This is a genomic window from Streptomyces sp. NPDC085866, assembly GCF_044541035.1.
Lineage (GTDB): Bacteria > Actinomycetota > Actinomycetes > Streptomycetales > Streptomycetaceae > Streptomyces.
In genome coordinates, this window is sequence record NZ_JBITSQ010000005.1 from 255,991 (window position 1) to 607,385 (window position 351,395).

Here is a 351,395-nt window from a genome sequence, read left to right on the forward strand (position 1 = left end):
ACCTGACTCGGTGGATTGCAGGGCGACTGTAGAAGACTCCAAACATCCCCGCGCGTGTGCCTGGTGAAAGTCGTATTCCTCGTTGTCGGGGGCATGCGGCACGATGGATCCATGGCAGCTACGAACGATCACCCCGGTGAGCAGGCAGCTCAGGATCCCATCAAGCTGATCGGCATCCGGGAGACCGCGCTGTCCGTGGACGAGGTGTTCCGGGCCGTCGGTGACGACGCCGCCGGCGGTGTCGCGCTGTTCGTGGGGACCGTGCGGAACCACGACGGGGGTGCCGACGTCGACGCGCTCGGGTACTCCTGCCATCCGAGCGCCGAGGCCGAGATGCGGCGGATCGCCGAGAAGGTCGTCGCCGAGTACCCGGTGCGCGCGCTGGCCGCCGTCCACCGGGTCGGCGACCTCGACGTCGGGGACCTCGCCGTCGTCGTGGGCGTGTCGTGCCCGCACCGGGGCGAGGCCTTCGAGGCGTGCCGCAAACTGATCGACGACCTCAAGCACGAAGTGCCCATCTGGAAGCACCAGAAGTTCTCCGACGGGACCGAGGAGTGGGTCGGCGCCTGCTGACGTCAGCCGCACCCGTGTTCACGTTCGGCCCACCACCCCCTCCGGTTGCGTAACCGTCCCCCTGGCGTGAGCGTTGTCAGGGCGGATGGTTAATCTGCTGATCAGTCAGTCGCGGACGCTCAAGGGGTTGGGAGGCCGGCATGGCGGCGCTTGCCTGGTTGCTGATTCCGCTTGTGGCTGCGGTCGGTGCCGGTCTGTGGGGCAGCTGGGCCAACCGGACTCGGCGGGCCCGCAGCGACGGGCCCGAACTGGACGGGTACGCGCGCTTCCGCGAGGCCATGGAGAAGCCCCGCTCGGGTACGCGCGGCGCCTGACGGGGGTGCCCTGACGGTGCGCTGACAGAGGCGTCCCGTACTGTCGTTGCATGCCACGCCGCACCGCGACGATGCTCGCCTCCACCCTGATGCTGATCGCGCTCCTGTGCGCGGGAGTGCTCATCCCCGTGCCGTACTCGGAGATGTCCCCGGGGCCGACCGTGAACACGCTCGGGGAGCACGACGGCGAGCCGGTGCTGCAGATCGAGGGGCACAAGACCTACCCGACGGACGGGCATCTGAACATGACCACCGTCCGGGTCACCAGCGCCGACTTCCGGATGAACCTGGTGGAGGCCGTCTACGGCTGGCTGGCGCACGACACCAAGATCGTGCCGCACGACACGCTCTACCCGGACGGCAAGACGGAGGAGCAGTCCACCCAGGAGAACGCCGAGGAGTTCAGCCAGTCCCAGGAGAGCGCGAAGGTCGCCGCCCTGAAGGAACTGGGTGTCCCGGTGAAGTCCTGGGTGATCGTCTCCACCGTCGTCAAGGACTCCCCGGCCGAGGGCAGGCTGCACGCCGGTGATGTGATCAAGGCCGTGGACGGCACGGCGGTGAAGCAGCCGTCCGATGTCGCCAAGCTCGTCACCAAGCACAAGCCGGGGCAGGACGTCGTCTTCACCGTCGTCCCCGTCAAGGAGCAGGCCGCCGCCGAGAAGGAGCACAAGACGGCGACCAGGACGCAGGACGTGAAGATCACGACGGCGACCTCCGCCGACAGCGGTGCCAAGCGGGCCATCGTCGGGATCTCCGCCGGGACCGACCACACCTTCCCGTTCACCGTCGACATCAAGCTCGCCGACGTCGGCGGGCCCAGCGCCGGCCTGATGTTCGCGCTCGGCATCTACGACAAGCTCACCCCGGGCAGCCTCACCGGCGGGAAGTTCGTCGCCGGCACCGGGACCATCGACGACAACGGCACGGTCGGGCCGATCGGCGGCATCGAGATGAAGACCGTCGGCGCGCGCAGCAAGGGCGCCCAGTACTTCCTGACGCCCGCCGAGAACTGCGCGGCCGCCGCCAAGGACACCCCGGGCGGGCTCACCCTGGTCAAGGTCAAGACCATCGGCGACGCGCTCGACGCGCTGAAGGACATCCGCAGCGGCGACACCGCCGACCTGCCGAAGTGCACCGCCAAGGGCTGAGAGCGGAACCCGGTACACGGCTGGGGGCGCCCCTTGTGGCAAGGGGCGCCCCCAGCGCCGTACAAGATCTGCGAGAAGAGGACGTCAGTCCGCGAACGTGGCCGACAGGGCCTCCGCCAGGCCCGGTACCAGGTCCGGGCCCGTCAGAACCTCCGTCGGTGAGTCCTTCTCGCGCAGCCGCAGTGCCGAGTCGCGACTGCCGTCGCGCAGCACCGCGACCGTCATGCGGACCTCCTGGCGCTCCGGGTGGTCCGCCACCCACTTGGTCAGCTTGGCCTCGCTCAGGCCCTGCGGGACCTGCGCCTCGGCCGACGGAGGCAGCATCAGGCGCTCCACCGTCAGCGCGCAGCCGACCACCGCGTCCGGCCAGGCGATGGTGCCGAGGAACTCGTCGAGCGGCTTGTCAGACGGGACCTCGTCCTGCTCGATCGGGGTGAGACCGGTGGTCTCGGACTCGTCCTCCAGGCCGAGCTGGGCGGCGAGCGAGGGTTCCTGAGCCCGCAGCCGTGCGGTGTCTACGAGGGCGAAGAGGCGAGCGGGCTGGTCCCAGCCGAGGCCGGAGGTGTACTCGTCGATCTCGAGTACGGCCCGGGTGAGCGGGCTCGCTGCCATGGGAGTGTTGGACATGGTCACAATCCTGCCTCGTTACCGGCCGGAATCGGGAACCGAGTAAACCGTGAGTAAGTTGCATAGGTGTGGGCCCGCGATCACGGGGGGCCACGGAGGGCCCGCGAACACGAGGGCCTGACGGATCGACAGCGAACTTCGAGGTGCGCACCTTGGCTTTCCAGATGCCGGACCGCGGCGGAGGCCCGACGGGACCGCGGATCAGAGCGGGCCGCCCCTCCCGGCGCGCCCGGACCCTGCTCGTGACACTGGGCGTCCTGTCCGTCCTCGGCATGGCGTTCACCATGTTCGCGGGCTTCTGGACGGACTGGCTGTGGTACCGGTCGGTGCACTACTCGTCCGTGTTCACCACCACGCTGTCGACCAAGATCGGGCTGTTCTTCGTCTTCGGTCTGCTGATGGCTCTCGCCGTGGGCTTCAACATCTGGCTCGCGCACCGGCTGCGGCCCCCGCTGAGTGCCATGTCCATGGAACAGCAGAGCCTGGACCGCTACCGGATGGGCATCGCGCCGTACAAGACGTGGATGCTGCTCGCCGTCACCTCCCTCGTCGGCCTGATCGCGGGTGCCTCGGCGTCCAGCCAGTGGCGCACCTGGCTGATGTGGGTCAACGGCGTGCCCTTCCACCAGAAGGACCCGCAGTTCCACCTCGACGTCTCCTTCTACGCCTTCGATCTGCCCTGGTACCGGTTCCTGCTCGGCTTCGGATTCGCCACCGCGATCCTCTGCCTGATCGCCGCCGCGTTCACCCACTACCTGTACGGCGGGTTGCGGGTCACCAGCCCGGGCGCGCGCGCCACCGCCGCCGCGACCGGGCATCTGTCGGTGCTCCTCGGCATCTTCGTGGCACTGAAGGCGGTCGCCTACTGGCTCGACCGGTACGGCCTCGCCGTCAAGTCCAGCGACTTCAAGGCGACCGGCAACTGGACCGGTCTGCGCTACGTCGACGCCAACGCCTATCTGCCGGCCAAGACGATCCTGTTCTGCATCGCCGTCATCTGCGCGCTGCTGTTCTTCGCCACCCTGTGGCGGCGCACCTGGCAGCTGCCCGTCATCGGCTTCGGCCTGATGGTGCTCTCCGCGATCCTGATCGGCGGCCTGTACCCGGCCATCGTGCAGAAGTTCCAGGTCCAGCCCAACGAGCAGGCCAAGGAAGCCCCGTACGTCCAGAAGAACCTCAAGGCGACCCGTGAGGCGTACGGCATCGACGACGCCAAGGTCACCGAGTACCCGGGCAAGTCCGGCACCGCGGACAAGACCAAGCTGCGCGACCAGGTCGACGACACGGCCAGCATCCGCATCATGGACCCGAACGTCGTCTCGCCGACGTTCCAGCAGCTGCAGCAGATCTGGAACTACTACGGGTTCCCGACCAACCTCGACGTCGACCGGTACGCCAAGGACGGCAAGGACCAGGACACCGTCATCGGCCTGCGCGAGCTGAACCTGGACGGCATCCCCAAGAACAACTGGATCAACGACCACTTCCGTTACACGCACGGCTACGGCGTGGTCGCCGCCAAGGGCACCGAGGCCGACTCCCGCGGCCGGCCGGTCTTCACGGAGAAGAACCTGCCCTCCGAGGGCGACCTGGGGACGTACGAGCAGCGGATCTACTACGGCGAGAAGACGTCCACGTACTCGATCGTCGGCGGTCCCCAGAAGGAGATCGACTACTCCGACGACCAGGGTGCGAAGACCACCAGCTACACCGGCAAGAGCGGGGTCAACCTCGACAACCCGATCAACCGGGCCGCGTACGCGGTGGCGTTCAACGAGCCGCAGATCTTCTACTCCGGCGCGATCGGCAAGGGCTCGCGGATCCTGTACAACCGCACGCCCAAGGACCGCGTCGAGGCCGTGGCCCCCTGGCTGACCATCGACGGCGACGCCTACCCGGCCGTGGTGAACCACCGCATCCAGTGGATCGTGGACGCGTACACGACCACGAACGGATACCCGTACGCCTCTCGTACGACCCTCGGCGACACGACGGCCGACTCGCTGACCGCGACCAACAACTCCCGCGCGGTGGTGGCCCAGCAGAACCAGGTCAACTACATCCGCAACTCGGTGAAGGCGACCGTCGACGCGTACACCGGCGAGGTCAAGCTCTACCAGTGGGACACCAAGGACCCGGTGCTGAAGACCTGGATGAAGGCCTTCCCCGGCACGGTGAAGCCCCGCGCGGACATCTCCGCGGACCTGATGGCCCATCTCCGCTACCCGCAGGACCTGTTCAAGGTCCAGCGCGAGCTGCTCACCCGCTACCACGTGACGGACGCGCAGACCTTCCTCAGTGGCAGCGAGGTGTGGGAGGTCCCGGACGACCCGACCAACGACTCCGGCAGTGCGGTGCCGCCGTACTACCTGAGCATGAAGATGCCGGACCAGGCCGCGCAGGCCTTCTCGCTGACGACGACGTTCACGCCCAACGGGCGGGACAACCTCAGCGCGTTCATGTCCGTCGACTCCGATCCGCGGGCCAGTGACTACGGCAAGATCAGAGTCCTGAAACTGCCGACGAGCACGACCGTCGACGGACCCAAGCAGGTCCAGAGCCAGTTCAACTCCCAGGCGGACATCGCCGAGACGATCAGTCTGCTGAGCAGAGGCCACTCGAAGGTCGAGTACGGCAACCTGCTGACCGTGCCGCTGGACGGGGGCCTGCTGTACGCGGAGCCCGTCTACGTACGCGGCGGTGAGCTCAAGTACCCCTTGCTGCGCAAGGTGTTGGTCACCTACGAGGGCAAGACCGCCTTCGAGGACACTCTGGACGAGGCGCTCAACAAGGTGTTCGGAGTGCAGGGGGCGACCACGCCGCCCGATACCGGCACCACCAACCCGCCCGGCGCCGGCAACCCGACGGTGAAGCAGGCGCTGGAAGACGCGCAGAAGGCCTTCGCCGCCGGGCAGCAGGCCCTGAAGGAGGGGCCGGACTGGGACGCGTACGCCAAGGCGCAGAAGGACCTGCAGGACGCGCTGAAGCGGGCCGAGGACGCACAGTCCAAGGCTGACAAGACGACCGACAAGACAGCAGATAAGACAGCAGACAAGAACAAGAGTTGATCAAGGCCACTCTGCGCCGTGGTACGGTTACCAGGCAACGGCGCGGGGTGGAGCAGCTCGGTAGCTCGCTGGGCTCATAACCCAGAGGTCGCAGGTTCAAATCCTGTCCCCGCTACTGAAGTCGAAGGCCCGGATCCTGAGGGATCCGGGCCTTCGTGGTGTGCGAACTCATGTACAGAGGGGGAGGACGGCCGCGCCGCCGTGGGGAGTTGGGCGACCTGTGTTTGACTTATCTCTCTGTGGGCATGTCGACAAAACGCTGAAGTGACCTCACGGGCTGCGGTATACCGGGTGTACCCAGGTTGCAGGTGGTGCGACGATGGACGTTATGGGGGACAAGGCAAATCTGTTCGAGACAGGGCGATTTGTGCAGCCTTCGAGTGAGGAGCCGACGCGGGACGAGATGGGCGACATGGGGGAAGCCGCCGAGGAGGTACGCCTCCGGCTCGCCGCGGAGACCGGCGACACCGAGGCGATGAGCGTCCTCGGTGCCATGCTGCTGCGCCGCGGCGATCTCGACGGAGCCGAGCCCCAGCTGCGTGCCGCCACCGCGGCCGGGGACCGGGCCGCCGCCAACAATCTGGGTGTCCTCCTGCATCAGCGCGGCTACCCCGAGGAGGCCGCCGGCTGGTGGCGGATCGCCGCCGTCGCCGGCTCTGCCGCCGCCGCGCACGCGCTCGGCCGGCACCACCGTGAGCGTGGGGACGAGCCCGCCGCCGAGTACTGGCTGCGCCAGTCCGCCGAGCAGGGCCACGTACTGGGCGCGTACGCGCTCGCCGACCTGCTGGAGCACCGCGCGGACGCCGGCTCCGAGCAGTGGATGCGGGCCGCCGCCGAACGCGGGCACCGCGAGGCCGCCTACCGGCTCGCACGCGCGCTCGACAGGGCCGCGCACGAGGACGAGAGCGGGTCTGACAACGCTGTCGAGGAGATCGAACAGTGGTACCGGCAGGCCGCCGCGCGCGGCCACCGGCGGGCCGCGCTGCACCTTGGCGCGATCCTGGAGAAGCGCGGGGAGCTGAAGGAGGCCGGGCGCTGGTACCTGACCTCCGCCAAGGACGGGGAAGCGCGCGCGGCCTGCGCGCTCGGGTTCCTGCTGCGGGACGCCGGTGACACCGAGAGCGCGGCCGTGTGGTGGCTCAGGGCCGCGCAGGACGGCGACGGCAACGCGGCCAACGCGCTGGGCGCGCTGCACGCCGAGCGCGGGGAGACGCAGACCGCCGAGCGCTGGTACCGGGCGGCGCTGGACGCCGGGGACGACAACGGGGCGTACAACCTCGGGCTGCTCTGCGCCGAGCAGGGGCGGACCGCGCAGGCCGAGCAGTGGTACCGGCGGGCCGCCTACGCCGGGCACCGGGAGGCGGCGAACGCGCTGGCCATCCTGCTGCTTCAGGGCGGCGACACGAGCGGTGCGGAGCCCTGGTTCTCCAAGGCGGCCGAGGCCGGGAGCGTGGACGCCGCGTTCAACCTGGGGATCCTGCACGCCGGGCGGGGCGAGGATCAGTTCGCTCTGCGCTGGTACGAGCGGGCGGCCGCCGCCGGGCACACCGAGGCCGCGCTGCAGGTCGGGATCGCACGGCTGCGCGAGGGCGACGAGCCGGAGGCCGAGCGGCATCTGCGGTGCGCGGCCGGCGGCGGCAGTGCCGAGGCGGCGTACCGGCTGGCCACCGTGCTGGACGCGCGGCGGCCGCCGGAGCCCGCGCACGAGCTGGGCGAGATCGTGCACGAGAAGACCGAGTGCGAGGAGTGGTACGAGCGGGCGGCCTCTTTGGGGCACCGGCGGGCGCAGGTGCGCGTGGGGATGCTCGCGGCGGCCCGGGGTGACGTGGTCGAGGCGGCGCGGTGGTACCGGGCGGCTGCGGAGGCCGGGTCGCGCAACGGGGCGTTCAACCTGGGGCTGCTGCTGGCCCGGGAGGGCAGCGAGCCGGAGGCGGCCGTGTGGTGGACGCGGGCCGCCGACGCGGGGCACGGGCGGGCGGCTCTCCGGCTGGCCCTCGTCTACGCGCGTCGCGGGGAGCTTGCCGAGGGCCAGAAGTGGGCCGACCGGGCGGTGGCGCTCGGGCCGGCGGAGGTCGCCGAGCGGGCGGGGCGGCTGCGGGACGCGCTGCGGGAAGAGCTTTCTGCGTGACCCCGGCCACGCGCGCCCAATCGATTTGCTTCGGCGGGCTGCCCTCACGTAATGTCGTGTTCACCGACGCGGGGTGGAGCAGCTCGGTAGCTCGCTGGGCTCATAACCCAGAGGTCGCAGGTTCAAATCCTGTCCCCGCTACTGAAGACCTAGGGCCGGAATCCAGATATGGATTCCGGCCCTAGGTGCGTTCATAGGCCTGCGTATCGGCGTGTGAAAAAGAGGGGGCTTGCGCCCCCTCGTGTCACGCGCCTGCGCAGTTCGGGCACAGTCCCCGGTACGTCACCTCGACGTCCGACACCGTGAAGCCGAAGCGCTCCGTGTCGGGGAGGTCGGCGAGCGGGTTGCCCGTGGGGTGCACGTCACGGATCGCGCCGCACTGGGCGCAGACCAGGTGGTGGTGCGGCCGGTGCGCGTTCGGGTCGTACCGCTTGGCGCGCTTGTCGGTGGTGACCTCGAGCACCTCGCCGAGGGAGACCAGCTCACCCAGCGTGTTGTAGACGGTCGCGCGAGAGATCTCCGGCAGCTTCACGACGGCCCGCGCGTGGACCTCGTCGGCCGTCAGATGGACATGCTCGCCGTCGAGAACCTCGGCCACGACGCGCCGCTGTGCGGTCATCCGCCATCCGCGTCCGCGCAGCCGTTCCAGAAGGTCGCTCATGCATACCAGTGTAACGGAATCGAGACCAGGTTCCGAATGGGTGTGACTTTGGAACGCTGATCGTTTTGGACTAAATCCAATGTAGAGGTCTCATGCGGGCACCTCCTGCCGTGCCGGCGCCCAGCAGCGAATGATGTCGCGGACCGAGACGATGCCGGCGGGCTCGCCGCGATCGAGGACGACCAGGTGCCGGAAGCCGCCGTGCGCCATGGCGCGGGCCGCCTCCTCCAGGGTCCAGGTCGGGGCCGCGAAGACCACGTCGGTGGTGGTGTGGGCGTGGATGAGCTCCGCGTCCGGGCTCTGGCCGAGGCCCACGGAGTTGAGGATGTCGCGTTCGGTGATGATGCCGATGCCGCCGGCGTCGGGGTCGAGGACCACGGCGGCGCCGACGCGACGGGCGGACATCAGGGCGGCCGCCTGGCGGAGGGTGTGGTTGGGGCCGAGGGTGAGGACCATGGTGCTCATGGCGTCACGGACGAGCATGGGATGGGCCACCTCCTATGGGAATCCCCGGACCCGCGGCACCGGCCGTTAGTTCAGGGATTCACAAGTTCACAAGTGGGGGTGGCCCCAGAGTGCCAGGTAAAGGGCGGGTCAACAAGAGGGCGCGCGTGGCCAGTTGAGGGCGTGCGCGGGCTTCTCTCCTTGCTCAGTAGCGCTGGTATTGAACTTTGCTTCCAGTGGGGTGCGGCGTGGCTCTGCACTCCGCCGGTGAGCTGCGTAGTTGCTGTCGATGCCTGTCGTCGTCGGTCGTCGGTCGTCGTCGATCCACCTCATCTCGCGCGGGCGTGCAACCTGCCGTGGGTGTTTGGGAGTACCTACGGGCGGACGTCCAAGCCGCGGCCACCGATCCCGGTGGTCGCTGCAGGTCGGCACGCGGGCCCAGCGCGCCGGCCGTCGAGGACCCGCCCGGCATGGCGTCGGGCGGCAGCTTTGAAGGAGAAATGCTCCGTGGCTCTCAGTTTTGCCAGGAAGGCAGCCATGGCGGCCGTCGCGGTCGCCGCGCTCGGAGGGGTCTCGTTCGGCGCCTCCGCGAGCGAGGCGGCGTCGAGCCCGGCTGCCCACCCGGCGTCCGCACCTGCCTCCGCCGTTGCCAAGCGGTCTGCTTCCGCTCACCGGCAGGTGCCGCAGGTGGTCACGCAGGTGATCGGCAGAGGCCGGGTGGACGGGCACCGTTGGTCGGTGGCGCTGGAGTTCCACCGGACGCTGCCCAAGGGCTACACCCTGCCCACGCTCCCCGACGGATCCACGGCTCCTGGCACATCGCTGTTGTGCCAGCGCATGTACATCGGCGGCGTCCGTATCGATCACCAGGGCGGCCGGTGGGCCGACTGCCAGCCCGTCACCGGCACGCAGGATCCCCGTGCCTCGGGCGAGATGGGGCTGTGGGGTCTGCACGACAAGGGCCTCAGCGGCAGCCGGCTCATGGTCTCCAACCCCGAAGCCGACGTCGCCTACGGCGTGGTCTCGCTCTCCGACGGCACCCAGGTCAAAGCCACCACCGTCGCCGTCCCCGGCACCACCTACCGCGCCTGGGCCGCACCCATCCCCGACGGACGGACCATCACCGCAGTCGACCAGTACGACACCCACCACAACCGACTCACCCACGACACCAACTGGCACTGACCAGCCAGGCGAAGGACGGGCACCTCCTGCTGTGCAGCCAAGTGACCGCAAGGCCGCGGACCGCGGACCGGATTCGGAGTTCACCCGGTTCGTCGCCGCCCGTTGGCGAGCCCTGACCCACACCGCGTACCTGCTCACGGGCGACTTCCACGAAGCGGAAGACCTGGTGCAGACGACGCTGGCCAAGGTGTACCCGCACTGGCGGCGACTGGAGCCGGAGCGCGCCGAACACTACGTTCGCCGCGCACTGGTCAACACCAACCGCAGCCGGCATCGCCGCCGCAGGATCACCCACCTCCTTCTCCCGTCACTGCCCGACACCGGCCCCGTCCACGACGACGGGGCCGGTGTCGGAGGCGTGGACGTGTACGACACCCTGGCTCGCGAGCTCGCCGACCTGCCCGAGCGCCAGCGGGCTGTCGTGGTGCTGCGCTACTGCGAGGATCTGTCCGTCGAGGAAGTGGCAGACGTCCTCGGCTGTTCGGTCGGCACCGTGAAGAGCCAGGCGTCCCGGGCCCTGGCCAAACTGCGCAGCCGGTCGACCCTCGCCTGCAACTACCCGCCCAGCCGCCCTGCAGAGGCACGATGACTCCAGACCACGGCCAAGAAGACTGGGCACGCGCCGCCTTCGCCCGGTCACGCGAGGCCTACCCCTCGTCCCAGGCCCCCGTCGACCAGATCCTGACCGCCGCGCGCGCCCGCAGGAAACGCCGCCGTGCGGCGGCTGCCGTGGCAAGTGCCGCCTGCGTCCTCGGCCTCGGTCTGGCGGTTGCGTTCCTGAAGCCACCGTCTGATGCCGTCGAGCCCGCGCGCCGGCCCTCACCCCCCGCGAGCTCCTCCTTCACCCCGACTCCCGGCCCGGTCGGTGTCCGGGTGGCCGAGGGGACGACGGGCGGGCACCGTTGGTCGGTGGCGCTGGAGTTCCACCGGACGCTGCCCAAGGGCTACACCCTGCCCACGCTCCCCGACGGATCCACGGCTCCTGGCACATCGCTGTTGTGCCAGCGCATGTACATCGGCGGCGTCCGTATCGATCACCAGGGCGGCCGGTGGGCCGACTGCCAGCCCGTCACCGGCACGCAGGATCCCCGTGCCTCGGGCGAGATGGGGCTGTGGGGTCTGCACGACAAGGGCCTCAGCGGCAGCCGGCTCATGGTCTCCAACCCCGAAGCCGACGTCGCCTACGGCGTGGTCTCGCTCTCCGACGGCACCCAGGTCAAAGCCACCACCGTCGCCGTCCCCGGCACCACCTACCGCGCCTGGGCCGCACCCATCCCCGACGGACGGACCATCACCGCAGTCGACCAGTACGACACCCACCACAACCGACTCACCCACGACACCAACTGGCACTGACCACCACCGCCAGTAGATGCGGCGAACGCCAGGATCTCAGCCCACCTGCGGCACACCGGGTGGTGGGCCGGAGATCCCGTCCACGCTCCGGCGTCAGTAGCGCCCGTTCAGATACCCCAGCAACTCGTCGTGCAGCAGTCCGTTGGACGCGGCCGCGTTGCCGCTGTGCGGGCCCGGGCGGCCGTCGAGGCCGGTGAAGGTGCCGCCGGCCTCGGTGACGATGATCGCGTTGGCGGCCATGTCCCACAGGGACAGCTCCGGTTCGGCGCAGAGGTCGACCGAGCCCTCGGCGACCATCATGTAGGGCCAGAAGTCGCCGTACGCGCGCGTGCGCCACACCTCGCGGGTGAGGTCGAGGAAGCCGTTCAGGCGGCCCTGCTCCTCCCAGCCGGAGAGCGAGGAGTACGCGAAGGAGGCGTCCGAGAGCTTGCCGACGCCGGAGACGTGGATGCGGGTCGCGGCGGACAGGCTGCGGCCGGTGAAGGCGCCGTGCCCCTTCGCGGCCCACCAGCGGCGGCCGAGGGCGGGGGCGGAGACGACGCCGACGACGGGGTGGTAGCCGCCCTCGCCCGCTTCCATCAGGGAGATGAGGGTGGCCCAGACGGGGACGCCGCGGACGTAGTTCTTGGTGCCGTCGATCGGGTCGATCACCCAGCGGCGGGGGCCGGTGCCCTCGATGCCGTACTCCTCGCCGAGGATCGCGTCCCGGGGGCGGGCGCGCTGCAGCTGGCCGCGGATGAGCTCCTCCGCCGCCTTGTCCGCTTCGCTCACCGGGGTCATGTCCGGCTTCGTCTCCACCTTCAGGTCGAGGGCCTTGAAGCGGGCCATGGTGGCGGCGTCGGCCGCGTCCGCGAGGACGTGGGCGAGGCGGAGGTCGTCGAGGTAGTCCGGCATGTGAGGAACGGTATCTGCCGAGTGGGTACGGGGCTATAGGGGGCCTGGGGGACAGGAGCGGGGGAACTCCCATCGATGCATCGGTGACCGAGGGCGCCCCTGCGCACCACCGCGAACCCTTGACAGTGCATGTATGCGCGTCAAATCTGGGCGCAGAGTTGCTCGCCCCAGGGAGGCGCTGATGCCTGCAGCCCGGGAATCGCTACTGGACGCCGCCTACACGGCGCTCCGGCGCCGGCCGTGGTCCGCGGTGCGGATGGTCGACGTGGCAGCCTCTGCCGGAGTGTCCCGGCAGACGCTGTACAACGAGTTCGGGAGCAAAGAGGGGCTGGCCAGGGCGCTGGTGCGGCGGGAGGCCGACGGGTATCTCGCCGGAGTGGAGCGGGCCCTCGCCGGGCACACCGACCCGCGGGACCGGCTGACCGCCACCGCCGAGTGGATGGCGGCGGCCGCCCGGGACAACGCGCTGGTACGGGCCATGCTCACCGGCTGCTGGAGCGAGCGTCTGCCCACACCCACCCTGTCCGCCGTGCCGTCCTCCTCCGCCGTACCCGCGCAGCGCCGGGCGGACGGACCGCTGCCCTCGCCCCGCGACTTCGTGCAGATCGTGCGGGACCGGGCGGTGACGGTACTGGCCGGTCCCGCCGCGGCCTCGGCGGACACCGCCGAGCTGGTCCGGTCCTGCGAGCTGGCCGTACGGGTCGCCCTGTCGTGCGTCGCGGCCCCGCCGGGTGAAGGCGGAGTGGCCGAGCTGGTGCGCAGCGCCCTGGTCCGGCAGCGCGTCGGGTAGGAGCCCGCCGGGTGGGCCCGGGCGCAAAGGCCCTGGATCCGTGCGGCGGATCATGCCGGAAGGCTCAGGGCCAGTCCGGTCGTGCCGGAAGGCTCAGGAGACGTCCGGTCGTGCCGGAAGGCACAGGGCCAGTCCGGCGAGCCGGGCCCGGAAGTGCCTAGTGTGCCGATCCCGACAGCTGCAGCCCGATCACGCCGACGATCACCAGGGAGATCGAGACGATCTTCAGGGTCGACACCAGGTCGCCGAGGAAGACCATGCCGTAGATCGCGGTGCCCGCCGCGCCGATCCCGGTCCACACCGCGTACGCGGGGCCGACGTCGAGCTTCTTCAGGGAGAGGGTCAGCAGACCGAAGCTGCCCAGTGCGAAGCTGGCGAACGCGACCGTCGGCCACAGGCGGGTGAAGCCGTGGGAGAGCTTGAGGCACACGGCGAAGCCGGTCTCCAGAATCCCGGCCACGATGACCAGCAGCCACGCCATGTGCTGTCCTCCCGTAGGTCCGGCCGTCCGGCTGGGTGCGATTATGCACTTACCGTCCCGGCACCCCGGCAAACAACGCGGTGCTCAGTCGCCTTCCCGACGCTCCCGCGTGGCCAGCAGCCGGCGCAGGGAGAACAGCCGCGCCGGGTCCGCGTGCCCCTCCTCGACCCACGCGTCCAGCGCGCAGTCCGGCTCGTCGTGGCTGCACGCGCGCGGGCAGCCCTCGGTGCCCGGTTCCAGGTCCGGGAAGGCGTGGATCACCCGGGACGGGTCGATGTGCGCGAGACCGAAGGAACGCACGCCCGGGGTGTCGATGACCCAGCCGTCCGTACTGGTCAGGGGCAGCGCCAGCGCCGAGGTGGTGGTGTGCCGGCCGCGGCCCGTGACCGCGTTGACGCGTCCCGTCGTACGGCGGCGGTCCTCCGGGACCAGTGCGTTGACCAGGGTCGTCTTGCCGACACCCGAGTGGCCCACGAAGGCGGTGATCTTGCCGTCCAGGTACTCGCGCACCCGGTCCGCCGCGTCGCCGTTCTCCAGCTCCTCGCGGCTGGTGACGACGTAGGGGATGTCGAGGTGGCCGTACAGCTCCAGCAGCTTGTCCGGCGGGGCCAGGTCCGACTTGGTCATCACCAGCAGTGGTTCCAGACCGCCGTCGTAAGCCGCGACCAGACAGCGGTCGATCAGACGGGGGCGGGGTTCCGGGTCCGCCAGCGCCGTGACGATGGCCAGCTGGTCCGCGTTGGCGACGACCACCCGCTCATAGGGGTCGTCGTCATCGGCCGTACGACGCAGCAGCGAGCTGCGCTCCTCGATGCGCACGATCCGCGCGAGCGTGTCCTTCTGGCCGGACAGGTCGCCGACCAGGGCCACCCGGTCGCCCACCACGGCCGCCTTGCGGCCCAGTTCGCGGGCCTTCATCGCCATGATGGGCCGGTCTTCGACCAGGCAGGTCAGCCGACCCCGGTCGACGGTGAGGACCATGCCCTCGGCCGCGTCCTCGTGCTTGGGCCGGATGTTCGTGCGCGGCCGGTTGCCCTTGCGGTTGGGGCGGCTGCGGATGTCGTCCTCGTCGGTGTGCTTGCCGTAGCGGCGCATGGTTCCAGTCCGCCCGTCAGTTCCCGAGCATCCCGGTCCACAGGTCGGGGAAGTCCGGCAGGGTCTTCGCCGTCGTCGCCACGTTCTCGATCTGCACGCCCTCGACCGCCAGGCCGATGATCGCACCGGCCGTCGCCATGCGGTGGTCCTCGTAGGTGTGGAAGGTGCCGCCGTGCAGCGGGCGCGGGCGGATGTGCAGGCCGTCGGCCGTCTCGGTGACGTCGCCGCCGAGTTCGTTGATCTCCTTGGTGAGCGCGGCCAGCCGGTCCGTCTCGTGCAGCCGCAGATGGGCCACGCCGCGGAGGGTGGACGGGGAGTCCGCGAGGGCCGCGACCGCCGCGATGCCCGGGGTCAGCTCGCCCACGTCGCCCAGGTCGACGTCGATGCCGTGGATGGCACCCGAGCCGGTGAACTCCAGCCCGTACTCGGTCAGTTCGCAGGAACCGCCCATCTCGGTGAAGATCTCCCGCAGCCGGTCACCCGGCTGGGTGGTGCGGGCCGGCCAGTCCGGGATCAGCACCTTGCCGCCGGTGACCAGGGCCGCCGCCAGGAACGGCTGGGCGTTCGACAGGTCCGGTTCGATCGTCAGGTCCCGGCCGAGCAGCGCACCCGGCGTCACCCGCCACACGTTCGGCTCGCCACCCGACTCCGGGGTGTCCACCTGGGCGCCGACCGCGCGCAGCATGTCCACGGTCATCCGGATGTGCGGCAGGGAGGGCAGGGACGCGCCGGTGTGGCGGACCTCGACACCCTGGTTGAAGCGCGGGCCGGACAGCAGCAGCGCCGAGACGAACTGGGAGGACGAGGAGGCGTCGATCGACACCGGGCCGCCGTCCAGCGCCCCGCTGCCGTGCACGGTCAGCGGCAGCGCGCCCCGGCCGTCGTCGTCGATCCGGGCGCCGAGCACGCGCAGCGCGTCGATCACGCCGTTCAGCGGGCGCTCGTACGACCGCGGGTCCCCGTCGAACCGGATGGGACCGTCGGCCAGCGCGGCCACCGGCGGCAGGAAGCGCATCACCGTGCCGGCGTTGCCGACGTCGACGGTGGCCGGACCGCGCAGGCCCGTGGGCAGCACCCGCCAGGCCTCACCGGAGCCGTCCGGGCCCACCCCCTCCTCGATCTCCACGCCCATGGCCCGCAGGGCACCGGCCATCAGCAGTGTGTCGCGGGAGCGCAGCGGGCGGCGCAGCCAGCCGGGCTCGGACGCCAGGGCGGCGAGCACCAGGGCGCGGTTGGTGACCGACTTGGACCCGGGCACGTGGACCGTCGCGTCGACGGCTCCGCTCGCGTGCGGGGCGGGCCAGAGGGCGGGGTGGGCGGTGTTCGGGGCCATGAGGCCACTTTATAAGGAGGGCCCGGCGTCAACCTTCCAGCAGCCAGCGGCCCCCACCGACGAGCGAGCACAGTGACACCGCGTGGAACAGGAACAGCCACAGCCCCGCCGGTACGTGCGTCAGCCGCGACAACTGGTCCGCGTCCGAGTCCCCCGCGCCTCCCCGCGCCCGCTTCGCCTGCAGCTCGAAGGGCGGTCGTACGCCCCCGAACAGGAGGAACCACACCACCGCGTACGCGAACGCCGCCTGCACCTGCGGTCCCGCCAGCCAGGACACCAGCAGGAAGGCGCCCCCGGTGAGGACCACGGTCAGGACCCCGTACGCGTTGCGGATCATCACCAGCATCACCACGAGCAGCGCGGTCGCCACCCACAGCAGCAGCGTGATGTGGCCCGCGGCCAGGAGCGCGGCGCCGCCGAGGCCCAGCAGCGAGGGGGCCGTGTAGCCCGCGGCCGCGGTGAGGATCATGCCGAGGCCGTACGGCTTGCCACGGCTGACCGTGAGTCCGCTGGTGTCGGAGTGCAGGCGTATGCCCGTGAGCTGCCGGCCGGTGAGCAGGGCCACCAGCCCGTGGCCGCCCTCGTGCGCGATGGTGATGGCGTTGCGCGAGAGCCGCCACAGGGAGTGCGGGACGACGACGGCCAGGGCGGCGACGAGGGTGGCGAGCACCACCCACAGGTCGGGGTCGGGCTGGGCGCCGGTGAGCCGGTCCCAGAGGCCGGGCAGCGCGGTGGCGGCGAGGCTGTCCATTCCGGTGGTGGCTCCCTGTCGTGGTGCGGAGTCTGGCAGTGTGGCACGTATGTGCGGACGGTATGCATCCAGTCGTAGGCCCGAGGATCTCGCAGGAGTCTTCGAGATCGAGAAGTGGGAGCCCGGGGAGACCTTGGAGCCGGACTACAACGTGGCTCCGACCAAGGAGGTCTACGCCGTCCTGGACCGTCCCCTGAAAGACGCGTCCGAGCCACGGCCGGTTCGACAGCTGCGCAGGCTCAAGTGGGGACTGGTGCCCTCCTGGGCGAAGACGCCCGAGGGCGGCGCCCGGATGATCAACGCGCGCGCGGAGACCGTGCACGAGAAGCCGGCCTACCGCCGTGCCTTCGCCGCCCGGCGCTGCATCCTGCCCGCCGACGGCTACTACGAGTGGGTCACCGGCAAGGACGAGCGGGAGCTGGAGGTCGAGGGGAAGAAGAAGCGGCCCCGCAAGCAGCCGTACTTCGTGCTGCCCGCCGACGGCTCGGTGTTCGCGATGGCCGGGCTGTACGAGTTCTGGCGGGACCGCACCCTGCCCGACGACCACCCGCAGGCCTGGTGGGTCACCTGCTCGGTGATCACCACGGAGGCGGAGCACACCCCGCTGGCCGTCGCCCCCGCCGAGGGCCCGCACACCCTCGCCGAGATCCACCCCCGGATGCCGCTGATGCTCACGCCGGACCGCTGGGACGCCTGGCTGGACCCCGCCCGCACCGACCCGGACGGCCTGCGCGAGCTGCTCGCCCCGCCCCCGCCCGGTCTGATGCGCGCCTACCCGGTCGCCACGGCCGTCAGCAACGTCCGCAACAACGGCCCGGAGCTGCTGAAGGAGCTGGAGGCGCCGGAAGTGGGCACCCTCTTCTAGCCTTCTGGTGTGATCGAGATTGTCGAGACCGACGCCGGGACCGCCCGCATCACCTGGCACCGGGCGAAGAAGGCGCGGCTGGTGCTGGCCGTGAGCCACGGGGCCGGCGGTGGCATCGAGGCGCGGGACCTGCAGGCGCTCGCCCAGGTGCTCCCGGGGCACGGCGTGACCGTGGCCCTCGTCGAGCAGCCCTGGCGGGTCGCGGGCAGGAAGGTCGCGCCCGCGCCGAAGACCCTGGACGCCGGTTGGCGCGGCATCTGGCCCGCGCTGGCCGGGATGGCGCTGCCGGTGATCTCCGGCGGCCGCAGCGCAGGCGCCCGGGTCGCCTGCCGCACCGCGACGGAGCTGGGCGCGCACGCCGTGCTCGCGCTGAGCTTCCCGCTGCACCCGCCGGGCAGGCCGGAGCGCTCCCGCGCCGACGAGCTGCTCGGCGCCGGGGTGCCCACGCTCGTCGTCCAGGGCGGAAACGATCCCTTCGGCAAGCCGGACGAGTTCCCCGAGATCGAAAGGGGCCGCGCGCAGCGCGACGGTGCAAGGGCGGTGGTGGGAGACGGGTGGGCGTACGACCTGGTCGAGGTGCCGTACGGCGATCACGGGTTCGCCGTGCCGAAGCGCGCGGAGATCACGCAGGAGCGGGCGCTGGAGATCGTCACCGGCGGTGTCGTGGAGTGGGTCGCGTCACTCGGCTGACCCCCGGGAATGTTGCACGGTGGAGTGCTGTTGTGGCGGACAGAAGTGCTGAAGCACCGGCACCGACGTCGTGGAGAGGAAGTCCGCCGCATGGGTTCGACCATCTGCCCGAGCCGCAGCAGCCGCACTGACCTGGACTGGACGGTGCTGCACACGGCCAAGGCCGCCCCTATTCGAGCGGCGGCAGGTACGGGTCGTGTTCTATCCTCCGAAACGAGTGGGATCGGTTTCGGTCCTGCCCGGAATCTTGAGGAGGTGGGTCCGGTCACTGGGACCGACGCAGGGACCGACAACGGCCAGGCGGAGCTGCCCGAGGGCCGGGGCGACGGCGCGGAGACGACCGCCGAGCGCAGTGCGCGCTTCGAGCGGGACGCGCTCGAATTCCTCGACCAGATGTACTCGGCCGCGCTGCGCATGACGCGCAACCCGGCCGACGCCGAGGACCTGGTGCAGGAGACGTATGCCAAGGCGTACGCGTCCTTCCACCAGTTCCGCGAGGGCACCAACCTCAAGGCGTGGCTGTACCGGATTCTCACCAACACCTTCATCAACTCGTACCGCAAGAAGCAGCGCGAGCCTCAGCGCAGTGCGGCCGAGGAGATCGAGGACTGGCAGCTCGCCCGTGCCGAGTCGCACATGTCGACGGGTCTGCGCTCCGCCGAGTCGCAGGCGCTCGACCACCTGCCCGACTCGGACGTGAAGGAAGCGCTGCAGGCGATCCCCGAGGAGTTCCGCATCGCCGTCTACCTCGCGGACGTAGAGGGCTTTGCGTACAAGGAGATCGCGGACATCATGGGGACACCCATCGGTACGGTGATGTCCCGGCTGCACCGGGGCCGCCGTCAACTGCGCGGCATGCTCGAGGACTACGCCCGTGAGCGCGGGCTGGTCCCGGCCGGCGCCGGAGAGTCGAACGAAGTGAAAGGTTCGGGCTCATGAGCTGCGGAGATCCGCACGAGACGGACTGCAGTGAGGTCCTCGACCACCTGTACGAGTTTCTCGACAGCGAGATGCCGGACGTCGATCGCGACAAGTTCCAGCACCACTTCGAGGAATGCTCTCCGTGCCTGGAGAAGTACGGCCTGGAGCAGGCCGTGAAGAAGCTGGTCAAGCGCTGCTGCGGCCATGACGACGTGCCGGCCGACCTGCGCGCCAAGGTCATGGGGCGGATCGACCTGATCCGCTCCGGGCAGACCGTCCCCGAGCACGACGTGACCGCCACGCCTCAGGAGAGCTGAGGACCGGCCATCACCCGAATGTGCTAATCCTCGGGTCGTAAGCTCCCGGACCCCCCGATTCCCGCCCTAGGCTCCGAGCCCGGACAGGCACGGTCGGGGAGGGGCGTCATGGAGGCGGTTCCGGCGAGGGCACGGGCCTATGTGGCTTGCGCCGCCCTGCTGGCTGTGGTCTGCGTCCTGCCGCTGCCGGCCACCCACACGCCCTGGTGGGCGCTCGCCCTGCTCACCGCCCTGTACGCGGCCTGTGAGCACGCCGTACGGCGCCGCCTGGGCGGCACCTTCTACCCCGTCCTGCTCGCCGGGGCGTTCCTGCTGTCCCCGCCCGCCGCCGCCCTCGTGCCGGTGCCGGCGGCGCTGCTCGCCCGCGTCGAGGAGCGGCCCGTGGGGCTGCGCCGTGTGTGGCGGGCCGCGCAGCCCTCGCTCGCCGTGTGGGGCGCGGCCCAGGTGCACCGGGCGCTCGGCGGCCGGGACACGGTCGCGGCCTGCGACTTCCCCCACGCGCTCGTCCCCGCCGGGGCGGCCGTCCTCGCCTTCTGCCTGGTGCTCACCGCGCTCGACGGCGGCCTCCTCGCGGCAGGTGTGGGGGTACCGCCCACGCCGTTGAGGCAGTGGGGGAGGGTGCCCCTGCGCCGGGCCTGGCGCAGGCTGCTGTCCCGCTCCCTCGCGCCGGTCGCCGTGCACGGACTCGCCGGGCTGATGATGGCCGTGCTGTGGCGCAGCCGGTACGGGCCCGTCGCCGCGCTGCTCGTGCTGCTGCCGATGTGCGTCTCCTGCTGGATCTTCGCCCAGTACCACCGGGAGCGGGCCGCCCACCAGGCCACCATCCGCGCCCTGGTGCAGGCCGTCGACCTCAAGGACGGCTACACCCGCGGCCACAGCGAGCGGGTCGGCCAGGCCTCGGTGATGATCGCCCGCGAACTCGGCATGGACGACGAACGCGTCGAGGTACTGCGCTTCGCCGGCATCCTGCACGACGTCGGCAAGCTCGGCGTCCCCACCCGGCTGCTGCGCAAGGACGGCCCGCTGACCCCCGAGGAGCGGCGGATCATCGAGCTGCACCCCGAGTACGGCCACGAGATGGTCCGCGGGATCTCCTTCCTCGGCGAGGCCCGCGCGGCGATCCTGCACCACCACGAACGGCTCGACGGCAGCGGCTACCCCTACGGACTGGTGGGCGGTCAGATCCCCGAGTGCGCCCGCGTGGTGGCCGTGGCGGACGCCTTCGACGCGATGACCTCCACCCGCTCCTACAGCAGGGCCCGCCCGGTCGAGGCGGCGGTCACCGAGCTGGAGCGGTGCGCAGGAACCCAGTTCGACCCGCGCATGGTCACGGCCCTCGCCCGGGCCCTCGACCGCCACGGCTGGCACCCGGCCGTCACGGCCGACGAGACGGCGCAGCGCATCCCGGCCCGGCAACCGGTCGCCGGCAGCCCCAGCGGGGCATCCCGATGACCGCCCTCCGGCTCATCCACGCCTGTGCCGCCCTCACCGCCGCCGTCTCCCTCGCCGTCACCCTGTGGACCGGCACAGCTGACCGGCGCGTCGCACTCGCCTTCGGGGTGCTCATAGCCGTCGGCGAGCTGACCCGGTGGAGCGGCGCCCAGGTACGGCAGGCCGCGCCGCTGGGCACCGCCGGATCGCTGTCGTACGCCCTGCTGGGCGCCGACGCCGGACATCCGACCCTGCACGACGCGCCGCAGGTCGTCACCATCGTCCTCGCCGCCTCCCTGCTCGGCGGCGTCCCGCACATCTGGTGCGGACGGACCCCGACCCTCGACCACCTCGCCCGCCGTGTCCTGAGCGTCGGCTTCGCCGCCATCTGCTTCCAACCCCTCTACAACGAGGGCGCGTTCGAGTCCTGGAACGGCGCCGCCTACGCGCTGCTGCTCATCGCCCTGCTCGTCCTCACCGCCCTGTGCGACGCCGTCCTCGCCGCCGCCCTCGCCCACTCCCGCACCCACTGGCCCTTCGGCCCGCTCCTGCGCGACGAACTGCGCGGACTGCTCGGCATCGGATCCGCCGTCTGCGCGACCGGCGCGGTGATGGCGCTCGCGGTCGCCGTGGTCGGGCTGTGGGCGCTGCCGGTGTTCTGCCTGCCGCTGCTGCTCGCCCAGCTGTCCGTCCGCCGCTACGCCGCCGTGCGCGCCACCTACCGGCAGACCATCGCCTCCCTGGCCCGGGCCACCGAGATCGCCGGATACACCCCGACGGGGCACGCCCGCCGGGTCGCCGCGCTCAGCCTGGCCGTCGGCCGGGACCTGGGCCTGTCCGGGCCCGGACTGACCGTCCTGGAGTACGCGGCCCTCATGCACGACATCGGCCAGCTCAGCCTGGTCGACCCCGTCCCCGCCGGCGCCACCGCCGCGCTGCCCCGGGAGGAGCAGCGGCGCATCGCACTGCTCGGCGGAGCCGTCGTACGGCAGACCGGGGTGGACGCGGCCGTCGCCGTGGTCGTGGAGCGGCAGGCCGACCCCTGCCGGGAGCAGCCGCTCGCCGCGCGGATCGTCAGGGCCGTCAACGCCTACGAGGAGAAGGCCCGGGACGCGGGGCCCGACGGGCCGCTCAAGGCCCTGGAGGAGCTGCGTCTGGCCACCGCCGGGGACTACGCTCCCGAGGTCGTGGAGTCGCTCGCCCGGGTTCTGGCCCGGGACTGTCTGACGCTGCCCGCGGCGGGGTAACCCATGGGTAATGAGCGCCCTTCCCACCGTACGTGGTTGGATGCGAGGGAGAGGGTGTCCGGGGGCACAAGCCAGCCCACGTGGAACTGGAACTGGCAGGCGGGAATCGTGAGGATCTTCGGCAAGGGACGGCACCGGCCCTCCGCCTCCTGGCGGCAGGCCACCGACCGCGCGTTCACGCTCATCGGCGACGGCCGGTACGAGGACGCGGGCGAGCTGTTGACACGCGCCGCCGACCTGGAACCCTGGCTGGCGGAGTCCTGGTTCAACCTCGCCCTGCTGCACAAGTTCCGGCACGACTGGGAGCAGGCCCGCGCCGCAGGACTGCGCGCCGTGGCCCTCCTGGACCGGGAGACCGGCGCCCCCGACTGGTGGAACGTGGGCATCGCCGCGACCGCCCTGCAGGACTGGCCGCTGGCCCGCCGCGCCTGGCAGGCGTACGGGCTGCGGGTGCCCGGCGCCGCCGCGGCCTCCGGCGAGCCGCTCGGCATGGAGCTGGGCAGCGCGGCCGTACGGCTCTCCCCGGAGGGCGAGGCCGAGGTGGTGTGGGGCCGCAGGCTGGACCCGGCCCGGATCGAGGTGCTGTCCATCCCGCTTCCCTCGTCCGGGCGACGCTGGGGCGAGGTCGTCCTGCACGACGGCGTCCCGCACGGCGAGCGCACGACGTCCGCCGGGCACTCCTACCCGGTCTTCGACGAGATCGAGCTGTGGGCGCCCTCGCCGGTCCCCACCTGGGTGGTGCTGCTGGAGGCGGCCACCGAGGCGGACCGGGACGCGCTGGAGCAGCTGGCCGCGGACGCGGGGTTCGCCGCGGAGGACTGGTCGTCCTCGGTGCGGCTGCTGTGCCGGATGTGCTCGGAGTCGCGGATGCCGTCGGACGAGGGGGACGGGGTCCATCTGGATCCGCATGATCACAGCGAGCCGGGTCATCCGGGGCCGCTGGGGCATCGCACGGACGGGCAGCTGTGGGTTCCCGAGCGGGAGTGCGGGGTGGCTGCGCCGGCTTCGCTCGTGCGGGGGTTGCTGGACGGCTGGGTCGCGGACAGTCCGGACTCCAGGGACTGGCGGGATCTCGAAGAGGTGTGCTGAGACCACGGCCGGCTGCGGGTCCGCGGCGGAGCCGCCTTTCGGCACAGTCCCGCGCCCCTTCAGGGCGCGCCCACGTACCCTGTATCAGCAACTTCACCCCTTGTTTTCCTGAGGAAGGCGTACGTCGGTCATGGCGCAGCAGGACACCGATCAGCAGCACGCGGGCGTGCTCCCCGTCGACGACGAGGGTTATGTCGTCGACACGGAGGACTGCGAGGAGCGCGAGAACGCCTGGCGCGAGCGCGGTACCTCGCGGCCGATCACGGTCGTCGGCAACCCGGTCCTGCACAAGGAGTGCAAGGACGTCACCGAGTTCGGTGCGGAGCTGGACCAGCTGGTCGCGGACATGTTCACCAGCCAGCGCACCGCCGAGGGCGTGGGCCTGGCCGCCAACCAGATCGGTGTCGACCTGAAGGTCTTCGTCTACGACTGCATGGACGACGAGGGCGTCCGGCACGTCGGTGTGGTGTGCAACCCGAAGCTGGTCGACCTGCCCGCCGACAAGCGCCGGCTCGACGACAGCAACGAGGGCTGCCTGTCCGTACCGACCGCGTACGCGCCGCTCGCACGTCCCGACTACGCCGAGGTGACCGGCCAGGACGAGAAGGGCAACCCGATCAAGGTCCGCGGCACCGGTTACTTCGCTCGCTGTTTGCAGCACGAGACCGATCACCTGTACGGGTACCTGTACATCGACCGTCTGTCCAAGCGCGACCGCAAGGACGCGCTGCGGCAGATGGCCGAGAACGAGCCACGCTACCCCGTCGTCGCCAACGACTGAGACGTCCGGTCCGAACGTACGGACACCGTACGAGAGCAGCAACGACGCACGCTACGACGCCCGTTCGGGATCCTTCCCGACCGGGCGTCGTTCGTTTGTTCGCCACAAGGTTCCCGGCATCCTGGGGTGGTGAGTGAAGCAAATCCGTTCCCATAATGGTCAGTTGTGGTGCTGAATGGGAAGGGCGGGGATACGCAACGGCGCACGCCCGGCACGGCACGGAGGGGTGTGCGCTCCTGGCGGCTGAGAGGGGACTGTTCGTGCGCGCTTTCTCACACGGCACCACATCGTCGACAGCGGTCGCAGTACCGCCGTCTCTCGCCCTCCCGGTGATCGAGGACGTGATTCCCCGGCAACTGCACCCGTATTGGCCAAAGCTTCAGGAGAAGACCCGGCAGTGGCTCCTGGAAAAGCGGCTGATGCCGGCGGACAAGGTGCGAGAATATGCCGATGGTCTTTGCTACACCGACCTGATGGCGGGGTACTACACCGGCGCCCCCGACGAGGTCCTGCAAGCCATTGCGGACTACAGCGCCTGGTTCTTCGTCTGGGACGACCGGCACGACCGTGACCGGGTACACGGCCGGGTGGCCGACTGGCGCCGACTGCGGCGCCGCCTGCACGCGGCCCTCGACGCACCCCGGCACCATCTGCACCACCCGGACCCCCTGGTTGCAGGGTTCGCGGACAGTGTGCTGCGGCTGTACTCGTTCCTGCCGCGCACCTGGAACCTGCGGTTCGCCCGGCACTTCCACGACGTGATCGAGGCCTACGACCGCGAGTTCCGCAACCGGACCGCGGGGTACGTCCCGAAGGTCGAGGAATACCTCGCCCTGCGGCGGCTCACCTTCGCGCACTGGATATGGACGGACCTGCTGGAACCGAGCGCCGGGTGCGAACTCCCGGACTTCGTGCGGAAACATCCGGCTTATCGCCGTGCGGCGGTGCTGAGTCAGGAATTCGCCGCCTGGTACAACGACCTCTGCTCACTGCCGAAGGAAATAGCGGGTGACGAGGTGCACAATCTCGGAATCAGTCTCGTCACTCATGAGGGACTGACGCTCGAAGAAGCGGTGGAGGAAATCCGGCGGCGTGTCGAGAAATGCATCGCCGAATTCTTCGAAGCCGAGCGGGACGCCCTGCGGTTCGCCCGCGAACTCGCCGACGGCACGGCCCGCGGAAGGGAATTGAGCACCGCCGTCCGCGCCTGTGTCGGTTACATGCGGAACTGGTTCAGCTCCGTCTACTGGTTCCACCACGAGTCCGGCCGGTACATGGTCGACAGCTGGGACGACCGGTCCACGCCCCCGTACGTCAACAACGAAGCGGCAGGTGACGAATGACCGTCGAGTCTGTGAAGCCCGTGGCCCCCGAGAGCCCCGGACTGCGCGAACCGCCCCTCGCCGGCGGCGCCCTCCCGGTACTCGGCCACGGCCTGAAACTGGTCCGCGACCCGCTCGCCTTCATGTCCGGGCTGCGCGCGCACGGTGACGTCGTACGCCTGAAGCTCGGCCCCAAGACGGTGTACGCCGTCACCACACCGGCGCTCACCGGCGCACTCGCGCTCAGCCCCGACTACAAGATCGACGGCCCGCTGTGGGAGTCCCTGGAAGGCCTGCTCGGCAAGGAGGGCGTGGCCACCGCCAACGGCCCCCGGCACCGCCGCCAGCGGCGCACCATCCAGCCCGCCTTCCGGCTCGACGCGATCCCCGCCTACGGCTCGATCATGGAGGAGGAGGCGCATGCGCTGACCGAGCGCTGGAAGGTGGGCGAGACCATCGACTGCACCTCGGAGTCGTTCCGGGTCGCCGTGCGCATCGCCGCTCGTTGTCTGCTGCGTGGCGACTACATGGACGAGCGCGCGGAGCGGCTGAGCATCGATCTCGCCACCGTCTTCCGCGGTATGTACCGCAGGATGGTCGTTCCGCTCGGGCCGCTGTACCGGCTGCCGTTCCCCGCCAACCGTGAATTCAACCGGGCACTGGCCGATTTGCATCTACTGGTCGACGAGATCGTCGCCGAGCGGAGGGCATCTGGTCAAAAGCCGGACGATTTGCTGACGGCATTGCTGGAGGCGAAGGACGACAATGGCGACCCCATCGGGGAACAGGAGATCCACGACCAGGTGGTCGCGATACTCACCCCCGGAAGCGAAACAGTCGCCTCCACGATCATGTGGCTGCTCCAGGTGCTCGCGGAACATCCGGAACACGCCGAGAAGGTGCGCGCCGAGGTCGAATCCGTGACCGGCGGCCGGCCCGTTGCATTCGCGGACGTCCGGGAGCTCAGGCACACCAACAATGTCGTCGTCGAGGCCATGCGACTGCGGCCCGCCGTATGGATATTGACGCGGCGCGCGGTGACCGACACCGCGCTCGGCGGCTATCGCATTCCGGCAGGGGCTGACATCGTCTACAGCCCGTACGCCATCCAGCGCGACGGCCGTTCCTACGACCACCACCTCGACTTCGACCCCGACCGCTGGCTGCCCGAGCGGGTGAAGGAGGTGCCCAAGTACGCGATGAGCCCGTTCAGCGTGGGCAACCGCAAGTGCCCCAGCGACCACTTCTCCATGTCCCAGCTGAGCCTGATCACCGCGGCGATCTCGGCGAAGTACCGCTTCGAGCAGGTCAGCGGGTCGAACGACACCACCCGTGTGGGCATCACGCTCCGGCCCCACCGGCTGCTGCTGCAGCCCGTGGAGTGGTGAGCGACGAGTGGTGAGAGACGTGTGGTGAGCGACGAGTGGTGAACGACACCCGCCGACGACCGGCGCGCGCTCAGGGAGCTTGCGAGCCCCGGAACGCGCGCCGGATCGATGGTCGGCAAAGGGCGACCGGACTCAGAAGTCCTCGTCCAGGTCGACCGTGCCCTCCACGGCCACCTGGTACGCCGACGGGCGCCGCTCGAAGAAGTTGGTCAGCTCCTGAACGCCCTGCAGCTCCATGAAGGAGAAGGGGTTCTCGGAGCCGTACACCGGGGCGAAGCCGAGGCGGCTGAGGCGCTGGTCGGCGACGCACTCGAGGTACTGCCGCATCGAGTCGGTGTTCATGCCCGGCAGGCCGTCACCGCACAGGTCCCGCGCGAACTGCAGCTCGGCCTCGACGGCCTCCCGCAGCATGTCGGTGACCTGCTGCTGCAGCTCGTCGTCGAAGAGCTCCGGCTCCTCCTTGCGGACGGTGTCGACCACCTCGAAGGCGAAGGACATGTGCATCGTCTCGTCGCGGAACACCCAGTTGGTGCCGGTGGCGAGACCGTGCAGCAGACCCCGGCTGCGGAACCAGTAGACGTACGCGAAGGCGCCGTAGAAGAACAGGCCCTCGATGCAGGCGGCGAAGCAGATGAGGTTGAGCAGGAAGCGCCGGCGGTCCGCCTTGGACTCCAGGCGGTCCAGCTTCTCGACCTCGTTGATCCACTTGAAGCAGAACTCGGCCTTCTCACGGATGGACGGGATGTTCTCCACGGCCGCGAAGGCGGCGGCCCGGTCGTCCGGGTCGGGAAGGTAGGTGTCGAGCAGCGTCAGATAAAACTGGACGTGCACGGCCTCCTCGAAGAGCTGGCGCGACAGGTACAGGCGCGCCTCCGGGGAGTTGATGTGCTTGTACAGCGTCAGCACCAGGTTGTTCGCGACGATCGAGTCGCCCGTGGCGAAGAAGGCCACCAGACGGCCGATCAGGTGCTGCTCGGACGGCGTCAGCTTGGCGAGGTCGGCGACGTCCGAGTGGAGGTCGACCTCCTCGACGGTCCAGGTGTTCTTGATGGCGTCCCGGTAGCGCTCGTAGAAGTCGGGGTAGCGCATCGGGCGCAGAGTCAGCTCGAAGCCCGGGTCGAGAAGGTTCTGGGGACGGGTGGACATTACTGGCAGGCCTCGCAGGACTCGGGGTTCTCAAGGGAGCAGGCGACGGCGTCGGGGTCGGCGACCTGCTGCACGGGGATGGGGGTCTGGGTCTGCGCCTGGGCGGCGCGGGCGATACGGGTCGCCGGGCGGGAGCGCAGGTAGTACGTCGTCTTCAGGCCCTGCTTCCAGGCGTACGCGTACATCGAGGAGAGCTTGCCGATCGTCGGCGTCTCCATGAACAGGTTCAGGGACTGCGACTGGTCCAGGAACGGGGTGCGGGCCGCGGCCATGTCGATCAGGCCGCGCTGCGGGATCTCCCACGCCGTGCGGTACAGCGCTCGCACGTCGGCCGGGATCCATGCGAAGTCCTGCACCGAGCCGTTGGAGTCGCGCAGCGCCTCACGGGTGCGCGCGTCCCAGACGCCCAGCTCCTTGAGGTCCTGCACCAGGTAGGAGTTGACCTGCAGGAACTCGCCGGACAGCGTCTCGCGCTTGAACAGGTTGGAGACCTGCGGCTCGATGCACTCGTACACGCCCGCGATGGACGCGATGGTGGCGGTCGGCGCGATCGCCAGCAGCAGCGAGTTGCGCATGCCGACCGCGGCGATCCGCTCGCGCAGGGCCGCCCAGCGCTCGGGCCAGGTCAGCTCGGCGTCGTAGTGGTCGGGGTGCAGGACACCGCGGGCGGTCCGGGTCTTCTCCCAGGCCGGCAGCGCGCCGTTGCGCTCGGCAAGGTCGGTGGACGCCTCGTACGCGGCGAGCATGATCCGCTCGGCGATCCGCGTCGACAGGGCCTTGGCCTCGGCGGAGTCGAAGGGCAGGCGCAGCTTGAAGAAGACGTCCTGCAGACCCATCGCACCCAGGCCCACCGGACGCCACTTGGCGTTGGAGCGGCCCGCCTGCTCGGTCGGGTAGAAGTTGATGTCGACCACGCGGTCGAGGAAGGTGACGGCCGTGCGGACGGTCTCGTCGAGGCGATCCCAGTCGATGTCCCCGTCGCCCACGAAGGCACCGAGGTTGACCGAACCGAGGTTGCAGACCGCCGTCTCGCCGTCGTCGGTGACCTCCAGGATCTCCGTGCAGAGGTTCGAGGAGTGGACGACGTGGCCCGTCTCGGCCGTCTGGTTGGCGGTGCGGTTGGCGGCGTCCTTGAAGGTCATCCAGCCGTTGCCGGTCTGCGCGAGGGTGCGCATCATCCGGCCGTACAGGTCGCGGGCCGGGATGGTCTTCTTCGCGAGCCCGTTCGCCTCCGCCTTGCGGTACGCGGCGTCGAACTCCTCGCCCCACAGGTCGACCAGCTCCGGCACGTCCGCCGGGGAGAACAGCGACCACTGCTCGTCGGCGTTGACCCGGCGCATGAACTCGTCCGGGATCCAGTGCGCGAGGTTGAGGTTGTGCGTACGGCGGGCGTCCTCACCGGTGTTGTCGCGCAGCTCCAGGAACTCCTCGATGTCGGAGTGCCAGGTCTCCAGGTACACCGCGGCAGCGCCCTTGCGCCGGCCGCCCTGGTTCACGGCGGCCACCGAGGCGTCCAGGGTCTTCAGGAACGGGACGATGCCGTTGGAGTGCCCGTTGGTGCCGCGGATCAGCGAACCGCGGCTGCGGATGCGGGAGTACGACAGACCGATGCCGCCGGCGTGCTTGGAGAGGCGGGCGACCTGGTGGTAGCGGTCGTAGATGGAGTCCAGCTCGTCCAGCGGGGAGTCGAGGAGGTAGCAGGACGACATCTGGGGGTGCCGTGTGCCGGAGTTGAAGAGCGTGGGGGAGGAGGGCAGGTAGTCGAGGCGGCTCATGAGCCCGTAGAGCGCGGCGACTTCGTCGACGGAACGGGTCGTGTCGTCCTCGGCGAGACCCGCGGCGACGCGCAGCATGAAGTGCTGGGGCGTCTCGATCACCTTGCGGGTGAGGGGGTGGCGCAGCAGGTAGCGGCTGTGCAGGGTGCGCAGGCCGAAGTAGCCGAAGCGGTCGTCGCCGTCCGCGTCGATCAGCGTGTCGAGACGCGCGGCGTGCAGTCGTACGAACTCCGCCGTGCGGTCGGCGACCAGGCCCTCGCGGTGGCCCACGGCGACGGACTCGGTGAAGGACGTCACGCCCTGCGAGGCGGCCTCGGCGCGGATCGAGATGGTCAGCAGCCGGGCGGCCAGCCGGGAGTAGGCGGGGTCGTCGGAGATGAGGCCGGCGGCCGCCTCCGTGGCCAGCTCGCGCAACTCCGCCTCGTCGGCCCGGGCGGACCGGCCCCGCAGTGCGGCCGCGGCGACCCGTCCGGGGTCGGCGTCGGGGAGGTCGACGGTCAGCTCGGTCAGGGTCCGCAGCAGCGCGGCACCGGGACCGTCGGTCTCCACCGGAGCTGCGGTCGCCTGGACGGCTGAAGCCGGGTCGGCTGGCGCGATGGTCACGTGGGGCTCTCCCTCGCTCGGCACAGGGCCTGGCGGAGGGCAGGGGGCAGCACGAGCGCGCACGGCGTCGCGTCCACCGACCCACTCCACGAGGCCCGGACGTCTGAAGACACCCGGACCGGACGGCCGGGCGCGCGCTGTCGGCAGGTCCTCGGACTGAACAGGCGTGCGGATGCACGCAAGTACACCGTTGCGGGACAGTTCCGGATTCGCGCCGGATTCCCCTGCGGCGACAGCGAGGATGAGCATACATCTAGTGCCGGGTTGTGGTGTCACCCCCAGATGTTGTGTCTGTTGCGTGTTGTGGCGGCTTCAGAGGGTCAACAGCGGGCCGCCGTGGTGCTTGTTGTCGGCGGCCCGCTGCGGGTGGATCGTGGTTGCTCGCGCCCCTTCGGGGCGCGTTTCAGTGCCCGGCGTCCGCCGTGGCCGGCGGAAGTTCCACCTGAACTCCCGCGTCGCCCGCGTCCGCCGTGTAGTCCTCGGGGCGGGTCTCGTCGAGGCCCTCAGGGGCCTTCAGGGCCTTCAGGGCGAAGGTCAGGACCACTGTGACGGCGACGTTCAGGACGAAGGCCGTGAGGCCGATGTAGCCGATCTCGCCGATGCCCGGGATCTCCTTGGCGGAGCCGCCGAAGTGCTTCTGGGTCGGCGAGGCCACCCCGTACGCGGCGGCCGTGCCGTAGACCATGCCGACCGCCCAGCCGGCGAGCAGTGCCCAGCGGTGCAACCAGCGGGTGAACAGGCCGCCGACCAGCGCCGGGAAGGTCTGCAGGATCCAGATGCCGCCCAGCAGCTGGAAGTTGATGGCGACCGTCTTGTCCATGGTGAGGACGAAGACCAGGGCGCCGACCTTGACCAGCAGCGACACGAGCTTGGAGACCTGGGCCTCCTGCTTCGGCGTGGCGTCCGGCCTGATGAAGTCCTTGTAGATGTTGCGGGTGAAGAGGTTCGCCGCCGCGATGGACATGATGGCCGCGGGCACGAGGGCGCCGATGCCGATCGCCGCGAAGGCCACACCCGCGAACCAGTCCGGGAACATGTCCTCGAACAGCTGCGGAATCGCCAACTGCCCGTTGGTGACGTTCACTCCGGCCGCGATCGCCATGAAGCCGAGCAGCGCGAGCAGACCCAGCATCAGCGAGTACAGCGGCAGGATCGTGGTGTTGCGCCGGATCACCTCACGGCTCCTGGACGAGAGCGTCGCGGTGATCGAGTGCGGGTACATGAACAGCGCGAGCGCCGAACCGAGCGCCAGCGTGGCATACGTCCACTGGCCCGCGGGGGCCGGTACGAGCCCGCCCGCGCCTGCCTTCGTGAACTTCTCGCCGGCCTTGGCGAAGATGTCGTCGAACCCGCCGAGCTTGATCGGGATGTAGATGATCGCCACCGCGATGACGATGTAGATCAGCGTGTCCTTGACGAACGCGATCAGCGCGGGGGCGCGCAGGCCCGACGAGTACGTGTACGCGGCCAGCACGCCGAAGGCGATGAGCAGCGGCAGGTCCTTCACGAACCAGTTGGTGTTCTCGCCGCCGCCGACGCCCATCACGTCCAGCACCGCCTGGATGCCGACGAGCTGGAGCGCGATGTACGGCATCGTCGCGAGGATGCCGGTGAGCGCCACGGCCAGCGACAGGCCCTTGGAGCCGAAGCGGCCGCGCACGAAGTCCGAGGTCGTCACATAGCCGTGCTTGTGCGAGACCGACCACAGGCGGGGCAGGAACGTGAAGATCAGCGGGTAGACCAGGATGGTGTACGGCACGGCGAAGAAGCCGGCCGCACCCACGGTGTAGATCGCCGCCGGCACGGCGACGAAGGTGTACGCCGTGTACAGGTCGCCGCCGAGCAGGAACCAGGTGATCCAGGTGCCGAACGACCGGCCACCCAGGCCCCATTCGTCCAGGGAGTGCTCGTTCTCGGCCCTGCGCCAGCGGGCGGCCAGGAAGCCCATGACCGTGACGGCCAGGAAGAAGAAGATGAAGACGCCGAGCGCGACGCCGTTGACGCCGTTCTTCACTGCGCCGCCCCCTTGCCCTGAGTGGCCCTGCGGGCGCTCTGGTCACGCTGCCAGAGCTTGTACGCGAGCATCGTGAGCGCGGTGGAGACCAGCACCCACAGCATCTGGTACCAGTAGAAGAACGGGATCCCGATGAACGCGGGGGTCGTCTTGGCGTACGAGCCGACCCACAGCATCGCCGCGAAGGGCGCGACGAGACACAGACCGATGATCACGCGGGCCGGTGTCACGACCGGTGGTCTCACTTCAGGCGTTTCGGACATGCCACGGCTCCGTCCCCTGGTTGATCACCTGTGTAATGCGCAGGCAATCTAGGTGACGGTGTCGTGGCAGCGGAAGACCTCGTCCGTATAACGGTATGTCGATTTGGAGGTTGTGGCGTGAAGACGCCAACTCCCCTCAGTCCTGCGGGCGCTTGAGCCTCGCCACGAACTTGTACCGGTCGCCTCGGTAGACGGAGCGCACCCACTCCACCGGCTTGCCCTCGCGGTCCAGGGAGTGACGGGAGAGCATCAGCATCGGCAGGCCCACGTCGGTGCCGAGCAGGCCCGCCTCGCGCGGGGTGGCCAGGGAGGTCTCGATGGTCTCCTCGGCCTCGGCGAGATGGACGTCGTAGACCTCGGCGAGCGCCGTGTACAGGGACGTGTACTTCACCAGTGAGCGCCTGAGGGCCGGGAACCGCTTGGCCGAAAGATGGGTGGTCTCGATCGCCATCGGCTCGCCGTTGGCCATGCGCAGCCGCTCGATGCGCAGCACACGTCCGCCGGCCGTGATGTCGAGCAGCTCCGCGAGCCGGTCGTCGGCCGTGATGTAGCCGATGTCGAGCAGCTGCGAGGTGGGCTCCAGGCCCTGGGCGCGCATGTCCTCCGTGTACGAGGTGAGTTGCAGCGCCTGCGAGACCTTCGGCTTGGCGACGAAGGTGCCCTTGCCCTGGATGCGCTCGAGGCGGCCCTCGACGACGAGCTCCTGCAGGGCCTGCCGCACGGTGGTGCGGGAGGTGTCGAACTCGGCCGCCAGCGTGCGCTCGGGCGGGACCGGCGTGCCCGGCGCCTGCGTCTCCGTCATGTCGAGCAGATGCTTCTTCAAGCGGTAGTACTTGGGCACGCGCGCGGTACGGACCGTCGTCCCGGCCTCGTTCTCCGCACTGCCGACGTCGGTGCTCATGCTCTGCCTTCCCGGCTCCTGATGCCGAAAGCGACCGACATCCCATCGGCCACGGCTCACATCGTGGCACGGCTTCGTGTGTCAGGGCTCCGCCCGCACGCTCCGTGATCTCCTCTATATACCGTCGCACCCGTTGTTGGTCTAGTCCAACGGGTGGCGTGCCGGTACCGGTGCGGGTACCAGTACCGGCGCCGATATCCGCGTCCCGGGCTAGATCCCCTGCCAGTCCGGCTTGTTCGCGTAGGTGTGCCGGAAGTAGTCGGCCAGCTTGAGCTTGGACGCGGCGGCCTCGTCCACGACCACCGTGGCGTGCGGGTGCAGCTGGAGCGCCGAGGCCGGGCAGACGGCCGCGACCGGGCCCTCGACGGTCGCGGCGACCGCGTCCGCCTTGCCCTCGCCGGTCGCGAGCAGCACCAGGTGCCGGGCCTCCAGGATGGTGCCGATGCCCTGGGTGATCACGTGGTGCGGCACCTGCTCGATGTCACCGTCGAAGAAGCGCGCGTTGTCGATCCGGGTCTGCTCGGTCAGCGTCTTGATCCGGGTGCGCGAGGCGAGCGAGGAGCAGGGCTCGTTGAACCCGATGTGCCCGTCCGTCCCGATCCCCAGCAACTGCAGGTCCACGCCGCCGGCCTCGGCGAGCGCCCTGTCGTACGTCTCGCACGCCGCCTGGACGTCCTCGGCCGTGCCGTCCGGCCCGATGAACGCGTCCATCCCGATACCGAGCGGCTCCAGCACCTCCCGGCGCAGTACCGAGCGGTAGGACTCGGGGTGCTCGGCGGGCAGCCCCACGTACTCGTCGAGCTGCGCTATTCGGGCCCGCGCGGTGTCCACGGCACCGGAGCGCACCTTGGCGGTCAGCGCCTGGTAGATGGGCAGCGGGGTCGAGCCGGTGGCCACACCGAGCAGGGCGTCGGGCTTGCGCCGCAGCAGCTGGGCCATGGCCTCGGCGATCAGCTCGCCGCCCGCCGCCGCGTCCGGAACGATGACAACTTCCACGCTGGGCCTGCCGTTCTGAAGAGGGCCTGGAGAACAGGGGAGAGGTCGGAGCAAGAGTCTCTATGTGGTTTAGACCAATCTAACAGAATCGGACTCCTGGGCCCAGGTGAGACGTCTGCTATGTCAGTGAACCCCCGGTCGCGTCCACCCAGCTCCCCGTCACCCATCGCCCGGCGTCCGACACGAGGAACGCCACCACGTCCGCCACGTCCGCCGGCGTCCCCACCCGGCCGAGCGCCGATATGGCCGCGGCCTGCGCCCGGCCGTCCGGTGTCCCGTGCAGGAGTCCGGCCGTGTTGTCCGTGTCGACGATCCCCGGCGCCACCGAGTTCACCGTGATGCCGCGGGCGCCCAGCACCTTCGACAGGTCGCGGGTGAAGACGTCCAGCGCGCCCTTGGTCATCGCGTAGGCCGTCTTGTCCGGCATGGCTGCGGCCCGGGCCAGCCCGGACGAGATGTTGACGACCCGCCCGCCGTCCCGCAGCCGCGACAGGCCGTGCTTGACGAGGAAGAACGGCGCCTTCGCATTGACCGCGAAGACCCGCTCGAACTCCTCCTCGGTGATCTCGTCGATCGGGGATGCCGTGCCGATCCCCGCGTTGTTCACCAGGATGTCCAGCCCGTCCGCCCGCCGGTCGAACTCCTGCCACAGCCGCTCGGCGTCCCCCGGCGCGCCCAGCTCCACTCCGATCGCGAACGCCGAACCGCCCGCAGCCTCGATCGCGGCCACGGTCCCGTGGGCGGCCGCCTCATTGCTGCCGTAGTGCACCGCCACCCTCGCCCCGTCGCGCGCCAGTCGGTCGGCGATGCCCCGCCCGATGCCCCGGCTCGCCCCCGTGACCAGTGCCGTCTTCCCCGTGAGCACACCCATGTCAGCCACCCTTCTGTATTTGTCTAGTGATCGCTACACAAAAACCGTACAACAGTCCGCCGATATTTCTCTAGGGGGCGCTATAAAATGCACTCCATGGTGACCAGCGAGTACACGGAAGCGCAGGCCAAGCCGGCCAGGACCCGCGGCCGCCCGCGCTCCTTCGACCGTGCAACCGCGCTGGAGAAGGCGCTCATGGCCTTCTGGGAGCACGGCTACGAGGCCACCTCCGTCTCCGATCTCACCCGGATCATGGGCATCGGCGCCCCGAGCCTCTACGCGGCCTTCGGCGACAAGCGCAGCCTGTTCGAGGAGGTCGTCCGGGTCTACGTCGACACCCATGGCGCCTTCGGTGACCGCGCCCTCGCCGAGGAGCCCACCGCCCGCGCCGCCGTCGCACGCACGCTGCGCGAGGCCGCCGCCGAGTACACCGACCCGGCCCATCCCTACGGGTGTCTGGTCGTCCACGCGGCCACCAACTGCACCAGCCCCGAGGTCGAGCAGCTGCTGCGGGAGCGGCGCAACGCGGGCATCGCCGCGCTGGAGTCCCGGATCCGGGCCGACACGGCCGAGGGGCGGCTGCCGGCCGGCACCGACGCGGCAACGCTCGCGCGGCACACCGGAGCCATGATCCAGGGCATGTCCCAGCAGGCCCGGGACGGCGCGAGCCGGGCGGAACTGGAGGCACTCGCGGAAATTGCCATGGCCATCTGGCCCCGCGGCTGACCCGGGCGGGCTAGGCTGCGTGGCATCGCGTGCCAGACTCCAACGCATACCCCCACACGCATGGACACGCCATCGTGGTCTAGTCCAGAATGCGTAGGGGAAAATCGTAGGGAAAACTGAACAGCTTCCGTCTTCCCCGCACAGGAGGACGGACGAGGAACCGGAGCTCTCTGCCCTGACTGCCCCGGCTCCTCGACCTTCGGCCGACCGGGACCGCACACCCCACGGCCGATGATGCTCCGGGCTGCGGTGCCGGGAGGGTTGAGGGTCCCTCCCAGGCGCCGCGGCCCGCGGGTGTTTTTTCGGCCATCACCAGGCCCCGGGTACGCTCACAACGTGCCCTCCATGAACGAACTCGTACGCCAGCACACGGCCCTCGGTGACTCCGACCTCGAGTGGCTCCACCTGCTGGTCTCGGAGTGGCAGCTGCTCTCCGACCTCTCCTTCGCCGACCTGGTCCTGTGGGTCCCCACCCGTGACGGCACCCGGTACGTCTCGGTCGCCCAGATGCGCCCCAACACCGGCCCGACCTCCTACCAGGACGACATGGTCGGCCACCTGGTCCCGCGCGGCCGGCGGCCCATGCTGGACGCGGCGCTGGACGAGGGCCGGATCGTGCGCGAGGGGGACCCGGAATGGCGCGAAGAGGTCCCCGTCCGGGTCGAGTCGATCCCCGTGCGGCGTGAGGGCCGTGTGCTCGGTGTCATCGCCCGCAACACCAACCTGCTGACCGTCCGCACCCCGAGCCGCCTCGAACTGACCTACCTCCAGAGCGCCTCGGACCTCGCACAGATGATCGCGGCCGGCTCCTTTCCCTTTCCCGGCCAGCAGGTCGACATGGACGCCTCCCCGCGCGTCGGCGACGGCCTGATCCGGCTGGACGCGGACGGCATCGTCCAGTACGCCTCCCCGAACGCACTGTCCGCCTTCCACCGTATGGGCCTCGCCGCCGACCTGGTCGGACAGCACCTGGGGCAGACCACCGCCGAACTCGCCCCGACCCGGGGACCGGTGGACGAGGCGCTCGCCAAGGTGGCGAGCGGCTGGGCGCCGCGCGAGTTCGAGATCGAGGCGAACGACGGGGTCATCCAGTTCCGGGCCATTCCGCTCAAACCCAAGGGCACCCGCATCGGCTCCCTGGTGCTGCTCCGGGACGTCACCGAACTCCGCCGCCGCGAGCGCGAGTTGATCACCAAGGACGCGACCATCCGGGAGATCCACCACCGGGTGAAGAACAACCTGCAGACCGTCGCGGCCCTGCTGCGGCTGCAGGCCCGGCGTATCGGGTCCGAGCGCGGCCGGGAGGCCCTGGAGGAGGCCGTACGACGGGTCGGCTCGATCGCGATCGTGCACGAGACGCTCTCCCAGAACCTGGACGAGCGGGTGGAGTTCGACGACATCGCCGACCGGGTCCTCGCGATGGTCGCCGAGATCTCGCCGGGCAAGGTGACCGGCCGGCGCAGCGGACGCTTCGGGATCCTCGACGCCGAGGTCGCCACCCCGCTCTCGATGGTTCTCACCGAGATCCTGCAGAACGCGCTGGAGCACGGCTTCCGCGAGGGCGACACCGGGACGGTCGAGGTCTCCGCGGTCCGCGGTGGCACCACCAAGGAGGCGCGACTCCTCGTCACCGTCCAGGACGACGGCGTCGGCCTGCCCGAGGGCTTCGACCCGCAGACGGCGGGCAACCTGGGTCTGCAGATCGTACGGACGCTGGTGGAGGGCGAGTTGGGTGGCACCTTCGACATGGTCCCGGCGCCGGAACGGGGCACACAGGTGATCCTGGACATTCCGGTGCGCTCGCAGAAGTAGGAACCACCCGGCGGGCCTGACGCACAGTGGCCCGAACAGCATTGAGCCCCGGGCCACTTGGTGGTCCGGGGCTTAAAGCTCGTTGCTGCTCTGCTTGTCGCTAAGCGCATCGGGGGTACTGCGCGCTGCGGCTCGGGGGCGGGAGATGCGTACTCGCTGTACGCGCCGCCAAGCTCAGGCTGTCAGCAGGGGTGGGACTGTCAGGCGGAGGCCTGACGGGCCCGGTTGCGGGCGGCGCGGCGCTTCATGGCGCGGCGCTCGTCCTCGCTGAGACCACCCCAGACGCCGGAGTCCTGACCGGACTCGAGCGCCCACTGCAGGCACTGCTCGATAACCGGGCAGCGACGGCAGACGGCCTTGGCTTCCTCGATCTGCAGCAGCGCAGGACCGGTGTTGCCGATGGGGAAGAAGAGCTCGGGGTCTTCCTCGCGGCAAACGGCGTTGTGACGCCAGTCCATGGCTGCTACCTCTCCTTGGTATTACATGCAAGTTGCTTGTGAATGTGAACGCTTTCACGAATCCCTCAACAAGTGAAGGGCCGACCGCCGAGTCTTCCCCGGCGTGGTCCTTGGTTTGAAGAGGGGTTCCGGTGATCAGTGGAGGCCGGTGTTGCGGGCCGTCCCGATCGCCACGTAGAGACTCGCAAACCTCAGCGACGGATACAACCCCTTCCGGAAAGTTTTTTTTGATTCCTCGGTGTCGACTGGGTCACAGCCGTACTTCCATGGGGTGGATCCTGGCCTAAACGTTCGAGTGAAAGGACTTTAGCCCGTTCCGCTCACACAATCACACGCAGTGCGCGGCGTACGCCTGTGAACGTCACGCTCGTACGCAGTCCGAGGTGGTCGCCGTCCATCTGAAGGGGGAGGGGGGCCTTCGAATGCAAGGTGAACTGGTCCAGGTCGTGCAGTGCGACCGCATGCCTGCCATGGGGTCCGCGCTCGGGGGACGAAGTGAGCAACTGCGTGCCATACCGGGCAACCGCGGCCGTCGACAGGCGGCTGAGACCGAGCACGTCGATACCTGTATCGAACGACGCCTTAGGTGACGTGTACATCGGACGATTGCCGAGATACGTCCAAGGGGACGTGTTCGAGACTATGGCGACAACAAGATCGGTGATCGGGTCGGCGCCGGGCCGCTCCAGGGTGATCGCGCCGTGCCGGCGGTGCTGCTCGCCGAGGAACTGACGGACCACCTGTCGCACGTACAGCGCGTGGGTCGACTTCTTGCCGCGCTCACGCTGCTGCTCGACCCGGCCGACCACACCCGCGTCGAAGCCGAGCCCGGCGTTGAAGGTGAACCAGCGGTCCGGCACCGCCTCGTCCTCGGTGCCGGGCGTGCCCGAGGTCAGGCCGAGCCCGACGACCCGCTCGGTTCCGTCACGCAGCGCGTCCAGCAGGGCGCCGGTGGCCTCGACGGGATCGTTGGGCAGACCCAGGGCGCGAGCGAAGACGTTGGTGGAGCCGCCGGGGACCACGGCGAGGCCGGGCAGACGGTCCGGGTCGGGGCCGGCGTGCAGCAGGCCGTTGACGACCTCGTTGACGGTGCCGTCGCCGCCGAGGGCCACGACCAGGTCGATGTCGTCGCTCTCCGCGGCCTGCCGGCCCAGATCGCGCGCGTGGCCGCGGTACTCGGTGGTGACCGCCTCCAGCTTCATCTCGCTGGCGAGCGCGTGGATCAGCACGTCACGCCTGCGTGCGCTTGTGGTGGTTGCCGCCGGATTGACCACGAGAAGTGCACGCATGGATGGCAGCGTACCTACTGGGGGGTACCCGGCCCAGACCGAGGTAGGGATCAGGTAAGAGGCGAGGGCGTGAGCCTGGACACTCACCACCGCGCCGGACCCGGGGCGGAGGCGGCCGCCGCGGGGTGCGGGGCTACGCTTCTGGCGTGAGCAGTGAGCAGAAATCCGCCCCGGAAACGACCGAAGCCGCCGAGCCCCGCCCGCGCCGGCTGACGTACGCGGCGGCGCTGGCCGGGCTGGAGGGGGCCGCCCTGGTGGTCGGCGGCGCCTGGATCCTCGTCCTCGGACTGACGGGCGATCCCGACGACCGGCAGCAGGCCGTGACCGGCGGGATCACCCTGCTGGTGCTCGCGCTGCTGCCGCTGCTCGCCGCGCGCGGTCTGCTGCTCAGGCGCAGCTGGAGCCGTGGCCCCGCCGTCATCACGCAGATCATGGCGCTTCCGGTGGCCTACAACCTGCTCAAGGCCGACAGCATGGCCATCCCGGGCGGGATCGCCCTGGCCGTCGTGGCGATCGCCGCGCTGGTGCTGCTCGTGAACTCGGCGACGACCCAGGCCCTCGGGATCAAGGGACCGGGCCGGGCCGAGTAGGGCTCACTCCTCGACGAGCAGCTTCTCCCGCAGCTGGGCGAGGGTCCGGGCGAGCAGCCGGGAGACGTGCATCTGCGAGATGCCGACCTCCTGCGCGATCTGCGACTGGGTCATGTTCCCGAAGAAGCGCAGCAGCAGGATCCGCTTCTCGCGCGGCGGCAGGTCCTCCAGCAGCGGCTTGAGGGACTCGCGGTACTCCACGCCCTCCAGCGCCTCGTCCTCGGCGCCGAGGGTGTCGGCGACCGCCGGGGACTCGTCGTCGGTGTCGGGGACGTCCAGGGACAGCGTGGAGTACGCGTTGGCGGACTCCAGGCCCTCCAGGACCTCCTCCTCGGAGATGGCCAGCTTCTCGGCCAGCTCGTGGACCGTGGGGGAGCGGCCGTGCTGCTGGGACAGCTCGGCCGTCGCCGTCGTCAGCGCGAGGCGCAGCTCCTGCAGCCGGCGCGGCACGCGGACCGCCCAGCCCTTGTCGCGGAAGTGCCGCTTGATCTCGCCGACGACGGTCGGGGTGGCGTACGTGGAGAACTCCACGCCGCGCTCGGGGTCGAAGCGGTCGACCGACTTGATCAGGCCGATCGTGGCGACCTGGGTGAGGTCGTCGAGCGGCTCGCCGCGGTTGCGGAAGCGGCGCGCCAGGTGCTCGACGAGCGGCAGGTGCATACGGACCAGCTGGTTGCGCAGCTCCGCGTACTCCGGGCTGCCCTGGTTCAGCTTGCGCAGCTCGACGAACATCGCACGCGCCCCGCTGCGGTCCTGCGGGTCGTGCTGGGTCGCCTGCACGGCCTCCGCGCCCAGCGCGTTGTCCTCGGCGTATCGCTCGTGCTCGCTCATCGTCCCGCCCGTAGCCCTTCCCCGAGCCCTCGCCTCCGCGCGGGCGGCGGATCCGATCCCGCCGTGCCCCTCCGGAGGCGCGCTCTGCACGGCACCGTCGCTGCCGGCCTCAGCGGAGTCCTCCTCCGGGTGCGGCCTGGCCTGCTCGGGGATGCCGTCGATGCCGTCCGCCATGCGTCGGGAACCGTCCGCGGGGCTTCGGTCCCCCATCGGCAGCTCCCGTGTGCCGCGCTCTTCGTCCCGCACCGGCCCGTCCCCGTTCCTCACGCCGGCCCGGGGCCCGCGCCGCGCTGTTTGTAGAGGCTGATCGACACGGTCTTGTCCTCGTCGACGGCGGACGAGACCTTGCCCGCGAGGGCCGAGAGCACCGTCCAGGCGAAGGTGTCCCGTGAGGGGGCGTGGCCGTCGGTGGTCGGCGCCGACACCGTGACCTCCAGCGAGTCGTCGACGAGCCGGAAGACACAGCTGAGCACGGAGCCGGGCACGGCCTGCTGCAGCAGGATCGCGCAGGCCTCGTCGACGGCGATGCGCAGGTCCTCGATCTCGTCCAGGGTGAAGTCCAAGCGGGCCGCAAGACCGGCCGTGGCCGTCCGCAGCACCGACAGGTAGGCACCCGCAGCCGGCAGCCGGACTTCCACGAAGTCCTGGGTCGCGGGCTCGCCTGCGATCTGGGACACCCTCACCTCCATGGTGGTACAAGCTTTACGGGGCCGAGGGTCGCCCCTCGGGGTAACGCACACGTGGTTCCGCGGTGACGCTATCGCGCTCCGAACGGTCCTGTCCCCGGGACCCCAACCCCCTGGCGTCACTCACAGTAAAGCTGTGGATACGCTCCGTGTCTAGAGGGTCTGCGGGCCCAAATGGGAAGAGCGCGCGCCGGGTTGACGTACCCCGGCGTCAGACGCTCGAACCGTCCACGGCCGCGGTCGTATGCCGTGTCAGTGCAGTGTCACACGAGAACGTGGTCGACGAAGCACCACCGCCAGTCCTCGCCGGGTTCGTAGGTCCGCATCACGGGGTGACCCGAGGTCTCGTGGTGCTCCGTCGCGTGTCTGCCGGGCGAGGAGTCGCAGCAGCCGACGTGGCCGCAGGACAGACAGAGCCGCAGCTGCACCGGATGCGTCCCGCGCGCGAGACACTCCGGGCAGGTCTCGCTCAGCGGCTCCGGCTCCGGGTGCGGCAGCGCGTGGGCGTGCGTGCACTGTTTCATGATTGCCAGATTACGACGGGTGTGCGGGTGGCCGCGCGGAAAAACGAGGGTGGGCGAGGACCATGGATGTGATGCCGCTGCTGTTGCTGGTGGCGGGCAGCGCCGCGGTGGCGGGGGCCGCCCGGCGCACCCCGGTGCCGGCACCGCTGCTGCTGGTCGCGGTCGGCCTGGCGGTCTCCTACGTCCCCGGGGTGCCGGACTACACCCTCGACCCCAAGATCGTCCTGCCGCTGCTGCTGCCCCCGCTGCTGTACACCTCGGCGACCGACAGCTCCTACCTCGACCTGCGGGCCCAGGTCCGGCCCGTGGCGCTACTGTCGGTGGGCTACGTGCTCTTCGCGACCTTCGCCGTCGGCTGGGCCGCCTACGTGCTCATCCCCGGGATGCCGCTGACCGCCGCCCTGGTGCTGGGCGCGGTGGTGGCGCCGCCGGACGCGGTGGCTGCCACGGCGGTTGCGCGCCGGGTCGGCCTGCCGTCCCGGATCACCACGATCCTGCAGGGCGAGTCGCTGCTGAACGACGCCACCGCGATCACCGCCTACAAGGTGGCCGTCGCAGCGGTCGTCGGCGAGGGCGCCACCTGGGCGGGCGGGATCCGCGAGTTCCTGCTCGCGGCGGTCGGCGGCGTCGGCGTCGGCCTCGTCCTCATGGCACCCCTGCACTGGCTGCGCACGCACCTGAAGGAACCCCTCCTGCAGAACACCCTCTCCCTGCTGATCCCGTTCGTCGCCTACGGCGTCGCCGAGCAGCTGCACGCCTCCGGGGTCCTCGCGGTCGTGGTCGTCGCCCTCTACCTCGGTCACCGCGCCTGGGAGGTCGACTTCGCCACCAGGCTGCAGGAGGAGGCGGTGTGGAAGATGGTCGCCTTCATCCTGGAGTCGGCGGTCTTCGCCCTGATCGGCCTGCAGCTGCCGTTCGTCCTCAAGAGGCTCGGGGGATACGAGGGCGTCAAGGCGACCTGGTACGCCGTCGCTCTCTTCCTCGTCGTCGTCCTCGCCCGGTTCGTCTGGGTGTATCCCGCGGCCTTCCTGCCCCGCCGGCTGTCGGCGCGCATCAGGGAACGCGAGGAGAACCCCACCTGGCGGGGCGCGATGGTCACCTCGTGGGCCGGCATGCGCGGTGTGGTCTCCCTGGCCATCGCGTTCTCCATCCCCACCGCGCACAACGGCCACGCCTTCCCGCAGCGCAACCTGATCCTCTTCCTGACCTTCACGACCGTCATCGGCACCCTGGTCGTGCAGGGCCTGACGCTGCCCCCGCTGATCCGCCTGCTGAAGTTCCCCGGCCGCGACCGGCAGGCCGAGACGCTCGCCGAGGCCAACGCCCAGGCGCAGGCCTCCCGGGCCGCCGAGAACCGCCTGGACGAACTCCTCTCCGACGAGCGCAACGCCCTGCCCCCGCCGCTCGCCGACCGCCTGCGCACGGTCCTGGAGCGCCGCCGCAACGCCGTCTGGGAGCGACTCGGCCAGGTCAACCCCGTCACCGGCGAGTCCGTGGACGACACCTACCGCCGCCTGTCCCGCGAGATGATCGGCGCCGAACGCGAGGTCTTCGTCCGCCTCCGCGACCACCGCTACATCGACGACGAGATGCTCCGCGCGCTGCTCCGCAGACTCGACCTGGAGGAGGCGGCCGCCTACCGGGAGGCGGGCTGAGGCCTGTCCCACCGGGCAGATCGGCGGCCGGCAGTTGGCTCGGCCGGCAGTTGGCTCGGCCGGGCCTGGTGGTCCGGTTCGACAGCTAGGACCCGTGGCGGCGGCAGGTGTCCAAGCGGTCCTGGGCCGGTGGGAAGGGCCGCCCGGTGACGACCGCTGCGATCGTCGTACCGCGCGTGAAGGCGCCCTCCTCGGCCAGTGCGGCAAGTCCGTACAGCAACTTGGCGACATAGAGACGTTCCACAGGCAGTCCGTGGCGCTGTTCGAAGTGCTCCGCGAAGGCGTCGAGTCCGGGGGCCGTACGGGCGTAGCCGCCGAAGTGGAAGCGGTCGTCGAGGGACCAGGTGCCGGTGCGGGTGCCGAAGGTGTTCTCCTGGAGGGTCTGTATCTCGGTCTCCAGGAAGCCGCCCTTCAGGACCGGTATGCCCAGCGCGCGCTGCCCGGGGGCGAGGCCGGCGGCGAGTCCGGCGAGGGTGCCGCCGGTGCCGCAGGCCACCGCGACGACGTCGGCGCGGCCGCGCAGCTCCTCGCCCAGGGCCCGGCAGCCGCGTACGGCCGCGGCGTTGCTGCCGCCCTCGGGGACGACGTACGCCCCCTCGGCGCCGGCCTCGCGCAGGATCGCGGCCAGGGTCTCCGGCTCGCTCTTGTGCCGGTACGTCGATCTGTCGACGAAGTGCAGCCGCATGCCGTCGGCCGCGCAGCGGGACAGGGACGGGTTGAGCGGACGGTCGGCCAGCTCCTGGCCGCGGACGACGCCGACCGTGGGCAGACCGAGGAGGCGGCCCGCGGCGGCGGTGGCCCGCAGATGGTTGGAGTACGCCCCGCCGAAGGTGACCAGCTCGCGGCCGCGCGCCGCCTCGATGTTCGGCACCAGCTTGCGCCACTTGTTGCCGATCAGCTCCGGGTGGATCAGGTCGTCCCGCTTGAGCAGCAGACGGAGGCCGTGCCGGGCGAACCGGTCGTCCCGGACCTCCACAAGAGGGGAGGGCAGGCGGGGGGCGAGCGGGTCGGTGCTGGTCACGGCCTCATTGTCGCCCGGCACCGGCCCCGTCCGGCAACCACACCTACGCCTTCAGGCGCTCCTCGACCCGATCCCGCAGCCACGCCATGGAGAAGCCGCGCGGGTCCACCTTGCCCGGCTGCCACTCCAGGTGGCCGATGACCGAGCGCTCCGTCCAGCCGTGGTGCCGGCACACCGCCGCTGCGGCGCGCACGATCGCGTCCAGCTGCGCCTCGGGCCAGGCATCCTCGCCGTCGCCCAGGTTCTCGCACTCGAAGCCGTAGAAGTGCCGGTTGCCGTCGGTGTTCAGCTCGTTCTCCGGCGGCAGCCGCTTCTCGGCGATCACCGCGCGCAGGACGTCGTCGTCGCCGAGGCCGGCGTGGTTGGCGCGGCCGTAACCGACCAGGTGGAGCGTGCCGTCCTTGGTGATCACTCCATGGCACAGCGGGCCCGGCAGCTCCGCGTGACCGGCCCGGCAGAGCTCCACGGTGCGGGCGCTGCCCCGGGTCACCGTGTGGTGGATCATCACGCCGTGGACGGGTCCCCAGGGGCCCTTGTGATTGCGGTTGTGGGTCTGCCAGTCGCCGACCTCGACGACCTGGACGCCCTCCGCTCGAAGCGCGTCCAGGAACCCGTTCGCGGACATGGGTGGGGCCATGACCGCCTCCTTCGTACTGTGCCCGGTGGCCGCGTGGCGCGGCCCTGTCGTACCGCTGCTTCTACCGAAACCGGACGTCCCGGACTACATCGTTCGCACGCTGTGCGAGCCGATCCGGACAGGTCGCAGGGGGTGGGGCAGTGGACAGGGTCCCTCTTGCTGCCCAGTAGTCCGATGATCCATTCCCGCTCTTTCGGGTAATGGCGTGAATACTTTCTGTAATGAAAGGCTCGCTCGTGAGACCGGTGTGCGATTCGGCGCCGGACATACAGGAGAGGGCATTTTCTTATGTCGGTAGGCGAAGAGGTCCGCACGGAGCAGGGCAAGCCGCAGCAGTCTCTCGGCACGGCGGCAGCGCGGAACCTGGCCACCACGACCAAGTCCGCCCCGCAGATGCAGGAGATCACCTCCCGCTGGCTGCTGCGGACGCTGCCCTGGGTGGACGTACAGGGCGGCACGTACCGGGTGAACCGGCGACTGACGTTCGCCGTCGGCGACGGCCGCATCACCTTCGTGAAGACCGGGGACCAGGTGGAGGTGATCCCCGCCGAACTCGGCGAGCTCCCGGCGCTGCGGTCGTACGAGGACCAGGAGGTGCTGACCGAGCTGGCCCGGCGCTGCCGGCAGCGGGACTTCGCGCCCGGCGAGGTCATCGCCTCCTTCGGAAACCAGACCGGCGAGGTGTACCTGCTGGCCCACGGCCGGGTCGAGAAGATCGGCACGGGCCCCTACGGCGACGACGCGGTCCTCGGTGTCCTCGCCGACGGCGCCTACTTCGGCGAGGCGGCGCTGCTGGACCCGGACGCCATCTGGGAGTACACGGCCCGCGCGGACACCGCGTGCACGGTGCTGATCCTCGCCCGCCAGGACTTCGAGCAGGTCGCGGAGCGCTCCGACTCGCTGCGTGAGCACGTCCAGCAGCTGCGCGCGCTCCCGGAGCAGCGGACGAACAAGTACGGCGAGAAGGAGGTCGCGCTGGCGGCCGGCCACAGCGGCGAGCCGGACATCCCGCACACCTTCGTCGACTACGATGCCCGGCCGCGCGAGTACGAGCTGAGCATCGCCCAGACCGTGCTGCGCATCCACACGCGTGTGGCCGACCTGTACAACCAGCCGATGAACCAGACCGAGCACCAGCTGCGGCTCACGGTCGAGGCGCTGAAGGAGCGCCAGGAGCACGAGCTGATCAACAACCGCGAGTTCGGGCTGCTGAACAACTGCGAGTACGACCAGCGGCTGCAGCCGCACGACGGCGTGCCCGGCCCGGACGACATGGACGAGCTGCTCAGCCGTCGGCGCGGCACCAAGCTCTTCCTCGCCCACCCGCGCGCGATCGCCGCGTTCGGGCGTGAGCTGAACAAGCGCGGACTGGTCCCGGAGACCGTCGAGATCGGCGGCAACCGCATCCCCACCTGGCGCGGTGTGCCGATCTACCCGTGCAACAAGATCCCCGTCACCCCGGAGCGCACGACGTCGATCATCGCCATGCGTACCGGCGAGGACGAGCAGGGCGTCATCGGCCTGCGGCAGTCCGGCATCCCGGACGAGATCGAGCCGAGCCTGTCCGTGCGGTTCATGGGCATCAACGAGCAGGCCGTCATCAACTACCTGGTGACGGCGTACTACTCGGCCGCCGTCCTGGTGCCCGACGCGCTCGGTGTGCTGGAGAACGTCGAGATCGGCCGGTGGAGGTGACGTTTCCGCACTTCGCGGCCGTGTTCCCGCCCTCCGGGGCGGGTACACCCTCGGGGTATGCGTCCAGCCGGAGCGGAAGCACCGCCGTCCGCGGACTGTGCGAGGGGGACCCATGGCCGAGTTCATGACGGAGACCAAACGGCGTTCACCGGCGACGGGCGAACGGCGCGGGCCGGCCGGTGACGCAGGGGCCGGTCCGCTCGACGGGCAGGAGGCGGCCGCGCTGCTGGAGCGGACCCGGGCCGTCGTCGACCCGGAGCTGCGTGCGGCGATCGAGTCGCTGCCCGGCTCGATGCGCCGGATCGCGCTCTACCACTTCGGGTGGGAGCACGCGGACGGCACTCCGGCGGCAGGCAACGCGGGCAAGGCCATAAGGCCCGCGCTGGTCCTCGCCGCGGCCGCCGCACTCGGCGGCCCGCGGGCGCGGACGGCGGCCGTCCGGGCGGCCGTGGCGGTCGAACTGGTCCACAACTTCACGCTGCTGCACGACGACGTGATGGACCGCGACACCTCCCGCAGGCACCGGCCCACGGCCTGGACCGTCTTCGGCGACGCGGACGCCATCCTCGCCGGGGACGTCCTGCAGGCGCTGGCCCTGCGGCTGCTCGCCGAGGATCCGCACCCGGCCTCGGGCTCGGCCGCGGTCCGGCTCGCCGACTGTGTCGTGGAGCTGTGCGCCGGACAGCACACCGACACGGCCATGGAGCGGCGCGCGCCGCACGAGGTCACCCTGGACGAAGCGCTCGCCATGGCCGAGGCGAAGACGGGCGCGCTGCTGGGCTGCGCCTGCGCGCTCGGCGCGCTGTACGCGGGCGCCGATGCGCACGACGTGGCGGCGCTGGACGGCTTCGGCCGCCAGGCGGGGCTCGCGTTCCAGCTGATCGACGACGTGATCGGCATATGGGGGGACCCGCAGCGCACCGGCAAGCCGGCCGGCGCGGATCTCGCGGTCCGCAAGAAGTCCCTGCCGGTGGTGGCCGCGCTCGCGTCCGGCACCCCGGCGGCCGCGGAACTCGCCGCGCTGTACGGGAAGCCGTACGTGAAGGGGGAGTCCGGGGACGGCGGGGAGATCGCGCGTACGGCCCTCGCCGTGGAGCAGGCCGGCGGCCGGGACTGGGCGCAGGCCGAGGCGGCCGACCGCATGGCCCGGGCCATGCAGGAGCTGGCCCGCGCCGTGCCCGCGCCGGAGGCGGCGGGCGGTCTGCTGGCCCTGGCCGAGTTCGTGACCCGGCGCAGCAGTTGAGGCCGCGGTGAGACGCGGCAGGTAAGGACCCCGGAGCCACCGGGACCGTGCGGCTCCTGACCCCGCACGACCTCCCGGGGGCTCCGGCCGGCGGGCCCCGCACGTCCCCACGGTGTGCGGGGCCCGCCCACTGCCCGGGCGGGGGTGGGTTCTCGCTGCCGGCACCGGCTGCTGCCGCTCTCTTGGACGCGGGCGCCGCCCCGGCTGCACGACCGTGGCGTGGACGTGACCGCCGCTGCCGGTGGCCCGCCGATCGCTCCGGTGAGCTGTCCCGGCAAGTGGTCCGCTGCGCTAACCCTCCGGCACGATCGTCGTCACGATCCTGTCGACCAGCCCCTCCGGCACGCCCACCCCGTCCAGGACTCCGTCCAGTACGCCCGGCAGGGTCAGGTGTTCCAGGATGAGGCCGAGCATCGCGAGGTAGAGCACGGTGACGGTCTCGTCGCCGCCGGGCAGGCCGGACTGCCGGTGGAACTCGATGCCCTGTTCCAGGTCTCCGCGCACCGACTTGGTGAAGGAGGCCAGCAGTTCGGGGCGCCGGGTGGCCTCCAGCCGCATCTCCAGCAGGGCCAGATAACCGGTCCGGTCGCGGGTGGCCCGGTCCATGATGTCCTGCATGAAGGCCCTGACCAGAGAGCGGTCGCGGGGCCGGCGCAGCAGCGTCGCCATCACCTCGGGATCCGGTGCGAGCCGTACGTGCAGCCGGGTGTCGATCTGGCGGAGCAGGTCCTCGCGGCTGGTGAAGTAGTTGGAGGCGGTACCGGTGGGCACGCCCGCCTCGCCGTCCACCGCGCGGAACGTCAGTCCGCGCGCGCCCTCCCGCGCCAGCACCTCGATGCCGGCGTCCACCAGCGCCGCGCGCCGTTCCGGATTGCCCGCCATGCGGAATCCCTTCTCCTATTTGTCCTCGGTGCCGACAGCATCTCGGAAAAAGCTTGCCACCACTACAGTCGGAGTACTACAACTGAAGCACTACAGGCGGAGTGGTTGACCGATCGCCCCGCAGCCTACGGAAAGAGACCAGCTTGCGAAAGCTCACGTACTTCATCGCCTGCTCGCTCGACGGCTTCATCGGCGACGAACACGGCGACGCCACCGCGATGTTCCGCTTCCTGGACGAGGAGTACCTCGGCTTCCTCGAGGCGGAGTTCGCGGAGACCCTGGCCACCCACGCCCGCCGGCAGCTCGGCATGGACCACCTGGAGAACCGGCGGTTCGACACCGTCATCCAGGGCCGGGCCAGCTACGAGGTGGCGCTGAAGGAGGGCATCACCAGCCCCTACGGCCACCTGCGCGAGTACGTCGCCTCGCGCACCCTGGGCACCTCGCCCGACCCGAACGTCGAGATCATCGACGGCGACCTGACCGGCCGGGTCCGCGAACTCAAGGCGGAGGACGGCGGGTTGGACATCTTCCTGTGCGGCGGCTCCCAGGTCGCGGGAGCCCTGCTCGACGAGATCGACGAACTCGTCATCAAGACCTATCCGATCGTCTACGGCACCGGCATGCCGATGTTCGGCACCGGCCTCGACATCAAGGAGTTCACCCTGGACTCGGTGCGCACCTTCGGCAACGGTGTGCTCGTGCGCACGTACCGCAGGAAGCGCTGAGGCCCCGCCCGCCCTACCCTGGGGGCATGGACAGCGAAGAACACGTCTGTCCCGTCTGCGGACAGCCTGTCGACACGGTCGTCCGGCGGCACAAGACGCTGGGCATCTGGGTCCCGCTGTGGGGTCCCGGCCCCTGCCACAACCCGAAGTGCGCGGCCCGCGCCGACCTCGCCGCCGGGCAGGAGCACCCCGCCCCGCAGGACTCCGCCGCGAAAAAGTCCTGAGCCTCGAGAATCCCGGCCCGGCTCCGACGTCCCCTGCGGGAGCCGCCCGCAGGAGGCGGCCCCGAGCCGAAGGAGCGGACCATGAAGTACCTGGTGATGGTGCAGGGCACACAGGCGGACTACGACGCGATGGCCGGCAGGCCCTCCGAGCACGCCCCGTCCTGGACCGAGGCGGAGCTCAAGGCCATGTACCTGTACATGGGCGCGATCAGCGACGACCTCGCCGAGTCCGGCGAACTCGTCGACGCCCAGGGGCTGGCCGAGCCCGCCCGGACCCGGCTGGTCGCGCGCGGCAGGGACGGCCGGACCGTGATCACCGACCGTCCGTACGACGAGACCAAGGAGCTGATGGCCGGCTACTGGGTGGTGGACTGCGCGAGCCTGGACCGGGTCACCGAGATCGCCGAGCGCATCACCCGCTGCCCCGGCCCCGCGGGTCTGACGGACTACCCCGTCGTGATCCGGCCCGTCATGGACGGCGCCGGGGACATTCGCGCCGAATGACCGGCCCGACCGGCACCGAGGACCTGCTGCGCCGCTACGTGCCGCAGGTCCTCGGCGCGCCGGTGCGCCGGTACGGGCACTTCGATACGGCCGCAGTCGGCCGGCGCCACAACCGGCGGCGCGCACCGCGCCGTTCGCTCACGGCCGTGGCGGTGGTCGCCGGGGGCGGGCTCACCCTGTGGCTTCAGGACTCGGTCCGGCCGCAGGAGCCGTACGGCTGGGAGAAGGGGGACGGGGCGACACCCCGGAACGCGTACGGCAGCACGTCGGGCGGGGACGGCGTCGGGTGCCCGCCGAGCCCGGAGCCCGAGCCGATCCAGGGGGCGGGTCGGACGGCCGTCGCCTGCCTGTACGTGACTACGCGTCGCTGACCGCCGCCGGCAGCCCGCCGGTCTCGGGGTCCCGGCCGGTCAGACAGTACGTGCCGCCGGCCGGGTCGCGCAGCACCGCCCAGTGCGGGCCCTGGTGGACGCGGACGGCGCCCAGCCGCTCGTGCCGGGCCCGGGTCGCCGCGATGTCCGCGCAGGCGAGGTCCAGGTGTGCGGAGGCCGGGCGTTCGTCGTCGAGCCGCTGGAGCAGGATCCGGACGGGCAGGCCCGCGGGCGGCCTCAGCACCCGGAACTCCGGCAGGGAACCCGCCAGCAGGTCCCAGCCGGTCAGCGCGGCCCAGAACGCGGTCTCGGTGTCGTACACCGAGGGTGCGATGTCCAGGCACACCTGGTCCAGGCGGCTGCCGTCGACCACCGGTGGCCGTACCGCCTCGCCCTGCCAGGGTCCGACGCAGAACGACTGCCCGGCGGGTGAACGGAGCACGGCCCAGTCACGGTGCTCGGCGACCAGGTCCGCACCGAGGCCGACGGCCGACGCCGTGAACGCCCGCACGTCCTCGACAAAGAAGTCGAGATGGGCCCCGCCGTCCCCGTCGAGGACTCCCTGGAGCTTCACGCAGGCGTCCGCCAGGTCCGGCAGCAGTGTCACGAACTCCTGTCGCTCGCCCCGGAATTCGGACAGCCGAGTGCCCGTGACGGCCGTCCAGAAGGAGCGGGCTTCGGCGAGACGGTCGATGGGGCGGTCGATGAAGGCATACGTCCAGCGGATGGTGTTCATGGCGGGGATCGTAGGCAGCCGTCCCCGCCGCGCCGTGGGGAATTTCAGTCCGCGGGCCGCTGCAGGAACCGCAGCATGTTCCCGGCCGGGTCCCGGAAGGCGCAGTCGCGGACCCCGTACGGCTGGTCCGTCGGCTCCTGGAGCACGTCGCCGCCGGCCTCCCGGACCCGCTCGTACAGCCCGTCGCAGTCCTCGGTGGTGAAGATGACCCCGCGCAGCAGTCCCTTGGCGAGCAGCTCGGCGATCGCCTGCTTGTCGGCCGGGGAGATGTCCGGGCTCGCGCCGGGCGGCTCCAGCACGATCTCCACGTCCGGCTGGAGCGGCGAGCCCACGGTGACCCACCGCATCCCCTCGAAGCCCACGTCGTTGCGGACCTCCATGCCGAGCACGTCACAGTAGAAGTGGAGCGCCTTGTCGTGGTCGTCCACGGCGATGAAGCACTGCTTCAGTTTCAGGTCCATGGCTTCACGCTAGGGCCAGACGCGTCCGCCCGCTTCAGTACGGCCGGCGGCGCGGGCGGGTGAACGTACGGGCCACGCAGGACGGGATCACCGCGCTCTCCTCGTGCGGGCGGGCCCGGTAGGCGCTCGGCGTCTCGCCGACCAGCTCGGTGAACCGGGAACTGAAGGAGCCGAGGGAAGTACAGCCCACGGCGAAGCACACCTCGGTCACGGTGAGGTCGCCGCGGCGCAGCAACGCCTTGGCCCGCTCGACCCGGCGGGTCATCAGATAGCTGTACGGCGTCTCCCCGTACGCCTTGCGGAAGCTGCGCTGGAAGTGGCCGGGCGACATGTGGGCGCCACGGGCCAGCTCGGTCATGTCGAGCGGCTCGGCGTACTCGCGGTCCATGCGGTCGCGCACCCGCCGCAGCCGTACCAGGTCCTCCAGAGTCACCTCCCCAGCTTGGCACAGAGGCGCCTTCGGCCCGGCCGGAACGTCCACGGTCCGGCCGCGAACGAGGACGACCGGGACCACCCCTGGGGGCGGGCCGAGTTCGCGGGGCCCGCCTGTTCACCGGGCCGGGCCCGCACCGGTGCTTCAGCCGTGCTGAGCCCTGTCGAGCGCGTTCAACAGGGCTGCGCCGCGCTCGGCGTCGTCGATGCTGACCGCGAATTCCGTTCCCTTTCCCCGGGTGCGGATGACGAGGCACTCCCCGCTCCGCAGCATGACCGTGGTGCCGAGACCGCTCAGCCGGTACCCCCAGCCTCCGGCCTGTGCGGGGGTGCGGTCCTCGGCGCGGGCCGACTCGATGTCCGCGGCCGGCCAGCGCCGGGCGGGCCAGCCCAGCGGCCCGAAGGCCACTTCCAGGCCTCGCTCCGATGCCCGTGCCTGCACGGTGGAGCAGCAGGCCACGGCGAGGGACGTGAGCGCGAACGGCAGGAACACCGCCCACAGGGGACCGGGGGCGGCGAGGCCGCCGACCAGAGCGGCGAGGGCGGCGACCGCCACGAGTCCGGCCACCGCCGCCACCAGGTGGAGCCAGGGGTTGGTGATGCGGGAGAGCCACACCAGGCGCTGTCCGCGCGGGATCTCCAGCACCGGGCCGGAAGGGTCCTGTGCGGCCGGGGAGGGGGCCTCCGCGCGCGCGTTCATCAGCCATCCGAAGACTCCGCCGGCGACGGCCGCGACGGTGAGGGTCGCGGTGATCCACGCTGTCGGCAGGCGGGCCTGGTGCCAGTCCGAGTGGTCGAGGTTCGCGCGGACGACGGACGCCTGCGCGCCGCTGAGGAGGATGCCCGCCGACAGGAGGGCGGCGGCGGTCCAGGCCCGCGTCGTCCTGCGTGCGGTGTCCTTGCCCCGCCGCTGAGCCACGAACACGATCGCGGCGACGACCAGCCAGATCAGGGCCGGAAACAGGGAGGCTGCCCACAGGGGCATGGACCCGTCCGGGGTGTTCCGACCGGATCCCCAGTGCGTGGCCAGGCGGTCCGGCAGTCGTCCGCGGGCGGCCCAGGGCAGGGAGGCGATCAGTGCGGCCGTACCCACTGTCCACACGCCGGCACTCCAGCGCGCTCCGCGTCCGGTCCTGGTGCCCTCGTTCACGGTATCCCCCTGATCATCTCAATGAGATCGGTCCTGTTGTAGCCCAGCCGTGCCGCCTCGGTCACCAGCGCGTGCACCTGGTTCAGCAGTCCGGACCGCTCGTCGGCACCCTGTGCCACGGTCACGCCCCGGCCCCTGCGGAACTCCAGCAGGCCGTCGTCCCGAAGGCTGCGCAGCCCGCGAAGGACGGTGTTGACGTTGACGTCCAGCGCCTGGGAGAGGTCGCGTGCCGACGGCAGGCGGTCTCCCGGCCGGCACTCGCCCTCGGCGACGGCGCGCCGGATGGCCCCTGCCACCTGCTCATGCAGGGGGCGGGTGTCTCTCTTGTCCAAACGCAGCAACATGGTGCTACTGACGATAGCACCATGCATTTCAAAAAGGGGGGCGCCGACTGCCTCCTCAACCGGTCGAAGCGGCGTTTCCTGCTGCGCTCACATATTCGTTCATATGCCATATTGCGTACGTAATCCTCATGAAAGGCATGGCATGAAGATCGCAGTCATCGGCGGTACCGGGCTGATCGGATCGCAGGTCGTCAAGAACCTGAAGGCCGCCGGGCACGAGGCGGTACCGCACTCGAAGTCCAGCGGAGTCGACGTCATCAGCGGCCAGGGAGTGGAGGAGGCGGTGGCGGGAGCCGACGTCGCCGTCAACCTGACGAATTCCCCGACCTTCGACGAAGCCTCCCTGGCCTTCTTCCAGACCTCGATGGACAACCTGCTCGCCGCGGCCCGCAAGGGCGGCGTCGGCCACTTCGTCATCCTCTCCATCGTCGGCGCGGACCAGGTGCCGGAGCTGGACTACTACCGGGCCAAGGTGCTCCAGGAGAAGCTCCTCGCGAACGCGTCGGTTCCCTACTCGATCGTGCGGGCGACGCAGTTCATGGAGTTCATGGATGCCGTCCTGTCCTGGACGGCCGACGGCGACACCGTACGGTTGCCCGCCACACCGATCCAGCCGATCGCCGCCAAGGACGTGGCCCGCGAGGTGGCACAGGTCGCGGCGGGTGCCCCGGTGAACGGCATCCGCAACATCGGCGGCCCCGACATCTTCACCCTGGACGAACTGGGCCGGATCACCCTCTCTCACCAGGGCGACAGCCGCACCGTCGTCACCGACCCCACCGCCGGCATGTTCGCCGTCGTCAAGGGTGACGTCCTCACCGACAAGAACGCCCACCTCGCCCCCACCCGCTACGCCGACTGGCTCTCCTGACCCGCTCGCGGCCTCTCGGGCGCGCAGGCCGCACACGCCGCCGCCGTCACCGACCCAGGCCGTCCCGCCGGGGGCGCCTGGGGCCTGCCGCGCTGGCAATTGGGGCGAAGCGGCATGATCGGGGCGCAAGCTACTAGCCTCGGGCCATGGTGACGCGTACCCGGCTGTATCACGACGGCACTCTCGCCCTGGAGGACTTCCCCGTTAGTGAAGTCTCCGCGTATCTTGCCGATCCGGCGTCGGTCCTGTGGCTGGACCTGTATCGGCCCGGGGCCGCCGAATTCACCATGCTCGGCCAAGAGTTCGGCATCCACGAACTTGCTCTGGAGGACGCCGCGCAGCGTGGGCAACGGCCGAAACTCGACCGCTATCGCACCCACGAGTTCCTCAGCGCCTATTCCGTCACCGTCAGCCCGGACGATGCGGAACTGACGTACAGCGAGATCGCCGTATTCCTCACCAGCCAGGCCATGATCACCGTTCGCAAGGACGACGGTCTCGACATCGAGGAAGTGGTCGCCCGCTGGGACGAGAGCCCGGACCTGGCCGGCCACGGTGTCGGATTCCTGCTGCACGGCCTGCTCGACCATCTCGTGGACGGCCACTTCGTCGCGGTGCAGCAGTTGGACGACGGCATCGAGGAGTTGGAGGGTCTGCTCTTCGTGGCCGGGCGCCGTGAGATCGAAGCCGTGCAACGCCGGGCCTTCGCGCTGCGTAAATCGCTCGTCCGGTTGCGTCGCGTCGTGCTCCCGATGCGGGAGGTGGTCAACACCCTCATGCGTCCCGGCCTGCACGTGGTCACCGACCCTCTCGTCCCGTATTACCAGGACGTCTACGACCACGTGCTGCGTGCCACCGAATGGACGGAATCACTGCGGGATCTGGTGGCCTCGGTCATGGAGACGAACCTCTCGGTCCAGGCCAACAGCATGAACCTGATCATGAAGAAGGTGACGAGCTGGGCCGCGATCATCGCCGTACCCACCGCGATCACCGGCTACTACGGCCAGAATCTCCCCTACCCCGGTTTCGGCCGCCAGTCCGGATTCATCACCTCGGCAGCCGTCATCGTGGCCCTGTCCGCCGTGCTGTATCTGACGTTCAAGCGCAAGGACTGGCTCTGACCGGCCTGGTGCCGGGCACCGGCGACCAGGCTCCGAAGGCAGGAAGATACCTGGTCACCCCCGGCTTTTCGGGCAAGTGGGCGGAGTAGTGTGAACGTACCGGGAGTTCTTCGCGTACCGGCTCCGCTGCGGGTGCCGTTTCCGGTGATCGACAACGCCGGGCCGCACCCACGAGCCCGGGGACAGGTCCGCGCCATGCCCGTGACCATTGACCGTACGACATCGAGCAGGCGCGCGCCGCCGCAGTCGGCTCGGCTGTCCCTGACGCCCGCGCCGGGCGGGCTGGACGGCATGTGGTGGCCTCGCTCCCGTGCCCTCACCCGTGAGCTGCCCACCCTGACGGCCGCACTGGTCGAACATTGGGGCCGCATCACAGGTGTCACCGTGCACCCCGCCTACTGGCCCGTCATCCCGCACTGGGTGTCCGTCGCCGGGCGAACCGTGCAGGTGGGCTGGTCCACCGAGGCCCAGGATCCTCACAGACTGACTGTCTCCCTCCCCGATGGTCGCCGAGACGTCCTGGTGATTCCGCCGGAAACCGGTGCGGAGGCAGCCGCGCAGCTGATGGCGGGCGACGGCATCGATGCCCCGGCCCGGGGCGAAGCGGCAGACAGGATCGATGCCGGGATCAGGGAAGGAGCGTGGGAGACCGACGGCGGAGCAGGTCGGCCGTCGTTCCTGCCTCGGCCCATCGGCTCGACAGGGCCTTCGGCCCGCCGGTCGGCGGAGGTGAGGGAACCATGACTGTCATCGCCGTGGCCGTGCTGCTCCTTCTGATCGCCGTCGGAGTCGTTCTGATCCACCGGCTCAACGCTCAGCACGACGAACGGATCGCTGCCTTCCACTACAGCGATGTTCTGCCGGGGATAGGGCGTCGGCCCCGGAGGCACCGTCGGTCGGCGCTGGACGCCACCGTTCCGACGCGCCCCACCGCGACGGCGACCGCGGATGACATCGACTTCGGCCCGACCGTGGGCAGTAGAGGAAGGCGCGTCATGGCGATATTGCGAGACCGGAAGACGTACCGCGAGAGGATCATGACGGCTCTGTACCAAGCCGCCGAAGGCAATCGGCTCCTGGGCGTCGATGGGGCGAAGCTCCGCAACGACCTCGGTATCCCTGAGCAGGACATGGCCGCTGCCTGTATGTATCTGGCGGGCGAAGGCTGGGTCGTCGTGGACTGGGCGAGGGGCAACACGCCCGCGATGATCACGCTGACGCACCAGGGGATCCGGCAGATGGAGACAGAAGAGGAAGAGCGTGGCTGAGCCGCCGCGTCGGCTTCTCGGACCGAAGTGAACCTTCGCAAGGATTGCTTATGCCGGAGTAATCCCTTTGGCGTAATGTGGAAAGCGGGTCGTCGCACGCTCACGTGCAATGACCCGGAAGGGCGGCTCCGGCGGGTATACGCCGGAGCCGTTGCCTGTCTCGGCGGCGGGAGTGGAACGGTCTGCGCGCCGTCGGCCATGTCCATGGTGGTGCGGCTGCCGGCTCACTCCAGGAGGGCGAGGTGGTCGGCGGTGCCCCCGTGCCATTCGATCGGGAAGAGGGTCGCGCCGTCGCTGATGCGGCGGCCCCGTTGCCGCTTCAGGGCGTGGCATCCGGTCGCCGTGTTGGAGCATCTGCTCGCTGATCTGGGGCTCTTCACCACCGAAGCCGACCGGCAAGGCGGTCGGGCCTGCGAGTTGCCGCATGACCTGGTGGTCCATGAACGCATAGATCTCGGACAGGCCGATGTCGGCCCGTCTGGCGTGCCGGTAGGACCCGACGGCCACGGTGGCCATCGTGGGGGCGTTCAGGCCGTGGCCCATCGCTCCCACCTCGTCGCCGGCGGAGCGAGCGTCAAGCAGGTCCGCATCTGTGACCGGGCGAAGAAGACCGCACCCGGACCGTCATGGACGCCGTGCTCGGCGGCCTGCGGACCGGGTGCGGACAGGGAGACACTGCAACGAAAGGAATCGCAGGTCAGAGGGCGTTGATGAAGATCACGCCTTCTTGGTCTCCCAGAAGATCTTGTCGATCTGGGCGATGTAGTCCAGCGCCTTCTGGCCCGTGGCCGGGTCGGTGGACGCCTTGGCGGCCGAGAGGGCCTTCAGGGTGTCGTTCACCAGCTGGTGCAGCTCCGGGTACTTCTCGAAGTGCGGGGGCTTGAAGTAGTCGCTCCAGAGCACGGAGACGTGGTGCTTGGCCAGCTCCGCGCGCTGCTCCTTGATGACGGTGGCACGCGCCTGGAAGTGCGGGTCGTCGTTGGCGGCCATCTTGTCCTGCACGGCCTTCACGGACTCCGCCTCGATGCGGGCCTGGGCCGGGTCGTACACACCGCAGGGCAGGTCGCAGTGCGCGCTGACCTTGACCTTGGGGGCAAACAGGCGGGAAAGCATGGAGCATTCCTTCCTCGTGATCGTCTTCTCAGGTGCGACATTACTCCCTGAGCGACGGGTTTTCGTGAGTGCCCCCTAGGGCTTAGGACAAAAGTCCAGGGTCAGACTGAGACTGGTGGAGGAACGGACCGGGGAGGTGCCGGGGATGCCGGAGCTGTCGCAGGAGACCGAGCGGGGGAGGGCCGGGGCGCCCTTCGGGCTGGCCGAGGTGACCGGTCCGTCCATGGTTCCCACGCTGCGTCACGGAGACCGGCTGCTGCTGCAGTACGGGGCCGCGATCAGGCCGGGGGACGTCGTCGTCCTGCGCCATCCCTTCCAGCAGGACCTCCTGGTCGTCAAGCGTGCCGTGGAGCGGCGCGAGGGCGGCTGGTGGGTGCTCGGGGACAATCCGTACGCGGGCGGGGACAGCACCGACTACGGGGTCGTACCCGAGGAGCTGATCCTCGGCAAGGCGCGGTTGCGGTACCGGCCGCTCAAGGACGGTCAGCGCTCGCCGCTGGCGCTGGCGCGCTGGGTGCTCTCGGCCGCCAGGCCGCTGCTGCCCGACCGGTCGGCCTCCAGACGCTTGCGGGCGCGGTAGGCGGCCACGTTGGCGCGGGTCGCGCAGCGGTCCGAGCAGTAGCGCCGGGAGCGGTTGGTGGACGTGTCGAGGTAGGCGTTGCGGCAGGGTGCTGCCTGGCACAGGCCGAGGCGGTCCACGCCGTACTCGGTCAGGTGGAACGCCAGGCCCATCGCCGCTATGGCCGCGTAGCCCGCGGTGGCGTTGGACGGGTGGTCGGCCAGGTGCATGTGCCACAGGGGGCGGCCGTCCTCGTCGCGGTAGTCGTGCCCGGAGATCTGCGGGCTGACCGGGAACTCCAGCAACAGGGAGTTCAGCAGGTCCACGGCGAGCGTCTCGTCGCCCTGGTCCGCCGCTTCGAAGACCGACCGCAGCCTGCCCCGTACCGAGCGGAAGCGTGTGACGTCCGCGTCGGTGGCGCGGCGGGCCGCCGACGCGTTCACCCCGAAGAGGTCGCGGACGGCCTCGACCGAGGTCAGCGAGTCCTTGCCCCGGGCCGGTTCCTCGCTGTTGACGAGGCGTACGGCGTAATCCGAGTAATAGGCCAGTTCCACTTGTAGTCCTTACAGAGGCGCTCTATGGTCATGTCTGCGGTCGGGTAACAGCCGGTCGTGCTTCCAGGGTATTACGCATGCATGAGGGGACGGGGAATCCATGACCACCAGTACCGGAACCGACTGGGCCGCCTGGCAGGAGAGCTGGGACCGGCAGCAGGAGTGGTACATGCCGGACCGCGAGGAGCGGTTCCGGATCATGCTCGACATGGTCGAGGCGCTGGTCGGCACGGCCCCGCGCGTGCTCGACCTCGCCTGCGGCACCGGCAGCATCACCGCCCGGCTCCTGGCGCGGTTCCCCGAGGCCACCAGCACCGGGGTCGACCTCGACCCGGCCCTGCTCGCCATCGCGCGCGGCACCTTCGAGGGCGACGACCGCGTCTCCTTCGTCACCGCGGACCTCAAGGACCCCGACTGGCCGGCGCAGCTGCCGTACGGCTCCTACGACGCGGTCCTGACCGCCACGGCCCTGCACTGGCTGCACAGCGAACCCCTCGCGGCCCTCTACGGTCAGGTCGCGGGGCTGGTCCGCGACGGCGGTGTCTTCATGAACGCGGACCACATGATCGACGAGAACACGCCCCGGATCAACGCGGCGGAGCGCGCCCAGCGGCACGCTCGCATGGATCAGGCCAAGCAGGACGGCGCCCTGGATTGGGCCGAGTGGTGGCAGGTGGCGGCGAAGGACCCGGTCCTCGCCGAGCCCACCGCCCGCCGCTTCGAGATCTACGGCGAGCACGCCGACGGGGACATGCCGTCCGCGGCGTGGCACGCGCGTGTGCTGCGCGAGAAGGGGTTCGGCGAGGCCCGGGCGGTGTGGTGCTCGCCGTCGGACACGCTGCTCCTTGCCCTCAAGTAGGGCCCGTCGCGCAGAAGAGAGGCGGTACGAAAGATTCGTACCGCCTCTTCTGCGTCCTCGCAGGGGGGCCACCGCACTGGTACGGGTGAGACGGTCCGTACCCGGTGGACCGGCGGAGAGGGGGAGGGATGACGCGGGGCGCGGAAGTGACTCTGCACGCCTTCGTCGAGGGCAGACGCACGGCGCTGTTCCGCAGCGCCTACCTGTTGTGCGGCAACCGCGAGGAGGCGGAGGACCTCGTCCAGACGACGCTGGTGAAGGTCGTCCTCGGCGCGCGCAGACACGGGCGGCTGGAGAACCTCGAGGCCTACGCGCGCAGGACGCTGGTCAACAGCTTCATCTCGGCCCGCCGCCGGTTCTGGCGGCGCGAGCAGGCGTACGGCGAACTGCCGGACGTGGCCGGGGAGACGGCCGACAACGACACCGGACTCGTGGTGCGGGCCGCTCTCGCCTCTCTCGTACCCAAACAGCGGGCGGTACTGGTGCTGCGCTACTGGGAGGACCTCAGCGTGGCCGCCACCGCCGAACTGCTCGGGATGCGGGAGAGCACCGTCAAGAGCCACACGGCCAGGGGACTAGCGGCGCTGAGGGCCGCGGTGCGGGAGGAGTACGTATGAGTGAGAACGAGAACGAAGTCGTACGGGAGCTGCTGTGGAAGGCGGCGGCCACCGTTCCGGTTCCGGAGAGGCGGAGCGGCGAGACGGTGTTCGCGCAGGCCTCGCGGCTGCGCCGGCGACGGCGCGCGGCGATGACGGGCGTGGTCGCGGCCGCGGCCGCGGCGGGCGTCGTCCTCGGGTCCGGCGTCCTGCCCGGCGGGGAGGGGCAGAGCGTGGCCGCCTCGCCGACCGCGGGGGAGTTCGGCGGCGGCGCGGGCGGGTTCGCCAAGCTGCTGCCGCCGGGTGTCGGCAAGGTCCGGGAGGTGTCGCTGCTGCGGTTGATCAAGGGGGTGCCGAAGGCGCCGCTGCCGAAGGACGTGGGGCCGTACGACGGGGACTACGCGGTCGCACGGGACGGCGGGGTCGGGTACGTCACCGTGCGCGTGATGCCGGCCAAGGCCGCGGCCGCCAAGGACGTCGACCCGGACCCCTGCCACATCGGCAACGTGACTCCTCCGGTGCTGAAGTGCACCAACGAGAAGGTGCCCGGGGTCGGCGTGCTGTCGATCTGGCGGACGCCCGCCCAGAAGCTCACCCAGCCGTCGTACTACGGCGACACGCTGGAGGCACGGATGCTGCTGAAGGACGGCAGCATCCTCGCCGTCCGTGACTGGACGGGCTTCCTGGGCACGGGGTCCCGGGGGCCGGTGCTGAAGACGTTCCCGCTGACGCGGGGGCAGCTGCGTGAACTGGCGCTGAGGCCGCAGCTGTTGCCGTAGGGGGCACAACGCGCAGGGGCGGTAGGAGGATCCCGTGCCGCCCCGTCCGCGCGAGAGGCCTTCGGAAACGGCGGATGCCGCCCACCTCGACCGGGGTGGGCGGCATCCGCCGTTTGTGATCGTTCAGAGCACCTTGGACAGGAACGACTGCGTCCGCTCGTGCTGAGGGTTCGTCAGCACGTCGCGGGGATGGCCGGATTCGACCACCACGCCGCCGTCCATGAAGACCAGGCTGTCGCCCACCTCGCGGGCGAAGCCCATCTCGTGGGTGACCACGACCATCGTCATGCCCGACTCGGCGAGGTCGCGCATGACGTCCAGGACGTCGCCGACCAGCTCCGGGTCGAGGGCCGAGGTCGGCTCGTCGAACAGCATCAGCTTCGGGTCCATGGCGAGGGCCCGGGCGATGGCGACGCGCTGCTGCTGGCCGCCGGAGAGCTGCGAGGGGTAGTTCCCGGCCTTGTCGGCCAGGCCCACGCGCTCCAGGAGCTGCATGGCGCGCTCCTTGGTCTCGGCCTTGGAAGCGCCCTTGACCTGGACCGGCGCCTCGATGACGTTCTCCACGGCCGTCATGTGCGGGAACAGGTTGAAGCGCTGGAAGACCATGCCGATGTCCCGGCGCTTCAGGGCGACCTCGCTGTCCTTCAGCTCGTACAGCTTGTCGCCCTTCTGGCGGTAGCCGACCAGCTCGCCGTCCACGTACAGACGGCCCGCGTTGACCTTCTCGAGGTGGTTGATGCACCGCAGGAAGGTCGACTTGCCGGAGCCGGAGGGGCCGATGAGGCAGAACACCTCGCCCGGCTTCACCTCCAGGTCGATGCCCTTGAGGACCTCGACGGGACCGAAGGACTTGTGCACGCCCTCGGCCTTGACCATCGGGACGGTCGAGTGCCGCGGGGTGGAGTCCGTCTTGCTCAGCTTGTCGGTCATGCCGCGACCTTCCTGCTCGAGAAGGTCGTCAGGTGCGCCCTGACCTTCTGCCACGGAGTGGGCGGCAGGCTGCGGCTGGAGCCGCGCGCGTAGTACCGCTCGATGTAGTACTGGCCGACGCTGAGGATCGACGTCATGATCAGGTACCAGGCCGCGGCCAGGAAGTACATCTCCACCGGGGCGCCGGAGTTCTGGCCGATGTCCTGGGCGTAGCGGAACAGCTCCGGATACTGGACGGCCGCCACGAGCGAGGTCGTCTTCAGCATGTTGATGACTTCGTTGCCGGTCGGCGGCACGATCACCCGCATCGCCTGCGGGATGACGATCCGGCGCAGCGTCTTGCTGTGGCTCATGCCCAGCGCGTGGGCTGCCTCGGTCTGGCCCTCGTCGACCGCGAGCAGACCGGCGCGGCAGATCTCGGCCATGTACGCGGCTTCGTTCAGACCGAGGCCGAGCAGCGCCGTCAGCAGCGGCGTCATGAAGTCCGACCAGTAGTTCTTGTAGATCGGACCGAGGTTGATGTACTCGAAGACCAGGCCCAGGTTGAACCACAGGAACAGCTGGACCAGGACCGGGGTACCGCGGAAGAACCAGATGTAGAACCACGCGATCGACGAGGTCACCGGGTTCTTCGACAGGCGCATCACGGCGAGGCCGATGCCGCCGAGGATGCCGATCAGCATCGACAGGACCGTCAGCAGGAGGGTCTTGTAGACACCGGTCAAGATCCGGTCGTCGAAGAAGTAGTCCGGAACCGCGTGCCAGTTGATCTTGCCCTGGCCGAACGCGTAGATGATCGCGACGAGGATCGCGATCGCGATGACGGCGGTGACGTACCGCCCGTAGTGCCGGACCGGGATGGCCTTGATGGCCTCCGGGCCGGCCGGCGGGGTGTCCGCCGGCTCCGCCGTCTTCTCGATGTCAGTCACGGGTGTTGCCTCTCGGTGGCCGCTCGGGTGCCGCGGGTCACTTGCCGCCGTTGATCGCGGACTCCTTGACGGCGCCGTCCTGGGCGCCCCACTTCTCGAGGATCTTCTCGTAGTCGCCGCTCTTGATGACCGCGTTCAGCGCGGCCTGGAGCGCGTCCCGCAGCTGGGTGTCGCTCTTGGCGACGGCGATGCCGTACGGGGCCGCCTCGACCTGGTCGCCGACGATCTGGAAGTCCTTGCCGCCGCCCGAGGTCTTCACCGCGTACGCGGCGACCGGGAAGTCGGAGGAGGCCGCGTCCACGCCGCCCGAGCGCAGACGGGTCTGGGACTGCTGGTCGTCGTCGAACGCCTCGATGGTGAGCTTCTTGCCGCTCGGACACTTCTTGGCCTCCTGCTTGGCCAGGTCCTCCGAGACGGTGCCGCGCTCGACGGCGATCTTCTTGCCGCACAGGTCCGTCCAGGACGTGATGCCCTTGGTGTCGCCCTTGCGGGTGTAGATCGAGACACCGGCGGTCAGGTAGTCGACGAAGTCGACGCCCTCGCCGACCTTCTTGCCGGTGTCCGGGTCGACACCCTCCTGACGGTTCTTGTTGTCCGTCATCGCCGACATCGCGATGTCGTAGCGGCCGGAGCGAAGGCCGGTGAGCAGGGCGTCGAAGGTGCCGTTCTCGAACGTGAGCTTCACGCCGAGCTGCTTGCCCATGGCCGCCGCGAGGTCGGGGTCGAGGCCGACGACGTTGCCCGAGGAGTCCTTGAACTCGACCGGGGCGTACGCGATGTCCGAACCGACCTTGATCTCGCCCTTGTCGCGGATCTCCTTGGGGAGCTTGTCGGCGAGCGGGGCGTTGCTGGTGGACGCACTGCCGGAGCCGTTGTCCTTGCCCTTGGTCTGGTCACCGCAGCCGGTGAGCAGCAGGGCGCCTGCGACCGCGATCGCACCGACCGCAGTGAGCCGGGAGTGCGCGGCGGTCGTACGACGGGTGGAGCTTGCGGTCATCGTGGTTCCTCCGGCGGAAGGGAAGAGGTGCCGATGGGTCGACGGAAACACACACCATCGGGTGTCGCGACCTCGTGGGTTTACCGCATCTTGCCATTCGGACTACGCCATTCAGGGGCGTCACTATGTCAAAATCGCATAACGGGTGACCCCCGAACCGCGTCAGGTCCCGCCAGGACGGGACTTCACGGCCGCAGATCTGCGGAAATCCATCACTCCGGCCGGAAAATCTTCGGGTCATCTCACGATGTGGTCCCTCGTTGCGCGGATGATCGATCAGGTCCGAGTTACCCACGAGTCACATCCGTGTCGTACTCGTGTCAGCCGCGTGTCATCCACGTGTGGCCTTCTGGTCGCGAGATGTGACCTTGCACCTAATGGACTCGTCGTGAGCGCCGTCCGTCCGGTAAGAAGGTTCTTTACACCCCTCATCCGGGGCTCAGGGCGCGTGTGCGGCGCGCCCGTCGCGTATGTGCTCGTACGTATCAGCAATCGGGCCTTACGCGGTGCCCGCCCACCCCTCACCAGGAGTGGTCGACCCTCAAACCATGCATACCTAAGGGGTAAAACAAAGTGGCAGCGGAGATCGTCAATCCTCGCAGCGACAGCAGTACGGATCAGGACGGGGCCGAGCCCCTCGATTCCTTCGATCCGGCGTTCGCGCTGCACCGTGGCGGCAAGATGGCCGTGCAGGCCACCGTGCCGATCCGCGACAAGGACGACCTTTCCCTCGCGTACACGCCCGGCGTCGCGCGCGTGTGCACCGCGATCGCGGAGCAGCCGGACCTGGTCAACGACTACACCTGGAAGTCCTCCGTGGTGGCCGTCGTGACCGACGGTACGGCCGTGCTCGGGCTCGGGGACATCGGTCCCCAGGCCTCCCTCCCCGTGATGGAGGGCAAGGCGATCCTGTTCAAGCAGTTCGGTGGTGTCGACGCGGTGCCGATCGCGCTCGACTGCACGGGCGTGGACGAGATCGTCGAGACCGTGGTCCGGCTCGCTCCCTCCTTCGGCGGAGTGAACCTGGAGGACATCTCGGCACCCCGGTGCTTCGAGATCGAGAAGCAGCTCCAGGAGCGGCTCGACATCCCGGTCTTCCACGACGACCAGCACGGCACGGCCGTCGTGACCCTCGCGGCGCTGCGGAACGCGGCGCGGCTGAGCGGGCGCGAGATCGGGCAGCTGCGGGCCGTCATCTCGGGCGCCGGCGCGGCCGGTGTCGCCATCGCCAAGATGCTGGTCGAGGCCGGCATCGGGGACGTGGCGGTGGCGGACCGCAAGGGTGTCGTGTCGGCGGACCGTGAGGACCTGACGTCGGTCAAGCGCGAGCTGGCCGGTTTCACCAACAAGGCCGGCATCACCGGCTCGCTGGAGGACGCCCTCGCGGGCGCCGACGTCTTCATCGGCGTCTCCGGCGGTACGGTCCCGGAGGAGGCCGTGGCCTCCATGGCGGAGGGCGCCTTCGTGTTCGCGATGGCCAACCCGAACCCGGAGGTCCACCCCGATGTGGCCCACAAGTACGCGGCGGTCGTCGCGACCGGGCGCTCGGACTTCCCGAACCAGATCAACAACGTGCTGGCCTTCCCGGGCATCTTCGCGGGGGCGCTGCAGGTGCGGGCCACTCGGATCACCGAGGGCATGAAGATCGCTGCCGCGGAGGCGCTGGCCTCTGTGGTCGGGGACGACCTCGCCGCCGACTACGTCATCCCGTCGCCGTTCGACGAGCGGGTTGCTCCGGCCGTGACCGCGGCGGTTGCTGCCGCTGCTCGTGCCGAGGGCGTTGCGCGTCGCTGACGTTGCGCCGAATGGCCCCGCCCGTTCGGGCGGGGCCATTTTCTTTGCGCACCCGCCCGCCCGTTCGGGTGCCGCGAGGGCGCCCGCTCGGGCGGGGGTGCCGGGCTGCGCCGCACGGGTGCCGTCACGCAAGAGGGCATGTGTCACAGCGCCGTGCAGTTCCGTCAGCTGCACAGCGCACCTATCGTCGAGCCCATGTTCGCTGCCTACGCCGCCCGAATCGACCGCGACCAGCCGCTCTCCGGCCTTGAGTTGGGGGAGCGTCCGGCCCCCGAGGCCCGGCCCGGCTGGAGCACGATCACTGTGCGGGCCGCCTCCCTCAACCACCACGACCTCTGGTCCCTGCGGGGCGTCGGACTCCCGGAGGAACGGCTGCCGATGATCCTCGGCTGCGACGCCGCCGGGATCGACGAGGACGGCAACGAGGTCGTCCTGCACTCCGTCATCGGCCAGACCGGTCACGGCGTCGGCCCCAAGGAGCCGCGTTCCATCCTCACCGAGCGCTACCAGGGCACCTTCGCCGAGCAGGTCGCCGTGCCGACCTGGAACGTCCTGCCCAAGCCGAAGGAGCTGTCCTTCGCGGAGGCCGCCTGTTTGCCGACCGCGTGGCTGACGGCGTACCGGATGCTGTTCACCAACGCCGGGGTACGACCCGGTGACTCGGTCCTCGTGCAGGGCGCGGGCGGCGGTGTCGCCACGGCCGCGATCGTGCTGGGCAGGGCGGCCGGTCTGCGGGTCTTCGCCACCAGCCGGGACGAGGCGAAGCGGAAGCGGGCCCTGGAACTGGGCGCGGTCGAGGCGGTGGAGCCGGGGGCCCGGCTGCCGCAGCGGGTGGACGCCGTCATCGAGACCGTCGGCGCCGCCACCTGGTCCCACTCGGTGAAGTCCCTGCGGCCCGGCGGAACGATCGTCATCTCCGGTGCCACCAGCGGTGACCGTCCCTCGCACGCCGAGCTGACCCGGATCTTCTTCCTGGAGCTGAAGGTCGTCGGCTCCACCATGGGCACCAAGGAGGAGCTGGAGGACCTGCTCTCCTTCTGTGCCGCCACCGGCGTTCGGCCCGTCATCGACGAGGTGCTGCCCCTGGACCGGGCCCGCGAGGGCTTCGAACGGCTGGAGTCCGGCGACCAGTTCGGGAAGATCGTCCTGACCAACGGCTGACGTGCCGCGGCCGCCGAGGTGCGGCCGAGGCTTCTCGGTCCGGCGGCGCGTCCCGGGTGTCCGGGGCGCGCCGCCGGGTCGCCCCGGGTGGGTCAGACCTTCGGGCCGCGCAGCAGCGCCCCGATGTGGGCCGCCGCCGTCGACAGGTGGCGGCGGGCGTCGCGGAGCTGGTCGGCGGTGACTCCGTGGTCGCGGGCCGCGTCGCGGATGTCGTCGCGGAAGCGGTCGAGCAGGCGGTCCAGGTCGCGGGTGGGGTCGCCGGTGCCGTCCTCGTGGGCCCAGGACGGCTCGTACTCGGCCGGGAAGTCCGCCGGGGTGGTGGAGTAGTCCGGTCCCGGCGCGGGGGCCGGCTTGCGGGCGCCCTGGCCCGGCTCCCCGGCGGCGCGGCCGAAGCCCCGGTCCCTGCCGAACTCCTTCCCGTAGTCCTTCCCGAACTCGCCGAACTCCTTGGCCAGTTCGGTCAGGCCCTCCCGTACGCCGGTCGGCCAGTCGCCGCGCGCGAAGTGGTCCTGCACCCGCTCCTGGACGTGGCGGGCGATGCGCTGCATCTCCTCCTGGGCCTGGGCCCGCGCCCGCGCCTGGGCCTCCTGGGCCTGGTGGCGGGCCCGCTGGGCCTCCTCGCGGGCCCGGCGGCTCTCGTCCTTGGCGCGGCGGGCCTGTTCCTTCCACTCCTGCTTGACCCGGCGCATCTCCTCCTTGGCGGTCCGCCAGGCCTCCTTCTCGGTGAGGTCGCCGTACTCCGCGAAGGGGCCCGCCTCGCCGCCGCCCGCCCTGGCGCCCCGACGGGCCTCGGAGGCGGCCGCGCGCACCTCGCGCCGCAGGTCGCCCGCCGCGCCGCGCACGTCCGCCTTTATCTCGGCGGCGAGTTCGGCGACGGACTCGCGGATCTCCAGCTCCAGGTCGGCGAGTTCGCCGCTGCGGTCGGCCAGTTCGGCGCGGCCGGCGTCCGTGATGGCGTACACCTTGCGGCCGCCCTCGGTGGTGTGCGTGACCAGCCCCTCGGCCTCCAGCTTGGCCAGGCGGGGGTAGACCGTGCCCGCCGAAGGGGCGTACAGGCCCTGGAAGCGCTCTTCGAGGAGCCTTATCACCTCGTAGCCGTGGCGCGGGGCCTCGTCGAGCAGCTTGAGCAGATAGAGGCGGAGGCGGCCGTGGGCGAAGACGGGGGGCATGTCAGAGCACCTTCTTGTCGGTCGTGCCGTCGGCCGGGTCACCGGGGGCGTCGGAGCCCTGGCCGGAGACGGAATTGTCCCCCGGGGCGGCCCCGGGTCCGGCCGCCGGGTCGGCCGGTGTCCCGGTGGCCACAGGACCGGCGGGCGGCGCCGCCTCCCACGGGGTGTCGTGCTCGTCCTCGCCCGGCGGCCGGCGCAGCAGGGCGATGGACCCGGAGACCGTGGTGGCCCGGAGTCTGCCGTTGCCCGCGCCGAGACGGCCGGTGATCTTGTGGGCACCCCACTGGCCGTGCACCCGCAGGCCGTCGAAGGCGTTGGAGATCGTGCCGCTCGCGGTGTTCGCCTCCACGTCCGCGTCCGCCGGGTGCGGCAGGCGGATGGCGATCTCGCCGGAGACGCTGGTCAGGCGGACGTCGGTGGGGCCGTCCGGGTCCAGGTCGATGATCATGGAGCCGCTGACGGAGTCGGCGCGGACGGAGGGGCCCGAGCCCTCGACCACGGTCAGGTCGCCCGAGACCGAGTTGAACCGCAGGTCGCCCGTGACGGCCTGGGCCTCCAGGCTCCCGGACACGGTGTCGGCGCGGACCGGGCCGGAGAGGCCGACGAGGGTCGTGTCGCCGTTGACGCCCTTGATCACCGAGGGGCCGCTGAGGCCGGAGACGACGGCGCCGGCGCCGACCACGCCCACCTCCACGCGCGTGCCGGCGGGGACCGCGAGGGAGACGACCGCACTGCGCCGCCAGCCCTTGCGGTCGAGCCACTTGAGGAAGCCCTTCCAGGGCAGGTCCTCGTAGGCCACCGTGAGGATGCCGCCCTCCTGTGTGACGGTCAGGGGCGGGCCCTCGATGTCCGAGACCTCGAGGCGGGCCGAACCTTCGTCCGTGCCCACGACGTTCACCGTTCCGTTGACGATGCGCACATGCAGGTCGCTCACGGGGGTGTCGAAGGTGAGCTTCTGCGGCTCGGCGACGGACCACTCGGACATGGGGAGCCTCCTCGGCGGGGCACGGTCGCGCTGCCGCGACGCGCCATATCGCGTCTTCTGTCAAACACGATATATCGCGGTCGTCGAAAGTCAAGGCACCTTTTCGTGTTGTTCCTGGCGCATGGGGCGCCGGGGCCGGCGTACGAAAGGGTGCGCGGGCACGGGTTGCTCATCCGCTGGGGCGCGGTGCTGCGTGGGTGCACGGGACGCGACTGTTCCCCGTTGCATAGGCTGTCCCTGAGCTACGTACACGCAGGAAAGGCAGCCCATGTACTTCACCGACCGCGGGATCGAGGAGTTGGAGAAGCGGCGCGGCGAGGAAGAGGTCACGTTCGAGTGGCTTGCCGAGCAGCTGCGCACGTTCGTGGATCTGAACCCGGACTTCGAGGTGCCCGTCGAGCGGCTCGCGACCTGGCTCGCGCGGCTCGACGACGAGGACGACGAGTAGGCGGCAGCGGTCACTTCCGTCACAGTAGGGGCGATCATCGGCCTTCTCGTCCGATGACCCTCCCCTGTCGCTTTTTCCGGAGTTAGCCTTCTCCTCCCATTCAGCGAACGGGGGCGTCATGGGTGGAGGGGTCGAACGCATACGGCTCGACGACGGAACCGTCGTCTGGGCCAGGCTCGGCGCGGCCGACGAGGAGGCGCTGGACGACGGCACGTACTGGGACACCGGGTTCGGGGACCGGGTCATCGACATGGCGGGCGGCCTCGCCGGCACGGTCGGGGGCGTCGTGCGCTCTCTGCGCGCCGGTCTGGACACACCCGCCCCGGTCGAGGTGTCCGTCAGCTTCGGAATCGAACTGACGGCGCAGGCAGGCAAGATCGTGAGCGCCATCGCGGAGGGCGGCGGCAAGTCCTCCCTCACGGTGTCCCTGACCTGGACCGAACCGCCCACGACGGCGGACGGCACGGATCCCGCGGCGCCCGGCGGTGCCGTCGTACCGCCCCGGTCCCCGGACTCCGGCACCGTATGAGCGCCTTCGACGAGATGGTGCGCCCCTCCCTCGCACGCATCGGCGCACCAAGTGACGGGTATGCAACGGACCGTGACCTGTACTGGGGGTCGGGGTTCTTCATCGCCCCGGGCTGGCTGTTGACCTGCGCCCACGTCGTGGGGAAGGGGGGAGCCGCGGTGTGCCGAGGGGAGAGCGCCATACGCGTGACCTGGCAGGAGCGCACCGCTGCCGGCACCTGGGAGGAGCGCACCGGCGCCGGGACGGCCGAACTCCTCGCGCCACGGCCCGAGACCCCTGAGTCGTTCCGTGATCCCTGGCCGTTCCCCGACCTCGCGCTCGTCCGCGTCAGCGGCGCGGACGACGTGCGCTGTCTCTGGCTGAGCGACCGGGAGCCGGTCGCCCGCGCCCCGATCGGGCTGTACGGCTGGTCCGTGCAGACCGGCGAGCTGGGCATCCGGCACGGCACCGGCGAACTGGCGGGCTCCGACGCGCGGGCGCTGCTGCTCGGCGGCAGTCTGCCGATCGGCGGGCTGTCCGGCGGGCCCGTCCTGGATCTGCGGCACGGGTCGGTCATCGGCGTGATCAAGGGGCGCCGCCGGGAGGAGGGGGTTGCCGTCCCGGTCGCTGCACTGCACGAGCTGCCGGACCCGCGCGAGGGCCCCGCCGTCCTGCACGAGGTCCTGCGCGCACACGACCTGCACCACCTCCGCCTCCTCGACGACCCGTCGCCGTACGCCGACTGGACCGCGCTCCAGGCCGGCCTGCCCGCCCTAGCGCCCCCCGCTTCCGGGATCACCGCCGACCTCCGCACCCGGCTCTACGGCCATCTCGCCGAGCTGCCGCCGCCCGCCGGAGCGGGGGAGATCGTCCACCTCGTGGAGGAGGTCAAGGAGCAGGTGCGCGGCGAGCGGCTGCTCTCGCTGGTGCTGCAGAACGTGCGGACGTGGCGTGAGGGCGCCGGGCTGCTGTACGGGCTGCGCACGCTGGAACCGGGCGGCGGCGGCACACTCGTCGACCTCGACGCCGTCCTCCTGTACGCGGCCAAGGTGATCCGCAGGACCGTGCAGGAGCGTCCCGGCGAGGTGGATCCGGCGCGGCTGAGCGCGTTCACCGGCTGGCTCGGCCGGCAGGCGGACGGCCACCGGAACTGGGCGGTGGGCGAGGCCGTCCGGGGGCTGCTGGAGGGCGTCGAGGTCCAGGGCGGCGACGGCGCGCGGCCCGCCGGGCCGGCGGCCCCGCCCGTCGTACGGCCGGCCGCCACCCGGACCGATGTCCTCGTCAAGGTGGGCCGGCCCATGTACGACGGGCGCTACCCGTGGAGCGTGCAGCTGATCTACGACGGCCTGGACGTCACCCCGGTCGACGCCGACGACCGGGGGGTCCGCGTCGAGGAGCTGGCCGCGGCGCTGCGCGGACCGCTGGCCCAGGCGCTCAGTCAGGGCGACCACGGGGAGCATCTGGCCGCGGTCGAGGTGTTCCTGCCCCGCAAGCTGTTCGATCTGCCGGTGGACGAGTGGCAGTTGCTGCCCGGTGCCGAGGCCGTCGCGGAGACGGACACGGACGAGGACGTCGACGACGGTGACGTCGTCGACGAGCGGTCCATGCCGCTCGGGATGCGCCGGACCGTCGTCATCCGGGACGTGCTGCGCAACGACCGTCCGCCCACGCCCGAGTGGCGCAGGCGCCGGCGCGGTGTGGTCGGCGGGCCGCTCGTGCACGAGCCGCTGCACGGCCGGGCCCCGGCCGACGGCCACCCCGCCGCGGCCCGTGCCGCGGGCAAGTACCCCTACTACGGTGCCCTGTCGGCGATGGACGACACGTGCGTTCCGGTCTACTGCGGTCCCGTCGGCAGCGGGGAGGGGCAGGCGGCGATGAGGGACGCGCTGATGGCCGGCCACTCGGTGGTGCTCTGGCGCCGGGACCGGCACGACCACGACGAGTGCAAGGACTTCCACCGGCAGGCCGCCCATGTGCTGGGGATGGCCCGGAACGCCGAAGGCCTGCACGGCCCGGTGCGTGACCTGCGCATCCGGCTGTACGACCCCGAGTCGGCCCGGGCTCAGGGCCTGCGCGGGAAGCTGGCCGTGCTGTTCGATCCGCCGGACCGGCCGCCGTACGGCACCGAGACGATGCGACCGCCGCCGCTGGCCGCCCCCGGCGGCTGACCGGCCGCGCATCCGCGCCGGACACCCCGTCAATCCCCTTGATTCGAAAGGCTGTTCGGTGGGCCGGAAGTCAACGCCGGACCCCCCGAACCCGAGCGGACACGGCCGCCTGACGGTAGCCTCGTCGTCGAACGGCCGGGCCCGCTGCATGATCACCAGAGCCGGGAGGAGCCCAAGGTGAACGACTGGCGGATCTACCGCGGAGTGGGTCAGCCGCACGACGGCATGCTGCGGTTGCCGGCACCGCCGCCCTGGCGCGACTTCGCGGCCTCCCGGGAGAGCACGGAGACCGGCCCGGAGGACCCCAGCAGCGCCCGCCGGCTCGGCGTCCGCCGCCGTCTGGTCGAGAGCTACGCGCCCCGGCCGGCCGAGGTGGACGCGGTCAACGCGGCCCTCTACCTGCGCCGGCCCCTGCTGGTGACCGGCAACCCGGGCACGGGCAAGTCCACCCTGGCGTACGCGATCGCCCATGAACTCGGCCTCGGCAAGGTGCTCCGCTGGCCCGTCGTCAGCCGCACCACCCTCCAGGACGGCCTGTACCGGTACGATGCGATAGGCCGCCTCCAGGACGTCCAGCTGGAGCGCGCCCGCGGCGCCGAGGATGCGACGGCCGCCCCCGGCATCGGCTCGTACATCCGGCTCGGCCCGCTCGGCACCGCGCTGCTGCCCGCCGAACAACCCCGCGTGCTGCTCATCGACGAACTCGACAAGAGCGACCTCGACCTGCCCAACGACCTGCTCAACACCCTGGAGGAAGGCGAGTTCTCGATCCCCGAGCTGGAGCGGCTGGCCGACCGCGAACCCGTCGTCGAGGTGCTCGACCACGACGGCGACCGGGTCGCCGTGCGCGGCGGACGGATCGCCTGCACCGCCTTCCCGGTGATCGTCCTTACCTCCAACGGCGAACGCGACTTCCCCGCTCCCCTCCTGCGGCGCTGCGTCCAGCTGGAGCTGGACCCGCCCGGCGAGGAGCAGCTCACCGCCATGGTCGAGGCGCACCTCGGCGCGGACGGCGTCGAGGCCGGCCCGGATCTCATCCGCAGGTTCCTGGAGCGCGAACCCGGCGAGGTGCTCGCCGCCGACCAGCTCCTCAACGCCCTCTTCCTCACCCGGCACGACCCGCGCGCGCAGAGCCTCACCCGGGAGCGGATCGCCGAGATGCTCATGCAGCCGCTCGACCGTACGAGGTGATGGCCCGATGCCCGGGATGCGCCTGGACGAGCTGATCGGCAAGCTGCGCCAGGGCGGGCTCGACCTCACCGCGGAGGACGTGGCGGACGCGGTCTGGCTGGCCCGGCGGCTCGGCGCGGCCCCGCCCCGCGACGCCCCCGGAGCGCCCGGCACCGCCCCGGCCCGCCAGGTCGACGGCGACTCGGATCCGTTGCCGCCCGACTCCGCCGAGACGCCGGTCGCCGAACCGCCCCGGACCCGGACGGACGCCCCCGCAGCCCCGGTCCCGCTGCTCACACCCGGCCTCACACCGCGCCCGCAGTCCGACTCCGCCGCGCCCGCCGCGTTCCCCGTCCGCGCTCCCGCCGCCGGCGCCCTGCCGGGACTGCTCGGCCTGGAGAAGGCGCTGCGCGCGCTCGGCCGCTACCGGATCGCCTCCGCACGCTCCGAGGACGAGCCGATCGACGAGGAGGCCACCGCCGACCATGCCGCCGCGAGCGGCATCCTGCTCCCGGTCACCCGGCCCGGCCGCCGCCGGCGCTGCGACGTCCAGCTGCTCATGGACACCGGGCCCGCCATGGCCGTCTGGGGACAACTGGTCGAGGAACTGCGCCAGGCCTGCCAGCAGTCCGGCGCGTTCTCCTCCGTCCGCGTCCACCACCTGTACGCCGACGACTCCGGCGCACCCCTCATCGGTACGACCGCGGGGCCCGGCCGGCACACCCGGCTGCGCCCCGCCGACGAGCTGCACGACCCCACCGGCCGCCGGCTCACCTTCGTCATCAGCGACTGCGTGGGCCCGCTGTGGCAGAACGGCAGCGCACAGCGCCTGCTGCACCAGTGGCCGCGTACCGCCCCGCTGGCCGTCGTCCAGCCGCTGCCGCCCCGTCTGTGGGGCCGTACCGCGCTGCCCGCCGAGCCCGGCCTGCTGCTGCGGCCCGCCGAAGTCGGCGGCCGCCTCGGCTTCCTGCCCGACGACGAGCCCTGGGAGGAACCGGCGCCGGGCGCCCGGCCCGTACCGGTGCTGCAACCCACCCCGGAGGCCTTCGAGGCCTTCGCACGGCTGCTCGGCGGCGCGGGCCCCACCAGCGAGCGTGCCTGGGCGGCCTTCACCGACCCGGGCGCGACCCCTGCGGCCGCCCCCGCCACGGCGGCACCGCGCAGCGACGACGACCTGCTGCGCGCCTTCCGCGCCGGAGCCTCACCCGGCGCCCTGCGCCTGGCCGTCTACCTCGCCGCGGCCCCCCTCACGCTGCCCGTCATGCAACTGGTCCAGCGGGCGATGCTGCCCGACACGGGCCCCATGGAACTGGCCGAGGTCCTGCTCGGCGGGCTGCTCCGACAGCTCCCCGGCACCGAGGACCAGCCCTGCTTCGCCTACTCGGGCCGGGTGCAGGACCTGCTCCTGTCCTCCCTCGACCAGGACACGGCCGGCCTCGTGCTCAAGCACTGCTCGGCCTATGTGGAACGGCACTTCGGCCGGGGCACCCGCAACTTCGCCGCCCTCGCCGCGGCCCGGCTCGCCGACCACGGCCCGGCCACCGGAGCCGCGCCCCTGCCCGAGGACCCCGGCTCGGCGGAGGGCGGCGGCAGCGTCGAGGCCGAGCTGTTCGCCCGTATCCCGGCCCGGGTCCTGCGCTTCTACCTGCCGGACCTGGTCACGCCCGACCCGCTGACCGAGGCCGAGCGTCTGCTCGACCAGTGGCACCACCTGGCCGACCCGGAGGTGCTGCACCGCGCCCGCGAACAGGCCCTCGCGGCAGCCGTCCCCGGCACCGGGACCGCCCCCGGCGCCGGGCTGCGGTCCCACCTGGTCCTAGGCCGCATCCTGCGCGCCGAGGCGGGTACGGCGGCCGCGCATACGGCGGGGAGGCGCGCCGAACTGCTGCGCGAGGCCGCGACCGAACTCGCCGCGGCCCACGCGGCGGCCCCCGCCGACAGCCGCGAACGGGCCGAGGCGGCCCTGGAACTCGCCTCCTGCCGACGTGAGTTGTGGCAGCTGACCGCCGAGACCGACCACCTCACGGCCGCCCTGGACGTCCTGGACCCCGAGCTGGCTCCCTGGGCCGGGCTGACGGAGCGGGCACGGTCCTGGTTCGGGGCGCGGCAACGGGAGGACGGGGGCACCGAGCTGGACGGCTCCGGCGGATTCGACGCGCCCGGATCCGAGCCGGACGGCCCCGGTGCCGACCCCGGCGATCCCTTGGCGTCCGGACCCGCCCCGGCGGACTCCGAGGGGCGTCCGGGCCACAGCCCGGCGGAGGAGGCGAGCGGGGTGCAGCAGGCCGCCGAGGCGGGCTCCGTGCCCTGGGCCGTCGCCGCCCACCGCGCCCGGCTGTTGCTGCGTGGCCGGATTCTGCTCGACCTGCGGCATCCCGGTGCGGCCGTCGGGGAGCTGCGGGAAGCCTGCGGGATTCTGGACGTTGAGAGAGCCACCGATGCCGTACGCGGGCCCGCGTTGCTGGATCTGGCGCGGGCCCTGCGGGAGTCGGGGGCCGAGGACGGGGAGACGCGGCGGGCGCTGCTGCGGGCCCGGCGGGCCGCCGGGGACGACCCCGAGCTCCTGCTGCCCTGCCTGGCCGCGCTGGCCGCCTTCCACGACGCGGCGGGGGAGGCCGGGGAGGCCGACGAGACGTACGAGCAGGCCGCGCTGCTGGCGCCCGCCGACGGCGCCCTGCGCTGCCAGCTCCTCACCGCCTGGGGCGAGTCGCTGCTGCGGCGGGCCTCGGCGCGGGACGGCGCGGGCATCGTGGACCGGGCCGAGTACGTGCTGCGCGAGGCGCTGAAGTCACTGCCCGCCCGGTCCGCCCAGCGCGGGCGGCTGCAGGGCCTGGTCGGCAGCGCACTGGCCCAGCGGTTCCGCCATCTCGGCTTCCTGCCCGACCTGTTCGAGAGCCGTCACCTGCTCGGACAGGCCGTGCGCGCGGCGGCCGACGCGGCCGTACGGGCCGAGGCGTGGCTGCAGTTGGGGCGGGTTCGGCTGGAGGGGTGGCATCACGCCGGCGCGCCGCTGCTGATGGAGGCGTTGCAGGCGTACGAGAACGCCGAGCGGGAGGCGCACGCCGCCCACGGCGCCGATCCTGGCTCGGTGACGGCCGCACGGGCGCGGCACGGCAGCGGGGCGGTGCTCGCGCTGATGGGGCGGCCCGGCGCGGCCCGCAATGCCTATCGGGCGGCCCGAGACCAGTGGCAGCGGCTGGTCGCGGCGCTGCGGGAGGTCGACTGGGCGGACGTGGAGCTGACCCGTGGCGCCGCGGAGGAGCCGGCCGCGGGCGGGTCCGGGCGGATGCCGGAGGAAGAGTGGCGCCAGGCCGCCCCACCGTGGTGGCCCTGGAACCTGGAGTGGAACAACTCGAGTGAGCTTGACCGGAGTTGATCCCGGTCGGGTTTCTGCTCCCCGCCAGTCGGGAAGAACTGGGCAGCTGTCACGGCCGTGCGGGGCGGGCGTGGGGCAGGGAGGAGCCGAGGTGGGGGAGCACAGGATACGGGCGGTCGGCCTCGGCCGGACGACAGGAGAGGGCCTGGTTCCGCCCGACCTCACTGACGTCGACCTGCAGACTTTGCGGGCCCTGGACGACCCGGGGCTGATCGCGGCGGTGGAGGGGGTATTGGCGGACCCCGAGGAGCTGCGCCGCGTCTGGTACACCAACCCGGACGACGACGCCGTACCGGAAGGGCCCGAGGGGCGTGCGTTTTCGGCCGGTCGTGCGCGGCGGCCTTTACGGAGTGAGGACACCGTGGCATGACCTCCGGGCCGGTCACGCCGGAGATCTTCGCCGAGGTGGCGCGGACCCGGCCGCTGCCCGTGGCCACCGCCGCGCTGCGTGCCGCGCTGCATGCCCGCCGGATGCTGCTGCTCAAATCCCTCCTCGTCCGCGTCGAACGCCGGCACGGTGCGTTGCCGCCCGCGGTACGGCGGCGCTTCGAGGAGGACTGGGCTCTGCTGGAGCGGGCGGAGCGGGCCGATCCCGTGGTGGTCCGTGAGGTGCTCGACTATCCGACGACCGGCGCCTGGCTCGCCGAGCTGCTTGCCGCACCCGACGGTCCGGCCTTCGAGGAACGGCTGGGCCGGCTGAGCGGTGTGGCGGTCGCCGCCGCGCTCCGGGCGGGGTGCCGTTTCACCACCACGTGCCCGCTGCCGACGGGCACCCTGTCCCTGCCCGGCATCGGCCTGCTGCGCTGCGCCCCCGGACCGGCCCGGCTGAGCGGCCGCGCCGGCGTCGTACGGCTCACCGACAGCGCGGGCGGCACGGTCCTGCTGTCCGGAGCGGCACCGGAGGTCCTGGGGCCGCGCCGGGTGCCCCACGGCCCGCCGGCCTGGTCCGCGCTGCACATGCTGCCCGGCGGCGCAGCCGTCCTCGACGACGTGGACCCGTACCGGGTGCCTGCGGGCGGAATCGGCCCGGCGGCCCTGCCCGGGGCCGAGCGCCCGCACTCCGACCACCTCGCCTGGATCACCCGCTGGCGCGACGCGCTGGCCCTGCTGGTCACGACGCATCCCGGCCGGGCCGCCGAGACGACGGCGCTGGTCCGTTCCGTCGTACCGCTCACGCCCCCGGCGGGCGCGGGTACGCCGATGAGCGCGACGCTGCGCACCGCTCCCGGCGCCGTCCTCACCCAGCTGCCGGCCGACCGGCGGGACCTGGTGGAGTTGCTGGTGCACGAGACGCACCACACCAAGCTGGCCGTGCTCGACGAACTCGTCCCCCTGAGGCGGCCCGGCGACGGCACCCTGCACCGGGTCGGGTGGCGGCAGGATCCGCGGCCCGTCTCGGGAGTGCTGCAGGGGGCGTACGCGCATCTGGCGCTGATGGACCTGTGGTGGAGAGCCCGGACCGGGCCAGGGGGCGACTGGACCTGGGGCCGACGCGCCGCGGAGCGGTTCGAAGTACACAGGGATCAGGTCGGCCAGGCCTTGTCCGTGCTGAGCGATTCCGATGAACTGACCCCCGAGGGAAGGGAGTTCGTCCGGAGCATGGGTGCACACCACGGGAGTCTCGGGGTGACCGCCCGGCAATCCGGATAACGCTCCGTAGAGGCGCCTTTGCGTTACGTTATGTGTGCGGCTGCCCGAGAGGGCGGCAGCCGCGGGAACAGGGAGCGACGATGGCGGAACAGCGGCGGTCGGGCGAGGCCGGGGCGGCGGCACACGAGCACGTTCTCGTGGTCTTCCCGGGATACCACCGCTCATGGGCGGCATGGATCGCGCAGTGCCTGGAGCGCCACGGGCACCGGGCCACCCTGCAGCGCTGGGATCCGCCGCGCGAGGTGCCCCTGGAGGACTCGCTCGGCGACCTGCTGCTGTCCAGCGGCAAGGTCCTCCTCGTCCTCAACGACTGGTTCTTCGAGCTCGGCCCGCGCCCGCCCGGCGAGTGGAACGACGCCCTGCGCGGTTTCGTGGCCGCGCACGCCGACCGCTTCGCCGCGGTCAACCTCACCAACCGGCCGCTGCTCCCGGCCACCGCGGTCCTGGAACCGGCCAGCCTGTGGGCACTGAGCGAGGAGGCCGCCGAGGAGCGCCTGCTGAGCCGGCTCGGCCTTGAGCGCCGCCCACGCCCGCGGCCCCTGCCCGATCAGATCCGCTACCCCGACGAGCGCTGCGAGATCTGGGGCGAGGTGCCGCGCCGCAACCCGCGCTTCACCGGCCGCGACGACCTGCTCAACCAGCTGCACCAGCGGCTCGCAGACGCCGAGCGCGGGGCTTCCGCCTGCACGCTCGTCGGCATGTCGGGCATCGGCAAGACCCAGCTCGCCGCCGAGTATGCGCACCGCTTCAGCACCGACTACGACCTGGTGTGGTGGGTCAACTCCGACGACCGCAACATCCAGCGCGACCGGCTCGGCGAACTCGCCGTGGAACTCGGCCTGCGGATCGGCAGCGAGCCCGGAGAGCGCATCCGCGCGGTGCGCAACGCGCTGCGGCGCGGGGAACCGTACGCCAACTGGCTGGTGGTCTTCGACGGTTGGGACGACACCGAAGGCGTGTCGGCACTGCTCCCGCAGGGCACCGGCCATGTCCTGATCACCTCACGCAACCGGGCCTGGAGCGAGCACACCGACGTCCTTGCGATCCCCTCCTTCCTGCGGGCCGAGTCCACCGCGTACCTGATGCGCCGCGCCCCGCACATCAGCGCCGCGGAGGCCGACGAGGTGGCCGCCGAGTTCGGCGACGTCCCGCTGCCGCTCGTGCAGGCCGCCTCCTGGCTCGGCGAGTCCGGCATGGACGTGGCCGAGTACCTGCGGATGGTGCGGGAACGGCGGCTGTCCACCGTCGACGAACCCGTCACCGGCGAGGGCTTCCCGCGTTCCTCCCTGACCTCGTGGGCCATACTGCTCAACCGCCTGCGCCGCTCCCAGCCGCAGGCCATCGACGTGCTGAGCCTGTGCACCTCGTTCGCACCCGGCCGCATTCCGCTCGGCCTGATCCGCGCCTACCCGCGGGCCGAACTGCCCGAGGAACTGCGCTGGATGTCCACCGACCTGCCGGCCTGGACCAGGGCCCTGGACACACTCGTCAACTACTCCGTGCTCACCCGGGAGACCCGCGGACCGCTGGCCGCCGAGATGGGCCCGCACCAGGAGTCCGTGCACATGCACCGTCTCGTCCACGACATCGTCTCCAAGCTGACCAGCGAAGACAGCCGGGACCTGCACCAACGGGCGGTACGCACCCTGCTCGCCGAGGCCGACCCCGGCAACCCGGCCGACAGCAGGAACTGGCCGCGCTACGCCGAACTGCTGCCTCACCTGGAACCCTCCGGCGCCCTGGAGAGTCGCCAGCCACGAGTCCAGGAACTGGTTCTGAACTGTCTGCGTTACTGCTCGCGCAGCGGGGAGTACAGTGGCGGCCTCGAACTGGCCCAGCAGGTGCGCCCTCACTGGTCCCGGTTCATGGATCCACTTGCCCAGCCCATGCTCGACCTGGCCACCCAGGAGAGCAACATGCTCCGCAACAGCGGCCGGTTCCGCGACGCCTACGAGCTGCACCGCGGCGTCCTGGACCGGCTGCAGGCCGCACCCGTGCGCAACGAGATCGGCGAGCTGGTCACCAAGAGCGCCATGGCATCCGGCCTGCGCAACCTCGGCCGATACCAGGAGGCGTACGACCTGCAGCGTGAGGTGCTCGACGGCAACGAGCGGCTCCTCGGTTCGGACGAGCCCCCCACCCTGGTCGCCCGGCACAATCTCGGTGTCGGCCTGCGCCTGCTGGGCCGCTACGCCGAGGCGCTGGAACTCGACCTGGAGACGCTGGGCAGGCGTGAGAGCGTGCTGCGCGCGCGACACATCAACACCCTCAACTCGGGCAATGCGGTCACCCACAGCCTGCGGCTGCTGGGCCGCTACCGTGACGCGCTCGCCCGCCAGGAACCGGTCGTACGCCTCCATGTGCAGGTGCTCGGCCCGCAGCATCCGCAGACCCTCGAAGCCCGGGCCCAGCTGGCCATGTGCAGACGCCGCGAGGGCGGTCACGCCCCTGAGGTCGGTCCGACCTTGGCCAGCCTGCTGGAGCAGCTGATCCAGCTGCACGGCCGTGAGCACTACCGGACCCTGGCCTTCATCACCAACTACGGCAACTATCTGCGGGAACACGGCGACCTCTCGCAGTCCCGTGAGCTGATCGACGAGGCCGAGGCCGGCTACCGGGCCCTGCTCGGCCCGGCCCACCCGGTCGCCACCGGCATGCTCTCCAACACCGGCCTGGTCATGCAGGCCGCTGGTGAGCGGGGAGAGGCCCTGTCGATGTTCGAGTCCGCCCTCGCCGGCCTCACCGCCACCCTCGGCGCCGACCACCCCTGGGTCCTCGGCTGCGCCCTCAACGCGGCCAGCGCCCGCAACCTGAACGGCCGGATCGCCGACGCCGTCGAGCTGAGCCGGGACACCCTGCGCCGGGCCCGGCACACCCTGGGGCACGAGCACCCGCTCACCCTCTCCGGCCAGGTGGCACTCGCCGCCGACCTGCGGGCCGCCCGTGAACACGAGGAGGCCGGGAAACTGGAGGACGACGGCCTGCTCGGCCTCACCCGTACCCTGGGCGCCCAACACCCCCACACCATCTCGGCCCGCCAACGCACGAGGCCGTACTGGGACTTCGAGCCGTACCTCGGCTGACCGGGGTTTCGGTTGCCCGGTGCTGTGGCTGGGCGGGGTTGAGTTTCGCTCGCCCGCGCTCGGGGGGTGCCACTACGAAGCCGACTGCACTGCAGTTCCCCAAGGGGCGCGGGGAACTGCGCGAGCAACCACGGACGGCCCGCAGCCGCGCACGGTCTCGACCACCCCCATGGGTGGGCGAAGGGCCCGGCACCGAGTCGGAACTCGGTACCGGGCCCTGAGTGTCGGCTGAACTGCCGGAGGCTTACGCCTCGAACACCTCACGCACCAGCTGCTCCTGCTCGGCCTGGTGGCGCTTGGCGGAGCCCACCGCCGGGGACGAGCCGTGCGGACGCGAGATGCGCCGCAGCCGCTCGCCGGCCGGGATGTCCGCGCCGACCGCCAGGTCGAGGTGGTCGATCAGGTTGAGCGCGATGAACGGCCAGGCACCCTGGTTCGCCGGCTCCTCCTGGGCCCACAGGTACTTCTCGGCGTTCGGGTACTTGTTGACCTCCGCCTGGAGCTCGGCACCCGGCAGCGGGTACAGGCGCTCGATGCGGATGATCGCCGTGTCCGTGACACCGCGCTTCTGCCGTTCGGCCTCCAGGTCGTAGTAGACCTTGCCGGCGCAGAAGACGACCTTCCTGACCGCGGCCGGGTCGGTGATCGACTCGTCGCCGATGACCGGGCGGAACTGGCCGCTCGTGAACTCCTCCGCCTTCGACGCCGCGGCCTTCAGACGCAGCATCGACTTCGGGGTGAACACGACCAGCGGCTTGTGGTGCGGGTTGTGCACCTGCCACCGCAGGAGGTGGAAGTAGTTCGACGGGAGCGTGGGCATCGCGACCGTCATGTTGTTCTGCGCGCACAGCTGCAGGAAGCGCTCCGGGCGGGCGGACGAGTGGTCCGGGCCCTGGCCCTCGTAGCCGTGCGGGAGGAGCAGGGTGACACCAGAGGTCTGGTTCCACTTCTGCTCGGCCGACGAGATGAACTCGTCCACGACGGTCTGCGCGCCGTTGACGAAGTCGCCGAACTGGGCCTCCCACATCACCAGCGCGTCGGGGCGGGCGAGCGAGTAGCCGTACTCGAAGCCCATCGCCGCGTACTCGGAGAGCAGGGAGTTGTAGACGTTCAGGCGGGCCTGGTCCTCGGAGAGGTACTGCAGCGGCGTGTACTCCTCGCCGGTGCTGCGGTCGATCAGGACCGCGTGGCGCTGGCCGAAGGTGCCGCGCTGGGAGTCCTGGCCCGCCAGGCGGACCGGGGTGCCCTCGAGCAGCAGCGAGCCGATGGCCAGGGTCTCGCCCATGCCCCAGTCGATCGTGCCGTCCTCGACCATGGCCGCCCGGCGCTGCAGCTGCGGCAGCAGACGCGGGTGGACGGTGATGTGGTCGGGGATGTTGACCTGGGACTCGGCGATCCGCTTGACGATCTCCGAGGAGATCGCGGTCGGGACCGTGACCGGGAAGCCGTCCTGCGGCTCCTGGACGACTCCGGCGGACGGCTGGGACGTAGCCTCGCGGACCTCCGTGAAGACCTTCTCCAGCTGGCCCTGGTAGTCCTGCAGCGCCTGCTCGGCCTCTTCCAGGGTGATGTCGCCGCGACCGATCAGGGACTCGGTGTAGAGCTTGCGCACCGAGCGCTTCTTGTCGATCAGGTCGTACATCAGCGGCTGGGTGAAGGCCGGGTTGTCCGACTCGTTGTGACCGCGGCGGCGGTAGCAGATGAGGTCGATCACCACGTCCTTGTTGAACGCCTGGCGGAACTCGAAGGCGAGCCGCGCGACGCGCACGACGGCCTCCGGGTCGTCGCCGTTCACGTGGAAGATCGGGGCCTCGATCATGCGGGCCACGTCCGTCGCGTACATGGAGGAACGCGAGGACTCGGGGGCCGCGGTGAAGCCGACCTGGTTGTTGATGACGATGTGGACCGTGCCGCCGGTGCGGTAGCCGCGCAGCTGCGACATGTTCAGGGTCTCGGCCACCACGCCCTGGCCCGCGAAGGCCGCGTCGCCGTGGATCGCCACCGGCAGGACGGTGAAGTCCGTGCCGCCCTTGTTGATGATGTCCTGCTTGGCGCGGGCGACGCCCTCCAGGACCGGGTCGACGGCCTCGAGGTGCGACGGGTTCGCGACCAGCGACACCTTGATCTGCTCGCCGTCCAGGCCGGTGAAGGTGCCCTCGGCGCCCAGGTGGTACTTCACGTCGCCGGAGCCGTGCATCGACTTCGGGTCCAGGTTGCCCTCGAACTCGCGGAAGATCTGGGCGTACGACTTGCCGACGATGTTGGCGAGGATGTTCAGGCGGCCGCGGTGGGCCATGCCGATGATGACCTCGTCCAGACGGGACTCGGCAGCGGAGTCGATGACCGCGTCCAGCAGCGGGATGACGGACTCGCCGCCCTCCAGGGAGAAGCGCTTCTGGCCGACGTACTTCGTCTGCAGGAAGGTCTCGAAGGCCTCGGCCGCGTTCAGGCGGCGCAGGATGCGCAGCTGCTCCTCGCGCTCCGGCTTGGAGTGCGGGCGCTCGACGCGGTCCTGGATCCACTTGCGCTGCTTCGGGTCCTGGATGTGCATGAACTCGATGCCGGTGGTGCGGCAGTACGAGTCGCGCAGCACGCCGAGGATGTCGCGCAGCTTCATCATCGACTTGCCGGCGAAGCCGCCGACCGCGAACTCGCGCTCCAGGTCCCACAGGGTGAGGCCGTGCTCGACGATGTCCAGGTCGGGGTGCTTGCGCTGGCGGTACTCCAGCGGGTCGGTGTCGGCCATGACGTGGCCGCGGACCCGGTAGGAGTGGATCAGCTCGAAGACGCGGGCGGCCTTGGTGACGTCGTCGTCGTGCGAGGCGTCGATGTCCTTGAGCCAGCGGACCGGCTCGTAGGGGATGCGCAGCGCCTCGAAGATGTCGTCGTAGAAGCCGTTCTCGCCCAGCAGCAGGTTCGAGACCTGGCGCAGGAACTCGCCGGAGGCGGCGCCCTGGATCACCCGGTGGTCGTAGGTCGACGTGAGCGTCATGACCTTCGAGATGCCGAGCTTGTTCAGCGTGTCCTGGCTGGTGCCCTGGAACTCCGCCGGGTAGTCCATGGAGCCGACGCCCATGATGACCGACTGGCCGGGCATGAGGCGCGGGACGGAGTGGACGGTGCCGAGGCCGCCGGGGTTGGTCAGGGAGACCGTGACGCCGGTGAAGTCGTCCATCGTCAGCTTGCCGTCGCGGGCGCGGCGGACGATGTCCTCGTAGGCCTGCCAGAACTCGAAGAAGTTCAGGGTCTCGGCCTTCTTGATGGCGGCCACGACGAGCTGGCGGTCGCCGTTGGGCTTCACCAGGTCGATGGCCAGGCCGAGGTTGACGTGCGGCGGCTTGACCAGGGTCGGCTTGCCGTCCTTCTCGCCGAACGACCAGTTCATCGACGGCATGGCCTTGATGGCCTGGACCATCGCGAAGCCGATCAGGTGCGTGAAGGAGATCTTCCCGCCCCGGGCGCGCTTCAGGTGGTTGTTGATGACGATCCGGTTGTCGAACAGCAGCTTCACCGGGACCGCGCGGACCGAGGTGGCCGTCGGCAGCTCCAGCGAGGCGTTCATGTTCTTCGCGACCGCGGCGGCCGGGCCGCGCAGCGTGATCAGCTCGGGGCCGTCCGGGGCCGCTGCGGCGGGCGCGGCCTTGGCCTTCGGCTGAGCGGGCGCCTGTGCGGGCGTCGCCGGCTTGGCCGGGGCGGGGGCCGCGGCCGGTGCCGCGGGAGCGGGGGCCGGAGCCGCGGCGGCGGGCTTCGGGGCCGCAGGGGCGGGCGCGGGGGCGGCGGGAGCCGCGGGCGCGCTCGGGGCCGGGGGAGCCGTGGTGGTGGTCCCTGCGGCCCCCGCGGCCGCAGTACCCGCCGGAGCCGCGGCGGCAGGCGCGCCCGGCTTGTAGTCGGCGAAGAAGTCCCACCAGGCACGGTCTACCGAGTTCGGGTCCTGGAGGTACTGCTGATAGATCTCGTCGACGAGCCACTCATTGGGACCGAACGCAGCAGCGGGGTTCTTCCCGGCTTGGTCATCGGTCGAGATGCTCGAGTTACTGGGGGACTGTGGCGACACGGCGGCAACCGCCCTCTTCCGCTTCACAAGGTTATGGACAGCGGGAATAAAGGCTACGCCTCCGAGACCGGGAAGGTCAGGTCGGGCCGGTTCATCGTCGCGTAAGTCACATCAGAAATCTTGTTTCAGGGCTTGATATGGCGGGAAACAAGCGTGGTTCCGCATGTGGGCCGGGGTGTGCGGGATCGCCGAGCGGGGCCCGGCGCGACCGACGCGGATGCGCGTCGCGGGCCTGTCCCTGATCACACGTGTCCGACTGCGGGGACGTACGTGGATCTTGTGGCTCCGGTTCGGACTTTACGTCAACTTGGGACGGAAGTCAGTCCCGGAAGAGTGACGATGATCCTGCAGCCCCGGTCGGATTCGGCCACACCGATTCGGCCGCTGTGCAGATCCACCGCCCACCGGGCGATCGCGAGGCCGAGCCCGGTGCCGCCGTCGCTGCCCGGACCGTGCGGCCGGGTCACCGAGCCGCGGTTGAACCGCTCGAACACGCGATGCCACTCGGACCGGGGGATTCCGGGCCCCTCGTCCAGCACCTCGAGTTCCAGCGACTCCGGCTGCGGCCCGCGCCGCGCCTTCACGGTGACCCGCCCGTGCGGCGGGCTGTGCTTGACCGCGTTGTCGATCAGGTTGGCGACGACCTGGTGGATGCGCTCGGGGTCCGCGTGCGCGGTCAGCTCCGGCGGGGAGACGTCCAGGTGCAGGTGTACGTCGGTACGCGTGTGGCTTCCGGAGCCCGAGGCCATGCCCGCGCGCGCGGAGGCGACCATGTTGGCCTCCTTCAGCACGCCCGACAGGTACGGCCACACCTCGAAGCGGCGCAGCTTCAGCGGTACGACGCCGTTGTCGAGCCGGGAGAGGTCCAGCAGGGTCTCGACGAGCCGGCCGAGCCGCTCGGTCTGTTTCAGGGCCGTCCGCATGGTTTCCGGGTCGGCCTCGGTGACCCCGTCGACGATGTTCTCCAGCACCGCGCGCAGGCCCGCGATAGGGGTGCGCAGCTCGTGCGAGACGTTCGCCACCAGCTCCTTGCGCTGGCGGTCCTGCGCCTCCAGCTCGTCGGCCATGACGTTGATCGTCTGGGCCAGGTCGCCCAGCTCGTCACGGCGGTTCTCGCGGACCCGGCGGGTGTAGTCGCCCTGCGAGATCGAGCGGGCCACCAGGTTCATCTCGTCCAGCGGCGCGGTGAGTGAATGGGCCACGAACTGCGTTATCAGCAGTGTGGCGATCATCGAGAAGACCGTGATGAAGCGAAGCTCCGTCTTGGTGTGCACCGCGACGATCGAGAGACCAGTGGTGATCAGCACCGAGATGACGACGAGTGCGCCCAGCTTGGTCTTGATCGAGAACGGGCGTACGCCACCCCAGGGATCCTCCCCGGGGCTCCTCCGTGCGGCCTCCCGCCCCTCGCTCATGGCGTCGGTGTCTCCAGCGCGTAGCCCACGCCGTGCACGGTACGGATCCGCTCGGCGCCGATCTTCCGCCGCAGCGCCTTGATGTGGCTGTCCACGGTCCGGGTGCCCGACGCGTCCGCCCAGTCCCACACCTCGGCCAGCAGCTGCTCCCGGGAGAGCACCGCGCGCGGGGTGTTCGCCAGGCACACCAGCAGGTCGAACTCGGTGGGCGTGAGGTGGACGTCCTCGGACTTCACCCGCACCCGGCGCTGCGCGTGGTCGATCTCCAGCTCGCCGAGACGCAGGATCCCCGAGCGGGGCGTGGACGCGGCGATGGCCGCCCGCTCCACGCGCCGCAGCAGGACGTGCACCCGCGCGGCCAGCTCCCGCATGGAGAACGGCTTGGTCATGTAGTCGTCGGCGCCGACGCCGAGCCCGACCAGCATGTCCGTCTCGTCGTCCCGCGCGGTGAGCATCAGCACCGGCACCGGGCGCTGGGCCTGCACGCGCCGGCAGACCTCCAGGCCGTCGAAGCCGGGCAGCATGATGTCGAGGATCAGCAGGTCGGGCTGCCAGGCCTCGGCCGTGTCGACAGCCGCGGGGCCATCGGACGCGGTCTGCACGAGGAATCCCTCGGCGCGGAGCCGGGCCGCGATGGCGTCGACGATCGTCGGATCGTCCTCGACGACCAGCACGCGGCGCTGCGCGCCCTGGGTCGTCGTGGCCGCGCCGGTCTGGGAGGTGTGTGTCTGCTCCATCGCCCGCCCCTGTTGCTTTCCGGAATCCGTGGGGTGATCCCATGACTGCGATTGACGCTTGAATGATCGGCGTCAGGGCAGCACATTACGGGGACTCACCGCGCCGTCGCTATCCAGGTCGGACGGCGAGGTGCACGGCGTCCGGAACGCCCCGGGCAACGGGGACCTCTTCGGTACGCACCTGACGGAACCCGGCATTCCACATGGTTCCTTCAAATTCCGGAGAGGGCTCGGCAGACCATACCGCCAACACCCCGCCCGGCCTCAACACCCTTGCACACGCGGAAAGTCCGGACGGTGAGTAGAGGCTGTCGTTGTCCTCGGTGACGGTCCAGCCGGGACCGTTGTCGATGTCGAGACACAGGGCGTCGAACGTGTCCGATGTCTCATTGACGTAAGTGACGAGATCGGCCTCGACGATCTCGGTACGCGGATCGGCGAGCGCGTGCGCGGAGAGCTCCGACAGCGGTCCGTCGCCCCGGTGCCAGTCGATGACGGCCGGCTCCCGCTCCACGACCGTGATCCGCCCCCACCTGTCGGGATCCGCCGCGGCGTGTGCGAGCGAGAATCCCACCCCCAGTCCGCCGATCAGCACGTCCGGTGCCGGGCGCCCGTCCAGGGCGTCGTACGCGGCGTCGACCAGCAGCCGCTCCGAGCGGCCGTCGGAGGTGTCCATGAGGAAGCATCCGTTGGCGATGATCTGCAGCAACTCGCCGTGCCTGCGCAGCACCACCTCCCCGTACGGGCCTTCGCGACGGTCCAGGACCACGGGAGTGTCGTAGACGGCAGTCATACGCCCATCCTCCTCGAACGAGGCGTTGCGTTCACGGGAATTGACGACGAACCCGCGGGTGACATGGGTGGGGAGGTGCGGCCGACTGCCGCCGCACGCCGCCACCGCGCGCCTCGCGCGCGCCGCCGGGCGTGCCTACGCCCGGAGCGGACGCCCTCACCGGTCCGGCGCGGGTGTTCTCCGGATGTCTGCCCGTGCGTGGACGGCGGGGGTGAGGGCCGTGGGCGCGATGTACCTGTTCGTGGAGCCCGAGGACCTGCTCGGCGAGCTCCGTGCCGCCCTGGCGCGGGCCGCGCGCGGACACGGCGGCCTCGTCACGCTGACCGGGGCGGCCGGCGCGGGCAGGACCCGCCCCGTCCTCGGCACCGTCCCGCGCCACCGCGTCGACGCCGCCCCCACCGGACTCGTCCTGGAGTTCGAGGAGCGGTGGGAGGGCGAACAGGGCGCCTGGTACTGCCGTGAACTGATGGGCGGTGAGATCCGCGACGGCGCACTGAGCGAGCTGTCCGTCTACTGCACCGGCGACTGGTCCCCGGACGTCCGGGCCGCGTACGCGAGGGAGGTGACACTGCTGCGGCCCTGAACCCGGTGGGGGCGGACGCGTTTGAAGCCTCTGAGGTTGCTGTGAATCCGCTCTCGCGTGGCGTCGGTCATAGACAGCGGCCGCGGGAACACGAAGGGTGGGGCGCGACGGAAGGAGTGCCTCACCGTGGAACGGACCGTGACCGGGCCTGCGACGGCCGCGTCCCCGCCCCTGGGCACGTCCCTTCCCGCCGACTCCCTGCCGGATGTCACCGGCCTGCTCGACGGAGTCCCACGCCAACGCGAGCTGCCCGCCCCGGCCACGACGCCGGCCCCGGCCGCGAGCCGCCCCTCCTTCCGGCCCTGGTACCTCCTGCCGACCCCCACCGGCACCCCGTTCACCTTCGCCTACGCGGCCCTCCTCGCCCTCACCTCGCTGGTGGCGGCCTGGGCCGACCCCGCCCTGACGCACACGCTCTACCAGGCCTCCAGCACCGACGTCGCCCACCTGGTGCGCACGCCGGTGCTGGTGCTGCTGGCGAGCGCGCTGTGGATCGCGGGCGGCGTCGTGTCGCCGTACGCGGGTGCGTTCGTGCTGGTGCTCACCGCGCTGGAGCGGCGGATAGGCGGTGCCCGGGCGGCCTGTGTGTTCCTCGCGGGGCACGTCCTGGCCACCCTTGCGACGGAGGTCCCGGTGGGCCTCGCGGTCCTGTTCGGCCATCTTCCGGAGACCTCCCTGCACCGCCTCGACTACGGCATCAGCTTCGGTGTCGCCGCCAGCATCGGCGCGCTGTCCGGCCTGCTCACCCCCTGGGTCCGCTGGCCCCTGCTCGCCCTGGTCGCGAGCACGCTCCTCGACGACCTGATCGCCTTCCAGGACCCGATGACCAACTGGGGCCACCTGATCGCCCTGACCACGGGCATCGCCGGCTGGCCGCTGGTGCGGCGCTGGCGCCTCCCGGCGACTTCCCCGGTTTCCGTGTGAACGCCTGAGCGATGGCGCAGCGATCCTCCCGGCCGCGGCAGGAGCCGAGACATCCGCCTGCCGGCCTTCCCGAGCCGTACGCTCAGCACAGGCTGAGCTGTTCCCCCTCCGCAGGCGGCAGGAGTATGTGCCGCATCCGCTCGACACCGGACCGCCACGGGCCGCCCTCGGAGTCCTCCCACAGGTCCAGCAGCTCGGACGGCTCGGTCACGACCCGGTCGAGGGCTTGCAGCGCGAGTGGCCGCAGGGCCGCGAGATCGGGGAGGGGTTCCTCGGGCCCGTAGTGCGGCGAGGGGACGTCACCGCCCGGAAGCTGGGCGGCGACCAGCGCGGCCGCCGCGACGGCCTCTTCCGCCTCGGGTGCTTCGAGGTGGTCGTCGGTGTCGACGGCTCGCACCAGCGCGTCGCGAACCATTCCCGCGCGCTCGTCCACGGCCGCGTCGTCGAGACCGTTGCACCAGTCCGCAGCTGTGTCGTTGTCAAAGGGTCCCGTGTCCCATGTGCCCATGCGGCCCTCCCTGTTCGTGCCGATGTCCGGGCATCCTGGCAGGCCCCACTGACAACTCCTCCGGCCTGCGACGACACCACGGTCACCGGTCGATCGCTCACAGCGAACAAGAACCCGGGAACATTGGCGGAGCCCCGTGCATTGAGTCGGCATAGCTCAAGTTGACTGCCTAAGGGGAGATCATGGCTGCTGAGTCCACGGCGTTCACGCTCGTGTTGCCCGTGCTGCCGCTCGACGACGAGGTCGTGCTGCCCGGGATGGTGGTTCCGCTGGACCTGAGCGACGCCGAGGTGCGGGCCGCGGTGGAGGCCGCGCAGGCCGCCGCCCGGTCGGAGCCCGGGAAGCCCAAGGTTCTGCTGGTGCCGCGCATCGACGGTACGTACGCCAAGACCGGTGTGCTGGGCACCGTCGAGCAGGTCGGCCGACTGGCCGACGGCGACCCGGGGGCCCTGATCCGCGGCCGCGGCCGGGTGCGGATCGGCGCCGGCACGACGGGTCCGGGCGCTGCGCTGTGGGTCGAGGGCGCGCGGGTCGACGAGGCCGTGCCGGACCCACTGCCCGGGCATGCCACCGAACTCGTCAAGGAGTACAAGGCCCTTGCCACCAGCTGGCTGAAGAAGCGCGGTGCCTGGCAGGTCGTGGACCGCGTCCAGGCCATCGACGACGTCTCCGCGCTCGCCGACAACTCCGGGTACTCGCCCTTCCTCACCACCGAGCAGAAGGTCGAGTTGCTGGAGACCGCCGACCCGGTGGCCCGCCTCAGGCTCGCCGCGCAGCAGTTGCGCGACCACCTCGCCGAGCAGGACGTGGCCGAGACCATCGCCAAGGACGTCCAGGAGGGCGTCGACAAGCAGCAGCGCGAGTTCCTGCTGAGGCGTCAGCTCGAGGCCGTCCGCAAGGAACTGCGCGAGCTGAACGGCGAGCAGGACGGCGAGGAGTCCGACGACTACCGCGCCCGTGTGGAGGCCGCCGACCTGCCGGAGAAGGTGCGCGAGGCCGCGCTCAAGGAGGTCGACAAGCTGGAGCGGTCCTCCGACCAGTCGCCCGAGGGCTCGTGGATCCGCACCTGGCTGGACACGGTCCTGGAGATGCCGTGGAACGAGCGGACCGATGACAGCGCTTCCGCGTACGACATCCGGGGCGCCAAGGCGATCCTGGACGCCGAGCACGCGGGTCTGGAGGACGTGAAGGAGCGCATCACCGAGTACCTGGCGGTGCGCAAGCGGCGCAGTGAGCGCGGTCTCGGTGTCATCGGCGGGCGGCGCGGCGGGGCCGTGCTCGCGCTCGTCGGTCCTCCCGGCGTCGGCAAGACCAGCCTCGGCGAGTCCGTCGCGCACGCCATGGGCCGCAAGTTCGTCCGTGTCGCCCTCGGTGGTGTCCGGGACGAGGCGGAGATCCGCGGTCACCGGCGCACGTACGTCGGCGCACTGCCCGGCCGTGTCGTGCGTGCCATCAAGGAGGCGGGGTCGATGAACCCCGTGGTCCTGCTGGACGAGATCGACAAGGTGGGGTCGGACTACCGGGGCGACCCGGCCGCGGCCCTGCTGGAGGTTCTGGACCCGGCGCAGAACCACACCTTCCGGGACCACTACCTGGAGGTCGAACTCGACCTGTCCGACGTGGTCTTCCTCGCCACCGCCAACGTCCTGGAGGCCATCCCGGAGGCGCTCGCCGACCGTATGGAGATCGTCCGCCTGGACGGCTACACCGAGGACGAGAAGGTCGTCATCGCGCGGGACCACCTGCTCCCGCGCCAGCTGGAGCGGACCGGCCTGGCCAAGGACGAGGTCACGATCGACGAGGGCGCGCTGCGCAAGCTCGCCGGCGAGTACACCCGCGAGGCGGGCGTGCGCACTCTGGAGCGGTCCATCGCGCGGCTGCTGCGCAAGGTCGCGGCCCAGCACGAACTCGGCGAGCGGAAGCTGCCGTTCACCGTCCGGGACGAGGATCTCCGTGCGCTGATCGGGCGTCCGCACCACGTGCCCGAGTCCGCCCAGGACCCGGCCGAGCGCCGTACGTCCGTGCCGGGCGTGGCGACCGGCCTCGCGGTCACCGGAGCCGGTGGCGACGTCCTCTTCGTCGAGGCGTCCCTCGCCGACCCGGAGACGGGCGCTGCGGGGCTGACCCTGACCGGCCAGCTGGGCGACGTGATGAAGGAGTCGGCGCAGATCGCGCTGAGCTTCCTGCGCAGCCACGGCGCCGAACTGGAGCTGCCGGTGGCCGACCTGAAGGACCGGGGCGTGCACATCCACTTCCCGGCGGGCGCGGTCCCGAAGGACGGACCGAGTGCGGGCATCACGATGACCACGGCCCTCGCGTCCCTGCTCTCCGGCCGGCTGGTCCGCACCGACGTGGCGATGACCGGCGAGGTCTCGCTGACCGGCCGGGTGCTGCCCATCGGCGGTGTGAAGCAGAAGCTGCTCGCCGCCCACCGCGCCGGGGTGACCACCGTGATCATCCCCAAGCGCAACGAACCCGACCTGGACGACGTCCCGGCCGAGGTGCTGGACAAGCTCGACGTCCACGCCGTGACCGACGTCCGTCAGGTCCTGGAGCTGGCGCTCGCACCCGCCAGGAACGGCGCGGCACCGGAGGTTCCGGTAGCGGCGTGACGACGCGGTCCATCAGCGGGTTCCGTCCGCGGTGACCGGATGAGGGAAGGCCCGGGTCCCTTGAGGGAGGCCCGGGCCTTCGCCGTGCCGCGGACAAGCGCGCATATGGATCAACTGGATAGAATTCAGGCGTGAGTGGGCAGGTGGTGCAACCTTCCGGCCCGATCGGGACGGAGATCGCCGGCTACCGGGTGGAGCGCGAGCTGGGCCGCGGTGGCATGGCCGTCGTCTACTGCGCCAAGGACCTGCGCCTCGGCCGTACCGTCGCCCTCAAGCTCCTCGCGCCCGAGTACACCCGCAACGACGCCTTCCGCCGCCGCTTCCACCAGGAGTCACGGATCGCCGCCGCCATCGACCATCCCCACATCGTCCCCGTCTTCGAGGCCGGCGAGACCGACGGGATCCTGTACATCGCGATGTGCTTCGTGCACGGGATGGACCTGCGCGCCGTGCTCGACCGCGACGGCCCGCTCTCCGTGCCGGCCGCGCTGCGCATCGCCGCCCAGCTGGCGTCCGCGCTCGACGCGGCCCATGAGCACGATCTGGTGCACCGGGACGTCAAGCCCGGCAACGTCCTGGTCGCCAAGGGTGTCGACAGCGACCACCCCGAGCACGTCTACCTCACGGACTTCGGGCTGGCGAAGAAGTCCCTGTCGCTCACCGGGTTCACCACCGCGGGCGAGTTCGTCGGCACCCTCGACTACGTGGCGCCGGAGCGGGTCGCGGGCCGCCCCGTGGACGGCAGGTCCGATCTCTACAGCCTGGCCTGTGTCGTCTACGAGACCCTCGCGGGCGCGCCGCCCTTCCGCCGGGACGACGACCTGGAGCTGCTGTGGGCGCACCAGTACGACCCGCCGCCCCGGCTGAGCGAGGAGCGGGCCGGGATCCCGGCGGCCGCCGACGACGTCCTGTGCAGGGCGCTGGCCAAGGCCCCGGACGACCGGTACGGCACCTGTCTGGAGTTCGTCGCGGCCCTGCGGGCTGCCCTGGCCGACTGCGGCCCGCAGCGCCGTACGCCCACGCTGGTGGACGCCCGTGCGGCCGACGCCCGCCCCGCCGCCGACCCGGCGCCTGCCCCGCCGTCCCCGCCCGCACCGCCCGACTGGGCCGGCCCGGTCCTCAAGGGACCCGCGTCCTAGGCGCGCCGCGCTAAATACCGGGCGTTTTCCTCCTCGTCAAGTCCCGAGTCCTCGGAACGTGACCGCGTTCTGGAATTCCGGCCTACTTGAAGCACGGCCCCACCGGAGAAACCGGAAACCGAAAAAGGGCCCCGATCCAAGTAGGAGAAAGTCATGAAGCGCATCAACGAGAACCGCGAGTCCGTCCGTACCAAGCGAGGCGTCCGCCTCTCCACGATCGTCGCCTCGGCCGTGGTCGTCGCCGGCGGAATCATTCTCCCGGCCACCGCCGCCTCGGCCGCCCCGATGCACGAGTCGTCGACCGTCACGCTGGTGACCAAGCACCACGACAATCACCACAGTGACCACCACAAGAAGGCGAAGAAGGGCAACGCGACCGGCGGCAACGGCGGTAATGCCACGAGCAATGGCAAGGGCGATGCGACCGGTGGTAACGGTGGTAATGCCACGAGTAATGGCAAGGGCGATGCGACCGGTGGTAACGGTGGTAATGCCACGAGTAATGGCAAGGGCGATGCGACCGGTGGTAACGGTGGTAACGCCACGAGTAATGGCAAGGGCGATGCGAACGGCGGCAACGGTGGTAACGCCACGACCAATGGTGCCGGGGATGCGAACGGCGGCAACGGTGGTAACGCCACGAGCAATGGTGCCGGGGATGCGAACGGCGGCAACGGTGGTAACGCCACGACCAACGGTGGCGGGGATGCGAACGGCGGCAATGGTGGTAACGCCACGAGCAACGGTGGCGGGGACGCGACCGGTGGCAACGGAGGTGACGCCACTGCCAACTGAGGCCCACGTCGCTGACAGCAGCGAGTGAGCGACGACGGATCCGGGTGGCGCGGTCAGCGGCCGCGCCACCCGCCCCCCGGCCACGAGCCCCCAGTCCCCCCCCCGCAATCCCGATCCTCCCTCAAGAAACGGCACCCCTCATGACCCGCAACGTCCGCAAGAGCAGCCTGGCCGTGGCCGCCGCCTCCCTCCTGTTCCCCATCGCCGCAGTACTGATCCCCGCAGGCGCCGCCTTCGCCGCCCCCGCATCGCACAGCGTGACGGCTTCCGCGTCGCACGACGGCCACAGCAGCAAGGGCCACGAGAAGAGCGGCAAGCACCACGAGGACGACCACGGCAAGAAGCACGGCGATCACGGGGACAGGCACCACGGCGACCACGACACCTGCCAGGCCGGCGACGCCACGGGGGGCAACGGCGGCAACGGCACCGGCGGCGACGCCACGGTCTGCACGGCGCCGGGCGGTACCGGCACCGGCGGCACCGGCGGCCGCGGCAGGGGCTCATGCGGCGGCAAGGGTACGAACGGCCGTAACGGCACCGGCACCAATGGCAGCGGCGGCCCGCCGTGCCCCGACGACCACAAGCCGGACCCGTCCGGCGGGGACACCGGCAGCACCTCCACACCGGAGTCGCCCGCTCCGGCCGACCCCGGCCCGGCCGACCCCGGCCCGGCCGACCCCGGACCTGCTGCGCCGGACCCCGGTCATGACAGCGGCGGCACCACCGCCCAGGACCCGCCCGCCCCGCCGGACGTGGTCGTCAACTGAACACGGAGCAATCCGACCGCTCACTGCCCCGCCCCTCCCCGGCGGGGCAGTCCCATGTCAGCCCACGGTCAGCGACTGCTCGGCCCACACGGTCTTGCCGACCCGGTCGTGGCGGGTGCCCCAGCGCTTGGCGAGCTGGGCGACCAGCAGCAGGCCCCGGCCGCCTTCGTCGAAGATCCGGGCGCGCCGCATGTGCGGGGTGGTGCCGCTGGAGTCGTAGACCTCGCAGATCAGGGTGGAGTTCTGGTGGATGAGCCGGAGCTGGATGGGCGGGCGGCCGTAGCGGATGGCGTTGGTGACCAGTTCGCTGACCATCAGCTCGGTGGTGAAGGCGGCCTCGTCCAGCCCCCAGGTGCTCAGCTGGTCGCTCGTGTGCTTGCGGGCCCGAGCCACCACGGAGGGATCGCTGTCCAGCTCCCAGGCGGCGACCCGGTCGGCGTGCAGCGCCCGGGTGCGGGCGACGAGCAGGGCGATGTCGTCGTCGGGGCGGTGGCTCAGCAGCTCGGTCAGCACCCGGTCGCACACCGCGTCCAGCGACGGCGCGGGGCGGCCGAGCGCGCCGAACAGCTTGTCCAGCGCCTCGTCGATGTCATGGTCGCGGGCCTCGAGCAGCCCGTCGGTGTAGAGGGCGAGCAGGCTGCCCTCGGGCAGTTCGGTCTCGAAGGCCTCGAAGGGCAGCCCGCCGAGCCCCAGCGGCGGACCGGGGGGCACGTCGATGAAGCGGACGATGCCGTCCGGGGTGACCACGGCGGGCGGCGGATGGCCGGCCCGGGCGAGCGTGCAATGGCGTGAGACCGGGTCGTAGACCGCGTACAGACAGGTGGTGCCGATGCCCCCGGCGGTCTCGGCCGCCGGGTCGGTGCTGCCCTCGTCGGCGGCCAGCCGCAGGACGAGGTCGTCGAGGTGGGTGAGCAGCTCGTCGGCGGGCAGGTCGACGTCGGCCAGGGTGCGCACCGCGGTCCGCAGCCTGCCCATGGTGGCGGAGGCGCGGATGCCGTGGCCGACGACATCGCCCACGACCAGGGCGACCCGTGCCCCGGACAGCGGGATCACGTCGAACCAGTCGCCGCCCACACCGGCCTTGGTGGCCGCGGGCAGATACCGGGTGGCGATCTCCAGGGCCGCCTGGTCGGGCAGCGTGTGCGGGAGCAGGCTGCGCTGCAGGGACATGGTGGTGGTGCGGGCACGGGAGTAACGGCGGGCGCTGTGCAGGCCGGTGGCCGCATGAGCCGTGAGTTCCTCGGCGATCCGCAGATCCTCCGGGCCGAACGGCTCGGGGCGCAGGTGGCGGCCGAAGAGGGCCACCCCGAGGGCGTTGCCCTCGGCGAGCAGCGGCACCAGCATCAGCGTGCGCGTGCCGCAGGCGTGCAGCCACGCCGCCGCCGGGTCCACGGCCGCCCACGCCGCGATCAGCGGGTCCGAGGTGTCGTAGAGGACGGGGTTGCCGGAGGCGAGGCAATCCGCCGGGGGCGAGCCCGGCTCGTAGGCGATCGCCTGGCCCACCCCGGCCCCGGACGCGCTCACGGCGTCGTCCGGGACGGCGCGCAGCGCGGCGCGGCGCAGGACCAGCGGGCCCACGTCGGCGGGGGCGGCCGGGGAGCGCGGGGCGTCGAGCAGGTCCACGACCATGAAGTCCGCGAGCCGGGGGACCGTGGCCTCGGCCAGCTCCTGCGCGGCCCGAGCGAGGTCGGAAGCCGTACCCGTGTGCGTGCCGGTCTCGCCCTCGGTGCCCCGGCGGGCGGACTCCGGGGCGCGCCGTTGCGCCGCGAGGCAGACGGCGCGCACCCTGCCGGTGCCGTCCTTGAGCGGGGTCAGGACGGTGGGCAGGCTCAGATCCGGGACGAGGCCGGTCTGCACCTCCTGCGGCTCGCCGGTCTCCAGCACCTGGCGCATCGCCCGGTCTGCCTCCTCGCTCGTGTGACCGGGTGAGATGTGGGTCAGGCGCAGCCCGCGCATCGCCGCCTCGGGCAGGGACAGGGCGCGCTCCAGGCGGCGGTTGGCGCGCATCAGGCGCTGCTCGGTGTCGAAGATCGCCAACGGGAAGGGGGACTGGATGAACGTCCACTCCTCCAGCGGTTCGCCCCGGGGCGGCTGGGGCCGGTCCGCCACGGCGGTCACCACGAGCCAGTCGACGGCCCCGGTGGCCGACGTCCGGCGGTGGGCGAGGAGCCCCTGCTCCAGGCGCCGGCCGTCGCGGTGCCGCAGGGGCACGGTGCCGTTCCACCGGTCGCGCCCGGCCAGGGTCCGGCGGGCCGAGCCGGCCTCCGCGGCGAGCAGCGCGGACGCGGGCCGTCCGACGACCTCCGAGGCCTCGTGGCCGAGCAGCCGCTGGGCGCCTTCGCTCCAGCCGGTCAGGATGCCCTGCTCATCGATGGTGGCCGTGGCCGTGTACGTCGACTGTCGCTCCATCGCCGCTCATCTCGCCCTTGCTCGGCAGGCTCCTCTCCTGACCAGCATGATCCCGGCCGGCGCGGAGCACCAACGCAGCGCGCGGCGGCCGCCCGCGAGGGACGACCGCCGCACCTGCACAGCGGCGGCTAGCCGTTGGCCAGCGCCACCACGCGGTCGAGCGCTCCGTTGAACTTGTCGTGGTCCCCGACGGTCGGGCCGGAGGAGGTGTACTGCCACATCGTGTAGTACGACCAGCCCGCGGGCAGTGTCCCCGGGTCCGAGGCGTAGCGGGCGATCCACAGCGGGTTGTTCACGGCGAAGCCGCCGTAGTTGCCGGTGCACTGGGTCCACCAGCTGGTGGCCGTGTAGATCACGGGGTACCGGCCCGTCCGCGCGTTGTAGGTGTTCAGGAAGTCGGCGATCCAGCTGACCATCGCGCCGGCGGACTTGCCGTAGCAGGCGGCGCCGTACGGGTTCCACTCGATGTCGAGCGCGCCGGGCAGGGTCTTGCCGTCGCGGGACCAGCCGCCGCCGTGGTCGACGAAATAGTTCGCCTGGGTGGCGCCGCTCGTGGTGTCCGGGGTCGCGAAGTGGTACGCGCCGCGGATCATGCCGACGTTGTACGAGCCGTTGTACTGCTGCGCGAAGTAGGGGTTCGTGTAGTACGTGCCCTCCGTGGCCTTCGTGTAGGCCCAGCGGACGCCGCTGTTCCACAGGGTGCTCCAGGCGACGTTGCCCTGGTAGCCGGAGACGTCGACACCCTCGGTCTGGGTGACGTCACCGGTGGAGGGGGTGCCGTTCCGTCCGTCGTGGGCGAGGACTCCCATGCCCATGTACGCCGAACCGCGGCTGGGGGTGCTCGCGGCCTGGGCGGTGGAGAGGGGGAGGGCCAGGGAGACCACCGCGAGCAGGGCGGTGACCAGGACGGCGAGCGGACGCGGGTGGAGGGAACCGGGTCTGTGCACGCGCATGACGTGCCTCCGAGGAGTGAGGTGGGGGGACCGTGAAGTGACCGCCGATCCACTGGCGTGGGCATGTCATTGATTGCCTGCTAAAGAAGCTACGCACGTAGACGACGGCGTGGGAAGGGGGTCCGGGGGCTGCCGTTGGTCTACGCCTGCGAAATACTTACGGAGCTGCGGCAATGGCGGCGTTTGACAGAAACTTTCAGGACAGCGAAACCAGTCAGGGGTGCTGACGTGCACGAGGACGGAAACGGCGACGTACATCGGGTCACGGACCAGGTGACGCCGAGTGGTGCAGACCAGGAATTCCTGGCGCTGGAGCGCGAGTTGACCGTGCTGCTCAGGCGCGCCCGGGCCAACCAGGGAGAGATGGCCCGCGAGGTCCACCCCGACCTGGAGTCCTCCGCGTACGGCCTGCTCATCCGCCTCGACGAGCTCGGCGGCCAGCGCGCCACCGAGCTCGCCGCCTACATCGGCGTCGGCAAGGCCACCATGTCCCGCCAGCTGCGTGCCCTGGAGGAGCTGGGCCTGATCGCCCGCGAGCCCGACCCCGCCGACGGCCGCGCCTGGCTGGTGACCCTGACCGACGAGGGCCGCGGCCGCGTCGGCAAGGTCCGCGAGGCCCGCCGCGCCCGCTATGTCAGCCAGCTGGCCCACTGGGACCGCCTCGAGGTGGCCGAACTGGCCCGCCTGCTGCACCAGTTGAACACCGTCATGGAGAAGTAGCCGACGCTCCGGGGACGCCTTGGAGCTCGACGTACACCGCCGTCGCGTCGTCGTGCGTCTTGCTGCGGCCGAGGAACGCCCGCTCCTCCCGGTCCGCCGCCTCCAGCTCCCGTACCCGCTCGACCAGGGAGCGGGTGCCCTCTTTGGCGACGAGGTCGAACAGGGCCGTCCAGTCGCCCTCGTGGAACTTCTCCGTCCAGCGCGTCGCACCGTCCGTCAGCGCGGCCAGGGCCCGCACCTCGCGGCGGGGGAGGGTGCCGGTGACCGCGCGGGAGGCGACCGAGGGGTCGGCGGCGGCGGTGAAGAATCCGCCCTCCTTGTTGCGCAGATGCGCGTCGATCAGGGCGTCGGTGGCCAGTGCGGAGCGGGGCAGCCGGTCGAGCCGGTCGTCCAGGACCGGGGTGACCGCGCCCTCGGGGGACTGCAGGAGCAGCACGGAGTCGGACAGGACCAGGTACTCCACTGTCTCGTCCGACCAGCGGGTCAGGACCACCGTCGCCTGGGGGGTTCGCGGGTGAGAAAGCTCACAGGTGTGCGCGTGGGCCGCCGCGGTCCGGGCGATCGCCCGCGAGAGAATCTCCGGGAGCGTCAGATCTCGCCCGGAAACGGTCAGTTCGGTCAGCGCGCCGCCGAGCCGCGCCGTGAACCAGGGGACCGAATGCAGACACCCCGTCCCGCCCCGTGGTGGCGTCACTCCGTCCAGCAAGATCACGCAACCCCCCTGACCGGACGCGGGTAGTCCGACTCCGGCGAAGTCCTCGTTGGGTCGGGTCGGGTCGCCGGCTTCCGAAACGAGATCAGTGCGCATTCGGCCAGTCTGCACGACCCCTTCACAGGCTTCGCCAAAGGCTGGCAAGCGCCGCCGAATTGGCACGGCCCCGCAGGTCAGGCGCCGGGTTTGGGGGTAAATGACACAGTCTGGAAAGGCGTGGTGGCGAATACTGCCAAAGCCTGACCCGCGCGTCCAACCGGCCCACCGCACAAGGGCGCTGCACACGCCACAGGAACTTGCCCGTCAACTCCCTGCCGATGTTCACTCCTTTGGGTGGCGGGTCAGGTGATGCGCGGCCACTGCCCACCGGCGCTGGGAGGGTCGGGAACCGTACGAACCGGGTGTACGCACCACTTGGTACCGAGATCACGGGGCGCCACCCGGGCCCTTGGGTAGACGAGTTCAGGAATGCGAGCACCGGTGCAGAAGAAGCGGCCTCGGCGCACAGGCAGGCAGACGACCCCCGAGGGGGTCGCCGAGCAGACCCCCGTGGGCACCGGCCGCCCCACTCATGTGCGCACCCGGCTGATCGTCGCGGTGGCGGTGGTGGCCGCGGCCATCGCCGGAGCGGGAGCGCCCGCGCTGCTCACCGCATCCCAGGACCTCAGCGACTCGCAGGACCTGGTGACGCTGGCCACCCGCACACAGGACGCGCTCGCGCTAGCCCACTCGCTCGCCGACGAACGCGACGAGGTCACGGCCTACATCGCCGCCGGCCGCCCCAAGACCAAGGCGCCCTCCGAGCAGCGCAGCGCCCGCGTCGACCGCCAGGTCGACGACCTGCGCGCCGACACCGACACCCCGGCCGCGCTGCGCACCGACCTCGACGCCATCGCGGCCGTCCGGCGCGCCGCCCTCACCGGCAAGACGAACGCGCTGCAGACCCACCAGGCGTACTCGGCCACCATCAGCGAGCTGCACCGGCTCGCCGACGACCTGGCCGACCGAATGCCCCCGCGGGCCGACTCCGGCGCCTATTCCCTCGCCGAACTGGACTCCGCCGTCCAGCAGTCCGCGGCCGCCCGCGGCCTGCTGCTGGCCGCGCTGAACATCCCGTCCAGCACCCAGACGGTGATCAACCCCACCACAGGTCTGCCCACCACGACCACCACCACGAACGAGGCCGACCGCAAGCAGCGCGACGCGCTCACCGCAGCCGCCCAGCAGGCCCGCCTGCGCGCCGACGCGGCCCTCGCCGACTTCCACGAGACGGCCCCCAAGGCGGCGGTGGCCTCGTACGACTCCACGGTCACCGGTCCCGAGGTCAACTCGGCGGAGAAGTACCTGGCCGCCCTCACCGACCAGCCGACGTTCACCGACAGCGAGTCGACCACCAGCGTCAAGAAGCTGGACGCGGCCCTGTCCGCCCGTGTCGACCTGATGCGGGGCGCCGAGTCGGCCCTCTACGACCACCGCACCAAGGACCTCGCCGGGCTCCGGGACGACGACGTCACCGCCCTGGAGATCCGCGTCGCCGTCCTCGGCGTCCTGATGCTGGTCGCCGTGGGCATCGCCACCGGCATGGCCCGCACCCTCACCCGCCCGCTGTCGGTCCTGCGCCGCGGCTCGGCCCGCCTCGCCGAGGCCGAGGACCCGGTCACCCAGGAACCGATCGCCTTCACCGGCCGCAACGACGAGTTCGCCCAGGTCGTCCGCTCGGTCAACGCCCTGCACGCACACGCGGTCGCCCTGCACGAGCAGACCGCTGCCGCGCACGAGCGGGTCACCACCCTGGAGACCGACCGCAAGCACCTGGTGGGCCAGCGGCAGAAGATGGCCGACGCCCGCGAGGAGCTGCGCGCCGAACTCGACGAGTCGGCCGCCCAGCTGGAGCGGCTGCGCGGCAGCATCGGCGGTACGTTCGTCAACCTCGCCCTGCGCACCCTGGGGCTGGTCGAGCGCCAGCTGGCGGTCATCGAGGGCCTGGAGGAGCGCGAACACGACCCCGAGCGGCTCGCCACACTCTTCAAGCTCGACCACTTCGCCACGGTCATGCGCCGCCACAGCGAGAACCTCCTGGTCCTCGCCGGCACCGAGCACGTCCAGCAGCACCACGGCCCGGTCCCGCTGGTGGACGTCGTACGGGCTGCGGTCAGCGAGATCGAACGCTACGAGCGCGTCCGCATCGCCGCCCTGCCGCCGCACGCCCATGTGGCGGGCTTCGCGGCCGACGACCTCTCCCACCTGCTCGCCGAACTCATGGAGAACGCCACCTCGTTCTCCCCGCCGGACCTGCCCGTCGAGGTCTCCGGCTGGCTCCTCGAATCCGGCGAGGTGATGCTCTCCGTCCAGGACGAGGGCATCGGCCTGGCGGGTGACCGGCTCGACCGCCTCAACGCCCGCCTCACCGACTTCGACCCCGCCTCGCCGTACGACCAGGAGGGCGAGGCCGGCCTCGGTCTCGGCCTGTACGTCGTGGCCCGCCTCGCCCACCGGCACGGCGTCCGCGTCCAGCTGCGCGAGCAGAAGCAGGGCGGGGTGGCGGCGGTCGTCGTCCTGCCCCAGTCCCTCCTCGCCGAGGCCCCCGCGGCGGCGGTCCCGCCCTCGGCCGGGCTCTCGGACACCACCCAGTCCGTCTCCTTCCCCGGCGCCGACGCCGAGGCCAACTCCAACGTCCTGCACGCCCGCACCAAGGACCCGGACAAGGACACGGACCCGCTGGTGGCCCTGGCGGAGAAGCTCGCCGGCGAAGCGGAGGCCCTGGAGGCGCACACAAGGCCGGAGCCCGAGGAGCCGGCCACCGAGGCATCGGTGACCCGCCCGAAGGAGCCGGCGGAAACCTTCGCCGAAACAACGATGGAGCTCCTGCTCCCGGACGCGCCGACGGACTCCGAGGCCTCCCACGCACCCGAGGCGGCCGAGACACCCGGGGCCCACGACGTGCCCGCGGCTCACGACGTACCTGAGTCCCGTGATGCTCACGCGGCCTTCCCCGCAGCCGGGTCCCACGACGTGCCCGCGGCCCATGATCTACCTGAGTCCCGTGATGCTCACGCGGCCTTCCCCGCAGCCGGGGCCCACGACGTGCCCGCGGTTCACGACGTACCTGAGTCCCGTGGCTCCCGCGCGGCCTCCCACGCACCCGGGTCCCACGACGTGCCCGCGGCCCACGACGTACCTGAGTCCCGCGGCACCCGTGCACCCGAGTCCCACGGCGCGCCCGCGGCCCACCACGCACCCGCGGTCGCCGGCGGGGAGCAGGCCCCGCTGGGGCCACCGGCAGCCGACGACGAGAGCCGCACGGGTGGTGCGGGTGGGAGCGAGGACGCCGAAGGCGAAGCCGAGGCGCTCACCAGCAAGGGCCTCCCCAAGCGCACACCCAGGATCACCGCGCCCACAGCCCCGCCGCGCCAGCGCAGCGCATCCGTGGACGCCGAAGCCCTCCGCCGCAGACTCGGCGGCTTCCGCCAAGGAGCACAGGCCGGCTACAGGGACGTAGAGGCAGAGATCGCCGCACACACCGAACACGCCACGGGGGGCACAGCCGAGGAGGCAAGCAGTTGACCGCGCCCAGTACCTACGGCCTGAGCAGTGAAGCCCGCAACCTGCACTGGCTGCTGACCAACCTGGTCGAGGAAGTACCCGGCATCCAGTCCGTCGCAGTCGTCTCCTCGGACGGCCTGCTCCTGCTCTCCTCCGACCCCGCCCGCACGGCCGAGTCCCGCCAGAAGAAGGCGGCGAAGGGCCCCCGGGGCTCCTCCGCCGACCTGGCGACCATCGTCTCCGGCATCGGTAGCCTCACCATCGGCGCCGCCAGTCTCATGGAGTTCGGCGGCGTCAAGCACACGATGATCGCGATGGACGAGGGCAGCCTCTTCGTGATGTCGATCAGCGACGGCTCGCTGCTCGGCGTGCACGGCTCCGCGGAGTGCGACATGAGCGTGGTGGCGTACCACATGGCGCTCTTCGTCGGCCGCGCCGGCCACGTCCTGACCCCCGAACTCCGCAGCGAGCTGAGGAAATCGCTGGAGGCCGAGTCGACGGGGAGCGCCCGATGAGCGGCGCGGCCAAGAAGCAGCAGCTCCCGGTCCGCGGCGGCGACCGCAAACCCGCCCGTGTCCGCCCCTACTCGCTCACCGGCGGCCGTACCCGCTTCGGCCACGTCCTCCTCGTGGAGACCTTCGTGGCCGCCCTCGAAGCCCCCGAGGAGCGCAAGGAACTGACGAACGGCTCCCTCGCCACCCGGGTGATGCCGGAGATGCGGGCCATCGTCGAACTGTGCCGCCGGATGCGCACGGTGGCCGAGATCGCCGCGCTGCTGAGAATGCCGCTCGGCGTGGTCCGCGTCCTGCTGAGCGATCTCGCGGACCAGGGAAAGATCCGTGTGTACGGCACCGGAACGGGTCACGGCACCGGCCGCCCGGACCGCGTTCTGCTGGAAAGGGTGCTGAGTGGACTCCGCCGTCTCTGACGCCACCGGCGTCACCCCCCTCGTCGCCGGCTTCGCCGAGCCCGACGAGGATCTGAAGGCCTGGCAGAAGGACCGGGACCGGGCCCCCGTCGCGACCAAGATCGTGATCGCGGGCGGGTTCGGCGTCGGCAAGACCACGCTGGTCACGACCGTCTCGGAGATCACACCGCTGCAGACCGAGGCGCTGATGACCGAGGCGAGCGAGGGCACCGACGACCTCTCCGCCACGCCCGGCAAGCTGACCACCACGGTGGCCATGGACTACGGCCGCATCACGCTCGACGACGACCTGGTCCTCTACCTGTTCGGCACGCCGGGCCAGCAGCGGTTCTGGTTCATGTGGGACGACCTGGTGCGCGGCGCGATCGGCGCCGTCGTCCTGGCCGACACCCGCCGCCTGAAGGACTGTTTCCCCGCACTGGACTACTTCGAGAGCTGCCGACTGCCGTACGTCGTCGCGGTCAACCACTTCGACGACAGCGAGCTGTTCGAGCCGGAGGACGTACGCGAGGCACTGACCATCCCCGCGCACATCCCTGTCATGATCATGGACGCGCGGCGCCGGATCTCGGTGATCGAGACCCTCCTGGCCCTGGTGGGCCACGCGCTGGACGAAACCCCCGAGTAGTCCCCAGCCCCCGTAGGAGACACACCCGCATGCGGAAGATACTCGTCGTCGGAGCCGGCCAGTCCGGACTCCAGCTCGCCCTCGGTCTGCATTCGCACGGCTACGAGGTCACCCTGATGTCGAACCGGACCGCGGACGAGATCCGCTCCGGCCGGGTCATGTCGACGCAGTGCATGTTCGACACGGCACTGCAGCACGAGCGCGATCTCCAGCTGAACTTCTGGGAGTCCCAGGCCCCGAAGATCGAAGGACTCGGCGTCTCGGTCGCGGCCCCCGGCTCGCACGACCCCGGTCCGACCCAGCGGGCGATCGACTGGGTGGGCAGGCTCGACGGGTACGCGCAGTCGGTCGACCAGCGGGTGAAGATGGCCGGCTGGATGGAGACCTTCGCCCAGCGCGGCGGCCAGCTGGTCATCCACGGCGCGGCCGTCGGCGACCTCGACTACTTCTCCCGCACCTACGACCTCGTCCTGGTCGCTGCGGGCAAGGGCGAGCTGGTCTCGATGTTCGCCCGCGACCCGGAGCGCTCCCCGTACAGCGAGCCGCAGCGCGCGCTGGCCGTCTCGTACGTCCACGGCCTCGGTCCGCGCCCGGAGCACCCGGAGTTCGACGCGGTCCGCTGCAACCTGGTCCCCGGGGTCGGCGAGCTGTTCATCATGCCGACGCTCACCACCTCGGGCCGCGCCGACATCCTGTTCTGGGAGGGCATACCCGGCGGCCCGCTCGACGTCTTCAACGGCGTCAAGGACCCGGCGGAGCACCTCTCCCTGACCCTGGAACTCATGGAGAAGTTCACTCCGTGGGAGTACGCGCGGGCCACTAAGGTCGAACTGACCGACGCCGGCGGCACGTTGGCCGGCCGGTACGCCCCGACCGTGCGCAACCCCATCGGCCGGCTGCCCTCCGGCGGTCTGGTCCTCGGCGTGGCCGACGTGGTCGTCGCCAACGACCCGATCACGGGCCAGGGTTCCAACTCCGCGTCCAAGTGCGCGGCCGCGTACCTCGCCTCGATCCTGGAGCGGGAGGACAAGCCGTTCGACGAGGAGTGGATGCGCGCCACGTTCGACCGGTACTGGAACACGGCTCAGCACGTCACCAAGTGGACCAACGCCATGCTGGCGCCGCCGCCGGAGCACATCCTGAACCTCATCGGTGCGGCGGGCCAGCTGCAGCCGGTGGCGGATCGATTCGCCAACGCGTTCAACGATCCGGCCGACTTCGAGAACTTCTTCTATGAGCCTGAGAAGACGCAGGCCTACCTGGCTTCGGTCGCCGGGGCCTGAGGCTGCTGTGGCGGTGCGTCTTCTCGGCTGTCGGGCAGCGTGCTGTGCCGTGTCCGGGGACGCCCCGCCGTCAGCTGCGTAGACAGCGACCGTTTCGCACATCGACGACGAGACGCCCGCCCGCCGTCCTGCCGTACGAGGAGGAAGTGCCGGACGGACCGAACCGGCGCGAGCCGGACGCCTCTTTCCGGCGCGGCCTCCCTGCACCGGACGGGGCCCGCCCCCCCCCGCCTGGGGGAGGGGCCCCTCCGATGATGCTCAGATGCTCAGACGCCCAGCGCCACGCACGCCACGGCCACCCAGCCGTCGTGGCCGTTGATCCGGACGGTCATCCACTCGGTGCTGGTGATGCCGCACGCCTTGTACCGCTGGCGGTTCACGGAACTCTCGCCGAGGCTGCCGCACGGCAGCTTTCCCCCGGCGGCGATGCCGCCGATGACGGAGTAGGTCGTCCCGGCCCCGCTGCGCACGTTCACCTCGGAGCCGGAGTTGTTGTAGACGTGGCAGCTGAACGCGGCGGCGGAAGCGGTCTGCGTGGTGGTCTGCGCGGGCGCGGCGCCGGCAGGGGTGATCGCGAACGCCGTGGCGCCGATGAGCGAAGCGGTGACGGTCGCGGCCTTCAGAGAGAGTTGCACATTTCCCCGATTCATTTGTACATGGTCATCGGCACCTTACAGCGGCTGACACGACGAGGCGGATCGGCCTTGATGACCTTGTCCAGGGCGGCAGTTGGGCAGACCTACCTGGCCTCGGTGGCCCGGGCCTGAGCGGGGGAGTCGTCGGGGCGCACGGCGCCAAGTACGGGGTTGGACGCCAACGGGGAGATCCTGATCTTCTCGCCCGGTCTTGGTGCCTGTACGACCTTCCCGTCCCCGACGTACATGGCCACGTGTGTCGCCTCCGGGAAGTAGATCACCAGGTCGCCCGGACGCAGGTCGGTCAGCGGGATTCTCTTCAGGCGGTCCCACTGTTCCTGGCTGGTGCGGGGGATGGGGGTGCCCGCGTGGTCCCAGGCCTGGGAGGTGAGGCCCGAGCAGTCGTACGACTTCGGGCCCGCCGCTCCCCACTGGTACGGCTTGCCGATCTGGTCCATGGCGTAACGGACCGCCCGCTCGCCCTCGGCCGAGGAAGGGACCGCGGCCTTGCCGAGGGCGCCCGAGGTCGCGAGCTTGTCCTGGGCCTCCGTGACCCCCTGCTGTTCCAGCCGGGCGATCGCGCTCAGCTGTTGCGGGGTGAGGGAGGCGAGGAGCCGTTCGACGTCGGCGAGCCTGGTCGTCACGTCGTCGCGCTGCTTCTTCTGCCGTGCGGCGAGGGTCTGCTGGGTGTCCAGGGCCTTGCGGGCCGCCCTGGCCAGTGCGTCCTTCTTCTTCTCGGTGCCGGTCAGCCGGTCCACCGTTTCGGCGCGCTCGCGGGCCAGCTGCCCGATGACATGACCCTCGTCGAGGGCGTGCTGTGGGTCCGGGGCGAGCAGCAGGCGTACGTAGGGGGAGAGGTCGCTGCGGTTCTGGTACTGCTCCCGGGCCAGCCGTCCGGCGTCGGTCCGGCTGCTCTGCAGGGCGAGCCGGGCCCGGGCCAGTTCGCCGTCGAGGCGGTCCACCTCGGCCTGCTGCTTCTTGAGCTGCTCCGCCGTGGCGTTGTAGGTCTCGGTGGCCTGTTCGGTCTGCCGGTACAGCTGCTGAAGATCCGTCAGCAGCTCGGAGACGGGCCGCTGCGGATCGGGCGCGGCCACAGCCACCGCGGGCGCGAGGACGGACTGGGCCGCCACCGCGGCCGTACAGGCCAGGCGCAGAAGCACTCCTGACACGTCATCACCTCCGGTGCGGAACAGGCGGACCTTCCACCCGTCGCCGCACGGCGATAATCGGACATGTAGGGAGATCTGTGTGCCCTGCCTACGCGGTTCGGCGCAACCCTGTCACCCGGAGGCGTCATCCGGCTTGCCGGACGGCCGCTCGTCCGGCTTGGACCAGGGCCATTTGACCTTGCTCGCCGACCTGCCCTTGGGGTCGTACTGGTACTTCCACCCCTGAGTCAGTCCGAGTCTCCCGCTGTGCCCCCTCGGCACGCGGCGGTACACGAGCACGGTGGGCGGGCCGCCGGCCGCGTCCGGGACGGGGATGCGGTACGTCTTCGGGGGGTGGCCGGTCATGCCCAGCAGCACGGGCAGCACGCGCCCGTCCATGGGGCCGCCCTCGAAGGGGGTGTCCTGACTCTTCACGGTCTCAGTCTCGGCCATCCTCGGCGAGCGCGCCGACGAGGTCGGCCGTCTGCGGGTCACGCCCCGCGGTCACCGTGAGGACGGCCACGAACTGCTCGACCAGCCAGTCGCGCAGCTCCTCGACCGGGGGCTGCTTGTCCTCGTCCAGCCAGATCAGGGAAGCCGCCTCGACGGCCGTGATCCACATCCGGACGGTCATGCGCAGCCGCGGGCCCGGGGCGGAGACGCCGAGGTGGCTGAAGATGTGCTCGGCGGCGGCCCTGCGCACCCCGTCCACTATGGCGGTCGTCCGGGACGTCTCCACCACGCTGCCGCCCTGGAGCAGCGCGCTGAAGCCGGTGTCGTGCTCGTCCACGAAGGTCAGATAGCGGTCGAGGGCCCGGGACAGACGGGGCAGCAGGGGGCCGTGCAGCGGCTCGTCGAAGCAGAGCTGCAGCTCCTCGGCGGCCGATCTGAGCGCGGCCTCGTACAGCTGCTGCTTCCCTCCGGGGAAGTACCGGTACACGAGCGGACGGGAGACCCCGGCCGCCTCCGCCACGTCGTCGAGCGAGACGTCCTCGGGGGCGCGGTGCGCGAAGAGCGAGAGGGCGGCGTCGAGGAGCTGACTGCGGCGCTCCTCGACGCTCAACCTGCGGTAGGCCGGGGCGGTGGGGGTCATGGGATTCAGCGTAGTCGTCCCGGGTGCGGGAGCGTCGTGGCTGATCGCGCCCACGCGGCGGGGTCGCATATCGATACAGCCCCGCGCCCCTTGAGCGGGCACACTTCGCCTATGCCAGCAGGCCCGACGACCTCCACAGCCTCCTGCCGACCCCCTGCAGCACCCCGATGTCATCCAGGAAGTCCGTCAACCTCTTCGCACCCGTCTGCATGACCTCCCGCCGATGGCCGCTCGCCTTCACCTGGGCCATCGCCTCCCGCCTGTCCAGGCCGACGTTCGTGTAGACCTCGGGATTGATGAAGGCGATCGAGAAGACCCGCGCGAACTCGCCGGACGTGACCCGGGTGAACTCCTGGGACCACTTGGGGGCCGTCAGCATCTGGCGGCGCAGCTCCTCGCGGGCGTAGCGGACGTGCCGGGCCTCCTCGACCACGTGGATCCGCGTGACCCCCCGGATCAGCGGCTGCACCCGCTCGTCCGGGAACGTCAGCCGCTGCATCCAGTCCAGCACCTCCTCGCCGAGCAGCGTGGCCGTGAAGGAACCGGGGGTCGTGGAGATGGTCTTGAACACGCGGCCGAGGTTCTGGTGCGCCCGGCTCACCGGGTACCAGGGGGCGTCGCCCCGCGCGATCAGCCGCGCGAACATCTTCGAGTGCCGGCATTCGTCCTCGATCTCGGTGAGGGCGTACCGGACGTGTGCGCTCGTCGCCGCCTTGTCGTAGATGTGCCGGACGAGCAGCTGCATGAGGATGATCTCGAACCAGATGCCGAGCGAGGCCAGCGCCGCGGCCTCGTGCTGGGAGAGCAGGATCCGCTGCTCCTCGCTCATCCGCTGCCACATCGGCGTGCCGTACAGCGAGACCAGCTCCGGCGGCCAGAACCACTTGCCCTCCTCGAAGGGCGCGTCCCAGTCCAGCTCCTTGTCCGGGTCGAAGGAGTGCTTGGCGGAAGAGACGAGCAGCCGTTCGGCCACCTGTTCGCGGTCTTTGAGCAGGCCGAGCGCGTCGCGCAGCCCGTCGAGCGCGTCCGCTTCCGTCACGGTCGTCATGGCTCTTTCACCTCGTTACCCGGGGGTACGTCGTCCGCCTCTTATGAGACTGCCTGTCAGCAAGGCCGTCAATCCCCTGCGCGTGACTTGTTGACTCGGCGTCTACGTGTGAGCCTGCGAGGTATGCCGACGCATGACCTGTACACGAACAACCCCGGAGAGCCCCTCTGGCAGGTGCCCGCCAGTGGTGCGGCCCGGTTCAGCTGGGAGTACGACGAGGGCCGGGACCGCCTGCTCGCCCTCTACCAGAAGGGCAAGGACAAGCAGTGGGACGGGCGGACGCGCATCGACTGGGACCTGGAGGTCGATCCGTACGACCCGCTCGGCACCCCCGAGGAGTCGATGTCGCTGTACGGCACCCCGTACTGGGCCAAGCTCTCCGACAGGGACAAGGGTGAGCTGCGGCAGCACTACGCGTCCTGGCAGTTCAGCCAGTTCCTGCACGGTGAGCAGGGGGCGATGATCTGCGCGGCGCGGATCGTGGAGTCGGTGCCGGACATGGACGCCAAGTTCTACTCGGCGACCCAGACGATGGACGAGGCCCGGCACGCCGAGATCTACGCCCGTTTCCTGCACGAGAAGATCGGGATGGTCTACCCGATCAACGACAACCTCCAGTCGCTGCTCGGCGACACCCTCCGCGACAGCCGCTGGGACATGCCCTACCTCGGGATGCAGGTCCTCATCGAGGGGCTCGCCCTCGCCGCCTTCGGCATGATCCGGGACACGACCAACAAGCCCCTGCCCAAGCAGATCCTGGCCTACATCATGCAGGACGAGGCCCGGCACGTGGCCTTCGGGCGCATGGCCCTGCGCGACTACTACAAGCAGCTCACGGACGCCGAGCTGCGAGAGCGCGAGGAGTTCGTCATCGAGGGCTGCTATCTGATGCGCGACCGGCTGCGCGGCATCGAGGTGCTGGAGAACTTCGGCATCGCCCGGGCCGAGGCCGAGCGGATCAGCGCGGACTCCGAGTTCCTGCAGCTCTTCCGCCGCCTCCTGTTCAGTCGCATCGTGCCCTGCGTCAAGGACATCGGCCTGTGGGGCAAGCGGCTCCAGCAGGCCTATGTCGACATGGGGGTGTTCGAGATGGGCGACTCCAACCTGGACCTGCTGATGGCCCAGGACGAGGAGATCGCCGAGCAGTTGGACGCGGAGCGCTTCGCCGCTGAGGAGCGGGAGCGGGTCGCCGAGGTGCGGGACGCGATCGAGTCGGGGGCGGGCGAGGTCTGACCCGCGCGCCGGGTGCAGTAGCGTTCTGGCGTGTCCATGCCTCCGCCGCCGCAGCCCCAGTATCCGTACCAGCCCCAGCAGCCGCAGTACCCGTACGGGCAGCAGCCGCCGCAGGCCCCGCCGCCTCCGGGGCCGTACGGCTCCCCGTACCCCCAGCAGCAGCCGTACCCTCCGCAGCCCTACCCGCAGCAGCCGTACCCCGGCTGGGGCGCGCCGCCCATGGGTCCGCCGCCGAAGAAGCGCGGGCCCGGTCTGGCGCTGGGGATCATAGGCGGGGTCATCGGTGTGTCCGTGCTCGGCGCCGTCGGCGGGTTCGGGGCGTTGCTCGGGACCGACTTCCCCGCGGCCGAGAACAAACTCACCCTGCCCCACCAGCTGGTGGACGGGAAGTACGTCCTCGCCGACGACCTCTCCGACAGCGAGGGGCAGAAGGTCGAGGACGAGGCCGACGGCGCCTGGGACGCCAAGGACGTCCACGCCCTGGTCGGCCGTTACAGCCCGGGTGGCGACGACTCCAAGGGCATGCTGCTGGTGTCGAGCATGTACGGCCGGTTCAAGAACGAGGACGACGTCCGCAGCAACATGCTCAAGGGGGCCACCGAGGCCGACGGCGTGACGGTGGTCGAACCCGAGAAGGACGTCACCCCGTCCGGCTCCGACGTCACCATCAGCTGTGAGGTGCTCACCCAGAAGCAGTCGCTGGTGACGATCACCTACCCGGTCTGCTCCTGGGCGGACGGCAACACGGCGGCCGTGATCGGCGAGGTCGACCTGCAGCGCAAGGACTCCACCGACGTGGACCTCGACGCCGCCGCCCGGCACACGCTGAAGGTCCGCGACGAGATGATCAAGCCGATCGGCTGACCGCCTCGGCCTCCTGCGCGGGGAACGACGTCCGCAGCGTGAAGGCGTACGGCGTCGGGCCGTGCTCCCGCAGGTGCACCAGCCGTTCCTCCGCCTCGGCGACGGTCGGGCGGTGGCCGGCGGGAACCCACCACAGGGTGGCCATCGCCTCCGAGACATGCTCGAACCATTCCCGGCGCCGGGCCAGCAACTCCCGGTGCTGCCCCTGGTACATGAACGCGGTCAGCGCGTTGGTGTCCCGCCACACCGACATGTTGACGATCAGCCACTCGTCGCCGAAGACGGGGATGTCGGTCGCGTTGCCGGAGTCGCTCTCCAGCCGCCAGACGAACCCGTCCGCGGCGTCCGCCACGGCGTTCACCGGGTCGAGCGCGTCGACGAAGTACTTCAACTCGGGTGAGTCCAACGGGAACCTGAGGCGGGCGATGTTGACCTGGGCGAGTTCGTGGGCGACCGGCGCATGCGTCATGACCGAACGGTAGGTCGGCTGTGTCGGGTCGCGGTACCCCCCGTCTCACAGGCCGAGAACCGCCCGCATCACCTCCCGGGCGATCGGTGCCGCGTCCCCGCCGCCGCTGATCTCGCCCCGGTCCGCCGAGGCGTCCTCGACCACCACGGCGACCGCGACCCTCGGTTCCAGGTCGTCGTCGGCCTGTGCCCAGGAGACGAACCAGGCGTACGGCACACCGGAGTTGCCGACACCGTGCTGGGCGGTGCCGGTCTTGCCGCCGACCACGGCCCCGGGAATGGCGGCGTTGGTGCCGGTGCCGTCCGTGACCACGTCGGTCATCAGCTCGCGCAGCTGCACGGCCGTGGACGGGCGCATCACCTGCCGGTCGGGCCGCATCCCGCCGCCGGTGAGCGTCTCGCCGCCGTGGCGGGTGGTCCGCTCCACCAGGTACGGCGTCCGCAGCCGGCCGCCGTTGGCGACGGCCGCCGCGACCATCGCCATCTGCAGCGGGGTCGCCCGGGTGTTGTACTGCCCGATCGAGGACAGCGCGAGCTGCGCCCTGTCCACACGGGTGTCGAAGGTGCTGGGGGCGGCCTCGAAGGGGACACGCAGCCGGGTGTCGTTGAAGCCGAACGCCTGGGCCGTGGTCGACATGTCCGCCACCCCGACGTCCACGGCCAGCTTCGCGAACACCGTGTTGCACGACCACTCGAAGGCCTCCCGCAGCGAGGCGTCCGCGCAGCCGTCGCCCTCGTTGGTCAGCCGGGTCCTGGTCCCGGGCAGCCGGTAGGGGTCGGGGGAGTCGGTGGACGCGTCCAGGTCCGTGACCACGCCCGCGTCCAGCGCCGCCGCCGCGGTGACCACCTTGAAGGTCGACCCCGGCGGATAGGTCTGCCGCACCGCCCGGTTGAGCATCGGCTTGTCCGGGTCGTGGTTGAGCCGCGCCCACGCCGAGGCCGTCGCCTCGCTGTTGCCGGACAGCTCGGCGGGGTCGTACGACGGGGTCGACACCAGCGCCAGCACGCGGCCCGTGGCCGGCTCGATCGCGGCCACCGCGCCCCGCCGCCCGTGCAGTCCCTGGTACGCCGCCTGCTGCGCCTTCCGGTCGATGGTGGTGACGACGTCCCCGCCCGGACTGGGCTCGCGCGTCACGTCGTTCCACAGCGGGAACGGCGACAGCATCGGGTCGGTGCCGGAGAGCACCCCGTCCTCCGTGTGCTCCAGGAACGTGCTGCCGTACATCTGTGAGGCGAAGCCGGTGACCGGTGCGTACAACGGCCCCTCCCGGTAGGCGCGTTCGTAGCGCAGCTGCTCGCCGGTGTCGTTGGAGCCGGTGACCGGCTCACCGCCGACCAGGATGTCGCCGCGCGGCTGCTGGTAACGGGCGATCGTGGGGCGGCGGTTGGCCGGGTTGGCGTCGTAGGAGCCCGCCTGGACCACCTGCACCCGGGCGGCGTTGACGAGCAGGGCCGCCAGCAGCAGGGCGCAGAACGCCCAGGCGTGCCGGATGTACCGGGCCATCGGCCGGTTGCTGCCGTACTCGCTCACGGGGCCTCCTGCCCGTCGTACTGGCTGCGGGCCGAGTCGCTCACCCGGATCAGCAGGGCCACGATCGCCCAGTTGGTGACGACCGAGGAGCCGCCCTGGGCGAGGAACGGCATCGCCATGCCGGTCAGCGGGATCAGGCCGGTGACCCCGCCCGCGATCACGAACACCTGGAGCGCGACGATCGAGGCGAGGCCCACCGCGAGGAGTCGGCCGAACGGTTCGCGCAGGGCGAGGCCGGCCCGGTAGCCGCGCTCCACGAGCAGGGCGTACAGCAGGAAGATTGCCGCGAGGCCCGCGAGCCCCAGCTCCTCGCCCGCCGTCGCCAGGATGAAGTCCGACTTGGTGGCGAAGCCGATGAGGATGGAGTGGCCGAACCCGAGCCCGGTGCCGAGGACCCCGCCGGCGGCGAAGGCGAACAGGGACTGCGCCAGCTGGTTGGGGCCCTGCCCGGCCTCGATGGTGGCGAAGGGGTGCAGCCAGTCCTCGATCCGGCCGTTCACGTGCGGCTCGAAGTGGCCGACGGCGAAGGCGCCGAGCACGGCGAGCACCAGACCGACCGCGATCCAGCCGGTGCGGCCGGTGGCGATGTACAGCAGGACCACGAACAGCCCGAAGAACAGCAGCGAGGTCCCGAGGTCGCGCTCCAGCACCAGCACCCCGACGCTCAGCAGCCAGATCGTCACGATCGGCCCGAGCACCCGACCGGTCGGGAACTGCAGCCGCCACAGCCGGCGGCCGGTGTGGGCGAGCGCGTTGCGGTTGGCGGCCAGGTAGGCGGCGAAGAACACCGCGAGCAGCACCTTCGCGAACTCGCCCGGCTGGATGGAGAATCCGGCGATCCGGATCCAGATGCGGGCGCCGTTGACCGCCGGGAAGAGGATCGGCAGCAGGAGGAGCGCCAGGGCCGCGACCACGCAGACGTACGCGTAGCGCTGGAGTACCCGGTGGTCGCGCAGCATCAGCACGACGAGGATGAACAGGCCCACCCCGAGCGTGGACCACACCAGTTGGGTGGGGGCGGCCCGGTCGCCCGGCGTCTCCAGGTCGAGCCGGTAGATCAGCACCAGGCCGAGGCCGTTGAGCAGTACCGCGATGGGCAGCAGCAGCGGGTCGGCGTACGGCGCCCGGATCCGGACCGCGAGATGCGCGCACAGGGCGAGCACACCGAGTCCGGCGCCGTAACCGGCGGCACCCGGCGGGACGGTGCCGGCCCTCGCCAGGCCCACGGCGCAGTAGCCGTACACGGACAGCAGGACGGCCAGCACGATCAGGGCCAGTTCGATGCCACGGCGGCGGGGAAGGCGTACGGCGGGGGCGGGTGTCTTCGGCGCCGCCACGGCTGTTCCGGCCTTGGTCATGTCCGGAACCTATCCAAACAGGGCGTGTTGTGCGCGGTTTGCCCGGATTGCCGGTATCAGCGTGGCGTGGAAGGGGCGCGCCCCGAAGAGGTGCGGGGCGTATCGATGCGCGGCTCCGCCGCGAGGGCGCGACCGGCCACAGGGGACCCGCAGTCCGCGGAATGCCCGTACCCCCGAGCTTTCGGCCTCCCGCCTACCGGAGGTGCAGCGTGGCCACCGCCCCTCCGCCCACCGCGTTGCCGAAGAGCAGCCGCGCCTCCAGAACCTCCGCCTGCCCCACCGCGATGGTCAGCCCGAGCCCATGCCCCTTGGCCCCGCCCTCCGTACGGAACCGCTGCGGCCCATGAGCCACCAGGTACTCCGGATACCCGCCCCCGTGATCCCGCACGGTCACCACGGGCCCGTCCACGGTCAGAACCACCGGAGGTGCCCCGTGCTTGTGTGCGTTGGCCACCAGATTCCCCAGTACCCGCTCCAGGCGCCGCCGGTCGGTCTCCACCCGGGCGTCCCGCACGATCCGCACCTCGGTGTCCGTTCCCGAGGCCCGCACCACCCGCCCGGCCAGCGCGCCCAGCTCCTCGGTGTCCACCTCCAGCTTCTCCCGCCCGGTGTCCAGCCGGGAGATCTCCAGCAGGTCCTCGGTGAGCGTGCGCAGCGCCGCCACCCGGTCCCGGACCAGCTCGGTCGGCCGGCCCGGCGGCAGCAGCTCGGCCGCCGCGTGCAGCCCGGTCAGCGGGGTGCGCAGCTCATGGGCCACGTCCGCGGTGAACCGCTGCTCGCTCAGCAGCTTGCTCTGCAGCGAGGCGGCCATGGAGTCCAGCGCGGCCGCCACCGCGGCCACCTCGTCCTGGGGGCGCGTCGGGTCCTTCGTCCGGGAGTCGTTCACACGGGCGTCCAGATCGCCCGCGCTGATCCGCCGGGCCACCTGCGCGGTGCCGTGCAGCCGCCGCGTCACCCGGGTCACCGCGAACGCGCCGACCAGCAGCGTCGCTCCGATAGCCAGCGCCGACGACCACAGGATGGACCGGTCGAGCCCGGCGATCGTACGGGCCTGCTGCGAGTAGTCGACCTCCACCGCGAGCGCCCGGTGGCCCCCTGCCGGCCCCGCTGCCCACATGGTCGGCCGTCCCCGGTGCGAGGAGACCATCGTGCCGCGCTCCCCGGCCACGGCGAGCGCCCGCAGCCGTGCGGGCAGCCCCTCGGGGTCCACCCCGGCACCCGGCAGCAGCGCGTCCCCGGCCTCGTACGCCTGGGTGGCGTCCTGCAGCCGGGACAGCGCCAGGTCGCGGGCCTGTCCGACGGTCTGGTCGGTCACCGACACATGCACCAGCACGCCGAGCAGTGCGGCCAGCGCGCAGCACATCACCGCGATGAACGCGCCCGACTTCATCGCGAGCGTCCCGGCCCACCGGGGCAGCGTGGGCCTCATCCCGCGCTCACCGGCGGTGCGGTGCTGGCGGACGGCGAGGGCGCGTGACTGTGCCGGCCCTTGCCGGTGCGCAGGAACTCGTCCCGGGAGAACACCATGGCCCGCTGGTCCGGGTCCCAGGCCCAGGTGGTGCGGTACTCGTACCCGGAGATCCCGGCCGGGGAGCGGACGATCACCGCCCGGCCGGCCAGCTCGACGCCGATGATCGCGTCGTTGTCGGCCAGCACCTGCACCAGCTTGTGCTTCTCCACCGTGTAGACCCGCACCGCCGTCTGGTTGGTCGGATACAGCCGGAAGCCGAGCGTCAGGTCGGCCCGGCCGTCCCCGGTGAGATCCCGGTAGTACGCCTTGAGCAGCGGGCACCGCGCGCGGTCCCCGCCCGCGTCGCACTCCTTCATCCGCTCGACGGTCGCGTGGTAGGCCCCCTTCGACCCGTAGTCGTCCGGATGCGCGGCCATCTCGGCCCGTACGACGTCCACCGGATCGACCTTGCGGATGTCGTCGCCCGGCACCTCGACGCCCTTGACGGTCTCGGTGCTCCCCTCGTCGTAGGGGTAGGCCGGACTGGACGCCGGCCGGAGGTCCGGCCAGAGCTTCGCCGGGCTCACCGCGGTCGGGGTCGCCCCGGCGCCCTCCAGGCCGCCCCGGTCGCCACAGGCCGCCGCCGTCGCCGACAGCAGGGCGACGGCGGCCGCGGTGAGGGCGGTGCGCGCGATGCGACGGGCTGACACGGGGCTCCTGAGGATGGGGGGCGGGAATGGCCCCGTACACCTTATTCGTAGGGAAGTCCTTTTTGCGCACTCGGGGTGGTGCTGGGGGAGAGGCTACTCGGCCAGTTCCTCCAGCAGCCGGGCGGTGGCCAGTCCCGCGCGCAGGTACTCCACGAACAGGTCGTTGTGCAGTGCCCATGGGGAGCGCCGGGCGCGGATCAGCTCGATCGCCTCCTCGGCGCTGCGACCCCGCCGGACCAGGGTGTGCGCGACGACCAGGCCCGAGCGGTTGTAGCCGTGGTAGCAGCGGACCAGCACCGAACGGCCGGTGTCCAGCGCCTCGTGCGCCGCTCGCGCGAGCCGTATCACTCCGGCGAGCTGCGTGCCGTCCAGCGGTCCGTCCGGTATGGGCCACACATGATGCTCGGTCCCGGGGCCGGGGCCGTACCCCGGCATCCTCAGAAGCGACTGCACCACATCGAACTGATCGCGCACGACGGCGGACTCCAGCCGACCGGAACCGCCCCGGAACTCGTGCCCGCCCATCCACAGGCCGGGCTCTATCTCGTTCCAGGGGCTCTCCGGAGCCGGTACGCCGGGCTGCTCTCCGCGGGTCCGCAACGGCGCCTCCCCAACTCCCCTGACAGGGCCGCTCTCCAAGGTAACCGGGTTCTTGCGTGGGAGCACCCCGCCTGTTCCCATGGTCGAGGGGTGATGGCGCATGAGCGGACTGCGCGTGGTGCCGACCTGGCGGCACGGCCGTGAACGGCTGTACGTCTGCGGGCCGGACGGAGGGAACATCGCCTGGTACGACCGTGAGACGGGCCGGGTGAACCTGATCGCCGAGGGCAGTGAGGCGGATGTCCTGGAGGCCCTGAAGCCGTTCCTGGCCGGCCCGGTGACCGTGGGCCCACCCCCGGTGCCCACGCCCGCGGAACTGGCCCGGCTGACCCTGCACCCGGACGACGACCTCGCGCCCAACCGCCCCGGCGAGGCCCTGCTCGTCGCCCTCGACCGGGACCCCGGCCCCGCCCACCGGCTCCGCCCGGACCCGCGCCGGCGCGCCCTGACCGCGGAGCAGACCGTCGGCGACGCCCTGGACCAGTTGGAAGGGGCGGGCTGGCACACCCTGCACTCCATCCCGCTCCCGGGCGGCGACCGCATCCACCACCTGCTCATAGGCCCCGGCGGCCTCTACGTCGTCCACGCCCTGTACGCCCGTAGACAGCGGGTCCGGGTGACCGACCCGATGGTCACCCTGGGCCGCCACGACCCCGAGCCCCTGCTCCGCCGCCTGCGCACCACCACCGACCGCGCCTCCTACGCGCTCACCGCCGAGATCCGCCCCGTCCTGGCCCTCGTCGACCCCGCCGACCTGCGCGTCACGACCCCACCCCGGGGCGTCCGCGTCCTCCGCCACACCGACCTGCCGACCCTGGCCCGCCCGGGCGGCGTACTGAAGCCGGCGGACGTGGAGGCACTGCACGCGATGGCGCGGGATCGGGGGACGTGGGGGAAGTCGTGAGGGGTTCGGCGGAAACCGGCCGGTCCGGCCCTCGAGGACGAGAGGCCGCGAAATCCGGCCCGTCCGGCGTTCGAGGACAAGGCCCGTCCGGGGCCGGAGCGGGGGCCTGGGGGCGGCAGCTCCCGGCAGGGGGCGCAGGGGGCGGAGCCCCCTCGACGGGACGGGCAGGGGTGGCGGGGACGACAGCCCTCCTCAGGGCAGCGGCGCCGACCGCCCGGTGTCCAGCAGCGGAGCCAGCAGATCCCCGTGGTCCTGCAAGCGCGGCGCCATGTCCCCGGCCACAAACTCCAGCTGCCCCACCGCCCGACACTCCGCGACCTCCTCCCACGTCACCGGCGCCGACACCAGCGGAACCCGCCGCGCCCGCAGCGTGTACGGCGCCGCCGTGGTCTTGCGCCCCGCGTTCTGACTCCAGTCGACGAACACCTTCCCCGGCCGCAGACTCCGCGTCATCCGGTGCACCACCAGCCGCGGCATGGCCCGCTCCGCCTCCACCGCGAGCGCCTTCGCGTACTCACTGGCCCGCTCGGACGAGCCCCCGTGCACGCCCGCCAGCACATGCAGCCCCTTCGACCCGGCCGTCTTGGCGTACGCCTCGATCCCGTCCGCGGCCAGCCGCTCCCGCAGCCACAGCGCGACGTCGCAGCAGTGCACGATCGTCGCGGGCGCCCCGGGATCCAGGTCGAACACCAGCCGGTCCGCCTCGTCCGGCGACTGGACCAGCCACTGGTGCGTGTGGAACTCGGTCACCAGGTTCGCCGCCCACACCAGACTCGGCAGGTCCTGTACGACCACCATCCGGGCCGGCCCCTCCGAGCGCGGGACCTCGGCGGTCGTGACCCACTCGGGCGTACCCGGCGGCACGTTCTTGGTGAAGAACACCTGTCCGTCCGGCCCGTCCGGATAGCGCAGGAAGGACACCGCGCGGTCGCGCAGATGCGGCAGCAGCACCTCGGCGCTGGTCGCGTAGTAGTGCACCAGCTCCCCCTTGGTGAAGCCGGTCTCCGGATACAGCACCTTCTCCAGGTTGCTGAGCGCGACCCGCCGCCCCTCCACGTCGGTGATGGGCGTCATAGGATGACCATTCCAGGCATACACCCACGTAATACCAAAAAAGGAAGGAAGGGTGCTGCACGTGCGATCCATCTGGAACGGCGCCATCTCCTTCGGTCTCGTCAGCATCCCGATCAAGCTGGTGAACGCCACCGAGAGCCACTCGATCTCCTTCCGGCAGATCCACACCGAGGACAACGGCCGCATCCGCTACCGCAAGGTGTGCGAACTGGAGGACCGCGAGGTCGGCCAGGCCGAGATCGGCAAGGGGTACGAGGACGCGGACGGCACGATCATCCCGATCAGCGACGAGGACCTCTCCCACCTCCCGATCCCGACCGCCCGCACGATCGAGATCGTCGCCTTCGTGCCGGCCGACCGGATCGACCCGCTCCAGATGGACGCGGCCTACTACCTCGCCGCCGGCGGAGCCCCCGCCGCCAAGCCGTACACCCTCCTGCGCGAGGCCCTCAAACGCAGCAACAAGGTCGCCATCGCCAAGTACGCGTTGCGCGGCCGCGAACGCCTGGGCATGCTGCGCGTGGTCGGCGACGCCATCGCCATGCACGGCCTGCTCTGGCCGGACGAGGTACGCGCCCCCGAAGGCGTCGCCCCGGACGCGGACGTCACCGTCCGCGACAAGGAACTGGACCTCGCGGACGCCCTGATGGACACCCTCGGCGAGGTCGAACTGGAGGACCTGCACGACAAGTATCGCGAGGCGCTGGAGGAGGTCATCGCGGCGAAGGCGGCCGGCGAGACCCCGCCCGAGGTCCCCGAGCCCGCCGCCGGCGGCAAGGTGCTCGACCTGATGGCGGCCCTGGAGAAGAGCGTGCGCGCGGCCCGGGAGTCCCGGGGCGAGGCACCGGCCCCGACGGAGGAGGCCGAGGTCAGGCGCCTCGCGCACGGCCGGGCCACCCCGAAGGAGACGGGCGGCAAGAAGTCGACGGCCACGGCGGCGAAGAAGACCGTCGCGAAGAAGACGACACCGGCCAGGAAGTCGACGGCGAAGACGACCGCCGCGAAGACGAGCACGGGGAAGGCGAGCGCGGCGAAGACGAGCGCGGCGAAGACGACGTCCAAGTCCACGGCGAAGACCACGAAGACGACGTCCACGGCCAGGACGACCGCGAAGAAGACTCCGGCCAGGAAGACGGCGTCCCGCAAGCGCTCGGCCTGACCGCGCCGTGCGGATGCCGCCACGAAGGTCACCAGCCGAGAGAGCGCGGCCGACGGCTGAAGATGACCCCTGATTCCCTCCCCCGAGGCGGGACGACTCGGGCACGATGAGGGGGTGACATACATGGTGACCGTGGCCATGGCCCCTCCCAAGGGCGCTCCGGAACTCGACGCGCTCCAGCGGGAGGGCGTCATCTTCCTGCTGAGGAAGGGGTTCGACTCGCTCGAGGCGGTCGAGGGGCCCGACGGCATGGAGATCGAGCTGATGGACGACGTCATCGCCGCCCATCCCGGTGGGGTCCTGGTGAAGCTCTTCGTCGACGCACCGGCGCTGGAGTTCGCGGAGGACGCCGCCCGTGAGGTCGTGGCAGAACTCCTGGAACGCACCGAACCGCTCGCCGACTGGCAGATCACCCGCTGCGCGGTGGAGCTGAACTCCGAACTCCTCCAGGAGAGCCTCGACGCGGCCGACGGCCCCGACGCCCCGCCGTCCGACCCGGCGGAACGCGCCCGGCGCCACCGGGCCGCCGAGCCCGCCCCGCCCGCGGGCCGTCTCGACCCGGCCGAGGTCGAGGCCATGCGCTCCAGACTCCGCTCCCTGGCACCCGTGCTGGCGGCCTTCCCCCTCGACTGCTTCGGCCACTGCGACGACCCCGAGAAGCGGACCGTCGGCCGGGAGGCGGCGGAGATCGCGGCCGGCGCCCTCGTGTTCGCCATCGACCTCCTGGTGGACGAACTCTTCACCGACCTCGCGAGCCTGGAGGACGACGGTCCGACCGTGGCCGAGAGCGACGCCACCTTCATGCTCCTGGACGATCTGCCCCCGCAGTTCGCCGACGAGTACACCGTCCTGTTCGCCCGCCGCCTCACCGTCACGGCGGTGACCCTGACCGCCCGCCTCACCCAGCCGCGCCCGACCCGTCCGACCTGCATCGCGGAAGAGCTCCTGCTGAGATTCCTCCTCACCCAGGCCGAGGTGACGGCCGACCTCTACGACCTCCTCACCGAGGAGGTCAGCGCGGCCCTGGAGGCCTTCGCGGACAGCATCGAGGGAGACCTCACCGAGGACGACCTGGACATCGACCCCACCGGAGCGGGCGACTGGTTCACCCCCTACGACGACGAGGACTTCGTCCACCCGTACGCCGCGAACGACGACGAGGAGTCGATGCAGGGACCCAGCGCGCGGTAGCCGTCGACCGGACGCGTCCCGCAAGCTCGCGTTCAGCCATGGGGGGTCTCCCAGGGGGCGGGAGACCCACCTGTCCATCACGTCCGTCAGTATCGGACCTAGGCCGCGTTACGCCACACCTTCACGTCCAGATCGGCGTACGTCGTCCCGGACGAGCCCCGGAACGTCACCAGCCCCACGTGCCCCGTCCCGCTGATCACACACATCTGCCGGCCGACGGTGAGGTCCTTGATCCAGATGTAGCTCTTGTAGCCGGTCGCCGCCTTGCACACGTCCAGGCTCCCCTGTCGGCCCACGGGCAGCAGCGCCAGAGAGCTGCCGGAGGTGGTGCCGGGGGCGAGGAGCGCGCCCGAGGAGTAGACGGCGTAGGTCAGATCCTCGTCGGAGGTACCGGTGTCCGCCTTGGCCCGCACCGGGCTGTCCGCCAGATACAGGTCGTGGCTCTTGGTCATCCGGATCCCGGCGTACGTCACCGGGACGGGCGCCTTCGGAGCCGCGGGCTTGCTCGCCGCGGTGCTCGGCGGCGCCGAGGACACGGTCCGCGTGGGCGTCGGGGGCCCCGAAGGGCTGGGCGGCACAGCGGACTTGGTGGCCTTCGCCTTCTTCGAGGCCTTGGCGGACGGCGAGTCGGACGGCGACGGCGACGGCTCGGTGGTCGCGGCCGAGTGCGACGCGGCCACTTCCCGCGTGTGCGCACCACCCTTGTCACCGCCCCCCGGAACGAACAGCAAGGTGACGGCCGCCCCACAGGCGACGAGTACGACGGCGGCCGCGGACAACAGCCACATCCGTCCCTTGCGGCCCTTGCGACCCGCGGCCACCGGCGCGGTCTGTGCGTCGGCAGGGGCCTGCGGCTGCGGCCCGCCGACCGGGGCGTACGCACCCGGCACGGCCCCCGGCGCCATGACGAAGGGCCCGGGCAGCGCGGCGTGGGACGGCGGGGTGGGAGCGTAGGCGGCCGGCGGCCCGAACGCGCCGGGACCGGCGGAGGGGAAAGCGCCAGGAGTACCCGGCGCATGGGGAGCACCGGGACCGCCGGCTTCCCCGAAAGCCCCGAAGGCGCCCGCGGGGGGAGTGGCCCGAGCCGTCGTACCACCCGTATCCACCGCCCGCCCCCGGGTCTGATCGGCGTCCGCGGCCCGAGCCTCGATTCCCGCGGCCAACTCGCCCGGCAGCCACGCCCCGGACGCGAACCGCGCCTCGTCACCGCGGTACGCCTGGATCTCCTGGACGGAGCGGATGACCTCCTCGACGGTGGGCCGCTCGGCGGCGGGCTTGCGCAGACACCGGGCCACCAGATCCTGTATCTCGGCCGGCACACGGCTGAGATCGGGCTCCGCGTGCACCACCCGGTACAGCACCGCGTGCGGATCACCGTCACCGAACGCGGCGCCGCCCGTCGCCGCGAACACGGCGGTCTGCCCGAGCGCGAACACGTCGGCAGCGGGGGCGGCCTCCGCGCCGAGCACCTGCTCCGGCGCCATGTAGGCGACCGTGCCCAGAGCCGTACCGCTCTGGGTCAGTGACGTGGCGTCAGCCGCGCGCGCCACGCCGAAGTCGATCACGCGCGGGCCGTCGGAGGCGAGCAGCACGTTCGACGGCTTGAGGTCCCGGTGCACGATGCCTTCGCGGTGCACGGCCTGGAGTGCCTCCGCGACACCGGCGATCAGGCGCAGCACGGTGTCGACGGGCAGCGGCCCGTGATCGCGAACCGCCTCGGAGAGGGAGGGCCCCGGCACGTAGGCGGTCGCGCACCACGGCACGGCCCCCTCGGTGTCGCTGTCCACGACGGGAGCGGTGTAGATCCCGTGGACCCGGCTCGCCGCGGCGACCTCGGCCTGGAACCGCTTGCGGAACTCGGTGTTCTCGGCCAGTTCGGGCCGGATCACCTTGACCGCGACGGCGCGTCCGCCCGGGGTGTGCGAGAGATAGACCCGCCCCATGCCGCCGGCCCCGAGCCGGGCCACCAGCCGGTAACCGCCCACGGTCCGCGGATCGCCGTCCTCCAACGGCTCGAAACTCCCCGCATCGGGCCCACTGTTACTCAACACGCCCCACCCCACACCGAGATCTGCTCCGTCGGGCTCCATTGCATCACGGGCCCCATACGGCTCGTCCCGGCACCGTGGTGACGTTCCGGCAGCCTCGGTTGCGACCGTGCCGGACACCCCGGAGGCGGCCCCGGCGGTGTGCGGTTCGCTGCCACCCCCCGTGCAGTCTCCGACACGGCTCACGGCTTCAGTCGGACAGCCGGGCACCTGGGAGACCGCGAAGGTCCTTTCCTTCCGCCGGCGTCTCCTCCTCGGCGGCGGGCTGCCCAAGCTCCTGCGCAGCCGAGAAAGGAGGCGAGAGCGGCGCTGCCTCGCCCGTCCAGATGCGGTAGAGATGCCGGATCGCTGCGACATCGGCGTGGTCCTTCGGCCTGGCAGCCGCGATCTTCCACCGCAGAATGTCTCCAAGCCGCATGAAGGGAACGCCGTCGATGACATCGGCGTCGTCGATCAGCCGGTCGGTCGACCAACCCGGGGTCCAGCGGTCCATGATCTCGATGGAAGCCGTCGGATGGACAACCCGCAGGCCGTACCCCGAGACCGTCGACTCCGGAGCGCCCAGTGCGAGGGCCCGCTCCCAGGCCTCACCCCGGGCGAGAACGTCCAGGTCTCCCATGCGAGCACGCAGACCGCGTACGTAGAGCGCGGCAGACCCGCACACCACGTACTCGCCGCGCGGCAGTTTCAGGGCGGCCAGGGCAGCGAAGAGGCCATCCGCATCGCTCAGGAGCACACGTTCTCCCAGGAGGTGAGGGCGCGCTGTGCCGCTGATCCGGCGACAGCAGGTGACGCCAGCATGTTGTACGCCAAGGCACTGTTCGTTGTCATACGCACGAGCCGCATTTTCGAGCTTCGGAAAGGGGTTCGTCGCTCCCCCCGGTCCGCGGGCGGACCTCCACCCACCGACCACTGTCGACGGATCTTGTCTGCTGTCACATGGTGCCGCGCGCCCGGAAGATGCGACGCCCCGTCCGAAGGACGTAGACCAACACCGTTACGGCCAGCATGAAGTTGAGCGCGTCAACGATCTCGACAACGGGGTGGGGCGCGTGCAGCAGACCCGGCACCTTGGCGCCGATCATCCCTAGACCCATCAGGAAGGGAAGCCACGCCCACAGGAAGCGCACGCCCTGGTCGAGGCCCTCTCCCTTCCGGGCCGCCCACCACCGGCTGACGAGGCTCCCGAGAACCAGCAGGCACCCCATCGCGACTACGGACCAGTCCATGAACCGCAGCATCACAGCTCCCTTGATCGGCAGGATCTTCCTCCTGCGGGTGACCGCAGGCAAGGGGTTGCGGCTCAGGTGGGCCAGTCGGTGCCGGCGGCGGTGGCTTGCCCGTCACCAACGCACCGGATCAGTGACGCCCGTCCTCCGCTGGGCCGGGGCAGGACGCAGGCGCGGTCGGGGAGTCCGGCGGCCCGGTCGAACCCGCCGCACGTGTCCCGGGGCGCCAGTCCGGAAGATCGTGCAACCGGATGGGGTCCGGCCTGGCCAAGCTGCTGACCTGCATGTTCTTGGGATTGTCGCTGATGTCCCCCGCTGATCCCCGTGGCTTGCCGTCCGATCGGGTACGTGGGGGACACGCTAGTCGCACGGCTTGGTGACCTGCTGCCAGCCCTCGACGGACCGCGTGATGAAGAGCACGCGATAGACGTCGCGGGTCCACACCGTAGCCCCTTCCCCGTGCTCAGGAAGCGCTTCGAACGCCTCTGCTTCCGAGTCGTAGCTGTGCTTGCGGCCTTTCGCGTCCCGGATCATCCACTCCCTGCCGGGCAACCCTGCCAGTCCGGCCATGACGCGCTTCCCTCCTCATTGATGCGGGCGATCGCAGCTTCAGGTTGCCTCCTGCGGGCCGGAGCTGCCCTTCCGCACCCCGAGCCCGCCCAGTGCATTTCGGGCATACGCCAGTGGGCCGGGTCACCTCCGTGACTCGGCCCACTTCCGTGATCCGGCCCGCCGCGTCGGCGGGGATGCGAGAGTCGCGTTCCTGACGTTGTGGCCACGCCCCCGTCAGCAGGCGGGGCTGCCGGACACCGCGGACGCCGGAACCGCAACGGGTGCGGGCGCCGTGCGGGCGATGTGGAGCCGGCGGCTCAGGTGCAGGACCACCCACGCGTACAGCGCCAGCGCGACCGCTCCGGCCACCAGCAGTTCCCAGGAGCCGTCCGCGGCGGTTCGGTGGTCGGCGACGCCGCCCGCGGTGGTGGCGGCGAGGATCATGAGAACCAGGTTGGTGCCCACGTGGTAGGCGACGGCCGCCTCCAGGCCACCGGTACGGATCACGAGGAAACTCAGGACGAGACCGAACAGGACCAGGTCGGCGAAGCCCCACGGGGTGCCCAGTCCGTGAGCCAGGGCGAAGAGCAGAGCGCCGACGACGCCGCCGACCCAGGGGGTGCGCAGGTAACAGCCGAAGACCTGGGGGATCCAGCCTCGGAAGACGTACTCCTCCGCGGCGGCCTGGAACGGCACCAGCAGGACGAACACCACGGCGGAGGCCAGGAACGTCGGCCAGCCCACCCATGCGTTGGACGCCGCACCGTCCACGCCGGCCCCGAACAAGAGGGTGAGGGTGGCCGCCAGGAAGATCAGGAGCACTGCCGCGGCCACGGCCACCCCCAAGCAGACCAGCAGCCAACGCCAGCGCACCCGGCCGGTCACCGAGGACAGGCTGCCTGCCGGCCGGCGCTGCACCTGGCGTGCGGCGAGCAGCACCATCGGGAGCATGAGCGCCAACATGAGCAACAAGGTGGCGTCGTTCCACAGGGGATCGGCGAACAGCAGGTCCTGGGGACCGCCCAGCTCGACTCCGGCCAGCGCGGCTGCCCCGCCCAATACGAACCCCAACGGGAACAGGGACAGCCACCAGCCTGCCCCGGCGACCAGCGTGGCGACCAGTGGCTGCCACCAGCGGTACCGTTCGGTCCGCGCCAACCGGTGGTAGGGCGTACCGGCCGGCGCGGCGATCACGTGCGAGTCCTGTGCGGGGGCCGGGCGGCCGGCACGTTCCATCGTTTCGCTCGGTACGTGATTCTGCGTGCTCATGGGATTCCACCTCGATCTCGAAGGTCTTGCGGGGCCGCTGTCCTTTGCTTCGATGCGGCCCTGCAACCAGGAGACAAGGAGTGGTAGATGTCCGTCATGCCGCATAAACGCGTGGCTTGACGGAACTGTCCGTCTCGTGTTAGGCGAGTGGTGTAGAGCCCGGTGGTGGACCGTGGCTCTACAGAGATCGGTCGGAGACGGTCGTACAGGTCGCGCATCGACCCCAAGGGGACGCTGAGGGGCGGGGCCGGTTGCTACATCCCCGACAACCGTCGCGGTGGCGAGGCCATCTGGTTCACCATGGGGTGTGCGATTCGATTCCGTTCCCATGCCGGCGACCGTCGAGGCCAGGCCTCGTGACAGCCGTGGCTATCCGGTTCCCGCCATCACCCCGTGGGAGGGCGACGAGCCCCAGTTCGCGCTCACCGACTACGGGCGCAGCGCCGAGTGCGCGCGACAGCGGCTGTGTTCGGTCTGCAACACCCTGATGCCCAGAGGGCCGGTGTGGCGGGTGGTCGGTGCCGCGGAGAGTGCCGCGATCCGCGAGGCCCTCGCCGCCGGGCGGCCGTACCGCAACATGGCGGCGACCCTGGAGGCTCCGGGGCACCGCGCGTGCATGCTCTACGCCTCGATGGTCTGCCCGTATCTGGCGCGCCCCAACGCTCGGCGGGGGCTGACGGCACAAAGCCCGGACGACATGACCGCGCATGTCGTCCGGGGCGCTGTTCGTGGGGAGATGGGTGCCGTGGTGGGATACGGCGACTACGAGTTCGCCGTCACCAAAGCCCAGGTCCTGTTCCGTTTTCTCGATGTGGTCGAGTACCTGCCGCATGACACGGCCGACCAGCACCTGCCGGAGCTCCAGGCTGAACTCGCCCGCAGCGGCGGCCGGTTGGGCGGCGGTCAGCCGCGGTAGGCGGGCAGGCCGGTGTGCTTGGAGACCTTGACGGGGTTACCGAAGCCGTGGGCGGTCTTCGTGATCGTGTACGTACCGGTCGGGGCGCGGAAGGCGATGGTCTTGCCGTTGGGCGACCAGGTGGGCTCGGTGTAGTCGGTGGTGGCGTTGGGGGTGACGTCCTTGACGACGTCGGTGGAGCCGCCGAAGTCCTCGACGAAGAGGTGGTCGTGCCCGTGGACGGAGCGGACGAAGACGACTTCCTCGTTGTCGGAGGAGAGGGCGGGCTCGGAACCCTTGGTCAGCGCGCCGCCCTGCTGGCGCAGGTAGTCGTCGCGGATGTAGACCTCGCCGGTGTGGGTGTTCTCGTAGACGGCCGTGCCGTAGCTGCCGCCGACGTTCGGCCAGGTGTTGTTGGTCTGGGGGACGTTGCCTTCTCCTGGCTCGCCGTTCAGGCTGATCTTGGTCGGCTTGCCATGGTTGCTGGTGGCCTTGAGACCCTCCAGGACGGTGCTGCCGTGGATCTTGGCCGAGAAGATGAGGTTGTTCTTCGCGGGGATCTGGTTCGCCCGGTCGGCGGCGGTCACCTGCCAGGTGGGGTGCGACCAGGTCTGCCCGCCCGGGTTGGCGGCGACGGTGACGCGGTGGCTGCCGTCGGGGTTGGAGACGACGAGGTCGCCGTGCCCGTCGACGAAGGCGGCCTTGCTGCCGCTGGGGTTCCAGGCCAGGTCACGGACGGGGGTGCCGAAGTCGATCGACTTGCCGTTGACCATGACGTGGCGGGTGCCGTTGCTGATGGTCAGTCCCCTGGGCACGGTGACTGCCTGAGCGGACGCGGCTGCGGCGACCATCGCGGCGCTGCCCTTGGCATCGCCGCCGGAGGACGGAGCGGCCGTCGCGGTGGCGGCCGTGCCGCACAGGGTGAGCAGTGCGGCGGCACCCGCGGTGGTGACGGCTGCGGTGCTCCGACGGTTACGAGCGGACATCGACGTTCCCCCAGGATGTGGATGATGCTTCGACGAGAGTTTCGCGGGAACCGCCCGCCGTCCCCGGGACCTGAACCGGTCCGCTCGGCTTGCTGCCCTCCGCGATGAGAGAAGTCTTCCAACGGGGGGTGACGGAGCTGTGCGCTCGCTGTCACAGATGTGCAATAGCGGGTCAGATGAGCGGCTGCAGCACGACACGCACAAAGCCCCGGAGCGATCCGGGGCTTTCTGCGTACTCTGGCGGTCTGGTTCAAGGGGCCCCGTGCCGGTCGCGGGGAAACAGCTACTGACCAGCCGAAAGGGCCCTCAAGATCACGCTCCCGGACAGGATGGCCACGACACCGTCAGCGCTTGAACGAGTCCTTGGCCCTCTCTTTCGTGCCCCGCATCCTGCCCCGCGTTTCGAGGGCGGAACCCTTTGCCGCGAGGGTTTCCTTGTGCACCGCGTGGGCCACCTTGCGCACGGTTTTTCCTACAATCTGTTCGGCCTTTGCCTTGACTTTCTCTCCGGTACTCATCTCAGTACCTCCGCGCTCACCGACCGGGTGCCCTTGAGGCAGGGGGAAAGCCCTTCTTGTGGCCCGGGCTCATGTACGGGGTCCTACGTACTGAGCAGCCGGTTGAAGAAGGAGCGGTAACGACGTAGAGCCCTGCGCAGTTCCTCTGTTTCTACCTGCTCCCCCTGGCCCCACTGTTCCTCCAGGTCCTTCTTGTGCTGAGCGAACGTGGTGGCCAGCGTCTGCATCACGTCTGCGACGAGGGAGTCCGCATCGTGTACGGCCTCCCGGGGGTCGTCCACGAACCTGTTCTGGATCTTCTGCCAGCGGTCGCGGAAGCCCTGGTCCTCGTCGTCCGTCAGGAGTTGCGGAGCTTCGTCGTCCGAGGCGTCCGAGGCGTCCGAGGTATCCGGGGTCCGCGGGCTGCCCGCCGCACCGGCTCGGGCGCCGTTCCCGGCAGGGGACCGGTTTTCGCCGGCCTCGTCGGTCGGGTTCTGTGAAGTCGGGGTGGCCTCACCGGGGTAGATCGCCGCCCTCGACGATGCTTCCTCTGTTCCTTCCGGCGTCTGCGTTGTGGTGCCGGAGGGCTGTGCGAGGTCATCGGTGGTCAGACCGCCTGCGGTGCGGTCCCTCTCCTCGTTGCCGTGCATGGCGTTCCTCCATTCCGAGTCGGCGTCAGGGACGGGCAGGATGGGCCTGGCCGCCATCGGAGAGCAACTCGTTGAACAGCGCGCGGTAGTGCACCATTGCACCCCTCAGCTGCTCGGTCGTCGCCTGGCTGCGGCCGCGGAGGGCCTCCACGTCGTGGGCGGCACGGTAGTGCTCAAGGGTGCGCCCGTGCTCCACCGAGAGGTCCTTCATCTGCTGTTCAAACCCTTCGGTCGGGTAGCCGCGATCGTGCATCAAAGCGGTCACAAGCCGGTCCGCGTCGTGCACCGCCTCCTCCGGCCGGTCCACGAATTCCTCCTGCACGCTGCTCCACTCCTGCGCGTAGCGGTTCCGCGACACCGGCGGAAGCGGTTTGATGTCCAGCGAATCGTGTCGTTTCTCGCGCTCCCTGAGCTCACGTTCAGCGGCTCGCCGGCCGTCGGATCCCTCGACGGTTCGTTCGTACTCCGGGCCGAAGCGCTCACGGAGGTGACGCCTTCGCATCACGAGTGAGACCGCTAGGGCAGCCAGGGCGAGCAGCACCACGATCGGAATGATGATCGCCAGAAGCGTTCCTGTTGACATGCGAACACGCTCCTCGGGGACGTAGAGTTTCCCCCCTGCGAATCCCCACATCACTGCCATTTATCCCTTTAGATGACAATCGGATGATGAGTGATCGACGACTGACGTGGGCGATGAGACCGGACGACGTCCACCTCGGGGTGCTGCGCAGGGGAAGCTGGGCGACGGACCCGTCTCCGGAAGACGGGTCCGTCGCTTACTGATCCGGTAGTGGTCTGCGGGCACCCAATGACAGATCTGGTTATCCCGGCGGCGGGCATGTAGATAGAGACGCGGGGACCTCGCGCAACGGCCGAGCGAGCGGAGCACGGAAGCCCGATCTCCAGGAGGCGCGGAAATGACGGAGCCGGAAGCCACGCAGACTGATTTCAGGAAGGCGAGGGGCGTACCTGATGTCCGGCTCACGGACGCACTGGAGGCCATCGGTGCTGCCACCTACGTCGTTGACGAGCGGGGCCGCATCGTCGCCGTCAACAGCCTTGCTGAGCGTCTGCTGGGTCGTTCCGCCGAAGAGCTCGTCGGCCAGGATGCCCACGAGCTGCTGCACCGCGGGCCACAGGGCACTGGTGCGCGTCCGGAACAGACCGCCGACCGGCTGAGCGAATTCGAGCGACTTGCCTTGCTGGCTGAAACCACCAGCCAGCTGACCTCCACATTTGTTGTGGACGAAGCCCTGGACCGATTGGTGTCCCTGGTTCTGCCCCGACTGGCGGACTGGGTCGTCATCGACCTGATCACCGAACGCGACGAGGTGTGGCGCACCGCCGTGTTCCAGGCTGACGGGAACACCCTGGTGCAGCACGAGGACCTGCAGGGGCCCATGCCGCCGGTCCCGGCAGAGTCCCCGATGCCCCTGTCCCGGGCTCTGCGCGGCGCCGCCTCTGCCCTGGCCGGACCCGAGACCTACCAGGGCGCTCCGGATTCCGGGATCGCAGCGGAGCAGCGCCGACTGTTCGAGGCCACTGGCATGCACTCCGCTGCCATCGTGCCCCTGCGCGGCACCCACGATGTCCTCGGAGCCCTTACCTTGGGCCGTGCCGGGAAGCCGGGGAACTTCACCGGGGCCGACCTCACCCTGCTGGAGGACATCGCTCGCCGAGCCGGCATTGCCCTGGACAACGCTCGGCTCTACCAGCGCCAGCGTAAGGTCGCCGAAACCATGCAAAACCATCTGCTGCCGCAGATGCCACGCGTTCCTGGCTTGGAGATGACCGTCCGCTACCTGCCCGCCCCCGACGCCTCGCAGGTCGGCGGCGACTGGTACGACGCCTTCACTCTTCCGGACGGCGCCACAGCGTTGGCCGTCGGCGACGTCGTAGGCCACGACCTGGAGGCCGCGGCCGGTATGGCCCAGCTGCGCAACATGCTCCGCGCGTACGGCTGGTCCCAGCAAGAACCCCCCAGCCGGGTCGTCGAGCGGCTCGATGAGGCGATCATGCCCATCACCGACGTCGCCATGGCCACCCTCATCTTTGCCCGGGTGACCGAAACAGACGACGGGGACTGGCAAATGTCCTGGACCAACGCCGGCCACCCCCCGCCCCTGCTCATCACCCGCGACGGCCTGGCCCACTACCTCACCGGTGGCCACGGCCTGCTGCTGGGAACCGGAGCTCGCACTTCCCGCTCCGATGCCACCGCCGTGCTGCCGCCCGGGTCCACTCTGCTGCTGTACACCGACGGCCTCATCGAGGCGCCCGGTCAGTCTCTAGATGACGGCCTCAACCGGCTCCGACAACACGCCGCTGCCCTCGCGCACCGGCCGCTGGACTCCTTCACCGACCAACTCCTTCGCCGCGTCCAGCCATCCGGCATTGACGACGTCGCCCTCCTCGTCGTTCGAATGCCGAGCAAGACTCACCAGGAAACCGATTGAAGCAGCGGCGCGGCATCGCCACCCGCAACGAGAAGACCGCCACCACCTACCTGGCTGCAATCCACATCGCCGGCATCTACCGCCCGGTTCAGTCCGATCGGGTTCCAGACCGTCTGGAACCCGATCGGACTGCGGCCCGGCCGCAGTCGGCCGGTGAACCCCCACTGACTGTCGGTGGTGCTTCAGTGGTTGTCTGCCCCGACAAGGAGGACAAGCGCGGTGAGGACGGCGGCGAGAGTCATCGCCGCCGCGGCCGGGACTGCGAGAACTCGCCGGTCCGCGGGCCGCTGCTGATGGGCGAGTACGAGCGCCATCCAGGCCGCCTGTGCGAGTACGCCGCCGATGAGGGCGAGCAGCAGTGGCACGAGGCCGTCCGGGACGGGCAAGGCGCTCGTCACGAAGGCTCCCGCGACCGGACTCAAGCAGGCCAGCGCGATCCATGGAGCCACGCGCCGCTTCGGATGGACTCCCAGCAGGGCGGCCAGCGCCAGCCCCTCGCCGGCTGAGTGAACCAGGAGCGCCGCCATCACGGCGACTGACGGGGTCAGTGCCAGGGTCGCCCCCTCCAGAAAGCGGTGCAGAGCGAGCCCCGATGCTGAGCCGATGCCGCCCGCACGACCCCGCTCGCACGGGCAGCCGATACGGGCCACGGCACCCGTCACCCCGTACGAGGCGAGCGCGGCGAGCGGCACTGCCCACTGCGGCACGCCGACCTCTTTCGCTTCGTCCCACGCGTCGGGCAGAAGGTCGAGGACCGCGATGATCAGCAGAATCCCCGACGCCGTGGCGAGCAGGAGCTCCGACCGGCCGGATCCGCGCCGTGCCAACCAGGCGCCGACCGTGGTGGCCACAGCCACCAGGACCACGGCCACCAGCGTTTCGGTGGAGGGCAGCTGCCACCCGGTCCCTTCGTCGGTCTGCGCGCCTGCCGCCGAGAGCACGGAGAGCAGCATGTCATCGGCGGTAGCAGTACGAATCCGAGGAGGCGTCGCCGCCTTGCAGGCGCGTCTGGTGCACGCGCAACCCGGAAAACTCCCTGCCGTGCGGGAAGAAGCCGCTGTCGACCAGGAGCCCGCCGTGCACGGTGTCGGCGTCGAGTTTGACCATCCACGGGTCGATGCCCGCGGGATAGAACTGCTCGTCCCAGGCCGCATACAAGGAGTTCGTCAGGTACACCCGCCGTCCGTCCCGGCTGAGCTCGACCATCTGTGCTCCGCCGGTCAGTGGTGTGTCCGGCTCGGCGGGGTGCGGCTGTCGGGTGACGATGCCGCCGAGACGCACGGCCGCGGTCTGCCTGGGACGGAACGGGTCGCTCACGTCGTACTGCAGCAGGTCACCGGTTCCCCAGGCGGATACGTACAGCCACTGGTCGTCCACCGACAGGTCGATGTCGGTGATCAATGGCGGCACGGCGCCGAACGGCTGCAGCGCCGGGGGCAGGTCCTCCGTTCGCGCGGGCTCGGCCGGGACGGTGATCACCTTGCGGATCACGAAGTCCTCGCCCTCCCGGTTCCACAACCAGACCGATGCCGACAGGTCCTCCACATTGACCACGGTGTTTGTGAACCCCCATGTCACCTCGGGGTCGTGCGCCGGGCGCAGTTCCAGGACCATCTGGTTCTCGTCCCCGAGGTCGACGCTCTGCAGATGCCGGCCGGAGTCCAGCTCCCAGAAGTGCAGTGAATGGCCGTACTGGCGACCCAGCAGCAGTTCGGGGACAAGGCCGTCCTCGATCATCGAGGGGGACCCCCACTCGCTGGTCACGGCGATGTTCCGGCGCAGATGCCACCAAACGTCGTAGGCGAGCCGCTGCGGTCCGCGGTCGCTCTCCCAGGCGCGCAGCACCTCGAAGTTTTCGTGGTCCAGCAGCGCGACGCCGCCAGGGCCGTCCGCACCGTCCGCGCCGCCCAGGCAGGACAGGAACATTCCGTCAGGGCCGCAGTGGAGTGTGTGGGGGCGGGAGTACCCGGCCTTGGCAGCCAGCTCCTCGGGCTGGACCACCTTCACCAGGCGGGGGCGATCGGGATCGGGGCTGGTGTCGAAGACGTGCAGCCGGGACGAGCGCAGTCCCGGGACGATGAGGTATCGCCGTTCAGCGTGCTGGTGACCGGAGTGGGCAAGCGCGCTCGAGCAGGCGTTCCAGCCGAAGTGGTGCAGTTCGTTGCCCGGGTCGGGCAGCTCGGCGTGGGAGGTCACACGGCCGTATGCGGAGGATTCGGGGTCGGTATCCACCGTGAACAATGCGTCGGCGCGCTGTGCGGTCGGGTCGAAACCGACTACGTAGGCGAGCTTCTCAGGGGGTGCGGCGACGGCATCCGCCGGAGAGCGGTACAAGGTGGGGTCACTGTGATCGTCGCCGTGGTGAGCGTGCTCGGTCGTCGTCATGGCTGTTCCTCACTCCCCGAACGGGAGCCTGGACCCGGGTGGACTCCCGACAGAGCAGCCGGGCTCACTCGTTCGAGATCGACATGCAGACGGGGGATGGATATGTCATGGATCAAGCGTTTCACACCCCTGGAGCCCTGCCAAGGCGGCAGCGGACCGCTGTCGGTGACGGGCTGGTGCAACTTGGGACTGTTCGCCCTGAAGCAACCGAGCTGCCGGCGAAGCTGATCACGGCGGGACCGCAGGCAGAGCCACGCGGCACGACGGCTGTAACGCCTCCGACCACTGAGCAGGAAACACCTGCGGCCTGATCCGTTCCTCTGACGTCGTTCGGCTGCGGTCCAAACGCGCTGTCGCCATCAACCGGCCTGGCCCGGCGCTCCTGGCCGGCATCAGCTTGGGAAGCTCACGTGACCTACGGGGCGTTGCCGGGCCGGCCTGCACAGCCCCATGGCCGCGGCCATCGCAATCCCTCACCCCCTCGGTACGTGACGTGGAACGTCCCAGGGATGCGGAGTCCAGGTGTCCCAAGTCGCTGGTCACGTCGGTGAGATGGCGGCGGGACGCGTCCCAGCGGTCTTTGCGTACTGCTCGGCGGTGGGCGGCTGCATACGGTTGCGTGGGGCGTCGGCGGGGAGTCGGCGCCTGCGTGGTCCGGACTCCGAGGTAGTCCGGAAAAAATGACCGAAGTGCGAAACAGGGGGAACAGGCATGCGTGTCAAGCGCGTTGCTCAAGCGGTCGGAACGATGGCACTCGCTCCGCTCTTCGTGCTGGCGACGAGCGTGGCGGCGCACGCCGACTCGGACGTTCACTGGACCCACAAGCGGGACAACATGTGCCTGGAGCCGAGCTACAACTGGGCAGGCACGCCGGACGACGTCGAGGTCGACAGCTGTCACAACACCGTCGCCTTCTGGCACGACGTGCACCAGAGCGACGGAAGCTGGCTGGAGAAGGACGCGACCAACCTCGGCTACTGCATGACGGCCTACACGGACCATGACGTCTACCTGGAGTCCTGCAGCGGAAACAACTACCAGCGCTGGGACGAGATCGACACCGGTGACGGCTGGAAGCTGCGGAACCGTCAGACGCGCGAATGCCTCGACAGCAACGGAAGCTCCGTCTACATGCACGAGTGCAACGACGGAAACGTCTACCAGCTCTGGTACTGAGTCCGAGACGACCTGCCGCAGATCGCCACAACGAGAGGGAACGGAAATGATTCGGCAGCGTATTGGGCGCGTGCTGGGGGCAGCACTTGCCGCGCCGCTTCTGGTCGTCGGGGTGAGTACCGCGGCCCATGCCGACGGTGACGTCGTGTGGAACCACAAGCGCGGCGGAGGCTGTCTCTCCGGCATGTGGGACCACCACCTCGGCTGGAACGACGTGGGCCTCTACCCTTGCTCGTTCGGCGCCGCGAAGTGGCATGACGTCAATGTCGGAGGCGACGTCTGGATCGAGCGGATGGCGGAGGTCCCGGGCTCCTGCCTCGCCGGGTACACCGACCACGACGCCTACGTGGAGGCCTGCAGCAGCGGCCGAAACAACTACCAGCGCTGGCAGGAGATCAATACCGGTGACGGCTGGAAGCTGAAGAACGTGGCTACCGGCGAATGCCTCGACGCCAACGACGCCAACAAGGTCTACACGCACGAGTGCAACGACGGAAACGTCTACCAGCTCTGGTCGTGACGGACTGACCGCCTGACGAGCCGGCGCGTCCCGTGGGGTGAGACGGGTCCTGGGGTGACCAGGACCCGTCCACGCCTACGTCGGCGAGGAGTTTCAAGCCGCGAGCACGCCGCCGCTCGGGAGCACGGCATGCACGCGCTCCGGCGCTTCTACCACCGGGCCCGGAAGGCTCTCGGCAGGGCACTCCGGCGGCAAGATCACTTGGGCTGAGGTTCCAGGGCACGAAAATGCCTCCCGCTCGCGCCGCACGCGCAGGTGGGAGGCGTGAGCGCGTACGCGTAGGGCCAACTGGCCGGGCTCGTACCGGGCTGCGGTTCGGGCGTTCGCCCTGCAAGTCCCCGCTGTTCTCCGTCGAAGCTCGCTGCTTCGGGCACGCCCGGGACACGCCTACAACAACTTGAGGTGTACGTACAACCAATCCCCCATGTGGATGGTCTTCTGCACGCCCGGACTCCCTGAGCAGAGATCCGGCCCACCGTTCCTGGAGAACCATGCACATCCGTACGGCCGCGGTCGCCACCGTCGGCAGCCTGGCGCTGCTCACTCTCCTCGCGCCCGTCGCGCAGGCGGACGACCACAAGGGTGACACCGTCTTCACCTCGGTGACCTTCAGCAAGACCACCGTCAACGTCGGCATCAGCCAGCCCCAGAAGCTGACCGTCACAGCCACCGCCAAGGACAACTCCGGCATCAGGATGATGGCCGGCCTCAAGCTGGTGAGCTCCGACAGCCGCATCCAGTATGCGAAGTCGGCGGCGACGTGCACGCGCCCCACGTCGACGACCATGAAGTGCACCTGGTCGTACAGCCTGGAGCCCGACCGCACCGACTACGCCGACCTCCACAACAGCTCCGCCGGCACCTGGCACCTCGATATGGAGACCTATGCCTACGACGGTGACTTCTACACGCTCGACAGCAGCGCCACGATGAAGATCAAGCGCTATGCCAAACTGACGACGACCCAGGCGACGCCCGAACCGGTCGCCAAGGGCAAAACTCTGACGGTGACCGGTGCCCTGACCCGCGCCGACTGGAACACCAACACCTACACGGGCTTCGCCGCCCAGAAGGTCGCCCTGCAGTTCAAGAAGTCCGGCGCCTCGACGTACACCACCGTCAAGACGGTGACCACCGACAGCGCGGGCAAGCTGAAGACGACGACCACGGCGAACGCCTCCGGCACCTGGCGCTGGCACTTCGCGGGAACCGGGACGACCAGCTCGGCGACGGCAGCGGGGGACGGGGTCGCGCTGAAGTAGGGCTCTTCCGACGACGGTCTCCGCCGCATTGGCGGCAAGCGAGCGCCCCCGTACGGCCAGAGACGGCCCGAGCGGGGGTGTCGTGCGTTGCACCTCGATGCGAACTAGGGGCACGAAGGTCGTTGAGGGCTCCCGCCCTGGTCATGAGGATTCCAGCGGTTCGTGACGGCCTCCTGCGGCCGCCACGGTTGCTGTACTTCCGCGCTGTACAGCTCCAGCGTGGAAGATCGCGTATGCGGGTGCGGCCTGAGCCGGCAAGCCGCTGAACCGGCGCTTCCAGAGCCGGTCACCGTCACTCCCCGCTGTTCCCTGCCGCTTTCTGCCCGATCGGGCACGTGAAGGGCACATGTGCCTCTCTCCGCCCTGATCCAGCTGAAAACCGCGTCGGACACTCACCTGCCCCTTGTGGAACCGTCTGCGGTGTGTTCGATGTCGTGTCTCGGCGTGGACACAGCCAAGCCGATATCCAACTCCTGTCTCCCCTGGGCGGGCTCCGCATTGTTCGGAGCTGCCATGGGCTGCGTCGCTTGGTCGCTGAGCGTCTGGGCGCGTGCCTATTGCGATGCGGGTTACGACGCCGGCGGACGCTTGGAACTCAACTTCTTGCTCCCTCTGGTGGTAGGAGGCGAAGCACTCATTGGGCTCATGGCGTGGGGCATCGGCCGACGCCTGGTGCTTCGCGCGCCGACAGCGGTCCGCGTCTCATTGCCGACCCTGCTGGTGGTTGTTGCGACGGCGGCGCCGGCTTGGTGGTTCTTCGCCAGCCGAGGGACGTTGGACGGCTATCCCGGCGACTCCGGCCTCTGCCCGGCGAGTAACGTCCCTCCACAGTGGCCAGACTGGATCCCCGTCTGATCAGCCGCAACTGATCCCGGAAGGCCGTGACCTGCGGCCGCCTTATCGATCAACGTCCTGACCTGCTGCTGAGTTGTCGGCGTTGGTCAACGCGGTGAGCACCGCAGACCCTTTGGGATGGGGTCCTTGCCGGGTGATGGGATTGCTTCCCGGCGGCGGCACGGCCCGGGCGAGGTCGCGTTCGAGCGTGTCCAGGACTTGACGGGCCGCTGCGATGCGCTCGGCGAGCAGCAGGCGCTGGTCCTCCTGTACTTGCGCCTGGTGGGACACTTCCGTCGTCTCGTGTTCCAATCGGCGTCGTGTCCGGTTGCCACAGCGCCGGTGCCTGCAGCCGCGAGGGGGCCTCAGGTGAGGAGTCACACGCGATGCTGGAGACGCACTGCCAGGGCCGGGCACTGGTTCACGGCGCGGCGGGCGCCGTGCTCCTGCCAGGGGGCGACCGGGATGGTGGTGGAGGTCGGGTAACCGTGCGGGCCGAGGCGAATGAGGTCCGGGGCCAGCACGGCACACAGACCGTGACCGGTGCAGCGGGACCAGTCCACCTCCAGCCGGGCGCCCTTCGCAGGCGGGAGGGGCAGTACGCCCTGCACGGGACGGCCGCAGCCGGGGCCTGACAGGTGGGCGTCGACGTCCTCGGCGAAGACGTCCAGCGCGGTGAGCAGGAAGCGGGCCGTGCCGTCCGGGTGCGAGCAGGCCCCACCGCCCTGGGCCGCGCCGAGGGCACACCGGGCGTTCTCCAGCACCGCGGGCTCGGCAGCACCGGCGGCCAGCACGGCCAGGGCGTCTGCGGCATCGGGCAGGCCGCGCTTGCACGGTCCGCACTGGCCGGCGGACTCGGCCGCCAGCCAGGCCGCGACCTGGGCAATCTCGCCGAGCGGGCAGGTGGCGTCGGGGAGCGCGACGATCGCCCCCGCACCAAGGGTCCCGCCGAGGGCGGCGAGTCCGGCGCGGGAGAGCGGCGCGGCGATTGCGTCCGACGGGTGCAACCAGGCGCCGTGGTAGCCGCCCACCAGCACGCCGGCGCCCGGCTGGATGCCGCAGGCGTTCAGTACCGGGTCCAGCAGGGTGCCGGTCGGCACCTCGACCACCAGCGGATCGGCGCCCGGCCGGTTGACGGTGAGCAGGACCGTGCCGGGTTCGGCTGCGGTGCCGACGGCGGCGTAGGAGTCAGGTCCAAGCCGGGCCGCGACGGCGAGTTGGGCCCAGGTCTCGGCATTGGAGAGCAGCGTCGGACGGCGACGCACCCCGCCCGTTCCGCCGTCGGCCGCGCGGGCCTTCAACGGCGCCGGTACCACCGGAAGACCGTTGATGCCACGGACCAGGGCCCCGGATTCGCCGGAGACGAAGCGGTCGGGCAGGCATATGGTCCGGGCCGGGCAGGGAAGTTCGCGCTCGGCGAGGGCGGCCGGGACCGATATCTCGCCGGGGCTGCCCGCGGCGACGCCGATCACGATCTCCTCGGCGCCGAACGCGGCTGCGGCCAGGCAGGCGCCGTCCAGTACCAGATGCGGCGCGCGGGCGAGCAGCAGCTTGTCCTTGGCGCTGGCCGGTTCGCCCTCCGCACCGTTCACCACGATGACCGGCGGCGCGCCCATGCGGTCGGCGATGGCGAGCGTGGCCCGGGCCTTGCGGGCGAACGGAAAGCCGGCACCGCCGCGACCGGACAGGCCGACGGCTTCGGCCAGGGCGAGCAGACCGTCCCGGCCCGGTTGGTGGAGCGGCAGGTGTACACGGGTGTGCGCGGCGAGGTCCAGGCGCTGGTGGCGGTCCAGGCCGGCGGTCAGCCGGGCCGAATCCAGCCAGCGTGCCTCGAGCAGCTTCGGCGGTGCGACCTTCACTCGCTGCTCCCCGGCTGGGCCGGGCGGACCGGCCGGGGCCCTGATCTCGCGGCGTGCTTGGGCAGGCCGGCACTCTGCACGGACCGGCGAGCCGCCGTCATCGGTGCCGCGGGCCAGCCGGCCAAGGCGATCGGGCGGGCGCCGGTGACGGGCCGAGCGGACGCCGTGGACAGGGCGGCCAGCGCGGCCGGGCGGACAGCAGCGGGCCGATACGCCTTGGTGCCGCGCCGGCGCCGGCGCAGGATCCGGTGTCGGCCCAGGTAGGAAAGGGCACGGACCATCAGTGCGAGCGCCACCAGGGCCGCGCACAAGCCGTAGCCCCAGAGCACCCACGCGTGCGCCTTGCGCCCCGCTGTCAGTCCGTGTGCCAGTGAGATCGGCCAGCAGGCGTACGCCGTCGAGTGCAGCACCCGCCACAGCCAGGGGCGGCGGCTGCCGGCGAACCGGCCGCGGAGCACGCCGGTGGCCGTGATCAGGACGAGCAGGTCGGCGGCGATGGTGCCCAGGCTCACCGCGAGGGCGGTGCCGCCGGTGAAGGGGACCACCGCGGTCTGCGGAGCGGCGTGCCGCTCGACGACCTTGACCGCGATGTGAGTGGCCAGGAAGCCGAGCGCCGCGACGGCGCTCGCCCGGTGCACCGACTGCACGGCCACCCGCAGCCGGGGGGACAGCACCAGCCGGTCGGTGGCGGCGAGCCCGCATGTCACCACGGCGGTCAGCGAGAGCAGGGTGAAGACGCCGGCGAAGTAGTCCAGGAAGGCCATCACCCGGCCGACTGCTGCGGCCGACGCGGCGCCGAGCCCAGGACGGGCGAGCAGGGCGACGCTGGACATGGGCACCTTCTTTCTTGCGCTCGGGTTGCGTGGCCAGGCCGTGGCGGCACCGGATCGGGATGCCGCATGCCCACGTCGGGGAAGGGCACCGCCGGGGAGCGTGGCACCGGCGGCACTGAACGGCAGGGCACATCGTTAGCTCGGACCCCAGCCCAGTGCCAACCGCCCAGGTACGGTCCACGACCGTAGCGGGACCCGGCATCGATGCCGGTTTCCCGGGCGCAGGTGGCAGTTCGTGGTCCACGACCTTGCCTAGTAGATGCCGAGAGCGGCGTGACCAGGCTCACCCGTGCGGGAGCCATGGGCCGTGTCGCGATCCAGGCCAGGCGATCACCTGGAGCTCAGGCGGTTTGTTCGACGCCCCATGGGCGCCAGCCGAGTCTGTAGGAGAGCTTCGCGTGTGGATCATGCCGGCCCCGGCGTGGCGACTTCCTCCGTCGGTGCTCCAATTGTCGAAAAGTTCCCAGTGGTCGACGCCGAGAGTAAATACGCATTTCACGCGGGGCGCTCACTTTCGGCGGAATCACCATGCCGAAGCATCATCTCAACAAAGGATTCAGAGGACATTTAGAGGTTGCCCACAGAACCGGCCCTTTCGGCTTCGCAAAGAGAACATTTCATGGCATCCCTTCCGTGTTCGCCTTCCCGAAGACGCCGATCGGCCGCCCTGATTCGTGTAGCGTCTGCCGCCAGCAGCGGGTGCCGGCGGAGCACCGGTGGATCGAGCTGTCCGATGGGCGGGTGACCGTCTATGGGGTGTGCCCACCGGATCAGTTCCAGCGGTGCCGTATCGAGCACCGATTGGCCTGCCCGGCACAGCCACTCCCGGATCTATGGCCGTGGCTGACGGCCCTGCGAGGGGAGAACGCGCGGCAGGCGGAACGGGATGAGCCGGAGCCGCCTCCGCCTCCTGAGCAATGGCCGGACGCCGGCTGACGGGCACTCCGAAAACGCTAGGGCTGACCAGGGCGAATGCCCCAGATCCTGTCCACGAATATCCGACAGGCCCCGTCCTGGGGCCGCTCAACGTTACATGCCGCTGCACATACGCGAAGACCCCGGCCTCAGCGTTTCCGCTGGTGACGGGGTCTTTGGGCACCTCATGTTGGGTGCCCCCGGCAGGATTCGAACCTGCGCACACGGCTCCGGAGGGCGGTGCTGTCCCAGGCATTTGACCTGGTCATTGGACCTGTGACTGAGGAGCTGCGGCTGGCTCGTCCACGAATGGTCCACGCCTAACTCTCCCCCCCCGCACAGCAGGGTTGACCCGGCTCCTGTCAGACCCCCTGGCTAGGCTGCCCGCGACATCGAACTACATCACGGGTGGTGGGGGCAGCCATGGGGAGACTGAAGCTGCAGCCGTTGGGCTCGGCGTGCCAGGGCGAGGGCTGTCGTTCGGAAGGGAGCGTCTTGCGCGATCCTTCGGATGACACGGAGCTTCAACTCGTCCTCGGGGAGCTGGGGAAGCACAACTTGGCCGATGGCTTCACTGAAGCCATCCGCTCTTCAATGGATTACGTCCTCGACGGTTCGCGCACTGGTCGCTATGACCTCCTCTCGAAGGACGTTCATCCAGGGGAACGCGCGTCCGTCGGGGCGAAGCTGGAATACGAAGTTCAGCGTGTTTTCAAGTGGAAGAAGTCTAAGCCGCTCGATATTGAGCTCGCTGGCGTACCAGTCGATTTGAAAAGTACGGTGGGTGACAACTGGGCGATCCCGACAGAAGCGCATTGCCACCTCTGTATCTGCACCCAAATGCGCCTGAAAGACAACGCTCATCGAAGCTGGCTGATTCGAACTCATACGTCTTGGCTCTATCGAGGCAAAGGAAACAAGGATGGAAAACGTGGCATCGCTGTAGATGCCCGCAATCAATGGGGCGTTCCTCTGTATGACTGGACCCGGCTGCCGATAAATCCTCTCACTCTGCTTACCGAGAGTCAGGCAGAGCAAGTCTTCGAGCTCGGGCGAGGGCAAGAGGTCAGGCTACTCAGGTTGTTCACCTACCTACCCAAGGTAGTGATCGAGAGGAGTGTCATACTCACCGTGTGCGCGGGAAATCAAGATCCTATGCGCAGGGCTCGCGCAATCAAGGACAAGGCTGCAGAAAAAGGAATCCTTCTCTTGTGCGGTAAGTGGGTCAGCGATCGAACCGTGGCGAAAGGTTTCGGATTCGATTTGGGGCCGGGGGATTGGGTTGCCATTCCCAATGAATCGGTGGTGCAAGGAGAATCTGCAGGCGCAGACTTCTTGTTCTAGCCTCTAAAAAATGTTGGTGCTCGACGTATGGCGTGGCGCTAGGCCTACCGCGCCTGCACCACAGGGACTCAGTCTGCGTCGGGCACGACGGATGACCTTGCTGCGTGAGTCCTGTTGTCAGTGCCGTCAGGTACGCTCATCGATCGCTGCTGAACGATCGCTTGTGGAGCCGATGTGCCAGATCAGCCCACAACGACTCCTGGAGACCAAGTGCAACCTACCCAGATCGTGGACCTCTTTGCTGGCCCTGGTGGGCTAGACGTGGCAGCAGAGAAGCTCGGTGTCGCAACTGTGGGCATTGAGTGGGACAGCGCAGCTTGCATGACCCGGCGCGCGGCTGGCCTGGCAACGATCGAGGGCGACGTCCGTGACTACGGACCAGCGGACTTCCCTGATGCAGATGTCCTCGCAGGCGGGCCACCATGCCAGACTTTCACAGTCGCCGGCGGTGGTGCTGGCCGCAGAGCACTCGATGATGTGCTGGCCTTCATCAAGCGCATCGTTGCCCGGGAGCCTCGTGATCAGATTGATCGTGATCTCGCGAAGATGGAGGACGAGCGAACCGGGCTCGTGTTGGAACCGTTGCGTTGGGCACTAGAGGCGATTGACAGCGGCAGACCGTTCAAAGCGATTGTGCTTGAACAGGTCCCGGCTGTGCTTCCAGTCTGGGAATTCTATGAAGAGGTCCTGGCAGCCGAAGGGTATGCCACGGATAGTGGGATCCTGCGCACCGAGGAATACGGTGTACCGCAGACCCGTAAAAGAGCGGTTCTTATCGCTCGCAAGGATGCTAAAAAGGTGAGCCTTCCCGAGGTCACTCATCGGCCATATCGGAAAGGCGTCAACCGCGAGACTGGTGATAGTCGCCTAGATCCCTGGGTGAGTATGGGAGAGGTGTTGAACCGCCCGTATCCCTTCCTGGTAATCTCCAATTATGGCACGGGAGGGGACCCCAGGGCGCGAGGCCGCCGCGGATCATGGGAGCCTTCAGCTACGGTAACAGGGAAAATCTCTCGTAATCGTCTGGTTTCCGAGACCGGGGAAGAGCTCGAGCGATTCACCTTTTCCGAAGCTGGCAGATTGCAAACTTTCCCTCGAGATTATCCGTGGTCGGGCAATGATGTTGGTCAGCAAATCGGGAACGCTGTTCCACCCCGTCTTGCCATCCACGTGCTGAGCGCCGCGTTCGGATGGGACTCGCCGTCGGATGATGTGCTCGGGAAACTCGCCCTCTGGAAGGGCGAGGGAAGTGATCAAGCAGGTCTCGAGTCATCCGCTAGTTCCTGCATGGCGCCCTGACACGCCGGAGCTCATTCGCAGTCAAGCGTATGAGCCTCTGAGGTGTTCTGAGGTGGCCGATCACGCACTCGACCTATCCTGCTCCGAAGCAACTTAGGCGGGCGCGTGACCTTGGGTTGGTGTTTCTCCGGCTAGAGACATCGCCATGCCGGGCCCGTCGGCGGAGAACACCACGCCCAGGCCCTCCGACTCGATGGCATCCGGGCCGGCTGGCTCGTACTCGTCGGTGGGCCCCTTCAGGGCCTGGGAGCCGGGCCGGAACACCTGAACGGTGCTCCCAGGGTGTCCTGGGAGCCTGCGCATCCCACTGGTTAGGGGGTGCGACGATGGCTTTGATCCATAGCCGCCGTCCACGAATCGGACGTAAGTTCCGGAGCGCTACTCCAGCAGGATCTCTTCAGGGCGCCGGTTCGTGACCGCGGTCTCGCGCGCGGTCAGTATGTGCTCGATACAGGCTTCGAGGTCTCCGCCGTGATCATCCCGAGCCATGCGCCTGAGCTCCCGAGCCAGATCCAATCCATTGATCAACACGATCGGATACTGGTCCTCGACCATCTCGATCTGCGCGGGCACAGAGTAGGCCCCAGTGGTGACATACACACCGATCCAGCCGCGTCGGAGCCGGGCGACAACCCGAGCGATCTGCTCGGCAGATACGAGACTGTCCGGCTTGACGCACTTCGCCTGCCCGAGAATGACAAGACCGGTGCTGGCAAGTCCGCTGCCAATATCGAGCCGACCGACGAAGTCCGCTCCTCCGTCGCCAGACCGACGGGTCAGCCACCCTTCGACGTAGCTATTGCCGGAGCCACGTAGCACCCGCGCGGCGACCGCGGAGGCGACGGCCTCGAAGTCGTGCTTGCGGCCATCGAAGTACTTGTAGATCAGCTCCAGGTCCTTAGCCTCAATGGTGCCTGGCTTGGGTCGCTGCTCCGGCACTTTGGTCACCTTGGCGCGAGCAACACGCCGGCGGAGCCTGGGCAGTGCCGAGTTGCCGTGCTTGACCCACTCGCGCCACGCTCGTGGGGCGAGCTCGAGCGACGACGCGTCGCTCACAGATTTGTTCCTGCGGGATTCGATCCACTCCCACGAGAGCTTGTCGTGCTCGGTGGTGAGGTCGATGAGGGCAATGTCGTAGACGTAGTTGGTGAACGTGGTGTGTTCGCTGCCACCCCACTGCACCAGTCGCTCAGCCCGCTCGATGATGCCCAGACCGCAGAACTCGACATGCCCCTTGACCTTGCCGCTGCGTGAGACGGCGCGGAACAGTAGCAACGGGACAGCGTTAGCTCGTTCCCCCGGAGTGCGTCCCTGATGTCCTGTGAAGACATCGAGCAGAGCGGCGTTGCCGTTGGTCTTTCCTGGCTCGACGGGAGTCGTGGCCTTGTGATCGCCGAAGTAGCGAACGTGCCCGTTGTCCATGTCGAATATGTCGTGCCACGGAGTCTGCTCCGTGCCAGCCTTCCATGGGCTCGACCGGATGAGAATCACCGGACGCCTGTCCCCATGCAGAGTGTGCACCTTCGCCATGCCGTTGATGCCGGCCTCCAGCAGGGCTCGCGGGAGCTTGGGCGAGTGAGTCACATGATGGAAGTTGGGAAATCCATCCAGTATCGGTGGGTCAGGATTCTTCCCGGAGGCATAGCGATACACCTGACCCACCCGCAACTGACCACTCAAGATTGCCCCCTGACAGCCCTTCCCGACGACCTCATGGCAAACCGTACTGGCCATCACTGACAGGCGGCCGTGTCGCTTCGTTCCATCCGTGCGCGGGAGGACCTGCGTGCATCGCCGGTGTCGCATCCTCGTCCGCGCTACCTAAAAGCCTGCCCACGAGGGATGATCAGGCTCAAGCTGCGATGACAGAGTCGGCATCTGACTCAGGACGATGGAGCCGAGCTGTTCGCCGGCTGGGGTGCCGCGCTTCGAACCTGGCAGCACCCAGTTGGCGCTTAGTGCGTGTGAACGTCCGGCTCCCGGTCAGGGTTGAGTAGCTCATCCTCGACGCTGCTGCCCATCAGGGCGTGGCGGCCGCCGTGACACTCAGAGCACAGCGTCACGAGATTGTCCCTGTCGTTCATCCCTCCCTGGTGCACTGGCAGGATGTGATGAACCTGAAGCGAGACCCCTTGGCCGGGAATTCGGCCGCAGTCCTGACAAGTCTTGTTGTCGCGTTCCAGGATCTCGTATCGGAGCTTGATGGCCTCACGCACCCTGGGGGGGCGTTTGTCCAGGGTAGGGAGTCGGTACGAGCCGGGTGGAAGGGTTGGATCATCGATGCTCGAGACGACCTGCCAACCCTCTTCTTCCAACTCGCGGATCCTGCGGGCATAGGACTTGATTCCGGCGATGTAGGACAACAAATCTTTATCGGCCGGTTGCGGGCTGATGGTCTGCAAATAGGTGAGCATCTTGATTTTTCCGCCTGCCTTCAAACCTCGCGCATATTTGGCGAGCCTCCATCGCTCTGCCAGTTCTTCGTCGGGCTGGTCTGCCGTGAGTACATAATGGTCGTGCGGCATGTCGTCTCTGGTGATGCCCGACTCAATAGGCCAGCCGTACTCCACTCGAAGTTCACGGACTCGGCGGGCCCACTCCGCGATGCAGGCCACTCCTGCCAGTGCATCAGCCGGGACCGACTGTCCAACGTGTTTCCTCAGGTAGAGCAGTATGGCGTCGCGACCGGACTTAATCCCGAAAGCTCGGTTCACACGTGAGAGCGCCTCACGCATCTCCCCCGACAGAACACCGATCTCCGCCGCGGAGTCCAGCCATGAGTCTTGATCGAGCTCGGTGTCCTGCGTCTGCTCTATAGCCTTTAGGTAGCGCCTCGCGGTCACCATCACATCCGTCAGAGCCATTGCAGGATCCATCCCCGCCTCTGCTGCCACAGTTCCCTCCCCGCGTGACTGCAAGATCGTGCAGGCAGCCTAACTTGACTCGGTCGCTGTCGAGGACGGTGCTTTACTGGTGGCGTGCGCGGGCGTACGGCGGCTGAGCGGCCCATCACCGCTTCAGGAGCGAGGTGGGGCGGTTGCTGCTCTGATCTTCGAACTGTCCACATGGGCGGACTGAGGGGCAGTCACCCGGCGACCACTGCTGTTCCCTGTGGCTCCCCGGCACGGCCAGGAAGGATCTTCAGCCCACGTTAGACATACCCCCGCAGATCGAACCGCTAGAGCGGATATACGGATTGGGCGGAGCCGCGGGCGGTGCCGGAGGTGGCTCTGGCACTGGCTCAGGTGCCGGCTCCGGATTGCTCCCATTCCGGCCGCGGGCGAGGAGATACGATGCGAACGTGAAGAGCCGCACCGTGTTCTCGTGACCTAATGGGCAGCGTACTACCCTGCCCAAATCGCTGAAGGAGATCTGCGTCTCGAAGTCCTGCCTGCAGTCATGGCAAGTGTAGTCGTACAGGGGCACTATGGGTGGTCTCCTTCGCTGGCGTTTACTTTGCAGCTATTCGTGCCTTTAGATCCCTCTGCGGTATCCGCTCGCCCAAGATTTACACTCGCGCCACTCAAGAGGGCAGCAAGTAAAAGAACGATCAGAGCTTGATGCATCCGGCGCCCTTTTATTTCGCCGATCCTTTTGTTGCCCTCGAACGCGTCGACTCGCGTTCCGATCAAGACGCCGAGAATTTCTATTCGCGAACTACCGCCAAGCTCCTCAACGAACGGCTGTGGTTCCGGCACAACGGCCCAGCGGCGGGGGCGCAGGCCGTCCAATGAAATGCACAGGGCGAAAACAAGGGCCGCAAGAGCCGCAAGTCCGGTAATCAACTCAAGCTTACGAGACAGCAGCAAGGGAATAGCCGTCACCACAAACCCGACCAACAAGGTGAGTTTTGTTTCTAGGCGCGTCACAGCAGCCACTTCAGAAGCTATTCGCCCTTTGAGCTCATCATTGATGAGACTCATGCTCTCTGCTGACCAACCAGTGTCCGTCACACCGTCATGGTCACACAGAGCAGGCAGGAAATGAATGAAAGCGACGCAAGCCGAACGGGAGTGCGAGATGCGATGTGTGAGGCCCGTGCGGATGCAAATACCAGGTGAGGTTCGCTGAGGAGATTTACCACGCGGTCGGTGGAGCGACTTTGGCCGGGAGCTGCTTTGGCGCGAGTGATCATGGCCCCGTAAGCTTCCGGCGCGTCGGGCAGGCTGTGGACCTGCCCGGTAAAGCACGACGTTGGGGCCATGATCTTCGAGGCTCGCGCCAAAGTGGCTGGCTAAAGTCGTGGAGCCGACCGCCCCAGCCATAGAGGGGTTCTGCCACCCTCAAGGTCGCGCCGTCGGGACTGCCGGTGGCCTGGTGCGGGATCAGCGGGCCATACGAACGCCCGCGCATCTGGCAGAGTCGGCCCGCATGCCACCGCCACCACGATCTGGCCTCTTGCGGTAACACAAAGCGTCTTTGACCTGCACCGTTGGGGATCACCGTTCGCCCCCGTGCCCGTGTTGGAATGTGGCCGCTGCGTGTGGCGACGGACGGGCGGCGACGTGCGGCCGGTGGCGAAGACATGGAGGCGGCGCGGCGGCGACCGGCCGGCGCCGCCGCGCTTGCGCGGCCCTCGGTTGATCCGACCTACTGCTGTAGGCAACCGGGTGGAAAGGGGTGCGTGGTAGCCCCAGAAACGGGGCGTTGAGATCCGACCGCTGTTGCGTCTTTCCCCTTCCGAGGCCGGATCGTGGTGGCGGTGGCATGCGGGCCGGGAGCGGCCGTTGATGCGCCTGGGCGGAGTGTGCGGCGGCCGGGTTGGCGATGATCGACAAGCGCCGTCGGCCGCCGGACGAGCGAGCGCAGCGAGCCTTGATGAAGTAGGGAAACTCCTACCGCGTTCGCTCCAGCGGCAGCCGTCCATGGCCTCGTAGTTGTGGAGGTTCAGGTTGTCGGCAGCCTGCTTGTAGTGATTGAGGGCGACCCCGCATCGAGCTGCACCTCCAGGGCGCTGTTCTCCCGGGTCGTCTCGGTGCTGGGCGCTTCGGTCGAGCAGATGCGATAGACGACGGGCCCCGTGTCTATTTCGATCCAGCTGTCGGGCTCGGTCTCCCTCCGAATGGTCCGGTCGTCCCCCTGAAGGTCATAACCGTCCGTGAGAAGGGCCTCCTTGAGCTGGAACAGCAGACTCTCCAGGCCTAGCTCCTCGGGATGCCGGCAGCCACTCGTCTGCTCTTTGGCGGGCGAGGTGCCCTGTCCCGGACTGACCGCGGCCGGTTCTTCGGCACCGGTGCTGCTTCTTCTGATCGGGCGTGATGAGTGAACGGGCCGGGGCCCGCTCCGGATAACCTCTCGTTATCCGATGTGGTCGTTCTTCTGGGGCGTCCGAGGCGTTACGATGCGATGCCACTTCGGCACCGCCTTGTCAGGTGATGGGAACGAGATTCTCGCCCGCACTGCCTTCGCGAGATTCTGATCCCAGATCAGGGCGGTTTGACCCGTACTCCAAAGGCGCTCGCTGCTTAGGCATGCGCCGGCATGGCCAGCTGGCAGGGCGCACCGACATATGTGATACAGGACTGCTGGGGAGGACTCGTGTTCCCAGCCAACCCACGCTGGCTGACCGTCCGCGCATGACTTAGCCAGTGCACGGTGCTGACCCTTGTGCCCGTGGAACAGCAGACAGGAAACACCTGACTCCTCGTAGGGCTCCGATCGTGACAGGCGGCGGTCTACGGTACAGGTCACCGGGGGAGGGTTGTGTGGCCTGGGCTTGGCCGGCAGGTAGGTTGCCGGGACGGCAGCGGGCTCCAGCGCTCCGGCCGTGGGGGCCGCTCGACGCTTCCGGTATGCCGCCTGGCGGCAAGCGTTCGAGCAGAAGCGGCGGGGGCGGCCCCCATGCGCTGAAAGCAAGTGCTGCAGCATGAACGGCTCATCGCATTGAGGGCAGCGGCGGATGAGTGCCTCGGACGTTTCCCTTACCCAGCTGCGCAGCTCTGCCGAAACAGGGGTCCGTCCTCCACCGAGCTCGCCTACTGTCCTCCACCAGTGGATCGGTAGCTCCAGCCTTTGCAGGACCTTGCGGTGCCTCTTGCGTACCTCCTCCTCGGGGCGGCGCAGCAAGCGGGCAGTTTGCGTCAGGGGCCAATCGAGGACGACTGTCATGAGGAACACGGTGGCTTCAACGTCGTTCAAGGCATCGAGTACTCGACACACGACGCTGGTGTCCGCACGGTCTGCTGTGGGGTCGCGGAAGAAGTCCTGCCGCCTCATCGTTCACCTCCTTCCCGCGCGGTTGACAGCTTGCTCGCCAAGGTGCCCTGTTCCGTGACAGCCTGCCGGAGCATCGCAAACTGGCCGGCGGCGATGCTGATTGTGGGGGCGACAGGGCCAGACAGGTCCTCCATCGCCGGAGCGAGAGGAGCGGGTGCCTGGCTTGGGACGTTCCGCCACTTGCCCCAGGGTAGGAAGCAGGACAGTGCCCCAATCACACAGCTCAGCCCGACCAGAACAGCTGGCACGTCCTCAGCTCGGGACTTCTTTAGCACCGGCCGGATAGTCCAGGCCACCAGCGCCGCGAGCAGGACCATGATCACAGCGAGGCCCCCCACATAAGGCAAGGAGCTGGCCAGCCAACCAGCCGACAGTACGTGCACGAAGACCTCCGAAAACGCGAAAGGCCCCGGTCGATAGACCGGGGCCGAGATGAATGAACTAGCGCGGTAGGGGCATGCAGGACGGCAGTAGCCGCCCCGACGCGAAGCGGCCCCTGCCTTCCTCAGAGGAAGGCAGGAGCAGCTACAGACACACGTGTGTCCGATGCGGGCAAGAGCCTGACACACGAAGCCACGAAGTGCGAACAGCATGCGCTCAGCAGGTGGTTTACCTGCGGGAGTGTGCAACACCCGGGGAGGTTTCGTAACGCTCCACTCCTGACTACCGGGCGGAGCCGTAGGCGACGGACTCGGCGACCAGCACGTCCCGGAGCCGCGATGACAACAGGTCAAGCCAAAGCAGGGACAGCAGCGGCCTGTAGGCGATCAGCTCGTCTCCAGGTCTTTGTCTCAGCGAGGACTAGACGACAGCGCTCCGCTCGGCCAAGTCGCGCAGCGACTCAGGGATGCGAGGGCCCGAAAGCTGGAGCAAGTCGCGGATGACCTCGCGGGCCAAGTGGTGATCCTGGATTTGCTCGGGCGCCAGAGCCTCGGCTTCCAAGAGCGCGGCTGTGGCCTCGCCGACGTGTCGCCGCTGCGCGTGTGCTCGCGCCACGTCAAGCAGAAAACGTGACTGACGCTCCGGGGAGAGACCCGATGCGTCAACCCGCTGGGCCACTTCCAGGGCAAGCCCGGCGTCTCCCAACTCCACAGCCGTGCTTACGGCGTGGATCTCGACGTTCGTCGGCCCGAACTCCGTGTCGAAGTCGTTGCGGTCCTCACCCAACCGCGCCGCGATCTCTCGCGCTCGGTCGATGTGCTCATGGGTCCGCCTTCGGTTGCCTTCCCTCGCGTTGATCACCGCAAGGACCAGGTTCATGGCGCCAAGTAGAGAGAGTTCTTGCGGCGGGCATGCTGGGGCCTCTGCCCTTGGGGCCATGACGGATACAGCGGACCTTGCTGCCTGCTCGGCCTGCTCCATGTGCTGCTGCCGCATGAAGGCGTGCGCCATGCGGAACAGGCTCGCGACAACCTCCAACGGCTGGCCGGCGAGTTCGGCCGCCTCCAGGGCTCGATCAGCCGCGACCCATGCCGCATCGGCCTGGTCTTGGCGGGTGAAGCTTGCCGCGGCCACCTGGTACGCCTTGGCCCGCAACAGGTGCAGTTCTGCGCGCTCAGAGGCGGGAGCGTGCCGTACGGCTGCTTCGATGAGTGGGAGCAGCTTGGCAAGATGATCGCTCAGGGCTGCGTAGCTCGACGCGTGTGCAAGCGTCCATGCCTCTTCCACTCGTCGACCGAAGTCTGCGAGCGACGGTGTCGGTTCGGCCGGGGCCTGCTGAAAGAGACTGCCCAGGGCTGGATGCCCAGTAAGGGCTACGCGCAGGCCGTCGAGGTCGTTGCTTTTCGGCTGCTCCTCCTCCGCCCTGGCCTCCTCGGCTGGGGCGGCATCGGGCCGGACATCTCGCACGGACACGTTGAGAGCATCGGCTAGACCCTGGAGGATCGACAGCCGCTCAACAGGCTGTACGCCGCGTTCTACCTGCGAAACCCAGCTCTCGGAACGTCCCATCGCCGCGGCAAGGTCGCTCTGTGACATGCCGGCGGCTCTGCGCAGCTCCCTAACCCGCTGACCGACGGTCCTGGTCTCGGAATCGCTCACTTCTCGGCCCCGGTGGGGTACTTGCCGGTGTACGGCTGAAGGCGATCAACCTTGGTCTTCTCGACGTACTTGTTGCGCTCTGTCAGGAAGTGGCGAGTGTGCGGCTGACGCTCATGCTCCTCGAAGGCGGCATGGTCGGCGTACAGCTCGAAGAAGACTCGCTCATTCGGCGCACCCTCCACCTCATGGCAGGCGTACACCAGCGTGCCGGGCTCGTGCGCACGGATCCCTGTGGCGGTCTCTCGGACCAGGGCGTCGAACGCCTCTCCTGCACCATCGCGCAGCGTGAAGCGGACGAAGAGCCCAAAGTTGCTCATAGTTCCTCCTTCTCGTTGCGCTCAGTCTCGCAGACTCGGAGTTCTGCTACTAGTCGCAGTTTTTCTGTTGACCCGCAGTTTTTCTGCGAGTACCTTCGGTGGTGTCGAACAACAAGCCGCCCCGGGCTGCGTGCCATCCGCCAAGATCACAACGCTGCCCGGGGCTTGTCCCAACAGGGAGACTCCATCATGCGTCAGATCCCCGTGGACACCGCCGCGATGACGGTCATGCTGATCCAGGTCCCGGAGAAGAAGGTCAAGAACCGTGAGACCGGTGAGGTCGCCACGGATCGGCAGTCGGGCCAGGTGCTCTACAACGTCAGCGTCGCCGTGATTGTGGACGGCCGTCCGGACGCGGTGACGATCGTGGTTGCCGAGGACGGCATCCAGCCGGACCTCGTGGCGGGCATGCCGGTTGAGCTCCCGGGGCTGGTGGCCCGCCCGTGGGAGAACGACTTCGGGCACGGCATCTCCTACCGCGCGATTGCGGTTGCCGCGAAGCAGCTCACCCCGGCCGGCTCGAACGGCAAGAGCTGAACACCATGGCAAAGCTGCTGATCGTCGCCGCGTTAGCGGTCCTGGTCGGACTGGCGCTGCTGCTGCGGTGGCGGCGACCCGCCTGGTACTGGATGACCTTCGGCGTCCTGTTCGCCACCCTCAAGGTCCGCATCCGGTACGCGTCCGTGATGGACGCCTGTGACCTGACGGTCGCCGCCTCGCGGTTCCGGCTGACCCTGGCTCGCTGGTTCAACTGGGAGACCCCGCGGCAGCGGGTTCCCCGGCTTCTGTGGATCAAGCCGACCCGGACCGGTCTGCGGCTGCGCATCCGGATGCGGCCTGGTCAGGATGCCTTCGACTACTCGGCCGCGGTCGACCGGCTGCGGCACGCCTTCGGCGTCCACCAGGTCACCTCCCGCGAGATCAAACCCGGCACCGTCGAAGTCGCCATGACCGGCTACGACGTGCTCAAGCGGGTGCAGATGCCCGCCCGCGTCGACCGCAGCGAGCTGCGCATCCCGGTGGCGCTGCGCGAGGACGGCTCGGTCCACTACCGCGACTACAGGCAGACACCGCATTCGATCACCCTGGGGGCGGTCGGCTCCGGCAAGTCCGTCACCCAGCGCCAGGTCATCAAGGAACTCGCTGCCCAGCATGTTGCGTTGGTCGGCATCGACTGCAAGAACGGAGTGGAACTCGCCCCGCTGGCAGGTCGGTTCTCGGGCCTGGCCGACAATCCCGACGATGCCGCCGATCTCCTTGAGGCCCTGGTGGCGCGCATGGAGAGGATCTATCAGATCATCCGCCGCGAGCAGCGGGTCAGTGCGGACACTCCGGATGCTGAGATCACCGCGGACATCTGGGGTCTGCCCGAGGACCTGCGCCCGGTGCCCGTGGTCCTCACTATCGACGAGATCGCCGAACTGGCCTTGTTCACCACTACCGCGGAGAAGAAGCGTCGGGAGCGGGCCGTGGTAGCCCTGGTCCGGCTGGCCCAGCTCGGTCGCGCTGCCGGCATCTTCGTCGACATCTACGGCCAGCGCTTCGGCTCCGAGCTCGGCGACGGCATCACCATGCTCCGCGCTCAACTCACCGGCCGGATGTCCCACAGGGTCAACGACGAGTCCAGCTCGAAGATGGCTTTCGGGGATGTCTCCCCGCACGCGGTGTTCGCCGCCACGCAGATCCGCAACGACCAGCCTGGCATGGCCGTGGTCGGTTACTCCAGCGGCGAGTGGACGCGCATCCGTTCCGCCTACACCTCGATGCGCGAGGCCGTGACTGCCTGCAACCGGCATGCCGATCTGACGCCGGATCTTCCGGAGCTGGCTCGCTTCCGCCCGCTGGTGGATCTCGCCCCCGTCCAGGCGCCTGCGGTGGCCAAGGCCGCCTGACTCCGCCCCGTTCCACGGTCGGCGTGACCGTCTCGCGCCAGGTCCCTACCCGAGCCATGCCTCACGAAGGGAGCAAGCCCGCTATGTGTCCCGACTGCGAGGACTTCACCCGCACCGTCCGGATGTCCGGTCAGCTCGCCCTCTACGGCGACACCGCCGGAGCCGACATCGACTTCATCGAGATCGTCGGCTCCTCCCTCGCCGCCTCACTGCCCGAGCCTCCGCCCGGGACGTTCCCGCCCGGCTACGACCCGAACGAGGGTCCCGAGTACCCCGGAGAGGGGCGGTGACCGTGCCCGCCGCGAAGAAGCCCGCCGCCCGCCGTAAGACGGCTCCGCCCAAGCCGGCGAAGTGCCAGAACTGCGACGGCACCGGCGAGGTCACCGAAGCCGTCAAGGTCGGCACCCGCAAGGGTTGCGCCACCGACGACCGGCAGACCGGTCTGTGCCTGACCTGCTGGGGCACCGGCGAAAGCCCGACCGGCTGAACGCCCGCCGGGGCTGGGCGGTCGGACACCGCTCCCCGCCCGGCCCTGGCCCAGCTCTCCGCAAAGGAGGTGAAGACCATGACCCGCTCCATCTGGTCCGTCGTCCTGCTCGTCCAAGCCGTGATCGCCGGAGCCCTGTCCTTCGCCCACCTGCACGACATTGCCGCCGCGGCCGGACAGTCCGGCTGGAAAGCCTGGGCCTACCCCATCTCCGTCGACCTGCTTATGGTTTCCGCCTGGCGCCGACTGCGGGCACAGCACTCAAGCCTGGCCTGGTGCTGGTTCCTGATCGCCCTGGTCTCCTCGCTCGGCGCCAACATCGCTACCGCCGGCTTCCTCGACCTTGCCCACCCGCCCGCCCTGCTCCGCCTTGGCGTTGCCGGCTGGCCCGCACTCGCCTTCCTCGGCGGCACCCTGCTCGTCCACGCCGCCGAACCGTCCACCGACCCGGCGGTGCCCACGGCCTCCGTCCTGGACGTCGAACGTGCAGCCGCCCCGACACCTGAGTCGGAGCCGGTCACGGTTCCTCCCGTCGACGGCATTCCGGCCCTGCCTGCCGCCGACCCGGCCCCCGCCGCGCCCGCTCCAGCCACGTCAGTGCCGCCCGCGTTGGTCGCCCACGCCCGCAAGGTCGCAGACGACCACCGCGCCCGCACCGGCAACGAGATCGACCCCGACACGCTGCGCGCCCGCCTCGGCGTCCCTGCGCCCATGGCAGCCGCTATCGCCGCCCAACTCACCTGATCAGAAAGGGTATCGACCGATGGGACACCGGTTCTTCCTCTTCGAACGCCTCGCCCGCTACGGCCCGGTCGAGATCGGCCGCGCCCTCACAAAGAACGGCGAGAAGGGCTACGTCGCTTCCTGCACCGCTGATCAGTGCGGCTGGTCGTCCGAATACACCAACTACGGCGCCGTGTGCGTGGCGGCCAAGGGCCACCGCTGCCGGATCAAGAGCAGGCACTAGCCGAAAGGACTCACACCGTGTCCGTGCCGCTGTGGTTCTTCATCGCCTGCATCGCCGTGGCCGGCGTCAAGCTCGCCCGCCCGCCGCTCTGGCTTGTGATCGTCCTGCTGATCGGCGGCTACATCCTCGCCAACAGCCTTCTTGCCCCGGCCATCGACCCATTCGTCAAGTAATCCCCTGCAGACGGGAGTTGACACATGCTCCGCCCGAAGATCCCGACCATGCCCACACCGACCGGGCAGACCACCCCGCCCGCCGTGGTCGCGCCGACCACCACCATCCCGGCCGCTCAGACCCCGCCGCCCGTCCCGGTCGCGCCGGCGTCGTCCAGGCCCACGATCCAGCTCACCCCGGGCACCGTGATCGCCCTCCTCGGCGGCGGCACGTTCGTGGTCCTGGTCGTCGGCGCCGTCCTGGTCTCCATGTTCCTCGCGGTCGCCATCACCGGTGCCTCGGTCGCCGTGTGCGCAGTCGTCCTGCGCTCCCTGGTCGCCTCCGACGCGAAGCGACGCTGACCGGCCCCCGGGCGGCCCTGAAACCGCCAAGTCTCCGCCGCCCGGGCGCCGTGCCCCTCTCCGATCCACAAGAACCGGAAGGAACCTCCATCATGCCCGGCTCCAACCCGGCCACGATCACAACCACGCGGATCTGCCCGAACTGCGACGGCTTCGCCACCGCCGTCGTACCCGCCGGCATCCGCCACCGCGACGGCACCCGCGTCCTGCTCCGCGTCGACTGCGGCGCTTGCCACGGTGCCGGCACCGTGTCCCTCCGCCCACGTCTGACCACTGCGGATGTCGAGGTGGCCGCGTGAAGACTCTGACCACCTCGGCCCACATCGAGCCGGACACCCGCTACCGCGTCACCCCCTTCGCGGACCGCGCCTACCCCTTCGTCAGCCTCCGCATCGAGGGCGACTTCGTCGAGATCGCACTGCTCGCCACCCCCGGCGCCTCCGAGGCCCTGCGCAATCTCGCCGCGGCAGCCACCGAGGCAGCCGGCTTGCTGGATGTTCTGGACGACGACACGCCGGGGGTGGCCGAATGACCCACCGCAATCCCGTCGAGGTTCGCGCCCTGACCGTGTGGCAGCCGTGGGCGTCCGCCATTGCGTACGCCACCAAGCGGATCGAAAACCGGCGCTGGGCCACCGATTACCGCGGCTGGGTGCTCATCCACGCCGGCGTCACGATCGACCCCGCCGCCAGGTACGCGGTCATGGCCCGTCCCTTCCTGCACCGCCCGCAGCCGGCTGGCGCAGTCCTCGGCTGGGCTCGCCTGGACGACTGCCACGAAGACGACGGCATGTGCACCCTGTGGTCCGTCCCCGGGCATTGGCACTGGCACCTCACCGACGTCCGTCGCCTGCACCGCCCCGTGTCCTGGTCCGGTGCCCGCGGCCTGTGGACCCCCACCCCCGACCTCCTCGACCTGGTGCGGGAGGCGGCCCATGCCTGACCTCGGCCCGCGCGTACTGGACCTGTTCTCCTGCTCCGGCGGGGCTGGCTGGGGCTACCACCTGGCGGGCTACGCCGTGGACGGCTGCGACATCGCCGACCGCCCTCGCTACCCCTTCCCGTACCACCGCGGCGACGCGCTGCAGTACCTCGCCCACCTGATCGCCACCGGCGATATCGAGCGCTACACCCTCGTGCACGCCTCCCCGCCCTGCCAGGCCGGCTGCGCCCTCACTGTGGGCACCAACCGGTCCCAGGGCTGGGGCGGCATCCATGAAGACCTGGTGGCCCCCACCCGCGTCCTGCTCGATCGGACCGGCCTGCCGTACGTGATTGAGCAGCCCAACGGCAAGGCGGAGATCCGCAAGGACCTCACCCTGTGCGGCGAGATGTTCGGCCTCGGCGTGCTGCGGCACCGCAACTTCGAGCTCGGCCGCTGGGCCACGTCACGGCCGGTCCACCCCAAGCATCGCGGCTACGTGCGCGGCTGGCGTCACGGCATCTACCGTGACGGCCCCTACCTCGCCGCATACGGGGACGGCGGCGGCAAGGCCACCATCCCCGAGATGCAAGCCGCCATGGGCATCACCTGGACCCACGTTCACGAGGAGCTGACCGAGGCGATCCCGCCCGCCTACACCCGCTGGATCGGCATCGCATTCCTGACTGCCCGTCAGGAGGCGCTCGCATGACCGACACCGCCACCCTGACCGGCCTCGATCCGACCACCCTCGTCGACCTGCTGCGGGTGGCCTCCGCCCCCGACTTCGACCGCTGGCAACATCAGATCCACCGCACGGGCGGCTGCGCCGACCCCATTCACCTGCGCGGCTGGACGGTCCGCGTCGACAGGACCACCGGCGAGATCCTCCACCGCTACACCAGCCACGGAGAACCGGGCGGCCGGCTGCGCATCGCCTGTGGCAACCGCCGCGCCTCCCGCTGCCCCTCCTGCGCCTACACCTACGCCGGCGACACCTACCACCTCATCCGCGCTGGGCTCGCGGGGGACGACCGCCGGGACGTCCCCGCCACCGTTCGGGACCACCCTCGTGTATTCGCCACCCTCACCGCACCCTCGTTCGGCCCGGTCCACAACCGCCCCGACCACGGACACTGCGGCTGCGGCCGTCACCACCGCGAGGACGATCCCGCCCTTGGCACCGCCCTTGATCCGGACGCTTACGACTACGCCGGTGCGGTGCTGTTCAACAACCACGCCGGCGAGTTATGGCAGCGCTTCACCAACCGGCTCCGGCGCGAGATCGCCAAGCGCGCCGGCCTCACCCAGCGCGAACTCTCCGAAGCCTGCCGGGTCTCCTACGGCAAGGTCGCAGAGTTCCAGAAACGCGGCGCCATCCACTTCCACGCCGTGATCCGCCTCGACGGCCCCGACGGAGCCGACTCGGCACCGCCCTCCTGGGCCAGCGTCGACCTGCTCACTGATGCCATCCGGGCCGCCGTCCGGCACTCGTACACCAGTCTCCGCGTTCCCGCGATCGGCGACCAACCCGCCCGCACGCTCCGTTGGGGCCGAGAACTCGACATCCGCCCCGTGAAGGCCTTCGGTGACGGCTCCGACCTCACCGAACAGGCCGTGGCCTCCTACGTCGCCAAGTACGCGACCAAAGCCGCCGAGAACACCGGCACCCTCGACCGCCGCATCGGCGAACTCGCCGAACTCCACCGCCACGGCGTTCCTGACCACGCTCGCCGCCTGATCACCGCATGTTGGGACCTGGACGCGCTGTACCCGGACCGGCGGCTGTGGGCCTGGGCGCACATGCTCGGCTTCCGCGGCCACTTCTCTTCGAAGTCCCGCCGCTATTCCACCACTCTCGGCGCCCTCCGGCAGGTACGCGCTGACTACCGGGCCGCCCAGGAACGCGAAGCCCTCGGCCTGGACGATCGCGAGCCGGACACCGTCCTCGTCCTCGCCGACTGGCAGTACGCCGGCCACGGCCACACCCCCGGCGAATCGGTCCTCGCCGCGACCATCGCCCGCGACCTCCAGCTCAACCGCGAAACCGCCCGCGAAGCCCTACAAGACCAACTCCTCCAGGAAGGAGCGCTGACGTGAAAGACGAGTTGATGACCGTGCTGGAGGTCTGCACCGAACTCAAGGGCATCTCACGTCGGACCTTCTACCGCTGGCAGGAGCTCGGTCAGGCGCCGCAGGCCTTCAAGTTGCCCAACGGCGAATGGCGCGTGTGGCGCAGTGACTTCAACGCATGGCTGAATGCCCGAGAGAGGGCCGCGGCATGAGGTCCCTCGACGTAAAGGTCTGGGGCGTTCGAAAGAGGAACACCAAGAAGTCGTCCTATGACGTCAGATGGATCGTTGCTGGCAACGTGTTCTCCGATCAGTTTCGCACCAAGGGGCTTGCGGACCACTACCGTGCCAAGCTTCTCCGCGCAGCGCGGGACGGCGAAGAGTTCGACACGGTCACCGGGCTGCCCGACTCTATGATCGAAAAGGCTTCTTCGGCCACCTGGTACGCCTTCGCTCTGAAGTACCTCGCCATGAAGTGGCCGCACGCGGCGCCGAACACGCGCAACGGGATCAATGAGTCACTGACCGCCGTAACCATGGCCCTTCTCGACGATCGTCCGGGACGGCCGTCCGATGATCTGCTCAGGAAGGCACTGCGCAACTGGGCCTTTGTCCTGCCCGGTCCCGATGATCGCGAATTGCCGACCGAGATCGCGAACACCCTGCACTGGGTCGCAAAGGCTTCGCGCCCTCTGTCCGACCTTGGCGACGCTGCCATCGGTCGGGCGGTCCTGGACTCGCTCAAGCTGAAGCTCGACGGGACGGCGGCGGCCGCGGAGACAGTTCGGCGCAAGCGTCGGACGCTCGTCAACGCGCTGCACTACGCGGTGGATCTTGGGGAGTTCAAGGAGAACCCGATCACCGCCATTCGCTGGAAGAAGCCAAAGGTGGCCGGCGAAGTGGATCCTCGTGTGGTCGCCAATCCGGAGCAGGCTCGGTCGCTGTTGACCGCGGTCTCCTACATCGGTGGATACGGCCGGGCGCGTGGCCGTCGACTCGTCGGCCTGTTCGCCTGCATGTACTACGGCGCCTTACGCCCTGCTGAGGCAGTCGGCCTCACCAAAGCAGACCTGAAGCTGCCGGAAACCGGCTGGGGGACGGCCCTGCTGAACCGCACGCGCCCCAGTGTCGGCAAGCAATGGACGGACTCAGGCGAGACCCACGACGACCGCGGCCTGAAGAACAGGCCGGCCGAAGAGGTCCGGCTCGTGCCGATCCCGCCCCAGCTCGTCGCCATCCTTCGGCAACACCTCGACACTTTCGGCAGCCCGGAGGACGGGCGACTCTTCATGAACGAACGTGGGGGAGTGGTGGGCTCCTCGACCTACTACCGCGTGTGGCAGGAGGCTCGGGCACTGGCGCTCCCGCCCGCCGCGGTCGCCTCTCCGCTCGCCGCCCGGCCGTACGACCTCCGACACTCGGCCCTGTCGACCTGGCTCAACTCCGGGGTGGACCCGACCGAGGTGGCCGAACGCGCGGGCAACAGTGTTGAGGTCCTGCTGAGTCGCTACGCCAAATGCATCGACGGCCGACAGGAGATCGCCAACCGCAAGATCGAAGAGCTGTTGCGCGAGTACGAGTGAGAACACCCGCACATGCCTTGAGGCCCTTGGAACTGCAGGGGCCTCTTTGTTTGCGTACTGCCTCATGGCAGTGTGTGGCCGTGCGCTCCTCCGCTGATGATGTGCCGAGAGTCCTGGCCACATGTTGGCTGTACTGGATCGCTGTACCAACAGGTGATCAAGCAGGGGTCATGGAAATGATGGGGCTTGTCCAGCCTCGTCCCGTGACGTTCGCCGAAGCCGCGGAGATCATCGACGAAGACGGCCACGGAGGGGCGGAGGGCAATCCCGACGGGATGGCTCGGGTGTACGTCAGCCCAGAACTCGACGGGTGGACCTTGGTCATCGGCCCGTGGTGCGACCCGTGCGATGTTGAGCGCAGCGACGACGTGCTGCACCTGTGCAGGGACCTGAGCGCCCGCTACGGCCAGGCGCAGGCGTACTACTACGGGGCCCAGGGCGATGGTTCGGCCTGGCTCATTGCTCAGGACGGTGTCGTGCTGCGGCGCTACTGCGAGACGGGTGAAGGAGAGAACGCCTACTTGACGCTGGGGGAGCCCCTGCCTGTCGAACGGGCTCACCGAGAGCAACTCGGATTGCCGGTGGTATGGGACGAGGCGACGGAATCAGACGAGGACGAGGACGAGGACGAGTGGAAGTGGGCCGCGTTCGACCTCGCTCCCGAGATCGCTGCGGCTCTGGGTGTCAGTCCGTTGAAGCTGACAGCGGAAACGCGTGTTGAAGGTACTGGGGTCATCGCTCTCACCCCGAACACGACAGAGGTTCAAGCTGAGTCCTCGCGCTTGGACCATGAGGCCGGCCTGTCCACCTGATGGCCTTCCTGTGCCTTGGACTCGCCAGGCGCCGCCCCTGTCGAGGGTCCACGGGGCTTGGTCTTATCCGAGGCTGACCTGGGCAGACGCTCCAAGATCCTGTCCACAAATAGTCCACAGACCGTGTCCTAGGGCAGCTCAGTGCTGCATATGCCTGCACATACGCGAAGACCCCGGCCTCAGCATATTCGCTGGTGACGGGGTCTTTGGGCACCTCATAAGGGGTGCCCCCGGCAGGATTCGAACCTGCGCACACGGCTCCGGAGGCCGTTGCTCTATCCCCTGAGCTACGGGGGCGTGTCGGGCGCTTGACTTCTTGCTTGCGGCGACGGGTAGAACCCTAGCAGGTCTTCCGGGGTGATCAGGAACGGGTTTCCCGGGGTGGGTGTCCCGGTCGGGGTGGGGTGGGTTCGAGGGCAGGGTGGCCAGGGTCCCTCGCAGGGTTGGAAGTGGGGAAAACCCGGACGCGGTGGCCGGTCCGGACCTACTCTCGAGTTGTGCCAGGCGCATCGGGTCGGGTGCTTGTTGTGGACGACAACAAGGTCATCCGGCAGCTGATCAGGGTCAATCTCGAGCTGGAAGGGCTTGAGGTCGTGACCGCGGCCGATGGTGCCGAGTGTCTGGATGTGGTGCATCAGGTGCGGCCCGATGTCGTCACCCTCGATGTCGTCATGCCTCGCTTGGACGGACTCCGGACCGCCGCTCGGCTTCGGGCCGATCCGCGGACTCATGATCTTCCCCTCGCCATCATCAGCGCCTGTACCCAGTACGAGGTCGAGACCGGCCTCGACGTCGGCGTCGACGCCTTCCTCGCCAAGCCCTTCGAACCCGCGGAACTCGTTCGCCTCGTCAAGCACCTCATCGAGCGGCGGCCCGGGGGCAGGAGTGGAGAGCGAGGCGAAGGTGATGGGGAGAGCGAGGGGGAGATCGACGGGGACGGTGAGGGTGGTGGGGGGATCGGTGGAGGCGTTCGCGACGGGGGCACGGGTGGCGTTGCCGATGGGCTGGCGGGTGGCGTTGCCAGCGGCCTGACTGGTGGTGTGGCCGGCGGCGTGACTGGTGGTGTGCCCGGTGGTGTGGCCGGCAGTGTGACCGGTGGTGTGGTCGATGGGGTTTCCTTCGGCGGATAGCTTCAGCGAGCCCCGCCGAGTCCTATCGAGTTCCTCCGAGTCCCAGCTCGGGTTCCTGCGAGTCCCAGCGGGTTCCTGCGAGTCCCAGCTCGAGTCCCTCCAAGCCCCAGCTCGAGCCCCTCCAAGCCCCAGCCAACCTCGCCCGAATCCCCCGCAGCCAACCTCCCTCCCCACCCCACACGGCATAAACCAGCTCGCATACCCACCCCCCACCTCCCCTACGCTTGTCCCGTGACCCCCGTCGAGCTCTCCCGCACCGTGCTGCACGCAGTGCGTCGTGCCGTCGAGGAGGGGGAGCTGCATGTGTCCGTGCCGGAGCGGGTCGTCGTGACCGAGCCGGGGGCCGGGGGGTGTGGGGACTACGCCACCAACGTCGCGCTCCAGCTCGCCCGGGCGGCTCAGGAGACGCCTCTGCGGGTCGCCGAGATTCTGCGGCCGTATCTCGTCGGTGCCGAGGGGATCAGGGACGTCGTCGTCACCGGTCCCGGGTTTCTCAACATCAGCCTCGATGAGGAGGCCGACCTCGTCGCCGGAGTCGTACAGGACATCCGTGAGCGCGGGGGCGGGTACGGGCGCAGTGAGGCCCTCAAGGGGCAGGTTGTCGTCCTCCGGGTTCCGTACGACGTGCGCGCCGAGGTCGTCGCGGATGCGGTCGTGCGGATCGTCGGGACACAGGGCGGGCGGTGTGAGGTCGAGCACGGGGAGCCCGTGAATCTGCGGCCGGTTCCGGCGCCGGAGGATCCCGCGCCGCTCGGGGCCGACGCCGCTCAGTGGGCCCTGCTCCATCCCGCGCCGCACGACCGGCCCCGGATCACCGCCGACCATCTCGTGCAACGGGAGAGCAATCCGCTGTTCCGGGTGCGGTACGCGCATGCCCGGGTCCGGGCCGTCAGCCGTAACGCCGGTCGCCTCGGGTTCGGTGCCGAACCCGGTCCCGTCGAGGCCCGTGAGGTCCTTGCGGCCCTCTCCGACTACCCGCGTATCCTCACCGCGGCCGCCACCCATCGCGGCCCGGACCGGCTTGCCCGGCATCTCGTCACCGTCGCCGATGCCGTCCTGCCCTTTCTGCCCACCGTGCTTCCGCGCGGCGAGGAGAAACCCTCGGCCGCCCACCGTGCCCGGCTCGCCCTCGCCGAAGCCGCCGGGACGGTGCTGGCCGGCGGCCTGTCCCTGCTCGGCATCGACGCACCCGAACACCTCTGAGGGACTCAGAGCGACACGCATGAGCCCCGGAGCGAGACAGAGAGTCTGAGAGCCAACGTCATGAGTCGTTCCGCCCACCCTGCCGGGCCCCGCCACGCCGACGTCCTGTCCGACGGGCACTACTCCGCCCCGCCCGCCGACCTCAACGCCCTCGACCCCAAGGTGTGGGCCCAGACCGTCGGCCGGGACGAGGACGGTGTCCTCACCGTCGCCGGGATTCCCGCCACCCGGATCGCCGAGGAGTTCGGCACCCCCGCCTACATCCTCGACGAGGCCGACTTCCGCGGCCGGGCGCGCGCCTGGCGCACCGCCTTCGGCGCCGACGCCGACGTGTTCTACGCCGGGAAGGCGTTCCTCTCGCGTGCGGTCGTGCGGTGGCTGCACGAGGAGGGGCTCAACCTGGATGTCTGTTCGGGTGGGGAGCTGGCCACGGCCCTCTCCGGCGGCATGCCCGCCGAGCGCATCGCCTTCCACGGCAACAACAAGTCGGTCCGGGAGATCGAGCGGGCCATAGAGGCCGGCGTCGGGCGGATCGTGCTCGACTCCTTCCAGGAGATCGTGCGTGTCGCCCACATCGCCCAGTCGCTCGGCAAGCGGCAGAAGGTGCAGATCCGGATCACCGTGGGCGTGGAGGCGCACACCCACGAGTTCATCGCCACCGCTCACGAGGACCAGAAGTTCGGCATTCCGCTCGCGGGCGGGCAGGCCGCCGAGGCCGTGCGGCGGGCTCTGCAGCTGGACGGGCTCGAACTGATCGGCATTCACAGCCACATCGGGTCGCAGATCTTCGACATGTCCGGGTTCGAGGTCGCCGCCCACCGTGTGGTCGGGCTGCTGAAGGACATCCGGGACGAGCACGGGGTCGAGCTGCCCGAGATCGACCTCGGTGGCGGACTCGGTATCGCCTACACGAGTGACGACGATCCGCGTGAGCCGCACGAGATCGCCAAGGCGCTCACCGAGATCGTCACGCGGGAGTGCGAGGCGGCCAGGCTGCGGACGCCGCGGATCTCCGTCGAGCCGGGGCGCGCCATCGTGGGCCCGACCGCGTTCACGCTGTACGAGGTCGGCACGGTCAAGCCGCTCGACGGGCTGCGGACGTACGTCTCCGTCGACGGCGGCATGTCCGACAACATCCGCACCGCGCTGTACGACGCCGAGTACAGCGTCGCCCTCGTCTCGCGCACCACTGACGCCGAGCCCATGCTCGCCCGCGTCGTCGGCAAGCACTGCGAGAGCGGGGACATCGTGGTCAAGGACGCGTTCCTGCCCGCCGACCTGGCGCCGGGCGACCTCATCGCCGTACCCGCCACCGGCGCCTACTGCCGGTCCATGGCCAGCAACTACAACCACGTGCTCCGGCCGCCCGTCATCGCCGTGAAGGACGGCAGGGCCCGGGTCATCGTCCGGCGTGAGACGGAGGACGACCTCCTGCGGCTCGACGTCGGGTGACAAAGAAACAGAGACAAGGGGTGACGGGCCGGAGATTCTTCGGTCTGTTCGTCCCGGCAACATGAAATAGATGTCTCACGATCCGGACGAAGGGTAGAAACCGCCGTCCGGTGAGTGAGACTGGTCCAACCGTAGACGGTATGAGGAAACGAGGTCGGATGATGCGTACGCGTCCGCTGAAGGTGGCGCTGCTGGGCTGTGGAGTGGTCGGCTCAGAGGTGGCGCGCATCATGACGACGCACGCCGACGACCTCGCCGCCCGTATCGGGGCCCCCGTGGAGCTGGCGGGAGTCGCGGTACGGCGGCCCTCCAAGGTCCGTGAGGGCATTGCGCAGGAACTCGTCACCACCGACGCCACCGCCCTCGTCAAACGCGGTGACATCGACGTCGTGGTGGAGGTCATCGGCGGGATCGAGCCCGCCCGGGGCCTCATCACCGCCGCCTTCGAGCACGGGGCGTCCGTCGTCTCCGCGAACAAGGCCCTGCTCGCCCAGGACGGCGCCGCCCTGCACGCCGCCGCCGAGGCGCACGGCAAGGACCTCTACTACGAGGCCGCCGTCGCCGGTGCCATCCCGCTGATCCGGCCGCTGCGCGAGTCCCTCGCCGGCGACAAGATCAACCGGGTGATGGGCATCGTCAACGGGACGACCAACTTCATCCTCGACAAGATGGACACCACGGGGGCGGGCTACCAGGAGGCCCTCGACGAGGCCACCGCCCTGGGATACGCGGAGGCCGACCCGACCGCCGACGTCGAGGGGTTCGACGCCGCCGCCAAGGCCGCCATCCTCGCCGGCATCGCCTTCCACACCCGGGTGCGCCTGGACGACGTCTACCGCGAGGGCATGACCGAGGTCACCGCGGCCGACTTCCGCTCGGCCAAGGAGATGGGCTGCACCATCAAGCTGCTCGCCATCTGTGAGCGGTCCAAGGACGGGGCGTCCGTCACCGCGCGCGTGCACCCCGCCATGATTCCGCTGAGCCACCCGCTCGCCTCCGTACGCGGCGCGTACAACGCCGTCTTCGTGGAGTCCGACGCGGCCGGCCAGCTCATGTTCTACGGCCCCGGCGCGGGTGGTTCCCCGACCGCCTCCGCCGTGCTCGGCGACCTCGTCGCCGTCTGCCGCAACCGGCTCAACGGCGCAACGGGGCCCGGTGAGTCGGCGTACGCGGCCCTGCCCGTCTCGCCCATGGGCGAGGTCGTCACCCGGTACCACATCAGCCTCGACGTCGCGGACAAACCGGGTGTTCTCGCCCAGGTCGCGACCGTCTTCGCCGAGCACGGGGTGTCGATCGATACGGTTCGGCAGCAGGGCAAGGACGGCGAGGCCTCCCTCGTCGTCGTCACCCACCGGGCGTCCGACGCCTCCCTCACCGGGACCGTCGAGGCGCTGCGCAAGCTCGACACCGTGCGGGGTGTCGCCAGCATCATGCGGGTTGAAGGAGAGTAACCAGCAATGACTCACCAGTGGCGCGGCATCATCGAGGAGTACCGGGACAGGCTGCCGGTCTCCGACACCACGCCGGTCGTGACGCTCCGCGAGGGCGGCACGCCTCTCGTGCCCGCTCAGGTGCTCTCCGAGCGCACGGGCTGTGAGGTCCACCTCAAGGTGGAGGGGGCCAACCCCACCGGGTCCTTCAAGGACCGCGGCATGACCATGGCCATCTCCAAGGCGAAGGAGGAGGGGGCGAAGGCGGTCATCTGCGCCTCCACCGGCAACACCTCCGCCTCCGCCGCGGCCTACGCGGTCCGCGCGGGCATGGTCTCCGCCGTGCTCGTGCCGCAGGGCAAGATCGCGCTCGGCAAGATGGGCCAGGCCCTCGTGCACGGCGCGAAGATCCTCCAGGTCGACGGAAACTTCGACGACTGCCTCACGCTCGCCCGCGAGCTGAGCGAGAACTACCCTGTGGCGCTGGTCAATTCGGTCAATCCGGTGCGCATCGAGGGTCAGAAGACGGCTGCCTTCGAGATCGTGGACATGCTGGGCGACGCCCCCGACATCCACGTCCTCCCGGTAGGCAACGCGGGCAACATCACCGCCTACTGGAAGGGCTACAAGGAGTACGCCGCCGACGGCATCGCCTCCAAGACCCCGCGCATGTGGGGTTTCCAGGCCTCCGGCAGTGCCCCGATCGTGCGCGGCGAGGTCGTCAAGGACCCGTCGACCATCGCCACCGCGATCCGCATCGGCAACCCCGCCTCCTGGCAGTACGCCCTTGCCGCCCGGGACGAGTCCGGCGGCGCCATCGACGAGGTGACGGACCGTGAAATCCTGCGCGCCTACCGGCTGTTGGCCGCGCAGGAGGGTGTCTTCGTGGAGCCCGCCTCCGCCGCCTCGGTGGCCGGTCTGCTCAAGGCCGCCGAGCAGGGCAAGGTCGACCCGGGACAGCGCATCGTGTGCACCGTCACCGGCAACGGTCTGAAGGACCCCGACTGGGCCGTCGCCGGCGCTCCGCAGCCGGTCACCGTCCCGGTCGACGCGGCCACCGCGGCCGAGCGCCTCGGCCTGGCCTGAAACCGGCCTGAGCAGGGGTAACCCGCGTCAGGGTGCACAGGGGGCTTACGACACGCATCGTGCGCCTCCTGTGCGCCCTATGTCGCGGCAGAACCTTCCTTCGATAGGCTGTACTGAACCCGCCTACCGCATATGCCCCTGCGTGTGGGCACGGGGTCGCGCCGTCACCGCGCCCCGAAGGGTCTTCGTACGTCATCGAATGTCCATCGAATCCATCGGGTGACATTCGACTCCATCGGATGTCTTTCGACAGTCACGCAGCTCAAGGAGAGTCTTCGAGCGATGGCCGGTCCAGCGTTCCGCGCCGCCGCCGTCCGGGTGCGCGTTCCCGCCACCAGCGCCAATCTCGGTCCGGGCTTCGACGCCCTGGGCCTCGCGCTGGGGCTGTACGACGACGTCGTCGTCCGGGTGGCCGACTCCGGGCTGCACATCGACATTGCGGGTGAGGGCAGCGAGACCCTGCCCCGGGACGAGAGTCACCTGCTCGTCCGTTCCCTGCGCACCGCCTTCGATCTGCTGGGCGGACAGCCCCGCGGTCTGGAAATCGTCTGCGCCAACCGCATTCCGCACGGACGCGGCCTGGGCTCCTCGTCCGCCGCCATCTGTGCCGGCATCGTCGCCGCCCGCGCGGTGACCATAGGCGGTGAGGCCCGGCTCGACGACGCCGCGCTGCTGGAGCTGGCCACCGAGATCGAGGGCCATCCGGACAACGTGGCGGCCTGCCTGCTCGGCGGTTTCACCCTGTCCTGGATGGAGGCCGGCGCCGCCCGGGCGATCAGGATGGAGCCGAACGATTCCATCGTTCCGGTGGTTTTCGTGCCCGGGAAGCCGGTCCTGACCGAGACCGCGCGCGGCCTGCTCCCGCGCACCGTGCCGCATGTCGACGCCGCCACCAACGCGGGCCGTGCCGCCCTGCTCGTCGAGGCCCTCACCCGGCGCCCCGAGCTGCTGCTGCCCGCCACCGAGGACCGCCTCCACCAGGAGTACCGCGCCCCGGCCATGCCGGAGAGCGCCGCGCTGGTGGAGCGGCTGCGGGGCGACGGGATCCCGGCCGTCATCTCGGGCGCCGGGCCCACCGTCATGGCCCTCGCCGACGTCGGCACCGCCGACAAGGTGGAAGCCCTGGCCGGCAACGACTGGGCCGCCAACCGGCTGAGCCTGGACATGCAGGGAGCGAGCGTGCTGCCGCTTGCGACCTGACACACGGTTGCCGGATTTGGAGAGGGGGAATGTTTGTTGGATCCGGTAGTGTTAACCTCAAGTCTGCACCCGACCCCACCATGGCGAGGTGCTTCGTGTCCCCGTCCGGGACAGACCTTCTTCCGGGAGCCTCCCAAGCCACTCCGTGTTCCATGTGTCGTACCTGGGCAGTACGTCGTATGCGCGCACTGAGCGAGCCGCCGGGCACGCTTCGGAATCGGTGCTACCACGCCACGTGACACTGGGTGCCACGGTTCGCGGAAGCGCCATCACCTGCAAATCTCTTCCGCCGCGTTGGCGGACCACCGCCCCGGCACGGTTCACAGAGACAGGACCGTAGCCGGACAGCACAACCGGTCGCCGAGCCAGACAGGCCGACGTCCGCTCCAGGGAAGGACCCTTCGTGAGCGACACCACCGATCTGATGGGCGCACGTGTCGAGGAGACCGCTGCCGCGCCCGCCACGGACGCCTCCGCGCCTGCCACCGGTGCCGGCTCCCGGCGGCGCCGTGGTACCGGCCTCGAGGGCATGGTGCTGGCCGAGCTGCAGCAGGTCGCCTCGGGCCTCGGTATCAGGGGCACCGCGCGTATGCGCAAGAGCCAGCTGATCGAGGTCATCAAGGAGGCCCAGGCCGGTGGGGGCGCCGCCCCCAAGGCCGAGGCCGCCACCGAGACCAAGCCGAAGCGCCGCGCCACCTCGAAGGCCCGGACGGGCGAGGACGCCGCCGAGAAGAAGGCGTCGAAGTCCGCGGCGGCCCCCGCCGAGAAGGCCGTGGCCCAGCAGCAGATCGAGATTCCCGGGCAGCCGGCCGGGGGCACCTCCCGCGATGGGGGTACCTCCCGCGCGAGCGCAGCCGAGCGTGGGGGAGAAGCCGAGCGTGCGGCGGACGAGGCCCCGACCGAGCGCCGTCGCCGTCGTGCCACCGCCGAGGCGGGCGCCCCGGCCGCGAGCAGCGCCGAGACCGTCGTCGCCGAGGCGAAGGCCGAGCCCAAGGCCGAGACGCCCGCGCAGCAGGGCGAGGCCAAGGGTGACGCCGGTGAGGGCGACGGCCGCGGCCGTCGCGACCGCCGTGAGCGTGGCCGGGACCGGGACCGGGACCGCCGGGGCAAGGGCGACGACCAGCAGGGCCAGGGCGGCCAGCGCCAGCAGCAGCAGGGCCAGCAGCAGGGCGGCGGCGGTCGCCCGGAGCGCGGCCAGCAGCGGGCCGATGAGGACGGGGACGACTTCGAGGGCGGCCGCCGTGGCCGTCGTGGCCGCTACCGCGACCGCCGTGGCCGCCGTGGCCGCGACGAGTTCGCCGGCAACGAGCCGCAGCTCGCCGAGGACGACGTCCTGATCCCCGTCGCGGGCATCCTCGACATCCTCGACAACTACGCCTTCATCCGTACGTCGGGCTACCTGCCGGGTCCGAACGACGTGTACGTCTCCCTCGCCCAGGTCCGCAAGAACGGTCTGCGCAAGGGTGACCACGTCACCGGTGCGGTCCGTCAGCCCAAGGAGGGCGAGCGCCGCGAGAAGTTCAACGCGCTGGTCCGTCTCGACTCCGTCAACGGCATGGCGCCCGAACACGGCCGCGGCCGCCCGGAGTTCAACAAGCTGACCCCGCTCTACCCGCAGGACCGGCTCCGCCTGGAGACCGACCCGGGCGTGCTGACCACCCGCATCATCGACCTCGTGTCGCCGATCGGTAAGGGCCAGCGCGGTCTGATCGTGGCCCCGCCGAAGACCGGCAAGACCATGATCATGCAGGCGATCGCCAACGCGATCACGCACAACAACCCCGAGTGCCACCTGATGGTCGTCCTGGTCGACGAGCGTCCGGAAGAGGTCACCGACATGCAGCGGTCGGTCAAGGGCGAGGTCATCTCCTCGACCTTCGACCGTCCGGCCGAGGACCACACCACGGTCGCCGAGCTCGCGATCGAGCGCGCCAAGCGTCTGGTGGAGCTGGGCCACGACGTCGTCGTGCTGCTCGACTCGATCACGCGTCTGGGCCGTGCGTACAACCTGGCCGCGCCGGCCTCCGGCCGCATCCTGTCCGGTGGTGTCGACTCGACGGCTCTGTACCCGCCGAAGCGGTTCTTCGGTGCGGCGCGGAACATCGAGGACGGCGGCTCGCTGACCATCCTCGCCACCGCCCTGGTGGACACCGGGTCCCGCATGGACGAGGTGATCTTCGAGGAGTTCAAGGGCACCGGCAACATGGAGCTCAAGCTCGACCGGAAGCTCGCCGACAAGCGCATCTTCCCGGCGGTGGACGTGGACGCGTCCGGCACCCGTAAGGAAGAGATCCTGCTCGGCAACGAGGAGCTGGCGGTCGTCTGGAAGCTGCGCCGTGTGCTGCACGCGCTGGACCAGCAGCAGGCCATCGAGCTGCTCCTCGACAAGATGAAGCAGACCAAGTCGAACGTCGAGTTCCTGATGCAGATTCAGAAGACGACGCCGACGCCTGGTAACGGCGACTAGTCGACGCACCCCTCAGGGAGTCAGGGCCGCCCCTCGTCCGTATGTGACGGGGGGCGGCCCTTTGGCGCTGAGAGGTATGGAGCGCACCATGCGCCCCTCCCTGCTCACCTCTCCCTGGGGGGACCTCCTTGCCCACGCCCCTGTCCGGGCGGCACAGACGCCGTACACGCCTTGCTCTGCCCCTTGCCGCTGTCGGTGTCGCCGGTGCCGTGGCCGCCGCGCTGTTGACGGGGTCCGCCGGTGCGGCCACCGCGCTGCCGAAGCCGACTGCCCAGCCCGTCGTCAGCCAGCCCTCCCAGGCCACTCTGGAGAAGCGCATCGCGGGTGCCTCCGCAGGCGACACGTCCACGACGAGCAGCAGCCCGTCCGCCGTCTCGCCGAAGATCATCGGCGGCACCGACACCACCATCTCTTCGGCGCCCTGGATGGCCCAGCTCTGGTACTACGACGACAAGGGCACCAGCGACACCAGCGACGACGACGGCTTCTTCTGCGGGGGCACGGTCGTCTCGCCGACGAAGATCCTCACCGCGGCGCACTGCGTCTGGGACGAGGAGAACGACAAACCCTACGACTGGAAGGCCTACGGGGCGGTCGTCACCGGCACCGACCAGCTGGCCTCGGGCACCGACCTGCACGGCGGCCAGGCCACCGGCGTCCTGCGTCAGTGGAACCACGGGTCGTACAAGCCGGCGACGATCGACAACGACATCGCCGTGCTCACCCTGGCCGTCCCGGTCAGCGCCACGCCGATCCGCATGACCACGTCCGGCGACACCGCCTCCTACGCCGCCGGCACCAGTGCCCAGGTCTACGGCTGGGGCCGCACCAGCTCCACCAGCGACGACATCTCCCCGACGCTGAAGACGACCCCGCTGACCATCCACGCCGACAGCACCTGCAGCGGTGTCTACGCCGGCTTCGTCGCGGGACACATGGTCTGCGCGGGCACGCAGTCCGGCAGCGACACCGGTACCAAGGCGACCTGCAACGGCGACTCCGGCGGCCCGCTGATCGTGAAGGATGCGGCGGGCAGCCCCCGGATCGTCGGCGTCGTCTCCTGGGGCGTGGCGGACTGCGTCGAGAAGGGTTACTACAGCGTCTTCAGCAAGGTCTCCACGTACGTCGGAGCTGTCTACCCGCACATCGACGACAGCAACATGAGCTACGACGACGGCAAGGCCGACCTCTTCGTACGCAACTCCTCCACGAAGACCGGCTACGAGAAAGACTCCACGGGAAGCTCGTTCGGCTCCCGGATCTCCCTGGGCGACTGGAGCGGGGTGAACCTGGTCCTCCAGGCCGATCTCGACCGGGACGGCTACCAGGACTTCGTCTACCGGGTCAGCTCCACCGGTGACGTGTACTGGGACCACATCGTGCTCAGCAGCGACCGCACCCAGGGCACCTGGACCACGACGAAGATCTTCAGCGGCTGGACGACCCGCACCCGGATCATCGCGCCCGGTGACCTCACCGGCGACTACCTGCCCGACATCCTGTCCGTCGACTCCGGCGGCACGCTCTGGCTCTACCCGGGCAAGGGCCACGGCACCTTCGGCTCGCGGGTGAGCGTCGGCACGGGGTGGAACCAGTACAACATGGTGCGCGGGCACGGCGACTTCACCGGTGACGGCAAGGCCGACCTGCTCGCCCGCAAGAGCAGCACCGGCGACCTGTACCTGTACAAGGGGACCGGGAAGTCGGGCTCCGGCGCCTTCTCCGCCCGGATCGAGGTGCGCAGCGCCTGGACCGGATACAACGCCTTCGACGCGGTGGGCGACGTGAGCGGGGACGGCAAGGCCGACTTCCTGGCGCGCACCTCCGGCGGCACGCTCTACCTGTACAAGGGCACCGGCAAGGCGACCAGCGAGATCTTTGCCACACGTGTCTCGGTTGGCACCGGTTTCCAGCAGTACGACCTCTGGGGCTGAATCCGCAGGTGAGTCGAGCTCACCCGAGGTGACACAGTCACGCAGAGTGCCCATCGCCGAACGCGATGGGCACTTTGCGTTGTGCAACCCTTGCCCGAGTTCCTCCGTCTGACCAGACAGAGCGACGATGGTGTGATGGACGAGACCTAGGAGTGACGTGTCCGCCGAGAGCACGCCGGAGCCCGGCATACCGGGGCTGGGCGAGACCGGATCCCGCCGTGGCAGGGGCAGCCGCCGCAAGACCCGCAGCACCCGCCGGAAGGCCCTGCTCGTGACGGCCTGGACGGCCGCCGGTGTGGTCGTGCTGGGCGGTACCGGCGTCGGGTACGTCTACTTCAAGCTCAACGGCAACATCAAGAGCGTCGACATCAACCAGGCTCTCGGCGCCGACCGGCCGATGAAGATCGACAACGGCTCCGAGAACATCCTGGTCCTCGGCTCGGACTCCCGCTCCGGCTCCAACAAGAAGCTCGGCGGCGGCACCGACGACGGCAGCGCCCGCTCCGACACGGCGATGATCGTCCACGTCTACAAGGGCCACAAGAAGGCCGGCGTGGTCTCCATACCGCGTGACACCCTCATCGACCGCCCCGAGTGCACCGACACCAACGGCACCACGCATCCGGCCGCGTCCGGCGTGATGTTCAACGAGGCGTACTCCACCGGCGGTGCGGCCTGCACCGTCAAGACCGTCGAGTCGCTCACCGGCATCCGCATGGACCACTACCTCGAGGTCGACTTCGCCGGCTTCCAGAAGCTCATCGACGACCTCGGCGGGGTCCCGGTCACCACGACCAAGAGCATCGACGACCCGCAGAGCCACCTGAAGCTCAAGGCCGGCACCCACACCCTCGACGGGGAGCAGGCGCTCGGTCTGGTCCGCACCCGGCACGGCGTCGGCGACGGCTCCGACCTCGGCCGCATCCAGCTCCAGCAGGCGTTCGTCAAGGCACTGATGGACCAGGTCAAGCACGTCGGCGTGTTCAGCGACCCGACGAAGCTGTACAACCTCGCCGACACCGCCACCAAGGCCGTCACCACCGACTCCGACCTCGGCTCGGTCAACACCCTCGCGGACTTCGCGAACGGCCTCAAGGGCATCAGCTCGTCCCGCACGAAGATGGTCACGATGCCCGTCCAGTACGACCCGGCCAACCTCAACCGGGTCCTGGTGGCGAAGGCCAAGGCCCAGCTGGTCTGGGACGCCCTGCAGCACGACCGGCCGATCCCGGCATCGGCGACCAAGGGAACGGCCACGGGCGAAGCCAAGGGTGTGGTGACTCCCTGAGCCCGCTCACCCCCGGGGAATAGACGACGACGCCCCCCGGTTTTGGGGGATGGCGCCAGTCCTGGCAGACTGGTACGTCGGCTCCGGTTCACGCTTTCGCAGCCCGCGACAGCGACCCGGCGCCCTCCCGAAATCTAGGAGACACCTTGAAGCGCGACATCCACCCCGCGTACGTCGAGACGCAGGTCAGCTGCACCTGCGGCGCGTCGTTCACCACCCGTAGCACCATCGAGTCCGGCACCATCCGGGCCGAGGTCTGCTCCGAGTGCCACCCGTTCTACACGGGCAAGCAGAAGATCCTCGACACCGGTGGCCGTGTGGCCCGCTTCGAGGCCCGCTTCGGCAAGGCTGCCGCCGGCTCCAAGAAGTAGCGAGCCCCAATTCGCCGGTCCACGGTCGCGCCCTCACCGGGGTGTGCCCGGGACCGGCGTTTTTGGTCGCCCGCCACCCCTCCCCCCGCAGTACAGGAGCCGAAAGATGTTCGAGGCCGTCGAGGAACTCGTCGCCGAGCACGCCGATCTGGAGAAGAAGCTCGCCGATCCGTCGGTCCACTCCGACCAGGCGAACGCGCGCAAGCTGAACAAGCGCTACGCCGAGCTGACCCCGATCGTCGCCACGTACCGCTCCTGGAAGCAGACCGGCGACGACATGGAGACCGCGCGCGAGCTCGCCGCCGACGATCCTGACTTCGCCGCAGAGGTCAAGGAGCTGGACAAGCAGCGCGACGAGCTGACCGAGAAGCTGCGCTTCCTGCTCATCCCGCGCGACCCGAATGACGACAAGGACGTGATTCTGGAGATCAAGGCCGGCGCCGGCGGCGACGAGTCCGCGCTGTTCGCCGGAGACCTGCTGCGCATGTACCTGCGCTACGCCGAGCGCGTCGGCTGGAAGACCGAGGTCATCGACGCCACCGAGTCGGAGCTGGGCGGCTACAAGGACGTCCAGGTCGCCGTGAAGGCCCGTGGGCAGCTCGAGCCCGGCCAGGGCGTGTGGGCGCGGCTGAAGTACGAGGGCGGTGTGCACCGCGTGCAGCGCGTGCCGGCCACCGAGTCGCAGGGCCGTATCCACACCTCCGCCGCCGGTGTGCTCGTCACCCCCGAGGCCGAGGAGGTCGACGTCGAGATCAACCCGAACGACCTTCGGATCGACGTGTACCGGTCCTCCGGCCCCGGCGGCCAGTCCGTCAACACCACCGACTCCGCCGTGCGCATCACGCACATCCCGACCGGAGTCGTCGCCTCCTGCCAGAACGAGAAGAGCCAGCTCCAGAACAAGGAGCAGGCGATGCGTATCCTGCGCTCCAGGCTGCTCGCCGCGGCGCAGGAGGAGGCCGAGCGGGAGGCCGCGGACGCCCGCCGCAGCCAGGTCCGCACCGTCGACCGCTCCGAGAAGATCCGCACCTACAACTTCCCGGAGAACCGCATCTCCGACCACCGCGTCGGATTCAAGGCGTACAACCTGGACCAGGTCCTGGACGGCGACCTCGACGCGATGATCCAGGCCTGCGTCGACGCCGACTCGGCGGCGAAGCTGGCAGCTGCATAAGGCACGTACGAGTTACCCGGAGGACTTGCGTGAACCTGCTGCTCGCGGAGGTGGCCCAGGCCGCCCAGCGGCTGGCCGACGCCGGCGTGCCCTCGCCGCGCAACGACGCGGAGGAGCTCGCCGCGTTCGTGCACGGCGTGAAGCGGGGCGCGTTGCACTCCGTGAAGGACTCCGACTTCGACGCCCGCTACTGGGAGGTCATCGCCCGGCGTGAGCAGCGCGAGCCGCTGCAGCACATCACCGGGCGGGCCTACTTCCGGTACCTGGAGCTCCAGGTCGGCCCGGGCGTCTTCGTGCCCCGGCCGGAGACCGAGTCCGTGGTCGGCTGGGCCATAGACGCCGTGCGCGCCATGGACGTCGTCGAGCCCTGCATCGTCGACCTGTGCACCGGCTCGGGCGCCATCGCGCTCGCCCTCGCCCAGGAGGTCCCGCGCTCGCGCGTGCACGCCGTGGAGCTGTCCGACGACGCCCTGGTGTGGACGCGCAAGAACGTGGCCGGGTCCAGGGTCGACCTGCGCCAGGGCGACGCCCTGGACGCCTTCCGCGACCTCGACGGACAGGTCGACCTGGTCATCTCCAACCCGCCGTACATCCCGCTCACCGAGTGGGAGTACGTGGCACCGGAGGCCCGCGACTACGACCCGGAGCTGGCGCTGTTCTCCGGCGAGGACGGCCTGGACCTCATCCGGGGCCTCGAACGCACCGCGCACCGGCTGCTGCGCCCCGGCGGTGTCGTCGTCATCGAGCACGCCGACACCCAGGGCGGCCAGGTGCCGTGGATCTTCACCGAGGAGCGGGGCTGGGCCGACGCGGCCGACCACCCCGACCTCAACAACCGCCCCCGGTTCGCGACCGCCCGCCGGGCGCTGCCGTGACCACCCCGACGACTTCCAGCCCGCAGTACGTGTACGAGGAGGCCCGCTAGACATGGCACGGCGATACGACACCAACGACGCGACCGACCGCGTGACGGGTCTGCGTGAAGCCGCGTCCGCGGTCCGCCGGGGCGAGCTGGTGGTGCTCCCGACCGACACGGTGTACGGCATCGGCGCCGACGCGTTCTCCTCCGAGGCCGTCGCCGACCTGCTCGCCGCCAAGGGCCGGGGCCGCAACATGCCCACCCCTGTCCTCATCGGCTCCCCGAACACCCTGCACGGCCTGGTCACGGACTTCTCCGAGCTGGCCTGGGAACTGGTCGACGCGTTCTGGCCGGGTGCCCTCACGCTGGTCGCCCGGCACCAGCCGTCCCTGCAGTGGGACCTCGGCGACACCCGTGGCACGGTCGCCGTCCGCATGCCGCTGCACCCGGTCGCCATCGAGCTGCTCACCGAGGTCGGCCCCATGGCCGTGTCCTCGGCGAACCTCACCGGCCACCCGGCGCCGGAGGACTGCGACGCCGCCCAGAACATGCTCGGCGACTCCGTCTCCGTCTACCTCGACGGCGGCCCCACCCCGGGCAACGTGCCCTCGTCCATCGTGGACGTCACCGGTCCGGTTCCGGTGCTGCTGCGCGAGGGCGCGATCTCCCCGGACGAGCTGCGGAAGGTCGTACCCGACCTCGAGGTGGCGAATTGACGGCCCCTGAGGCGGGGCGTGGCATAGGCAACGGGGAACGTGAGGCGGAACAGACGACGACGTTCGGGTTTCCGCGCGACACCTTCCGCATCCTCCACGTCAGCACCGGCAACGTGTGCCGCTCGCCGATCACCGAGCGGCTGACCCGCCATTTCGTGGCGGAGCGGCTCGGCGTACTCGGCGGCGGGCTGATCGTGGAGAGCGCGGGCACCTGGGGCCACGAGGGCGCGCCCATGGAGGCCAACGCGGAGACCGTGCTGGCCGAGTACGGCGCGGACGCCTCCGGCTTCGTCGGCAGGGAGCTGCTCGACGAGCACGTCATCACGTCCGACCTGGTGCTGACGGCCACACGGGACCACCGGGCACAGGTGATCTCGATGGGGCACTCGGCGGGGCTGCGGACGTTCACGCTGAAGGAGTTCACCCGTCTGGTCCGTGCGATAGATCCGGCCACACTGCCGCCGCTGGAGGACGGCGTGGTCGCGCGGGCGCGGGCGCTGGTCCGTGCGGCCGCGGCTCTACGCGGGTGGCTGCTGGCCCCCACCGCCGAGGCGGACGAGGTGTACGACCCGTACGGGGCGCCGCTGCCGTTCTTCCGGTCGATCGGGGACGAGATACATGAGGCGCTGGATCCTGTGGTCACGGCGCTGACGGGCCTGCCGGCGCGGATGTAGGCGACTCCCGGCGGTGTCGGGACGTGCCCACGGCGGCGCGCGATCGACGCGGCCCCGACCTACATTGGACCTACGTCACCGTCGACCGCCCGGGAGCCCGCCATGTCGGTCACCCATACCCTCGAGACCGATGTCCTGCGGCGGCAGGACCCGGAGCTGGCCGAGATCCTGCACGGGGAACTGGCGCGGCAGTCGACGACGCTGCAGCTGATCGCCGCCGAGAACTTCACCTCGTCGGCCGTGCTCGCCGCCCTCGGCTCACCGCTCGCCAACAAGTACGCCGAGGGCTACCCCGGCGCCCGGTACCACGGCGGCTGCGAACTGGTCGACGTCGCCGAACGCCTCGCGGTCGAGCGGGCCAAGGCGCTCTTCGGTGCCCAGCACGCCAACGTCCAGCCCCACTCGGGCTCCTCGGCGGTCCTGGCCGCCTACGCCGCCCTGCTGCGCCCCGGAGACACCGTCCTGGCCCTCGGGCTGCCCTACGGCGGCCATCTCACCCACGGCTCGCCCGCGAACTTCTCCGGCCGCTGGTTCGACTTCGTCGGGTACGGCGTCGACGCCGAGACCGGGCTCATCGACCACGACCAGGTGCGCCACCTGGCCCGCAATCACCGGCCCAAGGCCATCGTGTGCGGCTCGATCGCCTACCCCCGCCACCTCGACTACGCCTTCTTCCGCGAGGTGGCCGACGAGGTCGGGGCGTATCTGATCGCGGACGCCGCGCACCCGATCGGGCTGGTCGCCGGGGGAGCGGCGCCCAACCCGGTGCCGTACGCCGACGTGGTGTGCGCCACCACCCACAAGGTGCTGCGCGGCCCGCGCGGCGGAATGATCCTGTGCGGCGGCGAGCTGGCCGAGCGTGTCGACCGGGCTGTGTTCCCTTTCACCCAGGGCGGCGCGCAGATGCACACCATCGCCGCCAAGGCCGTCGCGTTCGGCGAGGCGGCAACACCGGCGTTCGGCGTGTACGCCCATCAGGTGGTCGCCAATGCGAGGGTTCTCGCGGCCCAGCTGGCCGCCGAGGGCCTCGCGGTCACCACCGGCGGCACGGACACCCACCTGATCACCACCGACCCGGCCCCGCTCGGCATGGACGGGCGCACCGCGCGCGGCCGGCTGGCCGCGGCCGGGTTCGTCCTGGACTGCTGTGTGCTGCCGCACGGCGACGGGCGCGGGCTGCGCCTGGGGACGGCCGCGGTGACCACACAGGGCATGGGGGAGGCGGAGATGGTCAAGATCGCCGCGCTGCTGGCCTCGGTCCTGCGGGGCGGGACGGAACCGGCCGGGGCACGGGAGGAGGTGCGTGAGCTGGCCGGTAGATTTCCGCCTTATCCCGGCTGAGCGAGGGTAGGCGCACAGCCGTACACCCCGGTGTGCACCGACGTGCACAGCCATCCGTGCAACCATCATCGCTACCCGGAAGTCCTCATCCATATGCGTCGCTCGCTAGGGTGGTGGGCTGTGATGGCCAGCGAGACCTGTGGGGAAGCCCGTGCGTGAATACCTGCTGACGCTCTGCATCACGGCCGCGGTGACGTATCTGCTGACAGGGCCGGTACGGAAGTTCGCGATCGTGGCGGGAGCCATGCCGGAGATCCGGGCACGTGACGTGCACCGGGAGCCCACTCCGCGCCTCGGCGGGATCGCCATGTTCTTCGGCCTGTGTGCCGGTCTGCTGGTCGCGGACCACCTCACGAACCTCAACCAGGTCTTCGCCAGATCCAACGAGCCACGGGCGCTGCTCTCCGGGGCCGCGCTGATCTGGCTGATCGGTGTCCTGGACGACAAGTTCGAGATCGACGCGCTGATCAAGCTGGGCGGCCAGATGATCGCCGCGGGCGTCATGGTCATGCAGGGTCTGACGATCCTGTGGCTGCCCATCCCGGGCGTCGGCAACGTGGCGCTGACCCAGTGGCAGGGCACGCTGCTCACGGTCGCCCTGGTCGTCATCACGATCAACGCGGTGAACTTCGTCGACGGTCTGGACGGCCTGGCCGCGGGCATGGTGTGCATCGCGGCGGCGGCGTTCTTCCTGTACTCGTACCGGATCTGGTACTCGTACGGCATCGAGGCCGCCGCTCCGGCGACCCTGTTCGCGGCGATCCTGATGGGTATGTGTCTGGGCTTCCTGCCGCACAACATGCACCCGGCGCGGATCTTCATGGGCGACTCGGGCTCGATGCTGATCGGGCTGGTGCTGGCCGCGGGTGCGATCTCCATCACGGGGCAGGTCGACCCGGACGCGCTGGCCCTCTTCACGGGCTCGGAGAAGGCGGCGGTGCACCAGACGGTGCCGGTCTACATCCCGCTGCTGCTCCCGCTGACGATCATCGCCGTACCGGCGGCGGACCTGGTGCTGGCCATCGTGCGTCGCACCTGGCGCGGCCAGTCCCCGTTCGCGGCCGACCGGGGCCATCTGCACCACCGGCTGCTGGAGATCGGCCACTCGCACAGCCGGGCCGTGCTGATCATGTACTTCTGGTCGGCGCTGATCGCCTTCGGTGCCCTGGCGTACTCGGTGAACTCGGCGTCGATGTGGATCGTGCTGGGCGTGGTCTTCCTCAGCGCGGTCGGCCTGGTCCTGCTCCTGCTGCCCCGCTTCACGCCGCGTGCTCCCAGGTGGGCGGAGCGCTTCGTGCCGCCGCGGTACCGCAGGCGGCGGGCGGTGCCCGCGCCCGATGCCGCGGTGCCGGCGGGCGGCGCGGTGCGCGAGTGCCACGGGTCCACCGCGCTCCGGGACCAGGCGCTGGTGCCGGACCGGGGTGCCGAGGCCGACGCGCGGTAGTCCGGGAGGGGTCCGAACGGTGATGCCGGGCCCCGCGCCACCTCTTCGGCGGCGTGGGGCCCGGCATCGTTGTCATCCAGGGTGTCTGCTGTCGTTCCTCACTCCGGCTCCGCGGAGAGCCAGCCGATCTGGACCGCCTTGGCGCCGGCCTGGAAGCGGCTGCGGGCGTCCAGCCTTGTCATCAGGGTGTTGGCGATCCGGCGTGCGGTGCGCGGCGAGATGCCGAGCCGCTTGGCGATCGTCTCGTCGGTGTGGCCCTCGTAGAGGAACTTCAGGGCCTGGCTCTCCTGCGGTGTGAGCCCCCGCTCGTCGGGCTCGGGCAGGGCGCTCAGCGGGGTCGCGGTGGACCAGACGCTCTCGAAGAGGGCGCACAGCGCGGTCAGGGTGCCCTCTCCGGTGATGACCACGGCTCCGTCGCTGGAGCTCTCCGCGTTGGCGGATATGACGGCGCAGGTGCGGTCGGTGATGATCAGCCGTACCGGCAGGGAGGGGGCCGTACGTACCGCTCCGCCCCGCTCCGCGAGCCATTCGGCGTACGCCTGGGTGTGCGGGCTGTTGCGCACGCTGTCCAGGTAGACGGTGCGCATCCGCACCCCGCGGTCGAGGAGCTCCTGGTCGAGGGGCTTCGCCGCGCGCAGGCTCGCCTCCGAGTGGGCGCCGTTCGGCGCGAAGCACAGGACCTCGTCGCGGACCTTGCGGGTCATCGACGCCAGCTGCTCCCGCACGGCCTCGACGCCGGACAGGAAATTGGTGCCCGTGGCGGCCGCCTGGAGGCGCATGTCCGCGTACTGGGCCATGAGTTCCGCCGCCGCCGCTCTGGACGCCTCGACTCTGGATTGGTGAACTGCCAATTCCGCTTGCTGTCTCGCCAGCAGGATCTCCAGCCCGAGATCCGGGGACACCGCGCGCGGAATTCCGGATTCCGCATTCTGTGGGCGGATCAGCGCCAGTTCGCTCAGCAGGTCGAGGCTGTCACGGATTTCCTGCTCGGGCAGACCGGTCAGCCCGGCGAGGGTCGCTGTTCCCGCCTCGGGATTGGCGAGCATGGACCTGTACACCGCTTCAGCCTTGGTGTCGAGGCCCAGCAGCTCCAGCATCGGTGAATCTCCTTGCGGCGATCGTTACGGCCATTTGATCATGGCACGGGAGTGCCGCGTTGCGGTAGCCAATAGAGGCTGGCCGCTTTGTTCCATGGCCGAAAGCGGCGAGGGCGCAGGGTTGTTCGGGTGGCCGGACAGCCGAAAAGGTCGTGACATGCACCTCATTCACGTTCAAATGTGTTCCTCTCCTCCGCTCGGGGTTCCCGGCGGGCTCGTCGACTGGCTGCTGGCCGCGAGCGAGCCGGCCGACGCCCTGGAGCACGTCAGTGTCCACGCCCTCTCCGACGGGGCTCTCACCCTGGGGTTCTTCCACGTCACACCCAGGCTGCGCGATGCCGAGCGCGGGGCGCTCCGCCTGTCCCGCCGGGCGGTGGACGAGGGTCCGCTGCGGGGTTACGCGCTGCAGTCATGCGGTGGTGTGCTCGTCCCGCGCTACCACGACGCGTTCATCGGCGAGCCCGGTGACGACGATCCATGGGTGGCATGCACCCGTCATTAGTGCTGGACGGAACCGGACGGGGACGCTTCCGTCCAGCGGTAAACCCTTCAGATGTCCCTGACGGCACGCAAGAGTGAAGTCACGTCAGCAAAGACCTGACCCGGCAAACAGCCGGGACTTCATGACGGGGGAATTTCATGAACCGCACCGTTCACCGTGCCGTGACCGTTATCGCCACGCTCTTCGCCCTCCTCGGTATCGGGGCCGCCGCCGCTTCCGCGGATGAGCAGGCCCCGCCCGCCGCCGTGGTTTCCGGTGTCACGGGAGTGCACCTCCCGGTCGACCCGAGCGACTCCATGGTGTGGGACTGAATTCAGGAATCATGTATTCCGTTCACGCCGAGAGGGGGCCTCGAAATCGCATGTCGCCGATCGCACACCGAGATATCGGCACCATCGTCAGGAATGCGCGCGTCCGGCGGGGAGTCAGCCAGCGCGCGGTAGCGGAGAGATCGGGGCTCAGCCTGCGCACGCTCCGCGAGATAGAACAGGGCCGCGTACGCGCACCCCGGGCCAGCTCCCTGCAGCGGCTCGCCGAAGTCCTCGACGAGCCCGTGCTGTTCCCCGAGCCCGTGCCGGTCCCGTCGGACCCCGCCGCGCACGCCGCCCATGAACCGCTCGCCCTGCAGATCCTCGGCAGGCTCTCGGTTCGCCGGGGGCCGGCCGAGGTGACGGCGGGCACCCCGAAGCAGCAGAGCCTGCTGGGCCTGCTGGCGCTGCGGGTGAACCAGCCCGTCGACCGCGACGAGATCACCAACGTCCTGTGGGGCGACGACATACCCGACTCCTTCGGGCAGCTGATCCACACGTACGTCTACCGCATACGCCAGCTGCTGGAGACGCACACGGGCGACGAGGCGCCGCCCGCCCTGCTCATGCGCCGCTCCAACGGCTACGAACTGCTCGTCTCCGAGGAGGACCAGCTGGACCTGCTCCGGTTCCGCCGGTGTGCCCGGCTGGCCGGGCAGGCCCGGGAGGCGGAGCAGCCGGAGCGTGAGATCGCCCTGCTCGAGGAGGCCCTGACGCTGTGGCGCGGGCCCGTGCTGGAGGGCATGGGGCCCGGGCTCACGGACCATCCGGTCGCCGCGGAGGCCCGCAACCAGCGGGTCACCTCGGCGCTGCGGCTGGCCGACCTGGTCCTGCCGCAGGCGCGGTACGAGGAGGTCATCGACCACCTCGGACCCATCGCCCGGGACCACCGCCTGCACGAGGGCGTGCACGCACGGCTCGTGACCGCACTGGCCGGTTCGGGCCAACGGGCGGCCGCGCTGGAGATGTTCGCCGCCGTCGACCGGCGGCTGCGCAACTACAGCGGCATCGGCGCGGGCGACGAACTGCGCCAGGCCCAGTCGGCCATCCTGCGCACGGACGAGGAGGCGGCGCCCCGCCCCGCGGCCCGCCGCAGCGCGGGGGAACCGGTCCGCCCCTTCCACATGCCGCCCGGCATCCGCGACTACGTGGACCGGCCGGAACAGCAGCGGATCCTGCACCACCTCACCGGGCGCGGACCACAGGTGGCCTTCGGCGCCGCGCCCATCGCCGCGCTGTACGGACCCGTCGGCGTGGGCAAGTCCATCCTGGCCGCCCGGGTGGCGGCCTCCTCCCGGCCCACGTTCCGCGACGGCGTGCTGCACGGGGAGCTGCGCACGGGCGCGCCCGAGGAGGTGCGGCTGCTGCTGGGCCGCTTCCTCACCGCGCTGGGCCTGCCGGCCGAGTCCGTGCCCGAGTCGCTTCCGGCCCGCAGCGCCCTCTACCGGGGCCTGCTGGGCAAGCGGCAGTTGCTCGTCGTCCTCGACGACGCACCGGGGGAGCAGGCCGTCCGGCCGTTCGTGCCGGGCGGGGTCAGCAGCGCGCTGCTCGTGTGCAGCCGGGAGCCGCTGTCCGGTCTTGAGGGCGCGCGGCACTTCCGGATCACCCCGTTCGACGCCGACCAGGCGGCCGCCCTGCTGGCGTCCGTCATCGGGGAGGGTCGGGTGAGCGCCGAACGCGGCGCGGCCGACCGCATCACCCGGCTGTGCGGCGGGCTGCCGCTGGCCGTACGGGTCGCCGGCATGCGGCTGGCGGCACGTCCGCACTGGCCGCTGTCCCGGCTGGCGGAGCGCCTGGAGGACCCGGGGCAGCGGCTCGGCGAGCTGGTCACCGGCGATCTGGACGTGGCCGCCCGGATCGCCCGAGCCCTGCCGGAGGCCGGGACCCGACTGGGCGACGCCGTGTCCGAACTGGTCGGCAGCGCCGGGTCGTTCACCATCGCCGCCACGGTGGGGCTGCTCGGCTGCTCCCCGCGGGAGGCGGAGGACGTCCTGGAGGCCCTGGTGGACCGGCAGGTCCTGGAGGGTCCGGCCCGCTCCGGCGGGGAGTACGCCTTCCTGCCCCTGACCCGGCTGGCCGCGCTGGCCAGGGATTAGGGCCGCTGAGCGGTCTCGGGGGCGTGCCCCACTTCCCCGAGACCGCTCAGCTCAGCCGCACAGCTCCTTCACCCGGGCCACCAGGTCCGCCTCGGTCTCCCCCTCGGCGGGGACCGGGGCGACCTCCAGGTGGGTCACACCGGCCTCGCGGTAGGCGGCGATGCGGTCCTTCACGTAGGACTCGGGGCCGCACAGCGTGGTGGCCTCCAGCAGGGCGTCCGGCACCGCGGCCGCGGCCGCCCGGCGCTCGCCGCGCAGGAACAGGGACTGGACGGTTTCGGCCTCGCGGCGGAAGCCGTAGCGGCAGACCAGGTCGTAGTAGAAGTTGCGGCCGGGCGCTCCCATGCCGCCGATGAACAGCGCGAGCCGGTCCCGCGCCCGCTCGCGGTGCCGGGCGGCGTCGTCGCCGATGGCCAGCAGGCCGCCCGCGGAGATCATCAGCGGGGCCCGCCCGGGTTCGCGGGCCGCGGCCCCGGCCCTGAGGTCCTCGCCCCAGACGCGGTCGCACCACTCCGGCACGAAGAACATGGGCAGCCACCCGTCGGCCGTCTCCGCGGTCATCCGCACGTTGCGCGGGCCGAGGGCGGCCACCCACACCGGGACCTCCGGCCGCGTCGGCGGGGTCAGCAGCCGCATGGGGGTACCCAGCCCGGTCGCGCCGGGGGTGTCGGCGGGCAGCGGGAGCCGGACCGTGGAGCCGTCGTAGGAGACCGGCTCGGCGCGCCGCCAGAACGCGCGCATCACCTCGATGGTCTCCCGGGTGCGCTCCACCGGGGACCGGTAGGGCACCCCGTGCATCCCCTCCACGACCTGCGGACCGGAGGCGCCCAGGCCGAGATGGGCGCGGCCCTCGGAGAGGGCGTCGACCCCGGCGGCCGTCATCGCGAGCAGGGCGGGCGTACGGGTGTAGACCGACAGGATTCCGGAGCCGATCTCCACCCGGCTGGTGCGGGCGGCGATCGCGCCCATGAAGCTGGGTGCGTCGAACCCGTACGCCTCGGGCACCCAGATCAGGTCGAGGCCGGCCCGTTCGAGCGCGGTGACGTCACGGGCGGCCCGGACGATGTCGCCGTCGTAGCGCAGCTGCATCGAGATCTTCATGCTGTCCTCGCGTCCTCGTGTGTGTCCGTCCCGGCTCAGCCGCGGGCCGCGGCGACCGGACGGGCCGTCAGGGGGCGGATCAGGCCGGCCAGGACCAGTTCGCGGACCCGGAAGCGCTGCACCTTCCCGGAGGAGGTGAGCGGCAGGTCCGTGGCGAGGTACAGGGCGGCGGGCACCATGTGCGGGGGCAGCCGGCGCACGCACTCGGCGAGCACCTGTCCGGCGTCGGGCTCCGGTCCGTCGGCGGCGCGCTGCAGGACGGCCGCCACGACCTCGCCGTACTTGTCGTCCGGGACACCGACGACGACGGCGTCGCGGACCCCGGGCACCGTGCACAGCAGTTCCTCGATGGCGGCGGGCGATATGTTCTCGCCGCCCCGGATGATCAGGTCGTCGAGGCGTCCGGCGACGCGCAGGGTGCCGTCCGCGGCCATCGAGCCGAGGTCCCCGGTGTGCAGCCAGCCGTCCGCGTCGACCTTGCGGGCGGTGGCCTCCTCGTCGCCGTGGTAGCCGAGCATCTGCTGGTACCCGCGGGCACAGATCTCGCCCTGGACGCCGAGCGGCCGCACCACCCCGGTGCCCGGCTCCACGATCCGTACCTCGGCGTGCGGCAGCGGCCGGCCCACCGTGGTGGTCTTCAGCTCGGCGGAGTCCCCGGGCCGGGTCAGGGTCAGGACGGAGGCCGTCTCGGTCTGCCCGTACAGGTTGAAGACCGTCGTGGAGAACAACTCCTCGGTCGCGCGGATGAGCTGGGCGCGCACCGGGGCGGCACCGGTGAGCACCGCCGAGAGGGTCGGCAGCGGTCCCGGGGCGGCGGCGGCCACCTCGCACAGGGAGGTGAGCACCGTCGGCACGCTGGTGAGCAGGGCGCCCGAGTGCTCCCGCAGCGTCTCGAGCAGGGCCAGCGGGTGGAAGCGCTCCAGCAGGACGAACGTGCCGCCGCTCCACAGCGGCCCCAGGGTGGAGATGACACAGCCCGCGGTGTGGAACATCGGCAGCGGGGAGACCACGGTGACACCGCGCGGGACGCCGAGCCCCTCGAAGGTGAGGCGGGCGACGTTGACGACCGCGCGGTGGGAGAGCAGGACCGCCTTGGGCGTCCCGGTGGTTCCCGAGGTGAACTGCAGCTGGGCCGGGACCGCGCGGACCTCCTCGTCCGAGGGCAGCGGACCGCTCGCCCGGAGCGTGTCCCACGCCCCGAGGGGGACGATGTGCCGCAGGCCGGGCAGTCGCGGTTCGACCTCGTGGACGACCGCGGCCATGTCGTGGTCGCGGCTGCGCTCGGCGTGCAGCAGCAGCTCGGCGCCGGAGGCGCGCAGCGCGTGCTCCAGGCCCTCCGCGCGCAGCGCCGGGTTCAGCGTCACCAGGGTCACGCCGGCCAGCGCGGCGGCGTAGGCGAACACGGGCCAGCGGGCCACGTTCGGCGCCCATACGGCCACCTTGGCGCCCACCTCCACGCGGCGCAGCAGGCCCGCCGCGACGGACTCCGCCTCCGCGAGCAGTTCGCGGTAGGTCCACTGCTGGCGGGGCCCGTCGCCGTCGGGCACGCCCACCAGGGCGACGGTGTCCCCGTGGGCCGCCGCGGCCTCGCGCAGCAGCGCGCCGACGGACCGGTCGAAGAGGGGGACGGAGCGGTCCGCGGGCCAGGACGACTCAGCGGGCATGAACGGGCTCCTTCGGACGAGGGCGGCCGCATTCGGCCAGGACGGCGAACATTCTCGGAAAACAAACGGCCGTCACGGGGAAAGGGGCAGAAGGAAATCCAGGCTGTTTCCAGTTCCGTGTTTCTTCAGGTGCTTTACGGTGCAGCGACCGAACTGCTCGGAAAAGCTTGGGAGTTCTTCATGACGCGGAATCTGGCGGGCGCCTGGCCCGGATTGTCGGGGCTGCGGGTACTGGATCTTTCCCGGTTGCTGCCCGGGGGATTCGCGACGCTGACGATGGCCGATCTGGGCGCCGACGTCGTCAAGGTCGAGGACCCGCAACTCGGCGACTACGGGCGGCTCGTGGACCCGGACGCCTTCGCCGCGCTGAACCGCAACAAACGGTCGGTCGTGCTCGACCTGCGGACCGAGGACGGGCGCGCGGACCTGCTGCGGCTGGTGCGGGACAGCGACGTCGTCGTGGAGTCGTACCGGCCCGGCGTGCTGGACGGGATGGGCCTCGGCTACGACCGGCTGCGGGAGGCCAATCCGCGGATCGTGCTCTGCTCGATCACCGGCTTCGGGCAGACCGGGCCGTACGCGCGGCGGCCGGGTCACGACCTCAACTTCCTCGCCCTGTCCGGGTTCTTCGCCGTACCGCATCGCACCACGGGCCGCGCCGACCGGGTGGGCGTGCGGGTGGCGGACCTGGCCGGCGCGATGTACGCCGCGTACGCCACCGTCGTCGCCGCCTTCGCGGCCCGCACCACGGGCGAGGGCCAGCACCTCGACGTCTCCCTGCACGAGGCGGCCGCGGCCTGGAGCGGGCCGTTCGCGCTGCCGCTGCTCGAGCGGGCCGAGCCCGTGGACAGCCCGCTGGTCACCGGGGACAACGACGTGTTCACGGTGGCCGACGGCCGCCGGATCACCCTCGCCACCTTCGAGGACAAGTTCTGGCTGGCCTTCCGGCACGCCCTGGCACCGGAGTTCCCCGAGCTGGACGACGACTCCTGGGACCGGCGCCCCGCCCGCACCCGGGCCAAGCACCAGGTGGCGGAGCTGCTGGCCGGCGTGTTCGCGCAGCGTGACTTCGCCTGGTGGACCTCGGTCCTGTCCGGCCTCGACATCCCCTGGGCGCCGGTCTACGAGTCCGCCGAGGAGCTGCTGGCGGACCCGCACACGGCCGAGCGGGAGCTGGTGGGCACACTGCCGGGCTCCGCCGCCGACCGGCCGCGCCGCCAGGTGCGGTTCCCGGTGCGGTTCGGCGCGGGCCTCGACTCGCTGCGCGGCGCGGCTCCCGCGCACGGTGAGCACACGGCCGAGGTGCTGGGCCGACGGCCGGAGGCGGCCGAGGGGGAGTGAGCGGAGCGAAGGGGCCGGCGCCGTCCGTGTGGCGGCACCGGCCCCTTCGGCGTCAGTGCGGCAGCGCCACGCCGAGGCCCAGTTCGAGCGCCCGGTCGCGGACCGCCGCGGCCACGGCGATGTCGTGCACTCCCATGCCGAACGGGTTGACCACCACCCGGTCCGCGGCACCGACCGTCCCGGTGAACGCACCCGACACCAGCGCCGGCAGGGTGGCGTCGACGCTCCGGCCGCCGTCCGGGGCCGGCTCGCCCGGGCCGGTGACCTTGCCGGCCCGGGCGAGCTTCCCGAGCAGGCGGTGATCGTCCTCGGCGACCAGCCGCCAGTCGTCGACGAACAGCGCGTCGCAGCCCAGCAGCAGACTCTCCGCCGCGTCGTCGAGCGAGACGTTGACGAAGACCGAACCCTCCGTCAGCCAGTCCAGCTCGACGTACGGCTCGGTCGTCGTCGTCACCGCCACGACCAGCCGTGCCCGGCCGGCCGCCTCCCGCGCCTCGGCCACGACGGACACGGCCAGCTGCGGTGCCGAGGTGCCGAGCCGGGCGGCCAGTTGGCGGGCGCGACCCGGGTCCTGGTCGTACAGAACGACCTCGGACAGCTTCGGGCAGGTCCGGACGAGCAGGTCCAGATGCACCTCGGCCTGCCGTCCGCAGCCGAGGAAGGCCGCCTCGGTGACCTGGGCGGGATCCCGCAGGGCACCCAGCGCGGCCAGCGACACGCCCGCGGTGCGCAGGGCACTGATCAGTCCGCCCTCCATCACCCAGGCGGGCCGGGCGGTCTCCGGGTCGTTCAGGACGATCAGCCCGGCGGCGCGAGGCAGGCCGAGGCGCTGGTTGCCCAGCGAGGCGTTGATGATCTTGCAGCCGTAGGCGTCGCCGGACCAGCCGGGCAGGATCAGGCTGCGCGCGGCGGCACCGGAGGGCGTCGTCCAGCGCAGCGCGGCCTCGGGGGTGAGTCCGGCCGCCTCGCGGTGCACGGCCCGCAGAGTGTCCTCGACGATGTCGACGACCGGCAGGGCGGCGCACACATCGGCGACGTCCGCGCTGCCGAGATAGGTGAGCGAAGGCATGGGGGAGTTGGTCATGGGATGGCTGTCTCCTGTGCGTGGGTGGTGCCGGCCAGGGCCTTCAGAGCCGTGGCAACGCCCGGCGACGCGCTCGCCCGGGCCTCGGCCGCGGTCTCCTCGAGGGGATACTTCTCGCCGCTGTCCGGGCATACGCAGGCCACCTCGCGCAGCGCGGGGTCCGCGGCGGCCCGGACCACCGCGGCCAGCGCGGCGGCTCCCGAGCTCCCGCCCAGCGACAGCCCGGTGGCCCGCCGCAGCAGCACACAGGCCGCGGCGGCGTCCTCGTCGCGCACCCGGACGACGTCGTCGACATGGTGCGGGCGCACGAAGTCGGAGGGGCGGCCCGAGCCGAACCCGGCGAGCTTGTACGGCCGTTCCGCCGGCGGACCGCCCAGTGCGGCGGAGCCCACGGCGTCCACGGCGATGACCCGGGCGGCGGGCAGACGGTCCCGGAAGGACCGGGCGATCCCGGCCAGCGTGCCGCCCGTCGAGACCGCCACGGCGACCGCGTCGTACGCGCCGCCCGGCGCCTCCCGCACCAGCTCCGCGCCGGTCCGGCTCTCGTGCACACCGGGATTGGCGGGGCTGCGGTACTGGTCCGTCCACACGGCGCCGGGATCCCGGCGCAGCAGCTCCTCGACCGCCCGCAGCCGGGCGTCCAGCGTCCGGCCGCCCGGCACCTCCCGCACCACGACCACGTCGGCGCCCAGTTCCCTCATACGGCCCACGCTGGCCTGCGGGGTGCTCGGCTCGACGACCAGGGTGCAGGCGTAGCCCCGCGCGGCACACAGGCCGGCGAGCGCGATGCCGAGGTTGCCGGAGGTGGACTCCACCACCCGGCTGCCCGGGCCCAGCCGCCCGCTCGCCTCCAGGGCGTCCAGCAGGGCCTGAGCCGTGCGGGCCTTGATCGAGCCGAAGGGGTTGTGCCACTCCAGCTTCAGCCACAGCCGCACGGACCTGGCCGACAGCGGGACACGGACCGGCACCAGGGGGGTGCCGCCGATCCGCCCCGGCGGGTGGGCCGTGGCCGGCGGCGCGTTGAACGACGTCATGAGTGATCGTTTCCTGCTGTCATGACCTGTTCCGGCCGCGCCCCCGCGGTGGGCCGGGTGACGTGGTCGGGGCCGATGTCGCTGATGCGGTAGCCGTGCGGATAGCCCGGGTAGGTCCGGGCGGTCGGCCGGGTCATCAGCCGGGCCATCAGGTCCGGCGCCAGCCGCTCGGCCGCCGCGTGGCCCCGCAGCCCCAGCACGTTCAGGCCGCGCACCCAGCCGGCCGGCTCCGGCATGCCGAGCGCGTCGCGCGCCGCGCGGTCCAGGCGGCAGGGCAGGGTCGCGGCCACCACGTCGCTCACCGGACGCGGGTACCAGGAGGCGTAGAGCCGGAGGATCTGGCCGCCCACCCGCTGGTTGCTGGGCGCGGGGCGGAAGCGCTCCTTCTCGTAGTCCCGGTTGAACCGCTCGAAGGCGTCGACGTCGGTGGGCAGGTCACGGATGTTCATCCGCCGCCCCACCTCCGTGTAGAAGTAGAACGCCGCCAGCCGCTCGGTCTCGCTGACCCGGCGCCACGCCCAGCGGTCGATCCACCGGATCGGCTCGAAGACGAACGTGGACAGCACATAGAGCATGTCGTCGTTGTCGATGGTGAAGCGGCGGTGCGCCTGGTTGATCTGCCGCAGGGCCTGCCGGCCGCGCTCGGAGTCGTATCCGCCGCGCACCATTTCGCCGAGCAGAATTCTGGTGTCGTCGTACCGTTTCTGGGCGCGCAGCGCGAATTCCCCGCTGCCGTCCAGGGTTTCGGAGATGCTGGGCACACAGCAGGTGCGCCAGATCGCGACTTCCAGACCTCGGCCGTAGTCCCAGGGAAACTCCCGGTCGGAGGATATGCGGTGGATCAGTTCGTGATCCGCCTTGGGATCGAGCGTCTGCAGGTGTTTCAGGGGCGCGTACCGGTCTCGCATTCGAGTACCTCGATGGCTGGTGATCGGCATGGGTCGGGGCCCGCTACAGCGGGGTCGAGCCGGTGGCCGAGACGACCTCGGGCCGCGTCGGGTCGAACCGGCCGGTCTCGTAGCGCCACTGGAGCTGGCCGCTGAGCCAGCTGCGCAGGCCCTCGATGTGGTGGCGCAGCGACTCCCGCTCGGCCGGGGACAGCTCGGCCGCCAGGGCGGGGCCGGGGAAGGTCCGGCTCAGCTCGGTGAACCGGTCGAAGCGCGCCTGGACCATCGCGCCGACCGCGTCGACCGAGGTCTGCAGATCGCAGCCGTGCTCGTGGCGGTGGACCAGCACGAGGTTGTGCGGGTCGCCGAGCAACGCCTCCTTCTCGCAGGAGAAGAGGTCGTTGGTCCACAGGTCGGCGTCGGAGAGCGCCTGGTTCATCTCGGTGAACTCGGGCAGCCGGTAGATCTCCTCGGGGACCTCGGCGTGCGTGGTCACCTCGATCAGGTCCAGGTACGGCATCAGGGCGCGGCCCCGGTACTCGATGTACTCGGCGAGGCTCGGCACCCGGCCGGTGAGGCGGTTGCGGGACTCCCACACGCAGGTGTCGAAGAACGCCCCGACGTGGCCGGCGAAGCGGGCGCGCCAGGTGTCGGACGTGTACGGCGCGGTACGGCGCCACAGGTCCGCGTAGGCCGGGTGGAACACCCGGCTGAGGGAGGCCTCCACCGGGTTCTGCGGCAGTTCGGGGACGGTGCCGTCGGCGGGGAGCCAGCCGAGGACCTCGTCGCACACCCGGCGCAGCCGGTCGGGGTCCTGGCCCAGCCGGGTCTCGTCGAACTGGTCGTCCAGGACCAGCATGCAGCTGATCCAGTCGGTGACCAGGGCGAGTTCCGTCTCGCCGGAGTGGGGATAGGCGCGGGACATCAGGGTGCCGAGCAGGGAGCGGGCATGGTGGTCGCGGGCGGCCTGGTCGGGGACGAGGTCGTAGCGGGCGACGAAGGCGCGGGTGCTCTGTTCGACGCTGTCGGTGAACGGGCTGATCCTGGTGGGGAAGTCGGAGTGGAGGGGCGGCATGCGGAGGGTCATCTGGTACCCGTCGTGGTCGTGGTCGGTGTGTGCCGCCTCGGCTTCGCCTTCGGCGGTGATCGGGTTCCCACCCGCACCACCCGTGCGGAATTCGTCGTCGGGTGCGGGTGGCCCCTGTGGGGGGTGCGCGCCGTCGGCGGCGTGCGGGGCGTGGGGGCGTGGGGCGTGGGGGTGCGCGGGGTGCGCGGGGTGTGGGGGTGTGCTGGTGGGGGCGGCTCGGCTTCGGCTTCGCCTTCCGCTGCTTGTGGGGTGTGGGGGTGTGCCGGCCCGGCTTCGTCTTCGGTGGCTTGTGGGGCGTGTGGTGTTGCTTCAGGCCGGTAGTTGCAGGGCCTTGGTTTCCTGGAACTCGTGGATGCCGTGCAGGCCCAGTTCGCGGCCCACGCCGGACATGCCGTAACCGCCGAAGGGGGCCGCCGGGTTGAAGGCGGCGTCGTTGATGTCGACCTGGCCGGCGCGGAGTTGGCGGGCCACGGTCGTGGCACGGTCCTGGTCGGCGGACCAGACGGTCGCCGCCAGACCGTAGGGGGTGGCGTTCGCCAGGCGGATGGCGTCCGGCTCGTCCTCGTAGGGGAGTACGACCAGGACGGGGCCGAAGATCTCCTCCTGGGCGAGCGGGGCGTCGGGCGGTACGTCGGTCCAGGCGCCGGCCGGCACGTAGTGGCCGCGGGCGGGGACCTCGTCCCGCGGTGGGCCGGCGACCCGACGGGCGCCGGTGGCCTCGGCGGCCCGCAGGTACTCCCGGACCCGGTCGCGCTGGTCCCGTGAGACCAGAGGACCGAGCCGGCAGGCGGGGTCGGTCGGGTCGCCCGGCGGGTAGGCGGCGAGGGCCGAGCGGACCACGTCCACCGCCTCGTCCAGGCGGGACCGGGGCACGAGCAGCCTGCTGCGGGCGGAACAGGTCTGCCCGGCGTTGTGCAGGGCGGAGTGCACCCCGTCGGTGACGGCCGTGGCGAGGTCGGCGTCCGGCAGTACCACCGTCGCCGACTTGCCGCCCAGCTCCAGGCAGACCCGCTTGACGCCGGCGCCCGCGACCGAGCCGACCTCCCGGCCGGCGCGCAGCGAGCCGGTGAAGGAGACCACGTCGACGCCGTCGGCGGCGGCGAGCGCCCGGCCGGCCTCCGTGCCACGGCCCGGCACCAGGTTGAACACGCCGGGCGGCAGGCCGAGGCCGTCGATCAGGGTGGTGAGGAAGTACGCGGAGAGCGGGGCGAGTTCACTCGGCTTGAGCACCACCGTGCAGCCCGCCGCCAGCGCGGCGCCCACCTTGGCGATCACCTGGTGCAGCGGATAGTTCCACGGCGTGATCGCGCCCACCACCCCGGCCGGCTCGCGCACGACCAGCGAGTGCCCGATCCGCTCCTCGTCCGGCTGAGCCGTCAGGGCGTCGGCGAAGCCCTCCAGCACCTTCAGGGGCAGGCCCGCCTGCACGCGCCGGGAGAAGGTGATGGGCGAGCCCATCTCCCGGGTGATCAACTGCGCCATCTCGTCGTGGTGTTCGGCGAGGGAGTCGCGCAGGGACAGGAGTGTCCCGGCCCGGGTGGCCGGGTCCGTCGCGGCCCAGCCGGCACCCGCCGCACCGGCCGCCGCCACGGCGCGCGCCACGTCCGCCGCGCCGCACACCGGCACCCGGGCGATCTCCGTCTCGGTGGCGGGATTCTCGACCGGAAGCGTCTCCCGGCTCCCGGGAGCGGTCCAACGGCCGTCCAGATAAACCGAGCCAAGTGGCAGCGAATCCATGACTGGTGAATCCATCACTGGCGAATCCATGGCTGTCGAAAAAGACCCTTCATGCGTCGGGCGGTGCAACAGGCAGGTCAAACCCTCGCCCAACCGACGCACAGAGGACTGGAGACAACCTGAATGGGTAACTGCCTCCGGACCGGCCTGAGCAGCCAACCGAAGAATTTTGTGGCTAGGGTGGCGAACCGTATTTGGCCGGTCGTGTTCGTCTTCCGATGGAGAGGCCATCAGTGTCACTGACACACATTCGCCCAGCGCACGGCGACAGCGCGTGGATCAAGAGATACCGACCGCTGGAGTCACCCTCTCTGCGGCTGTTCTGCCTGCCCTACGCAGGCGGTAACGCCGGGGCGTTCCACCGGTGGGCCCAGGCCCCGCTCGACGGGGTCGAGGTGGTCGCCGTGCAGTACCCCGGGCGTCAGGACCGCCTCGGGGAGGAGTGCCTCCCGGACATGGAGTCGCTCGCCGACGGCGTCGCCGCGGCCCTCGTGCCGCTGCTCGACCGGCCCTTCGCCCTCTTCGGGCACAGCATGGGGGCGTCGGTCGCCTACGAGGTGGCACTGCGCCTGGAGCACCGCTATCGGGCCAGGCCACGGCGGGTGTTCGTGTCCGCCGCAGGCTCCCCGCTCCGCCCCCGGAGCCACACGGACATACATCTCAGAAGCGACGACGCGATGGTGGAGTGGTTCGGTGAACTCGGCGCGATGGACAAGGCGGTGCTGGCGGACCCTGAACTGCGTCCGCTCGTGCTTCCTGCGATGCGTGCGGATCTGCGGCTCATCGAGACCTACCGGCCACTGTCGGGCCGGCGGACGACCTCCCCGGTCACCGCGTACGTCGGTGACGCCGACCCCGGAGTCGACCCGGACGACGCGCGCGCCTGGCAGGACCTGACCTCCGCGGAGTTCTCGTTCCGTGTCTTTTCCGGGGGGCATTTCTATCTGTCGGACCATGAAGACGCACTTCTGGCCGACATCACCGAACGGCTGGGAGGAGACTGCAAATGATCGGTCACGACGACGAAGTGGCCCGCCGCGTCCGGGAAATCATGGTCGACGTACTGGATCTGCGGCTGACACCGGCGGAAATACGTGACGACATATCGCTCTATTCGCCGGTGATCCGCCTGGATTCACTCAACCTGCTGCAACTCCTGATGGCGGTCGAGGAGGAATTCGGCGGCCACATCGAGGACGAGGACATCATGGAGGCCGACCTGGAGAACGTCGGCGACCTCGTCGCGCTGATCGGCAAGCACATGCCGGCGACCGTGGCCCGGGACGGCGTGGCATGAAGGTGACCCGCAACCAGGTCCTGCTCAGCGAGGACGACGTTCCCACCCACTGGTACAACATCCTGGCCGACCTGGACGTGCCGACGGCCGACGTCCGCCGGGCTCGCCCGCGCACCGAACCCGCCGACGGCAATCCGCCGCAGCAGGGCGCCGCCTCCGGGCTCGCCCCCAACATCCCGCTGTCGATGTACCGGGCCAGCGTGGGCCGCGAGCGCTTCGTGGAGATTCCCGCCGAGGTCCGCGCCGAGTACCAGCGCTGGCGGCCCACCCCGCTGGTGCGGGCCCGCGCCCTGGAGCGTGCCCTCGACACCCCGGCCCGCATCTACTACAAGTACGAGGGCGCCAACGGGGTGGGCAGCCACAAGCTCAACTCCGCGCTGGCCCAGGCGTACTACTACAAGAAGTCGGGTGTCGAACACCTCACCACGGGCACCGGCGCCGGACAGTGGGGCAGCGCCCTGGCCGTGGCCTGCCAGGCCATGGACCTCGAGTGCACGGTGTTCATGGTCCGGGTCAGCCACGACCAGAAGCCCTACCGGCGCGTCCTGATGGAGCTGCACGGAGCCCGGGTGGTGCCGAGTCCCGGCGGGCTGACCGAGACCGGGCGCAGGCTGCAGGCCGAGCGGCCCGACAGCGCGGGCAGCGTCTCCGTCGCCAACGCCGAGGCGCTGGAGTACGCCAGGTCCGTGCCGGGCGGCCGGTTCTGCGTGGGCAGCGGCGAGAACCACGTCCTGCTGCACCAGACGGTCATCGGCGAGGAGGCACTCAAACAGCTCGCCGCCGTCGGCGAGTTCCCGGACGTCGTCGTCGCCTCCATGGGCGCCGGCAGCAACTTCGCCGGTCTCGCCTTCCCCTTCCACCGCGAGCGGCTGCGCACCGGCGCCGCCACCCGGCTGATCGCGGTCGAGCCCGAGGCCTGCCCCAAGCTCACCCGGGGTCGGTACGCCTGGGACTACAACGACGTCTCCGGCACCACCCCGATGACCAAGATGTACACCCTCGGCCACACCTTCGAGGCCCCGGGCGTGCACGCCGGCGGGCTGCGCTACCACGGTGCCGCGCCGCTGGTCAGCGCGCTGTACGAGCAGGGCCTGATGGAGGCCGTGGCCTACGGCCAGAACGCGGTCTTCGAGGCGGGGGTGCTGTTCGCCCGCGCCGAGGGCCTGGTGCCCGCGCCCGAGTCCGCGCACGCCGTGCGGGCCGCCGTCGACGAGGCCGTACGGGCCCGCGAGGAGCGCACCGAGAAGGTCATCCTGCTCAACGTCAGCGGGCACGGCATGCTCGACCTGTCCGCCTACCAGCAGTACCTGTCCGGGCAGTTGGCCGACCACGTGGTCTCCGACGAGACCATCGCCGCCTCGCTGGCCGCCCTGCCGGACGCCGAGCCCGCGGGTGCGGTGTCATGAGACTCGCCCCCACCGACGAGCAGACGGCGCTGGCGGAGCGGCTGCGTGAACTCGGCGCCACCGCCCTGGGCGGCGACCTGGAGCAGCGGGAACGCACCCAGACCCTCCAGCCCGGTGACTGGCAGCGCTGCGCGGACGCCGGGGTGTTCGCGCTGCCCGTGCCGAAGGAGTACGGCGGCCTCGGCCTCGACCCGCTGACCTGCGCGCTGGCCCTGGAGGGCCTGGGGCGGGGCTGCCGGGACAACGGCCTGCTGATCTCCGCCGGGGCCCACCTGTGGGCGGTCGAGCTGCCGCTGCTGCACTTCGGCTCCGAGGAGCAGAAGCGCCGCCACCTGCCGGCCCTGGTCGACGGCAGCAGCATCGGTGCCCACGCGATCACCGAGGCGGGCTCCGGCTCCGACGCGCTGTCGCTGTCCGCCGTGGCCCGGCGCGAGGGCGACCACTACGTGCTGAACGGCGGGAAGCGGTTCATCACCAACGCGCCGGTGGCCGACCTGTTCATCGTCTACGCGACCGTCAACCCCGAGCTGGGCTTCACCGGCGTCACCGCGTTCCTCGTCGACCGGGACACGCCCGGCCTCACCGTCGAGACCGGCTTCGAGAAGACGGGTCTGCGCACCGCGCCCTGGGGCGAGATCGTCCTGCGCGACTGCCGGATCCCCGTCGCGAACCGGCTCGGCGCGGAGAAGCAGGGGTCGAGGATCCTCGCCACCGCCATGGCCTGGGAGCGGTCCCTGATCCTCGCCCCGCTGCTCGGCACCATGCAGCGCCAGATCGACGAGTGCACCCGGTACGCCCGCAGCCGCGAGCAGTTCGGCAGCATCATCGGCCGCTTCCCCTCCGTGTCCCACAGCGTGGTCGGCATGCAGGTACGGCTGGAGGCCGCCCGGCTGCTCACCTACCGGGCCGCCTGGGACCTGGGCCGCGGCGACACCGGCTCGGTGTTCCCCGAGGCCGCCCAGCTGGAGACCAGCGAGTCCGCCGTCCAGACCTTCCTGGACGCCGTCCAGCTCTACGGCGGCCTCGGCTACACCACCGCCACCGACGCCGAGCGCAACCTCCGGGACGCCCTCGGCACCCGGATCTCCTCCGGCACCTCCGACATGCAGCGCAAGGTGATGGCCGACAAGCTGGGCCTCACCGTCCGGGCGCGGCACACCGCGGACGGAAGGCACACACCGTGACGACCCTTGCCGACCTGCTCACGCGCGCCGCCGCCGAGCGGCCCGGCGCCCCCGCGCTGCGCGACCGCGAGCGGACGCTGACCTACGCCGAACTGGACCGCGCCGCCGGTGCGCTGGCCGCCGCGCTGCGGCAGGCCGGCGTCGGCCGCGGCGACCGGGTCGGGCTGTGGCTGGCCAAGTCCGCCGAGACCGTCGTAGCCGTCCACGCGGCACTGCGGCTGGGCGCCGCCTACGTACCGGTGGACCCCGCGGCCCCGCCCGCCCGCGCCGCCTACATCCTGCGCGACTGCTCCGTCGCGGCCCTGGTCACCGACAGCGGCCGGCTCGCCCTGCTGGACGAGCAGCACGCCGATGCGGACGAGCCGTTCCGCGTCGTCGTCGTGACGGACCGGGCGGACGGGAGAGAGGCGACGGACGCCGGCAACGCGGCTCATGCAAGGGGCGCGGCCGATACGCCGGACACGACGTATGCGGCCGATGCGCCCGGCGCACCCGTGGCGCCCGACGGCGCGCCCGGGCAGCGGCATCCTGTCGTCGTGTCCGGCGGGCAGCCCCGGCGCGCGCCCCGGCTGGGATGGCGGGACGCCGTGGAGCAGGGCCCGGCCGACGCCGTCCCGCCCGCCCGGCTCGCGCCCGACGACCTCGCCTACGTGCTGTACACGTCCGGTTCCACGGGCGCGCCCAAGGGCGTCATGCTCTCGCACCGCAACGCCCTGGCGTTCGTCGACTGGGCCGTGGCCGAGACCGGGCTGACCGGCGCCGACCGGGTGTCCTCGCACGCCCCGGTCCACTTCGACCTCTCCGTCTTCGACCTGTTCGCCACCGCACGGGCCGGTGCCTGCCTCGTCCTGGTGCCGGAGAACCGGCGCGGGCTCGGCGTCGCCCTGAACCGGCTGGTCGCCGAGGAGCGGATCACGGTCTGGTACTCGGTGCCGGGCGCCCTGATCCGGATGCTCGACGCGAAGAACCGCGTACTGCTGGAGTCGAGCGGGCTGCGCACGGTCCTGTTCGCGGGGGAGCCGTTCCCGCTCAAGCACGTCCGGCGGCTGCGTGAGGCCCTGCCCGAGGCGGCCCTCTACAACCTGTTCGGGCCGACCGAGACCAACGTGTGCACCTTCCACCGCGTCACCGACGACGACCTCGCCCCCGGCCGGACGGCCCCGCCGCCGATCGGCCGCCCCTGCCCCTACGCCCGGGCCACCCTGCACGACGCGGACGGCCGCCCGATCGACGACGCCCCCGGCGCCGAGGGCGAACTGGTCATCGCCGGCGACTCGGTGATGCTCGGCTACTGGGGCGCCCCCGAGGACCCGGCCGGGGTGCACCGCACCGGCGACCTGGTCCGGCACGAGGCCGGCACCGGGTACCTCTACCTGGGCCGCCGCGACCACATGGTGAAGATCCGCGGCTACCGCGTCGAACCCGAGGAGATCGAGGCCCGGCTGCTCGAACTGCCCGGGGTGCACGAGGCCGCCTGCGTCGCCGTACCGGACCCCGGCGGCGACCCCGACGCCACCGCGCTGGAGGTCCATGTGATCCCCGCCGACGGGGCCCGCCCCGACCCGGACGCACTGCGCCGGCACTGCCTGGAACACCTGCCGCGCTACATGGTCCCGCAGGAGTTCCGGTTCCTGACGGCGTTCCCGCGCACCTCGACGGGCAAGGTCGACCGCCGGGCGCTGGCCGCGATGCCGCTTGCGCGCCCCGAGGAGGAACCGTGCCTGGTGAAGCACTGACCCTGGAGGTGCCCAGCCGGATCCTCGGCCGCACCAAGCGCGCCACGGTCCTGCTGCCGGACGGCTACCAGCCGCACGGCCCCGGCCACCCCGTGCTGTACCTGCTGCACGGCTACGGCGGCGGCCGCGGCACCTGGCTGGAGCGCACCCGGCTCGCGGAGTACCTGCGGGGCAGCCGGCTCGTGGTGGTCATGCCGGAGAGCGGGCGCCGCTGGTTCGTCAACGACCACGCGGGCCTGCGCTACGAGGACCACTTCACCGAGGAACTGCTGCCCGCCGTCGACGCCCGGTTCAACACGCTCGCCCGCCGCTCGGCCCGGGCCGTGGGCGGGTTCTCCATGGGCGGGGCGACCGCGCTCTTCCTGGCGCTGCGCCATCGCGCGCTGTTCTCGGCCGTCACCTCGCACGCGGGCGCCTTCGAGGCCCCCCGGCGGATCGGCGACCCCTACCAGGAGCACCGCGGCGAGCCGGACTTCGTGATGCCCACGGTCGAGAGCCACGAGCGCGTGTGGGGCCCGCCCGGCAGCGAGACCCGGCGCAGCTACGACCCGTACCGGCTGATGGCGCGGGAGGACCCGCTGCCACCGCCGGCCCTGTACCTGGACGTCGGCACCGGCGACCACGACCGCATGGTCCGGATGAACCGGACCGTGCGCGACGCCCTGCGCGAGCGGGGCTGGCCGCTGGAGTACCGGGAGCGGCCGGGCGGCCACGACTGGCAGTTCGTGAACGACGCCCTGCCCGACGCGCTGGACTTCCTGCACGGCAGGCTCACCGCGGCGGCCGCGACACCGCAGGAGGTGCGAGCATGACGGCACCCGTGGTCCTGGTGACCAGGCCGCGCGAGGGCGTCGTGGCGGCCACCCTGAACCGTCCCCACCGCGCCAACGCGCTGACCGAGGAGGTCTTCGAGGCGCTCGGCGCGCTCTGCGCCGCGCTCGCCGCCGACCCCTCGGTGCGGGTGCTGGTCCTCAAGGGGGCGGGGGAGACCTTCTGCTCCGGGTACGACGTCGCCGAGGTCGGACGGGTGGCCGCGCTGCCGCCGCTGGAGCTGACCGCCCTGCTGGAGCGCCAGGCGGAGGTGATCGCCGCGCTGCGCGAACTGCCGCAGACCGTCGTCGCCGCCGTCGACGGGGTCGCGGCCGGCGCGGGCCTCTCGCTCGCCCTGGCCGCCGACGTCCGCGTGCTCACCGCCCGCGCCCGGCTGCGGGCCGCGTTCGTGCGGATGGGTCTGTCCGGCGGAGACATGGGCGCGTCCTGGCTGCTGCCGCGGATCGCCGGGTTCGGCTTCGCCTCCGAGATGCTGCTCACCGGCCGGTTCGTGACCGCCGAGGAAGCTCTCCAGCGCGGCCTCGCGAGCCGGGTCTGCGCCATCCAGGACCTGCTGCCCGTCGTCATGGACAGCGCCGGGCAGATCGCCGGCAACAGCCCCGTGTCGCTGCGGCTGACCAAGCAGGTCCTGCAGTCCAACATCGACGCCCCGTCGCTGCGGGCCGCGCTGGAGCGCGAGATCCCCGTCCAGGTGATGGCGGCCAAGTCACCCGACGTCCACGAGGCGGTGACCGCCTTCCGCGAGCGCAGGTCCCCGCACTTCGCCGCCGGCGGCCGGGCCGGCACCAAGGAGGAACAACCATGACGCAGACCAGTACGACCTGGGCGCCGAAGCTGGTCGGGCCCGCCGAGGCAGGCGTCGCCGCGAGCCCCGCCGGGCTCGCCGAGTACCTGCGCGGCACCGACCTCGACGACCTCCTCGTCCGCGAGAAGGCGGTCGTCCTGCGCGGCTTCTCCGTCACCGAGGACAGCTACGACGGCCTCGCCGACCTGCTGCTGCCCGAGCGGCTGGCCTATGTGCACGGCAACTCCCCGCGCACCAAGGTCGGCCGCAACCTCTACACCTCGACCGAGTACCCGGCCGAGTACGAGATCTCCATGCACAACGAGATGTCGTACGCCAGTTCCTGGCCGTCGCGGATCCTCTTCCACTGCGCGATCGCCGCCGAGACCGGCGGCGCCACCCCGGTGGTCGACGGGCGGCTGTGGCTCGACTCGCTGGACGCGGAGGTGCGCGAGGCGTTCGCCGGCGGGGTGCGGTACACGCAGAACCTGCACGACGGCGTCGGCTTCGGCAAGAGCTGGCAGGCCACCTTCGAGACGGACGACCGTACGGCGGTCGAGGAGTTCCTCGCCGGCACGGGCGCCGACCACGAGTGGTGCGCGGACGGCTCGCTGCGGGTGAGCCTGCTGCGCCCGGCCACCCTCACCCACCCCGTCACCGGGACCGAGGTGTGGTTCAACCAGGCCGACCAGTTCCACCCGGCGGGACTCGGCGAGGACGCGGCGGCGCTGGCCGCGGTGATCCCGGAGGACGAACTGCCGCAGCACGCCGTGTTCGCGGACGGCTCGCCGATCCCCGACGCGTACGTCCGGCACATCCAGGAGACGGGGATGCGGCTGGCGGTCGACGTGGACTGGCAGGTGGGCGACCTGCTGTTCGTGGACAACGTGGCCGTGGCGCACGGCAGGCGGGCGTACACGGGACAGCGCCGGATCCTGGTGGCCATGTCCGGCTGAGAGCAGGGGAAAAGAAGGGGGGAGGCCCGGCGGCCTCCCCCCTTTCTTTGCCGTCCCGGCCAGTGGCCGTGCTCGTCCCGGCTAGTGGTCGCGGTACACCGCCTGGACGGCCATCCGCCGCAGCCCCTCGGCCCAGTCGGCCCGTACCGTCCCGCGCAGCGCGTCCTCCGCCGCCGCCAGCCGGTCGGCGATCACCGACTCCACCCGGTCCCGGACCCCGGTCCGCAGCAGCAGGTCGTGCAGCTCGTCGGGGTCGGTCGCGGCCAGGTCGTCACCCACCAACTCCCTTACCTCCGGCACCGTCTGCAGTGCCAGCGACATCAGCAGCGTCATCTTGTGCTGCTTGAAGTCCAGCCGAGCCGGCTTCCCCGTGGCCGCCGAGCTGCCGAAGGCGTCCAGCAGGTCGTCGCGCAGCTGGAACGCCTCGCCCACCGCGAGCCCGTACGCCTCGAACGGCGCCACCAGCTCGTCCGCGCCGGCCAGTCGCGCACCCATGGCCAGCGGCCGGAAGACCGTGTACCGGCCGGACTTGAACAGCGCGATCCAGCTGGACAGCTCCGCGTCCGGGGCGAACTGGGCGGCGGCCCGCACATCCAGGAACTGACCGACCATCAACTCCGTGCACAGCTCGCCCCACACCGGCCGCACCCGCTCCGGGCAGCCCGCGAGCAGTCGCTCCGCGTACACCAGGGCGAGGTCGCCCGCCAGGACGGCCACGCTCTCGCCGTACCGGCGGGCCGTCCCGCGCCAGCCCCGCTCGGTGTGCAGGGCGGCATGGGCGACCTGCGCCGTCGAGGCGCCGCGGCGCAGCTCGGACTCGTCCATCACGTCGTCGTGCAGCAGCGCGAAGCTGTGCAGCAGCTCCAGCGCCGCGGCGACGTCCACGATCTCCTCACTGTCCGGGTCGCCACCGGCGGCCAGATAGCCGGCCACGCAGAACGCGGGGCGCAGCCGCTTGCCGCCGCTGCCGACCATGCGGGCGACACAGTCGACGAGTTCGACGGAATCCGGGTTGCGTGACTTCCACACCCGGCGTTCCTCGTCCAGGAAATTCCGCAGACGCAGCTCGACGCGGTTCAGCAACTCGTCCCGAGTCGCGATTGTTTCCATGAGTCCGGTGTCCGTGAATTCCTGGCTCACCGGCGGGGCGGTCGACATGTCAGCTCTCCTCGTGCCGCGGCAGCGATCGGACCGGGAACCAAGCGAATGACGCTGCCTCTTACTGTCCAATGACCCGGCCCATTCTTCCGGCGCGGACGCCGCGGTGAACGGCAGAGGCAGCTCCTCGTCCAGCCACCGTCCAGGTGGGACGAGGCGGCCGCACATAGTCTCCGACATGGCAAGCGGGCCGATCCATGTGAATCGAGCACGGTGGCGAAGAGCGCCCCGTCGTCGGTGTCCGCCGCATATCCCTGGGTGAATTGACGAGGAGTCATGGAGCGATCTCAGTCTTTTGTCGACGGTGCGCAGAAATTTCCTCTGACCGGCGCCCAGGCAGGGGTGTGGTTCGCGCAGCAGGTCGACCCGGACAGCCCGATATTCCGCGCGGCGGAATACCTGGAGATTCACGGCCCGGTCGATCCGCAGCTGTTCGAGCGGGCACTCGGGCGCCTTGTCGACGAGGCCGACGCGCTGCACGTGCGGTTCCTCGAGACCGACGAGGGCCCCCGGCAGACGGTCGGTCCGGCTCCCGAGTGGACCCTGCACGTCATCGACGTGTCCGCCTCCGCCGACCCCCGGCGGGCCGCCGAGGAGTGGATGGGCCGCGACCTGCGCCGCCGCATCGACCTCACCCGCTCCCCGCTGTTCACCCAGGCCCTGTTCCGGGCCGGCGAGGACCGGTGGTTCTGGTACCACGCCTATCACCACATCCTCCTCGACGGTGTCGGCGCCTCCCTCCTGGTCCGGCGGGCCGCGCACCTGTACACGGCCCTGGCCGGGAGCACCGAAGCCGAGCCGTCGCCGTTCGCCTCGGTGCGTGCCCTGCTCGCCGACGACGCCGCCTACCGCGCCTCCGCCGCGTTCGACGAGGACCGCGCCCACTGGAACGACCGCTTCGCCGACCGCCCCGAACCGGTGGCTCTCTCCGCCCGCCCCCTCAAGCCGACGGCCGAGTTCGTCCGCCGTACCGCCCTGCTGCCCGAGGACGTCCAGGGTGAACTGACCGCGGCGGCCGAGCGGATCGGGGTCGCCCGCTCCCGGATCGTCGTCGCCGCGACCATGGCCTACCTGCACCGCCTGACCGGGCTCACCGACGTCGTCGCCGGTCTGCCGGTCACCGCGCGCACCCACGACGAGGCCCGCCGGGCGCCCGGCATGGTCGCCAACGTGCTGCCGCTGCGGGTGGCCGTCGACTCCGCCACCACCGTCGGCGAACTGCTCGACCGCACCCGGACCGCCCTGCGCGAACTGGTGCCGCACCAGCGGTACCGCGGCGAGGACCTGCGTCGCGACCTCGGCCTCGGCCACGAGCACCGGCGCTTCTTCGGGCCGCTGCTCAACGTCGTCCCGTTCTCCTACGACATCCGCTTCGCCGGCCACCGCGCGGACGCCCGCAACATGTCGTTGCGCCTCATCGAGGACCTCGCGATCTCGGTGTACGACCGCTCCGACGACAGCGCGATCCGCGTCGACTTCGACGTCCACCCCGAGCTGTACGACGCCGCGGAACTCGCCGCCCACCAGGACCGCTACGTCGGCTTCCTGGGCCGTATGGCCCGCGCCCTGGAGCACCCCGCCACCCCCGTCGGCCGCCTCGGCTTCCTCGACGACGCCGAACGCGCCCTCGTAGTACCCGCCGTCGAGCCGGTCACCGCCGACCCCACGGCCACCTTCCCCGCCCTGTTCGAGCGGACCGCCGCCCGCTTCCCCGACGCCCCGGCCGTCCGCTTCGGCGACACGGTGCTCACCTACGCCGAACTCGGCCGGCGGGCCAACCAGCTGGCCCGGCACCTGACCGCCCGCGGCATCGGCCCCGAGGACCGGGTCGCCCTGCTGCTGCCCCGCTCCGCCGATCTCGTCGTGGCCGTGCTCGGCGTACTCAAGGCCGGCGCCTCCTTCCTGCCGCTCGACCCCGCCTATCCACGGGCCCGTATCGACCACGTCCTCGGCGACGCCCTGCCGGCCTGCCTGCTGGCCCACTCCACCACCGCACCGCTCGCCGCCGAGGCCGCCGGGGCCGTGCCGCTGCTCGTGCTGGACGACCCCGCGGTGGCGGCCGCCCTTGCCGAGCGGCCGGGCGGCGATCTCGCGGACGCCGAGCGCACCGCCACGCTCACCGTGGACCACCCCGCCTACGTCATCTACACCTCCGGTTCCACCGGCCGGCCCAAGGGCGTCGTGGTCACCCACCGCGGCGTCCCGCACCTCGCCGACACCTTCGTCGGACACATGCGGGTACGGCCCGACAGTCGCGTGCTGCAGTTCGCCTCGCTGGGCTTCGACGCGATGGTCCCGGAGCTGTGCATGGGACTGCTGGCCGGCGCGTCCTTCGTGCTGGCGCCCGCCGAGCACCTGATGCCGGGCGAGGCGCTGGCCGCGTTCACCCGCGCGGCCGGTGTCACCCACGCGATCCTGCCGCCGTCCTCGCTCGCCGTCATGGACCCCGCCGGTGACCTGCCCGCCGACCTGACCATCCTGGTCGCCGGCGAGGCATGCTCCGGCGACCTCGCCGAGCGCTGGTCGGCCGGACGGCTCTTCCTCAACGGCTACGGCCCCACCGAGACCACCGTCTGCGCCACCATCAGCGAACCCCTCTCCGGCCCCGGCGAGCCCGCGATCGGCCGCGCCGTCACCGGCAGCCGCGTCTATGTCCTGGACGCCGCCCTGCAGCCGGTGCCGCCCGGCGTGACCGGCGAACTGTACGTGGCGGGCGCCTCCCTGGCCCGGGGCTACCTCGGCCGGCCGGCGCTCACCGGCGAGCGCTTCGTCGCCGACCCGCACGGTGTTCCCGGCGAGCGGATGTACCGCACCGGCGACCTGGTGCGGCAACGCCCCGACGGCACCCTGGAGTTCGTCGGCCGGGCCGACGAGCAGGTCAAGATCCGCGGCTACCGGGTCGAGCCCGGCGAGGCCGAGGCCGCCCTGCGCGAGCTGGACCCGGTCGCCCAGGCCGCGGTGGCGGTGCGCACCGACCCGACCGGCGGGCCCGCCCTGGCCGGCTACGTCGTGCCCGCCGACGGCCGCGCCCTCGACCTCGCCGCCGTGCGCGGCGCCCTGGCCGACCGTCTCCCCGGCTACCTGGTGCCCGCCACGCTCACGGTCCTCGACGCCATCCCCGTCACCCCCAACGGAAAGACCGACCGCAAGGCCCTGCCCGACCCGGGCGCCGGGACCGGCGGCGCGCCCGCCACGCCGTACGCCCCGCCGCGCACCCCGCGCGAGGAGCGCCTGTGCGCTCTGTTCGCCGAGGCACTCGGCACCCCGCGGGTCGGACTCGACGACGACTTCTTCGCCCTGGGCGGCCACTCCCTGCTCGCCGCCCGCCTCACCCCACGCATCCGGGCCGAGCTCGGTGTCGAGTGCGGGGTGGAGGCCGTCTTCAAGGCGCCCACCGTGCGCCGTCTGGCCGAGCGGCTCGCCGACGCCCCGCCCGCCCGTCCCGCGCTGACGCCGGTGGAGCACGACGGCGACCCCGAACTCTCACCCGCACAGCGCCGGTTGTGGTTCCTGCACCGCCTGGAAGGCCCCAGCAGCGCGTACCACATCCCGCTCGTCCTGACCCTCGACGGCGACCTGGACACCGAGGCGCTCACGGCCGCCCTCACCGACCTCACCGACCGGCACGAGGTGCTGCGGACGGTCTACCCCGACCGCGACGGCACCCCCCGCCAGCACATCACGCCGCCCGGCGACGGACCCGCCCTGCGGCGCCGGGCCGCGGCCACGGCCGAACTGCCCGCCCTGCTGGCCGAGGAGAGCGCACGCCCCTTCGACCTCGGCGCCGAGACCCCGCTGCGCGTCACCCTGTTCACCCTCGCCCCGCAGCAGCACGTCCTGCTGCTCCTGCTGCACCACATCGCCGCCGACGGCGAGTCCGTCGCGCCCCTGCTCGACGACCTGCTCACCGCCTACGCGGCCCGCACCCGGGGCCGTACGCCCGAACTCGCCCCGCTCCCCGTGAGCTACGCCGACTACGCCGTGTGGCAGCGGCGGCTGCTGGGCGACGAGGACGCGCCGTCCCCGGCGGCCGTGCGTCAGCTCGCCTACTGGCAGGACCGGCTGGCGGGCCTGCCCGACCACCTCGACCTGCCCTTCGACCGGCTCCCCGCGGCCACCGCGAGCGCGCCCGGGGCCCGCACCCTGACCACGCGTCTGGACGCGGACACGCACGCCCGCGTCGCCGCGCTGGCCCGCTCCGCCGGCGCCAGCCCCTTCATGGTGCTCCAGGCCGCGCTGTCCGCCCTGCTCGCCCGCCTCGGCGCCGGGGACGACATCGTGCTCGGCGCCCCCGTCGCCGGCCGCGACGACGAGGCGCTGCACCCGCTCGTCGGCTTCTTCAACAACACGCTGGTGCTGCGCACCGACACCGCCGGCAACCCCTCCTTCACCGAACTGCTCGCCCGGGTACGGGAGGGCGACCTCGCGGCCTTCGCCCACCAGGACCTGCCGTTCGAGCGCCTGGTGGAGGCCCTGAACCCGGTGCGGTCCGCCTCCCGGCACCCGCTGTTCCAGGTGATGCTGTCCATGGACGGCGCGCGCCGCCCGCTGCCCGCACCGTCCGGTCTGCGGCTGGGACTCATGGACGTGCCGAACACCACGGCCAAGTTCGACCTGTCCTTCAACGTCCGTGAGGAGCACGCCTCTTCCGGCGCGCCCGACGGGATCCTCGTCGCCCTGGAGTACCGCACCGACGCCTTCGAGGCGGGCACCGTCCAGGACCTCCTGGACCGTTTCGCCCGGCTGCTCACCGCGGTCGCGGGCGACCCGGAGCTGCGCGTCGGTGACGTACCGCTGCTCACCGACGAGGAACTGCGCCGGGAACTGGTGGAGTTCAACGCCACGGCGGCCGGCGAGTCCCTGACGGACGTGGTGCGCCGGGTGCGGGAGACGGCCGCGCGGCGGCCGGACGCGGTCGCGGTGTCGGACGACGACGGCGAGGTGACGTACGCCGAACTGGTCGACCTGCTGGACCGGATCGCCGCCCGGGTCGGCGCTCTGCCCGCCGGGCCGGAGCCGGTGGTGGCCGTGCTCGCGGAGCGCGGTCGCTGGGCCGTGGCCGCGCTGCTGGGCATCCTCGCCGCGGGCGCCGTGTACCTGCCGCTGGACACCCGCTCACCGGTGGCCCGCTCCGCCGAGCTGGTGGCCGACGCCGGGGCGCGGCTGGTGCTGGCCGGACCCGGGCTGACCGGTCCGGCGGCCGGCCTCGGCACGGACGTGGTGGCCCTGGACGGCGACCTGACCGCCGGGACGCCCGGCGCCGTCCCGGCCGTCCCGGACCGGCTGGCGTACGTGCTGTTCACGTCCGGTTCCACCGGCCGGCCCAAGGGCGCGATGGTGCACCACCGGGGAATGAACAACCACCTGCTGGCCAAGATCGAGGACCTCGACCTCGACGCCCGCGACGCCGTGGTACAGAACGCGCCGCTGACCTTCGACGTCTCCGTCTGGCAGATGCTCACGCCGCTGGTGGTCGGTGGCCGTGTGGTGGCCGTCGGCCAGGAACTGGCCGTGGACGCCGTCGGCCTGTTCCGGATGGCCGGGCGGGACGCGGTGACCGTGCTGGAGGTCGTGCCGTCGCTGCTGCGGGCCGCGCTGGACGCCTGGGACGAGGGTGCCGAGCTGCCCGAACTGCCGGCGCTGCGCCGGCTCGTCGTCACCGGCGAGGACCTGCCGGCCGAGCTGTGCCGCCGCTGGTTCGCGCGCTTCCCGGCGGTGCCGGTGGTCAACGCCTACGGCCCCACCGAGTGCTCGGACGACGTCACGCACGCCGTGATCACCGCCGCTTCGGCCGGATCCGAGCGGGTGAGCGCCCCGATCGGGCGGGCCGTGCGCAACACCTCCCTGTACGTGCTGGACGACCGGCTGCGGCCGGTGCCCGCCGGTGTACCCGGCGACCTGTACGTCGCCGGCACCGGGGTCGGGCGCGGCTACCTGGGCGACCCGGCGCGCACCGCGGGCGTGTTCGTGGCGGACCCCTTCGCGGCGGACGGGACCCGGCTGTACCGGACCGGGGACCGCGTACGCCGCCTGCCCGACGGGCAGTTGGAGTTCCTGGGCCGCCGGGACGCGCAGGTGAAGATCCGCGGACAGCGGGTCGAGCCGGGCGAGATCGAGGCCCGGCTGCGCGAGGTGCCGGGCGTCACCGACGCGGCTGCCACGGTCGTCGACGGCCGGCTGGTGGCCCACCTGGTCGGCGGTGCCGACTTCGAGGCGGTGCGGGAGGCGGTCTCCCGCGTGCTGCCGGAGCACATGGTCCCCACCGCCTGGACGGCGCTCGAGTCGATGCCGCTGACCGCGAACGGCAAGGTGGACCGCAAGGCGCTGCCCGTACCCGACCTGACCCGCACGGTCGGCCGGGCGCCCGCCACGGCGCAGGAGGAGATCCTGTGCGGGATCTTCGCCGAACTCCTCGGCGTGGACCGGGTCGGCGCCGACGACGACTTCTTCCAGCTCGGCGGCCACTCCCTGCTGGCCACCCGCCTGGTGGCGCGGGTCCGTTCGGCGCTGGACGCGGACGTCTCCGTCGCCACCGTCTTCCGCAATCCCAGCCCCGCGGGCCTCGCGGCCGCGCTCGGCCTGCGCCCGCCGGCGCGCGCGGTCCTCGCCCCGCGGCCCCGCCCCGAGGTGCTGCCGCTCTCGCCCGCCCAGCGCGGCCTGTGGTTCATCAACAGGCTCGACCCCGCCGACGCCTCCTACAACATCCCGCTGGTCGTCCGGCTCACCGGCGCCCTCGACCGGCGGGCCCTGGAAGCGGCCCTGGCCGCCCTGGTGGCCCGGCACGAGACCCTGCGCACCGTCTTCCCGGAGTCCGAGGGCACCCCGCGTCAGGTCGTGCTGCCGGCCGACCAGGCACGCCCCCGCCTGGACGTCGTCGACGCCGCCGGCCGGGACGAGACACCCCTGATCGCCGCCGTCACCGGCCGGGGCTTCGACCTGGCCACCGAACCGCCGGTGCGCGCCGCACTGCTGGAGCGCGGTCTTGAGGAGCACGTCCTGGTTCTGGTCGTGCACCACATCGCCAGTGACGGCTGGTCGACCGCGCCGCTGCTGCGCGACCTGTCCGCCGCCTACCGTGCCGCGCTCGACGGCCGCACCCCCGACTGGGCCCCGCTGCCCGTCCAGTACGCCGACCACGCGCTGCGCCTGCGGGAGCGGCTGGGCGGCGAGGACGACGCCGACAGCGTGCTGTCCCGTCAACTCGCCCACTGGCAGGGCGTCCTGGCGGACCTGCCGGAGGAACTGACGCTGCCCACCGACCGGCCCCGGCCGCGCGAGAGCGGCCACGCCGGCGGCCTCGTCCCCTTCGAGATCGGCGCCGGCACCCACCGGGCCGTCCTGCGCACGGCCCGCGAGCACGGCGTCACGCCGTTCATGGTGCTGCACGCCACGCTCGCCGCCCTGCTCACCCGCGTCGGAGCGGGCGAGGACATCGTCATCGGCGGCTCGGTCTTCGGCCGGGACGACGACACGCTCCGCGACCTGGTCGGGTTCTTCGTCAATTCCTTGGTGCTGCGCACCGACACCTCCGGCGACCCGACGTTCGGCGAACTGCTCGCCCGGGTGCGGCGCGCCGACATCGACGCCTTCGACCACCAGGACCTGCCCTTCGAGCGGCTGGTGGAGGCGCTCAACCCGGCACGCTCGGCCGGCCGGCATCCGCTGTTCCAGACCAAGCTGGTCCTGCAGAACCTCGGGCGTCCGGCGGCCGACCTGCCGGGACTCACCGCCGAGTTCGTCCAGCAGGACCCCGATCTGGCCAAGTTCGACCTGCTGTTCAGCGTCGCCGAACGGTTCACCGAGCAGGGCGAGCCGGACGGGATCACCGCCGCGGCCGGCTACTGCGCCGACCTGTTCGACGAGGCCACCGTCGCGTCTCTGACCACCCGCTTCGTACGGCTCCTCGAGGCGGCCCTGGCCGACCCCGCCCGGCGCCTCACCGAGCTGGAGATCGTCTCCGCCGCCGAGCGGGACGAGGTCCTGCGGCGGCGCAACGACACCGCGGCGGAGGTCTCCCGGCACACCCTCGCGCAGCTCTTCGCCCGGCAGGCGGCCCGCTCGCCCGAGGCGCCCGCCGTGGTCTGCGGCCCGCGGGAACTCACGTACGCACAGCTCGACCAGGACGCCGACCGGCTGGCCCGGCTGCTGCTGGCCCATGGAGCGGGCGCGGGGTCCGTGGTGGCGCTCGCGGTGCCGCGCTCGGCCGAGGCGGTCGTCGCGATGCTCGCGGCAGGGAAGGCCGGAGCCGCCTACCTGCCGCTCGACCCCGACCAGCCCGGCGACCGCGTCCGCACCCTCCTCGACGACGCCCGCCCGGCGCTGCTGCTGACCACCCGGGCCGCCGTGGAGACGGCCCCGCACCTCGCCGAGCGGCCCGGCGCCACCGTCGTCCTGGACGACCCGGACACCGAGGCGGCCCTCGCCCGGCTGGCCGCCGGACCGCTCTCCGACACCGAGCGCGGCGCCCCGCTCACCCCGGACGACGCCGCGTACGTCGTCTACACCTCGGGCTCCACCGGCACCCCCAAGGGCGTGGTGGTCGAGCAGCGCGCGATCGCCGAGTACGCCACGTACTGCGCCGCCCGCTACCCGGGTCTGGCCGGCCGCACCCTGCTGCACTCGCCGCTCTCCTTCGACCTGGGCCTGACCGGCCTGTACGGCACCCTCCTGGCCGGTGGCTGCCTGTACGTCGCGGACCTGGACGAGCGGCTGCGGGTGCCGGGAGGTCTCACCTTCGCCAAGGTGACGCCCAGTCATCTGCCGATGCTGCTGGAGCTGCCCGGGGCCTGCTCGCCGACCGCCCAGCTCGTCATCGGAGGCGAGGCGCTGCACGCCGAGCAGCTCGCCGCCTGGCGCGAGCGCCACCCCGCTGTCGAGGTCGTCAACCACTACGGCCCCACCGAGACCACGGTCGGCTGCCTGGACCACCCCGTTCCGGCGGGCGCCGCGCTCCCGGCCGGACCGGTGCCGCTCGGCCGGCCCATGACCAACACCCGGGTCTACGTCCTCGACGCCCGGCTCAACCCCGTGCCGGACGGCGTCACCGGTGACCTGTACGTGGCCGGCACCGGCGTGGCCCGCGGCTACCTCGGCCGCCCCGCCCTGACCGGCGAGCGGTTCGTGGCCGACCCGTTCGGCCCGGCCGGGTCCCGGATGTACCGCACCGGCGACCGGGTCCGCTGGAGCCGTGACGGACTCCTGACGTACGTCGGCCGCGCCGACCACCAGGTCAAGGTGCGCGGCTACCGCATCGAACCGGGCGAGGTCGAGGCGCGGTTGCTGACCGCGCCCGGGGTGACCCAGGCCGTCTGCCTGGTCCGCGAGGACCAGCCGGGCGACCGGCGGCTGGTCGCCTACGTCGCCGCCGAGGCCGGCCCCGGCGCCGCCGAGGGGCTGCGGTCGCACGCGGCCGCGGCGCTGCCCGCGTACCTGGTGCCGTCCGCCGTGGTGGTCCTGGACCGGCTGCCCCTGACGGCCAACGGCAAGGTCGACCGCGCCGCGCTGCCCGACCCCGCCGCCCCGTCCGGGCCGGTCACACGGGCTCCGCGCACGCCGGAGGAGGAGATCCTCTGCGGTCTGTTCGCCGACATCCTGGGCACCGGACCGGTCGGCATCGACGACGACTTCTTCGCCCTGGGCGGCCACTCGCTGCTCGCGATGCGCCTGCTCAGCCGGATCGCCACCACCCTGGGCGCCCGGATCGGCATCAAGGCGCTGTTCGACGACCCCACCGTCGCGGGCATCGCCGCCCGGCTCGGCTCGGCCCAGGACACCCGCCCGCCGCTGGTCCCCGCCGAGCGCCCCGAGCGCGTCGCCCTGTCCTACGCCCAGCGCCGCCTGTGGTTCCTCAACCGGCTGGAGGGCGCCGACGACGCCACCTACAACGTCCCGCTGGTGCTGGGCATCGACGGCGACCTCGACCGGGCGGCGCTGCGGGAGGCGCTGCGCGACGTCGTCACCCGGCACGAGAGCCTGCGCACGGTCTTCCCCGAGCGGGGCGGTGTGCCCTGGCAGCGGGTCCTCGGACCGGTCGAGGGCGCGCCCGTGCTGGAGGAGACCGAGACCGGGCCCGACGGCCTGGCCGACACCGTCCGGCAGACCGTCACCCGCGGCTTCGACCTGGTCTGCGAACCCCCGCTGCGCGCCCGGCTGCTGACCGGCGGCGACGAGACCGTACTCGTCCTGGTCATGCACCACATCGCCACCGACGGCTGGTCCATCGGCCCGTTCCTGCGCGACCTCGGCCACGCCTACGGCGCCCGGGTCCGCGGTGCCGCGCCCGCCTGGCGTCCGCTGCCGGTGCAGTACGCCGACTACGCGCTGTGGCAGCAGCGGGTCATGGGTGACCCGCAGGACCCGGACAGTCCGCTGGCCCGGCAGCTGGCGTACTGGACCGAGGCCCTCGCCGGGCTGCCGGAAGAGCTGGACCTGCCCACCGACCGACCGCGCCCGGAGGCCGCCGGCTACCACGGCGCGAACGTGCCCCTCGCCCTGGACGCCACGGCGCACACCGCGCTCGTCGCCCTGGCCGCGAAGAGCGGGGTCAGCGTCTTCATGGTGCTCCAGGCCGCCCTGGCCACGCTGCTGACCCGGCTCGGCGCCGGCACCGACATCCCGCTCGGCACCCCGATCGCGGGCCGTACCGACGACGCCCTCGACGACCTGGTCGGCTTCTTCGTCAACACCCTGGTGCTGCGCACGGACACCTCCGGCGACCCGACCTTCCGGGAGCTGCTGGCCCGGGTCCGGGAGACCGACCTGGCCGCCTACACCCATCAGGACCTGCCGTTCGAGCGCCTGGTGGAGGAGATCAACCCGGCGCGCTCGCTGGCCCGGCACCCCCTGTTCCAGGTGATGCTGGTGCTGCACAACGCGATCAGCGACCGGCCCCACGCCGAACTGGACGGCCTGCCGGTGCGGGTGGAGTCCGCCGAGGCCCCCGTGGCCAAGTTCGACCTCTCCGTCAGCCTGTGGGAGCGGCACACCGACGACGGCCGGCCCGACGGCATCGCCGGGCAGATCGAGTACGCCACGGACCTCTTCGACGCCGCCACCGCCGAGGCGCTCGCGGCCCGGCTGACCCGGCTGCTCACCGCCGCCGTCGCCGCGCCCGACCGCAGCATCGGCGACCTGCCGGTGCTGGCCGAGGACGAGCTGCGCACGCTGCTCACCGACCGCAACGACACCGCGGTGGCCCGCCCCGAGGCCGCCCTGCCCGAGCTGTTCGCCGAGCGGGCCGCCCAGGCTCCCGATGCCCCGGCCGTGGAGAGCGCGGACCTGACCCTCACCTACGCCCAGCTGGACGCCCGCGCCGAGGCCCTCGCCGACGCGCTGGCCGAGCGGGGTGTGGGCACCGAGGACCGGGTGGCGCTGCTGCTCGGCGGACGCGTCGACCACGTCGTGGCCGCGCTGGCGGTGGCGAAGGCGGGCGCGGTGTACGTACCGCTGGACGGGCGCAGCCCCGAGGCCCGCCTGCGGCACATCCTGGCGGACACCGCCGCCGCGGCCGTCGTCACCGACCGCGCCACCGCCCCGCTCGTCCCACAGGGCGCGGCCCCGCTGGTCCTCGTCGACGACCCCGCGCTCCGGTCCCGGCCGCCGGCGGCCCGCCCGCGGCCCGCCGTCCGCCCCGACGCGCTCGCCTACATCATGTACACGTCCGGCTCGACCGGAGAGCCCAAGGGCGTCGCGGTCACCCACCGCGGGGTCGCCGGACTGGCCCGGGACCGGTACTGGGGCCACGGCCCCGAGGACCGCGTCCTGTTCCACTCGCCGACCACCTTCGACGCCTCGACGTACGAACTGTGGGGCCCGCTCCTGAGCGGCGGCCGGATCGTCGTCTGCGACGCGGAGGCCACCGATATCGCGGCCCTCGCCCGCACCATGACCGACCACCGGGTCACCGTCGGCCTGTTCAGCGAAGGCCTGTTCCGGCTGCTCGCCGAGCACCACGCGGACAGCTTCCGGCACCTGCGCGACATCTGCGTCGGCGGCGACACCCCGGCCGCGACGAGCGTCCGCCAGGTCCTCGCCCACGCCCCGGACGCCCGCATCACCAACAGCTACGGACCCACCGAGTCCACGCTGTGCGTGGTCCACCACACCCTCACGCGGCGGGACCTGGAGCGTGGCGCGGTCCCCATCGGCCGCCCGCTGGACAACACCCGCGTCTACGTCCTCGACGACCGCCTGTGTCCCGTACCGGACGGCGTCGTCGGCGAACTCCACGTCGCCGGGGAGGGCCTGGCCCGGGGCTACACGGGCCGCGCGGCCCTGACCGCCGAGCGGTTCGTCGCCGACCCGTACGGCCCGGCCGGCTCCCGGATGTACCGCACCGGCGACCGCGTCCGCTGGAGTGCCGACGGGGAGCTGGAGTTCGTCGGCCGCGTCGACGACCAGGTCAAGGTGCGCGGCTTCCGCATCGAACCCCGTGAGGTGGAGAACGCGGTCGCCTCCTTCCCCGGCACCGCCCACACCTTCGTGACCGTCCGCGAGGACCGGCCCGGCGACCGGCGGCTCGTCGCCTACGTCGTACCGGCCGACATGGACGTCACCGCGATGCGCCGGCATGTGACCGGGCTGCTGCCCGACTACATGGTCCCCGACGCCTTCGTCACGCTGGACGCCCTGCCGCTGAACGCCAACGGCAAGCTCGACCGCGCGGCCCTGCCCGCACCGGAGCGCTCCGCCACCGGCGGCCGGGCACCGAGCGACGCCCGCGAGCGGCTGCTGTGCACGCTCTTCGCCGACCTGCTCGGCGTCGCCGACGTCACCGCCGACGACAACTTCTTCACCCTGGGCGGCGACAGCATCGTCTCGATCCAGCTGGTCAGCCGCGCCCGCCAGGCCGGCCTGGCCCTCACCCCCAGGGACGTCTTCCAGCACCAGACGGTCGCGGCCCTCGCCCGGGCGGCCGCCGAAGCGGGCGACCAGGCGGCCGACGACGGCACGGGACAGGTGCCGGCCACCCCGATCATGGAGTGGCTGCGCGAACTCGGCGGCCCGATCGAGGGCTTCAACCAGTCCGTGCTGCTCCGGGTCCCGGCGGGCCTGACCGAGCACACCCTGACCGAGGCGGTCCAGGCGCTGCTGGAACGGCACGACGCCCTGCGCGGACGCCTCGACCGCGCCGAGCCCGGCCCCTGGCGGCTGGAGATCCCCGCCGCCGAGACCGCCGACGCCACCCGCCAGGTCCGCCGCGTCGACGTCTCGGGCGTACCGGAGACGGACCTCGAGCCACTGCTGACCCGCGAGGCCGAGGAGACCCGCCGCTCGCTCGACCCCGACAAGGGCGACATGCTGCGCGCCGTCTGGTTCGACGCCGGCGCCGAGCGCCCCGGGCGCCTGCTGCTGATGGCCCATCACCTGGTCGTCGACGGAGTGTCCTGGCGCATCCTGGCCCCCGACCTGATGGACGCGTGGCTCGACCGTGACCGCGAGCTCCCGCCGGTGGCCACCTCGCTGCGCACCTGGGCGTACCGGCTCGCCGAACGGGCCGTCTCCCCGGCGGCCGAGGACCAACTCGCCCTGTGGGAGGGCCTCACGGCCGCCCCCGACCCGAGGCTGACCGTCGAGCCGCTGGACCCGGCCGAGCACACCAAGGGCACCGCCCGGCACCACACCGCCGAGCTGCCGCCCGAGCGCACCGAGGCCCTGCTCACGACCGGAGCCGAGGAGGCCCTGCTCACCGGGTTCGCGCTGGCCCTCGCCGAGTGGCGGCGGCGGCGCGGCACCGGCGGCGGCAGCCCCGTCCTGATCCACCGCGAGGGCCACGGCCGTGACGGCGACGACACCGCCGACCTGACGCGCACGGTCGGCTGGTTCACCGCCATGCACCCGCTGCGCCTCGACCCCGGCGTCCGCTGGCACGAGACGGCGGACCCCGACGCCCTCGCCGGAGCGCTCGCCCGGGTCGCGGAGCAGCTGCGGGCCCTGCCCGACAAGGGCACCGGCTACGGCCTGCTGCGCCACCTCAACCCGAGGACCGCGCCGCTGCTCGCCGCGGGACATGCCCCGCAGATCGCCTTCAACTATCTGGGCCGGCTCCGCACCGGCGGCGACGGCCCCACCACCTGGGGCGCGGCACCCGAGCGGGTGACCGTGGCGCCCACCGACCCCGGCATGCCGTTCGCGCACGCCCTGGAGCTGAACGCGATCGTCCACGACGGCCCTGACGGCCCGCGGCTGAAGGCCACCTGGTCCTGGCCCGGCGCGCTGTTCGACGAGCCGGAGATCGCGGCCCTGACCGACCTGTGGTGGGAGGCGCTGGACGCGCTGACCGGGGCGACACCCGGCGCGGACGCCGACCCCGCCACCCCCTCCGACCTCTCCCTGGTGGACCTCCTCCAGGACGAGATCGACGAGCTCGAGTCCGACTGGAGGCAGTGAAGTGACGACACAGAACACCGGCAAGGGGCGCGGCCCGTCGGGCATCGAGGACGTGCTGCCGCTGTCGCCGCTCCAGGAAGGACTCCTGTTCCACTCCCTGTACGACGACGGCGCGGGCCAGGACGCCTACACCGTCCAGCTGTTCGTCGACCTGGCCGGCCCGCTGGACGCCGCCCGGCTGCGCGAGGCCGTCACCGCGGTGCTGCGCCGGCACCCCAACCTGCGGGCCGGTTTCCGGGCGGTGCGGTCAGGCAAGCCCGTGCAGTTCGTGCCGCGCCGGTTCGACCTGCCCTGGCGGGAGGAGGACCTCGGCGGTCTGCCGGCGCAGGAGGCGGACACCGCACTGGCCCGCCTCTGCGACACGGAGCGCGCCGAGCGGTTCGACCTCGCCGCACCGCCCCTGCTGCGCTGCCTGCTCGTCCGCCGTGCCGACGACCTGCACCGCCTCGTCCTGACCAACCACCACATCCTGATGGACGGCTGGTCGGTCCCCGTCCTGCTGCGCGAGGTCTTCACCGCCTACGACCGCGGCGCACAGGCCCTTGCCCCCACCACCCCCTACCGGCGCTACCTGGAGTGGCTCAGCCGCCGTGACCGGCAGACCGACGAGCGGGCCTGGCGCGCCGCCCTGGACGGCCTGAACGGACCCACCCGGATGTGCCCGGGCGCCGGGTCCGCCGGCGAACCGCGGCTGCCGGAACGCGTCGAGACCTCCCTGCCGGCGGAGTTCCGCACGGGCCTGGCCCGCCTCACCGCCGAGCACGCCGTCACGCTCAACACCGTCGTCCAGACCGCCTGGGGCGCCCTGCTCGGGCGGCTGACGGGCCGTGACGACGTCGTCTTCGGCACGACGGTCTCCGGCCGCCCGGCCGACATCCCCGGCGTCGAGACCATGATCGGCCTGTTCATCAACACCGTCCCGGTGCGCGTCCGCCTCGACGCCCGCGAGACCTGGTCCGAGGCCCTGACCCGGGTGCAGGACGAGCAGTCCGCCCTGGGCGCCCACCAGCACCTGGGTCTGTCCGCGATCCAGTCGCTGACCGGCGCCGGTGACCTCTTCGACACCGCCGTCCTGGTGGAGAACTACCCGGTCGACGCGGCCACTTCGGCTCCCCTCGACTCCGGGCTCCGCCTGGTCGGCGCCAAGGGCCGCGACGCCACCCACTACCCGCTCACCCTCGTCGTCTCCCAGCGCGGCGACGACCTCCACGTCCGCCTCGACCACCGGCCGGACCTCGTCGACCGCCCTGCGGCCGAGGCCCTGCTGGACCGTTTCGTACGGATGCTGCGGGCCGCCGTCCTGGCCACGGACAGCCCCGTCGCGGCCGCCGACGTGCTCTCCGCCGAGGAGCGCGCGCTCCTGCTGGGGGAGTGGAACGACTCCGTCTCGCCGGTGCCGGTGGGCCTGCTGCCGGAATGGTTCGCAGGGCAGGCGACGGCGACGCCGGACGCGGTGGCCGTGCGCTGTGGCGGGGACTCCCTCAGCTACGGCCGGTTGGACGGCCGGGTCGATGCGTTGGCGGCGGAGCTGCTGCGGCGTGGGGTGGGCCGGGGTGCGGTGGTGGCGTTGGTGCTGCCGCGTTCGGTGGACGCGGTGGCGGCGATGCTCGCCGTCGGCCGGGTCGGGGCGGCGTTCCTGCCGGTGGATCCGGGTTTCCCGGCGGAGCGTGTGGCGTTCGTGCTGGCGGATGCGGCACCGGCCGTGGTGCTGGCGTCGCGGGAGACGGTGTCCGTGGTGCCCGGGGCGGTGCTCGTGGAGGAGGTGGGCCCGGTCGAGGAGCCGGTCCCGGCAGCGGAGGTGACGGCCGACGATGCGGCGTATGTGCTCTATACATCGGGTTCGACGGGACGTCCGAAGGGTGTGGTGGTCCCGCACGGCGCACTGCGCAACTTCCTGGGGGCGATGGCGTCCCACGTCGCGCTGTCACCGGGGGACCGCTGGCTGGCGGTGACGACCTTCGGCTTCGACATCGCGCTGCTGGAGGTGTTCCTGCCGCTGGTCTCCGGCGCGACGGTGATGCTGGCCTCGGGCGGCGACGTACGTGACCCGGCCGTCCTCGGCGAACTGGTACGCACCGAGGGCGTGTCGGTGATGCAGGCGACGCCGAGCCTGTGGCGGGCGCTGCTGGAGCAGGTGCCGCAGGCCGTCGACGGCCTGCGGGTGCTGGTCGGCGGTGAGGCGCTGGACGCCTCCCTGGCAAGGGAGTTGGCCGACCGAGCGGACTCCGTGCGGAATCTGTACGGTCCGACGGAGACGACCGTCTGGTCGACGTCGGCGCCGGTCACCGGGGCGGAGGTGTCGATCGGTGGCCCGTTGGCCAACCAGCGGGTGTACGTCCTCGACGGTGCGCTGCGGCTCGTGCCGCCGGGCGTGCCGGGGGAGTTGTACATCGCCGGTGACGGCGTGGCCCGTGGCTATCTGGGTCGTGCGGGGCTGACGGCGGGCCGGTTCGTGGCCGATCCGTTCGGTCCGGCGGGCGGTCGTATGTATCGCACGGGTGACGTGGTCCAGTGGTCGCCGGACGGCCGGCTGGTGTTCGTGGGCCGGGCCGACGACCAGGTCAAGGTCCGCGGCCACCGCATCGAACTCGGCGAGGTGGAGCAGGCGCTGGCCGGCGCCGACGGGGTGACCCGCGCGGTGGCGACGGTCCGGGAGGACACGCCCGGCGACAAGCGGCTGGTCGGATACGTGGTGCCCGCCGAGGCGGACGTCACGGCGGTGCGCCGCCATGTGGCCGGGCTGCTGCCGGAGTACATGGTGCCCTCGGCGATCGTGGCGCTGGACGCCGTACCGCTGACCCCGAACGGCAAGACCGACCGCAAGGCGCTGCCCGCCCCCGACCTGGGCGCACGGCAGGGGCGCGAGGCACGGACCGCACAGGAGGAGATCCTGTGCGGCCTGTTCGCGGAGATCCTCTCGGTGCCCAGGGTCGGTATCGACGACGGGTTCTTCGAGCTGGGCGGCCACTCGCTGCTGGCGACCCGCCTCGTCTCCCGGATCCGCACGGTCCTGGGCGTGGAGGTGCCGGTCCGCGCACTGTTCGAGGCGCCCACGGTGGCCGGTCTGGCCCGGTACGTCGACACGGCCGCGGCCGCCCGCCCCGCCCTGGTGCGCCGGGAACGGCCCGAGAGCCTGCCGCTGTCCTTCGCCCAGCACCGCCTCTGGTTCGTCAACCGGATGGACCCGGAGGCGTCCCACTACAACATGGCCATGGCGCTGCGGTTGCGCGGCGCCCTGGACCCGGACGCGCTGCGGGCGGCCCTGACCGATGTGCTGGAGCGCCACGAGTCCCTGCGCACCGTCTTCCCCGAGCGCGACGGACAGCCGTACCAGCACGTCCTCGGCTCCGCCGAGGCGGCCGCCCAGGTGCTGCGCACCGGCGCCACCAGCGCGGACCACCTGGTCCGGGACGTCGCAGCGGCCACCCGCGAGGGCTTTCGGCTCTCGGCCCGGATCCCGCTGCGGGCCACCCTGCTCGCCGTGGGCCCGGACGACCACGTGCTGGTGCTGGTGCTGCACCACATCGCCGGTGACGCCTGGTCGATGCGCCCCCTGGTCCGCGACCTCACCGAGGCCTACACGGCTCGCCGTTCCGGCGCCGCCCCGCGCTGGACCCCGCTGCCCGTCCAGTACGCCGACTACGCCCTGTGGCAGCGCGAGCTGTTCGGCGACGAGGAGGACCCCGAGAGCCTGTCCGCACGGCAGCTGTCCTACTGGAAGCGGCAGTTGGCGGGGTTGCCGGAGGAGCTGCCGCTGCCGGCGGACCGGCCCCGGCCGGCCCTCGCCACCCACCGCGGCGACCAGGTGCCCTTCGAACTCGACGCCCAGCTCCACCGCAGGCTGCTGGCCCTGGCCCGGCAGAACGGCGTCAGCCTCTTCATGGTGTTCCAGGCCGCGCTCGCCGCGCTGCTGACCCGGCTCGGTGCCGGCACCGACATCCCGCTCGGCACCCCGATCGCGGGCCGTACCGACGACGCCTCCGACGACCTCGTGGGCGTCTTCATCAACGAACTGGTGCTGCGCACGGACACCTCCGGCGCCCCCGCCTTCCGGGAGCTGCTGGCCCGGGTCCGGGAGACCGACCTGGCCGCCTACGCCCACCAGGAGCTGCCGTTCGAGCGGATCGTGGAGGAGCTGAACCCCGAGCGGTCCCTCGCCCGCCACCCGCTGTTCCAGGTGTCCCTGTCGCTGCAGAACGCCGCGCCGCCCGTGCCCGCCTTCCCGGACCTGACCGCCGAGGTCGTACGACGCGACGACGACGCGGCCCGCTTCGACCTGGCCCTGCGGCTCGGCGAGACACAGGCCGCGGACGGCACCCCCGGCGGGGTGCGCGCCCAGGCCCTGTTCGCCACCGACCTGTACGACCGGCCGACCGTCGAGCGCCTCGTCGCCCGGTTCGTCCGGCTGCTGGGCGCTGCCGTCGCCGAGCCCGACCGCTCGATCGGCGACCTGGAGATCCTCGGCGCCGAGGAACACGCCGACCTCCTGCACGGCCGCAACGACACCGCGCACGCCCTGCCCGGGAACACGCTGCCGCCCCTGTTCGCCCGGCAGGCCGCCCGCACCCCGGAGGCCCCGGCGGTCGCGGACAGCACCGAGGTGCTCACCTACGCCCAGCTGGACGCCCGGAGCAACCGGCTGGCCCGACTGCTCACCAGCCGCGGCATCGGCCCGGAGGACCTGGTCGCGCTCGCCCTGCCCCGCTCCGCCACCGCGGTCGTCGCCATGCTCGCGGTCGGCAAGGCGGGCGCGGCCTACCTCCCGCTGGACACCGAACAGCCCGGCGGCCGGCTCGACTTCATCCGTGAGGACGCGGCCGCCGCCGTCCTGCTGACCACCGAGGACACCCTGGCCGGCGTGCCGGGCCTGGCCGACGGGCCCGAACGGCTCCTCGTCCTGGACGCCGAGGAGACCCGCGCGGCACTGCGCCGCATGTCCTCCGAGACACCGGACCCGGTCGGACCGCCCTCGCCCGACCAGGCGGCCTACGTCATCTACACGTCCGGCTCCACCGGCGCCCCCAAGGGCGTCGTCGTCCCGCAGCGTGCCCTCACCGACTACGCGGCCCGCGCCGCCCGGACCTACCCCGGCCTGGCCGGACGCACCCTGCTGCACTCGTCGCTCTCCTTCGACCTGGGCCTGACCACCCTGTACGGCACGCTGCTGACCGGCGGCTGCCTGCACGTCGGTGACCTGGACGAACGGCTCGACGTGCCCGGCGGACTGACCTTCCTGAAGGTCACGCCGAGCCATCTGCCGCTGCTGGAGCTGATGCCGGACGTCCTCGCCCCGCACGCCGAGCTGATGACCGGCGGCGAGGCCCTGCGCGGCGAGCAGCTCACCGGCCGCCGGGCCGGCCGCCCCGACCTGGCGCTGATCAACCACTACGGCCCGACCGAGACCACCGTCGGCTGCCTGGACCACCGCCTCCCGCAGGACGGGCCCGTCCCGCACGGCCCGGTGCCCCTGGGCCGTCCGATGTGGAACACGCGCGCCTACGTCCTGGACGCGCGGCTGCGCCCGGTCCCCGACGGCACCGTCGGCGAGCTGTACGTCGCCGGGCACGGCCTGGCCCGCGGCTACGCCAACCGGCCCGCCCTGACCGCCGAGCGGTTCGTCGCCGACCCGTACGGCCCGGCCGGCTCCCGGATGTACCGCACCGGCGACCGGGTCCGCTGGAACGCCGACGGGGAGCTGGAGTTCGTCGGCCGCGCCGACGACCAGGTCAAGATCCGCGGCCACCGCGTCGAACTCGGCGAGGTCGAGGCGGCCCTGCTGCGGGTGCCCGGCGTGGCGTCCGCCGCCGCGGCCCTGCGCGAGGACCGGCCGGGAGACCTGCGCCTGGCCGCCTACGTCGTCCCGCGCGACCCCGCCGGTGACGGGCCGGGAGCCGAGGTCGACGCCGAGACGGTGCGCACGCACCTCGCCGGGAGCCTCGCCCCCTACCTGCTGCCGGGCGACGTCGTCGTCCTCGGCGCGCTGCCGCTGACCGCCAACGGCAAGACCGACCGGGCCGCGCTGCCCGTCCCGGACGCCTCGCACGTCCCGGCCGGTCGCGCCCCGCGCACCCCCGAGGAGGAGGTGCTGTGCGCGCTGTTCGCCGAGATCCTGGGCATCGGCCGGGCCGGAGCGGACGACAACTTCTTCCACCTGGGCGGGCATTCGCTGCTGGCCACCCGCCTCGTGAACCGGGTGCGTTCCGTCCTCGGCGTCGAACTCCCGCTGCGCGCCCTGTTCGAGCGGCCCACCCCGGCCGGCCTCGCGAGCCTGCTGCGCGACGCCGAGCACGCCCGTCCCGCGCTCGCTCCGATGCCGCGCCCCGAGCGCGTCCCGGTGTCGTACGCCCAGCGCAGGCTGTGGTTCCTCAACCGGATGGACCCGGACAGCCCGCTCTACAACGTGCCCGCCGTGCTGCGGCTGCGGGGACGACTGGACCGCGCCGCACTGCGCGACGCGGTGCGTGACGTGGCCGTACGGCACGAGACGCTGCGCACGGTGTTCCCGGCCGTGGACGGCGAGCCCGTGCAGCGCGTGCTCGACGGCACCGACCACCTCGACCTGCCCGTCCGGACGGCGACCGAGGCCGACCTGCCGGAGCTGCTCGCCGAACTGACCGGCCGGGGCTTCGACTTGACGGCCGAGCCCCCGCTGCGCGCCACACTCCTCGCCCTGGGCGAGGAGGAGCACCTCATGGTGCTGGTGATGCACCACATCGCCAGCGACGCCTGGTCCTGGCGGCCGTTCGCCGGCGACCTGAGCACCGCCTACGCGGCCCGCGCGGAGGGCACCGCCCCCGCCTGGCAGCCGCTGCCCGTGAGCTACGCGGACTACGCGCTGTGGCAGCGGGAGGTCCTCGGCGAGGGTGAGGCCGAGATCGCCCGTCAGCTCGCCTTCTGGCGCGACACCCTGCGGGGCATCCCCGAGGAGCTGCCGCTCCCCGTGGACCGGCACCGCCCCGCGGGCGGACCGCACCCGGCCGCCGACGTGCGGTTCACCCTCGACGCCGAGCTGCACGAGCGGCTCGGCGCGCTGGCCAGGGAGCACGGCGTCAGCCTCTTCATGGTGCTCCAGGCCGGTCTCGCCGCCCTGCTCACCCGGCTCGGGGGCGGCACCGACATCCCGCTGGGCACCCCAGTGGCGGGACGCACCGACGAAGCCCTGGACGACCTCGTGGGCTTCTTCGTCAACACCCTGGTGCTGCGCACCGACACCGGCGGCAACCCGGCCTTCGCCGAGCTGCTGGACCGGGTCCGGCAGACCGACCTCGCGGCCTACGCCCACCAGGACCTGCCGTTCGAACGGCTGGTGGAGGAACTGAACCCGGAGCGCTCCCTCGCCCGGCACCCGCTCTTCCAGGTCATGCTCACCCTGGAGCACGCGTCCGGCACCGCGCTCGACCTGCCGGGCGGCCTGACCGCGACGGTGGAGCGCGGCACCGCCAAGTGGGCGCGCTACGACCTCTCGTTCGGCCTCGGCGAACGCCACACCGAGGACGGCGCCCCGGGCGGCGTCGACGGTGTCCTGGAGTACTCCACCGCCCTCTTCGACCCCGCCACCGCCCGCTCCCTCGCGGACCGCCTGGTACGGCTGCTGCACGAGGTCGCGAGCGACCCCGCCCGCCGCGTCGACGACCTCGACGTGCTCTCCGCCGAGGAGCGGGGGCTGGTGCTGGGGGAGTGGAACGACTCGGCGTCGGCGGTGCCGGTGGGCCTGCTGCCGGAGTGGTTCGCCGACCAGGCGGCCGCGACGCCGGACGCGCCTGCCGTGGTGTGCCGGGGCACGTCTTGGTCGTACACCGAACTGGACGCCCGGGTCGATGCGTTGGCGGCGGAGCTGCTGCGGCGTGGGGTGGGCCGGGGTGCGGTGGTGGCGTTGGTGCTGCCGCGTTCGGTGGACGCGGTGGCGGCGATGCTCGCCGTCGGCCGGGTCGGGGCGGCGTTCCTGCCGGTGGATCCGGGTTTCCCGGCGGAGCGTGTGGCGTTCGTGCTGGCGGATGCGGCACCGGCCGTGGTGCTGGCGTCGCGGGAGACGGTGTCCGTGGTGCCCGGGGCGGTGCTCGTGGAGGAGGTGGGCCCGGCCGACGAGGCCGTCCACCCGGTGACGGTGACGCCCGAGGACGCGGCCTACGTGCTCTACACCTCCGGTTCCACGGGACGCCCGAAGGGTGTGGTGGTCCCGCACGGAGCCCTGCGCAACTTCCTGTGGGGCATGCGCCCGGTCGTCGGCCCGGCGCCGGGGGAGCGATGGCTGGCGGTGACGACCTTCGGCTTCGACATCGCGCTGCTGGAGGTGTTCGGGCCGCTGGTGACCGGGGCGACGCTGGTGCTCGCCTCCCGTGAGACCGTGCGGGATCCGCAGGCCCTGGCCGCACTCGCGCAGGCCGAGGACGTGTCCGTGATGCAGGCGACGCCGAGCCTGTGGCGGGCGTTGCTGGACGAGGCGCCAGAAGCCCTTGAGGGGCTGCGGGTGCTGGTCGGCGGTGAGGCCCTGGATCCGGTCCTGGCCGGGGAGTTGGCGGCGTCGGCTGCGTCGGTGGTGAATCTGTACGGTCCGACGGAGACGACCGTCTGGTCGACGTCGGCGCCGGTCGCCGGGGCGGAGGTGTCGATCGGTGGCCCGTTGGCCAACCAGCGGGTGTACGTCCTCGACGGTGCGCTGCGGCTCGTGCCGCCGGGCGTGCCGGGGGAGTTGTACATCGCCGGTGACGGCGTGGCCCGTGGCTATCTGGGTCGTGCGGGGCTGACGGCGGGCCGGTTCGTGGCCGATCCGTTCGGTCCGGCGGGCGGTCGTATGTATCGCACGGGTGACGTGGTCCAGTGGTCGCCGGACGGCCGGCTGGTGTTCGTGGGCCGGGCCGACGACCAGGTCAAGGTCCGCGGCCACCGCATCGAACTCGGCGAGATCGAGGCCCACCTGCGGGCCCAGCCCGGCGTCGGCGCGGCCGTCGCCGCCGTGTCACCCGGACCCGACGGCGTGCCCCGGCTGATCGGATACGTGGTCGGCACCGAGGACACCGCCGCCGTACGCGCGGCGCTGGCATCGGCGCTGCCGGAGTACATGGTGCCCTCGGCGATCGTGGCGCTGGACGCCGTACCGCTGACCCCGAACGGCAAGACCGACCGCAAGGCGCTGCCCGTGCCCGAGCTGAGCGCCGGGGCGACGCGGGAACCGCGCGACGCGCAGGAGGAGATCCTGTGCGGGCTGTTCGCCGAGACCCTCGGCCTCGAACGGGTCGGTATCGACGACGGGTTCTTCGAGCTGGGCGGCCACTCGCTGCTGGCGACCCGCCTCGTCTCCCGGATCCGCACGGTCCTGGGCGTGGAGGTGCCGGTCCGCGCACTGTTCGAGGCGCCCACGGTGGCCGGTCTGGCCCGGTACGTCGACACGGCCGCGGCCGCCCGCCCCGCCCTGGTGCGCCGGGAACGGCCCGAGAGCCTGCCGCTGTCCTTCGCCCAGCACCGCCTGTGGATGCTCGACGCCATCGAGGAGGCCGGCGCGCTGTACAACCTGCCGCTCGCCACCCGGCTGCGCGGCGAACTCGACGTGGACGCGCTGCGGGCGGCCCTCGCGGACGTGGTCGCGCGCCACGAGGTGCTGCGCACGCTCTACCCCGAGCGGGACGGCCTGCCGCACCAGCGCGTCCTGGACCCCGCGGACGCGGTACCGGAGCTGCGGGTGCGGGCGGTGACCGAGTCCGCGCTGGACGGCGCGGTGGCCGCCGCCGTAGGCCACGAGTTCCGGCTCGACGCGGAACTCCCGCTGCGGGCGACCCTGTTGGCGCTCGGCCCGGACGATCACGTGCTGGTGCTGGTGCTGCACCACATCGCCGGTGACGCCTGGTCGATGCGCCCCCTGGTCCGCGACCTCACCGAGGCCTACTCCGCCCGCCGCTCCGGCACCGCCCCGCGCTGGACCCCGCTGCCCGTCCAGTACACCGACTACGCCCTGTGGCAGCGCGAACTGCTCGGCGACGTGCGGGACCCGGACAGCGAGGCGGCCCGGCAGGCCGGTCACTGGAAGCAGACCCTCGCCGGTCTGCCCGACGTACTGGAGCTGCCCGCCGCCCGGCCCCGCCCGGCCGAGGCGAGTCACCAGGGCGACCTCGTCCCCTTCGAGGTGGACGGCCGACTGCACCAGGAGCTGCTCGCCCTCGCCAGGTCCGGTCGGGTCACCCTCTTCATGGTGCTCCAGGCCGCGCTGGCCGCGCTGCTCACCCGGCTCGGCGGCGGCACCGACATCCCGGTCGGCACCCCGGTGGCCGGGCGCACCGATGCGGCCGCCGACGACCTGGTCGGGTTCTTCGTCAACACGCTGGTGCTGCGCACCGACACCGGCGGCGACCCGACCTTCGGCGAACTGCTGGACCGGGTGCGGGAGACGGACCTGGCGGCCTACGCCCACCAGGATCTGCCGTTCGAACAGCTGGTCCGGCAGCTGGGCGTGGAGCGCTCGCTGGCCCGGCACCCGCTGTTCCAGGTGATGCTCGTGCTGGACGCCTTCCAGCGCGACGGAGCCGCCCTGGACGGCCTCACCGCCGAGAGCGTCGCCCGCCCGGACACCGGAGAGGGCGGCACCGCCAAGTTCGACCTGTCCCTGCGCGTCACGGAACGCCGGGGACCCGACGGCGAGCCCGCCGGCCTGACCGGAACGCTCGCCTACGCGACCGACCTCTTCGACCGTCCGACGGCCGAGGCGATGACGGCGCACTTCACCCGACTGCTCGAGGAGGTGGCCACCGACCCGCACCGGGCCCTCGGCGACCTCGACATCCCCACGCTGGAGAAGGAATTGGAGACCGCACCACACAACGGCAGGGAACCGGACCTCGGCGCCCTGATACCCCGGATGATCGAGGAGCAGGCGGCCCGCACCCCCGGTGCGCCCGCCGTGAGCGACGCGGCCGGCACCCTGACGTACGCCGAGCTGAACGAACGCGCCAACCGGCTGGCCCGGCTGCTCGTCCGGCACGGCGCCGGACCCGAGCGGGTCGTCGCGCTCATGGTGCCGCGCTCGCCCGACATGGTCGTCGCGGTCCTGGCCGCACTGAAGTCCGGCGCCGCCTATCTGCCGCTGGACAGCGAGTACCCGGCCGACCGGATCACGTACATGCTCGAGGACGCGGCCCCGGCGCTGGCGCTGACCACGACCGCGGTCCAGGACCGGCTCCCGGCCGCGCCCGGCACCACCCGGATCGTCCTCGACGCGCCCGACACCCGCGCCGCGCTGGCCGGCCTCGCGGCCGAAGACCTCACGGACGCCGACCGCACCGCCCCGCTCACCCCGCACACGCCCGCCTACGTCATCTACACCTCCGGCTCCACGGGCCGGCCCAAGGGCGTCGTCGTCGAGCACCGCGGCATCCCCAACCTGGTGCGGGCGCGCGTCGAGCCGTACGCCATGGGACCGGGCAGCCGGGTGCTGCAGTTCGCCTCGCTGAGCTTCGACGCCGCGCTGTCCGAGATCTGCACCCCGCTCAGCTGCGGCGCCTGCCTGGTGCTGGGCCCGGCCGACATGCTCGACCAGGTCGCCCGGCTGCCGGAGCTGATCGGCGAGCGGGGCGTCACCCACGCCACGCTGCCGCCCGCCGTGCTCGCCCGGCTGCCCGAGGACGCCCTGCCGTCCGTGCGCACCCTGGTGATCGCCGGGGAGGCCCCGCCGGACGGCCTGGTCGCCCGGTGGGCGGTCGGCCGCAGGATGTTCAACTGCTACGGCCCCACCGAGACCACCGTCTCCTGCACCATGGCCGGCCCGCTGCCGGCCGAACCCGGCATCCCGCCGATCGGCGGCGCGCTGCCGAACCTGCGCCTGCACGTCCTCGACGAGCGCCTCGTACCGGTGGCCGACGGCGAGCCGGGCGAGCTGTACGTGGCGGGCGCCGGCGTGGCCCGCGGCTACCTCGGCCGGCCCGCGCTGACCGCGGAGCGGTTCGTCGCCGACCCGTTCGGCCCGGCGGGCACCCGGATGTACCGCACGGGTGACGTGGTCCGCCTCCGCCCCGACGGGGCGCTGGAGTTCGTCGGCCGCGCCGACGGCCAGGTCAAGATCAGGGGTCTGCGCATCGAACTCGGCGAGGTGGAGACGGCGCTCGCGTCCTGCCCCGGCGTGGGACAGGCGGTGGCCGCCGTCCGTGAGGACGAGCCCGGTCGCCCCCGCCTGGTCGGCTATCTCGCGGCGGCCCCCGGCACCGGCCTGGACACCACCGCCGTACGGGCCCGGCTCGCCGAGACGCTGCCCGAGTACATGGTGCCGTCGGCGCTCGTGGTGCTCGACCGGATCCCGCTGACCGTCAACGGCAAGGTCGACCGGGCGGCGCTGCCCGCCCCGGCCGCGACCGCCGGGCCCGCCGGCGACAACGGCACCGACGGCGCCCCGCGCACCGACCGCGAGGAACTGCTGTGCCGGGTGATGGCCGGTGTGCTGGGCCTGCCCCGAGTGGGCGTGGCCGACAACTTCTTCTCCCTGGGCGGCGACAGCATCACCGCGCTCCAGGTCGCCAGCCGGGCCCGGGAGGCGGGCCTGGCCGTGTCGCCGCGCGACATGTTCCGGCACCAGACGGTCGCCGAGCTGGCCGCAGCGGTCACCGACACCCGGCCCGGCCCCGCCGCGCCCGCCGCCGACGGCGTCGGCGCCGTACCGCCGACCCCGGTCGTGCGCTGGCTCGCGCAGCGGCGCGGCCCCATCGCCGGGCTGAACCAGTCGGTGCTGCTGCGGGTCCCGAGCCTCGGCCGGGACGCCCTCACCCGCGCGCTCCAGGCGGTCGTCGACCACCACGACGCGCTGCGCATGCGGCTGTCGGGCTCCGCCGCCTCCGTCACCTGGGGCCTCACCGTGCGACCGGCCGGCGAGGTCCCGGCCGCCGAGCGGATCACCCGCGTCGACGTGAGCGGCTTCCCCGACGACCCGGCCGACCCCGCACTGACCGCCCTGGTCACCGAGGAGGGCGAGGCCGCACGCCGCCGCCTCGACCCGGAGGACGGCGTGCTGTTCCAGGTCGTCTGGTTCGACGGCGGCACCGGCCGGCCCGGCTGGCTGCTCCTCGTCGCCCACCATCTGGTCGTCGACGGCGTGTCCTGGCGGATCCTGGTGCCCGACCTGGCCACCGCCTGGCAGGCCGCGGCCGCCGGGCGGACGCCGAGCCTCGCGCCCGTCGGGACCTCCCCGCGCCGCTGGGCCCAGCTGCTGCTGGCCGAGGCCCAGACGCCCGAACGGGCCGCGGAGCTCGACCTGTGGACCCGGATGCTGGAGGAGCCCGAACCACGGCTCGGCGCCGAGGCGTTCCGTGCCGCCCGCGACACCCGCGAGAGCGCCGAGCACCTCTCGGTCCGGCTGCCCGCCGCGACCACCGGCACCCTGCTCACCGCCGTACCGGAACGCTTCCAGGCGCGGATGGACGACGTGCTGCTCACCGGCTTCGCCCGCGCCGCCGCCCGCTGGCGCGAGCGCAACGGCTGGGGCTCCGGCTCCGCGGTCCTCGTCGACGTCGAGACCCACGGCCGCGAGGAGATCGCTGACGACGTCGACCTGTCCCGTACGGTCGGCTGGTTCACCGCCATCCACCCGCTGCGCCTCGACCCCGGCACCCACGGCCCGGCCGCCGCGCTGAAGCGGGTCAAGGAGCAGATCCGGGCCGTGCCCGACAACGGCCTCGGCTACGGGCTGCTGCGCTACCTCAACCCGGACACCGCCGGACTGCTCGCCGCCCACCCCACCCCGCAGATCGGGTTCAACTACCTGGGCCGCGTCAACGCGACGACACTCGGCGACAGCAGCGGACGCGGCGTCCCGGGCTGGTCCGGCGAGCCGCGCATGGACACCCGGGTCGTCCCCGCCGACGCCGGACTGCCGTTCGCACACCCGCTGGAGATCAGCGCCGTCACCCGTGAGACGGCCGAGGGACCCCAGCTGGACGTCACCTTCTCCTGGCCCGGCGCCCTGTTCACCCGGGACCAGGTCCGGCAACTGGCCGACGACTGGTTCGCGGCACTGGGCGAGCTGGCCGCCGCCGCCGAACGCCCCGACGCCGGCGGGCTCACCCCGTCCGACCTGCCGCTGGTCTCCCTCACCCAGGCCGAGATCGACGCGCTGGAGGCCGCGCCGGGCGGTGTCGAGGACGTCCTGCCGCTGTCCCCGCTCCAGGAGGGCCTGCTCTTCCACACCCTCTACGCGGACACCGGACCCGACGTCTACGCGATGCAGCTCAGCGTCGACCTGGAGGGGCCGCTGGACGCCGTGGCGCTGCGCGCGGCCGGGCAGGCCCTGCTGGACCGCCACCCCAACCTGCGGGCCCGCTTCGTCCACCGCGGCGACGGTCACCCCGTCCAGGTCATCGCCCGCCGGGTGGAACTGCCCTTCGAGGAGGCCGACTTGAGCGGCCTCGACGAGGCGGCCCGGGAAGCCGAGCTGGCCCGGCTCACCGACGCCGCCCGCGACCGCCGCTTCGACCTGGCCGCCGCCCCGCTGGTGCGGCTGCTGCTGATCCGGCTGGGCGAGGAGCGGCACCGTCTCGTCATCCTCAAGCACCACATCGTGCTCGACGGCTGGTCCATGCCGCTGTTCCTGCGCGACCTGGTCGCCCTCTACCACGGTGAACGGGCCGCCCTGCCGCCGGTCGTGCCCTACCGCGACTACTTCGTCTGGCTGGCCGGGCAGGACCGGGCGGCCACCGAGGAGGCCTGGCGCCGGGCGCTCGACGGGCTGACCGAGCCGTCCCTGCTGGCCCCCGCCGGATCCGGCGCGCCCACGCAGATGCCCGAGGACGTCGGCCGGTCGCTGTCCGTAGAGACCACCGCGACGCTCCAGGCGTACGCGGCGGAGAACGCGGTCACCGTCAACACCGTGCTCCAGGGCACCTGGGCGGTGCTGCTCGGCCGGCTGCTCGGCCGCGACGACGTGGTGTTCGGCACCACGGTCTCCGGCCGGCCCCCGGAGATCCCCGGCATCGAGTCCATCGTCGGCCTGTTCATCAACACCCTGCCCGTCCGGGTCCGCCTCGACCCGGCCGAGGACTGGCGTGCGCTGTTCACCCGGCTGCAGGAGGAGCAGTCCGCGCTCACCGCGCACCACCACGTCGGGCTCGCCGACATCCAGCGGCCGACCGGCGTCGCCGGGGACCTCTTCGACACCCTCGTCGTCTACGAGAACTTCCCGACCGCCTCCGGCGGCGGACGCGAGGGTGCCCTGCGCGCGACGGCCGTGGAGGGACGCGCCGCGGCCCACTACCCGCTGGCCCTGATCGCCTCCGTGGGCGACGGCCGTCTGCGGCTGCGCCTCGACCACCGGCCCGAACTGTTCGACACCCGGACCGTGGAGACGCTGCTCGAACGGCTCGTGCACGTCCTGGAGGGCATCACCGCCGCGCCGGGACAGCCCGTCGCCACCGTCGACATCGCCGCCGCCGACGAGCGGGAACAGCTGATCGACGGCTGGAACGGCGGCCCGCTCGACGTCCCCGCCGACCCGCCGACCATGACCCACCGGTTCGCGCAGGCCGTCGCCGAGGGCCCGGACGACATCGCCGTACGGCTCGGCGACACCCGCCTGACCTACCGCGAACTCGACGAGCGCGCCAACCGCACGGCCCGCCGGCTCATCGAGCTCGGGGTGCGTCCCGAGACCCGGGTCGGCGTGCTGCTGGACCGCTCGGTCGACCTGATCGTCAGCGTGCTGGCCGTCCTCAAGGCGAGCGCGGTGTACGTCCCGCTGGAGCCCACCTACCCCGACGAGCGGGTGCGGCTGCTGCTCGACGAGACCCGCTCCCCGGTGCTGCTGACCGACAGCGACCGCGCCGCCCACTGGACGGAGGCACTCTCCGGCGAGGTCAGGGTGGTCGCCGTCGACACCGACCCCGGCATCCCGGCCCAGGCGGACTCCGCGCCGGACGTGACCGTCCTGCCCGACCAACTGGCCTACGTCATCTACACCTCCGGCTCCACCGGCACCCCCAAGGGCGTCGCGGTCAGCCACCGCGCCGTCGTGGAACTCGCCGCCGACCACTGGTGGCGGCTGGACGCCACCCAGCGCGTGCTGTTCCACTCGCCGCACGCCTGGGACGTGTCCACGCTCGAGTGGTGGGTGCCGCTGCTGAACCACGGCGAGGTCGTCATCGCCCCGCCCGGCAAGGTCGACCTGGAGGCCATCGCCTCCCTCGTCGTCGAGGAGGGCATCACCGGGCTGTGGGCCTCCGGAGGCCTGTTCCGGCTGCTCGCCGAGACCCACCCGGAGTGCTTCCGGGGCCTCGCCGAGGTCCGCACCGGCGGTGACGTGGTCCCCGCCTACGCCGTCCGCCGGGCCCTGGACGCCTGCGCCGGCACGGACACCGTGGTCACCGCCGGCTACGGCCCCACCGAGACCACCGTGTTCTCCACCCGGTACTCGATGCGGCCCGGCGACGAGGTGCCCGAGAGCGTCCCCATCGGCGCGGCGCTCGACGCCACCCGGGCCTATGTCCTCAGTCCCGGACTTCGGCCCCAACCGGTCGGCGTGGTAGGCGAGTTGTACCTCGCCGGGACCGGTGTCGCCCGCGGCTACGAGAACAACCCGGGCATGACCGCCGAGCGGTTCGTCGCCGACCCCTACGGCGAGCCCGGCACCCGGATGTACCGCACCGGCGACCTGGTGCGCTGGCGCGCCGACGGGCTGATGGAGTTCGTCGGCCGGACCGACGAACAGGTCAAACTGCGCGGCTTCCGTGTCGAACTGCGCGAGGTCGAGGTGGCGCTCAGCGCCTACCCCGGCATCGGGCAGGCCGTCGCCCTGGTCCGCGAGGACCGCCCCGGCGACAAGCGGCTGGTCGGATACGTGGTGCCCGACGCCGGCGCCCCGGCACCCGACCTGGCGGCGCTCCAGGCCCATCTGGCGGAGAAGCTGCCGGAGTTCATGGTGCCGTCCGCGCTGGTCGTCCTCGACAAGCTGCCGCTGACCTCGCACACCAAGCTGGACCGCAAGGCCCTGCCCGCCCCCGACCAGCAGCGCACCGACGACTCCGCCGGACGGCCGCGCAGCCCCCAGGAGACGGTTCTGTGCGAGCTGTTCGCGGACGCCCTCGGCGTGCCCGGCCTCGGCATCGACGACGACTTCTTCCTGCTGGGCGGCAACTCCCTGCTGGCCGCCTCCCTGGTCAGCCGCATCCGCTCGGTGCTCGGCTGCGAGCTGAGCATCCAGGCACTGTTCACCTCACCGACCGTGCGCGCGCTGGCCGAACGACTGGCGGGCGGCGCCGGACCCGACGAGCACAACGCCCTCGACGTCCTGCTGCCGCTGCGCGCCAAGGGAAGCGGCCCCGCCCTGTTCTGCTTCCACGCCGGTGGCGGACTGAGCTGGCGGTACGCGGGACTGCTGCGCCATCTGCCCGCGTCCGTGCCGGTGTACGGCGTACAGGCCAGGGCGTTCGGCACCCCCGGCTACCGGCCCGGCGGCATCGAGGAGATCGCCGAGCACTTCGCCGAGCGGATCCGGGCGGCCCGGCCCGACGGGCCCTACCACCTGCTGGGCTGGTCCTTCGGCGGGCTCGTCGCCCAGGCGGTGGCGACCCGGCTGCAGGCGGACGGGGCCGAGGTCGGCCTGGTCGCCGTCCTCGACTCCTTCCCCGTCTCCTCCGCCGTGGCAGCGCCCGCCGCGCCCGGGTCCGGGGAGCAGAACCTGATGGCGGCGCTGCTGGAGGCGACCGGCCTCGGCGAACAGCTGCCCGGCGGCGCCGAACCGGACGAGGAGACGGTCGCCGCGGTGCTGCGCGCCCAGGGCAACCCGCTCACCGACCTGCTGGCCGACCACCTGGTCACGGTGGCGCAGACGTTCCAGGACAACGTGGAGCTGCGCCGGGCCTTCACCCCGAAGGTCTTCCGGGGCGACCTGCTGCTCCTCGCGGCCGGCGCGGACGGCCCGGGCGCCGAGGCCGGAACGCGGCGCTGGCAGCCGTACGTCGACGGCCGTGTCGACGCCCGCACCATCACCGGCCGGCACGAACAGATGCTGCTGCCCGGCCCGATCGCCGAGGTCGGCCGGATCGTCACCGAGCGGCTGGAGAACCTCGGCGAGGAGGAGGGGCGATGACCCGCGACATCTACGAGATCGGTGAGCTGCCCCCGTTGGGCGAGGTCCCGAGCCACATGTACGCGGCCCTCATCCGGCCCGAGCGGTACGGCCCGCCGCGGCAGGCCATCCAGGTCGAGCCGGTCGAGGTGCCGCCGGTGGGCCGCGGCCAGGTGCTGGTCATGGTGATGGCGGCCGGCGTCAACTACAACGGCGTGTGGGCCGGCCTCGGCAGCCCCGCCGACGTGATCGCGGCCCGCCGCAAGCAGGGCGACCCGCACGACTTCCACATCGCCGGCTCCGAGGGCGCCGGCGTGGTGTGGGCGGTCGGGGAGGGCGCCACCCAGTACAAGGTCGGCGACCACGTGATCATCGCCGGCGTCCAGTGGGACGAGTCGGCCCCCGACATCCGCATGGGCGTCGACCCCACCGCCTCCAAGTCCCAGAAGGCCTGGGGATACGAGCTCAACTTCGGCTCCTTCGCCCAGTTCACGGTCGTCGACGAGTACCAGGTGCACCCCAAGCCGCCGCACCTGACCTGGGAGCAGGCCGGCTGCTTCCTGGGCGGCGGCTCGACCTCGTACCGGATGCTCACCGGCTGGGCCCCGCACACCGTGCAGCCCGGCGACCCCGTGCTGATCTGGGGCGGGTCCGGGGGCCTCGGCTCCATGGCGATCCAGATCACCGACTACTTCGGCGGCATCCCCATCGCCGTGATCTCCGACGACGACAAGGCGGAGCACTGCCTGCGCCTCGGGGCCCGCGGTGTGATCAACCGCCGCGACTTCGACCACTGGGGCAGGCTGCCGGACGCGGGCGACGCCGCGGCGTACCGGGAGTGGCAGTCGGGGGCCCGGGCCTTCGGGCGCCGGATCTGGGAGATCCTCGGCGAACGCAGATCGCCCCGGATCGTCCTCGAACACCCGGGCCGCGACACCCTCGCCACCTCCGTCTACGTCTGCGACAACGCCGGCATGGTGGTCACCTGCGCGGGCACCAGCGGCTACAACGGCGACATCGACCTGCGGTTCCTGTGGATGTTCCAGAAGCGCCTGCAGGGTTCGCACGCGGCCAACGTCCGGGAGACCCGGGCGGCCATCAACCTGGTGGCCTCCGGCCGGGTCGACCCGTGCCTGAGCCTGACCCTCCCGTTCCGGGAGATCGCCGACGCCCACCAGCTCGTCTACGACAACCGGCATCCGGCGGGCAACACGGCCGTCCTGGTCAACGCCGCCGAACCGGGTCTCACCGCACTGCCCTGACCCTCCGGGACCGTGGTCCCTTTTCACCGGCCGCCGGGGGCAGTTGGGCGTCGAGGCGGCGTCCAGCTCCCCCGAGCGGCCCTCTCCTAATGTGACAGCGGTCCGAATGACGAACAGACGGGGGACGGATGAAGGCGCTTGTCTACTGCCATGGAAGCCGGGGGGACGTCGAGCCTTATCTGGCGCTTTCCGTGGCGCTGCAACAGGCCGGACACAGTGTGGTTCTGGCGGCCCCCCGCCTTTTCTCCCCGTCCGCGGAGAAATACGGAGTTCCGTTCGCAGCGCTGAACGACGACCTCGTCCAGCTCATGACCAGACCCGAGTTCAGGGACGTCCTGCAGCGCAGTGACGCCCTGACGGAGGCCGACCGGGAACTCAAGAAGAAGATCTTCGTCGAGTCGTTCCCGCGCATGTATCCCGCGGTTCTCCGGGACATGTGGGAGGTGGCTGCCGACGGCAGCGCCGACATTGTCGTCCATTCGCACAACCACCGGGAAGCCGTGCCCCAGATAGCCGAAAGGCTCGGCGTACCGCACGTTCTGGCGACCCTTTACCCCAACTTCGTACCGTCCCGGGACTACACGTTCTTCGAGCGGACCTACCGAATTCCCGAAAAGCCCGGGCAGGAGGAGAACGTCTTCACGGCGCTTCCTGCCCGCGCACTTGCCGAATGGCGGTCCGAGGTGCTCGGACTGCCGCCGCGGGAGAACGCCCAGGACTTCCGGCACCGTGCCGACGGCACCCCGGCCACGGTCCTGCACGGCTTCAGCCCGCAGGTGGTGAAACCGTCCGCCGACTGGCCGGAGTGGGTCCACACCACCGGGTTCTGGTCACTTCCCCCAGCCGTCGACTGGACCCCGCCGGAGGATCTACGGCGGTTCCTGGCGGCCGGTGAGAAGCCGGTGTTCGTGGGCTTCGGCAGTTCCCTGGCCCCGGACCCGAGGGCCACCGGCCGCCTGGTGCAGGAGGCGGTGCGGCGCGCCGGAGTGCGTGCCGTGGTGGTGGCGGGCTGGGGCGGGATCGAAATCCCGGAGCCGGGCACGGACATCATCACCGCGACCGAGGTCCCCTACGACTGGTTGTTGCCGCGCGTACGGGCCGCCGTCCACGCCGGCGGCGTCGGCGCCCACAACGCGGCCCTCGAGGCCGGCGTCCCGCAGGTCAGCTGCCCCTTCCACAAGGAACAGCTGGTGTGGGCCGGGCGCCTGCACGAACTCGGCGTCGCTCCCGCGCCCCTGCTGCAGCGCGACCTGACCGCCGACGCCCTCGCCGAGGCCATCCGGATCGCCGTCACCGATCCCGGCATCGCCCGCACCGTCGCCGGGGTCGCCGCCCTGGTGCGCGAGGAGGACGGCGCCCGCAACGCCGTCCGGGTCCTGGAACGAGTCCACCACGAGCAGACAGGAGCACGCCGTGTCGCTCACCACGCATGACGGCATCGGGAGCGCAGTCGACCAGGAGCGGCCCGTTGCGGCCCGCCGCCGCGAACGCCCCGCCTTCGACCGGCCGCTGCACGTCGGCACCCCCAACATTCCGGACCGCCGCCGTCTGTTCGAACGCATCTCACAGGCCCTCGACCGGGGCTGGCTGACCAACAACGGCCCACTGGTGCGCGAGTTCGAGGACCGGCTCACCCGACTCACCGGAGCCGCACACGTCCTGGCCACCAGCAACGGCACCTCCGCCCTTGAGGTGCTGGTCCGGGCCCGCGGCCTGACCGGCGAGGTGATCGTGCCGTCGTTCACCTACGTCGCCACCGTCCACGCTCTGCAGTGGCAGGGCCTGACCCCGGTCTTCGCCGACATCGACCCGCACACCGGCACCCTGGACCCCGCCCATGTGCGCCGGCTCGTCACCCGGCGCACCAGCGGCATCGTCGGCGTTCACCTGTGGGGCCGGATCTGCCCCGACGACGAGCTGCGGGCGATCGCGGACGAGCACGGGCTGGGCCTGCTCTACGACGGCGCGCACGCCCTGGGCTGCGAACTGGACGGCCGCGCGGTCGGCGGCTTCGGCGACGGCGAGATCCTCAGCTTCCACGCGACCAAGTTCATCAACGCGTTCGAAGGCGGCGCCGTCGTCACGAACGACCCCGAACTCGCCGAACGCGTCGACCGCATGCGCAACTTCGGGTTCGGGCCCGGCCGGGAGGTCCTCACCTTCGGCACCAACGCCAAGATGAACGAGATCTCCGCGGCCATGGGGCTCACCGCCCTCGAGCACATGGACGAGATCACCGCGGCGAACGCTCTGCGGCACGAGCACTACCGGGCCGGGCTCTCCGGTGTCCCCGGCGTGCGGCTGCGCGGCCCCGGCCCGGGGGAGCGCAGCAACCACCAGTACGTCGTCATGGAGATCGACGCCACGGTCACCGGAGTCCACCGCGACCAGCTGCTCTCCGCACTCCATCAGGAGAACGTGCTGGTCCAGAAGTACTTCCACCCGGGCTGCCACCGCATGCGGCCCTACGCGCAGCGGGCCGACATCCACACGCCGCTGCCGCTGCCCGGCACCGAGGCGCTGGCCGAACGCGTCCTGGTCCTGCCGTCCGGGCTGGCCGTGACCCCGCACGACGTGGACCGCGTCTGCGAGGTCGTACGGCGGGTGCTCGAGGCACCGACGGCGCACTGACAACCAAGGGAGAGACACCACATGGCGATCACCACCGAAGCCACGAGCGAAGCCGTCGCCGGGCCGGCCGCCGGCCGCCGGCTCACCGGATTCAGCGGGGACCCCGACTACTTCCGCTTCAAGGAGTACCGGACCTTCGACCCCCGGGCCGTGGTCGACGTGCTCAGGGGCAGGAGCGCGGGCGTCGTCTTCCGCGGCGCGGTCGATCCGGAGATCTGCGCGCAGCTGTCCGCACGTTTCTGGGACAGCGGCGACCGGGAGCAGCGGACCGCCGTCGCGCCCAGCTACTACCTGGGCACCTACCACTTCCACAAGACGACCGAGGAGTACCTCGACGAGTCCGAGCGCACCGCACCGGCGCTGGAGCAGGTGCTCGACATCGAGCGGGACCCGCTGACCGAGTTCTACGACGGTCTCGCCGGGACCCTCGCCCCACAGGACGTCACGGTGCGCCGCGCCGAGCACGGGGGCCGCCAGGCGTGCCGCGGGCTGCTTCGCTCCTGGCACGCCGCCGGCGAGTACACCCTCGACCCGCACGAGGACAGCTCCCAGTGCACCCACCCCGGGCAGGCGGACTTCGAGATCCAGCGCGTGCTCGACCACCAGATCTGCGCGCTCAACATATGCCTGGAGAACGGCGACGGCGGCCGGCTCGCACTGTGGAACATCCAGCCGGACGAGGCCAGCAAGCGCCGCCTGGGCCTGGAGCACACCGGCTCGCCGTACCCGATGGACACCCTCGACGGCATCGAGTGCCAGTGGCTCGAGATCAACGCCGGTGACATCTACGTCTTCAACGGTGCGCACATCCACGCGGTGGAGCCCAACACCAGCGCCGGGAGCCGCCGCACCACGCTCGCCGGCATCTTCGGCTTCGTCGACCGCGACACGGTCGTGTCGTGGACATGAAGGCGCTCGTCCTGGCGGGCGGCACCGGCAGCCGGCTGCGGCCCATCACCCACACCTCGGCCAAGCAGCTGGTGCCCGTCGCCAACAAGCCCGTCCTGTTCTACGTGCTGGAAGCCATCGCGGACGCAGGCATCAGGGACGTGGGCATCGTCGTCGGGGAGACCGCGGACGAGATCCGTGCGGCCGTCGACGAGGGTGGATTCGACGGCCTGCGCATCACGTACCTCCCTCAGGAGGCCCCGCTGGGCCTCGCCCACGCGGTGCGCATCGCCCGGGACTTCCTCGGCGACGACGACTTCGTGATGTACCTCGGCGACAACTTCATCGTCGGCGGCATCACCGGACTGGTCGAGGAGTTCCGCACCGGGCGGCCCGACGCGCAGATCCTGCTCACCCGGGTGCCCGACCCCACCGCCTTCGGCGTCGCCGAACTGGACGAGCGGGGAAGGGTGGTGGGCCTCGTGGAGAAGCCCGCCGAACCGAAGAGCGATCTGGCCCTGGTCGGCGTCTACCTGTTCACCCCGGCGATCCACGAAGCGGTCGCCGCCATCGCTCCTTCCGGCCGCGGGGAACTGGAGATCACCGATGCCATCCAGTGGCTGATCGACCGGCGGTGCGACGTACGCTCCACCACGATCTCCGGCTACTGGAAGGACACCGGCAACGTCGGCGACATGCTGGAGGTCAACCGCACCGTCCTCGAGACCATCGAGCCCATGGTCGCCGGGGACGTCGACGAGGCCACGGAGATCGTCGGCCGGGTGCGGATCGCGGACGGGGCGACGGTCCGCGGCTCCCGGATCGTCGGCCCGGTGATCATCGCGTCCGGTGTGGAAATCAGCGGCTCCTACGTGGGTCCCTTCACGTCGATCTCCGAGGGGTGCCGCATCGAGGACAGCGAGATCGAGTTCTCCATCGTGCTGCCCGGTTCCTCCATCACCGGGGTGCGCCGTGTCGAGGCGTCCCTGATCGGCCGGAACGTGGAAGTCACCCCGGCGCCCCGGGCTCCCGCAGCACACCGGCTCATCCTCGGCGACCACAGCAAGGTGCAGATCTCCCCATGACGACCAGCATCCTCGTGACGGGCGGAGCCGGTTTCATCGGCTCCCACTACGTACGGACGCTGCTCGGCCCGCAGGGCCCGGGCGACATCCGCGTCACCGTCCTCGACGCCCTGACCTACGCCGGCAACCCGGCGAACCTCGACCCGGTCAGGGAGGACCCCCGATTCACCTTCGTGCACGGCGACATCTGCGACGCCGCACTCGTCGAGCCGCTGACGGCCCGCAACGACCAGGTCGTGCACTTCGCGGCCGAGTCGCACGTGGACCGCTCGATCCTGGGCGCGGCGGAGTTCCTGCGCACCAACGCGGTCGGCACCCAGACCCTGCTCGACGCGGCCCTGCGCACGGGTCTCGGCACCTTCGTGCACATCTCCACCGACGAGGTGTACGGCTCGGTGCCGACGGGTTCCACGCCCGAGACCGCGCCGCTGCTTCCCAACTCGCCGTACGCGGCGTCGAAGGCGTCCAGTGACCTGGTCGCACTGTCGTACCACCGCACGCACGGCATGGACGTCCGGGTCACCCGCTGTTCCAACAACTACGGCCATCACCACTTCCCGGAGAAGCTCATCCCGCGCTTCGTCACCACGCTCCTGGACGGCGGCGACGTGCCGTTGTTCGGCGACGGCGAGCACGTACGGGACTGGCTGCACGTCGACGATCACGTCCGGGGCATCGAGCTGGTGCGCACCGGTGGCCGGCCCGGCCGGATCTACAACATCGGGGGCGGTACCGAGCTCACCAACAAGGAGCTCACGTCGATGCTGCTGGAGGCCTGCGGCGCCGGCTGGGACCGCGTCGAGTACGTCGAGGACCGCAAGGGCCACGACCGGCGCTATTCGGTGGACTGGAGCAGGATCCGCGACGAGCTGGGCTACCGGCCGCACAAGGACTTCGCCACCGGCCTGGAAGAGACCGTCCGCTGGTACCGGGACAACCGCTCCTGGTGGGAGCCGCTGCTGACGCGGGCGGCCCTGTGAGCGCGCCGTGGCTGGTCGTCGGCGCCACCGGCATGCTGGGCCGCGAGGTCACGGCCCGGCTGCGGCGGGACGGCGAGGAGGTGATCGGCCTCGGCAGGGCCGGGCTGGACATCACCGACGCGGCGGCCGTGCGGCGCCTGGTGACCGCTCACCGCCCCGCCGTCCTCGTCAACTGCGCCGCGTGGACCGCCGTCGACGCCGCGGAGGAGCGGGAGCCGGAAGCCCTCCTCGTGAACGGCCGCGGTCCCGCCCACCTGGCCGACGCCTGCCGCTCGACCGGCACCCGGCTGCTGCACGTCTCCACCGACTACGTCTTCCCGGGCGACGCCCGCAGACCGTACGCCGAGAACGACCCGACCGGGCCGGTCAATGCCTACGGCCGCACCAAACTCGCCGGGGAACGAGCCGTTCTCGAACGTCTCCCCGATCACGGACACGTCGTACGCACCGCCTGGCTCTACGGCGCCGGCGGGCCCAGCTTCGTGCGCGCGATGATCAGGGCCGAGCGGGTCCGGGACACCGTCGACGTCGTCGACGACCAGCACGGGCAGCCGACCTGGAGCGCCGACCTCGCCGGCCTGCTGGTGCGGCTCGGCCGCGCGGCGCTCGCCGGCACCGCCCGACCGGGTGTCCGGCACGGCACCAGCGCCGGCCAGACCACCTGGTACGGCCTGGCACGCGAGGTGTTCCGGCTGCTGGACGCCGACCCGGACCGGGTCCGCCCCGTCAGCGGCAGCACGCTGCGGCGCGCGGCTCGCCGCCCGGCGTACGGCGTGCTCGCGTGCCGGCGTCCGCAGCCGGGCGTCGAGCCGATCCGAGACTGGCGCGCCGCGCTCGCCGCGGCGCTGCCCGAGATGGTGGAAACGGAGCAGCAGACATGATGCGTGCACTGGACGTCGGTCCCGCCTGGGTCGTGGAGCCCACGGTCCACCAGGACGCCCGCGGCGCCTTCTACGAGTGGTACCGCGCAGCCGAGTTCGGCGCGGTGGTCGGCCAGGACTTCCGCCTGGCGCAGGCCAACTGCTCCGTCTCGCGACGCGGCACCCTGCGCGGTATCCACTTCGCCCAGGTGCCGCCGGGGCAGGCGAAGTACGTGCAGTGCCTGCGGGGCGCGGTGCTCGACGTGGTCGTCGACGTCCGGGTGGGTTCCCCGACCTACCGCCGGTGGGAGGCCGTACGACTCGACGACGACAACCGTCGCGCCCTCTACATCGGAGAGGGGCTCGGGCACGCGTTCCTGGCTCTCACCGACGACGCGACCGTCAGCTACCTCTGCTCCGAGGGGTACGCCCCGCACCGCGAGCACGGCATCGACCCGTTCGACCCGGAGCTGGGCATCGACTGGCCGGCGGACGTCGAACCGCTGCTGTCCGAAAAGGACGCCTCGGCCCCCTCCCTGGCCGAGCTGGAGCGCCTGGGGCTGCTGCCCTCGTACGCCGAGGCCCAGGCTCACTACGCCTCGCTGCGTCGTTGAATCCGGCACTCATGGCGAAGGGCCCGCGCAAGCGGGCCCTTCGGCGTTCGGGGAGCGCCCCGGGTCACGCGATCTTCGTACCGCCTTCCTCGCACGGCACCCGCACGGCCCGTTCCCGAACCGCGTCCACCAGCTCCAGCGTCGCCACCGCGTCCGCGTGCCACGCTGCCTGGCCGGTACTGCGGGAGGCGACCGTCCCGCGGACCGCCGCCGCGAATTCCGCGACGCAGGCGAGGAACTGGTCGGCGGGCGGCAGCAGGAGCCGTTCCACCCGGTCCTGTTCCTCGATCCGCAGCTGCGTCCGCAGCTCGGCCGGCGGGCTCACGACCTGGTCCGCGGTCAGCCGCGCCCGGTCGCCCCACAACGTGTACCGCGCCCCGTAACTGTGCTCGAAGCCGAAGTCCAGCGAGGCGAGGACACCCGAGTCGGCGGCCAGCAGGACCTGCCCGGCGACGTCCAGGCCGTCGCGCGGCCGGATCCGGAGGGTGGCGCCGGTCACCCGCAGCCCCCGCCCCAGGAAACGCACCGCGGTCCGCAGCGGGTAGACGCCCGTGTCCAGCAGTGCGCCACCCCCCAGTTCGCGGGTGTACCGGATGTCGTCGGGGGAGAGCGGGGGGACGCAGAACGACGCGTGGAGCGTGCGGAGCCGGCCGATCCGTCCGTCCCGCAGCAGCTCGGTGACGGCCTGGTGGCGCGGGTGATGGAGGAACATGAAGTTCTCCCGCAGCACCAGGCCGCGGCTCTCGGCGAGCGCGGTCAGTTCCCGGGCTTCCTCGGCCGTCGTGGCCATGGGCTTCTCGACCAGCACATGCCGACCGGCCTCCAGCGCGCGGGCCGCCCAGGTGTGGTGCAGCGCCGCGGGCAGCGGAACGTACACCGCCTCGACGTCCGTGCGCTCCAGCAGCGCCTCGTACCCGGTGACGGCCGCACAGCCGAAGCGGTCGGCGAACCGGCGCGCCCGCCGCGGGTCGCGGGAGGCCACGGCGACGACTTCGACGTCCGGGCAGGCCGCCATCGCGGGCAGTACCCGCCGCCAGGCGATGGAGGCGGCCCCCAGGACGCCGACGCGTACCGGCGGTGTGCCGTGTTCGCGGGTCATCGCACCGTCCTGAGGGCGGCCACGAGCGTCCTGGCCTGGATGTTGAGCTGGCCGCTGTACTTCAGCAGGTCCTCCAGCTGGCTCGGACTCAGCCAGCGCATGGCGGCGTTCTCCTCGACCGGGACCCGGTCGTCCACCGAGACGATCATGTATCGGCTCTGCGCCTGGTCGAACCTGCCGCCCTCCTCCGACAGCACGGTGTCGAACAGGGTGTGCGCCCGGTCGGCGCCCAGCACCAGATCCAGATGGGGCGGCCGGTCGGCGGCGGCCAGGTGGGCGTGGCTGTCGGGCACGCACTGCACGGTCGGCCCCAGCTCCACCGTGTCCACGAATCCCGGTTCGACGCGTGCGTGCATCAGCGCGTGGAGGACACCGCCGACGCGCTTGACGAGCAGCGCGGCGACCCCCTGGCCGTGCGGCCGCAGCAGCGGCTGGGTCCAGGAAGACACCTCCCGGCTGCGCGAGCCCACGTGGACCGCGACGATGCTGAAGAACCGGCCCTCCTCGTGCGCGATGGCGTCGGCCGTGCGGCGCCACCCGGAAGCCGCCCGCAGCGGCAGCCGCTCGGTGACGACCTCGTGCGTGACCCGGCGGTCGGTCAGCCAGCTGCGGATCTCCTGTCCGGTGTGCACGGAGCTCCCGGGCCCGTCGACGCGGTCCCAGTCGGGCAGGCACGACAGCACGGTCCGCGCGTCCATGTTGACCAGGTTCTCCCACCGCAGCAGGGCGTTGATCTGCCCCAGCGTCAGCCAGCAGAAGTCCTCGCCGGCCTGCAGCTCGGGCCCGACCTCGACCACCATGTTGCGGTTGCGCTTGCGCAGGAACCAGGAGCCCTGCTCGGACTGCAGCACGTCCGCCAGCACCCGCCCGGGCTCGGGTGTGCGGAAGGCGTCCAGGTACGGCACCGACGAGCCACCGTGTACCCGGGTGTAGTTGCTGCGCGTCGCCTGGACGGTGGGGGAGAGCTGGACACCGTTGACGTTCCCCGGCTCCGACTTGGCCTGCATCAGGAAGTGCAGCACGCCGTCGATCTCGCGCACGGCGAGGCCGAGGATGCCGACCTCCGGCTGGTTGATGATCGGCTGGGACCATTCGGGCACCGCACCGAAGTCGGAGCGGACCCGCAGTCCCTGCACCGAGAAGAACCGCCCGCTGGTGTGGCCCAGGTCCCCGGTGTCCGGGTCGAACCCCCACTTGTCGAGTTCGCCGAAGGGTATGCGCTCGGTCTTCTGCGCATGGTGCAGCTGCCGCTCGGCAAGCCAGTCGAAGAACGCGGCGGTGCTGGTCACCCCGTCGGTGCACCGTGCCGACAGGGCCAGCCGAGCTGCCTGCGCGGTGTCGGTGGGCGAGATCCGGCTCGCCGTGGCGGCCCCCGTCACGGCTGGATCCTCTCCAGGAACCTCACCGCGGACGCGGCCCCGTCCTCGGCACGCAGGCGTTCGCCCAGCTCGGCGGCGGCCGCGGCGATGGCCGGGTCCGTGGCTGCCGTCCTGATCGCCCGGGCCAGGGCGGACGACGTCAGCTCGCGTTGCTTCAGCGGGGCGGGCGCCACTCCCAGGCGGTGCAGATGCTCGCCCCACATCAGCTGGTTCACCTCGAACGGGCAGACGACCTGGGGGACTCCCGCCGAGAGGGCGGCGTTGTGCGCGCCCAGCGAGCCGGAGTTGACGGCCACGCGCACCCGTGGCAGCAGCCAACCGTAGGGAACCTCGTCCAGCGCGAGGACGCCGTCCGGGGCGCTGCCGACGTCGAGCCCTCCCCAGCCGGCCACGATCACCGCCCGCTCGTCGCTCTCCCGCACGGCGTCCAGCACCAGGGCGGTGGTCCGCTCGGGGTCGGTCCCGAGGGCGCTGCCGAAGCCGATGAGAACGGGCTTCTCACCCTCCTCCAGGAAGCGCAGCAACCGGTCCGGCGGCTGCCAGTTCGGCGGCGGCGGAAGGTGCCAGAAGCCGTCGGTGTGCACCGAGTCGGGCCAGTCGGAGCCCGGGGTGAGGACGTGCGGGCTGAAGCTGTGCAGCACGGGTGCCGGCGCGCCGTCGGCGGAGAACCGGAAGTCGAGGTAGCCCTCCCGCGGCGGAAGTCCGAGGGTGTCCCCGCGCCACTGGTCCACCACGTCGATGACAGCGGGCGGCAGATAGGTCCGTACGTCCGTCCGGCTCGTGTCCTCCTTGTCGGAGAACACGTCCGACAGCATGCCGAACGCCGGATAGTCGCGCGAGACCACGAAGTTGGGATAGAGGGAGCCGAGGACGTGCGGAACCTTGAGCCGCTCGGCGATCTGCGGAATCACCTCACGGAACGCGTGCGAGTGGACGATCACGTCGGGACCGCAGGCCGCCGCCTCCCACAGATCACGGAGTACGGCCGCGTAGTGCGGAACCATCTGCCGGCGGACCTCCCGACGCTGCTCCTCGATCCGAGCGGTCGGACGGTCGCTGTGCTCCTGGAGGCGGCGGATGTCCGCCCGGGAGCGCACGGTGACGGCGGCGTCGTCCAGCGGGGCGAACGGCACGCCGTACTGGTCGGCGAGCGGTGCGAAGAGACGAGGCGCCGCAAGCACGGCCTCATGTCCCGCGCTGCGCAGTGCGTAAGCCAGAGCCAGATATGGCTGGACGTCGCCTCTATTTCCGTAGCAGTAGACCAGGACTTTCAACGTTTCGCCTCCCGTGCGCGTCGGAACGGCCAACTGTTTCCATTCCGTCGCACCGTCCGCAAGAGGCATTTGTCCTGTACAGATTTCCTAGAGCCGCTCGATTACGCCAGGCCCTAACGTGCCGAAGGTACTTCCTCGGGCCATGCCGCTGGTGTCGTGCCCGACTCGTCAGGAACGGGAGGGTCCGAAGCGGTGCGAGCACTGATTTATTCCCATGGCACTCGTGGGGATATGCAGCCCTATCTGGCGCTGGCCTTCGCGCTCAATCAGGCCGGACATTCGGCCAGACTCGTCGGTCCCCGCCTCTACGGCCCCATGGCCTCGGAATACGGAGTGGACTTCGCGCCGGTGGAGGACGAGGCCGTTCGGCTCCATCAGCGGCCCGACGTCCGAGAGATCCTGGTCAACTCGGAAGGGAAGGGCGACGCGTACGACAGGGCCCGGGAACGCATATTCGCGGAGATATTCCCCCGGCTCTACCCGATCATGCTGAAGGACATGTGGGACGCCGCGGCGGAAGGCGCGGACGTGGTGATCCACTCCCACTCGTCGCGTCAGGCCGTGCACCAGATCGCCGAGAAACTCGGGGTTCCGCACGTACTGGCCAGCCTCTACCCGCACTTCGTGGCCTCACGGCGCTATCCCCCCGAGGTCGGCACCTTCGAGCAGCGGCCGGACAACCTGGAGCGGCACGCCCGGGCGAACGACAACCCGATCAAGGGGCCGCTCGCCGAGATGTTCGGCCGATGGCGGGCCGACGTCCTCGGACTTCCGCCCCGCGACGGCGCCCTGGACAACAGGTTCCGGGCCGACGGAACGCCGGCGCCGGTGCTCCTCGGTTTCAGCCCGCACGTGATCGAGCCGGCGGACGACTGGCCCGAATGGGTCCACACGACCGGATTCTGGATGCTTCCGAGCAGCACGCGCTGGCAGCCGTCGGAACGGCTGCTGCAATTCCTGGACGACGGCGATGCACCGGTGTTCTTCGGATTCGGCAGTCACATGGGCACGGACCCCGAGGAAGTCGGCCGCATCGTTCTGGAGGTCGTCCGCAGAACAGGGGTCCGGGCGATCGTCGTCACGGGCTGGGGCGGTGCGTCCATTCCGAATCCTCCGGAAAACGTCCTGGTGGAGGACGAAATACCGTACGACTGGCTGTTCCCCCGGGTCCGTGCGGTGGTGCACCCGGGCGGAACCGGAGCGCACAACACGGCGCTGCGCGCCGGCGTTCCCCAGGTGATCTGTCCCTTCCAGAAGGAAGCGCTGATGTGGGCCGACCACCTTCACGGCCTGGGCGTCGCACCGCCGCCCGTCCCGCACCGGCACCTGACCGCGGACACGCTCACGAAAGCGGTCGACCAGGCCGTCAAGGACCCGGGCATCGCCCGCGCGGTCGACCGTCTGGCCCGGCTGACGTCCGTGGAGAACGGGGCCGAGAACGCGGTCCGGGTGCTCGAGAAGATCGTTTCCTGACCAGAACCCAGAGATCCCGAACCAAGAAAAGAGGATGAGATGTCCAATCCCTTCGAGGATGAAGAGGGCCGCTACCTGGTGCTCGTCAACGACGAGGGTCAGCACTCCCTGTGGCCCGGTTTCGCCGAGATCCCCGCGGGCTGGGAAGTGGCCCACGCGGAGGACAGCAGGCAGGCCTGCCTGGACCACATCGAGAAGAACTGGACCGACATGCGGCCCAAGAGCCTCGTCCGCCAGATGGCGGGATGAGGAGGCAGGTCCCGTTCCCCCGCACCGACGGCCCGCCGGACCCCACGCGGCCGGCCGTCCGGTGGGGGCCTGCCCCCGAGGGCGACGAGCGCGCTGCCACCCATGCCGCGCTCGTCGCCTCCGCGGCCGAACTGACCGGCGGCCCGGCCCACCTGATCCGGGTGGCACACGACCCCGCCGGCCGCCCCCGGCTCACCGGGCCCGCCGCCGGTGTGCAGGTCAGCCTCAGCCACGCCCCGGGCGTCTTCGCCGTGGCCCTCTCTCACGGTCCGGCGGCACTCGGCGTGGACATCGAGATCGTCCGCCCGCTGCCCGCCGTCGCACTGGCCCGCCGGTGGCTCGGTGACACCCCTGCCGACTGGGTCGCCGGCCTGCCCCGGCACGAGCGCGACGAGGCGTTCCTGGCGCTGTGGACCCGCAAGGAGGCCATCGGCAAGGCCCTCGGACACGGCCTGCGCCGCGGCGGACTCACCCGGCCGGTCGCCGTGCCGACCGACTGGCCCGCCACGCGACCGTCCGGCCGCCGACTGCCGTTCCCGTCCGACTCCGACCTCGACACCGTGACCGCGGTCGTGACCCCGGCCGGGAGCACCCGCGCGGTGCTGTCCGTCGCCGTGAGCGGCCGGCCCGCGGACCCACTCGTCGCGGACCTGGGCGACTGGCGGACACCCACGTTCCAGTGACGACCACACGCAAGCTCAGGAAAGGAACCGACGTGGCGCCAACCGCTGTTGACGCGGAAGCCCCCCGCGGCCGTCCACTGCGGCGCCTGCTCGGCCACTGTCTCCGTCACCGCGGGGCTCTGGCGCAGTCGCTGGTCGGCGCCGTGGGTGCCACGGCGACGAGCGTCGCGGTGCCGCTGATCACCCAGATCGTGCTGGACGACGTGGTCGTCGAGGGCGAGCGCCCCCTGCTCCCCTGGACGACCCTGCTGCTGGCCGTCGCCGCGGCCCGGTACGCGCTGACCTTTCTGCGCCGCTTCCACGCGAGCCGGCTCGCCGCCGACGTCCAACACGATCTGCGCGTGGCGCTGTTCCGAGCGGTGTCCCGCCCGGACGGTCCCGGGCAGCAGGACCTGGGGCCCGGACAGCTCATGAGCCGGGCCACGGTCGACCTGAACGGCGTTCACAGCCTGGTCGCCATGCTGCCGGCCGTGGTCTCCCACATCACCACCGTCGTCGGGGTGCTCACCGTGATGGCGGTGCTCTCCCTGCCGCTGACGGCGGTGAGCCTGCTCATGGTCCCCGTGCTGTGGGCTCTGGCCCGTCGCAGCCACCCGCAGTTGCTGGCCGCCACCTGGCAGGCGCAGGACCGGGCGGCCACCGCCGCGGGCGTCGTACAGAGTTCCGTCGCCGGCGTCCAACTCGTCAAGGCCTTCGGCCGCGAGGAACGGGAGACGGCCCGGTACACGGAGGCGGCCCGGCGGCTGTTCGCCGCGCGCATGCGCGTGACCCGGCTGGTCGCCCGTTACCAGCCGCCGCTGCAGGCCGTACCGGCGCTCGCCCAGATCGCCGTGCTGGCCCTCGGCGGCTGGGCGGCGGCCGGGGGCCGTCTGAGCCTCGGCACCTTCGTCGCCTTCTCGATGTACCTCATCCAACTGGCCGGTCCGCTGGGCATCCTGGCGGGTCTGGCGAACTCCGTCCAGCAGGCCACGGCCGCCGTCGCCCGCGTGCTCGAGCTGACCGACGCACCGCCGCCGCGCGCGGACGGCGCCGCCCGACTGCCCGCCGACGGGCCCCTGGCCGTCGAGTTCGACCACGTCTGCTTCCGGTACACGCCCGACCGCCCCGTGCTCGACGACCTGTCGTTGCGGATCGAACCCGGCGAGACGGTCGCCGTGGTCGGCGGTCCGGGGTCCGGCAAGTCCACGCTCGCCCTGCTGCCGGCCCGGTTCCACCAGGCGCCGACGGGCGCTGTCCGGATCGGCGGCACGGACGTACGCGACCTGAGTCTGGAATCGCTGCGTGCCTCCCTCGCCCTGGTGCCGGAGGAGAGCCTCCTGTTCGCCGGGAGCATCCGCGACAACATCGCGCTGGGCCGCCCCGGAGCGGACGACGACGAGATCCGCGAGGCAGCACGGCTCGCCCAGGCCGACGACTTCGTCTCGGCCCTTCCGAACGGCTACCTGACCGAGGTCGGCGAACGGGGCCGGACCCTCTCCGGCGGCCAGCGCCAACGACTCGCCCTGGCCCGCGCCCTGCTCCTCAGACCCCGTCTGCTGATCCTCGACGACGCGACCTCCGCGGTGGACCCCGCCGTGGAGGCGGCGATCCACGAGAGCCTGCGCATCCACGCCGACGGCCGTACGACGCTCGTGGTCGCACGCCGCAGATCGACCCTGGCCCTGGCCGACCGCATAGCCGTACTGGACCGCGGCCGGCTCGCCGACCTGGGCACCCACGACGAACTGCACGCCCGCTGCGCCCTCTACCGTGCCCACTTCGACGCGGCCCCGGCCGAGCCGTCCGCCACGCCCGCGCCGCCGATCGAGCCCGCGCCCGGCCCGCACACGCGGTCCGCGCCCGGCGCCGCGCACGCCTCCGCGTCCACGCCCGGGCCCCCGGCCGTCGACGAGGACCCGGCGGTGGACGAGGACGCGCTGGCCCGTGACGTCGGTGGCACGTTCGGGCTCCGCAGACTCACCCGGGGCTTCCGGCTGCCGCTCGCGGCCGGCCTGGCCCTGGTGCTCGCCGACGTCCTGTGCGGTCTCGCCCAGCCCTACGCCGTGCGCCGGGGCATCGAGACCATCACCGACGGGGCGGCTCCCGCCGCGCTGTCGGCGGCGTGTGCCGCCGCCCTGGCCGTCACGCTGCTGCGCTGGCTGGTCCAGCGCGGCTCCCTGCGGGTCACCGGACGCACCGGCGAGCGCCTGCTGTACGCCCTGCGGGTCCGCATGGCCGCCCAGCTGCACCGCCTGGGCCTCGACCACTACGAGCGGGAGGCCGACGGCCGGACCCTCACCCGGATGACCACCGACGTGGACGCCGTGTCCGGGTTCCTGCAGTCGGGACTGACGGGCTTCCTCGCCGGCCTGCTGACCATGGGCGGAGTCCTGGTCGTCCTGCTGGCCGCCAACCCCGTCCTGCTCCTGGCGGCCCTGCTTCTGCTGCCCGCCCTGTACATGGCCACGGCCGTGTTCCGCCGCCGGTCGCTGGTCGCCTACCGGCTGGCGCGGGAGCGGACCGCCACGGTCAACGCCGCCCTGCAGGAGAGCGCGCAGGGCATGCCCGTCATCCAGGCGTTCCGCCAGGAGGAGGCGTTCCTGAGCCGGTTCGCCGCACACAGCGACGCCGTCCGGCGGGCGCGGATCCGCTCGCAGTACCTGATGGCCCTGTACTTCCCCTTCATCGAGTGCCTGGCCGCCGTCTGCGCGGCCGGCCTGCTGGCCTTCGGGGCGCACCACGTCCGGGACGGCTCCATGAGCGCGGGCACACTCGTCGCCTACCTGCTGTACCTGGAGCTGTTCTTCCTCCCCGTCCAGCAGATCTCCCAGCTGTACGACACCTTCCAGCAGGCACGGGTCTCCCTCGACCGGATCGACGAGCTGCTGCGGCTGCCCACCGGCACACCGCAGGCCGCGCGTCCCCGCCCCGTCGGCCCGCTGCGGGGCGAGATCGTCCTCCACGACGTCCACTTCCGGTACGCGGACACCGCGGAGGACACCGCGGCCCACGCGGCACGTCCGGCGGCCGCGCTGACCGGCATGAGCGTCCGGATCCCCGCCGGGCAGCGGGTGGCCGTCGTCGGCGAGAGCGGGTCCGGCAAGTCGACCCTGCTGAAACTGGTCGCGCGGTTCTACGACCCCACCGCCGGCGCCGTCCTCGTCGACGGACAGGACGTCCGCGAACTCGACCTGAGCGCCTACCGGCAACGGCTCGGACTCATACCCCAGGAGCCCTACCTGTTCGCCGGAACCGTCCGGGACGCCATCGCCTACGGGCGGGACGACGCCACGGACGACGAGGTCGAAACGGCGGCCCGGCTGACCGGCGCCCACTCCTTCATCACCGCGCTGCCCCACGGCTACCGCCACCGGCTCACCGAGGGCGGAGGCAACCTCTCCGTGGGCCAGCGCCAGCTGATCGCCCTCACCCGGACCCGGCTGGCCGCGCCCGCCGTCCTGCTCCTCGACGAGGCGACGTCCGCCCTGGACCCCGCCACCGAGGCCATGGTCGACGCCGCCACCGACCGGCTCGCGGCCCGGCGCACCACGCTGGTCATCACCCACCGGCTCGCCCTGGCGGCCCGCGCCGACCGCGTGCTCGTCCTGCGGGACGGCCGCGTGTGCGAGGACGGAACACACACCGAACTCCTGGCGCTGGGCGGCCACTACGCCGCCCTCTGGCGCGCCCACGAGGCGCACCCCCGGACAGAACTCCAGACGCAAGGAAGGCCCCTATGACCACCGAGCAGACGACGCCCCGCGGGCGCGTCCTCCTGGCCGAACCCCGCGGCTTCTGCGCGGGCGTACGGCGCGCCATCGGCATCGTCGAACGCGCCCTGGACCTGTACGGCGCGCCCGTGTACGTCCGCAAGGAGATCGTGCACAACCACCACGTCGTCGGTGAACTGCGGCGGCGCGGCGCGGTCTTCGTGGACAGCGAGGACGAGGTGCCCGAGGGCGCCGTGTGCGTCTTCTCCGCCCACGGCGTCTCCCCGCAGGTGCGGGCGGGCGCGGCCGCACGGCGGCTCGACGTCATCGACGCCACCTGCCCGCTGGTGTCCAAGGTGCACCAGGAGGCGGTCCGGTACGCCCGTGACGGGCGCACCATCCTGCTGGTCGGGCACGAGGACCACGAGGAGGTCGAGGGGGTCCGCGGCGAGGCGCCCGCCAGGACCCTGGTCGTGGAGAGCGCCGAGGACGTCGAGCGGCTGGACCTTCCCGACGACACCCCGGTGGCGTACCTGACCCAGACCACCCTGTCCTTCGACGAGACCGCCGAGGTGGTCCAGGCCCTGCACCGGCGCTTCACCGACATCGTCGGCCCGCACGGCGACGACATCTGCTACGCGAGCCAGAACCGGCAGAACGCGGTGAAGGCCCTGGCCCGCTCCTGCGACCTGGTGCTCGTCGTCGGCTCCGAGAACTCCAGCAACTCCCTGCGAATGGTCGAGGTCGCCCGCCGCGAGGGCTGCCCCGCCCACCTGGTCCCCGACGTGACGCACCTGGACGAGCGCTGGCTGGAGTCGGTCGGCACGGTCGGCATCAGCGCCGGCGCCAGCGCGCCGGAGATCCTGGTGCGCGGCCTGGTGGACCGCCTGACCGAACTCGGGCTCGCCGACGTCCGCACGGACGACGGGACCGCGGAGGACGTGGTCTTCGCCATGCCCTCGCGGCTGGCCGACCCGGTCACCGGGCGGGCCCCGCGCACGCCGCTGGCCGACGAGAACCGGTGAGGACCCCCATGACGACCAGCATCGAACGCCCCCTCGCCCCGCTCACCGAGCTGTGCGGCCCCGCGGAACTGCGCGACCTGACCACGGCACAGGTCGAGGAACTCGCCGGGCGGATCCGCGGCTTTCTCGTCGACAAGGTCGGCCGCACCGGAGGCCACCTCGGGCCCAACCTGGGCGTGGTGGAACTGACCCTCGCCCTGCACCGCGTCTTCGACTCGCCCCGCGACACCCTCCTGTGGGACACCGGCCACCAGACGTACGTGCACAAGATCCTCACCGGCCGCGCCGGCGCCTTCGACGCGCTGCGCCGGCCCGAGGGACTGTCCGGATACCCCTCGCGCGAGGAGTCCGCGCACGACGTCATCGAGAACTCCCACGCCTCGACCGTCCTGTCGTACGCCGACGGGCTGGCCCGGGCGCACGCGCTGCGCGGGGTCACCGACCGCAGGGTCGTCGCGGTGATCGGCGACGGCGCCCTCACCGGCGGTATGGCCTGGGAGGCGCTGAACAACATCGCGGCGGCACCGCACCGCCCCGTCGTCATCGTGCTCAACGACAACGGCCGCAGCTACGCGCCGACCGTCGGCGGCATCGCCGAGCACCTCGCGGCCCGCCGGGCCGGCGACCGGGACCCCGGACTGCCCGGCCTGTTCGAGAACCTTGGGCTGGCCCAGCTGGGTCCCGTCGACGGCCATGACGTCGAGGCACTGGAGGAGGCGCTGCGACGGGCCGTCGCGCTGGGCCGGCCGGTGGTCGTGCACTGTGTGACCCAGAAGGGGCGCGGACACGCCCCGGCCGAGCAGAACGAGGCCGACCGCTGCCACGTGGTCCGCGCCCGGCCCGCCACGGGCGCCGCCCCGGTGGCGTCCCGGCCGTCCTGGACCTCGGTGTTCGAGGCGGAGCTGGCCGACCTCGGCGAGCGCCGGACCGACCTCGTCGCCCTCACCGCGGCCATGCTGGAGCCGGCCGGGCTCACCACCTTCGCCCGGCGCTTCCCGGAGCGGACCTTCGACGTGGGCATCGCGGAGCAGCACGCCGTCACCGCGGCCGCCGGACTCGCGCTCGGCGGCCTGCACCCGGTCGTGGCCGTCTACGCCACCTTCCTCAACCGGGGCTTCGACCAGCTGCTCATGGACGTCGCGCTGCACCGCGCACCGGTCACCTTCGTCCTGGACCGGGCCGGGGCCACCGGAGACGACGGCCCCTCGCACAACGGCATGTGGGACCTGTCCCTGTTCCAGCTCGTGCCCGGGCTGAAGGTGGCCGCCCCGCGCGACGCCGAGACCCTGCGCCGTGCGCTGCGGGAGGCCGTCGCGGTCGACGACGCGCCCACCGCGGTGCGCTTCCCCAAGGGCGCGGCGGCCGATCCCGTCCCCGCCCTCGACACGGTCGCCGGCCTGGACGTGCTGCACCGCTCCGGTGCGGACCCCGACGTGCTGCTGGTGTCCGTCGGTCCGCTGGCCCCGGTCTGCCTGGCCGCCGCGGAGCTGCTGCACGAACGGGGTGTGGGCGTCACCGTGGTGGACCCGCGCTGGATCCAGCCGGTCGCACCCGCCCTGATCGACCTGGGGCTCGCGCACCGGGCGGTGGTCAGCGTCGAGGACAGCGGCCGGTCCGGCGGTGCCGGGGCCGCCCTGGCCCAGGCGCTCGCGGATGCCGGCGCCCGCCGCCCGGTCCAGGTCATGGGCCTGCCGCAGCGGTTCCTGGCCCAGGACCGGCGCGAGGACCTCCTGGCCCGCGCCGGCCTGACGGCCGACGGGATCCTCCGCACGGCCCTGCGTGCGCTGGGCCGACCCGAGGCCACTACGGACATCGCGGACACCACAGACACCACGCCCACCACCTCACATCAGGGACACCACGGTGACCAGTGACACCAGCGTCACCACGCCGACCAGGAGGGAACGAGGAGAATGACGGTCCAGCTCGGTATGCCCGCCGTACCGCCGCAGACCCTGGGGGAGCGCCGCAGGACCCGCGCGCTGCACGTGGGCTCGGTGGGCGTCGGCGGAGACTTCCCCGTCTCGGTGCAGTCGATGACCACGACGGTCACGGCCGACGTGAACGCGACCCTCCAGCAGATCGCCGAACTGGCGGCGGCGGGCTGCGACATCGTCCGGGTCGCGTGCCCCTCGCAGGACGACGCGGAGGCGCTGCCCGTCATCGCGGCCAAGTCGTCCCTCCCGGTCGTCGCCGACATCCACTTCCAGCCGAAGTACGTCTTCGCCGCCATCGACGCCGGCTGCGCCGGGATCCGGGTGAACCCGGGCAACATCAGGAAGTTCGACGACCAGGTGGCGGCCATCGCCCGCGCGGCCAAGGACCGGGGCACCCCGATCAGGATCGGCGTCAACGCCGGTTCGCTGGACGCCCGCCTGCTGGCCAAGCACGGCAGGGCGACCCCCGAGGCGCTGGTGGAGTCCGCACTGTGGGAGGCGTCCCTCTTCGCGGAGCACGACTTCCACGACCTGAAGATCTCCGTGAAGCACAACGACCCGGTGGTGATGATCCGCGCCTACGAACTGCTGGCCGAGGCGTGCGACTACCCCCTGCACCTCGGCGTCACCGAGGCCGGCCCCGCGTTCCAGGGCACCGTGAAGTCGGCCGTGGCCTTCGGCGCCCTGCTCCGGCAGGGCATCGGCGACACGATCCGGGTGTCGCTGTCGGCGCCGCCGGTGGAGGAGGTCAAGGTCGGCATCCAGATCCTGCAGGCGCTCGAGCTGCGCCCGCGCAAGCTGGAGATCGTCTCCTGCCCGTCGTGCGGCCGGGCCCAGGTGGACGTCTACCGCCTGGCCGCGGAGGTGACCGCCGCCCTGGAGGGCATGGACGTCCCGCTGCGGGTCGCCGTGATGGGATGCGTGGTCAACGGCCCGGGCGAGGCCCGGGAGGCGGACCTGGGCGTGGCCTCCGGCAACGGCAAGGGACAGATCTTCGTGCGGGGCGAGGTCGTACGGACCGTGCCCGAATCCAAGATCGCGGAGACCCTGATCGAGGAGGCTCTCAAGCTGGCCGCGGCAGCGGACGAGGCCGGGGCCGCGTAGCTGGGCAAGGTAAGAATCTGACTAGAGCATTGCCAAGTCGTGGGGGAGTAAAAGGGTCCAATACCAGACAAGACACCTCGGTTTTTGCACAGACGCGCGCTGTCACTCTCATGTGTGACAGCGCGCACACCTACCAGGTAAAGACCTCATCAAATAGTTTGTGATACGGTTCACGAGAACCCCGGATAGAGCCGAAGGACCGAAGTGCGTCGGTCCAATGGCGTGAGGTCTCGATCACTCAGCCCGGGACTACGCTCGTCCATGACGACACCCTGCCCCCCTGTGAAAGCGGAGTTGCCGCCATGCCGTCCAATGACGCCCGGATCCTGGCCCAGGCCGCCGTACCCACGGCTGTCGTCGGCGCGCTTGCCGTCGTCGTCAGTGGAGTGGTCGCGGGCGGCAAGGGAGCGATCGGGGCTGTCGTCGCGACGGTGGTCGTGTGCCTCTTCATGGGGTCCGGTCTCTACGTCCTGCAGCGCATCGCCAGATCGCTTCCGCAGCTGTTCCAGGGTATGGGCCTGATGCTCTACACGGCCCAGTTGCTGTTGCTGGTCGTCTTCGTGGCCGCGTTCAAGGACACGAACCTGTTCAATCCCCGCGTCTTCGCCATCGTTCTCGTGGTCACCACTCTGGCGTGGATCACCGCGCAGACCCGTGCCCACATGAAGGCCAAGATCCTCTACGTCGAACCTGATGCCTCGTCGAAGGGCGACAAGCCCGAGAAGACAGGGCACTCGCGGTGAGAGGTAGGGCCGGGATAAAGGCACGCAGGAGATGCTGCTATCGTCCGGTGCCAACTGCGGCATCGCGGGCGCGGGCATCTGAGCTGACGCCTGTTCAATCGCGAGGCGAGATGCCCCACAGCCGCCCCCACATCCGTAACACCAGTCCCGTGCCGAACCGCGGCCCCGCGTCGCGCCGACACAACGAGGTTGCCGTATCTATGCGCCACGATGAAGGAGCCCGCGGTGAGTGCTGACCCGACGCAGGTGCTCGCCTTCGAGTCCGACTGTCACATCTTCACCGGTTGTGGATTCCCGGCTCCCGGCCTGCATTCCTTTGTCTTCAAGCCGCTCTTCACTGTCGGCGGGTTCGAGTTCAACAAGCCGATGCTGCTGGCCCTGCTGGGCACGGTCGCGATCGTCGCTTTCTTCTGGGCCGCGTTCGCCAGGCCCAAGCTCGTGCCTGGCAAGCTCCAGATGATCGGTGAGGCCGGGTACGACTTCGTGCGCCGCGGCATCGTCTACGAGACGCTGGGCAAGCGCGAGGGCGAGAAGTACGTGCCCCTCATGGTGTCGCTGTTCTTCTTCATCTGGATCATGAACCTGTGGTCCGTCATCCCGCTGGCACAGTTCCCCGTGACGTCCATGATCGCCTTCCCGGCGGGTCTGGCGGCCATCGTCTACATCCTGTGGATGTTCCTGACGTTCAAGAAGCACGGGTTCACCGGCGGTCTGAAGAACATCACCGGTTACGACAAGTCGCTCGGCGCCGTACTGCCGGTGATCGTGATCATCGACTTCTTCTCGAACGTGCTGATCCGCCCCTTCACGCACGCGGTCCGACTGTTCGCGAACATGTTCGCCGGCCACCTGCTGCTGCTGACCTTCACCATCGGCACCTGGTACCTGCTGAACGGAGTCGGCATCGTCTACGCTGGCGCCTCGTTCGTGATGACCATCCTGCTCACGGCGTTCGAGCTCTTCATCCAGGCCGTTCAGGCGTACGTCTTCGTACTCCTCGCCTGCAACTACGTTCAGGGCGCTCTCGCCGAGCACCACTGAGCCTCCTCGCCCTCCCTGTCCAACCTGACTGTCCGGTGGCCAACCCCCACCGGTACGCGTTAAAGAGAAGGAAGATCCGGCATGTCCGCTCTCCAGATCCTCGCCGCCGACGGCGTCACCGGCAACCTCGGTTCGGTCGGCTACGGCCTCGCTGCGATCGGCCCCGGCATCGGCGTCGGCATCATCTTCGGTAACGGCACCCAGGCCCTCGCCCGCCAGCCCGAGGCTGCCGGTCTGATCCGCGCCAACCAGATCATGGGTTTCGCCTTCTGTGAGGCCCTGGCGCTGATCGGTATCGTCATGGGCTTCCTCTTCCGTAGCTGAAGCGCGCTTCGACGCAACTCCCTTAGACGGAAGGCACTGATGTGAACGCCCTGGTAACGCTGGCGGCGACAGAGGAGCAGAATCCTCTGATCCCCGAGATCCCAGAGCTTGTCATCGGCCTGATTGCTTTCGCCATCGTCTTCATCTTCCTCGCCAAGAAGCTCCTCCCGACCATCAACAAGGTTCTGGAAGAGCGTCGCGAGGCCATCGAGGGCGGTATTGAGAAGGCCGAGGCCGCGCAGACCGAGGCCCAGAGCGTCCTCGAGCAGTACAAGGCCCAGCTCGCCGAGGCCCGGCACGAGGCCGCGCGCCTGCGCCAGGAGGCGCAGGAGCAGGGTGCCGCCCTCATCGCCGAGATGCGGGCCGAGGGCCAGCGGCAGCGCGAGGAGATCGTCGCCGCCGGTCACACCCAGATCGAGGCCGACCGCAAGGCCGCCGCGGGCGCCCTGCGTCAGGACGTCGGCAAGCTCGCCACCGAACTGGCCGGCAAGCTCGTCGGTGAGTCCCTCGAGGACCACGCCCGGCAGAGCCGTGTGATCGACCGCTTCCTCGACGAGCTCGAGGAGAAGGCCGAGGCCACGCGATGAACGGAGCGAGCCGCGAGGCCCTGGCAGCCGCACGTGAGCGTCTCGACGCGCTGACGGACTCCACGTCCGTGGACGCCGTCCAGCTCGCCGACGAGCTGGCGGCCGTCACCGCGCTGCTCGACCGCGAGCACAGCCTGCGTCGGGTCTTCACCGACCCGGCGCAGCCCGGTGAGGCCAAGGCCGAGCTGGTCCGGCGCCTCGTCGGCGGCCAGGTCGGCGAGGCCACGCTCGACGTGGTGTCCGGCACGGTCCGTTCCCGCTGGTCGCAGCCGCGTGACCTGGTGGACTCGCTGGAGGAGCTGGCGAACATCGCCGACCTCACGGCGGCGCAGAAGACCGGCACGCTCGACGACGTCGAGGACGAGCTGTTCCGGTTCGGCCGGATCGTCTCCTCGAACACCGAGCTGCGTGCTGCGCTCACCGACCGCTCGGCGAGCACCTCGGCCAAGGTCGAGCTGCTGCACCGGCTCCTCGGCGGCCGGGCCAAGCCCGCCACCGAGCGTCTGGTGACGCGCCTCGTGACCGCGCCGCGTGGACGTAGCCTGGAAGCGGGACTGGAGTCCCTGTCCAAGCTCGCCGCCGAGCGCCGGGAGCGCATGGTCGCCGTCGTCACCTCAGCGGTGCCGCTGAGCGACGGGCAGAAGCAGCGCCTCGGCGCCGCCCTGGCCAAGCTCTACGGCCGCCGGATGCACCTCAACCTGGACGTCGACCCCGAGGTCGTCGGCGGGATCCGGGTGCAGGTCGGTGACGAGGTCATCAACGGTTCCCTCGCGGACCGGCTGGAGGACGCGGCCCGCCGCATGGCGAGCTAGCGGCACCTCGGTATTCGAGAAAAGCAGTACGTACTTACGGCCCTGGTTGGGCCGTGCAGAGGATTCCTGGGGGTCGCCCCCAGACCCCCACGAAAACTTCGGGCCCAACAAGGAGAGCAGGGAACCCAGATGGCGGAGCTCACGATCCGGCCGGAGGAGATCCGGGACGCGCTGGAGAACTTTGTCCAGTCGTACAAGCCGGACGCGGCCTCGCGCGAGGAGGTCGGTACGGTCACCGTTGCCGGCGACGGCATCGCGAAGGTCGAGGGCCTGCCCTCGGCCATGGCCAACGAACTGCTGAAGTTCGAGGACGGCACCCTCGGCCTCGCCCTCAACCTCGAGGAGCGCGAGATCGGTGCCATCGTCCTCGGTGAGTTCAGCGGCATCGAGGAGGGTCAGCCGGTCACGCGTACCGGTGAGGTCCTCTCCGTCGCGGTCGGCGAGGGCTACCTCGGCCGTGTCGTCGACCCGCTCGGCAACCCGATCGACGGCCTCGGCGAGATCGAGACGTCCGGTCGCCGCGCCCTCGAGCTGCAGGCCCCCACGGTCATGCAGCGCAAGTCGGTGCACGAGCCGATGGAGACGGGCTACAAGGCCGTCGACGCGATGACCCCGATCGGCCGTGGCCAGCGTCAGCTGATCATCGGTGACCGCCAGACCGGCAAGACCGCCCTGGCCGTCGACACGATCATCAACCAGCGCGACAACTGGCGCTCGGGCGACCCGAAGAAGCAGGTCCGCTGCATCTACGTCGCCATCGGCCAGAAGGGCTCCACCATTGCCGGCGTGCGCCGCGCGCTGGAGGAGAACGGCGCCCTGGAGTACACGACCATCGTCGCCGCCCCGGCGTCCGACCCGGCCGGCTTCAAGTACCTGGCGCCGTACACCGGTTCGGCCATCGGCCAGCAGTGGATGTACGAGGGCAAGCACGTCCTCATCATCTTCGACGACCTGTCGAAGCAGGCCGACGCCTACCGCGCCGTGTCCCTGCTGCTGCGCCGCCCGCCGGGCCGTGAGGCCTACCCGGGTGACGTCTTCTACCTGCACTCCCGTCTGCTGGAGCGCTGCGCCAAGCTCTCCGACGACATGGGTGCCGGTTCGATGACCGGTCTGCCGATCGTCGAGACCAAGGCCAACGACGTCTCGGCGTTCATCCCGACCAACGTCATCTCCATCACCGACGGCCAGTGCTTCCTGGAGTCGGACCTGTTCAACGCCGGTCAGCGTCCCGCGCTGAACGTCGGTATCTCCGTCTCCCGAGTCGGTGGTTCCGCGCAGCACAAGGCGATGCGCCAGGTCTCCGGCCGTCTCCGTGTGGACCTCGCCCAGTTCCGTGAGCTGGAGGCGTTCGCCGCCTTCGGTTCCGACCTGGACGCGGCCTCCAAGGCCCAGCTGGAGCGCGGTCAGCGCATGGTCGAGCTGCTGAAGCAGGACCAGTACCAGCCGATGTCCACCGAGGACCAGGTCGTCTCCGTCTGGGCCGGCACCAACGGCCGTATGGACGAAGTTCCGGTCGTCGACATCCGCCGCTTCGAGAAGGAGCTGCTGGACTACCTGCACCGCAAGGAGTCGGGCCTGCTCACCTCGATCCGCGAGGGCGCCAAGATGTCGAACGACACGATCCAGGCGATCGACGACGCCGTCGCGGAGTTCAAGAAGCAGTTCGAGACCTCGGACGGCAAGCTGCTCGGCGAGGACGTTCCTGCCGCTGCCGCCAAGTGACGTAAGGAAGGGACCTGACTCATGGGAGCCCAGCTCCGGGTCTACAAGCGTCGCATCCGATCCGTCAGCGCGACCAAGAAGATCACGAAGGCGATGGAGATGATCGCCGCCTCGCGCGTCGTCAAGGCGCAGCGCAAGGTGGCGGCCTCCACGCCCTACGCGACCGAGCTGACGCGCGCGGTCACGGCGGTCGGTACGGGTTCGAACACCAAGCACCCGCTCACCACGGAGGCGGAGAACCCGACCCGTGCCGCGGTCCTGCTCCTCACGAGCGACCGCGGTCTGGCCGGCGCCTTCAACTCCAACGCCATCAAGGCGGCGGAGCTGCTGACCGAGCGCCTCGAGCGCGAGGGCAAGCAGGTGGACACGTACATCGTCGGCCGCCGTGGTGTCGCCCACTACAACTTCCGTGAGCGCAAGATCTCGGAGTCGTGGACGGGCTTCACCGACGAGCCGTCGTACGCGGACGCCAAGAAGGTGGCGGAGCCTCTGATCGAGGCCATCGAGAAGGACACGGCCGAGGGTGGTGTGGACGAACTCCACATCGTCTACACCGAGTTCGTCTCGATGATGACGCAGACCGCACTCGACGCCCGGCTGCTGCCGCTGCGTCTCGAAGAGGTCGCGGAAGAGGCCGTCCCCACGGGCGAGATCCTTCCGCTGTACGACTTCGAGCCCTCGGCGGAGGACGTCCTCGACGCCCTGCTGCCGCGCTACGTGGAAAGCCGTATCTACAACGCGCTGCTCCAGTCGGCCGCTTCGAAGCACGCCGCCACGCGGCGCGCGATGAAGTCGGCCACCGACAACGCGGGCGAGCTGATCAACACGCTCTCCCGTCTTGCCAACGCGGCCCGCCAGGCCGAAATCACCCAGGAAATCAGCGAGATCGTCGGTGGCGCGAGCGCCCTGGCCGACGCGACCGCGGGGAGTGACCGATAATGACCACCACTGTTGAGACCGCGACGGCTACGGGCCGCGTCGCCCGGGTCATCGGCCCGGTCGTCGACGTGGAGTTCCCCGTCGACGCGATGCCGGACATCTACAACGCCCTTCACGTCGAGGTGGCCGACCCGGCCAACGCCGGCGAGAAGAAGACGCTGACCCTGGAGGTCGCCCAGCACCTGGGTGACGGCCTGGTCCGCACCATCTCCATGCAGCCCACCGACGGTCTGGTCCGCCAGGCCCCGGTCGTCGACACCGGCAACTCCATCACGGTGCCCGTCGGTGACTTCACCAAGGGCAAGGTGTTCAACACCCTCGGTGAGGTGCTGAACGTCGACGAGCAGTACGAGGGCGAGCGCTGGGGCATCCACCGCAAGGCCCCGAACTTCGACGAGCTCGAGTCGAAGACCGAGATGTTCGAGACCGGCGTCAAGGTCATCGACCTGCTGACCCCGTACGTCAAGGGCGGCAAGATCGGTCTGTTCGGCGGCGCCGGCGTCGGCAAGACGGTGCTCATCCAGGAGATGATCTACCGTGTCGCCAACAACCACGACGGTGTCTCCGTGTTCGCCGGTGTCGGTGAGCGCACCCGTGAGGGCAACGACCTCATCGAGGAGATGACCGACTCGGGCGTCATCGACAAGACCGCGCTGGTCTTCGGTCAGATGGACGAGCCCCCGGGCACCCGTCTGCGCGTCGCGCTGGCCGGCCTCACCATGGCCGAGTACTTCCGTGACGTCCAGAAGCAGGACGTGCTGTTCTTCATCGACAACATCTTCCGCTTCACCCAGGCCGGTTCCGAGGTCTCCACGCTGCTCGGCCGTATGCCCTCCGCGGTGGGTTACCAGCCGAACCTGGCCGACGAGATGGGTCTCCTCCAGGAGCGCATCACCTCGACCCGTGGTCACTCGATCACCTCGATGCAGGCGATCTACGTCCCCGCGGACGACCTGACCGACCCGGCTCCGGCCACCACCTTCGCCCACCTCGACGCGACGACGGTTCTGTCCCGTCCGATCTCCGAGAAGGGCATCTACCCGGCCGTGGACCCGCTGGACTCCACGTCCCGGATCCTGGACCCGCGCTACATCGCTGCGGATCACTACAACGCGGCCATGCGCGTGAAGACGATCCTGCAGAAGTACAAGGACCTCCAGGACATCATCGCGATCCTCGGTATCGACGAGCTGGGCGAGGAGGACAAGCTCGTCGTCCACCGTGCCCGTCGTGTGGAGCGCTTCCTGTCCCAGAACACCCACGTCGCCAAGCAGTTCACCGGCGTGGACGGCTCGGACGTGCCGCTCGACGAGTCGATCGCCGCGTTCAACGCGATCTGCGACGGTGAGTACGACCACTTCCCCGAGCAGGCGTTCTTCATGTGCGGTGGCATCGAGGACCTCAAGGCCAACGCCAAGGAGCTGGGCGTCTCCTGAGCCTCGCGCTCATCTGAGAGGGGCGCGGGCCCACCCTTCCGGGGTGTGTCCAGCCCCTCTCTCCACGCCCCTTAGAATTGACCCCAACACCCGGCACTACCGCCGGGTGGTGACCCGAGGAGCCACCCTTGGCTGCTGAGCTGCACGTCGAGCTGGTCGCCGCCGACCGCCAGGTCTGGTCCGGTGAGGCCACCCTGGTCGTCGCGCGCACCACGTCCGGCGACATCGGCGTCATGCCCGGTCACCAGCCGCTGCTCGGTGTGCTGGAGTCGGGCCCGGTGACCATCCGTACGAGTGATGGTGGAACGGTCGTCGCCGCGGTGCACGGCGGTTTCATCTCGTTCGCCGACGACAAGCTGTCGCTGCTGGCCGAGATCGCCGAGCTGTCGGACGAGATCGATGTCCAGCGCGCGGAGCGCGAGCTCGAGCGCGCGAAGGCGGAGGACGACGCCGAGGCCGAGCGTCGTGCGGATGTCCGCCTGCGGGCGGCGACGGCGGCGCGCTGATCCAGCGCGCGGTATGACGTCACTCAGCCGCGGCCGGCCCGGAGCAATCCGGTGCCGGTCGCGGCTGAGGCAGATGTGGGTGTTTTTTCCTTTTCATTACTCAGTTTCATCACCTAGGAGACGAGGAGGTCGGTGCCGATGGTCCTCGCTCTGACTGTGTGCGGGATCGTGATCGCCCTCGTGGTGGTGGGACTGTTCCTGTTCGGACTGCGCCGCAGACTGATCCAGCGCTCCGGCGGGACGTTCGACTGCTCGCTGCGCTGGGACGTGCCCGAGAAACCGGACACCAACGGCAAGGGCTGGAGCTACGGCGTCGCCCGCTACAACGGCGACCGCATCGAGTGGTACCGCGTCTTCTCCTACGCCCCCCGCCCGCGCCGCACCCTGGAGCGCGCCGCCATCGAGGTGGCCGGCCGCCGGCTGCCCGAGGGCGAGGAGGAGCTGGCGCTGCTCTCCGACGCGGTGGTCCTCGCCTGTACCCACCGGGGCACGCGCCTGGAACTCGCGATGAGCGAAGACGCGCTGACCGGTTTCCTCGCGTGGCTGGAGGCAGCCCCGCCCGGTCAGCGTGTGAACGTGGCCTGATCGCTCTCGATCGCCACGCACACCGGGTGCCCCGTGGCGGCCTTGGGATCGCTCCGACTGATGACCGTTTGGCCGGGGTCGGGCGCGAAGGTCACGGTGACGTTCACCGGGCAACTGGCTATCAGAGCCGCGGCCGTCGCGCTCGTGAAGAGGCCGGTCGACGCGAGCCGGGACGTGGTGAACCGGCCGGACCGTGCGCCCTGTCCCGGCCCATTGGGCTTGCGCTTCATTTTCCCCCCCCGAATTGTGTGTTCCGCTTGTCGTGTGGAGATACAAAGTGTTCCCGCACGGTGGGCCGAAACCCATGCCCATCAGGCCCGCTGTGGGGACTGATCGGCCCTGGTACGCGCACGCCGGGGGCGCGTGAGGCGCACGAAAACGCCGCGGGCAGACCCGAAGGCCCACCCGCGGCGCTCGCGCGGCGGAACGTGATCAGCTCAGTCCGCTGTTGATGGCGCTCACCAGCTCGCCGTTGCTGGTGTCACCGCTGAACTCCCAGAAGAACGCGCCGCCGAGGCCCTGGTTCTTGGCCCACGCCATCTTCGTCGCGATGGTGGCGGGGGTGTCGTACGACCACCAGTTGCTGCCGCAGTGCGCGTATGCCGTACCCGCGACGGTGCCGGTCGCCGGGCAGGACGTCTTCAGCACCTTGTAGTCCTCGATGCCCTGCTCGTACGTGCCGGCCGCCGGACCCGTGGCCGTGCCGCCCGGGGCGTCCTGCGTCACGCCGGTCCAGCCGCGGCCGTAGAAGCCGATGCCGATGAGCAGCTTGCTCGCGGGGACGCCGATCGCCTTGTACTTGGCCATCGCGTCGGCGGTGGTGAAGCCCGCCTTCGGGATGCCGCTGTACGAGGTGAGCGGGGAGTGCGGGGCGGTCGGACCCTGGGCGTCCCAGGCGCCGAAGAAGTCGTACGTCATCACGTTGTACCAGTCGACGTACTGCGCGGCGCCCGCGTAGTCGGCGGCCTCGATCTTGCCGCCGGAGGAGCCGTCGGCCGTGACGGCCGAGGTGACCAGGTTGTTCGAGCCGAACTTGGCGCGAAGCGCGGCCATCAGGTTCTTGTAGGCCGCGGCCCCGCTGGTGTCGCAGCTCAGGCCGCAGGCGTTCGGGTACTCCCAGTCGATGTCGATGCCGTCGAAGACGTCGGCCCAGCGCGGGTCCTCGATCAGGTCGTAGCAGGACTGTGCGAACGCGGCCGGGTTCTTCGCGGCCTCACCGAAGCCGCCGGACCAGGTCCAGCCGCCGAAGGACCACAGCACCTTGATGTTCGGGTACTTCGCCTTCAGCTCGCGCAGCTGGTTGAAGTTGCCGCGCAGCGGCTGGTCCCAGGTGTCCGCGACGCCGCTGACCGACTGGTCGGCGGTGAACGCCTTGTCGTAGTCGGCGTAGGAGTCGCCGATCGCACACTTGCCGCCGGTGACGTTGCCGAAGGCGTAGTTGATGTGCGTGATCTTCGACGCGGAGCCGGACGTCACCAGGTTCTTGACGTTGTAGTTGCGGCCGTAGATGCCCCACTCGGTGAAGTAGCCGAGCTTGACCTTGTTGCCGGTGGGCGGGGGAGTGGTGCCGCCGCCGGTGGTGTGCACGGCGACGGAGCCGCTGACCGGTCCGGTCTGGTCGGCGGTGTCGCGGGCCTGCACGGTGTAGGAGTAGTCGGTGCCGGCGGTGAGACCGGAGTCCGTGTACGACGTCGTCGTCACGGTGCCGACGACCTTGCCGTCACGCAGCACGTCGTAGTTCTTGACGCCCTTGTCGTCGGTGGCCGCGCTCCAGCTGAGCTTCACCGAGGTGTCGGTGACGGAGGACGCGGTCGGGGTGCCGGGGGCGGAGGGGGCCGCGTCACCGGGGACCGTGGTGCCGTCGCAGCTGTCGCCGTTGAGCTTGCAGTTGGACGGGGAGCCGGAGCCGGCGCCGTTGAAGCCGAAGGAGACGGTGGCGCCGGGGGCCAGGGTGCCGTTGTACGACTTGTTCTTGGCGGTCCAGTGGGTGCCGGAGTTGGTGACGTCCGCATCCCACGCGGAGGTGACCGACGTGCCGGAGGGGAAGTCCCATTCGACGGTCCAGGAGCTGATGCTGCTGGTGCCGGTGTTCTTGATGGTCCACTGACCGCCGAAGCCGGTTCCCCAGTCGCTGGTCTTGGTGTAGGTGGCGGTGGCGTTCGTCGCGGCCTGGGCGGGGCCCGCGAGACCGACCAGACCGGCCAGGGGGAGCAACAGGGTCGCGAACCCTGCCGCGGCTCTGTGTCTGAAGCGCATGCTGCGCCTCCCTCTTGTGTCGGGGGTGTCAGGGGCATGACTGAGCCTTCACGCCCACGGTGCCGCGAGAATAGAAAGGTCTGGACCACAGGTCAATAGGTCTGGACCACTTGCCCGACCGGCCCGCTAGATCCCCAACTCCTGCGCCAGTACGGCGGCTTGGACCCGGCTGCGCAGCTTCAGCTTTGCCAGCAGACGGCTGACGTGCGTCTTCACCGTGCCCTCCGCCATCTCCAGCCGCGCCGCGATCTCGGCGTTGGACAGCCCCTCGCCGACGCACGACAGCACCTCGCGCTCACGCCGGGTGAGGCCGTCCAGCACGGCCGGGTCGGCCGTCGGCTCACGCACCGGCTTCGCCGCGAACTCGGCGATCAGCCGCCGGGTGACGGCCGGCGCGACGATCCCCTCCCCGCGGGCCACCGTCCGCACGGCCTCCAGCAGATCGCGCGCCTCGGTGTTCTTCAGCAGGAACCCGGCCGCCCCCGCCCGCAGCGCCCCGAACACGTACTCGTCGAGGTCGAAGGTGGTCAGCACCAGGACGTCCGCCGTCCCTTCCGCGACGATCTGCCGGGTCGCCGACACCCCGTCCAGACGTGGCATCTGAACGTCCATCAGCACCACGTCCGGCCGCAGCTCCCGGGCCAGTTCGACCGCCCGCAGCCCGTCCGCCGCCTCCCCGGCCACCTCGATGTCGGGCGCGCTGCCGAGGATGAGGACCAGACCGGCGCGGACGGCGGACTGGTCCTCGGCGACGAGGACCCGGACGGCGCGGTTCATGCGGGGTCTCCTTCGGTGAGCGGAAGAGCGGCGCGTACGGCCCAGCGGCCGTCCTCGGGCCCGGCCTCGAAACTGCCGCCGAGCAGTGCGGCCCGCTCCCGCATCCCGGTGAGACCTGCGCCGGAGCCCGGGGCACGGGGGCTGTCGCCGGGCCGGTACGGACTGGTCACCCGCACCTGAAGTGTGTCGTTCTCCTGCCGCAGAGCGACATGGACGCACCCCGACGCCGCATGCTTCAGGGCGTTGGTCAGCGACTCCTGCACGATCCGGTAGGCGGCCAGCTCGACCGGCACGGGCACGCTGTCGTGGCCGGCGTCGAGGGTCACCTCCAGGCCGTTCGAGCGGGCACCGTCGACCAGGGCACCGAGGCCGTCGAGCGTGGGCGAGGCGGCGGGCTCCCGGTCGCCGGAGCCGTCCCGCAGGATCCCGATCAGCCGCCGCATCTCGGCCAGGCCCTCGACGCTGTTCTCCCGGATGACCGCCAGCGCGTCCATGGAGGTCTTCGGGTCGTCCAGGGAGAGCGCGGCCGTGGAGTGGATGGCGATCGCCGACAGGTGGTTGGCCACCATGTCGTGCAACTCCCGGGCGAACCGGGCCCGTTCGGAGGTGACCGCCTGGGCGCGGTCCATCTCGGCCAGCAGTGCGGTCTGTTCGGCGCGCAACCGGGCCGCCTCGGCCGCGTCGCGGTGGTTGCGGACCACCCAGCCCATGGCGGCCGGCGCGAACGCGACCACGCCGACGCCCACACCGATCAACAGCCCCTGCGGGTCGCGCCAGAGGGCGGCGGGCACGACTCCGCCGAGGACCGTCAGCATCCCGGTGATCCAGGGGATCCGCCGGGCGGCGGCGGGGCTGCCGTACAGGACGGCCGCGTACATCAGGTCGGTGTACAGCACGACCGTGACGACACTGCCGAGGGTCACCGTGTCCAGGGTCAGTGCGACGGTGCCGATCAACAGGCCGACGCGCGGCCGGATGCGGCGCAGCGGCTCACAGGCGGCGGTCAGCGCGAGCGGCACCAGCGGGGCCCAGGGCGCCTGCCACAGCACGAGGTTGTCCGAGGCCACGCGCGGGTGGATCCCGAGCACCCACAGCAGCACCCCGCCGAGCAGTCCGCCCACGGTGATGCGCAGGTCGTCGCGGTGCGGGCGGGGGAGTGCGAGGGGCATGACCCCATCCAACACGGCCCGCGGCCGCCGCGCCTGCCCCTCGGGGAGGGTCCCGAACTGCAACTTTCGCTTACCGCGGGTTCGCCCGCGCCGACGATGATCCGCGGCTCGGCCGACGGCAGCCTGGGAGGATGAGCGAAGGGGGAGAACCTTGATCGTCGGGTTGATCGTCGCCTGTGAGGTGGCCTTCTGGGTGCTGCTGGCCGCCGGGCTGTCCTTCCGCTACCTGTGGCGCATGCCCCGCACGGGCCTCGCGCTGCTGCTGTGCGAGCCGCTGCTGGAGGTGGTGCTGTTCGTGGTCACCGCGATCGACCTCAAGAACGGCGCGGAACCCGACTGGCGGCACGGCCTCGCCGCCGTCTACATCGGCTTCACCGTCGGCCTCGGCCACTCCACGATCAAGTGGGCGGACGCCCGCGTCGCCCATCGCTTCGCCGGCGGCCCGCCGCCCGTGAAGCCCCCGAAGTACGGCACGGCCCGCGCCGTCCACGAGTGGAAGGTCGCGGGCCGCTGGATCCTGGCCGCGCTCGTCGCCCTCGCCCTGCTGCAGGGCGCGGTCTGGTACGTCGGCGGCGACGGCGACACCGGCTCGCTGCGGGCGTGGCAGCTGAGGATGGTGTGGGTGATCGGGATCAACGTGGTGATCGCCGCCAGCTACACGCTGTTCCCCGGACTCCCCAAGGCGTCCAGGGCCGCCAAGGCCCCCGAGCAGGAGCGCTAACGCTCCCCGCCCGGCACCCACAGCACGTCCCCGGTGTCCTTGTTCGCGGTCCGGGCCAGGATGAACAGCAGATCGGAGAGCCGGTTCAGGTAGGTCGCGGTGAGCGGGTTCATGTGCTCGCCGTGCACCTCCAGGGCCGCCCAGGTGGAGCGCTCGGCGCGGCGGACCACCGTGCACGCCTGGTGGAGCAGGGCCGCGCCGGGTGTGCCGCCGGGGAGGATGAAGGAGCGCAGCTTCTCCAGCCGCTCGTTGAAGCGGTCGCAGTCCGCCTCCAGCCGGTCGATGTAGAACTGCTCGACCCGGAGCGGCGGGAACTCCGGGTTCTCCACCACCGGCGTCGACAGGTCCGCGCCCACGTCGAACAGGTCGTTCTGGACGCGGGTGAGGACCTCGACGACCTCCTCGTCCAGGCCGCCCAGTGCGATCGCGGTGCCGATCACCGCGTTGGCCTCGTTGGCGTCGGCGTACGCCGAGATCCTGAGGTCGGTCTTGGCGACCCGGCTCATGTCACCGAGGGCGGTGCTGCCCTTGTCGCCGGTCCTGGTGTAGATGCGCGTCAGATTGACCATATGGCCAGCGTAGTTACGCTCCGGCCGTCCGGAACACACGTGTGCCCACCGTCACGGCGAGCCCCGCGAAACCGACCGCGACGAGCACGCCGTACAGCATGTGCGCGCTCGTGTACTGGCCGACGTACGCGTCGCGCACCGCGTCCACCAGATAGCGGAACGGCACGAAGTGCGAGAGCACGTCCAGCCAGGTGGGCGCCAGCGTCATCGGGAGCATCAGGCCGGACAGCAGCATCGACGGCATCGACAGCGCGTTGATCAGGGGACCGAACTCCTGCGGGGTGCGGACCCGCATGCCCAGCGCGTACGACAGCGAGGCCAGCGAGAGAGTCAGCAGGGCGACGAACCCGAAGCCGATGAGGATGCCCGGCACGGGTGCGCGCAGGCCCATCACCACCGCGGCGAGCACCAGCAGCACCGCCTGGAAGACGAAGACCGTGGCGTCCCGCAGCACCCGGCCGAGGAGCAGGGCGAGCCGGCTGACGGGCGTCACACGCATCCGCTCCACCACCCCCTGGGCGTTTTCCATGATGATCGTGAAGCCAGCGAACAGCGCTCCGAACAAGCCGAGTTGGAGCAGCAGGCCGGGTACGAGCACCTGCCAGGAGCTGCCCGTCCCGCCGAGCGGCAGGCCGGTGAGGAGCGGGCCGAAGAACAGGAGATAGAGGAGCGGGGTCAACACGCCGAAGAGCAGCGCGAAGCGGGAGCGCAGGGACTGGCGGAGGTAACGGCCGTAGACGAGGCCGGTGTCGTGAAGAAGCATCTCTCTGATTCCGTGAGCGATCCGACGGGAACGGTCCTATACGGCGATGGGGGCGGTGTCGGCCGGGGCGGCCCCGCGGCCGGTGATGGCGAGGAAGGTGTCCTGGAGGGTGGCGTCGATCGAGCCGCCGTGGGCCAGCTTGAGCGCGCTCGGCGTGCCGTCGGCCACGACGACGCCCCGGTCGACGACGACCAGCCGGTCGGCGAGGGCGTCGGCCTCGTCCAGGTAGTGGGTGGTCAGGAAGACCGTGGTGCCGTGCTGGTCGCGCAGCCGGCGGACCAGGTCCCACAGGTCGGCCCGGCTGCCCGGGTCCAGTCCGGTCGTCGGCTCGTCCAGGAACAGCACCTTCGGGCGATGGGTGAGCGCCATCGCGATGTCGAGCCGGCGCCGCTGTCCGCCGGAGAGGGCGCCCGTCTTCCGGTCGAGCAGTTCGGTGAGGTCCAGCTCCCGGGCGAGTTCCGCGGCGCGCTCGGCGGCCTCGGCCTTCGACAACCGGTACATCCGGGCCTGGGTGACCAGCTCCTCCCGGGCGGTGATCTGCGGATCCACCCCGCCGGACTGGGCGACGTAGCCGGAGGCCCGGCGCACCCCGGCCGGGTCCGTCGCCAGGTCGCACCCGGCGACGGTGGCCGCGCCGCCGGTGGGTTTCAGCAGGGTGGTGAGCATGCGCAGGGTGGTCGACTTGCCGGCGCCGTTCGGGCCGAGAAAGCCGAGGATCTCACCTTCGCGGACGGTGAGGTCGACACATCGGACGGCCTCCACGGGGCCGGTTTTCGTCTGGAAGGTGCGGGCCAGTCCGGCCGCGCTGATGACTGCTGCCATGCCCACAGAAAAACAGAGTCCCTGAAATTTTGCAATGACACCAAGTTTTCAACGGGTCCAGCGAAGTTAGGATGCGGACATGGCTGAGGGACTCAGGGAGCGGAAGAAGCGGCAGACCAGGCAGTACATCTCGGATGTCGCCACGGGGCTGTTCCTGGAGCGCGGGTTCGACGCCGTGACGGTCGCGGAGATCGCCGAGGCCGCGAACGTCTCCGTCAACACCGTCTACAACTACTTCCCGGCGAAGGAGGACCTCTTCTTCGACCGCTCCGCGGGCATGGTCGACCGGCTCGCCCGCTGGGTGCGGGGCCGCCCCGCCGGCGAGTCCGCGGTCGGCGCGGTCCTGCGCGAGCTGCGCGAGGAGGTCGAGGCGGTCTCACCCCGGGTCGGTCTGATCCCGGGATACGCGGGCTTCATGCGGGTCATCGAGGAGACCCCCGCGCTGCGCTCCCGGCTGTGGGCCATCGCCCAGGAGGTCCAGGCCAACCTGGAACTGGCGCTGCGCGAGGAGACCGGCGCGGCCCACGACGACGAACTGCCCACTCTGATGGCGGGTCAGATCGGCTGGGTGCACAGTACGGTCATGGCGGTCATCTCGCGCGAGATGGTCAAGGGGGGCGAACCGCGCGAAGTATCACGAGAGGTGCTCGTTCTCCTCGACGACATCGAGGACCTGTTGAGCGAAAAGGTCCTCAACTACGCCGTCCGTGGCTCGTCCTGACCCCTGCCGGTGTGATGTCCGTCAATTGAGACGTGACGCGCGTTACTTACCGGTCACACAGCGGCTCCGGAGCGCTATGGTCCGCCGAAGAGCCAGACGTCAACAGCGTTGAGGGAGTCGGAGTGGCACGGAAGCTCGCCGTCATCGGGGCCGGTCTCATGGGATCCGGCATCGCCCAGGTCGCCGCACAGGCGGGCTGGGACGTCGTCCTGCGCGACGTCACCGACGAGGCAATCAAGCGTGGCACCGACGGCATCAAGGCCTCGTACGACAAGTTCGTCAGCAAGGGCAAGCTGGAGGCGCACGCCGCCGAGGCCGCCCTCGCCCGCATCACCGCCACCACCGACCTGGACGCCGCAGCCGACGCCGACATCGTCGTGGAGGCCGTCTTCGAGAAGCTGGAGGTCAAGCACGAGATCTTCCGCGCGCTCGACAAGATCGTGCGTCCGGAGACCGTGCTCGCCTCCAACACCTCCGCCATCCCGATCACCAAGATCGCGGCGGCCACCGAGCACCCCGAGCGGGTCGTCGGTGTGCACTTCTTCTCGCCGGTGCCGATGATGCAGCTCGTCGAGCTCGTCCGCGGCTACAAGACCAGCGACGAAACCCTCGCCACCGCGCGGGAGTTCGCCGAGTCCGTCGGCAAGACCTGCATCGTCGTCAACCGCGATGTCGCCGGGTTCGTGACCACCCGGCTCATCTCCGCCCTCGTCGTCGAGGCGACCAAGCTCTACGAGTCCGGCGTCGCGACCGCCGAGGACATCGACCTCGCCTGCAAGCTGGGCTTCGGCCACGCCATGGGCCCGCTGGCCACCGCGGACCTGACCGGCGTGGACATCCTGCTGCACGCCACCAGCAACATCTACACCGAGTCCCAGGACGAGAAGTTCGCCCCGCCGGAGCTGATGCGCCGGATGGTGGACGCCGGTGACATCGGGCGCAAGAGCGGGCAGGGCTTCTACAAGTACTGACCCGTACACGACCGGACGCACGCCCCGGGAGCGTCACTCCCGGGGGTGAATTCGGTATCGGTTCGCTTACAAGCAGCAACCGCTCTGCCACCCAGGCAGTCAGACGTTGCACAGCACCGTCACGGAGTACGCCACACCGCACTCAACGGGGAGCGCATATGTACATCAGGGGCGACCACGCCGAGCTGGTCGTCGGGGGCCGCCTCGACGTCCGCAGCGCGGCGGACGCCCGTACGGCCCTGCACTCGGCCGTCGACACCGGAGTCGGCGACCTGGTGCTCGACCTGTCCGAACTGGACTCCTGGGACGCCACCGGACTCGGGGTGATCATGGGTGCCCACCGGCGGGCCGGCCGCTGCGGGCGCCGTCTGGTGCTGCGCGGTGTCCCGCCGCAGATGCAGCGCCTGCTGGTGGCCACCCGGCTGCACCGCATCCTCGCCATCGAGGGCGGCATCGGCGTGGAGTCGCTGCCCCGCGTGTGACGTGTCCCGGGTGAACACCCCGATCGGGTGTGAACCGGGCGACAGGGGAGACCCGGACGCAGCTGCCGAAGCGCGCGTCGAGGGCAATCCTCACCGGACTGTGATGCTTCGGACCGCCCGCTACCCCGCCCTGTCGTAGATACTGTGCGAAGGTTTAGGGTTCGGTCGCCCGCTGCCTCGCAACCCTCGATCGAGCGGGCCCGGACCAGAAGCGACAGCGCAGTGTGCAGCAGGCCGGGAGGGGCCGGTATTTGCCAGGGCACACGACGCTTTTGGGGGCTTGAACCTATGGACCCGATCACTCCGGGACCCGGGGAGCACGGCCAGGCTCCGAGCCGCCGCCCGCCCCGGGAATCCCTCACCTCCGACTTCGGCCAGAGCGCGCCCGCGCTCGCCCGCACGGCGCAGCTGGTCTCCGGCGACTTCCTGCTGACTGTCAATCCGGTCGACGGCAGCGAGATAGAACCCTGCCCGCCGCACGAACGGCCGGGCCGGCCGCGCAAGCGCACCGCCGCCGAGCGCGCCGAGACCGAGCGCGCCGCGCGGCCGCCCGTGCCACCGGGGCCGGCGCAGCCCACGCTCGCCCTCCTGGAGCGCCAGGACGACCGCGAACGCCTGGTCCGCCTCCTGGCCCGCGGCCGCTCCGTGCGCCTCACCGGCCCCGCCGGCTCCGGCCGCACCGCTCTGCTCGACCTGGTCGCCGAGGACTGCCTGGACCTCGCCCCCGACGGCGTGGTCCACCTCACCGGCTTCCGCCGCTCGGCCACCGACCTCCTGTACGACCTCTTCCACGCCGTCTACGACGCCCCCCTGTACCGGCCCGAACGGGGCCAGTTGCTCGAACTGGTCGCCGAGATCGGCGCGGTCGTGGTCGTCGACGACCTGGAGTTCGGCGGCGCCGCCCTGGACGAACTGCTCGCCGCCACCGCCGAGTGCGCCTTCCTGCTCGGCGCCACCCCGGACGTCCCCGCGCCCGCCGCCGACTCCGACGTCGAGGAGGTCTTCCTCACCGGCCTGGACCGTGCGGCCGGCGTGGAGATCCTGGAGCGTGCCGTCGGCCGGGTCCTCACCGAGGAGGAGGCCAACTGGGCCGGCGACCTGTGGTTCGAGTCCGAGGGCCTGCCGCTGCGGTTCGTCCAGGCCGGTGCCCTGCTCCGGCAGCGCGACCAACTGCGCGCCAGCACCGGCGCGGTGGACGAGTACGGCGTCTTCGAGGACGTACGCATTCCCGTCGAGGCACCCCTGGACGCGACGGAGGCGGAGGATGTCCCGCTGCCGTCCCTCGGCGAGGCCGCCGCACCCGCGCCGCTGCTCGCCTCCCGGCTCAGTGCCTCCGCCCGCGCCACCCTGCGCTTCGCCGTCGCCCTCGGCGGCGAGGTGCCGCACCAGGCGCACCTGCCCGCGCTGGTCGGCGACACCCACGCGGACGCCGCGCTCGGTGAACTCGCGAGCTGCGGACTGATCTCCCCGGTCGGCTGCCGCTACCGCCTCGCGGCCGGTGTGCCGGCCCAGCTGGAGGCCGCCGGCTACGCCGCCGACGCCCCCGCCCAGGCCCTCACCGCCGCCGAGCACTACGCCTGGTGGACCGGGCATCCCTCGGTCACGCCCGAGCGGGTGTCCGCCGAGGCCGACGCGGTCCTCGCCGCGCTCGCGGTCGTGGTGCCGGACACCGTGCCTCCGGTCGAGGGCGAGGAGAGCGTCGCGGTACGGCTCGCCCGTACGGCCGCGCCCGCCTTCGCCGCCGGGCTGCACTGGAGCGCCTGGGAACGGGCGCTGCGGTCCGGTGCCGAGGCCTCCCGGCTCTCCGGTGAGGTCTCCGAACAGGCCTGGTTCCACCACGAGTTGGGCATCCTCGCGCTCTGCGGCGGACAGCTCGACCGAGCCCGCGCCGAGCTGGAGTCCTCGGGCGGCCTGCGTGCGGCGCTCGCCGACAAGCGGGGCACGGTCGCCGGACGCCGGGCCCTGGCCCTGGTCGCCGACCTCGCGGGCGATGTGCCCGGGCCGATGGCGGGCGAGGAGATACCGGACGCCCGCCACGAGGAGTCGGCGTCGCCTCCCGGCGGGCTGGCGGTGCCCTACCAGCCGACGTACGCCCCCGCCGACGACACCCTGGTCACGCACCAGCCTCCGGCCCTCAAGTCGCTGGGCGGCATCCGCCGTCTGGCCCGCCGCAACATGGTCGCGGCCGGCTCCGGTGCCCTGCTCGCCGCCGTCCTCGGCACGGTCGTCACGCTCGGCATGACGTCCCACGAGAGCGCGGACAAGAACCCGGCCGGACAGGTCGGCGTCAATCCGTCCGCGAGCCAGGGACTGGACGACGGCGGCCTGGGCGCGGACCCGAAGAAGGACAGCGGCTCGACCGGCAGCGCCGGCACGCCCTCCGGCACCCCGACGGACCCGGGCCCCGACGGCACCCCGGACGACCCGACGTCGCCGTCGGACACGAGCCGGCCCTCCGACAGCGGCAAGCCGACCGGCGGCAAGACCTCGGGCTCGCCGTCCAAGACGCCCAAACCGTCGGGCTCGTCCAGCTCGCCGGGCGGCACGACCGGTGGGAGCACCACCGGTGGCTCGACCACGGGCGGCACATCGGGCGGGAGCACCACTGGTGGCTCGACCACGGGCGGCTCGACCACGGGCGGCACCGGCGGGTCGACCACGGGCGGCACATCGGGCGGCAGCACCACCGGTGGCTCGACCACGGGGGGCACGTCCGGCGGGAGCACCACCGGGGGCACGACCACGGGCGGTACCGACGGCGGAACCACCACGGGCGGCACCGACGCCGGCACGACCGGGAGCACGACGACCGGTTCGTCGTCCCCCACCTCCAGCGACTCGGCGAGCGCGCCGGTGGGCAGCGGTCCGGCCGTCGTGATGTGACGTCCGGCGCGCACGGCAGAAGGGCGGGTCCGGCACGGACCCGCCCTTCTGCTCGTACCCGGGAAGCCGGTCAGAACAGCCGCAGCTTGTCGTCCTCGATCCCGCGCATCGCGTTGTAGTCCAGGACCTGGCAGTTGATGCCGCGGTCTGTGGCGAGGACCCGGGCCTGGGGCTTGATCTCCTGGGCCGCGAAGACGCCGCGGACCGGGGCGAGGTGCGGGTCGCGGTTCAACAGCTCCAGGTAGCGCGTGAGTTGCTCCACGCCGTCGATCTCGCCGCGGCGCTTGATCTCCACCGCGACCGTCTGTCCGTCCGCGTCCCGGCACAGGATGTCGACCGGGCCGATCGCGGTCATGTACTCGCGGCGGATGAGGGTGTAGCCCTCGCCGAGCGTCTCGATGCGGTCGGCGAGCAGCTCCTGCAGGTGCGCTTCCACGCCGTCCTTGATCAGACCGGGGTCCACACCGAGTTCGTGCGAGGAGTCGTGGAGGATTTCCTCCATCGTGATGATCAGTTTCTCGCCCGCCTTGTTGACGACGGTCCACACGCCCTCGTCCTCGCCCGTGCCCTCCTTCAGGGTGCAGGGCGGCGACATCCAGTTGAGGGGCTTGTAGGCCCGGTCGTCCGCGTGGATGGAGACGCTGCCGTCCGCCTTGACCAGGATCAGGCGGGGCGCCGAGGGCAGGTGGGCGGTGAGCCGGCCGGCGTAGTCGACCGAGCATCGGGCAATGACGAGACGCATGGTCGGCAACGCTACTCGACACCCACGGGTAGACGCGATTCGCCCTCCCCACCGCCCGCCCCCACCGTCAACCTGGACCCGGTGGGTCACCCCATTCATCCTGGAAACTCTTGTTCATCCCTGGCCGATTGTGTGCCTAAAGGGGCCGTTCCATATACGCAATCTGCTGGTGTGGTCACCGACCGTTGCCTACCGTAGTAAACGGGAGGTCGCGACCTGTGTACTGAGCGTGTTCGAAATCGCGAACTTCCCTATCTGTCAGGCAACCCCTGCTCGTCGGGGGTGCGAGAGGAGAACCCATGTCGCTCGACGTCTCACCGGCCCTACTCGAACAGGCCGAGCGAGGCGAGGTCGACGAAGCAGCTTTCGTCGACTGCGTCCGGACCTCCCTGCCCTTTGCGTGGGAGATGATCAGCTCCCTGGTGGCCCAGCTGAAGGTGGACGGCGGACCCTTCGCCGACAACCAGACGCCCCCGCCGGACGAGCAGGCACGCGGTCAGCTGCTGCGTGCGCTCGCGAGTGACGCCATACGCGGTGCGCTGCAGCGGCACTTCGGTGTGCGGCTGGCCTTCCAGAACTGCCATCGGGTGGCGGTGTTCCCCCTGGACGCCTCGGTGGACGAGACGTTGGCCCGCTTCACCTCGGTGCGCAGCCAGTTGCTGAACCAGTCGCCGGAGCTTCGGGACTGCTGACGCGCGACTCCCGTGCTCCCGACTCGGTGAGCCGCTCGCTTGCCGCTCCACCCGCGGGGAGGTGCGTTCGTACTGGGGCGGCAAGCGCCTTATGGCAGAAGGGGGTCGGCGGCCGGTCAGCGCAGCTGGGGCAGCACCTCGGCGCCCAGTCGCCGCAGGTTCTCCTCTGTCGCCGCGAGGTCGCCCGACCCCTCGACGAGCAGGGCGAACCGGGAGATTCCGGTCCGTTCCGAAGTTGCCGCGAGCCGGTCGGCGGCCAGTCGCGGGGTGCCCACCGGGTGCAGCCCGCAGAGCAGTTCGGTGTACGCGAGCGGATCGCGCATCGCACGCATCCGGCCGTCTACCGTGATGTGGGCGTCGAGGCCCTGTTTCAGCCAGCCCGGCATCGCCTTCAGCAGCGTCTCGGCCGCGTCCGTGCGCCGATCTGCGATCTGGCAGACGCCGGCCGAGACATGGGCCGCCCCCGAGATCTCCTCGGCCGGCCGTCCCGCGGCCCGCGCGAACTGCCGCCACAGGGTGACCATCTCGGCCTTTTCCTCGTCCCCGATGTGCATGCCGAGCAGCATCGGCAGCCCGCGCTCGGCGGCCAGCCGCACGCTCGCCGGCGAGGTGCAGGCGACGACGACCTCGGGCCCGGGCGTCTCCGTCAGCGCCTCCGACGGGCGCGGTACGACAGGCACCTCACGGAAGGAGAACCGTTTACCCGAAGCCGATACCGACGGTTCGCGCAGCCAGCGCACCAGCAGATCGAGTGATTCCGGGAACCCGTGCTCGTATGCGTCGAGGCCCGTGCCGAACACCTCCAGGTCCACCCACGGACCGCCGCGCCCCACGCCCAGCGTGAACCGGCCGCCGCTTGTCATATGCAGCAGCGCGGCCTGTTCGCCGAGGGCGACCGGGTGCGCGGTGGGCAGCACGCTGACCGCCGTTCCGACCCGGATACGCTGGGTGCGGCCGAGCAGTAGCGCGGCCAGGGTGATCGCTGACGGGCATGTGCCGTACGGCACGAAGTGGTGCTCGGCCAGCCACACGGTGTCCAGCCCGGCCTCCTCGGAGACCTCCGCCGAGCGGACCGCCCGGTAAAGGGCCTCCCCGGGCCCCTGGCCCGGGAACTGGGCCGCCAGCACAAAACTTCCTACGTGCATCGCTCTTCCTGCTTCCTTGGCTCCGACCGGAGCTCCCCCAACCGGCATAACCGTCTGACACGTGCCTAGGACACGGCCTGGCGGAGAGATTTGCGGATTGTCTGCAGAATGGGCCGCCCGGGAGGGGGACTTGTGCGGGTTGGCACGCCACGTGTACCCCCGTCGGGGCCGCGTAGGCTGGGACGCAGCCCGTGCTTCCTGTATAGCCCCGAGAGGTGTCCCGTGTCCCCGCGTCGCAACCGACCGAAGGCAGCCGGGTCGTCCGGCCTGAGCGCCGAGGACGACCGTGCCGGCCGGTACGGCGGCTGGCAGTCCACGGAGAGCTGGCAGGGCGAGGAGTGGAGCGTGCGCCATGTCGCCGGGGCGAGCACCGAGGGCAAGACCTACCGCTGCCCCGGCTGCGACCAGATGATCGCCTCCGGTGTCCCGCACGTGGTGGCCTGGCCGGAGCACTCGGGCGTCGACGACCGCCGCCACTGGCACAAGGCGTGCTGGAACGCGAAGGACCGCCGCACCACCCGGGTGCAGCGGTCCCGTAACGCGCCGAGGTTCTGAGCTACACGTCCCGGCTCTGCAGCAGCGCGTAGGCGCCGGCGTACGCGGCCGCCGTGACGACCAGGATGATCCACAGCGGGTCCCAGCCCGTCGGGCCGGACTGGCTCAGGGTGTTGTTGTAGAAGACGCCCATCTGGCTCGGGATCGAGTACTCGAGCAGCGCCTTCTGCACCTTCTGCAGCGACTCCGCGTTCATGAACAGCGCGATCACCAGCGGGGCGAGCACCGCTCCGATCATGATCGTGATGGCGCCCGCGGAGTGCCGGATGATCGAGCCGACGAGCAGCGAGAGCAGCCCGAGCAGAGCGATGTAGAGGCTGATGCCGACCGTGGCCTTCAGCCACTCCCCGCTGGACGGGGTGCCCGCGCCGTGGCCCTTCAGCATCGACGCGTGCACCATCGCCACGAACGACACGGTGGCCAGCGTCACCACGAAGGCGATCACGAAGAACACGATCGACTTGGCTGCCAGCACCCGGCCCCGGCTCGGGCACGCGGTCATCGTCGTACGGATCATGCCCGTGCCGTACTCGGAGGCCGTGGTCAGCACGCCGAGCGTGATGATGCACATGATGCCGATCAGCAGGCCGAAGAAGCCGAGGGTGAGCGGGCTCTCGCCGTTCAGGTCGGAGCTGGAGCTCTGCACGGTGAGGCCGGCCAGCAGGCCGATGCCGACCACGAGCAGGACGAAGACGCCGAGCGTCCACATCGTCGACCGCACCGACTTGATCTTCGTCCACTCGGACGCCAGCGCGTGCCCGAGGTGGGTGCGCACGACCGGGATCGGCGAGTTGTAACCGGGGTACGGACCGCCGGGCGCCGCCTGCCACTCGGGCGCGGGTGGGGGTCCCCCCGCTCGAGCGCCGTCGAGAGTGGGGGAGGGTGCCTGCGGCATCGGGGGCTGGTGGGTGCTCATCGGGCGTCCTCGGACTTGGTCAGGTCGGCGGCCGGGGCCGCGGGAGCGGACTGGGACGGTGCTGCGGCCGGGGCCGGGGCCGGGGGAGCGGCCACCGGAGGCTGCCCCTGCGGGGCCGCGTACGGGTTGGGCGCACCCGCGCCCGGAGCGCCCTGCGCGCCGGCGGGCGCGGCGCCGTACGGACCCGCGGGCGGCGTCGGCATCGCGAAGGGCTGTCCGCCGCCCTGCTGGGGCGGCGGCGGGGCGTACCAGCCCGGCTGGCCCTGGCCGGGAACCGGCATGGGCGGCTGCGCGCCGGGCGGCAGGAGCTGCTGCAGGCCCGCCTTCTGGTCGATGGTCGAGCGGTAGTCGACGGCGCCCTGCGTCATCCGCATGTACGCCTCCTCCAGCGAGGCCTGGTGCGGCGACAGCTCCCACAGCCGTACGTCCGCCTCGTGCGCGAGGTCGCTGATCCGGGGCAGCGGCAACCCGGTCACGCGCAGCGCGCCGTCCTGCTCCGGCAGCACGTGGCCGCCCGCCTCGGTGAGCGCGGAGGACAGCTTCTCGCGCAGCTGGGGCTCGGTGTCCGGGGTGCGCACCCGCGCGAAGTCGGCGGAGTTGGCGGAGATGAAGTCCGTCACGCTCATGTCGGCGAGCAGCTGTCCGCGCCCGATCACGATGAGGTGGTCGGCGGTCAGCGCCATCTCGCTCATCAGGTGCGAGGAGACGAAGACCGTGCGGCCCTCGGCCGCGAGGGCCTTCATCAGGTTGCGCACCCAGAGGATGCCCTCGGGGTCGAGGCCGTTGACCGGCTCGTCGAAGAGCAGCACCTGGGGGTCGCCGAGCAGCGCGGCGGCGATGCCGAGGCGCTGGCCCATGCCGAGCGAGAAGCCCTTGGATCGTTTCTTCGCCACCTCCTGCAGGCCGACGACCCCGAGCACCTCGTCCACCCGCCGGGGCGGGATGCCCGACAGCTGGGCGAGGCTCAGCAGGTGGTTGCGGGCGGCCCGGCCACCGTGCACCGCCTTGGCGTCGAGCAGCGCGCCCACCTGGCGGGGGGCGTTGGGCAGCTTGCGGTACGGGTAGCCGCCGATGGTCACCGTGCCGGACGTCGGGTTGTCCAGCCCGAGGATCATCCGCATGGTCGTCGACTTGCCCGATCCGTTGGGCCCGAGGAAGCCGGTCACGGCTCCCGGTCGCACCTGGAAGGAAAGGTTGTACACGGCGGTCTTGTCGCCGTAGCGCTTGGTAAGGCCTACAGCCTCGATCATGCTCCGCACCCATCGAAAGGTTCAGGACAGCGGGGCACACGCCCCCGTAAGGGTTAGGAGGATATCCGGGCGCTGACGGTTCCGCCCAAGAGTAAGTAAAGCCAAGGCATCACGGAACGTGGCTCGGACGCCTACTGGGCGTCCCGGTGCTTCAGCAGGGCGTAACCGCCCGCGACCGCCGCGATCACCCACAGCGCCATGATCCCCAGCCCGCCCCAGGGGCCGTAGGGCGTGTCGTCGCCGACTCGCGGCACCACCTGCATGATCCGGCTGCCGGCCTGGTCGGGCAGGAAGCGGCCGACCTTCTTGGTGGCGTCGACGTTGCCGAGGATGTTGGAGATCAGGAAGAAGAACGGCATCAGGATGCCGAGCGACAGCATGGGGGAGCGCAGCATCGTGGCGATGCCCATGGAGAACATCGCGATGAGGGTCATGTAGAGCCCGCCGCCGATCACCGCGCGCAGCACGCCGGGGTCGTCGATCCGGGTGCCGAGGTCGCCGAGCATCGCCTGCCCGAGGAAGAAGGCGGCGAAGCTGGTGACCATGCCGACGGCCAGGGCGAGCGCGCCCGCCACGGCGATCTTGCTGAACAGGAAGGTGCCGCGCCGCGGCACGGCGGCCAGTGAGACGCGGATCATGCCGGTGCTGTACTCGTTGGAGACGACGAGCACCCCGAACACGATCATGGCGAGCTGGCCGAGGGTCATGCCCGCGAAACTGATGACCGTCGGGTCGAAGGAGATCCGCTCCCGCAGCGGCATGTTCTCGTACTGGCTCTTCGACAGCGCGGAGATGAGCGTCCCGAGGGCGAGCGTGACCACCACGGCGAGCGACAGTGTCCACATCGTGGAGGCGACGGACCGGATCTTGGTCCATTCCGACCGGATGACCTGACGGGCTGCCACGGGCCTCAGGCCCCCTTCCAGCCGGCGCCCCGGTCCTGCGGGGCGGGAGCGGGCGCGGCGTGCGCGTGGTACTCCACCGTCTCCGCCGTCAACTGCATGAACGCCTCCTCCAGCGAGGCCTGCTGCGGGCTCAACTCGTGCAGCACGATCCCGTACCGCGTGGCCAGCTCCCCGATCCGCTCGGCCTTGCCGCCCGCCACCTCCAGCGCGTCGCCGCCCGCCTCCACGACGGTGATGCCGTCCTGGTGCAGCACGTCCAGCAGCCGCTCACGCTGCGGAGAACGGATCCGTACATAACTGCGCGCGTTCTGCCGGACGAAGTCCGTCATGGAGGTGTCGGCGAGCAGCCGCCCCTGCCCGATGACCACCAGATGATCCGCGGTCAGCGCCATCTCGCTCATCAGATGACTCGAGACGAACACGGTCCGCCCCTGCGCGGCCAGCGACTTCATCAGGTTCCGGATCCAGTGGATACCCTCGGGATCGAGCCCGTTGACCGGCTCGTCGAACATCAGGATCCGCGGATCACCGAGCAGCGCGGCCGCGATCCCGAGCCGCTGGCCCATCCCGTACGAGAACCCCTTGGCCTTCTTCCCGGCCACGGCGGTGAGCCCGACGACGTCGAGCACTTCGTCCACCCGTCGCCCGGGGATCCCGTTGCTCTGCGCGAGACACAGCAGATGGTTGAACGCGGTGCGCCCGCCGTGCACGGCCTTCGCGTCCAGCAGGGCCCCGATGTACGTCAGCGGGTCCTTCAGCCGGGCGTAGTGCAGCCCGTCGATCCGGACGTCCCCGGCGGTGGGCCGGTCCAGCCCGAGGATCATCCGCATGGTCGTGGACTTGCCGGCGCCGTTGGGCCCGAGAAAACCGGTGACGATGCCGGGCCTGACCGTGAAGGTGAGGCCGTCGACCGCCAGCTTCTCGCCGTACCGCTTGGTCAGCCCCGCCAGCTCGATCATGCGGCCACGCTAGGACGGGTGTTGGGCGGCTGCCACTCGAGCGGTCGAAGGGAGTCCGTGAGCCCCTACCGGCGGGTTATGCTCCAGCTCCCCTGATCGACCGGGGCGGTGCTGGGGAGCGCCGGAAAACAGAACACGGGGGGCGGAAGTGGTCGAGGACGGCAAACCGCGCACGGGGTGGGGCGCGGTGTGGGCGGGGCCGGCGGTCGTCGCGGCGGGGGCCTTGGTCGGGCTCGCGGTGGAGTTCCATGTCCTGGGGTGGACGTCCATTCCCGGCGGCGAGTGCGGCGGCGACTCGACGCCCTGTCCGGAAGGCACCACACCCACGCTCCTGCTGGCGTTCCTGCTGACGTTCGTCGGCCTCGGCGTTCTGGCCCGCGCGTTCCAGTCGTTCACCGAGCGGCGTCCCGGCAAGGCCGTGCCCGTCGCCCTCACCGTGCTGGGCGTGCTGCTCGCACTCTGGCCCGGCCGGCAGGCGTACCTGTGGATGCGCGGCCCGGTGCTCGACGCCTCCTGGCAGGCCGGTCCGGACCGGCCTGCGACCGTACGGGCGCAGGGCGTGTGGACCGTGGGCCGGGACGCCTCGACCGTCGTCCGGGTGCGTGACGACGCGCTCGTCTCCTACGACTCCCACGGCGGCGACCGCCGCTGGACGTTGCGCGCTCCCGTGCGCCAGTCGGTGTGCGGGATGAGCGAGCGCGTCGTCGACGGTGTCGGACTGGTCGCCTTCGCGCGTTGCAGGAAGCCCTGCGACACGGTCTGGGGCGTCGACACCCGCACCGGCCGCAAACTGTGGGAACGGCACATCAAGGGCGTCGCCCGGTTCACCTCCGCCAGCGACAGCCTGCTCGCGGCCGACCGGGACGTGGCCGTCGCGCTGACCGACACGGGCGTCCAGGCGTACGGCTTGGCCGACGGCCGACCGCGGTGGAGCGCCGACCTGCACCGGAAGCACCGTGACGGCGAGGAGTGCGCGCCGAACGTCGTCTCAGCCACCGGCGGCACCACCACGGTCGTGGTGACGTGCGAGACGGCGGACGGCGGCAGCGGCCGGCTGGTGACCCTGGACGACGCAAGCGGCAAGCAGCGCGGCAGCCTGGCCCTGCCTGTCGAGAGTCCCGCCGAAACGGTGATGGTGCTCTCCGCCGACCCCTTCACCCTCCTGCTGAAGGAGAGCGACAAGCGCGGTGTCGCGGCCGTCCTGTCCTACCCCGACCCCGCGGGCGACCCGGTGCGGATCCCGCTCACCGGCGACGACGAGGACCTCATGCCGCTGCCGGACACCTACGACACCTTCAAGGCGCGGCCGGCGCTCTGGGCGACCGTCAGCGGGGACACGCTCGTCGTCGCCGGTGCCGAGCCCGGTGCCTCCTCTGCCGACCGCGTCTCGGGCTACGCGCTGCGCGACGGCCGGCACCTGTGGCACGCCGACCTGGGTGAGGTCGCCGCGCTGGCTCCGGCCGGCCGCGGCCGGGTGGCGGTGCTCGGGAACGGCCGGCTGCGGACGCTCGACACGGCGAACGGCCACCGCGTCGGCGAGGACGACGGCACGGCGGTGCGTACGGACCGGTACGCCACCGGCGGCCAGCTGCTGCGAGCCGGCGACACCTGGGTCGTCGTCAACGGCGACGGCACGAACGGACCGCCCCTGCTGGGACTGCGCTAGGGCATGCGGAAGGGGCGGCGGGACCGGGTCCCACCGCCCCTGACGGCGTCGTACGACTACCCGTGCCTACCGGGACTGCTGCGCCGGAACGCCCCGGGAGATCGGCTCGTCCTCGGCGGGGGAGCCGGCGGCGGCCACCGCGGCGCCGGTCAGCGTGGCGAGCATCTCGCGGACGTTCGTCAGCTGGGCGTTGATGCTGTCGCGGCGGTTGGTGAGGGCCGCGAGCTCGCGCTCGGATTCCGAGCGGATGCGGTCGGCCTTGGCGTTGGCGTCGGCCACGATGTCCTCGGCCTGGCGCTGGGCCGTCTCCACCGTCTGGCGGGCGCGGCGCTCGGCGTCCGTGCGCAGCTTCTCCGCCTCCAGACGGAGCTGCTCGGCGCGGTGCTCGATCTCGGCGAGGCGCTTCTCGGCCTTCTGCTGGCGGGAGGCCAGGTCGCGCTCGGACTGCTCGCGGCGCTTGGCGAGGTTCGTCTCGAAGTCGGCGGCGGCCTGCGCGGCCTTGGCGCGGGTCTCCTCGAAGAGGGCGTCCGCCTCCTCACGCTTGGACTGCGCGTCCTTCTGCGCCTCGGAACGCAGCTGGGCGGCGTCGCTCTTGGCCTTCTCGACGATCCGGACGCCCTCGTCCTCGGCCTTGGCCTTGCGCTCCGCAGCGAACGATTCTGCGTCGTTGCGCACCTGCTGGGCCGCCGACTCGGCCAGCTCGCGGTGCTGCTCGGCCGCGCGCCGGGCCTCCTCGCGCAGATCCTTGGCCTCTTCCTCGGCGAGGCGCAGGATCTTCTCGACACGCGCACCGAGACCGGCGTACGACGGCTCGGCGTCGGTCACCTGGGCCTGGGCGTTCTGCGTCTCGAGGTGGAGCTCCTCGATGCGCTTTTCCAGAGCGGTGATGCGGGCGAGAGCGCTGTCACGGTCGGAGACGAGCTTGGAGATTCGTTCGTCCACCTGAGCGCGGTCGTACCCACGCCGCACAAGCTCGAAGCCGTAGGGGGAAGTGTCGCTCATGGGGTTCCTGTCGAAAGAGACCGGTGAGGTGATAGGGGGAATCCTAGGGGCCGAAGCGGTGTGTCATCGAGCGGATACGTGTTTGATCTGGAGAATGACACCTCTTTTGAGTGGCTGACCGCAGGACGGCTTGCCAAAGACCAGGACAAAGCCCCCAGAAGACACCGGAATCCGTGCCGCCCGCTAGCCGTCCGACGGCTTGCCACCCGATCGGGGGGCGCCCACGGTGGCGCCCGCCTTGACTCCGCCGTCCTTGCCGGCCGACGGCGCCTCGAAGGACTCCAACGCCTCCAGCACGTCCTGGACACGGGAGATCTCGGCGTTGATGTCCTCGCGCCGGCGCACCAGGATCTCCAGTTCGCGCTTTCCTTCCTCGACCGTGCGCCGGGCCTCGCGGATCGCCTCGCCCTTCAGCTCCTCGGCCTCCTTGATCAAGGACGCCTTCTTCTGCTCGGCCTCCTTGAGCAGGCCCTCCGCCTTCTTGACGGCAGCGATCCGGACCTTGCCCGCCTCGGAGCTGGCCTCCGACACCAGCTCCTTGGCCTTCGCCTGCGCCTTGGCCAGCTGCTCCTCGGCCGCCTTGATCAGCGCGTCGCAGCGGTCGCCGGTGGACTTCATCGTCTCGGCGGCCTCGCGGCGGGCCCGCTCGTGCAGCTCCTCGATCTCGGTCGTGATGCGGTCGCGCAGCTCCTCCGCGCGCTCCCTTATGGCGGTCGCGTCCCGGCGGGCGCCGACCAGCAGCTCGTCCGCGTCGGTACGCGACTTCTCGACCAGCGAGTTGCCCTCGACGGTCGCCTCGGAGACGAGCCGTTCGGCCTCGCTGCGGGCCGCGCCCACCATCGTGTCGGCCTGCGACTCCGCGTCCGCGGTGGTCTTCAGCGCCTGCTGCTGGGCCTCGGTGAGCAGCTTGTCCGCCTCGGCCGTGGTCTCCGTGATGAGCGTGTCCACCTGCTCGGCCGCCTCCGAGCGCCGCTTGTTGGCGTCCTTGCGAGCCTCGTCGAGGGTCCGCTCGGACTCCTCGCGCGCCGAGTTGACGAGCCGCTCGGCCGCCGCCTCCGCGTCCGCCCGCAGCCGCTCGGCCTCGGCCCGCACCCGCTCCGCGTGCTGCCGGGCCGAGCCGACCGTCTCGGCGGCCTCGGCGCGCAGCCGCTCCGCGTCGTCGGTGGCGTCCGCCATGAGCTGCTCGGCGCCGGCGACGGCCTCGGCACGGACCCGGTCCGCCTCGGCGACCGTCTCCGCCTGCAGCCGTTCCGCCTCGCTGCGCGCCTCGGTGATGAGGGTGTCCGCCTGCGTCGCCGCGTCCGAGCGGATGCGGTTGGCGTCCTCGCGGGCGTCCGCCCGGGTGCGTGCCGCGGCCTGGTCGGCCTCGGCGAGCGCGTCCGACGCCTCCGTGCGCACCCGCTGGGCGTGCGCGGCCGCGTCCGAGCGCAGCCGCTCGGACTCCGCGAGCGCGTCGGCGACCGTACGCTCGGCGAGCGCCTTGGCGGCCTCCGCCTCCTCGTTCGCCTCGCGCCGGACCCGCGACGCGTCCTCGCTCGCCCGCTCCCGCTCGGCGTAGGCGTCGGCGCGGACCCGGTCCGCCTCCTCCTCGGCCTCCCTGCGGGTACGGTCCGCCGCGTGCTCGGCGGCCGAGCGCAGCCCGGTGATCTCCTCCTGCGCCTGCTCGTGCAGCCCGACGACGGAGTCCCGCACCTGCTGCGCGTGCTGCTCGGCGGCGGACACCATCTCGGTGGCGCGCCGGTCGGCCTCCTCGACCAGCCGGGTCGCCTCGGTCTGCGCGTCCTCCACGCGCCTGCGCGCCGAGGCCAGCAGCTCCTCGCTCTGCTCGCGGGCCCGCTCGCGCTCCTGGTCGGCCTCGGACCGCGCGGCACCGAGCAGTTCCTCGGCCTCGCGGCGGCGCCGGGCGGCCTCCTCCTGCGCGGCGGCCAGCGTCTCGGACGCCTCCGTGCCGAGCCGCTCGGCGGCGGCCTGCGCCTCCGCACGGACCCGGTCGGCGGTGTCCTGGGCCTCCACCTTGAGCCGCTCGGCCTCGGCGGCGGCCTCCGAACGCAGGCGTACGGCGATGGCCTCGCCCTCGGCGCGCGAGGCGGACGCGTCGGACGCGGCCTCCGTGCGCAGCCGTTCGGCCTCGGCCTCGGCCTGCTGCTGGAGCGTACGGATCCGCTCGGCGGACTCGGCGCGCAGCCGCTCGGTCTCCTCGGCGGCCTCCCGGCGGATCCGGGCAGCCTCCTCGCGGGCGTCGGCGAGCGCCTGCTCGGCCGCCGCCAGCCGCTCCTGGGTCTCCGTCTGCAGCCGGGTCAGTTCCTCGGCGGCCTCGGCGCGACGGGCCTCGGCCGCGCGCTCGGTCTCCTCGCGCAGCTCCCGCGCGGCCTGCTCGGCGTCCGACCTGACCGCCTCGGCCTGCTCACCGGCCTCCTCGCGGAGCCGTTCGGCCTCCTTGCGGGTGCGGTCCAGGGTCTCCTCGGCCTGCCGGCGCAGCGCGGTGGCCCGCTCGATGGCCTCGGTACGGACCTTCTCGCTGTCCGTCGTCGCCTTCTGCCGGAGCTCGTCGGCGTCCGCCTTGGCCTTGGCCAGCAGCTCCTCGGCGGACTTGGCCGCCTCCTCGATCTGCACCACGGCCTCGCGGCGGGCCTCGGCGCGGATGGACTCGCCCTCGGCGACCGCGTCGGCGCGCAGCTGCTCGGCCTCGCCGCGCAGCCGGCGGGCCTCCTCCTGCAGCTCGACCGTCTTGGCGCGGTACTCCTTGGTGTCGTCCTTCGCCGCGCCCTTGAGCTGCTCGGCGATGTCGTGCGCCTCGGCGCGCAGCCGGTCCGCCTCGGCCTCGGCCTCCGTGCGGATCCGCTCGGCCTCCTCGGCGGCGGCCTTGGTGGTGTTCTTGGCCTCCTCCGACGCCTTGTTGAGGACGTCCTCGGCGGTCTTGGCGGCCTTGGACAGCTGGGTCGCGCTCTCCTCGGCGGTGATCGTGCGGGCCTTCTCGGAGGCCTCCGCGACGATCTTCTCGGCCTCCGCACGGGCGTCCGCGACCAGCTGCTCGGCGTCCGCCTTGGTGGTCTCGGCCTCCTTGGTGGCCTCGCTGACCAGCCGGGCGACCTGCTCCTTGGCCGTACGCGTACGGGTCTCGTTGGCGGCCTCGGCGCTCGACAGGGTCTTGGCGGCGGCCTGCTCGGCCTCCGTGACCAGCTTCTCGGCCTCGGCCTGCGCCTTGCGCAGCGCCTCCTCGGCCTGCGCCATGCGCTCCTCGGCGGCCCGGCTCAGCTCGGTGGCCTGCCGGCGGGCGGCGTCCGACTCGCTGGCGGTGGAGCTGCGCAGCTGCTCGGCGTGGTCGGTGGCCTCCTGCGCCTGCGTGGAGGCGGCGTTCAGCAGCCGCTCGGCGTCCGTGCGGGCGCGGCGCAGGATCTGGTCGGCCTCGGCGCGTGCCGCCTCGGCGTCGTTCTGCAGCCGCTGCCGGGCCTCGTTGGTCAGCCGTTCGGCCTCGGCCCGGGCGGCGGTCATGGCCTGATCGGCCTCGGCGCGGGACTCGTCGAGGAGCCTGCGGGCCTGCGACTCGCTGCGGGCGCGCAGCTGCTCGGCCCACGCCACGTTCTCGTTGACGTGCGACTCGACGGTCTGCCGGCGCTCGGCCAGCTCCTTGTCCAGCTGCTGCCGGCGGGTGACCGCCTCCTGGTGCAGCTCGGCCTGGAGCCGGGCGGCCTGCTCGGCGTGCTCCTGCAGGATGCGCTGGGTCTGCGCCCGGGCCTGGCTCAGCTCCCGCTCGGCGTCCTGGCGCAGCTGGTCGGCCTGGATCTGGGCATTACGGAGCAACTGCTCGGCCTGATAACCGATGTCACCGCCGTCATAGGCGGGCCGGGTCATCAGGGTGCGTCGCGCCTCGTGCAGCTTGGCGCGCAGCACCTCGACCTGGTAGCCGAGGTCCTCGGCGTGCTGGATCGCCTTTTCCCGCTCGGTCTTCAGCCGCTTCATCTCGGCCTCGAACCGAGAGAGGTGGTCGACGTCAGCCGCCGGCTCTCGCTCCTGGCTCTCGTAGCCCCGCACTGCGCGGTCCCATCCGTCCCCTGGTCAGCTTCTCCAACGAGCTCCGTCCATCCGCCGAACGGGGCCCCCGGGGAATGGTGTCAGATCAACGGCGGAGCACGGGCTGCTGCCCCGACGCTCGTCCCCCGAAACCCGGACCCCGGCATGCGGTCGTCCCGGTTGTGGCGACGACCGCCCCCAACCCTACCGGCCCTTATGTACGGGGGTCAGTGCTCGGGCGACTCAACAGGGGCCGAAGTGACCAGTTCTGTCAGGACACCGTGGCAATCCTTGGGGTGCAGGAAGGTGATCCGCGACCCCATGGAGCCGCGTCGTGGCTCGTCGTACAGAACGCGTACGCCCTTGCCGCGGATCTCCTCGGAGTCCCCGTCCACATCCGCCGTACCGAAAGCGATGTGGTGGACGCCCTCCCCGTTCTTCGCCAGCCACTTGCCGACCGCGGAGTCCTCGCGGGTCGGCTCCAGCAGCTGGAGGTAGGAGGCGCCGCCGTCGGACGTCTCGTTGATCTTGAGCATGGCCTCCCGCACGCCCTGCTCCTCGTTGACCTCGGTGTGGAACACCTCGAAGCCGTAGGTGGCCTTGTAGAACTCGACGGTGGCGTCGAGGTCGTGACAGGCGATCCCGATGTGGTCGATTCGCGTCAGCATGGATTCAGTGCAGCGCTACGGAGGTGGTTACGCAACGTGCGCGCGATCACACCGACGGGCCGATGACGGCACGGAGTGCCACTCAGTACATTCGAAGTAAACCCTCGTTCACTCCTCGGCTTCTTGCAGCTGGAAGGGGATCGCAGCTCATGTCTTCTGGAACGACCAGCTCGGTGATCGTCGCGGGCGCCCGTACGCCCATGGGGCGACTGCTGGGCTCGCTGAAGTCCTTCTCCGGAGCCGACCTCGGCGGCTTCGCGATCAAGGCCGCCCTCGACCGTGCGGGGATCGGCGGCGACCAGGTGCAGTACGTGATCATGGGCCAGGTGCTCCAGGCCGGGGCGGGGCAGATCCCGGCCCGCCAGGCCGCGGTCAAGGCCGGCATCCCGATGAGCGTCCCGGCGCTCACCATCAACAAGGTGTGCCTCTCCGGCCTGGACGCGATCGCCCTCGCGGACCAGCTGATCCGCGCCGGCGAGTTCGACATCGTGGTCGCCGGCGGCCAGGAGTCCATGACCAACGCCCCCCACCTGCTGCCGAAGTCCCGCGAGGGCTTCAAGTACGGCGCGGTGGAGATGCTCGACGCGATGGCCTACGACGGCCTGACCGACTCCTTCGAGGGCGTCGCCATGGGCGAGTCGACGGAGAAGCACAACACCCGCCTCGGCATCCGGCGCCCCGAGCAGGACGAGATCGCCGCCCTGTCCCACCAGCGGGCCGCGGCCGCGCAGAAGAACGGCGTCTTCGAGGCCGAGATCACCCCGGTCGAGATCCCGCAGCGCAAGGGCGAGCCGGTCGTCTTCAGCAAGGACGAGGGCATCCGCGGCGACACGACCGTGGAGTCCCTGGCCAAGCTGCGTCCGGCCTTCGCCAAGGACGGCACGATCACCGCCGGCTCCGCCTCGCAGATCTCGGACGGTGCGGCGGCCGTGGTCGTGATGAGCAAGGCCAAGGCCGAGGAGCTGGGCCTGGAGTGGCTCGCCGAGATCGGCGCCCACGGCAACGTGGCCGGGCCGGACAACTCGCTGCAGTCCCAGCCCTCCAACGCCATCCAGCACGCCCTGAAGAAGGAGGGCCTGGAGGTCTCCGACCTGGACCTCATCGAGATCAACGAGGCCTTCGCCGCGGTCGCCGTGCAGTCAATGAAGGACCTCGGCGTATCCACGGAAAAGGTGAACGTCAACGGTGGCGCCATCGCGCTGGGCCACCCGATCGGTATGTCCGGCGCCCGTCTCGTGCTCCACTTGGCGCTGGAGCTCAAGCGCCGGGGCGGCGGCGTCGGCGCGGCCGCGCTGTGCGGTGGCGGCGGCCAGGGTGACGCACTGATCGTGCGGGTACCGAAGGCCTGAGTTTCTGTTACGTCTGTGAAGTGAACGGAGCTGTTTGATGCAGGACGTCTCCTCTCTGGTGGCCCAGGCCAGGGAAGGCCGGCCGCGGGCCGTGGCTCGGCTCATCTCCCTGGTGGAGGGGGCGTCCCCGCAGCTCAGGGAGGTCATGGCGGCGCTGGCCCCGCTGACCGGCAACGCCTACGTGGTCGGTCTGACGGGCTCGCCCGGTGTCGGCAAGTCGACCTCCACCTCCGCCCTCGTCACGGCGTACCGCAAGCAGGGCAGGCGGGTCGGCGTCCTGGCCGTGGACCCGTCGTCCCCGTTCTCCGGCGGCGCCCTGCTCGGCGACCGGGTGCGCATGTCGGACCACGCCTCCGACCCCGGCGTCTACATCCGCTCCATGGCCACGCGCGGCCACCTCGGCGGCCTCGCCTGGGCCGCGCCCCAGGCGATCCGCGTCCTGGACGCGGCGGGCTGCGACGTGATCCTGGTCGAGACGGTCGGCGTCGGCCAGTCGGAGGTGGAGATCGCCTCCCAGGCCGACACCTCCGTCGTCCTGCTGGCCCCCGGCATGGGCGACGGCATCCAGGCGGCCAAGGCCGGCATCCTCGAGATCGGCGACGTCTACGTCGTCAACAAGGCGGACCGGGACGGCGCCGACGCCACCGCCCGCGAGCTGAACCACATGCTGGGCCTGGGCGAGGCCCGCGGTCCCGGCGACTGGCGCCCGCCCATCGTCAAGACGGTCGCGGCCCGCGCCGAGGGCGTCGACGAGGTGGTCGAGGCCCTGGAGAAGCACCGCGCCTGGATGGAGGAGCACGGCGTCCTCGACGAGCGCCGCAAGGCCCGCGCGGCCCGCGAGGTGGAGACCATCGCGGTCACGGCCCTGCGCGAACGCATCGGCGACCTGCACGGCGACCGCCGGCTGAGCGCCCTCGCGGAACGCATCGTGGCAGGTGAACTGGACCCGTACCGCGCGGCGGACGAGCTGGTGACGGGGCTCACCGAGGGCTGACGGTCGTCAACCCGGCCGAGCTGCTGCTAGGTTGACGGGCATGTTCCTTTCCTTGGCGTAGAGCGCACCGGACCGCGGGGCCTGACAGCAGGCTGCCGTGTCCCTCCGGTGTCCCTTCTCCGCCTCCCGCAGAGGAACTCGAGCGTTGTCCACGCACCTTGCGCGGCCCTCGTACGCCGCCGTCCTGCGTGTCCCGCACGCGCGCCGCACCTTCGGCGCCGCCCTCGTGGCACGCCTGTCCTACGGCACGGTCTCCCTGGCCGTCCTGCTCTCCGTCACCCGCGCCACCGGGTCCTACGCCGTCTCCGGTGCCGTGATGTCCCTGTTCGGGGGCGCGGCGGTCTTCCTGATGCCCCTGCGGGCGTCCCTGGTCGACCGGCACGGGCCGCGCCGCGCCCTGCTCCCGATGGCCACCCTCTACGGCACCTTCCTGTGCGCTCTGGCGGCCCTCACCTGGCAGTCCGGGGCGCCGACGCCCCTCGTCGCCGCGGCCGCCGCCCTCGCCGGCGCCTGCGCGCCCCCACTGGGCCCCACCATGCGTGCCCTGTGGGCCGAACTGGTCACCGACCGGAGCCTGTTGCCGCGCGCCTACAGCCTCGACGGCGTCGCCGAGGAGCTGCTGTTCGTATCCGGTCCGGCGCTGGTCGGCGTGCTGGTGGGATACGCGCCGCCGGCCTCCGGCATCCTGCTGAGCGCGCTGCTGAACACCGCCGGGACCTGCGCCTTCGTCACGGCCCCCAGGATGCCCGGACCACGTCCCACGCCTCGCGGGAAGGGGCCCGGCGGCGTCCGCGGCCTGCTGCCCCCGGTCGCCGTGGCGACGGGCGTCGGACTGACCCTCAGCGGCATCGAACTGCTGGTACTGGCCTTCGCCGCCGAACGGTCGTACGACTCCGCCCTGGTGCCCTGGGTGCTGGGCGCGCTCTCGGCGGGCAGCGCGGTGGGCGGGCTGGTCAACGGGGCGGTGCGGTGGCGTACGCCCGCCCGGGTACGTCTGTGCCGCTTCGCGGCGGGTCTCGGCCTGACGATCGCCGCGGCGGGGCTCGCCCCGAACCTGTGGACCCTCACGGCGGCCATGGCCTGCGCGGGCGCGTTCATCGCTCCGGCCCTGACGACGGCCTATCTCCTGGCCGACGAGACCGCGACGGAGGGCGCCAAAACGCAGGCCGGGGCATGGGTGAACGCCGCAGTGAACGCGGGGAGCTCGGGGGGAGCACTGGTGACGGGGCTGCTGATCGGACGCATGCCACTGGCACTGTGCTTCGCTCTGGCGGGCGGGACCGCCCTGGTCGCCGCCGCAGCTGCGGGCAGTCGTGCCTCCCTCAGTGCCTCAACGGCCTGGGGGGAGGACCCCCAGGCGGCACGGGTGGGGGCAGCTGCATCCCGCTAGCGCCGGGTCGCGCGTCCCACCCCTGCCCAGCTGCTGCTCCCCGGGGTTCCCGGAGAGCCTCAGGGGCGCCCCCGCTGCCCCCTCAGGTGGTCAGCGATCGGCTTCAACCCCTTGTCCAGCTCTATCAACGCCTCCGGCGACAGCAGATCGATGAAGTGCTTCCGCACCGATGCCACGTGATGCGGCGCGACCTTCTTCATCGTCTCCATGCCGTGCTCCGTCAGCACGGCGTACAACCCCCGCCGGTCGGACTCGCAGTTCTCGCGCCGCACCAGGTTCGCGTTCTCCATCCGCGTGATCTGGTGCGAGAGCCGGCTCTTGGACTGCAGCGTCGCGGAGGCCAGATCGCTCATCCGCATCCGCACGTCCTCCGACTCGGACAGGTTCACGAGGATCTCGTAGTCGTTCATAGTCAGGCCGAACGGCTGCAGATCCTTTTCGAGCTGGTACGTCAACAGCCTGTTGACCTCCAGGTGGGTGCGCCAGGCACACTGCTCCGCATCGGTCAGCCAGCGCGTGGCCGTCTCGGTCTCCATGAATGAAGTCTACCTAAGAAGTTGAATGACGAACTACTTCGGGTGGTGTGACTGTGCGCACGCGTTCGACGTCACACTCCGCAGACTACCGCTCACAGCCCGAAGCGACGCTGGAGGTCCCCCAGCTGTCCGGGAAGGCGCGGTACGCCCGCTGATTGCGGACCGTGTCCGGACGGTGTCGCTCCGCCACCACCGGGCACCCCCGGTTCGGGCGGAACCGCCCCCGTCGCCTGCTCGGCCATCAGGGTCTCGCTCGACTGCAGCAGGACCGTCCCGGCTCCCACGAACTCGAACTGGTGCTCCTCGCCCGAGGCCCCGCCCAGGCCCGTCATCGCACGTAGACCGCCCATCACGCCCGTCAGGTACCCGTGGTCGTAGTGATGGCACGGTGACGGGCAGTCGGCCCATCCGACCAGCGCCTGGGGGTCCACCCGGATCGGAGGTTCCATGAACACCACCGGACCGTTAGATGCGGCCACAAACTTTCCGGTTCCGATAAGGGTCAGAAAACCTGGCACGATCGACTGTTTGAGCGCGAGACTTGGCTGAAAAGCGAGCAGGTTGCCCGCGCGAATGGTCAAGTTCCCGTCGTCCAGGTCGTAGGAGTTGACGTCGAAGGCCCGGTCGGCCAGCAGCATCTTGCCCGAGCCCTGTGCCACGACCCAGTCGCTCGCGTGCAGTGGCGAATGGAAAGACGTACGGACAAGTCGGTCGAGTCGGCCGTGCCCGATGCCGTTGAACTCGATCGCCCCGTAGTAGGCGATCATCTTCCCCTTCTGCAGGAACCACTGCCCGCTCTTGAGCTCGACGCAGAAGGTGTACTTGTTCACGTTGTCGTCGACGGGCAGCGTCATCGGGTCGTACACCACCGGGCCGCCGGGGGGTCCGTACGCGCTCACAGCTTCTCCTCCGAGGCCTGGACGTAGACCGTGCCGCTGCCGCTCAGCTCCAGCTGGAACGCCTCGCCGGAGCCGCGGCCCACCATGTCTCGCCAGCCGAGCGCGGTGGACAGCTTGTTGCGCACTTCGCCGTGGTGGGCGACGTACGCCTGCGGGTCCACATGGACCGGGCGCTGGGGTGTGACGGGGATCTCGAAGACGCCGCCGTGCGCCATCACGGCCACCGACCCGTGCCCCTGCAGGGTGGTGGTGAACAGGCCCTGCCCGGTGACCTGGCCCCGGACCAGGCCCATGACCCCGCCCTGCGAGCCCATGAACATCGTGCCCTGCTGCAAGGTGCCCTCGAAGGCGAGCAGCCGGTCGGCCTCGACGTACAGGGTGTCGCCGGAGAGGTTGATGACGTGCACGTGGTGGCCGCCGTGCCCGAAGAAGACGGTGCCGCTGCCCTCGACCGTCATCAGCGGGGTCGCCTCGCCGGCCACCCGCCGCCCGAGCATGGACACCAGCCCGCCCTGGCCGCCCTGGAGGTTGGGCGTGAAGGACACGTCCCCCTTGTAGGCGAGCATCGCGCCACGCTGGCTGAACAGCCGACGGCCGGGCAGCACGGTAGCCTCGACCATCTTGGAGTTGATCTCCCGGAAGCTCATCTCACAGGTCCCCCGCGATCGTGTTCCGCTCGCTCGGCTGCACATAGACCAGCCCGTCGCCCTCGAAGCGGATCTGGAAGGCCTCGCCGCCGCCCTCCCCGAAGAGCGTGCGGAACGTCACACCGGACTGGAAGGACTGCCGTACGTTCCCCTGATGGGCGATGTAGGCGCCCGGGTCGACGATCAGCGGGTACTGCGGGCTGACCCGGAGCACCACGGCCGGGCCGTCGGAGACGATCGCCGCCTGGCCGTGTCCCTCGACGGTCGTCGTGAACAGCCCGTTGCCCTGCGAGGCGCCGCGCAGTCCGGTGAACGTCGTGCCCGTGCGGAGCCCGGCGTCGGTCGCGAGCAGGTTGCTCGACTCGACGTAGAGCTTGTCCCCCTGGAGGCCGACCAGGTTGATCTCCGAGGCCCGGTCCGCGAACCAGCACGTCCCGTGACCTCTCACCTCCATCACCGTCATCTGCTCGCCGGTGAGCCGCCGGGTCACCATCCCGCGCAGCCCCTCGCCACCGCCACTCAGCTTCTTGAAGGCCATCTGCCCGTCGTACGCGACCATCGAGCCGTTCTTCGCCTTCACGGCGTCCCCGGTCATGTCGACGGCGAGCACCTTGCTCCCTTGGAGTCGGAACGTCGCCACGCTGCGAAAGTAGCGGCGCCACGGGTGGGTGGAACAGGGCCCGTGGGTGGAGAGCGACCCTGAGCGCACCCCTAGGGGCGCCGTTTGCCACAATGGACCAACGCTTGTGCTTCCGTTCACAAAGCGGATCGCCAAGCCGATCAGCAAGCCGATCACCAAGTGACCGCGCCCTCAGCGACACTCCCACCGAAGGTGACCCGTGGACCTCAAGACAGCATCCGCCATCCGCCGCCTCCGTCTGATCTCCGTGCCGGAGGGCATCTCCTGGATCATTCTCGCGACCTGCACGATCATCAAGTACACGGTCGCCTCGGGCTTCGACGTCGCACCGGTGCTGGGCCCGATCCACGGCGTGCTGTTCATCCTCTACGTGCTCTTCTGGGCGGACGCCTGGAACCGCACCAAGTGGGCCAAGGGCAAAGCCGCCCTCTACTTCGCGTACTCGATCATCCCGGGCGGCGGCTTCATCATCGAGCGCGCGCTGCGCCGTGAGGCCGAGGACGCCGTCATCGCGGCCCGCGCCCGCAAGGAAGGGGTCGTGAACGTATGATCGTCGCCTTCTCCGTGACACCGCTGGGTGTCGGCGAGGACGTGGGGGAGTACGTCGCCGACGCCGTCCGTGTCGTCCGCGAGTCGGGCCTGCCCAACCGCACCGACGCGATGTTCACCTCCGTCGAGGGGGAGTGGGACGAGGTCATGGACGTGATCAAGCGGGCGGTGGCCGCCGTCGAGGAGCGGGCGCCGCGCGTGTCGCTCGTCCTCAAGGCCGACATCCGGCCCGGTGTGACCGACGGACTCACCTCCAAGGTCGAGACCGTCGAGCGGCATCTGGCCGGTTGAACACCTGGCCGACTCGCGTACAAAACCCCGGCCCTCAGGGACCGGGGTTTTGTCAACCGCTTTCTTTGAGCGGTCGCTCAAAGGGGGGTACTTTCCCACCCAGACAGTTTGAGCAGTCGCTCAAGCGCCACTCTGACGTGGGGGAACACCATGGGTCTCTACATAGAGACGCATATCCGCACCGACCTGGACGATCTCTGGGCGCGCACGCAGGACCCCGCCCAGCACCTGCGCTGGGACCTGCGGGTCAGTGAGATCGACTACCTCCCGCGCGCGGAGGGCGAACCGCAGCGCTTCCGGTACGCCGCGCGCGTGCTGCCGTTCCTCACGGTGTCCGGCTCCGGCGTCGCCGCGGGTGAGAAGGAGCGCCCCGACGGTACCCGCACCGCCGCCCTGCGCTTCGCCTCCCCGCACCCCCTCTCCCTGCCCGCCGAGGGCAGCGGCTACTGGCGCTACGTGCCCGACGCGCAAGGCGTCCGCTTCCTCACCGGCTACGACTACCGCCCCCGCTGGGGCGCTTTCGGCGCGCTCGCCGACCGGCTGGTGTTCCGGCCGCTGACGGGCTGGGCCACCGCCTGGTCCTTCGACCGGCTGCGGTTGTGGCTGGAGCGGGGCATCACCCCCGAGCGGGCCCTGGTCAACTGGCTGACCGAGCTGACCGTGCGCGCGCTCGTGCTCACGGCGTGCCTGGCCGGTCTGGGGCGGGAGTCCGGCATCCGCGTCTTCGGCCCGTTCGCGGCCATCGCGGCCTTCCTGTGCCCGCTGCTGCTGATGGTCGCGCTCTCGCTCGCCCTCCTCAAGGCGCCGCTCGCCTGCACCCCGGCCGCCCGCCGCTGCCTGCGCGCCCCGGTCACCCAGGCACGCACCCCCCGCCTCCTGCGCACCCTGACCTTGGAGCAGCACGGGTGATCCCGGCGCGCCGCTCCTCGGTGGGCCCGGCGAGCGGGGAGGTCCGCACCGGCCAGGACCTCCGCTTCGTGATCCAGAATGTGCCGTACGCCGGCCCCCTCGGCCGTGAGACGGTGACCTTCGTGCGCACCTTCGACCTGCCCGGCCGCTCCCGCGGCTTCGACGCCCGGACAGTGCTCGGCCCCAAGAACGGCCGAGGTCTCGACGTGCGGGCGGAGGCGCGCGGATGAGCCCGGAGACGGTGAAGGCCCAGGAGACCAAGACCCGCCTCCTGGAGGGCGCCCTGCGCACGCTCACCGAGCAGGGCATCGCCAGGACGTCGGCCCGTACGGTGGCCTCGGCGGCCGGGGTCAACCAGGCTCTGGTCTTCTATCACTTCGGCTCGGTCGACGAGCTGCTCGCCGCCGCCTGCCGCTACGGCGCCGAGAAGTCCGTGGCGCGGCATCGCGGCCGGCTCGCCTCCGTCACCTCCCTCTCCGAGCTGCTCGCCGTCGGCCGGGAGATACACGAGCAGGAACGGGCCGGCGGCCACGTCACCCTCCTCGGCCAGCTCCTGGCGGGCGCCCAGACCCACGCCGCCCTCGGCCCGGCCACGGCCGCCGGCCTCGACCTGTGGATCGCCGAGATCGAGCAGGTGCTGTGCCGGGTGCTCGCCTCGACCCCCTTAGGCGGGTTCGCCGACCCGACGGGCCTGGCCCGCGCCGTCGCCACCTCCTTCGTCGGCATAGAGCTGTACGAGGGAGTGGACGAAGCCGGCGCACATGCGGCCCTGGACGCCCTCGAACAGCTGGGCGCGCTGGTCGCGGCCCTGGAGGAGCTGGGTCCGGTCGCCCAGCGCGCGGTCCGCCACCACCTGCGCCGCACCGGCCGCCGCTGACCACTGGACACCCCGGTCCGTCGCTTTCCGTGACGAAACGTGACGTGTCATCGCCGGATCGTCGTGGCGGGCGTCACCGGAATGCCGGCCGAACGACCGAAGACCGAGACAGGGCTGACCGGCATATGACCGGCCGGTAGGGTCTGATGACGTGCCGAAGCCTCTCAGCCTCCCCTTCGACCCCATCGCCCGTGCCGACGAGCTCTGGAAGCAGCGCTGGGGAAACGTGCCCTCGATGGCCGCGATCACCTCGATCATGCGGGCCCAGCAGATTCTGCTGGCCGAGGTCGACGCGGTGGTCAAGCCGTACGGACTGACCTTCGCGCGCTACGAGGCGCTGGTGCTGCTCACCTTCTCCAAGGCCGGTGAGCTGCCGATGTCCAAGATCGGCGAGCGGCTGATGGTGCACCCCACGTCCGTGACGAACACCGTCGACCGGCTGGTGCGGTCCGGTCTGGTGGCCAAGCGCCCCAACCCCAACGACGGCCGCGGCACGCTCGCCGTCATCACCGACAAGGGGCGCGAGGTGGTCGACGCGGCCACCCGCGACCTGATGGCGATGGACTTCGGGCTGGGGGCGTACGACGCCGAGGAGTGCGCGGAGATCTTCGCGATGCTGCGCCCGCTGCGGATCTCGGCACACGACTTCGACGAGGAGTGACCCGGGGCAAGATCTCCCGGAACGGACGGTTACGCTCGACCGCATGAAGAAGAGCGTGCTGACCCGCTACCGCGTCCTGGCCTACCTCACCGGTGTGCTGCTGGTCCTGCTGTGCCTGAGCATGATCGCCAAGTACGGGATGGACGTCGACGGTGCCGCCGACTTCACCCGGGTCGTCGCCATCGCGCACGGCTGGCTGTACGTCGTCTACCTGGTCTTCGCCTTCGACCTGGGCTCCAAGGCGAAGTGGCCGGTCGGCAAGCAGCTGTGGGTGCTGCTGGCGGGGACGATCCCGACGGCCGCCTTCTTTGTCGAGCGGAAGATCAGCCGCGAGCTGGAGGACAAGGTCGCCGAGCCGGCTCCGGCCGTCGCCAAGGCGTAGTTCCCACCGCGATCCGCTGCGGTTCCACCGCCGTACGACCCCCGTACGGCGGATGCCCATCGACATTTACTAGGACGTCCAAGTAAATTCGATGGTATGGACGCTCACGCCATCGAGGAGGGCCGCCGACGCTGGCAGGCCCGATACGACGCCGCGCGCAAGCGCGACGCAGACTTCACCACGCTCTCCGGCGATCCCGTGGAGCCGGTGTACGGACCCCGACCGGGGGACACGTACGAGGGATTCGAGCGGATCGGCTGGCCCGGGGAGTACCCCTTCACGCGAGGGCTCCATCCGACCGGCTACCGAGGACGCACCTGGACGATCCGCCAGTTCGCCGGCTTCGGCAACGCCGAGCAGACCAACGAGCGCTACAAGATGATCCTCGCCGCCGGTGGCGGGGGTCTGTCCGTGGCCTTCGACATGCCGACCCTGATGGGCCGCGACTCCGACGATCCGCGCTCGCTTGGCGAGGTCGGGCACTGCGGAGTGGCGATCGACTCGGCCGCCGACATGGAGGTCCTGTTCAAGGACATCCCGCTCGGCGACGTCACGACGTCGATGACCATCAGCGGGCCCGCCGTACCCGTCTTCTGCATGTACCTGGTCGCCGCCGAACGGCAGGGTGTGGATCCGGGGGTGCTCAACGGGACCCTCCAGACCGACATCTTCAAGGAGTACATCGCGCAGAAGGAGTGGCTCTTCCAGCCGGAGCCCCACCTGCGCCTCATCGGCGACCTCATGGAGTACTGCGCCGCCGGCATCCCCGCCTACAAGCCGCTCTCCGTCTCCGGCTATCACATCCGTGAGGCCGGGGCCACGGCCGCACAGGAGCTGGCGTACACGCTCGCCGACGGGTTCGGGTACGTGGAGCTGGGGCTCTCGCGCGGGCTCGACGTAGACGTGTTCGCACCCGGGCTGTCGTTCTTCTTCGACGCCCACCTCGACTTCTTCGAGGAGATCGCCAAGTTCCGTGCGGCCCGGCGCATCTGGGCCCGCTGGATGCGCGACGTGTACGGGGCGAAGAGCGAGAAGGCGCAGTGGCTGCGGTTCCACACGCAGACCGCCGGCGTCTCGTTGACCGCGCAGCAGCCGTACAACAACGTGGTGCGTACGGCCGTGGAGGCGCTGGCCGCCGTGCTCGGCGGGACCAACTCGCTGCACACCAACGCCCTGGACGAGACCCTCGCGCTGCCGAGCGAGCAGGCCGCGGAGATCGCGCTGCGGACGCAGCAGGTGCTGATGGAGGAGACCGGGGTCGCCAACGTGGCGGATCCGCTGGGCGGTTCGTGGTACGTCGAGCAGCTGACGGACCGGATCGAGGCGGACGCGGAGAAGATCTTCGAGCAGATCAGGGAGCGGGGGCTCAGGGCCCACCCGGACGGGCGGCACCCGATCGGGCCGATCACCTCCGGGATCCTGCGCGGGATCGAGGACGGCTGGTTCACCGGGGAGATCGCGGAGTCCGCGTTCCGGTACCAGCAGTCGCTGGAGAAGGGTGAGAAGAGGGTCGTCGGCGTCAACGTCCACACCGGGTCGGTGACCGGGGACCTGGAGATCCTGCGGGTCAGCCACGAGGTGGAGCGGGAGCAGGTCCGGGTGCTCGGTGCCCGGAAGGGCGCGCGGGACGAGGCGGCGGTCCGGGGGGCGCTGGACGGAATGCTGGCCGCCGCTCGCTCCGGGGCGAACATGATCGAGCCGATGCTGGACGCGGTGCGGGCCGAGGCGACCCTCGGTGAGATCTGCGGGGTGCTGCGGGAGGAGTGGGGGGTGTACACGGAGCCCGCGGGCTTCTAGGTGCCGTTGCCTCGTGCGGGGGTCCAGGGGCTCCGCCCCCTGGACCCCCGGTCTGTGCCCACCCGCCACCCGAAAGGGTTACTGCGGGGACGCGAGGCCCGTCAGTAGTACCCGGGTGAAACTTCGTACCCATTCCTCGTCCGCCGGCTTGCCGCTCACCAGGGTGCGGTGGACCACCGCACCCGCGACCATGTCGAAGATGAGGTCCCCCGTGCGGGCGGATTCCGCGGGGTCCGGCTCCGGGGGGAGTTCGCCGCGGCACTGGGCCCGGGCGCGCCCCTCCAGGACCAGGCGCATCTGGCGGTCCACGATGGAGGCGCGGATACGTTCCCGCAGGGCGTCGTCCCGGGTCGACTCCGCGACCACCGCCATCAGGCCGCTGCGGGCCTCCGGGCGGTCCAGGATCGCCGCGAACTGCAGGACCACGCCCTCGATGTCGGCGGCCAGGCTGCCACGGTCGGGCAGTTCCAGTTCGTCGAAGAGTTCGGCGACCGCGTCGACCACCAGTTCGTGCTTGCCGGCCCAGCGGCGGTACAGCGTCGTCTTTGCAACCCCGGCCCGCGTCGCCACGTCTCCGAGGGTGAGCTTGGACCAGCCGAGTTCCACCAGTGCCGCACGCGTGGCCGCCAGGATCGCGGCGTCAGCGGCGGCGCTGCGCGGGCGTCCGGTACGGCTGGCGGGGGTGCGGCTCTGCATCCCACGACCATAACCGGCCGTTTCTGTGATGCCGTGAGGGAGATCACCGGGGTGTGGTGTCGCGGCGGCCCCCTGTGCCATTACGCTACGACTCGTAGCGAAAGCTCGTGAGGGACGTACACGGGCGACGATCACCGGCGTGGGGTGGGGACCCCGACGCCGACCACAACGCTTTTTCATTCATACGCGGGAACGGGGGAGGATAGACGCATGCAGCCACGGAACATGTCCATGAGCGGCGTCGTCGACCTCGCCGCGGTGAAGGCGGCCCAGGAGGCCAAGAGCAAGGCCGAGCAGGCGCGCGCCGAAGCCGCCCGGCAGGGCGGCGCGGGGGCCGTCTCTCCGGCCGATCTCGTCATCGACGTCGACGAAGCCGGTTTTGAGCGCGATGTCCTGCAGCGCTCCGCCGAAGTCCCCGTCGTCATCGATTTCTGGGCCGAGTGGTGCCAGCCCTGCAAGCAGCTGAGCCCGGTCCTGGAGCGACTGGCCGTCGAGTACGACGGGCGCTTCCTGCTCGCCAAGATCGACGTCGACGCCAACCAGATGTTGATGCAGCAGTTCGGGGTGCAGGGGATCCCCGCCGTGTTCGCGGTCGTCGCCGGGCAGGCGCTGCCGCTCTTCCAGGGTGCCGCCGGGGAGCAGCAGATCCGGCAGACCCTCGACCAGTTGGTGCAGGTCGCCGAGCAGCGCTTCGGACTGACCGGCCTGACCGTCGACCCGGACGCGCAGCCGGGCGCCGCCGCCGAGCGAGAGGTGCCGGCCGGCCCGTACGACGCCCTGCTGGAGGCCGCCGTGCAGGCGCTGGACGCGGGCGACCTGGGTGGGGCCGTCCAGGCGTACAAGAACGTACTGGCCGACGACCCGGCCAACACGGAGGCCAACCTTGGTCTCGCGCAGGCCGAGTTGCTCCAGCGGGTGCAGGGCATGGACCCGCAGCAGGTACGCAAGGAGGCCGCCGAGAAGCCGGGCGACGTGGACGCGCAGATCGCGGCCGCAGACCTCGACCTGGTGGGCGGTCATGTGGAGGACGCCTTCGGGCGGCTCATCGAGACCGTGCAGCGCACGGTGAGTGACGACCGGGACGCGGTGCGGCGTCGGCTGCTGGAGCTGTTCGAGGTCGTCGGACCCGAGGATCCGCGGGTGATCGGGGCCCGCCGGGCCCTGGCTCGAGCCCTGTTCTGACCAGTTACTAAACGCCACGGCTTGTGATGCCGGGGTGAAAGATTTGCCGACGAGGCGTCAGGGCGGCCGCGCTTTACCAAATCTTGGTAATCGCGGCCGCTGTTACTCGCAGTAAATCGGGGTCGTCGACCTGCCTGGTTTTGTCCTGAAATAAATGGCATTGCTCTGCCCCCGGAAGCCACCCAGGGTGGCGTTCCGAGACCGACGGGTCGTTGTTCGGTTATCCGGCCGTTACTAGCGAGTAACGAACCCCCTTGTGTCCGGCGCGAGAATGCACCACGATCGGCGACGCTCGGTCCATTCCCGTACCCCGACAGCCGGTTGGGTCACGGGAGACTCTGGGTCCCCACCGAGCAGAGCCGGCGGCAGTGGCGTCGGGTCTAGGGCAGGGGGGTCTTCGCCTTACCGGCGAAGCCTGTCCAGAGGTTGTGCGTGATGTGTGTCAGGCGCGACCAGTGGTTGTCGCTCGGGGGTGATCGCCGGTGATTCGGGCGCGGTTCGCGCCTCCGGGTACGGGCGCTCTCCTTCCCGAGGACGTAGCACTTCTCCCATCCCTGCCTGGCTGAGCCGCCGACTGGGGCGAGTCCGGGCCAGGAGATGTACGTCCGAGAAGGAGGAAATATGGAGTCCCAGGTGCGTGGCGGGACCAGATGGAAGCGGTTCGCTGTGGTCATGGTGCCCAGCGTCGCCGCTACGGCCGCGATAGGTGTCGCCCTCGCGCAGGGCGCTCTCGCTGCTTCGTTCAGCGTTTCGGGTCAGCAGTTCAAGGTGACGGCCGACAGCCTCCACGGTGAGGGCTTCGCCCAGTACGGGGCGGTCGACAGCGGCTACACGCTCGACGGGAAGAAGACGGCCCACGCGGTCGCTGTCTCGTCGTTCAACGACGCCACGATCACCAACATGTGCCAGTCCGTGGTTACCCCGAACGTGCCGTTCCTCGGGTCGGTCACCCTCCGTCTGGAGGCTGGCGGCGCGGGTCACGACAAGGTCCAGGCCCACAACCTCTACATCGATGTTGACGACCTGAAGGCCGATGCGACGTTCAACGGCATCGACATCGGTGTGGCCGCCAAGGACGCCAGCAAGGGTCCGGGCATGAAGGGCAACGGTGAGCAGGCCAACCCGTTCGGCTTCGCCCAGCAGGCGGACTCGGCGGACCTGACCAACGTGCAGCAGACGGCGTGGGCCACCACTGCCGGCACCTTCAAGCTCAGCGGTCTGCACATGTCGCTGCACCAGGGCGACGGCAAGGGAATCGAGTGCTACTAGGCACTCGGTGATCGGGCGGGGGAGCCGACGGCACCCCCGCCCGACCCGCACTCCGGCCGCGTCTTCACGCGCGGCACACATCACCACCACAGCAACGCCGCACCAGGGAGCTGTTTTCCATGAGCGCCGAGACTCCTGCCGCCGAACCCGGCCAGTTCACCCACCGGAGGCTGCAGTTCCGCGCATGGCGGGGCACCCGTCCGTTCTGGGCCGGGCTGTACGTCCTGCTCAGCGGTCTTCCGATCATGTACTTCCCGTACTTCCACCTCCAGCTCGGTCACCTGACGCTGGCGATGGCGACCACGGCGGGGGCCGGCTCCCTGATCATCGGCGTGCTGCTCATCGTGCTGGGCGTCAGCCTCTGGTTCCAGAAGCACGTACGGACATTCGCGGGAGTCGCCGCGATCCTGCTGGCGCTCGTGTCGCTCCCCGTCTCCAACTTCGGTGGCTTCATCATGGGCTTCCTGCTCGCCCTCGTCGGCGGAGCGATGGCCGTGGCGTGGGTGCCGGGCGCGGAGCCGCAGTCGGAGCCGCCGGCCGGGCCCGGCCCGGGTGAGGGCGCAGCCCCCGAAGCCGCACCGCTGCCGTCGCAGGCCGCGGACGGGGTGAGCAAGTCGTACGACCTGTCAGGGACGAGCCCGGCCAACGAGGCGAACGGGAGGCACAGTGCCGGCTGACGAGGTGGCCCACGGGACCGACGTGGACGGGTCCCGCGCGAGAACCGGGCCACGCCACGCGGCACCCAAGAAGCCGCTGTTCACCAGGTTCCACATGCCGGGCGGCAAGGCGATCGCTTCCGTGGCGATGCCCACGGCGGTCATCGTGGGTATGGGTTTCACCTCGACCCTCGCCCTTGCCGACAACGGCAGCACGCCGTCGACGTCCAACAGTCAGAAGGCCGCGGACTACAAGGACTGCGTCAAGGCGCTGGACGGCTCCAACGACGCCTCGGCCTCGCCGTCGCCGTCTGCGAGCGAGTCCACGGCCACGGCGACGCCGACCCCCACGGCGTCCGCCGAGACCCAGGACAGCAAGACGACGGGCAAGACCTCTTCGTCGGATTCAGGTTCCGGCGACCAGGCCACGCCCACTCCGACGGCGACCTCCGGCTCGGGTTCGGGGTCCGGCTCTTCGGGCTCCGGTGGCGGCAGCACGGCCACGCCGACCCCGTCGGCGTCCCAGAGCAGCGGTGGCACCATCCTGGACACCATCGGCGACACGATCGGTGACATCGGCGACGTCCTCACCGGCGGCAACAAGGACTCCGGTACGTCCGCGAGCCCGACGCCGTCCGCGTCCGAGTCCTCGTCGCCGGCCACGTCGTCCTCGTCCGGCTCCTCGGACAAGGGCAGCGCCGCCGACACCGTCAAGGACACCGCGACCAAGGCCGCCAAGACGGTCACGGACACGGTGAAGAACACCACCGACACGGTCTCCAAGACGGCCGAGGGCACCACCCAGGCGGTCAAGGACGCGGCCGAGTCGGCCACGCCCAGCCCCTCCGCGAGCTCCTCGGCGTCCCCGGACGACTGCCCGGCGGCCACCGACGACGTCAGCGGTGTCGACAACAAGGTGCCGGTGGCGGACGACCCCTGGTACCTGAACGCCAGCTCGCTGCTGCTGAAGGGCGCCGACTACCAGGGCATCGTCGAGGTGAAGACGGCCAACGGCACCACGAAGAAGGTGCTGAAGTACGTCATCTCCGGCGGGACCGACATCGGTGACCTGCACCAGACGGTCAACGACAAGCAGTCCGGCAAGGTCTACCACGTGCAGGCCGCCAAGGGTTCGACGTCCACCATCCGCAACGGCGACACCGTGATGTACACCCAGAGCATCTCGGGCAACCTGTTCGGCCTGATCCCGGTGACGTTCAGCCCCGACAGCCCGCCGCCGCTCAACATCCCGCTGATCTACTTCACCAACGTGAAGGTGACGCAGGCAGCCCAGTTCGGTGGCGATCTCCACGTGCCCGGCATGCACGTGTACACCACCGACTGAGCACCCCCTCGACCCGTTCGGGAGCCGCACGCCGTGGCCCGGTCCTCCACTTGTGGAGGACCGGGCCACGGCCATTTGCACCCGGTACGGGGGCGCCGCACCAGGAACATCACTTGCGATGCGGATTACACCTGGACGCCCTGTACGACACCTCCAAGCCCTGGCTCCCGGACTTCCCCGTGGAGTCGGGAACCGTCGGCTGACGGATGAAGCACCGAGGGCGCCCCCTGTCACCGGGGGCGCCCTCACTGTCGTACAAGATCCTTGCGAAGAGCGTTACTTGCTCTCGCCGCCCACGTGGTGGACCCGGACCATGTTGGTGGTGCCGGGGACGCCGGGGGGCGAGCCGGCGGTGATGATGACCGTGTCGGCGGGGTTGAAGCGGCCCAGCTTGGCCAGCTCCGCGTCGACCATGTCGACCATCTCGTCCGTGGTGTTCACGAACGGCACGACGTGCGGCTCCACGCCCCAGCTGAGGGTCAGCTGGTTGCGGGTGCCCTCGTCGGTGGTGAAGGCGAGGATCGGCTGGGCCGCGCGGTAGCGGGACAGGCGGCGGGCGGTGTCGCCGGACTGGGTGAAGGCGATCAGCCCCTTGCCGCCGAGGAAGTCGGCGATCTCGCAGGCCGCACGGGCGACCGAACCACCCTGGGTGCGCGGCTTCTTGCCGGGGACCAGGGGCTGCAGGCCCTTGGAGAGCAGCTCCTGCTCGGCCGCGGTGACGATCTTCGACATCGTCTTGACCGTCTCGACCGGATAGGCGCCCACCGAGGACTCCGCCGACAGCATGACCGCGTCGGCACCGTCCAGGATCGCGTTGGCGACGTCGGAGGCCTCGGCGCGGGTCGGCCGGGAGTTGGTGATCATCGACTCCATCATCTGGGTCGCCACGATCACCGGCTTGGCGTTGCGCCGGCACATCTCCACCAGGCGCTTCTGCACCATCGGGACCTTCTCCAGCGGGTACTCGACGGCGAGGTCACCACGGGCGACCATCACACCGTCGAACGCCAGGACGACATGCTCCATGTTGTCGACCGCCTGCGGCTTCTCCACCTTGGCGATCACCGGGACCCGGCGGCCCTCCTCGTCCATGACGCGGTGGACGTCCTGCACGTCCTTGGCGTCCCGGACGAAGGAAAGAGCGACCATGTCGCAGCCCATGCGGAGGGCGAAGCGCAGATCCTCGATGTCCTTCTCGGACAGCGCCGGGACGTTGACCGCCGCGCCGGGCAGGTTGATGCCCTTGTGGTCGGAGACGACACCGCCCTCGATGACGATCGTCCGTACCCGCGGACCCTCGACGTCCAGGACCTTCAGCTCGACGTTGCCGTCGTTGATGAGGACCTGGTCGCCGCGCGAGACATCGCCCGGCAGCCCCTTGTACGTCGTACCGCAGATGTGCTTGTCGCCCGGCACGTCCTCGGTCGTGATGACGAACTCGTCACCGCGCTCCAGCTCGACCGGACCCTCGGCGAAGGTCTCCAGGCGGATCTTCGGGCCCTGCAGGTCGGCGAGGACACCGATGGCCCGGCCGGTCTCCTTCGAGGCCGCACGGACGCGGTCGTACCGCGCCTGGTGCTCGGCGTGGGTGCCGTGGCTGAAGTTGAAGCGGGCCACATTCATACCCGCCTCGATCATGGCGACGAGCATCTCGTGGGAGTCGACCGCGGGGCCGAGAGTACAGACGATTTTCGAACGGCGCATGGGGCGATCCTATCGGTTTGTTTCGCTGCGGAATATTCCGTCTGGCGGAAGATACAAATGGGCGGACATGCGCTCAGGCGTGTTACTGCCGTGTATTACTCAGCTCCACTGCTCAGCTGTACTGCCTTTTGCTCAACTGCTCTTTCCGACCAGTGCGTAGGTCTGCGTGGCGATCTCCAGTTCCTCGTCGGTCGGCACCACGGCGACCGCGACCCGCGCGGACTCGGGCGAGATCAGCCGCGGCTCGTCGCCGCGCACGGCGTTCAGCTCGCCGTCGACCGCCAGGCCCAGCCCCTCCAGGCCAGCGATCGCAGCCTCCCGCACCGGCGCCGCGTTCTCGCCGACCCCGGCCGTGAACGCGACCGCGTCCACCCGGCCGAGCACCGCGTAATAGGCGCCGATGTACTTCTTGAGCCGGTGAATGTAAATGTCGAAGGCGAGCGCGGCCTCTTCGTCGCCCTCGTCGATCCGGCGGCGGATCTCCCGCATGTCATTGTCCCCGCACAGGCCGAACAGACCGCTCCTCTTGTTGAGAAGAGTGTCGATCTCGTCCATGGACATTCCGCCAACACGCGCCAAATGGAAGATGACGGCAGGATCCAGGTCGCCGGACCGCGTACCCATGACGAGGCCCTCCAGCGGCGTCAGCCCCATGGAGGTGTCCACGCACCGGCCCTTCTCGACCGCCGACGCCGAGGCGCCGTTGCCGAGGTGCAGCACGATCACGTTGACCTCGGAAGGGTCCTTGCCCAGCAGCCGCGCGGTCTCGCGGGAGACGTACGCGTGCGAGGTGCCGTGGAAGCCGTAGCGGCGGATGCGGTGCCGGTCCGCGATCTTCGGGTCGATCGCGTAGCGGGCCGCGGACTCGGGCATCGTCGTGTGGAACGCCGTGTCGAACACCGCGACCTGCGGCAGGTCGGGGCGCAGCGCCTGCGCGGTGCGGATTCCCGTGAGGTTGGCCGGGTTGTGCAGCGGCGCGACGGGGATCAGCCGCTCGATCTCGGCGAGCACCTCGTCGTCGATGACGGTGGGCTCGGTGAAGAACATGCCGCCGTGCACCACCCGGTGCCCGATCGCGGCCAGCTCCGGCGAGTCCAGGCCCAGGCCGTCCCGGCCCAGCTCCTCGGCGACCGCCTTGAGGGCCGCATCGTGGTCGGCGATCGGGCCGGTGTGCTCACGGGTCTCGCCCGTGGTGCGGCAGGTGTGCCTGAGCCGGGAGGTCTGCTCGCCGATCCGCTCCACCAGACCCACCGCCAGCCGGCTGCTGTCCCGCATGTCCAGCAGCTGGTACTTCACCGACGAGGAGCCGGAGTTGAGGACGAGGACACGGGTCGGGGTGGTCACTGCTCGGACGCCTTCTCGCTCGGGTTCTGGGCCTGGATCGCCGTGATGGCGACAGTGGAGACGATGTCCTGGACGAGTGCGCCGCGGGACAGGTCGTTGACCGGCTTGCGCAGGCCCTGCAGGACCGGGCCGACGGCGATCGCGCCGGCCGAGCGCTGCACGGCCTTGTAGGTGTTGTTGCCGGTGTTGAGGTCGGGGAAGATCAGCACGCTGGCCTGCCCGGCGACATCGGAGTCCGGCAGCTTGGTCGCGGCGATGGATGGCTCGACGGCGGCGTCGTACTGGATCGGCCCCTCGATCTTCAGGTCGGGCCGGCGCGAGCGCGCCAGCTCGGTGGCCTCGCGCACCTTGTCGACGTCGGCGCCGGAGCCCGACGTACCGGTGGAGTACGACAGCATCGCGATCCGCGGCTCCACGCCGAACTGCGCCGCCGTGGCGGCCGACTGGATGGCGATGTCCGCAAGCTCCTCGGCGTTCGGGTCCGGGTTGACCGCACAGTCGCCGTAGACCAGCACCTTGTCGGCCAGGCACATGAAGAAGACGGACGACACGATCGAGGAGTCCGGCCTGGTCTTGATGATCTCGAAGGCGGGCCGGATGGTGGCCGCCGTGGAGTGCACCGTGCCCGACACCATGCCGTCGGCCAGCCCCTCCTGGACCATCAGGGTGCCGAAGTAGTTCACGTCGGAGACGACGTCGTAGGCCAGTTCCACCGTCACGCCCTTGTGGGCGCGCAGCAGGGCGTACTTCTCGGCGAAGGCGTCGCGCAACTCGCTGGTGGCCGGGTCGATCAGCTGGCTGTCGCCGAGGTCGATGCCCAGGTCGGCGGCCTGCTTGCGGATCCGGTCGACCGGGCCGAGCAGGGTCAGGTCGCACACGCCCCGGCGCAGCAGCACCTCGGCCGCGTGCAGCACCCGCTCCTCGGTGCCCTCCGGCAGAACGACCCTTCGCTTGTCGGAGCGGGCCTGTTCGAGCAGCTTGTGCTCGAACATCATCGGGGTGACCCGGTCGCTGCTCGGTGCCGAGACCCGGCGGGCCAGTTCGGCGGTGTCGGCGTACCGCTCGAACAGGCCGAGCGCGGTCTCCGCCTTGCGCGGCGTGGCCGCGGTCATCTTCCCCTCCAGGGAGAAGAGGTGCTCGGCGGTGGGGAAACTGGTGCCGGACACCGAGAGCACCGGGGTGCCCGGGGCGAGCCGGGCGGCCAGCGTGAGGATCTCCTCGCTCGGCACCTCGTTCAGGGTGAGCAGCACGCCGGCTATCGGCGGGGTGCCGGCGCTGTGCGCGGCCAGCGAGCCGACGACCAGGTCGGCGCGGTCGCCCGGGGTCACGACCAGACAGCCCGGGGTCAGGGCGCTCAGGAAGTTCGGCAGCATCGCACCGCCGAAGACGAAGCCCAGCGCGTCCCGGGCGAGCCCGGAGTCGTCGCCGAGCAGCACCTTGGCGCCGAGGGTCTGGGCGATCTGCGCGACGGTCGGCGCGGACAGCGCAGGCTCGTCGGGCACCACGTAGCAGGGCACCGGCAGACGGTCCGCGAGCCGCTCGGCGATGGCGTCGCGGTCCTCGCGGGCCACCCGGTTGGTGACCATGGCGAGGACGTCGCAGCCCAGCCCGTCGTACGCGCGGTAGGCGTTGCGCGTCTCGGCCAGCACGGCCTCGGCCGTCTGCTTGCGGCCGCCGACCACCGGGATCACGGACGCGCCGAACTCGTTGGCGAGGCGGGCGTTCAGGGACAGCTCGTCCGGCAGCTGGGTGTCCGCGAAGTCGGTGCCGAGGACGAGGACCACGTCGTAGTCCCGGGCCACCAGGTGGAAGCGGTCGACCAGGGCCGAGACGAGCTCGTCCGTGCCCTGTTCGGCCTGGAGCGCGGACGCCTCCAGGTAGTCCATGCCGTAGACGGTCGCCGGGTCCTGGGAGAGGCGGTACCGCGACCGCAGCAGCTCGAACATCCGGTCGGGCCGGTCGTGCACGAGTGGGCGGAACACACCCACCCGGTCGACCTGCCGGGTCAGGAGCTCCATGACCCCCAGCTCCACGACCTGGCGGCCGTCGCCGCGGTCGATCCCGGTCACGTACACGCTGCGCGTCACGTGTGCACTCCGTTTCCTGTGGCTCGTCGGTGATGTCTCGGCGGTGCTGTCTCTTCTACGGCATAAAAATCGCCCACCAAGGTGAGCAGAACCCTCTTGACAATACCCCCGGTGCCGGATAAGGCGCCCGTCAGGACTTCACCGCTCCGGCGGACGTGAAAGAATCGGCAGTGGCTCACCGGCACCGAAAGCGAGCAGGAGACACAGCACGATGCGCATCGGAGTCCTCACCGCAGGCGGCGACTGCCCCGGCCTGAACGCCGTGATCCGATCGGTCGTGCACCGGGCGGTGACGCAGTACGGCGACGAGGTCATCGGCTTCGAGGACGGCTACCGGGGTCTGCTCGACCGCCACTACCGCACCCTCGACCTGGACGCGGTCAGCGGCATCCTGGCCCGCGGCGGCACCATCCTCGGCTCCTCCCGCCTGGAGCGCGACCGGCTGCGCGAGGCCTGCGAGCGCGCCACCGACATGGTCGAGGAGTTCGGCATCGACGCGCTGATCCCGATCGGCGGCGAGGGCACGCTGACCGCGGCCCGCATGCTCTCCGACGCCGGCCTGCCGGTCGTCGGCGTCCCCAAGACCATCGACAACGACATCTCCTCGACGGACCGCACCTTCGGCTTCGACACCGCCGTCGGCGTCGCCACCGAGGCCATGGACCGCCTGAAGACCACGGCCGAGTCCCACCAGCGCGTGATGGTCGTCGAGGTCATGGGCCGGCACGCCGGCTGGATCGCCCTGGAGTCCGGCATGGCCGCCGGCGCCCACGGCATCTGCCTGCCCGAGCGCCCCTTCGACCCCGCCGACCTGGCCAAGATGGTCGAGGAGCGGTTCTCCCGGGGCAAGAAGTTCGCGGTCGTCTGCGTCGCCGAGGGCGCCCACCCCATCGACGGCACCATGGACTACGGCAAGGGCGAGATCGACCAGTACGGCCACGAGCGCTTCCAGGGCATCGGCACCGCGCTCGCCTACGAGCTGGAGCGGCGCCTCGGCAAGGAGGCCAAGCCGGTCATCCTCGGCCACATCCAGCGCGGCGGCGTCCCGACCGCGTACGACCGCGTCCTCGCCACCCGCTTCGGCTGGCACGCCGTCGAGGCCGCACACCGCGGCGACTTCGGCAAGATGACCGCGCTGCGCGGCACCGACGTCCAGATGGTGCCGCTCGCGGAGGCGGTCACCGAGCTGAAGACGGTCCCGACGGACCGCATGGACGAGGCCGAGTCGGTCTTCTAGCCGTCCCTGTTCCCGACCAGCCGTTCCTGTTCTCGACTAGCCGTTCCTGTTCTCGACGGCCGTCCAGAAGTTCTCCACGATCCGGTCGATGAAGTCCTGGCCGGACTCACTGGCATCGCTGCTGCCGCCGCCCCAGCTGAGGGTGGCGGCCATGTGCCCCTGGTAGTCCTGGTGCAGCTCCTGCAGCACGTCCTCCAGGACTCCGCGGTCCAGGGGCGCGACCTTCGCGACCGGGCGCACATAGGCCTGCCAGCGGGTGGTCACCGCGCTGTGCAGCAGCTCGGCGAGCTTCTTCTCGCGGCCCGTGACGGCCACGAAGTCGGGCAGGGTCAGCTCCAGCACCCGGGCGAGCGCGGCCGACTGGCGCTCGTTGCCCCGCCACTCCCCGCTCTCCTCCGTGCGCAGATACCCGGACAGCTCCATGCCGAGGGCATGGGCCACGTCCTCGGGCGCGATCTCGCGGGCGACCCGGTGCTCGCGCAGCGTGCGGGGCCTGCCGATCAGTTCACCCGGAGAACACCACAGCACACCCGCGAGGGCGGTGAGCTCGGGATTGTCGGGAGAGGCGATCCCGCGTTCCCAGGCGACGACGAGGTCAGGGGTGACATACGGCATCCCGTACGACGCACGCATCCCGTAGGCGACGTGCTCGGGCCCCATGCCGAGGGCGGCACGGAGCCGGCGGGCGGCCGGGGCGTTGAACGGGGGAGCCGAGGGGTTCGGTTGAGCTGAGGGCTGGCGCACTCCGCACAAGCTAGGGAGCTACCCACGGGTTGACTACGGGCCGTTCCGACAGGATCACTAATTGTAGGAAGGTACGGTTCCGGCCGTTCGGTACGTTCCGGCCGTTCGGTAGGTAACGGGTGGATCACCCCTGTCCGCTATCCCTTGACCGCACCGCCGAGCGCGAACCCGCCCCCCAGCCGCCGCGCCACGAGCACGTACAACAGGATCACCGGGGTCGAGTAGATCACGGAGAAGGCGGCGAGCTGCCCGTACGCCACCATGCCCCGGTTGCCGAAGAAGTCGTTGATGCTGACCGAGGCCGGCATCTGGTCCGGGCTGAGCAGCAGCATGAAGGGGACGAAGAAGTTCCCCCACATCATCACGAACGAGAAGACGGTCACGACGGCGAGCCCCGGCCCCATCAACGGCAGCACGATCCGGACGAGGGACTGCAACGACGACGCCCCGTCGGTCCAGGCCGCCTCCTCCAGCTCCTTCGGCACCCCGTCCATGAAGTTCTTCATCAGCCAGATGGCGAACGGGAGTTGGGAGGCGGCGAAGAAGAAGATCGTCCCCTGCAGTGTGTCGATCAGGTTCACCCGCACGAACAGCGCGTACACCGGCACCATGATCGCGGTGATCGGCAGACTCGTCGCGAACAGGATCGTCAGCAGGAACGGCCGGTTGAGCCGGGACCGGAACCGGGAGAGCGGATAGGCGGCGAGGGCCGCGCAGACGACGGTCAGCGCGGTGGCCCCGCCGCACAGGATCAGGCTGTTGAGCAGCGGGGTGTAGGTGATGTCCGGGGTGAGGATCGCGTCGAAGTTGCCGAGCGTGAGCCCGTCGGGCACCTTGACCTTCAAGTCCGCATGCGCGTCCACGGAGGACAGCAGCACCCAGGCCAGGGGCAGTGCGAAGGCGAGGGCGACGACGAGCAGCCCGGCGTCGGCGGCGAGGCGACGCGAGGGACGATGTCGGGGCATGGCCGGTCCTACACCTCCGTCCGCAGCAGACGCAGATAGACGACGGAGAACAGGGAGCCCACGAGCAGCAGGAGCAGGGCGACGGCGGTGCCGTACCCGATCATGCTGTTCTGGAAGGCCTGTTCGTACATGAAAAGCGGCAGGGTCTGGCTCTTGTCGCCGGGCCCGCCTCTGGTCATCACCCAGATCAGCCCGAAGACGGAGAGCGTCTGCAGGGTGTTGAGCATGAGGTTGGTGCCGATGGAACGCCGGATCATCGGCAGGGTGATGTGCCACATCCGCCGCCACCCGCCCGCACCGTCCACTTCCGCGGCCTCGCTGATCTCGCTCGGTATCTCGTCGAGCGCGGCCGAGTAGACGAGCATCGAGAACGCCGTGCCGCGCCAGACGTTGGCGAAGGAGACGGCGAGGATGGGAAGGGTGAACAGCCAGTTCTGCGCCGGCAGATGGAGGTGCTGCAGGATGGCGTTCAAGGTGCCCTCGCGCCGGAAGAAGGCGTAGAGCAGGAACCCGGCGACGACCTCCGGCAGCACCCAGGCGGTGATCACGACCGCGCCGGTGAGGGTGCGCACGGGCTTGGAGGCACGCTTCATCAGCGCCGCGAGGGCGAGGCCCAGGGTGTTCTGCCCGACGAGCGAGGACAGCACCGTGAACACCAGCGTCAGCCAGACCGCGTTGAGGAACGCGTCGTCGTGGAAGGCCCTGCGGAAGTTGTCGAACCCGACGAAGGAGGAGTGGGCCTGGCCGGTCAGCTGGAGGTCGGTGAAGGCGATGTAGACGCAGTAGGCGATGGGGCCGGCGAGGAAGAGAAGCAGGAGGACCAGGGCGGGGGTGAGGGGGAGGGGGCGCGTGATCCGTCGGCGGAGCCTCACTTCTGGATCACTTGGTTGTCGGTGACGTCCTTGAGCGTCGCGTCGTAGCCGCCGGCCGCCTTCTCCACGGACTGATCACCGGTGCTGACACCCTCCATGGCGTCCTGGACGGCGGTCGACACCTTCGGGTACGCGGGGTAGGCGGGCCGGTAGTGGGTGCTGGCGACGAGGTCGGTGAAGAACTTGATGCCGGGCTGGGCGGTGGCGTACGCCGGGTCGCTCGCCACGTCCTTCCGCACCGCGATACCGGAGTTGGCGATGTACCACTTCCGGGCGTTGTCCTTCGTCTGCATGGTCCTGATGAAGTCGAAGGCGAGGTCGGGGTTGCCCGCCTTGGCAGGGACGGCCCAGGTCCAGCCGCCGGACATGCTCACCTTGCCCGGGGCCTGGCCGTGCTGGGTGGGCATGTAGGCGAGCCCCAGCTGCTGGGACCAGTCCTTCCACTCGTGCCCGCTGCCCGGCAGCCAGGCCTGCGGGAGCCAGGAGCCGTCGAGGTCGATACCGAGCTTGCCCTGCGGGAGAAGCTCGCCGTTGACGGTGGTGGCGAAGTTGGGATCGAGCGCGTCGGAGACGTCGGGCCCGAGCTTCTCCTTGTACACGGTCTCGACGAACTTCAGCGAGTCCTTGAACCCCTGGCTGCCGGCGATCCACTTCTTGCTGCCGCTGTCGTACAGGGGGTCCGCCGTCCCGTCGCCGGTGCCGTACAGGAGCATCTCGAACCCCTGCATGGTGGCCCGCTCACCCGCCGGCTTGCCGGTGTAGACGTTGAGCGGGGTGACGCCGGGGACCTTCTGCCTGATGGTGCGGGCGGCGGTGAGGATGTCGTCCCAGGTCTTGGGCTGCCAGTCGGTGGGGAGACCGGCTTTGCCAAAGACGCGCTTGTCGAACCACAGGCCCCGGGTGTCGGTGCCGTCGGGCACGCCGTACGTCTTCCCGTCCTCGCCCTTCGCCGCGCTCTTCGCCGTGTCGATGAACTGCTGCCAGTCCGGCCACTTGGCGAGGTACGGATCGAGGGGCTTCAAGTACCCGCTCGTGATGTCCGAGTTGATGAGGAAGGTGTCCTCGTACACCAGGTCCGGGGCGGTCCTGGGGGAGCGGAGCATCTGCTGCAGCTTGGTGTAGTACTCCGAGTCCGGCGCCTTGATGGGGACCAGCTCCACCTTCTTTCCGGGGTACTTCTTCTCGAACTGCTTCTTGATGTCGGCGAGGTAGGTGTCCATCACCTTGATGGAGTTGTCCGTCGACTGCTTGAAGGAGACCTTGATGGTGTTGGGGCTGCTGCCGGAGCCGTTGCCGCAGGCGGTGAGGGTGGTTGCGGCAAGGGTGAGTGCTACGAGGGCGGTGGCGGTGGGGCGCACGGGCATGACCTCCTGCGAACTCACGGGGTGGTGGCGCGGGAATGGCTGCCGTGTGAACGTAAGAGGAGTGGTCTAGTCAGGTCAATGTGTCTGCGGCGGATTGGGTCCCGCCTCACCTGTCGGCGCCCGGCACCTCCGGCCCGCGGACGACTTTGCCGGTGACCGGCCCGTAGAAGGTCCCGCCGCGGAAGTCGATGTGGTCGCCCCCGTACCGGACGCTCGGCGCGGAGGGCTCGCGCTGGTCCGGGGCGTTCCGCCGGACTGTCGGCTCCAGCTCGGCGATGATGGCCATGGCCGCCTGAGCGGCGGTCGCGGCGGCCAACGGCTGTGAGCCGGACGCGTCGGCCAGGTGTTTCGCCCCGTCGGCCTTGTCGCTGATGCCGCGGATGGTGAGGGTGTCCAGGGCGCCGACGAGATGGGCGGCGTGGGCGACGCCGGCGCTCTCCATCTCGATGGCAACGGCGTCGTTGTAGTGACGACGGATTTGGTCGGCCAGGTCCGACTCGGCGTCATTGAGGACCACTTCTCCGGCGGCGATCGGCTTGAAGTGCACTCTGTCCCGCCAACGCGGCCCGCGCAGTGCGTATCTGGCGGTCTGCTCCAGGCGGTGCGAGGCGTCCCAGGCGCGCGGGCGGGCGTAGAAGCCCTCCGGTGTCTGCTTGCCGCCGTGATAGGCGTACACACGCGTGCCCACCACGACGTCACCGATACGGATCTCCTCCTTGAGGCCGCCCGCGACTCCCACGAAGAACAGTGCCTGGGGGCTCAGCCACGTGCTGAGGCGTTCGGTGACGATCGCGGCGGTCTGATTGCCCTCGCCGATCTGGGCGAGCGCCACGTGCCATTCGGTACCCGCCAGCCGGCCCCGCTCGACCCTCGTACCGGATGGGTGCACCAGTGGCTCGCAACCGGTGAGCCGTTCTCGGACGGCCTCGTATTCGACGGGGAGTGCCGTGAGGATCACCAACGTGGGGCGTACGTCTTCCACCGTTCTGCCCATCCCAACTCGCCTGGATATGTTCACCCCTGAGGCAGGGGCTGCCGCGGGTCCGAGGACTTCAAGTTACGGCATACACCGGCACGGCGGGCTCTCCCGCGACATGCCGCCCGGGACCGGTGGAGAGGGCAGCCGGCCGTCGAACGGCACCGTCGACCCCGGTTGCCACGGCTCTCGCGGAATGGCTGTCCGGCCGGCTCGTGGCCCAGTAACTTGAATGCACACCAGATGACATCGGAGTGACCGGTTCACCGGACCGTCCAGTCACCGGTGGACCGGTCACGGGACGTTGCGGACGTCTGGACGGCACGGGGGAAACGCATGCAAGCGGCCTTGACGGCATTGCTGACGGCACTCGCCGACGGCGAGGGCGGCCCCCTCGGGCATGAGGCGCTGAAGGCCCTGGCCGAGCTGGTGCACGGAGCGGACGACGCGCCCGGCGACGTCGGACGCGTCGACCCCGTCGGTCTTGCCGCAACCACCCATACGCGCGGAGTGCAGGAGCCCGCACTGCGGGCAGAGTTGGCGACGTGGGCCAAGCGGGTTCAACACACGCTCGCGGATGATCTCGAGACGGCATCCGCGGTCGCTGCCGCGATGGACCGGCAGGCGCCCGGCACAGGCGCCTGGTACCAGGGCGATCACGTCGACTTCGGTCAGGGCCTGTTCCTCGGCAGTGTCGTCGGCGCGCAGGTCGTGTACAACAACCTCGGCCCCGTACCGCCCGCCATGGCTCAACTCCCGCCGACTCAACCGGGTTTCACGGGCCGACAGGACGACCTGCGCAAGCTCCTGGCCGCCCTCGCACCGACTTCGGGCCGCGCACCGGGCCGGTCCGCGGTCACGGCCGTGACCGGCCTGGCCGGAGCGGGCAAGACCGCTCTTGCTGTGGAGGCCGCGCACGCTGCGGACGGCGAGGGGTGGTTTCTCGGCGGAACACTCTTCGTCGATCTGCACGGATACGACGCGGTACCAGTCACCGCGGAGCGCGCCCTGCACTCGCTCTTGCGTGCGCTCGGGATACCCTCCGAGCACATTCCGTCCGGTGAGGAAGAGCGGGCCGCCCACTATCGCACTCGGCTCGCGGAACGCACCGGTCGCGTGCTGATCCTGGTGGACAACGCCTCGTCACCCGCCCAGGTTCGCCCGCTGATCCCCGGTGACGTGCGTCATCGGGTCCTGGTCACCTCGCGTACCCGACTGCCGGCATCACTGGGCGCCTTCTCGCTCTCCCTCGGACAGCTGGCACCCGATGCGTCCGTCGAGCTGCTCGACGAGGCGCTCCGTACGGCCGTACCCGATGACGCGCGGATCTCCGACGACCCGAGCGCGGCACGCGAACTCGCCTCGCTCTGTGGCCACTTACCCCTTGCCCTGCAGATCGCTGCCGCGCTGCTCGCCTATGATCCGGGGATGCCGGTCGTCGAGTTCGTCGCGGCCCTCAAGGAGCAGTACAGCGTGCGGGTCACGCTCCTTGACGACGGTGAGCGCAGCATCTGTGCCGCCTTTGCTCTCTCCTATGACCGGTTGCCCGAGGACCAGGCCCGGCTGCTGCGACTGCTGGCGCTGGCGCCGGGTTCGGAGATCAGCGCGCACACGATCTGCGCCCTGGTGGGCGAAGACACGCCGCCGACAGGGACTCTGGCCGGACTGGAGCGGGCGTACCTCGTCGACCGGGGCGGCAGTCGTACGGAATGGCGGCTCCACGACCTCGTGCGGGAGTACGCGCTGAGCGTCACCGTGGCCGACCCCGTGCTCCGCGCGGAGGCCGAGGCGGCCCGTTCGCGCCTGCTGCGCTTCTACCGGAGGTGGGCCAACGCGGCGGATGACCTCCTGCGAGATCTGCCGGTGGATCCGAGCACCGCCGTCTTCGAGAGCCGAGAGGCGGCACTGGACTGGCTGGACAGGGAGCGGGTGGGACTGGTCGCGGCCGTGCAGTGGGGCGCCGCCGACCTGCAGCATGCCACTAGCGCCGTCGACCTGGCCCTGTGCCTGGGTGAGTACCTGTGCTGGCGCGGCTTTTCGGACGACGCCATCCTCGTCGGCCGGACCGCCCGTGACCTCGCGGGCAGAGCGGGGGATGCCATCGGTGAAGCAATGGCGTCCAACAATCTCGGCAGAGCACTCCAGCTCGCCGGAAGACTGGAGGAGGCGTTCGCCGCCTTCTCCAGGGCTGCGGAGATCCACAGGCAGATCGATGACAGCCGGTCCGTGGCAGAGCAGCTCAACAACATGGCCGTCCTCCTCACCCAGATGGGACGATACGAGGAGGCGATCGAGGCCCTGAACGAGGCACGTGCCGCCTATACCGACGCCGACGACCCGGACGGTGAGGGGAGGGCGTGGAACAACCTGGGCCTGGCGCTGCTGGAGACAGGCCGGCCCCGTGAAGCCGCCGACGCCCTCACTCTGGCACTCAACGCCTTCCAGCGAGCCGGTGACCGGGTGCGCGAGATGGGGGCATGGAACAACCTGCGCCTGGCCATGGAGGGATTGGGCGGGCCGGCAGTGGAATGAAAAGGGAGTGAGTACCCGATGGGGGGCGGAGTGGCCGAACGTGACGTGACAGCAGGGCAGTTGCTGCTCACCGAGTACCAGACGATCAAGGATGAGCAGAAGACGCGGATCGGGTTCCGGGACAATCTGCTGTATGTGACCTTGACCGTGGTGGCTGCCGTGATCGCCGCCGCTGCCCAGGCCAAGCAGACCGCGATGCTGCTGGCGTTGCCGCCGGTCTGTGTCGTCCTCGGGTGGACGTATCTGGTCAATGACCAGAAGATCTCGGCGATCGGGGCCTATGTGCGGCGGGAGTTGGGTCCTCGGCTCGCCGAGATGGTGCAGGTGGAGGCCGCCGAGGTCTTTAAGTGGGAGGTTGCTCACCGAGGGGATGCGCGACGGGTCTCGCGAAAGGTCGCGCAGTGTGTGGTGGACTTGCTGGCCTTCTGCATCGTGCCGTTGAGTGCGCTCGTCGTGTATTGGGTGGGGGATCACGTCTCGGCCGGTCTGGTGGTGTTGTCCTTGCTGGAAGCGGTCTCGGTGGTGGGGCTGGGGGTGTACATCGTTCAGTACGCCGTGCCGTTCGGGGTCGGGGGCAACGCGGGCTGAGCGATCACATCGACTTTCGGGGCGGGGAGTTCAGAGCGACGGTCATCGGGAAGGTGGAGTACCTGCCCTGTGGGAGGCGCACCGGGCAGCTGCAGTCATCGGGGTCTTCAGCAGGGCACTGGGAATCTACGTCGAGTTCGAGGACTGGTACCAAGTGGGTGTGGTCCTCCACGATCTTGCTGTTGTCCACTACGCCGCCTGCCACTTCCAGGAAGCCCGCAGCTCTTGGCTCCGGTCCGTTGACGCCTTCTTGCGAGCCGGCGCTCCCAGGGATGCCGCCCAGGCCCTCGCCCACGCCGAAACCCTCACCGACTTGGATTCCCCCGAACCCACCGATAAACCAACTCCGGCCTCCCCACCTGCCCGTACAACGGACTCCGCCCAGCCCTCCCCGCCTCCACCAGGTGCTCCAGATACCGCCGAGCAGTGATCCGCGAGATCCCCACCGCCTCAGCCACTCCCGCCGCCGTGAGCCCCTCCGAAGCCTCCCGAAGCACCCCCGTGACCCGCTCCAAAGTAGGCCCGCTCAACCCCTTCGGCAGCGCCGCAGGCGAAGGCGCACGCAGCGAAGCCAACGCCCGATCCACCTCGTCCTGCCCGCTCGCCTCCCCCACCGCCGCATGGAACTCGGCATACCGCACCAGCCGGTCCCGCAGCGTGGCGAAGGTGAACGGCTTGAGGACGTACTGGACCACCCCCAGTGAAACCCCCTCCCGCACCACCGCGAGATCCCGCGCCGAGGTGACCGCTATGACATCCGCCTGATGCCCGGCCGCCCGCAGCGACCGCGCCAGCTGCAGGCCGTGCACATCCGGCAGATGCAGGTCCAGCAACAGCAGGTCCACGGGCGTACGGTCCAGGATGCGCCGCGCCTCCGCGCCCGTGTGCGCCTTGCCCACCGCCACGAATCCCGGCACCCGGCCGACGTACATGACATGCGCGTCGGCGGCCACCGGGTCGTCCTCGACGACGAGGACGCGGATGGGCTGCTGCTCGTTCGTCATCTGCTGTCACCCACCGATGTGCGCAACGGCAACCGCACCTCGAACACCGCTCCGCCCTCCTCGGCCTCCGCCACCGTCAACGTCCCGTCGAGCCGGGTCACCGCCTGCCGGACCAGGGCCAGACCCAGGCCCCGCCCGCCGGGTCCGGCCGGCTTCGTCGTGAACCCCCGTTGGAATACCAGGTCGGCATGGGCGGGGTCGACACCGGGCCCGGTGTCCGACACGCGCAGTACCAGTTCGGAGTCCGAGGCGTACGCCGTCACGGTGACCCGCGCACCCACACTGCCCTGCGCCGCGTCCACCGCGTTGTCGATCAGGTTGCCGAGGACGGTCACCAGGTCCCTCGCCGACAGCTCGGGCGGGAGCACGCCGTCGTCCAGCCGGCTGTCCGGCGACACCACCAGCTCGACGCCCCGCTCGTTCGCCTGGGCCGTCTTGCCCAGCAGCAGGGCGGCCAGCACCGGCTCGCTCACGGCGGCCACCACCTGGTCGGTGAGGGCCTGGGCCAGCTCCAGTTCCGCCGTCGCGAAGTCCACCGCCTCCTGCGCCCGGCCCAGCTCGATCAGCGAGACGACCGTGTGGAGGCGGTTCGCCGCCTCGTGGGCCTGCGAGCGCAGGGCCTGCGTGAAGCCCCGCTCCGAGTCCAACTCGCCCATGAGGGACTGGAGTTCGGTGACATCCCTGAGTGTCGCCACCGTTCCGCGCCGCTCTCCCCCGGACACCGGTGAGGTGTTCACCACCAGCACCCGGGAGGCCGTCAGGTGCACCTCGTCCACGCGCGGCTCCGAGGACAGCAGCGCTCCGGTCAGCGGAGCGGGCAGGCCGAGGTCCGCCACCGACCTGCCGATCACGTCCTCCTCCTCGCCGACCCCGAGCAGCTCCCGGCCGCCGTCGTTGATCAGCGCCACCCTGAACTGTCCGTCCAGCATCAGCAGCCCCTCGCGGACCGCGTGCAGCGCCGCCTGGTGGTAGTCGTGCATCCGGCTCAGCTCGGTCGCGTTCATGCCGTGGGTGTGGCGGCGCAGGCGGGCGTTGACCACGTACGTGCCGACGGCGCCCAGCAGCAGTGCGACGCCGGCCACGCCGAGCAGGGCCGTGACCTGGCCCCGGACCCGTGCGCTGATCGCCTCGACCTTGATGCCGGCGCTGACCAGGCCGATGACCCTGCCGTTCTCCTCCACCGGGGTGACCGCGCGGACGGACGCGCCGAGGGTGCCGGTGTAGGTCTCGGTGAAGGTGCGGCCGTGCTGGGCGGGGCCGATGCGGCCGAGGAAGTGCTTGCCGATCTGTTTCTCGTCGGGGTGGGTCCAGCGGATCCCGGACGGGGTCATGATCGTCACGAAGTCGACGTTCGCGTCCCGCATGACCTGCATCGCGTAGGGCTGGAGCTGCTTGGTGGGGTCGGGGGTGTGGATCGCCGTGCGGACGGAGGGGGAGTCCGCGATCGAGCGGGCCACGGCCGTGGCGTGCCGGGCCGCCGCGTCCTCGGCCTGCCGCTCGTCGCTGACGTAGGTGAACAGCGCGTACCCGGCCACGACCACCGCGATCAGCACGGCCTGCATGGCGAGCAGCTGGCCGGCCAGGCTGCGGGGGCGGGGGAGGGACGGGAAGCGCATGTCAGCAGTGTGCCTCTCGGGTTAAGCATGAACTAAATGAACGGAAGGGTGACCGCCCTCACAGACCGGGAGATAGTCCAGGCATCCCCCACAACCCCCGGACGTGAGCCGCACGCCGGTGATGCCGACGAAGACGTCAAGGAGGGCAGCCGTGGCCGCCAGTTCCCCCGATACGGCACCTGCCGCACCCCGCGTGAAGCGGGACCGGACCCACTACCTGTACATCGCCGTCATTGTGGCGGTCGCGCTCGGTATCGCCGTGGGGCTCATCTGGCCCGATGCCGGAGTCGAGCTGAAGCCGCTGGGCACCGGCTTCGTGAACCTGATCAAGATGATGATCTCGCCGATCATCTTCTGCACGATCGTGCTTGGCATCGGCTCCGTGCGGAAGGCCGCGAAGGTCGGTGCGGTCGGCGGTATCGCGCTCGGCTACTTCCTGGTGATGTCGCTGGTCGCGCTGGCCATCGGCCTCGTCGTCGGCAACGTGCTGCACCCGGGTGACGGGCTGCACATCACCAATGCCATCAAGGCGACCGGGCACGACCAGGTGTCCCCCGACGCGCTGCCGCCGGTCGACTTCGTCCTGTCGATCATCCCGGTCACCTTCGTGTCCGCGTTCACCGAGGGCCAGGTGCTGCAGACCCTGCTGGTCGCGCTGCTCGCCGGGTTCGCGCTGCAGGCCATGGGGCCGGTCGGGCAGCCGGTGCTGCGGGGCATCGAGCACATTCAGCGGCTGGTCTTCCGCATCCTGTCCATGGTCATGTGGGCCGCGCCGATCGGCGCCTTCGGTGCCATCGCGGCCGTCGTCGGCTCCGCGGGCCTGGACGCGCTGAAGAGCCTCGCCGTGCTGATGCTCGGGTTCTACGTGACCTGCTTCCTGTTCGTCTTCATCGTGCTCGGCGCGCTGCTGCGGATCGTCGCGGGGCTGAACATCTTCACGCTCTTCAAGTACCTCGCCCGCGAGTTCCTGCTGATCCTGTCGACCTCGTCCTCCGAGTCCGCGCTGCCGCGGCTCATCGCGAAGATGGAGCACCTGGGCATCAGCAAGCCGGTCGTCGGCATCACCGTGCCGACCGGCTACTCCTTCAACCTCGACGGCACCATGATCTACATGACCATGGCGTCCCTCTACATCGCCGACGCCCTGGGCACCCCGATGTCCATCGGCGAGCAGATCCCGCTGCTGCTCTTCCTGCTGCTGGCCTCCAAGGGCGCGGCGGGCGTCAGCGGTGCGGGTCTGGCCACGCTGGCCGGCGGTCTGCAGTCGCACAAGCCCGCGCTGGTCGACGGCGTCGGCCTGATCGTCGGCATCGACCGCTTCATGAGCGAGGCGCGTGCGCTGACCAACTTCGCGGGCAACGCGGTCGCCACCGTCCTGGTCGGCACCTGGACGAAGGAGATCGACAAGAGCCGGGTCAGGCAGGTCCTCGCCGGCGAGCTGCCGTTCGACGAGACGACGCTGCTGGACGAGAACGAGGCCGCGGTCAAGGAGCTCCCCGAGCCTCGCGAGGACGGCGAGAAGGAGCTGGCCAAGGCCTGACCGCCGAGAAAGCTCCGGACGTCCGGCCCCGCCTGAACCCGGGCCGGGCGTCCGGGAACCGCCGCCGGGCGGCTGGGTCTCCCCCCGTTGACCCAGCCGCCCGGCTTCCATTTCCTTCGGGGTCCACGACTCCCCTCTCACCTTGGCCACCAACTCGGTGGCCCTGGAGGCGGTACGCCCGCAGCGGTCAGCACGGTGACCGTGAACGACACCTCGCTGGAGCTGGGCGGCTCGCTCGGCATCGCGATCCTCGGCTCGCCGCTCGCCGCTCGCCGCTCGCCACCTCGTACGGCGACCACCTCACCGACGCCACCGCCGGCAGCAAGCTCCCGGCGAGCGCCCTGGAGACCGCACGGGACTCCGTCGGCCCCGGGTACGCCGTCGCCCAGGGCATCGGCGACAAGGCGCACCGGCTGGCCGCACAGGCCGCGCGGACGAGCGACCCGCAGCAGGCCGCCCGGCTCAAGCAGCAGGCCACCCAGCTCGCCTCCGGCGCCCACCGGACGGCCGACGCGGTCGGCTCCTCCTTCTCCGACGCCGTCGCCCACACCAGCCTGATCGGCGCGGTGATCCTGGGCATCGGCACGCTCCTGGTGGCCGTGCTGCTGCCGGGCCGCGAGGCCGCCGTACGGGACGAGGTCGCCGTAGCGGAGCAGAAGGCCGAGGAAAAGGAACTGGCGGAGAGCGCAGCCGGCTGACCCCTTGCGGCGTCTTCTCACCCGCGTCCACTAGCGTGCCGATCCGGAACCGGAACGGCACGTTCGTGCGTGTTCCCGAACGGACATGGAGGCACGGGGGATGAAGATCGACTGGGACCGGCGGACCTGCGCGCGGAAGGGGCATGTGACCTACGCGCCCGATGATCCCCGGCTGCGGGTACGGCTGCACGCGCAGACCGCGCTCGGTGACGTGTGGCGCTGCCTGCGCTGCGGGGACTTCGTGCTGGGTGAGCCGCACGGCTCGGGGCCGGCCGACGAGGCGCCGCTGGTGGCGCGCGGGAAGGTGCTGCGGGACCTGTTCATCCTGCGCTTCCTGGCGATCGAGCGGGCGGTGCGCGGGGTGTTCATCGTGCTGGTCGCGGTCGCGGTGTGGAAGTTCAGCAACAGCCAGGACGCGGTACGCAGGCTGTTCAACGACTACCTGGACGTCTTCCGGCCGGTGTTCCGGCACTTCCACTACGACCTCGACCACTCTCCCGTCGTCGGCTCCATCCAGAAGGCCTTCGGCTACCGGCACTCCACGCTGCTGCTGGTCGCGGTCCTGCTCCTCGCGTACGCGCTGATCGAGCTGGTCGAGGCGGTCGGCCTCTGGTACGCCAAGCGCTGGGCGGAGTACCTGACGGTGGTGGCCACCGCCGCCTTCCTTCCGCTGGAGATCTACGAACTCACCGAGCACATCAGCTGGTTGAAGATCGCCACCCTTGTCCTCAACATCCTCGCGGTGCTCTACATCGCCCTGACCAAGCGCCTGTTCGGCCTGCGCGGCGGCCGCCGGAAGTTCGAGGAGGAGCGGCACAGTGCCTCCCTGATGGAGGTGGAGGAGTCGGCCGGGGTGGCCGTCGGCTGAGCCGACTTCCACCCACGGGCCGGATCAGGCTGTCAGGAGCCCGATTCCCACGCTGACCACGCCTACGGCGAGCGCGACGGCCCCGGCCCAGACCAGCGCGAACATCCCGTTCGGGCGGTCGACGTCGCCGGGGCCCAGGGAGGAGGCGAAGAAGCCGCCGGGCAGCAGGATCGCCGCGGCCGGGACCCCGAGGCGGGCGATCCAGCCGACCGCGCCGGACAGGCCGGCCGCGTCGGCGTACAGCAGACACACCAGGCTGAGGATGACGAGCACACCGGCGTGCGCGTGGCCCGCTCGGGCGAACGACTTCTGGAACGGAGTCATCGGCACCATGCCGCGCACGATGCGGGTCATGAACCAGCCGCCGATCTCGATGGTCGGAACGGTGAGCAGCACGACGCCGGCGAGGATGCGGCTGGCGTCGGTGAGGTGCAGGGCGTCCACGTGATTCTCCTGGCTTCATGGGGCGGAGGTGTGGTTCTTCGGTCCGTGCCGGTGACGGGGGAGGGGATTCACGGCGTCCGCGTGGACCGCGTCAGCCGGGTCAGCTCCTCTTCGCTCAGCACCAGGTTCGCTGCCCCGGCCGAGTTCTGGACAGTCTCCGGACGGCTCGCGCCCGGGATCGGGACCACGGTCGGGGAGAGGGACAACAGCCAGGCGACGCCTACCTGCTGGGGGCTCACCCCGCGTTCCAGGGCCACCTCGTGGAACGCCGCGAACCGTGCACGGCCCTCCAGCCTCGACGGTCCGTCCAGTGAGCTGCGCGAGATCCCGCCCAGCGGGCTCCAGGGCAGGAACGCCAGCCCCAGCTCCGCGCACAGCCGCAACTCGCGCTCGCTGTCGCGGACCTCGGGGGAGTAGCGGTTCTGGACCGACGCCAGCCGGTCGCCGAGGACCGCGCGGGCGCGGTGGATCTGGTCCGTGGTCACGTTGGAGAGTCCCGCCAGGCGGATCTTGCCCTCGTCCAGCAGGTCGCGCAGCGCGCCGACGGAGTCCTCGAAGGGCACGGCCGGGTCGGGCCTGTGCAGCTGGTAGAGGCCGATCGCCTCGACGCCGAGCCGCTTCAGGGAGGCCTCGGCGGCCGTCCTGAGGTGCCGGGGCGAGCCCGTCACCGTCCAGCTGCCGTCGGCGGGGCGGCCCCGGCCGCCCTTGGTGGCCACGAGCACGCCGTCGGTGTCACCGCCGTAGGCCGCGAGGGCGCGGGCGAGGAGGAGTTCGTTGTGGCCGGGGTCCTGGCCCGGCAGGTGGTAGGAGTCGGCCGTGTCGAGCAGGGTCACGCCGGCGTCCAGGGCCGCGTGCACCGTGGCCAGGGCGCGTCGCTCCTCGGGCCGGCCCTCGATCGACAGCGGCATGGCGCCGAGCCCGACCGCGCTCACCTTCAGTCCGCCAAGGGTGCGGTACCGCACGTCAGTCGTCCTTTCCGAGAGTCTCGGCGACGGCCTTCGGCAGCCACTGCCGTACGTCACCGAAGGTGAAACCGAGCCGCGCGGCCCGGGAGTTGTCCATGCCGTAGCGGCGGTGGAAGGCGAAGGGGGAGACCTCGCCGGACTCGGTCACCTCGAACACCACGGCGCCGCCGGGGAGTTGTGCCGCCACGGCCGTACTCAGCCCGTCCAGTGCCAGCAGGCCGTGGGAAGCGGCGTTCACCGGGCCCGTGAAGTCCTCGCCGGCCGTCCAGAACAGGAAGTCGGCGATCTCCTCGACGTGGATGTACGTCGCCGGGTGCGTGACCGGTGGTACGGCGACGGGGGCGCCGGTGCGGATGCGGTCGGCGTAGTGCTGGAGGCGGCCGGTGAAGTCGTCGTCGCCGCCGAGCACGTGGGCCACCCGGACGGACACGAACGGGAACGCGGGGTCCGTCGTGAACACCGCCTCCGCCTGCCGCTTGCCCTCGCCGTAATGGGACTCCAGGAACCCGGGTTCGTCCCAGGGCAGTTCCAGGTCCACGGCGACCGCGGCCGGGTCCACGGCACCCTCCGGCACCAGCTTCTCGGAGTCCTCGTGCTCGTACACCTCCACCGTGGAGGTCATCACATAGCGGCCGGTGCGTCCGGCGAAGACACGGCGGGCGACGGCCGCCTGGCGCGGGGTGTAGCAGACCTGGTCGAGGACGACGTCGAACACCCGGGTGCCGACGGCCTCGGCCAGGGCCCTTTCGTCGTCGCGGTCGGCCACCAGGTGCGCCACACCGGGCGGTGGTGCGGACGAACCCCGATTCAGGACCGTGACCCGGTCGCCGGCCGCCACCAGACGGGAGATCAGCCGCTTGCCGAAATAGCGGTTGCCGCCGATGACCAGTACCTCTCGCGCCTTTTTCATGGCCATAATTTTCCGGGCGTCACGTCCGTTCCTGAAGGGGGAGACATGGGAGATACGGTCACCGCACCGAAAGAACAACGGCATCTGCGGGCCGTCACCAGCGAAACGCCAGTGGCCTTCGACGCGGTGGACCGGCAGCTCCTCGAACTGCTGCAGACCGACGGCCGGATCAAGCTCAGCGAGCTGGGTCGGCGGATCAGCCTGAGCCCGGCGGCCGTCGCCGAACGGGTGCGCCGGCTGGAGGCGGCCGGGGTGGTCGAGGGGTACGGCGCGCAGGTCGCACCCACCCGTCTCGGCTACGGCATCCAGGCCTTCATCCGGGTCAACCCGCACGGCGGCTACACGCTGAAGCACCCGAGGACCCTGGAGCTGCTCGACCGTCCGGAGATCACCGAGGTGCACCATGTCGTCGGGGAGGACTGCTGGATCCTCAAGGTCGCCGTCACCGACACCGTGCATCTGGAGGACGTCCTGGAGCAGACCTCGGCGTTGGGCCGTACGACGACCTCGATCGTGCTGTCCTCACCGGTGCGCCGGAAGCCGCTGCTGCCGCCCGTCTTGCCTTGACGCCGACGTCAACATCTACGGTCGTGGGTATGCGAATCGGCGAGCTGGCCGCACGGGTCGGGACCACCACCCGCACCCTGCGCTACTACGAGGCACGGGGACTGCTGCCCGCCCGGCGCGACGACAAGGGACACCGCACGTACGGCGAGGCCGACGTCAGGCTGCTCCGGCAGATCCGGACGCTGCAGGACTTCGGGTTCGACCTGGAGGAGACGCGGCCGTTCGTGGAGTGCCTGCGGGCCGGGCATCCGGAGGGCGACTCCTGCCCGGCGTCCCTCGTGGTCTACCGGCGCAAGCTGGACGAGCTGGACGCGCTCATCGGGCAGCTGACGGCGGTGCGGGAGACGGTCGCGGGGCAGTTGCGGCGGGCCGAGGAGGCCCGGAACGAGCTGGCCGCCGAGGCGCTGGTTCCGGGAGGTCCGGAGCCCCTGTGCGAGCTGGGAGGGCAGCAGTAGTGAGCTTGGTGAGCGGACTGGCCGAGGTGACGGACGCGGACTTCGAGGCGGAGGTGATCGGCGCGGACCTTCCGGTGCTGGTGCAGTTCACCGCCGACTGGTGCGGGCCGTGCCGGCAGCTGGCGCCCGTGCTGAAGGACATCGCCTTCGAGGAGGGCGACCGGCTGAAAATCGTCCAGATCGACGTGGACCGCAATCCGTCCACGACGGTCGCCTACGGGGTGCTGTCGACCCCGACCCTCATGCTCTTCCGGGACGGCGAGCCCGTGCGGTCGATGGTGGGCGCACGGCCCAAGCGCCGGCTGCTGGACGAGCTGGCCGACGTGCTGTAGCGGCCGGCCCGCGCGCAGGAGGAGGCGGCCAGGTAAAGACAGTGTACTTTCGGCCAAGATCCCTTGAAGAAGAAGTGATGTCGCTGTGAGCATCCCCTGAACCTCTTCACCTGTTCAAGGAATCCTCTTTGCCATCCCTCAGAACCGTGAGACGCACGGCCGTCCTGGCCGCCGCGGCGCTCACGCTGAACATCACGCTCGCCACCGGAGTCGCCGGTGCCGCAGCAGCCGCCGTACCGGCCCTGTCGCAGAGCGATACACCGGCCGACGGGACTGCGGGGGACGCGGCCTCGGCCCTGTCCGAGGCCGCGGACATCGGTCAACCGGTCCACATCACGGGACTGGACGACGAGTTCTCGAGCACCTACGCCAACCCCGACGGCACGCTCACCACACGGATATCCGAGGGCGAGCAGCGGATCGCGGGCCCGAACGGCACCTTCGCCCCGGTGAACCTGACCCTCAAGCGGGCCGGCAGCCGCGGCTGGGTCCCCAGGAACTCACCCGTACCCGTGGTGGTGTCCGACGGCGGTTCGCACACCGCCGCCACCCTGACCAAGAGCGACGGCTCGAAGGTCGGCGTCGGCTGGCCCACGAACCTGCCGAAGCCCAAGGTCCACGGCGGCGTGGCGACCTACCGGGTGTCCGCCACCGAGAACCTGGTCGTGTCGACCACCGCGAACGGCTTCACGGCCCATGTCGTACTCACCGCCCGGCCGTCCAGGTCCTTCTCGCTCACGCTCCCGCTCGTCCTCGGCGGCAAGCTCAGCGCCCGGCAGACCACGAACGGCGCGATCGCCCTGCGCCGCGGGACGTCCGGCGCCACCGTCGCATCGGCCCACCAGTTCACGATGTGGGACTCCGCGCAGGGGTCCGAGGCCATCCCGGACGCCGAGCACAAGGTCGCCACCACCCTGACGAAGGGCCCGGACGGCAGCACCTGGATGCGGCTGCGCCCCTCGATGAAGTTCCTGACCAGCCCGCGTACGGTCTACCCGGTCACGATCGACCCGGACATCTCCTCGCTCAGCCGTAGCGGTGACACATACGTCTACACGAACAACACCACGCCCCAGATCAGCAGTTACCGACTGATGGTGGGCACGTTCGACAACGGCGTCACCAACTACCGCTCGTACCTGAACTGGAAGCTCGACGCCATCCAGGGCAAGCACGTGGTCAGCGCCAACCTGAAGCTCTACCAGTACGACGCCAACACCTGCACCGCCCAGCCGATGTCCGTCCACCCGCTCGACGCGAACTCCTCGCCCTCGACGGTCTGGGCCAACAGGCCGGCCGCCGACTACTCCGGCTCGTGGTGGATCAGCGACAGCTTCAACCACGGCGACGAGACCGACGGCTGCGCCAACGCCACCGAGTCCATCGACATCACCAAGATCATCAAGGGCTGGGTGGACGGTACCCACGCCCAGCACGGCATCCAGCTGAACAACGCCGCCGCCGACCTCACGTACGGCAAGCGCTTCTGCTCGATGAATCCGGACTCGTCGCACACCTCGTGCAACACCGCGACCCGCGAGCCGACCCTCGCCGTCACCTACAACACCCTGCCGGCCAAGCCCTCCGGCCTCCAGGCCACTCCCGGAAGCACCTCCGGCAGCGCCTCCTACGTCACCTCCACCACGCCGACCCTGGCCGCCCTGGTCAAGGACGCCGACTCCAACAGCCTGACCACCCAGTTCTCCGTCGCGGGCAGCAGCGGCACCGTCCTCACCACGGGCTCCGGAGCCTCGGTGGCGTCCGGCGCCAAGGCCACCTGGACGGTTCCCGCGGGTGTGCTCGCCGACCACACGACGTACAAGTTCCAGGTCCGCGGCTACGACGGCACCGACTACTCGGCCTGGTCCAGCTGGCTGAACTTCACCGTGGACACCTCCAAGGCGCCCAAACCCCCGGCCGACCTGCCGACCGCACTCCAGAGCGGCGCGACCCAGACCCTCACCCCCATCCTGTCCGGCGTGGTCTCCGCTCCCTCCGGCAACACCGTCCAGGCCGACTTCCTGCTGTACGACAGCACCGGCGCGGCCCTGGGGGGCAGCCCCCTGGCCACCATCGGCGCGGACAACGGCGAGCGGGCGGCCGTACAGGTCCCCGCAGGCCTGCTCAGCGACGGGGCCACGTACACCTGGAAGATGCGGGCCTGTTCCAACAGCCGCTGCTCCGGCTACACCGGCACCCAGAGCTTCACCGTCCATCTCCCCGCCGCGCCGACGACGCCCACCACGACCACGACGGTCATCGGCAGCTCGGCACTGACCCAGGCGACCGTGGACACGGGAGCCACCGACTGCGCCGGCGCCGCATGCACCGGCTCGGCGGCGAGCACGCTGAAGGTCGGCGCCTCCGGCACCACACACTGGCGCAGCTACATCCTGCCCGACCTGTCCGCCATCCCCTCCGGCGCCCAGATCACCTCGGCGACCCTCAGCATGGGCACCGCCGGCTGCATGGGCACCTGCGAGGCGCACGACATCGAGGTCCACCCCCTCAACGCCGACTGGACCGCCGCGGGCACCGGCCCCGATCTGGTCGCCGCCGCCGACGGCAACGCACTCGACCTGAGCACCGCCGACCCGGCCTCGCTCGACGTCACCTCCGCCGTGCAGCTCTGGCTCGACGGCTCGAACCCCAACCAGGGGCTCGCACTCCAGGCCGCCGACGAGGGTTCCGACACCACCACCGGCGCCACCTACCCGGCCTCCGGCACCAGGCTCACGGTCACCTACATCGCCCCAGGCGCCCCCGACGCGCCCACCAGTGTCACCGCCACGCCGACGGCAGCCGGACTGCTGGTCCACTGGAACGCCCCGGAGGACACCGGCTACTCCGGTGACATCTCCTCCTACACCGTCACCGCCTACGCGGCCGGCACCACCCAGCAGGCGGCGCAGACCTCGGTCGACGCCGCGACCGGCGGCACCACGGCCGTACTCTCCGGCCTCGCCAACGGCGTCGACCACACCGTCACCGTCACCGCCACCACCGCCCACGGCACCAGCGCGCCGGCCACCTCCTCGTCGGCCAGGCCCGCCGCGACACACGCCGCGAGCACCACCGCCTACAAGTCGATCCTCCAGCAGTACCTCGACGCCCGCAGCGGTCTGCTCACCGGTACCTACACGAGTGCGGACGCCGCCGTCGCCGCCAGCGCCGACGGGGCCGCGTTCAGCGCGCAGTTGCATACCGACGAGGACGATCTGCTCGCCGAGAAGGCGCGTCTGTCCGGCGAAGGGGTCGGCTACTCCGGCATCACCACGAGCCTGGCCGACACCACCGCCGGGCCCCTGACCAGCACCTTGGACCTGGTGTACACCCACCACACGGGCGCCACCACGATGACCGACGGCACCACTCAGAACGGAGAGGACGCCCATGAGGTGTACACCTTCGACACGAGCGGTCCGTCTCCGGTGCTGACCCAGCGGCTCGACGCCGCCGACTTCCTGAGCAGCCTGTCCGCCTCGGGCACCGCGGCCGCACAGGTCCCGCTCGACGGGGACGACACCGACGTCACGGCGCCCGGTATGGAGGCCTTCTACACCGACGGAGACGCCCTCCCCGTGGGCACCGCCACCGCGGCCACCGCCAAGCACGCTTCCTTCAGCCGCGGCGGCACCGTCTCCTGGGCCGCGGCGCACTACGCGGACGCGGACGAACTGCGTACCGACTGCACCAACTTCGCCTCCAAGTCCCTGAACCGAGGCGGCGGCGCGCACATGGAATACGGATCGGTCATCGACTTCAGGCGCAGCCCGTACGAGTGGTGGCGCAAGTCGAAGTCGGACATGACCTATTCCTGGTCCGCGGCCAACAACTTCGCCAACTTCATGGGCAACGAGGACAGCGTCACCTGGGTCAGGAACCTCAGCAGCGTCTCGGCCGGTGACATCATGCTGCTGGAGTACGCGGGCGACGGGGACTCCAACCTCGACCACGCGGCGGTGATCTACGGCACCGGTTCCACGACCAGCTCCATCAAGGTCTACCAGCACTCCAGCCATTACCGGAACACGAACCTCGCCGCCATCATCAAGCGTCGTCCGGGTGTCACGGTCTACATCGCCCACATCACGCCCCACTGGTACTGATATGAACAGAACCCGCAAGATTGTTTTGTGGCTCGCTCTCGGCCTGGCCCTTCTGCTGGCCGGGGGCGTCGCCCTCGCCTGGGGTGCCCCGCGCGACCAGTGGGACTACCGCCGGGCGAGCCGGGCCGGCCTGCCCGCGGTGACGTACACGGGCGACCGGAGCGTCCCCAGCACACTGAAGCTCTATCTCGAGCTCTACGTGCAGCGCCTGCACGACGGCGACGCGGACCGCCTGACGGACCTCTCCTGGCACCGTCGCTGGTTCGCCCGCCGCGCCGAGACGGCCGCCGCCCGCCGCGTCATCGGCACCTACGGCAAGGCCGCGGCGGGACCGGTCTCCATCGATCTCACACCCGAGGACCCCTACGACGTCCGGGGTGGCACCATCCACTTCCGCCGCACCGGACAGCAGGAGACCTTCACCGTCTTCAAGCGAGACGGCCTGTGGCTGTTCGTCATCGGCTCGTCCTGACCCGAGGCCTGAGCGTCGCCTGACACAGAAAATCCCCCGAGCAATTGCGCTCGGGGGATTTCTTTGCGTATATTCGGTGATTCGCGACTTCAATTCGGAGTAGTCGCGGAGAAGTTCAGTGAGCACAGTATATCCGGGCGGGAGCGGAATTGTCAAACACCGAATTTCCAGATGATGAATTGCGCCACGAGCAGGAATTCATCGACGGACTGTACGCGCGCGTGGACGTGCTGCGCGGCGAGGCGGAGACCTCGGTCACGGACGCGCTCGCCCAGGGCGACAAGCCCATGCAGGCCCGGCTGGAGCGGGACATCCTGGTCGCCGAGCGCTCGGGACTGCTCGCCGCGCTGAACGCCGTCGACGGCTCGCTCTGCTTCGGCCGGATCGACCTGGCCGACGACACGGTCCACCACATCGGCCGGATCGGGCTGCGCGAGGACGACGCCGAACACACACCCGTCCTCATCGACTGGCGGGCCGACGTCGCCCGTCCCTTCTACCTGGCCACCGGTCACACCCCGATGGGCCTGCGCCGCCGCCGGCACATCGCCACCCAGGGCCGGACGGTGACCTCGCTGCACGACGAGATCCTGGACCTCGGCGACGCCACCCGCACCGGCCACGAGGACCCGACCGGGGACGCCGTGCTGCTGGCCGCGCTCAACTCGGCGCGCACCGGCCGGATGGGCGATATCGTGCAGACCATCCAGGCCGAACAGGACCGCATCATCCGGGCGCCGCACCGCGGGGTGCTGGTCGTCGAGGGCGGCCCCGGCACCGGAAAGACGGCGGTGGCGCTGCACCGGGCGGCCTATCTCCTCTACGAACACCGGGAGCTGCTGGCCCGCCGTGCGGTCCTCATCGTCGGCCCCAACCCGGCCTTCCTCGGCTACATCGGCGAGGTGCTGCCCTCCCTCGGCGAGACCGGAGTGCTGCTGGCCACGGTCGGTGAGCTGTTCCCGGGCGTGAAGGCGACGGCGACCGACCGCCGGGAGGCGGCCGCGGTGAAGGGCAGCGCCGACATGGCGGCCGTACTTGCCGAGGTCGTACAGGACTGGCAGTCGCTGCCCGATCCGGTGATCGCGATCGAGCACGACCGCGAGATCCTGATGCTCGACGACGGCCTGGTGGAGGTCGCCCGCGAACGCACCCGCGCCGCCAAGCTGCCGCACAACGTGGCCCGGGAGTACTTCGAGGGCCACATCCTCAACACGCTCACCGAGCTGTACGCCGAGCGCGTGGGCACCGACCCGTACGACGGCAGCAGCCTGCTGGACGCCTCCGACATCACCCAGATCCGCGACGAGCTGGCCGAGAACCCCGAGGTCTGGGCGGCCATCGACCAGTTGTGGCCGCGCCTGACGCCGCAGCGCCTGGTCGCGGACTTCCTCGCCGACCCCGTGGGCTACCTCTCCGACGACGACGCGGCCGCCATCCGCCGGCCGGTGACCCGGGAGTGGACCGTGGCGGACGTACCGCTGCTGGACGAGGCGGCCGAGCTGCTCGGCGTGGACGAGCGGTGGGCGCGGGCACGGGCGGAGCGGGAGCGGGAGACGCAGGTGGCCTACGCGCAGGGCGTGCTCGACGTCTCCTACGCCTCCCGCACCTACGAGTTCGAGGACAAGGAGGACGGTGACCCCGAGGCCTCCGAGGTCCTGTCCGCACACGACATCATCGACGCCGAGCGGTTCGCCGAGCGCCAGGAGGAGGCGGACCACCGCAGCGCCGCCGAGCGGGCCGCCGCCGACCGGACCTGGGCGTTCGGGCACATCATCGTCGACGAGGCGCAGGAGCTGTCGCCGATGGCGTGGCGGCTGCTCATGCGGCGCAGCCCGACCCGCTCGATGACCCTGGTCGGCGATCCGGCCCAGACGGCGGAGGCGGCCGGCGTCGGCTCCTGGGCCGACATCCTCGAGCCGTATGTCGAGGACCGCTGGGAGCACACCCGGCTCGGCGTCAACTACCGCACCCCGTCCGAGGTCATGGACCTGGCCGCGGCCGTGGTCCGCGCCGAGAACCCGGAGTTCGAGCCCCCGGGTTCGGTCCGTTCCACGGGGGTACGGCCCTGGGTGCGGGACGCGGGCGACGATCTGCCCGGCGCGGTGGCCGAGGCCGTCGCCGAACTGACTCCGGCGGAGGGCCGGTTGGCGGTGATCGCCCCGCGCGAGCTGCACCGTCGGCTGGCGGCCCGGCTGGACAACGTCACCGCGGGTACCGAACCCGACCTGACGCAGACGGTCGTCCTGCTCGATCCGCGCCAGTCCAAGGGGCTCGAATTCGACTCCGTCCTGGTGGTCGAGCCCAGGCGGTACGGCACCAGCGACCTGTACGTGGCCCTGACCAGGGCCACGCAGCGACTGGGTGTGGTGCACACCAAGGAGTTGCCGAAGGCGCTGGCCGAGGCCCTCGGGTAACGCGCTGGCAGCGGGAGGTGACAGGTGGTGCCCCGGCCGCCGGACTCGTGAGTCCACCGTGACGGGCGTACGGTGGAGAGGTACGAGCGCAGGCGCCGGGCACCTTCCGAGGAACCGCCGGTGACCCAGGGTTCTGCGGGCGCTCGCCGGCCGTGTCCGCGCCACCGCGAGAACCCTTCACACCTCGCGGAGTTCCGGGGGGATTTCTCGCCGTTACTTCCGAACGAAGGCATTTCCATGCGGACCACGACCACACTCATACGTCGTCTGTGCGCCGCCGCCTGCGCGGCTCCCCTGTTGTTCGTCGGAGCCGCCGGCGCGGGGGCGGCGGTGACCCTCGCTCCCGCCGCCTCGCCCGGGGAGATCCTGCAGATGGTCAACGCCGAGCGGGCCAAGGCCAACTGTCCCGCCCTGCAGGAGAACGGGCAGCTGACCAAGGCCGCCCAGACGTTCGCGGACGACGCGAGCAAGAACCACCTGACCAACCACACCGGTTCCGACGGCTCCAGCTACAGCCAGCGCATCAAGGACGCCGGCTACAACGCGGGGCCGGCGGCGGAGAACATGTCCTGGGGGACCACGGACGCCAAGACGATCGTGGACGGCTGGATGAACAGCTCGGGCCACCGTGGCAACATCGTGAACTGCGACTACAAGGACACCGGCGTCGCCGTCAGCGGCGACTACGCCGTCCAGGTCTTCGCGTCGCCCGGGTGACGCGGGCTTCTAGGCCGGCCGCAGCCACACCGTGGCCAATGGAGGCAGGGTCAGCCGGATGCTCGCAGGGCGCCCATGGGCGCCCTGCGGCTCCGGTTTGACCGGGTCGGGGTGGACCACGTCGCTGCCGCCGTAGCGGGCCGCGTCGGTGTTCAGGACCTCCAGCCAGGCCGGGACGTCCTCGGGGACGCCGATGCGGTAGTCGTGGCGGACCACGGGGGCCAGGTGGGAGACCGCCAGCAGCGGGGTGCCGTCGGCGGAGTGACGCAGGAACGCGAAGACGTTGTCGTCCGCCGCGTCCCCCGTGATCCACTGGAAGCCCGCCGGATCGGTGTCGCGCTGCCACAGTGCCGGGGCGGCGCGGTAGCCGGCGTTCAGATCGCGGACCAGGTCCCGGACGCCCCGGTGGTCCGCCTCCGCGCCGTACGAGGGGTCGAGCAGCCACCAGTCCGGGCCGTGCGCCTCGGACCACTCGGCGCCCTGGGCGAACTCCTGGCCCATGAAGAGCAGTTGTTTTCCGGGGTGGGCCCACATGAAGCCGAGGTAGGCGCGGTGGTTGGCGCGCTGCTGCCACCAGTCGCCCGGCATCTTCGAGACGAGGGACCGCTTGCCGTGCACGACCTCGTCGTGGGAGATCGGCAGCACGTAGTTCTCGCTGTACGCGTACACCATCGAGAAGGTCATCTCGTGGTGGTGGTACCTGCGGTGGACGGGGTCGTGGCTCATGTACTGGAGCGAGTCGTGCATCCAGCCCATGTTCCACTTCAGGCCGAAGCCCAGACCGCCGAAGCCGCTCGGGCCCCTGTGGTGGGTGGGGCGGGTGACACCGTCCCAGGCGGTGGACTCCTCGGCGATGGTCACCACCCCGGGGCAGCGCCGGTAGACGGTGGCGTTCATCTCCTGCAGGAAGGCCACCGCGTCCAGGTTCTCCCGGCCGCCGTGCTCGTTCGGCGCCCACTGGCCGGGCTCGCGCGAGTAGTCGAGGTAGAGCATGGAGGCGACGGCGTCCACCCGCAGCCCGTCGATGTGGAACTCCTCGCACCAGTACACGGCGTTCGCCACCAGGAAGTTGCGCACCTCGCGACGGCCGAAGTCGAACTCCAGGGTGCCCCAGTCGGGGTGCGCGGCCCGCAGTGGATCGTGGTGCTCGTACAGCGGGCGCCCGTCGAACTCGGCCAGCGCCCAGTCGTCGCGCGGGAAGTGCGCCGGCACCCAGTCCATCAGGACGCCGATGCCGGCCTGGTGCAGCCGGTCCACCAGGTACTTGAAGTCGTCCGGGGTGCCCAGCCGGGCCGTCGGGGCGTAGAAGCCGGTGACCTGGTAGCCCCAGGAGCCGCCGAAGGGATGCTCGGCGACCGGCATCAGCTCCACATGGGTGAAGCCCATCTCCATGACGTACGCGGGGAGTTGGTCGGCCAGCTGGCGGTATGTCAGGCCGGGCCGCCAGGAGGCCAGGTGGACCTCGTACACGGAGAACGGCGCCTCGTGCACGGGCGTGTCCCCTCGGTGGGCCATCCACTCCGCGTCGCCCCACTCGTGGTGCGAGGCGTGCACGATCGACGAGGTGGCCGGCGGGACCTCGGTACGGCGGGCCAGCGGATCGGCGCGCAGGGTGCGCGAGCCGTCCGGGCGGGTGATCTCGAACTTGTACAGCTCGCCCTCGCCGATGCCCGGCACGAACAGCTCCCACACCCCCGAGGAGCCGAGCGAGCGCATCGCGTGTCCGCCGGCGTCCCAGAAGTTGAAGTTCCCCGCGACGCGCACCCCCCGCGCGTTCGGCGCCCACACCGAGAACCGGGTGCCGGTCACGCCCTGGTGGGTCAGGACGTGCGCGCCGAGCACCCGCCACAGCTGCTCGTGCCGACCCTCGCCGATCAGATGCAGGTCCAGCTCGCCGAGCGTGGGCAGGAAGCGGTAGGCGTCCTCGGTCTCGTGGACGGTGCCGTCGTACGTCACCAGCAGCCGGTAGGCAGGGACTTCGGTGAGCGGGAGCAGCCCGGAGAAGAAGCCGTCCCCGTCGTCGTGCAGGTCCGCCCGCAGATCGCCGGAGACCACGGTGACCGCCTGCGCGTAGGGACGGAAGGTGCGGAAGGCGACCCCGCCCGGGACCGGGTGGGCGCCGAGGACGGCGTGCGGGTCGTGGTGGGTGCCGTGCAGCAGCCGCTCACGGTCACCGGCGTCGAGCGCGGGGGAGACGGCGACCTCGGCAGGGCGCTCCCGGGCGGGCGGTTCGGGCTTGCGGGCGCTCGGGATGGCGGCGGAACCGCTCTTCGCGGCAGAACCGGACCTCCCGGCGGCACCGGTCTTCTTGGCCGTGACCCTTTTGGCTGTCTTGGCCGCGGTCTTCTTGGCCGCTGTCTTCTTCCCGGCCCCGGCCTGCTCGGCCGTGCTCTTCTCCTCTCTGCTCTGCTCGGCCTTGCTCGTGCCGGACTTGTTGTTCTTCGAGGTGGCAGGCTTCTTGGACGTCACGGACGGGTCTCCCGGGCGAGGGTCGGGTCGGACGCGGCGAGTCGGCGGACCGCGGCAAGGGGTACGGACAGCCAGTCGGGACGGTGGCGGGCCTCGTAGACGACTTCGTACACGGCCTTGTCGGTCTCGTAGGCCCGCAGCAGTACGGGATCGGTGCGCGGGTCGCGGCCGGCCACCTCCGCGTACCCGGAGCAGTACGCGGCCCGGCAGCGCTCGGCCCAGCCCGGCGCGGGCGGGCTGACCGAGCGGGCGGCGTAGTCGAAGGAGCGCAGCATCCCGGCGATGTCCCGCACCGGCGGCTGCGGCAGGCGCCGTTCGGCCAGCGGCCGGGCCGGCTCGCCCTCGAAGTCGATCAGCGACCAGGCGCCGGACGGCGAGCGCAGACACTGGCCGAGATGCAGGTCGCCGTGGATGCGCTGGGCGGTCCAGGTGAGCCCCTCGGCGACCAGCCCGTCCAGCGCCGCATAGGCCGAGCGCAGCCCCTGCTCGTACGGCCTGAGCGCCGGCACCGTCTGGACGGCCGCCGTCAGCCGCTCGGTCATGCCGTCCACCAGCAGCCGTAGCTGGGCGTGGCCCAGGGTGACCGTCGGCAGGGCGTGGGCGAGGGCGGTGTGCACCTCGGCGGTGGCCCGGCCCAGCGCCTTGGCCTCGGTGACGAAGTCCTCGCCCTTGGCCAGCTCGCGCAGTGCCAGCTCCCAGCCGTCGGCGGCGCCGCTCACGAACGGCTGGAGCACGGCCAGGACGTACGACGCGTCGGCCTCGTCGGCAGGTTCGGTCCGCAGCCATGCCGTCGGCGCGGGCACCCGGGCGCAGCCCTCGCGGGCCAGGGCGCGCGGTATCTCCAGGTCGGGGTTGACGCCGGGGACCACTCGGCGCAACAGCTTCAGGATGAACGTATCGCCGTAGACGATCGACGAGTTGGACTGCTCGCCGGTCATCAAACGGGCCACCAGTCCCTCCCGGATCTCCTGGTCCGGGTCCCGTTCGAACCGAAGCCCGCCGACGCGCGCCTGGCTGCGCAGGGCCTCCAGGAGAACGTCGGCGGGCCGGGGGTCGTACAGGGCCTCGTACACCGTGCGGCCGGCGAGCGGACCCTCGGTGACATGTCCGATGAGCGCGGGCGCCAGCCGGGGCGGCAGCGCCTCGCGCACGCCTATCAGCAGCTGGTAGCAGTCACCGGGGTGCGCCGGGGCGCCGAGCACGGGCGGCTGGTGGACGCGCAGGAGCAGGTGGTGGAGCCCCAGCCGACCGTCCTGGGGCAGTAGTTCGGTGGCCGCCACCTGGGTGAACCCGGTGACCGGGCGGCCCTTGCCCGCGAACCAGCGCTGTCTGGGCAGCCACTCGCGCAGCAGGGGTTCGAGCGAGGCGAGGAGGTGGCCGGAAGTGGGAGTCGTGCCGGAAGGGGTGACCGTATCCGCCATGGGCGTCACGTCCTTTCCCCGGGTCGTCGGGGGTGTTCCTGATGGGTGCCCCGGGCGGGGCGGCGGAAACCCGCTGCCCCGCCCGGCAGCGCCCCCTGGGGGGGCGCGGGGAACTGCGCGACCAGCCGCGACGGACCGGCGGACGACCGACGGCCCGTCGCGGCCTTTCCCGCGGAGGGCTTACGCGGCGTCCCGGCGCAGCCGGAACCAGTAGAAGCCGTGGCCCGCCAGCGTCAGCAGGTACGGCAGCTCGCCGATCGCCGGGAACCGCACACCGCCGAACAGCTCGACCGGATGCCGCCCGCCGAACCGCCTCAGGTCCAGCTCCGTGGGTTGTGCGAACCGGGAGAAGTTGTGGACGCACAGCACCAGGTCGTCCCCTCCCTCCTTCGACAAGGGGGCTTCCCGGAGGAAGGCGAGGACGGCGGGGTTGGAGGACTGCAGTTCGGTGTAGGTGCCCAGTCCGAAGGCGGGGTTCTGCTTGCGGATCTCGATCATGCG

Annotated in this window: 300 protein-coding genes, 3 tRNA genes, 4 pseudogenes and 1 riboswitch; of the genes and pseudogenes, 181 read left to right on the forward strand and 126 right to left on the reverse strand. The window is 70.9% G+C overall.

The genetic code is table 11. The features are described 5' to 3' along the window. The first annotated feature begins 111 nt into the window (after window positions 1-111). From ACIF83_RS14190 to ACIF83_RS14200, 3 genes are all read left to right on the forward strand, one after another. Window positions 112-573: a molybdenum cofactor biosynthesis protein MoaE gene (locus ACIF83_RS14190; protein WP_393468903.1), complete on the forward strand. Its 462-nt coding sequence runs from the start codon at window positions 112-114 to the stop codon at window positions 571-573. Between the two features lie 173 nt (window positions 574-746). Next, window positions 747-887, forward strand: coding sequence for a hypothetical protein (locus ACIF83_RS14195; protein WP_393469833.1), 141 nt, complete (start codon window positions 747-749; stop codon window positions 885-887). 50 nt (window positions 888-937) lie between these two features. After that, on the forward strand, window positions 938-2,035 hold the full coding sequence (locus ACIF83_RS14200; protein WP_393468906.1) for a PDZ domain-containing protein: 1,098 nt from the start codon (window positions 938-940) through the stop codon (window positions 2,033-2,035). A gap of 84 nt (window positions 2,036-2,119) precedes the next feature. Here ACIF83_RS14200 and ACIF83_RS14205 read toward each other — a convergent pair whose 3' ends face one another. Next, window positions 2,120-2,662, reverse strand: coding sequence for a PPA1309 family protein (locus ACIF83_RS14205; protein WP_393468908.1), 543 nt, complete (start codon window positions 2,660-2,662; stop codon window positions 2,120-2,122). 164 nt (window positions 2,663-2,826) lie between these two features. Between ACIF83_RS14205 and ACIF83_RS14210 the strand changes: the two genes are divergently transcribed. The 4 genes from ACIF83_RS14210 (at window position 2,827) to ACIF83_RS14225 (ending at window position 7,999) form a co-directional block, all read left to right on the forward strand. Further along, a complete protein-coding gene (locus tag ACIF83_RS14210) occupies window positions 2,827-5,730 on the forward strand; it encodes a UPF0182 family protein (RefSeq protein WP_399727154.1) in 2,904 nt (967 codons plus the stop codon). A 41-nt stretch (window positions 5,731-5,771) separates the two neighbouring features. Further along, window positions 5,772-5,845: transfer RNA gene (locus ACIF83_RS14215), tRNA-Met, on the forward strand. 204 nt (window positions 5,846-6,049) lie between these two features. After that, on the forward strand, window positions 6,050-7,858 hold the full coding sequence (locus tag ACIF83_RS14220; RefSeq protein WP_399726692.1) for a tetratricopeptide repeat protein: 1,809 nt from the start codon (window positions 6,050-6,052) through the stop codon (window positions 7,856-7,858). Window positions 7,859-7,925: 67 nt separating this feature from the next. Then, window positions 7,926-7,999 (forward strand) — tRNA-Met (locus tag ACIF83_RS14225). A gap of 103 nt (window positions 8,000-8,102) precedes the next feature. On the opposite strand, the gene ACIF83_RS14230 is transcribed toward ACIF83_RS14225, so the two are convergent. After that, window positions 8,103-8,519 carry a Fur family transcriptional regulator gene (locus ACIF83_RS14230; RefSeq protein WP_390770774.1) on the reverse strand — a complete coding sequence of 139 codons (417 nt, stop codon included), beginning with the start codon at window positions 8,517-8,519 and terminating at the stop codon, window positions 8,103-8,105. A 90-nt stretch (window positions 8,520-8,609) separates the two neighbouring features. Further along, window positions 8,610-9,002, reverse strand: a complete 393-nt coding sequence (locus ACIF83_RS14235) for a cyclic nucleotide-binding/CBS domain-containing protein (RefSeq protein WP_393468914.1) — start codon at window positions 9,000-9,002, stop codon at window positions 8,610-8,612. Between the two features lie 468 nt (window positions 9,003-9,470). Between ACIF83_RS14235 and ACIF83_RS14240 the strand changes: the two genes are divergently transcribed. The 3 genes from ACIF83_RS14240 to ACIF83_RS14250 are packed head-to-tail and all read left to right on the forward strand — an operon-like array spanning window position 9,471 to window position 11,504. Next, a complete protein-coding gene (locus tag ACIF83_RS14240) occupies window positions 9,471-10,148 on the forward strand; it encodes a hypothetical protein (RefSeq protein ID WP_399726695.1) in 678 nt (225 codons plus the stop codon). Window positions 10,149-10,179: 31 nt separating this feature from the next. After that, window positions 10,180-10,737 (forward strand): SigE family RNA polymerase sigma factor, encoded by a 558-nt coding sequence (locus ACIF83_RS14245; RefSeq protein ID WP_399726698.1) that lies wholly within the window; start codon window positions 10,180-10,182, stop codon window positions 10,735-10,737. Next, entirely contained in the window at window positions 10,734-11,504 is a 771-nt protein-coding gene (locus tag ACIF83_RS14250) for a hypothetical protein (protein WP_393468965.1), read from the forward strand. Before ACIF83_RS14245 ends, ACIF83_RS14250 begins: the two co-directional genes overlap by 4 nt. 93 nt (window positions 11,505-11,597) lie before the next feature. Here ACIF83_RS14250 and hisN read toward each other — a convergent pair whose 3' ends face one another. Beyond that, on the reverse strand, window positions 11,598-12,398 hold the full coding sequence (gene hisN, locus ACIF83_RS14255) for a histidinol-phosphatase (protein WP_398137608.1): 801 nt from the start codon (window positions 12,396-12,398) through the stop codon (window positions 11,598-11,600). 181 nt (window positions 12,399-12,579) lie between these two features. Between hisN and ACIF83_RS14260 the strand changes: the two genes are divergently transcribed. Further along, window positions 12,580-13,188 carry a TetR/AcrR family transcriptional regulator gene (locus ACIF83_RS14260; RefSeq protein ID WP_399726702.1) on the forward strand — a complete coding sequence of 203 codons (609 nt, stop codon included), beginning with the start codon at window positions 12,580-12,582 and terminating at the stop codon, window positions 13,186-13,188. Window positions 13,189-13,345: 157 nt separating this feature from the next. Here ACIF83_RS14260 and ACIF83_RS14265 read toward each other — a convergent pair whose 3' ends face one another. The 4 genes from ACIF83_RS14265 to ACIF83_RS14280 all read right to left on the reverse strand — a co-directional run bounded on the left by ACIF83_RS14265 (window position 13,346) and on the right by ACIF83_RS14280 (window position 16,848). Then, complete coding sequence (locus tag ACIF83_RS14265) at window positions 13,346-13,669, reverse strand: multidrug efflux SMR transporter (protein WP_055710521.1); 324 nt, start codon at window positions 13,667-13,669, stop codon at window positions 13,346-13,348. 84 nt (window positions 13,670-13,753) lie between these two features. Further along, window positions 13,754-14,764 carry a ribosome small subunit-dependent GTPase A gene (rsgA, locus tag ACIF83_RS14270; protein ID WP_393468975.1) on the reverse strand — a complete coding sequence of 337 codons (1,011 nt, stop codon included), beginning with the start codon at window positions 14,762-14,764 and terminating at the stop codon, window positions 13,754-13,756. A 16-nt stretch (window positions 14,765-14,780) separates the two neighbouring features. Next, a complete protein-coding gene (aroA, locus tag ACIF83_RS14275; protein WP_393468978.1) occupies window positions 14,781-16,097 on the reverse strand; it encodes a 3-phosphoshikimate 1-carboxyvinyltransferase in 1,317 nt (438 codons plus the stop codon). A 28-nt stretch (window positions 16,098-16,125) separates the two neighbouring features. Continuing rightward, window positions 16,126-16,848, reverse strand: a complete 723-nt coding sequence (locus tag ACIF83_RS14280) for a M50 family metallopeptidase (protein WP_393468981.1) — start codon at window positions 16,846-16,848, stop codon at window positions 16,126-16,128. A 49-nt stretch (window positions 16,849-16,897) separates the two neighbouring features. On the opposite strand from ACIF83_RS14280, the gene ACIF83_RS14285 reads away from it, so the two are divergent. The 10 genes from ACIF83_RS14285 to ACIF83_RS14330 all read left to right on the forward strand — a co-directional run bounded on the left by ACIF83_RS14285 (window position 16,898) and on the right by ACIF83_RS14330 (window position 26,899). After that, window positions 16,898-17,713 carry an SOS response-associated peptidase gene (locus tag ACIF83_RS14285; RefSeq protein ID WP_398137606.1) on the forward strand — a complete coding sequence of 272 codons (816 nt, stop codon included), beginning with the start codon at window positions 16,898-16,900 and terminating at the stop codon, window positions 17,711-17,713. 9 nt (window positions 17,714-17,722) lie between these two features. Continuing rightward, window positions 17,723-18,403 carry an alpha/beta family hydrolase gene (locus ACIF83_RS14290; protein ID WP_399726708.1) on the forward strand — a complete coding sequence of 227 codons (681 nt, stop codon included), beginning with the start codon at window positions 17,723-17,725 and terminating at the stop codon, window positions 18,401-18,403. Window positions 18,404-18,658: 255 nt separating this feature from the next. After that, window positions 18,659-19,342 (forward strand): RNA polymerase sigma factor SigR, encoded by a 684-nt coding sequence (sigR, locus tag ACIF83_RS14295; protein WP_393468989.1) that lies wholly within the window; start codon window positions 18,659-18,661, stop codon window positions 19,340-19,342. Continuing rightward, window positions 19,339-19,641: a mycothiol system anti-sigma-R factor gene (gene rsrA, locus ACIF83_RS14300; protein ID WP_336113539.1), complete on the forward strand. Its 303-nt coding sequence runs from the start codon at window positions 19,339-19,341 to the stop codon at window positions 19,639-19,641. Before sigR ends, rsrA begins: the two co-directional genes overlap by 4 nt. 108 nt (window positions 19,642-19,749) lie before the next feature. Then, window positions 19,750-21,093, forward strand: a complete 1,344-nt coding sequence (locus ACIF83_RS14305) for an HD-GYP domain-containing protein (RefSeq protein ID WP_399726713.1) — start codon at window positions 19,750-19,752, stop codon at window positions 21,091-21,093. Beyond that, a complete protein-coding gene (locus ACIF83_RS14310) occupies window positions 21,090-22,319 on the forward strand; it encodes an HD-GYP domain-containing protein (RefSeq protein WP_398137603.1) in 1,230 nt (409 codons plus the stop codon). Before ACIF83_RS14305 ends, ACIF83_RS14310 begins: the two co-directional genes overlap by 4 nt. A gap of 108 nt (window positions 22,320-22,427) precedes the next feature. Then, entirely contained in the window at window positions 22,428-23,408 is a 981-nt protein-coding gene (locus tag ACIF83_RS14315; protein ID WP_094216204.1) for a hypothetical protein, read from the forward strand. Between the two features lie 130 nt (window positions 23,409-23,538). Beyond that, window positions 23,539-24,189, forward strand: a complete 651-nt coding sequence (def, locus tag ACIF83_RS14320) for a peptide deformylase (protein WP_393469000.1) — start codon at window positions 23,539-23,541, stop codon at window positions 24,187-24,189. 260 nt (window positions 24,190-24,449) lie between these two features. After that, the gene (cyc1, locus tag ACIF83_RS14325) at window positions 24,450-25,532 is read left to right on the forward strand and encodes an epi-isozizaene synthase (protein WP_399726717.1); all 1,083 of its coding nucleotides are present in this window, start codon (window positions 24,450-24,452) and stop codon (window positions 25,530-25,532) included. Then, window positions 25,529-26,899: a cytochrome P450 gene (locus tag ACIF83_RS14330; RefSeq protein WP_393469006.1), complete on the forward strand. Its 1,371-nt coding sequence runs from the start codon at window positions 25,529-25,531 to the stop codon at window positions 26,897-26,899. Before cyc1 ends, ACIF83_RS14330 begins: the two co-directional genes overlap by 4 nt. A 132-nt stretch (window positions 26,900-27,031) precedes the next feature. Here the strand turns inward: ACIF83_RS14330 and ACIF83_RS14335 are convergent, their stop codons facing one another. From ACIF83_RS14335 to ACIF83_RS14365, 7 genes are all read right to left on the reverse strand, one after another. Further along, window positions 27,032-28,045, reverse strand: a complete 1,014-nt coding sequence (locus tag ACIF83_RS14335; RefSeq protein WP_393469009.1) for a ribonucleotide-diphosphate reductase subunit beta — start codon at window positions 28,043-28,045, stop codon at window positions 27,032-27,034. Then, entirely contained in the window at window positions 28,045-30,423 is a 2,379-nt protein-coding gene (locus ACIF83_RS14340) for a ribonucleoside-diphosphate reductase subunit alpha (protein WP_398137600.1), read from the reverse strand. Before ACIF83_RS14340 ends, ACIF83_RS14335 begins: the two co-directional genes overlap by 1 nt. Before the next feature lie 124 nt (window positions 30,424-30,547). Then, window positions 30,548-30,689: riboswitch (cobalamin riboswitch) on the reverse strand. A 137-nt stretch (window positions 30,690-30,826) separates the two neighbouring features. Further along, window positions 30,827-32,437 carry a monocarboxylate uptake permease MctP gene (mctP, locus tag ACIF83_RS14345; RefSeq protein WP_393469015.1) on the reverse strand — a complete coding sequence of 537 codons (1,611 nt, stop codon included), beginning with the start codon at window positions 32,435-32,437 and terminating at the stop codon, window positions 30,827-30,829. Next, window positions 32,434-32,700, reverse strand: a complete 267-nt coding sequence (locus ACIF83_RS14350; protein ID WP_393469018.1) for a DUF3311 domain-containing protein — start codon at window positions 32,698-32,700, stop codon at window positions 32,434-32,436. Before ACIF83_RS14350 ends, mctP begins: the two co-directional genes overlap by 4 nt. Window positions 32,701-32,836: 136 nt before the next feature. Continuing rightward, window positions 32,837-33,601, reverse strand: a complete 765-nt coding sequence (locus ACIF83_RS14355) for a GntR family transcriptional regulator (RefSeq protein ID WP_145883119.1) — start codon at window positions 33,599-33,601, stop codon at window positions 32,837-32,839. 210 nt (window positions 33,602-33,811) lie between these two features. Continuing rightward, entirely contained in the window at window positions 33,812-34,597 is a 786-nt protein-coding gene (gene nagB / locus ACIF83_RS14360; protein ID WP_393469022.1) for a glucosamine-6-phosphate deaminase, read from the reverse strand. A 118-nt stretch (window positions 34,598-34,715) separates the two neighbouring features. Continuing rightward, window positions 34,716-35,468, reverse strand: a complete 753-nt coding sequence (locus ACIF83_RS14365; protein WP_399726724.1) for an SDR family oxidoreductase — start codon at window positions 35,466-35,468, stop codon at window positions 34,716-34,718. 96 nt (window positions 35,469-35,564) lie between these two features. On the opposite strand from ACIF83_RS14365, the gene ACIF83_RS14370 reads away from it, so the two are divergent. Both ACIF83_RS14370 and ACIF83_RS14375 read left to right on the forward strand, forming a co-directional pair. Next, entirely contained in the window at window positions 35,565-36,194 is a 630-nt protein-coding gene (locus tag ACIF83_RS14370) for a TetR/AcrR family transcriptional regulator (protein ID WP_399726727.1), read from the forward strand. A gap of 345 nt (window positions 36,195-36,539) precedes the next feature. Further along, on the forward strand, window positions 36,540-38,006 hold the full coding sequence (locus ACIF83_RS14375) for a sensor histidine kinase (protein ID WP_393469031.1): 1,467 nt from the start codon (window positions 36,540-36,542) through the stop codon (window positions 38,004-38,006). A gap of 200 nt (window positions 38,007-38,206) precedes the next feature. Here the strand turns inward: ACIF83_RS14375 and ACIF83_RS14380 are convergent, their stop codons facing one another. After that, window positions 38,207-38,464 carry a WhiB family transcriptional regulator gene (locus ACIF83_RS14380; protein ID WP_003992873.1) on the reverse strand — a complete coding sequence of 86 codons (258 nt, stop codon included), beginning with the start codon at window positions 38,462-38,464 and terminating at the stop codon, window positions 38,207-38,209. A 320-nt stretch (window positions 38,465-38,784) separates the two neighbouring features. Next, window positions 38,785-39,753 carry a diacylglycerol/lipid kinase family protein gene (locus ACIF83_RS14385; protein ID WP_398137596.1) on the reverse strand — a complete coding sequence of 323 codons (969 nt, stop codon included), beginning with the start codon at window positions 39,751-39,753 and terminating at the stop codon, window positions 38,785-38,787. Window positions 39,754-39,899: 146 nt separating this feature from the next. Here ACIF83_RS14385 and ACIF83_RS14390 point away from each other — a divergent pair, with 146 nt between their 5' ends. Beyond that, on the forward strand, window positions 39,900-40,343 hold the full coding sequence (locus tag ACIF83_RS14390) for a hypothetical protein (protein ID WP_393469037.1): 444 nt from the start codon (window positions 39,900-39,902) through the stop codon (window positions 40,341-40,343). Between the two features lie 3 nt (window positions 40,344-40,346). Here the strand turns inward: ACIF83_RS14390 and ACIF83_RS14395 are convergent, their stop codons facing one another. From ACIF83_RS14395 to ACIF83_RS14405, 3 genes are all read right to left on the reverse strand, one after another. Continuing rightward, window positions 40,347-41,384 carry an RNA polymerase sigma factor SigF gene (locus tag ACIF83_RS14395; RefSeq protein ID WP_393469039.1) on the reverse strand — a complete coding sequence of 346 codons (1,038 nt, stop codon included), beginning with the start codon at window positions 41,382-41,384 and terminating at the stop codon, window positions 40,347-40,349. Window positions 41,385-41,437: 53 nt separating this feature from the next. After that, window positions 41,438-41,851: an anti-sigma regulatory factor gene (locus tag ACIF83_RS14400; RefSeq protein WP_004925829.1), complete on the reverse strand. Its 414-nt coding sequence runs from the start codon at window positions 41,849-41,851 to the stop codon at window positions 41,438-41,440. A 272-nt stretch (window positions 41,852-42,123) separates the two neighbouring features. Further along, the gene (locus ACIF83_RS14405; RefSeq protein ID WP_393469041.1) at window positions 42,124-42,384 is read right to left on the reverse strand and encodes a UBP-type zinc finger domain-containing protein; all 261 of its coding nucleotides are present in this window, start codon (window positions 42,382-42,384) and stop codon (window positions 42,124-42,126) included. 62 nt (window positions 42,385-42,446) lie between these two features. Between ACIF83_RS14405 and ACIF83_RS14410 the strand changes: the two genes are divergently transcribed. Continuing rightward, a complete protein-coding gene (locus tag ACIF83_RS14410; RefSeq protein ID WP_399726734.1) occupies window positions 42,447-44,039 on the forward strand; it encodes a Na+/H+ antiporter in 1,593 nt (530 codons plus the stop codon). Between the two features lie 85 nt (window positions 44,040-44,124). On the opposite strand, the gene ACIF83_RS14415 is transcribed toward ACIF83_RS14410, so the two are convergent. After that, window positions 44,125-45,060 (reverse strand): 1-aminocyclopropane-1-carboxylate deaminase/D-cysteine desulfhydrase, encoded by a 936-nt coding sequence (locus ACIF83_RS14415; RefSeq protein ID WP_399726737.1) that lies wholly within the window; start codon window positions 45,058-45,060, stop codon window positions 44,125-44,127. A gap of 43 nt (window positions 45,061-45,103) precedes the next feature. Next, entirely contained in the window at window positions 45,104-45,697 is a 594-nt protein-coding gene (locus ACIF83_RS14420) for an N-acetylmuramoyl-L-alanine amidase (RefSeq protein WP_393469048.1), read from the reverse strand. Window positions 45,698-45,985: 288 nt separating this feature from the next. Here ACIF83_RS14420 and ACIF83_RS14425 point away from each other — a divergent pair, with 288 nt between their 5' ends. Together ACIF83_RS14425 and ACIF83_RS14430 are read left to right on the forward strand one after the other, a co-directional pair. Continuing rightward, entirely contained in the window at window positions 45,986-47,392 is a 1,407-nt protein-coding gene (locus ACIF83_RS14425; RefSeq protein WP_393469051.1) for a family 2B encapsulin nanocompartment shell protein, read from the forward strand. A gap of 112 nt (window positions 47,393-47,504) precedes the next feature. Continuing rightward, the gene (locus ACIF83_RS14430) at window positions 47,505-48,635 is read left to right on the forward strand and encodes a family 2 encapsulin nanocompartment cargo protein polyprenyl transferase (RefSeq protein WP_393469054.1); all 1,131 of its coding nucleotides are present in this window, start codon (window positions 47,505-47,507) and stop codon (window positions 48,633-48,635) included. 291 nt (window positions 48,636-48,926) lie between these two features. Here the strand turns inward: ACIF83_RS14430 and ACIF83_RS14435 are convergent, their stop codons facing one another. Then, on the reverse strand, window positions 48,927-49,517 hold the full coding sequence (locus tag ACIF83_RS14435; protein WP_399726742.1) for a TetR/AcrR family transcriptional regulator: 591 nt from the start codon (window positions 49,515-49,517) through the stop codon (window positions 48,927-48,929). A 143-nt stretch (window positions 49,518-49,660) separates the two neighbouring features. On the opposite strand from ACIF83_RS14435, the gene ACIF83_RS14440 reads away from it, so the two are divergent. From ACIF83_RS14440 to ACIF83_RS14455, 4 genes are all read left to right on the forward strand, one after another. Continuing rightward, window positions 49,661-50,245 (forward strand): dihydrofolate reductase family protein, encoded by a 585-nt coding sequence (locus ACIF83_RS14440; protein ID WP_393469060.1) that lies wholly within the window; start codon window positions 49,661-49,663, stop codon window positions 50,243-50,245. 26 nt (window positions 50,246-50,271) lie between these two features. Then, window positions 50,272-50,469 carry a hypothetical protein gene (locus ACIF83_RS14445; RefSeq protein WP_393469063.1) on the forward strand — a complete coding sequence of 66 codons (198 nt, stop codon included), beginning with the start codon at window positions 50,272-50,274 and terminating at the stop codon, window positions 50,467-50,469. An 81-nt stretch (window positions 50,470-50,550) separates the two neighbouring features. Further along, on the forward strand, window positions 50,551-50,973 hold the full coding sequence (locus ACIF83_RS14450; protein WP_399726745.1) for a YciI family protein: 423 nt from the start codon (window positions 50,551-50,553) through the stop codon (window positions 50,971-50,973). Next, the gene (locus ACIF83_RS14455) at window positions 50,970-51,344 is read left to right on the forward strand and encodes a hypothetical protein (protein WP_393469068.1); all 375 of its coding nucleotides are present in this window, start codon (window positions 50,970-50,972) and stop codon (window positions 51,342-51,344) included. The genes ACIF83_RS14450 and ACIF83_RS14455 overlap by 4 nt, the downstream gene beginning before the upstream one ends. Here the strand turns inward: ACIF83_RS14455 and ACIF83_RS14460 are convergent. The 5 genes from ACIF83_RS14460 to ACIF83_RS14480 all read right to left on the reverse strand — a co-directional run bounded on the left by ACIF83_RS14460 (window position 51,331) and on the right by ACIF83_RS14480 (window position 54,467). Then, the gene (locus tag ACIF83_RS14460) at window positions 51,331-52,080 is read right to left on the reverse strand and encodes a VOC family protein (RefSeq protein ID WP_399726748.1); all 750 of its coding nucleotides are present in this window, start codon (window positions 52,078-52,080) and stop codon (window positions 51,331-51,333) included. The two genes, ACIF83_RS14455 and ACIF83_RS14460, sit on opposite strands and share 14 nt — an antisense overlap. Window positions 52,081-52,124: 44 nt before the next feature. Beyond that, the gene (locus ACIF83_RS14465) at window positions 52,125-52,541 is read right to left on the reverse strand and encodes a VOC family protein (RefSeq protein ID WP_389181477.1); all 417 of its coding nucleotides are present in this window, start codon (window positions 52,539-52,541) and stop codon (window positions 52,125-52,127) included. A gap of 34 nt (window positions 52,542-52,575) precedes the next feature. After that, window positions 52,576-52,974, reverse strand: a complete 399-nt coding sequence (locus tag ACIF83_RS14470; protein ID WP_386578279.1) for a helix-turn-helix transcriptional regulator — start codon at window positions 52,972-52,974, stop codon at window positions 52,576-52,578. Between the two features lie 144 nt (window positions 52,975-53,118). Continuing rightward, a complete protein-coding gene (locus ACIF83_RS14475; RefSeq protein ID WP_398137589.1) occupies window positions 53,119-54,123 on the reverse strand; it encodes a DUF1648 domain-containing protein in 1,005 nt (334 codons plus the stop codon). Continuing rightward, window positions 54,120-54,467 (reverse strand): GntR family transcriptional regulator, encoded by a 348-nt coding sequence (locus tag ACIF83_RS14480; protein ID WP_393469082.1) that lies wholly within the window; start codon window positions 54,465-54,467, stop codon window positions 54,120-54,122. The genes ACIF83_RS14475 and ACIF83_RS14480 overlap by 4 nt, the downstream gene beginning before the upstream one ends. A 142-nt stretch (window positions 54,468-54,609) precedes the next feature. Between ACIF83_RS14480 and ACIF83_RS14485 the strand changes: the two genes are divergently transcribed. From ACIF83_RS14485 to ACIF83_RS14500, 4 genes are all read left to right on the forward strand, one after another. After that, on the forward strand, window positions 54,610-55,338 hold the full coding sequence (locus tag ACIF83_RS14485; RefSeq protein WP_399726753.1) for an SDR family oxidoreductase: 729 nt from the start codon (window positions 54,610-54,612) through the stop codon (window positions 55,336-55,338). A gap of 146 nt (window positions 55,339-55,484) precedes the next feature. After that, on the forward strand, window positions 55,485-56,462 hold the full coding sequence (locus tag ACIF83_RS14490) for a magnesium transporter CorA family protein (RefSeq protein WP_393469088.1): 978 nt from the start codon (window positions 55,485-55,487) through the stop codon (window positions 56,460-56,462). A gap of 195 nt (window positions 56,463-56,657) precedes the next feature. Next, on the forward strand, window positions 56,658-57,206 hold the full coding sequence (locus tag ACIF83_RS14495; protein ID WP_393469091.1) for a DUF5994 family protein: 549 nt from the start codon (window positions 56,658-56,660) through the stop codon (window positions 57,204-57,206). A 251-nt stretch (window positions 57,207-57,457) separates the two neighbouring features. Then, window positions 57,458-57,730, forward strand: a complete 273-nt coding sequence (locus ACIF83_RS14500) for a hypothetical protein (protein WP_393469807.1) — start codon at window positions 57,458-57,460, stop codon at window positions 57,728-57,730. A 224-nt stretch (window positions 57,731-57,954) separates the two neighbouring features. Here the strand turns inward: ACIF83_RS14500 and ACIF83_RS14505 are convergent. Both ACIF83_RS14505 and sodN read right to left on the reverse strand, forming a co-directional pair. After that, window positions 57,955-58,282: pseudogene (locus tag ACIF83_RS14505) on the reverse strand (serine/threonine-protein phosphatase); the annotation flags it as partial. 165 nt (window positions 58,283-58,447) lie between these two features. Then, complete coding sequence (sodN, locus tag ACIF83_RS14510) at window positions 58,448-58,843, reverse strand: superoxide dismutase, Ni (protein ID WP_019075224.1); 396 nt, start codon at window positions 58,841-58,843, stop codon at window positions 58,448-58,450. Window positions 58,844-58,988: 145 nt separating this feature from the next. Between sodN and sodX the strand changes: the two genes are divergently transcribed. Next, window positions 58,989-59,423: a nickel-type superoxide dismutase maturation protease gene (gene sodX / locus ACIF83_RS14515; protein WP_393469810.1), complete on the forward strand. Its 435-nt coding sequence runs from the start codon at window positions 58,989-58,991 to the stop codon at window positions 59,421-59,423. Here sodX and ACIF83_RS14520 read toward each other — a convergent pair. Continuing rightward, entirely contained in the window at window positions 59,327-59,956 is a 630-nt protein-coding gene (locus ACIF83_RS14520) for a CGNR zinc finger domain-containing protein (protein ID WP_393469097.1), read from the reverse strand. The two genes, sodX and ACIF83_RS14520, sit on opposite strands and share 97 nt — an antisense overlap. A gap of 100 nt (window positions 59,957-60,056) precedes the next feature. On the opposite strand from ACIF83_RS14520, the gene ACIF83_RS14525 reads away from it, so the two are divergent. From ACIF83_RS14525 to ACIF83_RS14535, 3 genes are all read left to right on the forward strand, one after another. After that, window positions 60,057-60,815: a class I SAM-dependent methyltransferase gene (locus ACIF83_RS14525; RefSeq protein WP_393469100.1), complete on the forward strand. Its 759-nt coding sequence runs from the start codon at window positions 60,057-60,059 to the stop codon at window positions 60,813-60,815. A 128-nt stretch (window positions 60,816-60,943) separates the two neighbouring features. Further along, on the forward strand, window positions 60,944-61,432 hold the full coding sequence (locus tag ACIF83_RS14530; RefSeq protein ID WP_393469103.1) for a SigE family RNA polymerase sigma factor: 489 nt from the start codon (window positions 60,944-60,946) through the stop codon (window positions 61,430-61,432). Further along, the gene (locus ACIF83_RS14535; protein ID WP_399726760.1) at window positions 61,429-62,190 is read left to right on the forward strand and encodes a hypothetical protein; all 762 of its coding nucleotides are present in this window, start codon (window positions 61,429-61,431) and stop codon (window positions 62,188-62,190) included. Before ACIF83_RS14530 ends, ACIF83_RS14535 begins: the two co-directional genes overlap by 4 nt. 123 nt (window positions 62,191-62,313) lie before the next feature. Here ACIF83_RS14535 and ACIF83_RS14540 read toward each other — a convergent pair whose 3' ends face one another. The 3 genes from ACIF83_RS14540 to ACIF83_RS14550 are packed head-to-tail and all read right to left on the reverse strand — an operon-like array spanning window position 62,314 to window position 65,046. Further along, entirely contained in the window at window positions 62,314-63,066 is a 753-nt protein-coding gene (locus tag ACIF83_RS14540; RefSeq protein ID WP_398137715.1) for an amino acid ABC transporter ATP-binding protein, read from the reverse strand. A 50-nt stretch (window positions 63,067-63,116) separates the two neighbouring features. Beyond that, complete coding sequence (locus ACIF83_RS14545; protein WP_393469112.1) at window positions 63,117-64,049, reverse strand: amino acid ABC transporter permease; 933 nt, start codon at window positions 64,047-64,049, stop codon at window positions 63,117-63,119. A gap of 37 nt (window positions 64,050-64,086) precedes the next feature. Beyond that, window positions 64,087-65,046: an ABC transporter substrate-binding protein gene (locus ACIF83_RS14550; protein WP_393469115.1), complete on the reverse strand. Its 960-nt coding sequence runs from the start codon at window positions 65,044-65,046 to the stop codon at window positions 64,087-64,089. Window positions 65,047-65,619: 573 nt separating this feature from the next. Here ACIF83_RS14550 and ACIF83_RS14555 point away from each other — a divergent pair. Then, window positions 65,620-66,840, forward strand: a complete 1,221-nt coding sequence (locus ACIF83_RS14555; protein ID WP_393469118.1) for an NADP-dependent malic enzyme — start codon at window positions 65,620-65,622, stop codon at window positions 66,838-66,840. Window positions 66,841-67,035: 195 nt separating this feature from the next. Continuing rightward, window positions 67,036-68,001, forward strand: coding sequence for a zinc-binding dehydrogenase (locus tag ACIF83_RS14560; protein ID WP_393469121.1), 966 nt, complete (start codon window positions 67,036-67,038; stop codon window positions 67,999-68,001). A gap of 92 nt (window positions 68,002-68,093) precedes the next feature. On the opposite strand, the gene ACIF83_RS14565 is transcribed toward ACIF83_RS14560, so the two are convergent. Together ACIF83_RS14565 and ACIF83_RS14570 are read right to left on the reverse strand one after the other, a co-directional pair. Further along, on the reverse strand, window positions 68,094-69,170 hold the full coding sequence (locus tag ACIF83_RS14565) for a PadR family transcriptional regulator (protein ID WP_393469123.1): 1,077 nt from the start codon (window positions 69,168-69,170) through the stop codon (window positions 68,094-68,096). Window position 69,171: 1 nt separating this feature from the next. Continuing rightward, complete coding sequence (locus ACIF83_RS14570; RefSeq protein ID WP_393469126.1) at window positions 69,172-70,155, reverse strand: DUF4097 domain-containing protein; 984 nt, start codon at window positions 70,153-70,155, stop codon at window positions 69,172-69,174. Between the two features lie 268 nt (window positions 70,156-70,423). On the opposite strand from ACIF83_RS14570, the gene ACIF83_RS14575 reads away from it, so the two are divergent. The 8 genes from ACIF83_RS14575 (at window position 70,424) to fxsT (ending at window position 82,558) form a co-directional block, all read left to right on the forward strand. Continuing rightward, window positions 70,424-70,603 (forward strand): DUF6104 family protein, encoded by a 180-nt coding sequence (locus ACIF83_RS14575; protein WP_003992906.1) that lies wholly within the window; start codon window positions 70,424-70,426, stop codon window positions 70,601-70,603. A gap of 118 nt (window positions 70,604-70,721) precedes the next feature. After that, entirely contained in the window at window positions 70,722-71,132 is a 411-nt protein-coding gene (locus tag ACIF83_RS14580; protein WP_398137580.1) for a CU044_2847 family protein, read from the forward strand. Next, window positions 71,129-73,279 carry a trypsin-like peptidase domain-containing protein gene (locus ACIF83_RS14585; protein WP_399726768.1) on the forward strand — a complete coding sequence of 717 codons (2,151 nt, stop codon included), beginning with the start codon at window positions 71,129-71,131 and terminating at the stop codon, window positions 73,277-73,279. Before ACIF83_RS14580 ends, ACIF83_RS14585 begins: the two co-directional genes overlap by 4 nt. Window positions 73,280-73,456: 177 nt before the next feature. Further along, a complete protein-coding gene (locus ACIF83_RS14590; RefSeq protein WP_393469135.1) occupies window positions 73,457-74,470 on the forward strand; it encodes an AAA family ATPase in 1,014 nt (337 codons plus the stop codon). A gap of 7 nt (window positions 74,471-74,477) precedes the next feature. Beyond that, entirely contained in the window at window positions 74,478-77,825 is a 3,348-nt protein-coding gene (locus ACIF83_RS14595; protein ID WP_399726772.1) for an SAV_2336 N-terminal domain-related protein, read from the forward strand. A gap of 91 nt (window positions 77,826-77,916) precedes the next feature. After that, entirely contained in the window at window positions 77,917-78,195 is a 279-nt protein-coding gene (locus ACIF83_RS14600; RefSeq protein ID WP_399726774.1) for a hypothetical protein, read from the forward strand. Further along, window positions 78,192-79,475, forward strand: a complete 1,284-nt coding sequence (locus ACIF83_RS14605) for an HEXXH motif domain-containing protein (RefSeq protein WP_399726777.1) — start codon at window positions 78,192-78,194, stop codon at window positions 79,473-79,475. The genes ACIF83_RS14600 and ACIF83_RS14605 overlap by 4 nt, the downstream gene beginning before the upstream one ends. Before the next feature lie 80 nt (window positions 79,476-79,555). Then, on the forward strand, window positions 79,556-82,558 hold the full coding sequence (gene fxsT / locus ACIF83_RS14610) for an FxSxx-COOH system tetratricopeptide repeat protein (protein WP_399726780.1): 3,003 nt from the start codon (window positions 79,556-79,558) through the stop codon (window positions 82,556-82,558). Window positions 82,559-82,802: 244 nt separating this feature from the next. Here fxsT and ACIF83_RS14615 read toward each other — a convergent pair whose 3' ends face one another. From ACIF83_RS14615 to ACIF83_RS14630, 4 genes are all read right to left on the reverse strand, one after another. After that, window positions 82,803-86,612 (reverse strand): multifunctional oxoglutarate decarboxylase/oxoglutarate dehydrogenase thiamine pyrophosphate-binding subunit/dihydrolipoyllysine-residue succinyltransferase subunit, encoded by a 3,810-nt coding sequence (locus ACIF83_RS14615; RefSeq protein WP_393469150.1) that lies wholly within the window; start codon window positions 86,610-86,612, stop codon window positions 82,803-82,805. A 302-nt stretch (window positions 86,613-86,914) separates the two neighbouring features. Next, window positions 86,915-88,027 carry an ATP-binding protein gene (locus ACIF83_RS14620; RefSeq protein ID WP_393469153.1) on the reverse strand — a complete coding sequence of 371 codons (1,113 nt, stop codon included), beginning with the start codon at window positions 88,025-88,027 and terminating at the stop codon, window positions 86,915-86,917. Further along, window positions 88,024-88,764, reverse strand: coding sequence for a response regulator transcription factor (locus tag ACIF83_RS14625; RefSeq protein ID WP_145883083.1), 741 nt, complete (start codon window positions 88,762-88,764; stop codon window positions 88,024-88,026). Before ACIF83_RS14625 ends, ACIF83_RS14620 begins: the two co-directional genes overlap by 4 nt. Before the next feature lie 109 nt (window positions 88,765-88,873). Continuing rightward, complete coding sequence (locus tag ACIF83_RS14630) at window positions 88,874-89,557, reverse strand: spermidine synthase (protein ID WP_398137576.1); 684 nt, start codon at window positions 89,555-89,557, stop codon at window positions 88,874-88,876. A gap of 184 nt (window positions 89,558-89,741) precedes the next feature. Here ACIF83_RS14630 and ACIF83_RS14635 point away from each other — a divergent pair, with 184 nt between their 5' ends. After that, entirely contained in the window at window positions 89,742-90,140 is a 399-nt protein-coding gene (locus ACIF83_RS14635; RefSeq protein ID WP_399726785.1) for a hypothetical protein, read from the forward strand. Window positions 90,141-90,266: 126 nt separating this feature from the next. Next, the gene (locus ACIF83_RS14640) at window positions 90,267-91,064 is read left to right on the forward strand and encodes a rhomboid-like protein (protein WP_399726788.1); all 798 of its coding nucleotides are present in this window, start codon (window positions 90,267-90,269) and stop codon (window positions 91,062-91,064) included. Window positions 91,065-91,146: 82 nt separating this feature from the next. Here ACIF83_RS14640 and ACIF83_RS14645 read toward each other — a convergent pair whose 3' ends face one another. Continuing rightward, on the reverse strand, window positions 91,147-91,572 hold the full coding sequence (locus ACIF83_RS14645; RefSeq protein WP_399726791.1) for a DUF4259 domain-containing protein: 426 nt from the start codon (window positions 91,570-91,572) through the stop codon (window positions 91,147-91,149). Between the two features lie 182 nt (window positions 91,573-91,754). On the opposite strand from ACIF83_RS14645, the gene lon reads away from it, so the two are divergent. The 4 genes from lon to ACIF83_RS14665 all read left to right on the forward strand — a co-directional run bounded on the left by lon (window position 91,755) and on the right by ACIF83_RS14665 (window position 96,888). Continuing rightward, complete coding sequence (lon, locus tag ACIF83_RS14650) at window positions 91,755-94,184, forward strand: endopeptidase La (protein WP_398137572.1); 2,430 nt, start codon at window positions 91,755-91,757, stop codon at window positions 94,182-94,184. A 131-nt stretch (window positions 94,185-94,315) separates the two neighbouring features. Then, entirely contained in the window at window positions 94,316-95,323 is a 1,008-nt protein-coding gene (locus ACIF83_RS14655; protein ID WP_393469167.1) for a serine/threonine-protein kinase, read from the forward strand. Between the two features lie 153 nt (window positions 95,324-95,476). Next, the gene (locus tag ACIF83_RS14660; protein WP_399726796.1) at window positions 95,477-96,118 is read left to right on the forward strand and encodes a hypothetical protein; all 642 of its coding nucleotides are present in this window, start codon (window positions 95,477-95,479) and stop codon (window positions 96,116-96,118) included. A 140-nt stretch (window positions 96,119-96,258) separates the two neighbouring features. Further along, window positions 96,259-96,888 (forward strand): hypothetical protein, encoded by a 630-nt coding sequence (locus ACIF83_RS14665; protein WP_399726799.1) that lies wholly within the window; start codon window positions 96,259-96,261, stop codon window positions 96,886-96,888. Window positions 96,889-96,945: 57 nt separating this feature from the next. Here the strand turns inward: ACIF83_RS14665 and ACIF83_RS14670 are convergent, their stop codons facing one another. Further along, window positions 96,946-99,297: a SpoIIE family protein phosphatase gene (locus ACIF83_RS14670; RefSeq protein ID WP_399726802.1), complete on the reverse strand. Its 2,352-nt coding sequence runs from the start codon at window positions 99,295-99,297 to the stop codon at window positions 96,946-96,948. A gap of 128 nt (window positions 99,298-99,425) precedes the next feature. Continuing rightward, on the reverse strand, window positions 99,426-100,250 hold the full coding sequence (locus ACIF83_RS14675; protein WP_399726805.1) for a lysozyme: 825 nt from the start codon (window positions 100,248-100,250) through the stop codon (window positions 99,426-99,428). A gap of 228 nt (window positions 100,251-100,478) precedes the next feature. On the opposite strand from ACIF83_RS14675, the gene ACIF83_RS14680 reads away from it, so the two are divergent. Continuing rightward, on the forward strand, window positions 100,479-100,970 hold the full coding sequence (locus ACIF83_RS14680) for a MarR family winged helix-turn-helix transcriptional regulator (protein WP_393469182.1): 492 nt from the start codon (window positions 100,479-100,481) through the stop codon (window positions 100,968-100,970). Here ACIF83_RS14680 and ACIF83_RS14685 read toward each other — a convergent pair. Further along, window positions 100,957-101,778, reverse strand: a complete 822-nt coding sequence (locus ACIF83_RS14685) for a protein phosphatase 2C domain-containing protein (protein ID WP_393469185.1) — start codon at window positions 101,776-101,778, stop codon at window positions 100,957-100,959. The two genes, ACIF83_RS14680 and ACIF83_RS14685, sit on opposite strands and share 14 nt — an antisense overlap. Window positions 101,779-102,150: 372 nt before the next feature. Between ACIF83_RS14685 and ACIF83_RS14690 the strand changes: the two genes are divergently transcribed. Genes ACIF83_RS14690 through ACIF83_RS14710 form a run of 5 tightly spaced genes read left to right on the forward strand, consistent with a single transcriptional unit; the run spans window position 102,151 to window position 108,064 of the window. Next, entirely contained in the window at window positions 102,151-105,246 is a 3,096-nt protein-coding gene (locus ACIF83_RS14690) for a nitrate- and nitrite sensing domain-containing protein (RefSeq protein WP_399726809.1), read from the forward strand. Then, a complete protein-coding gene (locus ACIF83_RS14695) occupies window positions 105,243-105,740 on the forward strand; it encodes a roadblock/LC7 domain-containing protein (RefSeq protein ID WP_393469190.1) in 498 nt (165 codons plus the stop codon). Before ACIF83_RS14690 ends, ACIF83_RS14695 begins: the two co-directional genes overlap by 4 nt. Then, a complete protein-coding gene (locus tag ACIF83_RS14700; RefSeq protein ID WP_393469192.1) occupies window positions 105,737-106,153 on the forward strand; it encodes a DUF742 domain-containing protein in 417 nt (138 codons plus the stop codon). Before ACIF83_RS14695 ends, ACIF83_RS14700 begins: the two co-directional genes overlap by 4 nt. Next, the gene (locus ACIF83_RS14705; RefSeq protein WP_393469195.1) at window positions 106,134-106,781 is read left to right on the forward strand and encodes an ATP/GTP-binding protein; all 648 of its coding nucleotides are present in this window, start codon (window positions 106,134-106,136) and stop codon (window positions 106,779-106,781) included. Before ACIF83_RS14700 ends, ACIF83_RS14705 begins: the two co-directional genes overlap by 20 nt. A gap of 29 nt (window positions 106,782-106,810) precedes the next feature. Then, a complete protein-coding gene (locus ACIF83_RS14710; RefSeq protein WP_399726813.1) occupies window positions 106,811-108,064 on the forward strand; it encodes a styrene monooxygenase/indole monooxygenase family protein in 1,254 nt (417 codons plus the stop codon). 266 nt (window positions 108,065-108,330) lie between these two features. On the opposite strand, the gene ACIF83_RS14715 is transcribed toward ACIF83_RS14710, so the two are convergent. The 5 genes from ACIF83_RS14715 to ACIF83_RS14735 all read right to left on the reverse strand — a co-directional run bounded on the left by ACIF83_RS14715 (window position 108,331) and on the right by ACIF83_RS14735 (window position 111,988). Beyond that, window positions 108,331-108,699 carry an SH3 domain-containing protein gene (locus ACIF83_RS14715; RefSeq protein ID WP_393469201.1) on the reverse strand — a complete coding sequence of 123 codons (369 nt, stop codon included), beginning with the start codon at window positions 108,697-108,699 and terminating at the stop codon, window positions 108,331-108,333. A 104-nt stretch (window positions 108,700-108,803) separates the two neighbouring features. Next, window positions 108,804-109,868: an NlpC/P60 family protein gene (locus ACIF83_RS14720; RefSeq protein ID WP_399726817.1), complete on the reverse strand. Its 1,065-nt coding sequence runs from the start codon at window positions 109,866-109,868 to the stop codon at window positions 108,804-108,806. A 111-nt stretch (window positions 109,869-109,979) separates the two neighbouring features. Then, a complete protein-coding gene (locus tag ACIF83_RS14725; RefSeq protein WP_393469206.1) occupies window positions 109,980-110,282 on the reverse strand; it encodes a hypothetical protein in 303 nt (100 codons plus the stop codon). A gap of 4 nt (window positions 110,283-110,286) precedes the next feature. Next, window positions 110,287-110,940, reverse strand: a complete 654-nt coding sequence (locus ACIF83_RS14730; RefSeq protein WP_393469208.1) for a TetR/AcrR family transcriptional regulator — start codon at window positions 110,938-110,940, stop codon at window positions 110,287-110,289. Window positions 110,941-111,049: 109 nt separating this feature from the next. Continuing rightward, complete coding sequence (locus tag ACIF83_RS14735; protein WP_399726820.1) at window positions 111,050-111,988, reverse strand: diiron oxygenase; 939 nt, start codon at window positions 111,986-111,988, stop codon at window positions 111,050-111,052. Between the two features lie 123 nt (window positions 111,989-112,111). Here ACIF83_RS14735 and ACIF83_RS14740 point away from each other — a divergent pair, with 123 nt between their 5' ends. Next, window positions 112,112-113,221, forward strand: coding sequence for a ferritin-like domain-containing protein (locus ACIF83_RS14740; RefSeq protein WP_393469214.1), 1,110 nt, complete (start codon window positions 112,112-112,114; stop codon window positions 113,219-113,221). 36 nt (window positions 113,222-113,257) lie between these two features. After that, window positions 113,258-114,085, forward strand: coding sequence for a hypothetical protein (locus tag ACIF83_RS14745; RefSeq protein ID WP_399727160.1), 828 nt, complete (start codon window positions 113,258-113,260; stop codon window positions 114,083-114,085). Here the strand turns inward: ACIF83_RS14745 and ACIF83_RS14750 are convergent. The 6 genes from ACIF83_RS14750 to ACIF83_RS14775 all read right to left on the reverse strand — a co-directional run bounded on the left by ACIF83_RS14750 (window position 114,069) and on the right by ACIF83_RS14775 (window position 120,202). Continuing rightward, complete coding sequence (locus ACIF83_RS14750) at window positions 114,069-114,554, reverse strand: DUF3291 domain-containing protein (protein ID WP_399726823.1); 486 nt, start codon at window positions 114,552-114,554, stop codon at window positions 114,069-114,071. The genes ACIF83_RS14745 and ACIF83_RS14750 overlap by 17 nt on opposite strands. 45 nt (window positions 114,555-114,599) lie before the next feature. Continuing rightward, window positions 114,600-116,057: a peptidoglycan D,D-transpeptidase FtsI family protein gene (locus tag ACIF83_RS14755; protein WP_399727163.1), complete on the reverse strand. Its 1,458-nt coding sequence runs from the start codon at window positions 116,055-116,057 to the stop codon at window positions 114,600-114,602. A gap of 23 nt (window positions 116,058-116,080) precedes the next feature. After that, window positions 116,081-117,442 carry an FtsW/RodA/SpoVE family cell cycle protein gene (locus tag ACIF83_RS14760; RefSeq protein WP_393469220.1) on the reverse strand — a complete coding sequence of 454 codons (1,362 nt, stop codon included), beginning with the start codon at window positions 117,440-117,442 and terminating at the stop codon, window positions 116,081-116,083. A gap of 193 nt (window positions 117,443-117,635) precedes the next feature. Further along, window positions 117,636-118,871 (reverse strand): ATP-binding protein, encoded by a 1,236-nt coding sequence (locus tag ACIF83_RS14765; RefSeq protein WP_393469223.1) that lies wholly within the window; start codon window positions 118,869-118,871, stop codon window positions 117,636-117,638. Then, window positions 118,868-119,602 carry a hypothetical protein gene (locus ACIF83_RS14770; protein WP_399726828.1) on the reverse strand — a complete coding sequence of 245 codons (735 nt, stop codon included), beginning with the start codon at window positions 119,600-119,602 and terminating at the stop codon, window positions 118,868-118,870. Before ACIF83_RS14770 ends, ACIF83_RS14765 begins: the two co-directional genes overlap by 4 nt. Window positions 119,603-119,695: 93 nt before the next feature. Then, a complete protein-coding gene (locus tag ACIF83_RS14775; protein ID WP_393469229.1) occupies window positions 119,696-120,202 on the reverse strand; it encodes a dual specificity protein phosphatase family protein in 507 nt (168 codons plus the stop codon). Window positions 120,203-120,302: 100 nt separating this feature from the next. Here ACIF83_RS14775 and ACIF83_RS14780 point away from each other — a divergent pair, with 100 nt between their 5' ends. Next, a complete protein-coding gene (locus tag ACIF83_RS14780; protein WP_399726832.1) occupies window positions 120,303-121,106 on the forward strand; it encodes a nuclease-related domain-containing protein in 804 nt (267 codons plus the stop codon). A gap of 192 nt (window positions 121,107-121,298) precedes the next feature. On the opposite strand, the gene ligD is transcribed toward ACIF83_RS14780, so the two are convergent. After that, on the reverse strand, window positions 121,299-122,180 hold the full coding sequence (gene ligD / locus ACIF83_RS14785) for a non-homologous end-joining DNA ligase (RefSeq protein WP_393469235.1): 882 nt from the start codon (window positions 122,178-122,180) through the stop codon (window positions 121,299-121,301). Window positions 122,181-122,241: 61 nt separating this feature from the next. Here ligD and ACIF83_RS14790 point away from each other — a divergent pair, with 61 nt between their 5' ends. After that, window positions 122,242-123,339: a Ku protein gene (locus ACIF83_RS14790; RefSeq protein ID WP_399727166.1), complete on the forward strand. Its 1,098-nt coding sequence runs from the start codon at window positions 122,242-122,244 to the stop codon at window positions 123,337-123,339. 123 nt (window positions 123,340-123,462) lie between these two features. Then, window positions 123,463-124,530 carry a hypothetical protein gene (locus ACIF83_RS14795; RefSeq protein WP_399727169.1) on the forward strand — a complete coding sequence of 356 codons (1,068 nt, stop codon included), beginning with the start codon at window positions 123,463-123,465 and terminating at the stop codon, window positions 124,528-124,530. Between the two features lie 98 nt (window positions 124,531-124,628). Here ACIF83_RS14795 and ACIF83_RS14800 read toward each other — a convergent pair whose 3' ends face one another. The 5 genes from ACIF83_RS14800 to ACIF83_RS14820 all read right to left on the reverse strand — a co-directional run bounded on the left by ACIF83_RS14800 (window position 124,629) and on the right by ACIF83_RS14820 (window position 129,628). After that, window positions 124,629-126,581 carry a protein kinase gene (locus tag ACIF83_RS14800; RefSeq protein WP_399726836.1) on the reverse strand — a complete coding sequence of 651 codons (1,953 nt, stop codon included), beginning with the start codon at window positions 126,579-126,581 and terminating at the stop codon, window positions 124,629-124,631. Between the two features lie 187 nt (window positions 126,582-126,768). After that, a complete protein-coding gene (locus ACIF83_RS14805; RefSeq protein ID WP_399726839.1) occupies window positions 126,769-127,314 on the reverse strand; it encodes a hypothetical protein in 546 nt (181 codons plus the stop codon). Window positions 127,315-127,513: 199 nt separating this feature from the next. Further along, window positions 127,514-127,819 (reverse strand): hypothetical protein, encoded by a 306-nt coding sequence (locus ACIF83_RS14810; RefSeq protein WP_393469246.1) that lies wholly within the window; start codon window positions 127,817-127,819, stop codon window positions 127,514-127,516. A gap of 348 nt (window positions 127,820-128,167) precedes the next feature. Then, window positions 128,168-128,377, reverse strand: a complete 210-nt coding sequence (locus ACIF83_RS14815) for a hypothetical protein (protein ID WP_393469248.1) — start codon at window positions 128,375-128,377, stop codon at window positions 128,168-128,170. Between the two features lie 216 nt (window positions 128,378-128,593). Beyond that, window positions 128,594-129,628, reverse strand: coding sequence for a lysostaphin resistance A-like protein (locus ACIF83_RS14820; protein WP_399726842.1), 1,035 nt, complete (start codon window positions 129,626-129,628; stop codon window positions 128,594-128,596). Window positions 129,629-129,956: 328 nt separating this feature from the next. On the opposite strand from ACIF83_RS14820, the gene ACIF83_RS14825 reads away from it, so the two are divergent. Continuing rightward, window positions 129,957-130,544 carry a hypothetical protein gene (locus ACIF83_RS14825; RefSeq protein WP_393469252.1) on the forward strand — a complete coding sequence of 196 codons (588 nt, stop codon included), beginning with the start codon at window positions 129,957-129,959 and terminating at the stop codon, window positions 130,542-130,544. Here ACIF83_RS14825 and ACIF83_RS14830 read toward each other — a convergent pair. The 4 genes from ACIF83_RS14830 to ACIF83_RS14845 form a co-directional block, all read right to left on the reverse strand. Further along, entirely contained in the window at window positions 130,532-131,509 is a 978-nt protein-coding gene (locus ACIF83_RS14830) for a TolB family protein (protein ID WP_393469255.1), read from the reverse strand. The genes ACIF83_RS14825 and ACIF83_RS14830 overlap by 13 nt on opposite strands. Window positions 131,510-131,853: 344 nt before the next feature. Continuing rightward, entirely contained in the window at window positions 131,854-132,027 is a 174-nt protein-coding gene (locus ACIF83_RS14835) for a hypothetical protein (RefSeq protein ID WP_399726845.1), read from the reverse strand. Between the two features lie 83 nt (window positions 132,028-132,110). Further along, complete coding sequence (locus ACIF83_RS14840) at window positions 132,111-132,656, reverse strand: hypothetical protein (RefSeq protein ID WP_393469261.1); 546 nt, start codon at window positions 132,654-132,656, stop codon at window positions 132,111-132,113. A gap of 25 nt (window positions 132,657-132,681) precedes the next feature. Continuing rightward, complete coding sequence (locus ACIF83_RS14845) at window positions 132,682-133,239, reverse strand: hypothetical protein (RefSeq protein WP_393469264.1); 558 nt, start codon at window positions 133,237-133,239, stop codon at window positions 132,682-132,684. 337 nt (window positions 133,240-133,576) lie between these two features. Here ACIF83_RS14845 and ACIF83_RS14850 point away from each other — a divergent pair, with 337 nt between their 5' ends. After that, window positions 133,577-135,115: a SpoIIE family protein phosphatase gene (locus tag ACIF83_RS14850; RefSeq protein WP_399726847.1), complete on the forward strand. Its 1,539-nt coding sequence runs from the start codon at window positions 133,577-133,579 to the stop codon at window positions 135,113-135,115. Between the two features lie 182 nt (window positions 135,116-135,297). Here ACIF83_RS14850 and ACIF83_RS14855 read toward each other — a convergent pair whose 3' ends face one another. Both ACIF83_RS14855 and ACIF83_RS14860 read right to left on the reverse strand, forming a co-directional pair. Then, window positions 135,298-136,068 carry a hypothetical protein gene (locus ACIF83_RS14855; protein ID WP_393469270.1) on the reverse strand — a complete coding sequence of 257 codons (771 nt, stop codon included), beginning with the start codon at window positions 136,066-136,068 and terminating at the stop codon, window positions 135,298-135,300. Between the two features lies 1 nt (window position 136,069). Further along, window positions 136,070-137,500, reverse strand: coding sequence for a selenium-binding protein SBP56-related protein (locus ACIF83_RS14860; RefSeq protein ID WP_399726850.1), 1,431 nt, complete (start codon window positions 137,498-137,500; stop codon window positions 136,070-136,072). A 747-nt stretch (window positions 137,501-138,247) separates the two neighbouring features. Between ACIF83_RS14860 and ACIF83_RS14865 the strand changes: the two genes are divergently transcribed. The 3 genes from ACIF83_RS14865 (at window position 138,248) to ACIF83_RS14875 (ending at window position 140,458) form a co-directional block, all read left to right on the forward strand. After that, the gene (locus ACIF83_RS14865; RefSeq protein WP_393469276.1) at window positions 138,248-138,676 is read left to right on the forward strand and encodes a ricin-type beta-trefoil lectin domain protein; all 429 of its coding nucleotides are present in this window, start codon (window positions 138,248-138,250) and stop codon (window positions 138,674-138,676) included. 112 nt (window positions 138,677-138,788) lie between these two features. Continuing rightward, the gene (locus ACIF83_RS14870) at window positions 138,789-139,196 is read left to right on the forward strand and encodes a ricin-type beta-trefoil lectin domain protein (protein ID WP_393469279.1); all 408 of its coding nucleotides are present in this window, start codon (window positions 138,789-138,791) and stop codon (window positions 139,194-139,196) included. Window positions 139,197-139,687: 491 nt separating this feature from the next. Continuing rightward, window positions 139,688-140,458, forward strand: coding sequence for a calcium-binding protein (locus ACIF83_RS14875; protein WP_399726855.1), 771 nt, complete (start codon window positions 139,688-139,690; stop codon window positions 140,456-140,458). 897 nt (window positions 140,459-141,355) lie between these two features. Here ACIF83_RS14875 and ACIF83_RS14880 read toward each other — a convergent pair. From ACIF83_RS14880 to ACIF83_RS14890, 3 genes are all read right to left on the reverse strand, one after another. Next, window positions 141,356-141,604: a hypothetical protein gene (locus tag ACIF83_RS14880; protein WP_399726858.1), complete on the reverse strand. Its 249-nt coding sequence runs from the start codon at window positions 141,602-141,604 to the stop codon at window positions 141,356-141,358. Between the two features lie 65 nt (window positions 141,605-141,669). Further along, window positions 141,670-143,151, reverse strand: a complete 1,482-nt coding sequence (locus tag ACIF83_RS14885; protein WP_399726861.1) for an NADH-ubiquinone oxidoreductase-F iron-sulfur binding region domain-containing protein — start codon at window positions 143,149-143,151, stop codon at window positions 141,670-141,672. Further along, a complete protein-coding gene (locus tag ACIF83_RS14890; protein WP_399726864.1) occupies window positions 143,148-143,984 on the reverse strand; it encodes a hypothetical protein in 837 nt (278 codons plus the stop codon). Before ACIF83_RS14890 ends, ACIF83_RS14885 begins: the two co-directional genes overlap by 4 nt. A gap of 528 nt (window positions 143,985-144,512) precedes the next feature. On the opposite strand from ACIF83_RS14890, the gene ACIF83_RS14895 reads away from it, so the two are divergent. The 3 genes from ACIF83_RS14895 to ACIF83_RS14905 all read left to right on the forward strand — a co-directional run bounded on the left by ACIF83_RS14895 (window position 144,513) and on the right by ACIF83_RS14905 (window position 147,542). After that, on the forward strand, window positions 144,513-144,920 hold the full coding sequence (locus ACIF83_RS14895) for a DUF6083 domain-containing protein (RefSeq protein WP_399726867.1): 408 nt from the start codon (window positions 144,513-144,515) through the stop codon (window positions 144,918-144,920). A gap of 474 nt (window positions 144,921-145,394) precedes the next feature. Next, window positions 145,395-146,243: a NaeI family type II restriction endonuclease gene (locus ACIF83_RS14900; protein WP_399726870.1), complete on the forward strand. Its 849-nt coding sequence runs from the start codon at window positions 145,395-145,397 to the stop codon at window positions 146,241-146,243. A gap of 228 nt (window positions 146,244-146,471) precedes the next feature. Then, window positions 146,472-147,542, forward strand: coding sequence for a DNA cytosine methyltransferase (locus tag ACIF83_RS14905; RefSeq protein ID WP_399727172.1), 1,071 nt, complete (start codon window positions 146,472-146,474; stop codon window positions 147,540-147,542). A 378-nt stretch (window positions 147,543-147,920) separates the two neighbouring features. On the opposite strand, the gene ACIF83_RS14910 is transcribed toward ACIF83_RS14905, so the two are convergent. The 6 genes from ACIF83_RS14910 to ACIF83_RS14935 form a co-directional block, all read right to left on the reverse strand. After that, window positions 147,921-149,222: a restriction endonuclease gene (locus tag ACIF83_RS14910; RefSeq protein WP_399726873.1), complete on the reverse strand. Its 1,302-nt coding sequence runs from the start codon at window positions 149,220-149,222 to the stop codon at window positions 147,921-147,923. Between the two features lie 275 nt (window positions 149,223-149,497). Beyond that, window positions 149,498-150,436, reverse strand: coding sequence for an HNH endonuclease (locus tag ACIF83_RS14915; RefSeq protein ID WP_399726876.1), 939 nt, complete (start codon window positions 150,434-150,436; stop codon window positions 149,498-149,500). 247 nt (window positions 150,437-150,683) lie between these two features. Next, on the reverse strand, window positions 150,684-150,968 hold the full coding sequence (locus tag ACIF83_RS14920) for an FmdB family zinc ribbon protein (protein ID WP_399726879.1): 285 nt from the start codon (window positions 150,966-150,968) through the stop codon (window positions 150,684-150,686). Then, on the reverse strand, window positions 150,968-151,465 hold the full coding sequence (locus tag ACIF83_RS14925; protein WP_399726882.1) for a hypothetical protein: 498 nt from the start codon (window positions 151,463-151,465) through the stop codon (window positions 150,968-150,970). Before ACIF83_RS14925 ends, ACIF83_RS14920 begins: the two co-directional genes overlap by 1 nt. 3,094 nt (window positions 151,466-154,559) lie before the next feature. After that, window positions 154,560-155,798, reverse strand: coding sequence for a helix-turn-helix domain-containing protein (locus ACIF83_RS14930; RefSeq protein ID WP_399726884.1), 1,239 nt, complete (start codon window positions 155,796-155,798; stop codon window positions 154,560-154,562). Then, complete coding sequence (locus ACIF83_RS14935; protein ID WP_399726887.1) at window positions 155,795-156,115, reverse strand: putative quinol monooxygenase; 321 nt, start codon at window positions 156,113-156,115, stop codon at window positions 155,795-155,797. The genes ACIF83_RS14930 and ACIF83_RS14935 overlap by 4 nt, the downstream gene beginning before the upstream one ends. A gap of 189 nt (window positions 156,116-156,304) precedes the next feature. On the opposite strand from ACIF83_RS14935, the gene ACIF83_RS14940 reads away from it, so the two are divergent. From ACIF83_RS14940 to ACIF83_RS15015, 16 genes are all read left to right on the forward strand, one after another. Further along, window positions 156,305-156,652, forward strand: a complete 348-nt coding sequence (locus ACIF83_RS14940; RefSeq protein WP_399726890.1) for a hypothetical protein — start codon at window positions 156,305-156,307, stop codon at window positions 156,650-156,652. A 5-nt stretch (window positions 156,653-156,657) separates the two neighbouring features. Then, complete coding sequence (locus ACIF83_RS14945) at window positions 156,658-158,007, forward strand: FtsK/SpoIIIE domain-containing protein (protein ID WP_399726893.1); 1,350 nt, start codon at window positions 156,658-156,660, stop codon at window positions 158,005-158,007. Between the two features lie 83 nt (window positions 158,008-158,090). Next, entirely contained in the window at window positions 158,091-158,297 is a 207-nt protein-coding gene (locus ACIF83_RS14950; RefSeq protein ID WP_399726896.1) for a hypothetical protein, read from the forward strand. After that, window positions 158,294-158,494, forward strand: coding sequence for a hypothetical protein (locus tag ACIF83_RS14955; protein WP_399726899.1), 201 nt, complete (start codon window positions 158,294-158,296; stop codon window positions 158,492-158,494). Before ACIF83_RS14950 ends, ACIF83_RS14955 begins: the two co-directional genes overlap by 4 nt. A 78-nt stretch (window positions 158,495-158,572) precedes the next feature. Beyond that, window positions 158,573-159,238: a DUF2637 domain-containing protein gene (locus tag ACIF83_RS14960; protein WP_399726902.1), complete on the forward strand. Its 666-nt coding sequence runs from the start codon at window positions 158,573-158,575 to the stop codon at window positions 159,236-159,238. A 19-nt stretch (window positions 159,239-159,257) separates the two neighbouring features. Further along, complete coding sequence (locus tag ACIF83_RS14965) at window positions 159,258-159,461, forward strand: mobile element transfer protein (RefSeq protein ID WP_399726905.1); 204 nt, start codon at window positions 159,258-159,260, stop codon at window positions 159,459-159,461. Window positions 159,462-159,478: 17 nt separating this feature from the next. Further along, entirely contained in the window at window positions 159,479-159,634 is a 156-nt protein-coding gene (locus ACIF83_RS14970; RefSeq protein WP_235460801.1) for a hypothetical protein, read from the forward strand. Between the two features lie 24 nt (window positions 159,635-159,658). Beyond that, window positions 159,659-159,976 carry a SpdD-like protein gene (locus tag ACIF83_RS14975; protein WP_399726908.1) on the forward strand — a complete coding sequence of 106 codons (318 nt, stop codon included), beginning with the start codon at window positions 159,659-159,661 and terminating at the stop codon, window positions 159,974-159,976. A gap of 92 nt (window positions 159,977-160,068) precedes the next feature. Beyond that, window positions 160,069-160,275, forward strand: a complete 207-nt coding sequence (locus tag ACIF83_RS14980; protein WP_399726911.1) for a hypothetical protein — start codon at window positions 160,069-160,071, stop codon at window positions 160,273-160,275. Beyond that, on the forward strand, window positions 160,272-160,508 hold the full coding sequence (locus ACIF83_RS14985) for a hypothetical protein (RefSeq protein WP_399726914.1): 237 nt from the start codon (window positions 160,272-160,274) through the stop codon (window positions 160,506-160,508). The genes ACIF83_RS14980 and ACIF83_RS14985 overlap by 4 nt, the downstream gene beginning before the upstream one ends. After that, window positions 160,505-160,918: a hypothetical protein gene (locus ACIF83_RS14990; protein WP_399726917.1), complete on the forward strand. Its 414-nt coding sequence runs from the start codon at window positions 160,505-160,507 to the stop codon at window positions 160,916-160,918. Before ACIF83_RS14985 ends, ACIF83_RS14990 begins: the two co-directional genes overlap by 4 nt. Then, window positions 160,911-161,609 carry a DNA methylase gene (locus ACIF83_RS14995; protein WP_399726920.1) on the forward strand — a complete coding sequence of 233 codons (699 nt, stop codon included), beginning with the start codon at window positions 160,911-160,913 and terminating at the stop codon, window positions 161,607-161,609. The genes ACIF83_RS14990 and ACIF83_RS14995 overlap by 8 nt, the downstream gene beginning before the upstream one ends. After that, window positions 161,606-162,997 (forward strand): replication initiator protein RepSA, encoded by a 1,392-nt coding sequence (repSA, locus tag ACIF83_RS15000; protein WP_399726923.1) that lies wholly within the window; start codon window positions 161,606-161,608, stop codon window positions 162,995-162,997. Before ACIF83_RS14995 ends, repSA begins: the two co-directional genes overlap by 4 nt. 11 nt (window positions 162,998-163,008) lie before the next feature. After that, complete coding sequence (locus tag ACIF83_RS15005; RefSeq protein WP_399727175.1) at window positions 163,009-163,182, forward strand: helix-turn-helix transcriptional regulator; 174 nt, start codon at window positions 163,009-163,011, stop codon at window positions 163,180-163,182. Continuing rightward, complete coding sequence (locus ACIF83_RS15010) at window positions 163,179-164,552, forward strand: tyrosine-type recombinase/integrase (protein WP_399726926.1); 1,374 nt, start codon at window positions 163,179-163,181, stop codon at window positions 164,550-164,552. The genes ACIF83_RS15005 and ACIF83_RS15010 overlap by 4 nt, the downstream gene beginning before the upstream one ends. Window positions 164,553-164,755: 203 nt before the next feature. Continuing rightward, window positions 164,756-165,364 (forward strand): hypothetical protein, encoded by a 609-nt coding sequence (locus ACIF83_RS15015; RefSeq protein WP_399726929.1) that lies wholly within the window; start codon window positions 164,756-164,758, stop codon window positions 165,362-165,364. A 225-nt stretch (window positions 165,365-165,589) separates the two neighbouring features. On the opposite strand, the gene ACIF83_RS15020 is transcribed toward ACIF83_RS15015, so the two are convergent. After that, window positions 165,590-165,661: transfer RNA gene (locus tag ACIF83_RS15020), tRNA-Arg, on the reverse strand. A 152-nt stretch (window positions 165,662-165,813) separates the two neighbouring features. On the opposite strand from ACIF83_RS15020, the pseudogene ACIF83_RS15025 reads away from it, so the two are divergent. The 16 genes and pseudogenes from ACIF83_RS15025 to ACIF83_RS15100 all read left to right on the forward strand — a co-directional run. After that, a pseudogene (locus tag ACIF83_RS15025) lies at window positions 165,814-166,329 on the forward strand (response regulator); the annotation flags it as partial. A 396-nt stretch (window positions 166,330-166,725) separates the two neighbouring features. Continuing rightward, window positions 166,726-167,697: an ArgS-related anticodon-binding protein NrtL gene (nrtL, locus tag ACIF83_RS15030; RefSeq protein WP_393469356.1), complete on the forward strand. Its 972-nt coding sequence runs from the start codon at window positions 166,726-166,728 to the stop codon at window positions 167,695-167,697. Window positions 167,698-167,757: 60 nt separating this feature from the next. Next, window positions 167,758-169,149, forward strand: a complete 1,392-nt coding sequence (gene lysA / locus ACIF83_RS15035) for a diaminopimelate decarboxylase (RefSeq protein WP_393469360.1) — start codon at window positions 167,758-167,760, stop codon at window positions 169,147-169,149. A gap of 158 nt (window positions 169,150-169,307) precedes the next feature. Continuing rightward, window positions 169,308-170,600 (forward strand): homoserine dehydrogenase, encoded by a 1,293-nt coding sequence (locus tag ACIF83_RS15040; RefSeq protein WP_393469363.1) that lies wholly within the window; start codon window positions 169,308-169,310, stop codon window positions 170,598-170,600. A 6-nt stretch (window positions 170,601-170,606) separates the two neighbouring features. Next, complete coding sequence (gene thrC / locus ACIF83_RS15045; RefSeq protein ID WP_393469366.1) at window positions 170,607-171,665, forward strand: threonine synthase; 1,059 nt, start codon at window positions 170,607-170,609, stop codon at window positions 171,663-171,665. Window positions 171,666-171,947: 282 nt separating this feature from the next. Then, the gene (gene thrB, locus ACIF83_RS15050; RefSeq protein WP_393469369.1) at window positions 171,948-172,865 is read left to right on the forward strand and encodes a homoserine kinase; all 918 of its coding nucleotides are present in this window, start codon (window positions 171,948-171,950) and stop codon (window positions 172,863-172,865) included. Window positions 172,866-173,268: 403 nt separating this feature from the next. Beyond that, window positions 173,269-175,332: a transcription termination factor Rho gene (gene rho, locus ACIF83_RS15055; protein WP_393469372.1), complete on the forward strand. Its 2,064-nt coding sequence runs from the start codon at window positions 173,269-173,271 to the stop codon at window positions 175,330-175,332. A 209-nt stretch (window positions 175,333-175,541) separates the two neighbouring features. Then, window positions 175,542-177,266 (forward strand): trypsin-like serine protease, encoded by a 1,725-nt coding sequence (locus tag ACIF83_RS15060; RefSeq protein ID WP_399726934.1) that lies wholly within the window; start codon window positions 175,542-175,544, stop codon window positions 177,264-177,266. A 157-nt stretch (window positions 177,267-177,423) separates the two neighbouring features. Beyond that, window positions 177,424-178,554 (forward strand): LCP family protein, encoded by a 1,131-nt coding sequence (locus ACIF83_RS15065; RefSeq protein WP_393469377.1) that lies wholly within the window; start codon window positions 177,424-177,426, stop codon window positions 178,552-178,554. A gap of 146 nt (window positions 178,555-178,700) precedes the next feature. Next, window positions 178,701-178,925 (forward strand): 50S ribosomal protein L31, encoded by a 225-nt coding sequence (gene rpmE, locus ACIF83_RS15070; RefSeq protein WP_014675000.1) that lies wholly within the window; start codon window positions 178,701-178,703, stop codon window positions 178,923-178,925. Between the two features lie 106 nt (window positions 178,926-179,031). After that, window positions 179,032-180,099, forward strand: a complete 1,068-nt coding sequence (prfA, locus tag ACIF83_RS15075) for a peptide chain release factor 1 (RefSeq protein WP_399726939.1) — start codon at window positions 179,032-179,034, stop codon at window positions 180,097-180,099. A gap of 29 nt (window positions 180,100-180,128) precedes the next feature. Beyond that, window positions 180,129-180,974, forward strand: coding sequence for a peptide chain release factor N(5)-glutamine methyltransferase (gene prmC, locus ACIF83_RS15080; protein ID WP_145883688.1), 846 nt, complete (start codon window positions 180,129-180,131; stop codon window positions 180,972-180,974). Between the two features lie 52 nt (window positions 180,975-181,026). Then, on the forward strand, window positions 181,027-181,674 hold the full coding sequence (locus ACIF83_RS15085; protein WP_097252410.1) for an L-threonylcarbamoyladenylate synthase: 648 nt from the start codon (window positions 181,027-181,029) through the stop codon (window positions 181,672-181,674). Next, window positions 181,671-182,348, forward strand: a complete 678-nt coding sequence (locus tag ACIF83_RS15090; RefSeq protein WP_393469385.1) for a protein-tyrosine-phosphatase — start codon at window positions 181,671-181,673, stop codon at window positions 182,346-182,348. The genes ACIF83_RS15085 and ACIF83_RS15090 overlap by 4 nt, the downstream gene beginning before the upstream one ends. Window positions 182,349-182,450: 102 nt before the next feature. Beyond that, the gene (gene glyA, locus ACIF83_RS15095) at window positions 182,451-183,689 is read left to right on the forward strand and encodes a serine hydroxymethyltransferase (RefSeq protein WP_398137543.1); all 1,239 of its coding nucleotides are present in this window, start codon (window positions 182,451-182,453) and stop codon (window positions 183,687-183,689) included. Window positions 183,690-183,840: 151 nt separating this feature from the next. Continuing rightward, window positions 183,841-185,133 carry an MraY family glycosyltransferase gene (locus tag ACIF83_RS15100; protein ID WP_393469389.1) on the forward strand — a complete coding sequence of 431 codons (1,293 nt, stop codon included), beginning with the start codon at window positions 183,841-183,843 and terminating at the stop codon, window positions 185,131-185,133. A 98-nt stretch (window positions 185,134-185,231) separates the two neighbouring features. Here ACIF83_RS15100 and ACIF83_RS15105 read toward each other — a convergent pair whose 3' ends face one another. Then, window positions 185,232-186,230, reverse strand: coding sequence for a LuxR C-terminal-related transcriptional regulator (locus tag ACIF83_RS15105; RefSeq protein ID WP_393469392.1), 999 nt, complete (start codon window positions 186,228-186,230; stop codon window positions 185,232-185,234). A 178-nt stretch (window positions 186,231-186,408) separates the two neighbouring features. Here ACIF83_RS15105 and ACIF83_RS15110 point away from each other — a divergent pair, with 178 nt between their 5' ends. The 3 genes from ACIF83_RS15110 (at window position 186,409) to ACIF83_RS15120 (ending at window position 189,136) form a co-directional block, all read left to right on the forward strand. Further along, window positions 186,409-186,732 carry a hypothetical protein gene (locus ACIF83_RS15110; RefSeq protein WP_399726945.1) on the forward strand — a complete coding sequence of 108 codons (324 nt, stop codon included), beginning with the start codon at window positions 186,409-186,411 and terminating at the stop codon, window positions 186,730-186,732. A gap of 137 nt (window positions 186,733-186,869) precedes the next feature. Next, window positions 186,870-187,043, forward strand: coding sequence for a hypothetical protein (locus ACIF83_RS15115; RefSeq protein WP_398137542.1), 174 nt, complete (start codon window positions 186,870-186,872; stop codon window positions 187,041-187,043). 50 nt (window positions 187,044-187,093) lie between these two features. Next, the gene (locus ACIF83_RS15120; protein ID WP_399726948.1) at window positions 187,094-189,136 is read left to right on the forward strand and encodes a BTAD domain-containing putative transcriptional regulator; all 2,043 of its coding nucleotides are present in this window, start codon (window positions 187,094-187,096) and stop codon (window positions 189,134-189,136) included. Between the two features lie 51 nt (window positions 189,137-189,187). On the opposite strand, the gene ACIF83_RS15125 is transcribed toward ACIF83_RS15120, so the two are convergent. Further along, on the reverse strand, window positions 189,188-190,237 hold the full coding sequence (locus ACIF83_RS15125) for an LLM class F420-dependent oxidoreductase (protein WP_399726951.1): 1,050 nt from the start codon (window positions 190,235-190,237) through the stop codon (window positions 189,188-189,190). Between the two features lie 35 nt (window positions 190,238-190,272). Further along, complete coding sequence (locus ACIF83_RS15130; RefSeq protein ID WP_399726954.1) at window positions 190,273-191,901, reverse strand: class I adenylate-forming enzyme family protein; 1,629 nt, start codon at window positions 191,899-191,901, stop codon at window positions 190,273-190,275. A gap of 180 nt (window positions 191,902-192,081) precedes the next feature. Here ACIF83_RS15130 and ACIF83_RS15135 point away from each other — a divergent pair, with 180 nt between their 5' ends. Then, complete coding sequence (locus tag ACIF83_RS15135) at window positions 192,082-193,242, forward strand: CaiB/BaiF CoA transferase family protein (protein ID WP_393469409.1); 1,161 nt, start codon at window positions 192,082-192,084, stop codon at window positions 193,240-193,242. 52 nt (window positions 193,243-193,294) lie between these two features. Here ACIF83_RS15135 and ACIF83_RS15140 read toward each other — a convergent pair whose 3' ends face one another. The 5 genes from ACIF83_RS15140 to ACIF83_RS15160 form a co-directional block, all read right to left on the reverse strand. Next, entirely contained in the window at window positions 193,295-194,326 is a 1,032-nt protein-coding gene (locus tag ACIF83_RS15140) for an ornithine cyclodeaminase (RefSeq protein ID WP_399726958.1), read from the reverse strand. Continuing rightward, window positions 194,323-195,360 carry a cysteine synthase family protein gene (locus ACIF83_RS15145; RefSeq protein WP_399726961.1) on the reverse strand — a complete coding sequence of 346 codons (1,038 nt, stop codon included), beginning with the start codon at window positions 195,358-195,360 and terminating at the stop codon, window positions 194,323-194,325. Before ACIF83_RS15145 ends, ACIF83_RS15140 begins: the two co-directional genes overlap by 4 nt. Then, on the reverse strand, window positions 195,357-196,268 hold the full coding sequence (locus ACIF83_RS15150) for an oxygenase MpaB family protein (RefSeq protein WP_399726964.1): 912 nt from the start codon (window positions 196,266-196,268) through the stop codon (window positions 195,357-195,359). The genes ACIF83_RS15145 and ACIF83_RS15150 overlap by 4 nt, the downstream gene beginning before the upstream one ends. A 43-nt stretch (window positions 196,269-196,311) precedes the next feature. Continuing rightward, window positions 196,312-197,322, reverse strand: a complete 1,011-nt coding sequence (locus tag ACIF83_RS15155) for a hypothetical protein (protein ID WP_393469421.1) — start codon at window positions 197,320-197,322, stop codon at window positions 196,312-196,314. 321 nt (window positions 197,323-197,643) lie between these two features. After that, window positions 197,644-199,071: an aldehyde dehydrogenase family protein gene (locus ACIF83_RS15160; protein ID WP_399726967.1), complete on the reverse strand. Its 1,428-nt coding sequence runs from the start codon at window positions 199,069-199,071 to the stop codon at window positions 197,644-197,646. A 233-nt stretch (window positions 199,072-199,304) separates the two neighbouring features. Here ACIF83_RS15160 and ACIF83_RS15165 point away from each other — a divergent pair, with 233 nt between their 5' ends. The 8 genes from ACIF83_RS15165 to ACIF83_RS15200 are packed head-to-tail and all read left to right on the forward strand — an operon-like array spanning window position 199,305 to window position 207,265. Then, window positions 199,305-200,081 carry a thioesterase II family protein gene (locus tag ACIF83_RS15165; RefSeq protein ID WP_393469426.1) on the forward strand — a complete coding sequence of 259 codons (777 nt, stop codon included), beginning with the start codon at window positions 199,305-199,307 and terminating at the stop codon, window positions 200,079-200,081. Then, window positions 200,078-200,368 (forward strand): phosphopantetheine-binding protein, encoded by a 291-nt coding sequence (locus ACIF83_RS15170; protein ID WP_399726970.1) that lies wholly within the window; start codon window positions 200,078-200,080, stop codon window positions 200,366-200,368. The genes ACIF83_RS15165 and ACIF83_RS15170 overlap by 4 nt, the downstream gene beginning before the upstream one ends. Next, window positions 200,365-201,774, forward strand: coding sequence for a TrpB-like pyridoxal phosphate-dependent enzyme (locus ACIF83_RS15175; RefSeq protein ID WP_399726974.1), 1,410 nt, complete (start codon window positions 200,365-200,367; stop codon window positions 201,772-201,774). The genes ACIF83_RS15170 and ACIF83_RS15175 overlap by 4 nt, the downstream gene beginning before the upstream one ends. Beyond that, the gene (locus tag ACIF83_RS15180) at window positions 201,771-202,958 is read left to right on the forward strand and encodes an acyl-CoA dehydrogenase family protein (protein WP_398137533.1); all 1,188 of its coding nucleotides are present in this window, start codon (window positions 201,771-201,773) and stop codon (window positions 202,956-202,958) included. The genes ACIF83_RS15175 and ACIF83_RS15180 overlap by 4 nt, the downstream gene beginning before the upstream one ends. Further along, window positions 202,955-204,694, forward strand: coding sequence for an amino acid adenylation domain-containing protein (locus ACIF83_RS15185; protein WP_399726977.1), 1,740 nt, complete (start codon window positions 202,955-202,957; stop codon window positions 204,692-204,694). Before ACIF83_RS15180 ends, ACIF83_RS15185 begins: the two co-directional genes overlap by 4 nt. Continuing rightward, the gene (locus tag ACIF83_RS15190) at window positions 204,676-205,506 is read left to right on the forward strand and encodes an alpha/beta hydrolase (RefSeq protein ID WP_393469441.1); all 831 of its coding nucleotides are present in this window, start codon (window positions 204,676-204,678) and stop codon (window positions 205,504-205,506) included. The genes ACIF83_RS15185 and ACIF83_RS15190 overlap by 19 nt, the downstream gene beginning before the upstream one ends. Beyond that, window positions 205,503-206,330 carry an enoyl-CoA hydratase/isomerase family protein gene (locus ACIF83_RS15195; protein WP_399726981.1) on the forward strand — a complete coding sequence of 276 codons (828 nt, stop codon included), beginning with the start codon at window positions 205,503-205,505 and terminating at the stop codon, window positions 206,328-206,330. The genes ACIF83_RS15190 and ACIF83_RS15195 overlap by 4 nt, the downstream gene beginning before the upstream one ends. Next, entirely contained in the window at window positions 206,327-207,265 is a 939-nt protein-coding gene (locus ACIF83_RS15200) for a TauD/TfdA family dioxygenase (protein ID WP_393469446.1), read from the forward strand. The genes ACIF83_RS15195 and ACIF83_RS15200 overlap by 4 nt, the downstream gene beginning before the upstream one ends. 81 nt (window positions 207,266-207,346) lie before the next feature. Here the strand turns inward: ACIF83_RS15200 and ACIF83_RS15205 are convergent, their stop codons facing one another. Then, the gene (locus ACIF83_RS15205) at window positions 207,347-208,423 is read right to left on the reverse strand and encodes a polyprenyl synthetase family protein (protein ID WP_398137531.1); all 1,077 of its coding nucleotides are present in this window, start codon (window positions 208,421-208,423) and stop codon (window positions 207,347-207,349) included. 276 nt (window positions 208,424-208,699) lie between these two features. On the opposite strand from ACIF83_RS15205, the gene ACIF83_RS15210 reads away from it, so the two are divergent. From ACIF83_RS15210 to rfbC, 10 genes are all read left to right on the forward strand, one after another. Continuing rightward, on the forward strand, window positions 208,700-222,811 hold the full coding sequence (locus ACIF83_RS15210) for an amino acid adenylation domain-containing protein (protein ID WP_399726986.1): 14,112 nt from the start codon (window positions 208,700-208,702) through the stop codon (window positions 222,809-222,811). Between the two features lies 1 nt (window position 222,812). Further along, window positions 222,813-240,860 (forward strand): non-ribosomal peptide synthase/polyketide synthase, encoded by an 18,048-nt coding sequence (locus ACIF83_RS15215; protein ID WP_399726989.1) that lies wholly within the window; start codon window positions 222,813-222,815, stop codon window positions 240,858-240,860. Next, window positions 240,857-242,101 carry a crotonyl-CoA carboxylase/reductase gene (gene ccrA, locus ACIF83_RS15220; protein WP_399726992.1) on the forward strand — a complete coding sequence of 415 codons (1,245 nt, stop codon included), beginning with the start codon at window positions 240,857-240,859 and terminating at the stop codon, window positions 242,099-242,101. The genes ACIF83_RS15215 and ccrA overlap by 4 nt, the downstream gene beginning before the upstream one ends. 128 nt (window positions 242,102-242,229) lie before the next feature. Further along, the gene (locus ACIF83_RS15225; protein ID WP_399726995.1) at window positions 242,230-243,534 is read left to right on the forward strand and encodes a glycosyltransferase; all 1,305 of its coding nucleotides are present in this window, start codon (window positions 242,230-242,232) and stop codon (window positions 243,532-243,534) included. Further along, window positions 243,515-244,732, forward strand: a complete 1,218-nt coding sequence (locus tag ACIF83_RS15230) for a DegT/DnrJ/EryC1/StrS family aminotransferase (RefSeq protein ID WP_399726998.1) — start codon at window positions 243,515-243,517, stop codon at window positions 244,730-244,732. The genes ACIF83_RS15225 and ACIF83_RS15230 overlap by 20 nt, the downstream gene beginning before the upstream one ends. 21 nt (window positions 244,733-244,753) lie before the next feature. Then, window positions 244,754-245,641 (forward strand): hypothetical protein, encoded by an 888-nt coding sequence (locus ACIF83_RS15235; RefSeq protein ID WP_393469466.1) that lies wholly within the window; start codon window positions 244,754-244,756, stop codon window positions 245,639-245,641. Continuing rightward, entirely contained in the window at window positions 245,638-246,705 is a 1,068-nt protein-coding gene (locus tag ACIF83_RS15240; RefSeq protein WP_399727178.1) for a glucose-1-phosphate thymidylyltransferase, read from the forward strand. The genes ACIF83_RS15235 and ACIF83_RS15240 overlap by 4 nt, the downstream gene beginning before the upstream one ends. After that, the gene (gene rfbB, locus ACIF83_RS15245) at window positions 246,702-247,685 is read left to right on the forward strand and encodes a dTDP-glucose 4,6-dehydratase (protein ID WP_393469469.1); all 984 of its coding nucleotides are present in this window, start codon (window positions 246,702-246,704) and stop codon (window positions 247,683-247,685) included. The genes ACIF83_RS15240 and rfbB overlap by 4 nt, the downstream gene beginning before the upstream one ends. Further along, on the forward strand, window positions 247,682-248,566 hold the full coding sequence (gene rfbD / locus ACIF83_RS15250; RefSeq protein ID WP_393469471.1) for a dTDP-4-dehydrorhamnose reductase: 885 nt from the start codon (window positions 247,682-247,684) through the stop codon (window positions 248,564-248,566). Before rfbB ends, rfbD begins: the two co-directional genes overlap by 4 nt. Then, entirely contained in the window at window positions 248,566-249,159 is a 594-nt protein-coding gene (rfbC, locus tag ACIF83_RS15255) for a dTDP-4-dehydrorhamnose 3,5-epimerase (protein ID WP_398137711.1), read from the forward strand. The genes rfbD and rfbC overlap by 1 nt, the downstream gene beginning before the upstream one ends. 64 nt (window positions 249,160-249,223) lie before the next feature. On the opposite strand, the gene ACIF83_RS15260 is transcribed toward rfbC, so the two are convergent. From ACIF83_RS15260 to ACIF83_RS15270, 3 genes are read right to left on the reverse strand one after another with little or no spacing between them, the layout of a single operon-like run. After that, window positions 249,224-250,258, reverse strand: a complete 1,035-nt coding sequence (locus ACIF83_RS15260; protein ID WP_393469474.1) for a Gfo/Idh/MocA family protein — start codon at window positions 250,256-250,258, stop codon at window positions 249,224-249,226. After that, complete coding sequence (locus ACIF83_RS15265) at window positions 250,255-251,637, reverse strand: NDP-hexose 2,3-dehydratase family protein (RefSeq protein WP_399727003.1); 1,383 nt, start codon at window positions 251,635-251,637, stop codon at window positions 250,255-250,257. Before ACIF83_RS15265 ends, ACIF83_RS15260 begins: the two co-directional genes overlap by 4 nt. After that, the gene (locus ACIF83_RS15270) at window positions 251,634-252,911 is read right to left on the reverse strand and encodes a glycosyltransferase (RefSeq protein ID WP_399727006.1); all 1,278 of its coding nucleotides are present in this window, start codon (window positions 252,909-252,911) and stop codon (window positions 251,634-251,636) included. Before ACIF83_RS15270 ends, ACIF83_RS15265 begins: the two co-directional genes overlap by 4 nt. A gap of 192 nt (window positions 252,912-253,103) precedes the next feature. Between ACIF83_RS15270 and ACIF83_RS15275 the strand changes: the two genes are divergently transcribed. The 17 genes from ACIF83_RS15275 to ACIF83_RS15355 all read left to right on the forward strand — a co-directional run bounded on the left by ACIF83_RS15275 (window position 253,104) and on the right by ACIF83_RS15355 (window position 271,766). Beyond that, on the forward strand, window positions 253,104-254,384 hold the full coding sequence (locus ACIF83_RS15275; RefSeq protein ID WP_399727009.1) for a glycosyltransferase: 1,281 nt from the start codon (window positions 253,104-253,106) through the stop codon (window positions 254,382-254,384). Between the two features lie 39 nt (window positions 254,385-254,423). Then, a complete protein-coding gene (locus tag ACIF83_RS15280; RefSeq protein ID WP_393469485.1) occupies window positions 254,424-254,633 on the forward strand; it encodes an MbtH family protein in 210 nt (69 codons plus the stop codon). Continuing rightward, window positions 254,630-255,316 carry a 4'-phosphopantetheinyl transferase family protein gene (locus tag ACIF83_RS15285; protein WP_399727012.1) on the forward strand — a complete coding sequence of 229 codons (687 nt, stop codon included), beginning with the start codon at window positions 254,630-254,632 and terminating at the stop codon, window positions 255,314-255,316. Before ACIF83_RS15280 ends, ACIF83_RS15285 begins: the two co-directional genes overlap by 4 nt. A gap of 32 nt (window positions 255,317-255,348) precedes the next feature. Next, on the forward strand, window positions 255,349-259,035 hold the full coding sequence (locus ACIF83_RS15290) for an ABC transporter transmembrane domain-containing protein (RefSeq protein ID WP_399727016.1): 3,687 nt from the start codon (window positions 255,349-255,351) through the stop codon (window positions 259,033-259,035). Then, window positions 259,032-260,030 carry a 4-hydroxy-3-methylbut-2-enyl diphosphate reductase gene (locus ACIF83_RS15295; RefSeq protein WP_399727019.1) on the forward strand — a complete coding sequence of 333 codons (999 nt, stop codon included), beginning with the start codon at window positions 259,032-259,034 and terminating at the stop codon, window positions 260,028-260,030. Before ACIF83_RS15290 ends, ACIF83_RS15295 begins: the two co-directional genes overlap by 4 nt. 8 nt (window positions 260,031-260,038) lie before the next feature. Further along, window positions 260,039-261,904, forward strand: coding sequence for a 1-deoxy-D-xylulose-5-phosphate synthase (locus ACIF83_RS15300; protein WP_399727022.1), 1,866 nt, complete (start codon window positions 260,039-260,041; stop codon window positions 261,902-261,904). Window positions 261,905-261,943: 39 nt separating this feature from the next. Next, window positions 261,944-263,071 carry a flavodoxin-dependent (E)-4-hydroxy-3-methylbut-2-enyl-diphosphate synthase gene (gene ispG / locus ACIF83_RS15305; protein WP_393469500.1) on the forward strand — a complete coding sequence of 376 codons (1,128 nt, stop codon included), beginning with the start codon at window positions 261,944-261,946 and terminating at the stop codon, window positions 263,069-263,071. A 302-nt stretch (window positions 263,072-263,373) separates the two neighbouring features. Beyond that, on the forward strand, window positions 263,374-263,814 hold the full coding sequence (locus ACIF83_RS15310; protein ID WP_399727025.1) for a hypothetical protein: 441 nt from the start codon (window positions 263,374-263,376) through the stop codon (window positions 263,812-263,814). A gap of 210 nt (window positions 263,815-264,024) precedes the next feature. After that, entirely contained in the window at window positions 264,025-264,855 is an 831-nt protein-coding gene (gene atpB / locus ACIF83_RS15315; RefSeq protein WP_393469506.1) for a F0F1 ATP synthase subunit A, read from the forward strand. An 81-nt stretch (window positions 264,856-264,936) separates the two neighbouring features. Beyond that, window positions 264,937-265,179 (forward strand): ATP synthase F0 subunit C, encoded by a 243-nt coding sequence (gene atpE, locus ACIF83_RS15320; RefSeq protein WP_393469509.1) that lies wholly within the window; start codon window positions 264,937-264,939, stop codon window positions 265,177-265,179. Between the two features lie 41 nt (window positions 265,180-265,220). Next, on the forward strand, window positions 265,221-265,766 hold the full coding sequence (locus ACIF83_RS15325) for a F0F1 ATP synthase subunit B (RefSeq protein ID WP_094216095.1): 546 nt from the start codon (window positions 265,221-265,223) through the stop codon (window positions 265,764-265,766). After that, window positions 265,763-266,578, forward strand: coding sequence for a F0F1 ATP synthase subunit delta (locus tag ACIF83_RS15330; RefSeq protein ID WP_399727030.1), 816 nt, complete (start codon window positions 265,763-265,765; stop codon window positions 266,576-266,578). The genes ACIF83_RS15325 and ACIF83_RS15330 overlap by 4 nt, the downstream gene beginning before the upstream one ends. A gap of 129 nt (window positions 266,579-266,707) precedes the next feature. Continuing rightward, window positions 266,708-268,300 carry a F0F1 ATP synthase subunit alpha gene (gene atpA, locus ACIF83_RS15335; RefSeq protein ID WP_393469516.1) on the forward strand — a complete coding sequence of 531 codons (1,593 nt, stop codon included), beginning with the start codon at window positions 266,708-266,710 and terminating at the stop codon, window positions 268,298-268,300. A 21-nt stretch (window positions 268,301-268,321) separates the two neighbouring features. After that, window positions 268,322-269,239 carry a F0F1 ATP synthase subunit gamma gene (locus tag ACIF83_RS15340; protein WP_393469519.1) on the forward strand — a complete coding sequence of 306 codons (918 nt, stop codon included), beginning with the start codon at window positions 268,322-268,324 and terminating at the stop codon, window positions 269,237-269,239. Then, window positions 269,239-270,675 (forward strand): F0F1 ATP synthase subunit beta, encoded by a 1,437-nt coding sequence (gene atpD, locus ACIF83_RS15345; RefSeq protein WP_393469522.1) that lies wholly within the window; start codon window positions 269,239-269,241, stop codon window positions 270,673-270,675. The genes ACIF83_RS15340 and atpD overlap by 1 nt, the downstream gene beginning before the upstream one ends. Window positions 270,676-270,803: 128 nt before the next feature. Beyond that, complete coding sequence (locus tag ACIF83_RS15350) at window positions 270,804-271,181, forward strand: F0F1 ATP synthase subunit epsilon (protein ID WP_393469525.1); 378 nt, start codon at window positions 270,804-270,806, stop codon at window positions 271,179-271,181. A gap of 138 nt (window positions 271,182-271,319) precedes the next feature. Then, entirely contained in the window at window positions 271,320-271,766 is a 447-nt protein-coding gene (locus tag ACIF83_RS15355; protein WP_145883641.1) for a DUF2550 domain-containing protein, read from the forward strand. Here the strand turns inward: ACIF83_RS15355 and ACIF83_RS15360 are convergent. From ACIF83_RS15360 to ACIF83_RS15375, 4 genes are all read right to left on the reverse strand, one after another. Continuing rightward, a complete protein-coding gene (locus ACIF83_RS15360) occupies window positions 271,745-271,996 on the reverse strand; it encodes a hypothetical protein (protein WP_399727036.1) in 252 nt (83 codons plus the stop codon). The two genes, ACIF83_RS15355 and ACIF83_RS15360, sit on opposite strands and share 22 nt — an antisense overlap. Window positions 271,997-272,198: 202 nt before the next feature. Then, window positions 272,199-274,022 carry a glycosyl hydrolase family 18 protein gene (locus ACIF83_RS15365; RefSeq protein ID WP_393469529.1) on the reverse strand — a complete coding sequence of 608 codons (1,824 nt, stop codon included), beginning with the start codon at window positions 274,020-274,022 and terminating at the stop codon, window positions 272,199-272,201. A 126-nt stretch (window positions 274,023-274,148) separates the two neighbouring features. Beyond that, a complete protein-coding gene (locus ACIF83_RS15370) occupies window positions 274,149-274,799 on the reverse strand; it encodes a response regulator (protein ID WP_393469532.1) in 651 nt (216 codons plus the stop codon). Then, window positions 274,796-275,968, reverse strand: a complete 1,173-nt coding sequence (locus ACIF83_RS15375; protein ID WP_399727041.1) for a sensor histidine kinase — start codon at window positions 275,966-275,968, stop codon at window positions 274,796-274,798. Before ACIF83_RS15375 ends, ACIF83_RS15370 begins: the two co-directional genes overlap by 4 nt. A gap of 151 nt (window positions 275,969-276,119) precedes the next feature. Here ACIF83_RS15375 and ACIF83_RS15380 point away from each other — a divergent pair, with 151 nt between their 5' ends. Continuing rightward, window positions 276,120-276,689 (forward strand): hypothetical protein, encoded by a 570-nt coding sequence (locus ACIF83_RS15380; RefSeq protein WP_399727044.1) that lies wholly within the window; start codon window positions 276,120-276,122, stop codon window positions 276,687-276,689. On the opposite strand, the gene ACIF83_RS15385 is transcribed toward ACIF83_RS15380, so the two are convergent. The 3 genes from ACIF83_RS15385 to ACIF83_RS15395 are packed head-to-tail and all read right to left on the reverse strand — an operon-like array spanning window position 276,686 to window position 278,843. Next, entirely contained in the window at window positions 276,686-277,258 is a 573-nt protein-coding gene (locus tag ACIF83_RS15385; RefSeq protein ID WP_393469541.1) for a cob(I)yrinic acid a,c-diamide adenosyltransferase, read from the reverse strand. The genes ACIF83_RS15380 and ACIF83_RS15385 overlap by 4 nt on opposite strands. A gap of 13 nt (window positions 277,259-277,271) precedes the next feature. Beyond that, window positions 277,272-278,021 carry an ABC transporter permease gene (locus tag ACIF83_RS15390; protein WP_399727047.1) on the reverse strand — a complete coding sequence of 250 codons (750 nt, stop codon included), beginning with the start codon at window positions 278,019-278,021 and terminating at the stop codon, window positions 277,272-277,274. A 36-nt stretch (window positions 278,022-278,057) separates the two neighbouring features. After that, complete coding sequence (locus ACIF83_RS15395; protein ID WP_399727050.1) at window positions 278,058-278,843, reverse strand: ABC transporter ATP-binding protein; 786 nt, start codon at window positions 278,841-278,843, stop codon at window positions 278,058-278,060. A gap of 79 nt (window positions 278,844-278,922) precedes the next feature. On the opposite strand from ACIF83_RS15395, the gene ACIF83_RS15400 reads away from it, so the two are divergent. The 4 genes from ACIF83_RS15400 (at window position 278,923) to ACIF83_RS15415 (ending at window position 283,900) form a co-directional block, all read left to right on the forward strand. Beyond that, window positions 278,923-279,564 carry a TetR/AcrR family transcriptional regulator gene (locus ACIF83_RS15400; RefSeq protein ID WP_393469550.1) on the forward strand — a complete coding sequence of 214 codons (642 nt, stop codon included), beginning with the start codon at window positions 278,923-278,925 and terminating at the stop codon, window positions 279,562-279,564. 122 nt (window positions 279,565-279,686) lie between these two features. Continuing rightward, entirely contained in the window at window positions 279,687-280,535 is an 849-nt protein-coding gene (locus ACIF83_RS15405; RefSeq protein WP_393469552.1) for a 3-hydroxyacyl-CoA dehydrogenase family protein, read from the forward strand. Between the two features lie 158 nt (window positions 280,536-280,693). Beyond that, on the forward strand, window positions 280,694-281,017 hold the full coding sequence (locus tag ACIF83_RS15410; protein ID WP_030656141.1) for an STAS domain-containing protein: 324 nt from the start codon (window positions 280,694-280,696) through the stop codon (window positions 281,015-281,017). A 288-nt stretch (window positions 281,018-281,305) separates the two neighbouring features. Continuing rightward, entirely contained in the window at window positions 281,306-283,900 is a 2,595-nt protein-coding gene (locus ACIF83_RS15415) for an ATP-binding protein (RefSeq protein WP_399727055.1), read from the forward strand. 70 nt (window positions 283,901-283,970) lie between these two features. Here the strand turns inward: ACIF83_RS15415 and nucS are convergent, their stop codons facing one another. Beyond that, window positions 283,971-284,642, reverse strand: a complete 672-nt coding sequence (gene nucS, locus ACIF83_RS15420) for an endonuclease NucS (protein WP_392284586.1) — start codon at window positions 284,640-284,642, stop codon at window positions 283,971-283,973. Between the two features lie 299 nt (window positions 284,643-284,941). Here nucS and ACIF83_RS15425 point away from each other — a divergent pair, with 299 nt between their 5' ends. Beyond that, complete coding sequence (locus tag ACIF83_RS15425) at window positions 284,942-285,334, forward strand: SCO5389 family protein (protein ID WP_393469558.1); 393 nt, start codon at window positions 284,942-284,944, stop codon at window positions 285,332-285,334. Window positions 285,335-285,450: 116 nt separating this feature from the next. Here ACIF83_RS15425 and ACIF83_RS15430 read toward each other — a convergent pair whose 3' ends face one another. Then, on the reverse strand, window positions 285,451-286,479 hold the full coding sequence (locus tag ACIF83_RS15430) for an LLM class flavin-dependent oxidoreductase (protein ID WP_393469561.1): 1,029 nt from the start codon (window positions 286,477-286,479) through the stop codon (window positions 285,451-285,453). 222 nt (window positions 286,480-286,701) lie between these two features. On the opposite strand from ACIF83_RS15430, the gene ACIF83_RS15435 reads away from it, so the two are divergent. Next, window positions 286,702-287,034, forward strand: coding sequence for an ATP/GTP-binding protein (locus ACIF83_RS15435; RefSeq protein WP_393469564.1), 333 nt, complete (start codon window positions 286,702-286,704; stop codon window positions 287,032-287,034). 1 nt (window position 287,035) lies between these two features. Here the strand turns inward: ACIF83_RS15435 and ACIF83_RS15440 are convergent, their stop codons facing one another. The 4 genes from ACIF83_RS15440 to ACIF83_RS15455 form a co-directional block, all read right to left on the reverse strand. After that, window positions 287,036-287,950 (reverse strand): ABC transporter permease, encoded by a 915-nt coding sequence (locus ACIF83_RS15440; protein WP_393469567.1) that lies wholly within the window; start codon window positions 287,948-287,950, stop codon window positions 287,036-287,038. After that, entirely contained in the window at window positions 287,947-289,200 is a 1,254-nt protein-coding gene (locus ACIF83_RS15445) for an ABC transporter ATP-binding protein (RefSeq protein WP_399727061.1), read from the reverse strand. Before ACIF83_RS15445 ends, ACIF83_RS15440 begins: the two co-directional genes overlap by 4 nt. Window positions 289,201-289,331: 131 nt before the next feature. Beyond that, window positions 289,332-290,105 (reverse strand): ABC transporter permease, encoded by a 774-nt coding sequence (locus ACIF83_RS15450; RefSeq protein ID WP_393469572.1) that lies wholly within the window; start codon window positions 290,103-290,105, stop codon window positions 289,332-289,334. 5 nt (window positions 290,106-290,110) lie between these two features. After that, window positions 290,111-291,064, reverse strand: a complete 954-nt coding sequence (locus ACIF83_RS15455; RefSeq protein WP_399727065.1) for an ATP-binding cassette domain-containing protein — start codon at window positions 291,062-291,064, stop codon at window positions 290,111-290,113. A 148-nt stretch (window positions 291,065-291,212) separates the two neighbouring features. On the opposite strand from ACIF83_RS15455, the gene ACIF83_RS15460 reads away from it, so the two are divergent. Further along, window positions 291,213-292,730, forward strand: coding sequence for a PQQ-binding-like beta-propeller repeat protein (locus tag ACIF83_RS15460; RefSeq protein ID WP_399727068.1), 1,518 nt, complete (start codon window positions 291,213-291,215; stop codon window positions 292,728-292,730). 66 nt (window positions 292,731-292,796) lie between these two features. On the opposite strand, the gene ACIF83_RS15465 is transcribed toward ACIF83_RS15460, so the two are convergent. The 3 genes from ACIF83_RS15465 to mce form a co-directional block, all read right to left on the reverse strand. Then, window positions 292,797-293,732 (reverse strand): cellulose-binding protein, encoded by a 936-nt coding sequence (locus ACIF83_RS15465; RefSeq protein ID WP_145883621.1) that lies wholly within the window; start codon window positions 293,730-293,732, stop codon window positions 292,797-292,799. 183 nt (window positions 293,733-293,915) lie between these two features. Then, a complete protein-coding gene (scy, locus tag ACIF83_RS15470) occupies window positions 293,916-297,764 on the reverse strand; it encodes a polarized growth protein Scy (protein ID WP_399727071.1) in 3,849 nt (1,282 codons plus the stop codon). A 206-nt stretch (window positions 297,765-297,970) separates the two neighbouring features. After that, a complete protein-coding gene (gene mce / locus ACIF83_RS15475) occupies window positions 297,971-298,411 on the reverse strand; it encodes a methylmalonyl-CoA epimerase (protein ID WP_145883619.1) in 441 nt (146 codons plus the stop codon). A 149-nt stretch (window positions 298,412-298,560) separates the two neighbouring features. Between mce and ACIF83_RS15480 the strand changes: the two genes are divergently transcribed. The 3 genes from ACIF83_RS15480 (at window position 298,561) to ACIF83_RS15490 (ending at window position 302,144) form a co-directional block, all read left to right on the forward strand. Next, the gene (locus ACIF83_RS15480) at window positions 298,561-299,760 is read left to right on the forward strand and encodes an acetyl-CoA C-acetyltransferase (RefSeq protein WP_393469585.1); all 1,200 of its coding nucleotides are present in this window, start codon (window positions 298,561-298,563) and stop codon (window positions 299,758-299,760) included. 37 nt (window positions 299,761-299,797) lie between these two features. After that, window positions 299,798-300,754 (forward strand): methylmalonyl Co-A mutase-associated GTPase MeaB, encoded by a 957-nt coding sequence (gene meaB / locus ACIF83_RS15485; protein WP_393469588.1) that lies wholly within the window; start codon window positions 299,798-299,800, stop codon window positions 300,752-300,754. A 145-nt stretch (window positions 300,755-300,899) separates the two neighbouring features. Next, window positions 300,900-302,144 (forward strand): MFS transporter, encoded by a 1,245-nt coding sequence (locus tag ACIF83_RS15490; RefSeq protein ID WP_399727075.1) that lies wholly within the window; start codon window positions 300,900-300,902, stop codon window positions 302,142-302,144. A gap of 59 nt (window positions 302,145-302,203) precedes the next feature. Here the strand turns inward: ACIF83_RS15490 and ACIF83_RS15495 are convergent, their stop codons facing one another. The 4 genes from ACIF83_RS15495 to ACIF83_RS15510 form a co-directional block, all read right to left on the reverse strand. Then, complete coding sequence (locus ACIF83_RS15495) at window positions 302,204-302,680, reverse strand: MarR family winged helix-turn-helix transcriptional regulator (protein WP_393469594.1); 477 nt, start codon at window positions 302,678-302,680, stop codon at window positions 302,204-302,206. A gap of 92 nt (window positions 302,681-302,772) precedes the next feature. Then, window positions 302,773-303,534: an AIM24 family protein gene (locus tag ACIF83_RS15500; RefSeq protein ID WP_393469597.1), complete on the reverse strand. Its 762-nt coding sequence runs from the start codon at window positions 303,532-303,534 to the stop codon at window positions 302,773-302,775. 41 nt (window positions 303,535-303,575) lie between these two features. Then, complete coding sequence (locus tag ACIF83_RS15505; protein ID WP_399727080.1) at window positions 303,576-304,226, reverse strand: AIM24 family protein; 651 nt, start codon at window positions 304,224-304,226, stop codon at window positions 303,576-303,578. Window position 304,227: 1 nt separating this feature from the next. Then, window positions 304,228-304,866, reverse strand: coding sequence for an AIM24 family protein (locus ACIF83_RS15510; RefSeq protein WP_399727082.1), 639 nt, complete (start codon window positions 304,864-304,866; stop codon window positions 304,228-304,230). Window positions 304,867-305,065: 199 nt separating this feature from the next. Between ACIF83_RS15510 and ACIF83_RS15515 the strand changes: the two genes are divergently transcribed. From ACIF83_RS15515 to ACIF83_RS15550, 8 genes and pseudogenes are all read left to right on the forward strand, one after another. Further along, a complete protein-coding gene (locus ACIF83_RS15515; RefSeq protein WP_393469604.1) occupies window positions 305,066-305,416 on the forward strand; it encodes a DUF3817 domain-containing protein in 351 nt (116 codons plus the stop codon). Then, a complete protein-coding gene (locus ACIF83_RS15520; protein WP_386578940.1) occupies window positions 305,413-305,706 on the forward strand; it encodes an MTH1187 family thiamine-binding protein in 294 nt (97 codons plus the stop codon). Before ACIF83_RS15515 ends, ACIF83_RS15520 begins: the two co-directional genes overlap by 4 nt. A gap of 150 nt (window positions 305,707-305,856) precedes the next feature. Further along, complete coding sequence (locus ACIF83_RS15525; protein ID WP_398137506.1) at window positions 305,857-306,615, forward strand: hypothetical protein; 759 nt, start codon at window positions 305,857-305,859, stop codon at window positions 306,613-306,615. A gap of 59 nt (window positions 306,616-306,674) precedes the next feature. After that, window positions 306,675-306,821, forward strand: a pseudogene (locus ACIF83_RS15530) (DUF4166 domain-containing protein); the annotation flags it as partial. Window positions 306,822-306,841: 20 nt separating this feature from the next. Beyond that, the gene (locus ACIF83_RS15535; RefSeq protein WP_393469610.1) at window positions 306,842-307,492 is read left to right on the forward strand and encodes a TetR/AcrR family transcriptional regulator; all 651 of its coding nucleotides are present in this window, start codon (window positions 306,842-306,844) and stop codon (window positions 307,490-307,492) included. A gap of 151 nt (window positions 307,493-307,643) precedes the next feature. After that, window positions 307,644-308,153, forward strand: a complete 510-nt coding sequence (locus ACIF83_RS15540) for a MarR family winged helix-turn-helix transcriptional regulator (RefSeq protein ID WP_393469612.1) — start codon at window positions 307,644-307,646, stop codon at window positions 308,151-308,153. A gap of 43 nt (window positions 308,154-308,196) precedes the next feature. Then, window positions 308,197-308,535 carry a DUF3817 domain-containing protein gene (locus ACIF83_RS15545; RefSeq protein ID WP_399727088.1) on the forward strand — a complete coding sequence of 113 codons (339 nt, stop codon included), beginning with the start codon at window positions 308,197-308,199 and terminating at the stop codon, window positions 308,533-308,535. Between the two features lie 96 nt (window positions 308,536-308,631). Further along, window positions 308,632-310,332, forward strand: a complete 1,701-nt coding sequence (locus ACIF83_RS15550) for a methylmalonyl-CoA mutase (protein ID WP_393469618.1) — start codon at window positions 308,632-308,634, stop codon at window positions 310,330-310,332. A gap of 78 nt (window positions 310,333-310,410) precedes the next feature. Here ACIF83_RS15550 and ACIF83_RS15555 read toward each other — a convergent pair whose 3' ends face one another. Next, the gene (locus ACIF83_RS15555) at window positions 310,411-311,028 is read right to left on the reverse strand and encodes a TetR/AcrR family transcriptional regulator (RefSeq protein ID WP_393469621.1); all 618 of its coding nucleotides are present in this window, start codon (window positions 311,026-311,028) and stop codon (window positions 310,411-310,413) included. 210 nt (window positions 311,029-311,238) lie between these two features. On the opposite strand from ACIF83_RS15555, the gene ACIF83_RS15560 reads away from it, so the two are divergent. The 4 genes from ACIF83_RS15560 (at window position 311,239) to ACIF83_RS15575 (ending at window position 315,480) form a co-directional block, all read left to right on the forward strand. Further along, the gene (locus ACIF83_RS15560; protein WP_393469624.1) at window positions 311,239-312,210 is read left to right on the forward strand and encodes a tetratricopeptide repeat protein; all 972 of its coding nucleotides are present in this window, start codon (window positions 311,239-311,241) and stop codon (window positions 312,208-312,210) included. Window positions 312,211-312,831: 621 nt separating this feature from the next. After that, a complete protein-coding gene (locus ACIF83_RS15565; protein WP_393469627.1) occupies window positions 312,832-313,479 on the forward strand; it encodes a DUF6230 family protein in 648 nt (215 codons plus the stop codon). A gap of 119 nt (window positions 313,480-313,598) precedes the next feature. Next, window positions 313,599-314,156, forward strand: a complete 558-nt coding sequence (locus ACIF83_RS15570) for a DUF6114 domain-containing protein (RefSeq protein WP_393469630.1) — start codon at window positions 313,599-313,601, stop codon at window positions 314,154-314,156. Next, window positions 314,146-315,480, forward strand: coding sequence for a hypothetical protein (locus ACIF83_RS15575; RefSeq protein ID WP_393469632.1), 1,335 nt, complete (start codon window positions 314,146-314,148; stop codon window positions 315,478-315,480). Before ACIF83_RS15570 ends, ACIF83_RS15575 begins: the two co-directional genes overlap by 11 nt. 276 nt (window positions 315,481-315,756) lie before the next feature. On the opposite strand, the gene pyk is transcribed toward ACIF83_RS15575, so the two are convergent. The 3 genes from pyk to pta form a co-directional block, all read right to left on the reverse strand. Next, the gene (gene pyk / locus ACIF83_RS15580) at window positions 315,757-317,184 is read right to left on the reverse strand and encodes a pyruvate kinase (protein WP_393469635.1); all 1,428 of its coding nucleotides are present in this window, start codon (window positions 317,182-317,184) and stop codon (window positions 315,757-315,759) included. Window positions 317,185-317,316: 132 nt separating this feature from the next. Continuing rightward, window positions 317,317-318,528: an acetate kinase gene (locus ACIF83_RS15585; RefSeq protein WP_393469638.1), complete on the reverse strand. Its 1,212-nt coding sequence runs from the start codon at window positions 318,526-318,528 to the stop codon at window positions 317,317-317,319. Next, window positions 318,525-320,615 (reverse strand): phosphate acetyltransferase, encoded by a 2,091-nt coding sequence (pta, locus tag ACIF83_RS15590; RefSeq protein ID WP_393469641.1) that lies wholly within the window; start codon window positions 320,613-320,615, stop codon window positions 318,525-318,527. The genes ACIF83_RS15585 and pta overlap by 4 nt, the downstream gene beginning before the upstream one ends. 211 nt (window positions 320,616-320,826) lie before the next feature. Between pta and ACIF83_RS15595 the strand changes: the two genes are divergently transcribed. After that, window positions 320,827-321,852 (forward strand): ATP-dependent 6-phosphofructokinase, encoded by a 1,026-nt coding sequence (locus ACIF83_RS15595; RefSeq protein ID WP_393469644.1) that lies wholly within the window; start codon window positions 320,827-320,829, stop codon window positions 321,850-321,852. 36 nt (window positions 321,853-321,888) lie between these two features. Here ACIF83_RS15595 and ACIF83_RS15600 read toward each other — a convergent pair whose 3' ends face one another. From ACIF83_RS15600 to ACIF83_RS15620, 5 genes are all read right to left on the reverse strand, one after another. Continuing rightward, window positions 321,889-322,596 carry a helix-turn-helix domain-containing protein gene (locus ACIF83_RS15600; RefSeq protein WP_399727100.1) on the reverse strand — a complete coding sequence of 236 codons (708 nt, stop codon included), beginning with the start codon at window positions 322,594-322,596 and terminating at the stop codon, window positions 321,889-321,891. 137 nt (window positions 322,597-322,733) lie between these two features. Next, complete coding sequence (locus tag ACIF83_RS15605; RefSeq protein ID WP_393469651.1) at window positions 322,734-323,561, reverse strand: carbohydrate ABC transporter permease; 828 nt, start codon at window positions 323,559-323,561, stop codon at window positions 322,734-322,736. 8 nt (window positions 323,562-323,569) lie between these two features. After that, on the reverse strand, window positions 323,570-324,433 hold the full coding sequence (locus ACIF83_RS15610) for a carbohydrate ABC transporter permease (RefSeq protein ID WP_393469654.1): 864 nt from the start codon (window positions 324,431-324,433) through the stop codon (window positions 323,570-323,572). Continuing rightward, the gene (locus ACIF83_RS15615; RefSeq protein WP_399727105.1) at window positions 324,430-325,797 is read right to left on the reverse strand and encodes an extracellular solute-binding protein; all 1,368 of its coding nucleotides are present in this window, start codon (window positions 325,795-325,797) and stop codon (window positions 324,430-324,432) included. The genes ACIF83_RS15610 and ACIF83_RS15615 overlap by 4 nt, the downstream gene beginning before the upstream one ends. 106 nt (window positions 325,798-325,903) lie before the next feature. Then, complete coding sequence (locus ACIF83_RS15620) at window positions 325,904-326,791, reverse strand: 5'-methylthioadenosine/S-adenosylhomocysteine nucleosidase (RefSeq protein WP_399727108.1); 888 nt, start codon at window positions 326,789-326,791, stop codon at window positions 325,904-325,906. Window positions 326,792-327,109: 318 nt separating this feature from the next. Between ACIF83_RS15620 and ACIF83_RS15625 the strand changes: the two genes are divergently transcribed. Both ACIF83_RS15625 and ACIF83_RS15630 read left to right on the forward strand, forming a co-directional pair. After that, entirely contained in the window at window positions 327,110-329,305 is a 2,196-nt protein-coding gene (locus tag ACIF83_RS15625) for a tetratricopeptide repeat protein (RefSeq protein WP_399727111.1), read from the forward strand. Window positions 329,306-329,335: 30 nt separating this feature from the next. Next, complete coding sequence (locus tag ACIF83_RS15630) at window positions 329,336-329,893, forward strand: hypothetical protein (RefSeq protein ID WP_393469666.1); 558 nt, start codon at window positions 329,336-329,338, stop codon at window positions 329,891-329,893. Between the two features lie 305 nt (window positions 329,894-330,198). Here the strand turns inward: ACIF83_RS15630 and ACIF83_RS15635 are convergent, their stop codons facing one another. Continuing rightward, window positions 330,199-330,897 carry a response regulator gene (locus ACIF83_RS15635; protein ID WP_393469669.1) on the reverse strand — a complete coding sequence of 233 codons (699 nt, stop codon included), beginning with the start codon at window positions 330,895-330,897 and terminating at the stop codon, window positions 330,199-330,201. Beyond that, entirely contained in the window at window positions 330,894-332,513 is a 1,620-nt protein-coding gene (locus ACIF83_RS15640) for an ATP-binding protein (protein ID WP_393469671.1), read from the reverse strand. The genes ACIF83_RS15635 and ACIF83_RS15640 overlap by 4 nt, the downstream gene beginning before the upstream one ends. 151 nt (window positions 332,514-332,664) lie before the next feature. Between ACIF83_RS15640 and ACIF83_RS15645 the strand changes: the two genes are divergently transcribed. The 3 genes and pseudogenes from ACIF83_RS15645 to ACIF83_RS15655 all read left to right on the forward strand — a co-directional run bounded on the left by ACIF83_RS15645 (window position 332,665) and on the right by ACIF83_RS15655 (window position 335,619). Next, window positions 332,665-334,053 (forward strand): cation:dicarboxylate symporter family transporter, encoded by a 1,389-nt coding sequence (locus ACIF83_RS15645; protein WP_393469674.1) that lies wholly within the window; start codon window positions 332,665-332,667, stop codon window positions 334,051-334,053. Between the two features lie 201 nt (window positions 334,054-334,254). Next, window positions 334,255-334,751 (forward strand): annotated as a pseudogene (locus ACIF83_RS15650) (DUF6381 family protein); the annotation flags it as partial. 100 nt (window positions 334,752-334,851) lie between these two features. Then, window positions 334,852-335,619, forward strand: coding sequence for a DUF2127 domain-containing protein (locus ACIF83_RS15655; RefSeq protein WP_393469677.1), 768 nt, complete (start codon window positions 334,852-334,854; stop codon window positions 335,617-335,619). A 24-nt stretch (window positions 335,620-335,643) separates the two neighbouring features. On the opposite strand, the gene ACIF83_RS15660 is transcribed toward ACIF83_RS15655, so the two are convergent. From ACIF83_RS15660 to ACIF83_RS15670, 3 genes are all read right to left on the reverse strand, one after another. Continuing rightward, window positions 335,644-336,063 (reverse strand): hypothetical protein, encoded by a 420-nt coding sequence (locus tag ACIF83_RS15660; protein ID WP_393469680.1) that lies wholly within the window; start codon window positions 336,061-336,063, stop codon window positions 335,644-335,646. A 68-nt stretch (window positions 336,064-336,131) separates the two neighbouring features. Then, window positions 336,132-337,025 carry an aldo/keto reductase gene (locus ACIF83_RS15665; RefSeq protein WP_399727118.1) on the reverse strand — a complete coding sequence of 298 codons (894 nt, stop codon included), beginning with the start codon at window positions 337,023-337,025 and terminating at the stop codon, window positions 336,132-336,134. Between the two features lies 1 nt (window position 337,026). Continuing rightward, window positions 337,027-337,938 (reverse strand): NAD-dependent epimerase/dehydratase family protein, encoded by a 912-nt coding sequence (locus ACIF83_RS15670; RefSeq protein ID WP_399727121.1) that lies wholly within the window; start codon window positions 337,936-337,938, stop codon window positions 337,027-337,029. A gap of 45 nt (window positions 337,939-337,983) precedes the next feature. On the opposite strand from ACIF83_RS15670, the gene ACIF83_RS15675 reads away from it, so the two are divergent. The 7 genes from ACIF83_RS15675 to ACIF83_RS15705 all read left to right on the forward strand — a co-directional run bounded on the left by ACIF83_RS15675 (window position 337,984) and on the right by ACIF83_RS15705 (window position 347,004). After that, the gene (locus tag ACIF83_RS15675; RefSeq protein ID WP_393469688.1) at window positions 337,984-338,505 is read left to right on the forward strand and encodes an Lrp/AsnC family transcriptional regulator; all 522 of its coding nucleotides are present in this window, start codon (window positions 337,984-337,986) and stop codon (window positions 338,503-338,505) included. Window positions 338,506-338,534: 29 nt separating this feature from the next. After that, the gene (locus ACIF83_RS15680; RefSeq protein ID WP_393469691.1) at window positions 338,535-338,960 is read left to right on the forward strand and encodes a MerR family transcriptional regulator; all 426 of its coding nucleotides are present in this window, start codon (window positions 338,535-338,537) and stop codon (window positions 338,958-338,960) included. Continuing rightward, entirely contained in the window at window positions 338,960-339,292 is a 333-nt protein-coding gene (gene trxA / locus ACIF83_RS15685; RefSeq protein ID WP_393469694.1) for a thioredoxin, read from the forward strand. Before ACIF83_RS15680 ends, trxA begins: the two co-directional genes overlap by 1 nt. A gap of 146 nt (window positions 339,293-339,438) precedes the next feature. Then, window positions 339,439-343,401: a DNRLRE domain-containing protein gene (locus ACIF83_RS15690; RefSeq protein ID WP_399727126.1), complete on the forward strand. Its 3,963-nt coding sequence runs from the start codon at window positions 339,439-339,441 to the stop codon at window positions 343,399-343,401. 1 nt (window position 343,402) lies between these two features. After that, window positions 343,403-343,873: a hypothetical protein gene (locus tag ACIF83_RS15695; RefSeq protein ID WP_399727129.1), complete on the forward strand. Its 471-nt coding sequence runs from the start codon at window positions 343,403-343,405 to the stop codon at window positions 343,871-343,873. A gap of 179 nt (window positions 343,874-344,052) precedes the next feature. Further along, window positions 344,053-346,287, forward strand: a complete 2,235-nt coding sequence (locus tag ACIF83_RS15700) for a HelD family protein (RefSeq protein WP_399727132.1) — start codon at window positions 344,053-344,055, stop codon at window positions 346,285-346,287. Between the two features lie 237 nt (window positions 346,288-346,524). After that, on the forward strand, window positions 346,525-347,004 hold the full coding sequence (locus tag ACIF83_RS15705) for a CAP domain-containing protein (protein ID WP_393469705.1): 480 nt from the start codon (window positions 346,525-346,527) through the stop codon (window positions 347,002-347,004). A 9-nt stretch (window positions 347,005-347,013) separates the two neighbouring features. On the opposite strand, the gene glgB is transcribed toward ACIF83_RS15705, so the two are convergent. The 3 genes from glgB to ACIF83_RS15720 form a co-directional block, all read right to left on the reverse strand. Then, entirely contained in the window at window positions 347,014-349,473 is a 2,460-nt protein-coding gene (glgB, locus tag ACIF83_RS15710) for a 1,4-alpha-glucan branching enzyme (protein WP_399727135.1), read from the reverse strand. Then, window positions 349,470-350,894, reverse strand: a complete 1,425-nt coding sequence (locus tag ACIF83_RS15715) for a maltokinase (protein WP_399727138.1) — start codon at window positions 350,892-350,894, stop codon at window positions 349,470-349,472. The genes glgB and ACIF83_RS15715 overlap by 4 nt, the downstream gene beginning before the upstream one ends. 180 nt (window positions 350,895-351,074) lie before the next feature. Next, the coding region (locus ACIF83_RS15720; protein ID WP_399727141.1) for an alpha-glucosidase C-terminal domain-containing protein at window positions 351,075-351,395 on the reverse strand (321 nt) is incomplete at its 5' end.

Excerpts from the sequence above, each read along its gene's own strand:
- ACIF83_RS15260 (WP_393469474.1), bottom strand. The coding sequence starts at position 250,258 with ATGACCCGCGAACACGGCACACCGCCGGTACGCGTCGGCGTCCTGGGG.
- ACIF83_RS15370 (WP_393469532.1), bottom strand. The coding sequence starts at position 274,799 with ATGAACCGCGCCGTCCGGGTCCTCGTCGCCGAGGACCAGTCCGCCGTC.
- thrC (WP_393469366.1), top strand. The coding sequence starts at position 170,607 with ATGACTCACCAGTGGCGCGGCATCATCGAGGAGTACCGGGACAGGCTG.
- ACIF83_RS14750 (WP_399726823.1), bottom strand. The coding sequence starts at position 114,554 with ATGACGCATGCGCCGGTCGCCCACGAACTCGCCCAGGTCAACATCGCC.
- ACIF83_RS14410 (WP_399726734.1), top strand. The coding sequence starts at position 42,447 with ATGGATGTGATGCCGCTGCTGTTGCTGGTGGCGGGCAGCGCCGCGGTG.
- ACIF83_RS14205 (WP_393468908.1), bottom strand. The coding sequence starts at position 2,662 with ATGTCCAACACTCCCATGGCAGCGAGCCCGCTCACCCGGGCCGTACTC.
- ACIF83_RS14735 (WP_399726820.1), bottom strand. The coding sequence starts at position 111,988 with ATGACGACCGTGACGGAAGCGGACGCGCTCGACGGGCTGCGCGACGCG.
- ACIF83_RS14685 (WP_393469185.1), bottom strand. The coding sequence starts at position 101,778 with ATGCGCACTGATCTCGTTTCGGAAGCCGGCGACCCGACCCGACCCAAC.
- ACIF83_RS14540 (WP_398137715.1), bottom strand. The coding sequence starts at position 63,066 with ATGGTCAAGGCCGAGGGCGTGCACAAGTCCTTCGGTCCCGTCGAGGTC.
- ACIF83_RS15715 (WP_399727138.1), bottom strand. The coding sequence starts at position 350,894 with ATGGCGGATACGGTCACCCCTTCCGGCACGACTCCCACTTCCGGCCAC.
- ACIF83_RS15395 (WP_399727050.1), bottom strand. The coding sequence starts at position 278,843 with ATGGCAGCAGTCATCAGCGCGGCCGGACTGGCCCGCACCTTCCAGACG.
- ACIF83_RS14385 (WP_398137596.1), bottom strand. The coding sequence starts at position 39,753 with ATGCGTGCACTTCTCGTGGTCAATCCGGCGGCAACCACCACAAGCGCA.
- ACIF83_RS14500 (WP_393469807.1), top strand. The coding sequence starts at position 57,458 with ATGGCGATATTGCGAGACCGGAAGACGTACCGCGAGAGGATCATGACG.
- ACIF83_RS15440 (WP_393469567.1), bottom strand. The coding sequence starts at position 287,950 with ATGAGCACCCACCAGCCCCCGATGCCGCAGGCACCCTCCCCCACTCTC.
- ACIF83_RS15560 (WP_393469624.1), top strand. The coding sequence starts at position 311,239 with ATGCAGCCACGGAACATGTCCATGAGCGGCGTCGTCGACCTCGCCGCG.
- ACIF83_RS15605 (WP_393469651.1), bottom strand. The coding sequence starts at position 323,561 with ATGCCCCGACATCGTCCCTCGCGTCGCCTCGCCGCCGACGCCGGGCTG.
- ACIF83_RS14190 (WP_393468903.1), top strand. The coding sequence starts at position 112 with ATGGCAGCTACGAACGATCACCCCGGTGAGCAGGCAGCTCAGGATCCC.
- ACIF83_RS15155 (WP_393469421.1), bottom strand. The coding sequence starts at position 197,322 with ATGCCGCCCCTCCACTCCGACTTCCCCACCAGGATCAGCCCGTTCACC.
- ACIF83_RS15555 (WP_393469621.1), bottom strand. The coding sequence starts at position 311,028 with ATGCAGAGCCGCACCCCCGCCAGCCGTACCGGACGCCCGCGCAGCGCC.
- pyk (WP_393469635.1), bottom strand. The coding sequence starts at position 317,184 with ATGCGCCGTTCGAAAATCGTCTGTACTCTCGGCCCCGCGGTCGACTCC.
- ACIF83_RS14645 (WP_399726791.1), bottom strand. The coding sequence starts at position 91,572 with ATGGGCACATGGGACACGGGACCCTTTGACAACGACACAGCTGCGGAC.
- ACIF83_RS14490 (WP_393469088.1), top strand. The coding sequence starts at position 55,485 with ATGGTGACGCGTACCCGGCTGTATCACGACGGCACTCTCGCCCTGGAG.
- ACIF83_RS14365 (WP_399726724.1), bottom strand. The coding sequence starts at position 35,468 with ATGGGTGTGCTCACGGGGAAGACGGCACTGGTCACGGGGGCGAGCCGG.
- ACIF83_RS14865 (WP_393469276.1), top strand. The coding sequence starts at position 138,248 with ATGGCACTCGCTCCGCTCTTCGTGCTGGCGACGAGCGTGGCGGCGCAC.
- ACIF83_RS15360 (WP_399727036.1), bottom strand. The coding sequence starts at position 271,996 with ATGAAGCGCAAGCCCAATGGGCCGGGACAGGGCGCACGGTCCGGCCGG.
- ACIF83_RS14890 (WP_399726864.1), bottom strand. The coding sequence starts at position 143,984 with ATGTCCAGCGTCGCCCTGCTCGCCCGTCCTGGGCTCGGCGCCGCGTCG.
- ACIF83_RS14780 (WP_399726832.1), top strand. The coding sequence starts at position 120,303 with ATGAGCGGACTGCGCGTGGTGCCGACCTGGCGGCACGGCCGTGAACGG.
- fxsT (WP_399726780.1), top strand. The coding sequence starts at position 79,556 with ATGGCGGAACAGCGGCGGTCGGGCGAGGCCGGGGCGGCGGCACACGAG.
- ACIF83_RS15410 (WP_030656141.1), top strand. The coding sequence starts at position 280,694 with ATGTACATCAGGGGCGACCACGCCGAGCTGGTCGTCGGGGGCCGCCTC.
- glyA (WP_398137543.1), top strand. The coding sequence starts at position 182,451 with ATGTCGGTCACCCATACCCTCGAGACCGATGTCCTGCGGCGGCAGGAC.
- ACIF83_RS15455 (WP_399727065.1), bottom strand. The coding sequence starts at position 291,064 with ATGATCGAGCTGGCGGGGCTGACCAAGCGGTACGGCGAGAAGCTGGCG.
- ACIF83_RS14375 (WP_393469031.1), top strand. The coding sequence starts at position 36,540 with ATGAACGAACTCGTACGCCAGCACACGGCCCTCGGTGACTCCGACCTC.
- ACIF83_RS14700 (WP_393469192.1), top strand. The coding sequence starts at position 105,737 with ATGAGCGGCGCGGCCAAGAAGCAGCAGCTCCCGGTCCGCGGCGGCGAC.
- ACIF83_RS15145 (WP_399726961.1), bottom strand. The coding sequence starts at position 195,360 with ATGACGTCGTTCAACGCGCCGCCGGCCACGGCCCACCCGCCGGGGCGG.
- ACIF83_RS14235 (WP_393468914.1), bottom strand. The coding sequence starts at position 9,002 with ATGCTCGTCCGTGACGCCATGAGCACCATGGTCCTCACCCTCGGCCCC.
- ACIF83_RS14605 (WP_399726777.1), top strand. The coding sequence starts at position 78,192 with ATGACCTCCGGGCCGGTCACGCCGGAGATCTTCGCCGAGGTGGCGCGG.
- ACIF83_RS14535 (WP_399726760.1), top strand. The coding sequence starts at position 61,429 with ATGAGTGAGAACGAGAACGAAGTCGTACGGGAGCTGCTGTGGAAGGCG.
- ACIF83_RS14575 (WP_003992906.1), top strand. The coding sequence starts at position 70,424 with ATGTACTTCACCGACCGCGGGATCGAGGAGTTGGAGAAGCGGCGCGGC.
- ACIF83_RS14260 (WP_399726702.1), top strand. The coding sequence starts at position 12,580 with ATGCCTGCAGCCCGGGAATCGCTACTGGACGCCGCCTACACGGCGCTC.
- atpB (WP_393469506.1), top strand. The coding sequence starts at position 264,025 with ATGAAGGAGCCCGCGGTGAGTGCTGACCCGACGCAGGTGCTCGCCTTC.
- rsrA (WP_336113539.1), top strand. The coding sequence starts at position 19,339 with ATGAGCTGCGGAGATCCGCACGAGACGGACTGCAGTGAGGTCCTCGAC.
- ACIF83_RS14635 (WP_399726785.1), top strand. The coding sequence starts at position 89,742 with ATGTCTGCCCGTGCGTGGACGGCGGGGGTGAGGGCCGTGGGCGCGATG.
- ACIF83_RS15150 (WP_399726964.1), bottom strand. The coding sequence starts at position 196,268 with ATGCGAGACCGGTACGCGCCCCTGAAACACCTGCAGACGCTCGATCCC.
- ACIF83_RS15330 (WP_399727030.1), top strand. The coding sequence starts at position 265,763 with ATGAACGGAGCGAGCCGCGAGGCCCTGGCAGCCGCACGTGAGCGTCTC.
- ACIF83_RS14925 (WP_399726882.1), bottom strand. The coding sequence starts at position 151,465 with ATGAGTCTCATCAATGATGAGCTCAAAGGGCGAATAGCTTCTGAAGTG.
- ACIF83_RS14765 (WP_393469223.1), bottom strand. The coding sequence starts at position 118,871 with ATGAGGCCCACGCTGCCCCGGTGGGCCGGGACGCTCGCGATGAAGTCG.
- aroA (WP_393468978.1), bottom strand. The coding sequence starts at position 16,097 with ATGGCCCCGAACACCGCCCACCCCGCCCTCTGGCCCGCCCCGCACGCG.
- ACIF83_RS14350 (WP_393469018.1), bottom strand. The coding sequence starts at position 32,700 with ATGTCCGAAACGCCTGAAGTGAGACCACCGGTCGTGACACCGGCCCGC.
- ACIF83_RS15125 (WP_399726951.1), bottom strand. The coding sequence starts at position 190,237 with ATGAAGATCTCGATGCAGCTGCGCTACGACGGCGACATCGTCCGGGCC.
- ACIF83_RS14830 (WP_393469255.1), bottom strand. The coding sequence starts at position 131,509 with ATGTCCGCTCGTAACCGTCGGAGCACCGCAGCCGTCACCACCGCGGGT.
- ACIF83_RS15140 (WP_399726958.1), bottom strand. The coding sequence starts at position 194,326 with ATGACCAACTCCCCCATGCCTTCGCTCACCTATCTCGGCAGCGCGGAC.
- ACIF83_RS14950 (WP_399726896.1), top strand. The coding sequence starts at position 158,091 with ATGTGTCCCGACTGCGAGGACTTCACCCGCACCGTCCGGATGTCCGGT.
- ACIF83_RS14995 (WP_399726920.1), top strand. The coding sequence starts at position 160,911 with ATGCCTGACCTCGGCCCGCGCGTACTGGACCTGTTCTCCTGCTCCGGC.
- ACIF83_RS14525 (WP_393469100.1), top strand. The coding sequence starts at position 60,057 with ATGACCACCAGTACCGGAACCGACTGGGCCGCCTGGCAGGAGAGCTGG.
- ACIF83_RS15195 (WP_399726981.1), top strand. The coding sequence starts at position 205,503 with ATGACGGCACCCGTGGTCCTGGTGACCAGGCCGCGCGAGGGCGTCGTG.
- ACIF83_RS15160 (WP_399726967.1), bottom strand. The coding sequence starts at position 199,071 with ATGGATTCGCTGCCACTTGGCTCGGTTTATCTGGACGGCCGTTGGACC.
- rsgA (WP_393468975.1), bottom strand. The coding sequence starts at position 14,764 with ATGCGCCGCTACGGCAAGCACACCGACGAGGACGACATCCGCAGCCGC.
- ACIF83_RS14585 (WP_399726768.1), top strand. The coding sequence starts at position 71,129 with ATGAGCGCCTTCGACGAGATGGTGCGCCCCTCCCTCGCACGCATCGGC.
- ACIF83_RS15570 (WP_393469630.1), top strand. The coding sequence starts at position 313,599 with ATGAGCGCCGAGACTCCTGCCGCCGAACCCGGCCAGTTCACCCACCGG.
- ACIF83_RS14710 (WP_399726813.1), top strand. The coding sequence starts at position 106,811 with ATGCGGAAGATACTCGTCGTCGGAGCCGGCCAGTCCGGACTCCAGCTC.
- ACIF83_RS14250 (WP_393468965.1), top strand. The coding sequence starts at position 10,734 with ATGACTCCAGACCACGGCCAAGAAGACTGGGCACGCGCCGCCTTCGCC.
- ACIF83_RS15300 (WP_399727022.1), top strand. The coding sequence starts at position 260,039 with ATGACGACCAGCATCGAACGCCCCCTCGCCCCGCTCACCGAGCTGTGC.
- ACIF83_RS15495 (WP_393469594.1), bottom strand. The coding sequence starts at position 302,680 with ATGGAGACCGAGACGGCCACGCGCTGGCTGACCGATGCGGAGCAGTGT.
- ACIF83_RS15130 (WP_399726954.1), bottom strand. The coding sequence starts at position 191,901 with ATGCCCGCTGAGTCGTCCTGGCCCGCGGACCGCTCCGTCCCCCTCTTC.
- ACIF83_RS15400 (WP_393469550.1), top strand. The coding sequence starts at position 278,923 with ATGGCTGAGGGACTCAGGGAGCGGAAGAAGCGGCAGACCAGGCAGTAC.
- ACIF83_RS14370 (WP_399726727.1), top strand. The coding sequence starts at position 35,565 with ATGGTGACCAGCGAGTACACGGAAGCGCAGGCCAAGCCGGCCAGGACC.
- ACIF83_RS14565 (WP_393469123.1), bottom strand. The coding sequence starts at position 69,170 with ATGCCCCCCGTCTTCGCCCACGGCCGCCTCCGCCTCTATCTGCTCAAG.
- ACIF83_RS14960 (WP_399726902.1), top strand. The coding sequence starts at position 158,573 with ATGACCCGCTCCATCTGGTCCGTCGTCCTGCTCGTCCAAGCCGTGATC.
- ACIF83_RS14815 (WP_393469248.1), bottom strand. The coding sequence starts at position 128,377 with ATGGCCGGACTGGCAGGGTTGCCCGGCAGGGAGTGGATGATCCGGGAC.
- atpD (WP_393469522.1), top strand. The coding sequence starts at position 269,239 with ATGACCACCACTGTTGAGACCGCGACGGCTACGGGCCGCGTCGCCCGG.
- ACIF83_RS15295 (WP_399727019.1), top strand. The coding sequence starts at position 259,032 with ATGACCACCGAGCAGACGACGCCCCGCGGGCGCGTCCTCCTGGCCGAA.
- ACIF83_RS14530 (WP_393469103.1), top strand. The coding sequence starts at position 60,944 with ATGACGCGGGGCGCGGAAGTGACTCTGCACGCCTTCGTCGAGGGCAGA.
- ACIF83_RS15385 (WP_393469541.1), bottom strand. The coding sequence starts at position 277,258 with ATGGTCAATCTGACGCGCATCTACACCAGGACCGGCGACAAGGGCAGC.
- ACIF83_RS15205 (WP_398137531.1), bottom strand. The coding sequence starts at position 208,423 with ATGTCGACCGCCCCGCCGGTGAGCCAGGAATTCACGGACACCGGACTC.
- ACIF83_RS14465 (WP_389181477.1), bottom strand. The coding sequence starts at position 52,541 with ATGGACCTGAAACTGAAGCAGTGCTTCATCGCCGTGGACGACCACGAC.
- ACIF83_RS14560 (WP_393469121.1), top strand. The coding sequence starts at position 67,036 with ATGTTCGCTGCCTACGCCGCCCGAATCGACCGCGACCAGCCGCTCTCC.
- ACIF83_RS15115 (WP_398137542.1), top strand. The coding sequence starts at position 186,870 with ATGAACCGCACCGTTCACCGTGCCGTGACCGTTATCGCCACGCTCTTC.
- ACIF83_RS15615 (WP_399727105.1), bottom strand. The coding sequence starts at position 325,797 with ATGCCCGTGCGCCCCACCGCCACCGCCCTCGTAGCACTCACCCTTGCC.
- atpE (WP_393469509.1), top strand. The coding sequence starts at position 264,937 with ATGTCCGCTCTCCAGATCCTCGCCGCCGACGGCGTCACCGGCAACCTC.
- ACIF83_RS14945 (WP_399726893.1), top strand. The coding sequence starts at position 156,658 with ATGGCAAAGCTGCTGATCGTCGCCGCGTTAGCGGTCCTGGTCGGACTG.
- ACIF83_RS14740 (WP_393469214.1), top strand. The coding sequence starts at position 112,112 with ATGCCGACGCATGACCTGTACACGAACAACCCCGGAGAGCCCCTCTGG.
- ACIF83_RS15655 (WP_393469677.1), top strand. The coding sequence starts at position 334,852 with ATGAAGATCGACTGGGACCGGCGGACCTGCGCGCGGAAGGGGCATGTG.
- ACIF83_RS14485 (WP_399726753.1), top strand. The coding sequence starts at position 54,610 with ATGAAGATCGCAGTCATCGGCGGTACCGGGCTGATCGGATCGCAGGTC.
- ACIF83_RS14495 (WP_393469091.1), top strand. The coding sequence starts at position 56,658 with ATGCCCGTGACCATTGACCGTACGACATCGAGCAGGCGCGCGCCGCCG.
- ACIF83_RS14990 (WP_399726917.1), top strand. The coding sequence starts at position 160,505 with ATGACCCACCGCAATCCCGTCGAGGTTCGCGCCCTGACCGTGTGGCAG.
- mce (WP_145883619.1), bottom strand. The coding sequence starts at position 298,411 with ATGCTGACGCGAATCGACCACATCGGGATCGCCTGTCACGACCTCGAC.
- hisN (WP_398137608.1), bottom strand. The coding sequence starts at position 12,398 with ATGCCGGACTACCTCGACGACCTCCGCCTCGCCCACGTCCTCGCGGAC.
- rfbB (WP_393469469.1), top strand. The coding sequence starts at position 246,702 with ATGACGACCAGCATCCTCGTGACGGGCGGAGCCGGTTTCATCGGCTCC.
- ACIF83_RS14450 (WP_399726745.1), top strand. The coding sequence starts at position 50,551 with ATGAAGTACCTGGTGATGGTGCAGGGCACACAGGCGGACTACGACGCG.
- ACIF83_RS14855 (WP_393469270.1), bottom strand. The coding sequence starts at position 136,068 with ATGCTGCTCTCCGTGCTCTCGGCGGCAGGCGCGCAGACCGACGAAGGG.
- sodX (WP_393469810.1), top strand. The coding sequence starts at position 58,989 with ATGCCGGAGCTGTCGCAGGAGACCGAGCGGGGGAGGGCCGGGGCGCCC.
- meaB (WP_393469588.1), top strand. The coding sequence starts at position 299,798 with ATGCAGGACGTCTCCTCTCTGGTGGCCCAGGCCAGGGAAGGCCGGCCG.
- ACIF83_RS15680 (WP_393469691.1), top strand. The coding sequence starts at position 338,535 with ATGCGAATCGGCGAGCTGGCCGCACGGGTCGGGACCACCACCCGCACC.
- ACIF83_RS14460 (WP_399726748.1), bottom strand. The coding sequence starts at position 52,080 with ATGAACACCATCCGCTGGACGTATGCCTTCATCGACCGCCCCATCGAC.
- ACIF83_RS14935 (WP_399726887.1), bottom strand. The coding sequence starts at position 156,115 with ATGAGCAACTTTGGGCTCTTCGTCCGCTTCACGCTGCGCGATGGTGCA.
- ACIF83_RS15625 (WP_399727111.1), top strand. The coding sequence starts at position 327,110 with ATGCAAGCGGCCTTGACGGCATTGCTGACGGCACTCGCCGACGGCGAG.
- ACIF83_RS14265 (WP_055710521.1), bottom strand. The coding sequence starts at position 13,669 with ATGGCGTGGCTGCTGGTCATCGTGGCCGGGATTCTGGAGACCGGCTTC.
- ACIF83_RS15670 (WP_399727121.1), bottom strand. The coding sequence starts at position 337,938 with ATGAAAAAGGCGCGAGAGGTACTGGTCATCGGCGGCAACCGCTATTTC.
- thrB (WP_393469369.1), top strand. The coding sequence starts at position 171,948 with ATGGCCGGTCCAGCGTTCCGCGCCGCCGCCGTCCGGGTGCGCGTTCCC.
- lysA (WP_393469360.1), top strand. The coding sequence starts at position 167,758 with ATGAGTCGTTCCGCCCACCCTGCCGGGCCCCGCCACGCCGACGTCCTG.
- ACIF83_RS14835 (WP_399726845.1), bottom strand. The coding sequence starts at position 132,027 with ATGAGTACCGGAGAGAAAGTCAAGGCAAAGGCCGAACAGATTGTAGGA.
- ACIF83_RS14425 (WP_393469051.1), top strand. The coding sequence starts at position 45,986 with ATGTCGGTAGGCGAAGAGGTCCGCACGGAGCAGGGCAAGCCGCAGCAG.
- ccrA (WP_399726992.1), top strand. The coding sequence starts at position 240,857 with ATGACCCGCGACATCTACGAGATCGGTGAGCTGCCCCCGTTGGGCGAG.
- ACIF83_RS15375 (WP_399727041.1), bottom strand. The coding sequence starts at position 275,968 with ATGCCCCTCGCACTCCCCCGCCCGCACCGCGACGACCTGCGCATCACC.
- ACIF83_RS14445 (WP_393469063.1), top strand. The coding sequence starts at position 50,272 with ATGGACAGCGAAGAACACGTCTGTCCCGTCTGCGGACAGCCTGTCGAC.
- ACIF83_RS15465 (WP_145883621.1), bottom strand. The coding sequence starts at position 293,732 with ATGAGCGACACTTCCCCCTACGGCTTCGAGCTTGTGCGGCGTGGGTAC.
- ACIF83_RS14200 (WP_393468906.1), top strand. The coding sequence starts at position 938 with ATGCCACGCCGCACCGCGACGATGCTCGCCTCCACCCTGATGCTGATC.
- ACIF83_RS14380 (WP_003992873.1), bottom strand. The coding sequence starts at position 38,464 with ATGGACTGGCGTCACAACGCCGTTTGCCGCGAGGAAGACCCCGAGCTC.
- ACIF83_RS14305 (WP_399726713.1), top strand. The coding sequence starts at position 19,750 with ATGGAGGCGGTTCCGGCGAGGGCACGGGCCTATGTGGCTTGCGCCGCC.
- ACIF83_RS15355 (WP_145883641.1), top strand. The coding sequence starts at position 271,320 with ATGGTCCTCGCTCTGACTGTGTGCGGGATCGTGATCGCCCTCGTGGTG.
- ACIF83_RS14730 (WP_393469208.1), bottom strand. The coding sequence starts at position 110,940 with ATGACCCCCACCGCCCCGGCCTACCGCAGGTTGAGCGTCGAGGAGCGC.
- ACIF83_RS14620 (WP_393469153.1), bottom strand. The coding sequence starts at position 88,027 with ATGAGCGAGGGGCGGGAGGCCGCACGGAGGAGCCCCGGGGAGGATCCC.
- ACIF83_RS15640 (WP_393469671.1), bottom strand. The coding sequence starts at position 332,513 with ATGCGCTTCCCGTCCCTCCCCCGCCCCCGCAGCCTGGCCGGCCAGCTG.
- ACIF83_RS15425 (WP_393469558.1), top strand. The coding sequence starts at position 284,942 with ATGTCGCTCGACGTCTCACCGGCCCTACTCGAACAGGCCGAGCGAGGC.
- ACIF83_RS15235 (WP_393469466.1), top strand. The coding sequence starts at position 244,754 with ATGGCGATCACCACCGAAGCCACGAGCGAAGCCGTCGCCGGGCCGGCC.
- ACIF83_RS15480 (WP_393469585.1), top strand. The coding sequence starts at position 298,561 with ATGTCTTCTGGAACGACCAGCTCGGTGATCGTCGCGGGCGCCCGTACG.
- ACIF83_RS15365 (WP_393469529.1), bottom strand. The coding sequence starts at position 274,022 with ATGCGCTTCAGACACAGAGCCGCGGCAGGGTTCGCGACCCTGTTGCTC.
- ACIF83_RS14285 (WP_398137606.1), top strand. The coding sequence starts at position 16,898 with ATGTGCGGACGGTATGCATCCAGTCGTAGGCCCGAGGATCTCGCAGGA.
- ACIF83_RS14580 (WP_398137580.1), top strand. The coding sequence starts at position 70,722 with ATGGGTGGAGGGGTCGAACGCATACGGCTCGACGACGGAACCGTCGTC.
- ACIF83_RS15180 (WP_398137533.1), top strand. The coding sequence starts at position 201,771 with ATGAGACTCGCCCCCACCGACGAGCAGACGGCGCTGGCGGAGCGGCTG.
- ACIF83_RS15310 (WP_399727025.1), top strand. The coding sequence starts at position 263,374 with ATGCCGTCCAATGACGCCCGGATCCTGGCCCAGGCCGCCGTACCCACG.
- ACIF83_RS14940 (WP_399726890.1), top strand. The coding sequence starts at position 156,305 with ATGCGTCAGATCCCCGTGGACACCGCCGCGATGACGGTCATGCTGATC.
- ACIF83_RS15175 (WP_399726974.1), top strand. The coding sequence starts at position 200,365 with ATGAAGGTGACCCGCAACCAGGTCCTGCTCAGCGAGGACGACGTTCCC.
- lon (WP_398137572.1), top strand. The coding sequence starts at position 91,755 with ATGGCTGCTGAGTCCACGGCGTTCACGCTCGTGTTGCCCGTGCTGCCG.
- atpA (WP_393469516.1), top strand. The coding sequence starts at position 266,708 with ATGGCGGAGCTCACGATCCGGCCGGAGGAGATCCGGGACGCGCTGGAG.
- ACIF83_RS15085 (WP_097252410.1), top strand. The coding sequence starts at position 181,027 with ATGGCACGGCGATACGACACCAACGACGCGACCGACCGCGTGACGGGT.
- ACIF83_RS14980 (WP_399726911.1), top strand. The coding sequence starts at position 160,069 with ATGCCCGGCTCCAACCCGGCCACGATCACAACCACGCGGATCTGCCCG.
- ACIF83_RS14405 (WP_393469041.1), bottom strand. The coding sequence starts at position 42,384 with ATGAAACAGTGCACGCACGCCCACGCGCTGCCGCACCCGGAGCCGGAG.
- ACIF83_RS15225 (WP_399726995.1), top strand. The coding sequence starts at position 242,230 with ATGAAGGCGCTTGTCTACTGCCATGGAAGCCGGGGGGACGTCGAGCCT.
- ACIF83_RS15010 (WP_399726926.1), top strand. The coding sequence starts at position 163,179 with ATGAGGTCCCTCGACGTAAAGGTCTGGGGCGTTCGAAAGAGGAACACC.
- ACIF83_RS14420 (WP_393469048.1), bottom strand. The coding sequence starts at position 45,697 with ATGGCCCCACCCATGTCCGCGAACGGGTTCCTGGACGCGCTTCGAGCG.
- ACIF83_RS15505 (WP_399727080.1), bottom strand. The coding sequence starts at position 304,226 with ATGAGCTTCCGGGAGATCAACTCCAAGATGGTCGAGGCTACCGTGCTG.
- ACIF83_RS14395 (WP_393469039.1), bottom strand. The coding sequence starts at position 41,384 with ATGGGGGACCGAAGCCCCGCGGACGGTTCCCGACGCATGGCGGACGGC.
- ispG (WP_393469500.1), top strand. The coding sequence starts at position 261,944 with ATGACGGTCCAGCTCGGTATGCCCGCCGTACCGCCGCAGACCCTGGGG.
- ACIF83_RS14355 (WP_145883119.1), bottom strand. The coding sequence starts at position 33,601 with ATGAGCACCGACGTCGGCAGTGCGGAGAACGAGGCCGGGACGACGGTC.
- ACIF83_RS14480 (WP_393469082.1), bottom strand. The coding sequence starts at position 54,467 with ATGTTGCTGCGTTTGGACAAGAGAGACACCCGCCCCCTGCATGAGCAG.
- ACIF83_RS14975 (WP_399726908.1), top strand. The coding sequence starts at position 159,659 with ATGCTCCGCCCGAAGATCCCGACCATGCCCACACCGACCGGGCAGACC.
- def (WP_393469000.1), top strand. The coding sequence starts at position 23,539 with ATGGCGCAGCAGGACACCGATCAGCAGCACGCGGGCGTGCTCCCCGTC.
- ACIF83_RS14660 (WP_399726796.1), top strand. The coding sequence starts at position 95,477 with ATGAAGCGCATCAACGAGAACCGCGAGTCCGTCCGTACCAAGCGAGGC.
- ACIF83_RS14845 (WP_393469264.1), bottom strand. The coding sequence starts at position 133,239 with ATGTCAACAGGAACGCTTCTGGCGATCATCATTCCGATCGTGGTGCTG.
- ACIF83_RS14755 (WP_399727163.1), bottom strand. The coding sequence starts at position 116,057 with ATGGCCCGGTACATCCGGCACGCCTGGGCGTTCTGCGCCCTGCTGCTG.
- ACIF83_RS14455 (WP_393469068.1), top strand. The coding sequence starts at position 50,970 with ATGACCGGCCCGACCGGCACCGAGGACCTGCTGCGCCGCTACGTGCCG.
- ACIF83_RS14310 (WP_398137603.1), top strand. The coding sequence starts at position 21,090 with ATGACCGCCCTCCGGCTCATCCACGCCTGTGCCGCCCTCACCGCCGCC.
- ACIF83_RS14795 (WP_399727169.1), top strand. The coding sequence starts at position 123,463 with ATGGTGACCGTGGCCATGGCCCCTCCCAAGGGCGCTCCGGAACTCGAC.
- ACIF83_RS15695 (WP_399727129.1), top strand. The coding sequence starts at position 343,403 with ATGAACAGAACCCGCAAGATTGTTTTGTGGCTCGCTCTCGGCCTGGCC.
- ACIF83_RS14670 (WP_399726802.1), bottom strand. The coding sequence starts at position 99,297 with ATGGAGCGACAGTCGACGTACACGGCCACGGCCACCATCGATGAGCAG.
- ACIF83_RS15705 (WP_393469705.1), top strand. The coding sequence starts at position 346,525 with ATGCGGACCACGACCACACTCATACGTCGTCTGTGCGCCGCCGCCTGC.
- ACIF83_RS15430 (WP_393469561.1), bottom strand. The coding sequence starts at position 286,479 with ATGCACGTAGGAAGTTTTGTGCTGGCGGCCCAGTTCCCGGGCCAGGGG.
- ACIF83_RS15120 (WP_399726948.1), top strand. The coding sequence starts at position 187,094 with ATGTCGCCGATCGCACACCGAGATATCGGCACCATCGTCAGGAATGCG.
- ACIF83_RS15340 (WP_393469519.1), top strand. The coding sequence starts at position 268,322 with ATGGGAGCCCAGCTCCGGGTCTACAAGCGTCGCATCCGATCCGTCAGC.
- ACIF83_RS15635 (WP_393469669.1), bottom strand. The coding sequence starts at position 330,897 with ATGACGAACGAGCAGCAGCCCATCCGCGTCCTCGTCGTCGAGGACGAC.
- ACIF83_RS14820 (WP_399726842.1), bottom strand. The coding sequence starts at position 129,628 with ATGAGCACGCAGAATCACGTACCGAGCGAAACGATGGAACGTGCCGGC.
- ACIF83_RS15210 (WP_399726986.1), top strand. The coding sequence starts at position 208,700 with ATGGAGCGATCTCAGTCTTTTGTCGACGGTGCGCAGAAATTTCCTCTG.
- ACIF83_RS14220 (WP_399726692.1), top strand. The coding sequence starts at position 6,050 with ATGGACGTTATGGGGGACAAGGCAAATCTGTTCGAGACAGGGCGATTT.
- ACIF83_RS15565 (WP_393469627.1), top strand. The coding sequence starts at position 312,832 with ATGGAGTCCCAGGTGCGTGGCGGGACCAGATGGAAGCGGTTCGCTGTG.
- prfA (WP_399726939.1), top strand. The coding sequence starts at position 179,032 with ATGTTCGAGGCCGTCGAGGAACTCGTCGCCGAGCACGCCGATCTGGAG.
- ACIF83_RS15280 (WP_393469485.1), top strand. The coding sequence starts at position 254,424 with ATGTCCAATCCCTTCGAGGATGAAGAGGGCCGCTACCTGGTGCTCGTC.
- ACIF83_RS14550 (WP_393469115.1), bottom strand. The coding sequence starts at position 65,046 with ATGACCGCAAGCTCCACCCGTCGTACGACCGCCGCGCACTCCCGGCTC.
- ACIF83_RS14965 (WP_399726905.1), top strand. The coding sequence starts at position 159,258 with ATGGGACACCGGTTCTTCCTCTTCGAACGCCTCGCCCGCTACGGCCCG.
- ACIF83_RS14210 (WP_399727154.1), top strand. The coding sequence starts at position 2,827 with ATGCCGGACCGCGGCGGAGGCCCGACGGGACCGCGGATCAGAGCGGGC.
- ACIF83_RS14570 (WP_393469126.1), bottom strand. The coding sequence starts at position 70,155 with ATGTCCGAGTGGTCCGTCGCCGAGCCGCAGAAGCTCACCTTCGACACC.
- ACIF83_RS15595 (WP_393469644.1), top strand. The coding sequence starts at position 320,827 with ATGCGCATCGGAGTCCTCACCGCAGGCGGCGACTGCCCCGGCCTGAAC.
- ACIF83_RS15240 (WP_399727178.1), top strand. The coding sequence starts at position 245,638 with ATGAAGGCGCTCGTCCTGGCGGGCGGCACCGGCAGCCGGCTGCGGCCC.
- ACIF83_RS14850 (WP_399726847.1), top strand. The coding sequence starts at position 133,577 with ATGACGGAGCCGGAAGCCACGCAGACTGATTTCAGGAAGGCGAGGGGC.
- ACIF83_RS15525 (WP_398137506.1), top strand. The coding sequence starts at position 305,857 with ATGGGTCTCTACATAGAGACGCATATCCGCACCGACCTGGACGATCTC.
- ACIF83_RS14875 (WP_399726855.1), top strand. The coding sequence starts at position 139,688 with ATGCACATCCGTACGGCCGCGGTCGCCACCGTCGGCAGCCTGGCGCTG.
- ACIF83_RS15545 (WP_399727088.1), top strand. The coding sequence starts at position 308,197 with ATGAAGAAGAGCGTGCTGACCCGCTACCGCGTCCTGGCCTACCTCACC.
- ACIF83_RS15445 (WP_399727061.1), bottom strand. The coding sequence starts at position 289,200 with ATGATCGAGGCTGTAGGCCTTACCAAGCGCTACGGCGACAAGACCGCC.
- ACIF83_RS15005 (WP_399727175.1), top strand. The coding sequence starts at position 163,009 with ATGACCGTGCTGGAGGTCTGCACCGAACTCAAGGGCATCTCACGTCGG.
- ACIF83_RS14335 (WP_393469009.1), bottom strand. The coding sequence starts at position 28,045 with ATGTCCACCCGTCCCCAGAACCTTCTCGACCCGGGCTTCGAGCTGACT.
- ACIF83_RS14230 (WP_390770774.1), bottom strand. The coding sequence starts at position 8,519 with ATGAGCGACCTTCTGGAACGGCTGCGCGGACGCGGATGGCGGATGACC.
- ACIF83_RS14895 (WP_399726867.1), top strand. The coding sequence starts at position 144,513 with ATGCCGAAGCATCATCTCAACAAAGGATTCAGAGGACATTTAGAGGTT.
- ACIF83_RS14330 (WP_393469006.1), top strand. The coding sequence starts at position 25,529 with ATGACCGTCGAGTCTGTGAAGCCCGTGGCCCCCGAGAGCCCCGGACTG.
- ACIF83_RS14280 (WP_393468981.1), bottom strand. The coding sequence starts at position 16,848 with ATGGACAGCCTCGCCGCCACCGCGCTGCCCGGCCTCTGGGACCGGCTC.
- ACIF83_RS14595 (WP_399726772.1), top strand. The coding sequence starts at position 74,478 with ATGCCCGGGATGCGCCTGGACGAGCTGATCGGCAAGCTGCGCCAGGGC.
- ACIF83_RS14430 (WP_393469054.1), top strand. The coding sequence starts at position 47,505 with ATGGCCGAGTTCATGACGGAGACCAAACGGCGTTCACCGGCGACGGGC.
- ACIF83_RS15170 (WP_399726970.1), top strand. The coding sequence starts at position 200,078 with ATGATCGGTCACGACGACGAAGTGGCCCGCCGCGTCCGGGAAATCATG.
- ACIF83_RS14745 (WP_399727160.1), top strand. The coding sequence starts at position 113,258 with ATGCCTCCGCCGCCGCAGCCCCAGTATCCGTACCAGCCCCAGCAGCCG.
- ACIF83_RS14435 (WP_399726742.1), bottom strand. The coding sequence starts at position 49,517 with ATGGCGGGCAATCCGGAACGGCGCGCGGCGCTGGTGGACGCCGGCATC.
- ACIF83_RS15285 (WP_399727012.1), top strand. The coding sequence starts at position 254,630 with ATGAGGAGGCAGGTCCCGTTCCCCCGCACCGACGGCCCGCCGGACCCC.
- ACIF83_RS14690 (WP_399726809.1), top strand. The coding sequence starts at position 102,151 with ATGCGAGCACCGGTGCAGAAGAAGCGGCCTCGGCGCACAGGCAGGCAG.
- ACIF83_RS15040 (WP_393469363.1), top strand. The coding sequence starts at position 169,308 with ATGATGCGTACGCGTCCGCTGAAGGTGGCGCTGCTGGGCTGTGGAGTG.
- ACIF83_RS15520 (WP_386578940.1), top strand. The coding sequence starts at position 305,413 with ATGATCGTCGCCTTCTCCGTGACACCGCTGGGTGTCGGCGAGGACGTG.
- ACIF83_RS14675 (WP_399726805.1), bottom strand. The coding sequence starts at position 100,250 with ATGCGCGTGCACAGACCCGGTTCCCTCCACCCGCGTCCGCTCGCCGTC.
- nucS (WP_392284586.1), bottom strand. The coding sequence starts at position 284,642 with ATGCGTCTCGTCATTGCCCGATGCTCGGTCGACTACGCCGGCCGGCTC.
- ACIF83_RS14760 (WP_393469220.1), bottom strand. The coding sequence starts at position 117,442 with ATGACCAAGGCCGGAACAGCCGTGGCGGCGCCGAAGACACCCGCCCCC.
- rfbC (WP_398137711.1), top strand. The coding sequence starts at position 248,566 with ATGCGTGCACTGGACGTCGGTCCCGCCTGGGTCGTGGAGCCCACGGTC.
- ACIF83_RS15550 (WP_393469618.1), top strand. The coding sequence starts at position 308,632 with ATGGACGCTCACGCCATCGAGGAGGGCCGCCGACGCTGGCAGGCCCGA.
- ACIF83_RS15105 (WP_393469392.1), bottom strand. The coding sequence starts at position 186,230 with ATGCTGGAGCTGCTGGGCCTCGACACCAAGGCTGAAGCGGTGTACAGG.
- ACIF83_RS15535 (WP_393469610.1), top strand. The coding sequence starts at position 306,842 with ATGAGCCCGGAGACGGTGAAGGCCCAGGAGACCAAGACCCGCCTCCTG.
- ACIF83_RS15620 (WP_399727108.1), bottom strand. The coding sequence starts at position 326,791 with ATGGGCAGAACGGTGGAAGACGTACGCCCCACGTTGGTGATCCTCACG.
- ACIF83_RS14625 (WP_145883083.1), bottom strand. The coding sequence starts at position 88,764 with ATGGAGCAGACACACACCTCCCAGACCGGCGCGGCCACGACGACCCAG.
- ACIF83_RS14810 (WP_393469246.1), bottom strand. The coding sequence starts at position 127,819 with ATGCTGCGGTTCATGGACTGGTCCGTAGTCGCGATGGGGTGCCTGCTG.
- ACIF83_RS15415 (WP_399727055.1), top strand. The coding sequence starts at position 281,306 with ATGGACCCGATCACTCCGGGACCCGGGGAGCACGGCCAGGCTCCGAGC.
- ACIF83_RS14840 (WP_393469261.1), bottom strand. The coding sequence starts at position 132,656 with ATGCACGGCAACGAGGAGAGGGACCGCACCGCAGGCGGTCTGACCACC.
- ACIF83_RS15675 (WP_393469688.1), top strand. The coding sequence starts at position 337,984 with ATGGGAGATACGGTCACCGCACCGAAAGAACAACGGCATCTGCGGGCC.
- sodN (WP_019075224.1), bottom strand. The coding sequence starts at position 58,843 with ATGCTTTCCCGCCTGTTTGCCCCCAAGGTCAAGGTCAGCGCGCACTGC.
- ACIF83_RS15135 (WP_393469409.1), top strand. The coding sequence starts at position 192,082 with ATGACGCGGAATCTGGCGGGCGCCTGGCCCGGATTGTCGGGGCTGCGG.
- ACIF83_RS15200 (WP_393469446.1), top strand. The coding sequence starts at position 206,327 with ATGACGCAGACCAGTACGACCTGGGCGCCGAAGCTGGTCGGGCCCGCC.
- ACIF83_RS14630 (WP_398137576.1), bottom strand. The coding sequence starts at position 89,557 with ATGACTGCCGTCTACGACACTCCCGTGGTCCTGGACCGTCGCGAAGGC.
- ACIF83_RS14825 (WP_393469252.1), top strand. The coding sequence starts at position 129,957 with ATGCCGGCGACCGTCGAGGCCAGGCCTCGTGACAGCCGTGGCTATCCG.
- ACIF83_RS15110 (WP_399726945.1), top strand. The coding sequence starts at position 186,409 with ATGTGTTCCTCTCCTCCGCTCGGGGTTCCCGGCGGGCTCGTCGACTGG.
- ACIF83_RS14665 (WP_399726799.1), top strand. The coding sequence starts at position 96,259 with ATGACCCGCAACGTCCGCAAGAGCAGCCTGGCCGTGGCCGCCGCCTCC.
- ligD (WP_393469235.1), bottom strand. The coding sequence starts at position 122,180 with ATGACGCCCATCACCGACGTGGAGGGGCGGCGGGTCGCGCTCAGCAAC.
- repSA (WP_399726923.1), top strand. The coding sequence starts at position 161,606 with ATGACCGACACCGCCACCCTGACCGGCCTCGATCCGACCACCCTCGTC.
- ACIF83_RS15390 (WP_399727047.1), bottom strand. The coding sequence starts at position 278,021 with ATGCTTCTTCACGACACCGGCCTCGTCTACGGCCGTTACCTCCGCCAG.
- ACIF83_RS15500 (WP_393469597.1), bottom strand. The coding sequence starts at position 303,534 with ATGACGCTGCCCGTCGACGACAACGTGAACAAGTACACCTTCTGCGTC.
- ACIF83_RS14860 (WP_399726850.1), bottom strand. The coding sequence starts at position 137,500 with ATGACGACGACCGAGCACGCTCACCACGGCGACGATCACAGTGACCCC.